Origin of the sequence: Micromonospora tarapacensis, from assembly GCF_019697375.1 — a bacterium.
Classification (GTDB): domain Bacteria; phylum Actinomycetota; class Actinomycetes; order Mycobacteriales; family Micromonosporaceae; genus Micromonospora; species Micromonospora tarapacensis.
Map to the genome: position 1 here is coordinate 3412732 of NZ_JAHCDI010000004.1, position 461373 is coordinate 3874104.

The window sequence follows — 461373 nt, forward strand, 5'->3', positions numbered from 1 at the left end:
CGCCGCCATCACGCTCGCCGTGCTGCCGCTGCTCCCCGCCCGCTGCCGGCCGAGCCGGTGGCACCGCCGCCGACCTTCATCACCTCCGGTGCCTGGCGGCCGTACGTGCCGGCGGGTCGCACGCTGGTGCCGGTGCCCATCCCCAGCAACGTGCACGGACTGTCCACACTGCGGTGGAGCGCGCTGACCCAGCACGAGTTCCCGATCCCGGCCGGCTACTTCATCGGCCCGAACCTCGACGGCGAAGGTGTCTTCGGCGCCCCGAACCGGCCCACCAGCATGCTGGTCTACCAGACGATGGACGCCGGTGAGCTGCCCGAGCTGACCGACGAGAACCGCCGGCAGGCGCTGGACGACCTGCGCTTCTGGCGGGCGTCGGTGGTGGTGCTCGGCGCCCACCCCCGCGAGCCGGTGCTGCGGGAGCTGCTGACGGCGCTGCTCGGTGAACCGCAGCGTGTCGACGACGTCTGGCTCTGGGACGTCCGCGACCGGCTCTGACGAGCGGCCGATGCCCGACGGGTTCAGCCCGGGGCGGGCTCGGAGACGTGGGCGGTGACGATGCGCCAGCCCGCCGGAAGGCGTACCCAGGTCTGGGTCTGCCGGCCGGTGGCGGTGGCGGCGTACCCGAACCGGGTCGTCACGACCGCCAGGTCCGGGCCGAAGGCGGTCACCACCGTGTCGACCAGCCAGCGGCCGGGCGGCAGCGGCGGCTGGGCGGCCCGCCACTTGCGCTGCGCGTCGAGCCCGTACTGGTGGTCGGCGATGCCGAAACGAACGGTCCGGTCGGAGTCCCAGAAGAACCCGCAGATCCGGTCGGCGTCCCCGTCCACCAGCGCCTGCTCGTAGCCGACGAAGGCCGCCGTCACCTCGGCGACCACGTCCGTCCGGTCGATCTCCATACGGTGAGTCCTCTCTATGCGGGCCGGCACGGGAAAGCACCCGGTCGGGCGGCGGCGGGCCGGTGCCTGCCGCACCGCCGCCCGACCGGGTGGTTCGGTCAGCCGCTCACCACCGGCTCGCGCTGCTCACCGCCCGCCGGCTCATTGGGTGCCGCCGGGGTGCCGCCGTGCAGGCGGTCCAGTTCGATCTCCTCCGGCTCGGGAACCCGGTGCGGATGCCTGCCGAGCGCGAAGATCGCGCAGATCACCGCGACGAAGAGGTAGCCGAGCGCCACCTGCCCGTTGGCGTTCCACTGGACCTCCTCACCGTGGATCAGGCCGATGAAGGCGAGCACCGAGCCGGACGCGGCGAAGATCGCCGCGTGGACGAAGCGTTTGTCGATGATGAACGCGACGATCGCGCCGAGCACCAGACCGGCGAGGATGGCGCCCTCGCCGAGGATCCGCAGGCCGTCGTAGACCACTCCGGCGCCGGCCAGGGCCTCGTTGCCGACCTCCGCCGCCGTGGTGCCGGCCGCCGCGAGGGCGTTGTTCATCTGCCCGGTCGCCCAGGCCGCGATGTTGGGTATCAGGGCCGCCACCACCGCCGCGGCGTGTGCCCGCGGCGTCGCCTGGAACGCCTGGGCACCGATCAGGAGGCCGATGTAGAGCAGGATCGGCACGATCGCCGCGGTCGGGAAGATCGCGCCGAGCAGGGAGAACATCCCCAGGAAGCAGAGCAGCGCGATGACGATTCCGGTCGCCATCGAATAGCCGGTGCGCCCACCGGCGGCCTTCCAGCCCGGGTGGCCGACGTAGACCGCCGGCGGGAACGGCGAACCGAGGGCGGAGCCGATGACCGCGCCGGCACCGTCGGCGAGCAGGACGCTGCGCAGGTTGTAGTTGTCCCCGGCGGTGGCCGCGCTCTCCACGTTGGTCATCGCCTCGGTGAAGTTGTAGACGCCGAGCGGGATCGCGGTCGCCAGCAGCGGCGCCATGTCGGAGAGCCCGCGCAGCAGCAGGTCGAGCTGGAAGGTGGGGAACGCGAACGCGATGTCGCGCGCCGCCGCCGTGACGTCCGGCACCGACATCGCCCCGCCGATCCAGCCGATCGCGGTGCCGAGCAGCAGCGCGGCGAGGCCGATCGGGAAGTTGAACGGCAGCTTGACGTCGGTGAGCAGGCCGATCAGCAGCAGCGCCAGCACCGGCAGGGCGATCCAGGCCATCCGCCACATCTGGCCGGCCGGGTTCATCGAGATGAAGGTGATGGAGATGCCGGCGAGGGTGCCCAGCAGCGCCGCCCGCGGCGTGTAGCGGCGGATGTACGGGCCCACGAACGCGCCGATCAGCACGATCACGCCGATGATGAAGGCCCAGGCCATTCCCGCTTCCCAGGCCCGCAGCGCGTCGCCGGTGCTCAGGTAGATCGGCAGCATGATGACGAAGATGACGATGAACATGTGCGGCACGCTCGGCCCGTACGGCAGGGCGGTCACGTCGGTGCGGTTCTCCCGCCGGGCCAGCCGCCGGGCCAGATGGGTGTAGTAGACGTTGCCGGCGACCAGGGCGATGCCCAGTGCCGGCAGGATCGTGCCGAACACCTCCCGTTCGGGGAGGTTCACCACGAAGAGGCAGAGCCCGGTCAGGGTGAGCACGTTGACCAGGACGTTGACGCCGAATCCGAAGAACGCGTTGGTGTCGCCGCGCACCCAGTACGGCAGCGGCACGACGGAGGGTTTGGTGGAGACCATGGCTGCTCCCGGTCAGGAGGAGGGTTGCAACACGGGGTTGGTGGGCAGCACGGCGAGCACCTCCGTGGAGTCGGCGACCCACCCGAAGATGCCGCCCTGGGCGGCGATCATGTCGAGCCCCACCCGCTGGAACTCGGGGAAGTAGGACCCGACGCAGTCGGCGAGCACGAGACACTCGTACCCGCGGTCGTTGGCCTCCCGGACCGTGGTGTGCACGCACACCTCGGTGGTGACCCCGGTGACCAGCAGGCTGCGGATCCTCCGGCCGGCGAGCAGGGCGTCCAGCCCGGTGGCGTAGAAGGCGCCCTTGCCGGGCTTGTCGATGACCGGTTCGCCGGGTAGCGGCGCCAGCTCGTCGACGATGTCGTGGCCGTACTCGCCCCGGACGAGGATCCGGCCCTTGGGTCCGGGGTCGCCGATCCGCTTGCTCGGCGCGCCCCGGCTGAGCTTGGCCGGCGGGCAGTCGGACAGGTCGGGCAGGTGTCCTTCCCGGGTGTGCACGACGGTCAGCCCCGTGGCGCGGGCACCGGCCAGCAGCGCGGTGAGCGGCGCGATGGTGCGCCGCAGCTGGCCGACGTCGTTGCCCAGGCTCTCGCCGAACCCACCGGGCTCCAGGAAGTCGCGCTGCATGTCGATGACGAGCAGCGCCGTGGTCGAGAGGTCGAAGGTGTACGGGGAGGGCCGCGCGGCGGCAACGGTCAACATGCGTTACCTCACTTGGTCGTGGCGGCGATGACGTCGTCGGAGGTGGCGACGCAGCCGAAGACGCCGCCCTGCATGGTGACCATGTGCAGCGCGGCGTCGTGGTTTCCCTTGTCGGTGGCGCCGGTGCAGTCGGCGAGGATCAGGCACTCGTAGCCCCGGTCGTTCGCCTCGCGCATGGTGGTGTGCACGCAGACGTCGGTGGTGATGCCGGTGAGGATCAAATGGGTGACACCCCGGGTGCGCAGCACCAGGTCGAGATTGGTGGCGTAGAAGGCCCCCTTGCCCGGCTTGTCGACGATCACCTCGCCGGGGGCCGGGGCGACCTCGGGCACGATCTCCCAGCCCGGCTCGCCCTTGACCAGGATCCGGCCGCACGGGCCGGCCCCGCCGATCTCGGCGCCGATCTGCGCCGAGCGCCAGCGCTTGTTCGCCGGCAGGTCGGAAAGGTCGGGATCGTGCCCCTCCCGGGTGTGTACGACCAGCATCCCGAGCGATCGGGCGTGCTCCAGCAGCCGGGCGGTGGCCGGCAGGCCGGCCCGGGTGAGACCGATGTCGTAGCCCATCGCGTCGACGTAACCGCCCGGCCCGCAGAAGTCGGTCTGCCAGTCGATGCAGAGCAGTGCGGTACGCGCGGTGTCGGCCGCGCCGTCGTACGGCCACGGGTAGGGATTCGCCGTTACCGGCCCGATCCGGCCCATCCTCTGTCCTCCTCCATGCGTCAACTCCGGTGCGCCGCGGCGCGGCGGTACGCCCGCCACCCACCGGTGGCGCTGATGTCCTCGGCCTGCGGGCCGGCGGCGTACGCCTCGCAGAGGAAACCGAGCACGTCCCGCCCGTCGTGCAGCCGGATCCAGCCGAGCGAGAGCGGCGCCGGCACGCCGGCCAACAGGTCGCCCACGGCGGTGGTGGGCAGCCGCCACAGCTCGACCTCGATCGGGTGACCGTCGGTCGGGGCGACCCGGACCAGACCGGGTATCCCCTCGCCGTCCGGTGTGTCCATCCGGTAGAGCCGGTACAGCGGTGCGGTGCGCGCGACACCGGCGAGGGTGGCCCCCCGGTCGGTCAGCTCCGCGTTGCGGGACTCGCCGGCCAGGTGCCGCCCGACCACGGCGATCAGCACCCGCGCCGGGCCGGGGCGGGCACGACCGGGGTGCCCGGCGACCCGGCGCCGAGCCCGATCTCCGCCGGCGCCGGGCCGCCGGCGCCGAGGACGACCGGAGCCGCACCGGAACTCCGTGCGCCCCTGGCGGCCTCGGAACCGGGCGCGATCCGGCCACCGGCGGCGGTGAAGGCCGCGGCGAGCCGGGCCAGGGTGGTGTCGCTGAACGCCGGGCCGACCAGGGTCAGGCTCGCCGGCCGGCCGGCGGCGGTGAACCCGTTGGGCACGGTCACCGCCGCCAGGTCGAGCAGGTTGGCGAACTGGGTGTAGCGGCCGAGCATCGCGTTGCGCCCGATCGGGTCCTCGGCGATCTCGTCCAGGGTGAACGTCGTGCCGACGGTGGGCACGACCAGCGCGTCGACCTGCTGCCACAGCTGGTCGACGCGGGCCGCAGCTCGCGCAGCCGGTGCTGGCCCCGGAAGGCGTCGACGGCGTCGTAGCGCCGGCCGGTCTCCAGCACGGTCCGGGTGACCGCCAGCACCGCCTCGGGGTGTTCCCGCAGGAAGCCGTCCAGCGCGGCGAGCCGCTCGGCCACCCACGGCCCCTGGTAGAGCAGGTCACCCGCCTCGAAGAAGGTCTGCAACGGCACCGGCCGGGTCCGACCGACCAGACCCCGCAGCCCCTGCACGCCCGCGGCGAACCGGACCGCCTGCCCGGCGTCGCCGAAGAACTCGAGGTCTTCTGTGCAGGGCACGCCGAGGCGTAGCGTCCCCGGCATGCGGGGAACGACCCGCTCCGCCGGCAGCGGACGACCCCACGGGTCGGCCGCCGAGACGCCACGGGCGGCGTGCAGCACCTCGGCCGCGCCCGCCACGTCGGCGGTGAAGATCGAGACGCAGTCCAGCGAGCGGCAGGCCGGCACCACGCCGGCCGTGCTGAGCAGGCCCCGGGTGGGCTTGACGCCGACGATCCCGTTGAGCGCCGCCGGCACCCGGCCGGAACCTGCGGTGTCCGTGCCCAGGGCGAAGCTGACCTGGCCGGCGGCGACCGCGACCGCCGAGCCGGAGCTGGATCCGCCGGAGATGAGCCCGCCGCCGAAGACGCTCTCGCAGCTGCCGTACGGCGACCGGGCGCCGGTGAGGCCGGTGGCGAACTGGTCGAGGTTGGTCTTGCCGACGAGCACGGCACCGGCGTCGAGCAGCCGGCGCACCACGGGTGCGTCCTCCGCGGCGGTGTACCCGAAGTCGGGGCAGCCGGCCGTGGTGACCATGCCGGCGACGTCGATGTTGTCCTTGACCGCGAACGGGATGCCGTACAGCGGCAGCGTCGCGGGGTCACCGAGGCCGGCCAGCCACTCGGCGCGGGCGGACAGCTGCCCGGCCGAGACGGTGCTGATCCAGACCGGCTCGCCGGTCCGTCCGGCGAGCCGGGCGAGGACGCGCTCGACCAGGTCCACGGGGGTCAGGTCACCGTGGAGGTACGCCGACCGCAGCTCCGAGACCGATCCGATCCGCTCTGGCATACAGTCGATTGTCGACCGTTCTGTTTCGGCGAACCGCGCGATATGTAACGACGCGATGACGGCAGCCGGGTCGCAGGCGCCGGTGCTAGCCGAGGTAGGAACGCGCCCCGTGGTCGGAGAGCACCGTGAGGACCGTCTCCGGGTCGCCCGCGGTGACCGCCTCCAGCAGCCGCTCGTGCCGGTGGACGCCGTCCAGCGGCTGCGCCACCTCCGCCTCGCGGCGCAGGTTGATCGCCATGTAGAGCTGCAACTTCACCAGGATCGAGTCGTACACCGCGGAGAGCTGGCGATTGCCGGCGAGCGCCACCAGCGCGACGTGGAACGCCCGGTGCGACCCGGCGACCGCCAGTCGGTCGGCGGCCCGGGTCGCCTCCCGCATCTGGTCCAGCGCCGCCCGCAGCCCGGCCAGGTCGCTCTCCCGCGGCACCGGGATCGCCGATCGCACCGCGAAGCGCTCCAGCACGTCGCGCAGCTCGTACAGCTCCCGCACGTCGCGGTCGGAGAGGGTGGCGACCCGGACCCCGCGCCGCGGCACATGCTCGACCAGCCCCCGCTGGGCCAGCAACCGCAGCGCCTCACGCAACGGTGCGCGGCTGATCCCGAGCCGCCGGGTCAGTTGCTCCTCCACCAGCCGTTCACCCGGATCGCTCCGGCCGCTGAGGATCTCCCGGGTCAACCGGTCCACGGCGAGGTCCACCAGGCTGACACTCTCCAGCTCGCCGTCCACCGGCGATGCGGCCACGTCGTTCACTCCGATGAGTCTGCCACCTGTCACCGCGGCACCGGCGCGGGCGCGCACCCGGCGACTCAGCCGACCAGCGGGCGGACGTCCCAGACGAGCGCACCGTCGATCTCCCGGGCCGGGCCGAGCAGCGCCTCGACGGTGCGCCGCACCGGCCCGCCGTGGTGCAGTCCACCCTGGACGACCACGGCCGCCCGCCAGTGCCGCAGGTCCGTCACCGCCTGACGGCGGTCCGCTTCGCTGATCGTCGGCACCTCGCCCGTGTCGGCCACCCGCCGCAGCAGCACCGACGTGGGCCGGTCCGGAGCGCCCCAGCGCGCCGCCGGGTCGTCGGGGGCCCGGGGCCGATGAAGAAGCCGCCCGGCGCGGTGAAGGCCAGCCCGGTTCGGGCCGACCAGAGCATCGCCGGGCTCCGGCCCGCGTTGGTGACCGGCGGCACCGGCACCAGCGTCCGCCCCGCCGGCACGAACGCCCGCCAGGTTCCGTCGGCGACGAACGCCGGAACCGGCCAGGCCGGCACGGTGCGGATCGGTGTCGGCGCGAGCGGCAGCAGCGTGGCGGTCACCGCGCCGGCCCAGAGCAGCCGCACCGGCACCGCCTCCCGGGTCGCCGGTGTCGTCGGGGCGCCGGGCCGGTCCGGCGGACCCGCCCGACGGACCCGGTCGAGGCTCAGCGCGATCAGGATGCCCAGCACCGGCACGCAGACCAGCGAGAAGCGGGCCGGCACCACGTGGTCGAGCAGCGGCAACTCGGCGATCAGCCGGTACGGCCCCGGCAGGTCGGTCGGCGCGCCACCGAGACGCACCCGCGCCCCGAGGGAGAGCAGGGCGAACACCACCCCGCAGGCGGCGAGCGCCCGCACCAGCGGGCGGCGCCACAGCCAGACCGTGATGACCACGGCCAGCACCAGCAACCCCGGGCCGAAGAAGGAGTTCTCCTCGGTCGGGTTCGGCGCCAGCAGTCCGGGCAGGCGGTGGTCGCCGAAGATGGTCTGCCCGGCCACGGCGGTGAACGACGCGGCGTCCAGCTGGTAGCCGTACGCGTGGAACGGCATCCCCCGGTAGTGCCCGGTGCCGAAGAACTGGAACCACAGCGGGTACGCCAGCAGCACCCCCGCCACCACCGCGCCGACCACGATCCGGCGGGCCGTGGCCGGGGCGAGCCGGCCGGCGGCGGCCCGGTCGGCCAGCGCGTACCCGAGGACGAAGACCCCGGCGGCTAGTGCCACCAGGAGCAGCACCTCCTCGCCGAGGAAGACCTGGTAGGTCACGACCAGTCCGAGCAGGACGCCGTGCCACCACCCCCGCCGGCCGGTTTCCGGGCGGACCGGTTCGGGGCGGAACACCAGCGCCAGGATCACCGGCACCAGGAACTGGGCGGCCATGTGCAGGTGCGACCCGGCCTGGGCGACCATGCCGGGTGCGAAGCCGCAGACCAGCCCGCCGACCGCGGCGGCCACCCGGGAGTCGACCAGGCGGCGGCGCAGCAGCACGTACCAGGCGCTGGCGGTGCCGGCCAGGCAGCACACCACCGCCAGCCCGAAAGCCACCTGCGAGCCGAACAGCAGCGTGACCGGGGTCAGCGGGACACCCAGCCCGAGCACCGAGGTGTTGGCCATCAGGTTCACCCCACCGGGGGCGTTCAGCGCGTCGCTGGACAGCGGGTTCTCCGGACCGACGACCGCACGGGCCGCGTGGGCCAGCATCCACTCGAAGAGGATCTGGTCGCCGGCCTGGTGAAAGAGCCGATCCGGGCGGCCCCACTGCCGGCTGGCCAGCCACGCCGCCAGCGCGAGGTAGCCGGCCAGGACCGCCCCGTCGACGGTACGCGCGGGAAGCCGCCGCCGTCGGCGGATGGCGACCTCGGCGCCACGCTGGGCCGTGCCGACCGACATCAGGTCCGGCGGTCGGTCAGCGACCGTACGTCCCACACCCAGACATCCAGCTCGAGGCGGGCGGGGCCGACCAACTGCTCGACGGTCTGCCGCAGCGGCTCGGAGTGCGGCTGCCGGATCGGCAGCACCAGGATCGCCGCCCGCCAGTACCGCAGCTCGTCCAGGGACCGGCGGCGCTGGCGGTCGTCCAGCTCGGGCGTCCGGCCGGTCGTCGCGACCTCTTCCAGCAGCCGCCCGACGCCGCTCGGCCGGCCACCGAAGCGGCCCGGATCGCCGGTGTTGCCGTTGCGCGGGGCGAGGAAGTAACCACCGGGGATCTTGAATTCGAGGTTGGTGGCGGCGGCCCAGCGCATCCCGTGGGTGTTGCCCATGCTCGGCACCGGGATCGGTACGAGCGTCTGGTCCGGCCCGACGTAGGCGCGCCAGCGGTCGGCGGTGATGAACTCGGGCACCGGCGGACGGGAGGTCATCGGCAACGGCATCGGCATGATCGGCAGCAGCGCGAGCACCAGCCCGGCGCCGGTCAGCGTACGCACGGTCCGCCGGTCCAGCGGCAGGGTGCGGCTCCGCTCGACGGCCAGGGCCAGCAGGATCGCCACCACCACGCTGGTGATCATCCCGAACCGGGTCGGCACCACCGCGTCGAGCAGCGGCAGCCGGACCAGCCACTCCCACGGTCCGGCGATCAACTCCCGGTCCCACCAGGAGATCCGCTCGCCGAGGGAGAGCAGGGCGTAGAGCGCGGCGGTCGCGGCGAGCGCCCGGACCAGCACCTCCCGCCGGAGCCATGCCACGATGCCGACGGCGATCAGCGCCAGGCTCCAGCCGAAGAAGGCGTTCTCCTCCGAGTAGTTCGGGGCGAGGTTGACGTTCGCCCGCTGGTTGCCACCGATCGTCGGCGAACCGGGGGTGAGGTACGCGGCGATGTCGTTGCCGTAGTCGCGGACCGCGTCACTGAGCCCGTGGTACGCCATCGGCCCGGCGAACTGGATGTACAGCGGGTACGCCAGCAACGCGCCGGCAATCACCGTGCAGGTGGCCAGCGCCTTGGCCAACGGCCGCCAGGCCCGCGACCAGAGCGCGGGTCGTTGGACGAGCACCGCGATCAGGAAGATTCCGCAGCCCATCGCGGTGAAGAGCAGGATCTCCTCGTTGATGAACGCCTGCACGGCGACCAGCAGGGCGAGCAGCGCGCCGTCGCGGTACGGCCGGGTCGACCTGGTGATCACCATGACCCGCCAGACGATGAACGGCAGCAGGAACTGGCTGATGATGTTCGGATGCCAGCTGGCGTGCGACAACATGGCCGGCGAGAAGCCGCAGAACCAGCCGCCCACCACGGCGGCCAGCCGGTTGCTCACCAGGTGCCGGGACAGCACGTGGTACCAGGCCGAGGCGGTGCCGGCGAGACCGAGCGTCACCAGCAGCACGAAGGTGACGGCGGGCCCGAAGAGCAGGGTCACCGGCACCATCGGGATGCCCAGCGCGAGGATGGCCGTGTTGGCCATCAGGTTGACCCCGTCCGGATAGTTGAACTGCTCGGTGAAGAACGGGAACTCGCCGTGCAGCACCACCCGTACCGAGTGGGCGAGGAAGAACTGCACCTGGGCCGGGTCGCTGCTGTAGAGCGAGGCGACCCGGCCGGCCGGATCCAGCCAGATCTGGCTGGTCACCCAGATCGCGGTGAGCAGGAACCCGCCGAAGACCGCGAGATCCTGCCGGCGGCGCGTCCACCGGAACCGGCGGCGACCAGCCGCGGCACCGCCGGCCGGCTCGGCCCCACCCGCGTCGGTGCTCCCGGCCGGACCGGCAGCCGCCACCGCGTCCGCGGCCGGGTCGGTCGTGGACGGAGCTGCGGTCGTCGACGGAGCTGCGGTCGCGGGCGGGGCTGCGGTCGCGGGCGGGGCTGCGGTCGTGGGCGGGGCTGCGGCGGTGGCAGCCGCGGCCTCGCTCGCCGGGACCGAGCTGCCCGCACGCTCACCCAGCGTGACGACCTCGGACGGCGAGTCGGCGACGTCAGCGGATTGCGGCGGCGCGGCGGCGCGGGTCTCAGCAGGCGTCACAGTCGGCGGAGTCTACCCGAGTAGGGATACGCCCCAAAGTCGAACGGATGTCCCCTGTGGCCGGTGTGCACCGCGCGCGACGCAGCGTAAGGCGGCGCCGGCCATCGACGAGACGTCTCGTACTATTGCCCTCCGACAGGACGAGGCGATGCGATCGATCGGGGGCGTGAGAGTTGGCTCCAGTCCGCTGGCGCGGCTTGACGGCCGTCGGCCTGTCGGCTCTGCTGGTCGCCGCCACCGCCTGCGGGCCGGTCACCGAGCGGCAGCCGCAGGATCTGCGGGTCGGCTACGACAGCATGGACGGCTCGTTGACCGTGTGGCCGCCGCGCGGCTCGCTGGCCGAGGACGCCGCGGCGACCGCCGCGGTGACCGAGGCGGTTCGGGACTGGCGCACACCGGTGGACGACCGGGTGCACGTGCCCACATCCGGCATCCTCTTCTCCGGCGAGGTCGACGGCGCCCCGCTGGCCCTGGTCGCCGCCTCGGTACCCGGCGAGGCCGCCTCCTGGCTGCTCCAGCTCACCGGCGACGGCGACCGGTACGTGGTCAGCCATGCCACCGAGTACACCGACCCCGGCTACCTCGTCTACTCCGACGTGCTGCCGGTGCAGACCTCCGACGGGCGGCGGTACCTCACCTCGGAGCGGGTCCGGCGCCTGGTCGGACCGAACGGCCGCACGGTCTCCGGCACCGACGGCCTGACCGAACCCGTCGACGTGCCGCGGTGCCGGGCGGTGACGGTGACGGCCGCCCTGCGGTCCACCGAGTCGCTGCCCGGGGCCGTGCCGCCGACCGGCTGCTCGATCTCGGCACCGGCACCGCCGGCCCCCGCTATCCGCTGGTCCGCGACGAGAGCGGCTCCGGCCGGCGGGCGCTGACCGATCTGGACACCTGCCAGCTGGCCGGCGAGGACGCACCGTTCGGCAGCATCTCCCGGCGCATCGGTGACCGGGACGTCCCGCAGTCCGTGCCGGCGTCCTGGCCGAAGGCGAAGCTGGCGGTGCGTACGCTCGGCGAACTGGCCCTCGGCGGCGGCGCGCCCGCCGAGCTGGAGCAGCTCAGCTGGGAGAGCGCCGACGGCACGATGAGTGCCGTCGTCTACCGACCCGCCGACAAGGGCCCGGTGGTGCTCTCCCCGGCCGACCGGACCAACCCGCTTCAGGTCTACGAGCTGCCGGTGCCGGGCCGGCCGCTGGTCGTGCTGAGCTGGCGCTCCACCAAGGACACCACCTTGTCGGTGCCGCCGAACACGACCCGTCTGGTCGATCGTCCCGGCCTGGTGGTGGCGCCCCTCCCCGAGCGCCGCGAGACCTTCAGCCTCGCCGCCGACGAGAAGACCCACTACCGCTCCGCCGGCTCCTCCCGCCGCTGACCCGCTCCCGCGATCATGCAGTTGTGGCACCGGAAATCAGTGGTTTCGCGGCCTTTGTGAGGTGCCACAACTGCATGATCGGCCCACTGTTAGCGGGAGGTGGGGGTGTTGGGGGTCAGGTGGGGGTTCGACGGGGTCGGTGTCCAGGCGGGAGATCCAGCCGGTGACGTCGCGGGCCACGTCCTGCGCGGTCAGGCCGAGGTCGGCCAGGATCTGGCCGCGGGAGCCGTGCGGGTGCCAGTCGGCCGGCACGCCCAGGTCGCGCAGCGGCACCCCGACGCCGGCGTCACGCATGGCCTGGGCGAGAGCGTCGCCGACCCCGCCGACCCGGACGCCGTCCTCGACGGTGACCACGAGGCGGTGCTCGGCGGCCAGCTCCACCAGTTCCGCCGGGACCGGGCGGACCCAGCGCGGGTCGACCACGGTGACCCCGTAGCCCTGCTCGGCCACCCGGGCGCCGACCTCCATGCCCAGCTGGCCGAAGGCACCCACCGCGACCAGCAGCACGTCGGTACGCGCCGACTCCGCCAGTACGTCGACGGTGCCGACCCGGCGCACGGCCGGCAGGTCGGCGGCGACCGTACCGGTGGGGAAGCGCACCACCGTCGGGCCGTCGTCGACGGCGACCGCCTCGCGCAGTTCCTCCCGCAGGGTGGCGGTGTCGCGCGGCGCCGCGATCCGCAGGCCGGGCACCACCCCGAAGACCGACATGTCCCAGATGCCGTAGTGGCTCGGCCCGTCGGGGCCGGTGATGCCGGCCCGGTCCAGCACGAACGTGACCGGCAGCCGGTGCATCGCCACGTCCAGTAGGACCTGGTCGAAGGCCCGGTTGAGGAAGGTGGCGTAGACCGCCACCACCGGATGCAGCCCGCCGAGCGCCAGCCCGGCGGCAGAGGTGGCCGCGTGCTGCTCGGCGATGCCCACGTCGTAGGTGCGCTCCGGATACTTGCGGGCCAGCTTCGCGATGCCGGTCGGCTCGGCCATCGCGGCGGTGATGCCGACCACGTCGGGCCGCTCGTCGGCGATCGCGACCAGCTCGTCGGCGAAGACGTGGGTCCACTTCACCACGGGCGCGGCGGTGGCCTTGCCGGTGGCGATGTCGAAGGCACCCGGGCCGTGGAAGCAGTCCGCCTCGTCCTCCTCGGCGGGGCGGTAGCCGTAGCCCTTGCGGGTGACCGCGTGCACGATGACCGGGCCGCCGAAGTTCTTCGCCGCCCGCAGCGCCGTCTCGACGGCGGCGACGTCGTGCCCGTCGACCGGGCCGACGTACTTGATGCCGAGGTCCTCGAACATCGCCTGCGGGGCGACCGCGTCCTTGATGCCCTTCTTGACCGCGTGCAGCACCTCGTACATCGGCTTGCCGACCAGCGGGGTCGAGCCGAGGGCGTCCTTGACGGCGTCCAGGACCTTCTCGTAGCCGGGGTTGAGCCGCAGGGTGGAGAGGTGGTGGGCGAGACCGCCGATGGTCGGCGCGTATGACCGACCGTTGTCGTTGACCACGATGACCAGGGGGTTGTCGGTGGCGGCGATGTTGTTCAACGCCTCCCAGCACATGCCGCCGGTCAGCGCCCCGTCGCCCACCACGGCGACGACGGTGCGCGACTCGCCGCGCAGCGCGTACGCCTTGGCCAGCCCGTCGGCGTACGACAGGGCGGTCGAGGCGTGCGAGTTCTCGATGAGGTCGTGTTCACTCTCGGCCTGGCTGGGATAGCCGGAGAGCCCGCCACGCTGGCGCAGCTGGTCGAAGCCCTCCTGGCGACCGGTGACGATCTTGTGGACGTACGCCTGGTGACCGGTGTCGAAGAGCAGCCGGTCACGGGGAGAATCGAAGACCCGGTGCAGGGCGAGGGTGAGCTCCACCACGCCCAGGTTCGGGCCGATGTGCCCGCCGGTACGCGACACCTTGGCGATCAGGAAGTCGCGGATCTCGGCGGCGAGGATGTCCAGCTCGGTGGCCGACATGCGCTTGACGTCCTGGGGACCGTGCACCGTGGCCAGCAGTCGGCCGTGGTTGGCCGTGTCCTCTTCAACACTCATGACCGCAGAGTCTATCGGCCCTCGCGCAGCACGCAGCCCGGGTGAACGAGCTTCCGGGCTGAGCGTCGGGTCAGCCCCCCACCCGCGGGCGGCGTGGCGACCGTTCCCGGGAACCCGCCCGGCCCCGGCAGCCGGCCCGACCCGCCGCGCCGAGTCAGCCCGGCAGCAGCAGCCCGACCAGTTCCACGTGCTGCGTCATCGGGAACAGGTCGTAGCCGCGCAGCGTCTCCAGCCGCCAGCCCAGGCCGGCGAAGACCCGCACGTCCCGGGCGAAGGCGGCCGGGTCGCAGGCCACGTACGCCACGGCACGCGGCCCGGCGGCGACCACCTCGCGCACCACCCGCGCGCCGGCCCCCGACCGGGGCGGGTCGAGCACCACCACGTCGACCGGCCCGGTGATCCGGCGACGGGCCAGGGCGGTCTCCACCCGGGCCGCCACCACCTCGACGGTGGGCAGGTCGCGCAGGTTCTCCCGGGCCGCCGCAACGCCGTCACCGGCCGCCTCGACCAGGGTGACCCGGCCGGCCGCGCCGACCCGGCCGGCCAGCGCGGCGGCGAACAGGCCCGCCCCGCCGTAGAGATCCCAGGCCGTCTCCCCCGGCCGCGGGCCGGTCAGCTCCAGCACCGCCCCGACGAGCGCGTCCGGCGCGTTGGGATGGACCTGCCAGAAGGACGAGGCGGGCAGCGACCACTCCCGGCCGGCGGCCCGTTCGCGGACCCGGTCCGGGCCACTCACCACGGCGTCCCGCCCGCCGGCCAGGGCGGTCACCGCCACGTCTCCACCGGAGGAGGCGACGGCCTCCACCGCGTCGGCGTCCGGCCAGTCCGCTCCGGCGGAGGTCAGGATCGGCAGGTCCTGGATGGCCGGGTGGGCGATCAGACACCGGTCGACCGGCACCACCTCGTGCGAGCGGTGCTTGAGCAGCCCGGCGCGGCCCGCCGCGTCCACCGCGTACCGAACCCGGGAGCGCCAGCCGAGTGGTCCGCCCGGCAGCGCCTGCCCGGACGCCCAGCGCGTCGCACTGGGCGTCGGTCAGGCCGCCGAGGCGGGTAAGTTGCTCGCGGACGACGCCGGCCTTCCAGCTCAGCTGCGCATCCGGCGCGACGTGTTGCAGGTCGCAGCCGCCGCAGAGACCCGGCCGGGCGTACGGGCAGGGCGGTGTCACCCGATCCGGGGCGGGCTCCAGCACGCTGACCGCGTCGGCCCGGACGTAGCCCCGGTGCACCTCGGTCACCTCGGCCAGCACCCGCTCGCCGGGCAGGGCGTGCCGGACGAAGACCACCTGGCCGTCCACCCGGGCCACGCAGTGCCCGCCGGGGGCGATCGCCGCCACGGTCAGTTCGACCCGCTCGGCCTCCGTCAACCCACCGCCCGCGGTGCTCCCGGTCACCGCGGTTCCCCGCTCGGTGCCTGGTTCTCGCCGAGCGGTGCGGAGTCCACCGGGGGGACGGCCGGCGGCAGGGTGCTGCGCTGGGCCACCCGGGGACCCCGGACCGGCCCCCGGGTGAGCGTGGCGTCCATCCGGTCGAGGTCCTTGCCGGCGGTCGAGGCGAGCTGCCACGGCACGCTGGTCACCATCACCCCGGGCTCGAACAGCAGCCGGCCCTTCAGCCGTAGCGCGCTCTGGTTGTGCAGCAGGTTCTCCCACCAGCGTCCGACCACGTACTCGGGGATGAAGACGGTCACCACGTCGCGCGGTGAGTCGCGGCGGACACCGGCCACGTAGTTCAGGATCGGGCGGGTGATCTCCCGGTACGGCGAGTCGATCACGGTGAGCGGGATCGGCACGTCCCGGCGTTCCCAGTCGGCCTGCAACTGCCGGGTGTCGTGATCGTCCACGTTGACGGTCACCGCGGTGATGGTGTCCGGCCGGGTGGCCTGGGCGTACGCCACCGCCCGCAGCGTCGGCTGGTGCAGCTTGCTGACCAGCACGATCGCGTGGTTGCGGGCCGGCAGCACCGGCCGACCGTCGTCGTCCGGGGTCAGCTCGACGGCCACCCGGTCGTAGTGCCGGCGGATGGCCAGCATCAGCACGTAGATCAGACCCATCGCGACGATGGCGATCCACGCGCCGAGCAGGAACTTGGTGATCAGCACGATGACCAGGACCGTGCCGGTCATCGCCATGCCGAAGGTGTTGATGGCCCGGCTACGGAGCATCCGGCGACGCACCAGCGGGTCCCGCTCGTTGGGCAGCAGCCGGTTCCAGTGCCGGATCATCCCCGCCTGGGACAGGGTGAACGACACGAAGACGCCCACGATGTAGAGCTGGATGAGCTTCGTCACCTCGGCCTGGAAGCCGATGATCAGCACGATCGCGAAGCTGGCCAGGAAGAGAATGCCGTTGGAGAAGGCCAGCCGATCGCCCCGGGTGTGCAACTGCCGGGGCAGGTAGCGATCCTGGGCGAGGATCGAGCCGAGGACCGGGAAGCCGGTGAAGGCCGTGTTGGCGGCCACGAAGAGGATCGTGGCGGTCACCCCGACGACCACGAACAACAGCACCGAGCCGGCGCCGAAGATCGTCTCACCGAGTTGGGCGGTGACGGTCTTCTGCACGTACCCGTCGGGGCCGGCGACGATCTGCAGGCCCGGGTTCTCGACGAACTGCAACCCGGTGAGCCGGGCCAGCCAGATGATGCCGACCAGCATGGTCACCGCGACGAGGCCGAGCATCAGCAGGGTGGTGGCGGCGTTGCGGCTCTTGGGCGCCCTGAACGCCGGCACCCCGTTGGAGATCGCCTCCACGCCGGTGAGCGCGGCACAGCCGGAGGAGAAGCTGCGCAGCAGCAGGAACGCCATCGCCCAGCCGGTCGTGTCGTGCCACTCGGCGGCGATGACCAGGCCGGCGCTGGGCGCCCGCAGGTCCTCCCCGAGCACGACGATCCGGACCAGCCCGGTGAGGATCATGCCGACGATGACGATGACGAAGCCGTACGTCGGGATCGCGAACGCGGTGCCCGACTCCCTCAGGCCACGCAGGTTCACCGCGGCCAGCAGCACCACGGCGGTGACGGCGACGAGCACCTTGTGGGTCGCCACGAAGGGGAGGACCGAGCCGAGGTTGGCCACCCCGGAGGAGACGGACACGGCGACCGTCAGCACGTAGTCGACAAGCAACGCGCTGGCCACCCCCACCCCGGCGCGCCGGCCGAGGTTCACCGTCGCCACCTCGTAGTCGCCGCCCCCGGAGGGGTAGGCGTGCACGTTCTGCCGATAGCTGGCCACCACGGTGAGCATCACCACGACCACCCCGAGGGCGACCCACGGCGAGAAGACGAAGGTCGAGGCGCCCGCGATGGAGAGCATCAGCAGGATCTCGTCCGGCGCGTACGCCACGCTGGACAGGGCGTCCGAGGCGAAGACGGGCAGGGCGATGCGCTTCGGGAGGAGGGTGTGCTTGAGCCGGTCGGACCGGAACGGTCGACCGACGAGCAACCGCTTCAGCAGGGAGGTGGATCGGGCCACAACGGCCAAGCGTACGACCACCTCCGGTGCTCGCGGGGGGTGGCCGGCTGCGGGCGGATGAGCCGCCGGAGTACCGTCGGTCCCCGTCCGCCGTCCCGACGTGGCAGGCTCGCAGGCGACGAGGCGCAGCGGTAGGCACCGTGGGAGGCAGCGTGCATGTCGTGATCATGGGATGCGGCCGGGTCGGCTCGACCCTGGCCCACAACCTGGAGTCCCGGGGGCACTCGGTGGCGGTCATCGACCAGGACGCCGACTCGTTCCGCCGGCTGAGGCCCGACTTCGCCGGGACCACGGTCACCGGAGCCGGTTTCGACGGCGACGTGCTGCGTCAGGCCGGCATCGAACGGGCGGACGCCTTCGCCGCCGTCTCCAGCGGCGACAACTCCAACATCATCTCGGCTCGGCTGGCCCGCGAGACGTTCGGCGTCTCCCGGGTGGCGGCCCGCATCTACGACCAGCGCCGCGCGCAGGTCTACGAGCGGCTGGGCATCCCCACCGTGGCCACCGTCCGGTGGACGGCCGACCGGATGCTGCGGCACCTGCTGCCCGAGGGCAACGTGGAGATCTTCCGCGACCCGACGAGCACCGTCTCGATCGTCGAGGTGCCCGTGCACAAGGACTGGATCGGCCACCCGGTGCGGGAGCTGGAGGAGGCGACCGGGGCCCGGGTGGCGTACCTGATCCGCTTCGGTATCGGCACGCTGCCGGCCCGCTCCAGCATCCTGCAGGAGGGCGACCAGGTCTTCATGCTGGTCACCGACGACATGGTGAACACGGTCACCTCGGTGGCAGCGGCGCCGGAAGGAGGGCAGTGATCGTGCGAGTCGCCATTGCCGGCGCCGGCAACGTGGGTCGCTCCATCGCCCAGGAGCTGATCGAGAACGGCCACCAGGTGATGCTCATCGAGCGGCAGCCACGGATGCTGCGGCCGGACCGGGTGCCGGACGCGGAGTGGGTGCTGGCCGACGCCTGCGAGCTGGCCAGCCTGGACGAGGCCGACCTGGCCCGCTGCGACGTGGTGGTCGCGGCCACCGGCGACGACAAGGTCAACCTCGTGGTCTCGCTGCTGGCCAAGACCGAGTTCGCGGTGGCGCGGGTGGTCGCCCGGGTCAACCGGGCCGAGAACGAGTGGCTGTTCACCGAGCAGTGGGGCGTGGACGTGGCGGTCAGCAAGCCTCGGGTGATGGCCGCGCTGGTCGAGGAGGCGGTGACGGTCGGTGACCTGGTCCGCCTGATGACCTTCCGGCAGGGCGAGGCCAACCTGGTCGAGATCACGTTGCCGCCGACCGCCCCGTACGTCGGGCACGCACTGCGGGAGATCCCGCTGCCCCGGGACGCCGCGCTGGTGGCGATCCTGCGCGGCAAGCGGGTGCTGGTGCCCAGCCCGGACGACCCGATCGAGGCCGGCGACGAGCTGGTCTTCGTCTGCACCGCCGAGGTCGAGGACGCGGTCCGGGCGGTGGTGCTCGGCCCGGACAGCGTCGAGCGCACCCGGGAGTCGCGCTAGCGTTCCGGGTGGTCGGCGCCGGCATCCGGCCGCGGCCGGGGTGGCTCAGCTCGCCAGCGGGGCCATGCCGGGCTCGCGGGTCACCCGCCGCACCGCCCAGACCGTGATCAGCAGCAGCAGCACGTAGGGCGGGTAGCCCAGGGCCAGCCGGGCGATCCCGAGTGCGGTCTCCATGTCCGCGGCCGCCGCCTCGTCACCGAGCTGGTCGAACCGGCGGGCAGCCAGGTAGATCGCGGCCTGCACGCCCACCTTCGCCAGCCACACCACACCCCACAGCACGGTCAGTCTCGTGAAGGTGCGGACCAGCTTGGGATCGTCGCGCCACACGGCACTGCCCCTGGCCACCAGCACCGACCAGATCCAGCCGACCAGCGGCTGTCGGATCGCCGCCGAGACCAGCAGCGCCACCCCGTAGCCGATGCCGTAAAGGATCCCGGGGAGGTAGAAGTCGCGCGCGTCGCCGGTACGCCAGGCGATGGCGGCGCCGATCGCGATGCCGAACAGGCCGTTGACCGCGTGCCGCACCGGCCGGCGTTGCGCCAGTCGCAACCCGCCGATCAGCACCGCCACCGCCACCGAAGCGATCACCGCGGGCCGCAGCTCGCCGAGGATGTTGGCGATCACGAAGACCACCACCGGGATGCTGGACTCGACCAGCCCTCGCCAGCCGCCGAGCTGGTCGGCCATCTGCTCGGCGACGGTGGGCAGTCGCTCCTCGTCCGCCGGCCCGCTCTCCGGCTGGGCGGCCGGATGCTGTCCCGTGGTCATCGCCCGCCTTCCAGCTCGTAGTACGGGTTGTAGATCACTTTACGGTCGTCGCGCACCGCGATCCTTCCCCGGGCGGTCAGGTGCCGCCCCGGTTCGACGCCGGCGATGTGCCGCCGGCCGAGCCAGACCAGTGTCACGACGTCACTGCCGTCATAGAGATCCGCTTCCAGCGCCGGCTGGTTGGTCCGCGGGGTGTAGACGACGGTACGCAGTCGGCCGCTGACCGAGACCACCTGCCCGCGCGCGCACTGCAACATCGGCACCGCACCGCAGCGGGCGCTCTCCTGCTGCAACTGCTGTGCCTCGATCTCGGCCTCGCTCGCGGTTAGCCGTCGCAGCATCCGTCGCAGCGAACCCCGACCCTCGTCGGCGGTCATGACCTCCGCGCCACCCTCTCCACGCCGGCCGGCTGGCACCGGCACCCGCCGTGCTCCGGCGACGCCGGAACGGTTCCCGCCAGGGTACGCCGGGCGGGGCGGTCCCGGCGCACCCGGAAATCCTCGTCTCAGCGGGCGCCGGGCGCCGAGGCGGCATCCGCCTGCCCGGCCTGTGCGGCCGCCTCGCCTGCCTCACGCGGCAGCCGCAGCGGCAGGGGCTCACGCACCGGCTTGGCCTCCACCCCCCGGTCGACGACCAGCCCGTCCAGGCAGTGGGCCAGCGGGCCGGCCGCCGCCGGCCTGGTGGCCGCCTCACCCTGGTACACCGCGCGGACCATCCAGCGCGGCCCGTCGATCCCGACGAACCGCAGGTCGGTCGGGCCGTCGTCGGTACGCACCCGGGCGTGCAGCTCCGTGCCGTACTCGCCGGCGACCTCCTCCACGGTGGCCCCGTCGGCGAACAGCGACTGGCGGATCTCCTCGCGCACCTCGCCCCAGATCCCCTCGGACCGTGGGGCGGCGAAGACGCCGAGTTGCAGGGCGCTCTGCCCGTGCACCAGCACGACCTGCTGAACCACCCCCTGCGGGTCGGCCTGCACCCGCACCTCGACATCGGGTACCGCCGGGATCTGCAGGCTGCCCAGGTCGAGCCGCTGCACCCCGTCGGGCGCCTCGGTCACGTCGTACGGCCCGCGCGCCGGCGCCGGCTCGACGCCCTCGGGCACCTCGGCGACCTGCTCGTCAGGGGCGTGCCGTCCCGCGGCCCGCTTTCGGGAGAAGATCACTGCGTCCACCCTCCGCTGTTCGCACTCACGGTGCCCTCGCTTCCGTCCGCGCCGTCCGTCGCCGCCGGCGGCACCAGCCCGGCGTGCCCGCCCGTGGAGCCGTGCCCGCCGGTCCCGCGTCCGGACGCGGGCAGCTCGGCCACCGGCTGGAAGACCGCCCGTTCCACCCGCTGCACGACGAGCTGCGCGATCCGGTCCCCCCGGGAGATCTTCACCGGCACGGCCCGATCATGGTTGATCAGGTTGACCAGGATCTCACCCCGGTAGCCGGCGTCGACCGTACCGGGCGCGTTGAGCACCGTCACGCCGAGTCTGGCCGCGAGCCCCGATCGGGGATGGACCAGGCCCACATATCCCTCGGGCAGGGCGATCGCCACGCCGGTCGGCACCAGCGCCCGGCCGCCGGGCGGCAGCTCCACGTCGGTGGCCGCCACCAGGTCGGCACCGGCGTCACCGGGATGGGCGTACGCCGGCACCGGCAGCTCGGGGTCGAGCCGTCGGACCGGCACGGGCACCATATCGGTCACGGTTTCCCTCTTTCGTCCATTCCGCTGGGGATGACCCCTGTCATCCTGCCCGGTACCCGGGCGACGCCGCGCCGTACCCTGGCACGAGTGAGCCAGTCACGGTCTCCTTCGTCCACCGCGGCGCGCCCGGCGTACGCCGAACGGCTGCGTCTGCCCTGGTGGTGGTGGCTCGCCGGGCTCGCCACCGCCGCCCTGCTCGCCGTGGAGATCTGGATGGGTGGCACCGGGGTGCGGGCCTGGTTGCCGTTCGCGGTGCTGCTGCCCGCCGCCGTCGCCGCGCTGGCCTGGCTGGGTCGGATCCGGGTCGTGGTGACCGACGGCGAGTTGCGGGTCGACGACGCCCGACTGCCGGTGCGCTTCGTCGCCGACGTCATCCCGCTGGACGCCGCCGGGCGGCGTGAGGCGCTCGGCGTCGGAGCGGATCCGCTGGCGTTCGTCGTTCAGCGACCATGGATCGCGGGGGCCGTCCAGGTGGTCCTCGACGACCCGGCCGACCCCACCCCGTTCTGGGTGGTCAGCACCCGCCACCCGGTCGAGCTGGCCGACGCCCTGCTGGCCGCCCGGGACGCGGCAAACTGACCGAACCCGCAGTGCCCCCGCGGAGCCGCGGTCAGGAGGCCCCGGGCAGGGCAGGCGGGGCGGGCGGCGGCCCGCCAGGCAGACCGCGCCGGTGCCGGCGCAGGTCGGTGCGGAGTTGGTCGGCCAGCGTCCGGGTGGCCCGGCGGTTCAGGTAGCTCGCCACCGCGGCGCCGGTGAGGAAGGGGCCCAGCGTGGTCAGGTTGCGGCCGAAGCGCTTGAGTAGGGTGTCTCGCAGCTCGTGACGGGCGGCCGTGCCCAGCACCGCGCCCACCCCCACACCGGGCATCATCGGGTTCACCCCACGCTGGTTGGCCCAGGCCTGCACCAGGGCGACCGTTCGCTGGGTGCCGCCGGCCGGCAGCGGTACGCGGTAGACCTCGTGCAGTTCGCCGGTCAGTTTCAGCTCGACCGCCACCACGGCAACCGTCTCGGCGGCGAGCAGGACCGGCGCCGACAGCAGGCTCGGGGTGACCGTCCACTGCACCGCCGAGGCGCCGCCCCCGGCCGCGCCGACCCCGCCGTCGCCCGGGAGGCGTTGCGCACCAGCCGGTCGGCCAGCTCCTCGTCGTCGAGCCCGGGGAAGTGCCGGCGCAGGGTGGCCAGATCCCGGATCGGCACATGCGGGGCGATCTCGGCGACCATGTCGACCATCCAGCGCAGCGCCGCCTTCGGCTTGAACAGGTCGCCGACCCCCCGGCCACGGACCTGACCGACCAGCCGACGCAGCAACTGGCGTCGTCTCGCCGGCTCGATCTCGTCGTCGGTCAGCGCGGCGACCGTCGCGCCCAGCTCACCATCGGCGGCCCGCTCGCTCCGCTCCCGCTCGCTCATGCCTCACGAGTCAACCAGGTTGGGCGGCGCGGCGCTCGCCGAGCCGGGCAGCGGCGGCTCCGCTCGGGAGCCGCCGCTGTGTTGGTTCCGTCTTCCGTCGGTCAGACGCACTCGCGGCAGATCAGCTCGCCGTTCCGCTCGATCGCCAACTGGCTGCGATGGTGCACCAGGAAGCAACGGGCGCAACGGAACTCGTCCTGCTGCATCGGAAGCACCTTGACCGTCAGCTCTTCGTCGGCAAGGTCGGCGCCGGGCAGCTCGAAGCTCTCAGCCACTTCGGCCTCGTCGACGTCCACGGCGCCCGACTGCGAGTCGACGCGCCGTGCCTTGAGCTCTTCCAGGCTGTCCTCGCCGAGGTCGACCTCGTCGCGGCGCGGGGCGTCGTAGTCGGTGGCCATCGGTTTCACTCTCCCATTTCGATGTTGTCGCTTCCGGTTGTAACGCCGGACGACGCTGTTTCGGTTCCGCTGGCCGGCCACCGCTTGTGTCGGCCACCTGACCCGACGACCGCTCGGACCAGACCGCCAGAGGATCTCCCCGGCGAGCGCGGAACCTACCCCCCCTTTGGGCGAGGCATGTATACCGCCCTCGTGGCTGAGATGTACGCCCCTGCACGGGAAGTTGTTCCCAATGTGACTCAGGCGACACGAAGATAGGGGTAGTACTACCCGGTTCCCGGATGGCGCGCCGGCATGTCGGACTGTTTCCACGCGACGGCCGGACACCCGTTAACCTCAGCGGCGTACCCGACGGCCGGCGGGACGGCCCGACCGCCGGCGGCCGCCGCCACCCATCATTGCCCGGGAGCGCCCTGATGAGCTTTGCGCGAGTGCGAGCACTCGTTGTCGTCGGCATGCTGGCGGTGGTCGCCCTGATCTTCGTGGTCGTCGCCCTGGTCAGGGACACCCAGGGTACCGCCGGCATGGCCGATGCCTGCCCGGAGGACTGGCCGCGCGCCGACGTGAACCTGCGCGAGTCCAAGGAAGTCAAGATCAACGTGCTGAACGCCACCGACCGGCCCGGGCTGGCGGCCAGCGTCGGCGACAACTTCCGCAACCGGGACTTCCAGGTGAAGAAGGAAGCCACCGAGAAGAAGCAGATCGACGATGTGGCGGAGCTGCGCTACGGCCCGAAGGGGGTCGGCTCGGCGCACCTGCTGCGGGCGTACTTCCTCGACAACGCCGAGTACGTCTACGACCCCAAGCGTGAGGACGACGTCGTCGACGTCGTGCTGGGCAACAGCTTCCAGCAGCTCGCCACGACCACCGAGGTCAACCAGTCGCTCGGCGACCTGGGCGCCCCGGTCGCCCCGCCGGGTTCCTGCCCGATGCCGGTCGACAGCTGACCGGTCGGGCGCCGTGTCCGATTTCGACGGGTCTCACCGACAGCGCCCGGGCGGCCCAGGCCGGCGGCTGATCGGCGACCTGCTGCCCGGGCCGGCCGGCCAGGGCAGCGGCGGAGCGGCGGTCAGGGTCCGCCGGAGGCGTCCAGCGCGGCCAGGCGGTCGTGCAGCGGGGCGAACAACGCCGGCGGAGCGGCGATGACCATGTCCGGTCCGGGGGCGAGCCCCTTGAGCCCACCGACCTGCAGGCCGGCCTCGGTGGCCACCAGCGCGCCGGCGGCCTGGTCCCAGGCGGCCAGGCCCTTCTCGTAGTAGGCGTCGGCCCGCCCCTCGGCGACGATGCAGAGGTCGACGGCGGCGGCACCGAGCCGGCGGATGTCGCGTACGTGCGGGATGAGGTCGGTCAGCACCCGGGCCTGGTGGGCGCGGCGAGCCGCGTCGTAGCCGAACCCGGTGACCACAAGTGCCTGGCCCAGCTCCGTCTCGGTCGAGCACCGCAGCCGCCTGCCCTCGCGCCAGGCCCCACCACCGGCGGTCGCGGTCCACTCCTCGCCGGTGTGGATGTTGCGCACCACGCCCGCCGTGACCTCGCCGCCCACCTCCGCGGCGATCGACACCCCGCAGTGCGCCAGCCCGTACAGGTAGTTGACGGTGCCGTCGATCGGGTCCACGATCCACCGCACCCGCGCCGGCGCCTCGACGTCCCGGGCCGCCGTGCCGTACTCCTCGCCCAACACGGCGTCGTCCGGCCGCAGCCGGCGCAGTTCGTCGGTGATCTGGCGCTCCACCACCCGATCGGCGGCGGTCACCACATCGGTGACGGTGCTCTTGGTCGCCGCGACCGAGACGCCCTCGGCCCGCATCCGGTACGCGGTCGCCGCCGCGCCCCGCGCCACCTCGATCGCGATCTCCAGTAGCTGCTGTGGCGGTGGCGCCGAGCGTTCCATCATCGGTCCCCTTCCCGCACGGCCGGGTATCCGGGTTCCGCGCGAGTATCATCCTTACAAAGTCCAAAAGCGCACCGAATCGGCGGTCCCGACCGCCGATCAGCCGTGCGGCGCAGGATGATCGCCGCAGACGGCGTTACAATTCACCCCTGCCCACGCGCCACGGACCGCCAGATGACCGGACGGCCCGGGACACGGGGGTTCCTCAACCACATCGTCCGACACGGTGCCCCACGCTGCGTCGGACGATCCCGGCCGTGCTCGCTCTTCGCCTCCGGAAGGTCATTCGTGACAGAACCCCGCCAGACCGGCGCCGACGTTCGCTCGCTCACCGACACCCTGATCGCCCATGCGCAGAGCGCCGGCGGCCAGCTCACGTCGGCCCAGCTCGCGCGTACCGTCGAGTCCGCCGAGGTGACTCCGGCCCAGGCCAAGAAGATCTTGCGGGCGCTTTCCGATGCCGGCGTGACCGTCGTGGTCGACGGCTCGGCCAGCACCCGCCGGCGGGTGGCCGCCGCGCGTTCCGCGACCCCCGCGTCCCGGGCCACCACCGCCAAGACGACCAAGAAGGCGGCGCCGCCGGCCCCGACGCAGGCGCCCACGGCCGAGGAGGCACCGGCACCGGCACCGCGCAAGGCGACCTCGCGCAAGGCCACCGGACCCACCGCGGAGGTGGCCGCCAAGGCCGCCGCCCCGGCCAAGAAGTCCACCCGAGCCACCAAGGCCACGGTGGCCGCCGCGACCGGCACCGCGACGCCCGCCAAGGCCACCGGTGAGGCCGCTGCGGGCGGGGTGAATCCGGAGGAACTCGCCGCCGAGATCGAGGACGTGGTGGTCGAGGAACCCGCCGAGCTGACCCAGGCCGCCGAGGCCGACGCGGCGAGTTCCGCCACCGACAACGACTTCGAATGGGACGACGAGGAGTCCGAGGCGCTCAAGCAGGCGCGTCGGGACGCCGAGCTGACCGCCTCGGCGGACTCGGTCCGCGCGTACCTCAAGCAGATCGGCAAGGTTCCGCTGCTCAACGCCGAGCAGGAGGTGGAGCTGGCCAAGCGGATCGAGGCCGGGCTCTACGCCGCCGAGCGGCTGCGGGCGGCCGACGAGGGCGAGGAGAAGCTCGTCCGGGAGATGCAGCGCGACCTGCTCTGGATCTCCCGGGACGGCGAACGCGCCAAGAACCACCTGCTGGAGGCCAACCTCCGCCTGGTCGTCTCCCTTGCCAAGCGGTACACCGGCCGGGGCATGGCCTTCCTCGACCTCATCCAGGAAGGCAACCTCGGCCTCATCCGCGCCGTCGAGAAATTCGACTACACCAAGGGCTACAAATTCTCCACCTACGCCACCTGGTGGATCCGCCAGGCCATCACCCGAGCCATGGCCGACCAGGCCCGCACCATCCGCATCCCGGTACACATGGTCGAGGTGATCAACAAGCTGGGCCGGATCCAGCGCGAGCTGCTCCAGGACCTGGGCCGCGAGCCCACGCCGGAAGAGCTGGCCAAGGAGATGGACATCACACCGGAGAAGGTGCTGGAGATCCAGCAGTACGCCCGGGAGCCCATCTCGCTCGATCAGACCATCGGTGACGAGGGCGACAGCCAGCTCGGCGACTTCATCGAGGACTCGGAGGCGGTCGTCGCGGTCGACGCGGTCTCCTTCTCCCTGCTCCAGGACCAGTTGCAGCAGGTGCTCCAGACGTTGTCCGAGCGTGAGGCGGGCGTGGTACGCCTGCGGTTCGGGCTCACCGACGGCCAGCCGCGTACGCTGGACGAGATTGGTCAGGTCTACGGTGTGACGCGTGAGCGCATCCGGCAGATCGAGTCCAAGACGATGTCCAAGCTACGGCACCCGTCCCGGTCCCAGGTGCTCCGCGACTACCTCGACTGATCAGGATTCGTCAACTGATCGTGCCGTTTTGGTCACTTGGTGTGCAACACCGGATGGTGATCGGGTGGTTGCACGAATGTGATCGTTGACGTGGCACCCTGGGTGCACGGCACACTAGTCCGTGCCATGTGTGACCTCGGTCCCCCGCGGGCACACAGGGAAGGCGAGGCCCGGCAAGGATGTTGCACGATAGGTGACCAAGACCGAAGAGAGTGTTCATCGGTGACGACCAGAGGAGGAAGGCGATGACCCCGACCCTCACGCCGCCGCCCGAGACGGTGAGCCCCCCGGCCGCCGATGAACGGTGCGACCGCTGCAATGCCGCCGGCAAGCTCCGGATCACCCTGTCGGGTGGCAGTGAGTTGGTGTTCTGTGGACACCACGCCAACAAGTACGCGGAGGATCTTGTCAAGATCACCGTGCGGTACACGACGGAGCCGGAGTTCACCTGGCGCGGCGCTGACCTGATGGCCAACTGAGGGGCTCAGCAACTCGACAGCCGGCCGGAGACCCCTTGGGGGTGTCTCCGGCCGGCTTCTGCGTTCCCTGCGACGTCCGCGGGCCTCAGAGGGTCTGCACGGTGGCGATGCGTTCCTCGAGCTGCTCGATGGTGGCCTGGGCGCTCGGCGGGCCGCCGCAGAGCCGGCGCAGCTCGGCGTGGATCTTGCCGTGCGGTTGACCCGTACGGTGGTGCCGAGCCGCCACCAGAGCATTGAGCTGGCGCCGCAGTGCCACCCGGCGCTGCGCGGCGCTCATCGGTGCCGGCGGCGCGGCGGACGGCACCGCCGGCACGGTCGACCGCTCGGCCGCCCGGCGGCGCTGGGCGGCGAGTTGATCAGCCTGCCGCTTGGACAGCAGCGCCGCCACCTGTTCCGAGGTGAGCAGCCCGGGCAGGCCCAGGAACTCCTCCTCCTCCGGCGTGCCGGCCTGGGCCGCCGTGCCGAAGGAAGCCCCGTCGAAGATCACCTGGTCCAACTCGGCGGTGGCGGACAGCGCGGCGAAGCGCTTGTCCAGCTCACCGCTGGCCTGGTCGCCGCGCTGCGCCCGCTCCAGCAGGTCGTCGTCGAAGCCCTCCCGGTCGGACGGCTTGCCGAGTACGTGATCCCGCTCGGTCTCCATCTCGCTGGCCAGCCCCAGCAGGTGCGGCACGCTGGGCAGGAAGACCGAGGCGGTCTCTCCCGGTCGCCGAGCCCGGACGAACCGCCCGATCGCCTGCGCGAAGTAGAGCGGGGTGCTGGCGCTGGTCGCGTAGACGCCGACGGCAAGCCGGGGGATGTCCACGCCTTCGGACACCATCCGCACCGCGACCAGCCAACGCTGTTGGGACGCCGCGAACGTCGCGATCCGGGCCGAGGCGCCCACGTCGTCGGAGAGCACGACGGCGGCCTTCTCCCCCGTCACCTTCTCGATGAGCTTGGCGTACGAGCGGGCCGCCTGCTGGTCGCTGGCGATGACCAGCCCACCCGCGTCGGGCATGCCCGCCTCGCGCAGCACGGTCAGCCGGGCGTCGGCGGCCCGCAACACCTGCGGCATCCAGTCACCGGCCGGGTCCAGGGCGGTACGCCAGGCCTGGGCGACCAGGTCCTGCGTCATCGGCTCACCCAGCCGGGCGGCCAGTTCCTCCCCGGCGTTGGTGCGCCACCGGGTCTCCCCCGAGTAGGCCAGGAACAACACCGGGCGCACCACGCCCTCGCGCAGCGCCTCGCCGTAGCCGTACACCGAGTCGGCCCGGGAGCGCAGCAGGCCGTCGCCGCCCCGCTCGTAGCTGACGAACGGGATGGGATTGTCGTCGGAACGGAACGGCGTGCCGGTCAGCATCAGCCGCCGTACCGCGGGCTCGAAGGCCGCCTTCACCCCGTCACCCCAGGTGCGCGAGTCGCCGGCGTGGTGGATCTCGTCGAGGATGACCAGGGTGCGTCGGGTCATGGTGCGCCGCCGGTGCACCTGCGGCGCCATCCCGACCTGGGCATAGGTGACCACGGCGCCGTGGAAGTCGGCCGCGGAGTGCAGGTCGGCGTTGCGGAAGGCGGCGTCGAGCTGGATGCCCACCCGCGCCGCCGAATCGGCCCACTGGGTCTTCAGATGCTCGGTCGGTGCGACCACGGTGATCGCCTCCACGCTGCCGTCGGCGAGCAGCTCGGCGGCGATCCGCAGGGCGAAGGTGGTCTTTCCGGCACCGGGCGTGGCGACCGTGGTGAAGTCCTCGCTGCGCTGGCGCAGGTACTCCACCAGGGCCTTGCGCTGCCAGGCGCGCAGGGGCGGAAACGTCTCGAGCGCCGGCGTCCGGGCTGCCACGCGTTCGCTCCTCTCCGACCGCAGGTTGTCCCGGCCGCAGGCCGGCGGACCCGGGCCGAGGGGCACGGGTAGCGGCCCCACGAAAAGGCCTCCGCGCATCGAGCCGCGAAGGCCGACTCAGCATAACCAGGGCTGGCCACCCTGCCCACCGGACGCCACACCGGTCAGCGCGGTGCCCTTCACCACTGCGGTGGCGGACCACCCATGCCGGCACCCGGCGGACGCAGCGTGGCCACCGGTGCCGACCAGCGCCGGCGCAGCGCCACCAGGCGGATGCCGAAGACCAGCAGCACGGCGGCGGTCAGCGGGATCGGTCCGGTTTGCCCGAGAGCGGCGAGGAGGGCCACCACGATCGAGCCGATGAGCGAGGCGACGGCGTAGATCTCCCGGCGCAGCACCACCGGGATCTCCCCGGTGAGCAGGTCGCGGCCCAGCCCGCCACCGATCGCGGTGAGCATGCCGATCAGGCAGGCGCCGACCGGCGGAACCTGGACGTCGAGGGCCTTGAGCGTGCCGGTGACGGTGAACAGGCCGAGCCCGGCCGCGTCCAGCACCAGTACCGCGGTCCGCAACCTGGCCAGCTGGGGATGCAGCCAGAAGACCGACGCGGCGGTGACGGCGGCGGTGGTCGCGTAGCGCCAGTCGGCGAACGCCAGCGGCGGGACCTCGTCGATCACCAGGTCCCGGACGATCCCGCCACCGAGGGCGGCGACGAAGCCGACGAAGACGACGCCGAACAGGTCGAGCCGCTTGGCCACCGCCGCGGACGCACCCGAGGCGGCAAAGACCGCGACGCCGGCCAGGTCGGCCAGGAGCAGGGCGGTGGAGGTGGTCACCGCCGCAGGTTACGCGGGCGCCCGCGGATGGTGGACCGGCTCACTCCCGGTACGAGTCGTAGATCTCCTTGCACTTCGGGCAGACCGGCGAGCCCGGTTTGGGGATCTTCGTCACCGGGAACTTCTCCCCGCACAGCGCCACGACGAAGGTGCCCATGACGGCACTTTCGGCAATCTTTTCCTTGCGGACGTAATGGAACATCTCGGGACCGGTGTCGGCGTCCTTCAGCTCCGGACGCTCGAGGATCTGGGTACTCACGTCTGCACCTCCGACCGACAAGTCTGGCAGGTCACGCCGGCCCGGTCCACCTGAGGTGACCGGTGCGGCGGGCGTACGGTGAGCCATTGTGACCGACTTTCACCTTCGCTACGGCACCGAGGTGGCCCGGGCGCTGCGCGAGCACCGTCCCGTGGTGGCCCTGGAGAGCACCATCGTCTCGCACGGCCTGCCCCGGCCGGACAACCTCCGGGTGGCCCGGCAGATCGAACAGGCCGTCCGGGACGCCGGCGCGGTGCCGGCCACCATCGGCATGGTCGCCGGTGAACTCGTGGTCGGCCTCGACGACGCCGAACTGACCCGGCTGGCCACCGCCGACGGTGTGACCAAACTCTCCGTACGCGATCTCGCGGTGGCCGCCGCGACCGGCGCGGACGGCGCCACCACCGTGGCCGCGACCAGCGCCGTGGCCGCCGCGGCCGGCATCGGCGTGTTCGCCACCGGCGGGTTGGGCGGGGTGCACCGGGAGGCCGCGCAGACCTTCGACGAGTCGGCCGACCTGGTCACCCTGGCCCGGACTCCGATCGCGGTGGTCTGCGCCGGGGTCAAGTCGATCCTCGACGTGGGCGCCACCCTGGAACGGCTGGAGACGCTCGGGGTGGCCGTGATCGGCTATCGCACCCGCCGGTTCCCGGGCTTCTTCATCACCGACGGCGGCTTCGACCTGGACTGGTCGGTCGACTCGCCGGAGCTGGCCGCGGACGTGCTGGCCGCCCGGCAGCAGCACGGCGTGCACCACGGCGGGTTGATCGTCGCCAACCCGCTGCCCGTCGAGGAGCAGCTCGATCCGGAGCTGCACGACCGGACGCTCGCCGAGGGGCTGGCCCGGTTGGCGCGTGACGGGGTGAGCGGCAAGGCCGTCACGCCGTTCCTGCTGGCCCACTTCCACTCCGCCACCGAGGGTGCCAGCCTGGCGGTCAATATCCGGATCATCCTGCGCAACGCCGATCTCGCGGCCCGCATCGCGGTCGCCGCCGCCGACCGTGGTGACGCCCCGGCGTGAACGAACGAGGTGGGCGGACGGTCGAGCCCGACGCCGAACCGCCGCGCGCCGGCACCGGCCGCGTCCTGGTCGTCGGTGACGTGATCACCGACGTGGTGGCCGTTCTGGACGCGCCGCTGGAGCGCGGTTCGGACACCCGGGCGGCGATCTGGTTCACCGGTGGCGGGCAGGCGGCGAACACCGCGTCCTGGCTCGCCGCGCAGGGCGTGCCGGTGACCCTGGTCGGCGCGGTCGGCGACGACGCCGCGGGTCGGGACCGGGTGGCGGAGTTGACCGCCAGCGGGGTCGACTGCGCGGTGGAACGGGTCGCGGCATGCCCCACCGGCACCGTCATCGTGCTGGCCGGCGGCGACGAACGGACCATGATCACCGAGCGCGGGGCGAACGTGCGGTTGCGCCCCGGTCAGGTCGACGCGGCACTGGCCGCTGCCCCGGACGCCACGCACCTGCACCTGTCCGGGTACACGCTGCTGGACGCGGACTCCGCCCCGCCGGCCTGCGCGCGCTGGCCGCCGCCCGCGAGCGCGGCCTCACCACCAGTGTCGACGCGTCGTCGGCGGCACCGCTGCGCTCGGCCGGGCCGGCGGCCTTCCTGGCCTGGGTACGCGAGGTGGACCTGCTGCTGGTGAACACCGACGAGGCCGCGGTGCTGGCCGGCGGCCTCGATCCGGCGGCCCAGGGACGGGCGCTGGTCGCCTCGGCTCGACGGGTCGTGGTCAAGCGCGGCGGCGCCGGCGCAACCTGGGTCGATCGGGACGCCACCGTGGTCGCGTCGCCGGGCCGCCGGGTGGCGGTGCTCGACGTGACCGGGGCGGGTGACGCCTTCGCGGCCGGGCTGTTGGCCGCCTGGTTGGCCGGGGCGACGCCGGGCGACGCCCTGGGCCGGGCCACCGACCTCGGCGCGGCGGCGGTCGCACAGATCGGCGCGCGCCCGGCCGGCTGAACGGCCGCGCCCGACGGGGCGGTTCAGGGCTCGACGTCGATGACCTTGTGTGCCGCCCGCTCCTCGGCGGTGAGGCTCATCGGCGGCGGCTCGGCCCCGGCCTGCGGACGCGACGAGAAGCGGTTCATCAGCCGGTGCTCCTCCTTCGGCGGCCGGTCGTTGGCCAGCAGCACCGCGAGCCAGGGAATGAGCACCATGCCGAGCGCGACCAGCGGCAGCCAGAGCCAGAGCAGGGGCGCCTGCGCGCCGACCAGGACCGCGCCGACGATCACGCAGGCCACCCGGATGCCCATCATCACGACGTACCGCCGTTGCCGGCTGGTCAGTTGGTCGCCCTGGCTGCGCGAGGCATCGGTGATGAGGATCGGCCGGTACGCCTGACGCTTCACCGTGAACCTCCTCGGGGTCACCACCCATCCTGTCACCCCGCCCGCGCCAGCGGCCATGTTCGCCACCCTGGGCCTATCGTGTTACCTGCGTGGTACGCTCGGCCCCGTGGGCAGCAGGTTCAGCTTCACCGACGAGGCGCTGGCCAACCTGACGGTCTACGACGTCACACCGCGGGAAGTCTGGGAGGCGCTGCACAGCAGCCGGCGGGTGATCCGCCACCTGGGCGACGACGTGATGGTGGTCTACGCCACCACCGCTCGGGGACGCCGGGTGGCCGTGCTGCTCGCCGAGGCCGACGGTGCCGACAACGACTGGGACGTCCTCTCCGCCCGCGAGCTGAGCGACGTCGAAGCCAAGCGCTATGACGAGGCCGTACGGAGATCTCCGGAGACGAGGAGGCGGTGACGATGAACCGTCACGACGCGACCAAGCAGTTCCACAGCGGCGGCGACCAGCTCGCCGATCTGATCGACCAGAGTCACCCGGTGGAGCTGGCCAACCCCGACACCGAGACCCCGATGGTCAGCCGCTCGGTCCGGCTGCCACTGGAGACGTACGAGCGGGTCCGGGCCGTCGCCGACGCCCGGGGCATCGGCGTGACCACGCTGATGCGGCAGTGGATCGAGGCCGGGCTGGCCGACCTGGACGACTCGGCCACCGTCTCGCTGGCCGACGTCCGGCGGGCCATCGCCTCCCTCGCCCACCCGAGCGCGGCCTGACCGCTGCTTCGGGCCGACGAGCGTCGCCCGGCCGAAAGGTGGGCACCGCCCCGCTTCGGCGCCATCGACCGTCCCTGGGTCACCGTCGACGGCGGCCCGGGTCAGTTCCCGGCGGTCCTGGCCTTCGCCGCCGCCTTCATCTGCTGCTTGTACTCCCGCACCAGGCGCAGCGACTCGGCATCGGTGACATCGGCGACGGAGCGATGGGCGTCCGGATCCCCGTAGCCGCCGGCCGCCTCCTGCCAGCCCGACGGTCGCACGCCGAACCGCTTGCCGAGCAGGGCGAGGAAGATCTGCCCCTTCTGCTGACCGAACCCGGGCAGCGCGGTGATCCGCGCGAGCAGCTCCCGGCCGTCGACCGGATCGGCCCAGAGCCGGGCGGCGTCGCCGTCATAGCGCTCGACCAGCACCCGGCACATCTCCTGCACCCGGGCCGCCATGGCCTTGGGGAACCGGTGCAGGGCCGGCGGCCGGGCGAAGAGCGCCACCAGGGCCTCCGGGTCGTGGTCGGCGATCTCCCGGGCATCCAGGTCGTGCCCGAGCCGCTGGGCCAGCACGTACGGCGAGGAGAACGCCTTCTCCATCGACACCTGCTGGTCGAGAACCATCCCCACGAGTAGGGCCAGAACATTCCGATTGAGAAGTTCGTTTGCGCCAGGATCGATGGGGAGGGAGAGCGCCATGCTCTAATGATGCCGCACCCAGCCGGCAGCGCCGGGTCGCATGGCCTGCAATCAAGACATGGTTCGATAGAGTCTGCGCCGGGGTGACCACGAGACGCAGGAGTCGAGCTGCCATGACGGCGAACCGGGAGTCAGCTCGGCATGCCTGATGCAGTCAACGTGAGAAGTCGATGGATCTACCACTTCACCCATGTAGACAACATCGAGGCAATCTTCAACTCGGGATACCTCGCCTGTGACTTCGCTGCACGCGAAGGTCTGACTCGCACCGAGGTCGGCGACCCGGCGATCAAGGAGTCCCGTCGTCGACGACCGGTGCTGGCCGGACCCGGCGGACAGGTGGGCGACTACGTACCGTTCTACTATGCCCCCAGATCGCCCATGATGTACCGGATCGCCTGCGATCACCGGGACAGCAAGCCGAACTGCTACCCAGGAGGAGACCGACCGCTCGTCTACCTCCTGACCCAGGTCGGGTCTGCGGTCGGCGCCGCATCGGGATGGGCCGGCACCGATGGCAACGCCGCCACCGCGACCACGGAGTTCACTGCCGACTTGCAGGCGTTGAACGAGATGATTGACTGGCCGCTGATGACTGCCGAGCGATGGAACAACACGGCCGACGACATGGACCGACAGCGCAGGCGTCAGGCAGAATTCTTGGTTCACCAAAGGTTGGACGCGCAGCTGATCCAGTGGGTCGGCGTACATGATGATCATCACTACTCGCGGGTGCAAGCGCTCCTAGCAGGGCATCCGCTGGCGGAGCGGATTATCGTCAGACCAGACTGGTACTACGGGTACGGAAGGAGGTGAGAAGCATGATCGAGGACAGGCGCGGCAACCTACTTACCGCGGAGGTCGATGCCTTGGTCAACACGGTCAACACCGTGGGCGTAATGGGCAAGGGCATCGCGTTGCAGTTCAAACGGGCATTCCCGGCAAACTTCCGCGCTTACCGTGCTGCCTGCGCGAAGGGCGAGGTTCGCCTGGGGCAGGTATGGACGTTCGACAACGCGGTGCTCGGTCCCCGTCGATACATCCTGAACTTCCCAACCAAGCGACACTGGCGTGGCGGTTCCCGTCTGGAGGACATCGCAGCGGGGCTGGACTCGCTAATTGAAGTTGTCAACGAGCGAGCTATCACCTCGATCGCCATACCCGCCCTGGGCTGCGGCAATGGTGGCTTGCGATGGAGCGACGTTCGTCCGTTGATCGAGCGGGCAGCCGAGCGTATGCCCGACGTACGCGTCGTGGTTTTTCCGCCAGAAGGAGCTCCAGCGCCCGCCGCCATGCCCAACGCGACGCCAGCCCCGGCCTTGACTCCCCTACGCGCTGTGCTATTGATCGCGATCGCCCGATACCTCGATCGTGCCCGGCTCCAAGAGGTTCGGGAGGGGATCAGTGAACTGGAGGTTCAAAAGCTTGCTTACTTCCTCCAGGTCCTAGGAACACCACTCAGGTTGGCGTTCAACCGGGGCACCTACGGTCCCTACGCGCCGAGCCTCGGTCACGTGCTGGACATCCTTGAGGGTCACTATCTGTCGGGCATCGGCGATAGGTCTGCACCGGTGAGCCAGTTCGCTCCGATCAACCCACTCCCCCATAGCGCCGAGGCAGCCGGTACGGCCCTACAAGGCGAGGATGAGGTCATCCGGCGGATCGATGAGCTGCTGGAGCTGGTTGACGGCTTCGAAACGCCTTACAGTCTGGAGCTACTCGCCACAGTGCACTTCGCTTCCGTTCAGGCACCCCTTACAGCAGCGCCGGCCGAGTTGGCTGACCGAGTGGCGTCATGGAGCCTCCGCAAGGCTCGCCTCTTCACAGATAAGCACGTACGAGTAGCCGCAGCCCGTCTACAGGAGCACAAGCTTCTGCCAGCCTGATTGGGCCGGTCCGCTTCCTCCTATGGGCGGGGCATGCTGTGGTCGAGAACCATCCCCACGAGTAGGGCCAGCGGGTTGCGCGTCAGCAGCCGGCCGGCCTCCGGGTCGATGGGCAGTGCGAGCGTCATGCCCTCCATCCTGCCCGCTGCCGACCCAGGACGTGACGCGACGCCCGGTCCACCACCGGCCACTCGCGTTCGGCCCCGACCGGCGGCCGGGTGCGGCCGGTGGAAACGGGTGCGGCGGTTGCGTGCGGCGGCCCGGCGGACTCGGGTCGAGCGGTCCGCCGGGCCGGTTCACGACCGGGTCAGTTGACCACGAACAGCAGCCGGTTCGGCGAGCCCGAGCCGGGGCTGGTCACCACGCCGGTGGTGGCATTGCTGGTCAGGTAGCTCTTGACCTGGGCCGGCGACCAGGAGGGGTTGGCCCCGAGCACGACGGCGGCGGCGCCGGCCACGTGCGGCGAGGCCATCGAGGTGCCGTTGAGCGTCCTGGTCGCGGTGTTGCTGGTGTGGTACGCGGACAGCACGCTCGATCCGGGCGCGAAGATGTGCACGCAGGAACCGTAGTTGGAGAACGACGAGCGGGCGTCGGTGCTGGTCGTCGAGCCGACGGTGATCGCGGTCGAGGTACGGGCCGGCGAGTAGTTGCAGGCGTTGGCTCTGGAGTTGCCCGCCGCGACGGCGTAGCTGACGCCCGAGGCGATCGAGTTACGCACGGCGTTGTCGATGGAGCTGCTGGCCCCACCACCGAGGCTCATGTTCGCCACGGCCGGCTTGACCGCGTTGGCGGTCACCCAGTTCACGCCGTTGACCACGCTGGTGACGGTGCCGCCGCCGGAGCAGTTGAGCACCTTCACCGCGACCAGCCGGACCGCCTTGGCCACGCCGTACGTGGAGCCACCGACCGTGCCGGCGACGTGGGTGCCGTGGCCGTTGCAGTCGGTGTTGTTGCTGTCCACCGTGTTGGTGCCCCAGCTGGCCCGGCCGCCGAACTGGCTGTGGCTGGTCCGGATGCCGGTGTCGATGATGTAGGCCCGCACGTTCGAGGCGGTGTTCGGGTAGGTGAAGGTGCCACTCAGTGGCCGGTTCCGCTGGTCGATGCGGTCCAGGCCCCAGGTCGGGTTCGTCTGCGTCGCCTGGATCGTGACCACCTGGTCCTGCTCCACGTAGGCCACGGCCGGGTTGGCGGCGAGGCGCGCCGCCTGGGCCGGGGTCATCTTCGCGGCGAAGCCGGTCAGTGCCGCGCTGTACGTGTCGGAGACACTTCCCCCGTACCGCTTGACCAGGGCACTGGCCCGGTCCGGCACCGCGGTGCGGGCCTTCGACGAGCCGGCGGCACCGACCGTGTCGGTGCGCAGGACGACCAGGTAGCTTCCGCTGATCGCGTTGGACGCGCCAGCACCGCGGATCTCGCCGGTGGGTGCGGCGACCGCCGCGGTGGTGCTGGCCGCGGATACGGCCGCCGCGGTGGCGACGACGGCGAACGCTCGGATGAGCTGCCGTCGCACGGTGGACCCTGAGGACATCGTCTGCCTCCCTTACCTGGACGGCCGACCGGGCTTCTGGCCGGGCGGTCCGCGCCATGGACTGAGTTGGAGGAGATGCTAGCGTTCCATCGATGAACATGACAGAGACGTTCGTCGATTTGCTGATTCTGTCACGGGCGGCCCCACCCGGAACCTCCTCACCAGGCAGGATGTCGGTGTGGACGGACACGACATGCTGCTCTCCCCCGCCGGCGTCGAGGCGCTGCGGACCGCGTTGACCCAGGCCACCTTCACCGCCAACGGCATCGCCGGGCGGCTCGGCCCGCAGGCCACCGGTGGCGTGGCCCGCAACGACTTCCGGGCCGCGCTGCGGACCACCGCCGACCGGGATCCGCTCGCCACCCTGATCCGGGTGTTCATCTGCGAGCAGACCGAGCCGGAGGCCGCCGTCGCCGCCGCGCTGGCACCGCTGTCGATCGCCGAGGCGCTCGACGCTGGTCTGGTCGAACGGCACGACGGTGGGCTGCGGATGGGGCTGGACCTGGAACCGTACGGCGACGAGTGGTGGGTGCTCGCGGACGTGCCCGCCAGCGCCCGCCCCGGCCACGCGCTGCCTGCCGAGCACGTCCTGGGCATCGGCGGGGCGACCCAGACGATGATCGGCGCCGCCATCCGGCGGCCGGTGCAGAGCGCACTCGACCTGGGCACCGGCTCGGGCGTACAGGCACTGCACCTGGGCACCCACGCCCGGCAGGTCACCGCCACCGACGTCTCACGGCGCGCGTTGCGGTTCGCCGCCACCACCGCCGCGCTCAACGGACAGGACTGGGAGCTGCTGCACGGTGACATGGTGGCGCCGGTCGCCGGTCGCCGCTTCGACCTGGTGGTGAGCAATCCGCCGTTCGTGGTCGGGCCGGGGACCACCACGCACGTCTACCGCGACTCCGGCCGCGTCGGCGACGCGATCGGCGCCGAACTCGCCGCCGCCGCCCCCGGCCTGCTCACCGAGGGCGGCACCATGCAGTACCTCGCCAACTGGGTGCACGTGACCGGCGAGGACTGGGGCGAGCGGGTGGCCGGCTGGTTCGCCGGCACCGGCCTGGACGCCTGGGTGATCCAGCGCGAGGTCGCGGACCCGATGGCGTACGTCAACCTGTGGTTGACCGATGTCGGGGAGGCGGCAGACCCGCAGCGGATGGCCGACTGGCTCGACTGGTTCGACGCGCACAAGGTGGAGGCGATCGGCTTCGGCGTCGTCTCGCTGCGCCGGGGCGGCCACGACGACCCGGTGAGGCGCGTGGAGGACCTGCGCCAGCGGGTCCAGGCGCCGATGGGCGACCAGATCGCCGCCTGGTTCGAACGGCAGGGCTGGCTGCGCGAGCGTGCCGCGGACGGGCTGCTGGTCGCGCGCTACCGCGCCGCCGACGGGCTCCAGCTCCGGCAGGAGGCGACGATGGGCACCGACGGCTGGGCAGTGGACCGCCAGGTCCTCGCCATGCCCGGCGGGCTGCGCTGGACCGAGGAGATCGATCCGCTGGTGCTGGCCCTGGTGGGTGGGGCCGACGGGCGGCTGCCACTGCGCGACCAGCTCGCGCTGCTCGCCGCCGCCCATGACGTGACCGTCGACGAGCTGGCCGAGGCGGCCGGCCCGATCGTCGCGCACCTGGTCGAGCGGGGCTTCATCGAGCCGGTGGCCGCCTGATGCGAGCGGTGGTGCAGACGGTCGGCCGGGCCAGCGTCAGCGTCGACGGCGAGGTCGTCGGTGCGATCGGCGACGGGCTGCTGGTGCTGCTCGGGGTGACCCACACCGACACCACCGAGACCGCCCGGGCGATGGCCCGCAAGGTGCATGAGCTGCGCATCCTGGACGACGAACGGTCGGCGGCCGATGCCGGGGCGGCGATCCTGGTGGTCAGCCAGTTCACCCTCTACGGCGATGCCCGCAAGGGCCGCCGCCCGACCTGGACGGCGGCGGCCCCGGCAGCGGTGGCCGAACCGATCGTGGCAGCGGTGGTCGAGGCGTTGCGGCAGCGAGGCGCCACCGTCCAGACCGGCCGGTTCCGGGCACACATGCTGGTGGAGAGCGTCAACGTCGGCCCGCGCACCATTCTCCTCGATCTCTGACCTGCCCGTCCGCCGGCACGGCCCCGGATCAGCCGAACAGGCCGCGGCGTTGCAGGGACTGGCGCAGCCAGGCGTCGAGCTGAGCGGCCAGGTCGGCGCCGACGGCCGAGGCGTGCTCGACGGTGAAACGGCCGAAGGCGTCCCGGCCCTCGGTGAACAGCCCACCGCGCTTGTCCAGTTCGAGCACCACCTGAACCTGCCGAGGGTCGGTGACGAAGGTGACCTCCAGCTGGTTCATCGCGCCCGCGTACTGCGGTGCCGGGTAGAACTCGATCTCCTGGTAGAACGGCAGCGTCTGGTGGGCGCCGTAGAGATGCCCCCGTTCCACGTCGGCCCGGGCGAACCGGAAGCCGAGCCGCAGCAGCGCCTCCAGCAGACGCTCCTGCGCCGGCAGCGGATGCACCGCCACCGCGTCCAGGTCACCCTTGTCGACCGCGCGGGCCACCTCCAGCTCCGTCCTCAGTCCCATGGTCATCCCCGACAGGTGCTGCCCGTACAGTTCGGTGAGCGGGGTTTCCCAGGGCACGTCGAACCGGAACGGGACGTCGTAGCGCTGACCCGCCTCCAGCCGGAACGCGCCGGTGACCTGCTGCCGCTGGAACTCCTGGTTGGTGGCGTACTCGTTGTCGCCGCTCTCCACCTCGACCCGGGTGAGCAGGCCCAGCGCCACGTACGACACGTCCACGCCGTGGTCGCCACCGGTGACCGCGATGGTGCCCTCCAGTTGGCCGCCGGGCCGGCAGCTCGGGTTCGCCAGCACCGTCTCCACCGACGGACCGCCAACGCCCATCGCCTGCATGAGCCGCTTGAAGACCACAATTTCCTCCATCGTTCGATCGCCCGCCCACTCACGGGGCGGTACGTCGACCCGGCGGCCGACCGCTGGCACGGTAACCGGCGCGGACAAGCCCAACCGGCCGAACCGCCGCGCCCGTTACGGAGTGCCGACTCAGGGCGGACGGGCCGCCACGAACAGCTGTCGGTTCCCCGATCGCCTCACTCCCGTTTTACGCCCGACCCGCCAAGCTGTGTGTCACCGGCGGAACTGGGCCGGGCGGACACGGCACGGACGTGGACACGGGGAGAGACAGAGATGGCCCTGCAGATGATGGAGCACCGGACACACACCGGCACCGAGACGGTGCACGGCGTCGACACCCTGACCGACCTGGACGCCACCGACGAGCGGGGCGTCTCCACGGACCTGGTCCGGGCATACCTCAACGGAATCGGGCGGACGAAGCTGCTGACCGCGGCGCAGGAGGTGGACCTGGCGAAGCGGATCGAGGCCGGCCTGTTCGCCGACGAGAAACTGGCCACCTGCACGCCGGTCTCCCCGGAACTGCGCGCCGACCTGGAACTGGTGGCACGGCAGGGCCGGGCCGCCAAGAACCACCTGCTGGAGGCCAACCTCCGCCTGGTCGTCAGCATCGCCAAGCGGTACACCGGCCGGGGCATGGCCTTCCTCGACCTCATCCAGGAAGGCAACCTCGGCCTCATCCGCGCCGTCGAGAAATTCGACTACACCAAGGGCTACAAATTCTCCACCTACGCCACCTGGTGGATCCGCCAGGCCATCACCCGAGCCATGGCCGACCAGGCCCGCACCATCCGCATCCCGGTACACATGGTCGAGCAGGTGAACCGGATGGTCCGCGCCCGCAGGGAACTGGCGGTGTCGCTGGGTCGGGAACCAACGGTCGCCGAGGTCGCCCGCGCGCTCGACGTGCCGGAGTTCCAGGTGATCGAGCTGATCTCGTACGACCGGGAGCCGGTCAGCCTGGACCAGGCCGTCGGCGAGGACGGTGAGAGCGCACTCGGTGACTTCGTCGCCGCCGTCGACCCGTCCGCCGAGCCGGGCGACTCCGCCGCCCGCGGTGAGCTTCGCAACGAGGTGAGCATCGTGCTGGCCACCCTGTCCCAGCGCGAACAGGCGGTGATCCGGCTGCGGTTCGGGCTCGACGACGGCCGGCAGCGCACCCTGGACGAGGTCGGCCGCGAGTTTGGCCTCTCCCGCGAACGGATCCGGCAGATCGAGAAGGTGACGCTGCTCAAGTTGCGGGCCCCGGAGCGGGCTCAGCGGCTGGAGGCGTACGCCTGCTGAACCCGACCCGCACAACTCGGCCCCGGCGGTTCCGCCGGGGCCGAGTTGCGTGAACCACTCACAGCCGGCGGGGGCCGGTGTCGGGGCGGGAGACGGCGGAGCCGACCCGGACGGCGGCGTGCAGCACGGCGAGGCCGTCGGGACGGGCGAGCACCGGGTTCAGCGTCAGCGACCGCATCCGAGGCTGCTCGTCGGCGAGCCGACCGACCCGCAGCAGCAGGTCGGCCAGTGCGGCGCGGTCGACCGGGACGGCGCCCCGGTGCCCGCGCAGCAGCGGTGCCGCCCGCGGCTCGTCGACCAACTCCAGGGCGTCGGTGTCGGTCAGCGGCACCGCCCGCCACGCCCGGTCGCCGAGCAGCTCGGTGGCGACCCCGCCGAGCCCGAAGCCGACCACCGGCCCGAACGCCGGATCCTCCACCAGCTTCACCACACAGGCCACCCCGGGCGGCACCATCGGCTGCACCAGGACGCCCCCGCCGAAGGCCGCCGCCAGCTCCGAATAGGCCCGACGCACGGTGCCGGCGTCGGGCAGGTCCAGTCGGACGGCACCGAGGTCGAGGCGGTGCCGCAACCCACCGGCAGCCGCCTTGAGCGCCACCGGGAACCCGAGTCGCGCCGCCGCGTCGACCGCCGCGTCCGCCGACGCGACCGGCACCGATTCGACTACGTCGATGCCGTACGCGGCCAACAACGCCTCCGGCTCGGTGCCGTCCGCCCGCAGTGCCGCCTGTACGGCGCCCCGGTCCACGTCGGGTAGCTCGGGTGGTGTCCCGGGTGGCCGGCGCAGCCAGTCGGCGTACGCGGTGACCCGGGCCAGCGCCCGGACCGCCTCCTCGACGCTCGGGTACGACGGCATGCCGGCCGGCGCCCGACCGACCAGGAACGTCGCCACCGCCGGCTTGCCGGCCGACAGCGCGGCGGGCAGGGCCGCGGTGAGGTCGGCCTCGGTGCCGGTGAACTGACCGGGCAACGGCGGCGCGAACAGCGCCACCAGGGCGTCGACGGACTCGTCGGCGGCGGCTCCGGCGAGCGCCTCGGCGAACTCGGCGGCGCTGGCCCGGGGCCCGACATCGCGCGGGTAACCGACCGCGACGGCCAGCCCCTGGGCGGCGCAGGCGGTGGCGGCCAGCCCGGTCAACGCCGAGGAGTTGCCCACGATGCCGACCCGGTTGCCGGCGGGCAGCGGCTGGTTGGCCAGCAGCACCCCCACATCGAGCAGTTCGGCGACGGTGTCCACCCGGATCACGCCGGACTGGGCGAACAGTGCGCTGACCGCCGTGGCGTCGGGGCCGGCGGCGTCGCCCACCCCGGGCGGGCGGGCCGGGGACGCCAGCGCCACCACCGGCTTGTCCCGGCCGATGCGTCGGGCCAGCCGGGCGAACTTGCGCGGGTTGCCGAAGGTCTCCAGATACAACATGATCACGTCGGTGCCCGGATCGTCCTGCCAGTACTGCAACAGGTCGTTGCCGGAGACGTCGGCCCGGTTGCCGGCCGAGACGAAACTGGACAGGCCCAGCCCCCGCCGATCGGCCTCGGCCAGCAGCGCCACACCGAACGCACCGGACTGGCTGAAGATGCCGACCCGGCCCGGCACCGGCAGACGCGGGGCGAGGGTCGCGTTGAGGCGTACCGTCGGGTCGGTGTTGGCCACTCCCAGGCAGTTCGGGCCGATCACCCGCATGCCCGCGGCGTGCGCCGCGCGGACCAGCGCCCGCTGCGCGGCGGCGCCCTCCACCCCGGCCTCGGCGAAGCCGGCGGAGATGACGACCAGGCCGTGCACCCCGGCCGCCGCGGCGTCGGCGACCACCGCCGGGGCGGCCTCCGGCGGCACCGCCACCACGGCCACGTCGACCGGGAGCCCGGCGTCGGCCGCCGACGGGTACGCGGGCAGGCCGCCGACCCGGGTGGCGTTCGGGTGCACCGGCACCACCGAACCGGTGAACCCGCCGTCGCGCAGGTGCCCGAGCACCGCCGCGCCGACCCCTGGCCGGTGGCACTGGCCCCGTAGACGGCGACGCCGCGCGGGGCGAGCAGCCGGGCGATGGAGCGTGCCTCGGTGCGGTGTTCCCGCCCACGCTGCACCTCCAGGGTCGCCTCGGTGGGCGCGATCGGGAAGCTCAGGTGCACCACGCCGTCGGCGAACTGACGCTGGATCTGGTACCCGAAGTCGGCGAAGACCCGCAGCATCTGACCGTTGGCCGGGAGCACCTCGGCCACGAAGTTGACGATCCCGGCCCGCCGGGCGGCGTCGGCGAGATGCTCCATCAGCACCGAGCCGATGCCCCGCCCCTGGTGGGCGTCCTCGACCACGAAGGCGACCTCGGCGTCGGGAGCCTGCGGGCCGAGCCGCTCGTAGCGGCCGACGGCCACGATCTGGTCACCGGCCAGCACCACGAACGCCTCCCGGTCGCGATGGTCGACCGTGACGAAGCGCCGCAGGTCCCGCTCCGGGATCCGCGGGTACGGCGAGAAGTAGCGCAGGTAGCGGGTGCGCTCGGAGAACCGGGAGTGCATCGCCACGACCGCCGGCGCGTCCGACGGGCGGATCGGTCGCAGCTGGACGGTGCTGCCGTCACTGAGCAGCACGTCCACGGCGTGTTCGGCTGTGGTCACCTCGGACGGACCTCCCCCGGCGCGGCCCGGTCAGTCGCGCGGATCGTGCGGATCGAGGCCGAGCAGCGGGAAGACCGCCTTGCGGGTCGCGGCGATCGCCCGGTCCACCGGGTTCGGCTCGCCCGTGGGCTGCCACGGCTCGTACGCCGGGTCGACGTCGTCGGTCATCCGCAGCGGCACGTCGAAGCCGGGACGGCGGGCCGTGGCCAGTTCCCGCCAGGCCGGCGGCGTCAGCGTCGCCGGGTCCAACGGCGCGCCGGTGGCCACCGCCAGCAGGTGCGTCCAGGCCCGGGGCACCACCTCGACCAGGGCGTACCCGCCACCGCCGGTGGCCACCCAGCGGCCGTCGCACAGCTCGTCGGCGAGCGCCCGCAACGCCAGGTACGTGGCGCGCTGGCCGTCGACGGAGAGGTGCAGGTCGGCGAGCGGGTCGCGGCGGTGGGCGTCCGCCCCGCACTGGGTGAACAGCAGTTGCGGGCGGAACGCGCGCAGCACCGACGGCACGATCGCGTGGAAGGCCCGCTGCCAGCCGGCGTCCTCGATGCCCGGCGGCAGCGGGATGTTGACCGCGGTGCCCGCGGCGTTCGGGCCACCGGTCTCGTCGGGAAAGCCGGTGCCGGGAAAGAGCGCCAGCGGGGTCTCGTGCAGGCTGATCGTCAGCACCCGCGGGTCGTCCCAGAAGACCTGTTGCACCCCGTCGCCGTGGTGCACGTCGACATCGACGTACGCGATCCGCTCGGCACCCAGGTCGAGCAGCCGGGCGATGGCCACCGCCGGGTCGTTGTAGACGCAGAAACCGGCCGCCCGGGCGGGCATGGCGTGGTGCAGGCCGCCCGCCACGTTCACCGCGCGACGCGCCTCGCCACGCCAGACCGCCTCGGCCGCGGCCACGCTGGCACCGGCGACCAGCGCACTGGATTCGTGCATTCCCTCGAAGACCGGATTGTCCGAGGTGCCGAGACCGAAGCCGGCGAAGAGCGGGTCGCGCGGCGCGATCCGGACCGCGTCCAGGTAGCGCGGGTCGTGCACCCGGGTCAGCAACGCGTCGTCGGCGGGCGCCGGACGGACCAGCCGCACCCCCGGTCGTTGCAGGATGCCCAGCTCCCGGGCGAGCGCGATGGTCAGTTCCACCCGCACCGGGTCGAGCGGGTGATCACCGAGGTCGTAGGCGAGCAACGACTCGTCCCACACCACCACCGTGTCGTCGGACATCTGCCCATGGTCGCACGGGGCCGGCCGGGCGGCCGGATGGCCGGGTCGGACACCGGTCAGGCGTCGGGTGCCGGGCCGGTGGCGACCGGCCGGTCCGGGTCGGCCACCCAGTTGCTCCACGACCCCACGTAGAGCGCGGCGTCGGGGCGACCGGCCAGGTGCAACGCGAGTACCGCCTGCGCGGCGGTCACTCCCGAGCCGCAGTACGCCCCGACGGGCGCGGCGTCGGTCACCCCGGCGCCGGCGAAGCGCTCGCGCAGCGCCGCGACGGCTGGGAAGCGGCCCTGCGCGACGTACTCGGTGGCGGGCAGGTTCACCGCCGCGGGCACGTGGCCGGCGACCGGGTCGATCGGCTCGTGCTCGCCCCGGTAACGCGGGGCGGCCCGCACGTCGAGCAGGATGCCCTCGCCGGCCGCGGCCAGCCGGGCGGCCGCCGTGGCGTCCAGCACCGGCAGGGCACCCGGGCGGACGGTCACGTCGCCGGGTGCGGGGACCGGCTGGTCGGTGCTGGTCGGCAGGCCGGCAGCCGTCCAGGCCGGGAAGCCGCCGGGCAGCAGCCGCACCGGCCGGTGACCCGCCCAGCGCAGCGTCCACCAGGCGCGGGCCGCCGACATCCCGTCGCCGCCGTCGTACACCACCACGGGGTGCCCGGCACGCACGCCGGCGGCTCGCAACGCCGCCTGCAACGCGGCCGGGTCGGGCAGGGGATGCCGGCCGGCCGGACCGGGCGGACCGCACAGCGCCGTGTCCAGGTCGACGAAGACCGCGCCGGGCAGGTGGCCCGCCGCGTAGTCCTCCCGCCCGGGCGGCCCGGCCAGCCGCCAGCGGACGTCGAGCAGGGTCGGCGGGTCGGCGCCGTCGAGTTCGGCGCTGAGCCGCCCGACCTCGACCAGAAGATCCTCGGTACCGGACATGGCGTCCAGTCAACACCATGGGTGACGGTGACGGCGGTTCGCCGGCCGGGATCCGGGGCGCGGCAGGGTAGCATCGACGACTGGAGGGCCGCTGACACCATGAAGTCACACGACCTGGTCGACACGACCGAAATGTACCTGCGCACCATCCTCGAACTCGAGGAGGAGGGCGTGCCGCCGTTGCGCGCCCGGATCGCCGAACGGTTGCGCCAGAGTGGCCCCACCGTCAGCCAGACCGTCGCCCGGATGGAACGCGACGGCCTGCTGACCGTCGAGGGCGACCGGCACCTGACCCTCACCGAACAGGGGCGCAACAGCGCCGTCTCGGTGATGCGCAAGCACCGGCTCGCCGAGCTGCTGCTGGTCAACGTGATCGGGATGCCCTACGAGGAGGCCCACGAAGAGGCCTGCCGCTGGGAGCACGTGATGAGCGACGCGGTGGAGAAGCGGGTCTACGACCTGCTCAACCGGCCGACCCGGTCGCCGTACGGCAACCCGATCCCCGGGCTGGAGCAGCTGGGTTCCCCCGGCCAGGCCGAGCCGGAGTCGGCCGACGGTGAGCGCAACCTGGCATTCCCCGGCCTCACCGGCAAGGTGATCGTCCGGCGGATCTGCGAGAGCGTGCAGACCGACGGGGAGGTGCTCCGGCAGTTGCATGCCGCCGGCGTCGACCCGGGTGCGACGGTGACGGTGGCGCAGGAACGCGACGGCGTGGCGGTCGACCGTTCCGGCGAGAGCGTACGGCTGCCCCGCGAGGTGGCGTCCCGGGTCTTCGTCGCCGCCGTCTGAGGCGGAGTCAGTCCACGTACGGGCAGTGCCGGCAACCCCGGCCGCAGCAGGTGCCCCGGCGGGCCAGGAAACCCGCGGTGAGCACGAACAGCCCGCTGTCGGGGTCGGGATAGCCGGCGTCCCCGGCGGCCAGCGCGACGGCGTGGGCGCTCAGGATCCGCTCCCGCCCGGGGTGCTCGGGCGACAGCCGGGACGGGTGCGGCTCGGTCAGGGGCCGCGCCGCCAGGGGCCGTCGCTCTCCGCTCATCCGGACGCAGTCTAGTGCGGTTCCCGGAAAGCCGGCGAGGTCCGGGGGCCGTCCGGGCGGCACTCCGGCTGGACCCGTGCGGTCCGCTGCCTGTCGAGCTGAGAGCGCAACCGAGTCCACCGGCGGACGTTCTCCGCCCGCTGTCGATTCGGGCTGGCCTCGTCCGCCGGTGGAACAGAGGATGGGACACCGACCGAGGGAGAACACCATGGCCCAGTACGCAGTCCTGATCTACTCGCCGGCGCCGGCCGACCCGATGGACCTGACGCCCGACTACGCGGCGCTGCTGGAACGGTACCCGGCGCAGGTGGCCGAGTTGGGCGGGCAGATCCTGACCGGCTTCGCGCTCCAGCCGAGCACCACGGCCACGGCCGTGCGCGGCGACCTCGTCACCGACGGCCCGTTCGTCGAGGCCAAGGAGGTCGTCGCCGGGTTCTTCATCCTGGAGGCGCCCGACCTGGACGTCGCCCTGAAGATCGCCAGGCTCAACCCGGCCACCATCGACGGCGGGGTGGAGGTCCGGCCACTGTTCGTGCCGCCGGCCGAGTGAGCAGCGCTCCACACCGCGTCGCGGCGGAACGCGCGGTGGCCGACGCGCACCGTCGCGAGTGGGCTTTCGTGCTCGCCGCGACGGCGCGCGTCGCCGGTGACTTCGATCTCGCCGAGGAGTGCGTCCAGGAGGCGTACGTCGCCGCGTTGGGTGCGTGGGGGCGCGACGGCGTACCGCAGAAGCCCGGTGCGTGGCTCACCGCGACCGCCCGGCGCAAGGCCCTCGACGTGCTGCGCCGGCGGCAGGTCTTCCGCACCAAGCTGCCCCTGCTCGTGGAACCGGACGAGGCGGAGATCGACATCCCCGACGAGGTCGCCGTGCCGGACGACCGGTTGCGCCTGGTCTTCACCTGCTGCCATCCGGCGATCGCCCGCGAGGCGCAGGTGGCGCTCACCCTGCGCCTGGTCTGCGGGGTGAGCACGGCCGACATCGCCCGCGCCTTCCTGGTCACCGAGCCGACGATGGCGGCCCGGATCACCCGGGCCAAGAAGAAGATCTCCGCCGCCCGGATCCCCTACCGGGTGCCCGAGGCCGCCGAGCTGCCCGAGCGACTGGACGCGGTGCTCACCGTCGTGCACCTGCTCTACACCACCGGGCACACCGCGCCCACCGGCGACGAGCTGATCCGCGCCGACCTGGTGCAGCGCGCGTTGCACCTGAACCGGATGCTGCTGGCCCTGATGCCCGACGAACCGGAGGTACGCGGGCTGCTCGCGCTGCTGCTGCTCACCGACGCCCGCCGGGACACCCGCGTCGACGCGCACGGCCGGCTGCTGCGGCTGGCGGAGCAGGACCGCGCCGCCTGGGACCGGACCGCCATCGGCGAGGGTCACCACCTGGTGGTCGACGCGTTCCGCACCGGACGGGCCGGCCGGCACGCGCTCCAGGCCGCCATAGCCGCCCTGCACGCCCTGGCGCCCAGCTACGCCGCGACCGACTGGCCACAGATCATCACCCTCTACGACGCGCTGGGCCGGTCCTGGCCCTCGCCGGTCGTCGCGCTGAACCGGGCGGTGGCCGTGTCGATGGTGGACGGACCTGCCACGGCGCTCGCCGAGGTCGACGCGCTCGCCCGGGACACCCGCCTCACCGGCTACCACTACCTCCCGGCGATCCGCGCCGACCTGCTGCGCCGGCTCGACCGGAACGCGGAGGCGGCCCGGGCGTACCGGGCCGCACTGGACCTGGTCGACAACGACGCCGAACGGGAGTTCCTCACCGCCCGCCTCGCCGAGACGACCGAGTCGTGAGCCGGCGGCCGGTCCCGGGTGGCAACCGAGCCGCCCCGGCCGGCCCGCCCGACGGCCGCTATCCGAACCAGCTGATCTCCTGGCCGTGGCCCCTGGTCCACGCGAGCGGCCGGCCGTCGAGCGCGAGCACGTTGAGGTGCGCGTCGATCGGTGGCCGCGGCAGCCCCTCGTACGGCAGCACCGTCGGCGCCTCGTTGGCGACCCAGTGCCCGGGCAGCCCGCGTACCACCTCGACGAAGGCCGCCCGGCGCGGCTGCGGCACCAGGTAGAGCACGGACGTGTGGAACACCACCAGGGTCGCGTCGGCCGGCGCCTGTGCCGCCAGCGCCGGCAGGTCGTCCACCAGGTCGCCGCGGACCAGCAGCGGCGGGTCCGCGGCGACGACGGCCGCCGCGGCCCGCAGCCGGGCACGCCGATGCTCGTGCTCCGGCCAGATCAACGCGTCCAGCCAGGCGACATCCGCCGGATCCGTCACGTCGAGCGGGTTCAGGTCCAGCCCGGCCCGCCACACCACCTCCGGCCGGCGGGCCGGCGGCGCCAGGTTGCTGGCGATGCAGTCGAGGACCGGCTCGCCCGCGCCGAGCAGGTGGCGACCGGACCAGCTCGGCCTGGCCGCCGTCGAGCCGCCGCCGTAGCGGTAGGCGTACCGGTCGGGGAAGAGGCAGAGCCCGGCGGCGGCGCCGACCTCCAGCAGGGCGAGGGGCTGCGGCAACGCGGCGAGCACCGGCAGCAGCACGGCACAGCGACCGGCCTCGTTGGTCTGCGTCACCCGGTGACGGATCTCCGCCTCGATCGCCGGCCAGTTCCCGACGGCGTACGCGCCGAACGCCGCCGGATCCTCGACCGGGCCGTTGTGCAGACGGACCACGGCGAAGAGCAGGTTGGGCTGCTGCGCGGCCGGCGGGAGGGCGCCGAGCAGGGCGAGCAGTTCGTCGTCGCCGGACACCCAGCGCGCCAGCCGCTCGTAGGCGGGCGAAACCCCGCGCACCTCGCGCTCGGCAAACCTGGTGTACCGCTCGGCGATCGTCATCCACCGATGATGGCAGCAACCCCCACACCCCGCCTCGCGGGCGGATCGCCACGTCCGCCGTGACGGGGAACGGTTCGATGCGCTGCCGCCACGTGATTCTTGGGATCTTGGGACGAAAGTGCCCCTGGGAGGGCCGTTTCGTCCCAAGATCCCAAGAATCGAGCGAGCCCCGGGCGGTCACCCGCCCGGGGCTCGTCGCGTATTGCGTACCTCAGCTACAGCCGCTGGTGGAGCCGCAGCCCTCGCAGACGTAGCAGCTGCCGGCCGGGCGCATCTTCGTACCGCAGGTGAAGCAGAGCGGTGCGTCGGCGGCCTTGCCGATCACGGCCTCCAGCAGTTCGGTGCTGGAGCCGACCGGCGGTGCCGGCTTGACGGCGGCGGCTTCGGCCAGTTCCCGGGCCGGCTGGGCGACCGGGCCGGCCTTCGGCTCCTCCGGCTTCGCCTCCACCGGGGCGGAGGCGGCCATCGCGGTGAGGTCCGTGCCGTTCGCCTCGGCCTCGGCCTCGGCCGCGAGCTGGGCGGCCCGCTCCTTGGCGGTGAAGATGCCCAGCTCGGCGCGGCGCTCGTAGGGCAGGAAGTCCAGCGCCAGGCGACGGAAGATGTAGTCCATCACCGACGCGGCCATCCGCACGTCCGGGTCGTCGGTCATGCCGGCCGGCTCGAAGCGCATGTTGGTGAACTTGCTGACGAACGTCTCCAGCGGGACGCCGTACTGAAGCCCGATGGAGATGGCCACCGAGAAGGCGTCCATCACGCCGGCCAGGGTCGAGCCCTGCTTCGACATCTTGAGGAAGACCTCGCCGAGGCCGTCGTCCGGGTAGGACGACGCGGTGAGATAGCCCTCGGCGCCGCCGACCGAGAACGAGATGGTCTCCGACGGGCGCTTCTTCGGCAGCCGCTTGCGCACCGGGCGGTACTCGACGACCTTCTCCACCACCGGTTCGACGGCCGTGATGGTCGCCTCCGGCTCGACGGCCTTCTTCTTCGCCACCGACAGCGGCTGGCCGACCTTGCAGTTGTCCCGGTAGATCGCGAGGGCCTTGAGGCCGAGCTTCCAGCCCTCGAAGTAGATCTTCTCGACGTCCTCGACGGTCGCCTGCTCCGGCATGTTGACCGTCTTGGAGATGGCGCCGGAGATGAACGGCTGGACCGCCGCCATCATCCGCACGTGACCCATCGGCGCGATGGACCGCTCACCCATGGCGCAGTCGAAGACCGGGTAGTGCTCCGGCTTGAGGCCGGGAGCGTCGATCACGTGCCCCTGGTCGGCGATGTGCTCGATGATCGCCTCGACCTGCTCCTCCGGGTAGCCGAGGGAGCGCAGGGCGCGCGGCACCGTCTGGTTGACGATCTGCATCGAGCCGCCGCCGACCAGCTTCTTGAACTTGACAAGCGCCAGGTCCGGCTCGACGCCGGTGGTGTCGCAGTCCATCATCAGGCCGATGGTGTTGTGGCTGACGAAGCCCGACGCGACGTACGTGACGTTCTCCGGCACCGACAGGTCGTAGGTCGGCTGGATGCCGCCGTCCTCGTTCGCCGCGACCATCTCGAACAGGTAGCCGAGCGCGTGCCCGAGCCGGTCGTCGCCGGTCCCCGCGAAGATCCGCATCGCCACCGTCCGGGGAACGCCCCCGGTCCTGCGCAGCGACTGCACGACGACGTCCCGCAGCTCGTGCCCGGCCGGCACCAGCAGCTCCCACACCGCCTCGGGCAGGTGGATCCGGTCCCGGTTGCCGGTCTGCGCCGGCTCGACGACCAGCAGCTGGGCCTTGCGCTCGCCGATGAAGCCGACGACCTCCTCGAAAGCCAGTGCGTGCTCCATGTTGCGCAGCCGGACCTGCCACACATCCGAGCCCAGGCCGCTGGTCGCGCGACGGGTGGTGGTGGCCATGCCGAGCGCGAGCAGCAGCGTACGCAGCTCGGCGGCGAACGATTCGGTCGACGTCGAGACCGACGGCACTCCGGCGGCAACCGTCCCGTCCGCCTCGAAGAGCCCGCGCAGGAACGCCGCGTACACGGCGACGTCGTTGGTCTCCAGGATCGCCGACGGCACCCGGGGCGACCAGCCCTTGCCGGTGTGGTCGACATGCGGCAGGTTCTTGGCGAACCCGGCTGCCTGCCACCAGCGGGCGAGGCGCACGGATTGCAGGGTCACCTCCTGGTAGCCGGTTTGAGCGGTGACCACCGGCTCCAGACCGAAGAGTCCCTTGCCGAGCACCCGGAGCCGCTCGACGACATCCAGGTCCGCGTCGGCGACGCAGAACCGGATGCCCTTGGCGTGCAGGCTGCCGTCGCCCATGAAGTAGCCGACCAGTTCTGCGAGATCCCCGTCGACGTGGTCGGGGACGTGCATCCGGCGGTCACCGGCGTAGTAGGCCTGGTCGAGCACCGGTAGCGGTACCCGCCGCGGCTCGCCGACCAGCGTGCCGAGTTGCATCGGTACGAGATCGCCCGGGGCGACCTCGGCCATCCGCTTCCAGACCCACTCACCGCTCTGCGGGTCGACGACCTTGATCCGGTGGGCGAGGGTGCCCTGGATCGCGTAGCCGCCGTCGGTGACCACCCGCCGGGTCGGCTCCTCGCCGTTGACGAAGAACCTGGTGGCCCGTCGGGCGCCCTCGTCGGTGGAGACCCGCATGTCGAGGTCCTGCCAACGGTCGCCGTACACGTCGCCGATCTCACCCAGCCGCATCAGACCGCGGTCGGTCGTCACCAGCGTGTCCGGGGTCAGGCAGCCGGTCGGTGCGAGTACCGCGGCCTGGGAGTTCCGCCAGCCGTTCTTCTCACCGATCTTGTTGCCCTGGGTCCACTGCCTGGTGGCCTCGCGGACCACCGCGGTGGCCACCGTGCCGGTCGGCTTGATCTCGTCGTTGGCGGCGGCGTGCTTGCGCATGACCCGCTTGTGCGGCTCCGCGTTGCGGGCGTAGCCGTCGTACGCACCGACGATGCCGGCCAGCTCGGCCGAGCGGCGGTACGCCGTGCCGGTCATCAGCGAGGTGATCGCGGCCGAGAGGGAGCGCCCGTGGTCCGAGTCGTACGGCAGGCCGGAGGCCATCAGCAGCGCGCCCAGGTTGGCGTAGCCGATGCCGAGCTGCCGGTACGCCCGGGTGGTGTCGCCGATCTTCTCGGTCGGGAAGTCGGCGAAGCAGATCGAGATGTCCATCGCGGTGATGACCAGCTCGACCGACCTGACGAACTTCTCCACCTCGAAGCCACCGTCGGCGCGCAGGAACTTCATCAGGTTCAGCGAGGCGAGGTTACAGGACGAATTGTCCAAATGAAGGTATTCCGAGCAGGGATTACTTGCAGTGATTCGGCCGGTTTCGGGGCAGGTGTGCCAGTCGTTGATCGTGTCGTCGTACTGGAGGCCGGGGTCGGCGCACTCCCAGGCGGCCTGGGAGATGCTGCGGAACAGCTTCTTGGCGTCGATGGTCTCGATGGTCTGCCCGTCGAGCCGGCCACGCAGGTCGAAACCGCCGCCCTGCTCCACCGCCGACATGAACTCGTCGGAGACCCGCACCGAGTTGTTGGCGTTCTGGTACTGCACGCTGACGATGTCGGAACCGCCCAGGTCCATGTCGAACCCGGCGTCGCGCAGCGCGCGGATCTTGTCCTCCTCGCGCGCCTTGGTGACCACGAACTCCTCGATGTCGGGGTGGTCGACGTCGAGGATGACCATCTTGGCCGCGCGCCGGGTGGCGCCGCCGGACTTTATGGTGCCGGCACTGGCGTCGGCGCCGCGCATGAAGCTGACCGGGCCGGAGGCGGTGCCGCCGGAGGAGAGCAGCTCCCGGGAGGAGCGGATCCGGGACAGGTTGACCCCGGAACCGGAGCCGCCCTTGAAGATCAGCCCTTCCTCTTTGTACCAATCCAGGATGGAATCCATCGAATCATCCACAGACAGGATGAAACAGGCCGATACCTGCTGGGGTGACGGCGTGCCGACGTTGAACCAGACCGGCGAGTTGAAGCTGAACACCTGGTGCAACAGCATCCGGGTCAGCTCGTGGGCGAAGACCTCGGCGTCGGCGGGGGAGGCGAAGTAGCCGTACTCCTCGCCGGCGGTGCGGTAGGTGCCGACCACCCGATCGATCAACTGCTTCAGCGACCACTCGCGCTCCGGGGTGCCCACCGCGCCCCGGAAGTACTTGGTGGTCACGATGTTGGCCGCGTTGACGCTCCAGCTCTCCGGGAACTCCACCCCACGCTGCTCGAAGTTGATCGAGCCGTCCCGCCAGTTGGTCATCACGACGTCGCGGCGCTCCCAGGCGACCTCGTCGTACGGGTGCACGCCCTCGGTGGTCCAGACCCGCTCGACCTTGAGGCCCGCGCCCGCCTTGCTTCGTGACCTGCTTGTTGTCACACCGTCCCCCGGCATCTCATCCGCCCCCTCGTCCGCGCGGCCCCCGCGCGATCCGACTGTCACTACTGCTCAAGAAATCACTGCGCGTGGCCGGTGGCGCCGGCCGACTCGGCTCCGGCGCCCTCCCGGGCCCGCGCGGCGGCCCGCAGCGTCTCGATCTCCCGCTCGAAGTCGGCGAGGGAGTCGAACGACCGGTAGACGCTGGCGAACCGCAGGTAGGCGACCTCGTCCAGGTCCCGCAGGGGGCCCAGGATGGCCAGCCCGACCTCGTGGCTGGGGATCTCGGCGGCCCCCTTGGCCCGGACGGTCTCCTCGACCCGCTGCGCCAGCAGCGCGATCGAGTCCTCGTCGACCGGCCGGCCCTGGCACGCCTTGCGCACCCCGCCGATGATCTTCGTCCGGCTGAACGGCTCGGTCACCCCGCTGCGCTTGACGACGGCGAGCACCGCCTCCTCGACGGTGGTGAACCGCTTTCCGCACTCCGGGCAGGCCCGCCGCCGACGGATCAGCTGTCCGTCGTCGGCCTCCCGCGAGTCGACCACCCGGGAGTCGGCGTGCCGGCAGTACGGACACCGCATCGCCCGACCTCCTCGATCGATCACGGGCCGGACCCCGCCCCGCTCTCCGGGCACGCCTCGCGGCGCCGGAACCATCCCGCAGGAGGGCCCGCCGTCCTGGCTGTGCTGGAGAGCGGTCGGTAGTCAAACCCAACCTATGGGCAACTTACGCCCGTGTGACTACTACATCTAGGGGTCGACCGTATGTCGCCGACGATCCGAGGTCAAGTTGGCGGCGTGTCCGGCGCGTCACCCGACAGGCCGCCCCCTCCCCTCGTTCCCGGCAACCGGAGAGCCCAACGCGGACCGGCGACGGCGGTTACCGGCCAACCGGCCGCGGATCGGCGACACTCCGGGCGGGTCGAACACCCGTTCGACCAGACGTACCATTTACCAGAACGGGCGTACGACTGGCGCGGCTTTCCGCCCCGACACGCGGAGATAGGTCGTACAGATGTTTGAAAATGACCGATCCCACCTATACGGTCATGAACAGCCGGAGGTGACCATGGTCGACCCACCGGCCGGCAGATCGACGCACGCACCACGAGCCGCCGAGGCATCCAGCGCCGACCAGGGAGGACGGACGTGACCGAGGACCGGGCCAACCGGCCGCAGAGCCCGCAGCAGAGCACCGAGGCGGGCCCACCGGCCGCCCGACGGCGCAGCGTCACCCGCGCCCGCGCCGGGCAGCCCGCCGTGCGGCCCGTGACCCCGGTGGTCAGTGCCTTCCCCGACCCGGTGACGGTGGACCTGACCGCCCGGCAGCGGCGCATCCTCGACTTCATCCGTACCTGGGTGGAGCGCCACGGTTATCCACCGAGCGTGCGCGAGATCGGCGAGGCGGTCGGCCTGGTCTCCCCGTCGAGCGTCGCCTACCAGCTCAAGGAGCTGGAGAAGAAGGGCTTCCTGCGGCGCGACCCGAACCGGCCGCGCGCTGTCGACGTCCGCTCCCCCAACGACGTCGACGACGAGCTCAGTCGCTCCCAGCGCCCCACACCGGCGTACGTGCCGATGCTCGGCCGCATCGCCGCCGGTGGGCCGATCCTCGCCGAGCAGTCGATGGAGGAGGTCTTCCCGCTGCCCCGCGAGCTGGTCGGCGAGGGCGAGGTGTTCATGCTCCAGGTCAAGGGTGACTCGATGCTCGACGCGGCGATCTGCGACGGCGACTGGGTGGTGGTCCGGCAGCAGCCGACCGCGGATTCGGGCGAGATCGTCGCCGCCATGCTCGACGGCGAGGCGACCGTGAAGACCTACCGCCGGCGCGACGGTCACGTCTGGTTGATGCCGCAGAACCCGGCCTTCGACCCGATCCCCGGCGACGACGCCACGATCATGGGTCGGGTGGTCGCGGTGCTGCGCCGGATCTGAGCCGGTCCCCACGACCGGTGCCCACCGGCCTGGGTGTCAGTACCGGTCGCCCCGGTAGCCGTAGTTGCCGCCGCGCACCTGGCCGTACGGCTCGTTGCCGTCCTCGCGGTAGCGGCTGGAACGCCGCCCCCGGTAGTCGGGTTCGGCCGGGCCACTGCGCCGGGGCGGTTCGGCCCGGCCACCCGGCTGTCCCTCGCCGCGACCACCGCCGCCGTAGACGCCGCCGCCGGAACGCCCGCCCGCCGCCGGGCCAGCGCCGGGCCGCCCGCCGTAGACGGGAGCGGCGTCGCCGCCGGGCCGGCCACCGCCGCCATACACGCCACCGCCACCCGATGCCGGGCCGGCACCGTTGCCGGCAGCGGGTCGGCCGCCGCCGTAGACGGCCCCCGACCGGCCACCGTTCGGACCCTCGCCGCCGGCAGGCCCGCGGTAGACGCCACCGGACGGCGCGCCGCCGTACACGCCGCCCCGACCCTGGTCCTGCGCCGGGCCGGACCCGTCGCGCCGACGGCCCGGGTCGCCGACGTCGCGGCTCTTGCCGGTCGGCGCCGGCCGCTTACGGGCGCGCAGGATGCCGAAGATGCCGGCGCCGACGAGCAGCGCGCCGAGCACACCGACGGTGGCGATCAGGTACGTGATGTCGTTCAGCGTCAACCCGTCGAACCACGACCGGCCGGCCGCGTCGTCCGCCGCGTCCGGGTCGGCGGCCAGGTTCTTCGGGCCCTCCTTCGAGGGGGTGTAGCCGAGGATCTCGACCGGGTCGTCATCCTCGAAGTGACCGGTGTCGGAGACGGTCAGGAACGTCTTGCCGTCGGTCGAGTAGGCGATGGCCTCACCGAACAGGTCGGCCAGGGCGGTGACCCGGGGAGTGGTCGTGGCCAGCGCGGTGACGATGTCGCCGTTCTGGACGTCGTACTCGAAGGCGTCGGCGTAGGTGCGCAGCACCACCCGCGAACCGTCCGGAGAACGGGCTGCGCCGGTGATCGCGACCCGGCCGAAGGTGCTCAGCGGGTTCTCGGTGTCCGTCTTCGGCAGCTCGACGTCGCCGAGCTTCTTCATCGGCACCGGGTCGGTGTCGCCGCTGGGCATCGGCCCGTCCGGGGTGAAGATCTCGGCCTTTCCGGCGGTGACCTTCGTGATGATCAACGGAACGTTGTCGTCGCCGATCACCAGCGCCTCGGCGTCGCGGGGCTTGCCGTCGGGATACGACAGCCGGTGCAGGGTCGGCGCCTTACCGCCGCCGATCGGCATGCTCCAGACCGCCACCCGCTCGCGGCGCTGCCGACTGGTGACGTTGTCGCCGGTGTCGGCGATCCACAGGGTCTTGCCGTCCGGCGAGACGGCGACATCCTCGGTGTCGAACGGACCAGCGCCGGAGTAGCGCACCTCGCGAACGACCTCGCAGTCCTTGTTGAGGTAGAAGACCCGTTTGCGGTCGTCCCGCTCGGTGCTGTCGTTGACGACGATGTAGCCGGTCTTGGTGACCGCCAGGCCGGACAACTCACGCAGCCGGGAGTCGGTGACCGTGCACTGCTTCTTGCCGGCCGCCGTGACCGGCGGCCCGACCACGGCGGCCGGGGTGCCGCCACCACCGGCGCGGGAGACACGGCCTTCGCCGGCGCCGTGCCGGGCGCGGCGAGCACGACACCGGTGGCCGCCACGGCGGCCCCGACGAGACCGAGGGCAACCCGGACGGAGGAGGCAGTGCGGAGCATGAAAGAAGTGTCGCATGCCGCAGGTTTCCGCCGGGTCACGCTGCTGGGGCGGTCACCAGGCGGAACGGGCCGCCTGCACCGCGTTGCCGAACGGGGCGAGTTCGGCCGCGAGTGCCTCGTTGACCCGTACGTGCAGCATCGTGCCCTCCGGCAGGTGGGCGGTGCTGAGCACCTCACCCTGCCGGTGCAGGCGGGCCACCAGGTCACCCCGGTCGTAGGGCAGCACCACCCGTACCTCGACCGGCGGTCGCGGCAGCCGCCGCTCGATCGCGTCGCGCAGGTCGGCCATGCCGCGCCCGCGGTGCGCGGAGACGAAGATCGCCTCGGGCCAGCGCCGTTTGAGCCGCAGCAGGGTCTCCTCGTCGGCCACGTCGGTCTTGTTGACCACCAGCAGCTCCGGCAACCGGTCGGCACCGACCTCGCCGAGCACCTCGCGGACGGCGCGGACCTGCTCCTCCGGGTCGGGATGCGCGCCGTCGACCACGTGCACGACCAGATCGGCCTCGGCGACCTCCTCCAGCGTCGAGCGGAACGCCTCGACGATCTGGTGCGGCAGGTGCCGGACGAAACCGACCGTGTCGGAGAGGGTGTAGACCCGTCCGTCGGACGTGGTGGACCGGCGGGTGGTCGGGTCGAGCGTGGCGAAGAGGGCGTCCTCCACCAGCACACCGGCCCCGGTGAGCCGGTTGAGCAGGCTCGACTTGCCGGCGTTGGTGTAGCCGGCGATCGCCACCGCGGGCACCGCGTTGCGGGTGCGGCGGGCTCGTTTCGTCTCGCGTACGGTGCGCATGGCCTTGCTCTCCCGGCGTAGCCGGGCGATGCGGTGGCGGATGCGCCGCCGGTCGGTCTCCAGCTTCGTCTCACCCGGGCCACGCACGCCGACGCCACCGCCGGCGCCACCGCCCCGGCCCGACCCGCCGGTCTGCCGGGACAGCGTCTCGCCCCAACCACGCAGCCGGGGCAGGAGGTATTCCAGCTGGGCCAGCTCGACCTGGGCGCGCCCCTCCCGGCTCTTGGCGTGCTGGGCGAAGATGTCGAGGATCAGCGCGGTGCGGTCGACCACCTTGACCTTGGTGCGCTGCTCCAGGTTGCGCAGCTGGGACGGGGAGAGTTCACCGTCGCAGATGACCGTGTCGGCGCCGGCGGAGCGCACCATGGCGCCGAGGTCGTCGACCTTGCCGCGACCGATGTACGTCGCCGGGTCGGGGCGGTTGCGCCGCTGGATCAGCCCTTCGAGCACCTGCGAACCGGCGGTCTCCGCCAGCGCGGCCAGCTCGGTCAGGGAATTCTCCGCGTCGACCTGGGTGCCCTCGGTCCAGACGCCGACGAGGACCACGCGCTCCAGCCGGAGCTGGCGGTACTCGACCTCGGTGATGTCGGTCAGCTCGGTGGAGAGACCGGGGACCCGTCGCAGCGCCTGCCGTTCGGAAAGCTCGAACTCGCCGGTGGTGGCGTCCTCGCCGGTGGTGGACTCGAGCTCGTCGTCGGGGATGGAAACGTGGGTCTCCTGGTCTCGCAAGCGTCTCTCCTGTCCGTTCTGTGCATGTACCGAGCAATCCTGACATGTGTCAACGGCCGTCGCACCTGGTATATGCCCACCGCGTAAACAGGCAAAAGCCGGGGGCGGATGCCGGGCGTCCCGGCTGGGCGAGTAGAAATGCGGACGAGCCGTTCAGCGCCGACGGAGGGACCTGCGTGGCCACCACCCGACTGCCCAGTGCCGGATTCTCGATCACGATCCGGATCGCCGTGCCCGCGGACGCCTCGTCGATCGGCCGGCTCACCACGTCGGTCGGTGAGGCGGGAGCGATCGTCACCGCCCTCGACGTGGTCGACTCCGACCCCAACAACGTGATCGTCGACCTGACCTGCGACACCGCCGACTCCGGCCATGCCGATCAGGTGGTCGACGCGCTCAGCGCACTCGACGGCGTGGACGTGCGCAAGGTCTCCGACCGCACGTTCCTGCTGCACCTGGGCGGCAAGATCGAGGTGAGCCCGAAGGTCGCGCTGCGCAACCGTGACGAACTGTCCCGCGCGTACACCCCGGGGGTGGCCCGGGTCTGCCAGGCGATCGCGGAGAACCCGGCCGACGCCCGCCGGTTGACCATCAAGCGCAACACGGTCGCCGTGGTCAGTGACGGCTCGGCCGTGCTGGGGCTGGGCAACCTCGGCCCGGCCGCGTCGCTGCCGGTGATGGAGGGCAAGGCGGCGTTGTTCAAGCGTTTCGGCGGGGTGGACGCCTGGCCGGTGGTGCTCGACACGCAGGACACCGACGAGATCGTCGCCATCGTGAAGGCGATCGCGCCCGCGTACGGCGGGATCAACCTGGAGGACATCGCGGCGCCGCGGTGCTTCGAGATCGAGGCGCGGCTGCGCGAGGCCCTGGACATCCCGGTGTTCCACGACGACCAGCACGGCACCGCGATCTGCGTGCTGGCCGCGTTGACCAACGCGCTGCGGGTCGTGGGCAAGCAGCTCGCGGACGTGCGGGTGGTGGTCTCCGGTGCCGGCGCGGCGGGCACCGCGATCATGAAACTGCTGCTTCGCCAGGGGGTCGGCGACATCATCGCGTACGACCGTCAGGGTGCCCTGCACCGCGGCCAGACGGACCTCAACCCGGCCTGGCAGTGGCTGGCCGGGAACACCAATCGCGACGGCTACTCCGGTGACCTGCCCGGCGCGCTCAACGGTGCGGACGTCTTCATCGGCGTGAGCGCGCCGAACCTGCTCACCGGGGACGACATCGCCACGATGGCCAAGGACGCCATCGTCTTCGCGCTGGCCAACCCGGACCCGGAGGTCGACCCACGGGAGGCGCGCAAGCACGCCGCCGTCGTCGCCACCGGCCGGTCCGACCAACCGAACCAGATCAACAACGTGCTGGCCTTTCCGGGCGTCTTCCGCGGCATGCTCGACGCGCACGCCGAGGAGTTCACCGAGGAGATGGCGATCGCCGCGGCCCGGGCCATCGCCGACGTGGTCGGCGAGGAGAAGATCAACCCGACGGTCATCGTGCCCAGCGTCTTCGACGCCCGGGTGGCACCGGCGGTCGCCGCGGCCGTGCGCGCCGCCGCGCAGAACCCGGCCGCCACCCCACCCGCCGCCGACCCCGGCCCGGCCGACCTCCCGAGATCGCCGCCACCGCCGCCGCCACCCCTGACGTCAGGTCAGCAGCGCGGGTAGGGCGAGTCGGCCGGTGGCGACGAGCAGGGCCGGGCCGGACAGCCAGCAGGAATCGGCCGTCACGGTCACCGTGAGGTGGCCGCCGGGGACGTCGACGGCGACCGTGCCGACCGCCCGGCCGGCATCCCGCAGGGCCACCGCGGCGACCGCGCACGCGCCGGTGCCGCAGGACAGTGTCTCGGCGGAGCCGCGCTCGTAGACCCGCATCAGCACGTGCGCGTCGGCGTCACCGACCGGCCCGCCGGGGGCGGTGAACTCGACGTTCACCCCGGCCGGAAAGAGGGCCGGATCGAATCCGGGCGCGCGGGTGAGGTCCAAGCCGGCCAGGTCGAGCCCCGCGGGCACCGGGCAGACCAGGTGGGGGTTGCCGACGTCCACCGCCGTGCCGGGCAGCGTCAGCCCGCCCAGGGCTGCGGCGGAGGCGCCGTAGGGCCGGGGCGGCGCATCTCGACGGCGACGGCGTCGCCGTCGACCCGCGCGTGCACGATGCCCGCCCGGGTGGCCACCGGCAGCGCACCGCGCACCGGCGTGGCCAGCCCGGCCTCCAGCAGGTACCGGACGAACACCCGGGCGCCGTTGCCGCACATCTCGGCGAAGGACCCGTCGGAGTTCCAGTAGTCCATGAACCACTCGGCCTCACCGGCCAGGGCGGCGCCGTCGGGGTGCTTCGCGGCGCGGACCACCCGCAGCACACCATCCCCGCCGATCCCGCGCCGCCGGTCGCAGATCGCCGCCACCAACTCGGGAGCCAGGTCGAGCGCGCCGTCCGGGTCGGGCAGGATCACGAAGTCGTTGCCGGTGCCGTGTCCCTTGGTGAACTCCACGTCCCCATCATCGCGCAGCCTCGCCGAGGATCCGCACGGCGGCCTCGACCAGCCCCGGATCTGCCGAGTCCAGCCAGTGCACCCGGGGGTCGCGCCGGAACCAGGAACGCTGGCGGCGGACGAAACGGCGGGTGGCCCGGATCGTCTCGTCGTGCGCCTCGGCCTCGGTCAGCTCGCCGGCCAGCAGGCGCAGCACCTGCTGATAGCCGAGGGCACGGCTGGCCGTACGGCCCTCGGGCAGGCCGCGCCCCACCAGCTCGCGGACCTCGGCGACCAACCCGTCGGCCCACATCCGGTCCACCCGCACGGCGATCCGCTCGTCGAGCAGGGCGGTGTCCAGCTCGACGCCGATCTGCACGGACGGGTAGTACGGCGTGGGTTCCGGCAGCGCCGCGGTGAACGGCGCGCCGGTCAGCTCGATCACCTCCAGTGCCCGGACGATGCGCCGTCCGTTGCCGGGCAGGATTCCGGCGGCGGCTGCCGGGTCCGCCGCGCGCAGTCGGGCGTGCAGCGGCGCCGGACCGAACGCGGCCAGTTCACCTTCCAGTCGCTCCCGTACCGCCGGGTCGGTGCCGGGAAACTCGAACTGCTCCAACACCGCCCGCACGTACAGCCCGGACCCGCCGACCAGCAGTGGCACCCGGCCCCGGGCCAGGATGTCGTCCACCGCGGCCCGGGCCAGCCGCTGGTACCCGGCGACGCTGGCCGGCTCGGTGACCTCCCAGATGTCGAGCAGGTGGTGCGGCACGCCCTCGCGTTCGGCGGCGGTGAGCTTCGCCGTGCCGATGTCCATCCCCCGGTAGAGCTGCATCGAGTCGGCGTTGACCACCTCGCCGTCGAGCGCGTGTGCCAGGGCGATGCTCAGCGCCGACTTGCCCGCCGCCGTCGGCCCGACCACGGCGACCACGGTCCCCCGGTCGATCACCGCCGCTCCCAGCCGGCCACGAAGTAGCCCACCCCGTAGGGGCGGCGTGGTAGCCGAGCTCGCCGCGCCAGTCGCCGCCGGCCGCCCGCACAGCACCGGCGAGCGCCTGCCACGCCGCTCGGCCGGCGACCCTCAGTTGTGCCGACCGGGCCGGGTCCAGGCCGAGCAGGGCCTCGGTGTCCGCCTGGGCCAGCGCCCGGGCGACGCCCTCGTCGTACGCCTCGGCCCGCGGGTCGGCGTAGCCGGGCGCCCGCTCGCCCCGGCAGGCCGACCCGTCCCCATCACCAGCAGGGCCCACGGCTGGTTCCCCGCGAGCCGGGCGCCGAGGGCGGCGCACGTCTCGACCGGTTCGTCGGCGCCGACGGTCGCCATCCGCCACCCGATGCCGCCGGTCCCGGATGGGGGCACCCGACGCAGCAGCCAGGCGCCGACGAGCAGGCTGAGCGGGAGACCGTCGGTGCCGACCCTGCCGTCCGGGAGGCCGCCGAGTCGCACCTGAAGCGGCACTCCCCACGGCGCGAAGCTGCCCCGGTAGGGGAAGGTGAGGTCGGCGCTGCGGTCGGCGGCGCCGATCACCAGGACGCTGCGGGCACCGGAGGCACAGAGCCGGGCCACCGCCGCGTCGCAGGCGGCCCGGAGGTCGTCCAGCTCCGACGCGGCGGCACCGGCCACCTCGGGGACGAGCAGCGGCGGATGGGGGCAGACGGCGGCGGCGACCAGTGGCACCAGGCAACCGTAGCGGTCCGGCGTCGCCGCGTGCCGCCGTGCACCGCGTCGCCCGGTGACCCGGTCGGGGCGCCACCGGGCGACCGAGCCGGGGTGGCGCGTTGCCGGCGTCAGCCGGGCTGACCGCCCCAGCCGCCCTGGATCATCGTCTGGAACCGCCACTGGCCGCCGGTGCGGACCAGCAGGTCGGCGTAGTGGACCCGCTGGGTCGCCCCGTCGATGGTGAACTCGGCGTCGGTGAAGACCACCACCAGGCTCGCGGTGAGGAAATGTGGCGTGCGCCGGGACTCCATCGTCACGTCGCCGCCCGCGCCGAGCACGCCCCCCATCATCTCGACGTACTCCGCTCGGCTGAGTTGCCGCGCCGAGCCGTCGCCCGTGGCGTCGTCGGTGACGGTGTTGAGCGGGAACAGCGCCAGCTCGGCGGTGCCCTCGACGTCGCCGGCCGCGGCGAGGGCGTCGTACCGCCGGAACCACTCGTCGAGCGCGGCCAGGTCGTCGGGGCCTGGGACGAATCCGGGATCGGCCGGTGGGGTGAGGGTGCTGCGGGACTCGGTCATCTGTTCCTCCTCGCCGGCGCCCGGCACGGACACCTCGCCCGTACATTGTACGGTACGCCGTACGGCAAAAAGCGGCACGCCGACCGCATGACGTAGCCGGGGGACTAGGACACCGTATGGTCACGGTCGGCGATAGGCGCTCGACGCGGGCCGGGGCGCACCTGTGACAATGCCCGGAGAAACTTGGCTGCGCCGTGGCGGCGCCCGGGGACTGCTCCCGGGGTGCCGGGAGAACGAGGATGGGCACATGAGCGACTGGACTGCCTTCGGACGGGTGGACGCGGACGGCACCGTTTACGTGAAGACCGCCGAGGGCGAACGGGTGGTCGGATCCTGGCAGGCAGGGGCGCCCGAGGAGGGCCTGGCCCACTTCGCCCGCCGCTTCGCCGACCTGGTGACCGAGGTGGATCTGACCGAGGCGCGGCTCAACTCGGGCGCGGCGGACGCCACCGGCTCGCTCGCCACCATCCGGCGGATCCGCGCCTCGCTGGCCGAGGCCCACGTGGTCGGCGACCTCGACGCGTTGGCCGCCCGGCTCGACAAGCTCGCCACGGTGGCCGAGGAGAAGGCCGGCGAGGCCCGGGCGGCGAAGGAGGCCGCCCGCGTCGAGGCTCTCGCCCGCAAGACCGCGCTCGTGGAGGAGGCCGAGAAGCTGGCCGCCGAGTCGACCGGCTGGAAGACCGCCGGAGACCGGCTGAAGGAGATCCTCGACGAGTGGAAGACCATTCGTGGGGTCGACAAGAAGACCGACGGCGAGTTGTGGAAGCGCTTCGCCGCCGCCCGGGACGGCTTCACCCGCCGCCGGGGCGCCCACTTCGCCTCACTGGACGCGCAGCGCAAGCAGGCGCAGACGGTCAAGGAGGAACTGGTCGCCGAGGCCGAGAAGGTCGCCGAATCCAGCGACTGGGCGACCACCGCCAACCACCTCAAGGACCTGATGGGCCAGTGGAAGGCCGCGCCGCGCGCCTCGAAGGAAGCCGAGCAGCGGCTGTGGGAACGGTTCCGCGCCGCGCAGGATGCCTTCTTCACCCGGCGCAGCGAGGTCTTCTCCGCACGGGACAACGAGCAACGTGCCAACCTGGAGCGCAAGCAGGCGCTGCTCGCCGAGGCCGAGGCACTCGACGTCGACGGCAACCCGAAGGGCGCCCAGGCCAGGCTGCGGGAGATCCAGGCACAGTGGCACGAGGCCGGCCGGGTGCCGCGCGAGTCGGCCGCCGGGCTGGAGCGACGGCTGCGCGCCGTCGACGAGAAGGTCCGCGAGGTGATGGACTCCGCCTGGCGGCGCACCACCCGGGAGGAGAACCCGCTGCTGGCCCAGATGCGGATGCAGGTCGCGGAGGCCGAGGAGCGGCTGGCCCGGGCCCAGACCGCCGGTGACGCCCGGCGGATCAAGGAGGCCGAGCAGGCGCTCGCCTCGAAACGCCAGTTCCTCCAGTTGGCCGAGCAGGCCGGCTGAGCACGGCGGCCGAGCAGGCCGGCTGAGCAGGACGCCGCAGAGCCCCCGGTTCCCACCCGGAGCCGGGGGCTCTGCCGTCCATCCGGCCGCTGGTCCCGGCCGATGTTAACGTATGACATTTACATCGACGGCGATCTGTGGTTATCTGGGAAAGCGCTTGCCCGCAGCTGCTGGGGCGAGACGCGGGAGCCGATCCGACCAGGTCCACCCGACGGCAGGGCGCATCCAGCGACCGCCACCGCATCGCTGCCGCTGGGCACGGTAGCCACCGATGCCGAGGCGTACCCCTGCCGACCACACCGGACGACACCCTCCACGCGCGCGCCCCGGCGTCGTACCACCACCCACTCCGCCGTGGCAGCCCGCGTCGGGCGCGTCCGGGCCGGCGCCCGCCGCCGGTCCACGACGTGCCGAGGTGTCGTCGACCCGTTCCAGGTACCCGAGGGATCCCGTTCCAGGTACCCGAAGGATGAGGAGAATGACCGTGCTTGCAATCGTCAAGCGTCGCCTGACGCGACGGCTGGCGGCGCTCGCCGCGACGGCGCTCGCGCTGCCCGCGGCGGCCGTCGCGGTGACCGTCGCCCCGGCCGCCGCGGCGACCGTCGACACCGGCGCCTACTACGTGTTCGTCAACCGACACAGCGGCAAGGCGATGGACCTGTGGAACTGGTCCACCGCCGACGGCGGCGAGATCCGCCAGTTCACCCGCACCGACGGCACCAACCAGCAGTTCCAGTTCGTCGACGTGGGCAGCGGCTACTACCAACTGCGCAACCGGCACTCCGGCAAGGTCGTCACCGTGCCCAACTCGAACGACGGGGTGCAGGTCACCCAGGTCACGGCGAGCAGCGACACCAGACAGCACTGGCGGCTCGCGGACTCGGCCAACGGCGACGTGCGGTTCGTCAACCGGCACAGCAACAAGGCCCTCGACCTGTGGGCATGGTCCACGGCCGACGGTGCGATGATCTCCCAGTACGCCGACCTGGACGGCGCCAACCAGCGGTGGCAACCGGTGCGGCTGGGCGGCGGCCCCACTCCCACGCCCCCGCCCAACCCGGGCCCGCAGACCGGGCTGGTCGGCTGGGCCACCCAGAACGGCGGCACCACCGGCGGCGGCAACGCCGGCACCACCACCGTCACCAACGCCTCGGCGCTGACCAGCGCCCTGGGTTCCAGCAGCGCGGCGGTCATCCGGGTCTCCGGCACCATCAACTGCTCCGGCATGCTGCGGGTCCGCTCCAACAAGACCATCCTCGGCAACTCCGGAGCCACGATCGCCGGCTGCGGCTTCAACATCAACGGCGACCGCAACGTCATCATCCGGAACCTGACCTTCCGGAACTGGGACGACGACGCGATAAACGTCCAGGAGTCCGCCACCAACATCTGGATCGACCACAACACCTTCACCGCCGGCTACGACGGCGCGGTCGACATCAAGCGCGGCTCCGACTTCATCACCGTGTCGTGGAACCGCGTCTACGGCCACGACAAGTCGATGCTGCTCGGGCACAGCGACGGCAACGCCAGCCAGGACGTCGGCCACCTGCGGGTGTCGTACCACCACAACTGGTTCGACGGCAGCAACCAGCGCCACCCCCGGGTCCGCTTCGGTAACCCGGTGCACGTCTACAACAACTACTACAGCAACGTGCGCGGCTACGGCGTGGCGTCCACCATGAACGCCGGCGTGCTGGTCGAGGGCAACTACTTCGAGAACACCCCCGACCCGTACCACCTGGGTGAGGGCAGCTCCGGCCCGGGCTCCCTGGTGGCCCGCAACAACCACTTCGTCAACTCCGGCAGCGGACAGACCGGTGGCAGCGTCGCCGGCATCCCCTACTCGTACACCCTGGACACCCCGAGCACCGTCAAGTCGATCGTGACGGGCGGCGCGGGCGCCGGCCGAATCTCGGTCTGACCCATACCGGCCGGAACCCGCACTTCTTCTGGGCTCACCCGAGATGCGTTGATCATGAGGTTAGCGGCCTGATAGAGATCGAAAACTGCCGCTAACCTCATGATCAACAAGGGCGAAGATGACCGCCGCACTACGGGTGATCATGGTCGCGACGTCGATCGCTTTCGCGCTGTTTCTGATGTCGGCCGGTGTTGCGGGTCAGGGTTGACGGATCAGGCCGACGATGGTGGCCAGGCGTGCGACGTCGGCCGCTGCGGGTCCGCGCTGGATGACCTGGGCGAGGAGGGTACGGGCGGCAGGGCGGCTGCGAACCTCGGCGGGGGCGATGCGGTCGGCGTGCAGCAGGGCTTGCCCAGCCTGGGCGGGGTCACCGGTGTCGAGGTAGGCGCGGGCGGCGTCGATGAGGTGGGCGGCGCGGTGTTCGGGGGGTAGGCGTCCCCAGCCGTCGCTGCGGACGGTGTGCACGTGGCGGTGGATGGCTTCGGTGGTGTCGCCGAGGTGATGGGCGGCGAGGAAGCGGGCCACCTGGACAGCGGCAGGTCCGAAGCCGGTGTGGTGCGGGTCGGTGTCGCTGATCTGTTGGTCGGCGAGGGCGACGGCGTGGTCGAGCAGGTCGTGGACGTTGCGGCGGTCACCGCTGCCGGCGGCGGCGAGTCCGGCTTGGAGGTGCAGGGTTCCGCGTACGGCAGGGTCGTCTGCGGTGTCCGCTGCGCTGAGGGCGGTGGACAGCGCGAGGTGGTGGTGGCCGAGGGCGCGCAGCGCCTGGGTGACGGCGATCGTGGCGGTGGCGGTGAGGGTGGGACCACCGACGGCGGTGGTGACGGCGCGGTCGGCGGCGAGCCAGGCGAGGTGGGGGTGGTCGAGTTTGATCAGGACGGCGGCGGTGATCCGGTAGGTGGATACCAGCAGGCTCCGGGTGCCGTGGGTGGCGTCGAGCAGGGCGGGTAGGGCGTCGAGGAGTTGCGGGTAGCGGGCGTGCTGGTAGGCCATCCAGGCGTACGCGACCTGCCGGCTGGCCTGCTGCGCCGTGACGGTGCGCCGGGGTCGGTCGTGGTAGCGGGCGAGAGCGGCGCGAACCCCGTCGATGCCGTCGAGGCCGGGTGCGGCTGGTGGGGGTTGGCGTGGGCCGAGGAGCAGATCCGGGTCGAGGCGCAGCACGTCGGCGATCTCCCGGATGACCGAGTAGCGGTCGAGCCGCCGTACGCCGCGTTCGATCTTGTCGACCCAGCTTTTCGACTTGCCGAGCCGGTCGGCGAACGCCTGCTGGCTCATCCCCCGGCGGGCCCGCAGTTCGGCGACCCGCCGCCCGATGGGTACGGAGTTGTGGTCACGCCGGTGGGGACGGCTCATCGGTCCCCCTCCACCGGCGGCATGGCGTGGGTGGCTGCCCCGCAGCGCGGACACCACCGCGACTTCACCCGAAACGCGAACAGCCCGGCCAGGAACCCCAGCAGCACTCCACTGAGCACCATCATCACCACCGCGACACCCACGAGCCCGGAGCTTCCGTCGAACCAGAGAGCCGGGACAATACCCACAGCCATGGACACATCGGATGAAGGTGGCCAGCGGCACGAGCCGCAGCCGCGCCCGTACAACGTAGTGTCAGGGAAGTAGCCTGCATCTCAGATCCCTTCGGGCTTCTGGCAAGCCCTCACGCCGGAGCGTCTTGGTCGACCCGGGGTGGGGGCCTTCTCCTGTCTCCGCTCGACAAAAGTTAGCGCACCAACTCCACGGTTTGAAGAGTTTGGGCGCACGAACTATCCTCTCATCGCGATGGTGGCCTCGTTGCTACAGCCCTGGGAGCATGGTCGACTTGACGCGAACACCTGCACCAAGCCGGAAAGGCTGTCCATGACCAACAAGGAACCGCCGAACTACCAGCGCGTGGTGGACGACCTGCGCTCGCGGATCCTCTCTGGTGAACTGGCTCCGGGCGACAAGCTCCCCACCGAGAAGGAGCTACAACAGCGGTGGGGCTACTCCACCACGATCGTCAAGCACGCCCTCACCCTGCTGCGCAGCGAGGGGCTCATCGAGGGTCGACGCGGCTCCGGCAACTACGTACGCGACCGGAGTCAGCTCGTGCGTCGGTCCCACTCCCGAGACATGCGCAAGCGCCTCGGCAGCACATCGCCATTTGCGCGAGACAGCGAGGCAGCCGGGAGGCAACCGGGCTGGGAGTCGGAAAGCGAGAAGATCCTCGCGATGCCGCAAATCGCGGAACGACTCGGCATCCGACCTGGCGACACGGTGATGCACACCAGGTACCGATACCTCGCGGACGGCAATCCCATCCAGCTTGCCGACTCGTACGAGCCGATCGCCGTCACCGGCGGCACCCAGGTCGAGTACCCCGAGCAGGGGCCGATCATCGGCGTCGTCGCCCGGATGGACTTCATCGGCGTGACCATCGACCGGTTCATCGAAGAAGTGACCACGCGGCCGGCAACGCCTGCGGAGATCACCGCCCTCGACCTCGACCAGCGCGGCGGCCGATGGGTCATCGCGATCGAACGCACCTACTACGCCGGGCCGACCGCAGTCGAGACCGCCGACATCGTCTTCCCCGGTGACCGATACCGCCTCGTCTACGAGATACCCGTCGACCCCTGGTCGCCAGACGAGGAGACCGACCTGCCCTGACACACGAGGTCGCGGGCCCCGTGGTGACGTGGCGGCCGTGGCGGGTTCGACCACCGCAGCTACCGGCGGATCCAGTCGAGGATGACCGCCTGCCTGCGGGCGGGCGGGCGGGCGCTCAAGCCTGGGGAAAGCCCGACCTAGCTCAGGGCGAGACGGCGCAGCCGGTCGTGGGCTCGGGCGCCGGGGCCGGCGCGCCGATCGTGGGCAGCCCCAGCAGCACCCCGGGATACGCGGCGAACGTCCCGCCTCGGCCGCGTCGCCGGCCCGGGTGCGGCGGTGCGACAGCGGCGCACCGTCGGCGTTGAGGTGGTGCGGCGCGGCGTAGGTGATCGTGGTGTGCACGATGTCGCCGGGCCGGATCGCGCCGGCGAGGGAACCGGCGTCGAAGTGCACGAGCCGCCCGTCGCGGGCCCGACCCGACATCCGGCCGGTCCGCTCGTCCTTGCGGCCCTCGCCGACGGCGACAAGCACCTCGACGGTCTCGCCGACCAGCTTCCGGTTCTCCGCCCAGGTGATCTCCTCGACGCAGGCGATCAGCCGCTCGTACCGCTCCTGCACGACCTGCTTGGGCAGCTGGCCGTCCATGGTTGCGGCCGGCGTGCCGGGGCGCTTGGAGTACTGGAAGGTGAAGGCGGAGGAGAACCGGGCCTCGCGGACCACGTCCAGGGTCCGCTCGAAGTCCGCCTCGGTCTCGCCGGGGAAGCCGACGATGATGTCGGTGGTGATCGCCGCGTCGGGCATGGCGGCGCGGACCTTGGAGATGATCCCCAGGTACTTCTCGGACCGGTACGACCGGCGCATCGCGCGCAGCACGTCGTCCGAGCCGGACTGCAACGGCATGTGCAGCGAGGGGCAGACGTTCGGCGTCTCGGCCATCGCCGCGATCACGTCGTCGGTGAAGTCCTTCGGGTGCGGGCTGGTGAACCGCACCCGCTCCAGCCCGTCGATCTCGCCGCAGGCCCGCAGCAGCTTGCCGAAGGCGTACCGATCGCCGAACTCCACCCCGTAGGAGTTGACGTTCTGCCCGAGCAGGGTCACCTCCAGCACACCCTCGTCGACCAGGGCGCGCACCTCGCTCAGGATGTCGCCGGGGCGGCGGTCCTTCTCCTTGCCACGCAGCGCCGGCACGATGCAGAAGGTGCAGGTGTTGTTGCAGCCCACCGAGATCGACACCCAGCCGGCGTAGGTGGACTCCCGGCGGGTCGGCAGCGTCGAGGGGAAGACGTCGAGGGATTCGAGGATCTCCACCTCGGCGGCGGCGTTGTGCCGGGCGCGCTCCAGCAGCACCGGCAGCGACCCGATGTTGTGGGTGCCGAAGACCACGTCGACCCAGGGCGCCCGGCGGACGATGTCGCCGCGGTCCTTCTGGGCCAGGCAGCCACCCACCGCGATCTGCATCCCGGGGTGCCGGTCCTTGACCGGACGCAGCTGACCGAGGTTGCCGTAGAGACGGTTGTCGGCATTTTCCCGGACCGCGCAGGTGTTGAACACCATCACGTCCGGGGTGTCGTCGGCCCCGCCCGCACGGACGTAGCCGGCCTGCTCCAGCAGGCCGGAGATGCGCTCGGAGTCGTGCACGTTCATCTGGCAGCCGTAGGTGCGCACCTGGTAGGTGCGCGGGCCGCCCGCCGCTGCGGTAGTCATGACGTGCACAGCGTAGCCGGGTCCGAGGAATCGGACGCAAACGAGGAGAAGCCATGTGCCGCAGCATCAAGACCCTGCGTGAGCCGTACACCCCCGAGGTCACCGACGCGGACGTGCGGGCCGCGGCGTTGCAGTACGTCCGGAAGATCTCCGGTTTCCGGGCACCGGCGGCCCACAACGCCGAGGCGTTCGACGCGGCGGTGGCCACGATCGCCGCTGCCACCCGCACCCTGCTCGACGAGCTGGTGGTGCGCGGCGGCAGCCGACCCGCCGCCCCGGCCGGCAACTGAGGCTCAGGCCGCGGCCAGGGCCGGGTTCACCGAGTCGGGCGTCCAGCGCGAGCGGTGGCAGCGCGACCAGCCCCGGCAGCGGGAATCCGCCTCGGTGCACAGGCGCCGCTCGCTCAGCACCTCACCGTCGTCGGTCTCCCGCACGTCGAAGTGGACCGGGCGGATGCTGCCGTCGGGGGCGACCAGCAGGTGCCGGGTGTCGTCGAGGGTGTCGTCGCGCAGCAGGCAGCTGCGGTCGAGCAGCCGGGCCAACGCCGCGATGCTGGGCAGCTCGGGCAGACCCTCCGGCACGCCGTAGCAGTCGACGATCGTGGCGAACTCGCCCGGTGCCTGCCAGACGTCGCAAACCACCGCGTACGTCGGCAGCCGGACCGGGTCCGCCACCGCCAGGGGCATCACCACCCGACCGAGCGCGTCGGCCAGCGCCGGATAGACCTCCACCGGTCGCACCTGGTCGATTCTCCAGTTCCACAGCTCGGTCATGCCGCCTCCTCGCTGTGCTCGTCCCACCGGCCTCCGGATCGGGCCTTACTGACGATGGTGGGGGGCATTTGCCCCCAGGAAGGGGCAAGTTACCGGTCTGTGACCATTCTGGGCAAAATTTCCCTGAGCCTCATCGCTCCGAGTAGCGGGAAGATGACAGTTTATCGGGTATGGTGCGCGTGCCGTACCGCGGCTCGCCGCGCGGTTCGGCCCGTTCCGGCGCCGCGAGCGGTTCCCGTCAGCGCAGCACGATCCGGTGCTCACCCCGGGGCAACAGCTCACCGATCACCGGGGCGCCCGGCATCTCGCCGGCCACCAGCAACCCCCCGGAGGTCTGCGCGTCGGCCAGCAGCAGCCGGTCCGCCTCGCCGGCCGCGCCGAAGTCGGTCCACGGGGTCACCCACTCCAGGTTGCGGCGGGAACCACCGCTGACGTACCCGTCACGGACCGCCTCCCGGGCGCCCGCCAGGTACGGCACCCGGGCGACGTCGATCGCCACGGTCAACCCGCTGGCCCGGGCCAGTTTCGAGGCGTGGCCCAGCAGGCCGAAGCCGGTCACGTCGGTGCCGCAACGCACCCCCGCCGCCACCGCCGCCCGCGCGGCGTCCCGGTTCAGCGTGGTCATCGCCGTCACCGCCTGCGGAAAGCTCTCACCGGTGTTCTTGTGCCGGGTGTTGAGCACCCCGACCCCGAGCGGCTTGGTCAGCGACAGCGGCAGCCCGGCCCGCCCGGCGTCGAGCGTGATCAGCTCGTCCGGCCGGACCAGCCCGGTCACGGCCAGGCCGTACTTCGGGCCGTCGTCGTCGACACTGTGCCCGCCGGCCAGGTGGCAACCGGCGGCACGGGCCACGTCCAGGCCGCCGCGCAGCACCTCCCGGGCAAGCTCCAGCGGCAGTGTCTCCCGGGGCCAGCAGAGCAGGTTGAGCGCGACCAGCGGGCTACCGCCCATCGCGTACACATCGGACAGGGCGTTGGTGGCGGCGATCCGCCCCCAGTCGTACGCGTCGTCCACCACCGGGGTGAAGAAGTCCGCAGTGGCCACCACGCCGGTGCGCTCGTCCAGCCGGACCACCGCCGCGTCGTCGCCGTGGTCGAGCCCGACCAGCAGGTCGGCGACGCCGCCGGCGGGCCCGAGCCCGGCCACCATCGCCTCCAGCTCGCCCGGCGGAATCTTGCAGGCACAGCCGCCACCGCGGGCGTACCGGGTCAGCCGCACCGGCTCGGTCATCCCCTCATGATCGCCGTCACCCCGTCCCGGCGCCACCCGCCGCGGGCAATTTCGGACTCCCGGCCCCGATCCGCCACGGTGTTACCGCTCCGTGACCATCTGAGTTGTGTTCCGCCACGTCGCCCCGCCTACAGTGGCCGCTACCGGGGGTCGACCGACCCCCGAGGACGACGAGGGGGACGGTGGACGACGTGACGACGGGCGAACCGCTCATCGTGCTGGACTCGGTCAACAAGTGGTTCGGGCCGCTGCACGTGCTGGACGACGTCTCACTGTCGGTGGGTCGGGGCGAGGTGGTCGTGGTGATCGGCCCGTCCGGTTCCGGCAAGTCGACCCTGTGTCGCGCGATCAACCGGCTCGAGCCGATCAACTCCGGCACCATCACCTTCGACGGGCAGGCGCTGCCGGCCGAGGGTAAGGCCCTGGCCAGGCTGCGCAGCGAGGTCGGCATGGTGTTCCAGTCGTTCAACCTCTTCGCGCACAAGACGATCCTGGAGAACGTCAGCCTCGGCCCGATCAAGGTGCGCCGGGAGAAGTCGGCGGCGGCCCGCGAACGGGGCCTCGCCCTGCTCGACCGGGTCGGCATCGCCAACCAGGCCGACAAGTTCCCGGCCCAGCTCTCCGGCGGTCAGCAGCAGCGTGCCGCGATCGCCCGAGCGCTGGCCATGCAGCCCAAGGCGATGCTCTTCGACGAGCCCACCAGCGCGCTGGACCCGGAGATGGTCGGCGAGGTGCTGGACGTGATGACCTCGCTGGCCCGCGACGGCATGACCATGGTCGTGGTCACCCACGAGATGGGCTTCGCCCGGCACGCCGCCAACCGGGTCATCTTCATGGCCGACGGCAAGCTCGTCGAGGATGCCGCCCCGGCGGAGTTCTTCGCGAACCCGCGCAGCGAGCGCGCCAAGGACTTCCTTTCCAAGATCCTCACGCACTAGGCATCCGTAGCGGAGCGCGCCGTGACCCGGCAGGCTCCAGTCGAAGAAGGAGAACAGGTATGCGAATGAAGCGCATGGCGGCGGTCGCCGCGGTTGCCGGCCTCGCGGTCGCGATGGCCGCTTGTGGCGGGGACAGCGACGAGGGCGGCTCCGGCACGGGCGCCAGCGGCATCGTGGGCAAGGCCGAGAGCCAGAACAAGCTGGTCATCGGCGTCAAGGCCGACCAGCCGGGCCTGGGCCTGCAGACCGGTAGCCAGTACGAGGGCTTCGACATCGAGATCGCGAAGATCATCGCGAAGGGTCTCGGCGTCGAGGAGAGCGGCATCGAGTGGAAGACCACCGTGTCGGCCAACCGGGAGCCCTTCATCGAGCAGGGCACCGTCGACCTCGTGGTGGCCACCTACACCATCAACGACGAGCGCAAGCAGAAGGTCAACTTCGCCGGACCGTACTACGTCGCCGGCCAGGACCTGCTTGTCAAGTCGGACTCCACGCTCACCGGCCCGGACCAGCTGGCGGGTAAGACGGTCTGCTCGGTGACCGGCTCGACGCCGGCCAAGCGGATCACCGAGAACTACCCGGACGCCAAGCTGCAGCAGTTCGACGCGTACTCGAAGTGCCTGCCGCTGCTGGAGAACGGCCAGGTCGACGCGGTGACCACCGACGACATCATCCTCGCCGGCTACGCCGCGCAGGACCAGTACGCCGGCAAGTTCAAGGTGGTCGGCAGCACCTTCTCCGACGAGCCGTACGGCATCGGCCTGAAGAAGGACGACACCACCGGCTGCGAGAAGGTCAACGAGATCCTCACGGCCGCCGCCGAGGACGGCAGCTACAAGGCCGCCTGGGACGCCACCCTGGGCAAGAGCGGCACCGCCGCGCCCGAGCTGGACACCACCAAGCTGACCCACTGCGGCGCTGTCTGACCGGTACCGGAGCCGGCACCCCGTGCGGGTGCCGGCTCCGGCCTGTCACCGGCCGTCATCACGTGCCCCGGGAGCCGAAGCATGGACGTATTCACCGATCCGGAGAACTTCGACGCGTTCGTGTCGGGCTTCGTCTGGATCCTCAAGCTGACCGGCGCGTCCGCGGTCTGCGCGCTGGTGCTCGGCGTGCTGCTGGCCGCGATGCGGGTCTCCCCCGTACCCGTGCTGCGCGGCTTCGGCGCGGCCTGGGTCAACATCTTCCGCAACACCCCGCTGACCCTTGTCGTCTTCTTCTGCTACTTCGGGCTGTACGCCACCCTCGGGCTGAGCCTGTCGCAGGAGCTCGACGTCAACATCTACTGGCTCGGTGTGATCGGCCTGTCGACCTACACCGCCGCCTTCGTCTGCGAGGCGGTGCGCTCCGGCATCAACACCGTGCCGACCGGCCAGGCCGAGGCGGCCCGGGCGATCGGGCTGTCGTTCGCGCAGACGCTGCGGATCGTGGTGCTGCCGCAGGCCGCCCGCTCGGTGATCGCGCCGCTCGGCAGCATCCTGATCGCGCTCTGCAAGAACGCCACAATCGTCGGCACCATCGGGCTCATCGAGGCCTCCAGCGTCATGAAGGACCTGCTCAACAGCTACGGTAACGCCGTCATTGTGATCTTCCTGGTCTTCGCCGGCACGTTCGCCGCGCTCCTGATCCCCACCGGCTACTTCTTCGGCTGGCTGGCCAACCGTCTGGCGGTGAAGCGCTGATGAGCACCAGCGTCCTCTACGACCACCCGGGACCACGGGCCAGGATCCGCAACGCGGTGCTGAGCGTCGTCTTCGGCGTCGTACTGCTCGGGCTGCTCTACTGGATCTACACGAAGTTCGACCAGGCCAACCAGTGGGAACCCCGACTGTGGGAGCCGTTCACCCGGTCGGCCACCTGGACCCAGTTCATCCTGCCCGGCCTCTGGGCCACCCTGAAGGCGGCCGGGGTCGGCATGGCGCTGTCGCTCGCCTTCGGCATCGTCTTCTCCTTCGGCCGGCTCTCCGACCACTGGTGGATCAGCGTCCCGGCCGGCGCGGTGGTGGAGTTCTTCCGGGCCGTACCACTGCTGCTGATGATCTTCTTCATCTTCTACGGCGTGCCGTTCCTCATCAAGGGTCCGGTGACCGCCTTCTGGGCCGTGGTGATCGGCCTGACCCTCTACAACGGGTCGGTACTGGCCGAGGCGTTCCGGGCCGGCATCAAGTCCGTGCCCGGCGGGCAGTCCGAGGCCGCCTACGCGGTCGGCATGCGCAAGAACCAGGTGATGCGCATCATCCTGCTCCCACAGGCCGCCCGGGCCATGCTGCCGATCATCGTCAGCCAGCTGGTGGTGCTGCTCAAGGACACCGCGCTCGGCTACATCGTGGCCTACCCCGAGCTGCTCCAGCGCGGTGTCAACGACCTCTCCGCCAACTACGGCAACATCATCGCCGCGGCGATGGTGATCGCGGTCATCTACATCGTCATCAACTCGCTGCTCACCTGGTTCGCCGGCTGGCTGGACCGGCGCAGCCGCGTCCGGGCCTTCCGGATGCCGAGGCAGACCGGGCCGGTCGCCGCCGCCGACTCCGCCCCGGGCGACGGCACGGTGGTCGAGCCGCAGGGCTGAGCGGGCCGTACCCAGCGCGGCGCCGGCCTGGTCTGGCCGGCGCCGCAGCACGTTCCGGAGGCTCTCCCGGCACCTCAGCGGGCGATCTCGGTGACCCGGGACTCGCGTACCACCGTCACCCGGATCTGACCCGGGTAGGTCAGCTCCTCCTCGATCTGCTTGGCCACGTCCCGCGCCAGCACCGCCGCGCCGATGTCGTCGACGTCGTCGGGCTTGACCATCACCCGGATCTCCCGACCCGCCTGCATGGCGAAGACCTTCTCCACCCCCAGCTTGCCGGCCGCGATCTCCTCGATCCGCTCCAGCCGCTTGACGTACACCTCAAGGCTCTCCCGCCGCGCCCCCGGCCGGCCCCCCGAACAGGCATCGGAGGCCTGGGTGAGGACCGCCTCGACGGTCTGCGGCGGCACCTCGTTGTGGTGCGCCTCGATGGCGTGCACCACGTCCTCACTCTCACCGTACTTGCGGGCCACGTCGGCGCCGATGATCGCGTGACTGCCCTCCACCTCGTGGGTGAGCGCCTTGCCGATGTCGTGCAGGAACGCCGACCGCTTGATCAACGGGATGTTCAGGCGCAGCTCGGCGGCCATCGTCCCGGCGATGTGCGCGGTCTCCACCAGGTGCTTGAGCACGTTCTGCCCGTACGACGTGCGGTAGCGCAGCCGGCCCAGCAGGGTGACCAACTCGGGGTGGATCTCGGTGATGCCGACCGCCACCAGGGCGTCCTCGGCGGCCCGCTGGCACAGCTGGTCCACCTCCTGCCGGGCCAGCTCGTGCACCTCCTCGATCCGGTGCGGATGGATCCGGCCGTCCAGCACCAGCTTCTCCAGCGTCAGCCGGCCGATCTCCCGGCGCACCGGATCGAAGCAGGACAGCAGCACCGCCTCGGGCGTGTCGTCGATGATCAGGTTGACCCCGGTGACCGACTCGAAGGCCCGGATGTTGCGGCCCTCCCGCCCGATGATCCGGCCCTTCATCTCGTCGCCCGGCAGGTGCAGCACGCTGACCACGCTCTCGGCCGTCTGCTCGCTGGCCACCCGCTGGATGGCGTCGACCACGATGTGCCGGGCCCGCTGCTCGGCCGTGGACCGGGCGTCGGACTCGATCTCCCGCACCAACAGCGCGGCCTCCCGCTTGGCCTGGGTCTCGATCACCTCGACCAGCTCGGCCCGCGCGACGTCGGCGGTCAGCCCGGCAACCCGCTCCAACTCGCGTCGCCGCTGGTTCTCCGCCGCGACCAGCTCGTCCTCCCGGGCGAGGAGCCCCGCCTCGCGGGCAGTGAGGGCGGCGTTCGCCGCCGTCAGCTGGCGTTCCCGCTCGGCGAGCCGCTCCACCTCCTCGGTGTGCAGCCGCTCCCGCTCGTCCATCCGGGTCGCCCGGCGCTCCACCTCGACGGCCTGCTCCCGGGTGGTGGCGGCGAGCACCGCCACCTCCCGCTCACCGCTGCGCCGGGCCGCGGAGCGCAGTTGCTCGGCATCCGCCTCGGCCTGCTTGTGCGCCCGTTCGAGCACCGTGTCCGCCTCGGCGCGGGCATCGTCGAGCACCCGGCGGGCCTCCGCCCGCGCCGCCTTCGCCTCCGCCTTGGCCGCCGCCGCCTCCGCACGGGCCGCCGCGGCGGCCGACTTCGCCACGTCGATCGTGCTGTTGGCCTCGTCCGCGGCGGTACGCAGTGCCGCCAGGGACTGCTCCTGACGGTCCTTCTCGGCGACGTACGCCGGATCCTCCGGCGCCGGGCGCGCCTGTAAGCCGCGTAGCACCCGGAGCCCGAGGAAGACCGCGCCGAGCACCACCACCGTCAGCACCAGCACGGCGACCAGGAGTACGGCGTCGAAGGCGCTCATGCCGCCGCTCCAGCCGCTGAAGCCTGCTCACCGTCCGCGGAGGGCCCGGACTCGCCGGCACCCGACCCCCCGCTCACGCCGGCGCTCCGCTTCGCCGCGGGCCGTCATGTGGCAGCACCGCGTCGAGCCTGATGCTCCGCTCGCTCATACCGGCCACCCGGTGGACCTGTATCGCCTCGCCATGGCGCGCCTCCCCTGAACCGTCGCGCCGCAACAGCCTGCCGGTGGGCACGCTCCTGCGGCTCTGGACGCCCGACCGGAGCGCATGGCCGTGGGTTGGCTTTCTCCCGCCGACCGTGTCCCTGGGACCGTCGGCGGGCCGGGTGCAGTGTCACGTGAGCACCGGACCGGCCTGTCCGGAGCTGACGTACGCGGCCGATGGTGCCGGCCAAAGTGATGCTGTTCCGTTACGGGATCTATGTTGTGCGCTTAGCCTGCGCTTGGTCGGGCAATGTGAGCCTTTATGGCGAGGCTAGGTCTCAAGTGGCGTCCGGTCAAGAACTCATGATCAAACCACCCGGACGGAGAGAAGTTGCTCCATCACGCTGCGCTAATGAAGACTCGGACTCCAGCGGGCAAAAAAGACGAACAGTCGGCCCGGCGACCACTCATCCTGGCTGGTCACCCCCCCCACCCCGCCACCCGGCACCCGGACAACCCGGCCGGGCCGACAAGCGCCGAGCGTGAGCGCAGCCGGAATCAGGCTCGATCCTGGATCGAGTGGGCCGTCAGGTACCCGGGACGCCACTCGATCAATGATCGAGCCCGATCCGGCGGGCCGGCGGGCGGCGGGCCGAGGGCGGCCGGGTGGCCGCGGGGTCAGCGGTCGATCTCGCCCTCGGCGTCGGCGAGGGCGTCGGCATCGATCTGCTCGGCGAACTCGGCCGCCTCGGCACTCTGCGCGGCGATCGCGTCCTTCACCGCCCGGATGGCCACACCCGCCGGGTAGCCCTTGCGGGCCAGCATGCCGACCAGCCGCCGGAACACCGCGTCCGGCTCGCCCCGGGCGGTGCGCAGCTTTCGCTCCACCAGGACGCGGGCGGTCTCCGCCTCGGTGGTCTCGTCCAACTCGCCGAGCGCCTCGCCGGCGGTGTCACCGTCGACGCCGCGCTGTCGCAACTCGTTGGCGAGCGCCCGACGGGCCAGCCCGCGACCGGTGTGCCGACTGGTCACCCAGGCCCGGGCGAAGGCGGCGTCGTCGATGATGCCGACCTCGTCGTACCGGTCCAGGACCCCGGCGGCGGTCTCCTCGGAGATGCCGCGTCGGGCCAGCGCGGTGGCCAGTTCCGCGCGGGTGCGGGGGCGGACCGCCAGCTGCCGCAGGCAGATCTCCCGGGCCAGCTCGGCCTCGTCGCGAGGCGCGACCAAGGTGCCTGTGTCGTCTCCGTTGCCGGTGTCGTCTCCGTTGCCGGTGTCGCGACGGCCTCGGCGGGGACGCGGCGTAGCGTCACCCGTACGAGGCGGGCTGGCATCCCAGCCCCGCCCCGTACGAGCACGTCGTCCTGCCACGGCTTAAGGATCAGAAGTCGACCGGCGGCAACTCCGGGCCGCCGGTGGCGTCGCCGGCGCCGATCCCGACGCCGAGCTTCTCCAGGATCTTCTTCTCGATCTCGGCGGCCACGTCCGGGTTCTCCCGGAGGAACTCGCGGGCCTTCTCCTTGCCCTGGCCGAGCTGGTCACCGTCGTAGGTGTACCACGCGCCGGACTTGCGGATGATCGACTGCTCGACACCGACGTCGATCAGCGAGCCCTCGCGGGAGATGCCCTTGCCGTACATGATGTCGAACTCGGCCTGCTTGAACGGGGATGCAACCTTGTTCTTCACGACCTTCACCCGGGTGCGGTTACCGACCACGTCGGTGCCGTCCTTGAGGCTCTCGATGCGCCGCACGTCGAGCCGGACCGAGGCGTAGAACTTCAACGCCCGACCACCCGTGGTCGTCTCCGGGCTGTTGTGCACCATGACGCCGTCGACGAAGTAGTTGTGATTGCCCTCGACCTCGATGTCGAACCGGTTCATCGAGCGGGTCTTCGGCTTGACCCGGACATCGATGATCCGAGCGGGCACCGGAGTGAGCTCCGTCGGGACGAACTGCGGCTCAACGATGCACTGACCACGGAAGCGCGGAAGCAGCTTGGACTCCATCGCAGCCGGCACGTAGGGAGCAGTCAGCTCCTGGAACCTCGCCGACGACTCAGTGGTAAAGATGATCGACGCCGTACCCCGGGTGCCCCGAGAGGCCAGCTTCACGTCCATGCCGTACGCGTCACGCAGATGCTCCACCAGACGGTCGCGGCTGCCCTCCGCCATCGCCTCGACGCAGATCTCGATTCGGCCGGAACCGCCGGCCGTACGCTCCTGCACGCCCTTGGACCGGAGCGTGAAGCATCCGTCGTCCATGTACCAGACGGCGAGGGCCAACGGGGTCAGCGCCTTGAGGTAGTCCCAGCTGAGGTGCTTCTTGCCGTCGCCCAGGTAGACCGCACGGCGCAACTCGTCCAGCTCAGGCAGCGGAGTGAAGTCGACGAACCCGGCCCCCCGAGCGTCGGTACGCCGGGAGTGGTCGACGTTGCCGAGCAGCGAGACCTTCCAGTCGAGGTAGTCGATCTGCTGTGCACCGTGGCCGAGACGGAAGCGGACACCGGAGCGATCCTGACGGTTCGGCGACAGGGCACCGTCGCCCATCAGCGAGCCGAGCACGACCTGCCACTGCTGCTCACTGAGGCGGCGTGACTCGGCGAGCATTACCCGGTCACCGGCGATCAACTCGCCCGCCTCCCGCCAGCCACCCGGAGTGCGCACCAGGTGGTTGGCGGTGGCGGCGAACTGCGCCCGCCCGTTGCCGCTCGACTTGGCGACGGTGAACTGGAGGAACTGCTCCGCCGGACCGTTGTTGAACCAGTTGGTGATCCGCTTCGGCTCCACCCGGTCGGTATCCGGGTTGTAGGAGAGAACCTCCACGTCCATCCGCTGGTTGACGATCTTGCCGATCTTCTCCTGCGTGCCGTCGGCCAGGGTGACCCGGGTCGAGTACGACATGCAGCCGAACATCACGCCGATCTTCTCGCGGAGCTGGTTGATGAAGATCGCGGTGGTGCCGGTGTTGTTGAGCACACCGGTGATCTTCCGCAGCGCCTGGCTCATCAGCCGGGCCTGCAGGCCGACGTGGCTGTCGCCCATCTCGCCCTCGATCTCGGCGCGCGGCACCAGGGCCGCCACCGAGTCGATCACGATGACGTCGATCGCGCCGGAGCGGACCAGCATGTCGACGATCTCCAGCGCCTGCTCGCCGGTGTCCGGCTGGGAGACCAGCAGGGCGTCGGTGTCGACGCCGAGCGCCTTGGCGTAATCCGGGTCGAGCGCGTGCTCGGCGTCGATGAAGGCGGCGATGCCGCCGGCCCGCTGCGCGTTGGCCACGGCGTGCAGCGCGACCGTGGTGTTGTGGGAGAGCATTCCGTTGGCAAGGAAGCTATGCGTTCCCGGAAGCATCACATCGAAGGTGGGTTGGCTGCCCGCGTCAGCGGCCTCGACGACTTCCTCGTAGGTGTAGGAGGAGGTGGCCAGGTGCTTGAGATGCGTCACGATCGCCTGGCCCGACACCGACAGGCGCTCCCAGCGCCGTTCGCCCCACTCAACGATCTTCGCCAGACGACTACGGGAGCAGGCCAACTCGATGTCCGCGCGGAAAAGATCTCCGGCGGCCCGGTCGAATGCCCGATCACCACCACAGTCGTCGCGCAGGTCTCGGATGAGGCCGCTCAGGTGAGGGATGTTTTCGAACTGGGCATCCCGCTCGCTGATGCGGAAACAACGCTCGACCTGCGCACCACGCCGGGCCGAGCGGAACCCGACCTCGCTGACGAACCGGTGCGCCACCGACGGGTTGACCGTCACGGTCCAGTAGTTGCGCTCGTACTTCTCATTCCACTTCGAGGAGACGGTGTTCGGAATGCTGAGCCCGTAGAGCAGCAGCTGGACCTCGCGGGCCAGTTGCTCGGACGCGGTGCCGAGCCCGATGGTCGAACTTTCGTCGATCCATCCGTCACCCTCGAACAGTGCCGACAGAAAGGCGCGCTGGATCTTGTGACCGGCGGTACGCACTCGGTAGGGAACACTCTTGCCATGTGCGGTGACGTACCCGAGTCCGTACTCCTCGGCGAGGCGCTTACGGAACGCGCCACCCGAGACGACGAACTCCTTGTTGTCGTAGTCGCGAACCTCGACGCCGAACACCTGCTCCATGAGGCGGCGGTACTCGCCGCTCACCTCGGGGTCCCAGTTGGTGAATCGGACGCTGTGCTGGTAGCCGAGCGATCCCTCGGCGACGAGGTAGCCCAGGAGCACGGCCTCGTCCTCGGAAAGACCGTCGCCGTGGGCGGCCTCCGGTGCGCCAAAGGTGGCCGACACCACGAAGTCGCCAGGGCGAATGTTTCCGACCTTCCGCCAGGCGATGAACCCACGATCGGTGATCACTCGTAGTGGATGGTTCTTCGTAGCGGTCACAGTCCGCCCGGAGCGCAGCTGGAGCTTGATCACCGGCTTACGGTTGTTGTGGGTCAACGCCGCGACGGGTTCGAGCTCACCCCGCTCGTTGACCATCCGCAAACCCAGCTCGCGGATGTCGGTGACCCGGCCGGTGCAGCTAGCGGGCTGACCGCATCGCGCGAAAAGCTCCTCGACGGTCTCGAGGCCCCGATCCGTCCAGAGATGCGTGTCGGCCGTCAGGCACTTCCCGCTGCTCTCCGGGCCGTACACCTCGACGACCCGGCCACGGGGCAGACCGCCCACCCCGAGCGCCACGTCGAGTGCGATGGAACCGGTGGGAATGACCGAGGTCTGGATGACCGGCCGCTCCCCCAGCCGCATCACCGAACCCTTGCCGAATTGCTTGTCGATCTGAGCGAGAGCAAGGTCGAGCGCCTTCTCCCGGTCAGGACCTGCCGCCATCGTTGCCACCCCTGCCTTCGCCGGCGTCTTTCCTGAGCTTCGCGTCACGCGGGACACGCTAGGCGCTGGGTCCGACAGAAAACCAGCCGACGGGCCGCAGCCTGTGGACGAGCACCCGCTGTGGACAATAGCCGAACACGTGTACGAGTCGGCAAGTGACACGCGGAAGTAACGAATCGGATGCTCACCGTAGCCGGGCGGGCACCCGGTCGGGATAGGCGGCGACCACGGCACGCCACACCACGTGTGTCTGCTCACCGGCGGCGAGGGCCTGCTCGATGGTCCGCCCGTCGAGTTCCGGCAACACCTGGTCGCTGGCGATGCTGGCCGCGTACGCCGGGCCGAACGCCTCCTCCAGCCGCGCCCAGAAGTCGGTCAGCCGCACGTGATCATCCCTCCTCGTCCGCCGCACCCACCGGCACCGGCCGCAACGCTAACGCCAGCAGGGGTGCCACCGCGACCGCGGCGAGCAGGGTCAGCACCGGATAGCCCGCCACCTGCATGACAAACCCGCTGGCCGCGCCGGCCACCGCCCCGGCCAGCCCCATCACCAGGTCGGACAGGCCCTGTGCGCTGGGGCGGACCGCGTCCGGCACCGACTCCGACAGCAGGGTGGAACCGGCCACCATGGTCGCCGACCAGCCCAGCCCGAGCAGGATCAGACCGATGGTGAGCCGGAGGGTGTCGTGCCCGGCGGTGCCGGCGACCGCGCAGGCCGCCAGCAGCGTGCCGATCCCACCGAGGATGACCGGGCGTCGACCGGCCCGGTCGGTGAGCCAGCCGACCACCGGCGCCAGTGCGTACATGCCGGCGATGTGCAGGCTCAGCACGAGCCCGACCACCGGCAGCACCTCCTCGACGGCGTAGTACTCCCGCAGGTGCACCGGAGTCATCGCCATCACCGCCACCATCACCAGGTGGCCCACTGCCACGGCGGCGACGCCGAGCCGGGCCGCCGGTCGGGCGCGTACCACCGACCAGGCGGCACGCATGCCCGGACCGCGCCGGGCCGGCGGTGCCGGCACGGCGACCGGCTCGGCCGCCACCGGGGCGACGCCGGGCGCCGGGGCGGGCGCCTCACCCGGCACCGGGTCGCCGGGGTGGGCCGCCGCGAGCCGGCGGGCGGTGAGCAGCGGGTCCGGCCGCAACCACACCAGCAGTACGCCGGCGGCGACCACGAACGCGACGGCGCTGAACGCGAACGGGCCGGACAGTGCCGGCAGCCCCCAGCCGCGGGTGGTGCGGTCGGCGAGGGCGGCGAAGTTCGGGGCGGCGACCGCGCCGAGGGTGGTGGCCCAGACGATCAGCGACAGTTGCCGGGCCCGGCGATGCGGCTCGGCGAGGTCCACCGCGGCGTAGCGGGCCTGGAGGTTGGCCGCGGCCCCACCGCCGAAGAGCAGCATCCCGAGGAAGAGCAGCGGCACCCACCGGGTCGCCGCGGCCAGCACGACCAGCACGCCGCCCAGCGCGCCGACGCCGTACGCGAAGGCCAGACCCGGGCGGCGGCCGTGCCCGGTGATGATCCGGGTGACCGGGACGGCGAGCAGCGCGCCGCCGACCACGGCGGCGCTCTGCGCCAGGCCGGCCACCGCGGTACCGGCGATCTCGGCGGCCAGCAGCGCGCCGACGGCGATGCCGATGGTCACCCCGATCCCGCCGACGACCTGGGTGGTGAAGAGCAGGCGCAGGGTACGCCGCTGGATCGGCGCGGCAGCCGGGTGCGCCGGCAGCGGTGTGGTCAGGTCGGTGGCCAACGGGCTGCTCCTCGGTAAGGGGTCACCATCCTTTCGCACCAGACCGACGGTCGGCAGCCCGGTTTTCGTCACAGTCCCAGGCCGCGTCCGATGATCTCCTTCATGATCTCGGTGGTGCCGCCGTAGATGGTCTGCACCCGGCTGTCCAGCCAGGCCCGCGCCACCGGGTGCTCCAGCATGAAGCCGTAGCCGCCGTGCAGTTGCAGGCACCGGTCGGCGACCCGGTTCTGTAGCTCGGTGGTCCACCACTTGGCCTTGGCCGCGTCGGTCACCGACAGCCGGCCGGCGTTGAACTCGGTTATGCAGTGGTTGAGGAAGGTCCGCGCGATGGTGACCTCGGTGTCCAGCTCGGCCAGCAGGAACCGGTTGTGCTGGAACTTCCCGATCGGCCGGCCGAACGCCTCCCGGGTACGCGCGTAGTCGAGGGTCAGCGCGAGCAGCCGTTCCGCGGCGGCGACCGCGGCGACCGCGATGCTGATCCGTTCCCGGGGCAGGTTGGCCATCAGGTGGTAGAAGCCGTGGTTCTCGGTGCCGACGAGGTTCTCCGCCGGCACCCGGCAGTCGTCGAAGAAGAGTTCGGCGGTGTCGTTGGCCTTCAGGCCGACCTTGGCCAGCCGGCGGCCCCGGGTGAAGCCGGCGGTCCCGGTCTCCACCGCGATCAGGCTCACCCCGTGCGCGCCCTCGTCGGCGGTGCGGGCGACCACGATCACCAGGTCGGCCAGTTCACCGTTGGTGATGAACGTCTTCTGCCCGTTGAGCACGATGGTGTCGCCGTCGCGCACGGCGGTGGTGCGGACGCCGGCCAGATCGGACCCGGCGCCCGGTTCGCTCATCGCGATGGCGGTGACCAGGTCTCCGGAGCAGAATCCCGGCAGCCAGCGCTTGCGCTGCTCGTCGGTGGTCAGCTCGGTGAGGTACGGCGCCACCACGTCGTTGTGCAGGCCGAAGCCGAGCCCGGAGCAGCCGGCGGCGACGATCTCCTCGACCAGCACCGCGTTGTACCGGAAGTCGCGCTGCCCGCCGCCGCCGTACGCCTCGTCGACGTCCGGGCCGAGCAGCCCGGCGGCGCCCGCGGAGCGCCACACCGCGCGGTCGACGATCCCGTCGGACTCCCACCGTTCGTGGTGCGGCACCGCCTCGCGGGCCAGGAACGTCCGGCACAGCTCGCGGAACTCGTCGTGATCGCGGTCGTAGAGGTGCTGCTGCATGGCGGCAAGTGTGGCACCGCCGGCGGACTCGACGGTCGCGCACGCGAGGTCAGCCGGCGAGGGCGCGGGCGGCGACGGTGAGGTCGGCGACCAGCCCGTCGTACGCGATGTCCTGGTTGTCGGCGCGGAGCACCGCGGACGGGTGGATGGTCGCCAGCACCCGGGCCGGCGGCGCGTCGGCCGTGTGCCCGGCGCTGTCCACCGGCACCCGCTGGAAGTCCTCCGGGTGCTGTGCGGCGGCCGGCCAGGGCAGCAGTTCGCCGCGCTGGCGGGTGACCCGGAACGCCGGGCCGAGCAGCGACTTCGCGGCGGTCGCCCCGAGCGCCACCACGACCTCCGGGTTCAGCTGGGCGAATTCGGCGACCAGCCAGGGCCGGCAGGCGATGATGTGCACCCGGTCCGGCGTCTGGTGGATGCGTCGCTTGCCGCGCAGCTCGAAACGGAAGTGCTTCACGGCGTTGGTGAGGTAGATGTGTCCCGGGTCCAGGCCCGCGTCGTCGACCGCCTTGCGCAGCAGCCGTCCGGCCGGGCCGACGAAGGGCAGTCCCTTCTGGTCTTCGATGTCGCCGGGCTGCTCGCCGACGAAGACCACCCGGGCGGTGGCGTCGCCCCGACCGAAGACGGTCTGCGAGGCGTCCCGGTACAGCTCGCAGCCCCGGCAGCCGGTGGCGGCGGCGCGCAGGGCGTCGAGGGTGTCGGCCCGCGGTGGGATGAAGCGTTGGGCGCCGGGCGCGGTGTCGGTGTCGGCCATGGCGACTGTTCTACCCGGTGTGGCGCGGACCACGCGAGCAGGTCAGGCGCTGAACCCGTCGGATGGGACCGGGCGGGCGGCCCGGGCGAGCGCGTCGGCCAGTGCCGGCAGGTCCGCCTCGTCCAGCGAACTGATGGTGATCCGCAGCGCGGGCGGGCCGGCGATGCGGTACAGGGCGCCGGGCGCGGCCAGCCAGCCGGCGTCCCGCAGCACGGTGCAGGCGACGGTCTCGTCGGTCACCGGCAGCCAGACGTTGATCCCGCTGCGACCGTGCGCCGGCAGGCCCCGGTCGGCCAGGGCGGCGACCAGCCCGGCTCGCCGCCGCTCGTAGCTGGCCGCCGCCCGGTCGACGAGAGCTGTCACCGTCGGGTCGCGCCAGAGGGAGAGGACGAGCCGTTGCAGCACGGTAGAGACCCAGCCGGCACCGACCCGCGCCCGGCCGGCCACCCGGGCCACCGTGGTCTCGTCCCCGGCCAGCACGGCCAGGCGCAGGTCGGGGCCGAAGGGCTTGCTCACCGAGCGGAGGAAGGCCCAGTTGGCGGTGGCGCCGGCGAGCGGATGCAGCGGTACGCGGGCCAGTTCGGCGGCGTGGTCGTCCTCGATCAGCAACAGGTCGGCGCGACCGGCGAGCAGGGTGCGCAGGGCGCCGGCCCGGTCGGCGCGGACGGCGGCGCCGGTGGGGTTCTGCGCCCGGCTGGTCACGATCAGCGCCCGTGCCCCGGCCGCGAGGGCGGCGGCCACTCCCGCGACGACCGGTCCGTCGTCGTCGACCGGCACACCGATCGGCCGCAGCCCGAGCGCGGCGAGCAGATCGAGCAGGGCGGCCCAGCCCGGATCCTCCACGGCGACCGCGTCGCCGGGGCGGAGATGAGCGCCGAGCAGGCGCTCCATGCCGTCCAGCGCACCGCCGGTGAGGGTCACCTCGGCGGCGGGAATCCCGTCGGCGGCCAGGCGCGCCCGGGCGGCCTCGGCCAGCTCGGGCAGCACGGCGAGGTCCGGGTAGCCCACCTGGTCGCCGATGAGGTCGGCGAGGGCGGCGAGGTGCGGGCGCAGCGGCGGCAGCAGCCGTGGATCGGGTTCGCCCCGGGACAGGTCACGTATCCCGGGGCGGGTGGTGGGCGCAGCGCCGCGCGGCGGGCGGCGACCGGTGGCCGGGAGCGTATCCGGGTGCCGTGCCGACCGGCGGTGACCACGAGGCCACGGCGGCGCAGCTCGGCGTAGGCGCGGGAGACGGTGGCCGGGCTGACGGCCAGGTCGGCGGCGAGCGCGCGGACCGGGGCAGCGGGTCACCGGGGGCGAGGTCGGCGCGGCGGATGCCCGACTCGATGCTGGCCGAGATCTCGACGGCCGTCGCACCGGTCACCTGATAGCGTGCTGACACAAACACAGGATTGTACTAGAACAAAGGTGGGAGCATGTACGCGCAGACCGCCCGCACCACCGCCAGCCGCTCCCCGGACCGGATGAGCTACGACCGCGACGCCGCCCACGCCGTGATCGACGAGGCGTACCACTGCGTGTTGGGGTTCACCGTGGACGGCGAACCCCGGCTGCTGCCCACCCTGCACGTCCGCGTCGGCGACACGCTCTACCTGCACGGCTCGACCGGCAGCCGGCCGTTGCTGGCCGCCCGCGGCGGCGGCCTGCCGGTCTGCGTGGCGGTCACCCTGCTCGACGGGCTGGTCCTCGCCCGCTCGCAGTTCCACCACAGCGCCAACTACCGGTCGGTGATCGCGCACGGCACCGCTTACCTGGTCACCGATCCGGGCGAGCGGGCCGCGGTGTTCACCGCCCTGGTGGAAAAGGTCGCCGCCGGTCGCGCGGCGGACAGCCGCCCGCCGGCCCGGCGGGAACTCGCCGCGACCGCCGTGCTGGCGCTGCCGCTGGTGGAGGTCTCGGTGCGCGCCCGCGGCGGCGGGGTGAACGACGAGCCAGCCGACCTCGACCTGCCGTACTGGGCCGGGGTGGTGCCGCTACGGTTGGCCGCCGGGCCGCCCGAGCCCGACGTCGGGGTGGCCACGCCGGTGCCGGCCTACCTGCGGCCGGCTCACTCACCGTGGCACGAGCCGGTGGTGCTGCGCGGTGGGCAGGTGCTGCTGGAGCCGCTCGACCTGTCGCACGCCGACGAACTGTTCGCCGCCACCGCCGACCCGGAGGTCTGGCGGCACCTCGGCGGACGCCAGCCGGCGGACGCCGCCCAACTGGCGGCTGTCATCCGGGCCTACCTGTCCGCGTGGCACCGGGGCGAGCAGGTGCCGTGGGTGCAGCGGTGCGCGGTCACCGGCGCGGTGCTCGGCACCACCTCGTACTACGAGATCGACCCCGAACGGCGGTCGGTGGCGATCGGGCACACCTTCCTCGGCCGGCCGTGGTGGCGCACCGGGGTCAACACCGAGGCGAAGCTGCTGCTGCTCACCCGCGCCTTCGAGGAGTTGGGCGCGGTGCGGGTGGTCTGGCACACCGACATCCGCAACGAGCGCTCCCAGCGCGCCATCGAGCGGCTCGGCGCGCACCGGGAGGGGGTGCTGCGGATGCACCGGTTGCGCCCGGACGGCTCGTGGCGGGACACCGTGCAGTATTCGATGACCGTCGACGAGTGGCCGAACGCACAGGTCCGGCTGTGGGAAAGGCTTCGCGCGCCGGCCCCGGTGGACCGATGATGTCGAGCGTGCTGGGGATCACCGACATCTGGACCTACGTGCTGGGCACCGTGGCCATCGTGCTGCTGCCCGGGCCCAACTCGCTGTTCGTCCTCTCCGCCGCCGCCCGACGGGGGGTGGGCGTCGGTTACCGGGCGGCGAGCGGGGTGTGGGTCGGCGACGCGGTGCTCATGTTCCTCTCCGCCGCCGGAGTGGCGTCGCTGCTCCAGGCGTACCCACCGGTCTTCCTAGTGATCAAGTACGCGGGCGCCGGGTACCTGGGCTACGTGGGGCTGACCATGCTGCGCGGGGCCTGGCGGCGCTGGCGGGACCGCAACGACCCGAGCACCCCGCGACTGATCGACGCGGCGGAGCCGGCGGCGGTGCGCAGCCCGTTCCGCAAGGCGCTGGTGGTCAGCCTGCTCAACCCGAAGGCGATCCTGTTCTTCGTCTCGTTCTTCATCCAGTTCGTCGACCCGACCTACCCCTGGCCGGCGCTGTCGTTCCTGCTGCTCGGGCTGATCGCGCAGGTGGCCAGCGTGCTCTACCTCACTGCGCTGATCTTCGCGGGCACGTTCCTGGCCGCCCAGTTCCGCCGGCGCCGCCGGCTGGCGGCCGGCGCGACCACCGCCGTCGGCGCGCTCTTCCTCGGCTTCGGCCTCAAGCTCGCCCAGGGGTGAGATCGGCGGGCGGCCCGCTCAGGTGCCGTCGCCACCGCCACCGCCGCCACCGCCGACACCGGCGCCGCCCGCCGTGCCGCCCAGCCCGAAACCCGGCGGAACCGGCTCGTCGGGCCGCCGGCTGACGTGGGCCGACTCGCTGATGTTGGCCGACCAGTGCGCGTGGGCCGCGGCGGCGGCGTGCCGGTTGATCGTGTGGCGCAGCCAGCCGTTCACGGTGGCCGCCCAGTCCCGCTGGTCGGCACCCGCGTGCCAGACCCGGAACCGGCTGATGCTGGTGTGGGTGATCCCGGCCAGCGCCAACCGCCGGTCGCACCAGAGGATCACCTCGAGCCCCGCGGGGTTGGCCACGAAGATCACCTCCAGCTCGGTGATCGGCCCGGCGTAGAGCGGCCCCACCCAGAAACCCCACCGCTGGTGCACCGGCAGGGTCTGCTCCACCCCCGGCAGCCGGCCGTCCACCAGCCCCGACTGCCGGACGCGGAAACCGAGCGCGGCCAGCGCGGCCAGCACGTGCTGCTGGGTGGGCAGCGGGTGGACGAAGACCGGCACCATCGCGCCCTGGTCCACCGCGGGCTCGATCGCCACCTCCGTCCGCAGTCCCATCCGCAGGCTGAGCAACGGCACCCCGCCCAGCGTGGTCACCGGCGTCTCCCACGGCAACGGGAACTCGAAGGGAATCGACCGGGCCCGCCCGGCCCGCAGCACCAACGCGCCGGCCACCTGCGCCTGGTGGAACTGCACCAGCCCGCGGGGAGCCTCCGGATCGTCCGGCTCGACCGTGCTGACCAGGCCGAGCCGGACGTGGAAGACCGGCACGTCGACGGAGCCGGCGACGAGGTTGACCCGCCCCGGCAGCCGCAGGCCGGGGCGGGTGCTCGGGTTGGCCAGCACGGTCTGCACCGTCAGGCCCGTTCCGCCCGACTCCGGTGACACCCCCGTCAGCCGCACTCGTGTCCGCCCTACCTGAGCCGGCGCACCGCGCGCGGAATCGGGTCGGTCTCGTCGTCGAACTCCCCGATGACCTCTTCGAGCAGGTCCTCCAGGGCGACGAAGCCGACGGGCCGGGCCGGGCCGCCACCGTTGCGGACCAGGGCGAGTTGGGACTGGCGGCCCCGCATCACGGCCACGGCCTCGGTCACCGTGGCCGTGGCCGGCAGGGTGATCGCCTCGTTCAACATCTCCGCCGCGGTGGCATCGGGGCGGCTGGCGGTGGCCCGCACCGCCTCCCGTACGTGCACCAGGCCGCAGACGTCACCGGCGGCATCCAGCACCGCCAACCGGGAACGGCCGCTGTCCCGGCTGACCTGCTCGATGCGGTCCGCCGAATCGGTGCGGCGCACCGTGACCATCCGCTCGAACGGCTCCATCACCTGGGCGACGGTGGTCTCCTGCAGTTCGAGCATGCTGGTGAGCAGCTCGTGCTGGGCGGCGCCGAGCAGCCCGTGCTCGCGGGACTGCTCCAGCAGCATCCGCAGCTCGTCGGGGCCGTGCACCTGGGCCAGCTGATCCTGCGGGTTGACCTTCACCAGCCGCAGCAGCGCGTTGGCCACCGCGTTGAGGGCCGACAGCACCGGCCGGGACACCCGGGCGAACGCCCGGAACGGCAGGGCCAGCAGCAGCGCGGAGCGCTCCGGGTGCGTGATCGCCCACGACTTGGGCGCCATCTCGCCGACCACCAGGTGCAGGAAGGTGACCAGGCTCAGCGCGAAGATCAGCGCGATTGCGTGGCTGGCGCCGTACGGCAGTCCGACGGCGTGCAGCACCGGGCTGAGCAGATGCTCGATCGCCGGCTCGGCCAGCGCACCGAGGCCCAGCGTGCACAGGGTGATGCCGAGCTGCGCACCGGCCAGCATCAGGGACAGCTCGCGTACGCCGTCGAGCGCGGCGCGGGCGGCCCGCCCCCGCCGGCAGCCGCCTGTTCCAGCCGGTACCGCTTGCTCGCCACCAGGGCGAACTCGGCGGCGACGAAGAAGCCGTTGAGCGCCAGCAGGACCACGGAGGTCAGCAGCGCGAACCCGGCACTCACGCGGTCACCTCCGCGCGCCCGCCGGCCACCTGGAGGCGGACCGAGTCGGCGACGTGCCGGTCGACCGCGAGCACCTCGACCAGGGCACGCCCCGCGGTCTCGCCGTGGTCCCCGTCGGCCGGCAGGCTGATCTCCAGCCGGTCACCGACCTCCGGTACCCGGCCCAGTTCCCGCATGACCAGCCCGGAGAGGGTGTCGTACTCGGGGTGTTCGGGCAGTGCGATGCCGGTGCTGTCGGCGACCTCGTCGATGCGCCAGCGTGCGGGAACCACCCACGACCCGTCGTCCTGCCGTGCCGGGGCCCGCTCCGGCGGATCGTCCTCGTCACGGATCGGGCCGACCAGTTCCTCGGCGATGTCCTCCAGCGTGATGACGCCGGCGAAGCCGCCGTACTCGTCGACCACGCAGGCGAGCTGCCGATGCCCCGAGCGGAGCCGGTCCAGCACCGTGGGCAGTGGCAGCGTCTCGGGCACCAGCAGTGGCGCGCCGGCCACCGCACCGACCTGGGTGGTGGCCCGCTCGGCCGGGGGCACCTGGAGCACGTCGGCGATGCCGACCACGCCGACCAGGTCGTCGACGCCCTCCGCACCCCGGACCGGGAAGCGGGAGCGGCCGGTGTCCAGCAGCTCGACGACCCGGCTGACCGGCTCGTCGGCCCGGACGGTGTGCACGTCGACCCGGGGCACCATCGCCTCGCCCGCGGTCAGCTGGCGGAAGTCGAGCCCGCGGTCCAGCAGTTCCGACATCTCGGCGTCGAGGTGGCCGCCCAGCCGGGACTCGGCGATGATCTGCTCCAGGTCCTCCGGGGTGGCGCCGCTGGGCAGTTCCTCGATCGGCTCGATGCCGATCCGGCGCAGCAGGCGTACCGCGGCCCGGTCGAACAGCTTGATCACCGGCCCGGCGACCGCCAGGTAGACCAGGGTGGACCGGGACAGCGCCCGGGTGACCGCCTCGGGGCGGGCGATGGCCAGGTTCTTCGGGGCCAGCTCACCCACCACCATCTGCACGACGGTGGCGATGAACAGGGCGAGTGCGATCGACAGCGGCATGGTGACCCCGGCGGAGACGCCGGCCACGCCGAGCAGCTCGGCCAGGCCGGCGCCGAGGTAGGGCTCCGCGACGTAGCCGACCAGCAGGGCGGTGACGGTGATGCCGAGCTGGGCGCCGGAGAGCATGAACGACAGCCGGCCGCTGACCTCCAGGGCGCGGGCGGATGCCTGGTCGCCCTCGGCGGCGCGTTGCTTGAGCTTGCCCCGGTCGACCGCGACGTAGCCGAACTCCTGCGCGACGAAGTAGCCCGTCGCGACGGTCAAGAAAACGATCAGAAGAAGACCGACGAGGATCAACACGGGAGGTTCAGGGCTCCCGGGGCCGTCGGTGCGTGGGTATGCCGGGGCTTACCCGGCTGGCTACTGCTGCCCTCCTGGGCAGAAGAGTCGATCATGCCGTTATTCTACCGGCGTCGGTGGCCGGAGCAGGTAGCTGTGCGGACTCCGGCCGGCCGCGCCGGCCGGCTCACCGCCGGGCGGGCGGGCCTCAGCTCTCGGCCAGCTCGTCGACGTCGACCAGGTCCCGCTTCACCCGCCCGCTGCGGTACGCCGCCCGGCCGATCATCTGCGCGGCGACCGGAGCGGTGGCCAGCTGAAACACCCCGACAAGGACGACCATGCCCAGGTCGGCGGGGCTGCGCAGCCGCAGGCCCACCCCCAGCAGCAGGAGCAGCACGCCCAGCACCTGCGGCTTGGTTGCCGCGTGCATCCGGCTCAGCGTGTCCGGAAAGCGCAGCACCCCGATCGCGGCGGCCAGGCTCAGCAGCGCACCGGCGACCAGGCAGACGGCGGCCAGCCAGTCGGCGACGGCACCGGGCGACACGGTCACGCCCGGCCAGTCGCCCACGGCCAGCCGTTCGGCCAGACCCGACCGGCTGCCGGCCGGGGTCACGGCCGGTCCCGCACGGCGAATCGGACCAGGGAGACCGAACCGACGAAGCCGAGCAGGGCGAGCACCACGAGCACCGGCAGCGTGGTGGCGTGCCGGTTGATCGCCGCCTCCGCGCCGACGGCGCCGACCATGGTGGCGAGCAGCATGTCGGCGGCGATCACCCGGTCCAGCAGCGACGGGCCCCGGTAGAGCCGGACGAGGGCGAGCAGTGCGGCCACCGACAGCAGGCCGGTGAGGACGACGGCGACGACAGCGGTCACGAGAACTCCTTGTCAACTCGATCGGAACGGACCCGGCGCAGCTCGGCGTCCGAGCCGACCGCCGCGACGATCCGGCGCTCCACGGCCCGGATCCGGTCGCGGCTCGCGGCGAGGTCGGCCGGGCCGCGTACGTCGAGCACGTGCACGTAGAGGGTGCCGTGGTCCCGGTCCACCTCCACGATCAACGTGCCCGGCACCAGGGAGAGCACCTCGGCGGTGAGGGCCAGGTTGAGATCGGTGGGCACCCGCAGCCGCACCGCGATGATGGCCGAACGCGGGGTGAAGCCGGGCTGCACCGCGATCCGGGCCACGTGTGCGCTGGCCCGGACCAGCTCGACGACGAACCACCCGCCGAACACCAGCACCCCGCGCAGCCTCAGCCGGCCGCAGAAGGTCACCGGCGGGAGCGGGAAGAACACCAGCACCGCGGCGGCCACCAGCAGGCCGCCCAGCAGGTTGCCCCAGCTGAAGTCCCCCCAGAGCAGGTTCCAGACCAGCACCAGCCAGCCGTACGCGATCAGCTGGTCGCGCCGCCGGCCCGCCCGGCCCCCGGGCCCGCGGCCGGGTCCGGACGGTGCTGCCGCGCCGGTGCCGGGCGCGGTCACGACGCCCCGCCGGGCAGGACGGCACGCACGTACGGGGTCCGCTCGATCAGGTCCGTCGCGGCGCCCGCGGTCACCTCGAACAGCGGGCCCGCCACCACGGTCAGGCCGACGCCGAGGACGACCAGGGCCACCGTGGCGCCGACCATCAGCGCCGGAAGCGGTGCGCTCGGTGCGACGGTCTGGCAGGGCGACCGCCAGAAGGCGATGTTCCACACCCGGCTCGCCACGTAGAGGGTGAGCAGGCTGGTCGCGGTGCAGACGGCCACCAGCGTCCAGGGCAACGGGCCACCGGCGGCGACACCGGCCTGGAGCAGGCCGAGCTTGCCGAGGAAACCGGAGAACGGCGGGATGCCCGCGAGGTTCATCGCCGAGACGAAGAAGAGCACGCCGAGCAGTGGCGCCAGCCGGGCCAGCCCGCCGAGCCGGCGTAGGTCGGTGCTGCCGGCGCGCTGCTCGACCAGCCCGGCGATCAGGAACAGGGTGGTCTGGATGGTGATGTGGTGCACCACGTAGAAGATCGCCCCGACCAGTCCGGCGACCGTGCTCAGCCCCACCCCGAAGATCATGTAGCCGATGTGGCTGACCAGCGTGAACGACAGCAGCCGCTTCATGTCCGACTGGGCCACCGCGCCGAGGATGCCGACCACCATGGTCAGTGCGGCGGCCACCATCAGCAGCTCGCCGGCCTGCTGGCCGGGGAAGAGGAGGGTCTGCGTCCGGATGATCGCGTACACGCCGACCTTTGTGAGCAGGCCGGCGAAGACCGCGGTGACCGGTGCCGGCGCCGTCGGGTAGCTGTCGGGCAGCCAGGCCGACAGCGGGAAGACCGCCGCCTTGATGCCGAAGGCCACCAGCAGCATCAGCTGAAGGCTCAGCCGTACGCCGTCCGGCAGCGCGTCCAGCCGCGCGGTGAGCTGGGCCAGGTTGAGCGTGCCGGTGGCCGCGTAGATCAGGCCCACCGAGATCAGGAAGATCATCGAGGCCAGCACGTTGACCACGACGTACGTGGAGCCGGTGCGGATGCGCGGTCCGGTGCTGTTGAGGGTGATCAGGACGAAGCTCGCGGCGAGCAGCATCTCGAAGCCGACGTAGAGGTTGAACAGGTCACCGGCCAGGAAGGCGTTGCACACGCCGGCGGTCAGCACCAGGTAGGTCGGGTGGAAGATGGACACCGGTGCGGTCTCGCCGATCTCCGCCTGGCCCTGCCCGATCGAGTAGAGCAGCACGCAGAGGGTCACCGCCGAGGAGACCACCAGCATCAGCGCGGCCAACTGGTCGGCGACCAGCACGATGCCGACCGGCGCCGGCCAGGCGCCGATCTGGACCACCAGCGGCCCGTGCCGGTACGCCTGCACCAGCAGCAGCACCGCCACCACCAGACTGGTGGTCAGGCAGCCCACGCTGACCGCCCGCTGCGGCCACGGCCGGTTGGCCAGCAGCAGCGTCAGCGCGGCGCCCAGCAGCGGCAGCACCACCGGCAGCGGCACGAGCGCGGTCATCGCCGCCCCCGGCGGGTTCGCGCGTGCCGGCTCATCCCGGTCCCTCTTCCCGGCGGGGTGCCGGCGCGTCGATCTGCTGGGGATCGGCCGCCGGTGGCTCGCCGCCGACGTCGGCGGTCGAGACCTCCTTGCGCGCGGCCCGGCGCACCACCTGCCGGTCCTCGATGTCGTCGGGCACCTCGTCGTCTCCGGTGAGGTACCAGCTGCGATAGCTGATCGCCAGCAGGAAGGCGGTGAACCCGAAGGTGATCACGATGGCGGTGAGCACCATCGCCTGGGGCAGCGCGTCGCTCATCGCCGCCTCGTCGGCGACCCCGACCACCGGCGCCTCCCCGGACCGGCCACCGAAGACGATCAGAAGGTTGACCCCGTTGCCGATCAGGATCACGCCGAGCAGCACCCGGCTCAGGCTGCGTTCCAGCAGCAGCGTCACGCCGCAGCCGACGAGCACGCCGATCGCGATGAAGGACAGCAGGTTCGCCCCGGCACCGCTCACCGTGCCTCCCTCTGGCCCTCGCCGGCCAGCCGACCGCCGGCCCGGCCGGTCGCCTCGATGTGCCGGTCCACCTCGGCGCCGAGACTGCGCAGCACGTCCAGCGTCAGCCCGATCACCACCAGGTAGACGCCGATGTCGAAGAAGAGCGAGGTGACCAGGTAGAAGTGCCCGATCAACGGGAGCCAGAGCTCGATGGTCGTGCTCTGCAGGACGGCGCCGCCGGCGAGCAGGGAGACCACCGCGCTGCCGACCGCGAGGAACAGCCCGGCGCCGAGCACCATGCCGGCGCCGATCGGCGCGGCCTCGACCAACTCGTACCGGCCACCGGCGAGGTAGCGCATGGTCAACGCCAGGCTGGCCACCAGCCCACCGGCGAAGCCGCCGCCGGGGGCGTTGTGTCCGGAGAACAGCAGGTAGAGCGAGAAGAGCACCGCGGTGTGGGAGATCAGCCGGGTGACCACCTCCAGCACGATCGAGCGCTGCCGCTCGTCCAACGTGGCCCCGCCGCGCAGCCAGACCGGCCGGCCGGCGGTGGTCTCCGCACCGTCGTTCTCCCGCCGACGGGGTCGCGGCCCGGTGCGGGACCGCTGGAAGATCAGGCTCGCCACCCCCGTGGCCGCCACCACCAGCACCGCCACCTCGCCCAGGGTGTCCCAGGCGCGGATGTCCACCAGCGTCACGTTGACCACGTTGCGACCGTGCCCCCGCTCGACCGCCAGGTGCGGGAACTCCTCGGAGATGGAGCGCGTTCGCCGGGCCGCCGCGGCGCCGAGGGCCAGTCCGGCCACGGTCGTACCGACGATCACGCCGATCGTCCGCCGGATCCAGCGGCTGCGGCGCAGCGGTCGCACCGAGAAGCGCTCCGGCAGCCGGCGCAGCACCAGCACGAAGATCGCGATGGTCATCGTCTCCACGAGGAACTGGGTCAGGGCCAGATCCGGCGCGCCGTAGAGCACGAACAGCATGGCGGTGCCGTAGCCGGTCATCCCGACCAGCAGCATCGCGGTCAACCGCCGCTTGGCGCCCACGGCGAGCATGGCGGCGACACCGATCACCAGCAGCACCACCGGTTGCACGGGAGTCGCCCAGAGCGCCAGCGGCTGCTCCCAGGGCCGGGTGAGGAACAACGCCCCGCCGGGCACGGCGGCCAGCACGATCAGGATGAGCCCGAGATACTGCGGCAGCGATCCCCGCTGGGTGACGCTTGTGACGTCCACGGCGATCCGGTCGAAGCGGTGGGTGATCCACTCGTATCCCCGCTGGCCGGTGACCGGCGAGCGCAACCGGGCCAGCACCGGGGTCAGCGGGCCACGCAGCGCGAACAGCGCCGCCCCGCCCGCCACGGCCAGGGCGGACAGCCCGAGCGCCGGGGTGAGGCCGTGCCACAGCGCCAGGTGTTCCTCGACGGCGCCGAACAGTTCCGGGTACGGCCGGAGCAGGTGATCCAGCACCCCCGCCGCCGGGCCGGCGACGAGTCCGAGCCCGGCGAGCAGCAACGGTGGCACCAGCAGCGGCATCCCGATCGGCCCCAGCTGCGTCGGGGCCGTCCCGGCGCGGGTGGCGAAGGCACCCCAGATGAACCTGATGCTGTACGCCACGGTGAGCCCGGTGCCGGCGACCAGTGCCGCCAGCACCAGCGGCTGGTCGCTGAAGGCGGCGAAGACGGCCTCCTTCGCGACGAATCCGAGCAGCGGCGGCAGGCCGGCCATCGACGCGGCGGCGAGCACCGCCACGCCGGTCAGGATCGGCGCGCTCCGGCGCAGGCCGGACAGCTGGCGCAGGTCCCGGGTGCCGGCACCGTGGTCGATCACGCCGACGACGAGGAACAGCGCCGACTTGAACAGGGCGTGGGCGAGCAGCATCGCGACGCCGGCCAGCGCGGCGTCCGCGGTGCCCACCCCGATTACCACCACCAGCAGGCCGAGTTGGCTGACCGTCCCGTGCGCCAACAGCAGCTTCAGATCGGTCTGGCGCAGCGCCGCCCAACCGCCCAGCAGCATGGTGGCCAGGCCGGCGACCAGAACCACCGGACGCCACGGTCCGACCACGGCGAGCACCGGGGCGAGCAGGCCGAGCAGGTAGACGCCGGCCTTCACCATCGCCGCCGCGTGCAGGTACGCGCTGACCGGCGTCGGCGCCGCCATCGCCACCGGTAGCCACGAGGTGAAGGGCAGCACCGCCGATTTCGACAGCGCCCCGAGCAGGATCAGCAGCGCGGCGACGACCAGGTACGCCCCGCCGGGCAGCGGGCCCTCGGCCACCTCCGACCAGCGGTAGGTGCCGGCGTGGTGGCCGAGCATGATGAACCCGACCAGCATCGCCAGGCCGCCGAGGGTGGTCACGGTCAACGCCTGGGCCGCCGCCCAGCGGCTGGACCTCCGTTCGGTGCTGTGCCCGATCAGCAGGTAGGAGAAGACCGTGGTGAGCTCCCAGCAGACGTAGAGCAGCAGCAGGTCGTCGGCGAGGACCAGCCCGAGCATCGCCCCGGCGAAGGCGACCATCACCCCGGCGAACCGGCCGTTGCCGACCGCACCGGGCGGGAAGTACCGGGCGCTGTAGACCAGCACCAGCGCGCCCACGCCACCGACCAGCAGCGTCATCAGCCAGGACAGGGTGGTCATCCGCAGGGCGAGGTCCAGCCCCAGTTCCGGCACCCACGGGTATGTCTCGGTCACCGCGCCGCCGTCGGCCACGTCGGACGTGCGTACCAGCGCCCAGCCGAAGGCGGCGCCGGGCGCGAGCGCCAGCGGATAGCAGGCACGCGGACCCCACCAGCGGACCAGCAGCGGTGCCACGAGGGCCGCCACGAGGTGCAGGATCAGCAGTACGAGCACGCGCGCTCCCGGTCGAGGTGGCCGTGGCGCCGCTCGGCGTGGAAGGGCGCCTAGCAGCGATCAGACGACAGTTCCATGCGCGGTGGGTGGTTTTCCCGAAATAGGCCCATTTTCGCCGTCAATGCGGCAGCGACCCCGACGACCGGGTTCAGGAACGCGCGGTGCGGTCCGGCGGGGCGTCCACCGCGCCGCGAGCGGGCCGGCCGTCGACCACCAGGTCCGGCCGGCCGAGCTGCGACGCCGCCTTGTTGACCAGCCGCTGGGCGGCGGCCAGGGAACGCACCGACAGCAGTCGGCCGCGACTCTCCCGGCGCAGGACGAAGTAGTGCACGGCGGCCCGCACCTGCGCGCGGTCGGCCGCGCTCGCCTGCGCGGTGGAGACGACCAGCTCCCGCAGGCAGTCGGCGAGCCGCTCGGCGAGTTCCAGTTCCGGGCCGTGCAGCCCGCCACGGAGGGTGGTGACATGACTGTCGACCTTGCGGATCAGAATGTCGGTGCCGGATCCGGAACTCCGCTCCTCGACGGCCATCCGACCCCCTCCGCCGCTCGCCACATCGCGGGTGAAAGTTACTTTATGTGCCCCCCTGCATGCAAGCAGTTAGAGGAGACTTAACGGATTCAACACCCAAGTCGCCTGTAACGCCTTAACGAGACATAGCCCGTCAGGCCGGCGGCGACGGATGTCGGTCCCCGGGGGCAGGATGGGGTCGTGGCGGATTCCAGCGCGGCGGCGACCGGCGAGCGGGCGCTCTCCCGGTTCGGCCCGGCGACCCGGGAGTGGTTCGGTGCGGCGTTCGCCACGCCGACGACGGCGCAGGTGGGTGCCTGGGACGCGGTCGCCGCCGGGCGCCACGCCCTGGTCGTGGCACCCACCGGTTCCGGCAAGACCCTCGCCGCGTTCCTGTGGTCGCTCGACCGGCTGTCCCGCGAGCCCGCGCCGGCCGACCCCCGCCACCGGTGCCGGGTGCTCTACGTCAGCCCACTCAAGGCGCTCGCCGTCGACGTCGAGCGGAACCTGCGAGCCCCCCTCGTGGGCATCCGCCACGCCGCCACCCGGCTCGCGCTCACCCCGCCGGAGATCACCGTCGGGATGCGTACCGGTGACACCCCCGCCGACGAGCGCCGGGCTTTCGCCCGCACCCCGCCGGACATCCTGATCACCACCCCGGAGTCGCTGTTCCTGCTGCTCACCTCGGCCGCCCGGGATTCGCTGCGCGGCGTCGAGACAGTGATCGTCGACGAGGTGCACGCGGTCGCCGGGACCAAGCGCGGCGCCCACCTCGCGCTCTCGCTGGAGCGCCTCGACGAGTTGCTGCCCACCCCGGCACAACGAATCGGCCTCTCCGCCACGGTCCGGCCGCTGGACGAGTGCGCCCGCTTCCTCGGCGGCGCCCGCCCGGTCGAGGTGGTCGCCCCGGTCACCGCCAAGACGATCGAGGTCAGCGTCCAGGTCCCGGTCGAGGACATGACCCGCCTGGACGAGCGGGAGGCACCGGAGGACGGCCTCGCCGGTGCCCGGTCGGCGTCGATCTGGCCCGCTCTGGAGGAGCGAGTCCTCGCGCTGATCCGGGCGCACCGCTCGACCATCGTCTTCACCAACTCCCGGCGCAGCGCGGAACGGCTCTGCGCCCGGCTCAACGAACTCGCCGCGGCGGAGACGCCCGACCACGCGCCGGGCGCGACCGACCGTCCGGCCCGGACACCGGCGGAGATGATGGCCCAGGCCGGCGCGGTGACCGGCGCCCCACCGGTGATCGCCCGGGCACACCACGGCAGCGTCTCCCGGGAGGAGCGCCGGCACATCGAGGAGTCGCTCAAGGCCGGCCAGCTGCCGGCCGTGGTCGCCACCTCCAGCCTCGAACTCGGCATCGACATGGGCGCGGTCGACCTGGTCGTGCAGATCGAGGCACCACCGAGCGTGGCGGCCGGGCTGCAACGGGTCGGGCGCGCCGGGCACCAGGTCGGCGCGGTGTCGCGGGGAGTGGTCCTGCCCAAGCACCGGGGCGACCTGCTCTCCTGCGCCGTGGTCGCCGAGCGGATGGCCGACGCCGCGATCGAGGAGCTGCACCACCCCCGCAACCCGCTGGACGTCCTCGCCCAGCAGATCGTCGCGATGGTCTCGCTCGACCAGTGGCCGGTCGGCGACCTGGCGGCGGTGGTGCGCCGGGCCGCACCCTTCGCCGAGCTGCCCGACTCCGCGCTGCACGCCGTGCTGGACATGCTCTCCGGCCGCTACCCGTCGACCGCCTTTGCCGAGCTGCGTCCCCGGCTGGTCTGGGACCGCGCCACCGATGTGCTGACCGGCCGGCCGGGCGCCCAGCGGCTCGCGGTGACCAGCGGCGGCACCATCCCCGACCGAGGGCTGTTCGGCGTCTTCCTGGCCGGGGCGCAGCGCGCCGCCCGGGTCGGCGAGCTGGACGAGGAGATGGTCTACGAGTCCCGGGTCGGCGACGTGTTCCTGCTCGGCTCCTCGTCCTGGCGGATCGAGGAGATCACGCCGGACCGGGTGCTGGTCTCCCCCGCCCCCGGGCAGGCGGCCAAGATGCCCTTCTGGAAGGGCGACCAGCCGGGCCGGCCGGTGGAACTGGGCCGGGCGATCGGCGCCCGGGTCCGGGCCCTGCTCCGCCAGGGCGACGACGAGGCGACCGGCGGGCTGCACGCCGCCGGGCTGGACGACTGGGCCGCCGGCAACCTGATGGCGTACCTGCGCGAGCAGCAGGCCGCGACCCGCGCGTTGCCCGACGACCGGACGGTGGTGGTCGAGCGGTTCCGCGACGAGTTGGGCGACTGGCGTCTCGCCGTGCACAGCGTCCTCGGGGCGCGGGTGAACGCACCGTGGGCACTGGCCATCGGTCGCCGACTCGCCGAACGCTACGGCGTGGACGCACAGGTGCTGCCCGCCGACGACGGCATCGTGGTGCGCCTGCCGGACACCGCCGACACCCCACCCGGTGCCGACGTGGTGGCCTTCGACCCCGAGGAGATCACCCAGCTCGTCGAGGAGTCGGTCGGCACCTCGGCGCTGTTCGCGTCCCGGTTCCGGGAGTGCGCCGCACGGTCGCTGCTGCTGCCCCGCCGCGACCCCCGCCGCCGCCAGCCACTGTGGCAGCAGCGGCAACGCGCCGCCCAACTACTCGACGTGGCCCGCGAGTACGCCGACTTCCCGGTCACCCTGGAGGCGGCCCGGGAATGCCTGCAGGACGTCTTCGACCTGCCCGCCCTGACCCAGCTGATGCGCGAGCTGGCCGGCCGCCGGGTGCGGCTGGTCGAGGTGGAGAGCGCCCGGCCGTCGCCGTTCGCCCGCTCGCTGCTCTTCGGTTACGTCGGCGCCTTCCTCTACGAGGGCGACGCGCCGCTGGCGGAACGCCGGGCCGCGGCACTCGCGCTGGATTCCGCCCTGCTCGGCGAGTTGCTCGGCCGGGTCGACCTGCGCGAGCTGCTCGACCCAGCGGTGCTCGGCGAGACCGAACGGCAGCTGCGCTGGCTCACCGCCCAGCGTCGCCCCCGCGACGCCGAGGACGTGGTCGAGCTGCTGCGGCAGCTCGGCGACCTGGGCACCGACGAGCTGGCCGCGCGCGGTGTGCCCGTCGACTGGCTGACCGACCTGGCCGCCGCCCGGCGGGTACTCCCGGTCCGCGTCGCCGGGCAGGACCGCTGGGTGGGCGTCGAGGACGCCGGCCGGTTGCGGGACGCGCTCGGTGTCGCCCTGCCGGTCGGTGTCGCCGAGGCATACCTCGAACCCGTCGCCGACCCGCTCGGCGACCTGGTCGCCCGCTACGCCCGCACCCACGCCCCGTTCGCCGCCGCCACCTGCGCGGCGCGGTTCGGGTTGGGTGTCTTCGTGGTGGAGCAGACGCTGCGCCGCCTGGCCGCGGCCGGTCGGCTGGTCTCCGGTGAGTTCACTGCGGGCACGGTCGGCACCCAGTGGTGCGACGCGGAGGTGCTGCGCCTGCTGCGGCGCCGGTCCCTCGCGGCGCTGCGCCGGGAGATCGAGCCGGTGCCGCCCCGGGCGCTGGCCACCTTCCTGCCCCGCTGGCAGCAGGTCGGCTCGTCGGCGCGCGGGCTGGAGGCGGTGGCCGCTGCCCTGGAGCAGTTGCAGGGCGCCACGGTGCCCGCGTCGGCGCTGGAGCGGCTGGTGTTGCCCGCCCGGGTCGCGGACTACTCCCCCGCGCAGCTGGACGAGCTGTGTGCCAGCGGTGAGGTGCTGTGGGCCGGCGCGGGTGCGATCTCCGGCGGGGACGGCTGGGTCAGCCTGGCCTACGCCGACGCCGCCCCGCTGCTGTTTCCGCCGCCGGACGACACGCTCACCAGCCTCCCCCTGCACGACGCGGTCCTGGACGCCCTCGGCGACGGGCAGGCGCTGTTCTTCCGCCCGCTGGCCGACCGGGTCGGTGCCACCGACGACGCCGAACTGACCGCCGCCATCTGGGATCTGGTCTGGGCCGGTCACGTCACCAACGACACCCTGTCGCCGCTGCGGGCGGTGCTCGGTGCGGGCGGTGCGCACCGCTCCCGCCCGGCCGCGGCGCGCGGCCGTTACCGGCGCCCGGGGCGGGTGTCCCTGCCGAGCCGCGGCGGGCCGCCGACGGTGGCCGGCCGGTGGTCGCTGCTGCCGGAACGCGACACCGACCCGACCCGCCGCGCCGCCGCGCTGGCGGACGTCCTGCTGGAACGGCACGGCGTGCTCACCCGGGGCGCGGTCGTGGCCGAGCAGGTGCCCGGCGGCTTCGCCGCGGTCTATCCGGTGCTGGCCGCGCTGGAGGAGCGCGGTGCGGCCCGGCGGGGATACTTCGTCGACGGACTGGGGGCGGCCCAGTTCGCGGTGCCCGGCGCGGTGGACCGGATCCGCGCCCTGGCCGACCCGCTCGACGGTGGGCGGGCCCGGGTCGGCGCCACCGTGGTGTTGGCGGCCACCGATCCGGCCAACCCGTACGGTGCGGCGCTGCCCTGGCCGGAACGGGCCGTCGACTCCGGCGACGCGGCACCGGCGCCGGCCACCGGCCACCGGGCCGGTCGCAAGGCCGGGGCGCTGGTCGTGCTGGTCGCGGGCGGCCTGGTGCTCTACGTGGAGCGGGGCGGGCGCACCGTCCTCTCCTTCACCGACGACGAGGACGCGCTGGCCACGGCCGGAAAGGCGCTGGCCGACGCCGTGCACAGCGGCGCGTTGGGCCCGATCTCGGTGGAACGCGCCGACGGTGAGTCCGTCCGCTCGTCGCCGCTGCGCGACGCCCTCACCGCCGCCGGATTCCGCACCACCCCGCGCGGTCTCCGCCTGCGCCCATAGGGCCGGCGGCGACGGGTCAGTCGAGGGCGTCGAGGGCCCGTTCGTAGCGGGAGCGGTCGGTGGGTGGGGTCGACGCCTCCAGATAGTTGAGCACCACGGTGCCCCTGCGATAGGCGGCTCCTGCCCACACGTCGGCCAGGTCACCGGCGCTGCTCTGGTCGGGGAAGACGTACACGGCCAGGTGGTCGGTGACGACCAGTTCCGAGCAGCCCAGCCCCAGCCCGTCCGGTCCGCACTCGGCGGACCTGTCCCGCGGGTTGGCCGCCTTCAGCCCGGCGGCCCGAAAGGCCGCGACGACCTCCCGGGCCGTGGGCGCACCGTCCTGGCGCGGTGGCAGCACCACCGGCGGTGGGCTGGGCGGGCGCCGTGGCGCGCTGCCGTCGGCGTTCGGGCCGGCCGACGCCGACCGGGTGGCCGGCGTGGCCGCGGCACCGGCCGGCCCTCGGCGGCGCCCGGCGTGGCGGGGCTCGTCCCACCGCCCGGCGCGATCGGGCCGGTCGGCCGGGATGGTTGCGCCATCGAGGTGGTGTCGGGCGGCGCCGGTCCCACGGCGGGTGGCCCGGCCGGGTCGCCACCACAGGCGGCCAGCACGATCGTGACCGTGAGGACGACGGCTGGCAGGATCCGGTGGCTCACCTCACGCAGTCTGCCCAACCCGGCCCCGGTGCAGGCAGTGGCCGGTCGGCCAGCCGCGTTGTCGGCTATCCGGCAGCCCGGCCGGCCACCGGCCGGGACCGCCCGCCACCGGCGACCCAATGGACACCGCACCGCGCCGGACACGGCGGGCGGACCCGGGCGTCCGGGCGTACGATCCGGTGCCGTGAGCAGCAGCGCCGACAGCGAACTCCGGACATCGGCCGGGGTCGTCTCGCTGACCACCGACTACGGCCTCGCCGACGGGTTCGTGGCGGCCTGCCACGGGGTGATCGCGCGAGTCGCCCCCGCGCTCCGGGTCATCGACGTGACCCACCTGGTGCCGCCGGGCGACATCCGCCGGGGCTCGGCGGTCCTCGCGCAGACCGTTCCGCACCTGCCCGACGGGGTACACGTGGCGGTGGTCGACCCCGGGGTGGGTACCACCCGGCGGGGGGTCGCCCTGGGCACGCCCGGAGGCTTCCTGGTCGGGCCGGACAACGGCCTGCTGGTCGACGCCGCCGACGCCCTCGGCGGGGTGACCGGCGCGGTGGAGCTGACCAACCCGCGATGGCTCGCGCCGCGGATCTCTGCCACCTTCCACGGGCGGGACGTCTTCGCACCGGTCGCGGCCCGGCTGGCGCTCGGCGCACCGCTGGCCGAGGCCGGCCCGGCGGTCGACCCGGCGACGCTGGTCCGGCTGCCCGAACCGCTGGTGGAGCGGCGGCCGGACGGTTTCGTCGCCGAGGTGCTGACGGTGGACCACTTCGGCAACGTCCAGCTCGCCGCCCCGGCCGACCTGCTGGCGCCGCTGCCGGACCGGCTTCGGGTGCACCCGGTGACCGACCGGCCGGAGCCGCCCGCGGCGGGTGGCGGAGACCAGGGGCTGGCGGCCGTGCACGGGCGTACGTTCGGCGACGCTCCCCTCGGCGCGCTGGTGGCGCACGTCGACTCCGCCGGCCGGGTCGCGCTCTCGGTCAACGGTGGGCACGCCGCCAACCTGCTCGCGGTGATCCCGGGTACGCTGCTGCGGGTCCGGGTTCCGGCCTCGGCCGAGGCGCACCCGCGCCACACGGACGAAATGTCTATTGTGGAAAGCTGTCAAGGTGGATGATCGCTGGGTACCCGCTGCCTGCCCCTGCTGCGCGTTCCGGACCGGCGGCGGCACCTGTCCCGTCTGCTTCTGGACCGACGACGGCCAGACCGACGCCGACGCCGACGCCGTGCGCGGCGGACCCAACGGGGATCTGAGCCTGTCCCACGCCCGCCTCAACTTCGCCGTCTACGGCGCCTGCCACCCCCGCTACCAGGAGCTGGTCCGTGCGCCGCGGCCCGAGGAAGTGCCCTGACCCGGTCGCGGCGAGGCCCGGGCGACGGTTCAGCAGGGCGGCACCGACCCGCCCCACACCACCGAGATGTACGCGTGGCTGACGAACTGGCCGGCGGCCAGGCGATTCCAGCGGCTTGTGGTGCGGTACGGCCCGGCGATCGTCTGCCCGGTCACATGGCACTGGATCGGCACGTTGGCGTGCTGGGCGGCCAGTCCGCGCGTCGGGTAGCCGGTGCCGGGGCCGGTGCGCACGTTGAGCGGGCCGTCGCCGACCACGCCCCGCGGGCCGCTACCCGTCCACAGGTAGGCCACGTCGACCCAGGCGTTCGTGGTCAGTCGCAGGCCGTCCCAGAACGTCCCGTCGGCGAGGTCGACGCCGGCCGGGTTCAGCACCACCCGGCCGAACTGGTCCCGCCCGCCGTTGTGGCCGGTCTGGTATGCGGCCTGCGCCTGCGGCCGGCCCCGGGGCAGATCCTTCCAGTTCTCCCGTACCGAGCTGGGATTCCAGTAGTCGTCCCGGGTGTTCCACGGGCCGACGTCCCAGACCGGGGCGTACTCGCAGCGGCTGCCGGTGGTGGTACAGACCCGCAGGGTGTAGTCGCCGGTGTTGCGCGGGGAGAGGCCACGGCGTGACGGCAGCGCCACGAAGTGGTCCCGGTTGCGGACGGTGTGCCCGTTCGCGGTCAACTCGCCGACCAGGCCGATCCGGGTCGCGTACACCCGGTAGGTGAGGCCGGGGGTGGCGGCGGCGATGGCGGCGGCGTCGGCGGTGAGCCGGACGGCCCGGACCTCGGTGGTGGCGCCGGCCGTGCTGCCGGTCAGCACCACCCGGGCCTGAACCCGCCGGACCGGCTGGTCGAAGACGGCCCCCGGAACGGCGTCTCGCCACTCGGTCCAGCCGATCGCCCGCCAGCCGCGAACCTGGACGGTGGCGGTGGCGCCGGGTCCGGCGGCGGCGGTGACCTCGGCCCGGACCCGCGTCGCCGGACGGCTGAGGGTGTGCGGCGCGGTCACCAGCATGCCCTCGGCGACGGCGCTACGCCGGGCCGGTACCCGGGGCGGGCGGGCGTCGGCCAGCCGGAGGCCGGCGCGGGTGTGCCGCACGTTGACGTCGTCGGCGTCGACGGCCGACAGGTCGGCGTTCCACCGGTCGGCGGGGGCGGCCGACGCGGCCGTGGGATGCAGGGAGATGGTCAGAACGGTGATCAGGCCGAGAGCCAGGACCCGAGTACGAGGATGATTCACAGCATTCTCCTAAGAACCCCTCGATAATGCCTATATCCGTAGATCGAAGAGAAGCGCGATACAAATAGCGATACACGTGAATTGGCTTCGAATGGAAGAATGACGCGGTGCCCGAAGGCGACACCGTCTGGAACACCGCCCGCGTCCTGGAACGCGCGCTCGCCGGGACCCGACTGACCGGCAGCGACTTCCGGGTGCCCGCGCTGGCCAGCCCGGACTGACCGCCGGGGCGTGGATCTTCCACGGGACCGTCCGGGCAGGTCGGAGCCCGGTGGACGGCCGGCCATCCGACCGCGTCGGAGTGGCGCGGCCGACACGCCGGCAGATCGGCAGATCGGCACGATTGGGCACTTCCTAACCGGCCGGCACGCGTCGCATGCTGCCGTTGAGGGCTCACGGAACGTCAACACCGCGCGTCCGCGCCGCCACGTCGGGGTGGTGGCCGCCGCGCCCCGATCACCGGGAGAGCCATGGCCGTGTTCCGCAGACTCCGGTCGACCTGGCTGGACCGCACCGCCCGCGCCGACCAGCAGCAGGGCGCGCCGTCCGCCGTGCCCACCGCCCGGACCGGCCCGGACCCGGCGTCACCCCTGGCACCGGCGAGCCTGGATCCGGCGGCCACGCCCCACTGCTTCGGCCCGGTGCCGAACCACGCGTACAGCCCACTACCGGTCGTCGACGCCGACGCAGCGGTGCTGACCGGCACGGGGCTGCGGAAGTTCGTCGACCCGCTGCCCGGCCTGGGCACCCTGGGGCGCACCCCGCTCGGCGCCCACCTGCCGGTCGCCGTGCCCGACACCATCACCCACCCCGGCTGCGACTACTACGAGATCGGCCTGCGGGAGTACGCCCAGCGGCTGCACCGCGACCTGCCGGCGACCCGCCTGCGCGGCTACCGGCAACTGAACCTGGGCACCGACGTCGACGGGCACAACACCGTCGCCCCGCCACCCCAACCGTGGCACCTCGGCCCGGTCGTGCTGGCCCGGCGGGGCCGGCCGGTACGGATCAAGTTCATCAACCAACTGCCCGCCGGCCCGGCCGGCGACCTGTTCCTGCCGGTCGACCCGACCGTGCCCGGCGCCGGCCCGGGTCCCCTCGGCGGGCCGGCACCCTATCCGCAGAACCGGGCGGTGCTGCACCTCAGCGGCGCGCTCACCGGCTGGATCAGCGCCGGCACCCCCTGGCAGTGGATCACCCCGGCGGGCGAGATCACCCCCTACCCGACCGGCACCGCACTGACCCACGTCCCCGACATGGCGCACCCGGGGCAGGGCGCCACCACGCTCTACTTCCCCAACGACCAGAGCGGACGCCTGCTCTGGTTCCACGACAACACGGTCGGGCTGTCCCGGCTGACCGTCTACTCGGGCCAGATCGCGCTCTACCTGCTCACCGACGAGGCGCAGGAGCGGCTGGTCGCCGACGGGACGCTGCCGGCCGAGCAACTGCCGCTGGTCTTCGAGGACAAGACATTCGTGCCGGACGACGCCCAACTCGCCGCCCAGGACCCGACCTGGGACCGGGACCGCTGGGGCGCCCGGGGTGCCCTCTGGCACCCGCACATCTACCAGCCCCGGCAGAACCCGTACCGGCCGGACGGGATCAACCCGACCGGCCGGTGGGACTACGGCCCGTGGTCGCGTACCGCCTCGGCGGCCGGCCCGGACGCGCCCGCCGCCGCGCTGCCCAACCCGCACCACGATCCGGTCGCCGACCCGGGCGAGCCGCCGGAGGTGCCGGGCGTGCCGCAGCCGAGCGCGGTGCCGGCCGGGTACGGCGACACCGTGCTCGTCAACGGCGTCGCCTACCCGTACCTGGAGGTCGAGCCACGGTTGTACCGCTGGCGCATCCTCAACGCCTGCCCGGACCGCTGGCTGAACCTCCAGCTGTACCGGGCGGCCTCGGACGCCCCGATGTGGACGCCGGAAGGCCGGCTGGCCGCCGGTGACGCCGGCGAGGTGCCGATGGTCGACGCCGTCCGCGCGCCGGGCCGGCCGGCGGACTGGCCGACCGACGGCCGGCCCGGTGGCGTGCCGGACCCGTCGGCGGCCGGACCCGAGATGATCCGGATCGGCAACGAGTGCGGCCTGCTGCCGGCGCCCGTGGTGGTCCCGAACCAGCCGATCGGCTTCCGCTTCGACCGGCGCGACCCCACCGTGCTCAACGTCGACGGCCACGCACTGCTGTTGGCCCCCGGCGAGCGGGCCGACGTGCTTGTCGACTTCGCCACCGTCACCCCCGGCAGCACGCTGATCCTCTACAACGACTGTCCCGTCCCGCTGCCCTGCTTCGACCCCCGGTACGACCACCACACGGGCGGGCCGGACCGTACCGCGGAGGGTGGCGCACCGCCGACCGTTCCCGGGTACGGTCCGAACACCCGCACCCTGGTGCAGCTGCGGGTGGCCGGCACCCCGGCCGAACCGTACGACCTCGACCGGCTGCGGGCGCGGCTGCCCGGCGCGTACGCGACCAGCCAGCGCCCCCCGATCGTCCCGCAGCCGGCCTACGACCCCTGCTTCGGCACCGGCACCGCCGGACCGACCCGGGTGCCGGTCCATGCCACCGCCGTGGAGTTCACCCCCGCCGGTGCCACGGAACCGGTGTGCCTGCCGCTGGCGGTCAAGGCCGTGCGGCAGGTCTTCGAGCCCGACCACGGCCGGCTCACCGGCCGCCTCGGCGTGGGTCACCCGCACACCGGGCCGCTCGGCGAGGCCACCCTGCCGCTCGGCCCCGCCGACCCGGCGACCGAGGTGCTGCAGGTCTGCGACCCGGCCGTGACGGTCGGCGCGGCCGGCGACGGCACCCAGCTCTGGCGGGTACGCGGCACCGGCCGACAGAGCCATCCGGTGCGCTTCGACGGGCTCGACGTGCAGGTCATCGGCCGGGTCGGCGGCGACGGCACGATCCGGCCACCGCACCCCGGCGAGCTCGGCTGGAAGCAGGTCGTCCGGGTGGACCCGGGTGAGGACGTGCTGCTCGCGCTGCGACCGGAGGCACCGGTCCTCCCGTTCAAGATCGGTGACAGCGTGCGACTGCTCGACCCGACCCGCCCGGCGGGCGCGCGGATCGGATCGACACAGCTCAGCCCGGTCGACGGTCGACCGGCAACCGTGGTCAACCAGCTGGTCAACCTGGGCTGGGAGTACGCCTGGTCGAGCGCGGCGGCCGGCCACCGCGACCAGGGCATGTACCGCCCGCTGGTGGTCCGCGTCTCGCCCCGGGCGCCGACCGGGCTGACCGCCGCTCCCGCGCCCGGCTCGGCGACCGCCCTACCCGCGATCACCCTCACCTGGACCGGCAACGGCAGCCGCCCACCGGCCACCAGCCACCTGCTGCAACGGGCCACCGACGCGACGTTCACCAACGGGCTGACCACGCTCACCGTGGCCGCCACGGCCACCCGCTACACCGACGCCACGGTCACCCCCGGGGTCACCTACCACTACCGGATCCGGGCGGAGAACGCGGTCAGCTGCTCGACCTGGTCCAACTGCGTCCCCGCGGCGGTGCAGCTCACCGCACCGACCCGGCTGGCCGCGTCGATCCCGCCCGCCGCGCCGCTGCGGGTCGCGCTGCGCTGGGCCAACCACTCCTTCGCCACCGGCATCGACGTGCAGCGGGCCACCAACCCGACCTTCACCAGCGGACCGGGCACCACCGCGATCAGCGTCGGCGACAACCACCTGGACCCGGCGGTCGCGCCGGACACCACGTACTACTACCGGGTACGCACCAGCTATCTCGGCGCCGCCTCACCCTGGTCGACGGTGGCGACGGTGACCACCCCACCCGCCCCGGGCACGCCGACCTCGGTCAGCGTCGCCACCAGCGCACCCGCCCCGGACAGCGCGACCGTGGTGCTGGGCTGGGCGGCCAGCACCCCCACCGGCCAGGGTGCCGGCTTCACCGTGGAACGAGCCCTGGATCCGGCGTTCACCCGGGAACCGGCGACCTTCACGGTCACCGGGCGGGGCTTCACCAACACCGGCCTGGCCCGAGGCGTCACCTACCACTACCGGGTCCGCTCGTTCAACGTGGTCGGCGCCTCGCCGTTCACCGGACCGATCCCGGTCACCACCCCGGAGTGACTCCGGCGAACATGGGAAGTTGCCTTACCAGCCACTTCCGGGCCGGCGTCGCGCCCGGGCCGGTCAGCGGCTCTCGCCGTCACCGGTCGCGCGCGGCGGGGCGCCTTGCGGTGTCCCGCGCAACCACAGCCACACCCCGACCAGCCCGCATGCCGCGCCGCCGACGGCGATCGCCGACTCGGCCAGGCCGGAAAGGTCGTCCAGGAACGGGAAGGTGCGGGAGACGACCAACGCCAGGAACGCGATCAGCAGCAGAAGAACGGCAAGCACCCGCTGTCGAGTCATGGATGCAATTGGATCATAGGGGTCAAGTCCAGTGTGGTGGGTGGGGCGGTTCGGCTACGGCCCGTCATCGGCGCCTTCGGATCGGCCCTGGCTCCCCTTCCGCTCGTCGGCGCCGAGCGTCACCACACCCTGCAACACGAGCGCGCCGGCGACGAGGGCGACGCCCAACGCGGTGGAGAACGTCGCCACGAGCCCCGTGGCGAGAAAGGCGAGGCCGTAGCCTTCGCTGCCGCTCACCAGGAGATCGTTGAGCGAGACCAGCGCGTCGGCCAGCAGCGTCCTGGCTATGACTGCAACGACGAGCAGCGCGACACCCAGGTTGAACATTCCGTGAGGTGTGACTCTTCGCGGCATTCGCGATCCCCTTCCGTCAGGGAGCAGCCGCGGGCCGGCCCACGGCGCGTAGCTCGGCCAGCGCGGAGGCGAAGCCGTGCAGCAGATCAGTCGCCTCCGTCAGGCGGGACGCCGCCGGGTGCTCGGTTTCGGGACGGTACTCCTCGGCCAGGTATCCCGCGGCGGCCACCACCAACCGCTCGTACGCGGCCACCCCCGCCTCCAGCTGCCCGGTGAGCGCCCGATGCGCCTCGACCAGCGGTGCCCGGGCGTCGGCCGGTGCGAGCCGTACCGCCCGCTCGACGCTGACCACCCGGTGGGCCAACTCCCGCAGCGACCGCTCGGCCACGGACGCCTCGGCGACGGCCGGCTCGGCGAGGCCGGTCAGCCGACCCGTCATCGAGGTCATGGTCGACGCGGCCCGGTCCAACCGTTCCCACGGCTGGGCGACGCTGGTGCCGCGCAGGGCGGTGCGGATGCGTACCCGGCGTACCTCGGCCAGCACGCCGGCGCCCACGGGGAGGCGTTCGACGGCGGCCACCAGGCGGGCCCGGTTACGGGCGGCGACCTGGGCCGGGTCGGGTGGAGGCGGGGCGGGTCGCGCGGCCAGCACGCGCAGGTCGGCCCAGCGCCACCCGGCCAGCGCGGTGGCGGCACCCGCGGCGGCGGCCCAGGCCGCGTCGGCGAGCCCGATGCCGGCGTACGGGGTCAGCACGATCGTCGCACCGCCGAGCCCACCGGCCAGGACGCTCCACCGGCGGGCGGAGCCGCGCAGCTTGCCCAGCCGCCTGAAGTACCGGGTGCGCTCGTCTGCCACCGCTGCCTCCTCGACCCTGCGCTCAGCCGGCGGCCGTGGTGTCGCCGGTGCCGCGTTCGCGGCTCATGCTGGCCCTGATCTCGTCGAGCCGGGCCACACCCGGTTCGCCGGTCTGCGCGGCCGGCTGGTCGGCCTCGCGTTCGGCGCCGGAACCCGCGCCGAGTTGCTCGCCGGCCATGCTGGCCCGGATCTGGTCCAGCCGGGCCGACCCGGCCGTGTCCAGGGTCGCCTTCTGGATCTCCAGCATCCGGCCCTCGGTCGAGTTGCCGGCGAGTTCCGCCCGGCCCATCGCGTTGGCGTAGCGGCGTTCGATGCGGTCGCGGACCTCGTCGAGAGTGGGAGTGCCGCCGGGGGCGGTGAGTGCCGACATGGACTCCAGCGAGGCGGCCACGCTCTCCTGCATCTTGGCCTGCTCCAACTGGCTGAGCAGCTTGGCGCGCTCGGCGAGCTTCTGCTGGAGGATCATCGAGTTGTTCTCCACCGCCCGGCGGGCCTGCCCGGCGGCGCCGAGTGCCTGATCGTGCAGGGTCTTCAGATCCTCCGCGGACTGCTCGGCGGAGACCAGCTGGGTCGCCAGGGCCTGCGCGGACTGCTCGTAGCGCCCGGCCTCGGCCTCGTCGCCCTTGGCGCGGGCCTGGTCGGCGAGGACCAGCGCCTGGCGGGCGTTGGCCTGCAATCGCTCGACGTCGGACATCTGCCGGGACAGCTTCATCTCCAGCTGGCGCTGGTTGCCGATCACCGCGGCGGCCTGCTGGACGAGCGCCTGGTGCTGCCGGTGCGCCTCGTCGATGGCCTGCTGGAGCTGCACCTTCGGGTCGGCGTGCTCGTCGATCCGGGCACCGAAGAGCGCCATCAGGTACTTCCACCCCTTGACGAACGGGTTCGCCATCTTCGCGGTATCCCCTCAATCAGGTCGCTGCACCTGCCCCACCCCGGGTGGCCGAACTCAGCCACCGGCGATGGTGGAACCATCGTCCCAGCCGGGCGCCAGTGCGGCATCCGTACCGCCGAGAGGGGGACGTCCGCGATCAACCCTACGCGGTGGCAGCCACCGCGACCATCGACCGCCAGGCTCAGGCGGCGCAGACCACGTCGCGGTCGGTGCGGTCGGTGGCGGACCGGACCCGGGCGCTGCGCAGGGTGGCCTTGAGCGGAGAGTCCTGCCGCACGGAGACGGCGACGGAACCGTCGGAGGTGACCTGACGCACCCCCCGGCCGGTGGTCTTGTGCACTGCGGCGGCGACCGGCGTCGAATCGGCCGGCTCGCCCTGCACCGGCACCAGCACGCCCGGCAGCTGCTCGGCGAGCGCGACGGTGTCGCTGACCTCGCGCAGCAGCTCGGACAGGCGGGCACCCAGCGCGTCACAGATCGCGGCGAGCAACTCGCTGGAGGGCTCCTTCTGGCCGCGTTCGATCTCGGACAGGTAACCGAGGCTGACGTTCGCGGCGGAAGACACCTCACGCAGCGTGCGGTGCTGCCCCTGCCGGCGCGCCCTCAGTGCGTCACCGATCACCCGGCGTAGCAGGACCATCGCACCTCCCCTGCGGGACCCAAGTTCGTCCGGCCGTCCGGTCCGGCGGTGGCACCGGCTCCGGCCGTCGGAGCTTTCCCGCAACCGTACCCGTTGCACGCCGCCACGACATCCCGCCCCGCCACGACATCTCGCCGCACCGCTGGCCGCGCCGCCGGTCAGTGACGCCTCGGCTGCCGCTGTCCCGGCGTTTCGCCCAGCTGGACTGTCAACCATCGGAAGCGACCGGGCTCTCCGGGGCCTGGATGCGGTCGGCGAGCAGGCGCAGCGCCTCGGTCACGGCGGCACCGCGGATACGGTCACGCCCGCCGGTCAGGTCGAGCTGCCGCACCTCCCTGCCGTCCGGGCCGGCGACCGCGACGAAGACCAGCCCGACCGGCTTGCCGTCCTGGGGTTCCGGGCCGGCCACCCCGGTGGTGGCCAGGCCCCAGTCGGCACCGCAGCGGCGCCGGCCACCCTCGGCGAGTGCCGCCGCCACGTCGCAGTCGACCGGGCCACGTTCGGCCAGCAGCTGCGCCGGTACGCCGGCCAACTGCTCCTTCAGCTCGGTGGCGTAGACCACCAGCCCGCCCCGGAAGACCGCGCTGGCTCCGGCGATCTCCACGATCGTGGCGGCCAGCAGCCCGCCGGTCAGCGACTCGACGGTGGCGACCGTCTCCCGCCGCTCGATGAGGCGGTGCACCACCCCGGCCGCCGCGCTGCCCATCGAACCCTCGGCCTCTCGCACGCCCATGAACTGCATCCTTCCCGGCTCGCGAGTGATCCACCCGCCGCAACAGGAATCGGGGTGACCGCGGTCTCAGCGGCGGGCCCGGCGCAGCCGCAGCGCCTGCGCGACGTAGTCGAAGCCGGTGGCGAGGGTGACCACCACCGCCGCAGCCATGATCCAGGGGCCGACCGCGGCGGACTCGGCCGGCATCGGCCACAGGTACCAGGTGATGGCCAGTATCTGGAGCGCCGTCTTGGCCTTCCCGCCCCGGCTCGCGGCGATCACGCCACGCCGGATCACCCAGAACCGCAGGGCCGTGATGCCCAGCTCACGCGCCAGGATCACCACCGTCACCCACCAGGGCAGCCGGTCGTACCAGGAGAGCAGCAGCATGGCGGCGCCGGTGAGCGCCTTGTCGGCGATCGGGTCGGCCACCTTGCCGACCGCGGTGACGAGCCCGAACCGGCGGGCGATCCAGCCGTCGACCAGATCCGTCGCCGAGGCCACCGCGAAGATCACGCAGGCGGCGATCTGCCAACCCGCGTGGGTCATGTCCGAGACGACCACGGCGACGGCGAAGACCGGCACGAGCACCAGCCGCAGCGCGGTCAGGCCGTTGGCGGCGTTGACCACGGGCACCCGGGTCACCATCGGCACCGGGGTCGACTCCGTCGCCCCGGTCATCTGCCCGTTCCCCTCGGGTGGTTCACCCGGCACCGCACCTCGTGGTTCCTCCGCCTCGTCCCGGCCCGCCGTCACCGCGCCGCGCCGGGCGCGGCCGAGATCATCTCATCCGGCACCGCGACCAGGTCCACACCCTCGGTGCCGGTCACCGTGGCCCGGACCAGGTCACCCGGGCGCAGCGCGGCCAGGTCGACCCCACCGGCGTCCGGAGCGACAAGCGTGGTCGACCCGTCCACCTCCGGCGCCTGGTGCGCCGCCCGCCCCTCGACGACACCGCCGTCGACCGAGTCGACCAGCACCTCCACCGTCGAGCCGAGCCGGTCCTCGGCGCGCTGCGAACACAGCTCGTCGGCGAGCGCGCTCAGCTTGTCGTACCGGCGTTTGATCGTGGCCGCGGAAACCTTGCCCGGCAGTCCGGCGGCCTCCGTGCCGTCCTCGTCGCTGTAGTCGAAGACCCCGATCGCGTCGAGCCGGGCATCGGTGAGGAAACGGACCAGTTCGTCGACGTCGCCCCGGGTCTCGCCGGGGAAGCCGACGATGAAGTTGCTCCGCGCCCCGGCTTCCGGCGCCATCGCCCGGGCGGTGGCTAGCAGCTCCAGGAAACGATCGGTGGAGCCGAAACGACGCATCCGGCGCAGCACCGGCTCGCTGGAGTGCTGGAACGACAGGTCGAAGTAGGCCGCCACGCCCGGCGTGCTGGCGATCGCCTCGACCAGGCCCGGCCGGGTCTCGGCCGGCTGGAGGTAGCTGGCCCGGACCCGGACGATGCCGTCGACGGCGGCGAGCTGCGGCAGCAGCTTCTCCAGCGCGCGCGGGTCGCCCAGGTCCTTGCCGTACGAGGTCGAGTTCTCGCTGACCAGGACCAACTCCCGGACGCCGCTCTTGGCCAGCCACTCGGCCTCGGCCAGCAGCTCGTCGGGGGTGCGGGAGACGAAGGCGCCCCGGAAGGCGGGGATGGCGCAGAACGCGCACCGCCGGTCGCACCCGCTGGCCAGCTTCAACGAGGCCACCGGGCCGCTGTCCAGCCGGCGGCGCAGCACCGTACGCAGGTGCGCGGGGGTGTGCTCGTCGACGTCGGTGCCACGGCCGTGCCCGGGCAGCGACACGGTGCTGTCCCGGCGGGCGACCGGGGTCAGCGGCAACAGCTCGCGCCGGTCCCGCGGGGTGTGCGCGGCGACCTCGCGGCCGGCGACGACCGCGTCCAGCCGGGCGGAGATGTCCGGGTAGTCGTCGAAGCTGAGCACCGCCCGGGCCTCGGGAAGGCTGTCGGCCAGCTCCCGGCCGTACCGCTCGGCCATGCAGCCGGCGGCGACCACCTTCGCGCCGGTGTCGGCGGCGGCCAGCAGCGTCTGGATGGAGTCCTGCTTGGCCTTCTCCACGAAGCCGCAGGTATTGACGACCACCACGTCGGCGCCCTCGCCGTCGGTCGTCACCTGCCAGCCGTCGGCGTGCAGGCGGGCGGCCAGCTCCTCCGAGTCGACCTCGTTGCGGGCGCAGCCCAGGGTCAGCAGGGCGACTCGACGCGCCGAGCCGGAGTTCTCGGAAGGGGAGGTGGCAGACACCATCCGAGGGTACCGGGCGGCGGTGCCCGGCCCGGCAACGGCGGTGCGGCGGTCGCACCGGCGCCCGCGCACGACCGGGCCGGCCGGGTCAGACCACCGGGGTGAGGATGCGGACCAGGCGGTCGAGCAGGAACACCTCGGTACCGGCCAGGCCGACCGAGCAGAAGACCGAGATCTGGTCCGCGCCGGTGCGGCCCGGTGCCGCCCCGGCCAGCACCGCGCCCAGGTCGCGCAGCCGGGACGCGTACGGAGGCTGGGCGGCGAGCATCGGCGGCGCGTACGACATCGCCTGCGCCACCGAGTCGCTGGCCAGTACGGCGGCGGCGTCCAGCAGGTCGGTGGCGAACTCCGACCGGTCGCGCTGCTTGAAGCCGACCGCGTTGACGTGGCTGCCGGGGCTCAGGTCGGCGGCGGTCAGCACCGGCGTCGGGCTGGTGGTGGCCAGCACCACCACGTCCCGATCGCGTACGGCCGCGCGGGCGGTGCCCACCGCGCGGGCCGGGATGCCGAGTTCGGCCCGGACCCGGCCGGCGAACGCCTCCCGGCGTGCGGCGGAGCGGCTGTGCACGGTGACCTCGCGCAGCCGTCGCACGGCGGCGGCGGCCCAGACCTGGGTCCAGGCCTGGCCGCCGGAGCCGATCACGCCGAGGGTGGCCGCGTCCGGGCGGGCCAACGCGTCCACCGCGACGCCGCCCAGCGCGCCGGTACGCCGGGAACCCAGTTCCTCCCCCACGGCCACCGCCCGCACCGCGCCGGTGCGTCCGTCGTGCAGCACCACCACCTGCTCGGTCTCGGGGTGCCCGAACGTGTCGTACGCCCGGTACCCGTACCACTGCCCCACCAGGTGCCCGGCGGTGAGGACCATCCGGCCCCCACCCAGCGGCGCGGCGGCGCGGGGTGGTGCCACCAACCGCCCGTCGTGGGCGGCCAGCAGGGCCTGACGCATCGCGTCGACCGAGGTCGGTGCGTCCAGCGCGGCGGCGACCTCCGGGTCGGAGATGAGCACGGTCACGGGTCCATGGTGCAGGCTGAAGCAAGCTTCAAGTCCACCGCGGGTGATCCGTCTCACCCGAACAACCGACTCGTCCCGGCCCCGGTGGCCGGGCCCGCCGAGAGGTGACCCGATGGCCTGGATCGCGCTGGTGCTCTCCGGACTGCTCGAAACGGCGTGGGCGATCGCCCTGGACCGCTCCGCCGGCTTCACCCGGCCCCTCCCCTCGGTGATCTTCGCGATCACGCTAGTGCTGAGCATGGCCGGCCTGGCGTACGCACTGCGGGAGATCCCGGTCGGCACCGGGTACGCCGTGTGGGTCGGCATCGGCGCCACCGGCACCGCGGCGGTGGGAATGCTCGTGCTGGGCGAATCCACCAGCCTGCCCCGGATCGGATGTCTGCTGCTGGTCGTCGCCGGCGTGGTCGGCCTCAAAATCTTCCACTGACCGTTCCCGCCGCCCGCGTGGCGAGCGTCCGTAGTGGGTAGAGACGGACGGCAGACGCAGACTCACCCTCCGGAGGAAGACATGGCCACCAGCACCGTCCGCTCGACCAGCGCCGCCCGCATCTGCACCATCGTGGGCTTCGTGTTCGCGGTCCTCGCGCTGCTGCTCAACCCGATCCTCTTCGGAGTCATCGGTCTGGTCCTCGGCGTCGTCGGCGCGATGCTCGGCGACAAGCCGCTGGGCTGGTACGCCGCCGCGGCCAACGTGGCCGCCATGCTGCTGAACATGTTGCTCCTCAGCGCGCTCTGACCTCTGCTCTCTTGACCACTCGACCGGGCCCGCCACCTGCTGTGGCGGGCCCGCGCAGTTGGGTAGACGTGCCGGCGCAGCGAGGCGAACCACGGACGCTGACTGTCCGCACAAGGAACTCTGGGTGACACCGCCGACCCAGCGCCCCTTCCCCCACTCCAACCTTTGCTCTGCTTCAACCCACGCAAGCGCCTCTGAACTGCGGTGATGCGACGACGCCGAGCCGACCCACAGAGATCAGCCAACACTTGGAGTAACCAGTGCGTGGGTTGAAGCAGAGCAAAGGAGACGGCGGGGGAATGGCGGGCAGGCGGAAGCATCACCCAGTGCGACGGCAGGTAGGGCCGGCGGGGGTCAGCCGTGGTCGGCGGTCAGTCACCGCCGCCCCGCAGGCCCGCCAGGACCTCTTCCAGCTCGTCCGGCTTGATCAGCACGTCGCGGGCCTTGGAGCCCTCGGAGGGGCCGACCACGCCCCGGGTCTCCATCAGGTCCATCAGCCGGCCGGCCTTCGCGAAGCCGACCCGCAGCTTGCGCTGGAGCATCGAGGTCGAGCCGAACTGCGAGGTGACCACCAGCTCCACCGCCTGCATCAGCAGGTCCAGGTCGTCACCGACGTCCTCGTCGATCTTCTTCCGGCTGTCCTGCGCGGGAGCCAGCACGTCCGAGCGGAACTCCGGCTCACGCTGCTCCTTGCAGAACTTCACCACGTCGTTGATCTCGCGCTCGGTGACCCAGGCGCCCTGGATCCGCACCGGCTTCGAGGCGCCCATCGGCAGGAACAGCCCGTCGCCCCGGCCGAGCAGCTTCTCCGCGCCCGGCTGGTCCAGGATGACCCGGGAGTCGGCCAGCGAGGAGGTGGCGAACGCCAGCCGGGACGGCACGTTGGCCTTGATCAGGCCGGTCACCACGTCGACCGAGGGCCGTTGGGTGGCAAGCACCAGGTGGATGCCGGCCGCCCGGGCGAGCTGGGTGATCCGCACGATCGAGTCCTCGACGTCGCGCGGCGCGACCATCATCAGGTCGGCCAACTCGTCCACGATCACCAACAGGTAGGGATAGGGACGCATCTCCCGCTCGCTGCCCGGCGGCGCCTTGATCTCGCCGTTGCGCACCTTGCGGTTGAAGTCGTCGATGTGCCGGACCCCGTTCGCGGCGAGGTCGTCGTAGCGCATGTCCATCTCGCGGACGACCCACTCCAGTGAGTCGGCCGCCTTCTTGGCGTTGGTCACGATCGGGGTGACCAGGTGCGGGATCCCCTCGTAGCCGGTCATCTCGACCCGCTTCGGGTCGATCAGCAGCAGCCGCACCTCGTCCGGGGTGGCCCGCGTGAGAACGGACATGAGGAGAGAGTTCAGGCAGCTGGACTTGCCCGCGCCGGTCGCTCCCGCGATCAGGATGTGCGGCATCTTGGCGAGGTTGGCGACCACGTAGCCGCCCTCGATGTCCTTGCCGAGGGCGACCACCATCGGGTGGTGGTCGCTGGTGGCGGCGCGCGAACGCAGCACGTCGCCGAGCGCCACGTTCTCCGGGTCGGTGTTCGGGATCTCCACGCCCACCGCGCTCTTGCCCGGGATCGGGCTGAGGATCCGGACGTCCGGTGACTTCACCGCGTACGCGATGTTGCGGGACAGCTGGGTGATCCGCTCGACCTTCACCCCGTGCCCCAACTCGACCTCGTAGCGAGTCACCGTCGGCCCCCGGGTGAAGCCGGTCACCGCCGCGTCGACGTCGAACTGGTCGAAGACGCCGGTCAGTGCGGCGATCACCTCGTCGTTGGCCTTGCTGCGGGTCTTCGCGGCGGCCCCGCTGCCGAGCATGTTCGCCGGCGGCAGGGTGTAGTCGCCGGCCAGGCCGGTCAGCGCGAGTTGTTCGGCCCGGGTCGGCGCGGGCGAGTGCTCCGGCGGCTCGACCGGTTTGCGGCTGGCCGGCACCCGGGACGGCGACCTGCGGGGCAGGACGATGGTCTCCTGAAGGTCCACGTCGTCCAGGTCGTCGAACCCGTCCGGGTCGACCGGCGGTGCCGCCCGCTTCGCCGGGCGCCGCCGGGCCGGCGGGGTGGACGCCTCCTCCGTCGCCTCCGGTCCGGTCTGCCCGACCATGCTTCCGGCCAGCAGGCCGAGCCGCTCGGGGATCTTGTTGATCGGCGTCGCGGTGACCACCAGCAGCCCGAACACGAGCAGCAGGATCAGCAGCGGCACCGCCACCCAGGCGGTGACCGCGCGCTCCAGCAGGCTGCCCACGCCCGCACCGACCAGCCCGCCGGCGAAATCCCGCTCGCCCGGGCCGGCCGGCTGCTGGCCGATGTGCAGCAACGCGGCGGTCGCCACCAGCATGGAGCCCCAGCCGACCAGCCCCCGTCCGCGGTGTTCCGGATCGCCGGGCTGGCGCATCAGCCGCCAGGCGCCGATGCCCAGCAACACCGGCACCACGATGGAGATGGCGCCGAGGAAGAGCCGGACCGTGTCGGCGAGCCGGGCACCCACCGGCCCGGCCGCCGAGAACCAGATCGCACCCGCACCCAGCAGGGCGAGACCCATCAGCAACAACCCGCCACCGTCACGGCGGTGCTCCGGGTCGAGGTCGCGGGCCGAGGCGGCCTGCCGGCCGGCGGCGCGCACCGCCCAGCCGACGCCGTGGGCCAGGCCCATCCACAGTGCCCGGACCGCCCGGCCGACGTACGCGGCGGGGCCCGGTCCCTCGCCGAGGTGCGGCGCCGTGCCGGCGCGCGGGTCTTCCTGGCCGGCTGGCGGGCACGACCGTTCGTGCCGCCACGCGGCGACGCGCCGCGCCGCCGACTCGCCTGAGGGGTACGGCCCGCCATAGCATCACCGTAGCGGCGGGCCGGGCGATCGGCCGGTCTTCCAGGTCGCTCCGCGTGTCGCAGCGTGGTCCCCGACCCCTGCCGTGATATTCGCCTGGCGAAGGAGTGTCCAATGGGTTCGCCGGAGTTCGAGGACCGTCCGGACGACCCGCTGGCCGGGCACCCGGCGACGCTGCGGCCCCTGACCCACGATCTCGTCGCCGCGGTGCTGGCCCACCGGGGCCACGCCGTGACCACCGACGCGGCGGGTGGGCTGGTCGGCCGGTGGGCGCAGAGCCACATCTGGTTCCTGCGCACCGGCGACGCCGGGGAGCTGCTCCAGGTCCGCATCGTCGCGGACCGTGTCTTCGCGGTGCCGGAGGTGGCCTCGCTGCACGACTTCTGCAACGCCTGGAACCGCGACCGCTTCTGGCCGAAGGCGTTCGTCCACCTCGACGACGCCGGGCACGCCCAGGTCTGCGGCGAGGTCATCACCGACCTGGAGCGGGGCGTCACGCCACACCAGCTGGACCGGCTGCTCGACCGGGGCATCTCGACCGGCTGCCGGCTGGCCGCCGAGGTGGACGGGCTCGTGGGGACGGCGCAGCGGTGAGCGCCGGCAGCGGTCGCGGTCGCGCCCGCCCCGCCGGCGCGGCGGCTGGCCGGGTGCGGCCCGACCGGCCGCCGGCCGGCGCCCTGGCCGGCGCCCTGGCCGACGCGCGGGACCTGCCGGACGGCGAGGCGCGCGTCACCGAGCTGGAACGGATCGGCACCCTCGCCGCCGCGACCGGGGATCGGCGGACCGCGCTCCAGGCGTGGTCCGAGCTGGTCGAGACCCACCTGCGCGGCGGCCAGCGGTGGCGGCTCGTCGAGCCCGTCCGGCGCTGCCTCGCCACGGCAGGGCCCGACGACGAGACGCTGCGCCGTTACCGCCGGTACGCCGTCGAGGCGCTGCTCGGCACCCCCCGCATCGGCCTCGACCAGGCTCGGACCGTGCTCGAAGGACCCGTCGAACGAGTCGGGACGGGCGACGACGACGCGGCGCTCGTGGCCCAGCTGCGCTGCCGGATCGCCGATCAGACCGGCGACGAACCCACTGCCCGGCGCTGGCTGCGACGATGGCAGGACAGCCCACCCGACCCCGCCGCCGGATGCCCCGACTGCCTGCCCGTACGCCAGGCCGAGCTGCTCGCCGGCTGGGGTGACTGGACCGCGGCGCTCGACACCCTCGGTCCCCTGCTCGACGGTGCGGGCCGCTGCAGCGCCCAGCCCGAGGCCGCGCTGACCGCGGCACTGCTGCCCTGGTTGCGAGCCGGGGAAGCGGACCGGGCGGCCCGGGCACACCTGCGGGCGTACCGCCGGCACCGGGTGGAGCCCGACGGCTTCGCTCGCCTCGCCACGCACCTGCGCTTCTGCGCGCTCGCCGGGCACCTCGAACGCGGGCTGGAGATCGTCGTCGAGCAGTTGCCCCGGCTGGACCAGCCACCCGAGGACCTGTCCGTCATGGAGTTCGCTGCGGCGGGAGCGCTGGTCTGCGCGCTGGTGGCCGGCGCATCCGGCGATCGGGCGGTGCGCCGGCCGGCCTACCGTGGGCGTCCCGCGGCGGAGATCCCGGTGGCACGGCTCGGCAGCGAGTTGCTCGCCGTCGCCACCGGTCTGGCCGGCAGCTTCGACGCCCGCAACGGCACCGGCCACCAGACCGGCCGGATGGCCGCCTGGCTGGCCGAGCGCCCGCTGGCGCCGCCGGTGCCGCTGCCCGGCGACGAGGGGCCCGAGCCGGACGGCGACCCGTGGGACGGCTCGGGGCCGGACGACGGGGCCGACGGACCGCGGGCGGACGAGGTCGGCGTCCTGACCGTGGCAATGATCACAGCCGCCCTCGACCGGCGCGGCGACGGCTACACGCTCGACGCGGCCGGCACGGTGCTGGCGCGCTGGGGCGACGCGGTGATCCAGTTCCGGCGGGCCGGGGAACACCACGACATCCTGCACGCGCGGGTGGTCGCCGGGCGCCGGCTACCGGCCGCCCGGCGCGCCGAGGCGTACGAGTTCTGCAACGGGTGGAACCGCGACCGGCTGCTACCCAAGGCGTACCTGCACGATCCGGGCGACGGTGAGCTGGTGCTGGCCGGCGAGGTGACCACCGACCTGGCGTACGGGGTGGCGCCGGTCCAGGTGACGGTGCTGGTGGACGCGGCGGTACGCACCGGCATCGCGTACGCGGAGGCGGTCGCCGCTCTCCCCTGATGTCAGCGCCGGCTGCTCAGCGCGCGTGCTCCGACCCGGCCCGCGTGGGTACGCCTGCCGGGTCGGAGTACGGGCGGAAAGTCCGAACGGTTCAGACCTCGACGACGGTGGGAACGATCATCGGGCGGCGGCGGTAGGCGTCGTTGACCCATCGTCCGACGGTGCGCCGGACGATCTGCTGGAGCTGGTGCGGATCGGTGATCCCGTCGGCCGCCGCCCGGTTGAGCGCCTCGGTGACCAGGGGAAGCACCGGGTTGAACGCCTCCGGGTCCTCGGAGAAGCCCTTGGCGGACACGGTCGGGCCGGCGACCACCTTCCCGGTGACCGAGTCCACCACGACGGTGGCGGCGATGAACCCACCGTCACCGAGCATACGACGCTCGGTGAGCAGCGACTCGCTGACGTCACCGACGGCCAACCCGTCGACGTAGACGTAGCGGCTCTTGACGTGCCCGACCACGCTGGCCCGCCCCTCCACCAGGTCGACCACGTCGCCGTCCTCGCAGAGCACCACCCGGTCGGGGGCCACGCCCGACTCGATGCCCAGCCGAGCGTGCGCTCGCAGGTGCCGCCACTCGCCGTGCACCGGCATCAGGTTGCTGGGCCGGACCACGTTGAGCAGGTAGAGCAGCTCACCCGAGGGAGCGTGGCCGGAGACGTGCACCTTCGCCACCTCCTTGTGCACCACCACCGCACCGGCCCGGGCCAACCGGTTGATCACCCGGTAGACGGAGGTCTCGTTGCCCGGCACCAGCGAGGAGGCCAGCACCACGGTGTCACCGGGGGCGATGGTGATGTGCCGGTGGTCGCCGCTGGCCATTCGGCCCAGGGCGCTCATCGGCTCGCCCTGCGAACCGGTCGACATCAACACGATCTGCTCCGGCGGCATCGACGTCGCCTCGTCCAGCCCGACCACCAGGCCGGGCGGGATGTTCAGCAGGCCCAGGTCCCGTGCGATGCCCATGTTGCGGACCATGGAGCGGCCGATCAGCGCGACCTTGCGGCCGTGCTCGGCCGCCGAGTCGAAGACCTGCTGCACCCGGTGCACGTGGGAGGCGAACGAGGCGACGATGATCCGGCCGCGCGCCTTCGCGAAGATCGAACCGAGCACCGGGCCGATCTCCCGCTCCGGGGTGACGAAGCCCGGGGTCTCCGCGTTGGTGGAGTCCGAGAGCAGCAGGTCCACGCCCTCGGCGCCGAGCCGGGCGAAGCCGGCCAGATCGGTGATCCGGCCGTCCAGTGGCAGCTGGTCCATCTTGAAGTCGCCGGTGTGCAGCACCAGCCCGGCCGGGGTACGGATGGCCACCGCGAGGGCGTCCGGGATCGAGTGGTTCACCGCGAAGAACTCGCACTCGAACGGGCCGAGCCGCTCCCGACCGCCCTCCCGCACCGTCAGCGTGTACGGCTGGATGCGCCGCTCGGCCAGCTTCGCCTCGACCAGCGCGAGGGTGTACTGCGAACCGACCAGCGGGATGTCGGACTTGTGGGCGAGCAGGTAGGGCACCGCACCGATGTGGTCCTCGTGGCCGTGCGTCAGCACGATCGCCTGGACGTCGTCGAGCCGGTCGAGGATCGGGCCGAAGTCGGGCAGGATCAGGTCGACCCCGGGCTGCTCCACGTCCGGAAAGAGCACACCGCAGTCGACGACCAGGAGCTTCCCGTCGTACTCGAAGACGGTCATGTTCCGGCCGATGGCGCCGAGCCCGCCGAGCGGTATGACCCGAAGCCCGCCCTCCGGCAGCGGTGGGGGAAGTTGGGCCTCCTCGTTGTGCGCCTCGGTCACGCGTTCACCTCATTCTGCGACGCCGTTACCCGGCGTCCGTCGTGTCGTTTGATCATTCGGGAAGGGCCAGGCCCGCCGCCGCGCAGTCGGCGCGGAGTTGGGCGAGCTGGCCGTCGGTGATGTCCACCAGCGGCGGCCGGACCGGTCCGGCCGGCAGGCCCTGTGCGGCAAGGCCCGCCTTGACCAGGATGGTCCCCTGGGTACGGAAGATCCCCGTGAACAGCGGCAGCAGCCGGCGGTGCAACGACAGCGCGGTCGGCCCGTCCCCCGCGTCGTACGCCTCGATCATCCGCTTGGTCTCGGCGCCGACGAAGTGGGTCGAGGTGCCCACCACCCCGACGCAACCGACGGCCAGCGCGGGCAGGGTGAGCGCGTCCTCGCCGCTGTAGTACGCCAGGTCGGTGCGGCTGGTCACCCAACTGGTCGCGGTCAGGTCGCCCTTGGCGTCCTTCACCGCGACGATCCGGCCGTGCTCGGCGAGCTGGACCAGCGTCTCGGTCTCGATCGGCACCCCGGCGCGGTGCGGGATGTCGTAGAGCATCACCGGCAGCCCGGTCGCGTCGGCCACGGCCGTGAAGTGACGCAGCAGACCGGCCTGCGGCGGCTTGTTGTAGTACGGGGTGACCACCAGCAGCCCGTGCGCACCGGCCTTCTCCGCCGAGGCGGCCAGCTCGATGGTCTGCCGGGTGTCGTTGGTGCCCACCCCGGCGACCACCCGGGCCCGGTCGCCGACAGCCTCGGCCACGACCCGGATCAGGCGTTCCTTCTCCGCGTCGGTGGTCGTCGGCGACTCACCGGTGGTGCCGTTGACCACCAGCGCGTCGTTGCCCTGCGCCACGACCAGGTGATCCGCCAGCCGCGCCGCGCCGTCGAGATCGAGCGCGCCGTCGGGGGTGAACGGGGTCACCATGGCCGTGAGCACCCGACCGAACGGACGGGAGGCCGTCCGGGCCGGGGCGTCAACGTGGTCGTGCGTCATGGTGACAACCTAGCGGACGGCCGGCGGCCGGCCGCCGGGGAAGGGCTCAGGACCCCTGGGCGTGCGGCTCGCGCCCGCTCAGGACCCCTGGGCGTACGGGCTGTGGGCCACCTCGGTGCCGTCGGGCAGGGCCGAGACGGCGAAGTCGGCGAAGGCGTTCGGCGCGACCCGCTGCAACTGCCGCAGACACTCGACCGCCAGTTCGCGGATCTCCACGTCGGCGTGCTCGGTGGCGCGCATTCCGATGAAGTGCCGCCAGGCCCGGTAGTTGCCGGTGACCACGATCCGGGTCTCGGTGGCGTTCGGCAGCACCGCGCGGGCGGCCTGGCGGGCCTGCTTACGCCGCAGCGTCGGGTTCGCCACGTCGGCGAAGCGCCGTTCCAACCCCTCCAGCAGGTCGTTGTACGCGCGCACGCTCGCCTCGGCCGCCTCGACGAACCGCTTGTGCAACTCCGGATCCTCGGCGATCACCGTCGGCTCGACCATCGCCGCGTCCCGCTCCGGCACGTACCGCTGGGACAGCTGCGAGTACGAGAAGTGCCGGTGCCGGATCAGTTCGTGGGTGAACGAACGGGACACCCCGGTGAAGTAGAAGCTGACCGAGCCGTGCTCCAGCACGGAGAGGTGGCCGACCTCCAGGATGTGCGCCAGGTAGCCGGCGTTGGTGGCGGTGGCCGGATTCGGCTTCTGCCAACTCTGGTAGCAGGCCCGTCCGGCGAACTCCGCGAGCGCCTGCCCCCCGTCGGCGTCGGTCGACCAGGGCACGTCCTCCGGCGGGTCGAAGTGGGTCCACGCGACGAGCTTGACCTGCGGCTGCACCATCTCCGGCATTCTTGCGACTGTAGTAGGGCGGCGCCGCCGCCACGATGGCGGGTGGTTAGACGTAGAGGGCGGTGAAGGGGAGCCAGGGCAGGTTGCGGACCACCGAGAAGGCCAGCCAGGCAGCCAGGAACCCGCTGATCAGCTTCGGGCCGATCCGCAGCTCGGGCAGTCGCCAGCCGAACGCCTGCCGGCCGGCCCAGGCGACGAAGAGGTACGCCAGGAAGGGCAGCGCGAAGACGAAGAGGAAATGGTGTCGGGCCGCGGCCGGCAGGTCGGCGTGCAACACGTACCAGAGGGCACGGGTGCCGCCGCAACCGGGACAGTCCAGCCCGGTGGTCAGCTTGAGCAGGCAGGTCGGCAGGGCGTCCGGCGCGGAGCGGGTGGGATCGCTGAGCAGCGTGTAGCCGATGCCGGCGGCGACGCAGCCGACCGCGGCCAGCGGCACCACCCAACGCGGCGCGCGATCGTAGAGCCGCGCCACGAACCGGGTGAGCCGATCGGGCTCGGCCACCGGGTAGCCGGCCGGATATCCCACCGGCCAGTCGGCCGGCACCTCGGGCGGCGCACCGCCGACCGGCCCGTGCGGCACCGGCCCGTGCGGCGCGGCCGGATCCCGGGCGGGCGGCTGCGGCTCGGCGCCGGCTCGGTCAACGCTCGTCACGCCGCTCACCGTACACCGGCCACGCCCAGCAGCGCGGCGGCCAGCGGAGCGGCGAGGTCACCGGCGGCGGGTGGCGCCACCGCGTCCAGGCCGAGCCAGCCGGCCAGCCGGTACAGCTCCGCGGCGAGCGCCACGGCGGTCTCCCCGGGTCGACGCCCGGCTCCGCCCAGGCGGCCGGCACCAGCAGCACCCCGGCCTTGCGGTCCGCCTTCAGGTCGACCCGGGCGGTGAACCGCTCGCCCTGCCGGAACGGCAGCACGTAGTAGCCGTGCACGCGTTGCGGCGCCGGGACGTAGATCTCGATGCGGTAGCTGAAGCCGAACAGCCGCTCGGTGCGGGCACGTTCCCAGACCAGCGGGTCGAAGGGACTGACCAGGCTGTTGCCGCGCACCCACCGGGGCAGCCGCGCCTGCGCGTGCAACCAGGCGGGCTGTCGCCAGCCCGGCACGGTGACCGGCCGCAACTCCCCGGCCTCGACCAGGTCGGCGATGGCCTGCCGGGCCCCGGCGACCGGCAACCGGAAGTAGTCGCGCAGCTCCAGCTCGGCGGCGACCCCGAGCGACCGCGCAGCGATGCTCACCAGCGTGCGGTACGCCTCGGCGTCGCTCGGCGTCGGCGCGTCGAGCACCGGGGCCGGCAGCACCCGCTCGGGCAGGTCGTAGCGGCGGGCGAAGGAGGTGGTGCGCTGCGCCGCGCACACCTCACCGGCCCAGAAGAGGTATTCCAGCGCCTGCTTCACCGCCGACCAGTTCCACCCCCAGTTGCCGGTCTGGCGGGGCGCGTCGTGCTCGATCTCAGCCACCGTCAGCGGGCCCCGGGCGGCCACCTCGTCGCGCACCCAGCTGACCAGGGCGGGCTGCTCGGCGGCGATGCGGCGCATCCCGCCCCAGGCCTCGGCGTGCGCCCGCGCCATCCGCCAGCGCAGCGCCGGATGCAGGCCGACCGGGACCAGCGACGCCTCGTGGCCCCAGTATTCGAAGAGCTCGCGGGGGCGGCGGTAGGCGGCCGAGTCGAGCAGCGTGGTCGGGTACGGCCCGAGCCGGCTGTAGAGCGGCAGATAGTGGGCCCGTTGCAGCACGTTTACCGAATCCATCTGGATCAACCCGACCCGGTCGAGCACCCGGCGCAGGTGCCGGCGGGTGGGCGCCCCGGTGGGTGCCGGGTCGGCGAAGCCCTGTGCGGCCAGGGCGATCCGCCGGGCCTGGGCGAGCGAGAGCGATTCCGGTACGACCATCGCAGGCAGGCTACGCCAGACGTACGACACCGGTGCGGACGCTGGACCTGTCGCCCCCGGCGGCCTAGAACTACTTCCATGCCCACCATCCGCCGCGAGGAACCCGACGACGCCGAGGCGATCGCCCGGGTGCACGTACACGGCTGGCAGGCCGGTTACGCCGGGATCATGCCGGAGGAGGTGCTGAGGCGGCTCAACCCGGTCGCCTGGGCCCAGCGCCGGCGGGCCCTCGGCACCGCCGACCCGGACCACCCGTTCACCACCCTGCTCGCCGAGGTCGACGGCACGCTCAGCGGGTTCACCACGTTCGGCCCCTACCGCAACAACCAGGACCGGGGCGACCTCGATCCGGCGTACGGCGAGGTGGTGGCGATGTATGTCCTGCCGGCCCACTGGGGCGACGGCACCGCCCGGGCCCTGTTCGCGGCGGCCCGAGCCGGTCTGCGGGAACACGGTTGGACGGAGTACCGACTCTGGGTGCTGGCGGACAACGACCGGGCCCGCCGGTTCTACCAGCGGGCCGGGCTGTCACCGGACGGTGAGCGGTCGACCTATCCGGTGCCGCTGTCTGGCGGACGTCCACCGGTCGGGCTGGTCGAGTTGCGTTACACCGGCCGCCTGGACGGCTGAGCCCGACCCGACCGGGGCCGGGCGGCGCACCGGCAGGAAGGCCAGCAGCGCCAGGCTGATCCAGACGTAGGTGTTGCTGAACAGGAAACCGTCGACGCCGGTGAAGTCCTTCTCCCACGCCCAGACGATCCGGCTGATCAGGAAGGCGTACCCGACGGTCGCGGCGGCCAGCAGGGCGCGACGTCGGCGGCTGCCGCGCGGCGCGGCCATGCCGTTGTCCACCAGCAGCAGCAGGCCCGGCAGCAGCCAGACCAGGTGGTGCACCCAGGTGACCGGGCTGACCAGGCACATCACCGCGCCGGTGAGCGCCAGGCCGGTGGCCTGGTCACCGGCGGACGCGGCGGCGCGGCAGCGCCACACCCACACCACCAGCGTCGCGGCGACCAGCAGCAGCCAGGCCACCGTGCTCGGGCTCTGCGGGTCGAGCCGGGCCACCACGCCACGCAGCGACTGGTTGGACACGAAGGCCAGCTCGCCGACCCGGCCGGTGTTCCACAGCGCGGAGGTCCAGAACTCCCGGGAGGCGTCCGGGAACAGCGCGGCGGCGAGCACCGTCGCCGTGGCGGCGGCGCCCATCGCGGTGACCGCCGCCCGCCAGCGCCCGGTGACCAGCAGGTAGACGATGAAGATGCCCGGGGTGAGCTTGATCGCGGTGGCCAGGCCGATGCCGATGCCGGCCCACCGGCTGCCGCCCGGCAGCAGCCGGAGCAGGTCCACCGCGACGAGGAACAGCAGCAGCGTGTTGACCTGGCCGAAGTTGATGGTCTCGCGCATCGGCTCGAAGGCGGCGACCAGGCAGAGCGCCACCGCGAAGGCGAACCAACGGGTCCAGCCGGCCCGCCGCGACACCGGATCCAGCAGCCACCAGACGAGCACCGCGCTGGTCACCACGCCGGCGGCCACGCTCAGCACGATCGCCGCGTGCCACGACAGGTACGCCATCGGCAGCATCACCAGGGCGGCGAACGGCGGATAGGTGAAGCCGTACTGGGTGCCGGGCTTGAGGTAGTCGTAGATCTCCCCGCCGTCGTGCACCCACCAGACCAGGGCGCCCCGGTAGACCTGTAGGTCGAAGAAGCCGTGCCGGACCGCCGCCACGGACAGGAAGGCCGTCACCCCGACGGCGAGCACGATCACGGCAGCGATCTGCCCGGCCGTCCGCCTGGCACCCTGCGCCAACGTCGCCTCCCTCGCCCTGCGTAGGCTGTCGTGCCATGAGTCTCGGGTACGTCCGCCCGGCGCGTCCGGAGGACGCCGCCGAGATCGCCCGCATCCAGCTCGCCACCTGGCGGGTCGCCTACCGGCGGCTGCTGCCCCGGCACGTGCTGGACGGCCTCGACGAGGCGTCGCTCGCCGAGCGCTGGGACGCAGCGGTACGCCAGCCGCCCGGCGACACCCACCGGGTGCTGGTCGCCGTCGAACAGGCCGAGCAATCGTATCTGGTGGGATTCGCCGCCTCCGGCCCGGCCGACGCCGAGGCGCTGGCCCCGAACGAGCCGGCCGACGGGCTCGGCGCGGACGTGGTGGCGGTGACGGACCTGCTGGTCGAGCCGCGCTGGGCTCGGCGCGGACACGGCAGCCGGCTGCTCGCCGCCAGCGTCGACCTGTGGCGGGAGTCCGGCTTCGACCGGGCGGTGGCCTGGGTGTTCGAGGGCGACCCGGCGACCCGGAAGTTCCTCACCACCGCCGGCTGGGAGCCGGACGGCGCGGGACGCGCGCTGGACGTGGACGACATGCTGGTGCCCCAACTACGCCTGCACGTGGCGGTGCCCACCGAGCCGACCGGGGCCGGCTGACCGCGGGCGGTCAGTCGAGCAGGGCGTCCAGGCCGAGGGTCAGACCCGGCCGGGCGCGCACCGCCCGGACGGCAAGCAGGACGCCGGGCATGAACGAGACCCGGTCGTACGAGTCGTGCCGGATGGTCAGCGTCTCGCCGGTGGTGCCGAAGAGCACCTCCTGGTGGGCCACCAGGCCGGCGGCCCGCACCGCGTGCACGCGTACCCCGTCGATGTCGGCGCCACGGGCACCGGCGACCTCGTCCGAGGTGGCGTCCGGCACCGGGCCCAGCCCGGCCCCGGCACGGGCCGCCGCGATCAGGCGGGCAGTGTGGGTGGCGGTGCCACTGGGCGCGTCGAGTTTGCGCGGGTGGTGCTGCTCGACGATCTCGACCGACTCGAAGTATCGGGCCGCGCGGGTGGCGAACTGCATCATCAGCACGGCGCCGAGACCGAAGTTCGGCGCGATCACCACACCCACGCCGGGCTTGCCGGCGAGCCAACCGCGCACCCGCTCCAGCCGCTGCTCGGTGAAGCCGGTGGTGCCGACCACCGCGTGGATGCCCTGGTCGATGCACCAGTGCAGGTTGTCCATGACCACGTCCGGGGTGGTGAAGTCGACGACCACCTGCGCACCGGCGTCCGCGGCGTCGGCCAGCCAGTCGCCCTCGTCGACCGATGCCACCAGATCCAGGTCGGTGGCCGCGTCGACGGCCTTGCACACCTCGATACCCATCCGACCGTGGGCGCCCAGCACACCGACCCGGATCGCCTCGGTCGCGCCCTTGTCCTGCTCGTCAGTCACGCGGCACAACCTATCCCAATCGGGACGCCGGCGCCCCGGGGGTGGGCCGCACCCACCGGCCGGCCGGCGGGGATCAGGCGGTGAAGTCGCGGTCGGCGAACGGGCCGACCACCGCGAGGGACATCGGTCGGTTCAGCAACTCGGCGGCGAGGGTGTTGACGTCGTCGAGGGTGACCGCGTCGACCCGGTCGAGCAGCTCGTCGACCGGGATCAGGTCGCCATAGAGCAGCTCGCCCTTGGCCAGCCGGCTCATCCGCGAGCCGGTGTCCTCCAGGCCGAGCACGAACGCACCCTTGCTCATCCCCTTGCCCCGGGCCAACTCCGCCTCGGTGATGCCCTGCGCGGCGGTCCGCGCCAACTCGGCGCGGGTCAGTTCCAGCACCTGGTCGACGCGGCTCGGCGCGCACCCGGCGTAGACGCCGAACAGGCCGCTGTCGGCGTACTGGCTGGCGTAGGAGTAGACGGAGTAGGCCAGCCCACGACGCTCGCGGATCTCCTGGAACAGCCGGCTGGACATGCCGCCACCGAGCACGTTGTTCAGCACTCCGAGGGCGAAGCGGCGGTCGTCGAGTCGGTCGATGCCCGGGCAGCCGAGGACGACGTGCGCCTGTTCGGTCTCCTTCACCTCCACCACGGTGGTGGCGGCCCGGGTGCGTGCCGCCGGGGTGGCCGGCCGGTACGGCGCGGGTGTCGCCGGGTCGGTGTCCAGCGGGTGCCGCGCAGCGCCTGGCGGACCAGCCGCACCACGGCCGCGTGGTCGAGATTGCCGGCGGCGGCGATGACGATCTGCGGCGCCACGTAGCGGCGGCGGTAGAAGCCCTGGATCTGCCGGCGGGTCATCGGGGTGACCGTGTCGGCGGTGCCGGAGATCAGCCGGCCCAGCGGGTGGTCACCGTAGACGGCCTGGCCGAACAGGTCGTGCACCTCGTCGCCGGGCTCGTCGTCGTGCATGGCGATCTCCTCGAGGATCACGCCCCGCTCGGTCTCCACGTCGGCCGGTTCCAGCACCGAGTCGGCGACCAGGTCGCACATCACGTCGATGGCCAGGGACAGGTCCTCGTCCAGCACCCGGGCGTAGTAGCAGGTGTACTCCTTCGTGGTGAAGGCGTTGGTCTCGCCGCCGACCGCCTCGATCGCCGAGGAGATCTCCAGGGCATTCCGCTTGTGGGTGCCCTTGAACAGCAGGTGTTCCAGGAAGTGGGCGGCGCCGGCCTGCGGCCCGGTCTCGTCGCGCGAGCCGACGGCCACCCACACGCCGAACGAGACGCTGCGCATCGCCGGAATCGCCTCGGTCAGCACGCGCAAGCCGTTGGGCAGCACCGTGCGGCGCACCGTACCGCCCAAAGGGTCGTCGCTCAGGGTCCTGGTCACCGCCCGGGTCGACCCGCCGGCCGCACGGATGGTCCCGGTGGCGTGCCGGCCGGTGCCGGGCGGCACCGCCTCCCGTCGATGCGTCGGGAAGGACGAGCGCCGGGTCCGACTCACGAGAACCTGCTTCCAGTGCGACGAGAGTTTGCTTCGGTCACGAACCGGCCGGGCGACGGTGTCGCCCGGCCGGTCAGCGGAACAGTCGGCTGATCAGCGATCAGCTGTGCCGGGTGCGGCGCCGCGGGCGGGAGTCGTCGTCGCCGCCACCGCCACCGTCGCCGCCCTCGCCACGGTCGGGGCCACGGCTGCCGCGCTCGCCCCCGCGGTCGCGGTCACCCCGGTCGCGCGGACCGCGGTCACCGCGGTCGCGGCCGGCGGGCCGCTCGCCACCCTCACCGGCGGCCGGCGCCTCGGCGCCCTCCGGGCGGACCTTGTCCAGGTAGATCTTGCTGCGCTGGTCGATGTCGGCGATCTCCACCTCGACCCGGTCGCCCACGTTGAGGAAGTCCTCGACCTTCTCGACCCGCTTGCCGTCACCCACCTTCGAGATGTGCAGCAGGCCGTCCCGGCCGGGCAGCAGGGAGATGAACGCTCCGAACGGAGCGGTCTTCACCACGGTGCCGAGGAACCGGTCGCCGACCTTGGGCAGGGTCGGGTTGGCGATCGCGTTGATCCGCTCCACGGCGGCCTGCGCCGACGGGCCGTTGGTGGCACCGACGTAGATCGTGCCGTCGTCCTCGATGGAGATCTCGGCGCCGGTCTCGTCCTGGATGGCGTTGATGGTCTGACCCTTCGGCCCGATCACCATGCCGATCTTGTCGACCGGGATCTTCACGGTGGTGACCCGCGGCGCGTAGTCGGACATCTCGGCCGGAGCCTCGATCGCCCGCTGCATCACGTCGAGGATGGTCTGCCGTGCCTCGTGGGCCTGCTGGAGCGCGGCGGCCAGCACGTCGGACGGGATGCCGTCGAGCTTGGTGTCGAGCTGCAACGCGGTGACGAAGTCGCGGGTGCCGGCGACCTTGAAGTCCATGTCGCCGAAGGCGTCCTCGGCTCCGAGGATGTCGGTCAGCGTCACGTACTGCGTCTTGCCGTCGACCTCGTCGGAGATGAGGCCCATGGCGATGCCGGCGACCGGCGCCTTCAACGGCACACCGGCGGAGAGCAGGCCCAGCGTCGAGGCGCAGACCGAGCCCATCGAGGTGGAGCCGTTGGAGCCGAGCGCCTCGGAGACCTGCCGGATCGCGTACGGGAACTCCTCGCGCGAGGGCAGCACCGGAACCAGCGCCCGCTCCGCGAGCAGCCCGTGACCGATCTCGCGCCGCTTCGGCGAGCCCACCCGGCCGGTCTCACCGGTCGAGTACGGCGGGAAGTTGTAGTTGTGCATGTAGCGCTTGCGGTTCTCCGGGGACAGGGTGTCCACCATCTGCTCCATGCGCAGCATGTTCAGCGTGGTGACGCCCAGGATCTGGGTCTCGCCCCGCTCGAACAGCGCCGAGCCGTGCACCCGCGGCAGCACGCCGACCTCCGCGGTCAGCGGCCGGATGTCGCGCGGGCCGCGGCCGTCGATACGGACCTGCTCGCGCAGCACCCGGTTGCGGACCTCGGACTTGGTCAGCGAGCGGAAGGCCGCCGACAGTTCCTTCTCGCGGCCCTCGAAACGGCCGCCGAGTTCCTCCGCGACCTTGGCCTTGATCCGGTCGAGGGCCTCCTCGCGATCCGCCTTGCCGACGATCTGGAGCGCCTCGGCGACCTCGGCACGGGCCAGGTCGGCCACCGCGTCGTAGACGTCGTCCTGGTAGTCCAGGAAGACCGGGAACTCGACGATCGGCTTGGCGGCCACCTCGGCCAGCTCGCTCTGCGCCCGGCACAGCTCGCGGATCGACGGCTTCGCGGCCTCCAGGCCGCTGGCCACGATCTCCTCGGTGGGCGCGGTCGCGCCACCGGCGATCAGGGCCACGGCGTGCGGCGTCGCCTCGGCCTCGACCATCATGATCGCGACGTCGCCGTCGGGCAGTGCCCGACCGGCCACGACCATGTCGAAGGTGGCCCGGGCCAGCTCCTCCAGGGTCGGGAAGGCGACCCACTGCCCGTCGATGTGCGCGACCCGGGTAGCCCCGATCGGGCCGGAGAACGGCAGGCCGGAGAGCTTGGTCGACATGGACGCGGCGTTGATCGCGATCACGTCGTACGGGTGCGCCGGGTCCAGGGCGAGGATGGTCGCCACGATCTGGACCTCGTTGCGCAGGCCCTTGGCGAACGAGGGACGCAGCGGTCGGTCGGTGAGCCGGCAGGTGAGGATGGCGTCCTCGCTGGGCCGCCCCTCCCGGCGGAAGAACGAGCCGGGGATCCGGCCCGCGGCGTACATCCGCTCCTCCACGTCGACGGTCAGCGGGAAGAAGTCGAACTGCTCCTTCGGCTGCTTGCCGGCGGTGGTGGCGGAGAGGACGACCGTCTCGCCGAGCTGGGCGATGACGGAGCCGGCGGCCTGCCGGGCCAGCCGGCCGGTGGAGAAGGTGATCTCACGGGTGCCGAACGACCCGTTGTCGATCACGGCGGTACGGGCTTCGGTGCCGAGTTTGGTCTCGGTCATGCTGTCTCAATGCTCCTTCGCATCGGGGGCCACGACGCGGGAGCTGTGCGGACGGCCGGTCTTCGATCGAAGCGCCCGGGACCGCCGGCGGGATGCCGGGGTGCCCGGAGGCCACTACCGGAGACCGGTACGCCGACGGCTCCCCTGTCTTGGGTGTCACGGCCCGTTTCTCAGGTGGGACGCCGACGGGGGAGCGGCCTGGTCGGCCACTCCCCCGTCACGTCACCGGCGCAGGCCGAGCCGCTCGATGAGCGACCGGTAGCGGTGGATGTCCTTCTTCTGGACGTAGTTGAGCAACCGACGGCGACGGCCGACCAGCAGCAGCAGCCCGCGGCGGCTGTGATGGTCGTGCTTGTGCACCTTCAGGTGCTCGGTGAGGTCTGCGATCCGCTTGGTGAGGACCGCGACCTGCACCTCGGGCGAACCGGTGTCGCCCTCGACGGTCGCGTACTCCTCGCGGATCTTGGCCTTGCTCTGCTGGTCGAGCGCCATGTTCTCCCTGTTCCAGTGGATTGGATCGATGCTGTCCGTCGGGCCGGGCTAGGGCACCGGTGACGGACGGTCCTCGCGCCCGCGGCGTCGAGCAGGCATGCGAGGCCCCGCGTCGGTCAGCCGACGTCCCTGCCAGCCTACCAGCACCTCGTCCGGCTCGTCCGGACGAGCCCCCTCACCCCAGCACCCGGCGAGTCCGTTCGACGTCCTCGGCGATCTGCGCGACCAACGGCTCGATCGCGTCGAACCGCACCTGCCCGCGCAGATGCGCCACGAAGTCCAGCGCGAGCCGCTCGCCGTACAGGTCGCCGTCGAAGTCCAGCACGTACGCCTCGACCCGCCGCTCCCGGCCCGAGAAGGTCGGGTTGGTGCCGACCGACACCGCGGCGGCGTGCGACCGCCGCTGTCCCCGACGGATCATGCGGGCGGCGTAGACGCCGTCGGCGGGGACCGCCGCGTACCGGTGGCAGAGCAGGTTCGCGGTCGGGAAGCCCAGCTCACGCCCACGCTGATCGCCCCGAACCACCACGCCTTCCAGCCGGTGCGGGCGGCCCAGCGCGACGGCCGCCGCGGTCACGTCACCCGCGTCGACGCAGGAGCGGATGTACGTCGAGGAGAAGACCGTGCTGGCCTCGGCCACCAGCGGGGCACCCTCGACGGCGAAGCCGAACGTGCGGCCGAGCCGCTCCAGCAGCGCCACGTCACCGGCCGCCCGGTGCCCGAACCGGAAGTTGTCACCCACCACCACCAGCGCCGCGTGCAGGTGCTCGACCAGCACGTCGTGCACGAACGCCTCGGGGGAGATCCGGGAGAACTCGGGTGTGAACGGCACCACACAGAGCACGTCCACGCCGAGGGCCTCGATCAGCTCCGCCTTGCGGGCCGGCTCGGTGAGCACCGCGGGGTGGGAGCCGGGCCGGACCACCTCGGCCGGGTGCGGATCGAAGGTGAGCACCACCGACCGCACGCCCCGCTCGCGGGCCCGGGCCACGGCGTGCCCGATGGCCGCCTGGTGCCCCTTGTGCACGCCGTCGAAAACGCCGATGGTGACGACGGACCGCCCCCAGCCACCGGGTGCCGCGTCGTACCCACGCCACCGCTGCATGCTGCTCCTCCGCTGTTGTCCCGCCGGCCGTCGGCGGCCCGGCTTCAGGCCGGCGCGAGCACGACCTCCGCGCGGGCCCGGCCGGTCCGCTCGCTGACGATAGCGATCAACCCGCCGGCCGGGTCGAAGACCGCGTACGGCCCGGCGACGCCGACCGCGTCGAGCGGTCCGCCGTGGGAGAGCACCTTCGCCTCGTCGGCGGTGGCGTCCCGGCGCGGGAAGAAGCGCTCGGCCGCGACCGCGAGCGGCAGGCCCACCACCTCGGGCGCGCGCTGCTCCAACTCGTCGAGGGTAGTGGCCTCGGCGAGGGTGAAGCCGCCCACGGCGGTCCGCCGCAACGCCGTCAGGTGCCCGCCGACCCCCAGCGACAGGCCCGCGTCGCGGGCGACGGCCCGGATGTACGTGCCGGTCGAGCAGGACACGTCGACGTCGACATCCACCACGTCGGGCTGGTCGCGCCGGAGCGCCAGCACATCGAGCCGGGACACGGTGACCCGTCGGGCCGGCAGGTCCACGGCCTCTCCGTCGCGGACCCGCTTGTACGCCCGCCGCCCGTTGATCTTGATGGCGCTGACCGCGCTCGGCACCTGGTCGAGCTCGCCGGTCAGCGCGGTCAGCGCGGCCCGGATCGCCTCGTCGGTGAGCGTCCCGGCCGGCGTGGTGGCGATCACGTCGCCCTCGGCGTCGTCGGTGACCGTGGCCTGACCGAGCCGGATGGTGGCGGTGTAGCTCTTGTCCGCACCGATCACGTACGTCAGCAGTCGGGTGGCCCTGCCCACACCGAGCACCAGCACCCCGGTTGCCATCGGGTCGAGCGTGCCCCCGTGACCGACCCGCCGGGTACCCGCGAGCCGGCGGATCCGCGCCACGACGTCGTGCGACGTGATGCCACCGGGCTTGTCCACCACGATCAGACCGTCTCTGCTCACGACGTGCAAGCCTGCCAGACCCGCACCGCCGGCCGAGCACCGGACGTCCGGCTCGAAAACGGGATGTACGCAGTGGTACCACCCTGCCACGATGGCCACATCGGCGGCCGTGAACGCCGGGCCACGGACCACGGGGAGAACGAGATGACCACGGACGGCAACCGCACCGGGGTGCGGCAGCCCGAGGAGCAGGTGCACCCGCGCACACCCGACCGCCCGACCGCCTTGCCCTCCTGGATGCTCGACCCGCCGCCACCGAGGCGGACCCTGGGCGTCCGGCTGGCCGAGGCCGTCGCCGCCCTGCCCGGTGCCGGATGGGTCCGGCGCCGCTGGTGGGCCTGGCAGCGGCGGCAGCGCCTCTCCCAGCGGTATCCGAACACCGTCAAGATCCTCGCCGTGATCGTCTCGTTCGTGGTGATCCTCATCCTGGTGCTGTCCGCGCACGCCCTCTACGGCCTCGCCTGATCACACCGGGACGCCGCCGGAGCGGGGTTCGGACCGGATCGCACCGGTCACCGCCCAGGCGCCGGTGCGCAGCCGCAGCAGCAGGCCGACCAGGCGGATCACGGTGAACAGCAGCAGGCCGGCCCAGATGCCGCCGAGGCCGAGATCGAAGACGTGGGCGAGCCAGATCGCCGGCAGGAAACCTCCCAGCGCACCGGCCACGGTGAGGTTGCGCAGGTACTCGATGTCACCCGCGCCGATCAGCACCCCGTCGAGGGCGAACACCACGCCGGCCAGAGGCAGCATCGCGGCGAACCAGGGCCAGGCCACCAGCGCCTGCTCGTGCACGGCCTCCTCGGGGCTGAACCAGGTGGGCACGACGCCGGCACCGACCGCCGCGAGCACGGCGAACGCCGTACCGCAGACCGCGCCGAGCCCGGCGACCCGCCGGGCCAGCGCGCGGGCCGCCCGTCGTCGTCGGCGCCGAGTGCCGCGCCGACCAGCGCCTGCGCGGCGATGGCCAGCGCGTCGAGCACCAGCGCCGCGAAGAACCAGAGCTGTACGGCGATCTGGTGGGCGCCGACGGCGGCGGCACCGAAGCGGGCGGCGACCGCCGTGGCGGACAGGAAGCTGACCTGGAAGGCCACTCCCCGGATCAGCAGATCGCGGCTGAGCACCAACTGCTGGCCGATGACCCGGGGGCGTGGGCGCAGCGCCACCCGTTCGGAGATCAGCGCGGCGGCGAAGAGCGCGCCGGAGAGGGTCTGCGCGATCACGTTCGCCACCGCCGAGCCCACCAGCCCCATCCCCACCGGGTAGACCAGCACCGGGCAGAGCACCGCGGAGAGCAGGTTGGGGCCGAGGACGAAGGCCAGCGGCCGGCGGGTGTCCTGCACGCCGCGCAGCCAGCCGTTGCCGGCGGCGGCGAGCAGCAGCCCCGGTGCCCCGAACGAGGCGATCCGCAACCACTGCCCGGCGGCGGTTCCGACCTCACCGCCACCGGCCAGAGCGGCGACCAGGGCGCCGCCGCCGACCTGCATCGCGGCGACGACCAGCAGACCCGCGCCGAGGGCGAGCCACGATGCCTGGACGCCCTCGGCCACCGCGGCCGAACGGTCGCCGGCGCCGAAACGACGGGCCGCCCGGCCGGTGGTGCCGTACGCGACCACGGTGCCCAGCCAGGCGGTGAGGGTCATCACCGTCCCGCCGACGGCCACCGCGGCCAGCTGGACCCGGCCCAGATGGCCGACGACCGCGGTGTCGACGAGGACGTAGAGCGGCTCGGCGGCGAGGACCACGAGCGCCGGCAGGGCGAGCGCGGCGATCCGGCGCGGCGAGGCGACCCGGTCGGCGGCGACGGTGGACTGGCTCATCGCCGCCGATGGTGGCACGCCCCGAGTAAGGGGAGCAAGCTACTGCGCTACTTACCGGCCGGGGATCTCCACCGGGCGGCGGGGACTACGGGCCGGACCGGCCACGCGGGCCGGCGCTCCGGGTGCCGGACGAGCGGGCGCGGTGACGCCGTACGCACGGGACGGCTCGGCGTCACCGCCGGTCGCATCCGGTCACTGACGGGTGTCCATGGAGGTCTGCAGGGCGCGGCGGGCCTGCTCGCGGGCCTCGTCGGTGGTCTCGGGCTTGGGCTTGGCGGGCATGGTGGACCCCTTTCCAGGGCGCGCGCCACCAGGCGCGACGGCGCGTCACGGGCGGTGCTGAGACAGGCACCCGCGGACCGGATCCGGGGTCACCGGAACGGTGGGTGGGCGGCGTGGTGGCCCGGGTCGGTCGACCCTGACAGAGGCGACGCCGGGTATGGCTCCGCCCCCTGACCTGCGCCGAAGCGGCGCCGACCGTTTCCCAAGTTATCGTTCAGGTCCACATGGTGCGTGCTGTTCCCGCCATCTGGACGTCAGCTCCCGGTCACCTGGCCAGGAAGTGCCAGCCGATCCACCACCAGAAGCCGAACAACCCGATCCGGCCCACCGGCACCGGGCCCACCTCGTACCGCATGACGTACGCACAGACCTCGCCGAGCGTCGGTATCCGTGACCCCTCCCGCCGGGCCAGCCACTCGACCAGACCGAACAGCGCCAACCCGACCAGGAATCCGCCGATCGCCAGTGCCCGAATCATCGCCGCGCCAGCCCCCAGAACGCCGACAGCCACGCCAGCCACGCCGCGGATCGGACCAGCCGGTCCTCCAGCAGCGGATCGGCGAGCTGGGAGAAGGTGGGGAAGTCGTCACCGGCGGCCGCGAAGAAGGTGGCCCCCTCGAAGATCCCGAAGACCACCACCGGCAGCGTCCACCAGACCGCGCCGGAACTCAGCCGCTGTGGCGCCGGACGACGCGGCACCCGGTTGGACAACCCGAGCCAGATCAGCGCCCCACCGGCACCGAACACGTAGACGTTGGCCTCGGTCGAGAAGGACGCGAAGCGACCACCGACCAGGGACAGGGCCACGAGCACCGGCACGCAGACGACCGGCCGCTCCCAGGTGCGGGGGGCCTCGACGGTGAGGTCGTGGGGCTGCTCCATCATCCGATTCTCCCCGCCCTGTCCCGGTGCCGAAACCCCGACACTCCCCGGAGCTGTCCCTGAAATCACCCCTGCCGGTCGCCGCCGTTCGCCAGGACCGTCGTCAGCTCCGTCCGGATCCGCTCGACCACCTCGTCGACCGTGCCGCGGCCGGTGAAGCCCGCGGCGAGGCGATGCCCACCGCCGCCCAGGGCGACCGCCACCCGGCTGACGTCTGTGGCGCCCTTGCTGCGCAGCGAGACCGCCCACAGATCCGGCGCGGTCTGCTTGACCACGCAACTCACATCGGCCTCGGCGGTGCACCGCACCGGGTCGATCAGGGCCTCCAGCACGTACGGTCGCTGCTCGTGCCGGGCCAGGTCGTCCAGGGTCGCGTAGGTCCAGACCAGGCCGTGCCCGGCCGCCGCCTCGGGCTCGAGCCGGGCCCGGCCGAGCACCTCGCCGAAGAGCCGCACCGCGCCGAACGGCCGGCTGTCGAACACCCTCCGGGAGATGTCACCCGGACGGATCCCGGTGGCCAGCAGGCGAGCCGCCATCTCGTGCACGGCGGGGGTGGTCGCGTCGAACCGGAACGAGCCGGTGTCGGTGCTCAACGCCACATAAAGGCACTCGGCGATGCCCGCGTCCACCGGTACGCCGAGCCGGTCGAGCAACTGCTCGGCGACCACCGAGGTCGCCGCCGCGGCCGGGTCGACCAGGTTCACGTCGCCGAAGCCGGTGTTGGAGGCGTGGTGGTCGAGCACCAGGGTGGTGCCCCGGCCGCCCAGCCGGCCGGCCAGCTCGCCCAGCCGCGAGTCACTCGCCGCGTCGAAGCAGATGATCAGGTCCGGCTCGGCGGCGGCGTCGGACGCCGGCACCAGCAGCTCCAGGCCGGGCAGGCCGCCCAGCGGTTCGGGCACCTCCGGCGGGCCGGGGAAGGTCGCCTGCAACCGGTGTACGCCGAGCCGCCGCAGCCCGAGCCCGAAGCCGAGCATGCTGCCCAGTGCGTCGCCGTCCGGGTTGACGTGGCAGATCAGCAGCACCCGGCCGTCGGCGGGCAACTGCCGCACCGCCGCGACCGCGGCGGCCCAGTCGGCCTCCGTCGGCGCGCCCGGCGCCGGCGCGTCGGCCAGGGCCGGCGCGGCGACCGGTTCGGACTGGCCGGGTGGTGTCACCGCGGCCGGGCCCGCCTTCGTCAGGGCGCCGCCGGAGGAGATCGTCACCGCTGGTCCCCGCCCCGGGCCTGGTCGGCGCCTTCGTTCACATCGGCGTCACCGTCCCCGGCCTCGTCCTCATCCTCGATGCGGTACGGCTGGGGCTCACCGGCGTACTCGGCCCGGGCGGCGAGGCGCTGCACCTCGGCGTCGGCGTTGCGGGCCGCGGCGAGCAGGTCGTCGATGTGCTTGACCTGGTCCTGCACGTCGTCGAGGACGAAGGTGAGGGTCGGCGAGTGGCGCAGCCCGAGAGCCTTGCCGACGGTGCTGCGCAGCAGGCCCTTGGCGCTGTCCAGCGCGGCGGCGGTGCCTGCCTGCGCCGCTGCGTCACCGAGCACGGTGTAGAAGACCGTGGCGTCGCGCAGGTCGGCGGTGATCCGGGCGTCGGTGATGGTGATCATGCCGAGCCGAGGATCCTTGATCTGGCTCCGCACCACCGACGCGACCAGTTCACGCACCCGCTCCGCGTGCCGGCGTACCTTGGCCGGATCCGTCATCTGCGCCACCTCCACGGCGTCCCGCTGCCGGCCGGAGCCGGTGACGCCAGCGTCACCGGTGCCCGGACCGACCCCAACACCTCGAACCCTACCCGCGCCGCCCGCGCCCGCGCGCGGGGCGGCAGGTGACGGCACCCGCCACGCTTCAGTCGTCGTCGCCGTGCAGCCGACGGCGCACCGACAGCAGCTCGACCTCCGGCCGGCCGGCCACCAGGCGCTCGCAGGAGTCGAGCACCTCCCGCGCGTGCGCCGCCTCGGCGGCCACCACCGCCACGCCTATCTCCGCCCGCCCGTGCAGGTCGAGCGCGCCCACCTCGGCCGCCGACACCTCGAAACGCCGTAGCGCGGCGACGATCGGCCGTACGTAGGATCTCTTGGCCTTCAGCGACCGGGAGTCGCCCGGCAGCAGCAGGTCGAACACAGCAGTTGCGATGAACATCGTCTGCGGACACTACCCGCACCCCACCCCACATGATCAAGGGGTTTACGCCGGCCGGCGTAAACCCCTTGATCAGTGCGTCACCGCAGGATCAGGCGCGAACCTTCTCCTGCATCTCGAAGGTCTCGATCACGTCGCCGACCTGGACGTTGTTGTAACCACCCAGGGTCAGACCACACTCGAAGCCCTCGCGAACCTCCGTCGCGTCGTCCTTGAACCGCTTGAGCGAGCTGACGGTGAGGTTGTCCGCCACCACCGCGCCGTCGCGCAGCAGACGCGCCTTGGCGTTGCGCCGGATGATGCCCGACCGGACGATGCAACCGGAGATGTTGCCGATCTTGGACGAGCGGAACACGTCGCGGATCTCCGCGGTGCCGAGCTCGACCTCCTCGTACTCCGGCTTGAGCAGGCCCTTGAGCGCCGCCTCGATCTCCTCGATGGCCTGGTAGATGACGGTGTAATACCGGATCTCCACGCCCTCGCGGTCGGCCATCTCACGGACCTTGTTGGAGGCCCGCACGTTGAAGCCGATGATCGTGACCGGCTCGGACGAGGCACTCGCGAGCATGACGTTGCTCTCGGTGATCGCGCCGACGCCCCGGTCGAGGACCTTGAGCTGGACCTCCTCGGGGATGTCGAGGTTGAACAGCGCGTCCTCCAGGGCCTCCACCGAACCGGAGACGTCACCCTTGAGGATGAGGTTGAGCGACGTCTTCTCGCCCTCCTTGAGCTGCTCCATGAGCGTCTCAAGCGTGGCCCGACCACGGGAGTTGGCGAAGGCCGCCGCCCGCCGTCGCGCCTGGCGCTGCTCGGCGATCTGCCGCACCGTGCGGTCGTCCGCCGCGGCGAGGAAGGTGTCGCCCGCGCCCGGCACCGCGGTCAGACCGAGGACCATGACCGGACGTGCCGGACCGGCCTCGGCGAGCTGGTTGCCGTTTTCGTCGAGCATCGCCCGAACCCGGCCGTGCGCCCCGCCAGCGACGATCGAGTCGCCCGCCCGCAGGGTGCCCTTCTGCACCAGCACCGTCGCCACCGCACCGCGGCCCTTGTCCAGGTGCGCCTCGATGGCCACACCCTGCGCCGGCCCGTCGGTCGGAGCGGTCAGCTCCAACGACGCGTCGGCGGTCAGCAGCACCGCTTCGAGCAGCTCCTCGATGCCGATGCCGGGCTTCGCGGCCACGTTGACGAACATGGTCTCGCCGCCGTACTCCTCGGCGACCAGGCCGTACTCGGTCAGCTGCTGGCGGACCTTGTCCGGGTTCGCCTCGGGCTTGTCGACCTTGTTGACCGCCACCACGATGGGCACCTCAGCCGCCTTGGCGTGGTTCAGCGCCTCGATCGTCTGCGGCATCACCCCGTCGTCGGCCGCGACCACCAGGATCACGATGTCCGTCACCTGCGCACCACGGGCACGCATGGCGGTGAACGCCTCGTGACCCGGGGTGTCGATGAAGGTCACCGCGCGGTCCTCGCCCTCGTGCGGGACGTGGACCTGGTAGGCACCGATGTGCTGGGTGATGCCCCCGGCCTCGCCCGCGACGACGTTCGCCTTGCGGATCGCGTCGAGCAGCTTGGTCTTACCGTGGTCGACGTGACCCATGACGGTCACCACCGGCGCCCGGCTGACCAGGCGGTCCTTCGCCACCGCGGCGTCGAGGTCGATGTTGAACTGCGCGAGCAGCTCGCGATCCTCGTCCTCCGGGCTGACGATCTGCACGTTGAAACCAAGGTGCTCACCCAGCAGCAGCAGAGTGTCGTCGGAGCACGACTGGGTCGCCGTGACCATCTCGCCCAGGTTGAACATCTCCTGGACCAGCGAGCCGGGGTTGGCGTTGATCTTGTCGGCGAAGTCCGACAGCGAGGCGCCACGGGAGAGCCGGACCGTCTGCCCCTGACCCCGGGGAGCACCCGAGCTCATGGTCGGGGCCGACAGGTTGTCGAACTCCTGTCTGCGCTGCTTCTTGGACTTGCGGCCACGGGTCGGCTTGCCACCCGGACGCCCGAAGGCACCCGCCGCGCCGCCGCCACGACCACGGCCACCGCCACCCGGACGACCGCCGCCACCAGCCGGCGCGCCCGGACGGAAGCCGCCGCCACCGGCACCGCCGCCGGGACCGCCGCGGTAACCACCGCCGCCGCCACCACCGCCGGGACCGCCGCGGTAACCACCGCCGCCGCCACCACCGCCGGGACCGCCGCGGTAACCACCGCCGCCGCCACCACCGCCACCGCCACCGGGACGACCGGCACCGCCACCGGGACGACCGGCACCCGGGCCACCCGGGCGACCGGGACGCTGGCTCGGCATCGACGCCGGACTCGGCCGCGGCGGCATCGAGGCGGGGCTGGGCCGCGGCGGCATGGACGCCGGACTCGGCCGCGAACCACCGGCACCGCCGGCCGGCGGACGCTGCTGGCTGCCCTGGATACCGAAGGGATTGTTACCGGCGCCGCGCGCCGGCGGGCGACCCTGCCGGCCACCCGGACCCGGGTTGGGCCCACCGGGACGACCCGCGGCCGGGGAACCCGGGCAGGGCGGCATGGCCGCCGGGCCGGGCCGTGGGCCCGGACCTGGACCTGGACCTGGACCTGGACGGGAGCCACCGTCTGCCGGGGGCTCCCGGCGGACATTGTCCCGCTGCTGCTGGCGGGCGGCCTGAGCGGCCTTGACCGCGGCCTCCTGCTCAGCCTTCAGTGCGGCGGCGCGCGCCTCGGCGGCGGCCACCTCGATGTCGTGAGCACTCGCCGGCTTGGCGACCGGGGCCGCCGGTGACGGCGGACCGGGCACCGGGCCCTTCGGCTTCGGCCCGGGCGCCGCCGGACGCCGTGGCGGCGTCGGTTTGGCGGTGACCCGGGGCTCGCCGGGGGTCGGCGACGGGGTCGGTGACGCCGTCGGAGCCGGTGCGGCCGGCGGCGCAGCCGCCGGAGCACCAGGGCCGCCCGAGGCGACGAACGCGGTGCGCAGCCGCCGGGCGACGGGCGCCTCGACGGTGCTGGACGCGGACTTGACGAACTCGCCCATCTCTTTCAGCTTGGCGAGAACGGTCTTGCTTTCGACCCCGAGCTCCTTTGCAAGCTCGTGTACGCGGGCCTTACCTGCCACTGCACTCCTCACTCCGAGGTCGTGCGGGCAGCACCCGCAGCAACCTCACTCGTGCACTTGAAGCCTGGTCATTTCTGGGACTTCATCGTGTGCTCATGTCGGTCGTCCTACCTTGCTAGCGACCCTCGCCCGGTCGGGTGACCGGACGTGGTGGTTGACGCGTCAGGTACTCCGCGAGGGCCCCGTCATCCGGGACCCCGGCGACCCGCAGCGCACGCCCGAAGGCACGGCGCCGCACCGCCTGCGCGAAGCAAGCCGGATCCGGGTGCATGTTCGCTCCCCGACCCGGCAGACTGCGGGCCGGATCGGGTTGGAGGCTGAAGTCAGCCTCGTCACCGATCGCGACGATCCGCAGCAGTTCACCGGCCGGCGCGCGCCGTCGGCAACCCACACAGGTGCGCTCCGGCCGCGCGCGTCGTGCCACTGGTGGAAGTCTACCCCTAGCTGCCCGACACCGCTCCGCCCGGTTCCCGGACGGGATCGGCTGCGGCCCGCCCGGTCGGACCCGGCTGCTCGGCGTCGGAACGGATGTCGATCCGCCAACCGGTCAACCGGGCAGCAAGTCGGGCATTCTGCCCCTCCCGCCCGATCGCCAGCGAAAGCTGGAAGTCGGGAACGGTCACCCGGGCGGCCCGGTTGGCCAGGTCGACCACCTCCACCCGCAGCGCCTTGGCCGGGGAGAGGGCGTTGCCGACGAAGGTGGCCGGATCATCCGACCAGTCGATGATGTCGATCTTCTCACCGTGCAGTTCGCTCATCACCGCCCGGACCCGCTGACCCATCGGGCCGATGCAGGCACCCTTGGCGTTGACCCCCGGCGTGGTGGACCGCACGGCGATCTTCGTACGGTGACCGGCCTCACGCGCGATCGCACCGATCTCGACCGTGCCGTCCGCGATCTCCGGCACCTCCAGGGCGAAGAGCTTCTTCACCAGATTCGGGTGCGTCCGCGACAACGTGATCTGCGGTCCACGCATTCCCTTGGCCACGTGCACCATCACGCAGCGGATCCGCTCACCGTGGGTGTACCGCTCGCCGGGCACCTGCTCCGACTGCGGCAGCACGCCCTCCAGCTTGCCCAGATCGACGGTGACGATACCCTTTTCGGACCGCGCCTCGTGCGCCTGCACCACCCCGGTGACCAGGTCACCGTCGCGGCCGACGTACTCGCCGAAGTGCACCTCGTCGGTGGCCTCCCGCAGGCGCTGGAGGATCACCTGCTTGGCGGTCATGGCGGCGATCCGGCCGAAGTCGTGCGGAGTGTCGTCCCACTCCCGCACCACGGCGCTCTCCGGACTCAACTCCTGGGCGTAGACCAGGGCCGCGCCGGTCTTACGGTCGATCTCCACCCGGGCGTGCGGCTCGGCACCCTCGGTGTGCCGGTACGCGGTCAGCAGCGCGGTCTCGATCGCCGCGAGGATCGTGTCGAACGGGATCTCCCGCTCGCGCTCCAGTGCGCGCAGCGCCGCGAGGTCGATGTTCACCTCTCCTCGTCCTCCACATCGTCATCGTCGTCGACGTCTTCCGATTCGGCCAGTTCGTCGAGGCGGGTGAACTCGACCTGCACCCGGCCCGGGCCGAGGTCGGCATAGGACCACTCCGCGCGGTCGGCGTCGGTCTCCAGCACCACCCGCTCGTCGTCGGCGCCGGCCACCCGTCCGGTGACCTGGCGGTCACCCTCGGGCTGCCCGGACGCCGTCCCGGCGGCGCGCACGGTCACCCGGACCAACCGGCCGACGTTGCGTCGCCAGTGCCGGGGCAGCGTCAGCGGGCGGTCGACGCCCGGCGAGCTGACCTCGAGCTGGTACTCCCCGGCGACGATGTCACCCCCGCTCTCCTCGGCCGCGTCCAGCGCCGCCGAGACGGCCCGGGACACCTCGGCCACCGCGTCCAGGTTGATCCCGCCGTCGGCGTCGACGATCACGCGAACCACGTGCCGGCGGCCGGCCCGGGACACGGACAGATCCTCCAGGTCGTAGCCGACGGCGGCGACCACCGGTGCGATCACGGCGCGCAGCCGCTCGCGGCGGGCGGTGAGGTCACCCCGGAGGCCTGGCCCGCCCGCGGAGCCGGCCCACCGCGGGGTCGCCCCGTCGTTCTGGTGGCACGGCCACGCTGCGTCATCTCCGGACCTTTCCGCTGGTTGCCGGCGACCATGCCGGCACGCCACCGGTACGGACGCGCCGGTGGCTGCGCAGAGCGTAACGCGCCGCCGCGACGACGGCCCGAGCGGCGCACCGACGCCGCCGTCGTACCCGGGTCGCCGCGATGGTGTTGACTTGTCCGGTGGTGATGGGCAGAACGACTCGGCAGGACGGATCGTCCGAGCCTTCCCGACGCGCGGTGCTGCGGGTCGGTGCGCTGCTGGCGCTCGGTGCGGCCGCCGCGCCGCTGACCGGTTGTGGACTGCTCGACCGCGACGCACCGCCACCGGCACCGGATCCGCTCACCCCGCTGGTCGACGAGTCGTTGCGACTCGCGGCGGGGCTCCGGGCGGCCGCGGTCGCCCATCCCGACCTGTCCGCCCGGCTCCTCCCGCTCGCCGAGGCGCACGAGGCGCACGCCGTGGAACTCGCCCGGGTGGCCGGTGTCGCGACCATCGCGCCGGCCACCGCGTCCGCGACGGGCGCGCCGCCAGCCGACCGGCCGGCCACGCTGAGCGCACTTCGGCAGGCGGAACGCGACGGTCGGGACTCGGCCACCCGGGCCTGCCTGGCGGCGCCCGCCGAGCGCGCCGCGCTGCTCGGCTCGGTCGCCGCCGCGCGCGCCACCCACCTGGAGGCCCTCCGATGAGTGAGCTGAACACGCCGACGGCACCCGCCGAGGCGCTCGCCGGGGCGCTGACCGCCGAGTACGCCGCGATCTGGGCCTACGGTCCCATCGGGGTACGCCTGTCCGGAGCCGAACGCAAGGCCGCGGCCGAGGCGGAGGCCGCTCATCGAAGCCGACGGGACGCCCTGGTGGTGCACCTGAGCGCCGCCGGCGGCGGCGTCCCGCCGGACCGGCCCGGCTATGCCCTGCCCTTCCCGGTCACCGACCGGGCCAGCGCGCTGCGGCTCGCGGTGCAGGTGGAGGAGCGCACCGCCGCGTTCTGGCGGGCGGCGCTGCCGGCGAGCACCGGCGCCGACCGGGACCGGGCGCTGGCCGCCCTGGTGGAGTACGCGGTGCGGGCGACCCGGTGGCGGCGCAGTGCCGGGACGACCCCGATCACCGTGCCGTTCCCGGGTCGCCCCGGCTGACCGCCGAGGGCGTGGGGTAGGCCGGGTCACGCCGGCACCGGTTGCGATCGGCATACCAGGTATGCATACTCCGGTTCCATGTCCATCCGTCACGGCCTGCTCGCCCTGCTCGAACGGGGGCAGATGTACGGCTACCAGCTACGGGCCGCCTTCGAGGAGTCGACCGGCTCTACCTGGCCGCTGAACATCGGGCAGGTCTACACGACGCTGTCCCGGCTCGAACGGGACGGACTGGTGCGGTCGCTGCCGGAGAGTGAGGCCGGGCAGCGACCGTACGAGATCACCGAGGCCGGGCGGACCGACCTGGCCCTGTGGTTCGCGACCCCGATCAGCCGCAACGAGCGCCCCCGCGACGAGCTGGCGATCAAGCTGGCGCTGGCGTTGACCACGCCCGGGGTCGACGTCCGCACGGTGGTGCAGACCCAGCGGACCGCGACCATGCGTGCGTTGCAGGAGTTGACCCGGCTGAAGTACTCCAGTGACCGCCCGGAGGACCTACCGTGGCGGCTGGTGCTGGACGCCATGGTGTTCCAGGCCGAGGCCGAGGTGCGCTGGCTCGACCACTGCGAGACCAGCCTGGTGCGGCACCGCCCCCCGGTCACCGGCCCAGCGCACCTCTCCGAGGCGGTGGGCCGTAACGGTGAGGAGGCACGACGGTGAGCGCCACCGGCGGGCGGGGGCCGGCCGCCCCGGACCACGGCGCCGCCTCCGGCACCGCCGGTACGCCCGGCGGCACATCCGCGGCGACCGCGGGAGCCGTGCTCGACCTGCGTGACGTCCATCGCACCCACGGCAGCGGCCCGGCGGCGGTGCAGGCCCTGCGCGGGGTGAGCCTGGTGGTGCGTCCCGGCGAACTGGTCGCCGTGATGGGGCCCTCCGGTTCCGGCAAGTCGACCCTGCTCACCCTGGCCGGCGGGCTGGACAGCCCGACCGCCGGCGAGGTGCACGTCGAAGGGCAGCCGCTGCACGCCCTGGATCGCCGCGGACTGGCACGCCTGCGCCGCCGGCGGATCGGCTACATCTTCCAGAACCTCAACCTCATCGGCAGTCTCAGCGCGGTGGAGAACGTCGCGCTTCCCCTCGAACTGGACGGTTCGGGGCTCCGCCAGGCCCGCCGGCTGGCATCGGAGGCGCTGGCCGAGGTGGGCCTGACCGAACTGGGCGACCGGTTCCCGGACCAACTCTCCGGCGGCCAGCAGCAGCGCGTCGCCATCGCCCGGGCGCTGGTCGGGCAGCGACGCCTCGTCCTGGCCGACGAGCCGACCGGGGCACTGGACTCGCAGTCCGGCGAGGCCGTGCTGCGGTTGCTCCGCCGCCGCGTCGACGCCGGAGCCGCCGGGGTGCTGGTCACCCACGAGGCCCGGCACGCCGCCTGGGCGGACCGGGTGGTCTTCCTGCGCGACGGCGTGACGGTCGACTCGACCGCCCCGTTCGCCGGCGTCGAGGCCCTGCTCAGCGGCAGTGGCCGGTGAACGGCGAACCGCACCGACGACTCCACGGGGTGCGGCTGGCCGAGACCGTCGGATCGTGGCGGGCCGCGCTGCGCATCGCCCGCCGCGAGGCGAGGCGGGCGCGGGGACGTACCGCGCTGGTGCTGGCCATGATCATCCTGCCGGTGCTGGCGCTCAGCTTCGTGGCGGCCAGCGTGGACATGGCCCGGCTGACCCCGAGCGAGCAGATGGAACGCCGGCTCGGCAGCGCCGACGCGGAGCTGCGGGTGGTGGGCCGTGGCCCGGTGCAGCAGGACGCCACCGGCGCCGGTTGGGCATCCGGTGGGGACGGCGGGATCTTCCCGGGGCTGGTCACCGTGGATCAGGTCACCGCGCTGCTGCCCACCGGCAGCCGGATCCTTCCGGTACGCCGCGGGGTGCCGTTCAGCGTCTGGCACTCCGACCGGATCCGCGACGACATCACCGCCACCGTGGTCGACCTGACCGACCCGCTCGGCCGCGGGTTCGGCCGGGTCCACCGGGGCCGGGCACCGGCCGGCGCCGACGAGATCGCGGTCAACCTGGCCGCCCGGCGCAGCCTCGACGTCGACGTCGGCGACCGGATCAGCTCCGGGGACGGCGGGCGCACCTGGACGGTCGTCGGCGTGGTCGAACTTCCCGAGCAGCTGGCCGCCATGGCCATCCTGCACCCCACCGGGGCACCCCCGCCGGAGGCGAACGCCGAGGGGGTGTTCCTGGCCGACCTGCCCGGCCCGGTGACCGACGAACTGTTCCGGCACCTCAACGACAACGGCGTCGTCGTCGGCGCCCGGGGGCCCGTGCCGGCCACCCTGCACGGCGACTCCGCCGGTTCGGTCGTCGCGGGGATGGGCGTGGAGCAGGTCAGCACCGGCGTGCTGGTCGGCGGGCTCGGCCTGCTCGAAGTGGTGCTGCTGGTCGGGCCGGCGTTCGCCGTCGGGGTGCGGCGGCGACGGCGGGAACTCGCGCTGGTGGCCGTGGCCGGTGGTGACGCCGCCCAACTGCGCCGGGTGGTGCTCGCCGACGGTGTGGTGCTGGGCTGCGTCGGCGCCGCGACCGGTGTCGCGCTGGGCGTGGCCGCGGCGTTCGCCGGCCGGCCGCTGGTCGAGCAGTTCATCTTCCAGCACCGCTTCGGCGGATACCGCGCCTGGCCGCCGGCGCTCGTCGTGATCGCGCTGGTCGCGGTGCTGGCCGGGGTGCTGGCCGCGCTGGCACCCGCCTGGACGGCCGCCCGGCAGGACGTGGTGGCCGGACTCGCCGGTCGGCGCGGCCCGCCCGTGCACCGGCGGCGGTGGCTCACCATCGGCGTGCTGCTGGCCGCCGGCGGCACCGTCGTGGCCGCGATCGGCGCCGCCGTGACCTCCCAGGCGGTCATCCTCGCCGGGCTGGTCCTGGGTGAACTCGGGTTGGTCTTCGCCACCCCGACACTTGTGGGGTTGCTGGCCCGGCTCGGCCGGTTCCTCCCGCTGGCGCCGCGGATCGCGGTGCGCGACGCCAGCCGCAACCGTTCCTCGGCCGCGCCGGCCATCTCCGCCGTGATGGCCGCGGTCGCCGGCAGCGTCGCCCTCGGCCTCTTCCTGGCCAGCGACGAGGCTCGCGCCGACCAGCGGTATCGACCGGTGCTGCCGGACCACACCGTCCTGGTCACCACCAACGGCGATCCCGCGCTGAACGCCCCGCCCAGCCTCGCCGAGATCACCGGGCCGGCCCGGGAACTCCTCGGTGCCGGCACGATCGTCCCGCTGGTGGCGCCGGGCTGCCAGCCGGACTTCGACGCCTGCCTGGTCACCGCCACGCTGCCGGCCAGCCGGGCCTGCCCCTGGCAGCCGTACGAGCGACTCGGTGCGGCGGATCAACTCCGGGCCCGCGCCGACCGGCGCTGCCAGGGCGCCGCCGGCGACCTCTACGGCTCGTACCAGCGGGTGGTGGTGGACGACGGGACGGTGCTGCCGCTCCTCACCGGGGTCGAGCCGGCCGACGTCGCGGCCGCCACCGCCACGCTGCGCTCCGGTGGGGCGGTGGTGACCGACGCCCGCTACCTGACCGGCGGCCGGCTGGATCTGCGGGTCGAGCACGACGACGAGGCCCGGCCGGCGGACACCGCCACGGTGCCCGGGCACGCGCTGGAGACCGCGTTGGGCGGGCACTGGCTGCTACTCTCCCCCGACGCCGCCGACCGGCTCGGCCTCGTCACCCGGCAGACCGGCTGGGCGATGGAGACCGACGAGCCGCCGGAACGGGAGCGTCAGGATGCGTTCGTCGCCGCGCTGCGTCCGCTCGGCTCCGTGGGCGTCGGGGTCGAGCACAGCCGGGACTTCCAGGACAGCCGGCCGCTGCTGCTGTTGCTGGCGGGGGTCTCCGCGGCGGTCACCGTGGGCGCCGCGGGCATCGCCACCGGCCTGGCCGCCGCCGAGGGCGGGCAGACCTGTCCACCCTCGCCGCGGTCGGCGCCGGTCCGGGCGTACGCCGGCTGCTCTCGCTCTGCCAGGCCGGCGTGATCGCGGTGCTCGGCTCGGCGCTGGGCATCGTCGCCGGCCTCGCCGCCGCGGTGCTCGTGCTGATCTTCACCAACCAGCGGTACGCCGACAGGTGGCCGATCGAGCCGCCGTACCCGCTGGTGATGCCCTGGCTCACCCTCGGCGTGCTGGTCGCGGTGCCGCTGGTGGCAATGGCCGGCGCGGCGGTGTTCACCCGCTCGCGGCTACCGGTGGAACGCCGCCTGGACTGACCGTGGGTCGACCGGCACGAGGTGCCGCACTCGGGACCGGTCGGCCCTGGCACGGCGGGGCCGGCGAGGGCAGACTGTCCGGGTGTCCGTTCTGGGAAGCATCACCCGCCGGGTCGGTCGGCACCGCTGGTTCGGCACCGCCGTCCGCCTGCTGGTCCCCGCCGACCGGGCCCTCGGGCGGCTGACCCGCGGCCGGGTCGTGGCGCTCGGGCTCGTCCCGTCCCTGCTGATCACCACGACCGGCCGCAGGTCGGGCCAGCCACGGTGCAATCCGCTGCTCTACGTGCCGGACGGTGACGCGTACGTGGTGGTCGGATCCAACTGGGGTCAGACCCACCAGCCGGCGTGGGCGCTCAACCTGCTCGCCGAGCCGAGCGCCGAGGTGGACGTCAGGGGCCGCCGGATTCCGGTACGCGCCGAGGTGGTGACCGGGGCCGAGCGCGACCGGCTGTGGCGGTTGCTGGTCACCGAGTGGCCGGCCTACGAGGCGTACGTCGAGCGGGCCGGTGGCCGGGAGATCCGGATCTTCCGGCTGGTGCCGGAGGTCGGTGGCGGCCCGGCCAACCCCGGCGGGCCGCACGGGCGCGGCGGGCCGGGCGAGCGGCGCCACCCACTCTAGGGTGGGAGTGACCGGGCGGTCGCTCCCGGCTACGGGTGCGGACGGCGGCGCGATCGCGGGGTGGTCGGCGTGGACGATCTCCAGGAACACCGGGACGATCCCCGGTGGGACGTGGCCGAGCGGGTCGCCACGGCCGCCCGTCGGCGGTTCCCGGCCGACGTGCTCGCCGTCGCGGTGCACGGCCCACTGGCGCACGGCGACGACGACGGTGGTGGCGACGGCGAGGTCGGGCTGCTGGTGGTCACCTACCGGCCCGGCACGGGACCGCCCGCCGCGACTCGCCGGGTGGACGGCATCCTGGTCGACCTGACCGTCGCCGCCGCGGAGGAGCGCCTGCGCCAGGCCCGACAGTTGACCTCGCGGTGGCCGCTGACCGCCGACCGCCACGTGACCACCCGGGCCCTGCACGACCCGACCGGCTGGCTGCGCACCCTGCGCGACGAGCACCTCGGCCGGCTGGCCCGGGCCCGCCCGGCCGAGTTCAGCACGGCCGCCCGCAAGGCGTGGTATCGGGGCAGCGCCGCACACGCCCGCGCCGCCCGGCTGGCCGAATGGTACGAGACGGACCAGGCCCTGCTGATGCTCGGTGAGGCCCGGCTCGCCGCGGCCACGGTCAGCGGCCTGCTCAGCCGCACCTATTTCCGGGATCCGGGCGATGCCGTCCGGCGGACCGGGCTGGCCGGCGCGGACATGACCGAGGTGGGCGCCGTGCTGGCCCGCCAGTCGGCGGAACTGACCGCCCGGGGCCGGCCGGTCGACGGGACCGTCGACGACCTGCTCGACGGCTAGCCGAGCCCGCCCTGCACACCGATCAGCGTGCCGATCAGGTAGGTCGCCACCGCAGCGGCGGCGCCGAGCAGCAGCTGACGCAGCCCACCGGACCACCACCGGCGGTTGGTGAACCGGGAGACGACCGCGCCGGCCACGAAGAGCCCCAGGCCACCCACCGCCAGGGCCAGCGCCAGGCTGGTCGCGCCGAACAGGTACGGCAGCAGCGGCACCAGCGCCCCGACCGAGAAGCAGAGGAACGACGAGAGCGCCGCGGTCCACGGGTCGGGCTGCTCGTCCGGGTTGACGCCCAGTTCCTCCTGCACGTGCACCCGCAACGCCTGCTCCGGGTCCTTCCGCACCGCGTCGGCGACCTGGACGGCGAGCTGCTCCGGCAGGCCCCGAGCCATCCACATCTCGGCCAGCTCCCGGGCTTCGACCTCAGGATGTCTTTCCAGCTCCTGCCGCTCCTTCGCCACCTCGGCGGCGAGCTGCTCGTTGGCCGACCGGACGCTGGTGTACTCCCCGAGCGCCATCGAGATCGCCCCGGCTACCAGGCCGGCGGTGCCGGTGAGCACGATGTTGTGCGGCGAGACCCCGCCGCCGCCGACCCCGGCGATCAGGGCGATGTTGGTGACCAGGCCGTCCATCGCGCCGAAGACGGCCGGCCGCAGCCAGCCGCCGGACACGTCCGCGTGGTGGTGCTCCCGAAGCGCCGCAGGGGTGTCGGTCACGGCAGGGTGAGGATCTCGTGGCCGTCCTCGGTGACCAGCACGGTGTGCTCGAACTGGGCGGTCCACCTGCGGTCCTTGGTGACCACCGTCCAGCCGTCCTCCCAGAGGTCGTACTGGTAGGTGCCGAGAGTGATCATCGGCTCGACGGTGAAGGTCATCCCCGGCTCCATCACGTCGGTGGGGCGCGGGCTGTCGTAGTGCGGCACGTAGAGCCCGCTGTGGAAGGCCTCGCCGATGCCGTGGCCGGTGAAGTCGCGCACCACGCCGTAGCCGAAGCGCTTCGCGTACGACTCGATGACCCGGCCGATCACGTTGATCTGCCGACCCGGAGCGACCGCGCGGATGCCCCGCATCATCGCCTCGTGGGTCCGCTCCACCAGCACCCGGGCCTCCTCGCCGACCTCACCGACGCAGAACGTCGCGTCGGTGTCGCCGTGCACCCCGCCGAGGTACGCGGTGACGTCGACGTTGATGATGTCGCCGTCGGCCAGCACGGTCGAGTCGGGGATGCCGTGGCAGATCACCTCGTTGAGGCTGGTGCAGCAGGACTTCGGGAAGCCCTTGTAGCCCAGCGTCGACGGGTAGGCGCCGTTGTCGATCAGGAACTCGTGCACCACCCGGTCGATCTCGTCGGTGGTCACGCCGGGCTTGCAGTGCTCACCCGCCAGCTGGACCGCCTGGGCGGCGACCCGCCCCGCGACCCGCATCTTCTCGATCGTCTCCGGGGTCTGCACGTGTGACCCACGCCAGGGGCGGGGGGCCTTCTTGCCGACATATTCCGGGCGCGGGATGCTGGCAGGAACCGGCCGCCACGGGGAGAGCGTGCCTGGGGTCAGCGGAGCACGGACGGTCATGGGACAAGCCTATCGCCGCCGCCCGACAACCCCACCACCGTCCGCTCCGGGAGGTTGTTGCCCCACCAGGAGCACTGTGTCAAGGTGTCTGCGTGGATCAAGGGGGAGTACCTCCCGTCTTCTCGGCCGACGCGGAGACCGACGGCGATCACCTGAGCGTGGTGGTCACCGGTGAGGTCGACATGGCGACCGCCGACAGCATGCTCCAGACCGTGCTGCGCCAGCCGGCCGCGCGGGTGACGCTCGACCTGCGTGCGGTGACCTTCTTCGACTCGGCGGCCATCCACGCGGTGGTCCGGCTCGCTGGCCATTACCCGGACGCCCTGACGGTGCTGCCGTCCCGGCAGGTCAGCCGGGTGCTGGGCATCGCGGGGCTGGGCGAGCAACCCTGGCTGCACCCCGCCTGACCGCTCTAGGGGCGCAACTCTCGACGCAGGGTGACCTGCGTCCCGTCCGGCGTACGGTCGACCGACAACTCCCCGAGTGCCCGGATCAGCGACAGCCCGCGACCCCGGAATCCCGACCCGGTCGACTCCCGCCAACGCCCGCTGTCCCGCACGGCCGCCACCACCGTGCGGCCCTCCACCCGCACCTCGACGTCGATCACCGGCTCCGCCGGGTCCACCGGGTGCTCGATGGCGTTCGCCACCGCCTCGGAAACCGCCACGGTGAGGTCGAAGAGGTCCGTCTCGCCCACCCCGTGCGCGACGAGGAAGTTCTCGAGCCGCTTACGCAGCACGCTCAGCCGGGTGGGGTCGGCGGGCAGCCGCAGCGCGAACCGGTTGAGTTCGGTCGCCTCCAGCGCCAGCACCGCCACGTCGTCCCGCCGGGCCCGGTCGACGACCCGCCTGACCACCGCGTCGACCAGATCGGCGACGTGTTCCGCGGGTCGACCGGCGTCGGCGCGCAGCTGGGCCAGGGACGCGTCGATGCCGATCCGCCGGTCCTCGATCAGACCGTCGGTGTAGAGCAGCAGCCGGTCACCCGCCCGCAGTTCACCGGAGACCGTCTCGTACTGCGTACCGGGGATGGCGCCGACCGGCGGCCCGAGCGCGCGGTCGTGCAGGAACGCCACCTCGTCACCGCGGATCAGCAGGGGGGACGGGTGCCCCGCGCCGGCGTACCGCAGCCGTCCCGTGCGCGGGCTGAACCACAGGCAGAAGACCGTCGCGAAGGAACGCGACTCGGTGGAGCCCACCAGCCGGTTGAGCCGGGTCAGCGACTCGCCCGGATCGAAACCCTCCAGCACGTACGCGCGCAACGCGTTGCGCAGCTGGCCCATGGCTGCCGCCGCCGGCACCCCCTTGCCGACCACGTCGCCGATGATCAGGACGAGTTCGTCGTCGTCCCGGGCGACCACGTCGTACCAGTCGCCGCCCACCTCGACGCCCGCGCTGCCGGGCAGGTAACGGCTGGCCACCACGGCGCCGCGCAGCTGGGGCAGGGTGCGGGGCAGCAGGCTGTGCTGCAGGGTGGTCGCGATGCGATGTTCGGTCTCGTAGAGCTGCGCGTTCTCCAGCCGCACGCCGACCAGCCGGGCGAGCTGGGTCAACGCGGCCTCCTCGGTGCCGGCACCCTCGGCGACCGGATGCCACACCCGCAGCTCGCCGAGCCGCTGGTCGGCCACGCCGGTCAGCGGCAGGACGAAGGACGGCTCGACCGAGGTGGCGCCCCGGCGTCGGCCTCGAAGCGCACCCCGCCGGCGGAGACCACCACCCGGACGGCCTCGGCGAGACTGAGTGCGTGCCGGGCCGCCACCTGGAGCACGTCCGCCGTGGAGCGGGCGGTGTTGACCGCCACCGCTGCGTCGGCGAGGGCGCGCAACCGACGGATGATCTGGTTGCGCAACTGGCCGAGTTCCAGGTTGGCGCGGACCCGGGCGATCAACTCCTGCCCGGAGAACGGTTTGGTGAGGTAGTCGTCGGCGCCGACGGACAGCCCGGCCACCTCCTCGGCCGATCCGGCGCGGGCGGAGAGCAGCACGATCGGCACGTACCGGGTGCGCGGGTCCCCACGCAGCGCGGCGACCAGGCCGAAGCCGTCCAACCGGGACATCATCACGTCGGTCAGCACCAGGTCGAAGGCGGTCGCGGTGGCCAGCCGGAGGGCGTCGGCCCCGTCGGTGGCCGTGCTCACCTCCCAGGTCGGCATGAGCAGCCGGGCGACGTGTTCGCGCAGGTCGGCGTTGTCGTCGACGACCAGGATGCGGCCCGCCGGGACGGACCCCGAGGGGCCGGGTGACCGCGCGGCAGAGCCCTCCGGCCCGGCTGCGGCAGGTGCCGGCGCACCCGGGCCGGTCGATGTGCGGACGGTCGGGACGGTCGGTGCGGGGCCGACGGTCCAGCGCGCGGTCTCGGCGACGAAGAGGGCGGCCTGTCCCGGCTCGCGCTCCGTGCCGTCACCGGCGGCGTCGGCCACCCGGTCGGGCGGCAGGTGCCCCGAGCCGAACGGCACGGTCACCACGAAGGTGCTGCCGACGTCGACCTGGCTGGTGACCGAGACCCGTCCGCCGTGCATCTCGACCAGTTCCCGGACCAGGGCCAGCCCGATCCCGGTGCCCTCGTGGCTGCGCGAGCGCACCCCCGGCACCCGGTGGAACCGCTCGAAGACGTGCGGCAACTCCGCCGGGACGATGCCCACGCCGGTGTCGGTCACCTCCAGTCGGGCGGCGCCGTCGACCGCCTGCACCCGGACGCCGATCTCCCCGTCGAGGGTGAACTTCAGGGCGTTCGAGATCAGATTGAGGACGATCTTCTCCCACATGTCCTGGTCGACCAGGACCGGCTCCGGCAACGGCGGGCAGTCCACCGTCAGTCGCAGCCCGGCGCGTTCGGTGGCCGAGCGGAACGTGCTGGCCAACCGGGAGGTGTAGCCGGCCAGTTCGGTCGGCTCGTAGTGGGCGGCCAACCGCCCCGACTCCAGTCGGGAGAAATCGAGCACCGTGTTGACCAGCTTCAGCAGCCGCATCGCGTTGCGGTGCATCATGGTGAGCGGCTGCGTGTAGCCGGCCGGCAGCGCCGGATCGGCGAGCAGGTCCTCCAACGGGCCGAGCACCAGGGTGAGCGGGGTGCGGAACTCGTGACTCACGTTGGCGAAGAAGTTGGTCTTCGCCAGATCCAGGGCGGCCAGCGCCGCCGCCCGGCCGCGTTCCTGTTCGTACGCCCGCTGCTTACCCACCGCGCGGGAGATCTGCGCGGCGACCAACTCGCAGAAGGTGCGGTATTCGTCGGTGAACGGCAGCCGGCGGGCCACCCCCAGCACCAGCACCCCGGCCGGCTCGTTGGTCGCACTGATCGGCAGCACCAGCGCCTCCCCGGCGGCGTCTGCCGGTACGTGCCCGAACAGATCGGCCGTGGCCACGACATCCTCGGTGCCGCTCGCCGCCACCTCGGCCAGCCGCTCGGGCAGCTCGACGGCGGCGATCCCGGCGCCGCTGACCCCGGCCACCCGCAGGTGCCCGTCACCGTCACGCAGGTAGAGCAGGCCGAACGGCACGTCCGCCCGGTGCCGGTCGAGCACTGCCGCGGCGGCCCGGCCGAGCGACCCGACATCCCCCGGGTCAGCCAGTTCCGAACCGAGTTCGGCCAGGGCCCGCAGCCGGCGCTCGCCGAGCACCCGCCCGGTGGTCTCGTTGCAGATGCACAGCACCCCGTTGATGGAACCGTCCGCGTCCCGCACGGGGTCGTACGAGACGTCGAAGTAGACGTCCTCGACGAAGCCGTGCCGGTCCAGCAGGAAGTGGTGATCCCGCGCCTGGTACGCCTCGCCACCGCGCAACACGCCGCGCAGCAGCGGCTCGAGCACGTCCCAGGTCTCCGCCCAGTGCTCCCGGGCAGGCCGTCCCAGCGCCGCGGGATGCTTGTCGCCGATGGTCGGCCGGTAGGCGTCGTTGTAGAAGGCACGCAGCTCGTCGCCCCAGAACACGACGATCTGGGCCTTCGAGGCGAGCATCGTGCTGATGGCGTTGCCCAGGGTGGCCGGCCATCGGTGCGGGGTGCCGAGTGGGCTGGCCGTCCAGTCGTGCTCGCGCAGCAGGGCACCCATCTCACCGCCACCGGCGAAGGCCGCCGCGAGCAGCGGCGGAATCCGCCCGTCCGCCGCGGCTGGATGGCTACGATCCGCGCCCCCCTGGGCCGAGTTCATGCAGCCTCCCCGGCCGTGTCCGCACCGCTTCCGATCATCAGATGCCCTGCTCCGCCTTCTACCCAGACGGATCAGCTACGTAACGCACACGGCCGGCCGGACGCTGGTCAACGTCGCCCGGCCGGCCGTCCCGGACCACCCGACCCAGGCCGGCGCCACCCGGTGTTGCCGAGATCACAACGGCGTGACGTACGCGCCGGTGATCCCGCCGTCGACCACGAACTGCGCGGCCGTCATGAAGGAGGCGTCGTCGCTGGCCAGGAAGGCCACCGCGGCGGCGATCTCGGTCGGCTCGCCGAAGCGTCCCATCGGCACGTGCACCAGCCGGCGGGCGGCCCGCTCCGGATCGGCCGCGAACAACTCCCGCAGCAACGGGGTGGCCACCGGCCCGGGGCACAGGGCGTTGACCCGGATGCCCTCCCGGGCGAACTGGACGCCCAACTCCCGGGTCAACGCCAGCACCCCGCCCTTGCTCGCGGTGTACGCGATCTGCGACGTCGCCGCGCCCATCAGCGCCACGAACGAGGCGGTGTTGATGATCGACCCCCGGCCCTGCCGGCGCATGTGCCCGATGACGTGCTTGCAGCACAGGTAGACGCTTGTCGTGTTGACCCGCAGCACCCGCTCCCAGGCGTCCAGGCCGGTGTCGAGGATGGAGTCGTCGTCCGGCGGCGAGATGCCGGCGTTGTTGAACGCGACGTCCACCCGCCCGTACCGCTCGACCACCCCGTCGAACAGCTCCCGTACCGCCGTCTCGTCGGCCACGTCGGCGGCGACGAAGATCCCGCCCACCTCGGCGGCGGCCCGCTCGCCCCCCTCGGCGTCCAGGTCGACACAGACCACCCGGGCTCCCTCGGCGGCGAACCGCCGCACGGTGGCCAGACCGATGCCACTGGCCGCCCCGGTCACCACCGCGACCCGATCCTGCAACCGTGCCTGCATGCTCACTCCTCCGTGCTGATGAACACGTTCTTGACGTCGGTGAACGCATGCAGGGCGTCCGGCCCCAACTCGCGGCCGAGACCGGAGCGTTTCATGCCGCCGAACGGGGTCCAGTAGCGCACCGAGGAGTGCGAGTTGACGCTCAGGTTGCCGGACTCCACCGCCCGGGCCACCCGCAGCGCCCGGCCCACGTCGCGGGTCCAGATCGAGCCGGACAGGCCGTACTCGGTGTCGTTGGCCAGCCGGACCGCCTCGGCCTCGTCGCCGAACGGGAGCACCGAGACGACCGGGCCGAAGATCTCCTCACGCCAGTGCCGGTCGGCGGGCGAGTCGGCGAGCAGCACGGTGGGGGCGTACCAGTAGCCGGGACCGTCCGGGCGGGTGCCGGTGAACGCGACCCGCGCCCCGTCGGCGTACCCGGCGACCCGGTCCCGGTGCGCGGCCGAGATCAGTGGTCCCATCTCGGTGCTCTCGTCGGCCGGGTCACCCACCCGGAAGGCGCGCACCGCCGGTTCGAGCAGTTCCAGGAAGCGGTCGTACACCCCGCGCTGGACCAGGAGCCGGGACCGGGCGCAGCAGTCCTGGCCGGCGTTGTCGAAGACCGCGTACGGCGCGGTGGCCGCCGCCCGCTCCAGGTCGGCGTCGGCGAAGACCAGGTTCGCCGACTTGCCGCCCAGTTCCAGGGTCAGCCGCTTCACTCCGGCGGCGCAGCCGGCCATGATCCGGGTGCCGACCTCGGTGGAGCCGGTGAAGCAGATCTTGCGTACCGCGGGGTGGCTGACGAACCGCTCGCCCACCACGTCGCCCCGGCCGGGCAGCACCGTGAACACGCCCTCCGGCAGCCCCGCCTCCAGCGCCAGTTCGGCCAGCCGCAGGGCGGTCAGCGGGGTCAGCTCGGCGGGCTTGAGGACCACCGTGTTGCCGGCGGCGAGCGCGGGGGCGAAGCCCCAGGCGGCGATCGGCATCGGGAAGTTCCACGGCACGATCACCCCGACCACGCCGAGCGGCTCGTGGAAGGTGACGTCCAGCCCGCCCGGCACCGGGATCTGCCGCCCGGTGAGCCGTTCCGGCGCCCCCGCGTAGTAGTCGAGCACGTCCCGCACGTTGCCCGCCTCCCAGCGGGCGTTGCCGATGGTGTGTCCGGCGTTGCGCACCTCCAGCCGGGCCAACTCCTCCAGGTGCTCGTCCACCACTGCGGCGAACCGCCGCAACACCCGCGCCCGATCCCCCGCACCGACCTCCCGCCACGTCTCGTACGCCGCCACCGCCCGCGAGATCGCCGAGTCCACCTCCCCCACCGAGCTCTCCGCAACCTCCCGCAACACCACCCCCCAAGCCGGATCCCAAACCTCACCCACCCTCCCCATCTCCCTCTCCCCCTCCCTCCCCATCTCCCTCTCCCCATCTCTCTCTTCGTCGATCATGGAGTTGTGGCGCCGCGCAAATGCCACGTACCCCTGCGTTTCAGGCACCACAACTCCATGATCGGCGAGGTGGGGGTGGGGTGGCGAGGTGGGGGTGGGGGTGGGGTGGGGTGGGGGTGGGGTTAGAGGCGTTCGAAGCCACGGGTTAGTTCCCAGTCGGTGACGGCGGCGTCGAAGGCGGCCAGTTCGACGCGGGCCATGTTGGCGTAGTGGGCGGTCACGTCAGCGCCGAAGGCGTCTCGGGCGACCGTCGAGCCCTCCCAGAGGGTGAGGGCGTCGCGGAGGGTGCCGGGGACCCGTTCGGCCGCCGCGTCGTCGTAGGCGTTGCCGGTGCACTCCCCGGCCAGCTCCAACTCGTTCTCGATGCCGTGCACCGCCCCGGCCACCAGGGCGGCGATCGCCAGGTACGGGTTGACGTCCGCGCCCGGCACCCGGTTCTCCACCCGCATCCCCTGGCCGTGCCCGACCACCCGCAGCGCGCAGGTGCGGTTGTCGGTGCCCCAGCGCAGCGCCGTCGGGGCGAAGGAGCCCGGCTGGTAACGCTTGTACGAGTTGATGTTCGGCGCGAAGAGTAGGCTCAGCTCCCGCATCGTGGCAAGCAGCCCGGCGAGCACCCGCTGCCCGGTCACGCTCAGGTGTGCCGGGCCGTCACCCAGCATCGCCGAGCCACCGGAGGCGTCCCGCAGCGAGAAGTGGATGTGGCAGGAGTTGCCCTCCCGCGCGTTCGGCTTGGCCATGAAGGTGATCGACATGCCCTCCTGGGCGGCGATCTCCTTCGCCCCGTTCTTGTAGATGACGTGGTGGTCGGCGCAGGCCACCGCCTCGTCGTACCGGAAGGCGATCTCGTGTTGGCCGAGGTTGCACTCCCCCTTGGCGCTCTCCGGAGTGAGCCCCGCACCGGCCATCTCGGTGCGGATGCGGCGCAGCAGCGGCTCGACCCGGGCGGTGCCGAGCAGCGAGTAGTCCACGTTGTACTGGTTGGCGGGAGTGAGGTCACGGTAGCCGCGCTGCCACGCCTGCTCGTACGAGTCGCGGAACAGGACGAACTCCAGCTCGGTCCCGGCGTACGCGGTCAACCCGTGCGCGGACAGCCGGTCCAACTGGCGGCGCAGGATCTGCCGGGGCGAGGCGGTCACCGGCCCGGCGCCGTCCAGCCACTCCAGGTCGGCCAGGAGCAGGGCGGTGCCGGGCTGCCACGGCACCCGGCGCAGGGTGCCGAAATCCGGCTTCATGGCGAGGTCGCCGTACCCGCGTTCCCAGCTCGACATGGCGTACCCGCCGACGGTGTTCATGTCGACGTCCACGGCGAGCAGGTAGTCGCACCCCTCGCTGCCGTGCGCGACGACCTGATCGAGGAAGAAGGGGGCGTGGAACCGCTTGCCCTGCAACCGGCCCTGCATGTCGACCAGGGCCAACGCCACCGTGTCGATCTCCCCCTCGGCGACGGCGACCCGCAGCTGTTCCAGCGTGAGCGGTGGTCTTTTCATCCGCGAGCCTCCATCACCAAGGTCTACCGGCCGCAGCCGATCACCGTCAATGGGCCGCACCGCTCGTACCCGGCGACACCGGCCGGGCAAACCGGCCGGAGCGCCTCGCCTGCCGCGGTCGGCGGGGCACGGCCGTCGGGTCGGTCAGGTGAGCACCAGGCCGGCCACCCAGAGCGCGCCGATCACCATTCCGGACAGGAATTCGACAAGCATCGACAGCCCGGCCGCCGCGACCGCCTGCTTCGTCGCCGGCCAGGCCAGGCGGGTGTCCCCCAGTCGCAGCCGCTCCATCGCGAAGATGCCGCCGATGAAGCCGATCACCAGCCCGACCACCGGGATGACGAAGAACCCGACCAGGCCCAGCACGGCCCCGGCCAGCAGCGAGGAGGTGGGCACGCCGGCCCGTTTGAGATTGCGGCCGGGCCAGGCGTACTTGACCACCGTGCCGCCCACGGCGACGCCGGTGGCCGCGGCGAGCACCAGCCACCGGCCGAGGCCGGCGCCGCCGAACAGCGTCCACACCAGCACTCCACCCCAGCACAGGGGCAGCGCCGGCAGCCCCGGCAAGACCACCCCGGCGAGCCCGGCGAGGATGGCCAGCGCGGCGACCACCGACACCACGGTTGTGCTGTCCGACAGGCTCACGTCGACTCCCGATCCGATAGTCCCGCCGAGATCCGGACGGCCCGCGTCGGGACGCCCCGGCTCGGCGCACCCCGCATCATGACACCCTGATCATGAGGTCCCGTCGCCACGCAGCCGGGCGACGACGGCCGCCACCGGCCCCGGCGGGCCGAACAGCCGGCCCTGCGCGGTGTCGCAGCGCAACGCCCGCAGCCGCTCTGCCTGCGCCTCGGTCTCCACCGCCTCGGCGGTCACCCAGAGTTCCAGCGCGTGGGCCAACCGCACCAGGGCGTCGACGATCCGCTCGTCACGATGGTCGGCGTCGTCCGGCTCGTTGCCCCGGATGCCCTCGACGAACGGCCCGGCCAGCTTCAGGCAGGTGATCGGCAGCCGGCGCAGGTACGCCAGGCTGGAATACCCGGTGCCGAAGTCGTCGACGGCCAGCCGTACGCCCAGCGCGGCGAGCCGGTGCAGCGTACGCAGCGGCTCGTCCGCGGAGCCCATCACGGCACTCTCGGTCAGCTCCAGTTGCAGCAGTTCCGCCGGGAGGCCGGTGCTGGCCAGCGCGTCGGCCACCGTGTCGACGATCACCGGTGCGTCGGCCTGGCGGGCGGCCAGGTTGACGCTCACCACCAGCCGGGCGGCGGGGAACTCGGCGTGCCAGCGCTCGGCGTCCCGGCAGGCCTGCCGCAGCACCCACTCGCCAAGGCGGACGATCAGGCCCGTCTCCTCGGCGAGCCCGATGAACCGGTCCGGGCCGATCAGCCCCTGCTCCGGATGCTGCCAGCGGACCAGCGCCTCGACGGCCACCATCCGGCCGTCGAGGAGGGACACGATCGGCTGGTAGTGCAGCACGAACTCGCCCCGGTCCAGGGCCACCGGCAGCCCGGCCACCAGAGCCGAGCGGGCGATGTCCCGGGCGCTGCGCTCCGGGTCGTAGACCGCCCACCGACCCCGGCCCTCCGCCTTGGCCCAGTACAGCGTGGCGTCGGCGGCCTTCATCAGCTCCGACGCGCTGGTGCCGGTCAGCTCCGAGTCGACGATCCCGACACTCGCCGAGACCGCGAGGTGTTGGTCGCCGACGCACACCGGCGCCGAGACGGCGGCCAGGGCCGCCTCGGCCACGGCGATCACGTCGTCCACCGCGGCGACCCCGTCGACCAGGATGACGAACTCGTCACCACCCATCCGGGCGACCAGGTAGCCCTGCTCGGCCACGCAGTCGGCCAGCCGCCGGGCGATCATCACGAGCAGCCGGTCGCCGAGGTCGTGCCCGAGCCGGTCGTTGATCGCCTTGAATCCGTCGAGGTCGAGGAAGCAGACGCCGACCCGGCCCGGCGAGGGCGGTTCGTCCACCAGCCGGGCCAGCGTGTCGAAGAACTGCGTGCGGTTCGGCAGGCCGGTGAGCGGGTCGTGCAGCGCCTGGAAACGCAGCCGCTGCTGGAGTTCGTACCGTTCGGTGATGTCCTCGACCACGGCGACGGTGAACCGGGGGCGGCCATCGTCGTAGCGGATCAGGGAGACCGCGAGGTCCGTCCAGACGGCGCTGCCGTCCTTGCGGTAGTAGCGCTTCTCGACCCGGGCCGCCTCGTGCTTGCCCTCGATCAGCTCCTGGTACAGCTCCCACATCCCGGCCGCGTCGTCCGGATGGAACAGCGCCGCGACGTTGATCCGCCGCAGTTCCTCGACCGAGTAGCCGAGCATGTCGGCGAAGGACTGGTTGACGTCGATGATCGTCCCGTCGACCGCGGCGATGCCGATGCCGATCGCCGCGCCCGCGAAGACCGCGCGGAACCGGGCCTCGCTGTCCCGCAGCGCCCGCTCGACGCCGTCCCGGGCCTGCCATGCCGAGCGGGCGATTCCTCCTGCTGGGCGAAGGTCCGGTCGCGCAGCGCCTGGGCGAAGCCGGCCGCCAGGCCCCTGCATCGCCGCGATCCGCCCGGCGAGCCCGGACGGGACGGCGTCGGTGCCCAACACCTGCTCGGGAAACCGGTCGGCCAGGGCCCGCACCGACCACTCGATCACCCCTGGCTCGGTCAGGTGCGCCTCGACCAGGGCCTGCCCCACCTGCTGAGCCGGCGCCGTCGCCGGCTCGGCCGAGAGCAGCGCCTGTGCCAGCCGGACGGTGTGCCCGAGCAGCAGCCGCTCGGTTTCCGCCCCGCTGAGCGGCACGAAACCGAGCCGGTGTACGGCACGGGCCCAGTCGGCGGCGTACCGCTGGGCACCGGCCGGGTCGACGGCGTAACCACCGGTGGCGCCGACGGCGACCATCGGATCAGCCGGCGGGCCGGTCGTTCCGGGCGACGCCACCGAAGGCGCCGAACCGCGGTGCGCCGGCCGCCGCCTCGGCCGGAGCGTCGGGGCGCCACAGTTCCATGTGCACCACGCCCGGTTCCAGGATGGTCCAGTCGCCGAAGAACCCGGTGATCTCGGCCCGCGAGCGGAGCGTGATCTCGGTGGCGGTACGCGCCGACAGGCGTTGCGCGTCCAACATCTCCTGCGGCTGGTCCTCGAAGGTGGAGTGTGAGACGACCAGGTGGCTGCGGGGCGCGGCAGCGGCCCGCAGGATGGCCAGGATGTCGCCGGGGCCGTCGGCGTCCGGGACGAAGTGCACCACACCGGCGAGCAGGATGCCCAGCGGCCGGTCGAAATCGAGCAGCTTCGCGCCCCGGGCCTCGGCCAGGATCCGCTGCGGGTCACGCAGGTCGCCGTGCACGACGCCGGTCAGGTCGTCGCCGGCGAGCAACTCGCGGCTGTGCGCCACCGCCACCGGGTCGATGTCGACGTACACCACCCGGGCCTTCGGGTTCGCGGCCCGGGCGACCTCGTGCACGTTGCCGACGGTGGGGATGCCGGAGCCGATGTCCAGGAACTGGTCGATGCCGGCGTCGAGCAGCGTCCGCACGGCCCGGCGCAGGAACTCCCGCCCGGCCCGCATGGTCGCCGGCAGGTTCGGCGTCATGGCCGCGATCTGCTCGGCCAGCTGCCGGTCGATCTCGAAGTTGTGGGCCCCGCCCAGGAAATAGTCGTACACCCGGGCCGCGCTGGGCCGGGAAAGATCGATCTCGTCGGGAAGTCCGTCCGGCTTCTGCACTGGTGCACCCCAAGTCGTCGCCGCGGATCATGTGATGCTGCCCACTCTAGGCCGGACCGTCACGCCGAGGCAGATCCACAAGGGCCTTTTCCTGATCTCGTCCGGCGGCGGCCGGTCAGGCCGCCTCCAACAGCAGCGAGATGCCCTGCCCGACGCCGATGCACATGGTGGCCAGGGCCCGCCGCGCGCCCCGGCGGCGCAGCTCCAGCGCGGCGGTGAGCGCGAGGCGGGCACCGCTGGCACCGAGTGGATGGCCCAGGGCGATGGCGCCGCCGTTCGGGTTGACGTGCTCCGCGTCCTCGGGCAGGCCCAGTTCCCTCAGCACCGCCACCGACTGGGCGGCGAACGCCTCGTTCAGCTCGATCACGTCGACGTCGGCCAGCGCCAGCCGCTGCCGGTCCAGCAACCGCCGGGTCGCCGGCACCGGGCCGATCCCCATGATCCGTGGCGGTACGCCGGCCGCCGCCGCGCCGGAGACCCGGGCCAGCGGGGTCAGGCCGTACTCCCCGACGGCCGCCTCGGAGGCGACCAGCAGGGCCACCGCGCCGTCGTTCACGCCGGAGGAGTTGCCGGCGGTCACCGTCCCGCCGTCCCGGAACGGGGTGGGCAGCGCGGCGAGCTTCTCCAGCGAGGTCTGCCGGGGGTGCTCGTCGACCTCGACCAGCCGGGTCTCGCGCCGGCCGACCGGCACCGTCACCGGCACGATCTCCTCGGCGAGCCGGCCGTCGGCCTGGGCCTTGGCGGCCCGCAGCTGCGAGCGGTACGCGAACTCGTCCTGCGCCGACCGGGCCACGTCGTAGTCGGCGGCGACGTTCTCGGCCGTCTCGGGCATCGAGTCGACCCCCCAGCCCCGCTCCATCAACGGGTTCACCAGGCGCCAGCCGATCGTCGTGTCGTACACCTCGGCAGCGCGGGAGAACGCGGTCGTCGCCTTCGGCATCACGAACGGCGCCCGGCTCATGCTCTCCACCCCGCCCGCGACCACCAGGTCGGCGTCACCGGAGATGATCGCGCGGGCGGCGGTGGCCAGGGCGTCCAGGCCGGAACCGCAGAGCCGGTTGACCGTGCTGCCGGGCACCTGCTCGGGCAGCCCGCCGAGCAGCGCCGCCATCCGGGCCACGTTCCGGTTGTCCTCGCCGGCCTGGTTGGCACAGCCCAGCACCACGTCGTCGGTGCGCGCCCAGTCCACCGAGGGATGCCGGGCGACCAGTTCCCGGATGACGTGGGCGGCCAGGTCGTCGGGGCGCACGCCGGCCAGCGCGCCGCCGTAGCGGCCGATCGGGGTGCGGACACCGGCCACCAGGTATGCCACGGTCATCGCGAGTCCTTCGGGGGTCGGAAGGCGGGGCGGGGGCGTCCACCGGAGCCACGGAGACGTCCGACGGCCAGGATATCGCCGGCCGGTGCCGATAGGTTTGTCGGCATGGCCCGAGCCCAGTTCAGTGCGGAGACCAACGGCGGCGAGTTCGTCCGCCAGCCCAACCGGTTCACCGGGCGGGTCACCCCGCACTCCACCTCGCCGCCGGGCGGCGGGCCGGACGAGCAGGACCGCTGGCCGCTGGAGTCGGGGCGGTACCGGCTGATCTGGTGCCGGGCCTGCCCGTGGGCGCACCGGTCGCTGATCGTGCGCAACCTGCTCGGGCTGCGCGACGCGATCTCGCTGGGCACCGTCGACCCGATCCGGGACGAGCGGGGTTGGCGGTTCGCCCTCGACCAGGACGGCTTCGACCCGGTGCTGGGCATCGGCTTCCTGTCCGAGGCGTACCTCGCCACCGACGCCGACTACACCGGCCGGGTCACCGTCCCGGCGCTGGTGGACACGCTCACCGGCCGGGTGGTCACCAACGACTACCCGCAGCTCACCCTGGACCTGTCGACCGAGTGGCGGCGGCTGCACGCACCGGACGCGCCGGACCTCTACCCGGTGCCGCTGCGCCCGGAGCTGGACGCGCTGATGGCGGAGATCCACGCCGACGTCAACAACGGCGTCTACCGGTGCGGTTTCGCCACCTCCCAGCAGGCGTACGACGAGGCGTTCCGGGCGCTGTTCGCCCGACTGGACGCGCTGTCGCAGCGACTGGCGGACCGCCGCTACCTGATGGGTGACTCGATCACCGAGGCGGACGTGCGGCTGTTCACCACGCTTGTCCGCTTCGACGTGGCGTACCACGGGCACTTCAAGTGCAACCGGCACAAGCTCACCGAGATGCCGGTGCTGTGGGCGTACGCGCGGGATCTGTTCCAGACCCCCGGCTTCGGCGAGACCGTCGACTTCGACCACATCAAGCGGCACTACTACGCGACCCATCAGGAGATCAACCCGACCGGGATCGTCCCGCTCGGCCCGGATCTGAACGGCTGGACGACGCCGCACGGGCGTGGCTGAGCCGACCGCCCCGGGCCGCCGGCCCGCACTCCGGCCCGCACGGCGGATGGCCGCCGTGGTCGCCGCGGGATGCGTGCTGGCCGGCACGGCCGCGGTGACCCTCGCCGTGGTGGCGGGTTCCGGTCCGGGCCCGACCGGGTACGTCAGTGAGGCCGGTGTCGCCGACAGCGGGTACGCCTGGACGTACCGGATCGGGATCTTCGCCCTGGCCGGGGCGCTGCTGCTGCTCGCCGCGGCGCTGCCGGTGCGGATCGCCGGGGCGCTGCTCACCGCGGGCGGCCTGGCCACGGTCCTGTCCGGCGCGGTGACGTGCAGCGCCGGCTGCCCGCTGCCGCCGTTCGAACGGGCCACCGTGGCGGACCTGGTGCACGGTGGGGCGAGCATCGCCGCGACCGCGGCCGTGGTCTTCGCCATGATCGCGATCGCCCGCTGCCCCACGACGGTGCCTCGGCTGCGCCGGACGGCCTCGCTCGCCGCGGCGGTGGCCCTGCCGCTCGCGGGCGCGGTCGGCCTGGCCATGCTGTTCGCCGGCCGGGGATCACTGGTCGGGGTGCTGGAGCGGCTGCTGCTCGCGGTGGCCGCCCTCTGGGGTGTCGCCACCGCCCTCATGCTGGCGATCGCACCGCCCGCTGATCGACATCGAGGGAAGCCGTGATGCCCGGCCCGGGAGCACCCGCGCCGGTCAGCCGGCCAGGTGCCCCCAGCGCCGCTCCAGGTCACACCACGGCCCCTGGGCGGCGGCCCGGCCACCGATCAGCACCACGACGCGGTCGGCCCGCACCAACGCGGCCCGCTTCGAGGTGGAGCCGACCACCGTCACCCCGCGCTCGCGCAACGCCTGCCACAGCGCCAGCTCGGTGGTGACGTCCAGCGCGGAGGAGACGTCGTCGGCGACCAGCAGTTCGGTACGCGGTGCCAGCGCCCGGGCCAGCGCGAGGCGCTGCAACTGCCCGCCGGACAGGCGGGTGCCCTTGTGCCCGATGAGCAGACCCAGCCCGCTGCCGGTGCCGGCCAGGTCGTGCTCCAACTGGGCGGTGGTCACCGCGTGCGCGGCGTCCACCTGGTGCCCGAGGGTGATGTTGTCGGCCACCGTGCCGGAGAGCACCCGGGGCAGCTGACCCACGTAGCCGACCTGGTTGGGGCGCAGGAACAGCTCCGGTTCGGTGACCGGCTCGCCGTTCCAGGTCAGCTGCCCGGTGTGCGGGGCGATCCCGGCCAGGGCCCGCAGCAGCGACGACTTGCCGGCACCGACCGGGCCGACGACCAGCACGAGCTGCCCGCGCTCCACGGTCAGGTCCACGTCGCGTACGGCGGTGGTGCCGTCGGTGTGCCGGACACCGAAGCCGACCAGTTCCAGCCGCCGCAGCGGGTGCGCGGCGGCACCGGCGGCGCGGGGCGGCACCGGTGGCCAGGTCGACCCCGGGCACCCGCGCCGAGTACGCCTCGATCCCGGTCATCTCCGCCGTCCGCCGGGTCCACACCCGCGCCGACGGCACCTGGGAGATCAGTGACGCGGTGGTCCAGGCGAACCAGCGCGCCGCGCCCAGCGTGGCGACCGCGACCAGTGTCGCCCCGGCGGAGAGCCCGCCGGCCAGGAACAACGCCCAGACGCCGATCGGGAACAGCCCACTGGCCACCGCGGGGGTGGAGCGGGCCCAGACCTGCACGGCGATCTCCCGGCGCTGCCGGTCGCTGCGCACCGTGTCGAGGTCGGCCAGGTGGGTCAGCACCGGCCGGGTGGCACCGGCCAGCTTCACCGTCCGGGCGGCCGAGAGCGTGGAGACCAGCGCGGTGGCGAACGCCGCCCGCGCGGCGACGGTGTCCCGGGCGGCCCGCTCCAGCCGGGGGCCGAACGCCGTGGCCGCCACCCCGGACAGCACCATCGTGCCGAGGAAGAACAGCCCCGGCACCACGCTGCCGGTGATCAGGGTCATGGCGACCAGCAGGACCGCGCCGACCGTCTGGTCGAGCACGTTGTCGGCGAGCTGCACCACCCGCTCGGTGTCGCCGCCCTGGGCCACCACCTCGGCCGGGGTGTGCCGGCTGACCCGACGCGGGCCGGTCTGGCCGTACACCAGGCGGGCGCTGATCCGCAGCATCTGCCGTACCCACCAGGCCGGGAACCACAGGTGCGTCCAGTAGTGCGCGGGGATGGCGAGGATCAGCCCGGCCGCGATGCCCAGGGCGGGCAGCCAGGGGTCGCCGGTGCCGTCGACCACGTCGGCCCAGAGCCAGGCCAGCACCGGCCCGTCCAGGCCGAGGACGGCCAGCACGGTGAAGATGCCCACCGCCGCCGCGCCGTAGCGGGGGTCGTTGAGGCAGAGCCGGGCGATCTCCCGCAGGGTCCGCCCGCGCGACGCGGGGCGCCGGTCGCCACCGATCTCCGCCTCGACGGTACGGCCGCCCGACTCCCGCCCGCCGACCTGTCGACCCTCCGCCGGGTCGACCGGCTCGGGCCCGACCATCGGTGCGGAATCGCCCGCGTTCGGCGGTCCTGCCCCGGCGGCTGCCGGTGTGGACAGCTCGGAACCAGCCGGCGGGCGGCGGCCCTCGCCGGGCGTCAGAGGGTCGGCGCTGCGCACCGCCGCGGCGTTGGGCACGGCGGACGCACTGGTCCCGGTGACCGGGTTGAGCGTGCCGACCGGGCTGGCGGCGGCCAGGTTCGCGCCGGCGGCCGGATTGGCGCCCACCAGTGCGGGTTCGTCCCAGATCCGGTCCGCCTCCGGCTCCGTCAGCAGGTCGGTCCCGGTGTCGACGCCGTTCGCGCCCGCCTGGCTGGCGGCCATGAGCTCGGCGAAGCGGTGCGACCCGGCCAGCGGGGACGCCTCGACCACCGCGCCGTCGGCCAGCACCACCACCTCGTCGCACCGGCTCACCGACGACAGCCGGTGGGCGATGACGATGCCGATCCGGTCGCGCAGCAGGCGCTCGGTGGCCTGCTGCACCCGCGCCTCGGTGACCGGGTCGAGCCGGGCGGTGGCCTCGTCGAGGATCACCACGTGCGGGTCGCGGACCAGGATCCGGGCGAAGGCGACGAGTTGCTCCTGGCCGGCCGAGAGCACGTGGCCGCCCTCGCCGAGCCGGGTGTCCAGACCGGCGGGCAACTCGGCGATCCAGCCGGCCAGCCCCAACTCGTGCAGGGCCCGCGCGGCGGCGTCGAGCAGCTCGGGGTCGAACAGCGCCACGTTCTCGGCGAGCGTGCCGGCGAGGATCTCGGTACGCTGCGGCACCACCGCGACCCACTGGCGCAGTTGCTCGACGTCCAGGTCGAGCACGTCGCGCCCGCCGAGCAGGACCGTGCCCGGCGGCACGTCGACCGCCCGGGTGAGCAGCTTGGCCAGCGTGGACTTGCCCGACCCGGTCCGGCCGACCAGGGCGTACGAACGGCCCCGGACGAAGGTCAGGTCGACCTCGCGTAGCGCGGGGCCGCGATCGGAGTCCGGCCCGCTGGTCGGGTAGCGGTAGGTCAGGTCACGGATCATCAGATCACCGTCGGTGGGCGCGGCGCCGCCGGTGGGTTCCTGCGGGGCGTTCTGCAGCAGTTGCACCCGGCCCCACGCGCCGAGGGCGTACTGCACCTCCGGCACCATCCGGCTGACGTGTTCGACGGTCATGCCGAGGGCGAGCGAGAGCAGCCAGATCGCGGTCATCCGGGCGGCGTCGACCCGGCCGGTGCTCAGCGCCCACACCCCGCCGAGCACGACCAGCGCGATGCCGGCCCGGGTCACCCCGGCCGCGATGGTGTTGACCTGCGCCGACATCTGCCACACCCGCAGCCCGCGGCGCAGCACCTCGGCCGCCCGCCGAGCATAGAGGCGCAGCACGTAGGGCCGGGCCAGGCTGGTGCGGACGTCGTCCTGGCCGTGGATCGACTCCTCCATCACCGCCGCCAAATCCGACCAGGCCGCCTCCTCGTGCATCCGGGCCGGGGCGATCCGCGCGGCGGGCCCGCGGAGGGTGGCCGCGAGCAGGATCACCAGCAGCAGCATGCCGATCCCCGCGGGCCACCAGACGGTGAACGCGACAAGGGTGGACAGCATGCCGACGGCCAGCGCCTGGGCCAGCCGCACCCCCGGGCCGCGGACGCCCGAGGCCACGTCGTACACGTCGCCGTCGATCCGGTCGAGCATCTCACCGACCGGGGTGGTCTCCAGGGTGGGCACGGGTTGGCCCAGCGCCACCCGGCACAGCCGGCGCCGCAGGTCGGCGGACCAGTCGGCGGTCACCCCGGCCATCACCAGGCTGACCACCAGGTCGCTGATGACGGCCACCACCAGCGCCGCCGACAGCAGCACGAAGAACCCGACCGAGCGGTGCAGCAGCAGCGGCCCGGCGAGCGCGGCGGTGGCCGCCTGACCGACGCCGCCGAGGACGATGAGGACGACCACCAGGGTCATCCGGCGGGAAGAGGTGACCCACAGATCACGGAGCAGGCGCACGGGTCGGTTCCTCCGGTCTGGTGGCGAAGGTTCCAGCCTGCTCGGCCCGCCCCCGCGGCTCAACGCATTTTCGCCGGTGGCAGACCGGCCGGGCGGCGGGCGGCGGGCGGCGGGCGGCGGGCGGCGGTCAGAAGAGCACGGTCGCCAGGGTGCCCACCGGCCGGAAGCCGCAGCGCTCGTAGACCCGCCGGGCGGGCCGGTTGAAGTCGTTGACGTAGAGGCTGACCGTCGGGGCGACCCGGGTCAGCGCGTCACGGACCACCGCCGCCATCGCCGCGGTGGCAATCCCCCGGCCTCGCCAGTCGGGTGCCACCCAGACCCCCTGGACCTGCGCGGTGCGCCGGGTCACGACCGCCAGTTCGGCCTTGAAGACCACCCGGCCGTCGACGAACCGGGCGTACGCCCGACCGGAGCGGATCAGGTCGACGACGCGGCGCCGGTAGCCGCGCCCGCCGTCGTCGACCAGCGGCGAGACCCCGACCTCCTCGGTGTACATCGACACCGCCGCCGGGAAGAGCAGGTCGAGTTCCGCGCTGCGCACCCGGCGTACCTGCGGGTCGGTGGGCACGCCGGGCAGCGCGTCGGTGGCCAGCAGCGGCTGGTTCGGGCGTACGTCGCGAGCCGGCCCCCAGGCGCCGGCGAGGCGGTCCCAGAGTTGCAGCACGGAGTCGGCGCGCCCGACGATCGAGGAGCAGAGCCGTTCCTCGCCGGCCAGCAGGTCGGCGAAGGCGGCGATCGCCTGCGGGCCGGCCAGCACGGGGGTGAGGTGGCCGCCGAGCCAGCAGACCGATTCGAGTTGGCGGCGCGTGCCGTACCCGAGCACCCGCCCCTCGGCCCGCCACCACGCCAGCCCGCGCGCGGCTATCCGCTCCGCGACCTGCGCGCCCGCGTACGGGTCGAGGTCGAGCAACCGTTCGACCGCGCGACGTTCCGACTCCCCGAGTTGCCGCACTGGCGCCGTCAGCACGGCTACCAGCCTGCCAGATCCGTTCACCGGGTGTTGGCAGACGGCGACCGTCATCCCACGGCCCGGCCCCGGAAGAAAAACAAACCGGACAAAGCCCCACGTGAAGTCCACGCCCCCGAGGTGCGGGTTGTCGGCGTTGCATTGCCGATATATCGTTGATGCATCGCCGACAGTCCAGCGAAGGAGACAGCCCGATGAGGTTCCATCAACGAGAGCACGCCCCGCACGAGGGCCGCTGGCGCGGGTTCGGCTTCCCGCCCGGTCCGCCCTTCCCGCCCGGCGGGCACGGGTTCGGCCACGGTCACGGCGGGCACGGTCGCGGCGGTCGCGGACGCGGCCGGGGACGCCGACCCAACGTCCGCAACGCCGTGCTGGCCCTGCTCACCGAGCGGCCGATGCACGGCTACGAGATGATCCAGGAGATCGACTCGCGCACCGGCGGAGGCTGGCGACCCAGCCCCGGTTCCATCTACCCCACCCTCCAACTGCTGGAGGACGAGGGCGTCATCGCCGCCACCGAGGAGTCCGGCGGTGGCCGCAAGCGGTTCACCCTCACCGAGCAGGGCCGCGCCGAGGCGGACGCGGCGGCGCAGACGCCCCCCTGGGCGGAGGTCGCCGAGGACACGATCAACAGCTGGCACGACATCCGGCACGCCGGCGCGCAGGCGATGAACGCCCTGCGGCAGGTGATGACGACCGGCACCGACGACCAGCGGGAGCGGGCGGCCCAGGTGCTCGACGAGACCCGCCGCAAGCTGTACGCGATCCTCGCCGAATCCGAGTGACCCCCGGTACCCGCACGAGGGCGGCACCTGTCCCAGGTGGCCGCCCTCGTGCCGCCGGCCTGCCGCCCGGCCTGCCGCCCTCGTGCCGGCCGGCTGGCCGGGACCGGCTCAGTGCACGGTGACGGTGGCGCCGGGGAGCAGTTCGCGCAGTTCCTCGGGCAGCTCGGCGCCCATCTCGTCGGCGAGCCGCAGCGCCTCCTCGATCAGGGTCTCCACGATCTGCGCCTCGGGCACCGTCTTGATGACCTGGCCCTTGACGAAGATCTGACCCTTGCCGTTGCCGGAGGCCACCCCCAGGTCGGCCTCGCGGGCCTCACCGGGACCGTTGACCACGCAGCCCATCACGGCGACCCGCAGCGGCACCGGCAGCCCTTCCAGGCCGGCGGTGACCTCCTCGGCCAGCTTGTAGACGTCCACCTGGGCCCGCCCACAGGACGGGCAGGAGACGATCTCCAGGCCGCGCTCGCGCAGCCCGAGCGACTCCAGGATCTGGTTGCCGACCTTGATCTCCTCGACCGGCGGCGCGGAGAGCGACACCCGGATGGTGTCGCCGATCCCCTCGGCGAGCAGCGCCCCGAAGGCGACCGCCGACTTGATGGTGCCCTGGAACGCCGGCCCGGCCTCGGTCACGCCCAGGTGCAGCGGGTAGTCGCACTGCTCGGCGAGTTGCCGGTACGCCCGGATCATCACCACCGGGTCGTTGTGCTTGACCGAGATCTTGATGTCCCGGAAGCCGTGCTCCTCGAACAGCGAGCACTCCCAGAGCGCCGACTCGACCAGCGCCTCCGCCGTCGCCCTGCCGTACTTCGACAGCAGCCGCTTGTCCAGCGAGCCGGCGTTGACCCCGATCCGGATCGGCACGCCCGCGTCGCCGGCCGCCCGCGCGATCTCGGCGACCTTGTCGTCGAACTGCCGGATGTTGCCCGGGTTCACCCGCACCGCCGCGCAGCCGGCGTCGATCGCGGCGAAGACGTACTTCGGCTGGAAGTGGATGTCCGCGATCACCGGGATCTGCGACTTGCGGGCGATCGCCGGCAACGCCTCCACGTCGTCCTGACTGGGCACCGCGACCCGGACGATCTGGCAGCCGGACGCGGTCAGTTCGGCGATCTGCTGGAGGGTGGCGTTGACGTCGGAGGTCAGCGTGGTGGTCATCGACTGCACGGACACCGGCGCACCGCCACCGACCGGCACCGAACCGACCATGATCTGACGGCTCGCCCGGCGCGGCGCGAGCGGCGGCGGCGGTACGGGGGGCATACCGAGGCTGACAGCGGTCACTTCAGGCACTCACCTTGGGAAGAGGGTGATCGGGTTGACCACGTCCGCGGTGATCGTGAGCAGCGTGAACACGCCACCGATCAGGATCACCACGTACGTGAAGGGCATCAGCTTGAAGTAGTCGACCCGACCCGGGTCGGGCCGGCGCAGCCGCGCGTACACCCAGGAGCGGGCCCGCTCGAACCAGGCGATGGCGATGTGCCCGCCGTCCAGCGGCAGCAGCGGCAGCAGGTTGAACACCCCGATGAAGAAGTTCAGTGAGATGAACAGCATGACGAAGATTTCCCAGGCGTCGTTGGCGACCGCCTCGCCGCCGAGCACGCTGGCACCGACCACGCTGATCGGGGTGTCGATGTCCCGCTCGCCGCCGGTGATGGCGGTCCAGAGCGCGGGGATCTTCTCCGGCAGCCGCTGCAATGCCTGGGCGGTGGCCACCGCCATGTCGCCGATGAACTCGCTCGTCGCGCCGACCGCCGCCACCGGGCCGTAGCTGACCAGGCCCGGGGTGGAGATGACCAGGCCGACGCCGAGCGCCGGAACGTCGGTGACCGGCCCGTCCGGGTCGTCGATCGGCGGGCGCTTGGTGGTGCCGAGGACGGTCTCGGTGGTGCCGGGCTGACCGTCACGCTCGTACCCGATCTTGGCGGTGCCGCCCGGGGTCATGGTCCGCAGGGTGGTGAGCAGGTCGCCGTAGCTGTTGATCGGGGTGCCGTTGAGCGACGTGATCCGGTCGCCGTCACGCAGCTGGGCCGCGGCGGCCGGGCTGGCGGCGTCGCCCGCCTCGCAGGCCCGGTAGGTGGTGTCCGGCAGTACGCACTGCTGGAGGGCGATCACCGCAGGCTCGGCGCGGATCTGCTCCTCGGTGCTCGGGCGGTCGGGGTTGGGCAGGCCGAACGTCATCGCCGCCAACCAGGCAGCGAAGATCGCCAAGCCGAAGTGGGTGACCGAACCGGCGGACATCACGATGGTGCGCTTCCACACCGGGTAGCGCCACATGGCCCGCTTCTCGTCACCGGGCTCGACGTCGTCGTCCTGTGGCGTCATCCCGACGATCTTGCAGAAGCCGCCGAGCGGGATGCCCTTGATCCCGTACTCGGTCTCGCCACGCTTGAAGGACCAGAGGGTGGGGCCGAAGCCGACGAAGTAGCGGGTGACCTTCATGCCGAAGGCCTTGGCGGTGAGCATGTGGCCGGCCTCGTGCAGGCTCACCGAGACGAGGATGCCGAGGGCGAAGAGCACCACCCCGAACGCGAACGACATCAAGCTCCTTCCACCGCAGCAGCGATGATCTCCTGCGCGTGTGCGCGCGCCCACGACTCGGCGTCGAGTACGTCCTCGACGGTACCCGGTTCGCCGAAGTCGGGAGCCTCCTCCAACACCCGCTGTAGGGTGTCGACAATGCCGAGGAAGGGCAGCCGCCCGGCGACGAACGCCGCCACGCACTCCTCGTTGGCCGCGTTGTAGATCGCCGGCCGGCAGCGCCCCGCCTCGCCGGCCGCCTTGGCCAGCGCCACCGCCGGGAACGCCGCGTCGTCCAGCGGCGCGAACTCCCAGCTGTGCGCCGTGGTCCAGTCGACGGCGGCGGCGGCCTCGGGCACCCGCTCCGGCCAGCCCAGCCCCAGGGCGATCGGCAGCCGCATGTCCGGCGGGCTGGCCTGGGCGAGCGTCGATCCGTCGACGAACTCGACCATCGAGTGGATCACCGACTGGGGGTGCACCATCACGGTGATGTCGGCGTACGGCACGTCGAACAGCTCGTGCGCCTCGATCACCTCCAGCGCCTTGTTGACCATCGTCGCCGAGTTGATCGTGACGACCGGACCCATGTTCCACGTCGGGTGCGCGAGGGCCTGCTCGGGCGTGACGGTCGTCAACTCGTCGCGCCGCCTGCCCCGGAACGGCCCGCCGCTGGCCGTGACGATCAGCCGGCGCACCTCACCCCGGGTGCCGCCGCGCAGACACTGGGCGAGCGCCGAGTGCTCCGAATCCACCGGGACGATCTGCTCCGGCCGCGTCACCGCTGCCCTGACCAGCGAGCCGCCGGCAACGAGGGACTCCTTGTTGGCCAGCGCGAGGGTACGCCCGGCGCGCAGCGCCGCCAGGGTCGGCGCCAGCCCGAGCGACCCCACCACCCCGTTGAGTACGACGTCGCACGGCCACTGTGCCAGCTCGCTCATCGCGTCCGGCCCGGCCACGATCTTGGGCAGCTTGAACTCGCCGCTGGCCCAGCCCCGCCGGCTCGCCTCCGCGTAGAACGCCAACTGGAGATCCTGCGCCGCGGACGCCTTCGCCACCCCGACCGCCTCGACGCCGAGTTCGAGGGCCTGGGCGGCGAGCAGACCGATGTTGCCCCCACCGGCACCGAGCGCCACCACCCGGAACCGGCCCGGGTTGCGCCGCACGATGTCGATGGCCTGGGTACCGACCGACCCGGTACAACCCAGCAGCACAAGATCACGGGGGGACGTCACGCTCCCATTGTTCCCCACCGCCCTCCGGTGCGCGGAAGGGCACCTTGTTGCGCCTGAGGTCGCGGAAGGGCGCGTCTCTGAAGGAGGGGACGCTACTTCCCTCCCCGGTCCGCCTCCGGCGGGATCCGGCCTTCCGTCGAGTCAGCATCCTGCGGTGCCTCGTCGTCGAGCAGGTCGGCCGGGTCAACCGAGAAGTCGAAGGGCCGATTCATCACGAATGTGGTGCCGGCGGCGGGGCGATCGTGGGCACCCGCCCGGTCGGCCGCCGCCAGGCGAGCGCAGCACCGCGAGATCCGGGATGAAGAGATCATCGCCGGAGACCAGGTTGACCGAGTGGTACGCCCACAGCCCAGCGGCTCGTGCTGCCCGTCTCAGCCGGTAGCCAAGCTCACGCCGCACCGTCCGCCGATCGACACCGCCACCAGCGGTGACCACGACACAACCATGCGAGACCTCGATCCTCGGTCCGTTGTTTCCCGGCAGCACGTCCACCGCAGCGCTCGCTGTCCACGACGCTCGCTGTCCACGACCCAGGACTCGCCAGCTAATCTTGGACAGTTTCCGTTAGCACCTAACGGAAACTGTCCAAGATCTCACATCCCATGTCTCGCCCCGGCGCCGCGCATAGCCGATTCGGGTTGTGACCGACACCGTTGCGGCCATCCGGCAGCCTTCCCGCCTCGTAGGGACCACAATTCCACCGAACCAGTTTCCTGATCATGCTCCGACCAGCCCGGCGATGCGAAGACCGGCCCGGTGCCGACCGGGTTCGGTCGGCACCGGCCGGGTCGCGCCAGGTTCAGGTGCGGGGGCGAAGCGGCCCGCGCGGGTGGCGGCGACGAACCGGGTCCAGCTCGGCGCGGCGAAGCTCAGCTCCGCACCCTGCCGGTCCTTGCTGTCGCGTACGCCGACCGCGTCGACGAATCCCGCCACCTCGACGCACTCACCACTACCACCTGACCGGGACGACGTGCGCCACACCCCGTCACGTTTCATTGGGTCATCTCCTTCGCGATCGCCGTGATCAGCTCACGGGAGTCATCGACATCGAGCGCCCGCTCGCCGAGCGAGCGCCAGACTTCCTCGTAGGTCCGGATCTCGTGCGGCTTGTCGAGATAGACCGCGCCGCAGGGACCGTCCATGTAGATCGTGGTCGGCTCCGGCTCCCGCACGTCAGTGGGGAAGTCGAGCAAGGTGAAGGTGCCTGTGAAAGCCGACCGGAACAGGCCGGCGGTCAGGGGCAGCACCCGGACCTTGAGGTTGTGCTGCCGGCTGGCCACCACCAACGCATCCAGTTGCCGAGCCATCGCCGACCGGTCACGAAGCGGCCGGCGCAGCACCGCCTCGCTGAGGATCACGTCGTAGTAGGGCGCCCGGGGTACCGCGCGTGCAAGTAGCCGTTGCCTGCGCAGCCGGACATCCACCTTGGCCTGCTGCTCCGCCGCGCTCAGCTGCGGGTGGTCGGTTGCGATGACCTCGGTCATGTACTCGACCGTCTGCAACAGGCCGGGTACCAGGTCGGCTTCGTACTTTCGGATCTTGGTGGCGGCGGTTTCCAGGCCGACGTACAGCTTGAACCAGTCCTCGATCGCCTCCCCGTAGCTGTGCCACCAGCCGTGCGCCTTGGTCTCGCGGGCCAGCGACCGCATCGTCTTGATCGTCTCGCGGCCCACGCCGTACACCCGGCACATGGCCTCCACGTCGTTCGGGTGCATGGGGACCTGGCCGGTTTCGTACCGCCAGATCCGGGGCGTCGACCATTCCAGTTCCTTCGCCGCCGCCGCCACCGTCACATGCGCGTTTTCCCGAAGTTCTCTCAAATACCTGCCGAGCTGCCTACGCGGGACGGTGCTTCCCGGGTCGTCCACGTCATCTCCTTCGCTGCTGTCGCGTAAGGCACCTCATCCCTTGATTCGCATTCTTCCGCAGAACATTGCGCAAGGCCAGTAGTGAAATGACCATCGTGGATGACCGGCCGATCCCCCTGGCCGGTCACGACCGGGGCGGGCGCCCTCCCCGAAACCTCATCCCGGCGCTCGCCCCGGCACCGTCACCATTCGACAGTGGGAGCACCATGGAATCGATCGACGACGCGCTCGGCGAGATCCCGCCACCGCCCTACGTGACCGCCGAAGACGTCACCTTCGCGCTGCGGGCGATCATCGTGCACGCCGCCGAACAATGGCCCGACGGCCCGCGCTGCCGCAACGACCGGGCGCGCCACCCCTGCCGCCTGCACCGCTGGGGCCGCCGCGTCCTCGCCCAACGTGGCCTCACCGACCAGGAGATCCAGACGATGCTCGCCGAGCAGGAAGCCTCCCGCCCATGATCTACGTGAGCGGAGAGCGCCCGCTCCCCCAGCACGTCCGCGCCGCCACCTTCGACACCCGCTGGCGCGGCCTCGACCCCGCCCAGGTGCACGACTATCTCAACCGGCTCGCCGACGAGTTGGAGCGGCTGCACCGCGAACTCACCACCGCCAACACCGAGGCCGAACGCATCCGCCAGGCACTGCGACAGTGGCAGTCCCGCCAGACCGCCCACCGCCACCATTCGAGGTCGCGATGAGCCCGCCCCGCTGGATCATCCACCTGCCCACCAGGCTGACCAGCCTGGACGAGGCCACCGCACTCGCCGTCGCGCTCCGCGACTCGCTCGGCCACCTCACGGCCATCGACTTCGGCGAAACCACCCTCAGCGAAGAAGACCGCCAATTCCTGCGCCACCGGGTCTGGTGCGACACCGCACTCGACGGCCCGCACCGCTGCCACCGCCCCAACGACCACGCCGGCCCCTGCACAGTCACGTGATCGACTCCGCTTCGGCGATGCCGCGGGCCGGGACGCGACGGATGGCGTGGCGGATTGCCGCCGGGACACCGACCAGCAGCACGACTGCCGCGATCACCAGGACGGCGCTGGTCGCCGTGCTCTGGAGCGGCCAGCCCGTTGACGCTCTCAGCTCGACAGTGTCCAGACACCGGAAGCCGGTGCGGCGCAGGTGGGCGTGGGGCCAGCCGGAGTGGGTCAGCGACCGCGGACGTCGGCCGGTTCGGACGGGCCGGTCAGGACGAAGGTTTCCACCTCGGTGCCGCCGTACCAGTCGGTGCGCCGGCCCACGTGGGTCATGCCGAGCCGGCGGCAGACCGCCATCGAGCGCTCGTTGCCCGGCGTCACCACGGCATACACCTGCCGGGTGCCGGCGGCGAACTCGCGCGCCAGTACGGCCCGGGCCGCCTCGGTGGCGTAGCCGTGGCCCCAGGAGTCGGGGTGCAGGTGCCAGCCCACCTCGATGTCCTCGGTCGGCGTGCTGCCGTCGGCGCCCGGCAGCGGTTTCAGCAGTACGCTGCCCGCCACCGCGCCGGTGTCACGCACCTCGATCGCCCAGATGCCGTACCGGCCGGCGTACGGCGCGTACCGTTCGCCCCAGGTGGCCAGGCGCTCGGCGGCCTGGCCGGGCTCGGTGAGCCGGCCCGCTCCCCCGCCCAGCCAGCGCATCACCTCGTCCCGGGAGTAGATGTCGTAGATCCGGGCCAGGTCGACCGGTGCGGCGGTCCAGTCGCGCAACGTCAGCCGGTCGGTCGTGTCGACGGTCATGGTCGGCGATCCTAGCCACGACGATCAGGGCACCCGGGGATGCTCGGCGGGGACGGCGACCCGGCGGGGACGGCGACCCGGCGCCGACGCGACGGTTGCCGGCGGAGACGAAGGGGAAATGGAGCGCGATGGGCGGTGCGTGGGAACGGACGAGGCGGATCACCCGGGCCGCGTTCCGCCCGGTGCGTGGCCGCGACCTGCCGCTGCACGCCGCCGCGATCACGTTCTACGGGGCGATCGCCGTGGTGCCGGTGGCCCTGCTGGCGATCTGGCTGACCACGCTGCTGGCGGGGGCGGAACGGGTCCGCCGGCTCACCGCGTACGCCGTGGAGACCCTGCCGGACGCGATCGGTGTGCCGCACGCGGTGGCCGCGCTGGTCGAGGCCGGGGTGGGTCTGACCCCGTGGCCGGCGCTGGCCGCGCTGCTGCCCGCGTCGCTGTACGGCGAGGGGCTGCGCCGGGCTTTCGTTTCGGTCGCCGCCCCCCGCTCCGACGAGCACCTGATCGGCTGGCGGGGCCGGCTGTTGCTGCTGCCGCTGCTGGCGCCGGCCCCGGCGCTGCTGCTGGCGATCCTGCTCGCCCTGCCGACCACCACCGAGCTGGTCCGGCGGGGTGGCTGGGCCGGTGCGCTCGGGGTGGTGCTCTCCTTCCTGGCGGTCTGGCTGGTGCTCAGCCCGGTGCTGATGTGGGTGTTCCGGGTGGTCGGCCCGGCGTCACCGGACTGGCTCTCCACGCTGGCGATGGGCTCGTTCACCGCGGCGAACCTTTCCGGCTTCCTGCACGGTTTCGTGCTTTTCGCGTCGCTCCCGCTCGACCTGGGCGTGCCCTTCGGTGGTCTGGACGAGGTCGGCGCCGCGGTGGCGATCCTGCTCTGGCTCTACGTGTTCCACGTGATCGTGCTCGCCGGCTACTCCGCCACCCTGGCCCTGGCCGGCTGGCGGCTGCGAGGTCAGCGGGACCGCCGCTAACCTCATGGTCGACGAGGTCACCGCGGGGTGGGAGGGGTTAGGGTGCGGGGATGATGGGCGGTGAGGTGCCATCCCGGGCGGACGTGGTGGTTGTCGGGTCCGGGCACAACGGGTTGGTCTCCGCGATCCTGCTGTCCCGGGCCGGGCTGGACGTGCTGGTGCTGGAGGCCGCCGACGTGATCGGCGGGGCCACCCGCACCGAGAACCCGTTCCCCCGGGTGCCCGAGCTGCGCCACTCCACCGGGTCGTACCTGCTCGGGCTGATGCCGCCGGAGCTGCTGGCCGCGCTCGACGTCCGCATCCCGGTGCTGCGCCGCGACCCGCACTACTTCCTGCCCACCCCGGGCGGAGCCGGCTCGCCGTACCTGCTGTTCGGCACCGACACCGCGGCCACCCGCCGGCAGCTCACCGAGTTCTTCTCCGCCGCCGACGTGGCCGCCGACGACGCGTTGCAGGCCGAGCTGGCCGCGCTGCGCGAGGATCTCGCCCCGGCGTGGCTGGCCGAGCCGCTGACCGTGGAGGAGACCGCGCAGCGCTACGTCCGGCCCGAGCTGCGGGACGTCTTCGTGGACCTCGTCCGCGGCTCGGTCGCCGACTACCTGGCCCGCTTCGACTTCCGCTCCGAACTGCTGGTCAGCATGTACGCGGTCACCGACGGCCTGTCCGGGCTCAACGCCGGCCCGGACGACCCCGGCACCGGGCACAACTTCCTGGTGCACAACATGTGCCGGCTGCCCGGCTCGGGTGGCACCTGGATGATCGCCGAGGGCGGCATGGGCACCGTGTCGCGCACCTTCGCCGACGCGGCCCGCGCCTCCGGCGCGCGGATCGTCACCGGCACGCCGGTCACCGCGATCACCCTGGACGGCGGCGCCGCGCGCGGCGTGGTGCTCGCCGACGGCCGGGAGATCGGCGCCGAGGTGGTGCTCGGCGCCTGCGACCCGTACCGGCTGATGGAGCTGCTGCCCGACGACGCGCTCCCCACGGTCCTCACCGAACGGATGGCGGCGGTCCGGCGCACCGGCACCACGCTCAAGCTCAACCTCGCGCTGCGCGGCCTGCCCCGCTTCTCCTGCCTGCCCGAGGACGCGCCGAGCCCGTTCGGCTCGACCATCCACCTGCTGCCCGGCTCGGCGTCACTGACCGGCGGCACCGGTGAGCCGCCGATGGCGGCGCTGCGCGCCATGTGGGCCGACGTGCAGGCCGGGCGACTGCCCGAGGAGCCGACCATCGAGTGGTACCTGCACACCACCGTCGACCCGTCGCTGGCCGACCCGGCCGGTCACCACTCGTCGGCGCTGTTCGTCCAGTCGGTGCCGTACGACCTGGCCGGCACCACCTGGGCGGCGGCGCTGCCCGGCTACGTGGAGCGGCTGGTGGCGATCTGCGAACGCTACGCCCCCGGCACCGGCGACCTGATCGCCGACGCGGTGCCGCTGCCGCCGCCCGGCATCGAGGCACACTTCGGCATCACCGGCGGGCACATCCACCACGTCGACAACACCGTCTCGTTCGCCGACCGGATGCCGTACGCGACAGGCGTCGACGGCCTCTACGCGGGCAGCGCCGGTTGCCATCCGGCCGGCAGCGTGATCGGCGCCGCCGGCCACAACGCCGCCCAACGCATCCTCGCCGACCTCGGTCGTTGAGGGCTCAGTTCGCCGGCTGGGCGGTCTCCGGGGTCGTGGTCTCCTCGCCGACGCGGTGCGCGCGGACCTTGTGGCCGACGCTGGTCAGGCAGCGCCCGCTGGGCAGGTCGAACCGCCAGCCGTGCAGCTGGCAGGTGAGCTGGTCGCCGTCGATGATGCCGAACCGGCTCAGGTCGGCCTTCAGGTGCGGGCAGCGCCGCTGCACCACCCAGTCACCGAGGGTGATGTCCTCGGCGTCGACGGCCCGCTCGTGCTCGTCGTACCAGCCCTCGGCGTACTGGAGGCGCTCGGTGGACAGGCACTTGAAGAAGGCGTACACGAACTCGTTGTACTGGCCGATCCGGGCGGCCGAGAACCGGCAGGACAGGAAGAGCGAGTTGACCCAGTCCACCTCGCCGATGTGCAGCAGGTGCTCGACCAGCGCCCGCTCGGTGCGGAACCGGTAACGGACCTTCTCGTCGGCGTACGGCCGCACCTGCTTGCCGGGGAAGTCGACCACGATGGACTCGACGCTTTCGGCGTCGTAGCCGACCAGGTCGAAGCGGACCGGGCCGCCGACCCCCTCGGCCAGGTAGATCGACTCGTCGAGCAGCGGCTCGATCCGCCGCTTCAGCTCCTTGAGCACGTCGACCTCGGGATGTCGCCAGGACGCCTTCTCCGCCTCGATGATCGGCCGCTTGCGCTCGCGCATCTCCTCCAGGTGGGCGACCTTGTTGGCGAAGAACTCCTCCACCGGCACCGGGTGCGTGGTGCTCGCGCCGTCCACGGTGATCTCGCTGACGCTGCCGGGCAGCAGCACGATGCCGTTGGTGCCACCGACCTTGGCGTACTCGGACAGGAAGACCGACTGGTCGGGGAAGATGTTCCCCTCGTCGCCGAAGATGTCGTTGAACTGCCACAGCTCGTCGTCGAGGAAGCACGGCGGGCCGGCGATCGGGAAGACGTGGTCGGCCTTCAGGTCGTCGATGTAGCGCCAGGTCCGGTCGAACTGCCGGTCCCGCTTCTGCTTGCCGAACGCCGTCTTCGCCGCGTTCGGCAGCTCGTAGACCATCGGGTACCAGATCGCCCCGGAGAACTGCAGCAGGTGCGCGTGCACGTGGCCCAGCTCGGCGAAGAGGCTCAGGTCCGTCGGGCGGGCGTCGTTCTGGTTGAGCAGCCGGACGCCGTCGTGCTCCACCCAGAGCGAGGAGTCACCGATCGGGCCGTCGGTCGGGCTGGTCAGCGCCTGGATCATGATCTTGAGGCCACCGTCCAGCTCGACGACCTCCTCGTTGCGGGTCTTCAGGAACTTCGTGAAGCCCAGCTCGCGGAACTCGTCCTCCATCTCCGAGGTGGGGAACTCCGGCAGCAGCACGGTCGCGGCCTTCGACACGTACCGCTTCAGGTGGGCCGCGTCGAAGTGGTCCCGGTGCAGGTGGGAGACGTACAGGTAGTCGACGTTGCCGAGGGTCTCCCAGTCGAGCCGGGAATTGTCCGGGAACGGAAACCAGGAGGCGAAGTAGGCCGGGTTGACCCACGGGTCGCACAGGATGCTGCCCGCGGCCGTGTCGATCCGCATGCTCGCGTGCCCGGTACCGGTCACTCGCACCGCAGTTCCCCCTAAAAAGACAATCGAGGTGTACGCCAAAACGCTACCGGAGGCAGTCTGGTCTCCGCCCCGCGACGCCGGTAGTGCCCTTCCACCCACCTGAGCGGGGTCCACCGGCCCTGGACCGGAACCCCGGCACGGGACGTGCCAGACTAGCCGGAGATCCGTTCGCGAGGAAGGACCGACAGTGGCAGGAAGCGAGCCGGTAACGGCGCCAGACCAGCACAAGCCCGGGCACCGTAAGGCCGGACGGATCGGTGCGGTGCTCACCGCCCTCGTGCTGCTGGCAATGCTCTGCGGCAACCACGAGGGCAGGATCGAGGACATCTGGTTGATCGGCCTGGCCGCACTCCTGCTGCTCATCGTGATCGGCGACGTGGTGCTGCGGCGCAACGGCCTGCGCTCCTGACCCGCACCCCGGCCACTGCCGGCGAGCGACCGACCGCGAGCCCGTGACCTGTGACGAGGCCCGCCCCATGGAGCACCGGGGCGGGCCTCGTCGGGTGCTCAGCGGCCGAAGAGGATGTCCTGGGCGTTCTTCAGCGCGGCGTCGACCTCGGCCTCGAAGTAGCCGCCCTGCACCAACCCGAAGCGCAGCGTGTCCAGGTCCTTCGGGTTGACCGGCATCGGGTTGCGCCCGGCCATCCCGCCGAGGAGGGTCTCGAAGAACCGGTCCACCTGGTCGGGGTCGTACCCGCTGCCGAAGCGGCGGACCTGGAAGCTGCGCCGGATCTGGTCGACCCGGTAGAGGTCGCTGCCGGGCGGGCCGGCCATCGGCGGCCCACCCATCGGCGGCCCGCCCATGGCCGGCGGGCCCGCCATCGGCGGGGGCCCGCCCATCGGCGGACCGCCGAGCGCCTGCTGCGGCATGCCGGGCGGCGGCCCTGCCGGGCCGCGCCGCGGGTCACGGTCCGGGAGCCGGATCTCGGCGGTCATGTCGCTACGGCCGTGCCGGCCCGCCTCGAACCCGTCGAAGCGCTGCTCGTCCGGCGGACCGTAACCGGCAGGGCCGTCGGGCGGACCGTAACCGCCCGGGCCGTCCGGCCGACCGTAGCCGGCAGGGCCGTCCGGCCGACCGTAGCCGCCGGGGCCGTCCGGCGGACCATAACCGCCGGGGCCGTCCGGCGGACCATAGCCGGCAGGGCCGTCCGGCGGACCGTAACCGCCGGGGCCGTCCGGCGGACCGTAACCGCCCGGGCCGGCGGGCAGGCCGCGCGGCGGAGGCCCGCCGTGGCCCATCGGGCCACCCGGCGGCCCCATCGGCGCACCCGGACCCATCGGACCGGCGGCACCGCGCGCGTCGTAGCCGCCGCGGGGAGCGTCGTAGCCACCGGCGAAGGCGCCGGTCGGCTCGTCGTAACGACCGTAGGGCGGGCCGGCCTGCGCCGGCATCGACCGGGGTGGCATCGGCGGCTGCGGAACCGGGGACATGCTGCGGTCGTCGCGCATGCCCGGGCCCATCCGGTCCGGCGGACCCATCCGGGCATCGCCGCCGCGACCGGCCATCGCCCCGCGCTCCTCCAGCTCGGCCAACTGCCGTTCGACCCGGTCGAGATGCAGGTCCACCTGCCACTCGTCGTAGCCGTTGAAGCGAACGCGGAAGACGACGTCGTGGACCTCCTGCGAGGCCACCGGGGCTCCGACCGGCTGGCCAGCGAGTGTCGCCTCGACCCGGTCCAGGAAGGCGTCCACCTCGTCAACCTTGTATCCCCGGCGGAGCGCCTTACGCCGGAAACGCTGACCCTGACTCGCCACTATGTCTCCTGGTCTCGTTCGCCACGCCCGGTCACGCCGACATCTCCCCGGCCGGGTCGGTGCCCCTGTCCTCAGCCGCGGCCAGTTGCCCACACGCTCCGTCGATCTCGCGACCTCGGGTGTCACGCACCGTGGTGGACACCCCGGCGTCGCGCAACCGCCGGACGAACTCCCGCTCGACCGGCTTCGGGCTGGCGTCCCAACGGCTGCCCGGAGTCGGGTTGAGCGGGATCAAGTTCACGTGGGCCAGCTTGCCGGCCAGCAGCCGCCCGAGCAGGTCAGCTCGCCACGGCTGGTCGTTCACGTCCTTGATCATCGCGTATTCGATCGACACACGGCGCCCCGTGCGGGCCACGTAGGCCCACGCTGCGTCCAGCACCTCGCACACCTTCCAGCGCTGGTTGACCGGCACGAGTTCGTCGCGCAGCTCATCATCGGGGGCATGTAGCGACAACGCAAGAGTCACCGAGAGGTCTTCGCTGGCCAGTCGGTGGATGGCCGGCACCAGCCCGACCGTGGAAACGGTGATGTGTCGCTGTGACAGGCCCAGACCCTCAGGTGCCGGCGCGACCAGCCGGCGGATCGCGGCGACCACCCGGTTGTAGTTCGCCAAAGGCTCGCCCATGCCCATGAACACCACGTGCGAGAGCCTCGGCGGCGACCCCGCGACCGCGCCGGAGGCGGCCACACCGGCCAGGTACACCGCCTGGTCGACGATCTCGGCGGTGGAGAGGTTACGGGTCAGACCGGCCTGGCCGGTGGCGCAGAACGGGCAGGCCATGCCGCACCCGGCCTGGCTGGAGATGCAGACGGTGACCCGGTCCGGGTAGCCCATCAACACGCTCTCCACCAGCGCCCCGTCGTGCAGCCGCCACAGCGCCTTGCGAGTCGCCCCGTCGTCGCAGGCCAGTTCCCTCACGGGAGTGAGCAGCCGGGGCAGCAGCTGGTCGGACAGGCGCTCGCGGGACGCCGCCGGCAGGTCGGTCATCTGCGCCGGGTCGCGTACCAGCCGGCCGAAGTAGTGGGTGGAGATCTGCCGGGCCCGGAAGGCCGACTCCCCAAGCTTCGTGACCAGGTCTCGGCGGCCGGCAAGGTCAAGGTCGGCGAGGTGCTGCGGGGGCATCGTCGCCCGGCGTGCACCGGGCGCGTCCGGGTCGACCGGAATCAGGGGAAGACTCGTCATGGCCCGTCCAGTCTGGCACGTTCGGCCCGGAACGATCCCGCCCGGAGTTGCCGGACCCACTGCGGCCACGTCTTCGACCTCGGTACGCCGGCGCCGGCCATGCCTCAGTTCACCGCCGGAACAAAGACGACGAGCAGCAGGTACGCCGTCGGCACGGCGAACAGGACGGAGTCGAGCCGGTCCATCAGGCCGCCGTGGCCGGGCAGCAGGTTGCTCATGTCCTTCACGCCGAGATCCCGCTTGATCATGGATTCGGCGAGATCGCCGAGGACGGCCGCGCCCGCGATGGCCATCCCGAACACGGCACCCCACCAGGGAGCCACGTCGAACAGCAGCCAGAGCAGCAGGGCGCTGCCCAGCGCCGCGGCGCCGACCGAGCCGGCAAAGCCCTCCCAGGACTTCTTCGGGCTGATCGCCGGTGCCATCGGGCGCTTGCCGAAGTTGGCGCCCGCCGCGTAGCCGCCGGTGTCCGAGAGGACCACGGCGACAAGCGTCACCAGCACCCGCAACGGCCCGTCGCCGGGGGACGCCGCAAGCAGGGCGGCGAAGCCGCCGAGGAAGGGCACGTACACCGCGATCAGCGTCGCCGCGGTCATGTCTCGCCGGAGGTTGGCCGTACCGTCACCGAACCGCCAGACCAGCGTGCCGCCCACGGTGACGAGCAGGCCCAGCAGGAGCGCGTCCAGACCGGCGAACCAGGCCAGGGTGACGGTGAGCACCCCGCCGGCGATCAACGGCACCAGCGGCACCTCGGCGCCGCCGCGGCGTACCGCCCGGGACATCTCCCAGATGCCGATGCCGAAGGCCGCGACGAGCACCAGCAGGAACGCCGGGGTGTACAGGAACAGGGGCAGCAGGACCGCCACGCCCAGGCTCGTCCCGACCGCGATGGCCGCCGGCAGATTCCGCCCGGCCCGGCTCGCCGTCTGCTGACTCGCGGGCCTACCGGCACCGGCCCGACGGCGACCACGGTGCCGCCGCCCCGGCAGGTCTGCCGCGTCGGCCTCCGGGGCGACGTCGGCCGGCACCGCGGCAAGTTGGGTGGTCGGGGCATCGTCGTGGCCGCCGCCGGGGCGTACCGGCGCGATCTGTGCCGTGGGGGCGTCCTCGTGATCCAGGTCGCGGCGCCCGTTGCGCCCGTTCAGGGAGCGGCCGTCGGCCCGGATACCGCGCCCACCCCGGTCGTCGTACGAGCCACGGCGATCCCCGTCCCCGTCGTACGGGTCGCGCCGGTCGCCGAACCCGGCGGCAGGATCGCCGCGGCCCTCCGGCGGCCGGGCGTAGGGGCGATCGGCCTGCGGCACGCGCCGGGCTCTCGGCCCGGCGTACAGCTCAGCGCCGGGCTGCGGACCGCGCGCCCGCTGGCCGGGTTCGAGAGCCGGATCCGGCCAGGGCAGCGAGGTGGGCCGGTCCGGGCGGTCCCAGCCATGAGCCTCGGCGCCTCCGTGGGGGTCGAGGTGGGACATCACGCACCAGACGGGAGCGGTACGAGATCCACCACATGACGCACAGCCACTACCATCCCCTACCCGCGCGAGGCGCTCCGTCTTATTTGCCGCTCTGTCGGCTGGTCGATCCCCGCCGTTCATCGCCGGGTCGCCGGGAATCGTGCCGAGCCTACTGCACCCGGCCGCCCGGTAGGACGCACCAGTGCCCGCCGCCAACCGGTTGATCATGAGGTTGTCACCACGACACGCCGCTGGCGACGGCGACAACTTCATGACCAACCGGCCCGGCCGGGACCGCGGATCAGACTTCCAGGAGCTCGGCTTCCTTGTGCTTGACCAGCTCGTCGACATGCGCCACGTAACGCTGGGTCAGGTCGTCCAGCTCCTTCTCCGCGCGACGGCCCTCGTCCTCGCCGACCTCACCGTCCTTGACGAGCCGGTCCAGCTCTTCCTTGCCCTTGCGGCGGATGTTGCGGATGGCGACCTTCGCCTCCTCACCCTTGTGCCGGGCAATCTTGATCATGTCGCGGCGGCGCTCCTCGGTCATCTGCGGGAGCACGATGCGCAGTTGGTTGCCCTCGTTGTTCGGATTCACCCCGAGGTCCGAGTCGCGAATCGCCTTTTCCATGGCGTTGATCTGCGAGTTGTCGTAGGGCTTGATGATGGCCATCCGCGGCTCCGGAATGGCCACCGAAGCCATCTGGGTCAGCGGGGTCGGGCTGCCGTAGTAGTCGATGATGATCTTGGAGAACATGGCCGGAGTGGCGCGACCGGTGCGGATGGCGCCGAACTCCTCCTTGGCGTGCTCGACCGCACGCTCCATCTTCTCCTCGGCCTCGAGGAGGGTGTCGTCGATCACCGGTCTCCTCGCCTCCTTCTTGTGTTCGTCGTGGGCTTGTCGGGTCGCCAGGACCGCCGAGATCGCCGTCGGCGGTCGACTCAGGTGGTGATCAGCGTGCCGATCTTCTCGCCGCCCACGGCCCGGACGATGGTGTCGTCGCCCTGTGCGCCGAAGACCAGCATCGGCAGGCCGTTCTCCATGCAGAGGCTGAAGGCCGCCGCGTCGGCGACCCGGAGGTTGCGGCGCAGCACCTCGGAGAAGGTGATCGAGTCGAACTTGCTGGCGGTCGGGTCGATCCGAGGGTCGGCCGTGTAGACGCCGTCCACGCCGTTCTTGCTCATCAGCACCACGTCCGCGTGGATCTCCAGCGCCCGTTGCGCGGCCACCGTGTCGGTGGAGAAGTACGGCATGCCCGCGCCGGCGCCGAAGATCACCACGCGGCCCTTCTCCAGGTGCCGGATCGCGCGCAACGGGATGTACGGCTCGGCGACCTGGGCCATCGTGATGGCGCTCTGCACGCGGGTCTCGATGCCCTCCTTCTCCAGGAAGTCCTGGAGGGCGAGGCAGTTCATCACGGTGCCGAGCATGCCCATGTAGTCCGCCCGTGCCCGGTCCATGCCCCGCTTCTGCAACTCCGCACCGCGGAAGAAGTTGCCGCCACCGACCACCACGGAGACCTGCACCCCGCGGCGCACCACGGTGGCGATCTGCCGGGCGATTCCCTGCACGACGTCCGGGTCGACGCCGATCGCGCCGCCACCGAACACCTCGCCGGAGAGCTTCAGCACCACCCGCCGGGCCCGGCCGGGCGGTGGTGCCGTCGGATCGTCCGCCGCCAACGTCCGATCACTCACAACCTGCGTCATCCGCCCGTCCTTCCCCCACTGGCGCGCCCGGGTGCGCGTACCTGCCGTTGCCGACCCTATGGGACGGGGAGACCGCGGTGACTGTCGCGTACACCGGCGGCCTCCCCGTCTTGTCGTTGCTCAGCCCACGGGCGCGGCGCGCCCGGCCGGCTCAGGCCTGGCCGACCTCGAACCGCACGAAGGCAGTGACCTCGATACCGGCCTCGGCCAGCACCTTCTTCACCGTCTTCTTGTTGTCGGTGACCGACGACTGCTCCAGCAGGACGAAGTCCTTGAAGAAGGAGTTGACCCGACCCTCCACGATCTTCGGCAGGGCGGCCTCGGGCTTGTTCTCCTCGCGGGCGGTCTGCTCGGCGATGCGCCGCTCGGACTCGACGACCTCGGCCGGCACCTCGTCACGGGTGAGGTACTGCGGGCGCATCGCGGCGATCTGCATGGCGGCGCCGCGCGCGTCGGCGTCACCCGCCTCGTCGGTCTTGCCGGCGTACTGCACCAGCACACCGACCGCCGGAGGCAGGTCCTGCGCCTTGCGGTGCAGGTAGACCGCGACGTTGCCGTCGAGCTTGGCGAACCGGTTGAGCACCAGCTTCTCGCCGATCTTGGCGGACTGCTCCTGGATCAGGTCGGCGACGGTGCGGCCGTCGATCTCGGTGGCCAGCAGTTCCTCGGCGCTGCTCACGCCGGCCCGCTCGCCGTGCTCGACCAGCTGCTGGGCCAGCGCGATGAAGCTGTCGTTCTTGGCGACGAAGTCGGTCTCGCAGTTGAGCTCCAGCAGCGCCTTGCCGGAGTGCGCGACCAGACCGTTCGCGGCGGTCCGGCCGGCCCGCTTGCCGACGTCCTTGGCGCCCTTGACGCGCAGGATCTCGACGGCCTTGTCGAAGTCGCCCTCGGCCTCGGTCAGGGCCTTCTTGCTGTCCATCATGCCGGCGCCGGTCAGGTCGCGGAGCTTCTTGACGTCCGCGGCGGTGATCTGGGACATGGCTCTCTCTTCGGTCTTGAGACTGCGGTGGAATGGTCTGAGGTGACGGTTACCCGGTTCCGAGAGGTTCGTGCCCGGTCTACCCGCCGCCGGCCACCGTCAAGAGAACGGACGGTGGCCGGACGGCGACGCGGTCACTGGCCGGAGACGGCCGCCGGCTGCTCGGCGGCCGGCTGCTCGGCGGCCGGCTGCTGCTCCGTGGCGGCGGCCGGCTGCTCGGCGGCGGGCTGCTGCTCCGTCGCGGCGGGCTGCTGCTCGGCGGCGGCGGGCTGCTGCTGCTCCGTGGCGGCGGCCGGCTGCTCGGCGGCCTTCTTCGGCTCCTCGAGAAGCTCGCGCTCCCACTCGGCCAGCGGCTCGTCGGTGGCGACGCCCGCCTCCGGCTTCTCGTCGCCGCCCCGGCGACGGCCGGAGCGGGCGATCAGGCCGTCGGCGACGGCGGCGGCGACGACCCTGGTCAGCAGCTCGGCCGAACGGATCGCGTCGTCGTTACCCGGAATCGGGAAGTCGACCTCGTCCGGGTCGCAGTTGGTGTCGAGCACGGCGATCACCGGGATGCCCAGCTTGCGGGCCTCGTCGACGGCGATGTGCTCCTTCTTGGTGTCGACCACCCAGATCGCGGCCGGGAGCTTCTGCATGTCCCGCAGGCCACCCAGGGTACGGGTCAGCTTGATCTTCTCGCGGGAGAGTTGCAGGGTCTCCTTCTTGGTGTAGCCGGCGGCGGTGCCGCTCAGGTCACCGAGGGCCTCCAGCTCCTTCATCCGCTGGAGCCGCTTGTACACCGTCTGGAAGTTGGTCAGCATGCCGCCGAGCCAACGGTGGTTGACGTACGGCTGGCCGACCCGCGTCGCCTGCTCGGCGATCGCCTCCTGGGCCTGCTTCTTGGTGCCGACGAAGAGGATGCTGCCGCCCTCGGCCACCGTGTTGCGCACGAAGTCGAACGCCTTTTCGATGTAGTCGAGGGTCTGACGCAGGTCGATGATGTAGATGCCGTTACGCTCGGTGAAGATGAAACGCTTCATCTTCGGATTCCAGCGCCGGGTCTGGTGTCCGAAGTGGACACCGCTCTCCAACAGCTGACGCATGGTCACGACGGCCATGGTTCGTACTCCCTGATCCCTGGTTGTCCCGCCCGGCCGGCGGCCGGGCGTCCTGGTGCCCGGTCGTCGGCCAGGATGGGCCCGACCGGGTCGGGACCAGGGAGGCCGCCGCCCCACGACGACTCGTGAGGAGGGCACGCGAGGTCGACCGCACGAGGCGGTCGCCAGTCGACAAGTGTACGCGCCCCTCCCGTCAAGCCACGTCCGGGTCGTGGGACGGTGGGACGCCGCTCAGCCGGCGGCCAGCGCGGCGACGAGGAAGAGCGCCAACCCGACGGTCAGGTAGGCCGTCGGCGGCCGAAGCCAGCCCCGCGCGCCGTCGGTCAGCGAGAACCCGGTGGTCCGCAGTCCGTACAGGCCGGCCGCGAAGATCGGCAGCCCGCAGACCAGGAACGTGCCCGCCAGCACGTCGGCGGCGGAGACCGGGTCCGCGGTGACTCCGTGCAGCAGCACCCGCAGAGCGGGTAGTTCGAAGATCAGAACCAGCACGGCGAACAGCACGGCGAGCACGGGCCGCCGGGTGCGGTAGACACCGTCACCGGCCGGGAGACCTGGCTGCGCGCCGGCCAACTGATATCCGGCCTGGCCGTCCGGGTACGCGGCCCCGCTCGCCGGCAGATCCCCCGGGGCGTCACCGACGGCATCGGCCCGGTCGGCTGCTCCAGCGGGCCGGCCCCCTCCGGTCCCCGTTTCGTCTCGACGATCGGATACCCGGCCAGCGCGGCAGCGCGGGTCAGGTCCGGCGGCGGCGCTCCGCGGGCCGGGTCGAGCGGCGGCGGCGCCCCGCCGCTGGTCGGACTCGTCTCGGGGCGGCCCGCCAGCCCGGGCGATCGGTCGGCAGCTCACCGGAGATGTCCGGATCGCCCTGTTCCGCACGTCGGGAGCGAGAAGCCCGGTAGCGCTCGCTATCCGCCGACCCGTCCCCGTGCGGGTCGGCCGGACCGAAGCGGCGCGGTGAGCCGTACCGGTCGTCCTCGTCGCCCCGCTGCTCGGGTGCCACCCGCGGCTCGTCCTCGCGGTACCGCGCCTCCCCCGCGCCACGCCACTGCGGGTCGGCGTAGCCACGGTCGCGTTCGTCCGGGTACCAGCGCGACTCCTGGTCATCGGCAAAGCTGCGTCGTCCGTCCACGTCCGGCACCGTATTCGACCAGCCGGTCATCCGCCATCCGACTAGCACAGCCGGAGCATGATCGTCCGTCCGTCCACAGCACCCCCGGCCGTCCACAGGTTGTCCGGACGGGGTCGCCGCGGTGCCCCGTACGGAGCAGGGTGCCGGTCATGACCAAGCGGAACCAGGCGGTCGGCGGGTACGGGGAACGCTGCGCCGTGCGGCACCTGATGGAGGCGGGGTTGCGCCCGGTGGCCCGGAACTGGCGCTGCCCGTCAGGAGAGATCGACATCATCGCCTGGGACGGGCCGGTGCTCGCCTTCTGCGAGGTGAAGACGCGACGCACGACGACCTTCGGCACCCCCGCCGAGGCCGTGGTGCCGCGCAAGGCACGCCGGCTGCGGGGCCTCGCCGCCGCATGGTTGGCGGCCACCGGCACCACCGCCGACGAGGTCCGCTTCGACGTCCTCTCGGTGCTGCTGCCCCGCACCGGCCGGGCCCATGTCGAGCACCTCAAGGGCGCCTTCTGATGAGCTACGCCCGGGTGCTCTGCGTGGGCCTGGTCGGAGTGGCCGGTCATCTCGTGGAGGTGGAGGCGGACCTCGCCCCCGGCCTGCCGGGGGTGGCCATCTCCGGGCTGCCCGACACCACCCTGCACGAGGCCCGGGACCGGGTCCGCGCCGCGGTGGTCAACTCCGGCCAGCGCTGGCCCAACCGGAGGATCACCCTCAACCTGCTGCCGGCCACCCTGCCCAAGTTCGGCTCGGCGTTCGACCTGGCCATCGCGATCGCGCTGCTCGGCGGTTCCGGCGAGTTGCCGCTGCTGCCGCTGGACGGCGTCGCCATCCTGGGCGAATTGGGCCTGGACGGTGCGGTGCGACCGGTCCGCGGCATCCTCCCGATGGTCGCCGCCGCGGCGCGCGACGGCGTGCGACGGGTGATCGTCCCGGCCGGGAACACCGCGGAGGCCGCGGTCGTGCCCGGAGTGCGGGTTCGGGGCGTGGACACCCTGCACCGCCTGGTCGCCTTCGTCCGCGACGGTGCCCCGCTGATCGAGCCGCCGGTCCACGACCCACCCCCGACCACACCCGGCCCCGACCTGGCCGAGGTCGCCGGGCAGGGCTCGGTAGGCGGGCCCTGGAGGTCGCCGCCGCCGGTGGGCACCACCTCGCGCTGATCGGGCCGCCGGGCGCCGGCAAGACCATGCTCGCCGAACGTCTTCCGTCGATCCTGCCGGAGTTGGAGGACGACGCCGCGCTGGAGGTCACGGCCCTGCACTCGATCGCCGGACTGTTGCCGGCGGGTGGCGGGTTGATCCGCCGCCCGCCGTTCCAGGCCCCGCACCACACCGCGACCGTGCCCTCCATCGTCGGGGGCGGCTCGGGGCTGGCGCGCCCCGGCGCGATCTCGCTCGCCCACCGCGGGGTGCTCCTCATGGACGAGGCACCCGAATTCAGCAAGGCGGCCCTGGAGGCGCTGCGGCAGCCGTTGGAGCACGGTCGCGTGCTGTTGACCCGCAGTCGGGGCGGTGCCGAATATCCCGCCCGCGCCCAGTTGGTCCTCGCCGCCAATCCCTGCCCGTGCGCGAACCCGGCCGGCGACGACCGCTGCGAGTGCGCACCGCTGGCCCGCCGTCGCTATCTCGGTCGCCTCTCCGGTCCGCTGCTCGACCGGATCGACCTACAGGTGCGGCTGCAACCCCTGCGGGCCGCCGAACTGATGGCGACGGCGACCCACGAGTCGTCGGCGGTGGTGGCCGGGCGGGTGGTCGCGGCCCGCGAGGCGGCGGCCCGACGCTGGGCAGTGCTCGGCCGGCGGCTCAACGCCGAGATACCCGGCTCGTACCTGCGCAACCCACCGTGGCGGCTGCCCGGCCGGGACACCGCCGAGCTGCGGTCGCGGCTCGACTCCGGGTCGCTCTCCGCCCGCGGTTTCGACCGGGTCATCCGGCTCGCCTGGACGATCGCCGACCTGGACGGCCGGGCCCGCCCGGCCAAGGACGACGTCAGCGAGGCCATCGCACTCAGAACGGGAGAGGGCACGTGAGCACTCAGGAGGAGTTGACGCTGGCCCGGGTGGCGTTGACCTGGCTGGCCGAACCGGGCACCCGGTCGGTGCACCGGCTGGTCGACGAACTCGGCCCGGTCACGGCACTGGACCTGCTCCTCGACGGCGGGGCACCGGAGCAGGGGCTACGCGACGCTGTGGCGGCACGTGGTCGGGCCGGTGACGCCCGGGCGGTCGCCGCCGAAGCGCTACAGCGTGCCGACCGGCTCGGTGTCCGGGTCGTCATCCCGGATGACGACGAGTGGCCGGCGACGGTCGAGCACCTGCGCAAGCTTCGCCTGCACGGGACGCACCGCCGGGTCGACGTGGAGACCGCACCGCCACTCTGCTTCTGGGTACGCGGGCCGTGGCCACTGGCCGAGGCACTGGACCGGTCAGTTGCGGTGATCGGGGCGCGCGCCGCCACGCCGTACGGCACCCACATCGCCACCGACCTGGGCTACGGCCTGGCCGACCGGGACTGGACGGTCGTCTCCGGCGGGGCGTTCGGCATCGACGCCGCCGCGCATCGGGGTGCGCTGAACGCCGGTGGGCTCACTGTCGCGGTGCTCGCCTGCGGCGTGGACCGTCCGTATCCGATGGGCAACGCGGCGCTGTTCGACCGGATCGCCGACACCGGGTTGCTGGTGAGCGAGTGGTTGCCGGGCGCCGAGCCGCTGCGCCCGCGTTTCCTCATCCGCAACCGGGTGATCGCGGCGGGCACCCGAGGCACCGTGCTGGTGGAGGCCGCGGCCCGCAGCGGCGCGACGCAGACCACCCGCCGGGCCATCGCCCTGCACCGGCCGGCGATGGTGGTGCCCGGCCCGGTCACCTCGGCGATGTCGGTCGGTGCCCACGAGATGCTGCGGGAGCAGCCGGAGGCGCGGCTGGTCACCGGCCTGGCCCAGGTGCTGGAGGAGGTGGGCCGGATCGGCGAACTGGCTCCGACGCCTCGCGGGCCCGATCGGCCCACCGACCTGCTCGACGACGAGGCGAGGTCGATCGTGGAGGCGATGCCGCGACGCGGCCGGGTCGGCGTGGATGCCCTCGCCTCGCGGGCGGGTCTGGCCGTCCGCACGGTACTGCGCAAACTGTCCCTGCTGGAGGAACTGGCTCTGGTGGTCCGCAACGAAGACGGCTATTCCCTGGTCACGCCGAAGAACAGGCCGGCCGCGGCGGGCTGAGGCGGGCGTCGCCGGGCTGCTCGCGGTCGACCCGGCCCGGACGTAGGGTGGATCCGTGCGGAGGACCAGCACCGAGGGACGGGACTCGCGCGGCACCCGGGCCATGCACGCGGCGCTGCCGGAGCCGCTGCGGGACACGGTGGACGAGTTCGCCCGGCACCTCGCCTCGGTCCGCAACCGCTCCGCGCACACCGTGCGGGCGTACGTCGGCGACGTGGTGTCCCTGTTGGACCATGCGAGACGGATGGGCTGCACCGAGGTCGCCGAGCTGAGCCTCGACACGGTACGCAGCTGGTTGGCCCGGCAACGCACGACGGGCGCGGCCCGCACCTCGCTGGCCCGCCGGGCCGCGGCGGCCCGGACCTTCAGTGCCTGGGCCCACCGTGGCGGGTTGCTGCCCAGTGATGTCGCCGCGACGCTGGCCAGTCCCCGGCCGCAGCGGACGCTGCCCACCGTGCTCCGGGCCGACCAGGCGACACTGCTCGTCGAGGCACCGGGCCGCGACGACGCGTCCAGACCAGCACCGGATCCGAGCGGGGCGCCAACCCGCGAGACCGCCACGACACCGGTCCACGACACGACCACGGCCACGACGCCGGCCACGGGCGGCGCCGCCGTCATCGGCGCGCAGGACGGCGCCGCTGCCACGATCGACCGCACCGGTGAGGCGGTGCTGCTGCGCGACCGGGTGCTGCTCGAACTGCTCTACGGCACCGGGGTACGCGTCAGCGAGGCGTGCGGGCTCGATCTGGCCGACGTCGACCAGGGCCGGCGCGTTGTCCGCGTACGGGGCAAGGGTGGTCGGGAGCGGGCCGTGCCGTACGGGCTGCCGGCCCAGCGTGCCCTCGACGAGTGGCTACGGCGCGGGCGACCGTGGCTGGCGGTTCGCGGCTCCCGCGATGCGCTGCTGCTCGGCGCCCGGGGCGGCCGACTGCACCCGACGACCGTGCGACGGATCGTCGGCCGGTACGCCGAGGCGGCCGGCCTGCCCAGGACCAACCCGCACGCGTTGCGCCACTCGGCCGCCACCCATCTCCTGGAAGGCGGCGCGGACCTGCGCGTGGTGCAGGAGTTGCTTGGGCATTCGTCGCTGGCAAGCACGCAGGTCTACACGCACGTCTCGGTGGAACGGCTCCGGGCGGCGTACCGGCAGGCCCATCCGCGTGCCTGACGGCCCGGTGAGGCTCCACGAGCCGGGCCTGCCTGACCGACCCGCCCGCTGACCGGGTGACCGGGTGACCGGGTGCCGAGAGCCGCCGGACGAGCGTGACCGACGGCTACGATCATCGGGTGAGCGTCCCGCCGCCGCCCGAGCCGATCACGGCCGCCCGCCTGCTCTTCTCCCTCGACCCGGCGGTCAGCCACCTCAACCACGGCTCCTTCGGCGCGGTGCCGATCGTGGCGCAACGTGCCCAGCAGCGGCTGCGTGACGAGATGGAGGCCGACCCGCTGCGGTTCTTCACCCAGGGGCTGATCGACCGGATCGGGCACACCCGCCGACATCTGGCCAACTTCCTCGGTGCCGACCCCGACGGCACCGCCCTGACCACGAACGCCACCACCGGCGTGGCGGTGGTCCTCCAGTCGCTCGGGTTGCGCCCCGGCGACGAGGTGCTCACCACCGACCACGGCTACGGCGCAGTCGACCTCTCGGTACGCCGCGAATGCCGCCGCACCGGGGCGACGCACCGGGTGCTGCGGGTGCCGCTGACCGCCACCGACGAGGAGGTGGTGCAGATCGTGCGGGCCGGGCTGCGGCCGGGCCGGACCCGGCTGCTGGTGGTCGACGAACTCAGCTCCGCCACCGCACGGCTGTTCCCGGTCGCCGCGATCATCGGGGTCTGCGGGGAGCACGGCATTGCGGCGCTGGTCGACGCCGCCCACGCACCCGGCATGCTGCCGGCGTCCGTGCAGAGCATCGGGGCCGACTTCTGGGTGGGCAACCTGCACAAGTGGGGGTACGCCCCACGGGGCACCGCCGCGCTGGTGGTGGCGCCGTCGTGGCGGGAGCGAATCGAGCCGCTGGTGGTCTCCTGGCAACAGGACTCGGGATTCCCCGGTCGCCTGGAATGGCAGGCCACGTCGGACTACACCGCCTGGCTGAGCGCTCCGGCGGGGCTCTACACGCTGCGCAGCCTGGACGTCGACCGGGTGCGTGCGCACAACGCCGCGCTGGCCGCGTACGGGCAGCGGGTGGTGGGGGACTCGCTCGGCGTGCCGCCGACCGACCTGCCCGACCCCGGCGGGCCGACGGTCGCCATGCGGATCGTCCCGCTGCCGGCGGGCCTCGCCACGACCCTGGACGGCGCCCGGGCGTTACAGGCCACGATCGCCGAGCGGCTCGCCACCCAGGTCGCCGTCATGGCCTGGAACGGACGCGGCTGGCTGCGACTCTGCGGCCAGGTCTACAACTCGCCCGACGAATACCAGCGGCTCGCCGTCCGGCTGCCGACCCTGCTCGCCCAGCGCTGAGCGGACGCAGTCGGTCCGCGGTGATCTCGCCGAGGGGCAGCAGCCGGGCCCGGCCGAGACCGAGCAGGGCCAGCGGGTCAAGGTAGTCGGGCCCCCGGCGTAGTCCCCGGCGTAGTCCCCAGTGCAGGCACGCCGGTGCGGGGCAGCCGGCGTGCCCGGACAGCAGGACGCCGAGGGCCGCTCCGGCGGGCACCGCTGTGCCCACGGCCACGGTCGGGGCCACCGGTTCGTAGGTGGTCCGCAGCCCGTCGGCGTGGCCCACCGTGACCACCGGCCGGCCGGCGACCATGCCGGCGAACAGGATCGTGCCGGCGCCGGCCGCCCGGACCGTCGTGCCGGCCGGGGCGAGCAGGTCGACGCCCCGGTGGCCGGACAGCCACGGCCGAGGCGGCGGGTCGAACCGGCGTACCGGCTGCGGCACGCCGTCCACCGGCCACCGGAACCGCCCGCCGGTGCCGACGCCGGATGCGGCGCCGGCCAGCGCCGCCCCGACCGGTGACCCGCCGTCCGCCGGGGCCGCACCATCCGCCGGGGCCGCGCCGTCCGCCGGCAGCGGTCGGCCCCGAGCCAGGACCACCGGCCGATCCGCCGGCAACGTCACCGCGGGCGCTGCCAGCGCCGACGCTGGCAGCGCGGCCACCGCCACCGCGAGCACCGCCAGCAGTGGTGACGCCAGCCCTGCCGAGGGGATCTCCCCCGGCGCTGCCCGCAACCGTGTTCGCATGTGCCCGAGCCTGCCCGGCCGGACGGGCGTTGGCCGCCCCCGCCGCCCCGGTTGTGGACGACCGGGCCCCCTGTGGACAGTCCGCGCCGAACGAGGTGATCTGCTATGGGTCTGAGCCGATCGCCTAGGCTCGGGGCGTGACGCGCGACTGGTACGCCTGGCACCACCACTACGAGGATCCGGAGTCGGCGTTGTCGCGGCGGCTGGTGGAGGTGCGCCGGCGGATCGGCGCCACACTTGACCAGGCTCCACCGGGGCCGCTGCGGGCGGTCAGCCTCTGCGCCGGGCAGGGCCGGGACCTGATTCCGGTGCTGGCCGGCCACCCGCGCGGCGGCGACGTGACCGCCCGGCTGGTCGAACTCGACCCGCGCAACGTCGAGTTGGCCCGCGCGGCCGTCAGCGAGGCCGGCCTGACCGGGGTCGAGGTGGTGCTCGGCGACGCGGCCCGCACCGACGCCTACGCCGGGCTGGTGCCGGCCGACCTGGTGCTGGCCTGTGGAATCTTCGGCAACATCTCCGACGCCCACATCCAGGCCACCGTGCGTCGCTGCGCGTCGCTCTGCGCCAACGGCGGGACCGTCTTCTGGACCCGGCATCGGCAGGCGCCGGACCTGGTGCCGACGATCTGCGGGTGGCTCGCGGAGGAGGGGTTCGAGCCGGTCGCGGTGAGCAGTCCCGCCGAGGGCGTCGGGGTGGGCGTGCACCGGTTCCTCGGCACGCCCCGGCCGTTGCCGGCCGGAGTGACGATGTTCGAGTTCACCGCGCGCCCGCGGCCCGCCTGACCGACCTGCCGTCGTGGATCGGGCCACTCTGGACGGCGGGGCAGGCCGGCGGCGTGACGCGACGGCAGCGGCGCGGGGCAGGTGGGGTGTCCGCCCGCGCAGCCCGGCCCGGCGGTACGCGGATCAGCCGCCGAAGCCGGAATCGGCGGGAAGGGAGATGTCGGGCTTTTCCAACTCCTCGACGTTGACGTCCTTGAACGTCATAACCCGAACATTTTTGACGAAACGGGCGGGACGGTACATGTCCCACACCCAGGCGTCGTGCATCTCGACCTCGAAGTAGACCTCGCCGTCGGAGTTACGCACGTGAAGGTCGACCTGATTGGCCAGGTAGAACCGGCGCTCGGTCTCCACCACGTAGGAGAACTGACGGACGATGTCGCGGTACTCCCGGTAGAGCTGGAGCTCCATCTCGGTCTCGTACTTTTCGAGATCTTCCGCGCTCATCGCACTCCGCCTTCCATGACCACATCTTCCCCCACCGGCGCCGGGGGTCGAGGCTGCTCGCCCAACGCCACGCCGACGGTACCCCGTGCCGCGCCCGAGTGCTCCATCGGCTCGTCCCGGCTTGCGCCCGGTGGACGCCGGGAGCGGGGTGGACGGCCGTCGAGACCGGAGACGGTGGCCACGTTGACGTAGGAGAACCGGTGCTCCCGGCACGGCCCACGCTCGCGCAGCGCCGCGGAGTGCTCCGCGGTGACATAACCCTTGTGCTCGGCGAAGCCGTAGCCGGGGTGCTCGGTATCCAGATCGACCATGATCCGGTCCCGGGTGACCTTGGCCAGCACGCTCGCCGCCGCCACGCAGGCGGCCACCCGGTCGCCCTTCCACACCGCGAGCCCGGGCACACCCAGGCCGTCGACACCGAACCCGTCGGTCAGCACGTACTCCGGGCGCACGGTCAGCGAGGCCAGCGCCCGCCGCATGGCAGCCAGGTTGCACACGTGCAGCCCCCGGGCGTCGACCTCGTCGGCCGGGATGACCACCACGGCGTACGCCAGGGCCCGCGCGACGATCTCGTCGTAGACCCGTTCCCGGCTGGCCGGGGTGAGCAGCTTGGAGTCGGCCAGACCGTCGATCTCGCCCCGCCGCCCCTCGGGCAGCACCGCGGCGGCGGCCACCAGCGGCCCCGCGCAGGCGCCCCGGCCGGCCTCGTCGGCGCCGGCGACGTGCCGGAAGCCGCGCCGCTGCAGGGCGCGCTCCAACGCGTACAGGCCGGCCTCGCGGCGGACCACCGTGCGCGGCGGGGTCAGCATGCCGGAATCCGGTTCGCAGCCGTGGCACCGGCCACCGCGCGGGCCAGCACCGCCGCCAGGTCCGGCGGATAGCAGCGCTCCTCGGTCCCCCTCAGCTCCTGCGCCGACCACCACCGGTGGCCGTCGACGCTGCCCCGCTCCACCTCGCTGAAGCCGGTCGTGTCGACCTCGTGCGCCGCCACCCGCACCAGGAAGAACTGCTGCTCCTGCCGGTACCACACGCCGTCGAACGGAAACTCGATCACGTCGCTGTGCACGGGCTCGCCGATCTGGGCCGGGGTCAGTCGCAGGCCGGTCTCCTCGGCCAGTTCACGCGCCGCGCCCTGCGCGTACGTCTCACCCGGGTCGAGCCCACCCCCGGGGGTGAACCACCAGCGTCCGTGCTCGGGACGGGCCGGGTCGAAGCCGCGGAACAGCAACAGCCGGCCGGCCGCGTCAACCAGGAGCACACGGGCGGCGCGCCGCGGGGTGTAGACCGTCACCGCACCAGACTGCCAGACGCCGGCGACAACGCCCACGCCCCCGCGCCGCCCGGCGACGGCCACGGCCGCGTCACCCGCCCGGGGCACCACGACGACCCGGCCGTCGAACGGCCGGTCAGGACTCCGGGATCGCCTCGAACTGCTCCGGCACGGTCAGCACGGTGGCCCGGTCGAACGGCCAGAAGATCGTGAAGGCTCGGCCCACGACGGCCTGCTCGGGAATGGTGGCCGAGTCGACGTTCTGCCCGGACTGCTGGTAGTGCTCCAGCGAGTCGCCGGAGGCGGACCGGTGGTCGCCCATGACCCAGAGCCGCCCCTGCGGCACCTGCACGTCGAACTCCTGGTCCGCCGGCTTGTCCCGCTCGCCGTCGATGGAGAAGATGTACGGCTCGTCGAGCGACGTCCCGTTGATCATCAGGCGGTCCTGGTCGTCGCAGCAGACCACCCGGTCGCCGCCGACGCCGATCACCCGCTTGATGAAGTCCTCTCCCTCGGGGTTGCCACTCCACTCCACCGGCGCCTTGAAGACGATCACCTCACCACGGTGCGGCGACCGGAAGTCGTAGACGAGCTTGTTGACCAGCACCCGATCGTCGATCTTGAGAGTGTTCTCCATGGACGGCGACGGGATGAAGAAGGTCTGCAGCACAAAGGCGCGTACCAGTACCGCGACCACGATCGCCACCCCGAGGAGGATGGGCAGTTCCTTCCAGAAGGAATGGCGCGACTTGTCGGTCTGCTCGTCAATCACGGAAGGAGCCTACGTTGCCCGACTGCACGCCACCGTCCGGAACGCGCGAGAACGGATAGCGTGGTCGCAATCGGCAGAAGCAGCACCACACCGCCGTCGGGCGTGGGCCGCACCGGGGCGGCACCACCGGTCGCCGCGGGGGGCGGAGCGACCGTGGAGAAGGTCTCGGGCACCGGCAGTGCGTGCCACCGACTGGACGGCCAGACCACCGCGAACGCCCGCCCCACCACGTTGTCGATCGGCACCGTCCCCTGGCATCGGGCATCCTGCGAGACCAGCCGGTGGTCGCCGAGCACGAACATCTGGCCGGGCGGGACGACGATCTCCTCGAAGCGCCGGGACCGGCATTCCTGCGGATTCGGCGGCAGGTCCAGCGGCGAGTCACGCAGGACGTACGCCGACTCGTCCAGCGGGGTGCCGTTGACCAGCACCCGCCCCTGGTCGTCACAGCAGCTGACCCGGTCTCCGGGCAGCGCGATGACCCGCTTGATGAAGTCCTTCTCCCCCGGCCGGCTGACGCCGACCAGGTCGCCGATCGTGCGGCCGAGCTTGTCGGCGAAACCGGTCGGCGGTTGCACCTCGACCTGCGGCACCCACTGGTCGGTGCCCTGGAAGACCACCACCTCGCCGCGCTCCGGGTCCCGGACCTCGTACACGACCTTGTTCACCAGGACCCGGTCGCCGACGAGCAGGGTGTCCTCCATCGAGCCGGACGGGATGAAGAACGCCTGGAGGAGGAAGGTCCGGATCAGCACCGCGAGGCAGAAGGCGACGATGAGCAGCAGCGGGAGCTCCTGCCAGAGCGGCATCTGCCGCCTGGTCCGCCGGCTGCGGCGGCGCCACGGATCGGCCGCGCCGCTGTCGTCAAGCGCCTGTACCACGCCCACTCCCCGGGTCCACAGAAACGACTACCGCCCGGGAATCTCGTCGAGACTCCCCGGGCGGTAGTGGAGGCCACCCGCCACGCCGGGCGGGTCGCCGCCGCGCTGCGCCCGTACGACCAGGGTAGTGCGGACTGGCCAGTACGACATACGCGCAGCTCGGGCGGCGTGGCGGAGCGCGAGGTCAGCTCGGCTGCTTCTCGCGCAGCTCCTTGATCTTGGCCTTCTTGCCCCGCAGCTCACGCAGGTAGTAGAGCTTGGCGCGGCGGACGTCGCCGCGGACCACCACCTCGATCCGGTCGATCGCCGGGCTGTTGATCGGGTAGGTCCGCTCGACCCCGACGCCGAAGCTGAGCTTGCGGACCGTGAAGGTCTCGCGCAGCCCGTCGCCCTGGCGGCGGATGACGACGCCCTGGAAGATCTGGACCCGGGACCGGTTGCCCTCGACGACCCGCGCGTGCACCTTGACGGTGTCACCGCCGCGGAAGTCGGGCAGGTCGGTGCGCTTCGACTGGGCGTCAAGGGCGTCCAGGATGTTCATCGCTGTGTCCTCGTGAAGCTCACGGCGCACCGTCACTCGGCGCGCGGGTGGGTGATACTGATCCCCGGGGTGGCGGCCGGCGTCGACCGACCCCGGCCGGAGATCCTCGCAGCCGTCCACGGCGCAGACGGATGCGGCAACCCCCCTACTTTGCCACATCCGGTCCGGACAGCTGAAATCCGGCCCGGTCCAGTGCCGCGACGTCCCGTTTGTCCAGGCTCCGCGGATCGAGCGCGGCGAGCATGTCCGGCCGGCGCAGACCCGTCCGGGTCAGTGCCTCGTCCCGGCGCCAGCGCGCGATCCGGCCGTGGTCGCCCGAGCGGAGCACCTCCGGAACCTCCAGCCCGCGCCACGCCGCCGGCTTGGTGTACATCGGCGCCTCGAGCAGCCCGTGCGCGTGCGACTCCTCGGCCAGCGAACCGGCGTTGCCGAGCACCCCGGGCAGCAGGCGGGTCACCGCCTCCAGGATCACCAGGACGGCCACCTCACCGCCGAAGATCACGTAGTCACCCAGGCTGACCTCGGTGACCGGCATCCGGGCCGCCGCGTGATCGAGCACCCGCTGGTCGATGCCCTCGTACCGCCCGCAGGCGAAGACCAGGTGCGGCTCGGCGGCGAGTTCGTACGCCAACGCCTGGGTGAACGGCGCCCCGACCGGTGAGGGGACCAGCAGTCGCGGCGGAGTCAACTCGACCGGTGCCAGCGCGTCCAGCGCCTCACCCCACGGCTCGGGCCGCATCACCATGCCGGGTCCACCGCCGTAGGGCGTGTCGTCGACGGTGCGGTGCGGGTCGTGGGTCCAACCACGCAGATCGTGCACGGCCAACCGCAACATGCCGTTGGCCCGCGCTCTGCCGACCAACGACAGGTCCAGCGGCGCGAAGTACTCCGGGAAGATCGACACAATGTCGACGCGCATCAGGGGTGCTCCGCTGGCTAGAGATCGAGCAGGCCGCCGGGCGGGTCCACCACCACACGGCCACCGGCGAGATCGACCTCGGGGACGATCGCCTTGACGAACGGGATCAGCGCGGTACGCCCCTCGGGGCGGCGCAGCACCAACAGGTCCGAGGCGGGGGCGTGGTCGATCCGGGCCACCTCACCCAACCGCTCGCCGGCCCGGGTGACCACCGCCAGGCCCACCAACTGGTGGTCGTGGTACTCCTCCGGATCCTCCGGCGGGGCGACATCGGCGCTGTCCACCGTGAGCAGGGTGCCGCGCAGCGCCTCGGCGACGTCGCGGTCCAGCACCCCCTCGAAGGCGACCAGCAGGCGCCCCTGGTGCCAGCGGGCCGACTCCACGGTCAACTCGTCGGGCACCTGGAACGGCTCGCCCGGATCCGGGCCGGCTTCCGGGCTCCGCGGACCGCGATCGACGGCGTTCGCCCCCGGCATGGTGCGCAGCACCGCGCCGGGGGCGAACCGCGTGTCGGGTTCGTCGGTACGCGCCTCCACGGTGACCTCACCGCGGATGCCGTGCGGCTTGCCGATCCTGCCGACGATGAGCAGCATCAGTACGAGTCGACGATGTCGACGCGTACTCCGCGCCCACCGATGGAGCCGATCACCTGGCGCAGCGCCTTGGCGGTCCGGCCGGACCGCCCGATCACGGTACCCAGGTCGTCGGGGTGCACCCGGACCTCCAGCCGCTTACCCCGACGGGAGTCGACCATCCGGACGCGTACGTCGTCGGGATGGTCGACGATGCCCTTGACCAGGTGCTCCAAGGCCGGCCGCAGCGCCATGTCAGGCCTGCTCGCCGGGGTTTGCGGCGGGCTCCTCGGCCTTCGGCGCCTCGGCCTTCGGCGCCTCGGCCTCGGTGGCCTTGGCCTCGGTCGCCTTCGCCTCGGCGGCCTTGGTGGCCTTCTTCGCCGGCTTGGCGGGAGGCTCGGCCAGCCCGGCGGCGGCCTTCGCCTCGGCCTCGTAGACGGCCTTGCGGTCGGCCCGCTCGGGAGCGACCTTCAGCGGCGGCGGGGCCGGCAGGCCCTTGTACTTCTGCCAGTCACCGGTCAGCTCAAGCAGCCGCTGCACCGCCTCGCTCGGCTGGGCGCCGACGGAGAGCCAGTACTGCACCCGCTCCGACTTGACCTCGATCACCGAAGGATCCTCCTTCGGCTGGTAGATCCCGACGAACTCGATCGCCCGGCCGTCGCGCTTGGTGCGCGAGTCGGCGACGACGATGCGGTACTGCGGGTTGCGGATCTTGCCCATCCGCAGGAGCCGGATCTTTACGGCCACGGTTGTTTCGCTCCTGTTGCGATCTCACCGGCCCGGTACGGGCGGTGCACGGGTGAGCGCCAGCCGGCACAGTGGGGTTGGGCCGGAGACTGCTCGGGTGGACTGGCGACGTGCCCGGGTTAGAGGGCGCCGGACACACGCCGGGTGCCAGACGACCATTCTGCCAGATCCCTTTCGGGTCGCTCGCACGGGACCGACCGGGACCACTCGTCGTGGCCGTGAAGTGACGAAGAACACATCGAATGGGTCAGCGGACCGGCGGCCGGTCCCAGCCTTCGGGCAGACGGTCGGGGACCGTCCAGTGCGGCGGCGGGGTGAAGTCGCACCAGGTGCCGTCGAACGGGAAGGCACCCGCCTCGGCCAGGGCGATCATCCGCTTGCCCTCGGCTCGTACGGCCGCCTCGTCGGTCACCCAGTAGTGCTCCGGAAAGGCCAGTCGCTCGGCGAACTCGTCCTCGTCCTTCCATTCCCAGCTGCGGTCCGGGCGGACCCACACGTCGAGGTCCTGATCCACCATGTCGACGCCGGCCAGCCCGCCATCCGACCAGCGGACGCCGGGCTCCTCCAGATTGACGTACCAGCCGATGAAGCGCCCCCGCACGTCGCGGAACCACCAGACGGAGTGGGCCTCGCCGGTGGGCAGGAACTTCAGCAGCGGTGGACCGTTCCAACGCCCCTGCGCCAGGCGGTACCCCGGGGTGACCCACTCACGGAACGGCACCGCCCGCATGCCCAGCCCGGCATCGTTCACCTCGCCGGCCACCGGCGACCCCTCGGCCAGCCACAGCAGCAGGCCCCGGTCGTCGTCGCTGACCACCCGGGCGGGCCGGACCCAGCCGATCCGTCCCCGCCGCACGTTGCGGTGCACGATCAACCGACCCGGCTCGAATCTCACTCCCCGACCCTACCGACCAGCCGCCGCGCGACGTGCGCGCCGGGTGCCGAGCCGGAGATTCCCGTCCGGGTCAGTAGGCGCGGGCGAGAACGGCGAGCAGGTCCGGCTCGTCCTCGGCGTCCGGCACCGAGCCGTCGGCGCGCAGCAGGCAGCGGACGGTGACGCCCTGCCCGTTGGCCCTCGCCTCGCCCTCGACGCCGACAGCGGACCACGGCACCCGGGCCCAGCCGGTGGCCGCCACCTCCAACGCCTCGTCCAGCGTCGCCACGTCGACGGTGCGTGATCTCCGGAAGGCGAGTGCCTGGTCGTGCAACGCCCGCTGGTCGGTGTCGAGCGCGGCGAGCACCGCACCCACCACGTCCGCCACCGCGGTGGGCGCCTTCGAGCCGTCGGTTCGCCGGACCACGACCGCGTTGCCGACGGCCAGATCCCGGGGGCCGACCTCGATGCGTACCGGGTAGCCGCGCAGCTCGGCGTCGACGGCGCGACGGCCGAACGCGGTGTCGGTCCGGTCGTCGAGCGCGACCCGGACGCCGGCGTCGCGCAGCGCGTCGCGCAGCTTGACCGCCGCCTCGGTGACGCCGTCGCCGTCCTTGACCACCATGACGTACGCCTGGACCGGTGCCAGGCGCGGCGGCACCCGCAGCCCGTTGTCGTCGCCGTGGCACATGATCAGGCCGCCGAGCATCCGGGTCGAGGTGCCCCAGGAGGTGGTCCAGGCATGCTCCCGGCCCCCCTCGGCCGAGGAGTAGCTGATGTCGAAGGCCTTGGCGAAGTTCTGCCCGAGCTCGTGGCTGGTGCCCAGTTGCAGCGCCTTGCCGTCACCCATCATGCCTTCGCAGGTGTACGTGGCGGTCGCCCCGGCGAAGCGTTCCCGGGAGGTCTTGAGCCCGACCATCACCGGGATGCCCAGCACGTTGACCATCAGGTCCTCGTACGCCTCGTGCAGGATCTTGCGGGCGTAGGCGCGGGCGTCGGAGCGGGTGGCGTGCGCGGTGTGCCCCTCCTGCCAGAGGAACTCGCTGGTGCGCAGGAAGATCCGTGGCCGTAGCTCCCAGCGGACCACGTTCGCCCACTGGTTGAGCAGCAGCGGCAGGTCCCGGTACGAGTCGATCCACTTGGCCATGAACTCGCCGATGACCGTCTCACTGGTGGGCCGCACCACCACCGGCTCGGCCAACTGCTTGCCGCCACCGTGGGTGACCACCGCCAGCTCGGGCGAGAAACCCTCGACGTGCTGGGCCTCGCGCTTGAGGTAGCTCTCCGGGATGAAGAGCGGGAAGTACGCGTTCTCCGCGCCCGCCGCCTTGATCCGGTCGTCCATCTCGGCCTGCATCCGCTCCCAGATGGCATAGCCGGCCGGCCGGATCACCATGGTCCCCCGCACCGGCCCGTTGTCGGCCAGCTTCGCCTTGGCGATGAGGTCCTGGTACCAGCGGGGAAAGTCCTCCGCCCGGGGAGTGAGCACGCGCGCCATGACCGCACATCCTATGCGCCCCGTACCCACCTCCCTCGGCCAACCCACCACCACCCCCCACCGCCGTGGACGCCGCTCCGGTGGGGATGGTCAGGACAGGGGGTGGCCGCGGAGGATGAGGCGGGTCGGGGTGCGGAGGGCGTTGAGGTCTCCGCGGGGGTCTGCCGGGTAGACGGCCAGGTCGGCCAGGCCGCCTTCGACCAGGCCGGGGAAACCCAGCCACGCGCGGGCACCCCAGGAGGCGGCGGCGAGCACGTCCATCGTGGACATGCCGGCCTGCTCGTGCAGCAGCAGCATCTCCTCGACCGCGAGCCCGTGGCCGATGCCGCCCCCCGCGTCGGTGCCCACGTAGATCGGCACCCCCGCCTCGTACGCGGCCCGCACCACCTCGGGGAAGCGGTCGCGCAGGGCGAGCATGTGGTCGGCGTACCCCGGGAACCGGGCCCGGGCCTGGTCGGCGATCCCGCCGAAGGTCCGGATGTTGATCATCGTGGGGACCAGGGCGGTGCCCTGGCGGGCCATCAGGTCGATCAGATCCAGGCTGAGCCCGGTGCCGTGCTCGACCGAGTCCACCCCGGCCCGCACCATGATCTCCACCGCCGACTCGCTGAAGGTGTGCACGGCGGCGCGCACCCCGGCGGCGTGCGCGGCGGCGACCGCCGCGGTCAGGGTGTCCGCGTCCCAGGCCGGCGCGAGGTCGCCCATCCCCCGGTCGATCCAGTCGCCGACCAGCTTGACCCAGCCGTTGCCGGCCGCCGCCTGCTCGGCCACCGTGGCGGCGACCTCCGCCGCGCCGACCTCCACCCCGATGTCACGCAGATAGCGCTTCGGTGGCGCGACGTGCCGGCCGGCGCGGGCCAGCCGGGGCAGGTCCGACTCGTCGTCCAGCTCCGGATAGGGGTACGGGGAGCCGGCGTCGCGGATGGCGAGGACACCGGCGTCCCGGTCGACGCGGGCCAGGGCGCGGGCCTGGTCCAGCGAGGTGATCGGCGCGCCGCCGCGGGCGATGCCGATGTGGCAGTGGGCGTCGACCAGACCGGGCAGGATGAAGCCGCCCTGGGCGACCGTCTCGGCGCCGGGCACCGGATCGAAGGTCACCCGATCGCCGACCAGCCAGATGTCCCGGACCTCGTCGTCGGGCAGGAGCACACCGCGCACATGCAGAGCCATGGGCACAGTCCTACCCGATCACTCCTCGTCGCGCGCGAGGAGGCCCGCCCGCCGCGCGGTCAGCGCGGGCAGGTCGACCGAGACCTTCCAGGGCCGCTCGCTGACGAAGAGATCCTCGGTGTGGGTGGCGACCACGTCGGGCCGGGACTCGTTGCGCCGGTCGATCCGCATCGACAGGTCGATGCTGACCAGGTAGTCGGGTGGGCAGTTGACCCGCAGTGCGAGCAGTAGCTCGACACAGAGGTCCTGATGCAGGGCGGTCGGCGACGGCACGATCAACCTTCCGCTGACCAGTTCGTACGGAAGGTCCTCCGGCAGGTCGCCGAGGTCGTCGACCGTCCACTCCGACCGCTCGGGCGGGATGGGCAGCACGGGGGCCACGGTCATGACTCCTCCTTCCGGGGGCGACATCACCCTAAGCGCCGACAATGCCACCCGCCGTCACCGACACGCTCAGCGGGGCCCCTGGTCCCCCTTGCCGAGCTTGTTGAAGTCGATCTTCGGCAGCTTGAAGCCGGGTGGTAGGCCCTGGCCGGCCGCCAGGTCGTCCGGGTTCATCCCCGGCGGCAGCTGCGGCATGCCGCCCGGGAAGCCACCCGGCAGCCCGCCCTGGGCCCCCGGGTGCCGGCGCCGCTCCGCGGCCGGCCGCCACCCTTGGTGCCCTTGCGCTTGTTCTTCGGGCTCTTGGTGGCCTTGCGCCGGCCGCCGCCGGGCAGGCCCATCATGCCGCCCATCTGCTTCATCATCTTCTGCGCGTCGGTGAAGCGGTTGAGCAGCTGGTTGACGTCCATCACGGTGACGCCCGAGCCGTTGGCGATCCGCGCCCGCCGGGAGCCGTTGATGATCTTCGGGGTGGTGCGCTCGGCCGGGGTCATCGACCGGATGATCGCGGTGATCCGGTCGAAGTGCTTGTCGTCCAGCTCGGCGAGCTGGTCCTTCACCTGCCCCATGCCCGGCATCATGGCCAGCACGTTGGCGATCGGCCCCATCCGACGCACCGCGATGAGCTGGTCGAGGAAGTCCTCCAGGGTGAACTGCTCGCCGCCCATCAGCTTGGCGGTCATCTTCTCCTTCTGATCGGTGTCGAAGGCCGCCTCGGCCTGCTCGATCAGAGTGAGGACGTCGCCCATGCCGAGGATCCGGCTGGCCATCCGGTCGGGGTGGAAGACGTCGAAGTCCTCCAGCTTCTCGCCGGTGGAGGCGAACAGGATCGGCTGCCCGGTCACCTCGCGGACCGACAGCGCGGCGCCGCCCCGGGCGTCGCCGTCGAGCTTGGAGAGCACCACGCCGGTGATGCCCACGCCGTCGCGGAACGCCTCGGCGGTGCGCACCGCGTCCTGGCCGACCATCGCGTCGATGACGAAGACGATCTCGTCCGGATCCACCGCGTCCCGGATGTCGGCGGCCTGCTGCATCATCTCCGCGTCGATGCCGAGCCGGCCGGCGGTGTCGACGATGACCACGTCCCGGGCGGCCCGCCGGGCGTGCTCGATGGAGGACTTCGCCACCTGCACCGGGTCACCGACGCCGCTGCCGGGCTCGGGGGCGTACACCTCGACGCCGGCGCGGCCACCGAGCACCTGGAGCTGCCCGACGGCGTTGGGCCGCTGGAGGTCGGCGGCCACCAGCAGCGGCTGGTGGCCCTGGGCCTTGAGCCAGCGGGCCAGCTTGCCGGCGAGCGTGGTCTTGCCGGAGCCCTGGAGACCGGCGAGCATGATCACCGTTGGCGGCTGCTTGGCGAACTGGAGCCGGCGGCCCTCACCGCCGAGGACGGCGACCAGCTCCTCGTTGACGATCTTGATGATCTGCTGGGCCGGGTTGAGCGCCTGGGAGACCTCCGCACCGCGCGACCGCTCCTTGACGTTCGCGATGAAGCCCTTGACGACCGGGAGCGCGACATCGGCCTCCAGCAGCGCGAGACGGATCTCGCGCGCCGTCGCGTCGATGTCGGCGTCGGTGAGACGTCCCTTGCCGCGGAGCTTGGTGAAGATCCCGGAAAGGCGGTCACTCAAGGTGTCAAACACGCGAACATCCCGTTTGTCGTCTTCGGCGGGCACTGTGCGGACGGGTAGGTGTCGGCCGACCCACCGCTAGCCTAGCCCGCCGTCCCCAGGACCGCTCCGGCCCGGCGGGCTCAGACGGCGGCGAGGACGGCCGCCTCCAACCGGTCGCGCTCGGCATCGGAGGGCCACGGGCCGACGAGGTAGAAGGCATCCACCACGTCGCCACCGAGCGTGGCGATCCGGGCCGCCCGGACCTGCGCGCCGACCGCGTCCAGCGCGCTGGTCACCCGGTAGAGCAGACCGGCGGCGTCGGCGGCCCGCAGCTCCAGCAGCACCGCGTCCGTGGCGGCGTCGCGGTGCCAGACCACCCGCGGCTCGGCCCCGGCCCCCGTGCGGCCAGGGCCCTCCGCGCAGCCGCTGGGTCACCGACACGTCGCCGCCGACCGCGCGGCGCAGGTCCGCGCTGAGCGCCACCGGATCCGGTGCCAGCCCGTAACGCGGCTGCACCCGGCACTCGACCAGCGCCCGGCCGTCCACCGTCGAGGCGTCGGCGGCGAGCACCTCCAGCCGGTGCAGCGCCAGGCAGCCGGCCACCGTCGCGAGCAGGCCCCGCCGGTCGGCCGCGGCCACGGCCACCCGGTCCCCGGTCAGGTGTACGACCGGCAGCGGCCCGGCCACCAGCGCCGGGTCCGGTGCCGGTGGTGCGGGTACGTCACCGGTGTCGAGCGTGGTGCGGACCCGGGCGACCAGCTCGGCGACCAGCCGCCCCTTCCAGTCCGACCAGGCGGCCGGACCGGTGGCCGCGGCGTCGGCGCGGACCAGCGCGTACAGCAGGTCGAGGGTGGTCACGTCGCCGACCGCCTCGGCCACCCGGGCGATGGTGACCGGATCGGAAAGATCGCGGCGGGTGGCCACCTCGGGCAGCAGCAGGTGCAGCCGGACCAGCGTGCCGATCAACGCGGCCTCGGGCGCGGGCAGGCCGATCCGGGCCGCCACCGCCTCGGCGATCGGCGCACCGACGCGCGAGTGGTCCCCGGCGAGCCCCTTGCCGATGTCGTGCAGAAAGGCGCCGAGCAGCAGCAGGTCGGGCCGGTCGACCTCGCGGGTGTGCCGGCCGGCCTCGAAGGCGGTCTGCACCAGGTGCCGGTCGAGGGTGAACCGGTGCACCGGATTGTGCTGGGGCAGGCTGCGCAGCCGGGTCCACTCGGGCAGCCAGCCGTCGATCAGCCCGTACCGGTCGCACGTCTCCCAGGCCGGGAGCAGGCCCGCGCCGGCGCCCAGCAACGTGGTCAGGGCGGACCGGGCCTCGGCCGGCCAGGGGTCGGCAGCGGCGGGCAGTACGCGGCCAGCCACTCACAGGTGGCCCGGGCGATCGGCAACCCGGTGGCCGCCGCGGCGGCCGCCACCCGCAGCGACAGGCTGGCGTCGGGGCGGGCGCCGATGGCGGTGCGGGCCAGCACCAACTCGCCGTCGTGCTCCACCACGTCCCGGGCGACCGGCCGCCGCACCGGCCGCCCGTCGGCGCCCCGGCGGCGGCCGGAACGCAGCCGGTCGGCAGCCCGGAAGGCGTCGTCGAGCGCATGACTGACGGTGCGGGCGTCGCCGGCCACCCGCCGTAGCAGGGCGTCGCCGTCGCCGTCGCCGGGCCGGAGCGCGGCATCGGCCGCGCCGGGCCGGGCCGGGTCGTCGGGCGAGCCGGGTCGGGGTTCGGGCGGCCCGACGTCGGGCGGGGTGAGCCGCAGCCCGAGCAGGGCGGCCACCCCGTCGCGTTCCTGGGCGAGCAGCCGGTCGATCCGCCGGCCGACCTGCTGGTGCAGCGCGTCGCGGGTGTCCAGCAGCCGCCGGTGCGCCGCGTGCACCGCGGGACGCAGCGCATCGGTGATCCCGGCGGTGGCGATGGCACGCAGGATGCCGACGTCGCGCAGCCCGCCGGCCGCCTCCTTGAGGTCACCCTCCAGCAGGAAGGCCAGCTCACCATGGGCCTGCCAGCGGGCGGCGGTGCTCTCCCGCAGCGGGGCGAGCTGGCGTACGGCCGTGCGCCGCCAGTGGTCGGTGGCACTGCGCACCAGCGTGTCGGCGAGTTCGGGGTCACCGGCGACGAGCCGGGCGTCGAGCAGCCCGAGGGCCACCTTGACGTCGTCCTGGGCGACCGACAGCGCCTCGGCGACGGTCCGCACGGAATGGTCCAACCGCAGGCCGGCATCCCAGATCGGGTACCACAGCGCGGCGGCCAGCTCGTCGATCGCGGGCACCCCGGCGTGCACCAGCACCAGGTCGAGGTCGCCGTGGGGGCGCACTGCCGCCGGCCCAGCCCGCCCACCGCGACCAGCGCGACGCCCGTCCGGGCGGGCAGCAGCCCGGCCAGCCAGGCGTCGTACACGTCGGCCCGGGATCGACGCGCCGTCGCGCCGATCCCGGCCGGTACGCCGACGACCTCGTTGACCAGGAGGTCGGCGCTGTCGGAGGGTTCCGAGGCCGCCCTACTGGTCAACGAGGTCATCGATGATGTTCCTACAGGGCGTCCAGGCCGCGTTCGCCCGTACGTACCCGGACGACCTCCTCGACACCGGTCACCCAGACCTTGCCGTCACCGATCTTGCCCGTCCGGGCCGCCCCGACGACGGCGTCGACGATCTTCTCGACGTCGATCTCGTCGGTGAGCACCTCGACCCGGATCTTGGGCAGGAACTCGACGGTGTACTCGGCGCCCCGGTAGACCTCGGTGTGGCCCTTCTGCCGTCCGTAGCCCTGGACCTCGCTCACGGTCAGCCCGGCCACGCCCAGCGTGTGCAGGGCCTCCTTGACGGCGTCCAACTGGTGCGGCTTGATGACCGCGGTCACCAGCTTCATGTCCAACCCCTCCATTCCGCAGAACGTTAGCCGGCGACCTTTTCGCTTACCGGTTCGGTGGTCTCCTTCGGCGTGGCCGACGCAGCGATGCCCGCGGCGGCGAACGCACCGCCGCCACCACCACCCGTGGTGCTGAACTCGTACGCGCTCTCCGCGTGCTCGGCGTTGTCGATGCCGTCGACCTCCGCGTCCGCGCTGGCGCGGAAGCCGATGGTCTTCTCGATCGCGAAGCCGATGAGGTACGCGACCACGAACGAGTAGGCCAGCACGGCGACCGAACCGAGCGCCTGCTTGCCCAGCAACGCGATGCCGCCGCCGTAGAGCAGACCGTTGTTGCCCTCACCGGCCAGCACCTCGATGGCCAGGAAGCCGATGAGCAGCGAGCCGATGATGCCGCCGACCATGTGCACGGCCACCACGTCGAGCGAGTCGTCGTACTTGAGGCGGTACTTGAGGCCTACCGCCAGGGCACAGACGACACCGGCGATGACGCCGAGCGCGATGGCACCGAGCGGCTCCAGGAAGGCGCAGGCCGGGGTGATGGCGACCAGACCGGCGATGGCGCCGGACGCCGCACCGAGGGTGGTCGGCTTGCCGTCACGGATCTTCTCCACCAGCAGCCAGCCGAGCACCGCCGCGGCGGTGGCCACCTGAGTGTTGATGAACGAGACCGCGGCGGTGCCGTTGGCCGCGAGGGCCGAGCCGGCGTTGAACCCGAACCAGCCGAACCACAGCAGGCCCGCGCCGAGCAGCACCATCGGTAGGTTGTGCGGCTTGAACTTGTCCTTCGGCCAGCCGACCCGCCGACCGAGCACCAGCGCCAGCGCCAGCGCCGCGGCACCGGCGTTGATGTGCACGGCGGTGCCGCCGGCGAAGTCGAGCACGCCCAGCTCGAAGATCCAGCCGCCGCCCCACACCCAGTGCGCCACCGGGAAGTAGACCAGGGTGGCCCACAGGCCGGCGAAGAGCAGCCACGGGCCGAACTTGGCCCGGTCGGCGATCGCGCCACTGATCAGTGCAACGGTGATCACGGCGAACATCAGCTGGAAGCCGGCGAACAGCAGGTCGGGGATGCCCCCTTCGGTGCCGCTCTCCAGCATCCCGCGTAGCCCCGCGGCGGAGAGATCACCGGTGATCCCGCCGACGTCCTCACCGAACGCGATGCTGTAGCCGTAGAACACCCACAACAAACTGACCAGGCCGATTGCACCGAAGCTCATCATCATCATGTTGAGCACGGACTTGGATCGCGTCATGCCGCCGTAGAAGAGCGCCAGGCCGGGCGTCATGAGCAACACCAGCGCGGCAGAAGTCAAAATCCAGGCGGTGGCACCAGAATCTAGCTCCGGCACGCTGCCTCCTCTCGGGTTGTTTTCCTCCCTCCCGGCACCGCGCAGCATCGCCCGTACGCCGGTTGCGCGGAAGCCTGGTAGTCCGCTGTTTCGCCCAGGGTCCCCAGCTGGTTTCCGAACTGTGACGGCTTGTTTCGGACGTGTGAAGAACGCCCCTCGCATCAGCGACTTGGTGGGGGGCGGATCGGCCATTTGGTGTGGATCGATGCCCCGTCGGATCAACGCAGGGCGTACTCGAGGGCATGCCGCTCGTAGTCGAGCAGCCGCAGATCCCGCATCGGCCGGCGCAGGTGCCCCTTGTGCACGATCCGGACGAAGGCCGGCTCCCCCGCCGCGGCCATCCGGCGGATGCCCTCCACGTGGTCGACGATCCGCTTGCGGATGGTCCGGATCAACCGGTGCCGGTCGCGCGGAATCAGCCCGTACGCGTCGGCGAAGAGCCGCAGCCGGCGGGGCCGGTCCGGATGCTTCCAGCCGAGGGTGATCGAATCCCGGTCCGAGAAGATCGGCACCCAGGTCCACGCCGCGTACGCCACGTCGTAGATCCGCGCCCCCGGTGAGGCGAGGTCGAAGTCGATCAGGCCGAGGGTGCCGTCCGGCCGCCAGATCACGTTGTGCGGCGCCGCGTCGTGATGGCAGATGACCTCGGTGTCCGGCGGCGGCGGGCCGAAGGAGCGCCACACCGCCTGTGCCGGCGGGACGAAGCCGTACTGGGCGTCGTGGAACATCCGCAGCATGGTGGCGACGGTGACCAGTGCCTCGTCGGTGACCCAGTGCCGGGCCAGCGGGTACTCCCCGCACTCCCCCTCCAGGTACGACAGCACCTCCCGGTTGCGCTCGTCCATGCCGAGGGCGCGGGGAGCACCGGTGAACCCGACGTACTCCAGGTGACGCAGCAGGGCGTGCACCGACGGCGTCCACGGCCCGGCGTTGCGCCGCACCGTGTCGCCCACCCGCACCACGGTGCTCACGTTCCCGCCGTGCAGGGGGATCTCCTGCGAAGTCACGTACGGTCTCCCGAGGCGCTGCGACGGTTGGCTCGGGTCGCGCCAGCCCGCGTACGCGCGATCGTCTCTGGTCACTCGAGGTTACGCGGTCGGACCGGAGGTTTCGGTGCCCAGCAGCGCGTCGACGAACTGCGCCGGGTCGAACGGTGCCAGGTCGTCGGGGCCCTCGCCGAGGCCCACCAACTTCACCGGGATGCCGAGTTTGCGCTGCACCGCGATCACGATGCCCCCCTTGGCCGTGCCGTCGAGCTTGGTCAGCACCACCCCGGTGACGTCGACCACCTCGGTGAAGACGCGGGCCTGCTCCAGGCCGTTCTGGCCGGTGGTGGCGTCGAGCACCAGCAGTGTCTCGTCGATCGGTCCGTGTCGGGACACCACCCGCTTGACCTTGCCCAGCTCGTCCATCAGGCCGATCTTGTTCTGGAGCCGGCCGGCGGTGTCGACCAGGACCGTGTCGACGCCGGTCTCGATGCCCCGCTTGACCGCGTCGAAGGCGACGCTGGCCGGGTCGGCGCCCTCCGGGCCGCGGACCGTCTCGGCGCCGACCCGACCGGCCCAGGTCTCCAGCTGGTCGGCGGCGGCGGCCCGGAAGGTGTCGGCGGCACCGAGCAGCACGCTGCGGCCGTCGGCGATGAGCACCCGGGCGATCTTGCCGCAGGTGGTGGTCTTGCCTGCGCCGTTGACACCGACGACGAGCAGCACCGCCGGCACGCCCTCCTTCGGCGCGGTGTGCAGGGAGCGGTCCAGCCCCGGGTCGAGGGCGTCGACCAGCTCGGCGGCGAGCAGGGTGCGCAGCTCGGCGACGGACCGGGTGCCCAGCACCCGGGTCCGCTCCCGCAGCCGGTCGACGATCTCCCGGGTGGCGTCGACCCCCACGTCGGCGGTGATCAGGCTGTCCTCGATCTCCTCCCAGACGTCCTCGTCGAGCCGGTCCCGGCTGAGCAGCCCGAGCAGCCCCTTGCCGAAGACGTTCTGCGAGCGGGACAGCCGCGACCGCAGCCGCACCAGCCGTCCGGCGGTCGGCTCGGGCACCTCGACGGTCGGTGCCGGCGCCTCGACGGTCGGTGCCGGCTCGACCAGGACACCGGTGGACAGGTCGGCCTCCGGTGCCTGCACCGGCGGCCCGGCCAGGTCCTCCTCGGCCCGGGTGTCGACCTCCGCACGCGGCAGCGGCGGCTCCGGCCGGCGACGCAGCCGCGGCACGACCAGCCCGATGCCGCCGAGGATCAGCACGCCGAGCAGGGCGAGAGCGATGAGGAGGTATTCCGTCATGCCGGAATCCTGTCAGATGCGGGCGACCGCGTCTCAGCCACCGCTGCCGGCATCCGCCCGGGACGCGGCAGTAGTCTCGGCCACAGTCGGCGGTGCCGGCGCCGCCGGCCGGGTACGGCAGGATGAAGCTCTCTCACCTGGAGGTTCCGCATGCCCGCCGAGCTGCTCATCGGCCCCCTGCTACGCCGGGTCGTCGGCACTCGCGCCACCGTCTGGGTCGAGACCACGGCACCGGCGGTGGTCACCGTCCGCACGGCCGACGGCGCCGCCGGAAGCGCGCCCACCTTCACCGCGTACGAGCACCACTACGCCCTCGTGGTGGTCGACGGACTCGTCCCGGACAGCACCTCCCCGTACCAGGTGCTGGTCGACGACCAGGTGGCCTGGCCGCCGCCGGACAGCCGGTTTCCGCCCAGCGTGATCCGCACCCGTGCCGCCGACGACCGGGACCAGCCGGTCCGCCTGCTCTTCGGTTCCTGCCGGGAGACCACCCAGCACGCCACCACCCGCAAGCTGCCGCCGGACGCGCTCGACGCGTACGCCCGGCGGGTGCTGGCCGACCCCGACCCGGCGGCCCTGCCAGACCTGCTGCTGCTGCTCGGCGACCAGGTCTACGCCGACGAGACCTCGCCCACCGTGAAGCGGCTGCTGCGCCGCCGCCGGCGCCGCCCCAAGGGCGCGCCCGGCGACCAGGTGGTGAGCTTCGACGAGTACACCAAGCTCTATCTGGAGTCGTGGGGCGACCCGGAGATCCGCTGGCTCTTCTCCACCGTACCGAGCGTGATGATCTTCGATGATCACGAGATCATCGACGACTGGAACACCTCGGCCGCCTGGCGGGCCGAGATGCGGGAGCAGACCTGGTGGGGCGAGCGGATCGCCAGCGGCCTGGCCTCCTACTGGGTGTACCAGCACCTGGGCAACCTGTCCCCGGACGAGATCGCGGCTGATCCGGTCTTCGCCAAGGTGAGGACGGCCGAGGACGCCACCGAGGTGCTGCGCGAGTTCGGTGCCCGGGTCGACCTGGAGGCGGACCTGGCCCACGACACCGAACGCTGGCGCGCGGTGCAGTACCAGTGGAGCTACGCGCTCGACCTGGGCCGGACCCGGCTGGTGATGCTGGACAGCCGGTGCAGCCGGGTGCTGGTGCCGGGCCGGCGGGCGATGCTGCCGCCCGGCGAGTGGTCGTGGTTCGTCGACCGCGCCCACGGCAGCTACGACCATCTGGTGGTCGGTTCCTCGCTGCCCTGGCTGCTGCCGCCCGGCATCCACCACGTCGAGGCGTGGAACGAGAAGCTGGCCGACTCGGCCCGGCCCTGGGTCGCCGGGCTGGGGGAACGGCTGCGCCGCGCGCTCGACCTGGAGCACTGGGGCGCGTTCCGCCGCTCGTTCGACGCCCTCGGCGCGCTGTTCGCCCGGCTCGGCAGCGGCGACCCCGGCACGCCCGACGACCGCAAGGGCGCCGGTCCGGCGTATCCGCCGCCGGCATCGATCAGCGTGCTCTCCGGTGACGTGCACCACTCGTACGTGGCCCGGGCCCGGTTCGCCGACTCGACCGTCCACACACCGGTGCACCAGCTCACCTGCTCGCCGATCCACAACCAGGTGCCGGCCGGGATGCGCCCGCTGATGCGGCTCGGCTGGGCGCGCGGAGCGGCCGGGGCGGCCCGCGCGCTGGCCCGCACGGCCGGGGTGCGCCGTCCGTTGGTGAGGTGGCGACGGCTGGCCGGGCCGTACTTCGGCAACGCGGTGGCGACGCTCACCCACGCCGGCCGTGGCGCCGAGGTGAGCATCGAGGGCACCACCAGCGACGGCCACCTGCGCGAGGTGGCCCGGCACCGGCTCGCCGGGCCCGGCTGAGCACCGCTGATACGCGGCCCCCGCGCGGACACCGTCCGGCGGAGCGCCACCGCGTGATCCGCACCGGCCTCCGGGACCCGGGGGACGGAACAAACGAGTCGCCGATTGTCGGACCTCCGGCCAGGATGGCCGGATGAACTGGCGAGCACCGGAGATCACCCGAACCCCCGAACCGTACGTCGGCGACGAGCGCACCATGCTCGACGGCTGGCTCGACTATCAACGGCAGACCCTGCTGCTCAAGTGCGCGGGCCTGACCGCCGACCAGTTGCGCGCCGCAAGCGTCGAACCCTCCGGGCTCACCCTGCTCGGGCTGGTGCGACACCTGGCCGAGGTGGAGGCCTGGTGGTTCCGGGAGAGCTTCGCCGGTGCGGCCGTCGACTATCCCTACGGCTCGGAGGAGGACCCGGACGCCGACTTCGACGTCGGCGCCGCCGACGCCGAGGCCGACCTCGCCACCTACCACCGGGAGGTCGAGCTGGCCCGCGCCGCCGTCGCCGGCCGGTCGCTCGACGAGACCTTCACCGAGATCGGCCCGAAGCGACGGACGTTCAACCTGCGCTGGGTCTACGTCCACCTGATCGAGGAGTACGCGCGCCACAACGGGCACGCCGACCTGATCCGGGAACGCATCGACGGCGTCACCGGCGCGTGACCGGTCGCAGCTGATCGGCTCCGGCCACGACCGCCGCGTCCCGATCGGCCGTCAGCCGGCCGGCGCCAGTACGGCCCGCAGGTAGCGCAGGTCGGCCGGCCCGGTCCAGCGGTACGCGGACAGACCCGCCACCCGGGCGCCGCGGACGGCCCGGTCCTCGTCGTCGACGAAGAGCACCCGGGCCGGCGGCGTCTCCAGCGCCGCGCAGGCGGCCTGGAAGTACTCCGGAGCCGGCTTGTGCACCCCGATGACCGAGGAGTTGACCACCACGTCCAGCTCGCCGGTCAGGTCGAGCGCGGCCAGGTCGGCGTCGAGCAGGTCGGTGGCGTTGGTGCCGAGTCCGACCCGGATGCCGGCCGCCCGCGCCTGGCGGACGAACGCCAGCACGTCCGGGTCGACCTCACCGCGGTACCGCTGCCACTGCGCCACCGCCGCACGGGCCCGCCCGGCGTCGCCCACCGACTGGGTGAGCGCGTCCGCCACGCTGGTCATCCAGTCGGCATGGCTGATCCGGCCGGTGAGCGCCGGTTGCAGCCACCCCCACTGCGCGGCGATCTCACCGAGCACTCCCGCGGTGAGGCCGTACTCCCGCTCGACGCCGGCCGCGACCGCCGGATCCCAGCGCCGCAGCACCCCGTCGAAATCCACCAGGAGCGCCGTCGCGCGTTCCCGAGCCACTACCCGTTCTCCTCGCCGCGGCGCTGCCGCTCGTCGTCCCCGTCGGCCCGGTTGAGCCGTTGGCTGATCACCTGGGTCACCCCGCCGCGCATGGTCACGCCGTACAGCGCGTCGGCGACCTCCATGGTCCGCTTCTGGTGGGTGATGACGATCAACTGACTCTTCTCCCGCAGCTGGGCCAGCAGCATGATGAGCCGGCCCAGGTTCACGTCGTCGAGGGCCGCCTCCACCTCGTCCATGATGTAGAACGGGCTGGGCCGGGCGCGGAAGATCGCCACCAGCATCGCCACCGCCGTCAGCGACCGCTCACCGCCGGAGAGCAGCGACAGCCGCTTGATCTTCTTTCCGGGCGGGCGGGCCTCGACCTCGACGCCGGTGGTCAGCAGGTCGTCCGGGTCGGTGAGCACCAGCCGGCCCTCGCCGCCGGGGAACAGCACGGTGAAGACCTGCTCGAACTCCCGGGCGGTGTCGGCGAAGGCGGTGGCGAAGACCTCCAGGATCCGCTCGTCGACGTCCTTGACCACGGTGAGCAGATCCCGGCGGGTCGCCTTGAGGTCTTCCAGCTGCTCGGCGAGGAACTTGTACCGTTCCTCCAACGCGGCGAACTCCTCCAGCGCCAGCGGGTTGACCTTGCCCAGCAGGGCCAGTTCCCGTTCGGACTTCGCGGCCCGCTTCTCCTGCACCGGCCGCTCGTAGCGGACCGGCTCCGGCACCGGCAGGCCGTCCCGTTCCGCGGCGGCCACCTCGGCGTCGGTCGGGGGCACCGGCTGGCCCGGGCCGTACTCGGCGATCAGCGTCTCCACGGTCAGGCCGAAGTCCTCGGCGGCCTTGGCCTCCAACTGCTCGATCCGCAGCCGCTGCTCGGCGCGGGCGACCTCGTCCCGGTGCACCTGGCCGGTGAGCCGCTCCAACTCCCCGCCGAGCCGCTTCGCGGCGGCCCGCACCTCCTGCAGTTCCGCCTCGCGGGTGGCCCGCTCACGGGCCACCGCGTCCCGGTGCTGCCCGGCCTGGTCGATGCTGGTGGTCAGCCTGGCCAACGCCTCCCGCGCGCCGCCGGCGACGGCTCGGGCGACGGTCGCGCCCCGGGTCCGGGCCGCCCGCCGTGCCACGGCCCGCTCCCGCGCCGCCCGCTCGGCGATGGCCTGACGGCGCAGCGAGTCGGCCCGCCCGGCGATCGACGCGACCCGCTCCTCGGCGGTACGCACCGCGAGCCGGACCTCCATCTCGTTCTGCCGGGCCTGCGGCACCATCGCGGCGAGCTGGTCCCGTTCGTCGGTGGAGGGCTCGGCGTCCACCGGGGTCACCTCCGCCAGCCGCAGCCGCTCCTCCAACTCGGCCAGCGCCGTCAGGTCCCGCTCCCGGGCCGTCTCGGCGCGGGAACGGGACTCGCCCAGCCGGTCGGTCTCCGCCTTCGCCGACCGGGCCGCGGCACCCAGCTCGGCCAGCCGCCGGGCGGCGGCGTTGCGGTGGCTCTCCGCCTCCCGCTTGGCGGCGGCGGCGTGCTGCACCGCCTCCTTGGCGACCGCGACCGCCGCCCGTGCCTCGACCAGTTGCTCCCGCAGCTCGGCGCTGGACCGCTCGGCCGCCAGCCGGTTGGCCCGGGCCTCCTCGACGGCCGCCTGCACCTCGATGTAGCTGGGCGCCTTGGCCGACCCACCGGCTGCCGCGTAGGCGCCGACCACGTCACCCTCCCGGGTGACCGCCCGCAACTCGGGATTGCCGGCGACCACCTCGGCGGCGGCGGACAGGTCGTCGACAAGCACCACGTCGCGCAGCGCCCGATGCACCGCGGGACGGATCCGCGCGTCGCAGTCGACCAGGTCGGGTGCCCAGTGGGCACCGTCGGGCAGCTTCGGTCGCAACGCGTCGACCGAACCGGACATCCCCGGCCCGGCGGGACTGCCCACCAGCAGCCCGGCGCGCCCGGCGTCGGAGATCTTCAGCAGGCGCATCGCCTCGACGGCCTCGTCCACGCCGGTGACCGCCACCGCGTCGGCCAGCCCGTCGAGCGCGGCGGCGAGCGCCGCCTCATGGCCCGCGGCGACCGTGAGCAGGCCGGCGAGGCCGCCCAGCAGACCGGGCACCTGGTCGGCGCGGGCCAGCAACGCCCCGGCACCGTCCTTGCGGCGCAGGCCGAGGGCGAGCGCCTCCTCACGGGCCTTCCAGGTGGCGGCGTCCTTCTCCGCCGCCCGTTCGGCGTCGGACAGGGACCGGACCGTCGCCTGCGCCCGTTCCTGGACGGCCACCGCCTCGTCGTGCCGGGCGTCCAGGTCGGCGTTGTCGCGGTCCGCCTCGGTGGACTGCTCGGCGACCGCGTCCAGGTCGGACTGGGCCCGCTCGGCCCGGGCCGACGCGTCGGCGTGCGCGGCGGCGAGCCGTTCGATCTCCTCACCGGCGCTGGTGGTCCGCGCCCGCGCGGAGTTCACCTGCCCGGTCAGCCGGGCCAGCCCCTCCCGCCGGTCGGCGATCGCCTTCGCGGCGGCGACCAGCTCCGCTCCGCGGCGGCGAGCTGCCGTTCCAGCTCCTGGCGGTGCTCGACCGCCTCGGCCAGGCGGACCTGATCGTCGGTGAGCGCCGCGCGCAGCTCCTCCTCCTGCTCGCGGACCCGTTCGGCCTCGGCCTCCAACTGGTCCGGATCCCGACCCGGGCGCTCGTCGTCGGGAGTCGCGCTCAGATGCCGCAGCCGCTCCACCGCGAGTTGCTCGGTCGAGCGGAAACGCTCCTGCAACGCGGAGAGCTTGTACCAGGTGTCCTGGGCGGCGGCCAGCAGCGGAGCGTCGGTCGCCAGCGCCTCCTCCAGCTCGCCGAGGCGGGACTGCACCTGCTCGTGCTCGGCCTCCACCTGTTCGCGCCGCTGCCGCAGCGCGGTCTCGTCGGCGATCTCCCGGTCCAGCGTCGTCCGCAGGGTGGCGAGGTCGTCGGCGAGCAGCCGCAGCCGGGCGTCGCGCAGGCCGGCCTGGATCACCGCGGCCCGGCGGGCCACCTCGGCCTGCCGGCCGAGCGGCTTGAGCTGGCGGCGCAACTCGGCGGTGAGGTCGGTCAGCCGGTTGAGGTTCGTCTGCATCGCGTCGAGCTTGCGCAGCGCCTTTTCCTTGCGCTTGCGGTGCTTGAGGACGCCGGCCGCCTCCTCGATGAACGCGCGCCGGTCCTCCGGTTTGGCGTGCAGCATCCCATCGAGCCGGCCCTGCCCGACGATGATGTGCATCTCCCGGCCGATGCCGGAGTCCGACAGCAGCTCCTGGATGTCGAGCAGGCGGCAGGAATCGCCGTTGATCTCGTACTCGCTCTCGCCGGAGCGGAACATCCGGCGGGTGATGGAGACCTCGGTGTACTCGATCGGCAGGGCACCGTCGGTGTTGTCGATGGTGAGGGTCACCTCGGCCCGGCCCAGCGGGGCCCGGCCGGCGGTGCCGGCGAAGATGACATCCTCCATCTTGCCGCCGCGCAACGCCTTCGCACCCTGCTCGCCGAGCACCCAGGCGATGGCGTCGACGACGTTGGACTTGCCGGAGCCGTTCGGGCCCACCACGCAGGTGATCCCCGGCTCCAGCTTGAGCGTCGTCGCGGAGGCGAAGGACTTGAAGCCCTTCACCGTCAGGCTCTTGAGATGCACCTTCTCGATCCTCGTCCGGTGGCCGCCGTACCGTTGCCCGGCTGCGCGGACCCTGGTAAACCCGCAGACTAACCCGATACCGGGTGGGGCACGCGACACGACCCACCTGCCGGCGGTCCCGCACCGCCCGGTCTTCGCCTGCGCACCGAACGGCCATGTCGAACCGGTCCGCACAGAGCTGCGCGCCGGCACATCGTGTCGGCGCGCTTTGTGCGGTGCTGCTATTCGGTTGTGGCGAGCCGGTTGGGATCAGTCGCTCGGTGGCGACCAGTCAGGTCAGGTCAGCGCGGGCTCGGCCAGACGGAGCAGATCGTCCGCCTCCGCCGCAGCCGCCGCGAGCCGATCGTTCTCAGCACGCAGCCGGGTGACCTCGAACTCCAGTGACTGAACCCTGGCACGCAGTCGGGTGACCTCGTCGAGCAGCCGCCGGTCGGGCGCTGCACCTACGTGGCCGAAGAGGGCCTTCGCCATTTTGACTCCTTGATATGCGCTGCCGGAGAGGCCGGCCAACGCGCGCCCCTGTGAACGCGACTATCATTCCCACGAATTCTGGGCATGGCCGGGCGCGACTGGCGACATCTCCATATTGAGCCGACAGCCCCTGCTTCGTCAAGTTCCCGCAGGCCGTAGATCATCTCGGCGTCGGCCGTACCCCTCACCGGGAGGCTGCCACGAGGCGCGGACACGCTCTGTCCGGACGCCCCGACTCTACGCTGGCGAAACGCCGAACACCTCACCCGGACGGACAGCCTCGCCTTAACTCTTCCTTAGCCACGTTGCTGCTGCTCGACCCCGATGCGTAGCGTCACCCCGGCCACTAACCGACCCGTGGAGGCGACAGGCGTGCACGGCTGGAACGATCCGATCGACCCGGAGGGCCGCTCCCGGCGACCGGAACCGCCGACCGATGACCCGGCCTGGCTGACCGACCGACCGGTGCCACGGTCGTCGTACCTGTTCGGCGACGAGGCGGCGAGCCCGTCCGACCGGTGGTACCGCGACCAGCCGACCGAGCAGTGGCAGCCCGACGCCTCCTTCCGGGAGCAGCCCGACGCCGCCTTCCGGGAGCACGGGGGCCGGCGCTACCGCGACGACCAGTACCACCACGACGGCCGGCACCACCGGGCCGTCGAGCCGGCAGGCGGGCACTACGGGCCGGCCGCCGACGACTGGTCGGTCGAGGAGCCCACCGCTGCGGCCGGCACCGCCGACGACCGGACGGCCGTCCACCCGATGGACTGGGCCGGACGCCACGCGACGCCGCCGGCCGCTCCATACGACGCCGGCCCGTACGACGCCGGCCCGTACGACGCCGCTCCGTACGACGCCGGCCGGCAGTACGACGATCAGCCCGGCGGCTACGGCCTACCGGGTGTCCGGTCCCCCTACCGCGTGCCGGACACCGAACGCCATGACGTGGCCGGGATCGACAAGCGGGACGGCGGGACGGCCCCGGCCGGTCGGCGGTCCCGCCGGCTGCCGCGCCCCTGCTCATGGGCGGCGCCGCCGCGGCCGCCACCCTCGTGGTGAGCCTCGGCGTCGCGGCACTCGCCCTGCCCGGTGACGACACCCCGACGAACACCACCGCCGGCGAGGCCCCCGTCGCCACCGCACCGGCCCAGCCCGAGCCGGACGAGGCGATCCTCCTCGACGCGCTCGACAGCCCGAGCCCGAGCCCGAGCATCTCCCCCAGCAGCACGTCGCCGTCGCCGTCGCCGAGCCGGACGGCCAAGCCCAAGCCCGCCCCCGCACGCAGCACGGCGGCCTCCCGGCAGGGCACCGAGCGCCAGGGCAGCCCGAGCCGTGGCACCTCGGCCAGCCCATCCCCCTCCAGCACGGCCACCTCCGAGGCAGCCCAGGTCGTCGAGTTGGTCAACGCGGAGCGGGCGAAGGCCGGCTGCGGCGCGCTGAGCATCGACGAGAAGCTGACCACCGCGGCACAGCGGCACAGCCAGGACCAGGCCGACCACCAGGACATGTCGCACACCGGCAGCGACGGCAGCGATCCCGGCGACCGGATCGACCGCGTCGGGTACGCCTGGCGCACCTACGGCGAGAACGTGGCCTGGAACCAGCAGACGCCGGCCGCCGTGATGGACGCCTGGATGAACAGCGAAGGGCACCGGGACAACATCCTGAACTGCGCCTTCACCGAGATCGGCGTCGGCGTGGCGAGCAGCAACGGGCCGTACTGGACGCAGGTCTTCGCCGCCCCGCGCTGACCCCCGCCCCGCGCTGACCCCGCGCTGGACTGACCTCGTACCGGACTGCCCGGCGCCGTTGCGACCGGGCCGCCGGCGCGCCCGGTCGCCGCTTCGCCAGGGCCGACCGCGAATCCTGGTCGGGTCCGCGCTCGTTTGACCGGGTGAGGTGCGCCGGGGCGTGGCGTACCGGCTCGGGCGGCCCGGTGCCGACCCGCGACCTGCGGAGCTGGCGATGCGGATCGGCCTGGGCGGGCAACCGGCACGGGGCAGCTGCCGGACACTGCCGGCCGGTCTCGCGCTCGCGCTGCTCGCCGCGCTGGCCGGCTGCCGGCCGGACCTCGCCCCGCCCGGCGCGCCGACCGGTTGGCCGGCCGCCTCGGCCCGGCACTGGCAGTGGCAGTGGCAGCTGGACGGGGTGCTGGACCCGGAGGTCGAGGCCGAGGTGTTCGTCCTCGACCCGGTCGACACCACCGCGGCGCAGACCGCCGAGCTGCGCTCCCGGGACCGCCGGCTGGTCTGCCAGGTGCACGTCGGGTCGGTCCACCGCAGCGACCCGGACGAGAGCCGGTACCCCGCACAGGTACGCGGTGCCGCGGCGGCCGGCACCGGGCGCAGCTGGCTGGACGTACGCCGGTGGGACATCGTGCGGCCGGTGCTGGCCGACCGGTTCCGGCTCTGCCGCGGCAAGGGGTTCGGCGCCGTGGTGTTCGCCGACGCCGACGGCTACGACCGGCGCTCCGGCTTTCCGCTGGAGTTCGACGACCAGTTGACGTTCAACCGCCGGGCCGCCACCCTGGCCCGGTCGCTCGATCTCTCCCCCGGCCTGCTCGGCAACCTGCGGCAGGTCGCCGCGCTGGCACCGGACTTCGACTTCGCGGTCAACGAGGAGTGCGTACGGCTGACGCAGTGCGACAAGCTGCTGCCCTTCGCCGACGCCGGCAAGCCGGTCTTCCACGTCGAGTACACCGGCGCCACCACCGACTTCTGTGTGACCAGCGTCGGCTACGGCTTCGCCTCCATCCGCAAGAACCGCATCCTCGACGCCTGGCGGCTGCCCTGCCCGGCGCCCTGAGGCGCCGGCTCGCCGCGATCAGCCGCGCAGCACGGCCCGGGGCCGCGGCTGACAGCGCGGGCAGCTGTACGACGACCGGTTCATGAACGCCTCGCGGCGGATCGACGCGCCGCAGCGGTGGCAGGGCTGCCCCTCGCGGCCGTACGCGTTCAGCGACCGGTCGAAGTAGCCGCTCTCACCGTTGACGTTGACGTAGAGGGCGTCGAAGCTGGTGCCGCCCGCGGTGATCGCCTCGCCGAGCACGTCCCGCACGTGCGCGAGCAGCCGCCGGGCGGCCGGGCCGGTCAGCGCGTCGGTGGGCCGGATGCCGTGCAGTCCCGCCCGCCACAGCGCCTCGTCGGCGTAGATGTTGCCCACTCCGGAGATCAGGCTCTGGTCGAGCAACGCCCGCTTGACCTCGGTTCGCCGCCGGCGCAGCGCGGCGACGAACTCCGCGTCGGAGAACTCCGGATCCAGCGGATCCCGGGCGATGTGCGCGATCTCCGCCGGCAACGCGCCACCGCCCTCGCTGACCGACAGCCCGCCGAACGTCCGCTGATCGACGAAGCGCAGCTCGGGGCCGCCGTCGTCGAAGCGGAACCGCACCCGCAGGTGCGTCTCGTCGGCCGCGGCGGCGGGTTGCAGCAGCAACTGCCCGGACATCCCGAGATGGCCGACCACCGCGTCACCGCTGTCCAGCGGCAGCCAGAGGTACTTGCCACGCCGCCGCACGTCGAGCACGGTCCGGCCGGCCAGGACATCGGCGAAGTGGGTGCCGCCGGGCGCGTGCCGGCGCACCGCCCGGGGATGACGCACCTCGACGGAGGAGATCCGGCGACCGCTGACCCAGCGGGCCAGCCCCTGCCGGACGGTCTCCACCTCGGGCAGCTCAGGCACGGTGCGCCTGGGCCTCGACCTCGGCGGTCACGTCCGGCGGCACGTCACCGGTCGCCGCGTCCACCCGGCCGTCGACCGCCTCCGCCGGGCCCTCGGCGGCCGGCTCGGTGAGGGTCCGCCAGGCAGCCTCCGCCGCACGCTGCTCGGCCTCCTTCTTGCTGCGTCCCTCGGCACCGCCGTACCGGTTGCCGGCGACCACCACCCACGCCGTGAACGTCTTCAGATGATCCGGCCCGGTTCCCTCGATCCGGTACTCCGGGACGCCGAGACCGAGCGCCGCGGTCAACTCCTGGAGGCTGGTCTTCCAGTCCAGCGCGGCGCCCCGACCGGCCGAATCGGCCATCAGCGGGTCGAACAGCCGGTGGATCACGATGGCGGCGGTGTCCAGCCCGTACTGGAGGTAGATCGCACCGAGCAGCGCCTCCAGGGTGTCGGCCAGGATGCTCGCCTTGTCCCGGCCGCCGGTGGTCTCCTCGCCCTTGCCGAGCAGCAGGTACTGGCCGAGACCGTCCGGGCCCAGCCCGCGCGCCACGTCGGCGAGCGCGCGCATGTTGACCACGCTCGCCCGCAGCTTGGCCAGCTGCCCTTCCGGCAGATCGGGGTGGTTCTCGAAGAGCGCCGTAGTGATCACCACGCCCAGCACCGAGTCGCCGAGGAACTCCAGCCGCTCGTTGGTGGGCAGGCCGCCGTTCTCGTACGCGTACGAGCGGTGGGTGAGCGCCCGCTCCAGCAGTTCCGGGTCCAGTGACACGCCGAAGGCGGCCTCCAGGTGCCCGATCGAGGGCCGCCGGCGCTTGTCAATGCTCATGGTGTGGGTACCTCGGTGTCGGTGGTGCGATCGGTGCGGTCCCCGGCGAGCAGCGCGGCGACCCGGTGGGTGGCGTCCCGCCGCCACAGCTGGGCGGCCAGGGCGATGCCGGAGGCGATGTCGTCGGCGCGGGCGGCCCCGTGGCAGACCACCACCGTCCCGGCCACTCCGAGCAGGGCTGCCGCCCGGGGCGCGCCACCGCCGGGAGGCGACCCGCCGGCCATGGCGTACGCGCCCTCGACCGCCTTGAGCAGCACGTTACCGGTGAAGCCGTCGGTGACCACCACATCGGCGCGGGTGCCGAGGCAGACGTCGTACCCTTCGACCAGGCCGATGTAGCGGGCGTCGCCGGGCAGGGCGGCCGTGTTGAGCATGGGGTCGGCCAGCCGGCGGGCCCGGTCGCCCTTGCCCGGCTCGGTGCCCACGGAGAGCAGCCCGACCCGGGGCGCGGCCACCCCGTAGGCGAGCGCGGCGTAGGCGGCACCGAGCATGGCGTGCCGGGTCAGTGCGGCCGGGCTCGGCTCCAGCGAGCCGCCCACGTCGAGCAGCACGACTGGTCCGGCGACGGCGGGCAGGGTGGCGGCGAGTGCCGGGCGGCGGACCTCCGGCCAGCGACCGAGGCCGAGGGCGGCGGCGGTGACGGTAGCGCCGGTGGACCCGGCGGAGACCAGCGCGTCGGCCTGGCCGGCGCGGAGAGCGGCGACGGCAGTCCGGACGGTGGTCTCGGCCCGGGCGGCGCTGGGATCGTCGACGGCGTGGGCAGGTCGAACCGCGATCCGGGCGCGTTGCGCCGGATCGAGGGCGTCGATCAGCGCGCCGGCCACCTCCGGGGGGCCGACGAGCAGCAGATGCAGGTCCGAGTCGGCGCGCACCGCCCGCAGAGCGCCGTCCACCACGACGGCGGGAGCTTCGTCCCCGCCGAGGAGGTCAACGGCGATCCGTGCGGTGCCCGGCTCCGCCCCGACGCCGGCCGGGGAGAGCCGGCCGGCGTCGGCGGGAGCAGCGGGCGATCGCCGGGAGGTGCGCGTCACCCGACCCGTGGTCGGAGACGTCACTCGGTACCCGGGTCAGACCTCGAGGACCTGGCGACCGTTGTAGGTGCCGCAGACGGAGCACGCGGTGTGCGGCAGCTTCGCCGACTTGCACTGCGGGCAGGCCACGGTCGCGACCGCCGCGGCCTTCCAGTTCGCCCGGCGGGACCGGGTGTTGCTGCGCGACATCTTGCGCTTGGGGACGGCCACGGTTCTTACTCCTCTGTACGGGTCAGTTGCGACAGGCCCGCCCAACGCGGGTCGATCTGCTGGTGACTGTGCTCGGCCGGCAGATCGTCCCGGTGCACCCCACATTCGGGGCACAGGCCCGGGCAGTCCTGGCGGCAGAGCGGGTTGGTCGGCAGCGCGAGCACCACCGCGTCCCGCAACGCCGGTTCCAGGTCGATCAGGTCTCCCTGCATTCGGCCGACCTCGTCCGACTCGGTGGTGGCGTCCGTGGTGCTGTTCACGTATGCGTACAGCTCCTGGATCGTCACCGTCACCGAGTCGTTGATCTCGCGCAGGCAGCGCCCGCACTCGCCCCGGATCGGACCGCTGACGGCCCCCGACACGAGCACGCCCTCGGAGACCGACTCCATCCGCAGATCGAGGTCGAGGCCCGCGCCCTCCGGCACGAAGATCAATTCCACGCCGAGGTCCGACGGCGCCGGGACCACCCGCTTGAGGGTACGCAAGGCACCAGGCCGGCGCGGGAGGTCCCTCGTGTCGAGGACCAGCGGCGACCTGGGGTCGAGTGAACTGGGTGAGTGCTTGGGCATAGTCAGACTCCGGCCGGTGAGAGGCCGACAAACGAGGTTACCTGGACGGACGCCCCAGCGTCGAACCGGGGGCGACCAGCGGCCCCGGTCGGCGCTGGTGGTGACGGCGGCAACACCGCTCAGAAGGGCAACGGCCGCTCAGCCTCGTCACCGGCGAAGGTACCGATCTCCCGCAGCGCGTGCATCTTGTCCCGGCCGCGCTCGATCGAGGCCAGCGCCCGGGTGAGGAACTGCTCGAAGTTGGCCAGCGCGGTGTCGACGTAGTCGTCGACCTCCTCACGCAGTCGCTGTGCCTCGGCCCGCGCCTCGGCGACGATCCGGGCGCCCTCGTGCTCGGCGGACACGGTGATCTCGTTCACCGAGACCAGGCGGGCGTGTTCCGCCTCACCCTCGCTGATGATCCGGTCGGCCTCCCGCTTGCCGGCCTCCATGATCTTGTCACGTTCCTCCAGCAGGGCGGCGGCCCGACGCAGGTCGGCCGGGAGCTCGGCGCGCAGTTCGTCGAGCGCCGCGATCATCTCGCCCCGGTCGACCATGCAGTTGTTGCGCGACATCGGGACGGAGCGCGCCTGCTCCACGATGGCGATCAGTTCGTCGATGCGGTCGAGCGGGTCCACCGGTACCTCACTCCTGTCGTTCGTCGGGCCGACCTACATCATGCGGGCTGCGGCCGGTTTCCCGCCTCACCCAATGATGTCGTCCCGCGCCCCGCCCACCCCACGCCCGGCTCCGGCGCGTCGCCGACACCCCGGCATCCGTCGTCGATGCTGCCCGCCCGGCGCCACCGGAAACTCGGGACCACGAGCTGCGGATGGGGCCGGGACGGGTGGTCAGGCCGGTGGGACCAGGCGGTTCTTGAGCGCCTCGCGAACCATGTCGGGAACGTGGGGAGTGACGTCGCCGCCCCACTTGGCCACGTCCTTGACGAGACTGGAGGAGAGGAAAGAATAGAGCGGGTTCGTCGGCATGAACAACGTCTCGACCCCGGCGAGCCCGATGTTCATCTGGGCCATCTGCAACTCGTAGTCGAAGTCGCTGACCGCGCGCAGTCCCTTGATCAGCACGCTCGCCCGCTGCGCCCGGCAGAAGTCCACCAGCAGCCCCCGGAAGGACTCCACCCGGACGTTGCCGTAGGAGGCGGTCACCTCGCGGAGCATCTCGATGCGCTCCTCGACGGTGAACAGGCCGCTCTTCGACTGGTTGACCAGCACGCCCACGATCACCTCGTCGAACAACCGGCTGGCCCGGCCGACGATGTCGAGGTGACCGTTGGTGACCGGGTCGAACGAGCCGGGACACACCGCACGTCTCATGATCGGCGACCGTACCAAAGGGTGGTCTCGCCGTACCGGCGACTGCGCTGGCCAGTGACCCCTTCCACCCACTCGACCGGTCCGCTGCGGGTGGACCGCTCCACCACCACCAACGCGTCCGGCGCCAGCCAGCCTCCGTCGACCAGAGCGGCGAGCATCTCGGTGATCCCCTCGTCCGGCAGCGCGTACGGCGGGTCGGCGAAGACGGCGTCGTACCCGCCGCCGTCCGGGCCGGCGGCCAGGACGCCGGCGACCCTGCCGGTGACCACCCGGGCGGCGGGCCCCACCCGCAGGGCCGCCAGGTTCTCCCGGATCACCCGGGCGGCACGCGGGTCGGACTCGACAAGCAACGCGTGCCCGGCCCCCCGGGACAGCGCCTCCATACCCACCGCGCCCGAGCCCGCGTAGAGGTCGGCGAAACGCGCCCCGTCGAGGTCGATCTCCGCCTGCACGGCACTGAACAGCGCCTCGCGTACCCGATCGGAGGTCGGTCGGGTGCCGGCGCCCGGCGGGGCGGTGATCCGCCGGCCGCCGAGGCTACCCGCGACGATCCGGGTCACCGTTCGCTCCTGCTCATACCGCCGACGCTACGCGACGGCCAGTTGACCGGCGTGACGAGTCAGGTGCCGGCCTGGCGACCTCGCGGGTCCAAGCCGGATGCCTACGGTAATCGTTCGATCACGACAGGCCATCAATGATCTCGCATTCATAACATCATTCTTAAGGCCCACTGAAGGCTGTCCCGTTCCTCACGATCTCGCTAGGGTCTGCCGGTGCCGGCTTCGACGCCGCCGGCCCTCGGCACGGACGGCACCCTCTCCGGCGCGCGGCAACCGCCGCCGGCGCCACCCGTCCCCCGTGCCGGCATTGACGCTTTCTTCACCCCGGGAGTACGCGTGATCCGACCAAAGCTGTCGCTGCGGCGACCGCTGGCTGTCCTGGCAGCCGCCCTCATCGGCCTGGCCGGAGCAGCGGTGGTAGCCACCCCGGCCGCCGCCCACGAGACCACCATCACCGCCACCGCCGTCTGTGACCAGCTCAGTGGTGAGCGGCTGATCACGTGGAAGGTGGTCAACAGCCAGCCCCGCAAGGCCGCCACCATCAAGAAGGTGATCGCCGAGCCCTCGACCCCGGTTCAGGTGCTCGTGCCGGGGGCCGACACCGTCGATCTGGAGGACGTCGCCATCCCCGGCGGCAGCTTCGTCGAGGCGGTCCAGCGGGTGCCGGGCGACACCGCGAACGCCAAGCTGACCGTCAAGGCTCGCTGGGGCATTCTCCGGAAGCAGACCAACGAAGGCGCAATCGACCTCGACGGCGACGAGGCGTGCAAGCCGGCGCCGAAGTGCGTCGACGCCAGCGAGGCGAAGTACAGCCACACCTTCGACGGCCCGAACGGCAAGGCGACCGTCAAGCTGGAGGGCGACCTGCCGCTGTGCGGCGAGGAGGAGCAGTACTTCACCCTGGTGTCGTACTTCGCGCCGCGCCCGAAGTTCTCCACCCCGCAGTACGTCTACGGCACGCCGGACAGCAACTTCCTCGGCGGCACCCAGACCGAGATCGAGCTCAACGTCGAGGTCCCGGACTGCCACACCCAGGTCGACCTGATCTGGGGCGGCGTCGACGAGGTCATCGACCCGCTGGTCGAGGACGGCCCGCGTTACGGCGGCAAGAAGCTGGGCGACCGGGGCGCACCGGGCAACCGCTCGTCGGGCCCGGACGGCTGGTACAACGGCGGCAGCAAGAACTGCACCACCCCGGCCGCCACCTTCGCCTCGGCCTGCGACGGCACCGTCACGGTCTCGCTGAGCAACGACGGCTCGATCTCCAAGTACCCGGTCGAGTTCGAGGTCCGGGGCGAGAACGGCTGGTCCAAGACGGTCACGGTCGACCCCGGTAAGGCCGACAACGAGACCGTGGTGCCCGCCGAGAATGCCGGCAAGATCGAGGTGCTGGTCGACGGCGAGGTGATCGACAACGGTACGTACTCCTGGGAGCGCCCCGAGGACTGCCCGCTGCCGACGGTGACCACCGACGCCGACTGCGAGACCTTCGCGCTGACCGCGTCGAACCCGGAGGGTGGCGTGCCGGTCAATGTGGAGTTCAGCTACGGCGACCAGACCGAGACCCGTACCGTCGAGCCGGGCTCGGCGGAGAAGGTCGCCTTCCCGGCCGGCGAGGACGAGGCGGCGCTGGTCGTCCTGCCGGAGCTGGGCCTGGAGCTTGAGGTCGTCTACGCACCCGAGGGTTGCGGCGGCGGTGGCGGCGGCGAGGAGCCGGGCCTGCCGGTGACCGGTGCCGCTGCCGGCGGCATCGCCGCGGGCGCCATCGCCCTGCTGGCGCTGGGCGCGGTCGTGTTCGTGATGGCGCGGCGGCGGCGGATCCACTTCACCGCCTGAGCTGAGCTGAGCTGAGCGATTCCGCCCCGGTTGCCCGGTCCACGGGTAACCGGGGCGGTTCGCACATGCGCCGAGGCTCCGGTGCCACGCCGGGTCGCGTCAGCAGCTGGTCAGCCCTTTTCGAGGTACTCGGCGCGGTCGGCGTCGACCAGCGCGGCTACCGAGGCGGCCAGCGCGGGGTGCCGGCCCAGCTCCGGATCGTCCTCGACCAGCTCGATCGCCTCCGCCCGCGCGTCCCGGATCAGATCGGCGTCGCGCAGCAACGACAGCAACCGCAGGTGCGAACGGCGGCCCGACTGGCTGGCACCGAGCACGTCGCCCTCCCGGCGCTGTTCCAGATCGAGCTCGGCGAGCTTGAAACCGTCCGTGGTGGAGGCCACCGCGTCCAGCCGTTCCCGGGCGCTGGTGCCCTCGGCCGCCTCGGTCACCAGCAGACAGAGCCCGGGCGCGCGGCCCCGGCCCACCCGACCCCGCAGCTGGTGCAGCTGGGAGACGCCGAATCGGTCGGCGTCGAGGACCACCATCACCGTGGCGTTGGGCACGTCCACACCGACCTCGACCACGGTCGTGGCAACCAGGACGTCCAGCTCGCCGCCGGCGAAGGAGCGCATCACGGCGTCCTTCTCGTCGGCCGGCAGCCGGCCGTGCAGAACGCCGATCCGCAGACCGTGCAACGGCCCGTCGGCCAGCAGCGGAGCGACCTCGGTCACCGCCAGCGGGGTCGTCGGCCGGTGTCGCCGTCGGCCCCGGTCGGCCCGAGGTCCGCCGGCTCCGCGTCGGCCGCCGCGTTCCCCGCCGGCGGGTCGCCGATGCGCGGGCAGACCACGTACGCCTGGTGGCCGGCGGTGACCTCCTCGCGCAGGCGCCGCCAGGCACGATCGAGGAAGGCCGGCTTCTCGGCGGCCGGTACGACGTGCGACGCGATCGGTGATCGGCCGCGCGGCAGCTGGGACAGGGTGGAGATCTCCAGGTCGCCGTAGACGGTCATGGCCACCGTGCGGGGGATCGGGGTGGCGGTCATCACCAGCACGTGCGGCGGCTGCTCCGCCTTGGCCCGCAGCGCGTCCCGCTGCTCGACCCCGAACCGGTGCTGCTCGTCGACCACCACCAGGCCGAGGTCGGCGAAGTCGACCGCCTCGTAGAGCAGGGCGTGGGTGCCGAGGACGATGCCGGCGGCGCCGCTGGCGACCTCTGTCAGGGCCCGGCGCCGGGCCGCCGCGCCCAGCGAGCCGGTGACCAGCTCCACCCGGGTGGCGTGGTCGGCGGCGCCCAGCTCACCGGCCTGGGCGAGCGGGCCGAGCAGGTCGAGCATGCCACGGTGGTGCTGGGCGGCGAGCACCTCGGTCGGGGCGAGCAATGCGGCCTGCCCGCCCGCGTCGACGACCTGGAGCATGGCTCGCAGCGCCACCACCGTCTTGCCGGAGCCGACCTCGCCCTGCAACAGGCGGTGCATCGGGTGGCCGGTGGCCAGGTCGGCCGCGATCTCGACGCCGACGTCGCGCTGGCCGGCGGTCAACTCGTACGGCAGCCGGGCGTCGAACGCGTCGAGCAGGCCACCCCGCCGCGCCGGGCGGGGCGCGCGGGCGAGGCGGCGGCTGCCCGCTTGCGCCGTACCAGGGTCACCTGCACGGCGAACGCCTCGTCCCACTTCAGCCGGCGGCGGGCCCGATACAGTTCCTCCCGGCTGGACGGACGGTGGATCTCGCGCAGGGCGGAGCCGAGACCGACCAGGTTCCGGCTGGCCCGCACGGTGGCGGGCAACGGATCATCGGGCGGCGCGACGGTGTCCAGCACCACCCGCACGCAACGCGCGATCACCCAGGTCGGTACGGCCGCGGCGGCCGGGTAGACCGGGATCAGCGCCCCGGCGAACTCCTCGATCTGCTCGCTGGCCGCCGCCTCGGTGTCGGTCTGCTCGCCGAGCAGGACGTACTCCGGGCCGTTGAGCTGCCGCTTGCCCCGGAACTCGGTGACCTTGCCGGCGAACAGCCCCCACCGGCCGGGCCGCAGTTCGCGTTCCCGCCACGCCTGGTTGCCGAAGAAGGTGAGGGTGAGGGTGCCACCGGAGCCGTCGCCGACGGTCACCTCCAGCAGGTTGCCCCGGCGCTGGCGCATCGGGCGGACGGCGGTGCGCTGCACCTGGGCCAGCACGGTGACCTGCTCGCCGACGTCGAGCGCGCGGATGTCGGTGTGCTCGCCGCGCTCGTCGTAGCGGCGCGGGAAGTGGTAGAGCAGGTCACCGGCGGTGTGCAGGTCGAGGTGGCTGGCCAGCGCCTTGGCGGTCTTCTCGCCGACCAGCTTCTTCAGCGGGGTGTCCAGGTCGGCCTGCTCGGCGGTCATTCGACACCCACCAACAGGGGATAGTGCGGTTGCCCGCCCGGGTATGCCTGCACCTCGACGAAGGGCCAGCGCCGCGCGATGTGCGCGCGTACCGCGTCGGCCAGCCCGTCGGGTGCGTCGGCCCCGACGAGCAGGGTGACCAGTTCGCCGCCGCCGCCGAGCATCCGGTCGACAAGCGCGACGCAGGTGTCGACCAGGTCGCTGCCGATCAGGTGCACCTCCCCCTCCACCAGGGCCAGTACGTCGCCCGCGCGGCACGGGCCGGCGACGGTGAGCGCCTCCCGGCCGGCCTGGCAGACCTCGGCGTACCGGCAGGCGCCGGCGGCCTCGGCCATCGCTATCACGTCGTCGGCGAAGCGGCGCCGCGGATCCCGCACGGCGAGCGCGGCCAGCGCCTGCACCGGCGAGCGGGTCGGCACCACACTGACCGTCACCCCCAGCCGGTCCGCCTCCTCGGCGACCTGGTTCGCCACGGCCTGCGCGTCCGGATCGTTGGGCAGCACCACCACGCAGGCCGCGCCGGTGGCCCGGACGGCGTCCAGCAACTCCCCGGTCGAGGGGTTGCCGGGCACCACCACCGCGCCCTCACCGGCGAGCAGCTCGACGATCCCGGTGCCGGCGGCCACCACCACGGCCGCCCGGCCCTCGGGCGCCGGGACCACGGCCGCCCGGCCCTCGGGCGCCGAGCCGGGCCGCGGCGCCGGCTGGTCGGCGAAGCGGGTCACCAAGATCTGGTGCGGGCGTCCGGCCGTCACCCCTGCCTCGATCGCCGCGCCGACGTCGTCGACGTGCACATGCACTTGCCAGGTGCCGCCCGACGGCTCGCCGTCGCCGACGACCACGACGGAGTCGCCGAACGCGGCGAGCGTGTCACGCATCCGGCGCACCGCCTCGGGCTCGGCGTCGAGCAGGAACTGCACCTCGTAGGCGTACTCCGGGGAGCCGGTCGGCGGGGCGGCGCCGGCCGGTGGTGGCCCGCGCCGCGGTGCGGGCGCGCCACCTGCCGGGCTCTCCCCCGTGATCACCTCGACCAGGGCGTCCAGCAGCAGGCACAGCCCCCGCCCACCGGCGTCGACCACGCCGGCGCGAGCCAGTGCCGGCAGCTGTTCGGGGTGCGGGCCAAGGCCGTGGCGGCAGCGCCGGCCGCCGCCCGGGCCACCGCCGGCAGCTCGTCGCTGCCGACCCGCTCGGCCTCGCCGGCCGCGGCCGAGACCACCGTGAGCAGGGTGCCCTCCACCGGCCGGGCGACCGCCGCGTACGCCGCGTCGGTCGCCGCGCCCAGGGCGGCGGCCAGCGCCCGGCCCCGCACCTGGGGAACGGTGGCCAGTGCGTCGGCGAGCCCGCGCAGTATCTGCGACAGGATCACCCCGGAGTTGCCGCGGGCACCGAGCAGGGCACCCCGGGCCATCAGGCGCAGCGCGTGCCCGTGCGCGGTGGCGGCGCCGTCGGCGTGGGTGTCGAGATCCATGGCCAGGGCCTGCTGCGCCGAGGTGAGGGTGAGCACCAGGTTCGTGCCGGTGTCACCGTCGGGCACCGGGTAGACGTTGAGATCGTCGATCTCCCCCTGGTGCCGCTTGAGCGCGGCCAGCCCGCTGGCGCACCAGCGGCCGACGGCCGCGGCGTCGAGGGTGTCCAGCACGGTGGAAGCCTACTGGCGTACGCTGACAGGCGCCGGACCCCGGGCGTGTCCCGCGCCCCCCGGGTTGCCCCCGGGTTGGGCAGCTGGATCCGCCATCGGGTAGCCTGGCCAGGTTGCCCGGGCAGCGCCTGGCGGCGACCTCATGAACGTTTCAAATCCCAGGAGTATCCCGTGGCTAGCGTGTGTGACGTCTGTGGCAAGGGGCCGGGCTTCGGCCACAACGTGTCCCACTCGCACCGGCGGACCAACCGCCGCTGGAACCCGAACATCCAGTCGGTGCGCACCCCGGCCGGTGGCGGCACGACCAAGAAGTTGAAGGTCTGCACCTCCTGCATCAAGGCGGGCAAGGTCACCCGCGCCTGACGCGGCATCCGCCACCCCACACCGTCACTGCCGGCGGACCCAGCGGTCCGCCGGCATCGTCGTGTCCGCGCTCCCTTCGCCGGGCGGTGGCGCGACGAGGGCCCCTTGACGCGGCGGGATCAGAGAATACGGCCGAACGACAGGCAGCCGGGCTCCTCGGCGTAGTAGCCGAAGTTCGGGATCCGGTCGTAGCCGGCCGCGGTGTACATCGCGATCGCCTCGGGCTGCCGGTCGCCACACTCCAGGATGATCCGCTTGCGGCCGTGCTCACGGGCCGAGCGCTCGATGGCGGCGAGCACCGTGCGGGCCACGCCGCGCCCCCGGGCCTGCGGCGACGTGTACATCCGCTTCAGCTCGGCGGTGTCACCGTCGGCGCCGTGGCTGCGCCAGCCGCCGCAGCCGACCGGCTGCCCGTCGAGGTAGGCGACCAGGAACGTCCCCGCCGGCGGGGTGAACTCGCCGGCGTCGATCGGTGTCTCGTCGCCGCTGCCGCCGTACCGGGCACCGAGGTCGGCCAGCGTCGCCGTGATCAACTGCTGCGCCACCGGCGAGTCGAACGGCACCGGCTGGATCTCGATCTGCTGCACCCGTAAAGGGTACGACCACTGGCGCCCCTTACCCCCGGGAGGTGGGCGGGCCATCAGCGGAAGTGGTCCCAACCGGCCGGACCGTCGAACGGACGGCCGTCCACCGTCACGCCGGAGCCCTCGGTGACCCGACCGATCGCCCGCCACCCCGGTGGCAGGACCGTCGCCGGGGGAAAGGTCGCGGCGAGCGCGTGGTCGTCGCCACCGGCCAGCAGCCAGGCGTACGGATCGACACCGAGCGCCTGCGCGGCGTCGCGCATCTGCGGCGGCACCTCGAAGGCGTCCCGGGTGAGGTCGACGGCCACCCCGCTGGCCTTCGCCACGTGCCCGAGATCGGCGAGCAGCCCGTCGGAGACGTCGATCATGGCGGTGGCCCCCAGCCGGGCGGCCAGCGGCCCGGCCGGGTACGGCACCTCGGGCCGGCGGTACGCCTCGACCAGCAGCCGGGGCGTCCGGAATCCACGGGAGAGCACGGTGAACCCGGCCGCCGCGTAGCCGGTACGGCCGGCCAGGGCGACCAGGTCATCCGGGCGGGCGCCGGAACGGGTCACCGGCGGCCGGCCGGCCAGGTCACCGAGGGCGGTCACGGCGATGGTCAGGGTGGGACTGGCCGACATGTCCCCGCCGACCACACTGGCGCCGACGCCGGCCGCCTCGGCGCCCAGCCCGTCGGCCAGTTCCTCCACCCAGCCGGCGGCGACGTCGGCCGGCACGCAGAGCGCCACCAGCAGGGCGGTCGGTTCGGCCCCCATCGCCGCCACGTCGGCGAGGTTCGCCGCGGCCGCCCGGCGACCGATGTCGTGCGCCCCGGACCAGTCACGGCGGAAGTGCCGCCCCTCCACCAGCACGTCGGTCGTGGCAACCACCCGCGCGTCCGGCGCCGCGACCACCGCGGCGTCGTCGCCGGGGCCGAGCAGCACCGTGGCTCCGTACGACAGCCGGGCGGTCACCCGGTCGATCAGACCGAACTCGCCGACACCCGCGACACTCACGCCGACACTCCGGCCCGCACGCTCACGCCGGCACTCCGCTTCGCTCGCGCAATGCTTCTCCTTGACCACCGATAGGGATCAGCCCTGGTCCGTAAGGTACTTTCTCCCTTCGGGCCGCCTGGCAGGCGGCGACGGAGGGAGGTCGAGTCGTGGTACAGGCGTACATCCTCATCCAGACAGAGGTCGGCCGGGCACGTGACGTGGCCGGTCTCATCGCGGATCTCGCCGGCGTGGTCCGCGTCGACGCGGTCACCGGGCCGTACGACGTGGTCGTGCTCACCGAGGCGAACACCGTCGACGAGCTCGGCAAGCTCATCGTCAGCAAGGTGCAGATGGTGCCCGGCATCACCCGCACCCTCACGTGTTCGGTGGTGCGCCTGTAAGTGGACACGATCTCCGATTCCCCGGTCGCCGAGGCGGATCGCCCGGACACGGCGAAGGCACCCGACCGTACCAGCCGCCACGCGGCGCTGATCGCCACCGCGGTGGCGGTGCCGGTGGCGCTGCTGGTGGGCGCGCTGGCGCTGGCCAACCTCTCCCGGACGCGCCGGCCGCCGCGCCGCAGGCGTCGCCGACCACGTCGCTTCCCGGCTCCACCGAGCCGGTCGAGATGGCCGCCCCGGTGCTGGCCGAACGGCCGGCGATCGTCTGCCGGGCGCTGCTGTCGCAGTTACCCACGTCGATCGATGACCTGCCGCAGCGGCCCGTCACGGCAGGGTCCGAGCAGAACGCCGCGTACGGCGACCCGGCGCTGACGGTGGCCTGCGGCGGCGCCGAACCCGAGGTACGGCCCACCGACCACCTCTGGCTGGTCAACTCGGTCTGCTGGCACGGCGTGGAGCAGGGCGACGTGACGGTGCTCACCACGGTGGACCGGGAGACCGCGGTGACCGTCCGGGTGCCGCGCTCGCACGGCCCGGCGCTGCAGCTGGCCTCGCCGATCTCCGACACCATCGTCGCCTCGGTTCCCTCGGCCGGGCCGGTGCCCTCCGGCTGCGCTCCCTGACCGCAGCCGCACGACCGGCTGACGCGGCGGCCGGGTCGACGTGGCCGCGGCGGGCGGGTCGGGTCAGTACCGGCCGGTGCCCTGCGTCAGGGCGGTGCGGATGAGCCGGTCGACCAGCTTCGGGTACTCCAGGCCGGCCGCGGCCCACATCCGGGGGAACATCGACGTCGGGGTGAAGCCGGGCATCGTGTTGATCTCGTTGAGGTAGACGTCGAGTTCCGGGGTGACGAAGAAGTCGGCCCGGGCCAGCCCGGCGCAGTCCAGCGCGGTGAAGGCGCGCACGGCGTAGTCGCGCACCTGCCGGGTGACCCGCTCCGGCAGGTCGGCCGGGATGTCGTACTCGCAGGCGGACTCCGCGTCGATGTACTTGGCCTCGAAGTCGTAGAAGTCGTAGTCGCCGACCACCCGGACCTCGGCCAGCACCGACGCCTCCGGCATGCCGCCGGCCTCACCCTCCAGCACGCCGCACTCGATCTCCCGGCCCACGATCGCGCCCTCGACCAGCACCTTGCTGTCGATCTCCCGAGCGGTGGCCAGCGCCGCGTCCAGGTCGGCCCAGTCGTTGACCTTGGTGATGCCGAAGGACGAGCCGGCCCGGGAGGGCTTGACGAAGACCGGCAGGCCGAGCCGCTGCTTGTCCGCCTCGCTCAGCGTCGTCCCGCTGCGCAGCACCGCGTACGGGCCGACCGGAATGCCCTCGACGGCGCAGAGCTTCTTGGTGAACTCCTTGTCCATCGCGGCGGCCGAGGCGAACACCTTCGCCCCGACGTACGGGATGCCGGCCATCTCCAGCATGCCCTGGATGGTGCCGTCCTCGCCGTAGGCGCCGTGCAGCACCGGAAAGACGACGTCCACATCGGCCAGTGCCCGCGGTCCCTCGGCCGGGTCGAGCACGAGCAGGCCGTTGCCGGTCGGGTCGGCCCGCAGCACGATGTCCGTGCCGGATGCGGCGGTGATCTCCGGCAGCCGGCGGGAGTCGATCGCCAACTGGGCGGGGTCACCGCTGGTCAGCACCCACTGGCCGGCGCGGGTGATGCCCACCGGCACCACCTCGAACTCGTCCGGGTCCAGCGCGCCGAGCACGCTGCCGGCGCTGACGCAGGAGATGCCGTGCTCCGGGCTGCGTCCGCCGAAGACGATCGCCACGCGGGTCTTGCCTGGGGTGGTCACTGCGGTCACCTTTCCGGGACGCACTGCTGGCGCTCTCCCGGATGACCTTACTGTGCGTGGCGGGATCGGGCAGCCGATACCCTGCGGCAACGCACCCCTGCCGCATTCGGTCAGCGGGGCATACACGGTGCGTAACCGGACGAGCGGAGCTAGCCGGCCAGTTCCCGCTCGCCGTACGCATGCCGGCGGCCGATGGCGATCACCTTGACCCGCTGCCTACCGGCTCGCACCATCCCCAGGGCCATGAACGCCCCGGCGATCCGGTCGGCCGCCTCCCGGCTGCTCGCGCCGACCACCTGACGGCGACGCTCGGGCGCGGCCCGCTCGTTGCGACCGTCCACCTCGTACGGGCGGACGTCGGTCAGCACCACCAGGAAGCGTGTCATCCCATGTCCTTCCGATGGTTGGCCGTCAGCGCGGCACGCGGCGGTCGGGTACGGGGGAATAACCCGACCGCCGCGCGCCCCATCCCCTCCGGTCACTCACCACCACCGTCGCCACGACAACCGGCGGTGAGGACGTGCTAACAGATTGACAGCACCATGGGCATGAATGCAACTCTCACCGGCGTTCTCTCATGTACAGAGTCCCAAATACGTGCGACCATCGATACATGGCTCCGAAGACCGCACGCGCCCGCCGGCTGGGCATCGCGCTGCGCCACCACCGGGAGGCCGCCGGCCTCACCCTGGAGGCCGCGGCCGACGAGATCAACAGCACCCGCAGCACGCTGTCCCGCTACGAGAACGCGCAGACCCTGGTCAGCCCGGCCACCGTGCGCGCCCTGCTCACCCTCTACGGGGTCGGCACGGACGAGGTCGCGGCGGCGGTCGAGCTGGCCAAGGACGCCCGCAAGCCGGGCTGGTGGGTCTCCTACTCCTACCTGCTCGACCGGCGCACCATCGACTTCATCGCGCTGGAGGCCGAGGCCACCGGCATCGCGAACTTCGAGCCGTCCGTGGTGCCGGGGCTGCTACAGACCGCCGACTACATCCGCGGCGTGATGCGGGGCGGGCCGCACACCCTCAGCGACAACGACGTCGAGGATCGGGTGCACCTGCGACTGGACCGGCAGCAGCGGCTCACCGGCGAACATCCGCCGATCTTCGACGCGATCCTCGACGAGGCGGCACTGCTGCGCCCGGTCGGCGACCACTCGGCGACCCAGGGACAGCTGAGCCATCTGCTCAAGATGAGCGAGCTGCCGAACATCACCGTCCAGATGATCCCGTTGGCCGCCGGCTACCACCGGGGCACCCGAGGTTCCCTGCACATCCTCGAATTCGCCGACCCGGAGGACCCGATCATCGCCTCCGTCGAGACGGTCGCCGGGCAGATGGTCCTCGACCGCCCCGGCGACCTGCGTACCTGCACCAAGATCATGGAACACCTGCGCACCGTCGCGCTCAGCCCCGCGGCCAGCCGCGACGCAATCTTCACACTCCTGAAGGGACGGTAAGCGATGACACCGACGACCAACGCTGCGGTGACCGTGGCCGGGTGGCGCAAGAGCAGCCACAGCGGCGACGAGGGAGCCTGCGTGGAGGTGGCGGTCGTCCCCGGGACGGTCGCCGTGCGCGACTCCAAGGACCCGCACGGCCCGCTCCTGCTCTTCCCGCCGGAGGCCTGGACCACCTTCACCCAGGCACCGCCGACGGACTGACCCACGGAGGAATCGCACCCCAGTGCCGCTGACCGGGCCGGTAAGGGCACCGCCGGCCCGGTCAGCCCTTCGTCGCGTCGCCGAACAGCGGCGGCGGCGCGGGTACGGCGCGTACCGTCTCCAGGGCCGCGAGGGCGACACCCCGCGCGCCGGCCATGTCCCGCTCGGGGACCAGCGCGAACGTGGCCATGGCGGCCTGCTCCGCGCGGAGCAGGGTGTGCTCGCGCACGGTCGCCAGGAACCAGTCGCGGAACTCCGGTGCCGTCTCCACCACCCCGCCACCGACGAAGTACGCATCGGGGTCGGTGAAATTCGCGGCGATGGTGAACAGCGCCCCGAGCGCCCTCGCCTGCTGGGCGAAGATCTCCCGGGCCAGGTCGTCGCCCCGCTCGCCGTAGCCGCGGACCAGCTTCGCCGCCCGCGCCGGCGGCTCGGCGGCGAGTGGATGCCCGCGGAAGCGGGTCAGCCAGTACGGCAGCAGGTTCCGCTCGATCGCGGTCAGTGAGGCGAGGCTCTCCACGTCGCCGGCGAAGCCACAGGCGCAGGTCGGCACCGGCTGTCCCGGCGCCAGCACGGTGGCCAGCGGGATCTGCACGTGTCCCAGCTCGCCCGCCATGCCGGCCGCGCCCGAGATCACCCGGCCGTTCTCGACCAGGCCACCGCCCAGCCCGGTGCCGACGATCGCCGACACCGACGATCGCCGCATCGCGTCGGCGCCGAATTGCGCGTGGTGGGCGTAGAGCGCGGCCGCGTTGCCGTCGTTGTGGTAGACCACCGGCAGCCCGAGGCGGCGGGTGAGCGCACCCCGCACGTCGAAGCCGCGCCAGGCCGGCTGCGAGAAGTTCGTGGACCCCTTCGACGAGATGACCCCGGTCGCACTGGCCGGACCGGGCGTGTCCAGACCGACCGCGCGGACCAGTGCGCGAGGCACCCCGGTGAGGGCCAGGACGCCGTCGAGGGCGTCCGCCATCGCCGCCACCGCCGCCACCGGCCCCGCCTGCACCTGACTCGGCGTCTCCACCAGCCGGTCGACCAGAAACCGCCCGTCCAGCGTCAGCACCGTGGCGTTGTTGCTCGTGCCACCGTTGTCGATCCCGACCACCACCGGCACCGTTGCGCCATCCACCCGAGTTCCGCCTCCCGCCGTCACGACCTGACGTGAGGCTAGTTCTCGTCCGGCCCACCCGCCACGGCAGCCGGCCGACGGGCCGTGATCGCGACCGCGCCGAGGTCGCCGTCCCGGACCACCGTCGGCGCCAGTCCGGCCTCGGTCAACACCGTACGAAGCTCGTCGACCTGCGCCTCACCGACCTCCACCACCAGGTGTCCGCCCGGCGCGAGCCAGCTCGCTCCGGCGACGGCGAGCCGGCGCAGCACCGTCAGGCCGTCCGGCCCGCCGTCCACCGCAGTCAGGGCCTCGTGGTCGCGTGACTCCGGCGGCATCAGGGCGATCGCCGCCGTCGGCACGTACGGCGCGTTCGCCACCACCAGGTCCAGGCCGCCCCGCCAGGCCGCCGGCAGCGGATCGAACAGGTCACCGGCGAACACCGGGACGGCCAGGGCGGCCAGGTTCCGCCGGGCGCAGGCCGCCGCCGCGGGATCCAGGTCGACCGCGGCCAGCAACCGGGGCGCGGCGAGGCGACGCGCCAGTGCCCGGGTCACCGCGCCGGAACCGCAGCACAGCTCCACCACGGTCGCCGCCGGCCCGGTCACCGCGGCGGCAGCCGAGACCAGCAGAGCCGTACGCGTCCGGGGCACGAAGACCCCCGGCTCGACACCGATCCGCTCCCCGCAGAACTCCGCCCAGCCGAGCAGGTACTCCAGCGGCTCCCCGGTGGCCCGCCGCTCGACCAGCCCCGCCAGCGCCTCCGGGCTGCCCGCCGCCTCGACGAGCAGGCGGATCTCGTCCTCCGCCCAGACACAGCCGGCCCGCCGCAGCCGGGCGACCAGGGCGTCGCGCGCGGCCGGGGCGACGGGCACCGTCATGCGACGGTGTTCAGCGCGGCCGTGACGTCGGCGACCAGGTCGACGGTGTCCTCCACCCCGCAGGACAGCCGGACGAAGCCGGGCGGGGTGTCGTCGCCCCACTGCGCCCGCCGGTCGGCCGTGGTGTGCAGACCACCGAACGAGGTCGCCGCCGCCACCAGTCGGGCGGCGTCGAGGAAGCGGGCGACCCGTTCGGCGCTGCCGAGGTCGAAGGAGAGCACCCCCGGCATCCGCCGCAACTGCCGCGACGCCACCTCGTACGCCGGGTCGTCCGGCAGCCCCGGCCAGCGCAGCCCGGACACGTCGGAGCGAGCCGCCAGCAGCCCGGCGAGCGCCTCGGCGTTCGCCGTCTGCCGCCCCAGCCGCAGGTCGAGCGTGGCCAGCGACCGGTGGGCCAGCCAGGCGTCGAACGCCCCGGGCACCGAGCCGGTCGCGGTCCGCCAGGCGGTGACCGTCGCCAGCAGCTCCGCCGAACGGGTGGCGACGTAGCCGAGCAGCAGATCGGAGTGCCCGGTCAACGCCTTGGTGCCGGAGGCGACGACCAGGTCCGCGCCGAGGTCCAACGGGCGCTGCCCGAGCGGTGTGGCGGTGGTGTTGTCCACGGCCAGCAGGGCACCGGCGGCGTGCACCCGCTCGGCCAGCGCCGGCAGGTCGACGACGTCCAGGCCCGGGTTGGCCGGCGTCTCCACCAGCACCAGCCGCACCCCGTCGAACGACGGGTACGGCCCGACCGTCGGCGCGAAGCGCACCCGTACGCCGTTGCCGGCCAGGGTGTCGGTGGCGAACGCGCGTACCGGGAAGTAGCCGTCGGCGGGAAGGACCACGGTGTCGCCGGCCCGCAGCACCGCCAGCAGCAGGCCGGTGATCGCCGCCTGGCCGCTGGCGAAGACCCGGCAGTCGCCGCCCTCCAGCTCGCCGATTGCCGCCTCCAGCAGCCGGCGGGTGGGGTTGTCGGGGCGCCCGTACCCGTTCGGCGCCGCCGTCGGCCCCTGCCACGGGTCCAGGTGGTACGGCGCGGCGAAGACCGGCCCGGGCAGGAACGGCGCGCCCGGGGCGGGCTCGGGCAGGCCGGCATGGACACATCGGGTGCCGTCGTGGTGCCCGCTCGGGCCGGCGCTCGGCTCGCTCATGGTGCTCACTCCGGCTTCGTGGTGCGGCTCATCAGGGCCCGGACCGCGCGGCGCGGGTCGACCCCTTCGTGGCAGACCAGCTCGACCTGCTCGGTGATCGGCATCTCCACACCGTGCGCGCGGGCCAGGTCCCGGATGGCCAGCGCGCTCTTCACCCCCTCGGCGGTCTGCCGGGTGGCGACCCGCGCCTCCTCCAGGGTGGCGCCCCGACCCAGGTGCTCGCCGAAGGTGCGGTTGCGGGCCGACGGCGACGAGCAGGAGGCGACCAGGTCGCCCATCCCGGCCAGGCCGGCGAAGGTCAACGGGTCCGCGCCGAGGGCCACCCCGAGCCGGGCGGTCTCGGCCAGCCCGCGGGTGACCAGCATCGCCCGGGTGTTGTGGCCGAAGCCCATCGCGGTGGCGATGCCGTACGCCAGGGCGATGACGTTCTTCACCGCCCCGCCCAGCTCGCAGCCGATCACGTCGTCGTTGGTGTACGGGCGGAAGTACGGCGTGGTGATCGACCGCTGCACCAGCGTCGCCCGGTCGGAGTCGGTGCAGGCGACCACGGTGGCGGCCGGTTGCTCGGCGGCGATCTCCGGTGCCAGGTTCGGTCCGGAGACCACCACGACCCGGTCCGCCGCCACCTTGGCGGTCTCGACGATCACCTCGCTCATCCGCCTGGTGGTGCCGAGTTCGATCCCCTTCATCAGTGAGACCAGGGTGGCCTCGGGGTGCAGGTGCTCGACCCACGCGGCGAGGTTGCCGCGCAGCGTCTGGGACGGCATCGCCAGCACCACCATCTCGGCACCCTTGATCGCCTCGACGGCGTCACCGGTGGCGCTGACCCGTTCCGGCAGCACCACCCCGGGCAGGTACTCCGGGTTGCACCGCTCCGTACGGATCACGTCGGCGATCGGCTGCCGCCGCGCCCAGATCGTCACGTCCCGCCCGGCGTCGGCCAGGATCTTCGCGAACGCCGTCCCCCACGACCCCGCACCCAGCACCGCCACCTGCCCACGCTCGCTCACGCCGCCGCCTCCGGGTGCTGCGGGTCGGTCCGGGCACGGGTGGCGCGCTGCCACAGCGGCGGCGGTGTGCCGCCACGGATCTCGGCGAGCATGTCCCGCAGCCGCAGCATGATCACGTTGGTCATCTCCTCCAGCACCTGCCGGGTCGGGGCGGCGCCGGCCCAGCGGGTCAGGTCGATCGGCGGCCCGGCCACCACGGTCACCGGGATCCGGGGCCGCGGGTTGATCCGGGCGCGCCGCGGATCGAAGATCCGCTCCGGACCCCACATGGCCAGCGGCACCACCGGTGCACCGGTGGCGAGCGCCAGCCGGGCGGCGCCGGTCTTGCCCTTCATCGGCCACAGCTGCGGCTCGCGGCTGGTGGTGCCCTCCGGGTAGATGATCACCGCGCCACCCTCGTCGAGCGCCTTCACCAGGGCGTCCAGCGACTTCACCGCGTCGATCGAGCCCCGTTCCACCGGGATCTGCCGGCATCGGTGCAGGATCCAGCCGATCACCGGGACCTTGAACACGCTCGCCTTGCCGAGAAACTGCGGCCACCGCCCCGCGTCGTAGACGAAATGAGCCGAGACCAGCGGGTCCGCGTGCGAGATGTGGTTCGGCACGATGATCACGGGACCGTCCTGGCGCAGGTGCTCCATGCCCCGCCAGGTGCGCCGCGTCCAGACGGTCATCACCGGCTTGACCAGCACCACGGCGAACCATTGCCAGAATCCCAGCCTCCGCCGACCCACCGTGCCTCCTCGTGCCCGCCCCACCGGCCCACCGGAGAGTCCGGTGCGGTCCGCAGCCGAAATCATGCCTGCTCGCCCCGGGTACGGCCAGTGAGGGTACCGCCGCCGGGCTGGCAGGATGGCAGGCGTGAGTCAGCCATGGACCGTGGTGGTGCCGGTCAAGCACCTGGCCGCCGCGAAGTCCCGGCTGCGTGGCGGGGTGCCGGGCATCCCGCACGAGGACCTGGCGTTGGCGCTGGCCGCCGACACGCTGGACGCGGTACTGGCCTGTCCCGAGGTGGCCGAGGTGCTGGTGGTCACCGACGACGCCCGGGTGGGCGAGGCGGCCCGACGATCGGGCGCCCGGGTGTTGCCGGACGTCGCGGGCGCCGGCCTCAACGCCGCGTTCCGGCGCGGCGCGGTCGGCGTCCCCGGATGGCTCGCCGGGCTCACCGCAGACCTGCCCGCCCTGCGTCCCGCCGAGTTGGCCGCGGCGCTGCGCGCGGCACGGACCGGCACCGCGGGTGCCCGCCGGTTCGTCGCCGACGCGCCCGGGACCGGCACCGTGCTGCTGGCCGCCCCGCCGGGCGTACCGCTGGATCCGCGGTTCGGGCCCGGCTCGGCCGTGGCACACGCGTCGAGTGGGGCACACCCGCTCACCGGCGACTGGCCCAGCCTCCGGCGGGACGTGGACACCGCCGACGACCTGGCCGCGGCGGCCCGGCTGGGCCTCGGGCCGCGGACCGCGGCGCTGGCCGCCGGCTGCCTCACCGGCTGAGCCGACCGGTGTACGGTGCTGGCATGCAGGGCACGGTGGCGACCTTCGACGCGGCGAACCGGAGCGGGCTGCTGTTGCTCGACGACGGCACGGAGCTGCCCTTCCCGGCGCGCGCCTTCGATGCCTCCGGCCTGCGACTGCTCCGGCTCGGCCAACGGGTCCGGGTGGAAACCGACGCCGCCGGGGACGTCGTACGCGTGACACTTCCGACGATGTCCTGACATCCCGACCCAAGTTCATTTTGCGTTCACCGTGATCGGGTGATTATGAGCGGGTGAGCACCCCTCGCGAACGCGCCGCCAGCCCTGCCGCCACCGACGACCCCACCAGCCGCAACGGAGACCGCCCCCGGGGCCCGACGGGCGGTTCCGCCCCGGCCGACCGACGCCCGACGACGTGGTGGGCACCGACCCGGCAGCAGCCTCCGCCGGCCTGGAGGAGGTATTGGACGCCGTGTCCCAACCGGGCCTGCCGCCACCCGCCGACGAGCCGCCGCCGGGTCGTGCCCTGCCAGAGGACAGGTTCCTCAACCGGGAGCTTTCCTGGCTCGACTTCAACGCCCGGGTGCTGGCACTGGCCGAGGACCAGCGCACCCCGCTGCTGGAGCGGGCCAAGTTCCTGGCCATCTTCGCCAGCAACCTCGACGAGTTCTACATGGTGCGGGTGGCCGGGCTGAAGCGCCGGCTCTCCGCCGGCCTGCCGGTCCGCGGCGGCGACGGGTTGCCACTGCGCACCCAGTTGGCGCTGATCGCCGAGAAGTCCGCCACCCTGGTGACGCGGCACGCCGCCTGCTTCGTGGACGACGTGCTGCCGAAGCTCGCCGCCGAGGACATCCGGGTGCTGCGCTGGTCCGACCTCGGCGACCCGGAGCGGGAGCGGCTGCGGACCTATTTCCGCGAGCAGATATTCCCGGTGCTCACCCCGCTCGCGGTCGACCCGGCCCACCCCTTCCCGTACATTTCCGGCCGGTCACTCAACCTGGCGGTGTCGGTGCGCGACCCGGACGGCGGACCGGAGTTGTTCGCCCGGGTCAAGGTGCCCAACAACGTGCCCCGCTTCGTCCGGGTCGACCGGGACCAACCCGGGGTCCGCATGCTGCCGGTGGAGGACCTCATCTCGGTGCACCTCGGTCAGCTGTTCTCCGGCATGCAGGTGGTGGAGTGCCACCTGTTCCGGGTGACCCGCAATGCCGAGGTGGAGGTCGACGAGGACCGCGACGAGGATCTGCTCCAGGCGCTGGAGCGGGAGCTGGCCCGGCGCCGGTTCGGCCCGCCGGTACGGCTGGAGGTGGCCGCCTCGATCTCCGACCACATGCTGGAGCTGCTCGTCCGGGAACTGGACATGGACACCCAGGACGTGCTGCGGGTCCGCGGCCTGCTCGACCTCTCCGCGCTGTGGCAGTTGTACGGTGAGGCCGACCGGCCCGACCTGAAGGATCCGCCGTTCGTGCCGGCCACCCACCCCCGGCTCACCGAGGGCGAGGTGCCGCGCAGCGTCTTCGCCACCCTGCGCGACGGCGACGTGCTGGTGCACCACCCGTACCACTCCTTCGCCACCAGCGTGCAACGCTTCATCGAGCAGGCCGCGGCCGACCCGAACGTGCTGGCCATCAAGCAGACGCTCTACCGCACCAGCGGCGACTCGCCGATCGTGGACGCGCTGGTCGAGGCCGCCGCCGCCGGCAAGCAGGTGGTGGTGCTGGTCGAGCTGAAGGCACGCTTCGACGAGGTGGCCAACATCGGCTGGGCCCGCACCCTGGAACGGGCCGGCTGCCACGTGGTCTACGGCCTGGTCGGTCTCAAGACCCACTGCAAGACCGCCCTGGTGGTACGCCAGGAGGGCAACCAGATCCGGCGCTACTGCCACATCGGCACCGGCAACTACCACCCGAAGACGGCACGGCTCTACGAGGACTTCGGCATGCTCACCGCCGACCCGGAGATCGGAGCCGACCTGACCGACCTGTTCAACGTGCTCACCGGCTACAGCCGGCAGACCGCGTTCCGGCGGCTGCTGGTGGCGCCGCAGGGCATCCGCAGCGGCCTCATCGAACGGATCGAACGGGAGGTCGCGCACGTCCGGCTCGGCATGCCGGGGCTCGTACAGTTCAAGGTGAACTCGCTGGTCGACGAGGAGGTCACCGACGCGCTGTACCGGGCCTCCCAGGCCGGTGTGCACGTCGACCTGGTCATCCGGGGGATGTGCATGCTCCGGCCCGGAGTGCCCGGCCTGTCGGAGAACATCCGGGTCCGCTCGATCCTCGGCCGCTTCCTGGAACACTCTCGGGTCTTCCGCTTCGGCAACAACGGCGACGCCGAGTTCTGGATCGGCTCGGCCGACCTGATGCACCGGAACCTGGACCGGCGGGTGGAGGCGCTGGTCCAGGTGAGCGACCCGGTGGCCCGGGCCGAACTCGACTACGTGTTCGGCGCGGCGATGAACCCGGAGGTCGACGCGTTCGAGCTGGCGGCCGACGGCACCTGGGCGCGGTGCGCCGGCACACCGGAGGCGCCGCTGACCCACCTACAGGATCTGCTGCTGCGTCGCGTCGGCAGCGCGGCCGGTTGAGCGGGCCCGGGAATAGGCTGAGCAGATGGTCGAGGAGGAACGGAAGTTCACGGTGGAGCCCGAGTGGCTCATGCCCGATCTCTCCCCCGCCGCCCCCGTCGGCGGATCCGTCCGCGCGCTACCGCCGGTGACCCTTGTCGCCACCTATCACGACACGGTGGACCTGCGGCTGGCCAGAGCGGGTGTCTCGCTGCGCCACCGCGAGGGCGACGAGCTGCCCTGGACGGTGAAACTGCCCACCGACAGCCCCGGTGTCCGGCACGAGATCTCCCGGGCCGGTGCTCCCGGCGAGCTGCCGGCGGAACTGGCCGAGTTGGTCACCGTCTTCCACCGGGGCGCGCCGCTGGCCCCGGCAGCGGTGGTGCGTACCGACCGGCACGGTCACGAGATCCTCGACCGGGCCGGCACGGTACTGGCCGAGGTGGTCGACGACCGGGTCACCGTGCTCGACGCCGAGGGCACCGGCACGGGCGGGTTCCGCGAGGTGGAGGTGGAACGCAAGGCCGGCGACGTGGAACTGCTCGACCGACTCGGCGGGTTGCTGGGCGACGCCGGCGCCGAGGGGGGCGACTTCACCCCGAAGCACGTACGCGCGCTGGGCCGGGCGGCCACCGCGGAGCCGGACCTGGTCGCCCCGGCCGAGCTGCCGGCCGACCCCACGGCGGCGGCGGTGGTCACCGAGGCGGTACGCCGCGAGGCGGGCCGGCTGCTGGCACACGACCCGCTGGTCCGGCTACGCGCACCGGTCGGCGACGACGACACCGCCGTGCACCAGATGCGGGTGGCCTGCCGGCGACTGCGCAGCGACCTGAAGACATTCCGCCCGCTGGTCCGCCCCGCCTGGGCCCGGCCGCTGCGCACCGAGCTGAAATGGCTGGCGGACGCCCTGGGCGCGGCCCGGGACACGGAGGTGCTCCGGGAGCGGCTGCGCCGCACCGCCGCGGCCGACCCGGTCAGCCCGGTCGATCCGGCAGCTGTCGACCGGCTGGACGAGGTGCTGGCCGGCTGGCAGGAGGCGGCCCTCGCCGGCGTGGACGAGGCGCTGCGGTCAGCGCGTTACCTGGCCCTGGTCGACGCGCTGGTGCTGGCCGCCCGGGCGCCCCGACTCACCCCACGGGCGAAGGCGCCGGCCCGGCAGGTGCTGGCCCGACTGGTGGGCCGCCCCTGGCGACAGCTGGCCGGCACGGCGAAGAAGCCGGGCGGCGTCGCGGCCCTCGACCCGGCCGGACCCGACGAGCAGTGGCACACCGTACGCAAACAGGGCAAGCAGGCCCGCTCGGCGGTGACGGCGGTCGCACCCGTGCTCGGCCGGGACGCGGCGAAGCTGGCCCGCGCGCTGGCGAAGGTGCAGAACCTGCTCGGCGAGCACCAGGACGCCGCCGTGGCCGCGCAGACCTGGCGGGCGGTGGCCGAGGAACGACCCGCCGACCATCAGTTGGCGGTGACCGCCGGCCGGCTGCTGGAACGTGAGCGGGCCGCCGTACGGCGGGCGCGGGCGGACTTCCCGTACGCCTGGCGACGGGCCAGCCGGCGACGCCGGACCCGGTGGCTGGCGTGACCGAGATCCGGGCGGCCGGTGGCGTGGTGTGGCGGCCGGCTCCGGACGGAGGCGCCGAGGTGTGCCTGGTGCACCGGCCCCGGTACGGGGACTGGTCGCTGCCGAAGGGCAAACTGGAGCCGGGTGAGCACCCGCTGATCGCCGCCACCCGGGAGGTAGCCGAGGAGGCCGATGCCCAGGCGGCGCCCGAGCTGCGGCTGCCGACCGCGCGGTATCGCAGCGAGGGTCGGCTCAAGGTGGTCGACTACTGGTCGATGCGGGTGGTCGGCACCGGCGGCTTCCAGCCGGACACCGAGGTCGACGAGATCCGCTGGCTGGCCGTGGACGACGCGGTCACCCTGGTCAGCTACCCGCACGACGCGGAGGTGCTCGCCGCGTTCGCGGCGCTGCCGCCGGTCACCGCGACGCTGGTGCTGGTCCGCCACGGGCACGCCGGTAAGCGGCTGACCTGGCCCGGCCCGGATACTGGGCGCCCGCTGGACGCCCGTGGCTGGTCCGAGGCGTACGCCTTGGCGCCGCTGATCGGGCTGATCCGCCCGACCCGGCTGCTCTCCGCCGCGCCGCGCCGGTGTGTGCAGACCCTCGACCCGGCTGCCGCGTTGCTGGACCTGCCGATCGAGGTGTCCGGCGACCTGAACGAGCCGATCGCCGGCCAGCAGCCCGACGAGTGCATGCTGGCCGCCGCGGCGCTGCTGACCGCGCTGGCGACCGCGGGCGAGCCGGCGGCGGTGTGCAGCCAGGGCAAGGTGATCCCGGGCGCCCTGGAGCGCCTCGCCGGGCGGGGCGGCGACTACACCACCGGCAAGGGCGGCGGCTGGCTGCTCGCCTTCACCGGAGACCGGCTCATCGGCGCCGACCGCATCTGACCGACCCCGGCACCCGCCCGAAGTCCTGGCGACACCCGGCGCCCGCCTGGCATGACGCCGATCCCGCCCGCCGTCGCGGATCGCGACGTCGCCGGCCCGCCAGCTCGCCCGGGCCCGCCTCTCGCCCTGCCCGCCAGATCCCACTGCCGGCCTCTCGTCCAGCACCGGCATTTCGCTCAGCATGCTGGTGGCTGACCCCAAGCCCTGTCGAGCTGAGAGCGCAGACGGATCAGCGGGCTCCTGACAGTTCGAACGCTCCCTCCCAGCACGCCAGACGGCAACGCCGGCCACCACGACACCCGGCCACCACAACAGCGGTCACCACAGGCGACGCCCCCGCCCAGGCGCGGCGCAAGCGAGGCGCGACGCAAGCGGGGCGGGGCGGCGGAGGGCGCAAGCGGGGCCGGGCGAGGCGAGGCAAGGCAAGGCGGGGCGGGGCGGGGCGGGGCGCAAGCGAGGCGGACCGATAGCACAGACGGTTCAGCTCGACAGGACGCGACAGATTGCACTCCGAAGCACCGAACCGCCCCTCCGGCGCACCGCACCGCCCCACCGCACCGCCGCCCCACCGCACCGCAGCGCAACAACGCGCCGCACTGCGCCGCACCGCCGCCGCCCCAACGCGCCTCAGCGGGTCGGCAGGGTGAGGGTGACGGCGACCGGCAGGTGGTCGCTGGCGGTGCTCGGCACTGCGGTGGGGTCGGTGGCGACCAGGTCGGGCGAGACGAAGATGTGGTCGATCTGCTCATCCGGGTCGTCGGCTGGGCTGGTCGGCAACGGGCGGGCCGGCGCGAGCGCGTCGACCAGGGCGGCGCTGGTGAACACGGCGAACGCCGGGTCGTCCGGCTCGGTGTTGAAGTCGCCGGCGACCACGAGCGGTGCGCCGTCGGCGTACGCCGTGGCGAATTCGGCGACGGCGCGTGCCTGGACCACCGGATCCTCACCGGGCGGTGGCTGTAGGTGGGTGCTCACCACGGCCAGGCGCACACCGTCACTGAAGTCGACCGTGACGCCCAGCGCCTGCGCACCGGTGGGGGCACCGACCGCGGGCAGCGAGCGGGTCCGCGCCCGCTGCACCGGCCAACGGCTGAGCACCGCGTCGCCCCAGAGTGGGCCGGCGGCCGGCGCGAAGACGTAGGGCATCTCCAGCCGGGCGGCGAGCAGATCCAGGGTGTCGTGGCCGCCGTTGAGCAGCCAGCCCCGGTCGACCTCGCTGAGCACCACCACGTCGGCCTGGCCCACCGCCCGGTGGAGGGCGGCCAGGTCGAAGCGGCCGTCGAGGCCGAAGCCCATCCGGATGTTGTACGCCACCAGCCGCACCTGCTCCGGCGGCCCGTCCCGGTTGGTCGACACCAGCCACGGCCCGTGCACCCAGGCGGCGGCGAAGGCGACGAGGGCGGCCAGCGCCGCCAGCCGGCCGGCGGGCAGCTCCACCGCCCCGGACGGGGACGGCGCCGGCCCCACCGGCGTCTGCGGCCCGTTCGACCCGCGTCCGCCAGCCGACGCGACGACCCCGGCCAGGACGGCTACTCCGGCTGGCAGCCAACCGTTGGGGTAGCCGATGTCATAGGCGGCGTAGTACAGCACCGCGGCGACGGCGAAGACGAGCATCCCGCCGACTGCGGCGTACGACCGCCGGGGCCCACTCCGCCCGGTGGCCTGGTCCGACGGAGCCGCGGTACCGGCCAGCGCGAGGCAACCGCCCAGGCCCGCCGCGGCGAGCAGCATGGCGAGGACGAGCAGCCCGGGCGGGCCGTACCCGAACAGCAGGGTCCCGGCCAGCAGCAGCAGCGGCGGCAGCGGACGCCACCGGCGGCGGGGCACCGTCAGCGCGCCGAACAGGAACAACGACGCCGCGACGCCCAGCGGGGCCAGCGCGAACGGCGGCGGTGCGGCGGTGCCGGCCGCGCCGTACCAGAACGACATCGCGGTGCCCGCGACGGCCGGTGACAGTGCGACCATGCCGCCGAGCAGCAGCGCCGGCCCGGCGAGCAGCCAGGCTCGACCGCCCGCTGCCGGGCTGCCGGGTCGGGCGTCCGAGCCGGAGCGCAGGGCGAGGAACGCCTCGCCGGCGAGCAGCGACGCCACCACCGCGACGGTCGCCACCCACGCCTCCCATCGCCCCCACCAGACCAGGTCGTACGTGCCGAGCAGGGCATGGCCGAGCGCGCTGGCGCCCAGCCCCAGCGCCAGAGCGGGCACCGGGCGCTCGACCCGGGCGGCGGTGGCGGCCAACCAGACCAGACCGGCGAGCAGACCGGCGGTGGCGAGCCAGAGCTGGGCTCGGCCACCGGGTGTGGCGGTCAGGGTGAGCCGGGCGGCGGCCAGCACCACCACCGCCACGACGCCGACGACGCGGTGGCCGGCCCGTACGACGAGGGCTGGCGCGGCGAGCGCGAGCACGAACCAGCCCAGCGCGAACGCCCCGAGCAGCTCGGCCGGGGTCGACGCGGCCTGGCCGAAGATGGTGATGACCGAGGGCAGGAAGACCCGGAGCACGTCGGTCAGGACGACGAGGCCCAGGGCCAGGACGGCGGTGCCCAGGCGGCTCTGGCGTAGCACGGCTCTCTTTTCGCCAAGGGTTGGATGGTGCGGCGATTCTGAGCGCTGTGCCCTGTGCCGGTCAACGATTCTCCGCCCCGACGGCGGGACCGCGATGCGGCGGACATGGTGAGGGCGCCCACCGTGATGGCGGGCGCCCTCGTCGTACGACCGGCTCAGCGCCGGGTCGCGGCCTTCCTGGCCGGCGCCTTCTTCGCCGGCGCCTTCTTGGCTGTCGCGGTCTTCTTCGCCGCCGTCGCCTTGCTCGCCGCAGCGGTCTTCTTTGCCGGGGCGGCCTTCTTCGTGGTGGTCTTCTTCGCCGGGGCGGCCTTCGTGGCCGCCTTGGTCGCGGTCGTCTTCTTGGCCGCCGTCGCCTTGCTCGCCGCAGCGGTCTTCTTGGCCGCCGCGGCCTTGCTCGCGGTGGTCTTCTTGGCCGCCGCAGTCGTCGCCGCGGTGGTCTTCTTGGCCGCGGTGCTCTTCGCCGCGGTCGTCTTCTTCGCGGTGGTCGCCTTGGCACCGGTCGCCTTCGCGCCGGTGGTCCTTGCGGTGGCTCCGGCGGTCTTCTTCGCCGCAGCCGTGGCCTTCGGCACCTTGCCGCTGGCCACCATCTCCTTGAACCCGGCGCCCGGGCGGAAGGTCGGCACCGAGGTCTTCTTGACCTTCACCGCCTCCCCCGTGCGCGGGTTCCGGGCTGTTCGCGCACCCCGTGCACGCTTCTCGAACGCTCCGAAACCGGTGATCGCCACTTTCTCGCCCTTGGTGACCGCCGCCTGGACCTCAGCGAGGACCGCGTCGAGCGCGGCCGTCGCCGTTTTCCGGTCCCCCAGGCGAACGGCGAGCGCCTCGATGAGCTCGGCCTTGTTCACGACTTCCTCCTGATTGTGCAACTGACTCGACGCGAGCCATTCTGCGCGCACGGTATGCCCTGTGCTGCCGGGACACAAACATTCGGTGGAAAAAAGCCCTTGTGTCGTAACGGATTCGCCCCCACCGGTGGCACCGGTGGGGGCGGAATCGGCTGCGGATCCGGCGTACGGCTACCCGACCCGGGGCAGGAAAGCCGGCCGGCCGGCCTCGAAGGCGCTGATCCGCGCCTCGTGCCGAAGGGTGAGTCCAATGTCGTCCAAGCCCTCGATGAGCCGCCACCGGCTGAAGTCGTCGAGCGGGAACTGCCAGGTGGCGGTGCCGGCCCGGACCTCGCGGGCGGTCAGGTCGACGGTCACCGGGCTGGTCGGATCCGTCTCGACCATGCTCCAGATTTCTTCGACGGCTCTCAATTCCAGCTCGACCGGCAGCAGCCCTTCCTTGAGGGCGTTGCCACGGAAGATGTCGCCGAAGCGCGGCGAGATCACCACCCGGAAGCCGAAGTCGCGCAACGCCCACACGGCGTGCTCCCGCGATGACCCGGTGCCGAACTCGGGACCGGCCACCAGAATCGACGCACCCGAATAGGCTTGATCGTTGAGTACGAATCCCGGGTCCTCGCGCCAGGCGCTGAACAGCCCGTCGGCAAACCCGGTGCGAGTCACCCGCTTGAGATACACGGCGGGGATGATCTGGTCGGTGTCCACGTCGGACCGACGCAGCGGCAGCACGGTGCCGGTGTGCACGGTGAACTTGTCCATCTGTCGCAGCCCTTCTACAGGTCGGCGGGGGCGGCCAGCCGGCCGACGACGGCGGTGGCGGCGGCCACCGGCGGGCTGACCAGGTGGGTCCGCCCACCCCGGCCCTGACGGCCCTCGAAGTTGCGGTTCGAGGTGGAGGCGGCGCGCTGCCCGGGAGAGAGCGTGTCCGGGTTCATGCCCAGACACATGGAGCAGCCGGCGAAGCGCCACTCGGCGCCGGCGTCGACGAAGACCTTGTCCAGCCCTTCCGCCTGGGCGGCCTCGCGCACGGCGGCGGAGCCGGGCACCACCAACATGCGTACCCCGTCGGCGACGGTGTGGCCACGCAGCACCTCGGCGGCGGCGCGCAGGTCCTCCAGACGCCCGTTGGTGCACGAGCCGACGAAGACCACGTCGACGGCGAGGTCGCGCAGCACGGTGCCGGGGCGCAGGTCCATGTACTCCAGGGCCCGGCGGGCGGCGGCCCGCTCCGGCTCGGTGACGAACTCGTCCGGGTCCGGCACGGTCGCGCCCAGCGGTGCACCCTGACCGGGGTTGGTGCCCCAGGTGACGAACGGACTGATCTCGGCGGCGTCCAGCGTCACCTCGGCGTCGAAGGTCGCACCCTCGTCGGTGGGCAGCGTCCGCCAGTAGGCCACCGCCGCGTCCCAGTCGGCTCCGGCGGGGGCGTTCGGCCGTCCCTTGAGGTACGCGAAGGTGGTGTCGTCCGGTGCGATCATGCCGGCCTTGGCGCCCCACTCGATGGACATGTTGGCGATGGTCATCCGCGCTTCCATGGACAGCGCCCGGATCGCCTCACCCCGGTACTCCACGATGTGCCCGCGCCCGCCGCCGGTGCCGACCTTGGCGATCAGGGCGAGCACCAGATCCTTCGCGGTGACGCCGGGGCCGAGCCGGCCGTCGACGGTGACCGCCATGGTCTTCGGCCGGGCCTGCGGCAGTGTCTGGGTGGCGAGCACGTGCTCGACCTCGCTGGTGCCGATGCCGAAGGCCAGAGCGCCGAAGGCGCCGTGGGTGGCGGTGTGCGAGTCGCCGCAGACGATCGTCATGCCGGGCTGGGTGAGGCCCAGCTGCGGGCCGATCACGTGCACGATGCCCTGGTTCGCGTCGCCGAGCGGGTGCAGCCTGACGCCGTACTCGGCGCAGTTGCGCCGCAGCGTCTCGATCTGGATGCGGGAGGTCGGGTCGGCGATGGTGAGCAGGTCGCCGCGGCGCTGCTGGAACGAGGGATCGGCGTACCCGGTCGGGGTGTTGTGATCCTCGGTCGCGAGCGTGAGGTCGGTGCGGCGCACCCGCCGGCCGGCCAGCCGCAGCCCATCGAAGGCCTGCGGGCTGGTCACCTCGTGCAGCAGGTGCAGGTCGATGAAGAGCAGATCGGGCTCACCAGCGGCGGACCGGACGACGTGTGCGTCCCAGACCTTCTCGGCCAGGGTCCTCGACCCAGGAGTGACTCCCACCATCTGGACATCCTAAATTCTGGGAGGTAAGTTTCGGCTTGTGGGACACAGTATGAGCGGTGTCGGCGTTCTCGACAAGGCGGTGGTCATCCTGGCCGCCTGCGTGGACGGCGCCAGCCTGGCCGAACTCGTTGAACGCACCAAGCTGCCCCGGGCCACCGCGCACCGGCTGGCACAGGCGCTGGAAATCCACCGGATGCTGGTCCGGGACACCCAGGGCCGCTGGCGTCCCGGCCCGCGCCTGGGCGAGCTGGCGAACGCGGCACCGGACGTGCTGCTGACCGCGGCCGAGCCACTGCTCGCCGCCCTGCGGGACGCCACCGGAGAGAGCGCCCAGCTCTACCTGCGGCGGGCGGACGAGCGGATCTGCGTGGCCGCCGCCGAGCGGGCCAGCGGGCTGCGGGACACCGTCCCGGTGGGTTCCGTGTTGCCGATGATCGCCGGCTCGGCGGCGCAGATCCTGCTCGCCTGGGAACCGCCCGAGGCGGTGATGCCGCTGCTGCCCCGGTCGAAGTTCACCGGCCGCACCCTCGCCGAGGTGCGCCGCCGCGGCTGGGCGCAGAGCGTCGCCGAGCGGGAGGCCGGTGTGGCGAGCGTCTCGGCTCCGATCCGCGACCGCACCGGCCGCGTGATCGCCGCGATCAGCATCTCCGGCCCGATCGAGCGCCTCGGCCGCCGCCCCGGCGAACGCCACGCCATGGCCGTAGTCCGCGCCGGCCAACGCCTCTCCGGCCTCTAACCCAACCCCACCCCACCCACCCCCGGCCCACCCGACGCTCTCGCGTTGATCATGAAGTTAGCGGGGTCTTTGATCTCCAAAAGGCCCGCTAACTTCATGATCAACACGACGGGGGTGGGGGTGGAGTGGGGTGGGAGTGGATGAAACGGCTCGTCCTGCCGAAGCGGGACGAGCCGGATCTTGAGTTGTAGCCCCGACCGGATTCGAACCGGCGCTACCGCCTTGAGAGGGCGGCGTCCTGGGCCACTAGACGACGGGGCCAGAACATTTTGCGGCACCGCCGGTGAGGCGGTGCCGCCGAACTCTACCAGATCTCGCGACCGAGGCCCTCGCGGTGCATCGGTGCCGAACTCCACCAGAATCCAGCGACCTCGATTCTTGACGAATCGCGGCTGCGCTGGGGTACCAGGACTCGAACCTAGACTAACTGAACCAGAATCAGTCGGGCTGCCAATTACCCCATACCCCAATGGCCCCTTGCGGCGCCGGGAACAAACTCTACCCTCCCCGGCACCAGCAGGCCAAATCGACTTCCCCAAAGCGCCCTTGAGCTGCGAAAACGGCGATCAGGTCGCAGACAGGACCGGGTTGACCAACTCGCCGATCCCGTCGATCCTGACGCTCACCGTATCCCCCTCGGCGAGCGGGCTAACCCCTGCCGGCGTGCCGGTCAGCACGACGTCACCGGGCAGCAACGTCATCACGTGTGAGACGTACGACACCAGTGCCGGCACGTCGAAGACCATGTCCCGGGTGCGGCCCAACTGGCGGACCTCCATCTCCTCCGGATCGCGTCCCACCTCGCAGCGGATCTCCAGATCGGTGACGTCGAGACCGGTGGTGATCCACGGCCCGATCGGGCAGAACGAGTCGAACCCCTTCGCCCGGGTCCACTGGCTGTCGGAGCGTTGCAGGTCGCGGGCGGTGACGTCGTTGGCGCAGGTGTAGCCGAAGATGGCGCGCTCCGCCGCGGCCCGGTCCGCACGGCGGGCACCGGGCGCACCGATCACCACCGCCAACTCTGCCTCGTGCTCGACCTGCCTGCTGAACTCCGGGAGCCGGATCGCGTCCCGAGGGCCGATGACCGAGGTGGAGGGCTTGAGGAACAGCAATGGCTCCTTCGGGACCTCGTGACCATGTTCGGCGGCGTGCTCCGCGTAGTTGCGACCGACGCAGACCACCTTGCTGGGCAGGATCGGGGAGAGCAGCCGGACGTCGGACAACGCCCAGCGGACCCCGCTGAACGTGATCTGGCCGAACGGATGGCCGGAGATCTCCGCGATGGTGAGCCCCTGCGGGCCCGCCTCCGGCTCCCCCTCGACGACGCCGAACGACATTCCCTTGGCATGAGCGAAACGAGCGATACGCACCAGGCCAATCTAGTCCGACCGGCCGGCGGGCCGGGCGAAGCTTACCGGTGACGATCACCTCCCGGGCCAAATTCACCGCTTCGTACCCGCACGACGTGTGCCCGCACCTAGCGTCGGCTGCGGAGGTTCGTTCGTATGCCTGCATCGAGACGACACCACAGGGCCCTCGCGGCGATCGTGCACTGCGTCGGCCTGCTCACCGCCCTGCCGGTCCTGCCGGCGGCCGGCGTCCCGGAAGCCCCGGCGGCCGGGCGGCAACACGCGGCGGCCACGCCCGATCCCAGCATGCCGGCGGCACCGCCAGCGGTACCCACCCCCACCCGGGTCGCCTCGCCGGCCGCCAGGCCGAAGGTCAGCGTGGCGGTGGCGCCGGAACACACCGCCGAGCCCGGGTACCGCATCGAGGTCCGCAACACCGGCAACGCCCCGGTGGACACCACCGTGCGCCAGGAACTGCCCGAGGGAGTCTCGGCGACCACGATCAGCGACGGGGGTCGGCAGCTACGCCCCGGTGGGTCGGCGGCGACCGAGGTGACCTGGCGTCTGAGGCTGCCGCCGCGCAGCACCACCACGCTGGGCACCACCCTCGCCGGCGCCGCCGCCCAGCAGCCGGTGACCGCGCCGGCGTGCGCCTTCGCCAGTGACGGCCGGCGGCCGTACGACTGCGCGACCGCCACCTGGACGGCGCCGGGGGCCACGGCAGCCGGTCCGCAGGAGCCGACGGGTTGGCGTCGCCAGGCTCCCGCGCTGCTGGTCGGCGCGGTGGCGGTGCTGGTGCTCGGCGTCGTGGGCTTCGTCACCTGGCGGCGCCGGCGGCGGCCGGTCGCCGCCGCACTGGCCTCGGACGGACCGGGCACGGTCTATCCCCGTCCGGCCGCTCCTCGCCCGCCGGCCCGGCGGCGCAAGCCGCCGGTCTGGGTGGTGGTGCCGGTGGCGGCGACGGTGCTGGCCGGCACGGTCGGCGCGGCGGCCTGGTCCGCAACCCAGCGGGTGACCGCGATCGACACCGACAGCCAGCCGACCAGCGGCGCCTGGAAGGGTGCCGGGGCGAGCGGTGCGCTGGGGACGCCGCTGCGCGAGGAGGCGTTCGAGTTCACCGTCTACCGGATGAGCTGCGAACCGGGCCGGGACGCCCGGCAGTGCCAGGCGACCGTCGGGGTCCGCAACCTCACCCCGGAGCACCAGAGCTGGCACGGCAAGCTGCAACGGGCCTACCTGGCGGACGGCAACTGGGTCACCACCGACGAGCAGGCCACCCGGCGGGCGAACCAGGGGCGGGACATGTTCGCCGAGCCGATGGCGGCCGGCAGCCGGATGGTGCTGCCGCTGGTGTTCACGATCAACGGGCGGGAGGCGCCGCAGCGGCTGGAACTGCGCAGCGGGGTGTTCTCCGCCGGGGTACGGGTGGAGGTGCCCTGACCGGCGGAGACGACCCGGTCGTACCCTTGGTCGGTGACCGGCCTGCCCGCGGCGACCTGGCTGCCCCTACAGGCAGCTCACGAGCAGCGCGCCGATCGCCTCACCGCCGGCCGTCGCGCCCGCAGGGTCACCGGGGAGCGGCACGCCATCGATGACTTCCTCTACGACTACTACGGCACGAGACCCTCGGTGCTGCGGCGGTGGCACCCCGGCGTCGGCGTCCGCCTGGAACCCGGATCCGCCGGCCCGGCCCCGCACCACCGCTGGCGCTGGTACGCGACGGACGCGGACGCGTCGGTGCGTCTCGACCTCGCCGCGTTCCTCGCCGACCGGGGCGATTCGGTGCGCTTCATCCATCGACTGCTGTCCGCCATCGCGTCACGACCGGCCTTCACCGGCTGCTTCGGCCTGCACGAGTGGGCGATGGTGTACCGCCAGCGGGAGCACCGGCATCCGCTCCCCCTCCGTCTCGGGCAGCAGGACACCGACGCGGTGGTCGAGTCACACCAGATCCGCTGCACGCACTTCGACGCGTACCGGTTCTTCACCCCCGACGCGGTCGGCCTCAACCGGCTCCGGCCGACGCGGGCCAGTCAGGTGGAGCTCGACCAGCCGGGCTGCCTGCACGCCTCGATGGACTGCCACAAGTGGGCCACGAAGCTGGGTCCCGCCGTGGCCGGTGACCTGGCGCTCGACTGCTTCGAGCTGGCGAGGGACATCCGGCTGCTCGACATGCAGGCGTCACCGTACGACTTCTCCTCGTACGGTGAACCGGCGGTGGCCGTCGAGACGCCGGAGGGCAAGGCCGAGTACGTGGCTCGGCAGCGCGAGTTCTCCCAGCGTGCGGGCCGGCTGCGGGCCCGGCTGATCGACGTCTGCGTGGCCCTGCTGGCGGCGGAGCCGGCGGCGCTGTCGAGGGTCTGAGGCCGGGCACCGGGATCGCACCTCCGGCGGGCCGGCCCGGTCGTCGCCGGTGCTACTCGCCGTCCACCCGGCGGTCGCGCTTGCGTTGGGCGCGGCGCTTCTTCTCGGCCAACCGCCGTTCCTTCGCTCCCCGTGACGGCCGGGTGGGGCGGCGCGGCGGGGGCGGCGGGGCGACGGCCTCGCGCAGCAGCGACGTCAGTCGTTCCCGGGCCGCCTCGCGGTTGGCCAGCTGGGCCCGATGCTCACTGGCGGCGATGGTCAGCACGCCGTCGACCAGCCGCCCGGCGAGCCGGTCCAGTGCCCGGGCGCGCAGCGGCTCCGGGATGCTCGGCGAGCCGGCCAGGTCGAAGCTCAGCTCGACCCGGGAGTCGGCGGTGTTGACTCCCTGCCCACCGGGCCCGGACGACCGGGAGAACCGCTCCCGCAGCTCGGCGGCGGGAACGACCCACCGGTCGGTCACCCGCAGTCCGTCGTCCACGCCCTGAGGCTAGCGTGCGGGCCGCTCGTCCGGGGCGCTGCTCGGGCCCGGCGTCGGCGGAGCCGGCTCGTCGGTCCCGCCGGCGGCGGCGTACGCGACCGCACCGACCAGAAGCAGGGCGATCACGCCGACCTTCGTGGTGACCATCTTGATCAGCAACCACGCAGCGCGACGCGCGCCGGGCACGGTCTTCTTCGCCGCCTGATAGTCGTTCCAGCCCCGCCTGGCCCGCGCGTACGACGACCCGACGCCACTTCCGATGATGAGGCCCACCAGCAGGAGGACCGCGATGAGAGGACGCTCCACCCACGCCAGTATCCATACCCAGCGTCATATTTCCATTCTCCGATCATCCGGCGCGGGAATCCGACAGTTGCCCCGATCTCCTCGTAATCGGACAGTGACTGTGTGTATATCACCCGCCCTTACCAATGATCGTGTCGGCCGTCTGCTGCACCTGTTCGATCGGGATGGCGAAGCCGATCCCGATCGATCCGTTGCCGTCGATCGTGGCGATCGCGGTGTTCACCCCGACCACCTCGCCCCGCGCGTTGACCAACGGTCCACCGGAGTTGCCCGGGTTGATCGAGGCATCGGTCTGCACCGCCCGGTGCCGGTTGTCGCCGAGGCGCACCTGGCGGTCCAGCGCACTGACGATGCCGGCGGTGACGGTGCCGGGCAGCCCCAGCGGCGAACCGACGGCCAGCACCGGCTCGCCCACCCGGGTCGAACCCGGCTTGGCCAGCGGCAACGGCGTCAGCCCCGCGGACGGTGGCACCCTGAGCACCGCGAGATCGCTGCCCGGCTCCCGGCCCACCACCTCCGCCGCGAACCGCCGGCCATCCGGCAGTTCCACCGTCACCGGCCCACCACGCCCCTTCGTCAGGATGTGGTCGTTGGTGATGATGTGCTGCTCGGCGTCCACGGCGAAGCCGGAACCGCTCGCCGAGCCGTTACCGGCGCCACCCACCAGCACCGACACCACCCCCGGCACGGTCTTCTCGGCGGCGGTCACCAGTTCGGCCGGCACCGGGGCGGCCGTGGCGGCCGCCGGGCCCGGGCCGCCGTCGCGACCGGCCACCCAGCCGCCGGCCAACCCTCCCGCGCCGGTGGAGAGCGCGATCACCGCCAGGCCCACCAGCAGCCGGCGATGCCAGCCCCACGCCATCCGGTCCCGCGCCCTGGACGCACCGTCCGGCCCGGCCCGGCCGTCCGGGTCGAGATCCGGCGAGACGAACCAGGGACCCCGTGGTTCGCCCAGCCCGGTCTGCACTGCCATACGTACGCTCCTCACGTGCGCGGCCGGCACCGGCCGCTCCGGTGGCTCGGCCAGGCCGGGCCGACGAGGTCAGGGCAGGCGGGAGAACCACCGCATCGAGCCGACCGCCGCGCCCATCGCGAACACCAGCCCGAGCCCGATGAACCGGGCCGAGACGTCCTGCCGTACCTTCCGCCAGCCCACCGAGCTGCCGATGTCGTCGTAGACGGCACGCAGTTCGTCACTCGTGTCGGCCTCGTGGAAACCACCCCCGGTCTCCTCGGCGACGGCCTGCAAGGTCGCGCCGTCCACCGGCACCTGGATCGGCCGCCCTCCACGGTCGACGAAACCGCCGGGCGTACCGAACGAGATCGTGTGCACCGGCACCTCGAAGGCGACGGCCTCGATGGCCGCCTCCATCGGGTCCATTCCCGAGGTGTTCGCCCCGTCGGAGAGCACGATGATCCGCGCCGGCGGCGGCTGGGTGGCCGCCTTGTCGTCCAGCGCCTTCACCGCGCCCAGCGAGGTGCTGATGGCCTCGCCGATCGCGGTGCCCTGGACACCGGTCACGCCCTCGGCGAGCCGGTCGATCCCGTCGTGCAGCGCCTCCCGGTCGGTGCTCGGTGGCACCAGCACCGCCGCGCTGCCGGCGAACGCGACCAGCCCGACGTTGAACTCACCAGGTAGCCCGTCGACGAACCGCCCGGCGGCACGCTTGGCCGCGCCGAGCCGGTCCGGCTCGACGTCGGTCGCGAGCATCGAGGTGGAGACGTCCACCGCCACCATCACGGTGGCGCGTTCCCGGGGCACCCGGACCTCGGCGGTGGGCCGGGCGAAGCCGACGACGAGCAGGGCCAGCATGGCGAGGAAGAGGCCGGCCGGCAGGTGCCGGCGCCAGGTCGGGCGCCGGGGCGCCACCCGGTCGAGCAACCGCAGGTTGGTGAACCGGACGGCATACCGGCTGCGGCGGCGCTGCGCCACCAGGTACACCACGGTCAGGGCCGCCACACCGAGCAGCAGCCAGAGCCGGACGGGCGACTCCCAGATCACGCGGCACCTCCCCGGCGGGTCGCGGCCGGGACGGTGGCCAGGCGGCGCTGTGCGTGCACGTGCCGCACGATGTCGGCCGCCCAGTCCCGATCGGTGCGCAGCGCCAGGTGGGTCGCGCCGGCCCGGCGCAGCGCGGACCGCACCTGGTCGCGCTGGGCAGCCGCGGCCTCGGCGTACCGCTCGCGCAGCCGGCGGTCGCCGGTCCACACCTCGCGACGCTCGCCCGTCTCCGGATCGGCGAGGGTGATCAGGCCGACGTCCGGCAGCTCCAGCTCACGCGGGTCGGTGACCTCCACCGCGAGCACCTGGTGCCGCACGGTCAGCCGGCGCAGCGGACGTTCCCAGGAGGCCGGCAGCCGTGGGTCGTCGGGCAGGCCGTCGAGGAAGTCGGAGACCACCACCACCAGGCCACGCCGGTTGGCGACCCGACCCACCGCCGCCAGCGCGTCGGCCAGATCGGCCGCGTCCGGTGCGGCGCGCGGCCCGACATCCGCGTCGTACCCGCCCACCCGGGGCGCGGCCAGCAGGGTGCGCAGCAGACCGAACAGGTGGCTGCGCCCGCCGCGCGCCGGCACCCGGTGCAGCCCGTCCGGCGTGAGCACCTGGGCACCGAGTCGGTTGCCCGGCCCGGCGGTGAGGAAGCCGACGGTGGCGACCGCGGCCACCGCCAACTCCCGCTTGTCCAGTTCGGCGGTGCCGTACTCCATGCTGGGGCTGGCATCGACCAGCAGCCAGGTGGTCAACTCCCGGTCGGCGTCCACCACCCGCACGTGCGGGACGGTGGTGCGGGCGGTGACCGACCAGTCCATCCGGCGGACCTCGTCCTCACCGGGTCGGTACTCGCGGCTGCCCGCGGATTCGCTGCCCGGCCCGGGCAGCAGGCCGCGAAGCTCTCCGTGCAACAGGCCGTCGAGGCGCCGGGTCACGGTGATTTCCAGCTGTCGCAGGCGCTGGTCGGGGGTGAGGTCGGTCAGCACCGGCTCCGCCGCCACCGGCGCCGACCTGTCCCGGCGTCCCATCAGGCGGCTGCCAGGTCGGTCGCGTACGCCGGCTGGCCGGTCGTCGCCACCTGTGGCGGCGGGACCGCCTCGACCAGCCGGCGCACCACCCACTCGGCGCTCACCCCGTCGGCGACCGCGTCGAAGGAGAGCACCATCCGGTGCGCCAGCACGTCCACCGACAGCTCCCGGACGTCGTCGGGCAGGACGTACTCCCGGCCCCGGATCAGGGCCTGGGCGCGGGCGGCGGCGACCAGGCCGAGGGTGGCGCGAGGGCTGGCACCGTAGGCGAGCAGCGGAGCGAGCCCCGGCAGCCCGAACCTGCCCGGGTCGCGGGTGGCGAGGATGAGCCGGACCACGTACTCGGCGATGGCGTGGTGGACGAACACCTGCCGGGCCTGATGCTGGAAGCCGCGCAGCCGGTCCGGGTCGAGCAGGCGGTGCGCCCGGGGGCGGTCGGCGCCCATCCGGTAGAGAATGGCCAACTCGTCGGCGGCGTCGGGATAGTCGACGACGATCTTCATGAGGAAGCGGTCCCGCTGCGCCTCGGGAAGCTGGTAGACCCCTTCGGACTCGATGGGGTTCTGGGTGGCCAGCACGAGGAACGGCGCCGGCACCGGGTAACTGCGCCCGCCGATCGACACCTGGCGCTCGGCCATCGCCTCCAGCAGCGCCGACTGCACCTTCGCCGGTGCCCGGTTGATCTCGTCGGCCAGCACCAGGTTGGCCATGATCGGGCCCAGCTCGACGTCGAAGCTCTCCTTCGAGGCGCGGTAGATCCGGGTGCCGACGATGTCGGACGGAACCAGGTCGGGGGTGAACTGGATGCGGGAGAAGGTGCCGCCGACGACCGTCGCGAGGGTGTCGGCGGCCAGGGTCTTGGCCACCCCGGGCACGCCCTCCAGCAGGCAGTGCCCTTCGGCGATCAGGGCGGTGAGGAGGCGCTCGACGAGCCGATCCTGCCCGACGATCACGCGTTTGACCTCGAAGAGCGTCTGATCCAGCTCGGCCGCGGTCGCGTCGGGATCGGCCGGGCTGGGCAGGCTGGCCATGGTGTCCGAGATGTCCGTCACGGTGCTTGCTTCCCGGGGCGGGCCTCGGACAAACGTCGGAATTTCCGGCCCTCGGCGGGCCAGACCGGATGACGGTACCGCGGCGCACCGAACTGCTCCCTACCGCGCGAAACGAGGCCAGACAGCGCTCCAGGGCGGAGCCGGGGCACGACGGCGGCCGACCCCGCCGATGGCGGGGGTCGGCGACGGTGCCGGATCAGCGCTGTACGAGAAGGTGGAAGGGCAGGTCGGCGGGGACGCCGGCCGAGTTGCGGGTCTGGATGAAGACCCCGTTCGGGGTGAGCAGGCGCGGCGCGACCGAGACCTCGCCGGCCGGTGGGACACAGCACGAGTCGGCCCGGCCGATCGTCGCCACGTAGACGCCGGTGGCGACGCTGCTGCCGAACTGCACCTCGTACTGCCCGACGCCGTACTTGATGACGACCCCGTCGCCGCGGGCCTTGGTGCCGTTGGCGTTGACCACCGTGGCGTAGAAGCCCACGGCCTGGGTGCCGATCGAGTCACCCTTGGCGAGGGCGGCCTTCGCGCTGTTCAACGAGGCCGTGGTGACCGCCGGCTGCTGCGCGGTGCGGGCGGCGGGCTGGGCGGACTCGGCCGTCGGCTTCGCGGCTGCGATCCCGCCGCCGGCCAGGGCCAGTGCCAGGGCCGCGATCGTCACCGCGGCCGCCTTACGTCGGAAAAATCTGGTCATGACAGGTCTCCCTTTGGTGACCGTGGGGATACGACCGACCCGCGGCGCGCGGGACGGACATTTCATTTACAGAGCCGGGAAAATGCACGCGAACCGCCGGTGCAGCTATTGTGGATCGCCTCCGAAGTCGACTGACCCAACCGGCCGCATGCATCCTGAGCTGCTGGTTCTTCCTCGGTAGCGACCACCCGACCAGCTGGAACGTAGCATCGAAAAACGCCGGGCGTCAATAGTGGATCGGCCCTTTACCGGCCTGTCGGATCAACGCCAACGGAATTGTGAGAAGTGAATTCGAAGGCCGTTCACGAAAAGCGCTCGACAATTTCCGCGCCGCCGGCGAGGCCGGCGATCACAGCCGGATCACGGGTGGCCGGCAGCCACGCACGGCGGGCGCACTAGCCTGCGTCCGTGGTGACGCTGCTCGCGCTGGCGGCTCCCCGCGCGCTGACCGCACCGCAACCGTCGACCACCGGGCCGGCGGTGCGGGTGCTGACCGCCAACCTCCTGGCCGGCGCCGCCGATCCGCAGGCGGTGGCCGAGCTGGTCCGCAACGAACGGATCGGCCTGCTCGTTGTCCAGGAGTTCACCCCGTCCGCCGCGACCGAACTGGATCGGCTCGGGCTCGACCGGCTAATGCCGTACCGGCAGCTCAACCCGGTCGTCGGCACCGCCGGCTCCGGACTCTACGCCCGTCACCGGATCAGCGACGGCGGCATCCGCCAGCTACGCGGCGGGTGGGGTTTCACGCAGGCGTACGCGACCGTGGCGCTGCCCGACGCACCCCCGGTACGCGTCGAGTCGGCACACCCGGCGGCCCCGTACGCGGTGGACCAGGTCGACTCGTGGCGGGCCGACCTGGCGGCGCAGCCGGCCGCCACCCCCGACGGGCCACTGAGCATCCTCGCCGGGGACTTCAACGCCACCCTCGACCACGGTCCGCTGCGCGCCCTGCTCGGCACCGGCTACGTCGACGCCGCCGCTTCGGTCGGCGCCGGGCTCACCGGCACCTGGGGACCGTACGACGGCGACGCGATCCCGCCCGTGGTGATCGACCACGTGCTGGTCGACCGCCGCATCGCGGTACGCGCCGTCGCCGTGCACCCGCTACCCGGCAGCGACCACCGCATGGTCGTCGCCGAGTTGCGGCTGCCGGGCACCAGCGGGTGAGCGGGTTGCGTCCGCTACCGGATCCTCACACCCGGGCCCGGTCGAGGCCGTAGGTGAGCGCGTCGACAAGCGCGTGCCAGCTCGCCTCGACCACGTTGGGGTGCACGCCGACGGTCGTCCAGCCACCACCCCGGCCGTCGGCCGTCTCGACCAGCACGCGCGTCACCGCGCCGGTGCCGTGGCTGCCCTCCAGGATGCGCACCTTGTAGTCGGCCAGCTCGAAGTCGCGCAGTTCCGGGTAGTGCCGGCCGAGGCCGACCCGCAGCGCCTCGTCCAACGCGTTGACCGGCCCGTTGCCCTCCGCCGTGGCGATCAGCCGCTCGCCGCGTACCCGGATCTTCACGGTGGCCTCCGAAACGACCGCGCCGTCCTCGCGGTGCTCGACCAGCACCCGGTACGACTCCAGGGCGAACGGCCGCACCGGCGCGGCGTCCGGCAGTTCGCCGCGGACCAACAGCTCGAACGAGGCGTCCGCGGCCTCGAACGACCAGCCGCCGGCCTCCAACTCCTTGACCCGGTTGGTGACCCGGGACACCGTCTCCGGATGGCCGGCCAGATCCAGCCCGAGCTCACGACTCTTGAGCTCGATGCTGGCCCGGCCGGCCATCTCGGTGACCAGGATCCGCATGTCGTTGCCCACCACCTCCGGTTCGACGTGGTTGTAGAGCAGCGGATCCACCTTGATCGCACTCGCGTGCAGCCCCGCCTTGTGGGCGAAGGCGGCGGCCCCGGCGTACGCCTGGTGGGTGTCGGGGGCGATGTTGGCGATCTCGGCGATGGCGTGGGAGACCCGCACCATCTGCTCCAGGCAGCCCTCCGGTAGGACCGGCAGCCCGAGCTTGAGCTGGAGGTTCGCCACCACGGCGAAGATGTCGGCGTTGCCGGGCCGCTCGCCGTACCCGTTGGCGGTGCCCTGCACGTGCCGGACGCCAACCTCGACGGCGGCGATGGTGTTGGCCACCGCGCAGGCGGTGTCGTTCTGGGCGTGCATCCCGAGCAGCTCGGGCGCGACGCCGATCCGGTCGGTGAGGTCGACGATCGCCCTGGTCACCTGGGACGGCAGCATGCCACCGTTGGTGTCGCAGAGCACGAACCGCTCGGCACCGGCCGCCAGCGCGGTCTCCACCACCGACGCGGTGTACGCCGGGTCGTGGCGGTAGCCGTCGAAGGTGTGCTCACCGTCGACGAAGACCCGGCGACCCTCGGACACCAGGTGGGTCACCGTGTCGTGGATCATCGCCAGGTTCTCCTTGGCGGTGGTGCGCAGCGCCCGCTCCACGTGGCGCAGGTCGGCCTTGGCCACCAGGGCGATCGCCGGGGTCTGCGCGTCGAGCAGGCCGCGCACCTGCGGGTCGTCGGCGGCGACCGCGCCGGCCCGGCGGGTGGCGCCGAAGGCGACCAGCACCGCGTGACTGAGATCGAGTTCGGTGCGCGCCTGGCGGAAGAACTCGGTGTCCTTGGGCACCGCGCCCGGCCACCCGCCCTCGATGAACCCGACGCCGAACTCGTCGAGCAGCCGCGCCACGGCGAGCTTGTCGACCACCGAGTAGCTGAGCCCCTCGCGCTGGGCGCCGTCGCGCAGGGTCGTGTCGTAGACCTGGAACGTCATGGGGATCCCTTCGTCAGGCACCGGCCAGCGCAACAAAAAGACCCCCCGCGGATGCGGGAGGTCTGCGCGCTCGGCGGAGGGGAAGCCGGCGCGCTAGTTGCCAATAATGCGGGCGGTGCTGGTCACGCTCGGTACTCTGCCACCCCACGCCGACTTTTGGGAGGCATAACCCACATGACGGGACGGCAATCCGGGCTGTGCGGTCCGGGTGTGATTGATGGTCTTCCGGCGGGGTAGGAGTTTTCGGGACAACGAAACACGTTCCTCCGAGACGACTCAGCACAGTCGGGGCAGGAGAGATCCCATGGACAGGCTGAACCCGAACACCACGCCCGCCACGCCGGACCCGGCGCTGCGCGCCGTCGACCAGAGCGATGTCGCCGGCGGCACCCCCGCCGGCGCCTTCGACCCCTGGAGCTACCGGGACGAGGCCGGAGTCGCCGGGACCAACCTGATCGGCTACAAGGTCGAGGCCACCGACGGCTCGATCGGCAAGATCGGCAGTGACAGCGCCGAGGTCCACGCCAGCTACCTGGTGGTGGACACCGGGCCGTGGATCTTCGGCAAGAAGGTGATGCTCCCGGCCGGAACGGTGAGCCACGTCGACCACGAGGAGCAGAAGGTCCACGTCGACCGCGACAAGGACCAGATCAAGGCGGCACCGGAGTACGACGAGACGGCCACCGACCCGGGCTACCGGGACAAGCTCGGCGGCTACTACAACGACACCTACACCGCAACACCGCCCGGCTGGCTCCGGTAACGGCTCCCAGCGCGGCACGGACCGGGTAACCGGCCGGTGGGCAGCGTCCCACCGGCCGTTTACCGTGTCAGGGTGGACTCCATCGAGGTCAACCGCAGGCTCCCGTTCACCGCCGCCTTCAACTTCCGGGACGTGGGCGGCTACCGCGGCCGGGACGGCCGCACCGTACGCACCGGTCGGCTCTACCGTTCCGACTCGCTGCACCGCATCGGCGACGCCGACCGGGACGCCTTCGCGGCACTCGGTGTGCGCACCGTCATCGACCTGCGCCGGCCGCACGAGGTCGAGCGCGACGGCCGGGTGCCCGACTTCGACGGGCTCACCTACCGGCACATCCACCCGGAGCACGCGGAGTGGGAGGAGCAGCCGTACCAGCCCGGCGGCGACCTGGCCCGCTATCTCGCCGACCGGTACGCCGACCTGGCCCGCACCGGCACCGCCGGGCTCGCCGAGGCGGTCGGCCTGATCGCCGAGGGCGCGAACGCGCCGGTGGTGGTGCACTGCGTGGCGGGCAAGGACCGCACCGGCATCGTCTGCGGCCTGACCCTCGCCGTGCTCGGCGTGGACGACGCCGAGATCGCGGCGGACTACGCGCTGAGCACCGAGGCGTCCCGGCGGTTCAGCGCCTGGGTCGCCGACAACCTTCCCGACACCGGCGAACTACCGGCGCCGTTCCTGTCCTCACCGGCCGAGACGATGCTGCTGTTCCTTGCCGAGATCCGCGAGGGCCACGGCTCCGTGGACGGTTACCTGCGCACCGCAGGGGTCACCGACGACCAGCTCACCGCCCTGCGCACCCACCTGCTCGACTAAGTGAGACCGGCAACAGGGCGGTGGCGGCGAGGCGGATCCTGGCCGAGGATGGCAAGGTGGAGGAGGAGGCCATGCCGGTGTTGCATGGCCGACGACGACAACGCCGCCAGCCGAAGCGCCAGGGCGCGCCGCAGCCCCGCCAGTCCTATTGCCGGTCTCTCTGAGCTCCGTATCAGGACCTGGAGATCTCAGAGCACGCGGTGGACCCAACCGTGGGGGTCGGCGGCCTTGCCCCGCTGGAGGTCGACCAGTTGCTGACGCAGCGCCATGGTGACCGTGCCGGGCTCGCCACCGGCCACGGCGAACTCACCGTCGGGAAAGCGCACCCGCCCGATCGGCGTGACCACCGCCGCCGTGCCGCAGGCGAAAACCTCCCGCAGCCGGCCGCTGGCGGCGTCCGCCCGCCATTCCTCGAAGGTCACCGGCCGCTCCTCGACCCGGTGCCCGGCCGCCGACGCCAGAGTCAGCACCGACTCGCGGGTGATGCCGGGCAGGATCGTGCCGGTCAGCGGCGGGGTGGCCACCGAACCGTCGTCGTAGACGAAGAAGACGTTCATGCCGCCCAGTTCGTCGACGAACCGGCGCTCGACGGCGTCCAGGAAGACCACCTGGTCACAGCCGTGTTCCAGGGCCTCGGCCTGGGCGGCCAGCGACGCGGCGTAGTTGCCGCCGCACTTGGCCGCACCGGTGCCACCGGGAGCGGCCCGGGTGTAGTCGGGCGAGACCCAGACCGTCACGGGCTTCACCCCGCCGGAGAAGTACGCGCCCACCGGCGACGCGATCACCGAGTAGAGGTACTCGTTGGCCGGGCGGACGCCGAGGAAGACCTCGCTGGCGAACATGAACGGTCGCAGGTAGAGGCTGCCGTCCTCACCGTCGGGAATCCACTCCCGGTCGATTTCGATCAGCCGGTGCAGCGAGTCGACGAAGGTCTCCGCCGGCAGCGAGGGCATCGCCATCCGGGCGGCGGAGGTGTTGAACCGGGCCGCGTTGGCGTACGGGCGGAACATCGTCACCCCGCCGTCGGCCGCGCGGTACGCCTTCATCCCCTCGAAGATCTCCTGCGCGTAGTGCAGGACGGCGCTGGCGGGATCCATCGGGATCGGCGCCCGCGCCTCGACCCGCGCGTCGTACCAGCCCTTGCCGTCGGCGTAACGGACGGTGACCATGTGGTCGGTGAAGACCCGGCCGAATCCGGGGTTGGCCAGCAGCGCGGCCCGGTCGGTGGCGGGTACCGGCGCGGAGTTCGGACGGATCTCGAAGTCGATCATGTCACCACCGCTCATCGCGCTGACCTCCCTGGGGACAACGGCATGCGCCGACCGCACGCCGGAAACATGTTTGTGCCAGAAACCTACCCCGAACGGTCGTTCAGCGGATAGGTCCACCGATGGACCGGTGGCTCGGTGCCGGTGGGACGCCGCGCGCCGGGCGGATTCACGTGCGTTCGCGGCGAGCCGTCGGGCCGGCGGCTCAGGCCGCCGCTTGTGCCGCGATCCGGTCGCCGACCTCGTTCGTCCGCAGCACCACGTCCGGGGCGCGGCCGGCCAGCTCGGCACTGACCGCCGCGGTGATCCGAGCCGCGGCGTCGGCGTGCCCGAGCTGGTCGAGCAGCAGCGCCGCCGAGAGCACGGCGGCGACCGGGTCGGCCAGGCCACGACCGGCGATGTCCGGCGCGGAGCCGTGTACCGGCTCGAACATCGACGGGTATGTCCCGTCGGGGTTGATGCTGCCGCTGGCGGCCAGCCCGATCCCACCGGTCACCGCGGCGGCGATGTCGGTGAGGATGTCACCGAACAGGTTGTCGGTGACCACCACGTCGTACCGCTGCGGCTGGGTGACCAGGAACATCGCGGCGGCGTCGACGTGCTGGTACTCGGTGGCCACGTCGGGATGCTCGGCGGCCACCGACTCGAAGGTGCGGGCCCACAACGAGCCGGCGTGGGTGAGCACATTGGTCTTGTGCACCAGGGTCACCTTGCGCCGCTCGCGTCGGGAGGCGCGGGTGAAGGCGTCGCGCACCACCCGCTCCACCCCGTGCCGGGTGTTCAGGCTCTCCTCGGTGGCGACCTCGGCCGGGGTGCCCCGGTGCAGGTTGCCGCCGGCACCCGCGTAGAGCCCCTCGGTGCCCTCGCGGACCACCACCAGGTCGACCTCGCCCGGCTTGACCGCGGCCAGCGGGCTGGCGACGCCCGGCCAGAGCCGGGACGGGCGCAGGTTGACGTACTGGTCGAAGGCGAAGCGGAGCTTCAGCAGCAGGCCCCGCTCCAGCACGCCGGGCGGGACGGTCGGGTCACCGACCGCGCCGAGCAGGATCGCGTCGTGCCCGGCCAGCTCGTTCAGCACCGAGTCGGGCAGCACCTCGCCGGTGCGGTGGTAGCGTGCCGCGCCGAGGTCGTACTCGGTTGCCTCGACACCGGGCAGCACCGCGTCGATGACCTTGCGGGCCTCCGCGACCACCTCGGGTCCGATCCCGTCCCCGGCCACCACCGCGATCCGTGCCACGTCGGTCAGCTCCTTCGCTCGTGTGGCTCGACGGTACGCCGCCGTCCCGCCCCCCGGTACGGGTGTTCCACTTCTCGGGAAATCGGGACACACAGCAGTTTACCAGCAGGCATTCATGGTGCGGTCACCTCCGCTGCCTAGCGTGGGCGTGACGGGCCGTGGGGGTCCGGGCGACCGCCGCGACGGCGCGGCGGGCGTCGAGGAGGGACGGACGCCATGTGGACCGACGAGCAGCCACGCACCCGCTGGGTGAACCCGGCGGCCTTCCGCTTCGGCCGGCCCGACCTGCGACTGGGCGCCCGCGAGCAGCGACCCGACCGGGCCGGCCTGGTGGCCGGCGACCGGATCGCCGTCCGGCACACCGTACGCACCTCGACGGCGGGCTACACCCTGCTGCTGAACGCGCCCGAGTGGTTGGGCCGGCGTGGGGTCGGCGAGGCACTGCGGGACGCGGTGGCCGAGCTGCGGGCGATCGACCTCACCTACGGCCCGAACCGCCCGGAGAGCCTGGTGTCCCGGCTGCGTCGGGGCGAGATCAGCGCCGAGTCGTACCCGCCGCTGGCCGACCTGGTGAACCGCTGTGCCGCGATGCGCGCGGCGACGGACGGCTGGTTCGACGCCTGGGCGGTGCCCGGTGGCTTCGACCCGGGCGGTCTGCTCGGCGGGTGGGCGGTCGAGCGGGCCGCGGGCCGGTTGCGCACCGCCGGCATCCACGACTACGCCGTGCTCAGCGGCGCCGACCTGGTGGTACGCGGTCAAGCCGCCCACGGCGGCCCGTGGCGGGTGGCCGTGCACCACCCGACCGACCGGCGCCGGGCACCGCTGGTGCTGGAGATGACGACGGGCGCGGTCGGCACCTCCGGAGTGAGCGGACGCCAGGGGCACGTGGTGGACCCGCACACCGGCGAGCCGGCCGGGCAGCTGGTCGCCGCGACGGTGGTGGGCCCCGACCTCGCGGTCGCCGACGCCTACGCCACCGCGCTGTACGCGGCGGGACCGGCCGGACTGGCCTGGTTCCGCGGCGGGGCGGACTACCGCGTGCTCTTCGCCGCCCGCCACTGACAACAAGCAACGATCGGCCTCCACGGCCGCGGCAACGACCGTGGAGGCCGGTCGACGACGAGTGCGCGTGGCTCGCGCAATCGAGGGGTGCGGGCCGGGCGGCCGGACGTCGACCTCGTCACCCGAAGACGGGTCGACGCCACGAACTCGACAGGTGACCGCACCCGTACGTTATCGAATTGACGTGTTTCGCGGCAAGGGTTCCACAGGGGAGCATCCGAGCGATCCTTCCGACTCCCGGGCCGCCCTGCGGCAGGGTCGTTTTCGACAAGGTGAACCGCAGATGGCACGCTGTCCGCCGTGAGTTTCGATCTGAGCGTGTGGGCCCTGGCGGACGGGGCGACGCCCGAGGATGTGCGAGCGGCGGTGCAGCAGTGCCGCAGTGGCCGGCACATCGAGCGGCGACCGGACCCACGATTGGTGGCCTTCTACCGGGCGATCACCGCCAGCTACCCCGACCGGCGGGCCGGCCCCGGCACACCCTGGGCGGTCGCACCGCTGCACACGGCGGCCGATCACGTGGAGCTGAACCTGGATCCGGCCTGCCCCGACCAGGTGCTCCTCGACATCGAACGGCTGGCCGGCGAGCACCGGCTGATGCTTTTCGACGCCCAGGACGGCTCGGTCTACCCGCCACCGGCGGCCCGGCTGCCCAACTGAGGCGGCCACCCGGCGTCCCGGCCGGCGCCGTCCCCGGCCCGGCGCGTGGCGACCTGTCGACCCGACCTGGCCAGCCACGGCGATCGGGACGACGAAGGGGCCCGGCCATCGGCCAGGCCCCCCATCGCTCGTGCGTGGACCACCGGATGCGGTTCCTCGTCGGGCGGACGCCGCACGGTCCAGGTGGCGGGACGTTACTCGTCGCGCAGGTCGGCCGCGCTGGCCGCGGTCGCGCCGATCGAGTCGGCGGCCGAGGTGAGCAGGTCGGCGCCGAGCGCCTGGTCGACGGTGAGGGTCATCAGCGTCTCGCCGCCGGCCTCCCGCCGGGCCACCTGCATCGCCGCGATGTTGATGCCGGCCTGGCCGAGCAGGGTGCCGACGGTGCCGACCACGCCCGGACGGTCGACGTAGCGGAGAAAGAGCAGGATGCCCTCGGCACCGATCTCCACGTCGAAGCCGTCCACCTCGGTCAGCTTGATGACGTCCCGGGGGCCGGCCGGGGTCACCGTGCCGGAGACGCTGACCGTCCGGCCGTCGGGCAGCGCACCGCGCACGGTGACCAGGACCGGGTGGTCGACGGTCTCGGTCTGGCTGGTCAGCGACACCTCCACGCCGCGCTGGGCGGCCAGGTGCGGCGCGTTGACGTACGTCACCTGCTCCTCGACCACCGAGCTGAACAACCCCTTGGTGGCGGCGAGCTTGAGCACCGAGACGTCGTGACCGACGATCTCGCCACGCACCTCGACGGAGACGCTGGAGGCAACCCCGCCGGCGACGGCGGTGAAGGCGCGACCCAGCTTCTCGGCGAGTGGCAGCAGCGGCCGGACGTCCTCGGCGACCACGCCGCCGGCCTGCACGTTGACCGCGTCCGGCACGAACTCGCCCTGTAGGGCCAGCTTCACGCTCTTGGCCACCGCCAGGCCGGCCTTGTCCTGCGCCTCGGCGGTGGAGGCACCCAGGTGCGGGGTGGCCACCACGTTGTCGAAGGCGAACAGCGGCGAGGAGGTGCACGGCTCCTTGGCGTACACGTCCACCCCGGCGCCGCCGACCCGTCCCTCGGCCAACGCGTCGGCGAGAGCCTGCTCGTCGACCAGCCCGCCCCGGGCGGCGTTGACGATCCGCACGCCCGGCTTGACGATGGACAGCTCCTTCTCGCCGATCAGACCCACGGTCTCCGGGGTCTTCGGCAGGTGGATCGAGATGAAGTCGCTCTCCCGCAGCAGTTCCTCCAGGCCGACCAGGCGCACGCCGAGTTGCGCGGCCCGGGCCGGCTGGATGTACGGGTCGTACGCGATGAGCCGGGTGCCGAAGGCCGCGATCCGGGAGGCGAAGAGGACACCGATGCGGCCGAGGCCGACCACGCCGACGGTCTTGCCCTGGATCTCGACGCCGGTGTACTTCGACCGCTTCCACTCTCCCGCCTTGAGCGCGGCGCTGGCGCTGGCGGTGTTGCGGGCGACCGCGAGCAGCAGCGCGACGGCCTGCTCGGCGGCGGAGACGATGTTCGAGGTGGGAGCGTTGACGACCATGACGCCCCGGGCGGTGGCGGCCGGCACCTCGACGTTGTCCAGCCCGACTCCGGCGCGGGCCACGACCTTGAGCCGGCCGGCGGCGGCGATCGCCTCGGCGTCGATCCGGGTCGCGCTGCGGACGATGACGGCGTCGGCCTCGGAGAGCGCCGCCAGCAGTGCCGGGCGGTCGGTGCCGTCGACGTGCCGGACGTCGAAGTCGTGGGCGAGCACCTCGATGGCGGCGGGAGCGAGTTCTTCGGCGATCAGTACGACAGGAGTCATTGGTCCTCGTAGATGTCGTCAGGGCGGTCGACCGGGGGCTGGGGCGCTGCGCTGCGCCCGGGGCGGTCCGAGCCATGGCCGTCAGGTGCCGCCTGGAGCACCTACCCGCGATCGTAGGGTGCGGGCCGCCCGGCGCGCCTCGGAGCGCGGGGTGAGTGCCCTCACAAACCGGGCGTGACGTGCGTGTTAAGGATCGTTGGCCGGCCGGAGACAGCACGGCACCCGGGCCCGGCGTCGGGGAGAACGCCGGGTCCGGGTGCCGCTGGTGAGCGAAGCCTCAGGCGGTCGTCGGCGGGACCTCAGGCGGTCTCGGTGATCGGACGGTCCACCCAGCTCATCATGCCGCGCAGCTTGCGGCCGGTCTCCTCGATCGGGTGCGCCGCGCCCTCGGCCCGCCACTTGGTGAAGTTCGGCCGACCGGCCTCGTCCTCGGCCACCCACTCGCGGGCGAACTCGCCGGACTGGATCTCACCGAGGATCCTGCGCATCTCCTCCTTGACCCGGCTGTCGATGACCCGCGGGCCCCGGGAGAGGTCGCCGTACTCGGCGGTGTCGGAGACGCTGTAGCGCATCCGGGCGATGCCGCCCTCGTACATCAGATCCACGATCAGCTTCAGCTCGTGCAGGCACTCGAAGTAGGCCACCTCCGGTGCGTAGCCGGCCTCGGTGAGCACCTCGAAACCGGTCTGCACCAACGCCGCCGCGCCGCCGCAGAGCACCGCCTGCTCGCCGAAGAGATCGGTCTCGGTCTCCTCGGTGAAGGTGGTCCGGATGGCACCGGCCCGGGTCCCGCCGATCCCCTTCGCGTAGGACAGGGCGAGTGCGAACGCCGCGCCGCTGGCATCCTGCTCGACGGCGACCAGGCAGGGCACGCCCTTACCGTCGGCGTACTGCCGGCGGACCAGGTGACCGGGCCCCTTCGGGGCGACCATCGCCACGTCCACCTCGGCCGGCGGCTTGATCAGCCCGTAGCGGATGTTGAAGCCGTGCCCGAAGAACAGCGCCTTGCCCGCGCTGAGGTTCGGCGCGATCGACTCCGCGTAGATCTTGCGCTGGGCGGTGTCCGGCGCCAGCACCATGATCACGTCAGCCTCGACGGACGCCTCGGCCGGGGTGAGCACCCGCAGGCCCTGCTCCTCGGCCTTGGCCCGGCTCTTCGAGCCCTCCGGCAGGCCGATCACGACGTCGACACCGGAGTCGCGCAGCGACAGCGCGTGGGCGTGGCCCTGGCTGCCGTAGCCGATCACGGCGACCTTCTTCGCCTGGATGAGGCCCAGGTCGGCGTCGTCGTCGTAGTACACCTCAACGCTCATGACTTCCCTTTCGTACGGCCGCCGCGGCGGCCCGTGGTGGCTCTGTGATCGGGTGGCCCGCCCGGGCCGACCCGCGATTGGATCAGGCGGCCCGCAGGGCCGGGCCGGCGGTGATGGCGCGCGACCCGCGACCGATCGCCACCAGGCCCGACTGGACCATCTCCTTGATGCCGAAGGGCTCAAGGTCACGCAGGAGCGCGTCGAGCTTGTCCGGGGTGCCGGTCGCCTCGATGGTCAGGGTGTCGGCGGCCACGTCGACCACCCGTGCCCGGAACAGGTTGACCGTCTCCAGGACCTGGGCGCGGGCGTTGCGGTCCGCCCGCACCTTCACCAGGAGCAACTCGCGAGCCACCGAGATCGACGGGTCCAACTCGACGATCTTGAGTACGTTCACCAGCTTGTTGAGCTGCTTGGTGACCTGCTCCAGCGGGGAGGACTCCGCGTTGACCACGATGGTGATCCGCGAGACGTCCGGATTCTCGGTCTCACCGACGGCAAGGCTGTCGATGTTGAACCCCCGCCGGGAGAACAGCCCGGAGACCCGGGCCAGCACGCCCGGCTTGTTCTCCACCAACACGGACAGGGTGTGCATCGTCATCAGATATCGTCCTCGTCGAAGGCCGGGCGGACGCCACGGGCGAACATGATCTCGTCGTTGCTGGTGCCGGCGGCGACCATCGGCCAGACCATGGCGTCCTTGCCGACCACGAAGTCGATGACCACCGGCGCGTCGTTGATGGACATCGCCGCCTCGATGGTCCGGTCCACGTCCTCGGCGGTCTCGCAGCGCAGCCCGACGCAGCCGAGTGCCTCGGCGAGCTTGACGAAGTCGGGGATGCGGTGCTTGTGGGTGCCGAGTTCCGTGTTGGAGTAGCGCTCGTTGTAGAACAGCGTCTGCCACTGGCGGACCATGCCGAGGTTGCCGTTGTTGATCACAGCGATCTTGACCGGGATGCCCTCCAGCGCACAGGTGGCCAACTCCTGGTTGGTCATCTGGAAACAACCGTCGCCGTCGACGGCCCAGACCACCGTGTCGGGCCGGCCCACCTTGGCGCCCATCGCCGCCGGCACCGCGTAGCCCATGGTGCCGAGACCGCCCGAGTTGAGCCAGGTCTGCGGCTTCTCGAAGGAGATGAACTGAGAGGCCCACATCTGGTGCTGACCCACCCCGGCGACGTAGATCGCGTCCGGTCCGGCGATCTCTCCCAGCCGCTTGATCACGTACTGCGGGGAGAGCGTGCCGTCGTCAGGCTCGTCGTAGCCCAGCGGGTAGCGCTCGCGCAGGTCGTCCAGCTGTGCCCACCAGCCGGCGAGGTCGGTGGTGCGCCCCGCCGCCCGCTCGACGGTGACCGCCGCGAGCAGCTCGTCGATCACGTGCCGGGCATCGCCGACGATCGGCACGTCCGCGTGCCGATTCTTGCCGATCTCGGCCGGGTCGATGTCGGCGTGCACCACTGTGGCGTCCAGGGCGAAGGAGTCCAGCTTCCCGGTGACCCGGTCGTCGAACCGGGCGCCGAGCGCCACGATCAGGTCGGCCTTCTGCAGCCCGTAGACCGCCGCGACGGTGCCGTGCATGCCGGGCATGCCCAGGTGCTGGCGGTGCGAGTCGGGGAACGCCCCCAACGCCATCAGCGTGGTGACCACCGGGATGCCGGTCAGTTCGGCCAACCGGCGCAGCCCCTCGGTGGCCCCCGCCTTGAGCACGCCGCCGCCGACGTAGAGCACCGGCCGGCGGGCGTTGCTCATCAGCCGCGCCGCCTCCCGGATCTGCTTGCCGTGCGGATGCAGCGTGGGGCGGTAGCCGGGCAGGTCCAGGGTGGGCGGCCAGGCGAAGGTGGTCGGCGCCTGGAGGACGTCCTTGGGGATGTCCACCAGGACCGGGCCGGGCCGTCCGGTGGACGCCAGGTGGAACGCCTCGGCCAGCACCCGGGGAATCTCACTGGCCTCCTGCACCAGGAAGTTGTGCTTGGTGATCGGCAGCGTGATGCCCTGGATGTCCGCCTCCTGGAAGGCGTCCGTACCGATCGACGGACGGGCCACCTGGCCGGTGATCGCCACCAGCGGCACCGAGTCCATGTAGGCGTCGGCGATCGGGGTGACCAGGTTCGTCGCGCCCGGCCCGGAGGTGGCGATGCACACCCCGACCCGGCCGGTGGCCTGGGCGTAGCCGGTGGCGGCGTGGCCCGCGCCCTGCTCGTGCCGGACCAGGATGTGTCGGACGGTCGAGTCGTAGAGCGGGTCGTACGCCGGCAGGATCGCGCCACCCGGGATACCGAAGACGACCTCGACGCCGAGCGCCTCCAGGGAACGCACCAGGGAGCCCGCGCCGGAGACCTGGGCCACCGGAGCGGGGCGTACCGCCGGGGCGGCCGGCGTGGCGGCGGCGCGGGTGTGGTCGGCGTCGCCCTGCGCCTCGGCGGCGGTACGGGCCCGCCGGGCGGAGTGGGCGAGGGTCTCGGGCGTGGGTCTCGTCATGGCGGTTTGCCTTCGGCTGGAGTGGGTGGGGCTGCTCACACTGTGGAACGCGGGCGGGGCCGGGTCCGATGGGTTCGACGGCAAGAAAAAGGCCCACGTGCCAGATGCACGGGGCCAGCGCACTCTCAGTCAGGAGAGTGCGCTCAGGTAAGTACTCGCAGCGACCGGTACGACGACATGGGCTCAAGCCTGACGCATCTCACGCGATGAGTCAACTGATCCCATATATTGGTTCACGGAGTGGGCGCGTCCTGCCCTGGCACGCCGGTCACACCCGGCCTGACGTGCTCGGAGACGCCCCCACCGAGCCTTGGGACGGGTGGCCGGAGAGGATGCGGAGGCGAGTCGTCCGGCGGCGCGGTGCGGGCCGGTCGGGCCCCCGGGGAGGTGGCCGCGTCCAGCATCGCCTCCAGGTGCTCGGCCGGTACGCCCCACCCGAACAACGCGCCCTGGCCGAACCGGCAGCCGGCAGCCACCACCGCGGCCAGCTCCGCGGGCGTGGTGACCCCCTCGGCGATCACCTCCAGGCCGAACTGGTGGCCCAGTCGCATGACGATGTCGACCATCGGGGCGAAGGCCGGGCCGTCCCGCCCGACCGGCCGGACCGGCTCGTGCTCCGCCACCAGCCCGTGGTCGATCTTGAGAATGTCGATCGGGAGCCGACGGAGCTGGCCCAGCGAGGAGTAGCCGGCGCCGAAGTCGTCCAGGGCGATCCGCACACCCGTGAGCCGCAGCGCGGTCAGCCGCCGGATCAGCTCGTCGAGGTCGGTGGCGACCGCGTGCTCGGTGACCTCCAGCACCAGCCGCTGCGGCGGGACGTGGTGGGCGCGCAGCGCCTCGGCGACCTGCACCACGTACTCGGGGGCGTGCAGCTCGCGCGGGGAGACGTTGACCGACACCCAGACGTCGTGGCCCTCGGCCAGCCAGCGGGACAGCTGGAAGCAGGCCTGGTGCAGCACCCAGGCACCGAGCTTGGCGATCATCCCGCACTCCTCCGCGAGGGGGATGAACTCGTCCGGGCGGACGTTGCCCAGCTCGGGATGGCGCCAACGCAGCAGTGCCTCCGCGCCGACCGGCCGCACCGACGGCAATGACGCCACCGGCTGGAAGACCAGCCGGAACTCGTCACGCTCGATCGCACCACGCAGCTCGTGCTCCAGCGTGGTCCGCCGGCGCAGCAGCCGGTCGTACGCGCCGTCGTACCGCTCGATCCGGTTCTTGCCGCGCTGCTTGGCGTAGCGCAGCGCGAGATCCGCGTGTCGCAGCAGCAACTCGACGTCCGGCTCGTCGGCCCAGCCCGCCAGGCCGATGCTGACCGAGAGGAAGATCGGCCCCTCGGGCTCCTCGTAGGCACCGCCGAGCACCCTCAGCAGCCGCTCGGCGACGATCCCCGCCTCGGCCGGGCCGCCGCGCATGAGCACCGCGAACTCGTCACCGCCGAGCCGGGCGGCCAGGTCGCCGGGGCGCAGGTTGCTCCGCAACCGCCGACCCACCTCGGCCAGCACCGCGTCGCCTACGTCGTGACCACGCATGTCGTTGACGTTCTTGAAGCCGTCCAGGTCCAGCCCGAGCAGGACACAGGGCACCCGGGCCTGGGCGCAGCGGTGCAACGCCTGCAACAGCCCGCGCCGGTTGTCCAGGCCGGTGAGCGCGTCGGTGTGCGCGAGCTGGCGGAAGTGCGCCTCGCGCTCGGCCAGCCGCCGGGCGTACGCCCGCACGTCGTGCAGGGTGAGGTGCTGCCGGGCCACCAGGGCGAACCCCTCGACGCTGCCGGCGACGATGCCCAGCGCGTCGAACCGGCCGTCCTGTAGGAGGTGGTACATCGCAGAGGCGGCCATGGCGACCATCGGCGCGAAGGCGTACGCGCCGTCGCGGCGGATCACATCAACGGCGATCTGGCCCGGTGGCTCGATCCGGTAGGCCGCCACCGCGGCCACCAGCAGCCCCAGGGCGAGCACCACCGCGCCGGTCAGGGCCAGGCCCGGCCCGGCCTGGCAGATCCCGGCCGCGACACCCAGCCCGCCGACGGACGAGGCGGTGATCCCGGTGCCCAGCACGGCGAGGCAGCGTCGGGGCGTGGGCGCGCGGAGGACCATGATGGTGGCCAGACCGGCGCTCAGCGCCGCACCGACCGAGGCGAGCAGGATCGACAGGCAGGCCGCCGGGGTCGCGTCCCCGAGCAGCCGGGTCGGCTCGGAGAGCAGCACCCAGCCGACGAACCACAGCGCGGCGCCCAGGATCACGCCGTCGAGGGCGAACCGGGCGGCCGAGGGCACCGAGTTGGTCACTCCGGGAAAGCGGAGCAGGCCGAAGCAGAAGAGCAGCCCGCTGGTCGCCGTGCCGAGTGCGATCAGGGTCGCCCACCCGGTGCGCTGTTGCTGCTCGTGTGCCCAGTGCGCGTGTGCGCTCAGCGCGACGGTCACCCCCGCCAGCAAGGTCACCAGCGCGACCGCACCGGCGACGGCGAGCAACGCGTACGCCGGGCGGTGGCGGGTGGCCCGGCGCCGGACGGCGACGGCCAGCAGCACACCGGCCGCGAGGGCGACCAGCGCGCTCAGCACCGCGGCGCCCATCATGGCCGGGGGGGTGTGCACCCTTCAACTCTGCCGGATCGATGCCAGGCGTGGGGATCGGGTGTGCATCTGTTGGGACACGGTGCGTGCGCCTGTCCGGCACCGGGCCCGCGGTGCCAGACTGGTACACATGCCTGAGCTGCGGTCGAAGACCTCCACGCACGGTCGGACGATGGCCGGCGCCCGGGCCCTCTGGCGGGCCACCGGGATGACCGACGACGATTTCGGCAAGCCGATCGTCGCCATCGCGAACAGTTTCACCCAGTTCGTGCCGGGCCACGTACATCTCAAGGACATGGGCGGCCTGGTCGCCGACGCGGTGGCCGACGCCGGCGGGGTGGGCCGCGAGTTCAACACGATCGCGGTCGACGACGGCATCGCCATGGGTCACGGCGGCATGCTCTACTCCCTGCCCAGCCGGGAGTTGATCGCCGACGCGGTGGAATACATGGTCAACGCGCACTGCGCGGACGCGCTGGTCTGCATCTCCAACTGCGACAAGATCACGCCGGGGATGTTGCTGGCCGCCCTCCGGCTGAACATCCCGACCGTGTTCGTCTCCGGCGGGCCGATGGAGGCCGGCAAGACGGTGGCGATCGAGGGGATCGTCCACTCCAAGATCGACCTGATCGACGCGATGATCGCCTCCTCGAACGAGGCGGTCACCGACGACCAGCTCGGCGAGATCGAGCGCTCGGCCTGCCCCACCTGCGGCTCCTGCTCGGGCATGTTCACCGCCAACTCGATGAACTGCCTCACCGAGGCGATCGGGCTGGCGCTGCCGGGCAACGGCTCGACGCTGGCCACCCACGCCGCGCGGCGCTCACTCTTCGTCGAGGCCGGCCGCGTCGCCGTGGAGATCTCCAAGCGGTGGTACGACGGCGACGACGCCTCGGTGCTGCCGCGGGTGGTGGCCTCCCGCGCCGCGTTCGAGAACGCCGTCGCCCTCGACGTGGCGATGGGCGGGTCGACGAACACGATCCTGCACCTGCTGGCCGCCGCCCGCGAGGCCGAGCTGGACTTCACCGTCGCCGACATCGACGCGATCTCCCGCCGGGTGCCGTGCCTGGCCAAGGTCGCCCCGAACTCGCCGCAGTACCACATGGAGGACGTGCACCGGGCCGGCGGCATCCCGGCCATCCTCGGCGAGCTGGACCGCGCCGGCCTGCTGCACCGGGACGTGCACGCCGTGCACGCCGCCTCGCTCGACCGGTGGCTCGCCGACTGGGACGTGCGCGGCGGCTCGGCCACCGCCGAGGCGATCGAGCTGTTCCACGCCGCCCCGGGCGGGGTGCGTACCGTCGAGCCCTTCTCCACCACCAACCGCTGGTCGTCGCTGGACACCGACGCGGCGGGCGGCTGCATCCGGGACGGCGAGCACGCGTACACCGCCGACGGCGGGCTGGCCATCCTGCACGGCAACCTCGCGCCGGAAGGCTGCGTGGTGAAGACCGCCGGGGTGCCCGCGGAGTGCCTGACCTTCCGCGGCCCGGCCAAGGTCTACGAGTCGCAGGACGACGCGGTGACCGCCATCCTGGCCAAGGAGATCGTTGCCGGGGACGTGGTGGTGATCCGCTACGAGGGGCCGAAGGGCGGCCCGGGCATGCAGGAGATGCTCTATCCCACCTCGTTCCTCAAGGGCCGTGGGCTGGGCCGGGCCTGTGCCTTGCTCACCGACGGCCGGTTCTCCGGCGGCACCTCCGGGCTCTCCATCGGGCACGTCTCTCCCGAGGCCGCCTCCGGTGGGCTGATCGCGCTGGTCGAGCCCGGCGACGAGGTCGTCATCGACATTCCGGCGCGCTCGATCGAGCTGAACGTGCCGGCCGACGTGCTGGACGCCCGCCGGGTCGCCCAGGAGAAGCGGGACCGCCCCTACACCCCCCTCGACCGGCAACGCCCGGTGTCGGCGGCGCTGCGTGCGTACGCCTCGATGGCCACCTCGGCCAGCGACGGCGCCTACCGCCGCGTCCCCGAGTAGACCGGCAGCGGATTCGGGTGGGCGGCCTCGGCTGCCCGGTTCAGGCGGCGCGGCTGTCGTACGTCGTGCGGTTGGCGAGCACGTCGTCCATGTGCGTCTCGGCCCAGGTCTTGAGGCCGCGCATCATCTGGTGCAGCGAGACACCGAGATCGGTCAGCTCGTAGGCGACCGTGACGGGCACGGTGGGCGTCACGGTGCGGGTGATCAGACCGTCACGCTCCAGGGCGCGCAGCGTCTGGGTGAGCATCTTCTGGCTGACCCCGGCCAGCAGGCGGGACAGCTCCGAGTAGCGCATCGACCGGGGCTCACCGGCGCAGTCGGCGCCGAACTGATGCGAGCCGTCGCTGCCCAGCGCGGCCAGGACCAGCGTGACCCACTTGTCGGCGATCCGGTCGAGCAGCTTACGGCTGGGGCACTGCGCCAGGAAGGCGTCGTATTCCGCCTTGCTCTGCGCCCGCCGCTGGGCCGCCGTCATCGTCGCCATCGACCGCTCCTTCCACCGTGGGTGGCTACGCACCCGGAAGTGCCTACTTCTCGCCAGGAAGTTACCCCTCCATAGTGAAGCAGGCAAACATTCGGCACCGGCCAGCTCGAACACGAAAGCCAGAGGTATGAGCATGCTTTCCACTGCCCTTCCCGGCGGCACCTGGACGCTGGGCGACCTGACCATCACCCGGTTCGGCTACGGCGCCATGCAGCTCGCCGGCCCCTGGGTCATGGGGCCACCCGCCGACCACGACGGCGCGCTCGCCGTCCTGCGGGAGGTCGTCGACCTCGGCATCACCCACATCGACACCAGCGACGCCTACGGGCCGCAGGTCACCAACCAGCTGATCCGTGAAGCGCTGCACCCGTACCCCGAATCGCTGCACATCGTGACCAAGGTCGGCGCCACCCGCGACCAGCAGGGCGGCTGGCCCCCGGCCCGAGACCCGGAAAGCCTGCGCCGGGCCGTCCACGAAAATCTGGAGAACCTCGGCCTCGATGTGCTCGACCTGGTCAACCTCCGGCTCGGCAACGCCGAGGGGCCCCAGCCCGGCCCGCTCGCCGAGCCGTTCGAGACGCTCGTCGAACTCCAGCAGCAGGGCCTGATCCGGCACCTCGGAGTGAGCACCGCGACGCCGGAACAGGTCGCCGAGGCGCAGGCGATCGCGCCGATCGTGTGCGTGCAGAACATGTACAACCTGGCGTACCGCCAGGACGACGAGCTGATCGACGTGCTCGCCGAACAGGGCGTCGCCTACGTTCCCTATTTCCCGCTCGGCGGCTTCAGCCCACTACAGTCCTCGGCGTTGGAGACCGTGGCCGCCCGGTTGGCCGCGACGCCGATGTCCGTCGCCCTGGCCTGGCTGCTGCGGCGGTCGCCGAACATCCTGCTGATCCCCGGCACCTCGTCCACTGCACACCTGCGCGAGAACATCGCCGGCGCGGGACTCTCGCTCTCCGACGAGGACCTCACCGAGCTGGACAAGATCGGCGGTTGAGTGACCGGGTTGACCGCCCGTCCTCGGGTGGCTGGCCACTCGCGGTGTGGGCGCTGTCGAGCTGATGGCGCAGACGGATCAGGCGACCACCCGTGGCACCGTCCGCAGCCCGTTGGGTGTGTCGGTGACGGTCAGGCCGGTGACCGAGACCGCCGAGCAGGACCGGCTCGACCGGAAAGCTGCCGCAGGTCGGTGACCTCGGCAAGTTCGCGGCCACCCGCGAGGACCACCGGTCGCAGCCGCCACAGACGGCGAGATCTTGGACATTTCCCGTCAACGACTAACGGGAAATGTCCAAGATCGACGTCGATGCCCCGCCACGCCGGCTTGGGCTGGTACCGGGCGGCGTTGGACGTCGCCCGATTCCGCAACGGCGTCGACGACACCTGCCGGCGGGCGGCACAACTCGATCCACCGCCCGAGAGAAGTCCGTCGATCCCGGTCGGTGGCCTGGTCACCGCGATGCGGAAGTAGCAAGGCAGCGAAGCCGTCGACCACGGTTCACCCTGGCGTCATGGCGGTGCCGGTAGCGTGACGATCGTTGATCGCGAATCGGGAGGGTGTCGATGGGTGCGAAGCGAACGGCGTACGCCGGGATCATGGCGGCGCTGCTCGCCGCGACGGCGACGGTCGCGGTGGCCACGCCGGCCGCCGCGGGCGGGTGGCAACCCGGTGGGCAGCGCACCGGCACGCTGCGGGTGGCGACCTTCAACGCCTCGCTGAACCGGGACACCGACGGCGGGCTGGTCACCGACCTGTCCCGGCGGGACAGCGCCCAGGCCGGCAACGTCGCCGAGGTGATCCAGCGGGTCCGCCCGGACGTGCTGCTGATCAACGAGTTCGACTACGACCCGCAGGGTCGGGCGCTGGCGCTGTTCCAGGACAACTACCTGTCCGTGCCGCGCAACGGCACCCGGGCGATCCGCTACCCGTACCGCTACGCCGCCCCGTCGAACACCGGTGTCCCGTCCGGCCACGACCTCAACAACGACGGGACCGTCGGCGGCCCCGACGACGCGTACGGCTTCGGCCTCTTCCCCGGCCAGTACGGGATGGCGGTCTACTCGGCGTACCCGATCGACCTGGCCCGGGTCCGCACCTTCCAGTTGTTCCGCTGGCAGGACATGCCGGGGGCGTTGCTGCCCGACGACCCGGAGACCCCCGAGCCGGCCGACTGGTACTCGCGGCAGGAGCTGGCCGACCTGCGGCTGTCCTCCAAGAGCCACTGGGACCTGCCGATCCGGCTGCCCGGCCGTACCGTGCACCTGCTGGCCAGCCACCCCACGCCCCCGGTCTTCGACGGACCGGAGGACCGCAACGGCCGACGCAACCACGACGAGATCCGCTTCTGGGCCGACTACGTCTCCCCCGGACGGGCCGGCTACATCTACGACGACGCCGGGCGGCGCGGCGGGCTGCGGCCCGGCGCGGCCTTCGTGGTCGCCGGGGATCTCAACGCCGACCCGTACGACGGTGACAGCGTGCCCGGGGCCGCGCAGCAGCTGTTGGACCACCCGCGGGTCAACGACCGGGTCGCGCCGGCCAGCGCGGGCGGTCCCGCCGCGGCGCGGCGGCAGGGCGGCGCCAACCTCGACCACCGCGGCAACCCCCGTTTCGACACCGCCGACTTCGCCGACACCAGCCCGGGCAACCTGCGGGTCGACTACCTGCTGCCGAGCCGCGGCCTGCCGGTCCGCGGCACCGGGATCTTCTGGCAAGCGCCGGGCGACCCGCTGTTCCGGCTGGTCGGTGACTACGACCCGGCGCTGCCGGGCGGCTTCCCCACCTCCGACCACCGCCTGGTCTGGCTCGACCTGCGGCGGTAGCCACGCCGCACCCGCCGACACCCACCGGGCGGCTCCTCGTCGCAGCTGAGGAGGAGCCGCCCCGGCCGTCGTCCGTCGTCGCGCCCGTCAGCCGCGCTCGAACATCTGCCCGATCCGGATTGCGTTGCCGAACGGGTCGCGGATGCCGAAGTCGACGCCGTACGGCCGTTCCATCGGCTCGTCGGTGATGTCCACGCCCTTGGCGACCAGTTCCTCGTACGTCTTGTGGGCGTCGTCGGTGGTCATGAAGAGGGAGCCGCCCGCGGCGCCCTTGGTGAGCAGCTCGCGGACCTGCTCGGCGGTGGCCGGGTCGAGGTTGGGCGGGCACGGCTTCTCCAGGAGGATCTCGCGCTCCGGGTCGCCGGGCACGTTGACCGTGAGCCAGCGCATGAAGCCGAGGTCCTGGTCGGTATGCAGCTCCAGGCCGAGCTTGCCGATGTAGAAGTCGAGCGCCTCGTCCTGGTCGAGGACGTATAGCTGGGAGCGACTGATCGCGTTCAACGTCATGCCCAGGACGCTAGTGGAACGCCCTGACCTGCTGCTTATCCAAAACTGCTCGGCCGGGTCCACGCCTTGGTGAAGCAACTCGGCACCGGCGCGGCAGGCGCCGTCCGCCGCTTGCGGTAGTCGGTGGGCGACTCGCCGACGATCTTCCGGAAGGTACGGCTGAACGTGCCGAGACTGCCGAACCCGACCGCGTAGCAGACCTCCGTCACGTCCTGTTCTGTGTGCAGGAGGAGGTACATGGCCCGCTCCACCCGACGTCGTTGCAGATAGCGGTGCGGGGTCTCGCCGAAGGTGGCCCGGAAGGTCCGGATGAAGTGCGCCCCGGAGACGTGCGCGATCTTCGCCAGCGTCGGGATGTCGAGGGGTTGCGCGTACACCCGGTCCATGGCGTCCCGAGCCCGCAGCATCGCCCGGTTCGTCTCCTCGGCGACCCTGCTCACCCGGCTCCTCCCGTGACACGCCATGTCTACCACGCGCCCGGGTGCGGCGATCCCTGGCCGGGACCGCCGCATCCGTCGCGCCGGGGTCACCCGGCGAACAACACTCCGAGATCCTTGTACGCCTGGTCGAAGCGGGACATCGCCGCCTCGATGTTGGGCTGCGGATTCGGGTCGCCGAGTGCCTGCTGCATCAGCCCGAGCCCGACGGCCAGGTTCTCCCCACTCGCTACCAGCATCGGCTGCGGATCCGGGTCACCGTGGAACTTCTCGTTCTTCAGATCCGCCCACCCGACCTGGCCGAGTTTCACCTCCGAGCCGTCGAGCAGCTTCGCCGACGACCAGAAGTTCTCGGTCGCCAACTCCCGCAGTTGCTTCGCCTTGACCGGGTCCACCGCCTGGGCCGCCTCGCCCAGGAACGACAGCCCGCGACCCAGCCGGTCCAGATACTCGAAGCGCTTCTCCGGGTCGATCCGATCCCACAGGTCGAAGACCGGCGGGCAGCTCAGGCAGTCGATCGGGCCGATCGGCACCGGCTTGAACTCCGGCAGCAGGATGGTGTGACAGTCGAAGATCGGCCGGCCGCCGAAGGTGCCGACCTGGAAACAGATCGTCACCGGCCGGCCGCCCGCGTTGGCCGGGGCGGCCGGCACCAGCAGCGTCGCGGTGACGACGAGCGCCATCGCGAGCAGTATTCGTCGGACAAGACTCATGTTTACCTCCTACGACAGGAATCGATGCGGGCTCATCCTTTCGGGAAACGCGAGGAGGATTCTGGATCGGTCCGGAACCCGACTTCCTCAGCGCTCGTCGGGCACGCCGGCCAGTGCGTGGGTGCGGGCGTGTGCGATGGCGGACGGGGTGTCGGGGAAGACCAGGCCCTCGCGGCGCAGTTGGTCGGCCACGCCGAGGGTGTCGAGCACCTGGTCGTGGCCGGGCACCAGGCCGGAGAGCAGCACGGTGATGCCGCGTCCCCGCAGCCGCCGGATGGCGTCGCCGAGGACCTGTGCGCCGGTGGCGTCGATGGTGGAGACCCGGGACATCCGCAGGATGACCACCCGTACGTCGGCGACGTCGGAGAGCCGGAGCAGGAAGTTGTGCGCGGCGGCGAAGAAGAGTGGCCCGTCGAGCCGGTAGGCCACGATGTGCTCGGCGAGCAGGGCCCGTTCCTCTGCGGTGTGCTCGCCGGGGTCGAGCGGGACCTGTTCCAGCTTCGCGGTGCGGGCCACCGCACGCAGGGCCACGACGATGGCCACCCCGACGCCGACGGCCACGGCGGTGACCAGGTCCCAGATCACGGTGACGGCGAAGGTGAGGACGAGGACCAGCGCGTCGCCCCGGGTGGCGCGGGCCAGCGCCCAGAGCGACGCGGCCTCGACCATGCGTACGGTGGTGGCGAGCAGCACACCGGCCAGGGCGGCGAGCGGGATCCGGCCGACCAGCGGCGCGGCGACCAACACGATCCCGGCCAGCGCCACCGCGTGGGTCAGCGCCGCCAGCTTCGACGCCGCGCCGGCCCGGACGTTGACGGCGGTACGCGCGATGGCCGCGGTGGCCGGGATACCGCCGAAGAGCGGGGACGCCAGGTTGGCCAGCCCTTGGCCGAACAGTTCCCGATCCGGGTCGTGCCGCTGACCGACGGTCATCCCGTCGGCGACGGTGGCCGAGAGCAGGCTCTCCAGCGCGGCCAGCGCCGCCACGGCGAGCGCGGCGGGCAGCACCATACCCACCGCGCCGAGGTCGAGGTCGAGGAAGTCCAGCGATGGTGCGGGCAGCCCCTGCGGCAGCGCGCCGATCCGGACCAGGTTGACCGGCACGAGTTGCGCGAGCAGCGTGGCGGCGACGACCGCGAGCAGCGAGAACGGTAGCCCCGGACGCCAGCGGGCACCGAGCAGCATCACCGCCGCCACGCCCAGGGCCACCGCGAGGGCGGCCGGTTGGGGATGTCGGACGAAGCGGTTGATCGCGTCGGCGGCCACCGCCCAGACGCGGTCGCCGTGCGCGTCGGTGACGCCGAGCGCGGCGGGCACCTGTTGCAGGGCGATGACCACGGCGATGCCGGCGGTGAAGCCCTCGATCACCGGCACCGGCAGGTACCGGACGTATCGGCCGAGGCGGGCGAGGGCCAGGGCGATCAGGATCAGCCCGGCCAGCGCGCCGACCATGAGCACCCCGGTCGGGCCGAACTGTGCCACGACCGGCACCAGCACCACGGTCATCGCCCCGGTCGGGCCGGAGACCTGGAGGTTCGAGCCGCCGAAGACGGCCGCCACCGCGCCGGCGACCACGGCGGTGATCAGCCCGGCCTCCGCGCCGAGCCCGGAGGTGACCCCGAAGGCGAGGGCCAGTGGCAGCGCGACGATGGCCACGGTGAGCCCGGCGACGAGATCCCGGCGGGGTGAGCGGCGTACCGCCTGCCAGTCAGCGCGGCTCGGCAACAGATCACCGAAGCGGCGCCACGCCGTGGACGCGGCCGGTCCGGGGCCGCCGGTGAGACTGGCCTGGGTGGCGCTCACCGCTCCGGTCCGCCGGCACGCAGCTCGTCGAGCAGGGCGTCCCGGTCGGTGAGCACCGCGCCGAGGATCCGCCGGCCGGCGGCCAGCAGGTCGGCGACGTCGGGGGTACTGAGGGTGTACGTCACCAGGGAACCATCGCGGTACGAGGTGACCATGCCGGCCCGGCGCAGCACGGCCAGCTGCTGGGAGAGGTTCGACGCCTCCACGTCGATGGCGGCGAGCAGGTCACGTACCGGTTTGGGACCGTCCTGGAGCAGCTCCAGCACCCGGATGCGGACGGGGTGGCCGAGCGTGCGGAACAGTTCGGCCTTCGCCTGGTACAGCGGCACGGACACGCCCGCTCCTCCGTCCTGCGCCGCCAGCCCGGCGGCATGCGCTGAAGACTTTAGCACTTGCACAATTCTTCAATTGGCAGGCGGTGAACAGCTCCGCACCGGTCAGTCGTTCTGCATCCACACCAGCGAGAAACGCTGGGCGTGGATCACCCTGCGGCGGTACGCCCCGAACGTTCGACGTCACCGTCTGGTGATCCGCCCGCCCGGGATCAGCGGTCGTTGACGCAGCGGAGCACGGGGCGGGTGGTGAGGGCGGTCGGGTCGAGCGGCGTGCCGGCGTGGACGGTGAAGGTCGTCGACTCGCCGGGCAGCAGGGTCACCAGCGCCTCGTCGACCTCGGCGGACGGGTCCAGCCGGTCCGGATAGAGGGTCAGGTCGCGCAGGATGGTGCGGGCGGTCACCCGGACCCGCTGGCCGCCGCGGGCCGGCTCCACCGTCGCGTCGAAGGCCGCGACCGGCCACCGGAGGTCGCGGTCCTCGGCGAAGAACCACAGCGCCCGCCCGGTGGGGTCGCCGGCCTCGGCGACCAGCAGCTCTCCCCGGGCGTCGTCGGGCCGCGCCAGCTCCGTGGGCAACGGCAACGGCACCGACGAGTACGCGGGCACGTCCAGCTCCAGCGTCGCCTTCGCCCGGGGTTCCCCGGTCACCGTGAGCCGGGTGACCGTGGCCGACGCCCGCCACGGCCGACCGCCGTCGTTGACCGCGACCAGGGCCAGCCCGCCGTCGCGGGGCGCGACGGTGAGCAGCCGGTCGGCGTAGGCCCGGCGCAGCGCGTACCACAGGGGTTTGCGGCGGCCGTCGCCGTCGATCGCCGCCCAGGAGGTGACCGGCCAGCAGTCGTTGAGCTGCCAGACGATGGTGCCCATGCACCGGCCCCGATGGGAGCGGAAGTGTTCCACCCCGAGCTGGATGGCCCGCGCCTGGTTGAGTTGGGTGAGGTAGTGCCAGTCGTCGAAGTCGCGCGGCTCGGGCAGGTGCGCGTCCAGCCCCCGGCGCAGTTTCCGGTCGCCGTCGGCGGCCTTCTGGTGGTGTGCCATGCCGGGTGAGTCGTGGGCGAGCGGCTCGTCGGACAACGCCCGGCGCAGCGTCGCGTACGCCGGCGGCGCCTGGTAGCCGAACTCGGCGACGAACCGGGGCAGGTATTCCCGATATTTCGAGTAGTCGTCGGTGTTCCACACGTCCCAGATGTGCGTGGTGCCGTACGCCGGGTCGTTGGGGTGGACCTGCTCGCTGCCCGAGTACGGGCTGCCGGGCCAGTACGGACGGGTCGGGTCCAGCTCGGCGACGACGCGGGGCAGCAGTTCCAGGTAGTAGCCGCGTCCCCAGCTGCGGCCGGCCAGGAGTCGCTGCCAGTTCCAGTCGTGCCAGCCCCAGATGTTCTCGTTGTTGCCGGTCCACAGCACCAGCGACGGGTGGCTGGCCAGCCGGGTCACCTGCTCGGTGGCCTCGGCGGCCACCTCGGCGACGAACGGCTCCTCCTCCGGATAGGCGGCGCAGGCGAAGAGGAAGTCCTGCTGCACCAGCAGGCCCCGCTCGTCGGCCAGGTCGTAGAAGTCCGCCGACTCGTACCGGCCGCCGCCCCAGACCCGCAGCAGGTTCACGTTCGCGGCCACGGCCTGGTCGAAGCGACGGGCCAGCCGGTCGGCGGTGACCCGGTTGGGAAAGACGTCGTCGGGGATCCAGTTGACTCCCCGGACGAAGATTGGCATCTCGTTGACGTGCAGGGCGAACGGGGCGCCGTACGAGTCGGGCGTGGTGTCCACGCGCACCGAACGGAACCCGATCCGCCGGTCCCAGGAGTCGAGGGTGTGGCCGCGGGAGTCGTGCAGGGTCACCGCCAGCTCGTAGCGGGGCTGCGCGCCGTAGCCCCGGGGCCACCACAGCTCCGGCCGGTCGACGGCGAGGGTCAGCACCGCCGACAGCTCGCCCGTCGGGATGGTCGCCGCGGCGGCCTGCCCCGCCACCGTCGCCCGCACGGTGAGCGGCACGTCCGCGACGCGCTCCAGTCGGGCGTGCAGCTCCACCCGGCCGTGGTCGCCGTCGACGGTGACCAGCGGGCGGACGGTCGCCAGCCGGGCGACCGACCAGCCGTGCAGGCCGATCTCCTGCCAGATGCCGGCGGTGACCAGGGTGGGGCCCCAGTCCCAGCCGAAGTTGCAGGCCATCTTCCGGATGAACTGGAAAGGCTCCGGGTAGGGGCTGGGCCGGTCGCCGAGCCGGTCGCGGTGCGCCTCGGCGTAGCGGTAGGCGGAGTCGAAGCGTACGGCCAGGGTGTTGGCCTCGGCCCGCAGCAGCGACGTGACGTCGAAGCGGTGGCCGCGGTGCATGTTCTCGGTGCGGCCGACCTCGACGCCGTTGACCGTGACGGTGGCCACCGTGTCCAGCCCGGCGCAGACCAGGTCGAGGCGCTGGTGGGCGCCGGCCGGTCGGTCGAAGCTGGTCTCGTAGACCCAGTCGGTGCGGCCGATCCAGGCCAGGGCGGTCTCGTTGTCGTCGAGGTACGGGTCGGGGATGAGCCCGGCCGCGAGCAGGTCCGTGTGCACGCAGCCGGGCACGGTGGCCGGTGTCGCCCGGCCACCGATCCCGGCCGGCACCTGCGGCCCGGGTACCGCCCGCAGGGTCCAGCCGTCGTGCAGCGCCTGCCGGTGCGGACCGGCTCCCCGCGCGTCGCTCAAGACTTCACCGCGCCTTCCACGATTCCTCGGACGATCCGGCGACCGCCGATGACGAGCACGACCAACAGCGGCGCTGTCGCCACGAAGGCACCGGCCGGCACCCGGCGGTGGATGACGTAGTTGCCGCTGGCCAGGTCGGAGATGGCCACCATCGAGGTGGGGTAGTCGGTGCAGGCCGAGCACCACCAGCGCGGGGCGCACCGCCGGCAGGGTACAGATCGTCTCATGACCTATCCTCCCAAGCCCACTGGGAACGCTCCTGATATCGAGGAACGTTGACTGAACCGAGCTAGTACCGGCACCCGTCGGCCCGAACACCCGCGGGCGGACCCAGGCCGGACCACGAGCCGGCGCCGGGTAGCGTGTCCAGCGCCGCCCGCGCCACCGACGCGGCGCCGGCAGGACGGACTCCAGGAGGAAGTACGCCGGTGAAGCGGCCCACGATCGCGGACGTCGCCCGGCGGGCGGGGGTTTCCAAGGGCGCGGTGTCGTACGCGCTGAACGGGCAACCGGGCGTCTCGGAGGCGACCCGGCGGCGCATCCTCGCCATCGCCGCCGAGATCGGGTTCAGCCCGAGCAGCGCCGCCCGGGCGCTGTCCGGTGCGACCGCCCGGGCGATCGGGCTGATCCTCGCCCGGCCGGCCCGGACCCTCGGCATCGAGCCCTTCTTCATGGAGTTGATCAGCGGCGTCGAGGCGGAACTGTCCGCCCGGTCGTACGCGCTGACGCTCCAGGTGGTGGCCGACCAGAGCGCCGAGATCGCGGTCTACCGCCGGTGGTGGGGCGAGCGACGGGTCGACGGCGTGCTCGTCTGCGACCTGCGGAGCGACGACGGGCGGGTACCGGTGCTGGAGGAGTTGGGCCTGCCGGCCGTCGTGATCGGCGGGCCGGCCGGCACGGGCGGACTGCCCAGTGTCTGGTCGAACGACGCGGCGGCACTGGTGGAGACCGTGGAGTACCTGTACGCCCTGGGCCACCGGCGGATCGCCCGGGTGGGCGGCCTACCCGAGTTGCTGCACACCGCCATCCGCACCCGGGCGTTCACCGAGGCATGCCAGCGCCTCGGCCTCGCCGAGACCGTCACCGTCTCCGCCGACTACACCGGCGAGGAGGGCGCGCGGGCGACGCGACGGCTGCTCAGCTCCCGGGTTCGCCCCACCGCGGTGATCTACGACAACGACGTGATGGCGATCGCCGGGCTGTCGGTCGCCCAGGAGATGGGGCTCCCGGTCCCCGCCGACCTGTCCATCGTGGCCTGGGACGACTCGCCGCTGTGCCGCCTGGTGCACCCGCCGCTGACCGCGCTCGGCCGGGACATCCCGGCCTACGGCGCGCACGCCGCGCGGCAGTTGTTGCAGGTCATCGAGGGAACGCCGGTGGTCGGGACGGAGGACGAAACCGCCCAGCTGACCCCGCGTGGCAGCACGGGCCCGGCGCCCGGCGGGAAGTGAACCGGTTAGGCAGATCCTGCCTTCACCGCGCGATCGACGGGAACTCCTCGAAGTACGCCTCGACCCGTTCCGCGGTCGCGGGTCGGGCCAGCTCGAACCCCTGGCCGTAGCGGCATCCGGCCCGGCGCGCCCCCTCGACCTGGTGGGCGGACTCCAGCTCCTCGGCCACCACCTCCAGACCCAGCCGGTCCGCCACCGTGACCACCACGTCCAGCAGCGGACGGTGCGGGTCGGCGCTCGCCGCGACCGCCTCCGGCCCGACCTTCAACAGGTCGATCGGCAGCCGCCGGAGCTGGGCCAGCGAGGCGTGCTCGGCCCGGAAGTCGTCCAGTGCGGTCCGGATGCCCATCGAGCGCAGCCCGGCCAGCCGCGCCACCACGGTCGGCAGCTCCGCGGCCAGCCGCGGCTCGGCGACCTCCACCACCAGTTGGTCCGGCCCCACCCCGTACGCCTCCAGCACGGCCGCTGTCCGGGGCACGAAGTCCGGTGAGGTGAGTTCGCGGGTGGTGACGTTGACCGCCATCCACAGCCGCCGGCCGCCGACGGACCAGTCGGCGAGCTGTCGGCAGGCCCGGTCCAGCACCCAGGCGCCCAGCTCGCCCACGATGTCGAGATCCTCGGCCACCGGCAGCAACTCCGTCGGGAACACCGTGCCGAGCACCGGATTGCGCCAACGCAGCAGCGCCTCCGTGCCGACCGGCGACCGGTCGGCCAGGCCGAGCACCGGCTGGTAGACCAGGTCCAGTTCGCCCCGGGCCACCGCGCCGGGCAGTTCCCGCTCCAGATCCAGCCGGCGGACCAGTTGCTCCTCCAGGTAGGCGTCGTACCACTCGACCCGCTCCCGGCCGAGTTGCGCCGCGCGTCGCCGGGCCAGGTCCGCCTGGCGCAGCAGATCCTCCGGCCGGGCCCGAGCCAGCTCGGCGAGCCCCACGCTGGGTCGCGACCGCAGCACCGCCCCCGACACCTCGTACGGCCGGCCCAGTGCGGTGAGCAGCCGGGCGCCCAGCGCGTACGCCAGCACCGGCCCGGCATCGGTGACCACCGCGAGACCGCTGGCGGCCAGGTCGAACACCTCGTCCTCGACGGCTGCCACCGCGCGGGCCCGGCGGACGGCCTCGGCGGTCAGGTCGTCGCGCACGACCGGCCCGGACAGCTCGGTGAGGTGCAGGTCCACCACGAGCAGCGCGCCGGTGACCGGTTCGGGTCGTGCCGCCAGGGCGCGCAGCAGGGCGGCCCGGCCGACCGGGCCACCCGGCGCCCTCGCGGCCCGTGCGCTCGTCCCGGCCGGTGCGGCCGGTGCGGTCGACGCGGTCGACGCGGTCGGTGCGGTCGGTGCGGTCATCGGCACCGGTGGGTTGTCCGGTGCCGCGCCACCGAGCAGTTCGCGCGCCACCAGCGAGGGCACCGCGGCGAGCGCGAGCAGCACAGCGGTGCGGTCCGGGAGGAGACCGGCCTGCAACTCGTGGACGATGGCCAGCACCACCGCGACGGCCGGAATCACCGACCGCGGCCAGTCCCACGGGGCCTGCGGGGCCGGCTGGCCCGCGCCGGGCCGAATCACCCGCCGCACTCCGGCGGCGACCAGCAGCACCCCGACCACCAGCGGGGGTACGGCCAGCAGCGCCGCCCGCCCGGCGGCGGGGCCGGCCGGCAGCGCGGCCAGCAGCACCAGGGCCAGCAGGGTCAACGCCGCCCCGGCCCGGCAGCGGGCGGCGCCGGAGTTCCGGTGTGCTCCGGTCAGCACGGCCAACGCGTCGACGGCGAGCAGGCCCAGGGTCACCGCGACGACCAGGCGGACCGGTGCCGGCACACCGGCGTACGGCAGCAGCAACCAGGCCACCAGCACCAGGCAGACGCCGGGGGCGGCGCCGCCGAGCAGCCGGCCCAGCCGCATCCGGGCCGGCGGACGCGGTGGTCGGGGCAGGCTGAGCAGGCCGCCGCCGAGCAGCACGGTGGTGCCGGCGAGCCCGGCGACGGCCGCCGCCGGCCGGTATCCGGCAGAGGCCAGCGGTAGCACCGCCGCGGTCAGGCCGGCGGTCACCACCGCGGCGTGCAGCATGGCGGCGGCCCGGCGCGGTCTCGCCGCCTGCCTGCGGGCCAGCCGGCCGGCGTCGGCGGGTGGCGAGTCGGGGCCGATGGTCAGCCGGGACAGGCGTACGCCGGCCAGCGTGGAGCCGGCCGCGCCGGCCAGCGCCACCACGGCGAGAGCCGGCACCGGACCGGTCGCGCCGAGGACCACCAGCACGGCGGCGACCGCGAGGACACAGGTTTCCGGCAGGACGGGACGGGACACGGCGGCACGGAACACGGACGCGACGGGCACGACATTCGCCTTCGTGAGGGGGCACGGGGGCGGTGCGGCGGTGCGCGGACGACGGACAGACAGTCCGCCATCCACCCTCGTGGAACGAGCCGGCGCGTCAGAGGTGACGGCCAACCGGGGGTGAGTCAGATCACGGCGCGTCGCCCGTCCGAGCAGACGCAGCGGCGGTCGCTCGACCCTTGCGCAACCCGCGTCGCACCCGGTGCGGGGGGTTCCGGCCCAGGTGGGATCATCTGGGCATGTCCCGCACCGACACCGCGCGATTCCGGCACCACCAGGCCATCCTGGCCGCGGCGATCGTCGCCGCCATCGGCACCCTGCCGCTGGCGAGCGCTCGCGCGTACCTGCTGCCGCTGCTGCTGGTGCCGCTGACCGTGGCCCTCTGGGCCTGGCGCGCCGGCACCGACGCCGACACCCGCGGGCTGCGACTGCGGGCACTGGTCGGGCAACGCCGGATCCCCTGGGACCAGGTGGTCGAGCTGGGATCCGACCCGCGCGGCCGGGCGGTCGCCAAGCTCGGCGACGGCCAGCGCCTCGTGCTGCCGGCCGTCCGCCGCGACGACCTGCCGCGCCTGGTCGCCGCCGCCGGGCATCGCGGCCCGGAGCCGGCTCAGTAGCCGTCCACCACCACGTTCCGCGGCGGCTCGCCGGCCACGAACCGCCGGATCTGCTGCCCGACCAGGCGGTACGCCCGCGGCAGCAGGCCCCGCACCGAGCCGGCCACGTGCGGAGTGATCAGCACGTTCGGCATCGTCCAGAGCGGATGGTCGGCGGGCAGCGGCTCCGGATCCGTCACATCCAGAGCGGCGCTGAGCCGACCGGTGGCCAGCTCGGCGACCAGCGCGTCGGTGCGGGCCACCGGGCCTCGGGCGGCGTTCACCAGCAGAGCACCGTCGGGCATCGCGGCCAGGAACTTCTCGTCGACCAGGCCCCGGGTCTGCTCGGTCAGCGGCAGCAACAGCACCACGACGTCGGCCTGCGGCAGCAGCTGCGGCAACTCGCCGACTCCGTGCACGCCCTGCTCCGCGCGGGCCGTGCGGGCCACCAGGGTGAACTCCACCTCGAACGGCGCGAGGCGGTCCCGCAGCGCGGCGCCGATCGAACCCGCGCCGACGATCAACACCCGTTTGCCGGCCAGCTCGTCGGTCGGGGCGATCTCGTCGTACGCCCACCGTCGCCGCGCCTGCGCGCGAGCCATCGCCGGAAAGCCGCGCAACTGGGACAGGATCGCGGTGACCACCCACTCGGCGGTCGGCGGATCGTGCACCCCCCGGGCGTCACAGAGCGTGACCCCCGGTGGGACCCGGCCAACCCAGGCGTCCGCCCCGGCCGAGAGCAACTGCACCACGGCCAGGTCGGGCAGTTCGGGCAGCAGGACCGTCGCGTCCACGCCGGCCAGGAAGGGCGGCACCCAGAACCGGACGCCGGCCACCGGCGAGGGCAGCCGCGCCGGGTCGTCAATCGTCTCGACGGTGACCTCCGGCGGCAGCTCGCCGAGCAGGGCGTGACCGGCCTCGTGCGGGATCCATACCTTCACGTCCGCAGACGATAGGCGCCCGGCCCCGTACCAGCCGGCCGGGGTCAGCCGGCGCCGCCCGCCACGGTGCCGCCGGCAGCGGGCTACCCTGGTGCGGGTGAGCGCTCCCCCGTACCTCCGCGCCCGTCAGGTCCGCAGCGCCCTCGCGGCGTCCTGCGCGACGCTCCTGCTCGCCGCCACCGGTTGCAGCCTCGGCGAGCCGGACCCGGATCCGGCCGGCGAGCCGCCGAACCTACCCACCCCGTCGGCCACGGCCGGCACCGGCGACCGGGAGGCCGTCGCCACCGTGCTCGCCCAGGGGCTGCGGGTGCCGTGGGGCATCGCGTTCCTGCCCGACGGCGGCGCCCTGGTCACCGAACGCGACAGCGGCCGGATCGTCCAGGTCGGGCCGGAATCGGGCCCCGACGGTCTGCAGATCACCGAGGTGCAGACCATCGACGACGTGGTCGCCTCGGGCGAGGGCGGCCTGCTCGGGATCGCCGTGTCACCGGGCTTCGCGCAGGATCGGACGATCTTCGTCTACCACACGGCCGAACGGGACAACCGCATCGTCCGGATGCGGCTCGGTGAGGAACCGACCCCGATCCTCACCGGGATCCCCAAGGCCGGCATCCACAACGGCGGCGGCCTGGCATTCGGCCCCGACGGGCAGCTCTACGCCAGCACCGGCGACGCGGGCGACACCGACCAGTCGCAGGACGTCGCGCGGCTCGGCGGCAAGATCCTGCGGATCACCGCGGAGGGGAAGCCGGCACCCGGCAACCCCTTCCCGGGCTCCCCGGTCTGGTCGCTGGGCCACCGCAACGTGCAGGGCATGGCCTGGGACGGTGACCGGATGTACGCCGTCGAGTTCGGCCAGAACACCTGGGACGAGATCAACCAGATCAGCAAGGGTGAGAACTACGGTTGGCCCGAGGTCGAGGGGCGCGGCGACGACGAGAAGTACGTCGACCCGATCGTGCAGTGGACGACCGACGAGGCGTCCTGCTCCGGTCTGGCGGCGGTGGAACGGATGCTCGCCACCGCGTGCCTTCGCGGGCAGCGCCTCTGGCTGGTCGAGCTGACCGACACCGGCACGGTGCTCGGGCAGCCCCAGGCGATGCTGACCGAGCGGTACGGTCGGTTGCGGGCGATCGCCGCCGCACCGGACGGCTCGCTCTGGGTCAGCACCTCCAACCACGACGGGCGCGGCCGTCCGGCGCCCGAGGACGACCGGCTGCTCCGGCTCGTCTTCGCCGGGGGCGGCGCGGGACGCAGCTGAGGCACGAACGCCGCATCACGCAGGTTTGCCAAGATCCTTCGTCGGGCAGGTCAGAATCTCAGCATGGATGGTCAGCAGAACGACGAGCCGCGCCGCGACCGGAACGGGGACGCCCCCGCCGGCCGCCCGCGCCGCTTCCCTCCGCTGCGGCGCGCCGCCGCCGGCTCCCGTACCCCCGGCGGCACAGCGGCCTACGCCGGGCCGCCGTCGCCCTGGCCGTCTTGGTGGTCAGCCTCGTCGGGGTGCTGCTCGGGGTGCTCGCCGGCGGGCAGCTGGGCACCGACATCGGCCCCTTCCACGCCACGCTGTCGATCTCGCCGACGGTCGACGGCAGCACCACCGTCGACATCCCGCCGCTGGGTTCACTGCTGCTGGACAGTCACGACGGGCCGACCCACCTGACGGTGGAACTGGGCGCCCTGGACCAGGGCCGCACCGAGGCACTGCTGGGTGACCCGGCGGGCCTCAACCGGGCCACCCAGTCGGCGGTCGACGAGGTCCAGATGGGTGTGCTGCGGCTCGGGCTGCGTACCCTCGGCTCCGCCGTGCTGGCCACCCTGGTGCTGGCCCTGCTGGTCTTCCGGAACGCCCGGCGGGCGGCCTGGGCCGGTGCGCTGGCCCTGCTGATCACCGCGGGCAGCCTGGGTACCGCCGCGGCGACCATACGACCGCAGGCCATCGAGGAGCCCCGGTACGAAGGGCTGCTGGTCAACGCCCCGGCGATCGTGGGTGACGTACGCAAGATCGCCGACGACTACACCCGGTACGCCGAGCAGCTCCAACGACTCATCGGCAACGTCACCCAGCTCTACACCACCGTGTCCGCGCTGCCCGTCTACGAGCCGGATCCGGACACCACCCGGGTGCTGCACATCTCCGACCTGCACCTCAACCCCTCCGCCTGGCAGCTCATCCGGACCGTGACGGAGCAGTTCGCCATCGACGTGGTGATCGACACCGGCGACATCACCGACTGGGGCAGCGAGCCGGAGGCGTCCTACGTCGGCTCGATCAGCCTGCTCGAAAAGCCCTACGTGTACATCCGCGGCAACCACGACTCCGGGCGTACGGCGGCGGCGGTGGCCCGCCAGCCGAACGCGATCGTGCTGGACAACACGACGACGACCGTCGCCGGACTCACCATCGCCGGCATCGGTGATCCCCGCTTCACCCCGGACAAGAGCACCTCGCCGGCCAGCGGAGGGCTCAGCCAGCCCACCGCCGACGACCTGATCACCACCGGCGAGAAGCTCGCCGCCACGATCCGCAGCTCGCCGCGGCCGGTGGACATCGCTCTGGTGCACGACCCGGCCGCCGCCGGTCCGCTCTCCGGGACCTGCCCGCTCGTGCTCGCCGGGCACACCCACAACCGGCAGGTCAACACGCTGCCCGAGGTGCCGGACCAGCAACCCACCACGCTGATGGTGCAGGGCTCCACCGGCGGTGCCGGGCTGCGCGGGCTGGAGGGCGAGGAACCGACCCCGCTGGCGATGACCGTGCTCTACTTCGACCAGGAGAAGCAGCTCCAGGCGTACGACGACATCACGGTGGGCGGCACCGGCCAGACCCAGGTGAACCTCGAACGCACCGTGATCACCCCGCCCGCCACCGTCACTCCCCTGGGCACCACCCCCACGCCGACCATCACCCCCACCCCCACGCCGACCCGCTGACGGACTGCCGATCCAGACGAGAAGGCGCTTCAATCCCGGCGGGTGGCGCACAGGTAGAGCCCTCAGCGTCGCGCTGAGGGCTCTGCCAGGTCGAGGTCAGCCCACGGGACCGAGCTGCTTCGCCAGATTCACGAAGCCCTGCCAGGCCGCCGGGTTGAACTGAAGGGTGCCGCCATCGCGATCCTTGGTGTCCCGGACACCCACGACGCCGGGCACGTTGTCGGCAACCTCGACGCAGTTGCCGCCGTTGCCGCTACTGCGGCTGCTCTTACGCCAGCTGGCGCCGCTCAGGTCCATGTCTCCGCCACTTCCCTCAGGAAATCGATCGACTGCCGGTGGGACACCGCCTCAACCCGGACGTTCTCCGACGCTGCCAGTATGGCCGCTACGTCGTCTGGGTCGCTAACCACTTGCCCCTGTAGCTGAGTGTCCAGGTAGGCGGCGGTGCGGTGGTCCTTGCTGGTGGCGAGAACGAAAGGTCCGTCAAGCCCGGCATAGGCACCAACCGACGAGGGAACGACCTGGACCCGAATGTGCGGCAGCTCGCACCATGCGATCAACGTCTGCAACTGCTCCCGCATCACCTCGGGGCCGCCCACCGGACGCCGCAGCGCGCACTCGTCCACGACGGCTGTCAACCACGGGGGGTTCTCACCTCTGAGGATTCCTTGCCGGGCGAGCCGAGCCGCCACAAGTTGGTCGACCTCGTCTGAGGTACGCCGTCCACTCGCCCTGAGGACCGCTCGCGCATACGCCTCGGTCTGTAGCAGTCCGGGCAGAACGACGGACTCGTATGAACGCAGCTCGACAGCTTCGCGCTCCATCTCCTGCCATGGGCGGAACCACACAAGGTCGCGGACTCGGCGTCTCGAAGTGTCCGGCCATATGTCCGACTCGTCTTTGCCGAGAACGGCGGCTGCGGTGGCGCGGTGCCCCGGGTGCGGGAGGCGGCCCTGGCGAAGCCACCGGTCGGTCGTCTTCGGGTCCACGCCAATCTGTGCCGCGAGCGAATCCGTTGTGTGGCCTGCCTCGTGGAGCGCGACCCGGAGTGCGTCGTTCATCGAACCTCCATCGGACACCGCAGATTTCCGTCCACCATATACACACGCGGTGTTGCCGTCCCGTCACAGGTTGGCAGTGTGTCTGGCATGGCGGCACTGCCTGGTGGAGGTGAGGGAGCCCGGCAGGAGTGTTCGCCCCGGGGCCGCCCGTGGACATCCCCCGTGCAGGGGCGGCCCCACTCGATCGCTCGCCCAAGGAGGCCGACGTGCGTACCCGAACCTCGTACACCTGCCCGACAGTTCTCCTGCCGGTCCTGCCGCAGCGCCGGCGCGGCGCGCACCTGCCCGAGTGGATGCGCCAGCCGACCCGGCCGCTCCCCGCCAGGGCCCCGGCCGCCCCGGTTGGCTGACGCCGGGCCAGCAGTGGCGGGCGGGCGGAGGTCGGCCGTGCTGACCACCCGACTCGCGAAGCCGGGCCGCGGCCCGCACCCCGACCGACCGGCAGGCGGGAACACCCCACACACCCCGGCACGCCCCGGCTGGCACTGCCGCGTCGACGGGCAGCCCTGGCCCTGCGGGGAGGCCCGACTCCTGCTGCCCGTGGAGTTCAGGGACAACGTCCCCGGCCTGACGATCTACCTCGCCGGCCTGATGTACGAGGCCATGCGCGACCTCTACCAGCTCAACCCGCACGACGGACCGGAGCCCGAGGATCTGTTCACCAGATTCGTTGCCTGGGCGGCCCGCCGCACGGAGCGAGCGCAGTGAAGCCCCGCGCACCGAAGGCGGCCGGTGCCACGTCCACCCAGGTGAATGGGAACGGGGGCACGAGATCTTGGACAGTTTCCGTTAGTTGCTAACCGAAAATGTCCAAGATCTGGACCCGATGTCGTCGCCGGCTCACCCGTGCCACCTCGTTGCGGCCCGGATGCGCATACCGGCACGCCCGGCCGGCGCCGCCCGGCCGTCGGCAGCGTCCGCCACGGAGGAACCCCGGCCGTCCGCCACGGAGGACCCCCGGCCGTCGATCAGCGGAGGCTCAGCAGAGGCTCGGCAGAGGCTCGGCAGAGGGCCCAGCGGAGGCCCAGCGGAGGCCCAGCGGAGGGCCCAGCAGAGGCTCGGCAGAGGGCCCAGCAGAGGGCCCAGCGAAGGCCCAGCAGAGGGCTCAGCGGAGGCTCAGGGCGGCCAGGGCGGCGTTGACGATGCTGCCGGGGAGCAGGTCGTGCAGCTCGTAGAGGTCGTGGACGGTGCCGGACTGGCCGAACTCGTCGACCCCGAGCGGTACCGCCGGGGCGGCCACCGCCGAGCCGAGCCAGGCCATGGCGTGCGAGGCGGCGTCGTGCACGGTCACCACCGGCACCCGGTCGGCGAAGGCGGCCCGCAGCGCGCCGGGCACGCTGGGCACGGTGGCCGTGCGTACGCCCTGCCGCAGGGTGCGCTGCCAGGCGCGGTAGAGGCGGTCCAGGCTGGTCACGTCGACGACGTGGGCGGCCACCCCCTCGTCGGCCAACTCCGCCGCCGCGGCCAGCACCTCCGGCAGCACCGCGCCCGAGGCGGCCAACTGCACCGTCGGCGCGTCGGCCAGCTGCGGGTGCGCCTGGTGGGCGTCCACCAGCCGGTACGCCCCGGCGAGCACCTGCCGGCGCAGCACCGCGTCGCCGAGCCGGGCGCGGGCCGCGTCGAACGGCGCCTGGTCGATCGGGCGGGTGCTGAGCCGGAAGTAGTACGCCCCGTCCTCGGCCGGCGCGGCGGTCGGCGTCGGCTGCGGCGCTCCGGCGATGTGACCGAGCGCGTCGCAGAGCAGCCAGTCCAGGCTGCCCGCGTAGGCGGGCTCGACGAAGGTGACCCCGGGCAGTTCCAGGCCGACGCTCGCGGTGATCGTCGACTGGTGGGCGCCGCCCTCGGGCGCGAGCGTGATCCCGGACGGGGTGCCGGCGACCACGAACCGGGAGCCGGAGTAGGTGCCGTAGAGGAAGGCGTCCAGCCCGCGCAGCACGAACGGGTCGTAGACGGTGCCGACCGGCAGCAGCGGCTGCCCCGACAGGTCCCAGGCCAGGCCGAGCTGGCCGAGCAGCAGGAACAGGTTCATCTCGGAGATGCCCAGCTCGATGTGCTGCCCGTCGGGGCTCTCCGTCCAGCGCAGCATCCGGTCCTCCGACCAGGAGCGCTGCGCGGTCGGGGCGAACACGCCGGTCTTGTTGATGAACCCGGCCAGGTTGGTCGAGGTCGCCACGTCCGGCGCGGTGGTGACGAGGAACTTGCCCACCTGCGGGTCGCGGGCCAGGTCGACCAGCACCCGACCGAAGACCTCCTGGCTGGAGATCGGCTTGTTCGCGCGTACCTTGGTGGCCTGGGGGACGGTGACCCGCAGCGCCCGCTCGCGGGGCGCGCGGGACAGCGCCTCCCGGCGTTGGCCGGCCCGGATGCCGGCCGGCGACGCCGGGTCGAGGCGGTCCCACTCGGTGTCGCGGGTCAACCCGTGCGCGGCGCGCAGCGCGTCGACCTGCTCGCCGGAGAGCAGCGCCGAATGGTTACGCGGATTGCCGGCGAGGGGCAACCCCCAACCCTTGACGGTGTACGCGAACACCACGCTCGGCCGGTCGGTCACCGCGTCGCACTGGGCGTACGCGTCCAGCAGCGACGCCAGGTCGTGCCCGCCCAGGTCGGTGACGAGCGGGCCCAGCTCCTCGTCGGCGACGTCGGCGATGAACGCCGCGATGCCGTCGGGGGCGCCGTCCAGGAACTGCTTGCGCAGCGCCGGCCCGGCCAGCCCGAACAGGGACTGGTACTGCTCGTTCGGCATCGCGTCGATCCAGTCGCGCAGCGCCTCCCCGCCCGGCCGGGCGTACGCCCGCGCCAGCCGGCGGCCGTACTTCACCTCGACCACGTGCCAGCCGGCGGCCTCGAACTGGCCGCGCCACTGGTCGATCCGCACGCCGGGGACGACCCGGTCCAGCGACTGCCGGTTGAAGTCGACCACCCACATCACGTTGCCGAGACCGGTGGTGGCCGGGTCGGCGACCGCCTCCCAGATGTTGCCCTCGTCCAGCTCGGCATCACCGACCAGCGCGACGAACCGGGAGTGCGGGCGCTCGCCGAAGTGCGCGTCGACATAGCGCCGGGTCACCGCGGCGAACAGCGGCGCGGCGGCGCCGAGGCCCACCGATCCGGTGGAGAAGTCCACCTCGTCGGGGTCCTTGGTCCGCGACGGGTACGACTGCAACCCGCCCCGGGCCCGCAGCCGGGTCAGGTACGACCGGTCCAGATTGCCCAGCAGGTACTGGACGGCGTGGAACACCGGGGAGGCGTGCGGCTTCACCGCCACCCGGTCCTCGGCGGCCAGGTGGGCGAACCACAGCGCGGTCATCGCGGTCACCAGCGAGGCGCTGGACGCCTGATGCCCGCCGACCTTCACCCCGTCGCCGGTGCCGCGCTCATGGTTGGCCGCGTCCACGATCCGGCTGGCCAGCCACAGCACCCGCCGCTGAATCTCGTCAAGCACCTCAAGATCGTGCTGGTTCACGCTGCACTCCATCCAGACGTCACCGTTGACGCCCTCGTGCGGGAACGGCGCGCCTGTTGATCATGAGGTCAGCGGCAGTTTGAAGATCGACGAGTGCCGCCATCCTCATGATCAACGAGGGCATGCCGGGGTGGGGGTGGGGGTTAGGAGGTGAGGCGGGTCAGGATCAGGTCCCGGACGGTCTTGGCGTCGGCCTGGCCGCGGGTGGTCTTCATGACCGCGCCGACCAGGGCGCCGGCCGCGGCGACCTTGCCGCTGCGGATCTTGTCGGCGATGGCCGGGTTGGCCGCGATCGCCTCGTCCACCGCGACGGTCAGCGCGCCGGTGTCGGAGACGACCTCCAACCCCCGGTTGCTCATGATCTCGGTCGGCGAGCCCTCGCCCGCGACCACGCCCTCCAGCACCGTGCGGGCCATCTTGTCGTTGAGCTTGCCGGCGTCGACCAGCTCCTGCAACTCGGCGACCTGCGCCGGAGTGGCTCCGATGTCGGCCAGCTCCACACCCGTCTCGTTGGCCCGCCGGGACAGCTCGCCCAGCCACCACTTGCGGGCCGCCGCCGGGGTCGCACCCGCCGCCACCGTCGCCTCGATCAGCTCGACCGCACCGGCGTTGAGCACCGACTGCATGTCCAGATCGGACAGACCCCACGCCTGCTGGAGCCGGCGCCGGTGCAGCCGGGGCAGCTCCGGCAGGGCGGCCTTCAGCTCGGCCACCCAGGCCGGGTCCGGCGCGAGCGGCACCAGGTCCGGCTCGGGGAAGTAGCGGTAGTCGGTGGCGGTCTCCTTGGACCGGCCCGGCGTGGTGTCCCCGGTGTCCTCGTGGAAGTGCCGGGTCTCCTGGGTGATCCGCCCGCCCGCGTCCAGCACCGACGCCTGGCGCAGCATCTCGGAGCGCACCGCCCGCTCGACCGAACGCAGCGAGTTGACGTTCTTGGTCTCCGTGCGGGTGCCCCACTCCTCGCCCGGCAGGTTCAGCGAGGTGTTGACGTCGCAGCGCAGCGAGCCCTCCTCCATGCGTACGTCGGAGACGCCGAGCGAGCGGAGCACGTCGCGCAACTCGGTGACGTACGCGCGGGCAACCTCGGGGGCCAGCGCCGCGGTGCCGGGAATCGGCCGGGTGACGATCTCCACCAGCGGGATGCCGGCCCGGTTGTAGTCGACAAGCGACTCGGTGGCGCCGTGGATGCGGCCGGTGGCGCCGCCGACGTGCAGCGTCTTGCCGGTGTCCTCCTCCAGGTGCACCCGCTCGATGCCGATCCGCACCATCTCGCCGTCCACCTCGACGTCCAGGTAGCCGTCGACGCAGAGCGGCTCGTCGTACTGGCTGATCTGGAAGTTCTTCGGCATGTCCGGATAGAAGTAGTTCTTCCGGGCGAACCGGCACCACTGCGCGATGGAGCAGTTCAGCGCGAGGCCGATCCGGATGGTCGCCTCGATGGCCGCCTTGTTGGCCACCGGCAGCGAGCCGGGCAGGCCCAGGCAGACCGGGCAGACCCGGGTGTTCGGCTCGCCGCCGAAGTCGGTCGGGCAGCCGCAGAACATCTTCGTGTTCGTGCCCAGCTCGACGTGGGTCTCCAGGCCGATCACCGGCTCGTAGCGCGCGACGACCTCGTCGTACGCGGGCAGCGTCGTGGTCATGAGAACTCCAGCTTTCGGGCGGTAGCCGGCCCGGGGCGGCATCCGGACACAACGCTGCCCAGCCTAGCCGCTCGGCCTGTCCCGGCTCGGCCCGGCGTCACCGGGGCGCGGTGAACCGCCGGCGACGCTCATGGGCCAGGACGAAGAGGATCCCGGCGACGCAGAACGCCACCACGGCCAGCAGCGCCAGGATGATGGTCGAGTTCGATCCGGTGACCGGCAGCCACGACCCGCTGTTCGTCGAGGGCGCCGGCGACGCCACCGGGCTCGGCGCCGTCGAGGTCTCGGTCGGCGTCGGGGCGGTCGGGGCCGGCCCGGTCGGGGCCGTGCTCGGGGTGGACGCGGGAGCGGTCGACGCCGCCGCGGTCGGTGACGGCGCGGTCGGTGACGGCGCGGTCGGCGACGGTGCGGTCGGCGACGGTGCCGGCGCGGCGGCGACGACGAGCGACACCGCCGCCGTGGCGCTGGTCGCCGTGCCGGTCACGCCCAGCGTGAAGGCGAAGCGGCCCGCGGTCGCGGGGTGCCGGTGAGCCGGCCCTGCGGGCCCAGGACGAGGCCCGGCGGCAGGCTCCCGGCGGCCACGCCGAACTGGATGTCGGAGTCACCCTCGGCGGTGAACCGGAACGAGTACGCCCGGCCGACCCGACCTCGCGGTGGCTCGCCGGAGGTGATGGCGACGGCCGGCGCGGCGATGACGACGGTGACGTCCGCCTCGGCGTGGAAGCCGTGCGCGTCGGTCACCCGGATGCCGAGGCCGTAGCTGCCCGGGGTGGTCGGCGTCCCCGCCAGGATCCCCGACGACGACAGCGCCATCCCCGCCGGCAGGGAGCCCGACCGGAGCGAGAGGCGGTACGGGGCGGTGCCGCCCGAACCGGTGAAGGTGTGCGCCGGGTACGGCTGCCCGGCGTACCACGGCGAGGGGGGCGCCGCCGAGGTGATGCTGATCGTCGGTGCGAGCACCACGACGGTCGCGGTCTGGTCGGCGAAGTCCCCGCTCGCTGTGGCGGTGGCCCGGACGGTGAAGGTGTAGCTGCCGGGAACGGCCGGCGTACCGCCCAGTCGGCCCGTCGCCGGCGCCAGCGACATGCCCGCCGGCAGCGCGCCGCCGACCAGCGCGAACCGGATCGTCGGGTCGCCGGTCACGGTGAAGGTGTGGGCCGGGTACTCCTCGTGGGCGGTGGCCTCCTCGGGCGGCGGACCGGAGGTGAAGGTGACCGCGGCGGCGGACGCCGGGGCAACGGTGCCGAGCAGCAGCACCAGGAGCACCAAGAGGATCGTGATCGGCCGCAGCGCCCTCATCGCACTTCCAGGGTTCGATCGAAAAAGCCGTCGCTCGCCCTAACAGCGGCTCGAACTCTATCCAACCAGGGCAAGTGACCAGGCGTAATGGTCCGAACGGTGACCCTGTGTCGCCGGTCGGAATCAGCGCGTCACGGCTGCTCGTACCCGCGCCACCACCGGAAGGCCCACGGCGGGGCGGCCTGCGCGCCGCCCCGCCGATTCGTCACAGCGTCGGTGGAGTGAACGTGCCGACGGCGCTCTCCAGCGCGGCGGCGACCCGGTACATCCGGTCGTCGGCCATCGTCGGGGCCATCACCTGGAGACCGACCGGCAGCCCGGCGGAGAGCCCGCAGGGCACCGAGATGCCCGGCCCGCCGTACAGGTTGGTCGGGATGGTGAACAGGTCGGCCAGGTACATCTGGTACGGGTCGGCGGTGCGCGCACCCAGCGGGAAGGCCACGAACGGCGTGGTCGGCGAGATCAGCGCGTCGACCTGCTCGAACGCCGCGGTGAAGTCGCGGGTGATCAGCGTACGCACCTTCTGCGCCTGGCCGTAGTAGGCGTCGTAGTAGCCCGAGGAGAGCGCGTACGTGCCGAGCATGATGCGCCGCTTGACCTCGGGGCCGAAACCGGCCTCCCGGGTCAACGACATGACCTCCTCCAACGACCGGTTGCCGTCGTCGCCGACCCGCAGCCCGAACCGGACGCCGTCGAAGCGGGCCAGGTTCGAGGAGCACTCGCTGGGCGCGATCAGGTAGTACGCCGGCAGCGCGTACCGGAAGTGCGGGCAGGAGACCTCGACGATCTCCGCGCCCAGCTTGGTCAACGCGCCGACGGCCTCGTTGAAGGCGGCCATCACCCCCGGCTCGGCGCCCTCGCCGCCGAACTCGGTGACGACGCCCAGCCGCACCCCGCTCAGGTCACCGGTGGCGCCGAGCTTCGCCGCGGCCACCACGTCCGGCACCGGCGCCGGGATGGAGGTGGAGTCACGCGGGTCGTGGCCCCCGATCGCGGCGTGCAGCAGCGCGGCGTCGAGCACCGTACGCGCGCACGGTCCGGGCGTGTCCAGCGAGGAGGAGAAGGCCACCAGGCCGTACCGGGAGGTGCCGCCGTAGGTCGGCTTCGCACCGACGGTGCCGGTGACCGCGCCGGGCTGGCGGATCGAGCCGCCGGTGTCCGAGCCGATCGCCAGCGGCGCCTCGTACGCGGCCAGCGCCGCCGCGCTCCCGCCGCCGGAGCCGCCCGGGATGCGATCGGTGTCCCACGGGTTGCGGGTCGGCCCGTACGCGGAGTATTCCGTGGACGAGCCCATCGCGAACTCGTCCATGTTGGTCTTGCCGAGCATCACCGTGCCGGCGGCGCGCAGCCGCTGCACGATCGTCGAGTCGTACGGCGGTCGCCAACCCTCAAGGATCTTCGACCCGACCGTGGTCGGCACGCCCCTGGTGGCCAGCACGTCCTTGACCGCCACCGGCACACCGGCCAGCGGCCCCAGCTCCTCGCCGGCGGCCCGCCGGGCGTCGACCTCCCGGGCCGCGGCCAGCGCACCCTCGGTGTCGACGTGCAGGAAGGCGTTGACCCGGTCGTCGACGGCCGCGATCCGGTCCAGATGCGCCCGGGTCACCTCCACGGCGGAGGTCTCGCCGGTGGCGACGAGGCCCGCGATCTGCGTCGCGGTCAGTGCGGTCACGTCGGTCATGAGGCCGCCTCCTCGTCCAGGATCCGCGGTACGCGGAACCGCTGCTCCTCAGCGTCGGGCGCACCCGACAGCGCCTCCTCGGGCGTCAGGCACGGCGTCACGACGTCCTCCCGGAGCACGTTGGTCAGCGGCACCGAGTGCGAGGTCGGCGGGATGTCCGCGGCGGCGACCTCACCCACCTGGGCGACCGCCTGGAGGATCACGTCGAGCTGGCCGGCGAACGTGTCCAGCTCCTCCTCCGTCACGGCTAGCCGCGACAGTCGCGCCAGGTGCGCGACCTCCTCGCGGGAGATGGCGGCCATCGGTGCCCCCTTCGTGGCTGTCCTGCTTCGGCTTCAGCCCGCGCGGTCGACGGGTACGCGCCGCGCGGTGACGGCAGCGAGTCTATTGTTTCGCGCCCGGCCCGCCGCTCCCGGCTCCCCGGGTGCGCCGCCGGGGCACCTCGGCCTCGTCGGGGCTGCCGAGCGGACGCAGCGGGCGGTACCGGGCCAGCCAGGCGACCAGTTCCTCGGCCGGCATCGGCCGGGCGTAGAACCATCCCTGTGCGGCGTCGCAGCCGGCCGCGTGCAGCATCCGCCAGGTCCGCTCGTCCTCCACCCCCTCGGCCACCACCCGCAGCCCCAGCGCCCTGCCCAGCCCGATCGTCGAGCGGACGATCGCCGCGTCGTCGGTGTCCTCGCTCATGCCCAGGACGAACGAGCGGTCGACCTTCACCTCCGACAGCGGCAGCCGGCGCAGGTGCTGAAGGGAGGAATAGCCGGTGCCGAAGTCGTCCAGCGCGATGCCCACCCCGATCCGGTGCAGTCGGGTGATGGTGGTCAGCACCCGGCGCGGGTCGGCCATCAGAGCACCTTCGGTGATCTCCAGTTGCAGGCGTTCCGGGGCCACGCCGTAGCGGGTCAGCCGGTCGCCGATCTGGTCGGCGATCTCGCCGGTGTGCAGGTCCCGCACGCTGACGTTGACCGCCGCCCGCAGCCCGAGGCCCGCCGCCGACCACTTGGCGAGCTGCTCCACCACGTCGTCGACGACCCGGCGGGTGAGCAGCCGCATCACGGCGCTCTGCTCGGCGACCCGGATCAGCTCCTCCGGGTCGACCATCCCCCGACGCGGATGCCGCCAGCGCAGCAGCGCCTCCACCCCGACCACCTCGCCGGTGGCGATGGCGATCTGCGGCTGGTAGTACATCATGATCTCGCCCGCGTCACCGGCCGGCTCGGCACCGGGCGGTGTGGTCTCGGCCGGCGGCAGCGGATCCGGTCGGGCCGGCTGGGCGGACCGGGCCGCCCGGCGCAGGGTCGGGTCCGCGCCGGTGATGATCCGGGCGATCAGCTCGTCGTCGTGGGTCACCGGCCGGGGTCGGCGTCGCCGCCGGCTCCACCACCGAGCACCGGAAGCCTCGTCCACCGGAGGGGATGCGGGCAGAGCCGCGCCGTCACCGCCGCGCACCGTGGGCACGTCGGCATCGCCGTCACCGGCCGGGCGGCCCGCCGACCCCGTTTCCAGCACCCGACGCAGGTCGGCGAGCAGGCCCAGCCGCTCGGCGGAGTTGTGGTCGGACTCGGCGGTGTAGACGGCGACCGTGTCGTTGCGGTGCTTCGCGTCGTACATCGCCACGTCGGCGTGCCGCATCAGGGTGGCGAAGTCCTCACCGTGGTCCGGATACAGGGCGATGCCGATGGACCCACCGACGTCCAGCGGCAGCCCGTCCAGCGGCACCGGCTCCGCGAGGGCCCGGACCACCTGGTCGGCCAGGAGCCGGGCCTCACCGACGTCGGTGAGGCCGGTCATCACGATCGCGAACTCGTCCCCACCGAGCCGGGCGACCATCTGCGGCGGCTCGACCACGTCGGTCAGCCGGGCGCTCACCTCGACCAGCAGCCGATCGCCGACCGCGTGCCCGAGCGCGTCGTTGACGTTCTTGAAGCGGTCCAGGTCGATCAGCAGCAGGGCCAGGCGACCGTCCGGCTCGCCCCGGGCCACCCGCTCGGCGTGCCGGTGCACCTGCTCGTTGACCTCGGCCAGCAGCGCCTTGCGGTTGGGCAGCCCGGTGAGCGGGTCGAGGGCGGCCAGTTGATGCTGCTCGACGGTGAGCCGGGCCATCCGGTACACCGCGAACAGCGGCACCAGCACCAGCGGGACCAGTGCCGCGCTGGCCCGCGCGGCGGTGACCAGCACCGGCGCGAGCAGCAGCAGCGACCCGGTGGAGAGCAACTCGAAGGGCAGCCCGTGCCACGCGTCGGGCCACCACCGCTCGCGGAAACGCAGCCGCACGGCCGCGGTGACCAGCCCGTAGTTGACGACGAACCAGGCGATCCCGGCGCCACCGATCGCCGCGATGTCGGTCCACCCCAGCGGTCCGCCGTCGAAAATGCCGCCGGGCCCCAACCGGGTGACCCCGTAGGCGGCGGCCAACGAGCAGGTGTACTGGCCGGCGTTGAAGGCCGTCCGCCAGGGGGCGTGCCGCATCCGTACGCCGGACACCACCACGGCCACCGCCTGCACCGCGACCGCCGGGCCGAGGCCCCAGCCGAGCAGGATCGCGAAGGTGAAGCAGGTCGACGGGAAGACCGCCGACGACGACTGCCGACGGCCGGGCGGCAGGAAGGGACGCGCGTCGCAGGCCACGGCGAGCACCGCCATCGTCCAGAACGCCGCCGGCAGCTCGGACAGCGTGGTGGAGAGCGCGACAAGCGGCCCGGCTGCCAGCAGCACGGCCACGGCCAGCACGGCCACCACGAACGTCGAGAACTGTGCCGTCCGTCCGGGCGGGACGAGGTTGCGCGGATCCTGCGACTCCATCACACCTCCCGGCACGAGACCCGGCCCGTGGGTTCACGCGCCGTGCCCCAATGAAACGCCCCCACCGCCCGATTCCCCGTCGCGACAGTCACGAATCGGTCGTAGTCGTAATTAAGTTGGTATCCGGGCGAGTGACTACAAGATCGACAAGTTGGGGCTCACTCCTCGACGCGGGCCACCTCACGGGCCGCGTCCGGGCCGGAGTCGAGCAGCACCCGGAAGCCCTCCTCGTCGAGCACCGGCACCTTCAGGCTGGCCGCCTTGTCCGCCTTGGAGCCGGGGTTGTCACCCACCACCACGAAGCCGGTCTTCTTCGACACCGAGCCGCTGACCTTTCCACCCCGGGCCTGGACCGCCTCGGCGGCCTGGTCGCGGGAGAACCCGGTCAGAGTGCCGGTCACCACCACCGTCACCCCTTCGAGTGGACGTGGCCCCTCCGCCACCGCCTCCTCGGCCATCCGTACGCCCGCCTCCGCCCACTTGCGCACCACCTCCCGGTGCCAGTCGACGGCGAACCACTCGCGGATGCTGGCGGCGATGGTCGGCCCGACACCGTCGACCGAGGACAGTTCCTCCTCGGTGGCCTGGTCGATCGCCTCGACCGAGCGGAAGTGCCGGGCCAGCGCCTGCGCGGCAGTCGGCCCGACATGCCGGATGGACAGCGCCACCAGCACCCGCCACAGCTCGCGTTCCTTGGCCACGGCGAGGTTGTCGAGCAGCTTGACGGCGTTGCTGCCGAGGCTGCCGTCCTTGTTGACGAAGAACGGCGAGCGGGCCAACTGCTCGGCGTCGAGCGCGAACAGGTCACCCTCGTCGGTGATGATCTGCGCGTCGAGCAACGCGGCACCGCTTTTGTAGCCGAGCACCTCGATGTCGAACCCGCCGCGCCCGGCCAGGTGGAACACCCGCTCGCGCAACTGCGCGGGGCAGCTGCGCGAGTTGGGACAGCGGATGTCCACGTCGCCCTCCTTGGCCGGCGCCAGCGGGGTGCCGCAGGCGGGGCAGGTGGTCGGCATGACGAATGGCCGGGCATCGGGCGGACGCAGGTCGATCACCGGGCCGAGCACCTCGGGAATCACGTCCCCGGCCTTGCGGATCACCACCGTGTCGCCGATCAGCACCCCCTTGCGCTCGACCTCACGGGCGTTGTGCAGAGTCGCGTAGGCGACAGTGGAGCCGGCCACCTTGACCGGATCGAGCAGGGCCCGCGGCGTGACCCGCCCGGTGCGCCCGACCTCGACCTCGATGTCGAGCAGCCTGGTGTTGACCTCCTCCGGCGGGTACTTGAAGGCGATCGCCCAGCGTGGCGCCCGGCTGGTCGAGCCCAGCCGACCCTGGATCGGCACCGGGTCGACCTTCACCACCACGCCGTCGATCTCGTGCTCGACGTCGTGCCGGTGTGCGGCGTAGTGCTCGATGTAGTCCCGGACCCCGCCCAGGTCGGGCACGACCCGCCAGCGATCGCTGGTGGGCAGACCCCACGCCTTCAGCGCGGTGTACGACTCGGACTGGGCGGCCGGCTGGAAACCCCGACGGGCCCCGATGCCGTGCACCACCAGGCGCAGTGGCCGGGACGCGGTGATCCGCGGATCCTTCTGCCGGAGGCTGCCGGCGGCGGCGTTGCGTGGGTTGGCGAAGGGCGCCTTGCCCTGCTCGACCAGCCCGGCGTTGAGATCGGCGAAGGCCGCGACCGGGAAGTAGATCTCACCACGCACCTCGATGAGACCGGGGGCCGGGCCGTACTCCGGCGAGTCGGTGAGCCGGTTGGGCACGTCGCGGATGCTGCGCACGTTGGCGGTGACGTCCTCACCGGTGCGGCCGTCGCCACGGGTCGCCGCCCGGACCAGCCGGCCCGCCTCGTAGGTGAGGTTGATGGCCAGCCCGTCGACCTTCAGCTCACACAGGTAGGGCACCGGCCCACCGGCGTCCCGCTCGACCCGCTCCGCCCAGGCGGCCAACTCCTCGTCGGCGAAGGCATTGTCCAGCGACATCATGCGTTCCGCGTGGGCGACCGGGGTGAAGTCGGTGGAGAAGGTGCCACCGACCCGCTGGGTCGGCGAGTCAGGGGTGCGCAGCGCCGGGAACTCCGCCTCCAGCGCCGCCAACTCGTGCAGCTGGCGGTCGAAGTCCGCGTCGGAGACGGTCGGCGCGTCGAGCACGTAGTAGCGGTACTGGTGCTCGGTCAGCTCCTGACTCAGCGTGGCGTGCCGCTCCCGCGCCCGTGGCGGGGGCTCGGCACCGGCTGCCGCCTCCTGAGCCGCGCTGACCTGCTGGACACTCGCTTCCTCGGACCCGCCGCCGCCGTCGGACACCGCTGTGGACCTCCCGTTATCGCGCTACCCCCGCACGGTATCCCCCCGGTGGGACAACCGTGCCGTCAGCCGCCCGACCAGGCCGGCCGCCGAGCCGCCGTGTCGCACCCCGGCGAGCGACACCCCAGTGCGGTCAGCGTGTCGCCGGCCGCAAGGCCGCGGTGGTCAGTCCCAGCAGAGGCAGAACGGGTGGCCGGCCGGGTCGGCGTAGACCCGGAAACCCTCGCCCTCGCCGGGCAGTCGGCGGGCGCCCAGGGCCAGCACCGCCTTCTCCGCCGTCTCGATGTCGCCCACCGTCACGTCGAGGTGAAACTGCTGGGGCCGCTCCGGGTCGGGCCAGGCCGGCGGGCGCAGATCGGGCGCTTGCTGGAAGGCGAGCCGTGGTTGGTGACCGGGCCGGCCGCCGAGCACCACCCAGTCGTCACCGTCGGAGTCCCCCTCGACCAGCGGCAGGCCGAGCAGCTCGGCGTAGAAGCCGGCCAGCGCGCGTGGGTCGGGACAGTCGATCACCGTGGAACGCAGTTCGCCAATCATGTCGAGCATCCTGCCCAGGAGGTACGACAGAAAACCTCAGTCCTCGGACAACCGGCGGCCGGCGTCCCGGCAGGCGGCGAGGATCGCCCTGGCATGCTCGGCAGTGGCCCCGGCCAGACCGCAGGCGGGGGTGACCACGACCTGCTCGGCGAGGCGGCGGCGCGGGAAGCCGAGGCGGTCCCACAGGGTGCGTACCCGGTCGGCGACCTCGGCGGAGGTCGGCGCGCGACCGCCCGGCACGGTGGTCGGCGCGGCACCGGCCAGCAGCCCGAACCCGGCGTCGAGCGCCTCACCCAGCGGGTCGAGTTCGGTGAGCAGGCTCAGGTCGAGGGCGACACCGACCGCGCCGGTGGACCGCAGCAGTTCCAGTGGCGCCTCCGGCGCGCAGCAGTGCACCACGGTCGGCACCCCGGCCGCCTCGACGACCGTCCGCAGCAGCGAGCGGGCCTCGCCCGAGTCGACCGGCCGGTGGGTGCCGAGGCCATCTCGGTGGGCACCCGCCCGGCGAGCACCGTCGGCAGGGACGGCTCGTCGAGCTGGAGCAGCACGGACGCACGCGGCACCCGCCGGGCCACCGCCTCGACGTGACCGCGCAGCCCCTCGGCGAGCGAGCCGGCGAGATCGCGCACGGCACCGGGATCGCGCAGCATCCGGCCGCCGATCGGCAGCTCCACCGAGGCGGCCAGGGTCAGCGGTCCGGCAGCCTGGATCTTCAGCGGGCCGGAGTACCCCTCGGCCTGCTCGGCGAGCTGGTCGAGATCCCGCTCCATCAGGTCACGCGCCCGGCGCAGGTCTCTGCCCGGCCGCAGCGCCACCCGCCAACGCGCGGCGTACACCTCCACCGGCAGCTCGACGAGCAGACCGGCGGTGCGCCCGAGCACATCGGCACCCGGGCCGCGGGCCGGAAGCTCCGGCAGGTGGGGCAGGGCGGGCAGCTCCCCGAGGACCACCCGCTGCGCCTCGGCTATGTCGGTGCCGGGCAACGACCCGATGCCGGTCGCCGCACCCGCGGGCCAGGGCCAAACCTGATCTGTCACGGCCGAAGGGTACCCGCCACCGGCCGTACCGACCGGCGGGTACCGCATCGCCGTCCATGCCGCCCGCGCCCGGCCGGCGGCAGCCCTGCTCCCGGCGGCCCGGCGGGCGGCGGCCGGCGGGGCCGGTCAGTCGGTGATGGTGGCGGAGCCGAGGACGATGTCGCCGGCCGGATCGGGGCGGTATGCCACGATCGCCTGACCGGCGGCGACACCACGCACCGGGCGGCGCAGGTCGGCGTGCAGGGTGTCATTGTCGACCGTGACGGCGGCGGGCACCACCACACCGTGCGCGCGCAGCTGCACCTCGCACTCGATCGGGCCGTCGGGGCGCCGGTCGCCGGTCCAGACCGGGCGGGCGGCACGCACCTCGGCGACCTCCAGCGCTTCGGCCGGGCCGACCGTCACCGTGTTCGTCGTGGGGGTGATGGAGAGCACGTAGCGGGGCCGGCCGTCCGGGGCGGGGCGGTCCAGGTGCAGGCCGCGCCGCTGGCCGACGGTGTACGCGTACGCCCCGGCGTGCTGGCCCACCACATCGCCGGTGGCCGCGTCGACCACGTCGCCGGCCGTCTCGCCGAGGCGCTGGGCGAGGAACCCCCGGGTGTCGCCGTCGGCGATGAAGCAGATGTCGTGCGAGTCCGGCTTGTCGGCGACGGCCAGGCCCCGGTCGGCGGCCTCCTGCCGGACCTGTGCCTTGGTCGAGTCGCCGAGCGGGAAGACCGAACGGTCCAGCTGCTCGCGGGTGAGCACGGCGAGCACGTACGACTGGTCCTTGGCCTCGTCCACACTGCGCCGCAGCAGGCCGTCCGGGCCGAGCCGGGCGTGGTGGCCGGTGACCACGGCGTCGAAGCCCAGGGCCACCGCCCGGTCCAGCACCGCGGCAAACTTGATCTTCTCGTTGCAGCGGAGGCACGGGTTGGGGGTACGCCCCGCCGCGTACTCGGCGACGAAGTCGTCGACCACGTCGGCGTGGAAGCGGTCGGCCATGTCCCAGACGTAGAACGGGATGCCGAGCACGTCGGCCGCACGCCGGGCGTCGCGGGAATCCTCCAGGGTGCAGCAGCCCCGCGCACCGGTGCGGTAGGTCTGCGGGTTACGGGCCAGGGCCAGGTGCACGCCGGTGACGTCATGCCCGGCCTGCACCGCCCGCGCCGCCGCCACGGCGGAATCCACGCCGCCGGACATCGCCGCCAACACCCTCACCCGGACCACTCTCCCTTCCTGTCGAGCCTATCTCCGTGCCGACCGCCGGCTCCGCGAGGTGCCGACCGCAGGCTCAGCGGGAAGTACGCAGGGCAGCCGCCCGCCGGGCCCGGTCGACGGCCGTCGGAAGGGCGGCGATGAGCGCATCGATGTCGGCGGCGGTGCTGGTGTGACCGAGGGAGAAGCGCAGTGAGGAGCGCGCCCGGTCGTCGTCCGCGCCCATCGCCAGCAGTACGTGCGAGGGCTGGGCCACCCCGGCCGAGCAGGCCGAGCCGGTCGAGCAGGCGATGCCCTGCGCGTCCAGCAGGAGCAGCAGGGCGTCCCCCTCGCAGCCGGGAAACGAGAAGTGCGCGTTGCCCGGCAGCCGCTCGGCCGGGTCGCCGTTGAGGAACACCTCGGGTACCGCCTGCCGGACCCGCTGCACCAGGTCGTCGCGGAGCGCGGCGACCCGGGCCGCGTACTCCTGCCGGCTCTTGACCGCGGCCTCGACGGCGACCGCGAAGGCGACGATGCCGGCGGTGTCGAGAGTGCCGGAGCGCACGTCGCGTTCCTGGCCGCCGCCGTGCATCAGCGGTACGGCCGGGACGTCCCGGGCCAGCAGCAGGGCACCCACCCCGACCGGGCCGCCGAGCTTGTGACCGGTCACGGTGAGTGCGGCGACGCCGCTGGCGGCGAAGTCGACCGGCACCTGGCCGACCGCCTGGATGGCGTCGGTGTGGAACGGCACGCCGTACTCCGCGGCGACGGCGGCCAGCTCACCGATCCGCTGGACGGTGCCGACCTCGTTGTTCGCCCACATGGCGGTGACCAGCGCCGCCCGGCCTCCGTGCTCGGCCAACTCGGCGCGCAGCGCGTCGGGTGCAGCCGTGCGGTGCCGTCGGCCGGCAGCCAGCCCACCTCGGCTCCCTCGTGCCCGCCCAGCCAGTCGACCGCATCCAGGACGGCATGGTGTTCGACGGCGCTGCAGATCACCCGGTTCCGCGCGGCGTCGGCATCCCGGCGGGCCCAGAAGATGCCCTTGACCGCGAGGTTGTCGCTCTCCGTACCGCCGCCAGTGAAGATCACCTCGGAAGGGCGGGCGCCCAGTGCGGCGGCCACCTGCTCCCGCGACTCCTCCACCCGCCGGCGGGCGCGCCGGCCGGACGCGTGCAGGGAGGAGGCGTTGCCGACCTCGCGGGCGGTGGCGACGTACGCCTCCACCGCCTCGTCGAGCATCGGAGTGGTCGCGGCATGATCCAGGTAAGCCATCACGGTTCAGCCTAGCGACCACTGCCGCCTCGACCGCAGGCCGGATTACCCCGGCCGGACGCTCAGGTCGGCGGTGCCCGCGTGCCCGGCGGCGACGAGCTGCATCTGCATGTGGCGAATCTCCCGGCGGTGCCGGGGTACTACGAGGTGATCGGTGGGCCGGTTCAGCTCCCCGGCCCACCGATCACCTCGCTCACCCACACATATCTCACTTGCGCTTGCGGATCTCCTCGGCGGCCTGCGGGACGATCTTGAACAGGTCGCCGACCACGCCGAAGTCGGCCAGCTCGAAGATCGGGGCCTCGCCGTCCTTGTTGACCGCGACGATGGTCTTCGAGGTCTGCATGCCGGCCCGGTGCTGGATCGCACCGGAGATGCCCAACGCGACATACAGCTGCGGGGAGACGGTCTTGCCCGTCTGACCAACCTGGAACTGGTGCGGGTAGAAGCCGGAGTCGACCGCGGCCCGGGAGGCGCCGACGGCGCCGCCGAGCAGGTCGGCCAGCTCCTCGACCAGCTTGAAGTTGTCCGCGTTGCCGACGCCGCGGCCACCGGAGACGACCACACCGGCCTCGGTCAGCTCGGGACGGGAGCCCTTCTGCTCGGCGACCCGCTCGACGACCTTGGCCAGCTTGTCGGTGTCCGCGACGGTGACGGTGAGCTGCTCGACCGCCGGGGTCGCCGCGGCCGGCGTCGGGTTGACCGAGTTCGGCCGGACGGTGACCAGCGGCAGGCCGCGGGTGACCTTGGACTTCACGATGGCCGATCCGGCGAAGGCCACCTGGGTGGCGGTGCCGTCGGCGGCCAGGGCGACCACGTCGGTCAGGATGCCGTTGTCCAGCTTGACCGCCAGCCGGGCGGCGATCTCCTTGCCCTCCTGGGAGGAGGCGAGCAGCACGGCGGCCGGCTGCACCCGCTTGACCAGGTCGGCGACGGCGCTGGCTTTCGGTGCCACCAGGTAGTCGTCGATCTGGTCGCCCTCGGCCGCGTAGATCTTCTCCGCGCCGTACTCACCCAGTTTGCCCGCGAGGGCTTCGGCGGCACCGGTGCCGCCGAGCACCACCGCCGACGGGGTGCCCAGCTCACGGGCGAGGGTGAGCATCTCCAGGGTGACCTTCTTGACGCCGAATTCCCGGGTGGCTTCGACGACGACGAGAACCTCAGACATGTCCCACACCCCTCACACGAACTTCTCGGTGGCGAGGAACTCGACGAGCTGCGCGCCGCCGGAACCCTCGTCGGTGACCTTCACGCCACCCGAGCGCGGCGGTCGCTTACTGTGCTCCACCACGGCGCTGGTGGCGCCGTCGAGACCCACCTCACCGGGGGTCACGCCCAGGTCGGCCAGGGCGAGGCTCTGCACCGGCTTCTTCTTCGCGGCCATGATGCCCTTGAACGACGGGTACCGCGGCTCGTTGATCGTGTCCCACACCGAGACGATGGCCGGGGTCGAGGCGGTGATTACCTCGTAGCCCTCCTCGGTCTGCCGCTCCACGGTCAGCGTGGCCCCGTCGACCGTGAGCTTGCGGGCGCCGGTCAGCGCCGCGATGCCCAGCCGCTCGGCGAGCATGTGCGGCATGACCTGCACCCGGCCGTCGGTCGATTCCGAACCGCAGAGCACCAGGTCGGCGTCGAGCTGCCCGAGTGCGGCGGCGAGCACCTTCGAGGTCGCCACGGCGCACGACCCGTGCAGGGCGTCGTCCACCACGTGCACCGCCTTGTCCGGGCCCATCGACAGCGCCTTACGGATCGACTCGGTGGCCCGATCCGGCCCCATGGTCAGGATCGTCACCTCGCCGCCGTGCGCCTCCTTGATCTTCAACGCCTCCTCGATGGCGTACTCGTCCATCTCGTTTATGACGTTGTTCGCCGAACCGCGGTCGACAGTGTTGTCGTCAGGACGCAGGTTGCGGTCCGCGCCCGAATCGGGCACCTGCTTGACGAGTACGACGATGTTCATCGCGCTTCGACGACCCTCCTGCTGTGTGCTTACTTCGCCCGGTGCTCGGGCGCAGCCTCGCGCGTGCGTAGCCGTGCGGTCAACCGTGGGCGGTTGTGCGGTTGCCCACGGCGCAATGTTACCTGCCAGTAGCATCCTCGCCCAACACGCCCCTGATCCGCTCGATCACCTCGGCCTCGGCCGGGCTGACCCCGTTGTGGGCCCGCGCCGTGCGATCGGCCGCGGCCAGCACCACGGCACGGTAGACCGGCACGTCGTGCGGGGCCTTCTCGGCGAGGATCTCGACCGCCCGGCGCAACGCCGGCAGCACCACCGACTCGATCTCCAGCGCCGAGTCACGCGGCAGCTTCGGCAACGGCCCGCTGGTCAGCGCCTCCTTCACCACGCCGCTCGCGTGAGCCATCGCCCCGGAGGCGGCGAAGCTCTCCCGGAACACGGCGAGCATCCCCGGATCGGCGTTCGAGACCATGAACACCGCGCCGAAGGCACCCGTCTTGACGGTCAGCTTCTCTTCGTCCGTCAGCCGCTCGGTCATGATCACGGAGTGTAGACGTAGGGGGTGGTGGTGACGGGGACGAGCCCGAGTCGCTCCAGCACCGGACGGCTCTCGTCTCCGGCGTCGACCTGCACCAACGTCCGGCCACGCGGCCCGGCCAACCGGGTCCGGTAGCTGACCAACGCACGGTAGATGCCCTTACGCCGCCACTGCGGCAGGGTCGAGCCGCCCCAGAGCGTGGCGAACGTGCTGTCGACCGGGTACCGCACCCAGCCGGCGCTCACCATCGTCTCGCCCGCCTCGGCCACCACGACCGTGATCGCCTGCGGATCGGCGGCGATCTCCCGTTCCAGCGCGTCGGCCAGTCCGGACAGGTCACGCCCCCACACCTGCGTCTTCAGCTCCGCGATCCGGTCCAGGTCCGCGCGGGTGGTCACCTCCCTCAGGCGTACGCCCTCGGGCACCACCGGCAGCGCGGAGGCCAGCGGGGCGATCGGGCCGACCACGACGGTCTCCTGGTCCTCCGGCACGAAGCCGGCGGCGCGCAGACGCTGCGGCAGGTCCGCCGGTTCGTCGTGGCCGTGCAGCTTCCACTCCACCGGCTCGCCCCGCTCGCGGGACACCGCCACCTGCCGGGCGATCAACTCGTCGAGTTCGGCACCGGCCAGCCCACCGAGGTCGCGGTAGGTCACCAGACCCCGCTGGTCCAGGCCCAGCACCCGGAACAACGGACCGTCGGCCTGCACGTGCACGCCGTCGGGCACCGGGTCGGGCAGGTCCGGCCGCAGCTGGGCGTCGTACGCCGCGCGCAGGGTGGTCACGTCAAGATCCGTCATGTTTCCAGGCTATTCCCGCTGAGGCCCGGATAATCACCACCGTGTGGCAGACGATCAGGAACTGGTTCGACCCTCAGGAGCTGCGTTCGGTGGGCACCACCCCCGACTACCGCTTCTCGCTGGCCAACGAGCGCACCTTCCTGGCCTGGCTACGCACCGGCCTGGCGCTGATCGCCGGTGGGCTCGCCGCCGCCCAGTTCCTGCCCACCCTGTCGCTGGCCCACCTGCGCGAGGCGATCGCCGTGGCGCTGCTGCTGCTCGGCGGCACCGTCGCGATCCGGGCGGTGGACCACTGGGCACGCACCGAACGCGCCATCCGGCTCGGCGAGGAACTGCCCGCGTCCCGCTTCCCGGCCGTGCTCGCCCTGATCGTCGGTGTCGGCGCGCTGCTGCTGGTGGCAGCGGTGCTGGCCGGCGCGGTCGACTGATGACCGCGTCCCGCGATCCCGGGCTCCAGCCCGAACGCACCCGGCTGGCCTGGCGGCGCACCGCGCTGGCGATGACGGTGGTGGCGATGCTGACCGTCCGGCTCGCCCTCCACGCCGGCCCGGTGGGGGCGGCGCTGGCGGCACTGGCCGTCGTCGGCTGGGGAGTCGTCGTCCAGGTCTGCTGGCGGCGGGCCACCGGCACCGGGGTGTCCCGCACCGGTGGCCGGGTCCTCGCCGTGCCGGGCCTGGCCACCGCCGGATTCGCACTGCTCGGCGCCGTACTGATACTGCGCGGGCTGTGACCGCTGCGCCCGGTAGGTCATGATGGTGACATGGCCCGGCTGTACATCCTCGTCTTCCTGGTGCAGGTCGTCCTCGCCGTCTGCGCCCTGATCAGCTGCCTATCCGCGGAGGAGGACGGCATCCGTCACCTGCCCCGGATCGCCTGGGTGCTGATCATCCTGTTCTTCCCGCTGGTCGGCTCGATCGCCTGGTTCGTCGCCGGTCGGGAACGCAAGACCGCCGGCACCCCGGCCTCCTGGGGAGGCGCCGGCCGGCCGGCCGAGCGCGCCCGCCCGGCCGCACCGGACGACGATCCCGAGTTCCTCCGCTCGATCGAGGAACGCTCCCGCGAGGAGGACCAGGAACTCTTCCGCCGCTGGGAGGAAGACCTGCGCAAACGCGAGGACGACCTGCGCAGACGCGAAGGCGAGCCGCCCCGCGAGGAACCCCGCCCCGAGGCGTAGCGACCGCCGGGGCGAGGCGCCCCGACTCAGGCCAGGTTCGAGGAACGGGGGTACGCGTCGGCCGGGTCGGTGATCACGTTGACGAGGTAGGGCACCCCGGCGTCGAACGCCCGCTGGAGGGCCGCCGGGAGGTCGGCGGCCTTGGCGACCGTCTCGCCCGCCCCGCCGAGCCCACTGACCACCTGGTCGTAGCGCAGCTCTGGCTGGAGGTCCGCGGCCACGTCGTAGCCGTACATGGCCCGCATCGGGTGCTTCTCCAGACCCCAGATGCCGTTGTTGCCGACCACGATGACCACCGGCAACTGCTGCCGGACCAGGGACTCCACGTCCATGAGCGAGAAGCCGGCGGCGCCGTCGCCCATCAGTACGCAGACCTGGCGGTCCGGATGGGTGACCCGGGCCCCCATCGCGTAGCCCATGCCGGTGCCGAGGCAGCCGTACGGGCCGGGGTCGAGCCAGGTGCCGGGCTGGGCCGGCTCCAGGTAGCGCCCGGCGTACGAGACGAAGTCCCCGCCGTCGCCGACGGTGACCGCGTCGCGGGCGAGAACCTTGCGCAACTCGCCGTAGACCCGGGCGGGACGGATCGGGTCGGTCTCGGCGGCCATCTCCTCGGCGTCGCGGGCCTTCGCGGCGTCCTCGGCGGTACGCAGCCGCGCGACCCAGTCACCGTGGTCGACCCGGTCGCCCGGGTGGTTGGCGAGGGCGGTGAGGATGCCCCGCAGGTCACCCGCGGGCGCGGCGGCGGGCTGCACGTGCCCGGCGCGCTGGCCGGGGGCGTCGACGATGTGCACGACCCTGGCGTCACCGAAGTCGCCGAAGGAGAGCCGGAAGTCCAGCGGGGTGCCCACGACCACGACCACGTCGGCGCCGGACAGGGCGGCCCGGCGGGCCTTGGCGAAGGCCAGCGGGTGCTCCGGGGGCAGCGCACCCCGGCCCATGCCGTTGGTGAAGACCGGCACGGTGAGCGCCTCCGCCGCGGCCCGCAGGGCGTCCACGGCGTCACCGGTGTAGACGTCGGAGCCGGCGATGATCACCGGACGGGCCGCGCCCGCGATCAGGCCCGCGGCGGTGGCCACCTCGTCGGGGTCGGCGTCGAGCGGGGCGATGTCCGGACCCGCCGGCAGCTCCGCGTCACCCACCGAGAAGATCGCTTCGAGGGGGAAGTCGAGGAAGACCGGGCCGCGGTGCGGGGTGAGCGCGGTGCGCAGCGCGGCGGCGACCGCCCGGGGGATGTCGTCGGCGCTGAACACCGTCTCGGCGTGCTTGGTGACCGGGGCGACCAGCGGGAGGTGATCCATCTCCTGGAGGCTGCCCGAGCCCCAGCGGAACTGCGGGGCCCGCCCGCCCAGCACCAGCACCGGCGAGGCGTTGAAGTAGGCACTGGTCAGGCCGGAGATGCCGTTGGTCACGCCGGGGCCGGCGGTGAGCACGGCCAGGCCGGGGCGGCGCTGGAGCTTCGCCACCGCCTCGGCGGCGAAGACGGCGGACTGCTCGTGCCGCACGTCGTAGATCGGGAAGCCGGTCTTGTGCGCGGCGTCGTAGAGCGGGAACACGTGCCCGCCGGAGAGGGTGAACATCTCCCGCACCCCGTACGCCCGCAGTGCCGCGAGCGCGAGTTCTCCGCCGTGGCCTTCGATCCGCTCCGTCATTCCCGCTCCCTCTCGTCGCCTGACCGGAGTCACACGCTACTGGCCGGTAGGAGGAATGTGAACCGTCCTCGCTCTCAGCGGCCGGTGAAGTCCGGCTTGCGCTTGGCCACGAACGCCGCCATTCCCTCCCGCCGGTCGTCGGTGGCGAACAGCGCCGCGAAGAGCTGACTCTCCCAGGCCAGGCCCGAGTTCAGGTCCATGTCGAGGCCGCCGTCGACGGCGAGCTTCGCCGCGCGCAGCGCCTGCACCGGCCCGTTGAGGTACGGCCGCACCAGCGCCACCGCCGCGTCGTGGACCTCGGCGGCCGGGGCGACCCGGTCGGCCAGGCCGATCCGCAACGCCTCCTGCGCGTCGACCATCCGGCCGGACATGATCAGATCCTTGGCGCGGGCGGGGCCGACCAGCCGGGCCAGCCGCTGGGTGCCCCCGGCGCCGGGGATGATGCCGAGCTTGATCTCGGGCTGCCCGAGCTTGGCGTCGTCGGCCACCACCCGCCAGTCACAGGCCAGCGCCAGCTCACAGCCACCGCCGAGGGCGTAGCCGGTGATCGCGGCGACGACGGGCTTGGGGATCCGGGCGATCGCGCCGAGCGCGCTGGACAGGTCGGCGGCCCGGTCGGCCATGTCCACGTAGGACATGTCGGCCATCTCCTTGATGTCCGCTCCGGCGGCGAAGACCTTCTCACCGCCGTACACGATGACCGCGCGGACCCCCGGGTCGGCGGTGGCGGCCGTGGCGGCGGCGCGCAACTCCTCCTGCACCTGGGTGTTGAGGGCGTTCATCGGCGGTCGCTCCAGCCGGATGGTGCCGATGCCGTCCCTGGTCTCCAGCCGCACGAACTCGCCCACGCTGAGCCTCACTTCCTCGTCGAAGTCGCGTGCCAACCTTACGACCCGACTCGTTCGACCCGTAGTGTGGTGCCAGTCCCGCGACCCGGAGTTCCCATGATGGTCACGTACTACGACGACAGGTCCGTCCAGGTCACCTCCACCGCCGTGACGGTCGACGACCACACCTACCCGCTGGCCGAGATCAGCCAGGTCTGGCACCATCGGGGCCGCCGGTCCTGGCGGGTGCTGGCCGGCCGGGGCGCGCTCGGCGCGGCGATGATCGTCCCGCTGGTGGCCGCCGTGCTCGGCATCGCGCTCGCCCTCTGGCTCGACGGATCAGCGACCGTCACCGTCGCCGTCATCGGTGTCTCCATCCTGGTCGGGCTCGCCGCCGCCCCGATCGCCGACCAACTCTTCGAGCACGTCGACCGCTCCTACGCGCGGGGCAGCCGCCAACGGGAGGTCTGGATCCGCTGGCGTGGCCAGCCGGTGCGCCTGCTGCGCACCCCGGACGCTCTCCGCTTCGGGCAGATCTACCGGGCTGTGGAACGGGCCATGGAGGCCCGCCACCCCACCCCGCCCCGCCGCCCCTGACCACCCCCGCGCCCGCACCCACTCACGGCCGGCGCACTCCCGGCCCGGCGCACACGGCCCGGCACCGGGCAACCGCCCGCCCCCGCCCTCGCCGGCAGCGGGATGACCGCGCGGGTTGCCCGGACGTGCTTAGGCTTAGTGATGACGCTCTATTACCGGGACGACGCGGTGCAGGTGACCTCCGAGTCGATCCGGGCCGGGGGGCACGTCATTCCGATCACCGAGGTCACCTACGTCTGGCACGCGAAGGGGCGCACCACACTCGCGGTACGCGGCCGGGTACTCGGGCGCGGTGTGCTGGTCCTGCTGCTGTCCCTGCCCCCGCTGATCGGGCTGGTCTGCGTACTGTCGCTGGCCTGGTCCGCCCAGGACCGGGGCGAGTGGCTGCCGGCGCTCATCGTGCTCGCCACCTGCGTGGTCGTCACCCTGGCGCTGGCGCCGTTCCTGGAGATCCCCCTCGGCTGGCTGGACCGCTCGTACGAGCGCGGCAACCGGGTGCAGGAGCTGTGGGTGCAGTACCGCAGGCAGGAGGTCATGGTGCTGCAAACGCCCGACGGGTTGCGCTTCGGGCAGATCTACCGGGCGGTGCAGCGCGCCGTGGAGCAGCAGGGCGATCGGTGAGCCTTCGCCCGGCGCCCGTTGCCGGTCCGACGCACACTTGATCCCATGGCAATCCCCCTTCCCCGGCCCACGGCGGTCGTCGGCCTCACCCGTTCCGCCCTCGACTCCGCCGCGTCCTTCGCCGCGATCCCGGCCCGCGCCTTCGCCGTGCTCGACGGCGTGGAGGCGCTGCTGACCCGGATCAACGGGGTGGTGGACCGGGTCGAGGAGACCCTGGATCGCACCGACCGGATGCTCGGCGACGCCGATGTGGCGGTCCGGGAGGTGGCGGTGATCAGCGCCGCCGCCACCGCCGCCGTGGACACGGCGCAGTCGGTGGCCGGGCGGGCCGCCGAGACGGTGGGCACGGCGGCCGAGGCGGCGACCACCGCCGCCGAGCTGCTGGCGGCCTACGAACCGGCGCTACGGCGGGCCGCGCCGATGGCCAACCACTTCGTGGAGCAGCTCAGCCACGAGGAGCTCATCGCGGCGGTACGCCTCGTCGACGAGTTGCCGAAGCTGCGGGAGCACCTCACCTCGGACGTCCTGCCGATCCTGGCCACCCTGGACCGGGTCGGCCCGGACCTGCACGACCTGCTCGACGTCACCCGGGACCTCAGGCTCGCCGTGGCGGGCCTCCCCGGCCTGGGCATGCTGCGCCGGCGCGGCGAGAAGCTCAACGACGACGCCGGCTGAACGGTCAGGGCGCCGGCACGTAGAGCTGGTCGATGTCGACCCGGTGCGGCAGCGACACGCTGGCGCCGAGCCGGCGGACGCAGGCCGCACCGGCCGCCGCCGCCCAGCGCACCGAGTCGACCAGGTCCCGGCCCTCGCCCCAGGCCACCGCGAGGGCGGCGGTGAAGGCGTCCCCGGCGGCGGTCGAGTCCACCGTGTCCACCGCGACGGCGGGCACGTGCGCGGCGGTGCCGTCCCGATCGCCGTACCAGGCGCCCTGCGCGCCGAGGGTCAACACCGCCCGAGGCACCAGGTCGAGCAGCGCGTGCGGGTCGTCCCGGCCGTGGCCGGTGTACGCCTGCGCCTCGTTCTCGTTGACCACCAGCAGGTCCACGGCGGCGAGCAGGTCCGGCGGCAGCGGCACGGCCGGCGCCGCGTTGAGCACCACCCGGGTACCGGCGGCGCGGGCGGCCACCGCCGCCTCGGTCACCGTCTCCACCGGGATCTCCAACTGCGCGACCAGCACGTCGGCGTCGCGTACCGCGGCGAGCTCGGTCTCGGTGAGCGCGGTGAGCGAGGCGTTCGCGCCCGGTGTCACCAGGATCGCGTTCTCGCCCTCGGCGTTGACCATGATCAGTGCCACTCCGGAGGCGCCGTAGGTGGTGCGCAGCTGGCCGGTGTCGACCCCGGCCGCGGTGATCCGGGCGCGCAGGGTCACCCCGAACGAGTCCGAGCCGATCGCGCCGAGGAAGACACTGGCACCACCCGCGCGGGCGGCGGCGATGGCCTGGTTGGCTCCCTTGCCGCCGGGCACGGTGACGAAGTCGGTGCCCAGCGTGGTCTCCCCCGGCCGGGGCAGCGTCGGCGCGGTGGCCACCAGGTCCATGTTCGCGCTGCCCACCACGGCGATGCGGGTCTGTCGCACGGCGGCCTCCCGGCTCAGGTGGCGCGGGCGGTGTAGCGGTCGCCGTTGCGTTCGACGAGCAGCGGTAGGCCGAAGGTCTTGGTGAGGTTGTCGGCGGTGAGGGTGTCGTCCAGCAGCCCCTGCGCCATCACGGTGCCCTCGCGCAGCAGCAGCGCGTGGGTGAAGCCGGGCGGGATCTCCTCCACGTGGTGGGTGACCAGCACCAGCGCCGGGGCGTCCGGGTCCTGGGCCAGCTCGGCGAGGCGGGCCACCAGTTCCTCCCGGCCGCCCAGGTCCAGCCCCGCCGCCGGCTCGTCGAGCAGCAGCAGCTCCGGGTCGGTCATCAGCGCCCGGGCGATCTGCACCCGCTTGCGCTCACCCTCCGACAGGGTGCCGTACGTCCGATCGGCCAGCGCGCCGACACCGAGCTGGTCCAGCAGCGCGCGGGCCCGGGCCTCGTCGGCGGGGTCGTAGTCCTCCCGCCACCGGCCGACCACCGACCAGGCCGCGGTCAGCACCACGTCGGCGACCCGCTCCTGCGCGGGCAACCGGTCGGCGAGGGCGGCGGTGGAGAGGCCGATGCGGGTCCGCAGCTCGGTGACGTCGGTGCGGCCGATCCGCTCGCCCAGCACGTGCGCGGTGCCGGTGGTGGGGTGCAACCGCCCGGCGGAAAGGTTGAGCAGGGTGGTCTTGCCCGCGCCGTTCGGCCCCAGCACCACCCAGCGCTCGTCCAGTTCGACGCGCCAGTCCACGTCGTGCAGCAGGGCGGTGCCGGACCGGCGTACGCCGACGCCGTCGAGGCTGACCACCAGATCCGCGTCCACGGGCGAGGGGGCGGGTGCGGCACCGGCGGCACCGGGGATCAGGTCACCAGTCACCAGCCCATCCAACCACGCAGCGCCGGGGTGCCCCCACGGGCCGGCACCGTGGCCGTAGGGTGAGGCGCCGTGTCGTTGCTCACCCCGCCCGGAGGGCCGTCCATGACCAGTGAGGTCATCGAGATCGAGGGTCTCCGCAAGACCTTCCACAGCCTGCGCCGGGGGCGGCGGGTCGCCGTGGACGGGTTCGACCTGCTGGTCGAGGCCGGCCAGGTGCATGGCTTCCTCGGGCCCAACGGGTCGGGCAAGACCACCACGCTGCGGGCGCTGCTCGGGCTGGTACGCGCCGACCACGGGCGGATGCGGGTGCTCGGCGCCAGCGCGCCGGAGCAGCTGTCCCGGGTCGCCGGCCGGGTCGGTGCGATCGTGGAGAGCCCACAGTTCTACGGCAACTTCACCGCCTACCGGACGCTGCGGCTGCTCGCCCTGGCCGGGGGCGTACCGGTCGGTCGGGTCGACGAGGTGCTGGCGCAGGTGGGTCTGGCCGACCGGGGCCACGAACGGGTCAAGGGATACTCACTGGGCATGAAGCAGCGGCTGGCGGTGGCCTCGGCCCTGCTCAAACGGCCGGAGCTGCTGATCCTGGACGAGCCGGCGAACGGGCTCGACCCGGCGGGCATCCGCGAGATGCGGGACCTGGTGCGAGGGCTGGCGGCCAACGGGGTGACGGTGCTGGTCTCCAGCCACATCCTGGCCGAGATCCAGCTGATCTGCGACCACGTCACGATCATCTCGCGGGGCCGGCGGGTGGCGGCCGGGCCGGTCGCGGAGGTGCTGGCCGGCTTCGACCGCAACGAGCACCTGGTCCGCGCCGACGACCTGGTCCGCGCCGAGGAGTTGCTGCTGGCCGCCGGGATGACGGTCACCGGGCACACCGACCACCTGGTGGTCGGGGACGTGCCGGATCCGACCGCGGTCAGCCGGACGCTGGGCGAGCAGGATGTCTGGGTACGCGAGCTGACCCCGTTGCGGCCGGATCTGGAGAGCGTCTTCCTGGAACTGACCGGCACGCCGGCGAGCCCGGCGGTGCCCCGGCAGGTGGACGGCTCGACGCCGCACCATGAACCGGCCGCCGGCCGGGAGATCGACCTCGACAGCCGGGGAGTGGACGCGTGAACCTGATCCGGGCCGAGGTGGAGCGGCTGGGCGCCCGCCGCTTCGTGCAGCTCATGGTGGTGCTCCTGGTGTTCGCGTTCGGGGTGACGGCGGCGACGACGCTGGCCGGTTCGCACCAGCCCAGCGCCGCCGAGCTGACCGAGGCGCAGCGGCAGGCCGCCGCCGTCCGGCGCGGCATGGAGTTGGAGCACGAGCGGTGCCTCGCCCGCGAACGGGGCGAACTGCCGGTCGACGACGACTACAGCTTCGGATACGTGCCGCGCGACTGCAGCGAGGTGGATCCGGCGCTGCGGGACCGGCTACCGGTGACCGCCGACTACCTGGGCGGGGTGTTCACCTTCACCAAGCAGGCCACGCCGCTGCTGTACTTCCTCATCGCGTACCTGGTGCTGTTCGGTTTCCTGGTCGGCGCGTCGTACATCGGCGCCGACCTGAACTCCGGCGGGGTGGTCAACCTGCTGCTGTGGCGACCGCGCCGACTCACGGTGCTCGGCGCCAAGCTCGGCACCCTGCTCGGGGCGGTCCTGCTGCTGTCGGTGCTCGCCTCGCTGGCCTACCTGGTCACCTTCTGGGTCATCGCCCAGGTCGGCGGCTATCCCGGGCCGACGGACGCGGCGTTCTGGGCGGAGCTGGGCGCGATCTGGGGTCGCGGCCTGACGCTGGTGCTGCTCGCCGCGGCGACCGGCTTCTCCATCGCCACGATGGGCCGGCACACCTCGGCGGCGCTCGGCGCGGTGGCCGCGTACCTGGTGGTGTGGGAGCTGGGCGGGCGGATCGTGCTGCAGATCCTGGAGGTGGCCCGACCGGACCAGCTCATGCTGGCCAGCTACGTCGGCGCCTGGTTGGCCGGAGAGATCGACCTGTGGGACAGCAACGCCTGCGCGGGTCCGGTCACCGGCTACTGCGACGGTGGTTACACCCTGACCTGGCAGCCGGCGCTGGCCGTCCTGCTGCTGCTCACCGCCGGGGTTACCGCGGCGGCCTTCGCCACGTTCCGGCGCCGGGACCTGATCTGACGCGGCGCCGCTCAGCCGACCGTGGAGCCGAAGACCTCGTCCCGGACGGCGTCCAGGGCGGTACGCAGCGCGCCGTGCAGGATCGGTTCCTCGGTCAGCCCCGTGGGCACCACCCGGGGATGCACCAGGGTGATCGCGGCGACCTCGTGCTGCACCCGCTCGGCCAGCGCGGCGCCGCCGGCCTGGCCGACCTCACCGGCGAGGACCACCAGCGGCGGGTCCAGCACCACGCAGGTGCTGGCCACCCCGAGGGCGAGGCGGCGGGCCACCTCGTCGAGCATCGGCCCGCCCGCGGCGCCGTCGCCGATCGCGGCCCGTACCGCATCCGCGGCGCCGTCCGGATAGCCGTGCTCGCGGGCCAGGGCGCGGATCGCGTCCGCGCCGGCCACCTGCTGGAAGGCCGGCTTGGCCCGGCGGGAGACGTCGCGCGGGATGGGTGCGCCGGGCACCGGCAGGTAACCGATCTCGCCCGCGGCGCCGCTGCTGCCATGGTGCAGCCGCCCGCCCAGCATGATCGCCAGACCGACACCGGCACCGACCCAGACCAGCACGAAGTCCGACAACCCCTGGGCGGCGCCGGACTGCGCCTCGGCCACCGCGGCGAGGTTGACGTCGTTCTCGAAGACGACGGGGGTGTCCAGGTCGTCGCGGAGCGCGGCGAGCAGGCCGCGGTGCCAGCGCGGCAGGTTGAACGCGAAGGTGATGTCGCCGGTGGCCGGGTCGACCAGGCCGGGGGTGCCGAGCACGATCCGGCGTACGCTCGACAGCTGCGCCCCGGCGCTGCCGGCCACCCGGACCACGGCGTTGTGCACCACGCCGACCGGGTCGTCGGTGTCCTGGGTGGACTGCTCCACCCGGCCGATCACCGCTCCGGTGATGTCGGCGCAGGCGGCCACCACCCGCTCCGGGCCGACGTCGACGCCGACCACGTGCGCGCTGCCCGGCCGCACCGCGTACAGCTGGGCGTTGGGCCCTCGCCCGCCGGCCTGCTCGCCGACGCGGGTGACCAGGCCACGCTCCTCCAGCCGCTCCACCAGCTGCGACGCGGTGACCTTGGACAGGCCGGTCAGCTCGCCGAGCCGGGCCCGGGTCAGTGGCCCCTGCTCCAGCAGCAGCTCCAGCGCCGCGCGGTCGTTGAGGGCCCGCAACAGACGTGGGGTACCGGGCAACCGGGTCGCACTCATGCCATGTCCTCAAGTATTAGTTAACTTTGCTAACCTTTTAGCTTTCAAGTAACTGTAGACCGACCAGCGAACGGGTAGCCGTAGCGTATCGGCCGGGTGGGAGCGCGGCTGCCCGCCAACCCGGTACGACATCCGCGCCGGCCAGCACCCGAGAGGAGAGATCACGTGGGGCTGGATCCAGGACTGCGCCGGCTGGCGCTCGGCACCCTGCTGGCCGCGTACCCCGGACCGGTCCCGCCCGACTGGGCGGTCGACCTGGTCGCCGACGGGCTCGCCGGGCACACCCTGTTCGGCACGAACATCCACCAGCCGGCGCAGGTCTCGGCCAGCACGGCCGCACTGCGTACCGGCCGGGCCGACGTGCTGATCGCCATCGACGAGGAGGGCGGCGACGTCACCCGGCTGGCACACGCCACCGGCAGCCCGTACCCGGGCAACGCCGCGCTCGGCGCGATCGGCGACGTGGCGCTCACCCGACGGGTCTACCAGGCCATCGGCGCGGAGCTGGCCGGTCTGGGCATCACGGTCGACCTGGCGCCCACCGTCGACGTCAACAGCGCCGACGACAACCCGGTGATCGGCACCCGGTCGTTCGGCGCCGACCCGGTCGGGGTGGCCGCGCACGCCGCCGCGGCCACCGCCGGCCTCCAGGCCGCCGGGGTGGCCGCCTGCGCCAAGCATTTTCCCGGCCACGGCGCGACGGTGGTCGACTCCCACCACGAACTGCCCACCGTGGACGTCACACCGGCCGTGCTGCGCCGGCGCGACCTGCCGCCGTTCGCCGCGGTCGTCGCCGCCGGGGCGAAGGCCGTGATGACCGCGCACATCCGGGTGCCCGCCCTGACCGGGGACGGTCCGGCCACGTTCAGCCGGGCCGTGCTGGTGGACCTGCTGCGCGACGAGTACGGCTTCGACGGCGTGGTGATCACCGACGCGCTGGAGATGAAGGGCGCCGCCCTCGCCGCCGGCGGCGTCGCGCCCGGTGCCGTGCTGGCCCTGGCCGCCGGTGCCGACCTGCTCTGCATCGGCGCCAGGGTCGACGCCGGCCTGGTCGAGCGGGTCGTCGCCGAGGTCGTGACGGCGATCGGTGACGGCCGGCTGGAGCGGACCCGGGTCGAGCAGGCCGCCGGCCGCGCCGCGGAACTCGCCGACTGGACCCGGGCGCCGGCGGCACCCCGGTCACCCCACCGATCTGGGGTACGCGGCAGCCCGCCGCGCCATCCGGGTGGAGGGCGTCCTGGCCGGCCTGGCGCGTCCGCTGGTGGTGCAGGTGCACGCGGCGTCCACCCTCGCCGAGGGGCGGGTGCCGTGGGGCCTCGGCCCGCACCTCGACGGCACCGAGCAGATCCGGGTGGTGGCCGCCGAGGCCGACCCGGACGATCTGCGCCGGCGCGCCGGCACCCGGCCGATCGTGCTGGTCGGTCGCCATCTGCACCGGCTGCCGGGCGGGCCGGAACTGACCACCGCGTTGGCCGCCACGCATCCGGTGACGGTGGTGGAGATGGGCTGGCCGGCCAGCTGGCGGCCGGCCGGCGTCCGGGCCTTCGTCACCACCTACGGCGCGAGCCACGCGAACGGCCGGGCCGCCGCCGAGGCACTGGGCCTGACCGACTGACCATCATCGATGAAAGCGACCGCATCACGCCAGGTCAAGTCCACTATTGGACACCAAAGAGACCGCGTCGGAAGCTTGCCGGCAGCGGTCTGGATACGTAGCGTGATCGGCAGCCGGCCGCGCGGGACCTGGGGGGAGGCTGCGGACCGTGGATCCGGCCCGGGATCCACGGTCCGCGCCCTGCCGCCAGCTCAGCTGGGATACACGCCGTAGGAGCGCCAGCCCCGGTCCGGGAAGCCGGCCGCCTGGGCCACCCGGGCCGAGGCGACGTTGCGGCGGTCATGCAGGTAGGTCGGCACGGCGCCGTCGTCGAGCACCCGGCGGGCGGCCTGGGCCACCAGTCGCCGGGCCAGTCCCCGCCCTCGGGCTGCGGGCACCGTGCCCACCGCCAGCTCGTGTCCGTGCCGGTCGTGTCGCTTGACGCCGACGCCGGCCAGGTAGCGGCCCCGATCGTCGCGGACCACGAGCACGGCCCGGTCGAACAGGCGCAGCCAGGAGGGCAGCCCGGCGGTGGTGGGCGGAATCCACTCGCCGACGTCCGGCAGGGGTGTGGGTGCGGTGCTCCACCGGAACACGTCGTCGTGCACGGCCCAGTCGCCGTGGCCGACCGCCGCCGGCAGCGCGGGCAGCAGTCGGTCCGGCTGCCGGGCGAGTTCGCGTACCGCGGCGACGCGGTCCGGCGCCACGGAGAGCACGGTGCTCGCCCCGGCGGTGACGGCCATGGCCGGGCGCAGGCGGCCGTCCCAGGACGGCTGGAGCCGCCGCCCCGATCGCACCACGTGCAGGCCCGGGCCGGCCGGCCACTGCCCCAGCCAGGTCGCCAGGTGCAGGTGGAGCTGCCGGTCGAACATCGCCACCTCCCGAACCGTCGCCGCCGACGCGCTCACGGTACGACGTGCGGGTCGGGCGCGTGATCCATCTCGCACCCACCGGAACCTGATCTATCGACCGACCGTCATATCCATTTCCATACATGGACAACTTTCTTTGGGACGGTAGGGTCATGCCGATTCAGCCGAACGACCGTCACCAGCAGGACATCCAGCGGATCCGGCGGGGCGGTACGGCCGGTGGAGGCTTTCCGACCCGACTGCCGTACCGCGGCCACCGCGCCGGCTCCGGCGCGCTCTCCTGGCACGAACTGAACGAGCTGCCCGTGGGCGGGGCCAGCCGCCACCACAACACCCACTGACGTACCGGCATCGTCGGCGGCGAGCCAGCGCGGCCTTTCGCACACCTGTCGGGTAACGTCTGCTGGTCCTCCGACCGGTTCTGACAGGAGTTGCTGCGCACATGGGCAAGAAGACGATCCACGTCTCCGACTTCAGCGGCACCGTGCTGGGCTCCGACGACCAGGCCGTCCGCGTCGTCGTTGTCGAGCACCCCGACCTGGTGGCCGGCCCCGTGCAACTGGACGTGACCCCGGTCGAGGTGGAGAGCATCGACGACGCCGCGCTGGACGTGGCGGTCGTCGAGATCCACGATCGGCACGGCCACGGCGAGCCCCGTCGGGTGGTGCTGACCGCCAGTGAGTTCGACGCCATGGCCACCGACGTGCCGATGGCGCAACTGCTGAAGACCGCCGAGCGGGTACGCCCGCCGAGGGCTCGCCGCGGGGCCGAGAAGGTCGACTACGGCACCATCGAACACGCGGGCAGACCGCACCGGGGGCGGGTCACCGAGGAGGAGGCCCGCCTGGTGCGGGAGCGGCTCGACGAGGTGAACAAGCGCCTCGCCGACGCCGGTCTGCGCCAGATCGACCCGGCCGACCCGGAGCACGCCGCCCGGTACGGCCTGCCCGCCGCGTCCTGATCGTTACTCTTCGGCCGCCGTGAACTGGGCGAGGGCCGCCGCGATGTTCTCCTCCGTGGCGGCCTTGTCCACCCCGAGACCCGTGAGCACCCCCTCGCCGTCCTCGTGCTCCAGCAGCGCCAGCAGGATGTGCTCGGTGCCGATGTAGTTGTGCCCGAGGCGCAGCGCCTCGCGGAAGGTCAGCTCCAGGGCCTTCTTGCCGGCCGCGTCGTACGGGATCAGCTCGGGGACCTCGCCCGAAGCCGGCGGCAGCGCGGCGGTGGCCGCCTCGCGTACGGCCTCGGCCGGCACGCCCCCGGCGGCGAGCGCCTTCGCGGCCAGCCCGTCCGGCTCGGCCAGCAGGCCGAGCACCAGGTGCACCGGGCCGATCTCGGCGTTCCCCGCGGCCCGGGCCTCGTTCTGCGAGGCCATCACGACGTTGCGGGCACGCGGGGTGAAACGGCTGAAGCCCTGCTGCGGGTCCAGCGGCGCGGCGTCGGCCCGGGGCACGAAACGCTTCTGCGCGGCCTGCTTGCTCACCCCCATGCTCCGGCCGATCTCCGTCCACGAGGCCCCGGATCGCCGGGCCTGGTCGACGAAGTGGCCGATCAGGTGGTCGGCGATCTCACCGATGTGGTCGCCGACCATGACGGCGTCGGTGAGCTGGTCGAGCGCGTCGGTGTGGGCCTGCTTGATGGCCTGGATCAGATCGTCGAGACGGACCGGGTTGTTCATCTGGACAGGATTGGTCATGCGTCAACCATAGGTTGACGAATCCGATGCGTCAACCAAGAGTTGACGACGATTCGCGAGGGTCGCCGGCCGTCCCGCGACGAGGCGTTTCGATGATCATTGTTAACAACCTTGACTAAATCTCGGTAAATAGACAGACTGCGATTGAGAGAGCGCTCTCGATCGCACTCGTCAAGGCACGCGCCCCCGTCCCCTTAGGAGATCCATCGTGTACGCCATCTCCCACAGGCTCCGGCGGACAGCCGCCGTCCTCGCCGCAGCCCTCGTCGCCAGCGCACTCGTCCTACCCCTGAAGGCCGCACCGGCCGCCGCCGCCATCGGTGGGCTCACCTGGCAGGACGAATTCAACGCACCGGCCGGCACGCCGGTCGACCAGTCCAGGTGGCGCTTCGACACCGGCGGCCACGGTTGGGGCAACAACGAACGGCAGTACTACACCAACAGCACCAACAACGCCGTGCACGACGGGCAGGGCAACCTGGTGATCACTGCCCGCCGGGAGAACCCGGCCAACTACCAGTGCCACTACGGCCGGTGCGAGTACACCTCGGCGCGGCTGCTGACGGCCGCCACCTTCAACCAGGCGTACGGTCGGTTCGAGGCCCGCATCAAGATCCCCCGCGGTCAGGGCATCTGGCCGGCCTTCTGGATGCTCGGCAACAACTTCGGCGACGTCGGCTGGCCGGACTCCGGCGAGATCGACATCTTGGAGAACATCGGGCGGGAGCCCAACACGGTGCACGGCACCATCCACGGGCCGGGCTACTTCGGCGGCGGCGGGATCGGCGGCAGCCGCACCATCGGGCAGCCGCTGGCCGACGCCTTCCACACCTACCGGGTCGACTGGGAACCGAACATCATCCGCTGGTACCTCGACGGTGCGGAGTTCTTCCGGGTCGACCCGGGCCGGCTCGGTGGCAACCGCTGGGTGTTCGACCACCCCTTCTTCATGATCCTGAACGTGGCGGTCGGCGGTAACTGGCCCGGTTACCCGGACGGCAGCACCCAGTTCCCCCAACAGATGCTCGTCGACTACGTCCGCGTCTCCGGCTACGTCCCGGACGGCAACACCGGGACCACCCGGATCCGGGGCCAGCAGAGCGGCCGGTGCATCGACATCCCCGGCGCCAACCCGGTCGACGGCGCGCCGCTGCAGATCTGGGACTGCAACAGCACCGCCGCGCAGGCGTGGACCTTCGCCGCCGACGGCACCATCCGCGCGATGGGCAAGTGCATGGACCCGGCCTGGGCCGGCACGGCCAACGGCACGGAGGTCAACCTCGTCACCTGCAACGGCAACCCGGCACAGCGCTTCACCCTCAACGCCGCCGGCGACCTGGTCAACCTCAGTTCGAGCCGCTGCGTCGACGTCCGGGACAACAACCCGAACAACGGCGGTCGGCTCCAGCTGTGGGACTGCGCCGGGACCCCCAACCAGAAGTGGTCCCGGGCCTGAACCCAGCTGTCCACGAAGAACCCGTGGGCTCTCCGCCGCACCGGTGGTGAGCCCACGGGTTCTTCCGCGCGTAAGAGTCGGTGACGGGTGCGCTGGGTAGTAGCCCTACGGTCACCGAGGCAGAGCGGGAGGCAGACGTGGAGAACGCGCGGGCGGCCGGAGGTCGGCGGTCGTGGTGGTGGCTGGGCGCGGCGGTGCTGGTCGCCGTCGTGGTGGTGGTCGCCACCTGGACGTGGGTGACGGTCCGCGGTGACGGCCGCGACGGGCACGTCGTCACCGGATCCACCGGCGACCTGCGGGAGGCCACCTTCGTGTTGCTCGACGGCGCCGACGTGGTCCGGCTGCGCACCGCCGACCTCGGTGAGGACGACTACCGGGTGTCGACACCGCCCGACGCCGGTGTCCGCCCCGCGGTCTCGCTGACCGACGGGAGCCTGCTGACCAGCCTGCGCGGCACCGATCGGGACGGCCCGGCGGTGGTGGAGGTGGTGCTGGGCGAGTCGGTGCGCTGGCACGTCCGGTTCAGCGCAGGTGCCAAGGAACAGCACCTCGACCTGCGCGACGCCCGGCTCGGCGACCTCGAACTCACCGCCGGCGCAAACCGGATCGAACTGAGCCTGCCGCCACCGGACGGGACGCAGCGCACCCTGCTCAGCGGTGGGGCGAGCCAGGTCATCGTCCACCTGACCAGCGAGGCACCGGTGCAGGTGCGCGCCGGCGGCGGAGCCGGCTCGGTCACCGTCGACGGCACCACCCACTCCGGCGTGGCCGGCGGCACGACGTTCACCCCACCGGAGTGGAACTCGGCGACCGACCGCTACGACATCGACGCGACAGCCGGCGTCTCCACCCTCACCGTCGAGCGCACCGCCGCAGGCTGACCGGCGTCCGGATACGGTACCTCCGGCACGGCCGGCCCCGATCCCGCCGCCGCGCCGCGTGGCTCCGCAGTGGAAGGGGGTGCCGGGATGCGGTTGCACGTCGGGTGCGCCATGTGGACGCACCGGTCGTGGCAGGGGCGGCTGCTGGCCCATCCGCTACCGGCGCAGGAGCGGCTGCGGCACTACGCCGGCTGGTGCGACGCGGTGGAGGGCAACACCACGTTCTACGCCACCCCGGCGCGGGAGACCGTCGCCTCGTGGGCGCAGCAGACCGATCCCGGCTTCCGGTTCGTGGTCAAGCTGCCGAAGGTGGTCACCCATGAGCGCCGCCTCACCGACGTCGAGGCGCCGATGCGCGCCTTCCTCGACGCGATCGAGCCGCTCGGCCCGCGGGCGCACGCCCTCTGGGTCCAGCTGCCCGGCTCGTTCGCCCCGGACGACGTACCCACGCTCGCCCGTTTCCTGCGGCGCCTGCCCGACTCCCACCGGCCCGCCGTGGAGGTCCGCCATCCCGCCTTCTTCACCGGGGCCCGCGCGGCCCGGCTGCTGGCGACGGCGCTCGCCGAGGCGGACGCCGAGTGGATTCCGTTCGACACCACCGCGTTCTTCGCCAGCCCGCCGACCAGCGACGCCGAGCGGGACGCCTGGGCCAGGAAGCCGAGGATGCCGCTGCGTACGGTGGCGCTGACCGACCGGCCGATCGTCCGGTACCTCGGCCGCGACGACCCGGCGCGCACCGTCGAGGGCTGGCGACGCTGGGTCGATGTGACCGCCGAGTGGCTGCGCGAGGGCCGGTCGCCGACCGTCTTCGTCCACACGCCGGACAACGCCGACGCGCCGGCACTCGCCCGCCGCTTCCACGACGAGGTACGCGCCCGGGTGCCCGGACTGGCGCCGCTACCCGAGCCGGTGCCGGTCGAGCCCACCACCCTCTTCTGAGCGCCGGGCCCGACCGGGGGGCCGCCGCGCGGTGGCGTTCACCGACGGCCCGGATCAGGAGCTTCCGGCGATGAAGGTGGCGATGTCGTCGGCGATCTGTTCGGGCTGCTCGCCGTTGACGGCGTGGGATGCGCCCGGGTAGACCCGGACGGTGCCGCGGGGCAGGACCCGTTCGGCCGTCTCGGCCGCCGCCTGCGAGTCGTGCATGACCGACTCCCCGGCGATGATCGCCAGGACCGGCATGTCCAGCCCGCCGAGTCGTTCCTCGCTGATCCTGGCGGGCTGCGGCAGTCGAAGCCGGTAGTGCTGCATGCCGGCCTCGATCATGTCCGCGACCGGCTCGTCCTCGACCGGTGCGCCGCCGGCGGTGTAGGAGTTGAAGCTGTCCCGCCAGGATCTGGGCAGCCAGGGCAGCGCGGCGGGAATCGACCGCACGATGGTGCCGAGCGGCATGTCGGCGAAGACGTGGACCGGGTCGATCACGGTCATCGACGCGATCTGGTCGGGCCGGTGCAGGCCGAGGTTGACGGCGGTCCAGCCGCCGATGGACAGGCCGACGAGGTGGAACTTCTCCGCCGGGAGCGCCTGGAGGGTCTGGTGCAGCCACTCGGCCTGGTCCGCATCGCTCTCGATCGGGCGTTCCTGCACGCTCGCGCCCGGTTCGCCGAGCAGGTCGATCGTGTAGACGTCGCCGATCCTCGTCAACAGGGGCAGGTTGTCGGCCCAGACCGGCGAGGCCGAGGCGCGCCCCGGCAGCAGCATCAGCGGCGCCACCGGGTCACCGGTGCCGGTGCCGGTGCCGGTACGGGCGAAACGGTAGACGCGCACGATGCCGAAGTCGGTGCGTACATCGAGGCTCTCGGCCGGCGCGGGCATCTCGGCGAAGGCGGCGGTGTAGGCCCGCCGGAACCGGTCCAGGCCGTTGGCGCTGTCCCAGTGACCGACCGGAGACGGGGTACGCAGCGCGAAGGCGATCACCAGCGCACCGAGCCCGCACCCGACGAGGACGATCCGCAGCCATCGGGAGCTGGGGCGCAGTCGATCCAGCGCCTTCGCCAGCCAGTCATGCATCACGCCTCCTAACCGATCGGTAGATTTTTCGACCGTACGGTAGAATTTGGCGGGTGGCAACAAGACGACGAGCCGGAAACCGCAACGGCCGAGCCGAACCGACCCTGATCGAACGCGCCCGTCGCGCCCAACTGATCGAGGTCACGATCGAACTGGTCGCCGACCGGGGCTACGCGGGCGCCTCGCTGGCCGCCATCGCCGAGCGCGCCGGCATCACGAAGGCCGCGGTGCTCTACCACTTCCCCACCAAGGCCGCGGTCGTGCGCGCGGCCCACGAGCACGCCCTGTCGGCCCTCGTCGGCGAGGTCGCCGGCGCGGTCGAGGCCGCCGGCACCGCGAACGGACCCGCCGCCTACATCCGATCGATGATCGGTCACCTGCGGCGGCACCCCCGGCACACCCGCATGATCACCGAGGCGATGATCCACGACGGGGACGGCCGCGATCCGGCCGACCGCTGGCGACCCCTGGCCGGTCTCGTCACCGCGGCCCGACTTGCCCGGGGTGGCGGCGGCGACCGCGACGCGCGGACGACCGCGATCATCATCGGTGGAGCCATCGACGCGATCGTCTCCGAACAGCTCCACGACCCCGACTACGACACCGCGGCGGCGGCCGAGCAGCTCATCGAGATGTGCGCCGAGACGAGGTCACGATGACGGCCCGACGGCGGAGCCGGTGACAGACGGGCCCGGCCGATCAGTGATCGGCCGGGCTCGTCGGTTGGAGCCGGATCAGGCGAGATCGAACCGGTCGAGCTCCATGACCTTGGTCCAGGCCGCGACGAAGTCGGTCACGAACTTGTCGCGGGCGTCCTCGCTGGCGTAGACCTCCGCGAGGGCGCGGAGCTGGGAGTTGGAGCCGAAGACGAGGTCGACCGCGGTGGCGGTCCACTTCACCTGATCGGTGGCCACGTCGCGGATCTCGTACACGTGCTCGTCGGACTCCGACGCCTTCCACCGGGTGCCCGGGGACAGCAGGTTGGCGAAGAAGTCGTTGGTGAGCACGCCCGGCCGGTCGGTGAGCACGCCGTGCCGGGTGCCGCCGACGTTGGCTCCGAGGGAGCGCAGGCCGCCGATGAGGACGGTCATCTCGGGCGCGGTCAGGTCGAGCATGAAGGCACGGTCGATCAGCAGTACCTCCGGCTGGGTCTTCTCGCCGGCACGCAGGTAGTTGCGGAACCCGTCGGCGCGCGGCTCGAGGACCCGGAAGGACTCGACGTCGGTCTGCTCGGCGGTGGCGTCGGCGCGGCCCGGGTGGAACGGCACGGTCACCTCGACGCCGGCGTCGCGCGCCGCCTTCTCCACGGCGGCCGAGCCGGCCAGCACGATCAGGTCGGCGAGCGAGATCTTCGCACCACCCGCGTCGTTGAACTCGCGCTGGATGCCCTCAAGGGTCGCCAGGACCGTCGCGAGCTGCCCGGGCTGGTTGACCTCCCAGCTGCGCTGGGGTTCGAGGCGGATCCGGGCGCCGTTGGCGCCGCCGCGCTTGTCGGTGGACCGGAAGCTCGCGGCGGAGGCCCAGGCGGTGGAGACCAGCTGGGCGGTCGTGAGGCCGGACGCCAGGACCTTCGCCTTGAGGGCGGTGACGTCGGCGTCACCCACGAGTTCGTGGTCGACGACCGGCACCGGGTCCTGCCACAGCTGTGGCTCGGCGACCCACGGCCCCAGGAAGCGGCTGACCGGACCCATGTCGCGGTGCAGCAGCTTGTACCACGCCTTGGCGAAGGCCAGGGCGAACTCGCCCGGGTTCTCCAGGAAGCGGCGGGAGATCTTTTCGTATGCCGGGTCGACGCGCAACGACAGGTCGGTCGTGAGCATCGTCGGCTTGTGCTTCTTCGCCGGGTCGTGGGCGTCCGGGATGATGGCCTCGGCGTCCTTGGCGACCCACTGCTTGGCGCCGCCGGGGCTCGTGGTCAGCTCCCACTCGTAGCCGAAGAGGATCTCGAAGAAGCGGTTGCTCCACCGCGTCGGCACGTCGGTCCACGTCACCTCGAGGCCGCTGGTGATCGTGTCACCGCCCTTGCCGCTGCCGTACGTGCTCAGCCAGCCCAGGCCCTGCGCCTCCAGCGGGGCGCCCTCCGGCTCCGGGCCCACGTGGTCGTCGGCGACGCCGGCGCCGTGGGTCTTGCCGAAGGTGTGGCCGCCGGCGATCAGAGCGACGGTCTCCTCGTCGTTCATCGCCATCCGGCCGAAGGTCTCCCGGATGAAGTGGGCCGCCGCCCGCGGGTCCGCGTTGCCGCGAGGCCCCTCCGGGTTGACGTAGATGAGACCCATCTCGGTCGCGCCGACCTCGGGCGACATCTGCGCCTCGCTGACGTAGCGCTCGTCACCCAGCCAGGTGTCCTCCGGACCCCAGAAGATCTCCTCGGGCTCCCAGACGTCCTCCCGGCCGAAGCCGAAGCCGAACGTCTTGAAGCCCATCGACTCCAGGGCGACGTTGCCGGCGAGCACGAGCAGGTCGGCCCAGGAGATCTTCTGGCCGTACTTCTGCTTGACCGGCCAGAGCAGGCGGCGGGCCTTGTCGAGGTTGGCGTTGTCGGGCCAGCTGTTGAGCGGGGCGAACCGCTGACCGCCGTCGCCGGCACCGCCGCGACCGTCGTGGATGCGGTACGTGCCCGCCGCGTGCCAGCTCATCCGGATCATGAGCCCGCCGTAGTGGCCGAAGTCGGCCGGCCACCAGTCCTGCGAGGTGGTCAGGACCTGGGTGATGTCCCGCTTGAGGGCCTCGACGTCGAGCTTGCCGAACTCCTTGGCGTAGCTGAAGCCCTCGCCCAGCGGGTTGCCCTTCGGCGAGTTGGCGTGCAGCACCGAGAGGTCCAGCTGGTTGGGCCACCAGTCCCGGTTCGTGCGCGGACGACCGCCGGTCCTCGGCGTCGGCGAGTCGATCGCCGGGTTCTCGCTCTCGCTGCCGTGCGCGGTCACCGAGTCGTGCGCGACCGGGCAGCCGGCCGCCGCCTTCTGGTCGACGCCCTGTGCGCTGGAGGGAGTGTTGTCCTGGGTGTCGCTCATGTGTTTCCTTCCGAACTGGCGGATCACTGGGGCATGCTTTCGGTCGCGCAGTCGGGGCAGGTGCCCCAATAGACGACCTCCGCCTCGTCGACCACGAAACCGTGGTCGTCGGAGGCGGTGAGACAGGGGGCATGGCCGACGGCGCAGTCGACGTCGGCGATCGCACCGCACGAGCGGCACACGACGTGGTGGTGGTTGTCCCCCACCCGGGACTCGTAGCGGGCGGTCGCACCGGCGGGCTCGATGCGCCGCACCAGACCGGCGGCGGTGAGTGCACGTAGTACGTCGTACACCGCCTGGTGGGAGACCGTGGGGAGATCCGCCCGAACCAGCCCGATGACCGTTTCGGTGTCGACGTGCGGGTGGTCGCGCAGCGCTGCGAGCACCGCCAACCGGGGCCGGGTGACACGCAACGAGGCCGTCCGCAGCTGCGCCTCGAAGTCGGCCGTCATATGATCAACGTAGTACATTTTCTGGAACGAATCAAGTTTGCCCGGACGCCGCGCCGTCTTCGGATCGTGCGGCCTGGGGCAGCCCGGCGGGGCGTACCGCCGCAGGGACTCAGTGCCGCTGCCAGACGAGCCAGCGTCGATCGTCCTGGAAGCCGGCCCGCTCGTAGAAGCGCACGGCGCCCGCACGGCCACCCGCATGCCATCTCCTCGACGCCCCGCGACAGGCCGAAAGAGTTCAGGGCCGATCACGACGACCGGCGCCGAAAATGTTACTGCCGGTGGCCACGGCCGGCCCTCCCACCGTGAGCCCGCACTCTGGAGCTTCGGCCGACCGGGTGACTGACGGCCACGAACACGAACGGCCACTTCCATGTGCGGTGAACAACTCGGCCTGCGTACGAAGAAGGCTGCTGCCTCGCCCTGTCGGTGCGGAACTCGGGTGCTGGCCCACTGTCGTGCCGGCGCGCGGCCTAATTTCTTGCCGCGCCCCGTGTGCTGCGCAGGGTTCCGTGGCCGCTCACGGCTCGGTGCGGCCACCAGGATCGACGCAGAAGGTCAGAGAGTCAGGATGATCTTTCCTTTGGTACGGCCGGTCTGGCCGATCTGGTGGGCCTTGGCGACCTGTTCGAGGGGCAGTACAGCGTCCACCTCGACCCGGAGCTGCCGCGTGCCGACCAGGCCGGCGAGGGATGAGAGCCCGGCGGCGTCCGGCTCGACGATCATGAATCGGGCCCGCTTGCCCTGCCGGGCTGCCGCCTCCTCCAGGTACGTCTCGGCCGGCGAGGCGAGGGCGACCAGGATGCCGCCCGGGCGCAGGGTCCGCAGCGAACGCGGCCCGTACTCGCCGCCGATCGAGTCCACGATCACGTCGAGGTCGTGCAGCCGCTCGGCGAAGTCCGTCGTGGTGTAGTCGATGACCTCGTCGGCACCCAGCCCACGGACGAACGCGTGCTTGGCCGCGCTCGCGGTGCCGATCACGTGTGCACCACGCGCCTTGGCGATCTGCACGGCGAGGTGGCCGACGCCGCCCGCAGCCGCGTGCACCAGGACACGCTGGCCCGGCTGGACGTCGGCGACGTCGACGAGTGCCTGCCACGCGGTGAGCCCGGCGAGCCCCAGACCGGCCGCCTGAACGTGGGACAGCCCGGCAGGCTTGCGGGCGAGGTGCCGCGACGGTGCCGCCACGTACTCCGCGTAGGTGCCGGCCGGCTGCGGTAGCCGTGGCATGCCGAAAACCTCGTCACCGGGCCGGAACAGCGCGGCCCCGACGCCGGCCGCCTCGACCACGCCGGACAGGTCCCAGCCCAGCCGCACCGGCCGGCCGAGCAGGCCGCCGGTCTCGCGGTGCCAGAAGTCGGTCGGGTTGACCCCGACCGCGTGGACCCGGACGAGCACCTCCGCCGGGCCGGGCTCGGGGCGGTCGACCTCCACCAGATTGAGGACTTCGGGCCCGCCGAGCCGGTCCTGTTCGATCGCACGCATCGCATGCCCTTCCGTTCGTCGTCGGTCTGCGCGATCCACCCTGCCGGAGCCGCGTTCGAAGGTTCGAGTGGCCAGATCGCCAATATGTGGAAGGATCTGGCCATGCGTCGTGTGGTCGTCCTGGCGCTCGACGGCGTGTACCCGTTCGAGCTGAGCATTCCGGTCCGCATCTTCGGCACCGCTGTCGGTCCCGACGATGAGCCGCTCTACGAGGTGGTCACCTGCAGCGTCGACGGCGAGTCGGTCGCCACCAGCGCGGACTTCACCGTGGCCGTCCAGCACGGCCCCGAGGTGATCGACACGGCCGACACACTTGTGCTTCCGCCCTTCGTCTGCGATCCGATCGGCGACCAGGACTGGCTGCCTGAACCGGTCGCGGCGGCGCTGCGCCGGTTGCGGCCCGATGCGCGGATCGTGTCCATCTGCACAGCCTCGTACGTGCTGGCCACCGCCGGGCTGCTCGACGGCCGGCCGGCCACCACGCACTGGAACAACGCGGAGCACTTCCAGCGCGCGTTTCCGAACGTGAAGGTCGACGCGGACGTGCTGTTCATCGACGACGGACAGGTGCTCACCGCGGCCGGCGTGGCGTCCGGCATGGACCTGTGTCTGCACCTGGTGCGCCGCGACCACGGCAGCGCCGTCGCCAACCGGGTGGCGCGGCTGTGCGTCGTACCGCCGTGGCGTGAGGGCGGCCAGGCGCAGTTCATCGACCGTCCGGTGCCCGAGCCGGCGACCGCGACCACGTCCGAGACCCGGCAGTGGGCACTCGGACAGCTACACCGGCCGATCACCCTCGCCGAGCTGGCCCGGCACGCCCGCACGAGCGTACGCACGTTCTCGCGCCGCTTCCGCGCCGAGGTCGGCATGACACCGGTGCAGTGGCTCGCGCGGCAGCGGGTCGAACACGCCCGCCGTCTGCTGGAGACCACCGACCTGCCGGTCGACCGGGTCGCCGCCGAGGCCGGCTTCGGCACCGCCGCGTCGCTGCGTCAGCACCTGACCGGCGCGATCGGGGTCTCGCCGACGGTGTACCGGCAGACGTTCCGCACCACGGTGTCGACGGCCCCCGCGTCGTGACATCCGCTGCTGGCACCCCACCGTGTGAGGAGGCGGCGGCGAGGGTCGTCCTAGTGACGGGTCAGCACGATGAGGTCGGCGTCGTGAGTCGCGCTCCACTGCACGGGCAGGCCGACCGCGCCGAGATGGCTACCGGAGTAGTGCCGGTCGCCGTGCCGGTAGCGGGCCGCCGGGTCAAGGCCGTGCAGCGGCAACCGGACCGGGCGGGACGGCAGCAGGCCGACGCCGTCCAGCCGGCCGGTGTGCCAGGCCAGTACGACCACCCGGCTCTGGTCAGGCGCGGTGTACTGCACGGCGCAACGGGCCTGGTCGGGCCCGCCGATCAGGTGCACCTCACCGTGCGTGACGACGTCCCGGATCTCCTTGTAGCGGGCGATCCAGATGGCCGCCTCGGCCCGCTCGGCGGGGGTCCAGGCCCGGATGTCCGCGCCGATGCCGAGCACACCGGCCATCGCCAGCACGAACCGGAACGCCAGTGTTCGCGGCCGTGGGTCGAACAGGCCGGGCGCGTCGGTGACCCAGGAGCTGAGCAGGTGCGGGGCGTTGGCGTGCAGAAACCCGTACTGGATGGCCAGCCGGTCCAGCGGCCCGGTGTTGTCGCTCGGCCAGAACACGTCGGCGCGGGCGGCCATCGCCAGGTCGGTCCGCGCGCCACCGCCGGCACAGGCCTCGATCAGCACACCGGGGTGGTCCCGGCGCAGCCGCTCGTAGATCTGGTGCAGGTTGGCGACGTGTGCGCCGTCCAGGTCGAGCGGACCGGCCCCGCCCGGACGCCCCGGCTCGGTACGCGGCCGGTTGAAGTCCCACTTCAGGTAGTCGATGTCGTATCGGCGCAGCAGATCATCCACGGTGGAGTGCACGAACTCGGCGACCTCCGGCCGGCCCAGGTCGAGCAGGTACTGGTTGCGTACCGGGGTGAGCGGCCGACCGTCGACGGAGTAGACCCACTCCGGGTGCTCGGCGTAGAGCGTCGATTTCGGGTTGACGCACTCCGGCTCGACCCAGAGCCCGAAGTTCAGCCCGAGTGCGCGGACGTCGGCGATGAACGCGTCGAACCCGGCCGGGAACTTCGCCGGGTCGGGCCGCCAGTCTCCCAACCCGGCGGTGTCGTCGTCGCGGCCGACGAACCAGCCGTCGTCCACGACGAACGTCTCCACACCGAGTTCGGCGGCGATCCCGGCGAGGGCGAGCTGGCTCTCCGCCTCGACTGCGAAGTAGGTGGCCTCCCAGGAGTTGTAGAGCACCGGGCGCGGGGTGAGCCGTTCCCCGGCGAGCAACCGCTGGTGGGTGTGCCAGACCCGGGCCAGCCCGTCCAGGCCGTCCGGGCTGTACGCCCCGGTGACCACCGGCAGGGTCAGCCGCCCGCCCGCGGCCAGCTCAAGCGGGCCGTCGACCAGCTGGCGGCCGGCCCGGACCCGGGTCAGGCCGCCGGTGTCCCGCTCGGCGCAGATCTCCCACGAGCCGGTCCAGGCCAACGCCACCCCAGGCCGGGCCGGCCGGCTCGGCGGCGTCCCGGACGGTCAGCCAGGGCACGTGCAGGTGCCCGGGTACGCCCTGGGAGCTGCCGATGCTGAACGTGCCGTGGCCCAACTCGACGTGGGAGAGCTGGAACTCCTGTGCCCACTGCCCCCACTGGTGGCTGAGCAGCGCGCCGTGCGGCGTCGGCACGCAGAACCCACCCGAGGAGGCCCGGACCACCCGCAGCGAGCCGGTGCCGTCGTTTGTCAACTCGACCCACCGCTGCACCACGTCGGTGCCGACGGGCACCTGGTAGCGCACGGTGGCGCGTAGCCCGGTCACCGGGTCGGCGAAGTCGACCGCCAGCTCCCGCTGGTCGGCATCGACCCGCGCGTCGGTGTGGACGAGGCCGACCCGGCGCTCCCCGCTGGGGGTCTCGATCACCAGGTCGGCGCCGGTGAAGGGGCGGTCGGCGTCGGTGGCGTACTCGATGGGGGCGGCGTCCCCGGCGGTGAGGAACGGCACCGGGCCGTCGTAGGCGACCGGCGAGGGCCCGTCGGAGACGCCGTGCGGCCCCCACGCGACCAGCTCCAGCCAGCGACCGTGCGTCGGGACGGTCACGGTGTACTCGGTGTGCGCGCCGCGCAGCGTCCAGCGCCGCCCGATCGCGGCGGTCACTTGACCGCTCCGAGCGCCAGGCCGGAGACGAAGTGCCGCTGGAAGCGCAGGAAGACCGCGACGGTGGGGACGGCCGCGATGACCGTGCCGGCGGCGATGACGTTCCAGGACGAGACGAACTGCCCCTGCAGGGCGAGCAGCGCCGGGGTGACCGGCATGTTGTCGTCGGTGCGCAGCACGGTGATCGCCCAGAGCAGATCGTTGAAGATCCAGGTGAAGGAGAGCGCCCCGAGGGCGGCCAGCGCCGGCCGGGTCAGCGGCAGGATCACCCGGGTGAAGATCTGCGCCGTGCCGGCGCCGTCGATCGTGGCCGCCTCCTGGATCTCGCCCGGCAGGTCCCGCATGAAGCCGTGCAGGACGAAGGTGTAGAAGCCGAGCCCGAAACCGACCTGCACCGCGATCAACGCCCAGAGCGTGTCGTACAGGCCGGTCAACTCGCTGAACTTGGCCACCGGGATGAGCAGGATCTGCGGCGGCAGCAGGTTGCCGGCGAGCATCAGCAGCAGGATGGTCCGCCGCCCGGGGATCCGGAAGCGGCTCAGCGCGAACGCGGCCATCGCGGACAGCCCCAGGCTCAACACCACCGACGGGACGGTGACCAGGGTGCTGTTGATCAACGCGCGCAGCTCGCCGCCGTCGGTCCAGGCCTGCCGGTAGGTGTCCAGGGTGAACGACCGGGGCAGGCTGCCCACGCCGTGCGCGGCGATGTCGTCGAACGATCGGGTGGACATCAGCACGACCCAGAGCACCGGGCCCAGCCAGAGCAGCGAGAGCAGGATCATGCCGGTGTGGAAGGCCCCGGTGCGGAGCTTGTTCATCACGCTTCCTCCCGGAACGCGCGGACCAGGTAGCCGAGGATGACGGCCAGCGCGAGCACGAAGATCACGACGGCGATCGCGGAGGCGTAGCCCAGCCGCAGGCTCTGGAACGCGGTCGAGTACATGTAGGTGCTGAGCAGCTCCGACGAGTGGTACGGCCCGCCCCTGGTCAGCGACCAGACGATGTCGAACGAGCGGAGCGAGTCGATCACGATGATCGACAGCACCACGGCGTTGATCCCCCGGAGCTGGGGGATGGTGACGTGCCGCAGCCGCTGCCAGGAGTTGGCGCCGTCCATCCGGGCCGCCTCGTGCAGCGCCGGGTCGATCGCCTTCAGCCCGGCCAGGAACAGCACCATCACGTACCCGATCTGCCGCCACAGCGCGGGCAGGATCACCGCGTACAGCGCGGTCTGCGGGTCGGCCAGCCAGGGCCGGATCAGCTGCTCCAGGCCGACGGCCCGCAGCAGCGTGTCGGCGACGCCGTCGGGCTGGTAGAAGACCCGCCAGACGAGCGCGGTCACGACCAGCGAGAAGACCACCGGGGTGAACAGCGCGGCCCGGTAGAAGCCGACGCCGCGCCGCTCCTTCTGCAGGATCAGCGCCATGCCGAAGCCGCCCAGCACGGAGAGGCCGCCGAACAGCACCAGCCAGATCACCGTGTTGACCAGCGCGCCCCGGAATGTGGCGTCACCGGCCAGCTCGACGTAGTTGTCCGCGCCGACGTAGGCCGGCGGCGACATGCCGTCCCAGCTGGTGAGGGAGAACCAGAAGCCCTGGAGCGCCGGCCAGAAGACCCAGACGCTCTCGACCGCGAACGGCACCAGGACGAACGCCACCAGCAGCGGCGACAGTCGAGCCGACCGTCGCCGCCGACGGGTGGGGGTGACCGAAGTCGTGGAGATCGTTGCGGTCACGTCAGCCCTTGAAGACCTTCTCGGCGCTGCTCTGCCACTCCCGCAGGATCGCGTCGATCTGGTCCGGCTTGTCGATGAACTTGATCAGCGCGGTGTCCGCGGTCGGCTGGAGCGCGTCGTTCGAGTCGCGGTTGAAGAACTGGGTCAGCTCCTTGGCCTCGTCCAGCATCGCCTTGCCCTTGACCACCAGCGGCGAGTCGACCGCCTTCGCCTTGGGGTTGGCCGGCAGCACGATGCCGGAGCTGGCCTTGACGTACGCCTCCTGCGCCTCGACTCCGGCGAGGTAGGCGAGCAGGGCCCTGGTGCCGGTCGGGTTGGCGGTCTTCGCGCTGGCGAAAAAGCCGTCCGTCGGGGCCTCCTCGGCCAGTGGCACCGCCGGATCGATGACCGGGAACCGGAAGAAGTCCAGGTCGCCGAGGGCGTCCTTGGGTGCCGCGTCGGCGAAGAACGTGCCGATCAGGAACATGCCGGTCTTGCCGGCCAGCAGCGCGGTGGTCGCCTCCTGGAACGGGTACGCCTTGCCCTTCGGGTCGAAGTAGGGCAGGGCCTCGCGCCAGCGGGTGAAGACCGCCTTGACCCGGGGGTCGTCGAAGCGCTGCTTGCCGGCGAGCAACTCGCGGTGGAAGGGTGCGCCGTTGATCCGGATGTTGAGGTAGTCGAACCAGGCCGAGGCCACCCAGGGGGTGTCGCCCAGGCCGATGCCGATCGGCGGCACGCCCTTGCTCTTCAGCGTCTCGCAGAGGGCCAGGAAGTCGGTCCAGGTCTTCGGCTCCCGCACGCCCCACTTGGCGAAGTTGGACTTGCGGTAGAAGAAGCCCCACCAGTAGTTGTTCATCGGAACGAAGATCTGCTTGCCGCTGGCGTCGGTGGAGAGGGTGCGCAGCGACTGGGGGTAGTCGCCCAGCGACTTCCAGACGTCGGAGACGTCCAGCAGCAGGTCCTTGCTGGCGTAGTCGTTGGCGACCGAGCCCGCGTACCAGGTGTAGAGGTCCGGCGGGTTGGCCGAGGTCAGGTAGGTCGGCAGCTGGACCCGGAAGGTCTCCGAGGCGATCGTGTTGAGCCTCGCCGTGCCCTTGCCCTGCGCGTTGAAACTCTCGATCAGCTTCTCCATCGCCGCCTTGGCCTGCGGCGAGGAGAGGTTGGACTGGATGGTGATCGCGCCCGAGCCGTCGCTCGTCGTCGGCCCACCCGCGGAGCTGGCGCACGCGCTGAGGAGCGAGCCGGCGCCGAGTGCGCCCAGGCCGGCAAGCCCGAGGTGGCCGAGGAACTGCCGGCGACCGGGGTCGAAGTCGCTCACGGAGGTATCCCTTCCTCTACGACACGTAGCGTCACCGCGCTTTGTGTCGTCCATGTGAATGCTGTGCCGAGAAGGTTGCATCGCCCCTCCCCGGCTGTCAAGATATCTTCGTAATTAATGGTTAGACGAGACCAAGGCGAGAGTCAGGTGGATCAGCATATGCGCCGACTTGAGGGCAAGAATGCGCTGGTCACCGGCGCGATGGGCGGGATCGGCGCCGCCACCGCCCGGCGACTCGCCGCCGACGGAGCAGCCGTCGCGCTGCTCGACGTGCACGACACGACACCGCTGGCCGACGAACTGACCGCCGGCGGCGACCGAGCACTTTCCGTAATGGGCGATGTCAGCGACGAGGCCGACTGGACGGCCGCCGTCGCGGCCACGCGGGCCGGCCTCGGCCCGGTCGACATCCTGGTCAGCGCCGCCTACGCCGTGCAGGTCGCGCCAGCACACGAAACCAGCCGGCAATCCTGGGACCACCAGCTCGGCGTCAGCCTCACCGGCTCCTTCCTCGGCGTCCGCGCCTGCCTGGACGACCTGCGGGCAGGCTCGGGCGCGGTGGTGCTGATCTCCTCGGTGCACGCGCTGGTGGGGTTGCCCGGCCGGCCCGCGTACGCCGCGGCCAAGGGCGGCCTGGTCGCGCTCGGCCGCCAGCTCGCCGTGGAGTACGGCCCGCGGGTGCGGGTCAACACCGTGCTGCCGGGGCCCATCCTCACCGGCGCCTGGGCCGACGTGTCCGAAGAGGACCGGGAGCGCAGCGTCGCGCAGACCGTGGCGCAGCGCTTCGGCACACCGGACGAGGTGGCCGCCACGGTCGCCTTCCTCGCCTCACCGGACGCCGCCTACATCACCGGCGCGAGCCTCGTGGTGGACGGTGGATGGACAGCGGTGAAAGCCTCGGCCTGAGAGAGATCGATACCGACCAGCGAAAAGGCCAGGAGAGCATTGGCACAGTACGCACGCCGCGGCGTCCACGGGCAAACCGTCGAAGCGATCGCCCGTCGCATCCTCACCGGGGAGATCGCCGCCGGCGCGACCCTGAACATCGTCGCGTTGCAGGAGGAGTTCGACGTCAGCCTGACGGCGTTACGCGAGGCACTGAAGGTCCTGTCGGCAAAAGGCATCGTCGACGCCCGGCAGAAGCGCGGCACCTTCGTCCGGCCCCGTGCGGACTGGAACCTGCTCGACGGCGACGTGATCCGCTGGCAGTTCGCCGGGGACACCGACCAGCGGCTGCTCGACCAACTGCACGAGGTGCGCGCCATCATCGAGCCGGCCGCCGCGCGTCTGGCGGCCACCCGCGCCAGCGAGGACGACCTGGCCGCGCTCGACCGGGCACTGGCCGAGATGGCAGCGGCCAACGGTGACTCCGGCGCCGCCGTCGCCGCCGACCTCGCCTTCCACCGCGCGCTGCTCGCCGCCACCCACAACGAGCTACTGGAACGGATGGAGGTGGTGATGGAGACCGGGCTCGCCGAACGGGACCGTCTGGTGCACGGCGGCGCCGCGCACGACGACCCGGTGCCCAGCCACCGTGCGGTGGTCGACGCGCTGCGCGAGCGGGACGCCGCGGCGGCCGAGTCCGCCATGCGTGAGTTGCTGGACAAGGCCGTCCGCGACGTGGAGAAGGCACGGGGACAGAGGAGCAGTCAGTGAAGATCGAACGGATCGAGACCTTCCTCGTCGCGCCACGGTGGTTGTTCTGCCGGGTGGAGACCGACGACGGGCTGGTCGGATGGGGTGAACCGGTGGTCGAGGGGCGCGCCGAAGTGGTGCGAACCGCGGTCGAGGTGCTCTCCGAATACCTGATCGGCGCGGATCCACTCCGCATCGAGCAGCACTGGCAGGTGCTCACCAAGGGCGGCTTCTACCGGGGCGGCCCGATCCTCTCCAGCGCGGTCGCCGGCCTCGACCAGGCACTCTGGGACATCGCCGGGCAGGCGTACGCCGCGCCGGTACACGCGCTGCTCGGTGGGCCGGTGCGTGACCGGGTCCGGATCTACTCGTGGATCGGCGGGGACGAGCCCGACGAGGTGGCCGACGCCGCCGCCGCACAGCTCGCCGCCGGCCTCACCGGGGTCAAGATGAACGCCTGCGGGCGGCTGGCTCCCATCCCCACCTCCGCCGAGGTGGACGCCGTGGTCGGCCGGGTCGCCGCCGCCCGGGAGGTGCTCGGCCCCGACCGGGACATCGCGCTCGACTTCCACGGCCGGTCCGGGCTGGCGGCCGTCCGCCGGATCCTGCCGGAGCTGGCCCCGCTGCGCCCGTTCTTCGTGGAGGAACCGGTCCTGCCCGACCAGGCCCACCACCTGCGCGACATCGTCGCCGGCACGCCGATCCCGGTGGCCACCGGCGAGCGGCTCTACGGCCGCGCCGAGTTCCTCGGCCCGTTGCAGGCCGGGGTCGCCGTGGTCCAGCCGGACCTGTCGCACGCCGGCGGGATCTCCGAGGTCCGCCGGATCGCCGCGCTGGCCGAGACGTACGGCGCGCTACTCGCCCCGCACTGCCCACTCGGCCCGATCTCCCTGGCGGCCAGCCTCCAGGTGGCCTTCGCGACACCGAACTTCCTGATCCAGGAGCAGAGCATCGGCATCCACTACAACGCCGGCTCGGAACTGCTGGACTACCTGGTCGACCCGGAGCCGTTCCGGTTCGTGGACGGGCACATCGCCCGCTTCGACCGGCCCGGGCTGGGCATCACGGTGGACGAGGCGGCGGTACGCGCGGCCGCCCGTACCCCGCACGCCTGGCGCAACCCCGTCTGGCAACACGCCGACGGGTCGTTCGCGGAATGGTGACCGGCGCGGAGCCGGTGCCGCTGCGCGCGTCGTGCGACGCGGCGCACGGCGGCCGGTGGACCAGCCTGCGCGGCGGCGGCCGGGAGTGGCTCTGGCGCGGCCCCGAGCCCGGCCGGCACGAGGTACGCCCCGACGACGGGTTCATCGACGCCGGCGGGTTGGAGGAGTGCCTGCCCACCGTGCGCGGCCGACCCGACCACGGCGAGGTGTGGTCGCGGCCGTGGACAGCCGCCGGCACCGACACCGCCGACACCCTGGTCATCGAGCGGCCGACGTTCACCCTGAGCCGCCGGATCACCGACCGGGATGGTGTGGTGGTGGCCGACTACCGGCTGGCCGCCGACCCCGGTCACCGGTTCGTCTGGGCCGCGCACGCCCTTCTCGACCTCTCCCCCTCGGCCCGCCTCGACGCGCCCGTCGGCACCCCGACCCGGCTGCACCCCGAGGCCGCCGCACTACTGCCGCCCGGCACCTGGCCCACCGGCGCCCCTGGCTGACCGGGCCGTGGCCGGCCCCCGCCGGGCTGGCGCTGGACACCCTCGGCCCGGTCGACGGGACCGCGCTCGGCGCGGTGCTGCTCGACTGCCCCCGGGTCCAGGTGATCGACGGCGTCGACCGGCTGACCCTGGAACTGCGGTGCCCGGGCCAGCCACGCAGCACCGCGCTCTGGCGCAACCTGGGTGGCTGGCCGGCCGACGCCGCCTACCGCAGCATCGGCGTCGAACCGATGCTCGGCGCTGCCTTCGACCTGGCCGACGCCGGCCCGGCCGACGCGGCAGTCGTGCCGCCCGCCGGTGAGGTCACCTGGCGACTCACCATCTCCGCCCATCGCATCCACCGAGGACACCCGCGATGAACCTGCTCGACGAACTGCGTACCCACCGGCTGCTGGCCATCGTGCGCGGCCCGGACCCGGCCGCGGCGCTGACCGCCGTGCTCACCCTGGCCGAGAGCGGCGTCGCGCTGGTCGAGGTCTCGCTGACAAGCGCCGACGCGCTGGGCACCATCCGGCGCGCCCGAGCCGCCCTCGGGCCCGACTTCGCCCTGGGCGCGGGCACCGTGCTCGGCGCCGACGACGCCCGCGCGGCGGCCGACGCGGGCGCCGGTTTCCTGGTCACCCCGGCGCTGGCACCGAGCCTCGCCGAGGGCGCCCGGCTCGGGCTGCCGGTGCTCGCCGGGGCACTCACCCCCACCGAGGTGGTGCAGGCCAGCAGCGGCGGGGCCACCGCGATCAAGCTCTTTCCGGCCTCCCTCGGGGGGCCCGACTACCTCGGCGCGCTGCGTGACCCGTTCCCCGGCACCGCGTTCGTGCCGGTCGGTGGGGTCGACGCGGACGGTGCGCGGCGCTACCTCGACCGCGGTGCGGTCGCGGTCGGCGTCGGCTCCCGCTGCTCGGCGGTGCCGTCCACGGCGGCGACCCGGCGGCACTGCGCGAACGCGCCGCGGCGTTCCTCACGGCGGTCCGGCAATGACCGACCTGCTCACCCTCGGTGAGACGATGACGGCCTTCCGCAGCACCGGGCCGCTGCGGCTGGGCGGCACCGCCGGGATCTCGGTCGCCGGGTCGGAGTCGACGGTGGCGATCGGGCTGGCCCGGCTCGGTCACCGGGCCGCCTGGGTCGGGGTCACCGGCGCCGACGAGCCCGGCGAGCTGATTCGCCGTACGCTGCGCGCCGAAGGCGTCGACCTGACCTGGTCCCGGGTCGACCCGACCGCGCCCACCGGGCTGATCCTCGTCGAGAACCGGGTCGCCGACATCAACCGGGTCACCTACCACCGCGCCGGATCGGCCGGCTCCCGGCTGGGCCCGGCCGACGTGACCCGTGCCTTCGACACGCCCGGGCCGTCGCCCCGGCTGCTGCACGTCACCGGCATCACCTGCGCGCTGGGCGTCGAGCCGTACCAGGCGGTGGTAGCGGCCGTGCGGCGCGCCCACGCGGCGGGCAGCACGGTCTGCCTGGACGTCAACCACCGGCAGCGGCTCTGGTCGGTCACCGAGGCCGCCGCCGCCCTACGACCGCTGCTGCCCTCGATCGACCTGGTGGTCGCCTCCGACGACGAACTGGCCGTACTGACCGGTGCGCCCGATCCGGTCGAAGCCCTGCTCTCGGAGGGCGTGACCGAGGTCGTGGTCAAACACGGCGCCGGCGGAGCGACCAGCCACCGCGCGACCGGCACGGCGCACCGCCCGGCCCGGACGGTGCCGGTGGTGGACACCGTCGGCGCCGGTGACGCCTTCGTGGCCGGGCTGCTCTCCGGCTGGCTGGACGGTGCCGACGCACCGGCCCGGCTGGACCGGGCAGTCACCACCGGCGCGTTCGCGGTCGCCACCCGCGGCGACTGGGAGGGCCTGCCCGGCCGGGCGGAGCTGACCCTGCTCGACCACGGCCCCGGCGGTACTGTCCGCTGACCGCTACGGTGGCCGACCGCCGCCTTGGCACACCCCCTAGTTGGAGGAACAGCATGGAGCTGACCGAGCCGACCGTGTGGAGCACCGACCGGTTGGAGCTGGGCGAAGGGCTGCGCTGGGTCGACGACCGACTGGTCCTGGTCGACCTGCTGGCCGGACGGCTGCTGGAGGCCAACGGCGCCGGGCCGGCCCCGCTACGGGAACTACGCCGCCTCGACGTTCCGCTCGGCGCGGTAGCCCCGGTGGCCGACCGGCCCGGCGACCTGCTGGCCGCCGCCGGGACCGGCGTCAGCCTGCTGCCCGTCACCGGTGACCCCCGACCGGTCGTCGACCTGGTGGGCGACGCCCCTGAGCCGACCCGGATGAACGACGCGGTCGCCGACCCGCACGGCCGGTTCTGGGCCGGCAGCATGACGTACGCCGGGATACCCGGCGGGGGCACGCTGTACCGGCTGAACCCCGGCGCGGTGCCGGTGCCGGCGGTGACCGGGCTGACCATCCCGAACGGGCCGGCGTTCGACGCCACCGGCACCACCATGTACCTCGCCGACTCGCCACCCGGCGAGGTCGACCGTTTCACCGTCGACCCGGGCACCGGCGACCTGCACGGACGGGAGCCGTTCCTGCGCCTGGCCCCCGCCGACGGCAGCCCGGACGGCATGGCGGTCGACGCGGCGGGTCACCTCTGGGTCGCGCTCTGGGGCGGTTCGGCCGTGCGCCGCTACCGGCCGGACGGCAGCCTCGACCGGGAGATCCGGCTGCCGGCCGCCCAGCCGGCCGGTATCTGCCTGGGCGGCCCCGGGCTGCGCCGACTCTTCATCGGCACCGCCCGCCTGGGGCTCACCTCGCCCGGCCCGACGGACGGCGCGGTGCTCGCCGTCGACGTCCCGGTCCCCGGCCTACCCACCGCGCACGCCACCGCACCCGGCGCGGACTGACCGGGACCAAGCTGGTCGACCCCGTGGGTCAGGTGGCGGGGAGGCGTACCTCGAATCGGCAACCGCGGTCGATGTTGCGTACGTCCACCCGGCCGCCGTGCGCCTCGACGAGGCCGCGCACGATGGCCAGGCCGAGTCCTCCCCCGCCGCCTGAGTCGGCCGCCCCGGGGTGCGGGCGCGCTCGCCTCGGAACGCGACGTCGAAGACCCGGTCCAGGTCGTCGCCGGGGATCCCGCCGCAGGTGTCGGAGACGGCCAGCCACACGTTGTCGGATTCGTGGCCGGCGGCGATGTGTACGCTCCCGTCCTCCGGTGTGTAGCGGACGGAGTTGATCAGCAGGTTGCTGACGATCCGGGCGAGTTCGCGTTCGCCGGCCCGGACGTGGGGCCAGCCGCTGTCCGCGGCGACCAGGTGGATCCGGCGGCGGGCGGCGAGCGGCGCGACGCCGGCGATCGCGTCGGACACCACGTCGCGTAACGGCACGATGGTGGGTACGAGCCGCAGCGCGCCGGCGTTGATCCGGGACAGCTCGAACAGGTCGTCGACGAGTTGGGCCATCCGGTCGGTCTCCACCCGGATGCGCCGGTGGTATTCGTCGACGATGGCCGGGTCGTGGATGATCCGGTCCTCGAGGGCCTCGGCCATGGCCCGCAGCCCGGCCAGGGGGGTGCGCAGGTCGTGTGACACCCATGCCACGAGTTCCCGGCGACCGGCCTCAAGCCGCCGTTCGCGTTCTCGGGCTGTCTGGGCCCAGACCGCGGAGGCGGCCAGCCGGCTGCCGAAAACGGCGCCGACGGCGAGGCTGATCACCGCGGAGGCGCTGACCGTCACGAGGACGACCCACAGGTCGTGCGGCGACAGGAACATCGCCTGGGCGACCGTGGCGACTCCGGCGACCACGGCGAGTACGGTGACGGCGAGGAGGACCAGGACGTGGACGAGAATCGAGCGCCCGCGCAGCAACCGCAGCGCTGCGGCGCCGGCCAGGCCGACGACGCCTCCGGCGGCGAGGGCGTAGAGCCCGATGAGCAGCGTGTCGTTCACTGGCCGGCGTCCTCGTCGAGTGGGTCGTAGCGGTATCCGACACCCCAGACGGTGCGGATGCGGCGCGGTTCGGCCGGGTCGTCCTCGATCTTCTCGCGCAGGCGGCGGACGTGCACGGTGACTGTCGACTGGTCGCCGAACTGCCATCCCCAGACCTTGTCCAGCAGGTCGCCGCGGGACCACGCGCGCCCGGGATGGTGCATGAGGAAGATCAGGAGATCGATTTCCCGGGCGGTCAGCGACAGCGGCGTGCCGTTCATCCTGGCGACGCGGCGGGCGGTGTCCACGGTCAGTGCCGCGTCGGTCAGCTTCGCGGGGACGGTGGGATGGGCGGTGTGCGTGGCGGTGCGGCGTAGCACGGAGCGGACACGCAGCACGAGTTCGCGGGGCGAGAAGGGTTTGGTCACGTAGTCGTCGGCGCCGACCTCCAGCCCGAGGACGCGGTCGGCCTCCTCACCGAGGGCGGTGAGCATGATCACCGGCAGGTCGGGCAGTTGCCGCCGGATTCGGCGGCAGACCTCGAGGCCGTCGATGCCGGGCATCATGAGGTCGAGCACCACGAGGTCGGGGCGCTGCGCGGCGATCGCGGCGAGGCCGTCGGCGCCGTCGGCGGCCAGCTGGACCTGGCAGCCGGCCTGCTCCAGGTAACGCCGGACGACGTCACTGACCGTCGGGTTGTCGTCAACCACCAGCACCCGGTGTCCCATCCCAGCCACGCTATCGACCGGGGGTCACGGACCGCCCCCGCCGGGCCTTTCGGATTTCTTACGATCTGTCGCCGTCCGGCGCAGCCGGACAGGTAGCACGCCGGCCAGCAGCGTCGCGCCGGCGATGACGAGCAGGACGGCGACGAGATTGCGGCCGTACGGCAACGGCAGCACCGACGGGTTGTCGGCCGAGCGTCCGAATCCCAGGGCCAGCGGCAGCCCTACCACGGTCACCGCCGCGGCGGTGACCGCGGCGATCCGGGCCGTCGACCGGTACCGCGGCGGGACGCGGGTCAGCGCGGCGCCGACGGTCAGGACTGCCGCCATCCAGACGACATCGTGGCCCACCAGCACGGCGGCCAGGAAGAGCAGCACACCGGCCGGAGCCAGGTCGCTGTCGGTGAGAGCACCGACGACGGCGTACGCCATGAGCAGGCAACCACCGGTGATCAACACGGTCCGGGTTCCCATCACGACTCCCGTACGGTGATCCGGCTGATCCACTTGGTCTGCAGCACGCCGGGCCGGTTCGGCGCTATCAGCCGCGCCGGATAGCCGTGGTCGATGTGCAGGGGCTCGCCACCCAACCGCAGCGCGACCAGGGTCAGCGGATCTCCAACGTGTTCGGGCGGCACGGTGCAGCTGCGGTATCGGCCGCCCACCTGCAACGACTCGACCACGGCGTGGGCGTGTCGCGGATCGGCACCCACCAGCGCGACCAGATCGCGTAACCGCACGCCGGTCCACGTCGCGGTGGCACTCCAGCCCTCCACGCAGGCGATGGGCAGGTCCGCGGTGTGCTGCGGAAGTCCGGTGAGGGCGGCGAGATCCAGGCTGACGCTCCGGCCCGGTCCGGTGACCCGCAGCCGGTACGCCGGATCGAGCGCCGCGGCGCGCACGCCGGCGCCGTCCGCGGTCCTGTTCACCGGCAGGCCCTGCGGTCCGGCACCGGGATGGCGTGGGGCGAGCACCGCGAGACCGGCCAGCGGTCGGATCGTCTGCCCGACCGTGGTCAGGGTGATCAGCCCGGATGCGGCGGCGACGCCGCCGAGCAGCCCGCGCCGGCTCAGCCCGTCCTGCCGCGGCTCGCCGGTGGGGCGGGCGAGCGCGGCGCGGACCGCCGGCAGTTGTACGCCGATGTGCACCAGGAGCCCGCCGACCGCCAGCCAGGCCACCCAGTAGTGCCCGGCGGTGAAGAAGAACGGCATCGGCGCATACCAGCGGGAGATGTTGAGGACGCCACTGACCAGCAGAAACAGCGCTGCGGCGACAAGCACCCCGGCGCCGACACGTTCGGCCGCGTGGGCGACCGAGCGAGCCGGCGGCCAGCTGAACAGGCGCGGGTAGACCGACCACAGTTTGGCGCCGAGCAGCGGCACCGAGGCGAGACCGGTCGCCACGTGCACCCCCTGGGTGAACCGGTAGAGCCCCACCGGGCGGGCCGGCCACCAGAACCAGCCCGGCGGGTGCTGGATCAGGTGGCTGAGCAGACCGGTGACGAAGCAGACGCCGAACGCCACGCCGAGGGCGGCGCCGAGCTGACTGGTCAGCCGGGCCGACCGCAACCCGGACCGGAACACCCCGGGGCGCAGCGGTCCGCGCCGCAGTGCCACCGGCGGTGCCGGCAGTGGTGCCAGACACCACTGGGCGAACCGCCGCAGAACCGCCGGGCGACCGGTCACCGCGGTGTCAGGGTGGCGAACCATCGGCCGGCCTCCGTCCAGGTGTCGACAACGCGCATCGCCGTGGCGCCGGCCAGCCCGGGAAGACCGTCGAGGGGGACGCAGGCCCAGCGCAGCGCGCGGTCGGCACCTTCCGGGGTCTGCACGACGGCCGTGCCGGACCAGGCGGGCGTGCCGGCCGCCGCCAACTCCAGATGGAGTTGCCCGTCGGCGGCCAGCAGTTGGCGGCAGCGGCGAAGCAGCCGGTGCGGGTCACCGCCGATGCCGATGTTGCCGTCGGCCAGCAGCAGATGGCGCCAGCGGCCGGCACCGGGCACCGGACCGAAGACGTCGCGTTGCAACGCGGGCGCACCGCGTCGGCGGGCCAGGCGGACCGCGCTGGCGCTGAGGTCGATGCCGAGGGCCGGTCGACCGGCGTCGACGAGTGCGCCGGTGAGCCGGCCGGGGCCGCAGCCGACGTCGAGGGTGTGCCCGGTGCAGCACCCGATCAGCGCATCGTCTCCGGCGATCGCGTCCCGGCACCAGGCGGCCGGGTCGAATCGGTACACACCGCCGCTGGCGTGCCGGGCCGTGAACGCGGCCGGGATGCCCGCCGCGGCCCGGTCGATCGCGGTGTCGAAGACCGCGACGGCGTTCACCGGGCGACCGGGGCGGGCAACGGCAACTCGGCGGCGACGGCACGGGCGAACCGGCTGTCCGGCGGGCACAGCGTCGCCACCGCCCGGGCGTCGGCCGCGGTGTCCACGTCGCACAGCCGAGGCATCAGGTGCACCCGCAGGCCGCGACGGCGCAACGCGGCCAGGGTTCGCCTGCCGGTGGTCGCCGTGGAGGTCGGGATGGTACGCAGCACGGTGGCGTGGCCGGGGTCGCGCAGGCCCAACGTCCACCAACCGCCGTCGGTGGCCGGGCCGAGCACCGCGTCCGGGCCGCCCGCCGTGCCGAGCAGCCTCCGGGCCGCGTCGAGGTGATCGACGGCGAGTTGCGGAGTGTCCATGCCGATCAGGACGGCGGGCGTGCCGGTTGTCCTCGTGTCCGCGAACGCGTTGGCGAGGCGGTCGCCGAGGGAGTCGCCTCGCTGGGTGAGCGTCGCCCAGCCCGGCGGGGCCGGGTAGTCGCCGTCCACGACGAGGACCCGGGAGCCGGCCGCGGCCGTGGTGACCGTGTCGAGGGTGTCGGCCAGGGCGGCGGCGGCGATCCGGGCCGCCTGCTCGGGGGTGCAGGGTGGGCAGAGCCGCGTCTTGACCCGTCCTGGTGCCGGCGCCTTGGCCAGCACCAGGACCCGAGGAGCGCTCACCGGGCCAGCACCGCGCTCATGTCGCGGACGGCACGGGCGGTGCCGAGCAGGCTGCCGGTCACCTTCGAGCGGGTGCCGGCCGCCCTCGGGTGGTAGTCGACGTCGATCTCGACCACCCGCCAGCCGGCCCGATCAGCCGCGATCAGCAGCTCCAACGGGTAGCCGAAGCGGCGGTCGCGCAGCCCCAGGGCCAGCAGGTCGTCGCGGCGCACGGCCCGCATCGGCCCGATGTCGTGGATGTCCAGGCCGGTCGTGCGGCGCAACCGGTGCGCGAGGACGGCGTTGGCGGCCCTGGCGTGCAGCGGCCACACCCCGACCGACCGGGCGGCGCCGGCCGGTGGCCAACTGCGCCTGCCCGGTGCGCACGCACCCGGCCAGCCTGGGCAGTTGCGCCGGGTCGAAGGAGCCGTCGGCGTCCATCACGCACACCACCCCGTCGGCGGGGTCCGCCGCCACGACACCGGCGTGCACGGCGGCACCGTAGCCGGGTTCGGCCACGCTGATGACCTCCGCACCGTGTGCGCGAGCCACCTTGGCCGAGTCGTCGGTCGAGCCGTTGTCCACCACGATCGGCCGGTAGCCGGCCGGTATCCGGGCCAGCAGGCCGGGCAGTGCCGGTGCCTCGTTCCGGCAGGGAAGAACCACATCGGTCATGTCGCGGACGCTAATCAGGATCGAGCGGGTCAGGTATTACCAGCCGATGATGAAGTCTTACGAGACGCTGACGGCTGCCCGTCACGGCCACCTCCGGCGCCCTGCTGGTTCTAGCGTCGGCGCGTGACCCACGTACTCGTCACCGGCGGAGCCGGTTTCATCGGGACCCATGTCGTCACCGCGCTGCACCGTGCCGGTCATCAGGTGTCCGTCGTGGACGCCGGCCACCCGGGCGCGCACCGCGCGCCGTTGCCGGACACCGTGGCCGGCGCCCGGCTGCGCCGGGTCGACCTGCGCGACCGGGCCGCCGTCGCCGACGCCCTGGCCGGCGTCGACGTGGTCGTGCACCAGGCGGCCATGGTCGGGCTCGGCGTGGACCTCGACGACCTTCCCGAGTACGTCGGCTGCAACGATCTCGGCACCGCCGTACTCCTCGCCGAGATGGCCCGCGCGGGCATCCACCGGCTCGTGCTGGCCAGCTCGATGGTCGTCTACGGCGAGGGTGCCTACACCTGCGCCCGGCACGGTGCGGTGCGTCCCGCCCCACGCGCCGCCACGGACCTGGCCGCCCGCCGGTTCGAGCCGGCCTGCTCCGCCTGTGGCGCCGTCCTGGAGCCGGGGCTCGTCGATGAGGCGGCGCCGGTGGACCCGCGCAGCGTGTACGCCGCCACCAAGGTCGCCCAGGAGCACCTCACGGCGGCCTGGTGCCGGCAGACCGGTGGCACCGTGGTGGCGTTGCGATACCACAACGTGTACGGCCCCGGCATGCCGCGCGACACGCCGTACAGCGGGGTCGCGGCGATCTTCCGGTCCGCGCTGGCGGCCGGGCAGGCGCCGCGGGTGTTCGAGGACGGCCGCCAGCGACGGGACTTCGTCCACGTCGGCGACGTGGCGGCGGCCAACCTCGCCGCGGTGACGGCCACCGGCACCCGCACCGGCTGGCGCGCCTACAACATCGCCTCCGGCCGCCCGGCCACCATCGGCCAGCTGGCCGCCGAACTCGCCCGCGCCGCCAACGGGCCCGCGCCGGTGGTCACCGGCGAGTTCCGGCTCGGCGACGTACGCCACGTGATCGCCTCACCGGCCCGTGCCGAGGCCGAACTCGGGTTCCGCGCAGCGGTCCACCTCGCCGACGGGGTCCGGCAGTTCGCCGACGCACCACTACGCGGATGAGGATGCCGGTCCGGGTCCGACCGCGGCGCAACACCGACCGGGCTGACCTGGTCGCCGTCCTGGTCGCCGTCGGGCTGTTCGCCGCGGCTGCCGCTGTCGGCGGGGTGCTCCACCTGCTGGGACGTCCGGTACACGCCAGTGCGGCCCCGCTGTACGCGCACTGGTGGCCGCACGTCGGCCCGGGCACCCCGCTGGCGTTGGGAGTGGCCGTACTGGTCTGCTGGCGCGGACCCGCGCTGGCAGCACGCCTGCCCTGGCGGCGGCTGCTCGCCCTGTCCTACGCCACCGCGGTGGCCTGGACGCTGTCACTGGCCCTCATCGACGGCTGGCAGCGCGGCATCGCCGACCGGTTGACCACCCGCCACGAATACCTGCACGAGGTCGCCGGCGTCACCGACATCCCCGCCATGCTGGGCGGTTTCACCACCCGGATCCTCGACTTCCAACCGGACTCCTGGACCACCCACGTGGCCGGCCACCCGCCCGGAGCGCTCCTGGTGTTCGTCTGGCTCGACCGGGTCGGGCTGGGCGGCGGCGGCTGGGCCGCTGCGCTGTGCATCCTGATGGCAGCGCTCACCGCCGTCGCCGTGCCGCACACCGTGCGGCTGCTCGGCACCGACGAAGCGGCGCGTGCCGTGCTGCCGTTCGCGGCGTTGTTCCCGGGGGCGGTCTGGGCCGGAGTGTCCGCCGACGGGCTGTTCGCCGGCGTGACCGCCACCGGTGTCGCGCTGCTGGCGCACGGCCTCACCCGGGGTAGCGCGGTCGGCGCGTCGGTCGGCGGCGTGCTGCTGGGTTTCGGCTGCTACCTCTCCTACGGACTGGTGCTGATGGTCCCGATCGCGGTGGCAGTCGTGATCCTGGGTCATCGGCACCGGCCCGCCGCCTGGTGGGCGCTCGGCGGTGCGGCACTGGTCGCCGGCGCGTTCACGGCTGCCGGTTTCGACTGGTCAACCGGCTATCACCTGGTCGTCGAGCGCTACTACCAGGGCATCGCCAGCCGGCGCGCGTACGGCTTCTGGGTCTGGGCCAACCTGGCGACCCTGACCGTCGCCGCCGGCCCGGCGGCCGCCGTCATCCTCCGCCGAGCAGCAGCCGCCGGATGGCGGCCGATCTCGTCGCTGCGGACGCGGGCCGGCATCATCCGGTCGCACCGCGGCAACCCCGGGCACGCCGCATGGCTGCTGCCCCTTGCCGCTGCGGCGGCGATCGCCGCCGCGGACCTGTCCGGCTACAGCAAGGCCGAGGTCGAACGCATCTGGCTGCCCTTCACCGGATGGCTCATGGCGGGCGCCGCCCTCATTCCATCAGCCGGCCGCCGCAGGTGGCTCACCGTGCAGGCGGCGGTGGCTCTCGCGGTCAACCACCTGCTCCTGACGACGTGGTAGGCGTGGCACGGCCGGTTGAGGAGCACCCAGGAGAAACGGTTTCCGACACATTGGAAGGTGAGCGGTGTCCCCATCCGCGGAACTCGCCGTCATCGGCGGCTCGGGTCTCTACGCGCTGCTCGACGGCGCCACGGAACACGTAGTCCAGACACCGTACGGTGCTCCCTCCGACGCGGTGACGATCGCCGACGTGGGTGGCCGTGCGGTGGCGTTCCTCCCCCGGCACGGCCGGGACCACCGGCACCCCGCACACCGGATCCCCTACCGGGCCAACCTGTGGGCGTTGCGGTCGCTCGGGGTACGCCAGGTGCTCGCGCCGTGCGCCGTGGGCGGCCTGCGGCCGGAACTCGGGCCCGGCACGTTCGTGGTGCCCGACCAGCTCATCGACCGGACCAGTGGCCGGGTGCAGACCTACTACGAGCGGGATGCGGTGCACCTCTCCTTCGCCGACCCGTACTGCCCGGTCGGGCGGCACACCCTGCTGGCGGCGGCCACCGGCCGGGGTGTGGACGCGCACGACGGCGGGACGATGGTGGTGGTGGAGGGCCCACGGTTCTCCACCCGTGCCGAATCCCGGTGGTACACGGCGATCGGCGGCGCGGTCGTCAACATGACCGGTCACCCGGAGGCGGTGCTCGCGCGGGAACTGGCCCTCTGCTACAGCTCGATCGCCCTGGTGACCGACCTGGATGCCGGGGTCCAGAGCGGTCACGGGGTGACCCAGGAGGAGGTGTTCCGGGTCTTCGGCGAGAACACCGAGCGGCTGCGTGGGCTGCTGCTCGACGCGATCGCCGCGCTCCCGGTCGAGCGGGACTGCCCCTGTCCACACAGCCTGGACGGCATCAAGCTCCCGATCGAACTGCCCTGAATCCCTGCCCGAGCACGCTGACGCGCCTCCGATCCGGCGCGCGGGCCCGTCCCGGCTGTGCCGTGGAGCGTCCGGTCCGGGGTCGGGCCGGTCCGGCCCGACCCCGGGTCGGTCAGCTGGGCAGGCTCCACTGCTGGTTGGCGCCGCCATGGCACGACCAGAGGATGATCTTTGTGCCGTTGGCGCTGGCGGCGCCGTTGGCATCGACGCAGAGCCCCGACTGGACGTTCGTGATGGTGCCGTTGGGGTTGACGTTCCACTGCTGGTTGAGGCCACCGTGGCAGTCCCAGATGATGACCGCGGTTCCGTTGGCCGTGCCCGCTCCGGAGGCGTCCAGGCACTTGTTGCCGTACACGGTCAGCTGCTTGCTGGCCGTGTTGGTCCACCGCTGGTTGGTGCCGCTTGAGCAGTCCCACAGCTGCACCTCGGTGCCGCTGGTGGTCGTGGAGTTGGGCACGTCGACACAGCGGCCCGACTGGCCACCGACGAGTTGCCCGCTCCATTGACCACCTCCGGCGCTCTGCTGCCGGACGATCGAGGTCGACTCGGCCGACCGGTTGCCCTGGGCGTCGACGACGTAGAGCCGGTACTCACCCTGGGTCGTCGGCACGGCGATGGAGGTGGCCGTCCCGCCCGCGCTGGTCATCGTCGGGCCGGCGGCGAAGGTGGTCGTACCGGAGGGGGCCAGCCAGACCGTCCTGGACGCGTCGCCGGTGCTCCGGATCGGGATCGACGACGTCCCGCTGCTGACGAACGTGCTGGCCGGGAGGACGTAGTTCGGCGTGGAGAGATTGCTCGCCGGGATGATGTCCCGGAACGAGTCCGCGAGGCCGGAATTCACGGCGATGCCATAGGCCACCGCGGGCCAGACATAGTCGGAGGAGACGAGGATGTCATGGATCGTGCTGTTCGGCAGGTTCTTCTGGGAGACCTTGTTGATCGGGCCGTAGATCTGCGTGATGCTCAGATCGTGTTTCCGCCCGAAGTCGTCCGAGTTGATGAGCCAGGTGACATTCTTGTCCACGCTCAGGACGTTGTCGCGGAACGTGATGTACGCCGAGCCCTCGTCCGGGTGAAGTCCGTACTTGTGGCCGGCGGGAACGCCCTGGAGATAGTTGTCGGTGATCGTCGTCCCCGGCTGGCTGCCCAGCGTGTAGATGGGAGCCGTGTCGCTGAGGCGCTGCACGGTGTCGATGATGTGGTTGTGGCTGATGGTGTTGTCTCGCGCCGTCGTGGTGGGTCGATCGGGCACGATCGAACCCGGTGAACCGTCGAAGTTCCACCAGCCCCAGCCCAGCGTGATGCCCGACCACGGCGTTTTCTCGATCCGGTTGTGCTGGATGGTGAGGGTGTCGGCGAAGTACGCCGAGATCGGGCTGTGCCCGTTGAACAGGACCGCACTGTCGTAGAGGTAGTTGTTCCTGATGTCGATGTTCGTCGGCAGCCCCTCGACCTGCGCGGAGTACTTCTCCCGATTGGTCGACGTGCCGTCTCCGATATAGACGTGCTGGGGATGGCCGACGGTGATGGCGGACCCGGCGATGTCGTTGGTGTAGTTGCCGATCAACTGCGTGCCCTGCACGTCGTTGATCATGTTGATCCCGTCGGCGCCGGTGTGTTGGATCCGGTTGCGTTGCAGGAGGATCCCGTCGGCGTTCTGCATGTGGATGATGCCCGGAGTGACGTCGACGTTGCGGTAGTGGTAGACGTGGAAGTTGCCCTTCGCGTACACGTTGGCGCTCAGATTGCCCTGCTGCGCCTGCTTGAAGGCCGAGCCGGCGACGTTGACCAGGTTCCAGTCGGAGTGCTGCACCGTGAGGCCGGAGAACGTGATGTTGCGAGCGTGACTGCTCGTCGAGGCGCCGGCGACCCGCAGCACGGTGGACACGTTGTTCGGCGCGTAGACCGTCGCGGTCGACATGTTCTCGGCGCTGCCCTTGTAGTAGTACAAGGTCCGGCTGCTCCTGTCGAAGTAGAACTCGCCGGGCGTGTCCAGGAACTCGTAGGCGTTCATGACCTTGTGGGCGCCGCCCACCTGGGCGTTGCCGTTGAAGGCACCCTGGGCGATGGCCGCACCCGGCTGCTGGAACAGGGCGACCCGATTCGCCCCGTCGGAACTCGTGGTCACCTGGCGGACTCCCACGATGGCCGTGGTCCAGGTCGTCCCCGTCTCGATCTCGACATCGTCCTGGTTACGGGCGATGGCGGGGAAATCACTCAGGCTGTATTTGGCGCCGTCGCACTGCGATCCGGACTCCCAGGCCCACGAGGCCTGCCCGGCGGTGATGTTGTACGTGCCGTAACACCCCGCCGAGCTGATCGTCTTGGCGGCCATGTACGCGCGCTTGTCATTGACGTAGAGGGCCCGCAACTTGTTGGCGCGATCGAGCGGCGCCTTCCAGATGTTGCCGCTGTGCTGGGACCATCCGGTCACCCGGACACCGCCGTCGAGAACCGGCGTCTCGTTGGGGTAGGCCGCGTACACGACACGAAAACCGTTGGTGCCGGAGTCGCTCGCCCCGAATTCGACCGTGCTGCTGACCGGATAGGTTCCACCCCGGAGATACACGTTGATGTCGCCGGTCATGCTCGCGTTCACCGTACGAACGGCGTCCCGCGCTCGTTGCAGTGTCTTGAACGGGGACTGGATCGTTCCCGGGTTGGCGTCGTTACCGTCCGGGGCGACGTAGTAGGTCTCCTGGGCGGCGGCCGAGGCCGGCATCTGGTTGGTCATCACGGCCGGCAGCGTGGCGGCGACGAGCACCGCCACTGCCAGCAGTGACGTTCGAGCCGTGGACGTGGCTGATTTCACGTGCTGTTCCTCTCACTTGTCGTCGACGTGGTGCCCAATGCGTGCATCGAGCGACGAGTACGGAACAGCGACGCCACCAAGGACCGGCCGGGGGCTTCTGTCGCCCGACCGCACTCTTTTGCCAGATCGCTACGAAAGTCTTGCCCGAAGAGTAGGTCAGACGTGTGATGAATGCAACCATGAATTGGAGGGCGTCTATGCACAAATGGGCGCGGATCGGGCAGAGCGCTCACGCTGCCACCGAGCCCCCGGCTACGTCGTCCGACGAATCCGCCTGACGCCGACTGTCAGCTCGGGGCCAACCCGTTCTGGTACGCCCACACCACGGTCTGCACCCGGTCCCGTACGCCGATCTTGGTCATCGCCCGCCCGAGGTGCGACTTGACCGTGCTGGTCTCGATGAAGAGTTCGTCGGCGATCTCGTTGTTGGACAACCCCTTGGCGAGCAACCGCACGATCTCGGCTTCGCGGGGGGTGAGCTGGTGCGCCGCCGCTGACTCGGGCGGTGCCGCCGGTCGCCGCCGGGCGAACTCCGAGATCACCCGGCGGGTCACGACCTGGTCGACGAGACCGTAGCCGTTCGCCAGCCGACGGATCGCGTCGATCAGGTCCTCGGGCTCGCAGTCTTTGAGGATGAAGCCACTGGCCCCGGATTCGAGTGCGCCGAAGACGTACTCGTCGAGGTCGAACGTGGTCACCACCAGGATGGCTGGCGGCGACTCGGTCGCGGCGGCGAGGATCTCGCGGGTCGCGGTGAGCCCGTCACCGCCGGGCATCCGGACATCCATGCAGATGACGTCGGGGCGCAGCCGGGCAGCCACCGCCACCGCAGACGACCCGCTGGACGCCTCCGCCACCACCTCGATGTCGTCCGCCTGCGCCAGGAGCACCCGGAAACCGGCCCGCACCACCGCCTGGTCGTCAACCAGCATCACCCGGATCGTCCCAGCGCCAGCCTCAGCCTTGATCCCAGAACCGGTCACGACGGGTCACTTCCCTTCGATGTCAGCGTCACTGTGACAGACCAGCCGCCTTCGGTCGTCGGCCCGGCCGCGAACCGTGCGCCGATCAACTGCGCCCGTTCCCGCATGCCGATCAGCCCGACCCCGCTGCTGGTGCGCGCCGCCGGCTCGGGACGCCGCGCCGGCGGACCGTTCACCACCGCCAGCGACACCTCCCGCGGCAGGTAGCGCAGCGTGATCAGCACCGGCGCGCCCGGCGCGTGCTGCCGCGCGTTGGACAGCGACTCCTGCACCATCCGATAGAGAGCGACATCGGCGATCGGCGGAACCGGACGTGGCGGCCCCTCACCCACGAACTCGACCGGCGTGCCCAGGTCCCGAGCGGTCCGGACCAGGTCGTCGAGCACGGCCAGCCCTGGCACCGGAGCGCTGCCTTCGCCATCGTGGCCGGGTGTGTCGCCGCCACCGCTGCCGTCGGCCGGGGTGCCGCGCAGCACCCCGACGACCAGCCGCAGGTTGTTGAGGGTCTCCTTGCCCTGGGACCGGATCCAGGCCACGCCGGACTTCGCCGCCTCCGGGTCCCGGTCGATCAGCCGGTGGACCGCCGCCGCCTGCACCACCATCCCGGACAGGTGGTGGGCGGCGACGTCGTGCAGTTCCCGAGCCATCTGGGTGCGTTCCGCCTCGATCGCGGCCCGCACCTTCGCCTGCTGGACCCGGACCGCATCGGCGGCCTGCAGGCGCAACAGCTGCGTGTAACGTCGACGGGTCGCCACGTAGTTACCGACGACGACCGCGCCGAGGTTGGACAGTGCGCTCGACCCGGCCGGGCCGACAGCCGACAGCAGAAGGTCCGGCGTCGTCACGGCGGCGGCGCCGAACGCCGCTGTCGCCTCGACCGCCACCGCCGCGCCGACAAGAACGAACGCCGTCCTGGCCGGCAGCAGAACCCCGATGGTGTACGCGACGACGAACGGCGCGAAACCCCGGATCGTCACCTCTGGTGGGGACAGGGCGATCATGGCGACCTGAAGGCCGACGATGCCGGCGAGGCAGTGCAGCGGGCGGACCCGACGCAGGCAGAGCAGCAGCGCCTGCCCGACCCCGAGGGCGACGAGCAGCCAGGCCCGCACCGGGCCGAGCACGATTTCGCCCGGCGGCGTCACGACCCAGAACAGGGCAGCCATCAACGTGAACGTCATCCCGGCGACGCAGGCCGCGAGCAGACAGTCCCGGGCGAACGGCCCGGCCACCCCGAGGTTGGTGAGCAGTACGTCCAACCGCTTCGTCAGCCGGGACTGGTCCGCCGGGTCGGTCGGCTCGGCGGTGACCGGGCCGCCCTCGATGTGATCGTTCACCGGGTCAGCATCCTCTGCTCGTAGATCGAGACGGATCGGGAGGGGTCGGGTCGGTCAGTAGGAGATGTTCGGCGAGAGCAGCATGAACTCGACGGCGAACCAACCCGTACCGGCGAGGGCCAGCAGGACCAGGGCGCTGCCGGCGGTCCGCGACCAGCCGACCCGCCGGCGGACGTCGTCCACCAGCCGGACCGTTGCCGGGATCACCCCGAGCAGGCCGATCAGCTGGGCCACCTGCACGTTCCGCAACGAGACGGTGGAGAGATCCTCCAGGCCCATGATGAGCACCAGACTTCCCACCCAGCCGCCGACCGCGAGCAGGGCGCAGCCGACGGCGACGCGGCTGAGAATGCGCGCGGTGCGTCCAGCCCGATCACGCGGTGCCCGGCGCCGCAGCCGGCGACCGATCGCCCCGATCGGCCAGGCCAGGACGGTGCACAGGAGGATGACCACCGAGCCGACGATCACCGGGACGGCCAGCCAGGTGCTGCGTGCGGTCTCGACGGGCACCAGGGCGAACGCGGAGTCGAAACCGATCACTTCGACCTGGCCGTCGACCGCCCGCATCGCGATCGTTTCCTGCCCGCCCACCTCACGCCAGACCCAGGGCTCGATCTCTTCGTAGACGGCGGCCACATCGGACATCGGACGCGGTTCGAGCAGCAGCCGGCCGTCATCGCGGACGCTCACCGTGGTGCGCCCGGACAGGCCGATCAGGGTCAGGAAGTTGCTCTCGATCGCGCGGGAGCTTTCGTAGGTGCCGGCGGCCATCGCGGCCCGCTCGGCCGTGCCCGAGGCTTCGGTGGTCGGGGCGGTCAGCTCGGTCGCCGGCACGTTGTTCGCCGCCGCGCCGGGCACCGCCGGGAAGTAACGGTCGGCGAAGGCTTTCGTCAGCTTCTGTCGAAGCTGGTGGTTGGCCAGGGACGACGTACCGGTGCTGTTGAGCGAGACGAACAGGCCGGCACCCTCGTCGGGGTAGATCTGCAGGTGGGTGTGGAAATAGAGGGTGTCGCCGCCGTGGCCGATGATCCGCCGGCCGTTGCGGCTCTCGTCGAAGAACCCGAGGGTCATCCGGGGTGCACCGGCGAGGGTGCCGAGCGTGCTGGCGTCGAGCGCCGGCTGGTGCATCAGGTCGAGCGTCGGCTCGTCCAGAATCGGGGTGTCGCCGACCGGTTCGCCCAGGTGGGCGAGCATGAAGCGGGCCATGTCCGGGGCCGAGGCGCTCATCGACCCGGCGGGCGGGGTGCCGACGATCTCGAAGTACCCGGCCGGGGACGACGCGTTGTCGTACCCGTTCGAGACGCGGCCGGCCAGGTCGGCGGGGAGCGGCTGGTCGAAGGAGGACGACGTCATGCCGAGGCGGTCGAAGACGTTGCGGTCGACGTACTCCTCGAAGGGGATGCCGCTGACCCGTTCGACGATGTACCCCGCGAGCGAGTTGCCGTAGTTGGAGTAGGCCGGCACGGTGCCCGGCCGGTAGATCTGCTCCGGCGGATCGGTGACCAGGGCGTCGCGTAGGACGGCCTCGGTGCCTTCCCTGCCGATGAGGCCGGCGATCCGCTCCTCGAACCCGGCGGTGTGGGTCAGCAGGTGCCGAACCGTGATCGGCTCGTCGAAGCGGCGGGGAATGGCGAAGTCGAGGTAGTCGGCGATGTCGGCGTCGAGGTCGACCCTGCCGTCCTGGACGAGTTGCATCACGGCGGTGGCGGTGGCGAGCTTCGACACCGAACCGATCCGGAACAGGTGCTGCTCGGGGTCGACCGGCACCGGCTCGGTGCCCTCGCCACCGGTGTCGACGTGGCCGTACCCCCGGGTGGTGACGGTCTCGCCGTCCTTGACGACGGCGACCGTCGCCCCGGCGATGTCATTGGCTTCCAGCGCGGCCGGGAGCATCTCGTCGAGCCAGGCGTTCACGTCGCCGGCGTCCAGCACTGCCGGTGCGACGGCTGCTGCCGGGGCGTCGCTCGTCGGGGCCGGCTGCTGCGCGGCACCGGCACCGCAGCCCGCGACGCCCGCTGCGACGACGATCACGGTTGCCAGGGCGGCACCGAGACGCCGCAGGTGGAGCATCGGACGGGACGGGTACGACCGGAAAGCGGTCTGCTCTGGTGCATCGTTCTGGTTCATGCCGAAAGCCTGCTGCAGCGGCACGGCCGCGCCATCTGGCGCAGGACCACATTCGACTTACGACCAAAGTTGGAGGCTCAACCGGCCAGCCGACGTAGCCGGTCGTAGAGCCAGCCCGGCAACACCCGATCACGGGCGGTCAACTCGTGTCGCTCCCGGATGGCAGCGGCCAGATCCACGGTCGCCTGCTCGCCTCCTTCCTGATGCTCTCCGACACCTCGTCGAGGATGGTGCGCGGATGTTGTGCGCCGGCGCGAGGATCAAGGTCCTGACCTGCGGATCTGTCGGTTCTGAGCAGGTGACTTCGCTCCGCATGAGTGGTACGACTGGGTGTGGGATCGGTGGCCCAGGGACGGACTTCCGGCCAGGTCGCCACCGCCGCGTCGCCGACAGCCAGGGCAGAGGATCCGCCCGGTGGGGTGGTGGTCAGTAGGAGGTACCGCCGTGCATCTCACCCGCACCACCGCCCCACACCGACCAGCGGGGTCACAGTCGGGGAGACGACCGTGACGGGCTCGGACAGCAGCGAGAACGCCGCGGCCTACAACCGCGGTGTCGACGCGGGTCGAATCGAGCAGCGTCTGCAGGGCCACGACGAACACCTGCGGCGAATCAACGGCTCGATTGATGCGGTGACCCGGGCGTTGCAGGCTCTGACCGAGGAGTTGCGCACCAACGCCACCCGTTTGGATGCGCGTGTGACCTCCGGTCGCCGGGACGCCGACGAGCGGGACCGGATCGCGGCGGCTCGGTTGGATGAGGTGGGCATCGCCGAGTCCGAGAGGACGGTCCGGTGGACGGCGTGGCAGCGCTGGTTCGCTGTCGTGGGCGCGGTCGTCCTGGTCGTGAACTTCGGCCTGGGCCTCTACCTGGCGTTCGTCCGCTGACCCGCCCCGTGGTGACGGGCGCCGCCCAGGCCGAGCTGACAACGGCCCGGGCGGCGCGACGCGACCTGCGGCTTTTCCTTGGCCCGCAAGGCGAGGCGGCGAGCACGGTCTTCTCCGTCAGCGGGTCGGGCCGATGGTCGCGGGGCGCCAGGCCAGCCAGCCACGGCACAGCACGTAGGCCGTCGCGACGACGGCGACCAGCGCGAAGTCGATGACGGCCGACAGCTGTGCCTCGGGAACGTTCCCGATCATCACGCCGAACACGACGAGAGCGGTCTTTCCGGCGAGCACCAGCTCCCAGACGCCCGCCGACTGGCGCGGCCTGATCGCGAGCAGGGCGAAGATCCCGGCGAAGATGGCGAAGCTGGAAACTCGCCAGCCTTCGATGAACAGGCGGTCGTCGGGGGCGTTGATCGTCAGCAGCACGCCGTTGACAAGCGCCACGACCGTCGCGAGGGACGCGACGGCCGCGAGCGCGCGACCGGCGAGGTCTGCGTGGCGGGTGGGGGCGGCGGTGCCGATGCGGGAAGCAGTCGCGGTGGTCATGGGTGGGCCTCATCTCTAGGAAACACGTGTGAACTTACAGCCGTAAGCTTACTGGCATACCTAACACCTGTAAAGTCCGGGGGTGACCACACCGAGAACGCGAGCCCGCAACAGACGCGGCGAAGGTGCCCAACTGCGCGACGAGATCGTCGACGCCGCCATGAAACTCCTGGAGGACGGCACGCCAGAGAGCGTGACCCTGCGAGCGGTGGCCCGGCAGGCCGGCATCGCCGCGCCGTCGATCTATCCGCACTTTCCGGACCTGGACTCGATCCTGCTCGCGGTCGCGCAGCGCGCGTTCGCCATCCTGGAACAGGAACTCGGCGAACCGGATGACGCGGATCCGGCCGGGCGCCTGCGAGCGATCTGCGCGGCCTACCTGACCTTCGCCGAGCGCCGGCCCCACCAGTACCGGGTGATGTTCGGGGCGGTCTGGGACGCCGGTGCCGCCCTGGAACGGGCCCCGGCGCTTGCGGATCAGCTTGCCACGCTCGGCATGGGCGCCTTCGACGTCATCCAGCACTCCCTCGCGGACTGTGTCGCGGCGGGGCAGTCCACAAGCGCGGACACCTTCAGTGACGCGACGGCGCTCTGGGTCGGGCTGCACGGCATCGCCCAGCTCCAGGTGGCAGCGCCACTGTTCCCCTGGCCACCGGACCTGCGGAACTCCATCATCGACCGACTGGCGTTGCTTCGCTGATCGAGCCGGTCAGCTGCTGCATGTCAGGGGACGGGCGATAGAGGTACACGCTCACCGGACTTGTCCCGGGGCGAGACGTACACCGTCATGCGGGCCACGCTGCCCGGCGCGGCGCGACGGCGGACCGGGGCCGCCCCCGGAGCATCACGCGTCGCTCCGGCCCACCGTTCGCTCAGCTCCGCAGGTCGAGCAGGGCCTTCCGTTCGACATCGGTCAGCGGGCCGCGGGCCCCCGCGGCGAGGCACTCGGCCAACTCGGTGCGGTTCTTCACGCCGAGCACCACGGTCGCCACGCCGGGGACGCTCAGGGCGTACCGGTGGGCCAACGAGGCGGGCGACTCGCCGAACTCGGCGGCGAGCGCGCGGAACCGCTCCGCCCGGGCGAAGTCGACCGCGACCGGGGCGTCGTCCTCCACGGTCCGGTCGATCTCCCCGGTGAGCGCTCCCGCCGCCACGGCACGAATAGCGATCACCGAGACGCCGTCGTCGACCGCGGCTCGGCGGATCTCGTCGTTCCGAGGCTCGGCCGACGAGCCGAGCAGCCACATGTCGCCACTGAGGTCAAGGGCGTTCACCACCGCCTGGACCGCATCCGGGCGCGGTTGCTGGTGCATGGCGTCGATCACGGTCTGCGGGTGGCCGACACCGGTCAACCCCCAGGCCCGGATCTTGCCCTCGTCCCGCAGCCGTTCGAAGGTCGGCACCACCTGGTCGCGGTACAGGTCCCAGCCGAGGGTCCGGGGAGTGGGACCGGTCCAGCCGTGCGGGTGCAGTTGGGAGTGGAGCAGGAAGAGATCGAGCTGCTCGCGGCCGAGACGCTCCAGGGTGGCGTGCAGGCTGCGGACCATCTTCTCCGGGAGATCCCCACCGTCCTGCTCGGGCAGTTCGATCTTGCTGGTGACGAGGACGTCCGCAGCCGCAGAGCCGCGCAGGGCGGCACCGGCGACGTTCTCGGCCGCGTAGCCGTCACCGTAGGTCGGGGCCAGGTCGAGCATCGTGACGCCACCGTCGACGGCCGCCCGCACGGTCGCCACCGCCTCGGCGTGGTCGGTCGCCCCCCAGACACCGCCGATCCCGCCACCGCCCAGGGTGAACGCGCTGACAGTGCCGAGACGACCGAAATCCCTGCTTTGCATCTGCACCTCCGTGACGGAACGTGGCCGCCATTCTACTGACTGGACCACCACTCACATCAATGCGCTGGCCCGCGCCCCGTGGACCCGGAACAGCGCCGCGTACCGATCCAGACACCCGTCCACGCTGAACTCCTCCAGGGCCCGCTTGGCACCCTCACGTCGGGTGTCGGCGTCCCAGCCGAGCACGTCCAACAGCGCCACGCGCAGTCCGGCCGGGTCCCGCGGCTGGACGACCCTCCCCATCCCGGTGGCCAGGACCGGATACCGGCCACCGGGCAGGTCGGTGGTGACCGACGGGATACCGCACATCATCGCCTCGGCCTGCGCGATGCCGAAGGATTCGGCGACGGAGGGCAGGGCGAACGCGTCGATGGACGCGTAGAAATCGTTGATCTGGCGGCCGCGGAGCAGCCCGAGGATCCGGATCCGGGGATCCCGTTCGGCGGCCGTCCGGATCCGGTCGATCACGCTGCCGCCCGCGACGGTCAGATAGTCGCCGCCGACCAGCAGCCGCGCCTCGGGATCGGGGATCTCGGCGAACGCGGCGACCAGGTAGTCCAGGCCCTTGTCCGGCACGATCCGGCCGAGGAAGCCGATGTGTGGGCCGCTGGTCTCCCGGTATGCCGCCTCCCCGCCGCGCCGGTCCAGGCAGGGCGCCGGGATCGCGGACCGCTGGCTGGACCGCAGGATCGACCAGAGCTCCGAGTACTGCGCCTGGTCGTCGCTGTTGACGACGACGGCGTCCGAACGGCGCAGCGTGACCCGCGACGACACCCGCACCGCGGCCATCGCCGCCCGGGTCACCAGGGTGGGCGGCAGCCAGAGGTCGATGTGGTAGGTGGTCACCACCGGCACCCGCAGCGGCAGGGCGGTGATCAACGCTCCCTCCAGCATCGGCAGGTGCAGGTTGACCACCCGCGAGCGCCGGGCGACCCGGCGCACCAGGAACGGGAAGCCGGGACTGACCGGGCCACGGCCGACCGACGCGACCACCGGGCTGCGGTAGACGTCGACGCCGTTGCGGCTCTCTCGCAGCGGAAGCGCCGGGTCGTGCCGGACGGCGACCACCGCCACCCGCCAGCCCCGCCCGGCGAGGCCCTCGGCGAGCACCCGGGCCACCTCGGTCAGCCCGCTGACGTAGGGCGAGTAGTAGTTGACCGCGACGCAGAGGTCGTATTCGTGGGAGTCTTTGCTGCTCACGGGCTTCTCCAGGGGTGTCGATCGGTCACCGGACGGGCCAGGCGCTGGCCAACATCGCCTGCGCCAGCACCGCCGCCCAGAGGCCGAGATTGACCAGCAGCGCGCGGTCCCGGACGAGTTCCTCGACCGGATCACCACCGAAGCCGCCTATGGCGATCATCTGCAGGTAGCGGTGTACCGCGAACGCGGCGAACGGGAAGGTCAGCCCCGCGGTGACCGGCCCGTACGGCGGTGTCTGGGTCCAGACGAAGGCGACGTAGCCGATCAGCGCCGCCACCACGTTCACCACCACGACCTGGTCCAGGAAGTGGACCGAGTACGCGCGCAGCGCCGGCCGGTGCTCGCCGGCCTCGCCGCCCGCGGCCGACAGGGCGGCGAGTTCGTGGCGTCGCTTGCCGAGGGAGAGCGCGAGGCACGCGCAGTAGACCCCGATCAGCAGCGCCGGATGGACGGCCGCGCCGACCGCGATGGTGCCGGCCAGCACCCGCAGGACGAATCCGATGGAGACGACCGACACGTCGACCAGGGGCTGGTGCTTGAGCGCCAGGCAGTACCAGAGGTTGAGGGCGAGATAGCCGGCGACGACGACGCCGGTCAGGCCGGGTAGCAGGGTGGTCAGCGCGGTGGTGCCGGCGAGCAGGCCGACGAGGAGTATGACCGCTGCGGTCGTGCTCACCCGCCCGCTCGCCAGTGGGCGGTGTCGTTTGACCGGGTGCAGCCGGTCGCGCTCCCGGTCCCTCAGGTCGTTGAAGACGTACACGGCCGAGGCGGCGGCCAGGAAGCTCAGCAGCGTGCCGAGCAGCGGCACGATATGGGTCACCGCGGCGCCGGGGGCCGCCACGAGCGGTGCCGCCAGCACCAGGCCGCCCTTGACCCACTGGCGGGGCCGCAGCAGGACGAACAGTCCGGTGACGCGGGCCAGCGGTTTCAGCGCCTGCACGGCGACCGCCGGGTCGACGGAGACCACGGGCAGGTCCGACGAGGTGGGGCTCGGGACTTCCAGGGCGTGATTCATGGCGGACCTCTCCTTGCTCCGTGGAGTGTCAGAACAGCGCCTTCGCCAGGCTCAGGGCGCCCTGCTTCCAGGGGTCGCGGTGAGTACGTCCGGCGCTGCGCCGCGCCCCGGCGGCGTTCGCCCGCCACCACTCGTACGTCTTCAGCAACGCCTGTTCGTTGCTGAACCGCGGATTGAATCCGAGCCGCTGGGTCGCCCGGTCGATCGAGACGTACGAGTCTCGGGTGAGCTTGTGCACGAGTCGCTTGTAGACCGGGGAGAGGCGCGTCGCGGCGAGCACGCGCAGCGCGGCGACGGCGGGCCCCACCGGCATGGCCAGGACCCGCCTGCCGTGGCCGGCGGCGTCCAGGACCGCCTGGAAGTCCTCCCGTAGGGTGCGGAACTCGCGCGCGCCGATGTTGAACGTGTCGTTGGCCTTGTCGTCGGGCGCCTCGCAGATCAGCTGAATCGCCGCGCAGAGGTCCTCGACGTCGAGCATCTGGGTGGCGACGTCGCCGCCGCCGATCAGCGGGAAGTGCCGGCCCTCGTCGGCCCACTCGAAAAGCATGGCGAAGAGACCGAGACGCTCCTCGCCGAGGAAGGTCTTGGGCCGCACGATCGGGGCGCAGAGGCCCCGTTCGCGTTGCCGGAGCACGGCGGTCTCGGCGCCGAGCTTCGCGGCCGAGTAGGGGTCCACCGGTTCGCACGGGTAGTCCTCCGGCGTGGGGCAGTCCCGGGGCAGTCCGTAGACGGCGGTGGACGAGATGTGCACGAACCGTTCCACACCGGCCCGCCGCGCCGCGGCCAGCGCCGACCCGGTGCCCTCCACGTCCACCGACCGGATCTCCGCCGCCCGGTGGCTGGGCAACGCGGCGGCGGAGTGGATGACCACGTCGGCGGAGCGGAAGGCGCGGGTCATCGCCTCGACGTCCCGGACGTCGGCCCGGACGAAGGCCGCCCGCCCTCGCACCCGGGGCGCGAGTGGACGGATGTCCACTCCGGTCCACGTCACTCCCGGCCAGGGGCGCGCCAACAGCGCGGTGCCCAACATGCCGGCGGCTCCGGTCACCACAACGTGCACTTCCACCTCCCGTTTCGGAGAAATGCCGCGCTCTCGACGGCAGTGTCACGACCGCACGGCGGCCGCGTTTCCGGCATTCGCCGCTATCCGATATTCACCGACCGACCATCCGTCGGTCACCGTTACCGACCAATCGGGCGGCCGGCCAAATGCCGGGCAAGTCGCATATCGGACCGACCAGCCCCGCCCCGCCGACGCCAGCTCCGTGCGAACGTCGATAGGCTGCACGTGCTCCATCCGGCGACTCCTTCATCGGTGGCGAATCCGGCATTAGCGCTCGTGACGCTAGTGAGTGACGATTGCCCCCTCCTTGGTGTCCGGGACAAGCTTCGAGCAAGGTGCCGATCGATACCTTTTTTCCGGCCGGTACCGACCACGGCGGGAACCGGAGCCACGTAAAGGAGTTGCCATGACGGAAGCGGCGGCAAGAACGACCGCAATAATGGACGAAAAGGATCCGGAGTTGTCGCCGGAGCAGCCTTCCGCCCGGTCCCGGCGTGCCCGCTGGGGAGTGCGCCTCGCGGCCGTGGCCTGCGTGGGCTGGCTGGTCGTCGTCGTGCTGCACCATCTACTCAGCGCCCGGACGTACGTGTGGGGACCGGTGGACCTGCTCCCGCCGATCGCCTGGGCGGCGGTCCCGGTGCTGCTGCTGCCCGTCGCCTGGCTGGCGCGGCCGATGCGCGGGCGGCTGGTCGGGGCGGCACTGCTCGCCCTCGTGCTCGGCCTTGGCTACAGCGGGATCAACTTCGCGACGGTGTTCCACACCCCGCCACCGGCGCCCGCCGACGCCGTCAAGGTGGTGACCTGGAACACCGAGTACTGGGATCAGGACCGGCGCAACGGCGGGGAGCAGCGCACCACCACGGGGCAGTTCTACGACTTCCTGCGGGAGATGGACGCCGACGTCTACATGCTGCACGAGTACGCCAACGTCGACGACTCGCTGGTCGACATCTTCGCGCAGGCGTACGAGATCGACCAGACGGCGCAGTTGAAGGCCGCGTTCCCCGGCTACACGATCGTCCGCGAGGGGCGCAACGTCACGCTCACCCGGCTGCCGGTGGTCGGGCACGCGTGGCTCGACTCGCAGCCGTACCTGCCGGACGATCTGAAGCCGGTGCCGCCGGCCCTGGTCGACCGACCACTGTTCTACACGTCACAGGCGCTGCGTACCGACATCCGGGTCAACGGCCAGGTCGTGTCGTTCTACAACTCGCACGTCTTCCAGCCGCCGGTTCGGATGCTGCTGCTGCGCAGCGACGACGACCGGAACATGTTCGAGATCGACCGGTTCAACTTCGAGATCCGGCAGGCCAGCTACCAGGCCATCGCCGCCGATCTGGATAAGAACCCGAACCGGGCGGTGATGGCCGGCGACCTGAACACCTCACCGTCGATGAATCTCCTCGACATGGTCTCCGACCGGCTGGTCGACCAGAGCAGGGCGCTTTCCTCGCTCTACCCGGTTACCTGGCCGGTGGGCGACAAGCCACGAATGTGGCGTATCGATTGGCTCTTCACCACTCCGGACATCAAGGTGCACAGTTACGACCTGACCCTCCCCAAGGGCCTGTCCGACCACAAGGCCCAGCAGTTCGTCATCTCGGCACCCTGACTGAGATGAGCGTCACATTGGCGCCAAACACGCGGTGGCGGGCCATCCCGGAGCATTTAACGAGCATGAAACTGATCGACAGCTGTCTACCGATGCCGGTCAGGCACTAAGGTGGTCGGCGGGTCTTCTCGACGGCGAGAAACCGACGAGTAGGTGCGTCGTCCACCTCCCAGTGCAGCCGAATTCCTGCCCGAGGAGCATCAATGAAGCCCGCCAAGACGCCACTGGTGTCAGTGGTAATCCCCTGTCACAACAGCCGGAAGACGATCGCCCTGAGCGTGCTCTCGGCATTGCACCAGACCCACCCGTCGATCGAGGTCATCGTCGTCGACGACGCCAGCACCGACGAGACGCCGGAGATCGTCGGCAAACTCGGTTGCACGCTCATCGAGCTGACCGACAATGTCGGCGCCGGCCCGGCGCGCAACCGCGGCATAGCCGCAAGTAGCGGCGACATCCTCTTCTTCCTCGACTCCGATGTCGCCCTCGCCCCCGACGCGGTCGCCAACGCCGTGAAGATCTTCGAGGAGAACCCGTCCTACGGTGCCGTCTGGGGCGTCTACGGCGACCGCCCCCTGGTCGACGACGGCGTGGTGGAGTGGGTGCAGGTGCTCTACGGCCACTACCGCGCCACCCGCAAGCTCGGGCCGGCACGGACCGGCCACTTCGCCAGCGGCGCGGTGCCCCGCTGGGTCATCGACGATATCGGGGCGTTCGACGAGCGGCTACTTGGCCAGTACGCCAACGAGGACCACGAGTTCAGCCTCCGGATCGCGGAGCACTACCCGGTCACCCGCACCCTGTCCGTGATCGGTTACCACGACGACGACGACCAGCTGTCCTCGATCCTGCGGAAGCTCTACCGGCGGGCCGGCTCACTGGTTCCCCTCGTCCTCAAGCAACGCGGGCTGAAGCCCGAGCGGGAGGCCACCCACCGGCCGGCCGAGGTCGCGGCCGCCTTCCTGGCCACCACCAGCCTCCCCCTGGTGCTGGTCTCCCCCTACCTGGCGGCCGTTCCGGTCGCCTTCCTGACGTGGTTCATCGGCGTCGACCTCCCCCTGTTGAACTACGTCCGACGCACCGCGGGCTGGCGGATGGTCCCGCCGAGCGCGCTACTCAGTTTTCTGTACAGTCTCGCGATTTCCGCGGGCGCGTTGAGTGGTGGCCTGCGCTACGTGCTCGACGCGCGCTTCCGACAGAGGTACGGGACACCGGCCGGCGTCCACTAGAACGCCTGCCGTCGTCAGACGTGATGACCGGGGGGAGCTTGTGAGGATCCGACTACTGGGCCCCATCGAGGTGGAGTCGGCGGGTGCGCCGCTGGATGTGGGGCCACGTCAGCGTCGTGCGGTCCTGGCCGCCCTGGCCGTGGATGCCGGCACGCCGGTGTCGATCGACACCCTGACCGAACGGGTGTGGGGGCCGGCGGCTCCGGAGGCGCCCCGCAGCGCCCTCTACGCCCACGTCGCCCGGCTGCGCCGGGCCCTGGCGCAGGTCGACGACGGCTCCGGCAGACCCGTCGGCCTGAGGCGCCACGGGGACGGCTACGTGTTGGACGTCGAGCGCCTGCAGGTGGACCTGCACCGGTTGAACCGTCTCATCGACACCGGCCGCGCGACGACGCGGATCAGCGACGAGCAGCGGATCGCCGCGCTGCGCGAGGCGATGGACCTGTGGCGGGGGGATCCACTCGCCACCCTGGCCAGTGACTGGGCCAACCGGGTCAGGCGCAGCGTGGCATCGCAGTTGATCAGCTTGGCCGGCGCCTGGGGCGCCGAGGAGCTACGACTCGGCAACCCGGAGGCGGTCGCCGAGCGGCTGGCCCGGATCCTCGGCTCGTACCCGCTCGCCGAACCGCTCGTGTCGCTGCAGATGCGGGCGCTCTGCGCGATGGGACGTACCCCCGAGGCGTTGCAGTACTACGTCGACACCCGCGCGCAGGTCGTCGAGCAGTTCGGCGCCGAGCCCGGCCCCGAGCTGCGTAACCTGCACGTCGCCATACTCCGCGGCGAACTCGACGAGCCGTACCCGGGCAACGTCGGCCCGGTCTCCACCCCGATCCGGCACGTACCGCGGCAGCTGCCCGCCGACATCGCCCGATTCTCCGGCCGGCACGACGACCTCGCGCCGATCCTGAACTGGCTGAACCCCGCCGGCACGGGGGACTCGGCCCCGGTCGTGTCGATCTACGGGACCGCCGGGGTGGGGAAGTCCACCCTGGCCATCCACGCCGCGCACAAGCTCGCCAGCCGGTACCCGGACGGCCAGTTGTACATCGCCCTGCGTGGCACCAGCGTGGACGCGGAGCCGCTGACGCCGGTCGACGCACTCGCCCGGCTGCTGCGCACCCTCGGCGTCAGCATGAGCTGCGACCAGGAGCAGGTCGACGAGGCCGCGGCCCTGTTCCGCTCGGTCGTCACCGGGCGGCGCCTGCTGCTGGTCCTCGACAACGCCGTCGACGCCGCCCAGGTGCGCCCGCTGCTGCCCAGTGGCGCCGGCTGCGGAACGCTGGTGACCAGCCGTCAGCCGCTGGCGGGGCTCAGCGACGTGCGCCAGCTGCGCGTCGGACCGCTCACCGTCCCGGACGCCATCGCGCTGCTGAGCCACTGGGTCGGGGCGGAACGGGTGGCGGCGGAGCCGGAGGCCGCGACCGCGATCGCCGAGTGGTGCGAGTGCCTACCGCTGGCGCTGCGCATCGTCGGTGCCCGCCTCGTGGCCCGCCCCGGTTGGCCGCTCGCCGAGCTGCGCGACCGGCTCGCCGACGAGCGCCGCCGGCTGGACAATCTGGAGTTCGACAGTGTCGGCCTGCGGGCCAGCATGGCCGGCTCCTACGACCGTCTCTCCGGCAGCCCGGACCGCTCCGAGCGCGCCATCGCCGAGGCGTTCAAGTTGCTGGGCACGTCGCCGATGACGGAACTCAGCCGGTCGACCGCCGCCCAGGTGCTCGCCCGCTCGGAGGCACACACCGAACGCATCCTGGAGCGTCTGGTCGACGCGCAGCTGTTGGAGACCTCGACGCCGGGCAGCTACCGAATGGGTGGACTACTGCGACTGTACGCCCGGGAGCGCTTCGCCGGGTCCGAGGGAGAAGTGACCGGCGAACCGTCGGACAAGGAAGAAGCAAGCGGTTCGCGGTTAGCGTGAGCCACTAGCTCGATTCCTTTTCACGACCGGAGAAGGTGCCGCGTGTCAACAAAAGAACTGGACGCACCGCAGGCCTTCCCGGGAATCGCCGTGACAGTGACCGCCATGCCGCGGAAGCGTTGGCGCTCGGTGGCCCGCCGGATACTCATGGGCCTGTTGCTGACGGTGACCGTGGTCTTCATCGTGCTCGCGCTGCGCGGTCAGGACTGGTCCACGGTGGCCGGCACGCTACGCGGGCAGCGGCCCGGCTTCGTCGTGGCGATGGCGGCGCTGGCCTTCCTGGCCAATGCCGCCGGTCTGGTCGCCACGATGGTCTCCTGGCGGGCCATGCTCGCCGGCGTCGGCGAGCGGGTCTCCGCCGTGCACGCGGCCCGAATTTTCTACTTCGGACAGTTCGTCAAGTACGTGCCCGGCAAGGTGATGGGTTTCCTGGTCAGCGTCGAGATGGGCAGGGCCATCGGCGTACGGCCGGGTCGGATGAGCGCGGCCTGGCTGCTGGCCCTGGTGGTGAGCCTGCTGACCGGCGCCACCGTGGGGCTGGCCGCCGGGCCGGAGGTCTTCGGCGCGTCGTCCGGCTGGCTCCTGCTGGCCGTCCTGCCGGTGGCCGCGGTTCTGGTCCGCCCCGGTCTGGTGGGCGGGGCCGCGACCCTGCTCGGCCGGCTGCGCCGCCGCCCGGAGCCGTCCACGGCGATCTGCGGCACCGGCATCCGGCAGGCGGTCGTCGCCCAACTGCTGGCGTGGGTGCTCGGGGGCGCCCACCTGTGGGTCCTCGCCGTGGCGATGGGGGCGCCGCCGCTGCGTGCGCTGCCGCTCTGCCTCGGCGCGTTCGGCCTCGGCGCGGTCGCCGGGGTCATCGCCGTCTTCGCCCCCGACGGCATCGGCGTCCGGGAGGTGGTGGTGACGGCCGCGCTCAGTGTCATCCTGCCGATTCCGGTTGCCGGGGTGGTGGCGCTGGTCAGCCGGGTCGTGGTGACGCTGAGCGAACTCGCCACCGCGGGGGTCGGCCTGCTGGTTACCGCGGCGGTCGTCCGGCGGCGCCAAGAGGCGGCAGTTCCTGCCGTGCCCACGGTGGCGGTGGCGACGGTGCCGGAGCACGCGAATGCCGACTCACCGGCTCCCAAGAAATCGCCAAGGAAATGGCCACAGGCGAGCCACTAATGTGCTCAGGGATTAGGTAGTCGGCCGTAGCGACACCTCAGAGAATGCGGTACCCATGCCGGACAGGAAATACGATCTGACGCTAGCGGCCACCTGCTACGAGCCGTATGTCAGTGGATTCACGCAGACCGCACGCAGCATCGCCGAGGGAATGGCCAATCGGGGTTGGCGGGTCGCCGTCGTCACCGCCCAGCACGATCCCGAACTGCCGCTGCGGGACACCGTCGGCGGGGTGGACATCTACCGCTCCCCGGTGCTGATGCGGGCGAGCCGGGCGTTCGTCGCCCCTCGCTACCCGATCCTGGCCGGCAAGCTGGCGCGCCGCTCGTCGCTGCTGCACCTCAACCTGCCGATGCCGGAGGCGGCCCTGCTGATGCCGCTGACCCGCCGCGTACCGGTGGTGAGCATGCTGCACAGCGACCCGCACCTGCCGGCGGGCTGGTCGGGCCGGGCCTTCGCGCGCGCCTCGGACGTCGCCTCCCGAGCGGCCATCCGCCGCTCCGCCGCCGTGGTGGCGAGCAGCCACGACCAGGCACACGCCTCGCGGTTCTGGCCGGTCATCCGCAACCGCAACTTCACCCCGATCGCGCCGCCGTGCCTGGACCGGCGCGGCGGTGAGCCCCGATACCGGGAGACCGGCGGCCTGCACGTCGGTTTCCTGGGTCGGATCGTGGCGGACAAGGGCATCGGCTACCTGGTCCGGGCGTTCCAGCGGATCGTCGACCCCGACGCCCGGCTGTTGATCGCGGGCAATTACCACGAGGTGGCCGGTGGCGATCTCATGGCGGTGCAGTCCGAGATCGACCGGGACAGTCGGGTACGGATCCTCGGCGAGCTGCGCGGCCGAGAGGTCAACGACTTCTACGCCTCGGTCGACGTGTTCGCGCTGCCGGCGGTCGCCAGTTCGTTCGGCACCGTACTGGCCGAGGCGATGATGAGCGGCATCCCGTCGGTGACGACCGATCTTCCCGGCAACCGTTACCCGGTGGCCGCGACCGGATTCGGCCGGGTGGTTCCGCCCCGGGATCCACAAGCGCTGGAACGGGCCATCTCCGAACTGGCGGCGGTGCCGCGGCACTGGAAGGAGCAGAAGGCCCGGGCGGCCCGGGCGCGCTTCTCCGTGGCGGCGTCGCTGGACGCGTACGAGGTTCTCTTCACCACCCTTCGCGGACGCACCGCGGCACGGCACGGCACCGATGAGACAGAAGAAAGGTTGGAGCCCGATGAATGAGCAGCCACTCGTCTCCGTGATCATTCCGAACTACAACTACGCCAGCACCATCGGCGAATGCATCAGAGCGGCGAAGAACCAGACGTACCCGGCCGTCGAGGTGATCGTAGCCGACGACGCGAGCACGGACGACTCGGTGGCGATCGCCAGGGCGCTCGACGTCACGGTGCTGCAGGTGCCGGTCAACAGCGGCGTCTCCACGGCGCGGAACCTGGGCGCCCGGCACGCCAACGGTGAGGTCCTCTTCTTTGTGGACTCGGACGTCGCGCTCGATCCCGACGCGGTCGAGCGGGCGGTCGACCACCTGCGGGAAGAGCCGCAACTCGGCGCGATCTGCGGCATGTACCGGGCCGAGCCGATGTTTCCCGACAGCCTGGTCAAGCGCTACCGCGCCATCCAGCAGTACGTCTGGTTCTGCGAGGTCGAGGGCGCCATACCGGGTCTGCACTCGGCTCTCTTCGCGATAAAGAAGGAGACGTTCCTGGAGATCGGCGAGTTCAACGACCGACTCCGCTGGACCGAGGAGCAGGACTACGGCTTCCGGCTCAACGCCCGGTACGAGGTCAAAGCCGTACCCACCATCCGGGGACGGCACGACCACGACGGCACGCTGCGGGTGATGCTGACCAAGGTGTTCAACCGTACCCGGCTCGGCGCGCCGAACTGGCTGCGGCTGAACAAGCTCCCGGGTGGTGCCGGCACCGGATATCGGGCACTGGGCAGTGCCCTCCTTCTCGCGGCGGTGTTCGCGCTGGTCTCGTCGGTGGTCCTCGGACCCTCGGCTCTCCTCGCCGCCGCGGTGCTGACCGGGATCGGCATCGGGCTCGACAAGCGCACCTACGGCTACGCCTACCGCCACCACGGGATCCTTTTTGGACTACAATTCACGGTGCTTCACCTATTGGTGACGCTCACCTCGGCGGTGGCCGCCAGCATCGGCATTATGCAGGGGTTGCTGTTCCCACGCATGACGCAGCGGCTCTACCGCGTCGAGAATCCCGCCTGACCCCACGCGCCAGCATCAGTGGTGCCCGACCGGAAAGTTGAACATGACTCCTTCTGATCAGCCTGACGACCTGGGTTTCGGGATCGACAGCACAGCGACCGAGGTACTCGCCGGCATCGACCTCTCCGGCAGGTTCGCCATCGTCACCGGCGGATACTCCGGCCTGGGCCTGGCGACCACCCGCGCCCTCGCCGCCGCCGGCGCCCGGGTCCTCGTTCCGGCCCGCCGTACGGACGTCGCGCGGGAGGCGCTCGCGGGGATCGCCGGCGTGGAGGTCGACGAACTCGACCTCGCCGACCTCGGCAGTGTCCGGAACTTCGCCGACCGCGTCCTCGACACCGGTCGCCCCATCGACATCCTGATCAACAACGCGGGCATCATGGCCGCCCCGCTGACCCGGGTGGGCGAGGGCTGGGAGTCCCAGTTCGCGACAAACCACCTGGGGCACTACGCCCTGGTCAACCGGCTCTGGCCGGCGCTCACCGCGGACGGCGGCGCGCGCGTCGTCGTCGTCGCCTCGGGCGCCGGGGAGACCCCGCGCATCAACTGGGACGACGTGCACTTCGAGAACGGCTACGACAAGTGGGCGGCGTACAGCCAGTCGAAGTCGGCCAACATCCTCTTCGCCGCCGAACTCGACCGGCTGGGCCAGGCGGCCGGGGTGCGGGCCTTTTCGGTGAACCCCGGCTACATCCTCACCCCGTTGCAGCGGCACCTCTCCAAGGAGGAGATGGTCGGCGCCGGCTGGATCGACGAGAACGGCACCGCGCTGCTGCCCGAGTTCCGGGCACCCGAGCAGGGCGCCGCGACCCAGGTCTGGGCCGCGACGTCACCGCGACTGACGGATACGGGCGGCGGCTACTGCCAGGCGTGCAAGGTGGTCAAGACCTTCGATGGCCCCGCCGACCGCGAGGCGGCCGAGCAGCTCTGGGCGCTTTCGGCCGAGTTGACCGGCGCCGACGCGTTCGGCAAGTCCGAGTAATGGGAGCGGCGGGCCGGTTGCCAGCCCGCCGGGACGTGACAACGCGGGGGTGGGCTCGGCCGGCCGGGCCCACCCCCCGCGCGACACCAGCGACAGGCACGTCAGAACTTGGTACGCCGCCAGGGACTCGAACGCCGAACCCGCGGATCAAGAGTCTCGCTCGTTGTTCCTGATCAGCGATATGCGGCCGCCTGCAGACTGAAGAACTCGGCGTACATCCCGTTGAGCGCCAGCAGCTCGTCGTGGCTGCCGGACTCTGCGATCCGCCCGTCCGACACGACCAGGATCAAGTCAGCCATCCGGACGGTCGAGAACCGGTGTGACACGAAGACGGTGACTCCGCCGGTACGGATCCCCACGTCACGCGCCGCGTCGGAGTACCGGTCGAACAAGGCGTGCTCGGTCAACGGGTCCAAGGCGGCGGCAGGCTCGTCGAGCAACAGCAGCAGCGGGTCGTCGCGCATCATCGACCGGCTCAACGCGATGCGCTGCCACTGCCCGCCCGACAGTTCAGCGCCGTTGTCGTAGGACTTGCCAAGGTAGGTCTCCAGGCCGATCGGCAGCCGGTCGATCACCTCCTCCGCGTCTGCTCGCCGGACTGCCCGCTCCACCGCGCCCGGTTCGTCGAGTCGAGGCAGGTCACCGAGGCCGATGCTGCTTCGGGCCCGCAGTTCCAGCCGGATGTAGTCCTGGAAGCTGGCGGAGATCCGCTGGCGCCATCCCAGCGGGTCGAGCCGCCGCAGGTCGGCGCCATCTATGGTGATCTCGCCTGCGGTCGGCCGGTAGAACTGGCAGAGCAGCTTGACCAGGGTGGACTTGCCGGAACCGTTGTCGCCGACGATGGCGACGATCGTGCCGGAAGGGATGCGCAGGCTGAGGCCTTGCAGCACGTCGGTATCGGTGCCCGGGTAGCGGAACGAGACGTCACGCAGCTCGATGCCGTCGGTGAGGACGGCGGGCGATGTCCGGTCAGCCGGCGGGCCGGGTTCCGGCGGCGTGGCATCGCGGATCCAGCTCAACCAGCCGAAGGCGCGGGCGTTGCGTTGCAGCGCCTGGGCGAGCGCGACGGCGCCGGCAGCCTGCGCGTTGGTTTGCACGGCCAGCGTGATGGCGAGGACGACGTCGCCGACGGTGCGCTCGCCGCTGATAGCGGCGCGGACGACCAGGACGATGGAGCCGATGTACCCGAGCGCGAAGATCAGCTGCCCGGTGAACCGCAGGGCCGCGCCGGCACATTCAGCCCGGCGCAGTCGGCTGTCCACCTCGCGGCGGACCATCCCGTGGCGGCGGCGGAGCTCTCCGCCGAGTCCGAAGAGCCGGATCTCCTTGGCGGCGATCGAGCTGAGGGCCAGATCGAACAGGTGCCAGCTCATGCGGGTCGACTCGGCGGTCGCGAGTTCGGCACGTTCCAGCCGCTTCTCGGCCAGCCGTCCGGCGATCAGCGGGGGGACACCGAAGATCGGCAGCAGGAGCAGCCACGGCTCGATGCGGGCGAGGAGCACGGCGGTCAGGGTGATCTGGGTGAGTAGCACCCCGATCGTCAGGACGGTCTGCACGCTCTGACTCAGCGTCCACGACTGCTGTCGGAGCAGCTCGAAGCGATCTGCGGCGTCCCGCCGTTCGTGCAGCGCCAGCCCGACCGGCCCGTGCGCCAGGTCGCCGAGCTGGCGTTCGGTGTCCTGCTTGTGCAGATCACCGAGCTCGAAGAAGAAGATGTGGGCGAAGTGCTCCATCGTCAAGCTGAGCAGGACACTCACGGCGGCGGCCGCCGCCGTCCAGACCGCGACATCGGTCCGCCGGTCCAGGGCCGCGTCGACCGCCACACCCAGAAAGAGCGCCAGCAGGGGTCCACTCACGGCGCCAAGCATCATCAACAGGGCGGCGGTGATCAGCCTTCCCGGGCTGAGCCGCCACGCCGAGGCCAGCGTCGCGCCGACACTGCGCAGCATTCTATTCACGGCCTTCCGCCTCTTTCTCGGTGAACCGCGCAGCCTGCAGCCGAAACAGCTCCGCATAGCGACCGTCGAGGGCGAGCAGTTCCTCGTGGGTGCCCTCCTCGACGACGCGACCGTGTTCCAGCACGACGATCCGGTCGGCACGGCGCACCGTGGAGAACCGGTGCGAGATGACCACGCTGGTGATTCCCCGGGTCAGGTCGAGGAACCGCTCGAAGAACGCCACCTCCGACCGCACGTCCAGGTTGGCGGTCGGCTCGTCGAGGACGAGAATGCCGGCGCCACCCTCGACGGCGACGAGAGCACGGGCGATCGCGATGCGCTGCCACTGCCCGCCGGACAGTTCGGCGCCGCCGGCGTACCGCCGCGACAGTGGAGTCTCCAGGCCGCGGGGGAGATGGTCGACGAAATCCGCCGCGCCGGCCTTTTCCAGGGCAGCCCGGACCACCTTGCCGGCCCGCTCCGGCTCTGCGAGCATCTCGATCGCGCCGAAGGCGACGTTGTCGCGCACCGGCAACTCGAAGTGGGTGAAGTCCTGGAAGATCGCGGCAACCCGACGCTGCCACGCCGTGGCCGGAAAGGTTCGGATGTCGACGCCGTCAGCGGTGATCGCCCCGGCCGTCGGTTCGTAGAGCCGGGCCAACAGTTTCACGAGGGTGGTCTTGCCTGCGCCGTTGAGGCCGACGATCGCCAGCGACCGGCCCGCCTCGATGGTGAGGTCGAGGTCGCCCAGCACCGGCGGCCCGCCCGGGTAGGCGAAGGACACCTTGTCGAATCGCAGCACCGACCTGGGCAGTCCAGCCGGATCGTCCCTGCCGCTCTCGGTGGTGCGGGCGTCGGCTTCGCTCATCCTCTCGATCCGCTCCACCGACCGGTAGGCATTGAGGCCCTGCTCGGTCGCCACGTCGGACTCGGCGATGAACCCGCCGATCCTCATGGCGGCCAGGGACGCCTGGAACACGAGTATCAACCCGCCCAAGCCGAGCAGTCCGGCCGCCGTTGCCTGAGCCGCTTCCGTCAGCAGCGCGCCCAGCAGCACGAAGGCGACAAGAACATAGAGAATGTAGGGGCCGTAGAACAGCCGGCGCCGGGCCCGCCAGACCGGGAGCGCGGCGTCCATGGCGGCCGTCGTGTACTCCTGCTTCAACCAAGGTAGGAGGCCGAAGACCCGTAACTCCTTCGCCGCCGCGGGCTGGAGCAGCATGGTGCGGAGATATTCGCTGCGGCGCCGCAGCCGGGCGGTGCTCCGAAAGACCTCGGTGAACACCGACAGGCCGAGCCGGTAGCCGAAGCGGATCGTCAGGGCCGCGACGAGCAGCGCCGGCCCGGCCCACCAGACGAAGGCGACCGACGTGACCCCGGCGGCGAGCACGGTCTGCAGGTACCGCGAGATCAGCGCGATCTGACCGGCACCCGCGGCACCCGGCGACCACATTTCGGTCCGCAGCCGGTCCTTGGCGTCGGCGACGTGATCGAGCAGTTCCGGATCCTCCATGACGGCCACGCCGCCGCCCGCTTGGGAGGCCGCCATCAACCGGTCACGGACGAGATCGTCGAGGCGACGGCGGATCAGGTTGCCGAGCAGTTCCTGTACCGGCAGCAGGAGCTGCACTCCGAAGAACGCGGCCGCCGCGAGGATCAAGTTGGTCCGAAGATCGCTCCAGGCCGCCGAGCCGAGCCCGCCGCCTACCGCGTCCGGCACTCGGGCGACCACGGCTGAGGTGGCGAGGATGAACACGACCGGCAGGATCCCCGCGGCGATCTGGATCAGCACGGCGGACGAAACCAGCGACCAGCCGGCATCGGGCACCAGGTGCAGGATTCTCATTCGCCCGTCGAGGCGCGATCTGTGGCCGTGAACAAGTTCGGCCCACACAGACCTTTCGTGCATCGTCACCACCAGCGCCTCCCCGTGCGGCTGTGAACCCTGATCTACCTATGCGACAGGAACAGGGAATTCGCCTTCCTCAACCTCGACACGTGACCCAGGCCATGCCGCGGGGGTCGACCTTGCGCAGATTTCGAACTGCTCGTAGAGATCGATCCAGTTGGCGCCTACCGCAGGGTTGAAGATTGGCGCAAGCATGGCCTGCAGGATCACCTCAGGAGATTCCTTGTGCAGCGCGATGAAGAGGCTCAAGTTCTTCAGCCAGCCCTCGTAGACAGGCTTGTTGGGGCTCAGAGGTGGCCCTTGATGGTAGGCGAAGCTTTCTTCGTCGAAGACGAGCTGCGTGCCGGATCGCTCCAGCCTGTACCCCAACTCGGAATCCTCCAGACCCCATCCCCGAAATTCCTCGTTGAACCCGCCGACGCGCTTGTAGTCGACGCTTGGAACAGAGACGTTGCAGGTGAAGAACAGATGCCACGATGTCTTCAGATCGCCGCCGAATTCGCTCAGGCGACTCAGCAGGTCCAGCCTGATGTCGCTCTTGATCACGCCGCCAAGGAATCCCTCGGCACCGTCCTCGATAAAGCGCTCGTCGAACGCTTCCGGAGCCCGCAGATATTTCCTGAAGCCGATCACGGCCTTCCTCGCGGACCCGACCCGGTAGTGGCGAAGATGCCGATCGACAAAGGTGGGCGGAACCAGTTGGTCGCCGTCGACGAAAATCAGGATGTCGCCGGTGGCCTCCTCTGCGCCGCGATTTCTTGCGGCACTTCTGGACGACGTTGCGGAGCGAGGCAGATGCAGGTGGCGGAATCGGGAGTCCGCCATCGCGTGACGCTGCACCGTCTCTGCTGTCGGGTCGGTCGATCCATCATCGACGACGAGCACTTCGAGCGAATCGTAGACCGCCAGATTCTGTGCACGGAACGTGCGAAGGCATCTGTCCAGCAAGACGGACGAGTTGAATGTCGGCACAATCACTGATGCCTTCATCGACGGTCTCCATTCCAGAGTAGAAACCGGAATTCCCAACGTGGGAAGCCGAGCACCAAGTTCTTCTAGGCTGAGGTCAAACCGCCGGCCGACGACCGACGGCGGTGCTGGCGGTTCACGCTACGTTCCGCCGCGGCCAGGTGAGCCGGCCGCGCCGTCGCCTGAAGCGTGCCGGGATTCCGCGCGCCAGGTGCACCCGTCGCCTGCCTGTTCGCACGACACCGTGACGTCCGATTCGACGTAGCGGGCGGCGATGGCGGTGTTGAGTTCCTGACAGTACTGGCATGGTGATGCGAAAGTCAGTTTGACGCCGGCACCGGCGGCCTGTTTGCGGTACCGCAGGATCCCACATTCGGTGTTGCGCAGGACGGTGCCAGAAGGCCGGGGCTCGCTGGTCACTGCCGAGTCGTAGAGCAGCAACTGGCGCTGCAGCCGGGTCATGAAGTGGACGGCGGCAGACTCTCCGGCGGGCCGCTGCGATCGCAGTAGGTCCGCGGTGATGCGCGAGTTCGCCTGGATCCACGCGGACACGCCGTCATCGCCGTGCACGGCGAGAATGAACTCTTCGGCAGCCGCCTGGGCCTCGAAGAACCGCTGGCGCCAGAGATCGACCTTGACGGCGGGGTCGAGGGGAGCAGGGTCACTGGTCATGGTCGGTGTCCTTGTTGGTGTCGATCTCGGCGAATACCTCCTGGGCGATGCGCAGCCCGTTGTTGGCGACCGGCCAGCCCCCGTAGTAGGCGAGCTGGATGATGATCTCGACGATCTTCTCCCGTGGCATCCCCAGGTGCAGGGCGGCACCGATGTGGCCGCGCAGCTCCCAGTCGGTCCGGGCCAGGGTAACCGCGGTCAGCGCGATCAATTCGCGTTCCTCGACGCTCAGGTGCGGGCGGGTCCAGATCTCACCGAACAGGTGGTCGATGGTGAGCTGCAGGAAATCGGGATAGGAGCCTGGGCGGGGTTCGCGGCCGAAGACGTGCTTGAACATCGCCTCACCCCGCTCATGCCGGGCAAGCGGCTGGTTCATCGATCACTCCTTCGTGTTGCCGGGTGGCCTGTCGGACAGTGGGGAATTCCTACGACGCCACGACGGCGACGAGCAGCGACGCGGCGCAGATGTGGGTACACATGGCGACGCCACCGTCGGCCCCGCCGCCGACGTCACCGAGTCACCGATCAGCCGCGGCGCAGCCTGAACTGGGCCCGCCCCTGCGCCCAAAGCTGTGAGGAGGGCCCTGTCTCTGTCAGGTCTCAGAGGATGATGCTGAGCTTTCCGTGTTCGTAAAGACTCTCGTGGTCGAGCACCACGACACGTCTCCGGACCCGGAACGACTCGCCATCGACGGCGAGTTCGAGCCGATACTTTCCGACGTAACAGTCAGAGCGTCCGTGCCCGAACCGGTACACGACGACATTCGCCGCCACATCGAGGTGCGTGCCCCGATCAGCGACGATCTCCACGTTGCTGATCATCCGATTCGTCCGCGACCGGGGATTCTCGCACCACACCTCGCCGTTGAGGATTTGTTCGATCCGCTGGCGCAGCCGGGCGGCGTTGTCGTCGATGAGCCCGAGCGCGTCGGCCGACTCGCCGCGGACGTCGGTGGCCGGCACCACGTAGTGGATGTCGTCGGTCAGCATCTCGTCGTACCACTCGCGCAGGCGCCACTCGTCGAGCAGCCGCGCCTCACGGAAGAGGAACTGGCTCACCCGGTGCCACAGCCGCATCCGGGCCGTCTCGTCTACCGCCGGCCCGGTGTTGATCGTGTCGGTGGTCATCGCCGTTGCGCCCCCTGCCTCTCGACCCGCTGAGTGACGTGGTGAGCTGCCTCGTGGTCGTCGTCGCCCTCGTGCATCAGCCGGTCCCACTGCCGCCAGAACTCGCGGGCCGGGAGCTCATCGGTGGTCTCGGGGACCTCCTTGGCCATACCGCGTGACAGGTCCGAGTAGCGGAGCGTGCGATTGAGGTAGCCCCGTTGACAGGACTCGATGATCTCGATGTCGTCGGGGGTGGCGAAGCCGGCGGGACCGAGGAAGGTCAGGTAGTGACTCTTACGCAGTTCCCGGATGTCCGGATCCTCGTCCTTGGGGGCCAGCGCGACGGAGGTGATGGCCATCTGGTCCGCGCCGACCGGGTCGATCTTGCGGATGGTGATCCCGATCGCGTCGATGATCATCAGATTGGGGAAGATCATCAACGCTCGATTGGCACCGGTGATCCGTTGGGCGCGTTCGGCGCCGAACCGTTCGACGAACCGTGCGGCCGTCGCTTCCATCCGTGACCTGACCTCGGGGGGGAACATCGGCGTCCAGTAGGCGAGCGGTCGGGCTGCCGCCGGTACCAACTCATTGGCGCCATGCCCCCGTCCGAGAGCGCGGGCGAAGCCGCCTCGTCGTCGCGGTGCCACTGTCCCGAGCGACTCGATGTAGCTCACGTAACGCTTGTGCAGGGCGCGGAAGTGGTAGATGTCGACGCTGTTCTCCATCATGAGCTTCCAGTTGGCCCGAGCCCCGTGCAATTGCGCGCCTTGGATCACCTCCATTCCGACTTCGGACTGGTCGGCGATCAGATCGAGGTACTCCGTCGCGCCCGCCAGATACTCGGTCAAGGCGCGTGGCTGCTCGGGATCGAAGGTCGCGAACACGAAACCCCGGTAACTGTCGCTACGGTGCCGCGCCAGGCTGAAGTCGGACTTGCGGAAGCCTGGGCCGTACCCGTCCGGGAGCGGAACTCCGACCAGGTCACCCTGGTTGGAGAATGTCCAGTCGTGGTACGGGCACCGGAACGATCTGGCCTGCCCGGCCGACTCTGAGCAAATCAGAGCCCCGCGGTGCGGGCAGCTGTTGGCAAGCACTCGAATCACTCCGTCGGAGCCGCGCGCCATGACCACCGGGCGCCCTCCGACGTCACGTGACACGTAGGAGCCCAGCGCGGGCACCTCCGATTCGTGCCCGACGTACAACCAGCAGCGATCGAAGATCTTGGTCATCTCCTGTGCGGCCACGTCGTCGTCGGTGTAGGCCCGGCGGTCCACCCGGAACGAGAAACTCTCAAGATCATCGAATACGATCTGGTCGTCCACCGGCCGCTGCAGTTCTATCGTCACTGCTCCCCCTTTCGCTGTAGCTTCTCGCCCATGCTGCCGACTATTTCTGCCGTGCGCGCTGCGGAATCGCCGCACTCGGGCTGCGCCGCGCGCAGCCGCGCCCGGTAGTCCCGGCCGGGATCCAGCAGATCGGCGACAGCGTCAGCGACCGCCTGTTCTGAGACGTCGACCGGCTCCAATGCCGTCCCGAAGCCCGCGGTTTCCACGAAGTACGCCTGGATGGGCTGATCCACAGCTAGCGGGATCACCAGCATCGGTGTCGCCGCCCGGATCGACTCCGCCACCGAGTTGTAGCCGCCGTGGGTGACGAACACGTCGGCGCGCTCAAGCACGTCGCGTTGTGGCACATACGGGGCGGTTAGCACGTCAGCGGGCAGCGCGAGTTCCTCGGCGAGATCTCCCACCGCGGCGATCACCTGCGCACCGGTCTTCACCGCCCCCATGATCACCGTACGTAGGAGGTCGGGCCGCCTGAAAAAGATCGTGCCGAAGGAGACGAACACCAGCGGACGGCCGGGGTCGATCTCCGCCAGGCCGGGAAAGGCGACCTCGTCGCCGCGCTTGCCCGCCGCACCCGGCAACCCGACCAGCTGCACACCGTCGTCGGTGACCGCTTCGTCCCCGACGAGCGAGGGAATCGTCGGCATCACATTGAGAATCGGCGAACGCGCCGAATGGGTGCGGGTCGACCACAACACCCCGTGCCTGGTCAGATAGTCGCCAACCTGTTCGTCGTACAGCCAGCGCCCTTGCCGACGCTCCTTCGGGCATACCCCGCCTAGGTTTGCCCAGATCATCCCGTAAGGCACACCGGATGCCTGCGCCCCGGCCATCGCTGCCGCCAACACCGGCAGCGAATCGAGCAGCGCGAAGTCCGGCGCCGTCGCCCGCAGCGCATCAGCCACCTCGTCCGCTACCGGTGACGATTCGAGCATCGGACCGATCTTTGCCGGGTCGTCGCTCCACGGCGCCATCTGGACCTGCCCGACCATGTGGACCTCCGCCGCGCCCAGGGCCTGGCGACGCTGCTCGCTGAGCGCGCCACCGTCCGCGGACACCAAAAGCAGCACAACCTCATTGCCGGCGGCTTGGAGCGCATTGACCACCGGAATGTACGGGTTGAGGTGACCATGCTGAGTCGTGGTGAGGAAGGCGATGCGCACTAGATCTCCGATCCATGGGAAAACGAACAGGCCGACTCAAGATCTGGGCCTGGATCAGCTGCAGCGGCCACGAATACGCACCCGGCCTTCAGCGACGAGTCGGGACCGCGACGCACGAGCGGCAGAACTCCGCCCGCAGGCACGCGAGCAAACCGGCAGGCGAAGGAAGCATTGACGTCCAGATACTGGTACGAGGTTCTGCGCATTCCCCAACGCCATTGGGGGGGGACACGGACCCGTCTACGTTAACTGCCCGAAACAAACTTGCGACAAAGGGCTCACCGCCTATACCGAGGCGGCTCCGGAAAGTGTGCCGCAAGGCATGATCGATGTCAATGCTCTGAAGTTGCCGGCACACCCACAACGCCGCCGGCTTTCCCAGGCTCCGCCTCGACCCTCAGCACGCAGGTCCGGTTCCTCGACAGCGAAGGCGTGGGGGCCGCGGGCTCACAACCCTTCGGTCGAGTCGCCGAATTTCATGCAATGGTGTCGATGAAGTTGAAATGTCACCTTGGCCGAGCTGTGAGCCGCGGTCACCGGCTAACCGGCCCCGGGGCGCAGACGAGGCCCCTACCTGAGATCCCCCGCTCTTCGGTAGGAGATTTTCCGGTCTTATTCCCAATACGGCGACGCGATCGGCCCGTAACGCACACGCTTTGCGGGCCGATTTTCGTGCTCGTCGAACACAGAAGGCTGACTATGAACACCGCTGTCACGCGCGCAGCGCGCGATGCCGGACCCCGGACCGCGGATGGCTGATCCGGCAAGCCTGAGTCCCCCTGCTTTTATGCAGTGGCTACCTGCTGCCGGCCGACGTAGACCAGCAACTGGCCGGAGGGATCCGGCAGTGATCCGGCAGGTTCGGCCTGCACGGCGTCGAGCACGACACGGGCCAGCGATGGGGCCTCGAAAACGTGGGCTGGAGGCGGCCCATCCGAGCCCACACATGAGCAAGGCCGCACAGCCAAATGGCAGTGCGGCCTTGCTCACAGGTGACTGGTCAGGTGGTCGCTGCGTCGGTGGGTAGCCAGGGACGGCCGGCGGCGAGTTCGGTGAGGGCGTTCATGATGTTGCGGCCGTGTGCGGTGGCGGTGGCGAGGTAGGAGCGGATCAGCTTCCGTACCTCATCCACGACTGCCTGACCGCCACCGAGGCCTACGACGGAGACGACGGCCAGCGCGCACACGCGATGACCGCCTACGCCCACCAGCTCGCCGCGCTGTTCCTCACCAAGCTCGGCGAAGGCGACCTCGCCTGGACCGCGGCCAGTCGAGGACTGGCCGCCGCCAACGCCAGCGACGACCACGTCGTCATCGGCTCGCTCAGCCGCTCCGCCGCGCACTCTCTGATCGCGATCGGCGAATACGCGCAGGCCCGAGGCCTCGCTGCCACCGCAGCACAGTTCCTCGAACCACGGCTGACCAAGCCCACACCGCAGTTGCTGTCGGTCTACGGCAGCCTGCACCTCGTATGCGCTCTCGCCGCCGCCCGCGACGACGACCGCGCCTCCGCGGACACCCGCATCGCCGAAGCCGACGCCGCTGCGACCCAGCTCGGCACCGACGCCAACCACGTCTGGACGGCCTTCGAACCCACCAACGTGTCGATCCACAAGACGACCGCGGCGATGGAACTCGGCAACGTGCAACGCACCATCGCCATAGGTACCCCACTCGATACCGGTGCCCTGCCCATCGAGCGGCAGGCCCGCCACGCCATCGAGACCGCGCGAGCGCTGGCGCGCTGGAACCGCATCGACGACGCCCTCGGCGCACTGTTGGACGCGGAGGTCATCGGCCCAGACCAGGTGCGCTACCACCGGCTCTCCCGCGACCTCGTCCGGGACATCCTCATCCGCCCCCGGCCGCCCCGACTGGCCGTCGAACTCAGCGAACGGATGGGCGTCCGGTCGGGTGGACCGCGCTGGTAGCCGTCGTCAGACCAGCCGTCTCGTATAACCGGCCGCCACCAGCCGCTCGAAGGCGGCCCGCACCTCGTCCGGCATCTCCTGTGGGATCGCGAACCCCCGCTCGGCGTACACCTCGATCCGCTGGGTGTCACCGACCAGCATCTCCACCACCCGCCGCGGGTCACCGATGCTGCGCACGTAGTCATCGAGTGCCAACGGGTTCGACGCGCACACCACGTCGACCTCCGGCCACATCAGCCTGCAAGTGGCGTACGCCCGACGCTGCTGGTACGGCCGCGACATGATCAGCACTGACCGCACCGGGATACGCCGTTCAGCCAGGAGCTGCCGGCTGTACTCCAGGTTCTGGGCGGTGTTCGTCGCCCGTGGCTCCACAAGAATCGAGCCTGCCGGCACGCCCTGCTCCATCGCGTACTCGCGGTAGTGCACGGCCTCGCCGCGAGGGAATCGCTCCACAGTCGTCGGCGCGTTCGCCCCGGTGAACACGATCCAGGGAAACAATCCCTCGTGGAACAAGCGCGTCGCGATCACCGCGACACCAAGGTCATGGCTGCCCAGCCCGATCCCCACGTCACACGGCCGCACCTCGTGGCCCATGTCGTGGTAGCGCCACAGCGTCTCCACCTCGACACGGATCTCGTCAGGGATCGACTCAGCCGGCGCCGCCGCGTGCTGGTTCATCAACAGGTACCAGGCAGGACCGTCACCGCAGCCCCTCGTCGGTTCTTCCCAGTGCCGCCAGGCCCGCCCTCGCTACCTCCAGCGGCACGACAGCGGCGACCGCTTCATCCTGCTCGCTGAGGTAGACGACCTGCCCCTCACGAACACTCCGCAGCAGCTCAGGCAGCAAAGCCGAGACCGGGAGGTCATCCGGCGTGGCGTAGGTCCGGTCCGTCACCGGTCATGGTCGCGGTCTTCGTCCGGACCACGTCCCAGGCGCGCTGTAGCGTCCTGAACGGTGCGGCGAGCGTGCCCGGGTTGGCGTCGTTTCCGCCGGGTGCGACGTACAGCGTCTCCTGGACTGCAGCCAGAGCCGGAGCCTGGTCTGCGAACACGGCTGGCAGCGCGGCGGAGACGAACACCGCCAGCGCAAGTCTTCCGGCACGGACAACAGATCTCGTCTCTTCTCCTCTCCCTCCGCTCCCGTCGACGGACCGTGCCTCGCCGAGGCGGTACGCCCCGTGTACGCCACAGTCGGGCCGTCACCCGGAGGCCATTGAGATACCGCGCCGCGCAATGGGCACGGGCCCGCCCTCGGCGTACGCGCGGTCGGGTGTGCCAGGTCAGGCGTTCTGCACCTGCCACTTCTGGTTGTCGCCGCCCCAGCATGCCCAGAGCTGGACCTTCAAGGTGGTGGTGTTCACGTCCAGGCAGAGGCCGGACTGCGCGCCGCGGATCGTGCCGTCGCCGCCGATCGTCCACCGCTGGTTGTCGCCGCCGTTGCATGCGTACGTGCCGACGACGGTGCCGTTCGCCGTCCCCCGGTTGTACGCGTCGAGACACCGCTGGCCGGCAAGAGCGGTGATCTGGCCACCGGTCGTCACGGTCCACCGCTGGGCGGCGGTGTCGTTGCAGGCGTACACCTGGACCTGGATGTTTGCGGTCGTCGCGCCGGGGATGTCCAGACACTGCCCGGTGCCCACGTTCCGCAGCCGGCTCACCCGGTCCGGTGTGCCGCCGTCGGTCAGGCCCCAGGCGTACCGGAGGCGATCGAGACCGCTGGCGTTGGGGGTGCTGAGGGTGAGGTTGGTGCCGGTGCCGTGCAGCTTCTGCATGGCGTACCAGTCGTCGCCCTGGCCGGCGGTGACCTTGCCGCCCAGGGCCGGCCAGTAGATCGAGCCGATCCGCAGTTCCCGCAGCACATCGGTGGTGGCGCGAAAGTAGCGTACGAAGTTGTCGGCGCTGGCGGCGTCGTGGTAGTTGAGCCCGGTGTCCATCGGCGCGCCGAACTCGTCCATCACGGTACGGGCGGCGCAGGAGCCGATCGCGTCCCTCAGGAACGCCACCCACTGGTCGTAGGTCTTCGCGCCGCTGAAGAAGGTGTAGTGGTGCAGCGACACGATCGTCCCGTCGAGCCGGCGGTCGGCGCACATCGACTTGATGTCGGTGTTCAGGCCGGCACCGCTGACGAAGACCCGGTGGCGGGGTATCGACGGACGGGCGGTGAGCCAGTTGTTGACCACGTTCGCCCATTCCGCGGCGCTGTGCCCGCCCGGCTCGTTCATCGGCTCGAAGTACACCAGGTCGTTGCTGCCGTACCTGGCGACCACGGTGTCCCACATGGTGTTGAAGGCGGTGGTGTTGACGATCCGACCGCCGCTGGCGGCCACGCCGTCCTCCCAGTAGGAGAGGACGACCTTGAGGCCCTTCGCGGTGGCCGCGTCGATCGCACCGGTGTACGCGTTCCACCAGCTCGTACCGACGGTGTAGGTGTTGATCGGCAGCCGGACCGTGTTGGCGCCCAGGTTGGTCTGGAAGCCGGTGTAGATCGCGTTGGCCTTGGCCACCACCGTCGCGTAGCTGTCGGAGCTGCTCAGCCCGTGCAGGACCAGCGGTCCGCCGTGGAAGTTGTCACCCAACCTGGCCCAGTTGACACCACGGAACTGGCTGGTGTCGGCGGCGGCGGGTGAGGCACCGCCGAGCACGGCAGTCGGCACCGCCACGAGAGCGGCCAGGGCGCAGGTGAGCATCCGGCCCAGGTAGCGAGGTGAGCGAGAGCGGAACATTGTCGTTCCCTTCTGTGCGGTGCCGACTGTCGTGCTCATCAGCTCAGGCCCGGGCCCAGCGCTGGTTGGCGCCGCCGTGGCACCCCCACACGATCACCGCGGAGCCGTTGGCGGTGCTGGCGCCGTTGACGTCCAGGCAGAGCCCCGTCTGTGCGTTGCTGATCGTGGAGTTGCTGTTGATCACCCATTGCTGGTTCGCCCCACCGTGGCAGTCGTAGATCTGCACCCGGGTGCCGGCGGCGGCGTTGTTCGGTACGTCCAGGCACTTGCCCATCACCTGCAACGCGCGCCCGTTCTGGGTGAACTGCTGGTTGGCGTTGCTGTGGCAGTCCCAGATGATCATCTGTGCGCCGTTGGCCGAACTCGCACCGTTGACGTCCAGGCACCGGCCGGACCCCTCGTTGCGGAACCTGTTGCCGGTCGGATTCGGAGTGCTGCCGCCGTTCAGGGCGTCGAGGACCGCCGTGTACGCGGGCTTCTTGTTGCCGGCGCAGTCGAAGAGCAGGGCGTTGTCGCCGCCGCGCCAGGAGTCACAGTCCCGTACGCCCCACACGGTGATGCCGGTGCAGCGCGAGATCGCCAGGCAGGCGCGGGTGACGGTGGCGTAGATGTTGGCCTGGTTACCGCCCTGGGTGACGTCCAGCTCGGTGATCTCCACGTCCACGCCGAGGTCGGCGAAGCGTTGCAGGTTGGCCTGGTAGTCGCCGGCGATGGTGGTGCCCAGGTGGGACTGGAAGCCGACGCAGTCGATGGGGACGCCGCGTTGCTTGAAGTCGCGCACCATGTTGTAGATGCCTGTCGACTTGGCGTTGATCCCGTCGGTGTTGTAGTCGTTGTAGCAGAGCTTGGCGCCAGGGTCGGCCGCGCGGGCGGCGCGGAAGGCCGCCTCGATCCAGTCGTTGCCGGTGCGTTGCAGGTTCGAGTCGCGCCGGGCGCCGCTGCCGCCGTCGGCGAAGGCCTCGTTGACCACGTCCCAGGAGTAGATCTGCCCCCGGAAGTGGCTGGCCACCTGGGTGACGTGGTTGATGGCGGCGTTGCGCAGGTCACCGCCGGACAAACCCTGCGCCCAGCCGGGCTGCTGGGCGTGCCACAACAGGGCGTGCCCCCGCACCTTCATCCCCCGCGATCGGGCGTGGTTGACGATGCGGTCACCGGCGCCGAAGTTGAACACGCCCCGCTGCGGCTCGGTCGCGTCCCACTTCATCTCGTTCTCGGCGACCACGCTGTTGAACTCGCGGTTCAGCACCGTCATGTACGTGTTGTCGTTGAACTTGTACGTGCCGACGGCGGCACCGAAGTAGCGGCCCTTCTCCGCCGCCGAGGTGCCCAACGTGGTGCCCGCGTTGGCGGCACCGCTGGGCACCAGCACCGTGCCGGCCACCAGCAACCCGACCGCCAGCGCGCGCATCGTCGCCATGGTCGACCACCGTCGTCGCGGAGAACCGCTCGGATGTACGAGATTCTTCATGTGTCTCAGCACCCTTCCAGAGTCGCGTCACTTCGACGGGTTAGCGCTAACATCGCCCGGCGACTCGCGTGCTCAGGGGCAGACCACAGGAGACGACACAACGCTACGCATCGATGGCAGTGAGATTGCCACAAAGTTACGGGACGCTCAAGAAGTTCAGCCCAAAGACCGGAAAAAAGCAGGTAAGACGAGTGCGCCGCCCCGACCGGACAGCTCGACCACAGCGCCCTCCGATCGATGGGAGTCACAGCTTGGAGATCCACAGCGGTGAGCCACGTCGGTTGCGCCACCACCATGGCGTGCAATGTGCACGTGAACACGAGCCGCTCTGACCCACGTCACGGACGAACCGGCGGCGGCCGGGCGATCGGCCGTTGATGCGCGGCGGCGCGCCGATCCGACCTACCTGGCCCACCCGGGCCGGTCGGCGCGGTGGTCGTCAGACGGAGCCCGCAGCTCTGACGCCGCGTTCACTGGCTGGATCAGCGGCCGTCGCCTTCCCAGCCGTGTTACCCGCCCCGGTCGCCAGACCCAGGTCGGCGGGGTAGCCGTCGAACCGGCGTAGGCCCAGCTTGCGCACTGCCACCGACCACGGCGTCTCGGTGGCGAGCACGGCCAAATGCTCGAAGTTCGCCAGATACGACTCACCGCGGGCCACCCGCTCGGCGAGGATGTACGGCTCCAACACGCTCCACGCCTCTCGGGCGCGGAAGCCACCTGTGCCGATCAACAGCGCCGGGTCGACGACGTTGAAGGCCAGCATCTGACCCAGGCCGTTGTAGTACAACGCGATCCGGTTCACATGCTTACGGGCGCCCGGCGGAAGATCGCTGACCCGCAACTCCGGCGAGCACCTCACCCTCAGCTCGGTGAGCACGAACTGCTGGCTGTCCAGGAAGGCGTCGCTCATCCGGTCCCGTGTGAGCAGCTCGATCGCGACCAGGGTGTGGTTCGCGCTCTGCGACAGCCGCAGTTGCCGGAGCGCGAAGAACACCGAGACCCCGACGGTAATCACCGAGACCGCGGCCACGACCGCGTTCGTCACGATCGCAACATCCATGGCGGTCATCGTACGAAGGCCACTCCACCGGCAGCCGATTCCGCACCTCCGGTCAGTGCATTGATAAAAGTGGATGTAGTGGACGCGCTCCCAGACTGCGTACTCCATTCCACCTGCTCAAGGAGCTGAGAACATGTCGCGACAGCGATGGCACCCGGTCCCCGCGCTGGCCGGGTTGCTCGTTCTGGTCCCGTCCGCGCTCGTGTCGGCGTCGGTCATCGGCACCGCCACGGCCGGCGCACCCCGCCCCGGCAGGGTGCCCCGCACCGAGCTGACCGTGGTATCCGAACAGGTGGCCTTCGGACTGCAGCGTCCGATCGCGCTCACCGGGCTGCCGGACGGGAGGATGCTGATCGCGGAGAAGCGAGCCAGCGAACCGCTGAAACCCGGGCGAGGGCCGGCGGCCATCCGCAGATCGTCGTCTGCGCCGCCGGCCCCAGCGCCGACGTTCAACCTATTCGATCAGTCCAGGCGGCATCGAGGATCACCTTGTACGCGCTGATCCGCCCGGGCGACAGCGTCAGTCGCTCGTGGGCGAGCAGCTCACCTGTCGTCGGGTCGAAGATCAGAAGGGACTGCGCGTCGTGTTCGCGGTCATCGAAGGTGACGGCGACCCCGTCCCGACCGGCGCGATCCGTCACCTGCCCCCGCCAGCGGAAGCCAGGCACGTCGGCGAGGACCCGCAGGATCTCCGCTCGCGTCGCACGCGGTATGACGAACCGCGCATACAGAGTGCTGACCTCCTTACTCGCGGCGCCCGGCCCGTACCCGACCTTGAGCAGTTCGCGCAGCCGCGACGGGTCGGCCGACGGCGGCGTCAGCTCCATGGGCGGCAGCGGGATCATGATCGGAGCCGCCGCAGCGTCAACTGCGGGACGCGAGTCCAGGTTGCGTTGCCAGTAGTCGCGGGACTCCTGGTCCGGGTACTGCGGCTCCAACTGTTTGTTGATCTGGCTGCCGGTCCCGTCGGCGGCCCGCCAGACCTTCGTCTCACCGGCGAAGGCGACGTGGTGACGGCCGTCGGCGGAGGTCATCACCGGATCGCCCCACACCTTCGTATGGTGGTACATGTAGCGGCCGCCGAGGTGCTCGTACTCCGCGTCCTTGATCTTGCCGGCCAGCGCGCGCAGTTGCGGCCCAGCCTCCGGCGGGTCCGTATCAAACTGGTACGAGACCGGCACGAGCACCGATCCCGCTACGCTCCCGGGCCCGCCCGCAACATCCGGTGCGGGCCTGTCGAACGGCTGAAGAACGGCCACGACACCGACCACGACCGCCAGCGTCCCAGCCGCCAAAACCAGCCGGCGGGTCGAGCGTACGCGACGACGCCCGGCGACCATCTCGGTGCTGCCGGCGCGGTTGATCAGTTCCTGTGCCGAAACCGGCGGCGTCGCGACGGCGGCGGTCCGGGCCGGGTCGACCGGGCCGAGGAGACTACGGGTGCGCTCTGCTCCGAACATCACACTTCCTCTCGCATGGTCGCCAACACGGGGCGGCGCCGGGACTGAGCGGGACGGTCCGACATCGCCTCGGCGAGGCGGCGGCGGGCGCGATGCAGGCGCACCGCCGCAGTCGCCCGAGTGCAGCCAAGAACCTGGGCCGCCTCGGACACCGTCAACTCCTCCCAGCCAATCAGCCGGAGAATCTCCTGATCGGGTTCGCTGAGAATGGCCAGCGCAGCCCGGACGTCGGCGACCCCGACAGTGGTGTCGGCACCCGACGAGCTGGCGACCCGTGCCAGGTCGGCACCGGTGATGGGCAGGACATCGGGGGCACCGCGCCGCGACCGCCAGTGGTTCGCAAGGAGCCGCCGGGCCACCCCGTACAGCCAGGGCAGGCTGCGGTCCGGCACCTCGTTACGACGACGCCAGGCGACGACGAAGACCTCCTGGGCGAGCTCCGCCGACGCGTCGGAGTCCGCGAGTCGGCGCAGGCCATACCGCACTACGTTCGCGTACTCGGCAACGTAGAGGCCGGTGAACCAGCCCTCGTCCCTTTTCTTCGGTGGACCCACCCGAACCCCCATCGCCTCGGTGCCTCTCACCCTGGCTTGTGTCGCGACGGGCCCAACGATTACCGGCGAGCCGATCCGAAAATGTAGCGGTGGCGGCGCATCGACGACCTGCGGAATGCGGGGCTAGCTACCCGGCTACGGGACCAGGTGTTTCTCGGCTCCGGTCAGCCCCCCGGCGCGGACGACGATGTTCAGCGCCTCAACGGCCAAGCGGGTGAGGTATCGATCAGCCGCGTGCCGGTGAACCGGGATCCTGTTCCCAGCTGACCTCACCGAGGTCCGCGCCGGTGATCCGGCAACCTCGGATGCTCTGGCCCGCAAGCTGCTCACCACGCCAGGAAACCCCGTCGACAAGACCGTCGCGGACGTCATCGTCGGAAAGTTCAGAGACGTGGTCGAGGTCCTCCGGATCGAGGTCCGGCACAAGAATTGTCACGTCGCCCACGGTGGTCGTCCGCATGTCTCCTCAACCTGTCTGGGCGCGGGGTGGGCACGCCACCCCGCATCGAATGATGTCGCCGGTCGACGGGCTACGACTTCTTCTTGTTCCAGTTGTCCCAGGCGGGGCGGCTGTCGAAGTTCCCCTTGTTGTCCCAGGTGGGACGGTTGAAGAACTTCGCCGCGCCGATCGACGCTACCGCGCGAGTCGGGTCGACACCGAGGAGAGCGAGACGGTCCGGCGCGGCATTGAGAAGCGCGGCGAGGGCGTGGGTCATGACGGTCCTCCTTGAGGGGTGAGGTGATCCGCAGCAGCCCGGATCAGGGCTTGCCGGGTCGTGCGGCAGTAGGCGGTCTCCCGCGTGGTGAAGGTGCCGTGCTCGAAGTAGCGATTGCCGGCCTGCGCACCCCGGCAGAAGTCGTAGAAGCCGCAGCGGTCGGCGCAGCCGTTTATCGCCGTCACGAACTCGGTGACGTACCGCAGCTCGCCGGCACGGGCCAGCATGTCGCCGATCGGCTCAAGCCGTCGCAACCGGCACGGACATCAGCCGGCGGGACCGCCGGTCGGGCAGGTAGCAGTAGGTGCAGTCCAGGTTGCAGAAGCTGGTGGGCTGTAGGACCAGGGTGTGAAACCTGCCGGCGATCGCAGGACTTCCCAGTGCGGTGATGACCCCGATGTCGCGCACGCTCATGCTTCCTCCGGTGTCTGCGGGTCGGCCATAGGCGGGCGGCGGCTGCGGTGCTGGGTGGGCCAGCCGAGGAATCGGTCGAAGACATCGGCGGTGCTGCCGGTGTTGTCGGGGTGGAGTTGGTGTAGATCGTCGATCGCGTCGTGCAGGCAGCTGGCCAGGTAGAGAAAGAGACTGACCGGGCTGTCCCGGTACTCCGCCAGAAGGGCGAGCTTCGCCGCGCCGCACGGCCATGGCTGGCCGCACCGCCGGCACAGCCACAGCGGCCGCATGGGCAAATGCGGCCGGGACGCCTCGGCGCGGACTGCCTCGACCGGCCGCCCTGGCAGAGCCGGCGGCCGTAACGGCAGATGCGCCGATGGCGCGGGCGCGGGTCGGTGTCCGTCGCTGTTCATCGGGGATCGCGCTCCCGTGCCTGCCGCTCGAACACGATCTGCCAGGCGTACGTCAGCAGCGGCGGATCGGCCGGTCCCGGCTGTTTCGGTGAAGCCGATGTCGACCGGCCTCGCGGCAGGTCGCCCGTTTTTGCGTTGCGGGAGATGTACACGGTCACGGCCGGCCCCTACCTGGACTCGGGGTGTGAGTGCGGTGGGCTTGCCGACATGCCGGCAAGCCCACCGCCGTCGGCCAGCGGCGGGGAGCAGACCGTCGGCCACCCGTCCACGCAGCCCTGATGGCGGTACGCGAGCGAGGAATCACCCGTGCGGTCGACGGAGTGCCCGGCGCGAGCACTTGCCGATGCGTCGGGTCGCATTCCGGCCTGCCGCCGTGAGGCACGTCCATCTGGATCTCCCTGACGTGAGATTGCCGCTGACCTGCCGGAGCGCTTGGGGAAGCGGCATACCGGCACGTCCAGCCTGGTCCGGGGAGGCGGGTAGACGGAATGTCCGAGCGGTGCACTGGCGGTGCACCCGCCGTCACCCCACGTGCCGGTACGATCATCAGGCCGAGGACTGTCCGTTTCGGAAGGACGTGCGATGGCTCCGGTGACGACCTGGACCGGCCGGGAGGCGAATGCGCTGCGCAACGCGCTCCGGATGAGCGTGACCGCCTTCGCCGAACACCTGGGCGCGGCCCGACGGACGGTGGCCAAGTGGAGCAGCCAGGGCGGCAAGGTTCTTCCGCGCGCCGACATGCAGGCTGCGCTGGACACCGTGCTGGCCCGAGCCACACCCGACGCGCGGGAACGCTTCGAGGCCCTGCTGGGGCCGGGCACCGGCGGTGCAACCGTGGGCACCAGGCTGCCGGATGCCGGCGTGGATACGGATACTGGCGGTGACGGACAAGGCGACTCGGGCTCGGATGGTGACGTGCGACGAAGAGATCTGCTACGCGGGGCGACGATCGGCGTCGCCGCTCTGCCGAATGTCGCGCCCCTCCTCGACGCGCTCGTCTCGCCACGCCATTCGAACGCGGTGGCGCTGTCCGCTCAGCAGTTTTCCCGCGCCGTGGCCGCTGCGAAGATCGACTACCAGGCATGCCGGTACGAACTCGTTCTCGACCAGCTCGTAACGCTGCTGCCGGCACTCGAGCCCGCCAGGACCGGTGCGCAGGGCGAGCAGAGAACGCGAATCGAAGTCCTGGCTGCGGACCTGTACCACGTCGTCGGCAGCGTCCTGCTCAAGGTGGGCGACCGAGGGTTGGCCCTGGTCGCGGCCGAGCGCAGCACCCGAGCCGCTGCGGCGAGTGAGGATCCGGTGGCGCTCGCCACGAGTGCTCGGATCATGACCCACGCTCTGCTGAGCAACGGCCACAACGAGCAGGCAGTGACCCTCGCCGGCAACGCAGCCGACGTACTCGATCGGGACACGCGCCTCGCGTCGGCTGACGCCGTGGCCGTCTACGGCGCCCTCGTCCTTCGAGGGGCCGTCGCCGCCGCGCGCAGCGACGACCGTGACACGGCGCAATCGATGCTCGATGAGGCAGGCCGCGCCGCAGCCCGGCTCGGCTACGACGGCAACGACCGGTGGACCGGCTTCGGCGCCGCCAACGTCCTGCTCCACCGGGTCAACGTCGCCCTTACCCTCGGCGATGCCGGCACGGCCATCGGCATCGCGCGCACGGTACCGCTGGACAAGGTGACGCTCGCCGAGCGCAAAGCGTCCCTCTACGTGGATGTCGCCCGCGCCTACACCCAGTGGGGACGCTACGACCACGGCCTGACCGCGCTGCGCACCGCGTACGAGGTGGCACCCGAGGAGGTCCGCTGTCGCCCAGCCGTCCAACGCATCGCCACCGACCTCGCGACCCTTGCCAAGGGTTCCGCCCGCACCGCCGTCGTCGACTTCGCACGAGGGGCCGGGATCCGGCTGTGAGCGGCGGCCACCTGCAGATCGTCGTCTGCGCCGCTGGCCCCGCCGCCGACGTGACCCAGCTGATCAACACCGCGCAGAAGCACTCCTGGACAACAGCCGTCACCGCCACGCCCAACGGCATCGACTTCATCGACGTGCCGGCGATCGAGGAGTTGACCGGTGCTCCGGCGCGATCCAGCTACCGGCAAGCCCCCGGCGACCGCCGCTCGCTACCCGCCGCCGACGCCCTGGTCATTGCACCCGCGACATACAACTCGATCAACAAGATAGCCCTCGGCCTCGCCGACAACTACGCGATGACCTCAGTCGCCGAACTGATCGGACGGCAGGTACCGACCGTCATCGTCCCGTTCGTCAACGCCGCCCTCGCCGCCCGTTCGCCCTTCCGCCACGCCGTGGCAAGCCTTCGCGACGAAGGGATACACGTCCTGCTCGGCCCCGAAGACGGCTGGGAACCGCACCCGCCCGGCAGCGGCAAGGACCGGCAGTGCGCCTTCCCCTGGACGACTGCGTTCGAGGCAGCGACCCAACTTGCCAATGCGGATCGATCGGCCACCTCTGGCCACGGCTAGTCGCAATCACGCCAGGCCCGGACCTGACCCAGGCGTCCATGGGCATCGCACCGGTCCCACCGACGCCAATCCGGGTCCAACGGCTCCCGAGCACCCACCGAGCCACCACCCGCCACCGCCGTACGCGAAAAAGGCCCCGACCGGCAGAGTTCTACCAGGTCAGGGCCTTGCTCGGTGGTGCGCCGCCAGGGACTCGAACCCCGAACCCGCGGATTAAGAGTCCGCTGCTCTGCCAGTTGAGCTAGCGGCGCTCGTCGGCAACGGAGAGAACACTAGCATGCACTCTGAACCGGGTTCCAATCCGTTCCCCGGCTCCTCCCTTCGGTCGAGCTCTCCGGACATTTGGCGAGAAGCCCTCGCAAAGGGTGGGACGGGGTGATGCCCGGATGCAGCGGTGCGGCACGATGTCGGCCAGGTGCGCTAGGACAGGGGTGGGGATGGTTAGGTTCGCGCGGGCCGGGGCGTTGGTTGGTGCCCTGGGCCTGATGGCGTCGCTGGCGTTGTCGGGCTGTGGTGAGGAGCGGCCGGTGCCCGAGTTCGTGCCGGGGGCGACATCCGGGGCGACCGGCACGGCGACGCCGGTGGCACCGGCGACAGCGAGCGGGCCGCCGCTGGCGCTGAGTCCGGCCGACGGGGCCAAGAACCGGCCGGTCAGCGTCGAGATCGCCGCCGAGTTGCCGGGCGGCGGCGAGGTGTCGCGGGTCACGCTGAAGACCAAGGACGGCAAGAAGGTCGAGGGGAAGCTGCGTACGGACGGTTCCTCGTGGGTTCCGTCGGCGCCGCTGAAATGGTCCACCCGCTACATTGCCACGGTGACCGCGAGCCGGCCGGACGGCTCGGTCAGCGAGGGCACCAGCACGTTCACCACGATGGCGAAGCCGGGGTCGATGATCACCTCGGGGTTGTACCTGTTCGACGACCGGACGTACGGGGTGGCGATGCCGGTGGTGGCGGAGTTCCACCCGGGCATTCCGGAGAAGGACCGGGCCGCGGTGCAGAAGCGGATGTTCGTGCAGACCGATCCGCCGCAGCCGGGCGCCTGGCACTGGGTGGGCAACGGCACCCAGGCGTACTACCGGGCGCCGGAGTACTGGAAGCCGGGCACCAGGCTTTCCGTACGCATCGCGCTGGCCGGGGTTCCGCTGAGCAACGGGCGGTACGGCAACGTCGACCGCAACGCCACCGCGAAGATCGGCTCCGCCTTCGAGATGAAGGTGACCAACTCCGACAAGCAGATGCGGGTGTACGAGAACGGGCAGTTGGTCCGCACCGTGCCGGTGAGCCTGGGCAAGAAGAAGACGCCCTCGTCCAGCGGCACGCTGGTGGTGATGGAGAAGAAGGAGTCGACGGTCTTCGACACGATGGACGATCCCGACCCGGAGAACCGGTACGTCACCGACATCGACTTCGCGCAGCGGCTGACCTGGGGCGGCGAGTACATCCACGCCGCACCCTGGTCAGAGAACGTCCAGGGGCGGCAGAATGTCTCCCACGGCTGCGTGAACGTCTCCATGGCGAACGCCCGCTGGCTCTTCCAGCGTACGAAGATCGGTGATCCGATCACCGTCACCGGCACCGAGCGCAAGTTGGCGCCCGGTAACGGCTGGACGGCGTGGAACCTGAGCTGGTCGGATTTCGTCAAGGGCAGCGCGCTGCCGGTTCCGGAAGGTGGTGCCGGTCCGTCCGTGTGACCGGCAAGATATGTCACTATCCGGACATCCCGCTCCACGTGTTTCGGTTCACCTTCCGCAACGGGTACGTGTTCCTGTGCGTCTGTGAAGTGGACGGGCAGCGGACCACGACTGTGAGGACACCATGCGAGTTCGGGACCAGCGCAACCGGCGGCGGGAGGTGCTCGCCGCGGGAATGCTCGCCGTGGCCCTGGCGCTGACCTCCGCCTGCACGGGCGGCAAGGGCAGCGACGACGGGCCGGGCTGGCAGGACGGCGCCGAGCAGCCGGCCGCGAAGGCGTCGGTCAGCATCAGCGAGCCGGCCGCCGACGCGAAGGACGTTCCGGCCGCCACGGCGATCACCTTCGCCGCCGAGGAGGCCGAGGACACCACCGTGGAGCTGACCGACGCCGACGGTGCGGCGGTCGAGGGCAGTCTCGCCGCCGATGGCACGAGTTGGCTGCCGGCGCAGGCGTTGACGTACGGCGGTTCCTACACCGCCACGGTCACCGCGACCGGCGACGACGGGCTCCCGGTGACCGCGACCAGCGCTTTCACCGTGATGGCGAAGCCGGACAAGCAGGTGCGGATCAGCAGCTTCCTCGGCGACGACCAGACCGTCGGGGTGGCCATGCCACTGATCGTGAAGTTCGGCCGGGCCATTCCCGAGCAGTACCGGGCCGACCTGCAGCGCCGGATGACGGTGACCTCGACGCCGGCCCAGGAGGGCAGCTGGCACTGGGTCAGCCCCACCGAGGTCCGTTACCGGCCGAAGGAGTACTGGCAGGCGGGCAGCGAGGTGTCGTACCGGGTGCAGGCGGGCGGGCTGCCGCTGGGCGACGGCTGGTACGGCCGGGCCGACCTGACCGTCGACATCGCCATCGGGCCGAAGCTGGTCATGACGGTGGACAACAAGACCAAGCGGATGACCGTCACCCGGGACGGCAAGAAGATCAAGACGATCCTGGTGAGCCTGGGCAAGAAGAGCACCCCGTCCTCCAGCGGCACCATGGTGGTGATGGAGAAGCTGCGCAAGACGGTCTTCGACACGTACGACGAGTTGGGCCCCGAGGACGGGTACCGGACGAAGATCGACTATGCCCAGCGGTTGACCTGGGGTGGCGAGTTCATCCACGCCGCGCCCTGGTCGGAGGGGCAGCAGGGCACCACCAACGTCTCGCACGGCTGTGTGAACGTCTCGATGGCCAACGGCGCCTGGTTGTTCGACAACACGAAGGTCGGCGACCCGATCGTCGTCAAGGGCACCGAGCGCAAGCTGCAACTCGGCAACGGCTGGACCGACTGGAACGTCAGCTGGGACGAGTACGTCAAGGGCAGCGCCCTGCCGTACGAGCCGGCGGCGGCCGACCCGGACGTCTCGCCGAGCGAGACACCCACCGCCTGAACCGTCACGCGGTGGCCGCTGCGCCCGCAGGGGCCACCGCCGCGCTCCGGTAACGGATCAGGCCCCGTCCTGGGACGGGGCCTGATCGTTGGGGTGACTGATGGGAATTGAACCCACGACAACCGGGACCACAACCCGGTGCTCTGCCAACTGAGCTACAGCCACCATGCCGCCTCGCCCGGTCGAATGCCCGGGGCGGGTGCGGAGAAATCATACCCCCACCACGGCCGACCACGTCCATCGGGTTCCGGTGAACGCCGACCGGCGGTCGAACGCCGCTCAGAGCTCGGCGGCGATCGCCTTGGCGCTCTCCACGTCCGGGCCGGGCAGCGGCACGAAGATGGCGCGTCGGTAGTACTCCAACTCGCGGATGCTCTCCCGGATGTCCGCCAGGGCCCGGTGTGCCAGACCCTTCTGCGGCTGGCCGAAGTACACGCGGGGATACCAGCGCCGGCACAGCTCCTTGATCGAGGACACGTCGATCATGCGGTAGTGCAGGTGGGCGTCGAGGCGCGGCATGTCCCGGGCGATGAACCCGCGGTCGGTCGCGATCGAGTTGCCGCAGAGTGGGGCGGTGCGTGGATCCTTGACGTGCCGGGTGACGTAGTCGAGCACCCGTTCCTCGGCCTCGGCCAGGGTGATCGTGGAGCGGCGCACCTCGTCGGTCAGCCCCGACTTGCGGTGCATCGTCCGGACGATCTCCGGCATCGCGTCCAGCGCCGCGTCGTCGGCGTGGATCACCACGTCGACGCCGTCACCGAGCACGTTGAGATCGGGGTCGGTGACCAGTGCCGCGACCTCGATGAGCCGGTCGCCGCCGAGGTCGAGCCCGGTCATCTCACAGTCGATCCAGACGAGAAGATCAGCCACCGGGTCAGCCTACGCGCAGCCCATGCCCCGTGGCTGCGCGCCGTCGGCCGCACCGACCGCTAGGGTCTTTCCCGTGCCCGCGGAACCTGCCACACCGTCCAGCGTCGACCTCGACGACCCTGCTGGCCGCACGGCTCGCCGGATCATGGGTCTGCTGGCGCTGGCGGCGGTGCTTCCGGCGCTCTACCTTCCGGGGACCATCCACAACTTCTTCGACCTGAAGATCTACATGTCGGCGATGGACTGGTGGGCCGCCGGCAATCCGCTCTACGACTACGTGCAGCCCGACCGGGTGCAGGGTGAGCTGTACTTCACCTATCCCCCGTTCGCCGCCCTGTTGTTGTTGCCGTTCGCCGAGCTGAAGCTGGGCGCCACCGTGGCGATCTTCACCGGCCTGACCCTGCTCGGCGTGGTGATCACCACGAAATGGCTGCTCGACCCGGTGATCCGCCGGCACCACCTGCCGCACCTGTTCACCCTCGCGGTGGGGGTGCTGCTCGTGCTCGCGGTGGAGAGCACCCGGGAGACGATCACCTTCGGGCAGATCAACATGCTGCTGGTGGTGCTGATCCTGGCCGATCTGCTGTTCGCCGTACCCCGGGACAGCCGCTGGGCCGGGGTGGGCGTCGGGTTGGCGGCGGCGCTCAAGTTGTTCCCCGCCATCTTCGTGATCTACCTGCTGGCCACCCGGCGGTGGCGGGCGGTGGTGGTGGCCGGCGCGACCGCCGCCGGGGCGACCCTGCTCGCCGCGGCGGTCGCGCCCGCGGACTCGTGGCGGTTCTGGACGCACGAGTTGTGGGCCACCGACCGGGTCGGCCGCACCGACTACACCGGCAACCAGTCGCTGTTCGGCCTGCTGAGCCGGCTCACCGCGCCGGAGGAGCCGAGCCGGCTGGTCTGGCTGCCGCTGGTCGCGGCGGTCGTCGGGTACGGGCTGTGGCGGGCGGTGCGGGCGTCGCAGGCCGGGGACGCGCTCACCGGCCTGACGTTGACCGGGCTGGTCGCGGCACTGATCAGCCCGATCACCTGGACACACCACATCTACTGGTTCATCCCGGCGGTGGTGATCCTGGCGGACGCGGCGCTGAGCACCGATCCGCGCACCCTCGCGGGGGCACGGCGGCGCCGCCGGCTGGGGGCGTCCGCCGTCGGCCTTTCGGCGATCATCGTGTACGGCGTGGTGTCCTTCTACGACTTCGGTGTCGCCCCGGAACCGACAAGCACCCCCTGGGAGTTCCTGCTCCGCAACGTGTACGTGCTGCTCTGCCTGGTGCTGCTGGCCTTCCTGCCGGTGCGTGACCAGGCCGACGCACCTCGGAATCGTCGGGTAAAGACGGACACTCTTCCCGAGACGCCCATCAGCCGGTAATCTGCCCCTAAGGGGCACTACTTCCCCCACGGTCACCGATTTCCCCCGGTGAAGGGCGGCCCTCCGTGTCGGCAGCACGGAGGGCCGCCCCACCCGCCGGTCGGACTGCCCCCACCGGCTGATCTCAGCCGGGCGGTGCGGGTGGGCGTAGCGGGTGGTGCGGGGCGGGGAGATCGGCGAGGGTCTGCGGGCGCGGCACCGGGCCGATCGCCGCCCTGGCGGCGGGCATCGCACCGGCCACGGAGACGAGCTGGCGTTCGGCCAGCGGCCGGGGACCGGGCGGTGGCGGAGCGCCCAGGCCGGTGAGCGAGCTGACCCCGAGCCGCCCGGCCAGCAGCGGCACCTGGTCCGGCTCGACCACGAAGACCACCTCCCGGGGCCGGACCGGGCGCAGCAACACCAACGCGGCGAGGATCATCAGCAGCGTGCCGCCGGCCAGCGAGCCCCAGGTGGCCGGGGTGATCCAGCCCGCCCGTAGTTCGGCGCGCAGGTCCAGGGTCAGCTCGGCCCCGCCGTCGGGCCGCATCAGCACCAGGCTCAGCCGCTGACCGGCCAGGTCCGCGGGGCTCCACTCGAGGGCACCGGTGCCGGCGCGCACCCAGAAGGTCTGTGCGGCGGGCCCCGCCGGAACGGTCGGCGGCGTGCCGTCGGCCGGGTCGACCTGCGCCACCCGGACCGGCAGCGGCCCCCGGGCCAGGGCCACCCGCTCGACCACCGCGTGTGGCGCCCCGGTCAGCCACCGGCGTGCCTCCTCGGCCGGGGCCAGCCCCACGAAGGCCGGCCCGTCGGGAGTGCGGGCCTCCAGCCGCAGCCGGGCCTGCCCGCCCCGGGCGAAGGGGACCTCCTGCCGCACCAGCGCGTCGAGGTCGGTCACCACCACCGCGTGCCCCGGCGTCTGCACCGTCTCGAACCGGGCGGTGAACGCCCCGTCCGGGTCGGCGTGGTCGGTCAGCAGGCCGAGCGCGGCGGCGCCGAGCAGCGCCGTGGTGCCGATGGTCAGCAGCAGCATTCCGGTCAGCGCCCACACCAAACGCATCCGCCCTGTCCCCCTCCGTAGCCAGACACCCGGCCGACCTTACCCATGCCGACCGGCCGATCAGGGGATATCCACGGCACGGGCGTCGAAAGCGGACGGACCCGCCGGGATCAGCCGGCGGGTCCGCGACGAGGTGGCGACTCAGGACGTGGTGGCCGTCGCGTCACCCCGGGCCGGCTGGTCGCCGTCTCGCCGGGTACGGACGAAGGCCAGCCCGCCCAGCACCAATCCGCCGAGTCCGGCGACCAGACCGGCGACGCCGAGCCCGATGGCGAGTCCGCTGCCGCCCTCCTCGGCGGCGGCAGCGGGCGCGTCGGCCGGCGCGGGCGAGTCGGCCGGGGACGGCGACGGCGCGTCGGCGGCCGCCGCGACGAGGTTGAGCACCGGCGCCGGCGCGGCGAGGTCCTCGCCGCCGGACTGCGGCTCGTCGATCCAACGCACCACGGCACCGTCGGAGTACGTCTGGAGCGCCTTGAAGACCATCTGGTCCACCGCGGGCAGCGGCCCCATGGAGACCGGGAACTCCTGGAAGGTGCCCGGTGCGATCGCGGAATCGGCGCCGGCCGTCCAAGTGATCTTGGAAACCACCTCGGTGATCTCACTGCCGTGCACCTGCACCGGCGGGTCGACCTGACGCTTCTCCACGGCCACCGTCCAGCCCGGCACCGGCATCGTGGAGACCGAACCCAGCGGGGCGTTCTCCGGCAGGAAGACCTCCAGTTTGGTGGTCGACGCCGTGTCGCTCTCGTTCGGCACCCGGAACGCGAGCCGGCCGTAGCCGCCCTGGGTGGCCTCCCTCGGGTTGACGGTGACGTGGGCCGACGCGGGCGCCGCGAAGCCGAACACGGCCGTGACGACGGCGCCCAGCGCCAGGGCGGCAGCGGCTCCTGCGGTACGCCGGTGACGGATCATCGATGGAACCTCTCTAACGGACGGGCACGGTGGCGGTCACCGTGGCCTGGTCGATCTCGGTGGTACGGGCGGTTACCCGAAGCTCCCAGTCCCCCGCCGCGGGCAGGCTGATCTCGCCGGTGGCATGGTTGTCGGTGAGCGGCAGCAGCGGGACGTCGATCGGCTCGATCCCGGCCGCCGGCAGCGCCACGGTGGCCCGCCACTCCACGACCGGTTGCGGCCGGTTGTCCGGGGTGTACGCGTAGAAGTGCAGCGAGTTGTTGCCCCGCTCGGCCGGGGTCACCTCGACCTGCAGCGAGTAGAGCGAGCTGTTCAGCGTGGCGGCGAAGTAGTCGCTGTCGGCGCCGGCCACGTCCGCCGAGACGCTCCGGGCCGGAGTCGTCTGCACCAGGGTCGCCGAGACGCCGAGCACGATCGCGGTGATCACCAGCTCCGCCCAGATGGCCCGGCGCACGGGCGCCGGCCGGCTGGCCGCGACCCGCCTGCGCACCAACTGCCGGGAGTACGCGGCCACCGCGATGACCACCGCGAAGAGCCCGATCTTGGCCAGCACCAGCCGCCCGTAGGTGGTGTTCACCAGCGCCGCCGGGGTGGCCACCTCGATCAGCGCCTGGACGATGCCGGCGAGCAGCAGCGCGGAGACCGCCAGCGCGGCCCAGCGCGACCAGATCGGCAGGATCGCCCCCAGTTCGCGTTCGTCCGCCCGGGGCAGCAGGAACACGGCGAGCATCACCAGGCCACCCAGCCAGACGGCCATGCCGCCCAGGTGCACCACGTCGACGACCACCGACACCGCCGGCGCGGGGGACGCCGCCGGGTGCCCGGCCAGCGGCCAGGTGAGCAGCGCTCCCGCGGCGAGCACGCCGAGGATCACCAGGTCGGTCCGGCCCACCGGCCCGGCCAGCAGCGGCCGGAGCAGGAACGCCGTCGCGGCCAGCAGACCCAGCCGGACCAGGTGGGCGGCACCGAAGGCGCTGCCGAGCACCAGGCTCAGCCCGTCACCGGTGATGTCGAACGGCCCGCCCCCGTCGGTGTACGGCACCTGGAGCAGGATCGCCGCGACCGTGGCCAGCGCCACCAGGCCGAGACCGGTCCAGGCCAGCCGGGCCGGCCCACGCCGGGACAGCCGGCGCGGCCAGAGCAGGGCGAGCACCAGCGACGGCCCGACGGCCAGCAGCAGGCCCGTGTAGCCGACGAACTTGGCGACCTTGACCGCGTTGGCGACCACCGGGTCGGTCCGGCCGTTGCCGCCGGTGTCCACCGGCGGCTCGGAGGGTGCGCCCACGGAGTAGGTGAACGCACCGGAGACCGGGTGGCTGTCGGCGGAGATCACCCGGTACGTGACCAGGTAGGTGCCGTTGCCGCCGGCCGGGTCGACGGGGATGCTGACCACGCCGCCGGTGAACTTCGGCTCGCCCCGGTCGGCGCGGGAGCCGTCCGGCGCGATGACCCGAATCCGGTCCGGCACCTTGCGGACCGTCTCGCTGAAGGTCAGCACCACCTCGGCCGGCGCGGTGGGCACCACGGCCGAGGCGGCCGGACTGCTGCTGGACAGCACGGCGTGGGCGCTGGCCGGGGCGGCGGGGGCGAGCAGCAGGGCGACGACGGTGACCAACAGGCCGGCGGCGGCGGCCAGCCGGGCGAATCGGCGGCGATGGGCGGCAGTCATGCCCGTCATGCTCGCCGACGACGCCCTTCCCGGCGAGCCACCCTGGTCGCCGGGCCGTCGCCGTGGCCGTGGCCGTCGATGGGCCCGGCGCGGGCCATGGCGGCAACGGTGGCACCGTGCGGCATCTCGCGCGCGGATCCGGGGCCGACGGTCATGAGCGGATAGTCGGCCAGAACGCGGGAAAAGTTCCCGAAGTGGTGCAGCCCATGGAAGGGCCGAAGGGCCCTGCTGCTCGCCGCGGCGCCGCGTAACCTGGGTTGTCGTGATCCCCGCCCCGCGCCACACCTCCGCCGCCGACTCCACCGTCGGCCCCGGCGATCCTGCGCCGGGACCGGCCGGCACCGAGTCGACCACCGGATGGGCGCTGGCCGCCCGGGACGGTGACCCGGTCGCCCAGGCCGCCTTCGTCCGGGCCACCCAGGCCGAGGTGTGGCGGTTCGCGGCGGCACTTGTCGATCCGGACAGCGCCGACGATCTCACCCAGGAGACGTACCTTCGCGCGTTCCGCGCGCTGCCGGCCTTCGAAGGCCGCTCCAGCGCCCGCACCTGGTTGCTCGGCATCGCCCGGCGGGCCTGCGCCGACCACCTGCGCACCGTGGTCCGGCGGCGGCGGCTGGACCGGAGGCTCACCGCCAACGCGCACACCGACGTGCCGCACCCCGACCCGGCCGGCCAGCTCGGTGCGGCCGACCTGGTCCGGAGGCTGGCCGCCGAGCGGCGCGGCGCGTTCGTGCTGACCCAGCTGCTCGGCCTGTCGTACGCCGAGGCCGCCGCGGTGGAGGGGGTTCCGGTGGGCACCATCCGGTCGCGGGTGGCGCGGGCCCGTGCCGATCTGGTCGACGCGGTCGGCGAGGCGTTGGCCGGGTGAACGGAAAACCACGCAGCTGGCGCCCCTGGCTCGGGCTCGCCGTCCGGCTCGGGCTGGCGGCCGTCTGGCTGTACGCGGGCTGGTCGAAGGTCGGTGACCTGGCCGCCTCCGGCCGCGCGGTGCACGCCTACCAGGTGCTGCCGTACGACGTGGCGATGGTGGTCGGTGCCGCGCTGCCCCTCGTCGAGTTGGCGCTGGGCCTGCTGCTGCTGGCCGGGCTGGCCACCCGACTGGGCGCCGGGGTCTCCGCGGCGCTGCTGCTGGTCTTCATCGCGGGCATCGCCTCGGCCTGGTCGCGGGGGCTGGCGATCGACTGCGGCTGCTTCGGCACCGGCGGCGAGTTGCCGGCCGGGCAGCGCCCCAGCTACCTGCCGGAGATCCTCCGGGACACCGGCTTCCTGGCCCTGGCCGGGTTCCTGCTGATCTGGCCCCGCACCGCCGTCTCGGCCGACGGCGCGCTGACGGGCGAACCGGTGGAGGACGATGATGAGTAGTCGCAAGGGGCGCAAGGACGCGGCCCGGGTGGTCCGGGAGCAGCTGGCCCGGGAGCGACGCCGCAAGCAGACCCTGTGGATCTCACTCGGCGCGGTGCTGCTGCTGGTGATCGCCGGCCTGATCGGGTGGAGCGTCTGGTCGGGCCAGGAATCCGACGAGTTCACCGCGCCGCCGGGCGCCAACGAGGCGGGCACCGGCATCGTGGTCGGTTCCGGGCCGGTGACGGTGGACATCTACGAGGACTTCCTCTGCCCGGCCTGCAAGCAGTTCGAGGAGACCAGCGGCGCCACCGTGGAGCAGTTGGTCAGCGAGGGCAAGGTGCGGGTCGTCTACCACCCCGTGGCGTACCTGGACCGCTACTCCAGCACCGAGTACTCCACCCGCGCGTCGGCGGCGTCCGGTTGCGCCGCCGAGGGCGGCCGGTTCACCGAGTTCGCCGAGGCGCTGTTCGAGCGGCAGCCGCCGGAGGGCGGTGCCGGCCTGAGCGACGACGAACTGATCGACATCGGCGCCGAGGTCGGGCTGGCCCGGGACGCCTTCGGCAGTTGCGTCCGGGACGGGAAGTACCGGTCGTGGACGGCGCATGTCAGCGCCGAGGCGAGCCGCGCCGACGTCACCGGCACGCCGACCATCCTGGTCGCCGGGGAGCCGGTGCGGGAGTGGACGCCGGAGAACATCACCGCCGCGGTGGAGGCGGCCGGCCGGTGACCCTGCTGACCCGGGCCGGTCTGCTGCTCGCCGCCACGGTCACCGCGCTCGTCGCGACCGCCGCGCCCGCCCTCGCGCACGGCGCGGACGCGCCCAACGGCACCGACTACCGGGTCGAGGTCACCCAGCTGACCCCGGCCCGGCCGCAGCTGCGGGTACGGGTGATCGAGGCGGGCGCCCGGCTGGAGCTGACCAACACCGGCGGCGAGCCGGTCGAGGTGATCGGCTACTCGGGTGAGCCGTACCTGCGGATCGGCCCGGACGGGGTCTTCGAGAACACCCGGTCACCGGCGACGTACCTCAACCGCACCATTCTCGGCGACACGGTCCTGCCCGCCGAGGCGGATCCGGCCGCCGCGCCGGTGTGGCGCCGGATCGACGGCGGGACGACCGCCCGCTGGCACGACCAGCGTGCCCGGTGGCGCGAGGCGGGCCCGCCCGCACCCGTGCGCGCCGCCCCCGACCGCGAGCACCGGGTACGCGACTGGGTGGTGCCGCTGCGCGACGCGGGCGGCCCGGTGCAGGTCCGGGGCACCCTGGACTGGGTGCCGCCGCCCGGCGCATACGCCTGGTGGGTGGCGGTCACGCTCGGCGCGCTGGCGGTGGGCGCGGTCGGGTTGCTGCCGGCGGCCTCGGTCCCCGGCCGCCGGGCCCTGGTCGCGCTGGGCGGGCTGCTGGTCGTGGGCGGGACGGCGGCCGTGCTGCTCACCGTCGGGCGGGTGCTGGACGCCGGGTCCGAGGGGATCGCCGGGGTGCTGGCCGGCCTGCTGACCGGCCCGGTGTGGGCCGGGCTGACCGGCCTCGGCGCGATCGCCGCCGGCGGCTGGGCGACGACCCGCGCCCGGCCCCACGCCGACTTCGTGGTGGCCCTGGCCGGAGTCGGTCTGGCCCTGTTCGCCGGGGTGGCCAACGCCGTCATGTTCGCCCGGGCCGTCCTGCCGGTGCCGTGGCCGGCCACGGCCGCCCGGGTGCTGGTCGTCCTCGTCCTCGTCACCGGCGCCGGCGCACTGGCCGCCGCCGTCCTGCGCCTGCACGCCGCCGGCCAGCGGGTGGCGGCCCGGTCGGCCGCTACTCGCTGACCGGGCGCGGCCCCCGGGCGGGGCGGAACGGGTAGGGCAGTTCGAGGCGGTGCCGGGCCAGGAGTTCCTCGTCGTCGAGCAGCTCGGGCGTCGGCCCGTCGGCGACGATCCGCCCGCCGTCGAGGATGACCGACCGATCGCAGAGTTCGAAGGCGTACGGCAGGTCGTGGGTGACCATCAGCAGGGTCACCGGCAGGCCACGCAGGATGCCGGCCAGTTCCCGCCGGGCCGCCGGGTCGAGGTTGGACGAGGGCTCGTCGAGCACCAGGATCTCCGGGCGCATGGCCAGCACGGTGGCCACCGCCACCCGGCGGCGCTGCCCGAAGGAGAGGTGGTGCGGGGTCCGGTCGCGGTGCTCGGACATGCCCACCGCGGCCAGCGCCTCGTCGACCCGGGCGGCCAGTTCCGCCCCGCGCAGCCCGAGGTTGGCCGGGCCGAACGCCACGTCCTCGGCGACGGTGGGCAGGAAGAGCTGGTCGTCGGGATCCTGGAAGACGATGCCCACCCGCCGACGGATCTCCGCCAGCGTCGCCCGGTCCGAACCGACCGCCAGGCCACCGACGACGATGTCGCCGCCGGTCGGGGTCAGGATGCCGTTGAGGTGCAGCACCAGCGTGGTCTTGCCGGCGCCGTTCGGGCCGAGCAGGGCGACCCGCTCACCCCGCCCGACCGTCAGGTCGACGCCGTGCAGGGCGACGTGGCCGTCCGGGTACGCGTACCGGACGCCACGGACCTCCAGGCTGGGAGCGGTGGGCTGCACGCTTCGATCATGTCAGCACGGCCGCGGTGGCGGCGACGGTGCCCGCCAGCAGCGGCACGGTGGCCGCGATCAGCCACTGCCCCGCCGTCGCCGCACCCGCGCCCTGCCAGACCGCCGGCATCCGGCCGGTGTAGCCGCGCGCGAGCATCGCCAGGTAGACCCGCTCGCCCCGCTCGAAGGCGCGCAGGAACAGCGCACCGACCCCGGCAGCGAAGCCGCGCAGTTGCCACACGAAGCGCGGATCGTCGCCGCGGGAGATCCGGGCCACCCGCATCCGGCGGGCCTCGCCGACCAGCACGTCCAGGTAGCGCAGCATGAAGGTGGCGATCTGGGTGAGGATCTGCGGGCAGCGCAGCCGGTCCAGCCCGACGATCAGGTCACGGGTGGTGGTGGTGGCCGCCAGCAGCAGCGACGCCCACACGCCCAGGGTGCCCTTGGCGACGATGTTCCACGCGCCGTAGAGGCCGTCGACGGAGAGGGCCAGCCCGGCCACCTCCACCCGCTCACCCGCGCCGAGGAACGGCAGGGCGACGGCGAAGAGCACGAACGGCAGCTCGATCGTCGACCGGACGAGCAGCCAGCGGGCGTCCACCCGAGCCAGCGCCGCGACGGCCACGACCAACAGGGCGTACGCGCCGAAGGCCCAGACCGCCTCGCGGGGGGTGGCGACCACCGCGAGGGTGAACGCCACCATCGCCGCGATCTTGACCTCGGGCGGCAGCCGGTGCACCGGCGAGCTGGCCTCGCGGTACAGCACATGGGCGTGACCGGCCCCCACCCGCGCTACCCCCGGCTCGTGGCGGTCGGGTCGGTGACGGCCGGGTCGGGCCGGCCGGCCTCCGGCGATCCCGCGGCGGGCGGGGTCTGCTCCGGGCCGCGCCGGCGCACCAGCCAGAAGGCGCCGCCGGCCACGGCGAAGGTCAGCAGGACGCCCAGCACGCCGGAGAGCCCGGTGGAGAGGAAGTCGTTGTCGAGGCCGGCGATGCCGTAGTCGGCCAACGGCCCGCCGATCTCGTGTTCCTGCTCCTGCTGCGCCGGGCAACTGCCGCCGGTGATCTCGTCGTCGGCGTCGAAGGTGCAGCCCCCCCGCAGCGAGGAGTCCAGCCCGTCCGGGTGCGACGAGGCGAAGCTGCTCACCACGCCGGCCAGCAACAGGGCGACGAGCAGGCCACCGACGATGAACCCCCAGGACCGCTTGTTCACCGGACACCTCCGACAGCCGGAACGGATGCCGGCACAGCCGGCTTCAGGGCGCGCAACGCGTACACCAGGTCGGGGCGGACCTTCGCGACGGTGACCACCGTGGTGGCCGTGATCAGTCCCTCGCCGATGCCGATGAGCAGGTGGGAGACGGCCATCGTCCCGGCCAGTCCGGCCAGGTTGCCGCCGAGGTCGGTGGTGCCGCCGAGCTGGTACTGCAACACGAAGCCCATCGCCGCCACGACCACGCTGACCAGCGCGGAGAGGAAGGCGGTGACCGCCAGCCCGGCCGGGGTGCGCGGCAGCACCCGCAGCAGCAGTGCGATCAGCAGGTACGCCACCGCGATGCCGATGACGGCCATGTTGGTGATGTTGAGCCCGAGCATGGCCACCCCGCCGTCGCCGAAGACGAGGGCCTGCACCACGAGCACCACCGCGACGCAGAGCGCGCCGACCCAGGGGCCGACCAGCATGGCGGCGAGCGCGCCACCGAGCAGGTGGCCGCTGACCCCCGCGGTGAAGATCGGGAAGTTGAGCATCTGCACCGCGAAGATGAACGCCGCGACGAGACCGGCCATCGGTGCCAGCCGGTCGTCCAGGTCCCGCCGGCCACGCATGACGCAGAACGCCATCGCCGCCAGTGCGATCACCGCGAAGACCGCGGCGACGGGACCGTTGATGATCCCGTTCGAGATGTGCATGGCCAGGGTTTCCACGCGACCTCCCACGTGACGGCGAGCCCGTGCTCGCCGGCAGGGACGAGCCTATTTCCCGTGGCATGCTGTTGCCAATACCTGGCAACAACGATGACCTTGATCACGTTGGCCGTCCCGCGCGGCGGTCCCGGTAGGCCCGGCCCGCACGGCGGTAGGGTCGTGCCATGACCGCACCCGCCCGCCTCTCCCCCGGTGACCCGGCGCCCGAGTTCACCCTCCCCACCGACACCGGCGGCCAGCTCACCCTGGCCGACCTGCGCGGCCGGAAGGTCGTCCTGTACGCCTACCCGGCCGCGATGACCCCCGGCTGCACCAAGCAGGCCTGCGACTTCCGCGACTCGTTGGGCGCACTGCGGGCCGCCGGCTACGAGGTGGTCGGCATCTCGCCGGACAAGCCGGAGAAACTGGCGAAGTTCCGCGACCGCGACGCGATCACCTTTCCGCTGGTCGCCGACACCGACAAGGCGGTGCTGACCGCCTACGGCGCGTACGGCGAGAAGCAGATGTACGGCCGCACCGTGACCGGCGTGATCCGTTCCACGTTCGTCATCGACGCGGACGGCAAGATCGAGCGGGCGCTCTACAACGTCAAGGCCACCGGTCACGTCGCCAAGCTCCGCCGCGACCTCGGCCTGGACTGAGCGGGCGTGGCGGGCGTGGTCCAGCATCCGGCGGCCACCCGCGACAGCAGGCACGCCGCGCGCCGGGGGCCGGTTTCCCACCGTCCGCGGCGGTCGTGAAGAATGGTGGTACGCGGTGAAGGGGCCGTAGCCCAACTGGCAGGAGGCATGCGGTTTAGGTCCGCACCAGTGCGGGTTCGAGTCCCGCCGGCCCTACTTCTCCGTCACGTCCGGGCACGCCGGGACGACGACCTGGTCACCGACCGCGAGCCGTCCCGATTCCAGGGCCACGAGGTGCAGTCCGAAGAGGAACTGCTGGCCCGTGGCAGTCCGGGGATCTCACGCTGGGTGACGCCGATGCCGGCTTCGTCGACCACCATCCAGCGCCGGTCGCCGGCCAGGCCCCAGGGCCGCACCTGCGCCTCGCGCCGGTCGAGCCGGTGACAAGCCTTGACCGGGTACGTGTGGATCGCGCTCAGCCGCACCGGCCCACCATGCCATGCCGGTACCGGTTACCAGCGGCAGGGCCGAGCCGTCAAGATTGAAAGTTCTCATTCATTTAGCACATCCGATCCGGTGGTGTCGGCGACCACAACAGGCAGATGTCGTGGACCGAGTGGGCGAGGACACATGACGGTGATTCGCGACCAGTAACATGCCGCCATGTCTTCAGGTGTGCAGCAGTACGTCGAGCCCGGCCTCTACGGTTCCGGGCCTGACGGGGGGACCGGGGCTGCCGAGAGCACGAAGCGCCGCCGCCGGTGGCGCAAGGTCCTCCTGATCAGTCTCCTGGTGATGACGTTCGTCGGCGGTGGCGGCCTGATCGCCGGCGGGCTCTACCTCCGCTCGGTCGAGTCCGGCATCGAACGGCTGGACGCCTTCAGTGAGGTGCCGGAGGAGGGCCGCCCCCAGGCGGCGGTGCAGGACGCACTGAACATCCTGATCCTCGGCAGCGACTCCCGGGATCCGGACAGCACCGGCGGCTCGCGCACGGACACCATCATCGTGGCCCACATCCCGGAGGACCGGTCCACCGCTCAGCTCATCTCGATCCCGCGGGACACCTGGGTGAGCGTTCCCCGATCCAAGGACGGCCGGCAGGGCGGCCAAGACGCCAAGATCAACGCCGCGTACGCCTGGGGTGGTGTTCCGCTCATGGTGCAGACCGTGGAGTCGTTCACCAAGGTCCGGATCAACCACGTCATGATCATCGACTTCGCCGGCTTCAAGGAGATCATCGACGCCCTCGGCGGCATCGAGATCAAGTCGGAGAAGACGTTCACCTCCATCCATCCGCCGTTCCGCACCTTCCAGCAGGGCGTGCAGCGGATGGACGGCGAGACCACGCTGGACTACTCCCGGCAGCGCAAGCAGTTCGCCGACGGCGACTTCGCCCGGATCCGGCACCAGCAGCAGGTCATCAAGGCGATCCTCGACGGCGCGGTCTCGGGCGGCATCGTCACGAACCCGGGCCGGCTCAACTCCTTCGTCAGGGCCACCTCCAGCGCCGTGTCGGTGGACGAGAAGATGTCCCTGCTGGGCATGGCCACGGACCTGCGCGGCCTGCGGGGCGGCAACCTGACCTTCATGACCAGCCCGACGAGGGGCACCGGACGGGTCGGCAGCCAGAGCGTCGTGTTCGCCGACGACGAGAAGGTGTCGTCGTTCTACGACGCGGTGCGGCGCGACGACGTCGACGAGATCCTCGCCCAATCAAAGTGAACCGGCGTACGCCCGCCCTACCGGCGGGCGCACTCCGTTGCGTATCCTGCCGTTCCGCTCCGGCGATCTCCGCCGGGATTCCACGGGGAGTACCGACATGTCGAGCCAGCCGGCCATGAGAGACCGCGGGGCAGCGGCGACGCCGAACTGGGACCAGCCGACCGGGGCGCCGGTGCCGGATCAGTCCAGTTCGACGCCGGAGGCCGCCGTCTCCGCGCGTCAGGGTCTGGACACCACCGCCGTGCTCCCCTACGCCAGCTCCCGGGCCTCCAAGCGCACCCGCTGGCTGCGCGCCTGGATGATGACCGCACCGGTCGACCTCCTGGCGCTGCTGGCGCCCCTCCTGGTCACCCGCCAGTACTGGCGGGGCACCCTGGCCATGGCCGTGCTCACCCTGGCCATCTTCGCCGCCGGCGGGCTCTACCGCGCGCGGCGGCACGTGAGCTTCCTCGACGAGTTGCCGAGCCTGTGCGGGCGGCTGCTCGCCGCGGCGTCGGTGGTCGCCATCATCGCGGCGTTGCGCCACGAATCCGCCGACTACGTGCTCGGCTACACCAGCGACGTGGCCGTCTCGGCCGGCCTGGTCATCGTCGGCAGGGCGTTCACCCGGGAATTCGCCATCCTCGCCCGCAAGCGCCGGTGGGTCGAGCACAACGCCGTCATCGTCGGCAGCGGCCCGACCTCCGTCGAGCTGGCCCGCCTGCTACGCCGCTATCCGCAGTACGGGCTGCGGTTCGTGGGTTGCGTCGACTCGGCCGCCCGCCAGGGCACCGCCGCGCTTCCGTTGGCCGGCACCCTCGACCAGTTGGACAGCGTCGTGCGGCTCACCGAGTGCGACGTGGTAATCGTCGGCGATCCGGACTGCTCCGAGACGAAGCTGATGGAGATCCTGTCCCGTCCGCGGACGGCCGGGTGCGACGTCTGGGCCGCCACCGGGCTCTGGGGCTCCCGATCCAGTGACGACCACATCGGTGCGGTCCCGGTGGCCAAGGTCGGCGGCACCTCGCTCTCCGGGCCACAGTGGGCGCTCAAGCGGGCATCGGACATCACCTTCGCCACGGTGGCGCTGCTCGCGCTGAGCCCGCTGCTGCTGCTCTGCGCCGTCGCCACCCTGATCGACGGCGGTCGGGGCATCTTCTTCTACCAGGACCGGATCGGCCGGTACGGCAAGCCCTTCAACATCATCAAGTTCCGCTCCATGCGACCCGTGAACGAGCAGGAGTCGCAGACCAACTGGTCGATCGCGCACGACCGGCGGGTGGGGCCGATCGGGCGGTTCATGCGGCGGACGTCGCTCGACGAGCTTCCCCAACTGTGGAACATCCTGCGCGGCGACATGAGCCTGGTCGGTCCCCGGCCGGAACGTCCCTACTTCGTGGAGAAGTTCTCGGCGGAGTATCCGGACTACGCGATGCGGCACCGCGTCCCGGTGGGTCTCACCGGTCTGGCCCAGGTGAGTGGGCTGCGCGGCGACACCCCCATCTCCGACCGCGCCCGCTTCGACAACTACTACATCGAGAACTGGTCCCTCTGGCTCGACGTCAAGGTGGTGCTGCGCACCGTGACCGAGGTGTTCCGCGGCGGCGGCCGCTGAGCCGTCCCCCTCACGACGGGCCGATCGGCCAGCCGGTGGTCGCACGCCGGGGCAGCCATGATCGTGCCCTTCGCCGTCTGAACGTCGCCCGCGCAGCGGCCTGCCTCCGGGCACGGGCGCGCCCCATCGCATGGAGAGTCGAATGCCGAACGTATCCGTCGTGATCCCCACCACGGGCCGGCCAAGCATCGCCGAGGCGGTCCTGTCCGCCCGGCACCAGAGCGGTGCGTCCACGTACGTCGTGGTCGTCTGCGACACCCCGGACGTGCCGCCGACGGTACGCGAGCTGGGGCCGCAGATCGACCGGGTGGTCTGCACCGGTGGTGGTCGCCGCGGGTCGTACGCCCGCAACCTCGGCGTCGCGCACGCCGACCCGGGCAGCCACATCGCGTTCCTGGACGACGACGACGCCTGGCTGCCGACGAAGCTGGCGAGCCAGCTGCCCGCCCTGGAGCGCCTGGTCGCCGCCGGGTTCCGCCCGGTCGTGTCGTCGCGGATCCTGCAACGGAAGGCCGGCGGCGACCCGCTGCCGACGGCCGCCCCCGTCGAGGTGATCCCCGACGGCATCCTGCCGGAGGACTACCTGTTCCGTCGTCGTCACCTCGGCGTCGGCCGGCAGTCGCTGCCGACCTCGACCCTCCTGACGACGTACGAGTTGGCGACCGAGTGCCGGTGGGACGAGACGTTGCCGCGCCACCAGGACTGGGACTGGCTGGTCCGGGTCGCGCGGCTGCCCAGGGTGAAGATCGTCCAGGTCGAGGAGGCGACCGCCGTGTACACGGTGGGCAGTCCGGGCTCGATCTCCGCGAACGCCGACTGGCGTACCTCCTGGAACTGGGCACAGCGCTGGGAGGGGGTGTGGTCGCCGTCGACCTTCTCCGACTTCATCGCCGCCCAGACCCTCCGCTACGCCTTGCAGGCACGCGACCGGGAGGGTGTCCGGGAGATGGTACGGGCGATCCGCCGCAACTCTGCCCCGTCGGCCCGCAACGCGGTGCTGGCGGCACTCGGACTCGTGCCGCGGTCGACGCTCGAACGGGTCGCCATGCGCAGGTCCAAGGGCGCCGACAGCCCCGCCCGAGCGGTCCAGAACGACGGGCGACCCTGATGCGACTGCATTTCGTCCTGCCCCAGCTCGAACCGCTCTACGGCATGGAGCTGGCGGCGGCGCTGCTGATGCGTGGGCTCCAGGCCCACGGCGTGGAGGTGTCGGCCACCGTCGTGTCCCGGGGCGTCCCCGCCGAGCTGGCCGACCTCACCATCGACACCCTTGGCCTCGGCTCCCGGATCACCCGGTTGATGGAGGCCGTCCCGCCGCTGCGCCGGCGCCTGCAACAGCTGGCACCGGACGTCCAGATCGTGGCCAGCGGGCTGTGGGGCAGCGTGCCCGTCGGTGCCGCCCTCACCGGCTCCGGGCGCAGCTACGTCGCGTGGGAGCACTCGCTGCTGCCCGAACGGCTGCGCATCGACCGCCGGGTCCGCACGCTCGCCCGGTTCGCCCGACTCAAGGGGCTCCGCCCCCGGCTCGTGGTCGCCGTGTCCAACGGGGTCGCGCGCACCGTCCGGCAACTCGCACCCGGCCAGGAGGTGGTCACGGTCACCAATCCGATGCCGCCCCGGCCGTTCGTCGCCCCCCGGGAGATCGTGGACCAGGGGCGGATCGGGTTGCTCACCACGGCGGCCTTCCGTCCGTACAAGAACCACTCCTGCGCGCTCGCCGCGCTGGCCCTGCTCCCGACCAACTACCACCTGACGCTCGCCGGCGACGGCGAGGAGCGCGAGTTGCTCCACGCCAGGACGCGGGAGCTGGGGATGCAGGACCGGGTGACGTTCCTGGGCAGGGTGCCCGGGGTCGGCGAACTGCTCGCCCAGGCGGATCTCCTGGTGCACCCGTCCCGCGCCGAGACCTTCGGGTTCAGCCTGGTGGAGGCGGCCGAGGCCGGTCTGCCGGTCGCCGCCCTGCCGGTGCCGGCACTGGACGAGATGATCCCGACGTTCGTGCCCGGGGCGCTGGCGGCGGACACCTCCGCGTCGGCCCTCGCCGCCGTGATCGTCCGGCTGACCGGCGCCGATCGGCCGACCCACGGCGACTTCGAGAAGTCCTGGCACGCCCGGTGCACGGCGTTGGCTCCCGCCGAGGTCAGCCGCCAGTGGGTGGAGGCGTTGCACCGGTGAATCCTGCCCCTGGTGCCGCCGGGACCGGGACGACCGACGGCCCAAGCCGACCCAGGTCGCACCGGCGCCGCTCGCTGCTCGCGGGTCGACGGGACGGATTTCTCCGGAAGTCCGGGAAGTTCCTCACCGGCACGCTGCTGCGGACCCTCGCCCAGGGGGCGCTCTTCGTCCTCCTGGCGCGCGAGATGTCCATCGACACCTACGGTCTGTTCGTCGGTATCACCGCCCTGGTCGCCGTGGTCTCCCCCTTCGCGTCGGCCGGCGCACCGAGCCTGATCTTCCAGAGCTACGCCGAGGCGCCCACCGACTGGGCCCGCCACCTCGCCCGCGGCCTGCTTCTCTCCACCATCTTCGGTGCCGGCGCGACCGTGCTGGTCAGCGCGGCGGGGGTGGCGATCTGGGGCGACTCGGTGAGCATGCTGGATCTGCTCTGCCTCGCCTTCGCCGACCTGGTCGCGTGGCGCCTGATCGAGGCGGTGGCCGCGTCGGTGCAGGCGCGGGGGCGGATCTTCCTCGCCTCGGTCATTCCCGCCGTGCTGCACGTGGCACGGTTGGCCGGCGCGCTGTTGCTCGCCCTGGCGGACACCCCGATCGACCTGCGCGGGTGGGCGTTCACCCAGTTGCTGATCTCCGCCGTGGTCAGCCTCGTCATCACCGCGTTCAGCCTGCGGGGGGCCGGTCGGGTGCCCTGGGACGTCCGGGCCGCCCTCGGCCAGTCGCGATCCGGGCTGCTGTTCGCCGTCGGCCTCTCCGCCCAGACGGTCTACAACGACATCGACAAGGTCATGCTGTCGCGGTTGGGTACGACGGAGAGCGCCGCCATCTACGCCGCGGCCTACCGGGTCGTCGATTTCGCGTACACGCCGGCCCGGTCCATGTCCGCCGTGGCGTACCCGAAGTTCTTCGAGGCCGGGCGGAAGGGGCTACGGTCGGCCCTGCGCCTCGCGCTCTCCCTGCTGCCGCGCTACCTGATGTTCAGCGTGCCGGCCAGCCTGCTGCTGGTGGCGTTCGCCTGGACCATGCCCCTGATCTTCGGCGCCGAGTACGAGGCGGCCACCCTGGCGTTGCAGGGCCTGAGCGCACTCCTGGTGCTGAAGGCGATACACTATCTCGCCGCCGATGCCCTGTCGGGTAGCCGGATGCAGGGCCGTCGCACGGTCTGCCAGATCGTGGTGGGCGTCGTCAACGCTGGCCTCAACGTCTGGCTCATCCCGATCTACGGCTGGCAGGGCGCCGTCGCCTCCAGCCTGATCGGCAACGCCCTCCTCGGCGTGCTGATGTGGGCGTGCCTGGTGGTGTCCCTTCGGCGCGACCAGGCCAGCGCACCGGGGCCGGAGCGGGAGCTGGAGAGGGTCTGAGGTGACGACGCTGTTCGGGGTGCTGCTGACCGCGGCCGCCGTCGCGGTCGCCGGATGGCTCGTCCGCGAACGGCTTGCCGTAGCCGCCGCCTTCGGCGGCGGGCCGACCGCCGTCGTGCTCGTCGGCTTCGCGGTGCTGACCAGTGTCGCGTCCGGGATCGCCGACGACTACTCGCCGGCGATCATCGGTGTGCTGGTGCTCGGCCTGCTCGCGTGGCTGTTCGCCACGCGACGGTGGCGGCTGAGCGGCCCGGCCGAGATCTGGCCGCGGATATCGCTGGCGATGGCCGGGGCGCTGCTGCTCTGGTGCCTCGCGGTCGACGTGATCGCCGGCTCCGGCGTCTACGGGTCGAGGTTGCCGGCGTACGCCGCGGCGGGCCTGCTGCTGGCTACGGTGTGGCTGATGTCGGCCGGTACCTCCCTGAGCCTGCGCGCCATGGCCTACACCGGGCTCGCCGTGCTGTCGTCGCTCACGATTCCGGCCGCCATCTACGAAGCGTCCTGGCGGGCCTGCACGGTCGGGAGGCTGGAGAAGTGCTCGCTGGCCGGGGCACTGTTCCGGGGTCTGCACAACTCCGAGAACTACATCGCCATGATCGCCACGTTCACGCTGGTCGCCGCCGCCTGCGCGCTGCGCCGCACCGAGCTGCTGGCGGCGTCGTCGTTCTGTCTGCTGATCATCGTCGCCACCGGGTCCCGGACCAGCTACCTGGCCCTCGCCGTGCTGGGCGTCTGGTTGCTCGGCGCTCACCTCCTCGAACGCCGGCGCTCCTACCCGAAAATCAACTTTGCCCTGGGCGTGACGCTGGTCGTCGGGGCGGTGGCCACGGCCACCTACGTGACCTGGACCGCCACCAAGACCACCCTGAGTAACCGCGGCAACATCTGGAGCATCGCCCGCGAGTACATCGCCGGTGCGGAGATCACCGGCGTCGGTGTGTCGAAGTGGAGCTACCTGCGGGACATCGGCGAGGCGCCACGTCACTTCTTCCACTCGGGCTACGTCCTGGCCATCTTCGCCGGCGGCCTGGTCGCGTTGACCCTGTGGGGCCTCTGGCTGGCCACTCTGCTGCGCCGGACGGCGGTCGACGGCCGGGCCTTCTCCGCCAAGGCGCCGCTCGTCCTCCTCGTCGTCTGCTCGTTCACCGAGGTCGTCTGGAATCCGTTGTCGGTCGACGGGCTGACCTGGATCGTCGTCCTGCTGATGTTGACTACCTCGGCCGTCCCTCCCCCGGCTGAGCCCGTAACCGCCGTCGGGCGCGTGCCGGTGGTGCACCGGCCCGCACCGCCGGCCGGGCCACCCGATGTGACCGGTCGCCAGGTCGGCGGCCCGTCGCCGCCGACCGAGGCGTTCCGGTCGGTGCCGCTACGGTCGGTGGACTCCCCGGAATGAGCGTAGGACGGGCGGCGTCCGGCCCCTTCCCGACACCGGCGGACCACGCCGCGCCGCCGCGACCGCGGGAGGCCGGCTCGGGTTTCCGCCCGGACATCCAGGGGCTGCGGGCCGTCGCGGTCGTGGTGGTGATCCTCGAACATGTTCTCCACTGGCCGGGTGGTGGCTTCGTCGGCGTCGACGTCTTCTTCGTCATCTCCGGCTACCTGATCACCGGGTTGCTGCTCCGGGAACACCGGCGGACCCGCCGCATCTCGTTCACGGACTTCTATCGCCGGCGGCTGCGGCGGATCGCACCGGTGGCCGTACTGGTGCTGGTCAGCACGTACCTCGCCGCGTCGCTGGTGTTCCTCGGCGAGCGGGTCCGGTCAACCGCCTGGGACGCCCTCTGGGCCGGGCTCTTCGCGGCGAACTGGCGCTTCGCGTCCATCGGCACCGATTACTGGCAGACCAACGGGCCGGTCTCGCCGCTGCGGCACTACTGGTCGCTGTCGGTCGAGGAACAGTTCTACCTCGTCTGGCCGGTGCTGCTCGTGCTGGTGCTGGCGCTCTCCACGCCGGGCCGCTACGGCAGCCCATCGCGGTGGGTGGTGGGCACGGTCCTGGGGACGGTGGTCGTCGGCTCGATCGCATTCGGCTTCTGGGAGGTCGCCCGCCACCCGTCCGCCGCCTACTTCTCGACCTTCTCCCGCACCTGGGAGCTGGGATCCGGCGCGCTGCTCGCCGTGGCGGCGCCGTGGCTGGCCCGGATCCCGGCGGCGGCACGGCCGGCGCTCCAATGGCTGGGCCTGACCGGTCTGGTGGTGTCCGTCCTCACCATCGACCCGCAGACTCCGATGCCGGTCCCGGGCGCCTTCCTGCCGGTGCTCTCGGCCACACTGGTGATCGGGGGCGGCGTGGGCGGTCAGCGGCTGATGTTCCCGCTGACCAACCGCGTCGCCCGCTACACCGGGGACATCTCCTACTCCCTCTACCTGTGGCACTTTCCCCTGCTCATCCTGATCGGCGCTGCGCTGCCGGGCACCGGGGTCGTCGTGCCGCTGCTCACGCTCGGCGGCACGGTGCTGCTCTCGGTGCTCTCCTATCACCTGGTCGAGGATCCGGTGCGCCGGTCGAGCTGGTTGGAGCGCCGGCGGACAGGGGCGCCGCGCCCGCGCACGGGGGCGGCCCTGGCCCGACCCGCCGCCGGCCTGGTGGCGCTGGTCGCGACGGCGGCTGCCGTCGTGACGGTAACGGTCCGGGTGCCGTCGCCGACCGCCCCCGTGGAGCCGGTGGCGGTCACCTCGCAGGACGAGCTGACCGTTGCGCTCCGCACGGCGCTGGCCGCCACCGAATGGCCGGTGCTGACCCCCCCGGCGGGCGAGTTGGGCAGGCTGGGCCTGGCGGAGAAGAACGGCTGCCGGCCGGAGCCGGAGGGCGACGACTGCGGCCTCAGACCGCGCCCCCGCAAGCTGGCGTTCGTGGTCGGTGACTCGATCGGGACCGCCTGGCTACCGATGGTCCGGCAGGTGCTGGAGCCGGCCGGCTGGTCGGTTTCGAACCTCACCTACCCGGGCTGCCCGTTCCTCGCCGCGGAGACGGTCTCCCCCGTCGACAGCATCACCCGGGCCTGTCCGGGCCACCGGTCGGCGATCCGCCGGCTCGTCAAGGATTTCCGGCCTGAACTGGTGATTGTCGGCAACGCCTACCACCAACGGTTCGTCGCGGCCGGGGGAGAGCCGTCGCTGACCGAGTGGGAGAGCGGTGTCCGCCTGGTCCGGGAGGAGTGGCTCGCCTCGGCCGGAAAGGTGGTGGCGCTGCAACCGCCGCCCGTGGGCCTGGACCCGAAGACCTGCATCACCCGGCTGGCCGCGCCCGGTGACTGCGTCTCCACGCTCGCCGACCGTCACCTGGCGTACGCCGAGGTCGACCGTCGGGTGTGGAGTGCACCGGGCTCGTGGCACGTCGGCACCACGGACTGGTTCTGCGTCTCGGGACAGTGCCCGATCTTCGCCGGCGGGGTGATCGTGCGACTCGACGGGAACCACGTCACCGCCGAGTACGCCCGCAAGCTGGCGCCGCTGTTCAGGGACGCCCTGGTACCGGTCATCGGCAGGATCGCGCGGTGAGTGCCGACGCGGCAACCGGCTACCGGTTCCCGCGTCGGCGCAGCACGGCCACCAGGGTGAGCCCGCCGGCGAGCGCGACCCCGGCGGCGATCAGCACCGGCACCAACCAACCGGTTCGGTCAGACTCGGCTCCGCCGGTGGTGCGGGCCGCCTCCCGGTACGCCTGTGCCAGCGCGTTACGGGGGGAACGCTCCACGACCACGTCGAACAGAGCGGCGGCACCCCGCTCGTCGCCGCCGAAGTAGGCGTCGAGCCCTTCGCGGTAGAGCTCGTCCGGCTCGCCGAGACTGTTGTCGATGCCGGCGGTGTCGAGCAGGCCGGTCATCCTGGCCGCCGGCACCGTCAACCGGTTCGCCCGGTCGGGGCGCAGCAGGTCGTTGTCGAGCATCCCGACCACCCGGCCCTGCTGGTCGACCACGACCCCGCCACGTGAGGAGGCACCGACGTCGTCGCTGACCCGGTAGGCCGACGAGGCGAGGTCCACCTCGGTCACCTGCACCGGCTTGGCCAGCACGCGGTAGGTGGCGAAGCGGTACTCGGTGTCGGTGGTGCCGTAGCCGAGCACCAGCAGTGCGGTCTCCGGCGCGATCTCGGTGGAGGTGTTCACCGCGACGGCGGGAAGGTCCGTCTCGTCGAGTTCGACCAGAGCCAGGTTGCCCTCCGCTACCGGGAGGGTCTGGACGACGGTCCCGGGGATCGCCGGGCTGTCGGTCCTGTCACCGGTGGCGACGTTCAGCTGCCCGTAGAGCCGCGACTCGGGTTGCGCACCGGGCTCGCGGCCGGTGAAGACGGTCGTGGCGGTGTGGGCACGGGTGTGGGCGTCGACCTCTTCGGGCTTCAGCCGGCCGGCGGCGACGAGCGTCCTGGCCAACTCGGCCAGGCCGTGACCGAGCATGAGGTCCGCGCTGGGCCGCACGCACTGGGCGTTGGTGAGGACCTGCCCGTCGTGGCGGACCACCACGCCGGTGCAGCGCCGGCTGAAGGTGAACGGCTCGGGATGCAGCAGGACGGCGTCCTGCTTGTTCCGGACGTACCCGGTGATGGTGGTCTCCAGGAAGACCACCGCGGGGGCGGCGGTGGCCAGGGCACGCTCCTGCGGGCTTCGCGGCACCGCCTCCGCCCAGGGTTCGATGCCGGGTGCGAGGGTGGTCGTGGTCGGTGCGGCCGTCGGCTCGTCCGGCCCGTCCGCCATGGCGATCCAGAGAGCCGCTGTCCCACCGACGGTGGCCACCAGGAGCAGCGCTGCGACGGAGGCCAGCAGGCCGGTTCGCCGCTTCGGCGGCGGCGAGGGCCTGATCCGGCGGCCGGGAGCCGCGAACGGGTCGTACGGCGGGGGGTCGGCGGGTAGCGCAACCGGTGCGGCCGGCATCTGCACGGTGTCCGCGGTCGCCGGTGCGGCCCCGGGCGTGGCGGGAGCGCCGGAAGCGGGCACACCGGACGTCGGCACCCCGAGGTCGGCACACCCGAGGTCGGCACGCCGGGCGGCGGGGCGGGAACGGGCGGCGGAGCGACGGGCACCGGCTGGTAGTCCACGCCGAGCGCCCGGAGGAGCCGCTCCGCGCCCGGCCCCGCCTCGGCGGGGTACGCCACCCAGGGGGCGGCAGCCGAGAAGTCCGCGTACGTGAACGCCGGACCGGCGGGCGACTGGGCGAGCGAGTTCGCGATCCCGGCGAAGGCCTCTCGCCAACCCGCAGTGGCGGCGACGGTGGCGTCCAGCACGGCCACGGTCACGAATCGGCCCTGCCCGTCGATGGCCGCCCACGCCTTACCCACCGGGGAGCCGCCCAACAAGTGGGTGAACCTGTAGGGGCTCTCCGGCTGCATGCCAACTCCTCCACTCAACCGCCGTCCGGATACTACCGAGACGGGCTCGGTGGCCGCCGCACCGGCTGGCGCCGGGAGGTGTGACGAGGACCTCGTCCTCCACCCTGGATCGACCGCCCGGGTGGCGGCTTGCCGATCGGCCCGCCCGCGGCCCGCGGTCGGCCCCTTGCCCGGTCGAACGTGAACCCGTAACTTACGCTCGTTCCGCCGGGCCGGTCACGGCCGGGGCAGCCACAGCAGGGTCGGGCCGGTCTCCGGCGGACGCACGAGGGGGACCGCGGTGAGTTCCAAGCCCGGACGCGACGGCGCGTTGGACGCGCTACGCGGCATCTGCATCGTCAGCATGATCATCGGACACCTCGCCCTCCACTCCCGGCTCTGGGCGGTCAGCCGCCACCCCTGGGTGGATGCGGCGTCCGGGTTCATCCTGATGTCCGGGCTGGTGATCGGGTTGGTGCAGCGCCGAGTCTCCCAGCGGTCCGGCAGCCGCCAGGCGACCATCAAGATCATGCGCCGGGTGGGGCTGCTCTACCTGGCCCACGTCTCGATCGTGGCGTTGGCGATCGTCATGGCCCTGTGGCGGCCCGGAACCCACCGCTCGCTGCCGGACCTGGACGTCTACGGCGGCCCGCTGGAGGTGCTCTGGCATCTGGTCACCCTGCAGCTCTCCCCGACGTTCCTCGACATCCTGCCGCTCTACATCATCCTGCTCTCGCTCGCCGCCCTCGCCGTCGCCGCCCTGCGGGCCGGTCGCTGGAAGCTGGTGGTCGTCGGCTCCGTCGCCCTCTACACCGTCGGCATGCTGGTGGGGCAGTGGACGACGCTGCCCCAGCAGAAGGGCGATCCGGGCTACTTCAACTGGGCGACCTGGCAACTGCTCTTCATGTCCGCGCTGATCGTCGGCTGGTACTGGCACCAGGTCCGGCAGCCGGTGGCGAGCCGGGCCGGCGTCGTCACCGCCGGAGTCGTCCTGCTCGGTGGCACCGCAGCCGCGGCAGCGGCGAGGGTGCTGCTGGCGGACGGGACCACCGGGGCGCGGTTCACGACCTGGCTCCTGGACAAGAGCGCGCTCGGCCCCGGCCGGCTCATCCTGGGCTGGGCGGCGTTCGTGATCGCCTACCGGATCCTGGACTCGGCTCCCGTGCGGCGCGTCGCCAGGCTGCTGCTGACCGAACTGGAACGGCTGGGACGACGCAGCCTGGACTCGTTCGTCATCCTCTCCGTCGCCGTGGCCGTCCTGCCCACGGTGACCAGGGTGTCGACGGTGTCGCTGGCCGCGCAGGTCTCCGTCTTCCAGGTGCTGGTCCTGTGCTGGCTGTGGGCCGTGCTCAGGGACAACTGGTCCGCACCGGCCGCGACCCGCGGCGGCCCGCGGCCGGCCGAGCAGGAGCCCGCCCGGGCCGGGTGAGACGCGGCTGGCGCCCCTGCCCCGCCGACCCGCTCAGGTGCTGCTGATCAGCAGCACCGGCTCCGGTCCGTCGGTGACCTGTGTCACCCGGTACGCGCGGAGCGCCTCCCGCCACTGCGGCTCGTTCGGATGGGTGTAGGAGCGGATCAGATAGACCCGGGTGTCCGCGGGCCCGGCCGCGGCCCGCGCCAGGATCCCGTCCAGGGCGTTCCGGATGCTCTGCATGTCCCGGCAGGTGAGGCAGGGAACGATCACGTCCGGCCGGGTGGGCATGGCGACCGTCCAACCGACGGTGCCGGGAACCGGCGCGACAAGCGTGAGGGGATCCTGCTCCGAGTAGAGGGTGAACCCGAACCAGGCGGTCGCGCTGACCACCACGATGTCGTGCGGTCCGGCGTGGGCCGCCACGTGCCTGGTGGCCGTACCGATGCCCGTCATCGCCATGTGGGAACGCCAGACTCCGGGTTCGTGACCGTCGAAGCGGTACCAACGGTGGTTGGCGACGGCGTAGCCGCCGATCAGAATCGCGCAGGTCACGGTGGCCACGGCAAGGGGGCGCAGCGCCCTTGCGCGGGCGGCCAGGGCGACCAGGTCGGCCAGGCCCGCGGCGCCGACACCGGCCAGCAGGATCGTGACCACGAGCAGGAAGTGTGACGTGCGCGAATCGAGCAGCGGATAGATCCGCGCGATGCCCAACGCGGACACGGCCACCGGCAGCAACAGGACCGCGACGGCGGTGCCCGGGCGCCCCCGCCGGGCGAGGGTCGACACGCCCACCAGGAGGAGCACGGCGAGGATCCAGCCGGGAACGCCGAGCAGCGGCAGCAGGGCGCCGATCCGGGCGGCGAGGTGTCCCGGCAGTTCGGTCGGTGCCGGGAAGTACGCCGTCCAGTAGTCGACCATCGCGTCGTTGTTCCCGCTGGCCGAGACACCGAGGTAGACCGCGGCGACAGCCACGCCGGCAACCAGCCCGGCGGTGGCCGCCTCGACCGCCCGTGCCCACTGGCGGCGCACGACGGGTGCGAGCAACAGCCCGCCGAAGACGCAGGGTGCGACGATGGCGGTCGTGTGGCTGAGCAGCATGCCCACCGCCACCGCGGCCACCGTGACGGCGAGCCGGCCACGTGACCAGGACCGCTCCGTCCAGCACGCCAGGGCGAGCAGCGTGACCGCCACGGCCGCGTCGGCGGTGTACTGCTTCAGATCGTGGCGGGTCTGCTGGACCGGCACGAGCAGGACGGCCGCCGCGGTGACGGTGCCGACGAGAACGCCGTGGCCACGCTCGCTGACCAGGAGTCGACCGAGCAGGTAGGCGGTCACGACGGTGAGCAGTTGGAATCCGAGCGGGACGATCCGCAGGTAGTCGATGTCCGGGACCAGCCGGAGCAGCAGGCTCCAGCCGAGCGGACTGGACGAGGTGGTCACCGGGAGGTCAGCGAGCGGGAGCCGGGTGGACAGTGCTACCCAGGCCTCGTCACCCCAGTACTGCGCGGTCAGCCACGACCCGATGTCGTTGACCACGAAGAAGAGGCCGACCAGCACGACGACTGGTCCGGCCTCCTTCAGGACGGGGAGCAGGCTCAGGCTCCGGGTGGGGATCGTTCGCTCGGCGGGGGCAGACACGCCGTCCTTGAGTGCAACCACGCTGTTCCTTGTTCGTAGAGAGGGCGTCCGGATGGTACTCGGAATGCGCCGCACGCTTGCTTCCTGAAATTTTTCTTGCATATAGTCGCGCCATGAATAACACGGCGGTCGCGGCGCCGGGTGATCGCCTGCTCGGCCTCTTTCAGGGCGTCCGGCTGACCCCCACCCAGCGCCGCATCGCGCACTGCCTGGTGCAGCACGCTCCCGCCATCGGCTATCTCTCCGCCGCCGAGGTCGCCGAGCTGGCCGGGGTCAGCCAGCCGTCGGTGACCCGGTTCGCGGTGGCACTGGGCCACGACGGCTATCCCGCCCTGCGGCGCCGGCTGCGGGAGCTGACCGCTGCCGCGCCCGGCCCGGCGACCGCCGGCAACGAACTCCAGCAGGCGGTACGCGCCGAGATCGGCAACCTGGACCGGCTGGCCGGGCAGCTCGCCGACCGGGACCGGATCGCCGCCACCGGTCGGCTGCTGGCCGCCAGCCGGCCGCTGCCGGTGCTCGGCCTGCGTTCCGCCGCACCGCTGGCCTCGTACTTCGCCTACTTCGCCGCGAAGGTGCACCCGGACGTGCGGGTGCTCGACGCCGGCGGCAGCCTGCTCGCCGACCGACTCGAACAGGCCGCCGAGGCCGGGGCGCGGGCGCTGCTGGCCTTCGTGCTGCCCCGCTACCCCGGGAGACCCTGGACGCGCTGCGCGAGGCCCGCGACGCGGGGCTGGCCGTGGTCGCCATCACCGACTCGCCGGTGAGCCCGGCGGCCGAGCACGCCGACGTGGTGCTGCCCGCCGCGGTCGGCGCGCAGCTCGTCTTCGACCTGCACACCGCCCCGATGACCCTGGCCATGGTGCTGCTCCAGGCGATCTGCGACGCCGCCCCGGCCGAGACCCAGCGGAGGTTGGAGGCGTTCGAAGCCTCAGCCACCCGTCGACAGTTGTTCCTCGGTTAGGAGGAGTTCCCGATGACGCATTCCACCGGGGCCGCACGCGGCAGTGGACACATCCGTGCCGCGCGCGGCACCGAACGCAGCGCCCGCAACTGGCCGCAGGAGGCCGCGCTGCGGATGCTGATGAACAATCTCGACCCCGAGGTGGCCGAGCGCCCGGACGACCTGGTGGTCTACGGCGGCACCGGTAGGGCGGCCCGGGACTGGCCGTCGTACCACGCGCTGGTGCGGACGCTGACCGAGCTGCGCGACGACGAGACGATGCTGGTGCAGTCGGGCCGGCCGGTCGGCGTCATGCGCACCCACGAGTGGGCGCCCCGGGTGTTGCTGGCCAACTCGAACCTGGTCGGCGACTGGGCGACCTGGCCGGAGTTCCGCCGCCTGGAGCAGCTCGGCCTGACCATGTACGGCCAGATGACCGCCGGGTCGTGGATCTACATCGGCACCCAGGGCATCCTCCAGGGCACCTACGAGACGTTCGCGGCGGTCGCGGCCAAGCTCGCCGGCGCCCGCGGCGACGGGCAGCAGGCCGGCGGTGGAACCCTGGCGGGCACGCTGACGCTGACCGGCGGCTGCGGCGGGATGGGCGGGGCGCAGCCCCTGGCGGTCACCATGAACGGCGGCACCTGCCTGATCGTGGACGTGGACCGCGGCCGGCTGGCGCGGCGGATGCACGACCGCTACCTGGACGAGATCGCCGACGATCTGGACGACGCGGTCGAGCGGGTCCTCGCGGCGAAGCGGGACCGGCGGGCGCGCAGCGTCGGCGTGGTCGGCAACGCCGCCGCCGTCTTCC

The 461373-nt window shown here is 72.3% G+C and carries 401 protein-coding genes, 5 tRNA genes and 46 pseudogenes (2 of these 452 cut by a window edge); 161 read left to right on the plus strand and 291 right to left on the minus strand.

Annotated elements, in window-relative coordinates:
• Positions 1 to 498 (plus strand): annotated as a pseudogene (locus KIF24_RS21300) (hypothetical protein); it begins 1339 nt to the left of the window's first position.
• 23 nt (positions 499 to 521) lie between these two features.
• Here the strand turns inward: KIF24_RS21300 and KIF24_RS21305 are convergent.
• The 11 genes from KIF24_RS21305 to KIF24_RS21345 form a co-directional block, all read right to left on the minus strand.
• Positions 522 to 899: an AtzH-like domain-containing protein gene (locus tag KIF24_RS21305; protein WP_221085540.1), complete on the minus strand. Its 378-nt coding sequence runs from the start codon at positions 897 to 899 to the stop codon at positions 522 to 524.
• A 98-nt stretch (positions 900 to 997) separates the two neighbouring features.
• Positions 998 to 2629 carry a solute carrier family 23 protein gene (locus KIF24_RS21310; RefSeq protein ID WP_230415811.1) on the minus strand — a complete coding sequence of 544 codons (1632 nt, stop codon included), beginning with the start codon at positions 2627 to 2629 and terminating at the stop codon, positions 998 to 1000.
• 12 nt (positions 2630 to 2641) lie between these two features.
• The gene (locus KIF24_RS21315; protein ID WP_230415813.1) at positions 2642 to 3334 is read right to left on the minus strand and encodes a cysteine hydrolase family protein; all 693 of its coding nucleotides are present in this window, start codon (positions 3332 to 3334) and stop codon (positions 2642 to 2644) included.
• 8 nt (positions 3335 to 3342) lie between these two features.
• The gene (gene biuH / locus KIF24_RS21320; protein WP_221085541.1) at positions 3343 to 4032 is read right to left on the minus strand and encodes a biuret amidohydrolase; all 690 of its coding nucleotides are present in this window, start codon (positions 4030 to 4032) and stop codon (positions 3343 to 3345) included.
• Between the two features lie 20 nt (positions 4033 to 4052).
• Positions 4053 to 4454, minus strand: a complete 402-nt coding sequence (locus tag KIF24_RS21325; RefSeq protein WP_221085542.1) for an allophanate hydrolase-related protein — start codon at positions 4452 to 4454, stop codon at positions 4053 to 4055.
• Positions 4448 to 4840 carry a hypothetical protein gene (locus KIF24_RS33305; RefSeq protein ID WP_331461234.1) on the minus strand — a complete coding sequence of 131 codons (393 nt, stop codon included), beginning with the start codon at positions 4838 to 4840 and terminating at the stop codon, positions 4448 to 4450. Before KIF24_RS33305 ends, KIF24_RS21325 begins: the two co-directional genes overlap by 7 nt.
• Positions 4723 to 5955, minus strand: a complete 1233-nt coding sequence (locus tag KIF24_RS34660; RefSeq protein WP_331461235.1) for an amidase family protein — start codon at positions 5953 to 5955, stop codon at positions 4723 to 4725. The genes KIF24_RS33305 and KIF24_RS34660 overlap by 118 nt, the downstream gene beginning before the upstream one ends.
• Before the next feature lie 85 nt (positions 5956 to 6040).
• A complete protein-coding gene (locus KIF24_RS21335; RefSeq protein ID WP_221085543.1) occupies positions 6041 to 6706 on the minus strand; it encodes a GntR family transcriptional regulator in 666 nt (221 codons plus the stop codon).
• Positions 6707 to 6762: 56 nt separating this feature from the next.
• Complete coding sequence (locus tag KIF24_RS33315) at positions 6763 to 6915, minus strand: hypothetical protein (protein WP_230415815.1); 153 nt, start codon at positions 6913 to 6915, stop codon at positions 6763 to 6765.
• A complete protein-coding gene (locus KIF24_RS21340) occupies positions 6912 to 8591 on the minus strand; it encodes a hypothetical protein (protein WP_230415816.1) in 1680 nt (559 codons plus the stop codon). The genes KIF24_RS33315 and KIF24_RS21340 overlap by 4 nt, the downstream gene beginning before the upstream one ends.
• Positions 8591 to 10411 carry a hypothetical protein gene (locus KIF24_RS21345; protein ID WP_331461386.1) on the minus strand — a complete coding sequence of 607 codons (1821 nt, stop codon included), beginning with the start codon at positions 10409 to 10411 and terminating at the stop codon, positions 8591 to 8593. The genes KIF24_RS21340 and KIF24_RS21345 overlap by 1 nt, the downstream gene beginning before the upstream one ends.
• A gap of 416 nt (positions 10412 to 10827) precedes the next feature.
• On the opposite strand from KIF24_RS21345, the pseudogene KIF24_RS21350 reads away from it, so the two are divergent.
• Positions 10828 to 12026 (plus strand): annotated as a pseudogene (locus KIF24_RS21350) (hypothetical protein).
• Positions 12027 to 12062: 36 nt separating this feature from the next.
• Here KIF24_RS21350 and dxs read toward each other — a convergent pair.
• From dxs to KIF24_RS21365, 3 genes and pseudogenes are all read right to left on the minus strand, one after another.
• Entirely contained in the window at positions 12063 to 14063 is a 2001-nt protein-coding gene (gene dxs / locus KIF24_RS21355; protein ID WP_230415818.1) for a 1-deoxy-D-xylulose-5-phosphate synthase, read from the minus strand.
• Between the two features lie 154 nt (positions 14064 to 14217).
• A pseudogene (locus KIF24_RS21360) lies at positions 14218 to 15454 on the minus strand (class I SAM-dependent RNA methyltransferase).
• Positions 15451 to 17529 carry an APC family permease gene (locus tag KIF24_RS21365; protein WP_221085544.1) on the minus strand — a complete coding sequence of 693 codons (2079 nt, stop codon included), beginning with the start codon at positions 17527 to 17529 and terminating at the stop codon, positions 15451 to 15453. The pseudogene KIF24_RS21360 and the gene KIF24_RS21365 overlap by 4 nt, the downstream one beginning before the upstream one ends.
• A gap of 152 nt (positions 17530 to 17681) precedes the next feature.
• Here KIF24_RS21365 and KIF24_RS21370 point away from each other — a divergent pair, with 152 nt between their 5' ends.
• Positions 17682 to 18344 (plus strand): potassium channel family protein, encoded by a 663-nt coding sequence (locus KIF24_RS21370; protein ID WP_221085545.1) that lies wholly within the window; start codon positions 17682 to 17684, stop codon positions 18342 to 18344.
• Positions 18341 to 19036: a potassium channel family protein gene (locus tag KIF24_RS21375; RefSeq protein ID WP_221085546.1), complete on the plus strand. Its 696-nt coding sequence runs from the start codon at positions 18341 to 18343 to the stop codon at positions 19034 to 19036. Before KIF24_RS21370 ends, KIF24_RS21375 begins: the two co-directional genes overlap by 4 nt.
• Positions 19037 to 19081: 45 nt before the next feature.
• Here the strand turns inward: KIF24_RS21375 and KIF24_RS21380 are convergent, their stop codons facing one another.
• The 4 genes from KIF24_RS21380 to dut all read right to left on the minus strand — a co-directional run bounded on the left by KIF24_RS21380 (position 19082) and on the right by dut (position 21493).
• Positions 19082 to 19804 carry a DUF3159 domain-containing protein gene (locus KIF24_RS21380; RefSeq protein WP_221085547.1) on the minus strand — a complete coding sequence of 241 codons (723 nt, stop codon included), beginning with the start codon at positions 19802 to 19804 and terminating at the stop codon, positions 19082 to 19084.
• Positions 19801 to 20181 carry an OB-fold nucleic acid binding domain-containing protein gene (locus KIF24_RS21385; protein WP_221085548.1) on the minus strand — a complete coding sequence of 127 codons (381 nt, stop codon included), beginning with the start codon at positions 20179 to 20181 and terminating at the stop codon, positions 19801 to 19803. The genes KIF24_RS21380 and KIF24_RS21385 overlap by 4 nt, the downstream gene beginning before the upstream one ends.
• A gap of 128 nt (positions 20182 to 20309) precedes the next feature.
• Positions 20310 to 20966 (minus strand): DUF3710 domain-containing protein, encoded by a 657-nt coding sequence (locus KIF24_RS21390; protein ID WP_221085549.1) that lies wholly within the window; start codon positions 20964 to 20966, stop codon positions 20310 to 20312.
• Positions 20963 to 21493 (minus strand): dUTP diphosphatase, encoded by a 531-nt coding sequence (dut, locus tag KIF24_RS21395; RefSeq protein ID WP_221085550.1) that lies wholly within the window; start codon positions 21491 to 21493, stop codon positions 20963 to 20965. The genes KIF24_RS21390 and dut overlap by 4 nt, the downstream gene beginning before the upstream one ends.
• 87 nt (positions 21494 to 21580) lie before the next feature.
• Here dut and KIF24_RS21400 point away from each other — a divergent pair, with 87 nt between their 5' ends.
• Entirely contained in the window at positions 21581 to 22072 is a 492-nt protein-coding gene (locus KIF24_RS21400) for a DUF3093 domain-containing protein (protein WP_331461236.1), read from the plus strand.
• 31 nt (positions 22073 to 22103) lie between these two features.
• On the opposite strand, the pseudogene KIF24_RS21405 reads toward KIF24_RS21400, so the two are convergent.
• Together KIF24_RS21405 and KIF24_RS21410 are read right to left on the minus strand one after the other, a co-directional pair.
• A pseudogene (locus tag KIF24_RS21405) lies at positions 22104 to 22903 on the minus strand (hypothetical protein).
• A 101-nt stretch (positions 22904 to 23004) separates the two neighbouring features.
• The gene (locus KIF24_RS21410) at positions 23005 to 23301 is read right to left on the minus strand and encodes a DUF4193 domain-containing protein (protein ID WP_137778117.1); all 297 of its coding nucleotides are present in this window, start codon (positions 23299 to 23301) and stop codon (positions 23005 to 23007) included.
• 431 nt (positions 23302 to 23732) lie between these two features.
• On the opposite strand from KIF24_RS21410, the gene KIF24_RS21415 reads away from it, so the two are divergent.
• Positions 23733 to 24248 (plus strand): LytR C-terminal domain-containing protein, encoded by a 516-nt coding sequence (locus tag KIF24_RS21415; RefSeq protein ID WP_221087480.1) that lies wholly within the window; start codon positions 23733 to 23735, stop codon positions 24246 to 24248.
• A gap of 122 nt (positions 24249 to 24370) precedes the next feature.
• On the opposite strand, the gene KIF24_RS21420 is transcribed toward KIF24_RS21415, so the two are convergent.
• Positions 24371 to 25192 carry an inositol monophosphatase family protein gene (locus tag KIF24_RS21420; protein ID WP_221085552.1) on the minus strand — a complete coding sequence of 274 codons (822 nt, stop codon included), beginning with the start codon at positions 25190 to 25192 and terminating at the stop codon, positions 24371 to 24373.
• Between the two features lie 288 nt (positions 25193 to 25480).
• Here KIF24_RS21420 and KIF24_RS21425 point away from each other — a divergent pair, with 288 nt between their 5' ends.
• The gene (locus tag KIF24_RS21425) at positions 25481 to 27079 is read left to right on the plus strand and encodes an RNA polymerase sigma factor (protein ID WP_221085553.1); all 1599 of its coding nucleotides are present in this window, start codon (positions 25481 to 25483) and stop codon (positions 27077 to 27079) included.
• Positions 27080 to 27324: 245 nt separating this feature from the next.
• A complete protein-coding gene (locus KIF24_RS21430; protein WP_221085554.1) occupies positions 27325 to 27558 on the plus strand; it encodes a DUF7455 domain-containing protein in 234 nt (77 codons plus the stop codon).
• A gap of 85 nt (positions 27559 to 27643) precedes the next feature.
• Here KIF24_RS21430 and KIF24_RS21435 read toward each other — a convergent pair whose 3' ends face one another.
• The 3 genes from KIF24_RS21435 to KIF24_RS21445 all read right to left on the minus strand — a co-directional run bounded on the left by KIF24_RS21435 (position 27644) and on the right by KIF24_RS21445 (position 30469).
• Positions 27644 to 29374 carry a DEAD/DEAH box helicase gene (locus KIF24_RS21435; protein WP_221085555.1) on the minus strand — a complete coding sequence of 577 codons (1731 nt, stop codon included), beginning with the start codon at positions 29372 to 29374 and terminating at the stop codon, positions 27644 to 27646.
• Positions 29375 to 29553: 179 nt separating this feature from the next.
• Positions 29554 to 30210: a trimeric intracellular cation channel family protein gene (locus KIF24_RS21440; RefSeq protein WP_221085556.1), complete on the minus strand. Its 657-nt coding sequence runs from the start codon at positions 30208 to 30210 to the stop codon at positions 29554 to 29556.
• 40 nt (positions 30211 to 30250) lie between these two features.
• A complete protein-coding gene (locus tag KIF24_RS21445) occupies positions 30251 to 30469 on the minus strand; it encodes a DUF3039 domain-containing protein (RefSeq protein WP_221085557.1) in 219 nt (72 codons plus the stop codon).
• 88 nt (positions 30470 to 30557) lie between these two features.
• On the opposite strand from KIF24_RS21445, the gene KIF24_RS21450 reads away from it, so the two are divergent.
• Positions 30558 to 31490 carry a pseudouridine-5'-phosphate glycosidase gene (locus KIF24_RS21450; RefSeq protein ID WP_221085558.1) on the plus strand — a complete coding sequence of 311 codons (933 nt, stop codon included), beginning with the start codon at positions 30558 to 30560 and terminating at the stop codon, positions 31488 to 31490.
• 65 nt (positions 31491 to 31555) lie between these two features.
• Positions 31556 to 32433: pseudogene (locus KIF24_RS21455) on the plus strand (carbohydrate kinase family protein).
• A gap of 23 nt (positions 32434 to 32456) precedes the next feature.
• Here KIF24_RS21455 and KIF24_RS21460 read toward each other — a convergent pair.
• Positions 32457 to 32822 (minus strand): DUF3099 domain-containing protein, encoded by a 366-nt coding sequence (locus tag KIF24_RS21460; protein ID WP_221085559.1) that lies wholly within the window; start codon positions 32820 to 32822, stop codon positions 32457 to 32459.
• Between the two features lie 106 nt (positions 32823 to 32928).
• Here KIF24_RS21460 and KIF24_RS21465 point away from each other — a divergent pair, with 106 nt between their 5' ends.
• Positions 32929 to 33228, plus strand: coding sequence for a hypothetical protein (locus KIF24_RS21465; protein WP_331461237.1), 300 nt, complete (start codon positions 32929 to 32931; stop codon positions 33226 to 33228).
• A 2-nt stretch (positions 33229 to 33230) separates the two neighbouring features.
• Complete coding sequence (locus tag KIF24_RS21470) at positions 33231 to 33542, plus strand: BrnA antitoxin family protein (RefSeq protein ID WP_221085560.1); 312 nt, start codon at positions 33231 to 33233, stop codon at positions 33540 to 33542.
• Between the two features lie 101 nt (positions 33543 to 33643).
• Here KIF24_RS21470 and KIF24_RS21475 read toward each other — a convergent pair whose 3' ends face one another.
• Positions 33644 to 34225 carry an HhH-GPD-type base excision DNA repair protein gene (locus KIF24_RS21475; RefSeq protein WP_221085561.1) on the minus strand — a complete coding sequence of 194 codons (582 nt, stop codon included), beginning with the start codon at positions 34223 to 34225 and terminating at the stop codon, positions 33644 to 33646.
• A gap of 141 nt (positions 34226 to 34366) precedes the next feature.
• Between KIF24_RS21475 and darT the strand changes: the two genes are divergently transcribed.
• On the plus strand, positions 34367 to 35041 hold the full coding sequence (darT, locus tag KIF24_RS21480) for a type II toxin-antitoxin system toxin DNA ADP-ribosyl transferase DarT (RefSeq protein WP_221085562.1): 675 nt from the start codon (positions 34367 to 34369) through the stop codon (positions 35039 to 35041).
• Between the two features lie 5 nt (positions 35042 to 35046).
• Positions 35047 to 36111 (plus strand): type II toxin-antitoxin system antitoxin DNA ADP-ribosyl glycohydrolase DarG, encoded by a 1065-nt coding sequence (gene darG, locus KIF24_RS21485; protein WP_221085563.1) that lies wholly within the window; start codon positions 35047 to 35049, stop codon positions 36109 to 36111.
• Between the two features lie 307 nt (positions 36112 to 36418).
• Here darG and KIF24_RS21495 read toward each other — a convergent pair whose 3' ends face one another.
• Entirely contained in the window at positions 36419 to 37639 is a 1221-nt protein-coding gene (locus KIF24_RS21495; RefSeq protein ID WP_221085564.1) for a S8 family peptidase, read from the minus strand.
• A gap of 178 nt (positions 37640 to 37817) precedes the next feature.
• On the opposite strand from KIF24_RS21495, the gene KIF24_RS21500 reads away from it, so the two are divergent.
• Positions 37818 to 39302, plus strand: a complete 1485-nt coding sequence (locus KIF24_RS21500) for a DUF7782 domain-containing protein (RefSeq protein WP_221085565.1) — start codon at positions 37818 to 37820, stop codon at positions 39300 to 39302.
• A complete protein-coding gene (gene dtd, locus KIF24_RS21505; RefSeq protein ID WP_221085566.1) occupies positions 39302 to 39724 on the plus strand; it encodes a D-aminoacyl-tRNA deacylase in 423 nt (140 codons plus the stop codon). The genes KIF24_RS21500 and dtd overlap by 1 nt, the downstream gene beginning before the upstream one ends.
• A 28-nt stretch (positions 39725 to 39752) precedes the next feature.
• Here dtd and KIF24_RS21510 read toward each other — a convergent pair whose 3' ends face one another.
• Positions 39753 to 40541 (minus strand): sporulation protein, encoded by a 789-nt coding sequence (locus KIF24_RS21510; RefSeq protein ID WP_221087482.1) that lies wholly within the window; start codon positions 40539 to 40541, stop codon positions 39753 to 39755.
• A gap of 276 nt (positions 40542 to 40817) precedes the next feature.
• Between KIF24_RS21510 and sigB the strand changes: the two genes are divergently transcribed.
• Positions 40818 to 41828 carry an RNA polymerase sigma factor SigB gene (gene sigB / locus KIF24_RS21515; protein WP_221085567.1) on the plus strand — a complete coding sequence of 337 codons (1011 nt, stop codon included), beginning with the start codon at positions 40818 to 40820 and terminating at the stop codon, positions 41826 to 41828.
• A 58-nt stretch (positions 41829 to 41886) separates the two neighbouring features.
• On the opposite strand, the pseudogene KIF24_RS21520 reads toward sigB, so the two are convergent.
• From KIF24_RS21520 to KIF24_RS21530, 3 genes and pseudogenes are all read right to left on the minus strand, one after another.
• Positions 41887 to 44441: pseudogene (locus KIF24_RS21520) on the minus strand (bifunctional acetate--CoA ligase family protein/GNAT family N-acetyltransferase).
• 30 nt (positions 44442 to 44471) lie between these two features.
• Positions 44472 to 45653, minus strand: a complete 1182-nt coding sequence (locus KIF24_RS21525; RefSeq protein ID WP_221085568.1) for an acetoin utilization protein AcuC — start codon at positions 45651 to 45653, stop codon at positions 44472 to 44474.
• 56 nt (positions 45654 to 45709) lie between these two features.
• Positions 45710 to 46567, minus strand: a complete 858-nt coding sequence (locus KIF24_RS21530; protein ID WP_221085569.1) for a sulfurtransferase — start codon at positions 46565 to 46567, stop codon at positions 45710 to 45712.
• Between the two features lie 99 nt (positions 46568 to 46666).
• On the opposite strand from KIF24_RS21530, the gene KIF24_RS21535 reads away from it, so the two are divergent.
• Positions 46667 to 47356: a metal-dependent transcriptional regulator gene (locus KIF24_RS21535; RefSeq protein WP_221085570.1), complete on the plus strand. Its 690-nt coding sequence runs from the start codon at positions 46667 to 46669 to the stop codon at positions 47354 to 47356.
• A gap of 7 nt (positions 47357 to 47363) precedes the next feature.
• On the opposite strand, the gene KIF24_RS21540 is transcribed toward KIF24_RS21535, so the two are convergent.
• Positions 47364 to 47603, minus strand: a complete 240-nt coding sequence (locus tag KIF24_RS21540; protein ID WP_221085571.1) for a DUF5522 domain-containing protein — start codon at positions 47601 to 47603, stop codon at positions 47364 to 47366.
• Positions 47604 to 47811: 208 nt separating this feature from the next.
• Between KIF24_RS21540 and KIF24_RS21545 the strand changes: the two genes are divergently transcribed.
• Together KIF24_RS21545 and KIF24_RS21550 are read left to right on the plus strand one after the other, a co-directional pair.
• Entirely contained in the window at positions 47812 to 48153 is a 342-nt protein-coding gene (locus KIF24_RS21545; protein WP_221085572.1) for a YciI family protein, read from the plus strand.
• Complete coding sequence (locus KIF24_RS21550; protein WP_407939946.1) at positions 48150 to 49403, plus strand: RNA polymerase sigma factor; 1254 nt, start codon at positions 48150 to 48152, stop codon at positions 49401 to 49403. The genes KIF24_RS21545 and KIF24_RS21550 overlap by 4 nt, the downstream gene beginning before the upstream one ends.
• Before the next feature lie 58 nt (positions 49404 to 49461).
• Here the strand turns inward: KIF24_RS21550 and KIF24_RS21555 are convergent, their stop codons facing one another.
• From KIF24_RS21555 to nrdR, 5 genes and pseudogenes are all read right to left on the minus strand, one after another.
• Positions 49462 to 50433 carry a DUF2332 domain-containing protein gene (locus tag KIF24_RS21555; RefSeq protein WP_221085573.1) on the minus strand — a complete coding sequence of 324 codons (972 nt, stop codon included), beginning with the start codon at positions 50431 to 50433 and terminating at the stop codon, positions 49462 to 49464.
• A gap of 211 nt (positions 50434 to 50644) precedes the next feature.
• Positions 50645 to 51883, minus strand: a pseudogene (locus KIF24_RS34665) (TSCPD domain-containing protein); the annotation flags it as partial.
• A 24-nt stretch (positions 51884 to 51907) separates the two neighbouring features.
• A pseudogene (locus KIF24_RS34670) lies at positions 51908 to 53125 on the minus strand (LAGLIDADG family homing endonuclease); the annotation flags it as partial.
• Positions 53126 to 53161: 36 nt separating this feature from the next.
• Positions 53162 to 54811: pseudogene (locus KIF24_RS34675) on the minus strand (vitamin B12-dependent ribonucleotide reductase); the annotation flags it as partial.
• Positions 54812 to 54873: 62 nt separating this feature from the next.
• Complete coding sequence (nrdR, locus tag KIF24_RS21580) at positions 54874 to 55374, minus strand: transcriptional regulator NrdR (protein WP_221085574.1); 501 nt, start codon at positions 55372 to 55374, stop codon at positions 54874 to 54876.
• Positions 55375 to 55941: 567 nt separating this feature from the next.
• Here nrdR and lexA point away from each other — a divergent pair.
• A complete protein-coding gene (gene lexA / locus KIF24_RS21585; RefSeq protein WP_221085575.1) occupies positions 55942 to 56724 on the plus strand; it encodes a transcriptional repressor LexA in 783 nt (260 codons plus the stop codon).
• A gap of 36 nt (positions 56725 to 56760) precedes the next feature.
• Here the strand turns inward: lexA and KIF24_RS21590 are convergent, their stop codons facing one another.
• Entirely contained in the window at positions 56761 to 58293 is a 1533-nt protein-coding gene (locus KIF24_RS21590) for a hypothetical protein (protein WP_407939947.1), read from the minus strand.
• 198 nt (positions 58294 to 58491) lie between these two features.
• Positions 58492 to 59958: a GTPase HflX gene (hflX, locus tag KIF24_RS21595; protein WP_230415826.1), complete on the minus strand. Its 1467-nt coding sequence runs from the start codon at positions 59956 to 59958 to the stop codon at positions 58492 to 58494.
• Between the two features lie 176 nt (positions 59959 to 60134).
• Between hflX and KIF24_RS21600 the strand changes: the two are divergent.
• Positions 60135 to 61600, plus strand: a pseudogene (locus KIF24_RS21600) (malic enzyme-like NAD(P)-binding protein); the annotation flags it as partial.
• Positions 61601 to 61604: 4 nt separating this feature from the next.
• Here KIF24_RS21600 and dapF read toward each other — a convergent pair.
• The 4 genes and pseudogenes from dapF to KIF24_RS21620 all read right to left on the minus strand — a co-directional run bounded on the left by dapF (position 61605) and on the right by KIF24_RS21620 (position 64660).
• Positions 61605 to 62449, minus strand: a pseudogene (gene dapF / locus KIF24_RS21605) (diaminopimelate epimerase).
• A gap of 7 nt (positions 62450 to 62456) precedes the next feature.
• The gene (gene miaA, locus KIF24_RS21610) at positions 62457 to 63371 is read right to left on the minus strand and encodes a tRNA (adenosine(37)-N6)-dimethylallyltransferase MiaA (RefSeq protein WP_331461387.1); all 915 of its coding nucleotides are present in this window, start codon (positions 63369 to 63371) and stop codon (positions 62457 to 62459) included.
• 135 nt (positions 63372 to 63506) lie between these two features.
• Positions 63507 to 64100 carry a class III extradiol ring-cleavage dioxygenase family protein gene (locus tag KIF24_RS21615; protein WP_230415827.1) on the minus strand — a complete coding sequence of 198 codons (594 nt, stop codon included), beginning with the start codon at positions 64098 to 64100 and terminating at the stop codon, positions 63507 to 63509.
• 110 nt (positions 64101 to 64210) lie between these two features.
• On the minus strand, positions 64211 to 64660 hold the full coding sequence (locus KIF24_RS21620) for a nuclear transport factor 2 family protein (protein WP_221085578.1): 450 nt from the start codon (positions 64658 to 64660) through the stop codon (positions 64211 to 64213).
• A gap of 247 nt (positions 64661 to 64907) precedes the next feature.
• Between KIF24_RS21620 and KIF24_RS21625 the strand changes: the two genes are divergently transcribed.
• On the plus strand, positions 64908 to 66116 hold the full coding sequence (locus KIF24_RS21625) for a DUF349 domain-containing protein (RefSeq protein WP_221085579.1): 1209 nt from the start codon (positions 64908 to 64910) through the stop codon (positions 66114 to 66116).
• A 484-nt stretch (positions 66117 to 66600) separates the two neighbouring features.
• On the plus strand, positions 66601 to 68040 hold the full coding sequence (locus KIF24_RS21630) for a pectate lyase family protein (RefSeq protein WP_221087485.1): 1440 nt from the start codon (positions 66601 to 66603) through the stop codon (positions 68038 to 68040).
• Positions 68041 to 68238: 198 nt separating this feature from the next.
• Here KIF24_RS21630 and KIF24_RS21635 read toward each other — a convergent pair whose 3' ends face one another.
• On the minus strand, positions 68239 to 69390 hold the full coding sequence (locus KIF24_RS21635; protein WP_221085580.1) for a helix-turn-helix domain-containing protein: 1152 nt from the start codon (positions 69388 to 69390) through the stop codon (positions 68239 to 68241).
• A complete protein-coding gene (locus KIF24_RS21640) occupies positions 69387 to 69584 on the minus strand; it encodes a hypothetical protein (protein ID WP_230415829.1) in 198 nt (65 codons plus the stop codon). The genes KIF24_RS21635 and KIF24_RS21640 overlap by 4 nt, the downstream gene beginning before the upstream one ends.
• A 310-nt stretch (positions 69585 to 69894) precedes the next feature.
• On the opposite strand from KIF24_RS21640, the gene KIF24_RS21645 reads away from it, so the two are divergent.
• Positions 69895 to 70686: a GntR family transcriptional regulator gene (locus tag KIF24_RS21645; protein WP_407940008.1), complete on the plus strand. Its 792-nt coding sequence runs from the start codon at positions 69895 to 69897 to the stop codon at positions 70684 to 70686.
• 142 nt (positions 70687 to 70828) lie between these two features.
• Here KIF24_RS21645 and miaB read toward each other — a convergent pair.
• Positions 70829 to 72330 (minus strand): annotated as a pseudogene (miaB, locus tag KIF24_RS21650) (tRNA (N6-isopentenyl adenosine(37)-C2)-methylthiotransferase MiaB).
• Between the two features lie 53 nt (positions 72331 to 72383).
• Between miaB and KIF24_RS21655 the strand changes: the two are divergent.
• Entirely contained in the window at positions 72384 to 72620 is a 237-nt protein-coding gene (locus KIF24_RS21655; protein ID WP_221085582.1) for a DUF2277 domain-containing protein, read from the plus strand.
• Between the two features lie 3 nt (positions 72621 to 72623).
• Here KIF24_RS21655 and KIF24_RS21660 read toward each other — a convergent pair whose 3' ends face one another.
• Both KIF24_RS21660 and selD read right to left on the minus strand, forming a co-directional pair.
• Positions 72624 to 73103, minus strand: coding sequence for a hypothetical protein (locus tag KIF24_RS21660; RefSeq protein ID WP_221085583.1), 480 nt, complete (start codon positions 73101 to 73103; stop codon positions 72624 to 72626).
• Positions 73104 to 73341: 238 nt separating this feature from the next.
• Entirely contained in the window at positions 73342 to 74331 is a 990-nt protein-coding gene (selD, locus tag KIF24_RS21665) for a selenide, water dikinase SelD (protein WP_221085584.1), read from the minus strand.
• A 182-nt stretch (positions 74332 to 74513) separates the two neighbouring features.
• On the opposite strand from selD, the gene KIF24_RS21670 reads away from it, so the two are divergent.
• The 4 genes from KIF24_RS21670 (at position 74514) to KIF24_RS21685 (ending at position 77841) form a co-directional block, all read left to right on the plus strand.
• Positions 74514 to 75269 carry an amino acid ABC transporter ATP-binding protein gene (locus KIF24_RS21670; RefSeq protein WP_221085585.1) on the plus strand — a complete coding sequence of 252 codons (756 nt, stop codon included), beginning with the start codon at positions 74514 to 74516 and terminating at the stop codon, positions 75267 to 75269.
• 59 nt (positions 75270 to 75328) lie between these two features.
• Positions 75329 to 76195 carry a glutamate ABC transporter substrate-binding protein gene (locus KIF24_RS21675; RefSeq protein ID WP_221085586.1) on the plus strand — a complete coding sequence of 289 codons (867 nt, stop codon included), beginning with the start codon at positions 75329 to 75331 and terminating at the stop codon, positions 76193 to 76195.
• Positions 76196 to 76276: 81 nt separating this feature from the next.
• Positions 76277 to 76951, plus strand: coding sequence for an amino acid ABC transporter permease (locus KIF24_RS21680; RefSeq protein WP_221085587.1), 675 nt, complete (start codon positions 76277 to 76279; stop codon positions 76949 to 76951).
• Positions 76948 to 77841 (plus strand): amino acid ABC transporter permease, encoded by an 894-nt coding sequence (locus tag KIF24_RS21685; RefSeq protein WP_221087487.1) that lies wholly within the window; start codon positions 76948 to 76950, stop codon positions 77839 to 77841. The genes KIF24_RS21680 and KIF24_RS21685 overlap by 4 nt, the downstream gene beginning before the upstream one ends.
• A gap of 74 nt (positions 77842 to 77915) precedes the next feature.
• Here KIF24_RS21685 and rny read toward each other — a convergent pair whose 3' ends face one another.
• The 11 genes and pseudogenes from rny to KIF24_RS21725 all read right to left on the minus strand — a co-directional run bounded on the left by rny (position 77916) and on the right by KIF24_RS21725 (position 89724).
• The gene (gene rny / locus KIF24_RS21690) at positions 77916 to 79682 is read right to left on the minus strand and encodes a ribonuclease Y (protein ID WP_221085588.1); all 1767 of its coding nucleotides are present in this window, start codon (positions 79680 to 79682) and stop codon (positions 77916 to 77918) included.
• A gap of 819 nt (positions 79683 to 80501) precedes the next feature.
• Positions 80502 to 81191, minus strand: a complete 690-nt coding sequence (locus tag KIF24_RS21695; RefSeq protein WP_221085589.1) for a regulatory protein RecX — start codon at positions 81189 to 81191, stop codon at positions 80502 to 80504.
• A gap of 10 nt (positions 81192 to 81201) precedes the next feature.
• On the minus strand, positions 81202 to 81702 hold the full coding sequence (locus tag KIF24_RS34120) for a hypothetical protein (protein ID WP_269440770.1): 501 nt from the start codon (positions 81700 to 81702) through the stop codon (positions 81202 to 81204).
• A gap of 171 nt (positions 81703 to 81873) precedes the next feature.
• Positions 81874 to 82428: pseudogene (locus KIF24_RS35170) on the minus strand (LAGLIDADG endonuclease); the annotation flags it as partial.
• Positions 82429 to 82488: 60 nt separating this feature from the next.
• A pseudogene (locus KIF24_RS34135) lies at positions 82489 to 84438 on the minus strand (LAGLIDADG family homing endonuclease); the annotation flags it as partial.
• Positions 84418 to 84630 (minus strand): annotated as a pseudogene (locus KIF24_RS34140) (recombinase RecA); the annotation flags it as partial. The pseudogenes KIF24_RS34135 and KIF24_RS34140, both read right to left, overlap by 21 nt.
• A gap of 184 nt (positions 84631 to 84814) precedes the next feature.
• The gene (locus KIF24_RS21705) at positions 84815 to 85015 is read right to left on the minus strand and encodes a DUF3046 domain-containing protein (protein WP_221085591.1); all 201 of its coding nucleotides are present in this window, start codon (positions 85013 to 85015) and stop codon (positions 84815 to 84817) included.
• A gap of 4 nt (positions 85016 to 85019) precedes the next feature.
• The gene (locus KIF24_RS21710) at positions 85020 to 86384 is read right to left on the minus strand and encodes an MFS transporter (protein ID WP_221085592.1); all 1365 of its coding nucleotides are present in this window, start codon (positions 86382 to 86384) and stop codon (positions 85020 to 85022) included.
• Positions 86385 to 86452: 68 nt separating this feature from the next.
• Entirely contained in the window at positions 86453 to 87592 is a 1140-nt protein-coding gene (locus KIF24_RS21715) for an acyl-CoA dehydrogenase family protein (protein ID WP_221085593.1), read from the minus strand.
• Positions 87593 to 87641: 49 nt separating this feature from the next.
• The gene (locus tag KIF24_RS21720; protein ID WP_221085594.1) at positions 87642 to 88343 is read right to left on the minus strand and encodes a UdgX family uracil-DNA binding protein; all 702 of its coding nucleotides are present in this window, start codon (positions 88341 to 88343) and stop codon (positions 87642 to 87644) included.
• A 42-nt stretch (positions 88344 to 88385) separates the two neighbouring features.
• A pseudogene (locus KIF24_RS21725) lies at positions 88386 to 89724 on the minus strand (aminotransferase class I/II-fold pyridoxal phosphate-dependent enzyme).
• Between the two features lie 34 nt (positions 89725 to 89758).
• Here KIF24_RS21725 and KIF24_RS21730 point away from each other — a divergent pair.
• Together KIF24_RS21730 and leuE are read left to right on the plus strand one after the other, a co-directional pair.
• A complete protein-coding gene (locus tag KIF24_RS21730) occupies positions 89759 to 91003 on the plus strand; it encodes a bifunctional pyridoxamine 5'-phosphate oxidase family protein/GNAT family N-acetyltransferase (protein ID WP_221085595.1) in 1245 nt (414 codons plus the stop codon).
• Positions 91000 to 91662, plus strand: a complete 663-nt coding sequence (gene leuE / locus KIF24_RS21735; RefSeq protein WP_221085596.1) for a leucine efflux protein LeuE — start codon at positions 91000 to 91002, stop codon at positions 91660 to 91662. The genes KIF24_RS21730 and leuE overlap by 4 nt, the downstream gene beginning before the upstream one ends.
• A gap of 18 nt (positions 91663 to 91680) precedes the next feature.
• Here the strand turns inward: leuE and KIF24_RS21740 are convergent, their stop codons facing one another.
• From KIF24_RS21740 to KIF24_RS21785, 10 genes and pseudogenes are all read right to left on the minus strand, one after another.
• The gene (locus KIF24_RS21740; protein WP_221085597.1) at positions 91681 to 92613 is read right to left on the minus strand and encodes a sporulation protein; all 933 of its coding nucleotides are present in this window, start codon (positions 92611 to 92613) and stop codon (positions 91681 to 91683) included.
• Between the two features lie 11 nt (positions 92614 to 92624).
• A pseudogene (locus KIF24_RS21745) lies at positions 92625 to 93691 on the minus strand (hemolysin family protein).
• Positions 93688 to 95040, minus strand: a complete 1353-nt coding sequence (locus KIF24_RS21750; protein WP_221085598.1) for a hemolysin family protein — start codon at positions 95038 to 95040, stop codon at positions 93688 to 93690. Before KIF24_RS21750 ends, KIF24_RS21745 begins: the two are co-directional and overlap by 4 nt.
• A gap of 187 nt (positions 95041 to 95227) precedes the next feature.
• Entirely contained in the window at positions 95228 to 95563 is a 336-nt protein-coding gene (gene mnhG / locus KIF24_RS21755; RefSeq protein ID WP_221087488.1) for a monovalent cation/H(+) antiporter subunit G, read from the minus strand.
• A 65-nt stretch (positions 95564 to 95628) separates the two neighbouring features.
• Positions 95629 to 95892, minus strand: coding sequence for a monovalent cation/H+ antiporter complex subunit F (locus KIF24_RS21760; RefSeq protein ID WP_221085599.1), 264 nt, complete (start codon positions 95890 to 95892; stop codon positions 95629 to 95631).
• On the minus strand, positions 95889 to 96497 hold the full coding sequence (locus KIF24_RS21765; protein WP_221085600.1) for a Na+/H+ antiporter subunit E: 609 nt from the start codon (positions 96495 to 96497) through the stop codon (positions 95889 to 95891). The genes KIF24_RS21760 and KIF24_RS21765 overlap by 4 nt, the downstream gene beginning before the upstream one ends.
• Positions 96494 to 97996, minus strand: a complete 1503-nt coding sequence (locus KIF24_RS21770; protein WP_221085601.1) for a Na+/H+ antiporter subunit D — start codon at positions 97994 to 97996, stop codon at positions 96494 to 96496. Before KIF24_RS21770 ends, KIF24_RS21765 begins: the two co-directional genes overlap by 4 nt.
• A gap of 31 nt (positions 97997 to 98027) precedes the next feature.
• Positions 98028 to 98492 carry a Na(+)/H(+) antiporter subunit C gene (locus KIF24_RS21775; RefSeq protein ID WP_221085602.1) on the minus strand — a complete coding sequence of 155 codons (465 nt, stop codon included), beginning with the start codon at positions 98490 to 98492 and terminating at the stop codon, positions 98028 to 98030.
• Positions 98489 to 101326 (minus strand): Na+/H+ antiporter subunit A, encoded by a 2838-nt coding sequence (locus KIF24_RS21780; protein ID WP_221085603.1) that lies wholly within the window; start codon positions 101324 to 101326, stop codon positions 98489 to 98491. The genes KIF24_RS21775 and KIF24_RS21780 overlap by 4 nt, the downstream gene beginning before the upstream one ends.
• Before the next feature lie 148 nt (positions 101327 to 101474).
• Positions 101475 to 101855, minus strand: a complete 381-nt coding sequence (locus KIF24_RS21785; RefSeq protein ID WP_221085604.1) for a hypothetical protein — start codon at positions 101853 to 101855, stop codon at positions 101475 to 101477.
• Positions 101856 to 102035: 180 nt separating this feature from the next.
• Here KIF24_RS21785 and KIF24_RS21790 point away from each other — a divergent pair, with 180 nt between their 5' ends.
• Positions 102036 to 106610, plus strand: a complete 4575-nt coding sequence (locus KIF24_RS21790) for an ATP-dependent helicase (protein ID WP_221085605.1) — start codon at positions 102036 to 102038, stop codon at positions 106608 to 106610.
• A 16-nt stretch (positions 106611 to 106626) separates the two neighbouring features.
• Here KIF24_RS21790 and KIF24_RS21795 read toward each other — a convergent pair whose 3' ends face one another.
• The gene (locus KIF24_RS21795; protein ID WP_221085606.1) at positions 106627 to 106953 is read right to left on the minus strand and encodes a hypothetical protein; all 327 of its coding nucleotides are present in this window, start codon (positions 106951 to 106953) and stop codon (positions 106627 to 106629) included.
• 477 nt (positions 106954 to 107430) lie between these two features.
• Between KIF24_RS21795 and KIF24_RS21800 the strand changes: the two genes are divergently transcribed.
• Together KIF24_RS21800 and KIF24_RS21805 are read left to right on the plus strand one after the other, a co-directional pair.
• Entirely contained in the window at positions 107431 to 108357 is a 927-nt protein-coding gene (locus KIF24_RS21800; RefSeq protein WP_221085607.1) for an SAM hydrolase/SAM-dependent halogenase family protein, read from the plus strand.
• Complete coding sequence (locus tag KIF24_RS21805; protein ID WP_221085608.1) at positions 108350 to 108592, plus strand: CPCC family cysteine-rich protein; 243 nt, start codon at positions 108350 to 108352, stop codon at positions 108590 to 108592. The genes KIF24_RS21800 and KIF24_RS21805 overlap by 8 nt, the downstream gene beginning before the upstream one ends.
• A 29-nt stretch (positions 108593 to 108621) precedes the next feature.
• Here KIF24_RS21805 and KIF24_RS21810 read toward each other — a convergent pair whose 3' ends face one another.
• The gene (locus tag KIF24_RS21810; protein ID WP_221085609.1) at positions 108622 to 109818 is read right to left on the minus strand and encodes a hypothetical protein; all 1197 of its coding nucleotides are present in this window, start codon (positions 109816 to 109818) and stop codon (positions 108622 to 108624) included.
• Positions 109819 to 109925: 107 nt separating this feature from the next.
• On the opposite strand from KIF24_RS21810, the pseudogene KIF24_RS21815 reads away from it, so the two are divergent.
• Positions 109926 to 110030, plus strand: a pseudogene (locus KIF24_RS21815) (Fpg/Nei family DNA glycosylase); the annotation flags it as partial.
• A 258-nt stretch (positions 110031 to 110288) separates the two neighbouring features.
• A complete protein-coding gene (locus KIF24_RS21820; protein ID WP_221085610.1) occupies positions 110289 to 113912 on the plus strand; it encodes a hypothetical protein in 3624 nt (1207 codons plus the stop codon).
• Between the two features lie 63 nt (positions 113913 to 113975).
• On the opposite strand, the gene KIF24_RS21825 is transcribed toward KIF24_RS21820, so the two are convergent.
• From KIF24_RS21825 to KIF24_RS21865, 9 genes are all read right to left on the minus strand, one after another.
• Positions 113976 to 114197 carry a hypothetical protein gene (locus KIF24_RS21825; RefSeq protein ID WP_221085611.1) on the minus strand — a complete coding sequence of 74 codons (222 nt, stop codon included), beginning with the start codon at positions 114195 to 114197 and terminating at the stop codon, positions 113976 to 113978.
• 54 nt (positions 114198 to 114251) lie between these two features.
• On the minus strand, positions 114252 to 114524 hold the full coding sequence (locus tag KIF24_RS21830; RefSeq protein ID WP_221085612.1) for a hypothetical protein: 273 nt from the start codon (positions 114522 to 114524) through the stop codon (positions 114252 to 114254).
• Positions 114525 to 114567: 43 nt separating this feature from the next.
• A complete protein-coding gene (gene pspM / locus KIF24_RS21835) occupies positions 114568 to 115347 on the minus strand; it encodes a phage shock envelope stress response protein PspM (RefSeq protein WP_221085613.1) in 780 nt (259 codons plus the stop codon).
• Positions 115348 to 115369: 22 nt separating this feature from the next.
• The gene (locus KIF24_RS21840; RefSeq protein WP_221085614.1) at positions 115370 to 116236 is read right to left on the minus strand and encodes a PspA/IM30 family protein; all 867 of its coding nucleotides are present in this window, start codon (positions 116234 to 116236) and stop codon (positions 115370 to 115372) included.
• Between the two features lie 184 nt (positions 116237 to 116420).
• Complete coding sequence (locus KIF24_RS21845; RefSeq protein WP_221085615.1) at positions 116421 to 116879, minus strand: helix-turn-helix domain-containing protein; 459 nt, start codon at positions 116877 to 116879, stop codon at positions 116421 to 116423.
• Between the two features lie 208 nt (positions 116880 to 117087).
• Positions 117088 to 117612 carry a CinA family protein gene (locus KIF24_RS21850; RefSeq protein ID WP_230415833.1) on the minus strand — a complete coding sequence of 175 codons (525 nt, stop codon included), beginning with the start codon at positions 117610 to 117612 and terminating at the stop codon, positions 117088 to 117090.
• A 66-nt stretch (positions 117613 to 117678) separates the two neighbouring features.
• Entirely contained in the window at positions 117679 to 118272 is a 594-nt protein-coding gene (gene pgsA, locus KIF24_RS21855; RefSeq protein WP_221085616.1) for a CDP-diacylglycerol--glycerol-3-phosphate 3-phosphatidyltransferase, read from the minus strand.
• A 71-nt stretch (positions 118273 to 118343) separates the two neighbouring features.
• A complete protein-coding gene (rimO, locus tag KIF24_RS21860; protein ID WP_221085617.1) occupies positions 118344 to 119837 on the minus strand; it encodes a 30S ribosomal protein S12 methylthiotransferase RimO in 1494 nt (497 codons plus the stop codon).
• An 85-nt stretch (positions 119838 to 119922) separates the two neighbouring features.
• On the minus strand, positions 119923 to 120846 hold the full coding sequence (locus KIF24_RS21865; protein ID WP_221085618.1) for an ornithine cyclodeaminase family protein: 924 nt from the start codon (positions 120844 to 120846) through the stop codon (positions 119923 to 119925).
• Positions 120847 to 120958: 112 nt separating this feature from the next.
• On the opposite strand from KIF24_RS21865, the gene KIF24_RS21870 reads away from it, so the two are divergent.
• A complete protein-coding gene (locus KIF24_RS21870; protein ID WP_221085619.1) occupies positions 120959 to 121273 on the plus strand; it encodes a DMT family transporter in 315 nt (104 codons plus the stop codon).
• An 81-nt stretch (positions 121274 to 121354) separates the two neighbouring features.
• Entirely contained in the window at positions 121355 to 121582 is a 228-nt protein-coding gene (locus KIF24_RS21875) for a hypothetical protein (protein ID WP_221085620.1), read from the plus strand.
• 371 nt (positions 121583 to 121953) lie between these two features.
• Here KIF24_RS21875 and KIF24_RS21880 read toward each other — a convergent pair.
• A pseudogene (locus tag KIF24_RS21880) lies at positions 121954 to 124403 on the minus strand (DNA translocase FtsK).
• Positions 124404 to 124515: 112 nt separating this feature from the next.
• Between KIF24_RS21880 and KIF24_RS21890 the strand changes: the two are divergent.
• Positions 124516 to 124995 carry a type III secretion system chaperone family protein gene (locus KIF24_RS21890; protein WP_221085623.1) on the plus strand — a complete coding sequence of 160 codons (480 nt, stop codon included), beginning with the start codon at positions 124516 to 124518 and terminating at the stop codon, positions 124993 to 124995.
• On the plus strand, positions 124992 to 126629 hold the full coding sequence (locus KIF24_RS21895) for a YbjN domain-containing protein (RefSeq protein WP_221085624.1): 1638 nt from the start codon (positions 124992 to 124994) through the stop codon (positions 126627 to 126629). Before KIF24_RS21890 ends, KIF24_RS21895 begins: the two co-directional genes overlap by 4 nt.
• Before the next feature lie 91 nt (positions 126630 to 126720).
• Here the strand turns inward: KIF24_RS21895 and KIF24_RS21900 are convergent, their stop codons facing one another.
• The 5 genes and pseudogenes from KIF24_RS21900 to KIF24_RS21920 all read right to left on the minus strand — a co-directional run bounded on the left by KIF24_RS21900 (position 126721) and on the right by KIF24_RS21920 (position 132108).
• On the minus strand, positions 126721 to 128412 hold the full coding sequence (locus KIF24_RS21900; RefSeq protein ID WP_221085625.1) for a ribonuclease J: 1692 nt from the start codon (positions 128410 to 128412) through the stop codon (positions 126721 to 126723).
• Between the two features lie 52 nt (positions 128413 to 128464).
• A complete protein-coding gene (gene dapA, locus KIF24_RS21905; RefSeq protein ID WP_221085626.1) occupies positions 128465 to 129391 on the minus strand; it encodes a 4-hydroxy-tetrahydrodipicolinate synthase in 927 nt (308 codons plus the stop codon).
• A gap of 78 nt (positions 129392 to 129469) precedes the next feature.
• On the minus strand, positions 129470 to 130213 hold the full coding sequence (thyX, locus tag KIF24_RS21910; protein WP_221087490.1) for an FAD-dependent thymidylate synthase: 744 nt from the start codon (positions 130211 to 130213) through the stop codon (positions 129470 to 129472).
• A 55-nt stretch (positions 130214 to 130268) separates the two neighbouring features.
• Positions 130269 to 130883 (minus strand): DUF2752 domain-containing protein, encoded by a 615-nt coding sequence (locus KIF24_RS21915; RefSeq protein ID WP_407939948.1) that lies wholly within the window; start codon positions 130881 to 130883, stop codon positions 130269 to 130271.
• A pseudogene (locus KIF24_RS21920) lies at positions 130880 to 132108 on the minus strand (winged helix-turn-helix domain-containing protein). The gene KIF24_RS21915 and the pseudogene KIF24_RS21920 overlap by 4 nt, the downstream one beginning before the upstream one ends.
• Positions 132109 to 132186: 78 nt before the next feature.
• Between KIF24_RS21920 and KIF24_RS21925 the strand changes: the two are divergent.
• Positions 132187 to 132738 (plus strand): GNAT family N-acetyltransferase, encoded by a 552-nt coding sequence (locus KIF24_RS21925; RefSeq protein ID WP_221085627.1) that lies wholly within the window; start codon positions 132187 to 132189, stop codon positions 132736 to 132738.
• Here the strand turns inward: KIF24_RS21925 and KIF24_RS21930 are convergent.
• Positions 132637 to 133917 (minus strand): glycosyltransferase family 87 protein, encoded by a 1281-nt coding sequence (locus tag KIF24_RS21930; RefSeq protein ID WP_221085628.1) that lies wholly within the window; start codon positions 133915 to 133917, stop codon positions 132637 to 132639. The two genes, KIF24_RS21925 and KIF24_RS21930, sit on opposite strands and share 102 nt — an antisense overlap.
• A gap of 35 nt (positions 133918 to 133952) precedes the next feature.
• Between KIF24_RS21930 and KIF24_RS21935 the strand changes: the two genes are divergently transcribed.
• Positions 133953 to 134534 (plus strand): GNAT family N-acetyltransferase, encoded by a 582-nt coding sequence (locus KIF24_RS21935; protein WP_221085629.1) that lies wholly within the window; start codon positions 133953 to 133955, stop codon positions 134532 to 134534.
• A 10-nt stretch (positions 134535 to 134544) separates the two neighbouring features.
• On the opposite strand, the gene dapB is transcribed toward KIF24_RS21935, so the two are convergent.
• The 6 genes and pseudogenes from dapB to truB all read right to left on the minus strand — a co-directional run bounded on the left by dapB (position 134545) and on the right by truB (position 141805).
• Positions 134545 to 135318 (minus strand): 4-hydroxy-tetrahydrodipicolinate reductase, encoded by a 774-nt coding sequence (dapB, locus tag KIF24_RS21940; RefSeq protein ID WP_221085630.1) that lies wholly within the window; start codon positions 135316 to 135318, stop codon positions 134545 to 134547.
• A gap of 73 nt (positions 135319 to 135391) precedes the next feature.
• Positions 135392 to 136755: pseudogene (locus KIF24_RS21945) on the minus strand (M16 family metallopeptidase).
• A gap of 148 nt (positions 136756 to 136903) precedes the next feature.
• Positions 136904 to 139279 (minus strand): polyribonucleotide nucleotidyltransferase, encoded by a 2376-nt coding sequence (locus KIF24_RS21950; RefSeq protein ID WP_221085631.1) that lies wholly within the window; start codon positions 139277 to 139279, stop codon positions 136904 to 136906.
• Between the two features lie 222 nt (positions 139280 to 139501).
• The gene (gene rpsO, locus KIF24_RS21955) at positions 139502 to 139771 is read right to left on the minus strand and encodes a 30S ribosomal protein S15 (RefSeq protein ID WP_221085632.1); all 270 of its coding nucleotides are present in this window, start codon (positions 139769 to 139771) and stop codon (positions 139502 to 139504) included.
• Between the two features lie 175 nt (positions 139772 to 139946).
• A complete protein-coding gene (locus KIF24_RS21960) occupies positions 139947 to 140876 on the minus strand; it encodes a bifunctional riboflavin kinase/FAD synthetase (RefSeq protein ID WP_221085633.1) in 930 nt (309 codons plus the stop codon).
• Between the two features lie 44 nt (positions 140877 to 140920).
• Positions 140921 to 141805: a tRNA pseudouridine(55) synthase TruB gene (truB, locus tag KIF24_RS21965; protein WP_221085634.1), complete on the minus strand. Its 885-nt coding sequence runs from the start codon at positions 141803 to 141805 to the stop codon at positions 140921 to 140923.
• A 144-nt stretch (positions 141806 to 141949) separates the two neighbouring features.
• On the opposite strand from truB, the gene KIF24_RS21970 reads away from it, so the two are divergent.
• On the plus strand, positions 141950 to 142270 hold the full coding sequence (locus KIF24_RS21970) for a hypothetical protein (RefSeq protein ID WP_230415835.1): 321 nt from the start codon (positions 141950 to 141952) through the stop codon (positions 142268 to 142270).
• On the opposite strand, the pseudogene KIF24_RS21975 reads toward KIF24_RS21970, so the two are convergent.
• From KIF24_RS21975 to rimP, 10 genes and pseudogenes are all read right to left on the minus strand, one after another.
• A pseudogene (locus KIF24_RS21975) lies at positions 142271 to 143622 on the minus strand (MATE family efflux transporter). It abuts the gene before it with no gap.
• A gap of 547 nt (positions 143623 to 144169) precedes the next feature.
• Positions 144170 to 144382 (minus strand): DUF6186 family protein, encoded by a 213-nt coding sequence (locus KIF24_RS21985; RefSeq protein ID WP_221085635.1) that lies wholly within the window; start codon positions 144380 to 144382, stop codon positions 144170 to 144172.
• On the minus strand, positions 144379 to 144786 hold the full coding sequence (locus KIF24_RS21990) for a hypothetical protein (RefSeq protein ID WP_221087493.1): 408 nt from the start codon (positions 144784 to 144786) through the stop codon (positions 144379 to 144381). The genes KIF24_RS21985 and KIF24_RS21990 overlap by 4 nt, the downstream gene beginning before the upstream one ends.
• A gap of 65 nt (positions 144787 to 144851) precedes the next feature.
• On the minus strand, positions 144852 to 145898 hold the full coding sequence (locus KIF24_RS21995; protein WP_221087494.1) for a DHH family phosphoesterase: 1047 nt from the start codon (positions 145896 to 145898) through the stop codon (positions 144852 to 144854).
• 86 nt (positions 145899 to 145984) lie between these two features.
• A complete protein-coding gene (gene rbfA, locus KIF24_RS22000; protein ID WP_221085636.1) occupies positions 145985 to 146476 on the minus strand; it encodes a 30S ribosome-binding factor RbfA in 492 nt (163 codons plus the stop codon).
• A 145-nt stretch (positions 146477 to 146621) separates the two neighbouring features.
• Positions 146622 to 146915, minus strand: coding sequence for a DUF503 domain-containing protein (locus KIF24_RS22005; RefSeq protein ID WP_221085637.1), 294 nt, complete (start codon positions 146913 to 146915; stop codon positions 146622 to 146624).
• Positions 146916 to 147006: 91 nt separating this feature from the next.
• Complete coding sequence (gene infB, locus KIF24_RS22010; protein WP_221085638.1) at positions 147007 to 150018, minus strand: translation initiation factor IF-2; 3012 nt, start codon at positions 150016 to 150018, stop codon at positions 147007 to 147009.
• Between the two features lie 115 nt (positions 150019 to 150133).
• Positions 150134 to 150442 carry a YlxR family protein gene (locus tag KIF24_RS22015; protein ID WP_221085639.1) on the minus strand — a complete coding sequence of 103 codons (309 nt, stop codon included), beginning with the start codon at positions 150440 to 150442 and terminating at the stop codon, positions 150134 to 150136.
• Between the two features lie 16 nt (positions 150443 to 150458).
• Complete coding sequence (gene nusA / locus KIF24_RS22020; RefSeq protein ID WP_221085640.1) at positions 150459 to 151502, minus strand: transcription termination factor NusA; 1044 nt, start codon at positions 151500 to 151502, stop codon at positions 150459 to 150461.
• Positions 151499 to 152142, minus strand: a pseudogene (gene rimP, locus KIF24_RS22025) (ribosome maturation factor RimP). Before rimP ends, nusA begins: the two are co-directional and overlap by 4 nt.
• A gap of 219 nt (positions 152143 to 152361) precedes the next feature.
• Here rimP and KIF24_RS22030 point away from each other — a divergent pair.
• From KIF24_RS22030 to KIF24_RS22060, 8 genes are all read left to right on the plus strand, one after another.
• Positions 152362 to 152811, plus strand: a complete 450-nt coding sequence (locus tag KIF24_RS22030) for a hypothetical protein (RefSeq protein ID WP_221087495.1) — start codon at positions 152362 to 152364, stop codon at positions 152809 to 152811.
• Entirely contained in the window at positions 152808 to 153257 is a 450-nt protein-coding gene (locus KIF24_RS22035; protein ID WP_221085641.1) for a ferritin-like domain-containing protein, read from the plus strand. The genes KIF24_RS22030 and KIF24_RS22035 overlap by 4 nt, the downstream gene beginning before the upstream one ends.
• 78 nt (positions 153258 to 153335) lie before the next feature.
• Positions 153336 to 153917 (plus strand): PadR family transcriptional regulator, encoded by a 582-nt coding sequence (locus KIF24_RS22040; RefSeq protein WP_221085642.1) that lies wholly within the window; start codon positions 153336 to 153338, stop codon positions 153915 to 153917.
• A 98-nt stretch (positions 153918 to 154015) separates the two neighbouring features.
• Positions 154016 to 154729: an ABC transporter ATP-binding protein gene (locus KIF24_RS22045; RefSeq protein ID WP_221087496.1), complete on the plus strand. Its 714-nt coding sequence runs from the start codon at positions 154016 to 154018 to the stop codon at positions 154727 to 154729.
• On the plus strand, positions 154726 to 157224 hold the full coding sequence (locus KIF24_RS22050; protein ID WP_230415837.1) for an FtsX-like permease family protein: 2499 nt from the start codon (positions 154726 to 154728) through the stop codon (positions 157222 to 157224). The genes KIF24_RS22045 and KIF24_RS22050 overlap by 4 nt, the downstream gene beginning before the upstream one ends.
• Complete coding sequence (locus KIF24_RS33325; protein WP_331461391.1) at positions 157197 to 157454, plus strand: hypothetical protein; 258 nt, start codon at positions 157197 to 157199, stop codon at positions 157452 to 157454. The genes KIF24_RS22050 and KIF24_RS33325 overlap by 28 nt, the downstream gene beginning before the upstream one ends.
• Before the next feature lie 82 nt (positions 157455 to 157536).
• Positions 157537 to 158073 (plus strand): nitroreductase family deazaflavin-dependent oxidoreductase, encoded by a 537-nt coding sequence (locus tag KIF24_RS22055; protein WP_221085643.1) that lies wholly within the window; start codon positions 157537 to 157539, stop codon positions 158071 to 158073.
• A gap of 69 nt (positions 158074 to 158142) precedes the next feature.
• Positions 158143 to 158862, plus strand: a complete 720-nt coding sequence (locus KIF24_RS22060) for a nucleotidyltransferase domain-containing protein (protein ID WP_221085644.1) — start codon at positions 158143 to 158145, stop codon at positions 158860 to 158862.
• Here the strand turns inward: KIF24_RS22060 and KIF24_RS22065 are convergent.
• Positions 158859 to 159575 carry a VIT1/CCC1 transporter family protein gene (locus KIF24_RS22065; protein WP_221085645.1) on the minus strand — a complete coding sequence of 239 codons (717 nt, stop codon included), beginning with the start codon at positions 159573 to 159575 and terminating at the stop codon, positions 158859 to 158861. The genes KIF24_RS22060 and KIF24_RS22065 overlap by 4 nt on opposite strands.
• The gene (gene map / locus KIF24_RS22070) at positions 159572 to 160429 is read right to left on the minus strand and encodes a type I methionyl aminopeptidase (RefSeq protein WP_221085646.1); all 858 of its coding nucleotides are present in this window, start codon (positions 160427 to 160429) and stop codon (positions 159572 to 159574) included. Before map ends, KIF24_RS22065 begins: the two co-directional genes overlap by 4 nt.
• 92 nt (positions 160430 to 160521) lie before the next feature.
• On the opposite strand from map, the gene KIF24_RS22075 reads away from it, so the two are divergent.
• A complete protein-coding gene (locus KIF24_RS22075) occupies positions 160522 to 160836 on the plus strand; it encodes an STAS domain-containing protein (protein WP_221085647.1) in 315 nt (104 codons plus the stop codon).
• Between the two features lie 5 nt (positions 160837 to 160841).
• Here KIF24_RS22075 and KIF24_RS22080 read toward each other — a convergent pair.
• The 8 genes and pseudogenes from KIF24_RS22080 to pcaF form a co-directional block, all read right to left on the minus strand.
• A pseudogene (locus KIF24_RS22080) lies at positions 160842 to 164572 on the minus strand (SpoIIE family protein phosphatase).
• Between the two features lie 174 nt (positions 164573 to 164746).
• The gene (locus KIF24_RS22085) at positions 164747 to 165514 is read right to left on the minus strand and encodes a 3-oxoacyl-ACP reductase (RefSeq protein ID WP_221085648.1); all 768 of its coding nucleotides are present in this window, start codon (positions 165512 to 165514) and stop codon (positions 164747 to 164749) included.
• Positions 165515 to 165516: 2 nt separating this feature from the next.
• Positions 165517 to 166881, minus strand: a complete 1365-nt coding sequence (locus tag KIF24_RS22090; RefSeq protein ID WP_221085649.1) for an aldehyde dehydrogenase family protein — start codon at positions 166879 to 166881, stop codon at positions 165517 to 165519.
• A gap of 179 nt (positions 166882 to 167060) precedes the next feature.
• Entirely contained in the window at positions 167061 to 168425 is a 1365-nt protein-coding gene (locus tag KIF24_RS22095; protein WP_221085650.1) for a glutamine synthetase family protein, read from the minus strand.
• A 144-nt stretch (positions 168426 to 168569) separates the two neighbouring features.
• Complete coding sequence (locus tag KIF24_RS22100) at positions 168570 to 169070, minus strand: DUF456 domain-containing protein (RefSeq protein ID WP_221085651.1); 501 nt, start codon at positions 169068 to 169070, stop codon at positions 168570 to 168572.
• A gap of 90 nt (positions 169071 to 169160) precedes the next feature.
• A pseudogene (locus KIF24_RS22105) lies at positions 169161 to 171320 on the minus strand (putative bifunctional diguanylate cyclase/phosphodiesterase).
• A 4-nt stretch (positions 171321 to 171324) separates the two neighbouring features.
• Positions 171325 to 172143 carry an SAM-dependent methyltransferase gene (locus tag KIF24_RS22110; protein WP_221085652.1) on the minus strand — a complete coding sequence of 273 codons (819 nt, stop codon included), beginning with the start codon at positions 172141 to 172143 and terminating at the stop codon, positions 171325 to 171327.
• 115 nt (positions 172144 to 172258) lie between these two features.
• Positions 172259 to 173461: a 3-oxoadipyl-CoA thiolase gene (pcaF, locus tag KIF24_RS22115; RefSeq protein ID WP_221085653.1), complete on the minus strand. Its 1203-nt coding sequence runs from the start codon at positions 173459 to 173461 to the stop codon at positions 172259 to 172261.
• Positions 173462 to 173566: 105 nt separating this feature from the next.
• On the opposite strand from pcaF, the gene KIF24_RS22120 reads away from it, so the two are divergent.
• Both KIF24_RS22120 and KIF24_RS22125 read left to right on the plus strand, forming a co-directional pair.
• Positions 173567 to 174529 carry a glutathione S-transferase family protein gene (locus tag KIF24_RS22120; protein WP_221085654.1) on the plus strand — a complete coding sequence of 321 codons (963 nt, stop codon included), beginning with the start codon at positions 173567 to 173569 and terminating at the stop codon, positions 174527 to 174529.
• A complete protein-coding gene (locus KIF24_RS22125) occupies positions 174522 to 175184 on the plus strand; it encodes a DUF998 domain-containing protein (RefSeq protein WP_331461241.1) in 663 nt (220 codons plus the stop codon). Before KIF24_RS22120 ends, KIF24_RS22125 begins: the two co-directional genes overlap by 8 nt.
• A gap of 27 nt (positions 175185 to 175211) precedes the next feature.
• On the opposite strand, the pseudogene KIF24_RS22130 reads toward KIF24_RS22125, so the two are convergent.
• Positions 175212 to 178968, minus strand: a pseudogene (locus tag KIF24_RS22130) (ATP-binding cassette domain-containing protein).
• 127 nt (positions 178969 to 179095) lie between these two features.
• Positions 179096 to 179935, minus strand: a complete 840-nt coding sequence (locus KIF24_RS22135) for a GNAT family N-acetyltransferase (protein ID WP_221085655.1) — start codon at positions 179933 to 179935, stop codon at positions 179096 to 179098.
• Positions 179936 to 180129: 194 nt separating this feature from the next.
• Here KIF24_RS22135 and KIF24_RS22140 point away from each other — a divergent pair, with 194 nt between their 5' ends.
• Complete coding sequence (locus KIF24_RS22140; protein WP_221085656.1) at positions 180130 to 180720, plus strand: PadR family transcriptional regulator; 591 nt, start codon at positions 180130 to 180132, stop codon at positions 180718 to 180720.
• Between the two features lie 108 nt (positions 180721 to 180828).
• Here the strand turns inward: KIF24_RS22140 and ispG are convergent, their stop codons facing one another.
• The 6 genes and pseudogenes from ispG to KIF24_RS22170 form a co-directional block, all read right to left on the minus strand.
• The gene (gene ispG / locus KIF24_RS22145) at positions 180829 to 182001 is read right to left on the minus strand and encodes a flavodoxin-dependent (E)-4-hydroxy-3-methylbut-2-enyl-diphosphate synthase (protein WP_221085657.1); all 1173 of its coding nucleotides are present in this window, start codon (positions 181999 to 182001) and stop codon (positions 180829 to 180831) included.
• A gap of 9 nt (positions 182002 to 182010) precedes the next feature.
• Complete coding sequence (locus tag KIF24_RS22150) at positions 182011 to 183261, minus strand: M50 family metallopeptidase (protein WP_221085658.1); 1251 nt, start codon at positions 183259 to 183261, stop codon at positions 182011 to 182013.
• The gene (dxr, locus tag KIF24_RS22155; protein ID WP_221085659.1) at positions 183261 to 184472 is read right to left on the minus strand and encodes a 1-deoxy-D-xylulose-5-phosphate reductoisomerase; all 1212 of its coding nucleotides are present in this window, start codon (positions 184470 to 184472) and stop codon (positions 183261 to 183263) included. Before dxr ends, KIF24_RS22150 begins: the two co-directional genes overlap by 1 nt.
• 92 nt (positions 184473 to 184564) lie before the next feature.
• The gene (locus tag KIF24_RS22160; RefSeq protein ID WP_221085660.1) at positions 184565 to 184783 is read right to left on the minus strand and encodes a hypothetical protein; all 219 of its coding nucleotides are present in this window, start codon (positions 184781 to 184783) and stop codon (positions 184565 to 184567) included.
• A 505-nt stretch (positions 184784 to 185288) separates the two neighbouring features.
• A pseudogene (locus KIF24_RS33330) lies at positions 185289 to 185453 on the minus strand (DUF397 domain-containing protein); the annotation flags it as partial.
• Between the two features lie 11 nt (positions 185454 to 185464).
• A complete protein-coding gene (locus tag KIF24_RS22170) occupies positions 185465 to 186340 on the minus strand; it encodes a helix-turn-helix domain-containing protein (RefSeq protein WP_221085661.1) in 876 nt (291 codons plus the stop codon).
• Between the two features lie 206 nt (positions 186341 to 186546).
• Between KIF24_RS22170 and KIF24_RS22175 the strand changes: the two genes are divergently transcribed.
• The 3 genes from KIF24_RS22175 to KIF24_RS22185 are packed head-to-tail and all read left to right on the plus strand — an operon-like array spanning position 186547 to position 187282.
• Positions 186547 to 186801, plus strand: a complete 255-nt coding sequence (locus KIF24_RS22175; protein ID WP_221085662.1) for a hypothetical protein — start codon at positions 186547 to 186549, stop codon at positions 186799 to 186801.
• On the plus strand, positions 186798 to 187040 hold the full coding sequence (locus tag KIF24_RS22180; RefSeq protein ID WP_221085663.1) for a DivIVA domain-containing protein: 243 nt from the start codon (positions 186798 to 186800) through the stop codon (positions 187038 to 187040). Before KIF24_RS22175 ends, KIF24_RS22180 begins: the two co-directional genes overlap by 4 nt.
• On the plus strand, positions 187037 to 187282 hold the full coding sequence (locus tag KIF24_RS22185) for a hypothetical protein (protein WP_221085664.1): 246 nt from the start codon (positions 187037 to 187039) through the stop codon (positions 187280 to 187282). The genes KIF24_RS22180 and KIF24_RS22185 overlap by 4 nt, the downstream gene beginning before the upstream one ends.
• 216 nt (positions 187283 to 187498) lie before the next feature.
• On the opposite strand, the gene KIF24_RS22190 is transcribed toward KIF24_RS22185, so the two are convergent.
• A complete protein-coding gene (locus KIF24_RS22190; protein WP_221085665.1) occupies positions 187499 to 188068 on the minus strand; it encodes a GNAT family N-acetyltransferase in 570 nt (189 codons plus the stop codon).
• Between the two features lie 128 nt (positions 188069 to 188196).
• On the opposite strand from KIF24_RS22190, the gene KIF24_RS22195 reads away from it, so the two are divergent.
• Together KIF24_RS22195 and KIF24_RS22200 are read left to right on the plus strand one after the other, a co-directional pair.
• Positions 188197 to 189036, plus strand: a complete 840-nt coding sequence (locus tag KIF24_RS22195; RefSeq protein ID WP_221085666.1) for a YhjD/YihY/BrkB family envelope integrity protein — start codon at positions 188197 to 188199, stop codon at positions 189034 to 189036.
• Positions 189037 to 189089: 53 nt separating this feature from the next.
• The gene (locus KIF24_RS22200; protein ID WP_221087499.1) at positions 189090 to 190685 is read left to right on the plus strand and encodes a phytoene desaturase family protein; all 1596 of its coding nucleotides are present in this window, start codon (positions 189090 to 189092) and stop codon (positions 190683 to 190685) included.
• Positions 190686 to 190689: 4 nt separating this feature from the next.
• Here KIF24_RS22200 and KIF24_RS22205 read toward each other — a convergent pair whose 3' ends face one another.
• On the minus strand, positions 190690 to 192273 hold the full coding sequence (locus KIF24_RS22205) for a Rieske 2Fe-2S domain-containing protein (RefSeq protein ID WP_221085667.1): 1584 nt from the start codon (positions 192271 to 192273) through the stop codon (positions 190690 to 190692).
• Positions 192274 to 192460: 187 nt separating this feature from the next.
• On the opposite strand from KIF24_RS22205, the gene KIF24_RS22210 reads away from it, so the two are divergent.
• A complete protein-coding gene (locus KIF24_RS22210; RefSeq protein WP_221085668.1) occupies positions 192461 to 192682 on the plus strand; it encodes a DUF2631 domain-containing protein in 222 nt (73 codons plus the stop codon).
• Positions 192683 to 192780: 98 nt separating this feature from the next.
• On the opposite strand, the gene KIF24_RS22215 is transcribed toward KIF24_RS22210, so the two are convergent.
• From KIF24_RS22215 to KIF24_RS33340, 9 genes are all read right to left on the minus strand, one after another.
• On the minus strand, positions 192781 to 194028 hold the full coding sequence (locus KIF24_RS22215) for a DivIVA domain-containing protein (protein ID WP_221085669.1): 1248 nt from the start codon (positions 194026 to 194028) through the stop codon (positions 192781 to 192783).
• Positions 194029 to 194059: 31 nt separating this feature from the next.
• A complete protein-coding gene (rlmN, locus tag KIF24_RS22220) occupies positions 194060 to 195211 on the minus strand; it encodes a 23S rRNA (adenine(2503)-C(2))-methyltransferase RlmN (RefSeq protein ID WP_221085670.1) in 1152 nt (383 codons plus the stop codon).
• 104 nt (positions 195212 to 195315) lie between these two features.
• A complete protein-coding gene (locus KIF24_RS22225; RefSeq protein ID WP_221085671.1) occupies positions 195316 to 196677 on the minus strand; it encodes a phosphatidate cytidylyltransferase in 1362 nt (453 codons plus the stop codon).
• Between the two features lie 283 nt (positions 196678 to 196960).
• The gene (frr, locus tag KIF24_RS22230; RefSeq protein ID WP_221085672.1) at positions 196961 to 197518 is read right to left on the minus strand and encodes a ribosome recycling factor; all 558 of its coding nucleotides are present in this window, start codon (positions 197516 to 197518) and stop codon (positions 196961 to 196963) included.
• An 80-nt stretch (positions 197519 to 197598) separates the two neighbouring features.
• Positions 197599 to 198366 carry a UMP kinase gene (gene pyrH / locus KIF24_RS22235; protein WP_221085673.1) on the minus strand — a complete coding sequence of 256 codons (768 nt, stop codon included), beginning with the start codon at positions 198364 to 198366 and terminating at the stop codon, positions 197599 to 197601.
• A 151-nt stretch (positions 198367 to 198517) separates the two neighbouring features.
• The gene (gene tsf / locus KIF24_RS22240; RefSeq protein ID WP_221085674.1) at positions 198518 to 199345 is read right to left on the minus strand and encodes a translation elongation factor Ts; all 828 of its coding nucleotides are present in this window, start codon (positions 199343 to 199345) and stop codon (positions 198518 to 198520) included.
• Positions 199346 to 199479: 134 nt separating this feature from the next.
• Entirely contained in the window at positions 199480 to 200442 is a 963-nt protein-coding gene (gene rpsB, locus KIF24_RS22245; RefSeq protein WP_221085675.1) for a 30S ribosomal protein S2, read from the minus strand.
• 231 nt (positions 200443 to 200673) lie between these two features.
• Positions 200674 to 201012 carry a hypothetical protein gene (locus KIF24_RS33335; RefSeq protein ID WP_230415841.1) on the minus strand — a complete coding sequence of 113 codons (339 nt, stop codon included), beginning with the start codon at positions 201010 to 201012 and terminating at the stop codon, positions 200674 to 200676.
• Positions 201013 to 201175: 163 nt separating this feature from the next.
• Positions 201176 to 201571, minus strand: a complete 396-nt coding sequence (locus KIF24_RS33340) for a hypothetical protein (RefSeq protein ID WP_230415842.1) — start codon at positions 201569 to 201571, stop codon at positions 201176 to 201178.
• Between the two features lie 149 nt (positions 201572 to 201720).
• Between KIF24_RS33340 and KIF24_RS22255 the strand changes: the two genes are divergently transcribed.
• The 5 genes and pseudogenes from KIF24_RS22255 to KIF24_RS22275 all read left to right on the plus strand — a co-directional run bounded on the left by KIF24_RS22255 (position 201721) and on the right by KIF24_RS22275 (position 207252).
• Complete coding sequence (locus KIF24_RS22255) at positions 201721 to 202080, plus strand: YraN family protein (RefSeq protein WP_221085676.1); 360 nt, start codon at positions 201721 to 201723, stop codon at positions 202078 to 202080.
• Positions 202080 to 203596 (plus strand): annotated as a pseudogene (locus tag KIF24_RS22260) (YifB family Mg chelatase-like AAA ATPase). The gene KIF24_RS22255 and the pseudogene KIF24_RS22260 overlap by 1 nt, the downstream one beginning before the upstream one ends.
• The gene (locus KIF24_RS22265) at positions 203593 to 204780 is read left to right on the plus strand and encodes a DNA-processing protein DprA (RefSeq protein WP_221085677.1); all 1188 of its coding nucleotides are present in this window, start codon (positions 203593 to 203595) and stop codon (positions 204778 to 204780) included. Before KIF24_RS22260 ends, KIF24_RS22265 begins: the two are co-directional and overlap by 4 nt.
• A gap of 103 nt (positions 204781 to 204883) precedes the next feature.
• Positions 204884 to 205951, plus strand: a complete 1068-nt coding sequence (locus tag KIF24_RS22270; RefSeq protein ID WP_221087500.1) for a tyrosine recombinase XerC — start codon at positions 204884 to 204886, stop codon at positions 205949 to 205951.
• Between the two features lie 119 nt (positions 205952 to 206070).
• Positions 206071 to 207252: an aminotransferase class V-fold PLP-dependent enzyme gene (locus KIF24_RS22275; protein ID WP_221085678.1), complete on the plus strand. Its 1182-nt coding sequence runs from the start codon at positions 206071 to 206073 to the stop codon at positions 207250 to 207252.
• Here KIF24_RS22275 and KIF24_RS22280 read toward each other — a convergent pair.
• A complete protein-coding gene (locus KIF24_RS22280; protein WP_221085679.1) occupies positions 207140 to 207976 on the minus strand; it encodes a murein hydrolase activator EnvC family protein in 837 nt (278 codons plus the stop codon). The genes KIF24_RS22275 and KIF24_RS22280 overlap by 113 nt on opposite strands.
• Before the next feature lie 137 nt (positions 207977 to 208113).
• On the opposite strand from KIF24_RS22280, the gene KIF24_RS22285 reads away from it, so the two are divergent.
• Positions 208114 to 208758 (plus strand): class I SAM-dependent methyltransferase, encoded by a 645-nt coding sequence (locus KIF24_RS22285; RefSeq protein WP_221085680.1) that lies wholly within the window; start codon positions 208114 to 208116, stop codon positions 208756 to 208758.
• Between the two features lie 123 nt (positions 208759 to 208881).
• Here the strand turns inward: KIF24_RS22285 and KIF24_RS22290 are convergent, their stop codons facing one another.
• From KIF24_RS22290 to ftsY, 20 genes and pseudogenes are all read right to left on the minus strand, one after another.
• A complete protein-coding gene (locus KIF24_RS22290) occupies positions 208882 to 209205 on the minus strand; it encodes a DUF2469 domain-containing protein (protein ID WP_007075222.1) in 324 nt (107 codons plus the stop codon).
• Positions 209202 to 210014: a ribonuclease HII gene (locus KIF24_RS22295; protein ID WP_221085681.1), complete on the minus strand. Its 813-nt coding sequence runs from the start codon at positions 210012 to 210014 to the stop codon at positions 209202 to 209204. The genes KIF24_RS22290 and KIF24_RS22295 overlap by 4 nt, the downstream gene beginning before the upstream one ends.
• Positions 210008 to 210496, minus strand: a complete 489-nt coding sequence (locus KIF24_RS22300; protein WP_221085682.1) for an NUDIX hydrolase — start codon at positions 210494 to 210496, stop codon at positions 210008 to 210010. The genes KIF24_RS22295 and KIF24_RS22300 overlap by 7 nt, the downstream gene beginning before the upstream one ends.
• A gap of 115 nt (positions 210497 to 210611) precedes the next feature.
• Positions 210612 to 211247: a signal peptidase I gene (gene lepB / locus KIF24_RS22305; protein WP_221085683.1), complete on the minus strand. Its 636-nt coding sequence runs from the start codon at positions 211245 to 211247 to the stop codon at positions 210612 to 210614.
• On the minus strand, positions 211244 to 212128 hold the full coding sequence (gene lepB / locus KIF24_RS22310) for a signal peptidase I (protein ID WP_221085684.1): 885 nt from the start codon (positions 212126 to 212128) through the stop codon (positions 211244 to 211246). The genes lepB (KIF24_RS22305) and lepB (KIF24_RS22310) overlap by 4 nt, the downstream gene beginning before the upstream one ends.
• Positions 212129 to 212312: 184 nt before the next feature.
• Positions 212313 to 212669, minus strand: coding sequence for a 50S ribosomal protein L19 (rplS, locus tag KIF24_RS22315; protein WP_221085685.1), 357 nt, complete (start codon positions 212667 to 212669; stop codon positions 212313 to 212315).
• A gap of 145 nt (positions 212670 to 212814) precedes the next feature.
• On the minus strand, positions 212815 to 213588 hold the full coding sequence (trmD, locus tag KIF24_RS22320; RefSeq protein ID WP_221085686.1) for a tRNA (guanosine(37)-N1)-methyltransferase TrmD: 774 nt from the start codon (positions 213586 to 213588) through the stop codon (positions 212815 to 212817).
• Positions 213589 to 213605: 17 nt separating this feature from the next.
• Complete coding sequence (rimM, locus tag KIF24_RS22325; protein WP_221087501.1) at positions 213606 to 214178, minus strand: ribosome maturation factor RimM; 573 nt, start codon at positions 214176 to 214178, stop codon at positions 213606 to 213608.
• 2 nt (positions 214179 to 214180) lie between these two features.
• Positions 214181 to 214414, minus strand: a complete 234-nt coding sequence (locus KIF24_RS22330; RefSeq protein ID WP_221085687.1) for an RNA-binding protein — start codon at positions 214412 to 214414, stop codon at positions 214181 to 214183.
• Position 214415: 1 nt separating this feature from the next.
• Positions 214416 to 214907 (minus strand): 30S ribosomal protein S16, encoded by a 492-nt coding sequence (rpsP, locus tag KIF24_RS22335; protein ID WP_221085688.1) that lies wholly within the window; start codon positions 214905 to 214907, stop codon positions 214416 to 214418.
• A 247-nt stretch (positions 214908 to 215154) separates the two neighbouring features.
• Positions 215155 to 215802, minus strand: a complete 648-nt coding sequence (locus KIF24_RS22340) for a DUF402 domain-containing protein (protein WP_221085689.1) — start codon at positions 215800 to 215802, stop codon at positions 215155 to 215157.
• 70 nt (positions 215803 to 215872) lie between these two features.
• The gene (proS, locus tag KIF24_RS22345) at positions 215873 to 217279 is read right to left on the minus strand and encodes a proline--tRNA ligase (RefSeq protein ID WP_221085690.1); all 1407 of its coding nucleotides are present in this window, start codon (positions 217277 to 217279) and stop codon (positions 215873 to 215875) included.
• 90 nt (positions 217280 to 217369) lie between these two features.
• Complete coding sequence (locus KIF24_RS22350) at positions 217370 to 218449, minus strand: amidohydrolase family protein (protein WP_221085691.1); 1080 nt, start codon at positions 218447 to 218449, stop codon at positions 217370 to 217372.
• An 18-nt stretch (positions 218450 to 218467) separates the two neighbouring features.
• Positions 218468 to 218836: a Uma2 family endonuclease gene (locus tag KIF24_RS22355; RefSeq protein WP_221085692.1), complete on the minus strand. Its 369-nt coding sequence runs from the start codon at positions 218834 to 218836 to the stop codon at positions 218468 to 218470.
• 66 nt (positions 218837 to 218902) lie between these two features.
• Positions 218903 to 220473, minus strand: a pseudogene (gene ffh, locus KIF24_RS22360) (signal recognition particle protein).
• A 110-nt stretch (positions 220474 to 220583) separates the two neighbouring features.
• Positions 220584 to 222952 (minus strand): annotated as a pseudogene (locus KIF24_RS22365) ([protein-PII] uridylyltransferase).
• A gap of 11 nt (positions 222953 to 222963) precedes the next feature.
• On the minus strand, positions 222964 to 223302 hold the full coding sequence (locus KIF24_RS22370) for a P-II family nitrogen regulator (protein WP_170147604.1): 339 nt from the start codon (positions 223300 to 223302) through the stop codon (positions 222964 to 222966).
• A 26-nt stretch (positions 223303 to 223328) separates the two neighbouring features.
• The gene (locus tag KIF24_RS22375) at positions 223329 to 224702 is read right to left on the minus strand and encodes an ammonium transporter (protein ID WP_221085693.1); all 1374 of its coding nucleotides are present in this window, start codon (positions 224700 to 224702) and stop codon (positions 223329 to 223331) included.
• A gap of 170 nt (positions 224703 to 224872) precedes the next feature.
• Positions 224873 to 225736 (minus strand): phosphotransferase, encoded by an 864-nt coding sequence (locus tag KIF24_RS22380; RefSeq protein WP_221085694.1) that lies wholly within the window; start codon positions 225734 to 225736, stop codon positions 224873 to 224875.
• Positions 225737 to 225742: 6 nt separating this feature from the next.
• Positions 225743 to 226933, minus strand: coding sequence for a signal recognition particle-docking protein FtsY (gene ftsY / locus KIF24_RS22385; protein ID WP_221085695.1), 1191 nt, complete (start codon positions 226931 to 226933; stop codon positions 225743 to 225745).
• A 150-nt stretch (positions 226934 to 227083) separates the two neighbouring features.
• On the opposite strand from ftsY, the gene KIF24_RS22390 reads away from it, so the two are divergent.
• A complete protein-coding gene (locus KIF24_RS22390; protein WP_221085696.1) occupies positions 227084 to 228793 on the plus strand; it encodes an alkaline phosphatase D family protein in 1710 nt (569 codons plus the stop codon).
• A gap of 133 nt (positions 228794 to 228926) precedes the next feature.
• The gene (locus KIF24_RS22395) at positions 228927 to 229448 is read left to right on the plus strand and encodes a DinB family protein (RefSeq protein ID WP_221085697.1); all 522 of its coding nucleotides are present in this window, start codon (positions 228927 to 228929) and stop codon (positions 229446 to 229448) included.
• A gap of 51 nt (positions 229449 to 229499) precedes the next feature.
• Here KIF24_RS22395 and KIF24_RS22400 read toward each other — a convergent pair whose 3' ends face one another.
• From KIF24_RS22400 to KIF24_RS22410, 3 genes and pseudogenes are all read right to left on the minus strand, one after another.
• Complete coding sequence (locus tag KIF24_RS22400; protein WP_221085698.1) at positions 229500 to 230126, minus strand: HAD-IA family hydrolase; 627 nt, start codon at positions 230124 to 230126, stop codon at positions 229500 to 229502.
• Positions 230126 to 233739: pseudogene (smc, locus tag KIF24_RS22405) on the minus strand (chromosome segregation protein SMC). Before smc ends, KIF24_RS22400 begins: the two are co-directional and overlap by 1 nt.
• Before the next feature lie 276 nt (positions 233740 to 234015).
• Positions 234016 to 234210, minus strand: a complete 195-nt coding sequence (locus KIF24_RS22410) for a hypothetical protein (protein ID WP_111213647.1) — start codon at positions 234208 to 234210, stop codon at positions 234016 to 234018.
• A 372-nt stretch (positions 234211 to 234582) separates the two neighbouring features.
• On the opposite strand from KIF24_RS22410, the pseudogene KIF24_RS35175 reads away from it, so the two are divergent.
• Positions 234583 to 235961 (plus strand): annotated as a pseudogene (locus KIF24_RS35175) (CAP domain-containing protein).
• 160 nt (positions 235962 to 236121) lie between these two features.
• Complete coding sequence (locus KIF24_RS22425) at positions 236122 to 237015, plus strand: endo alpha-1,4 polygalactosaminidase (protein ID WP_331461242.1); 894 nt, start codon at positions 236122 to 236124, stop codon at positions 237013 to 237015.
• Between the two features lie 18 nt (positions 237016 to 237033).
• On the opposite strand, the gene mutM is transcribed toward KIF24_RS22425, so the two are convergent.
• The 8 genes from mutM to rsmD form a co-directional block, all read right to left on the minus strand.
• Positions 237034 to 237891: a bifunctional DNA-formamidopyrimidine glycosylase/DNA-(apurinic or apyrimidinic site) lyase gene (gene mutM / locus KIF24_RS22430; RefSeq protein ID WP_221085701.1), complete on the minus strand. Its 858-nt coding sequence runs from the start codon at positions 237889 to 237891 to the stop codon at positions 237034 to 237036.
• Complete coding sequence (gene rnc, locus KIF24_RS22435) at positions 237884 to 238699, minus strand: ribonuclease III (RefSeq protein ID WP_230415844.1); 816 nt, start codon at positions 238697 to 238699, stop codon at positions 237884 to 237886. Before rnc ends, mutM begins: the two co-directional genes overlap by 8 nt.
• The gene (locus KIF24_RS22440) at positions 238696 to 239637 is read right to left on the minus strand and encodes a phosphate acyltransferase PlsX (RefSeq protein WP_331461392.1); all 942 of its coding nucleotides are present in this window, start codon (positions 239635 to 239637) and stop codon (positions 238696 to 238698) included. Before KIF24_RS22440 ends, rnc begins: the two co-directional genes overlap by 4 nt.
• 129 nt (positions 239638 to 239766) lie before the next feature.
• Entirely contained in the window at positions 239767 to 239940 is a 174-nt protein-coding gene (gene rpmF, locus KIF24_RS22445) for a 50S ribosomal protein L32 (RefSeq protein ID WP_119573075.1), read from the minus strand.
• 5 nt (positions 239941 to 239945) lie between these two features.
• On the minus strand, positions 239946 to 240509 hold the full coding sequence (locus KIF24_RS22450) for a YceD family protein (RefSeq protein WP_221085703.1): 564 nt from the start codon (positions 240507 to 240509) through the stop codon (positions 239946 to 239948).
• Positions 240510 to 240628: 119 nt separating this feature from the next.
• On the minus strand, positions 240629 to 241126 hold the full coding sequence (locus tag KIF24_RS22455) for a hypothetical protein (RefSeq protein ID WP_221085704.1): 498 nt from the start codon (positions 241124 to 241126) through the stop codon (positions 240629 to 240631).
• A 213-nt stretch (positions 241127 to 241339) separates the two neighbouring features.
• The gene (coaD, locus tag KIF24_RS22460; RefSeq protein ID WP_221085705.1) at positions 241340 to 241822 is read right to left on the minus strand and encodes a pantetheine-phosphate adenylyltransferase; all 483 of its coding nucleotides are present in this window, start codon (positions 241820 to 241822) and stop codon (positions 241340 to 241342) included.
• Complete coding sequence (gene rsmD, locus KIF24_RS22465) at positions 241819 to 242382, minus strand: 16S rRNA (guanine(966)-N(2))-methyltransferase RsmD (RefSeq protein ID WP_221085706.1); 564 nt, start codon at positions 242380 to 242382, stop codon at positions 241819 to 241821. Before rsmD ends, coaD begins: the two co-directional genes overlap by 4 nt.
• Before the next feature lie 336 nt (positions 242383 to 242718).
• Here rsmD and KIF24_RS22470 point away from each other — a divergent pair, with 336 nt between their 5' ends.
• The gene (locus KIF24_RS22470) at positions 242719 to 244218 is read left to right on the plus strand and encodes a cell wall anchor protein (RefSeq protein WP_221085707.1); all 1500 of its coding nucleotides are present in this window, start codon (positions 242719 to 242721) and stop codon (positions 244216 to 244218) included.
• A gap of 110 nt (positions 244219 to 244328) precedes the next feature.
• On the opposite strand, the pseudogene recG reads toward KIF24_RS22470, so the two are convergent.
• Together recG and KIF24_RS22480 are read right to left on the minus strand one after the other, a co-directional pair.
• Positions 244329 to 246558 (minus strand): annotated as a pseudogene (recG, locus tag KIF24_RS22475) (ATP-dependent DNA helicase RecG).
• Positions 246555 to 248197, minus strand: a pseudogene (locus tag KIF24_RS22480) (DAK2 domain-containing protein). Before KIF24_RS22480 ends, recG begins: the two co-directional pseudogenes overlap by 4 nt.
• Positions 248198 to 248368: 171 nt before the next feature.
• Here KIF24_RS22480 and rpmB point away from each other — a divergent pair.
• A complete protein-coding gene (gene rpmB, locus KIF24_RS22485) occupies positions 248369 to 248560 on the plus strand; it encodes a 50S ribosomal protein L28 (protein WP_007075181.1) in 192 nt (63 codons plus the stop codon).
• Positions 248561 to 248679: 119 nt separating this feature from the next.
• Here the strand turns inward: rpmB and KIF24_RS22490 are convergent, their stop codons facing one another.
• On the minus strand, positions 248680 to 249147 hold the full coding sequence (locus tag KIF24_RS22490; RefSeq protein WP_221085708.1) for a GNAT family N-acetyltransferase: 468 nt from the start codon (positions 249145 to 249147) through the stop codon (positions 248680 to 248682).
• A 53-nt stretch (positions 249148 to 249200) separates the two neighbouring features.
• A complete protein-coding gene (locus KIF24_RS22495; RefSeq protein ID WP_221085709.1) occupies positions 249201 to 250139 on the minus strand; it encodes a thiamine-phosphate kinase in 939 nt (312 codons plus the stop codon).
• Positions 250140 to 250288: 149 nt separating this feature from the next.
• Between KIF24_RS22495 and KIF24_RS22500 the strand changes: the two genes are divergently transcribed.
• Both KIF24_RS22500 and KIF24_RS22505 read left to right on the plus strand, forming a co-directional pair.
• Entirely contained in the window at positions 250289 to 250522 is a 234-nt protein-coding gene (locus KIF24_RS22500) for an Lrp/AsnC ligand binding domain-containing protein (protein ID WP_013284547.1), read from the plus strand.
• Positions 250523 to 251145: pseudogene (locus KIF24_RS22505) on the plus strand (DUF3515 family protein).
• A 63-nt stretch (positions 251146 to 251208) separates the two neighbouring features.
• On the opposite strand, the gene KIF24_RS22510 reads toward KIF24_RS22505, so the two are convergent.
• A complete protein-coding gene (locus tag KIF24_RS22510; protein WP_221085710.1) occupies positions 251209 to 252315 on the minus strand; it encodes a D-alanine--D-alanine ligase family protein in 1107 nt (368 codons plus the stop codon).
• Positions 252316 to 252464: 149 nt separating this feature from the next.
• Positions 252465 to 252701 (minus strand): hypothetical protein, encoded by a 237-nt coding sequence (locus KIF24_RS22515; protein WP_221085711.1) that lies wholly within the window; start codon positions 252699 to 252701, stop codon positions 252465 to 252467.
• 227 nt (positions 252702 to 252928) lie between these two features.
• Here KIF24_RS22515 and KIF24_RS22520 point away from each other — a divergent pair, with 227 nt between their 5' ends.
• Entirely contained in the window at positions 252929 to 253774 is an 846-nt protein-coding gene (locus tag KIF24_RS22520; protein WP_221085712.1) for a helix-turn-helix domain-containing protein, read from the plus strand.
• 3 nt (positions 253775 to 253777) lie between these two features.
• Entirely contained in the window at positions 253778 to 253978 is a 201-nt protein-coding gene (locus tag KIF24_RS22525) for a DUF397 domain-containing protein (protein ID WP_221085713.1), read from the plus strand.
• A gap of 61 nt (positions 253979 to 254039) precedes the next feature.
• On the opposite strand, the gene KIF24_RS22530 is transcribed toward KIF24_RS22525, so the two are convergent.
• From KIF24_RS22530 to KIF24_RS22550, 5 genes are read right to left on the minus strand one after another with little or no spacing between them, the layout of a single operon-like run.
• The gene (locus KIF24_RS22530; RefSeq protein WP_221085714.1) at positions 254040 to 255104 is read right to left on the minus strand and encodes an ROK family protein; all 1065 of its coding nucleotides are present in this window, start codon (positions 255102 to 255104) and stop codon (positions 254040 to 254042) included.
• Positions 255105 to 255142: 38 nt separating this feature from the next.
• A complete protein-coding gene (locus KIF24_RS22535; protein ID WP_221085715.1) occupies positions 255143 to 255964 on the minus strand; it encodes a putative protein N(5)-glutamine methyltransferase in 822 nt (273 codons plus the stop codon).
• Positions 255961 to 257094, minus strand: a complete 1134-nt coding sequence (locus KIF24_RS22540) for a cystathionine gamma-lyase (RefSeq protein WP_221085716.1) — start codon at positions 257092 to 257094, stop codon at positions 255961 to 255963. The genes KIF24_RS22535 and KIF24_RS22540 overlap by 4 nt, the downstream gene beginning before the upstream one ends.
• A gap of 5 nt (positions 257095 to 257099) precedes the next feature.
• Positions 257100 to 258104 carry an NAD(P)H-dependent glycerol-3-phosphate dehydrogenase gene (locus KIF24_RS22545; protein ID WP_331461244.1) on the minus strand — a complete coding sequence of 335 codons (1005 nt, stop codon included), beginning with the start codon at positions 258102 to 258104 and terminating at the stop codon, positions 257100 to 257102.
• On the minus strand, positions 258101 to 258838 hold the full coding sequence (locus KIF24_RS22550; RefSeq protein WP_221085717.1) for a lysophospholipid acyltransferase family protein: 738 nt from the start codon (positions 258836 to 258838) through the stop codon (positions 258101 to 258103). The genes KIF24_RS22545 and KIF24_RS22550 overlap by 4 nt, the downstream gene beginning before the upstream one ends.
• Positions 258839 to 258965: 127 nt before the next feature.
• Here KIF24_RS22550 and cofC point away from each other — a divergent pair, with 127 nt between their 5' ends.
• The 5 genes and pseudogenes from cofC to KIF24_RS22575 all read left to right on the plus strand — a co-directional run bounded on the left by cofC (position 258966) and on the right by KIF24_RS22575 (position 264587).
• Positions 258966 to 259595, plus strand: a complete 630-nt coding sequence (gene cofC, locus KIF24_RS22555) for a 2-phospho-L-lactate guanylyltransferase (RefSeq protein WP_221085718.1) — start codon at positions 258966 to 258968, stop codon at positions 259593 to 259595.
• Between the two features lie 23 nt (positions 259596 to 259618).
• Positions 259619 to 259816, plus strand: a complete 198-nt coding sequence (locus tag KIF24_RS22560; protein ID WP_221085719.1) for a cold-shock protein — start codon at positions 259619 to 259621, stop codon at positions 259814 to 259816.
• 53 nt (positions 259817 to 259869) lie between these two features.
• Positions 259870 to 262163 (plus strand): annotated as a pseudogene (locus KIF24_RS22565) (RNA degradosome polyphosphate kinase).
• Positions 262164 to 262188: 25 nt separating this feature from the next.
• Positions 262189 to 263721, plus strand: coding sequence for a CYTH and CHAD domain-containing protein (locus tag KIF24_RS22570; protein ID WP_221085721.1), 1533 nt, complete (start codon positions 262189 to 262191; stop codon positions 263719 to 263721).
• Positions 263709 to 264587, plus strand: coding sequence for an NUDIX hydrolase (locus tag KIF24_RS22575; protein WP_221085722.1), 879 nt, complete (start codon positions 263709 to 263711; stop codon positions 264585 to 264587). The genes KIF24_RS22570 and KIF24_RS22575 overlap by 13 nt, the downstream gene beginning before the upstream one ends.
• A gap of 627 nt (positions 264588 to 265214) precedes the next feature.
• Here the strand turns inward: KIF24_RS22575 and KIF24_RS22580 are convergent.
• From KIF24_RS22580 to leuC, 4 genes are all read right to left on the minus strand, one after another.
• Positions 265215 to 267149, minus strand: coding sequence for an endonuclease/exonuclease/phosphatase family protein (locus tag KIF24_RS22580; RefSeq protein ID WP_221085723.1), 1935 nt, complete (start codon positions 267147 to 267149; stop codon positions 265215 to 265217).
• A gap of 155 nt (positions 267150 to 267304) precedes the next feature.
• Positions 267305 to 267994 carry an HU family DNA-binding protein gene (locus KIF24_RS22585; RefSeq protein ID WP_221087504.1) on the minus strand — a complete coding sequence of 230 codons (690 nt, stop codon included), beginning with the start codon at positions 267992 to 267994 and terminating at the stop codon, positions 267305 to 267307.
• Between the two features lie 171 nt (positions 267995 to 268165).
• Positions 268166 to 268753, minus strand: coding sequence for a 3-isopropylmalate dehydratase small subunit (leuD, locus tag KIF24_RS22590; RefSeq protein ID WP_221085724.1), 588 nt, complete (start codon positions 268751 to 268753; stop codon positions 268166 to 268168).
• 14 nt (positions 268754 to 268767) lie between these two features.
• A complete protein-coding gene (leuC, locus tag KIF24_RS22595; RefSeq protein WP_221085725.1) occupies positions 268768 to 270213 on the minus strand; it encodes a 3-isopropylmalate dehydratase large subunit in 1446 nt (481 codons plus the stop codon).
• Between the two features lie 49 nt (positions 270214 to 270262).
• Between leuC and KIF24_RS22600 the strand changes: the two genes are divergently transcribed.
• Complete coding sequence (locus KIF24_RS22600) at positions 270263 to 270949, plus strand: IclR family transcriptional regulator (RefSeq protein WP_092373513.1); 687 nt, start codon at positions 270263 to 270265, stop codon at positions 270947 to 270949.
• A 188-nt stretch (positions 270950 to 271137) separates the two neighbouring features.
• Here KIF24_RS22600 and KIF24_RS22605 read toward each other — a convergent pair.
• The 3 genes from KIF24_RS22605 to KIF24_RS22615 all read right to left on the minus strand — a co-directional run bounded on the left by KIF24_RS22605 (position 271138) and on the right by KIF24_RS22615 (position 272319).
• Positions 271138 to 271210: transfer RNA gene (locus tag KIF24_RS22605), tRNA-Glu, on the minus strand.
• 136 nt (positions 271211 to 271346) lie between these two features.
• Positions 271347 to 271418: transfer RNA gene (locus KIF24_RS22610), tRNA-Gln, on the minus strand.
• Between the two features lie 97 nt (positions 271419 to 271515).
• Positions 271516 to 272319, minus strand: coding sequence for a fumarylacetoacetate hydrolase family protein (locus KIF24_RS22615; RefSeq protein WP_221085726.1), 804 nt, complete (start codon positions 272317 to 272319; stop codon positions 271516 to 271518).
• Between the two features lie 135 nt (positions 272320 to 272454).
• Between KIF24_RS22615 and KIF24_RS22620 the strand changes: the two genes are divergently transcribed.
• Positions 272455 to 273738, plus strand: coding sequence for a hypothetical protein (locus KIF24_RS22620; RefSeq protein WP_221085727.1), 1284 nt, complete (start codon positions 272455 to 272457; stop codon positions 273736 to 273738).
• A 33-nt stretch (positions 273739 to 273771) separates the two neighbouring features.
• Positions 273772 to 274662, plus strand: coding sequence for an urease accessory protein UreD (locus KIF24_RS22625; RefSeq protein WP_221085728.1), 891 nt, complete (start codon positions 273772 to 273774; stop codon positions 274660 to 274662).
• A gap of 52 nt (positions 274663 to 274714) precedes the next feature.
• On the opposite strand, the gene arfB is transcribed toward KIF24_RS22625, so the two are convergent.
• From arfB to KIF24_RS22660, 7 genes are all read right to left on the minus strand, one after another.
• A complete protein-coding gene (gene arfB, locus KIF24_RS22630) occupies positions 274715 to 275140 on the minus strand; it encodes an alternative ribosome rescue aminoacyl-tRNA hydrolase ArfB (RefSeq protein WP_221085729.1) in 426 nt (141 codons plus the stop codon).
• A 9-nt stretch (positions 275141 to 275149) separates the two neighbouring features.
• Positions 275150 to 275446 carry a hypothetical protein gene (locus KIF24_RS22635; RefSeq protein ID WP_221085730.1) on the minus strand — a complete coding sequence of 99 codons (297 nt, stop codon included), beginning with the start codon at positions 275444 to 275446 and terminating at the stop codon, positions 275150 to 275152.
• Positions 275447 to 275555: 109 nt separating this feature from the next.
• Positions 275556 to 276419, minus strand: a complete 864-nt coding sequence (locus KIF24_RS22640; protein WP_221085731.1) for a S1C family serine protease — start codon at positions 276417 to 276419, stop codon at positions 275556 to 275558.
• A gap of 69 nt (positions 276420 to 276488) precedes the next feature.
• Positions 276489 to 277448: a VWA domain-containing protein gene (locus tag KIF24_RS22645; RefSeq protein ID WP_221085732.1), complete on the minus strand. Its 960-nt coding sequence runs from the start codon at positions 277446 to 277448 to the stop codon at positions 276489 to 276491.
• Positions 277445 to 278467 (minus strand): DUF58 domain-containing protein, encoded by a 1023-nt coding sequence (locus KIF24_RS22650; RefSeq protein WP_230415845.1) that lies wholly within the window; start codon positions 278465 to 278467, stop codon positions 277445 to 277447. Before KIF24_RS22650 ends, KIF24_RS22645 begins: the two co-directional genes overlap by 4 nt.
• Complete coding sequence (locus tag KIF24_RS22655; RefSeq protein ID WP_221085734.1) at positions 278467 to 279519, minus strand: AAA family ATPase; 1053 nt, start codon at positions 279517 to 279519, stop codon at positions 278467 to 278469. Before KIF24_RS22655 ends, KIF24_RS22650 begins: the two co-directional genes overlap by 1 nt.
• A gap of 196 nt (positions 279520 to 279715) precedes the next feature.
• Entirely contained in the window at positions 279716 to 280210 is a 495-nt protein-coding gene (locus KIF24_RS22660) for a hypothetical protein (protein WP_221085735.1), read from the minus strand.
• A gap of 405 nt (positions 280211 to 280615) precedes the next feature.
• Here KIF24_RS22660 and KIF24_RS22665 point away from each other — a divergent pair.
• Positions 280616 to 281377: pseudogene (locus KIF24_RS22665) on the plus strand (endonuclease/exonuclease/phosphatase family protein); the annotation flags it as partial.
• A 25-nt stretch (positions 281378 to 281402) separates the two neighbouring features.
• Here the strand turns inward: KIF24_RS22665 and cimA are convergent.
• Positions 281403 to 282986, minus strand: a complete 1584-nt coding sequence (gene cimA / locus KIF24_RS22670) for a citramalate synthase (RefSeq protein ID WP_221085737.1) — start codon at positions 282984 to 282986, stop codon at positions 281403 to 281405.
• 304 nt (positions 282987 to 283290) lie between these two features.
• On the opposite strand from cimA, the gene KIF24_RS22675 reads away from it, so the two are divergent.
• Together KIF24_RS22675 and KIF24_RS22680 are read left to right on the plus strand one after the other, a co-directional pair.
• Positions 283291 to 283749 (plus strand): PRC-barrel domain-containing protein, encoded by a 459-nt coding sequence (locus KIF24_RS22675; RefSeq protein ID WP_221085738.1) that lies wholly within the window; start codon positions 283291 to 283293, stop codon positions 283747 to 283749.
• Positions 283750 to 283821: 72 nt separating this feature from the next.
• Positions 283822 to 284562: a tyrosine-protein phosphatase gene (locus KIF24_RS22680; protein ID WP_221085739.1), complete on the plus strand. Its 741-nt coding sequence runs from the start codon at positions 283822 to 283824 to the stop codon at positions 284560 to 284562.
• 188 nt (positions 284563 to 284750) lie between these two features.
• Here KIF24_RS22680 and KIF24_RS22685 read toward each other — a convergent pair whose 3' ends face one another.
• Both KIF24_RS22685 and KIF24_RS22690 read right to left on the minus strand, forming a co-directional pair.
• Positions 284751 to 285848: a branched-chain amino acid aminotransferase gene (locus KIF24_RS22685; RefSeq protein ID WP_221085740.1), complete on the minus strand. Its 1098-nt coding sequence runs from the start codon at positions 285846 to 285848 to the stop codon at positions 284751 to 284753.
• 187 nt (positions 285849 to 286035) lie between these two features.
• Positions 286036 to 287067, minus strand: coding sequence for a 3-isopropylmalate dehydrogenase (locus tag KIF24_RS22690; protein ID WP_221085741.1), 1032 nt, complete (start codon positions 287065 to 287067; stop codon positions 286036 to 286038).
• A gap of 216 nt (positions 287068 to 287283) precedes the next feature.
• Between KIF24_RS22690 and KIF24_RS22695 the strand changes: the two genes are divergently transcribed.
• Positions 287284 to 288129, plus strand: coding sequence for an FAD:protein FMN transferase (locus KIF24_RS22695; RefSeq protein WP_221085742.1), 846 nt, complete (start codon positions 287284 to 287286; stop codon positions 288127 to 288129).
• 300 nt (positions 288130 to 288429) lie between these two features.
• Entirely contained in the window at positions 288430 to 288789 is a 360-nt protein-coding gene (locus KIF24_RS22700; RefSeq protein WP_221085743.1) for a hypothetical protein, read from the plus strand.
• A gap of 194 nt (positions 288790 to 288983) precedes the next feature.
• On the opposite strand, the gene serA is transcribed toward KIF24_RS22700, so the two are convergent.
• From serA to KIF24_RS22725, 5 genes are all read right to left on the minus strand, one after another.
• Positions 288984 to 290582 (minus strand): phosphoglycerate dehydrogenase, encoded by a 1599-nt coding sequence (gene serA / locus KIF24_RS22705; protein WP_221085744.1) that lies wholly within the window; start codon positions 290580 to 290582, stop codon positions 288984 to 288986.
• 299 nt (positions 290583 to 290881) lie between these two features.
• A complete protein-coding gene (gene ilvC, locus KIF24_RS22710; protein ID WP_221085745.1) occupies positions 290882 to 291895 on the minus strand; it encodes a ketol-acid reductoisomerase in 1014 nt (337 codons plus the stop codon).
• A gap of 82 nt (positions 291896 to 291977) precedes the next feature.
• Positions 291978 to 292493, minus strand: a complete 516-nt coding sequence (gene ilvN / locus KIF24_RS22715) for an acetolactate synthase small subunit (RefSeq protein WP_221085746.1) — start codon at positions 292491 to 292493, stop codon at positions 291978 to 291980.
• On the minus strand, positions 292493 to 294370 hold the full coding sequence (locus tag KIF24_RS22720) for an acetolactate synthase large subunit (RefSeq protein WP_221085747.1): 1878 nt from the start codon (positions 294368 to 294370) through the stop codon (positions 292493 to 292495). Before KIF24_RS22720 ends, ilvN begins: the two co-directional genes overlap by 1 nt.
• 233 nt (positions 294371 to 294603) lie before the next feature.
• On the minus strand, positions 294604 to 296946 hold the full coding sequence (locus KIF24_RS22725; protein WP_230416825.1) for a putative bifunctional diguanylate cyclase/phosphodiesterase: 2343 nt from the start codon (positions 296944 to 296946) through the stop codon (positions 294604 to 294606).
• Positions 296947 to 297073: 127 nt separating this feature from the next.
• Here KIF24_RS22725 and ilvD point away from each other — a divergent pair, with 127 nt between their 5' ends.
• Entirely contained in the window at positions 297074 to 298921 is a 1848-nt protein-coding gene (gene ilvD, locus KIF24_RS22730; protein ID WP_221085749.1) for a dihydroxy-acid dehydratase, read from the plus strand.
• 40 nt (positions 298922 to 298961) lie between these two features.
• Here ilvD and KIF24_RS22735 read toward each other — a convergent pair whose 3' ends face one another.
• A complete protein-coding gene (locus tag KIF24_RS22735) occupies positions 298962 to 299405 on the minus strand; it encodes a winged helix-turn-helix transcriptional regulator (RefSeq protein WP_221085750.1) in 444 nt (147 codons plus the stop codon).
• A gap of 133 nt (positions 299406 to 299538) precedes the next feature.
• On the opposite strand from KIF24_RS22735, the gene KIF24_RS22740 reads away from it, so the two are divergent.
• The 4 genes from KIF24_RS22740 to KIF24_RS22755 all read left to right on the plus strand — a co-directional run bounded on the left by KIF24_RS22740 (position 299539) and on the right by KIF24_RS22755 (position 302231).
• Positions 299539 to 300405: an aldo/keto reductase family oxidoreductase gene (locus tag KIF24_RS22740; protein WP_221085751.1), complete on the plus strand. Its 867-nt coding sequence runs from the start codon at positions 299539 to 299541 to the stop codon at positions 300403 to 300405.
• Between the two features lie 46 nt (positions 300406 to 300451).
• On the plus strand, positions 300452 to 300601 hold the full coding sequence (locus KIF24_RS22745; RefSeq protein WP_221085752.1) for a hypothetical protein: 150 nt from the start codon (positions 300452 to 300454) through the stop codon (positions 300599 to 300601).
• 113 nt (positions 300602 to 300714) lie between these two features.
• Positions 300715 to 300879: a hypothetical protein gene (locus KIF24_RS22750; RefSeq protein WP_221085753.1), complete on the plus strand. Its 165-nt coding sequence runs from the start codon at positions 300715 to 300717 to the stop codon at positions 300877 to 300879.
• A gap of 92 nt (positions 300880 to 300971) precedes the next feature.
• Positions 300972 to 302231 carry an endonuclease/exonuclease/phosphatase family protein gene (locus KIF24_RS22755; protein ID WP_221085754.1) on the plus strand — a complete coding sequence of 420 codons (1260 nt, stop codon included), beginning with the start codon at positions 300972 to 300974 and terminating at the stop codon, positions 302229 to 302231.
• Between the two features lie 87 nt (positions 302232 to 302318).
• On the opposite strand, the gene KIF24_RS22760 is transcribed toward KIF24_RS22755, so the two are convergent.
• The 7 genes from KIF24_RS22760 to KIF24_RS22790 form a co-directional block, all read right to left on the minus strand.
• Positions 302319 to 302738, minus strand: a complete 420-nt coding sequence (locus tag KIF24_RS22760) for a VOC family protein (protein WP_221085755.1) — start codon at positions 302736 to 302738, stop codon at positions 302319 to 302321.
• A gap of 35 nt (positions 302739 to 302773) precedes the next feature.
• The gene (locus KIF24_RS22765; RefSeq protein ID WP_221085756.1) at positions 302774 to 303178 is read right to left on the minus strand and encodes a helix-turn-helix domain-containing protein; all 405 of its coding nucleotides are present in this window, start codon (positions 303176 to 303178) and stop codon (positions 302774 to 302776) included.
• Positions 303179 to 303264: 86 nt separating this feature from the next.
• The gene (locus tag KIF24_RS22770; protein WP_221085757.1) at positions 303265 to 303888 is read right to left on the minus strand and encodes a hypothetical protein; all 624 of its coding nucleotides are present in this window, start codon (positions 303886 to 303888) and stop codon (positions 303265 to 303267) included.
• A gap of 87 nt (positions 303889 to 303975) precedes the next feature.
• Entirely contained in the window at positions 303976 to 305691 is a 1716-nt protein-coding gene (locus KIF24_RS22775; RefSeq protein ID WP_221085758.1) for a SulP family inorganic anion transporter, read from the minus strand.
• Entirely contained in the window at positions 305688 to 306026 is a 339-nt protein-coding gene (locus KIF24_RS22780; protein WP_221085759.1) for an ArsR/SmtB family transcription factor, read from the minus strand. The genes KIF24_RS22775 and KIF24_RS22780 overlap by 4 nt, the downstream gene beginning before the upstream one ends.
• 209 nt (positions 306027 to 306235) lie before the next feature.
• On the minus strand, positions 306236 to 308701 hold the full coding sequence (locus KIF24_RS22785) for a glycoside hydrolase family 2 protein (protein ID WP_221085760.1): 2466 nt from the start codon (positions 308699 to 308701) through the stop codon (positions 306236 to 306238).
• Positions 308698 to 308928 carry a hypothetical protein gene (locus KIF24_RS22790; RefSeq protein ID WP_230415847.1) on the minus strand — a complete coding sequence of 77 codons (231 nt, stop codon included), beginning with the start codon at positions 308926 to 308928 and terminating at the stop codon, positions 308698 to 308700. The genes KIF24_RS22785 and KIF24_RS22790 overlap by 4 nt, the downstream gene beginning before the upstream one ends.
• A 201-nt stretch (positions 308929 to 309129) precedes the next feature.
• Here KIF24_RS22790 and KIF24_RS22795 point away from each other — a divergent pair, with 201 nt between their 5' ends.
• Positions 309130 to 310152 carry a LacI family DNA-binding transcriptional regulator gene (locus tag KIF24_RS22795; protein WP_221085761.1) on the plus strand — a complete coding sequence of 341 codons (1023 nt, stop codon included), beginning with the start codon at positions 309130 to 309132 and terminating at the stop codon, positions 310150 to 310152.
• A gap of 22 nt (positions 310153 to 310174) precedes the next feature.
• On the opposite strand, the gene KIF24_RS22800 is transcribed toward KIF24_RS22795, so the two are convergent.
• Positions 310175 to 312475, minus strand: coding sequence for an EAL domain-containing protein (locus KIF24_RS22800; protein WP_221085762.1), 2301 nt, complete (start codon positions 312473 to 312475; stop codon positions 310175 to 310177).
• Positions 312476 to 312714: 239 nt separating this feature from the next.
• Between KIF24_RS22800 and KIF24_RS22805 the strand changes: the two genes are divergently transcribed.
• On the plus strand, positions 312715 to 313092 hold the full coding sequence (locus KIF24_RS22805) for a PH domain-containing protein (protein ID WP_221085763.1): 378 nt from the start codon (positions 312715 to 312717) through the stop codon (positions 313090 to 313092).
• Here the strand turns inward: KIF24_RS22805 and KIF24_RS22810 are convergent.
• Positions 313086 to 314012, minus strand: a complete 927-nt coding sequence (locus tag KIF24_RS22810) for a 2-hydroxyacid dehydrogenase (protein WP_221085764.1) — start codon at positions 314010 to 314012, stop codon at positions 313086 to 313088. The two genes, KIF24_RS22805 and KIF24_RS22810, sit on opposite strands and share 7 nt — an antisense overlap.
• 97 nt (positions 314013 to 314109) lie before the next feature.
• Here KIF24_RS22810 and KIF24_RS22815 point away from each other — a divergent pair, with 97 nt between their 5' ends.
• Positions 314110 to 315273 carry a PQQ-dependent sugar dehydrogenase gene (locus KIF24_RS22815; RefSeq protein ID WP_221085765.1) on the plus strand — a complete coding sequence of 388 codons (1164 nt, stop codon included), beginning with the start codon at positions 314110 to 314112 and terminating at the stop codon, positions 315271 to 315273.
• Positions 315274 to 315336: 63 nt separating this feature from the next.
• Positions 315337 to 316946, plus strand: a pseudogene (locus KIF24_RS22820) (metallophosphoesterase).
• Between the two features lie 96 nt (positions 316947 to 317042).
• On the opposite strand, the gene KIF24_RS22825 reads toward KIF24_RS22820, so the two are convergent.
• Both KIF24_RS22825 and KIF24_RS22830 read right to left on the minus strand, forming a co-directional pair.
• Positions 317043 to 317243 (minus strand): DUF397 domain-containing protein, encoded by a 201-nt coding sequence (locus tag KIF24_RS22825; protein ID WP_221085766.1) that lies wholly within the window; start codon positions 317241 to 317243, stop codon positions 317043 to 317045.
• Positions 317234 to 318007 (minus strand): DUF5753 domain-containing protein, encoded by a 774-nt coding sequence (locus KIF24_RS22830; RefSeq protein ID WP_221085767.1) that lies wholly within the window; start codon positions 318005 to 318007, stop codon positions 317234 to 317236. The genes KIF24_RS22825 and KIF24_RS22830 overlap by 10 nt, the downstream gene beginning before the upstream one ends.
• Positions 318008 to 318213: 206 nt before the next feature.
• On the opposite strand from KIF24_RS22830, the gene KIF24_RS22835 reads away from it, so the two are divergent.
• Both KIF24_RS22835 and KIF24_RS22840 read left to right on the plus strand, forming a co-directional pair.
• A complete protein-coding gene (locus tag KIF24_RS22835) occupies positions 318214 to 318357 on the plus strand; it encodes a hypothetical protein (RefSeq protein ID WP_221087679.1) in 144 nt (47 codons plus the stop codon).
• 37 nt (positions 318358 to 318394) lie between these two features.
• Positions 318395 to 318715, plus strand: coding sequence for a hypothetical protein (locus KIF24_RS22840; protein WP_221085768.1), 321 nt, complete (start codon positions 318395 to 318397; stop codon positions 318713 to 318715).
• A gap of 397 nt (positions 318716 to 319112) precedes the next feature.
• On the opposite strand, the gene KIF24_RS22845 is transcribed toward KIF24_RS22840, so the two are convergent.
• A complete protein-coding gene (locus KIF24_RS22845; protein ID WP_221085769.1) occupies positions 319113 to 321470 on the minus strand; it encodes a transketolase-like TK C-terminal-containing protein in 2358 nt (785 codons plus the stop codon).
• Positions 321471 to 321613: 143 nt separating this feature from the next.
• Positions 321614 to 323107, minus strand: a complete 1494-nt coding sequence (gatB, locus tag KIF24_RS22850; RefSeq protein ID WP_221085770.1) for an Asp-tRNA(Asn)/Glu-tRNA(Gln) amidotransferase subunit GatB — start codon at positions 323105 to 323107, stop codon at positions 321614 to 321616.
• A 191-nt stretch (positions 323108 to 323298) separates the two neighbouring features.
• Between gatB and KIF24_RS33350 the strand changes: the two genes are divergently transcribed.
• Complete coding sequence (locus KIF24_RS33350; protein WP_230415849.1) at positions 323299 to 323637, plus strand: hypothetical protein; 339 nt, start codon at positions 323299 to 323301, stop codon at positions 323635 to 323637.
• Here the strand turns inward: KIF24_RS33350 and KIF24_RS22855 are convergent.
• The 13 genes and pseudogenes from KIF24_RS22855 to KIF24_RS22915 all read right to left on the minus strand — a co-directional run bounded on the left by KIF24_RS22855 (position 323588) and on the right by KIF24_RS22915 (position 338509).
• On the minus strand, positions 323588 to 324406 hold the full coding sequence (locus KIF24_RS22855) for an Ig domain-containing protein (protein ID WP_230415850.1): 819 nt from the start codon (positions 324404 to 324406) through the stop codon (positions 323588 to 323590). The genes KIF24_RS33350 and KIF24_RS22855 overlap by 50 nt on opposite strands.
• A gap of 205 nt (positions 324407 to 324611) precedes the next feature.
• Positions 324612 to 326087: an Asp-tRNA(Asn)/Glu-tRNA(Gln) amidotransferase subunit GatA gene (gatA, locus tag KIF24_RS22860; protein WP_221085771.1), complete on the minus strand. Its 1476-nt coding sequence runs from the start codon at positions 326085 to 326087 to the stop codon at positions 324612 to 324614.
• Complete coding sequence (gene gatC, locus KIF24_RS22865; protein ID WP_221085772.1) at positions 326084 to 326389, minus strand: Asp-tRNA(Asn)/Glu-tRNA(Gln) amidotransferase subunit GatC; 306 nt, start codon at positions 326387 to 326389, stop codon at positions 326084 to 326086. The genes gatA and gatC overlap by 4 nt, the downstream gene beginning before the upstream one ends.
• Positions 326390 to 326471: 82 nt before the next feature.
• Positions 326472 to 328886, minus strand: coding sequence for a putative bifunctional diguanylate cyclase/phosphodiesterase (locus KIF24_RS22870; RefSeq protein ID WP_221085773.1), 2415 nt, complete (start codon positions 328884 to 328886; stop codon positions 326472 to 326474).
• Between the two features lie 158 nt (positions 328887 to 329044).
• Positions 329045 to 331198, minus strand: a complete 2154-nt coding sequence (ligA, locus tag KIF24_RS22875; protein WP_221085774.1) for an NAD-dependent DNA ligase LigA — start codon at positions 331196 to 331198, stop codon at positions 329045 to 329047.
• Between the two features lie 165 nt (positions 331199 to 331363).
• Positions 331364 to 331732 carry a VOC family protein gene (locus tag KIF24_RS22880; protein WP_221085775.1) on the minus strand — a complete coding sequence of 123 codons (369 nt, stop codon included), beginning with the start codon at positions 331730 to 331732 and terminating at the stop codon, positions 331364 to 331366.
• 36 nt (positions 331733 to 331768) lie between these two features.
• A pseudogene (locus tag KIF24_RS22885) lies at positions 331769 to 332769 on the minus strand (methionine synthase).
• A 126-nt stretch (positions 332770 to 332895) separates the two neighbouring features.
• A complete protein-coding gene (gene mnmA / locus KIF24_RS22890) occupies positions 332896 to 333969 on the minus strand; it encodes a tRNA 2-thiouridine(34) synthase MnmA (RefSeq protein WP_221085776.1) in 1074 nt (357 codons plus the stop codon).
• Between the two features lie 73 nt (positions 333970 to 334042).
• Positions 334043 to 335217 (minus strand): annotated as a pseudogene (locus KIF24_RS22895) (cysteine desulfurase family protein).
• A gap of 208 nt (positions 335218 to 335425) precedes the next feature.
• The gene (locus KIF24_RS22900; RefSeq protein WP_221085777.1) at positions 335426 to 336385 is read right to left on the minus strand and encodes an electron transfer flavoprotein subunit alpha/FixB family protein; all 960 of its coding nucleotides are present in this window, start codon (positions 336383 to 336385) and stop codon (positions 335426 to 335428) included.
• Positions 336386 to 336397: 12 nt separating this feature from the next.
• A complete protein-coding gene (locus tag KIF24_RS22905; RefSeq protein ID WP_221085778.1) occupies positions 336398 to 337177 on the minus strand; it encodes an electron transfer flavoprotein subunit beta/FixA family protein in 780 nt (259 codons plus the stop codon).
• 118 nt (positions 337178 to 337295) lie between these two features.
• Positions 337296 to 337712: a hypothetical protein gene (locus tag KIF24_RS22910; protein WP_230415851.1), complete on the minus strand. Its 417-nt coding sequence runs from the start codon at positions 337710 to 337712 to the stop codon at positions 337296 to 337298.
• Between the two features lie 2 nt (positions 337713 to 337714).
• Positions 337715 to 338509, minus strand: coding sequence for a GNAT family N-acetyltransferase (locus KIF24_RS22915; RefSeq protein ID WP_221085780.1), 795 nt, complete (start codon positions 338507 to 338509; stop codon positions 337715 to 337717).
• A gap of 41 nt (positions 338510 to 338550) precedes the next feature.
• On the opposite strand from KIF24_RS22915, the gene KIF24_RS22920 reads away from it, so the two are divergent.
• From KIF24_RS22920 to KIF24_RS22930, 3 genes are read left to right on the plus strand one after another with little or no spacing between them, the layout of a single operon-like run.
• Positions 338551 to 338937 carry a YidH family protein gene (locus tag KIF24_RS22920; protein ID WP_221085781.1) on the plus strand — a complete coding sequence of 129 codons (387 nt, stop codon included), beginning with the start codon at positions 338551 to 338553 and terminating at the stop codon, positions 338935 to 338937.
• Complete coding sequence (locus KIF24_RS22925) at positions 338937 to 339239, plus strand: DUF202 domain-containing protein (protein WP_221085782.1); 303 nt, start codon at positions 338937 to 338939, stop codon at positions 339237 to 339239. The genes KIF24_RS22920 and KIF24_RS22925 overlap by 1 nt, the downstream gene beginning before the upstream one ends.
• A 30-nt stretch (positions 339240 to 339269) precedes the next feature.
• Positions 339270 to 339683 carry a PLD nuclease N-terminal domain-containing protein gene (locus KIF24_RS22930; RefSeq protein ID WP_221085783.1) on the plus strand — a complete coding sequence of 138 codons (414 nt, stop codon included), beginning with the start codon at positions 339270 to 339272 and terminating at the stop codon, positions 339681 to 339683.
• Between the two features lie 26 nt (positions 339684 to 339709).
• Here KIF24_RS22930 and KIF24_RS22935 read toward each other — a convergent pair whose 3' ends face one another.
• Together KIF24_RS22935 and KIF24_RS22940 are read right to left on the minus strand one after the other, a co-directional pair.
• Positions 339710 to 341332, minus strand: coding sequence for an acetolactate synthase (locus KIF24_RS22935; RefSeq protein ID WP_221085784.1), 1623 nt, complete (start codon positions 341330 to 341332; stop codon positions 339710 to 339712).
• 74 nt (positions 341333 to 341406) lie between these two features.
• On the minus strand, positions 341407 to 342180 hold the full coding sequence (locus KIF24_RS22940) for an enoyl-CoA hydratase-related protein (RefSeq protein WP_221085785.1): 774 nt from the start codon (positions 342178 to 342180) through the stop codon (positions 341407 to 341409).
• Between the two features lie 99 nt (positions 342181 to 342279).
• Between KIF24_RS22940 and KIF24_RS22945 the strand changes: the two genes are divergently transcribed.
• The 3 genes from KIF24_RS22945 (at position 342280) to KIF24_RS22955 (ending at position 344052) form a co-directional block, all read left to right on the plus strand.
• Complete coding sequence (locus tag KIF24_RS22945) at positions 342280 to 342756, plus strand: DUF6232 family protein (protein WP_221087506.1); 477 nt, start codon at positions 342280 to 342282, stop codon at positions 342754 to 342756.
• A gap of 141 nt (positions 342757 to 342897) precedes the next feature.
• Complete coding sequence (locus KIF24_RS22950) at positions 342898 to 343377, plus strand: DUF6232 family protein (RefSeq protein ID WP_221085786.1); 480 nt, start codon at positions 342898 to 342900, stop codon at positions 343375 to 343377.
• A gap of 45 nt (positions 343378 to 343422) precedes the next feature.
• A complete protein-coding gene (locus KIF24_RS22955; protein WP_221085787.1) occupies positions 343423 to 344052 on the plus strand; it encodes a hypothetical protein in 630 nt (209 codons plus the stop codon).
• Positions 344053 to 344056: 4 nt separating this feature from the next.
• On the opposite strand, the gene KIF24_RS22960 is transcribed toward KIF24_RS22955, so the two are convergent.
• On the minus strand, positions 344057 to 344956 hold the full coding sequence (locus KIF24_RS22960) for a ribokinase (protein WP_221085788.1): 900 nt from the start codon (positions 344954 to 344956) through the stop codon (positions 344057 to 344059).
• A 14-nt stretch (positions 344957 to 344970) separates the two neighbouring features.
• Positions 344971 to 345813, minus strand: a complete 843-nt coding sequence (locus tag KIF24_RS22965; RefSeq protein ID WP_331461246.1) for an ABC transporter ATP-binding protein — start codon at positions 345811 to 345813, stop codon at positions 344971 to 344973.
• Between the two features lie 102 nt (positions 345814 to 345915).
• Between KIF24_RS22965 and KIF24_RS22970 the strand changes: the two genes are divergently transcribed.
• Both KIF24_RS22970 and KIF24_RS22975 read left to right on the plus strand, forming a co-directional pair.
• Entirely contained in the window at positions 345916 to 346929 is a 1014-nt protein-coding gene (locus KIF24_RS22970) for an ABC transporter ATP-binding protein (RefSeq protein ID WP_221085790.1), read from the plus strand.
• On the plus strand, positions 346926 to 347945 hold the full coding sequence (locus KIF24_RS22975; protein ID WP_221085791.1) for an ABC transporter permease subunit: 1020 nt from the start codon (positions 346926 to 346928) through the stop codon (positions 347943 to 347945). Before KIF24_RS22970 ends, KIF24_RS22975 begins: the two co-directional genes overlap by 4 nt.
• Before the next feature lie 11 nt (positions 347946 to 347956).
• On the opposite strand, the gene KIF24_RS22980 is transcribed toward KIF24_RS22975, so the two are convergent.
• Positions 347957 to 349129, minus strand: coding sequence for an ROK family transcriptional regulator (locus KIF24_RS22980; RefSeq protein ID WP_221085792.1), 1173 nt, complete (start codon positions 349127 to 349129; stop codon positions 347957 to 347959).
• 165 nt (positions 349130 to 349294) lie between these two features.
• Here KIF24_RS22980 and KIF24_RS22985 point away from each other — a divergent pair.
• A pseudogene (locus tag KIF24_RS22985) lies at positions 349295 to 350744 on the plus strand (glycoside hydrolase family 3 N-terminal domain-containing protein).
• Positions 350745 to 350935: 191 nt separating this feature from the next.
• Here KIF24_RS22985 and KIF24_RS22990 read toward each other — a convergent pair.
• Positions 350936 to 351595, minus strand: coding sequence for a GNAT family N-acetyltransferase (locus KIF24_RS22990; RefSeq protein ID WP_221087507.1), 660 nt, complete (start codon positions 351593 to 351595; stop codon positions 350936 to 350938).
• Positions 351596 to 351747: 152 nt separating this feature from the next.
• Between KIF24_RS22990 and KIF24_RS22995 the strand changes: the two genes are divergently transcribed.
• Both KIF24_RS22995 and KIF24_RS23000 read left to right on the plus strand, forming a co-directional pair.
• Positions 351748 to 351936, plus strand: a complete 189-nt coding sequence (locus tag KIF24_RS22995) for a hypothetical protein (RefSeq protein ID WP_221085793.1) — start codon at positions 351748 to 351750, stop codon at positions 351934 to 351936.
• Positions 351937 to 352037: 101 nt separating this feature from the next.
• Positions 352038 to 352556, plus strand: coding sequence for a hypothetical protein (locus KIF24_RS23000; protein WP_221085794.1), 519 nt, complete (start codon positions 352038 to 352040; stop codon positions 352554 to 352556).
• A 3-nt stretch (positions 352557 to 352559) separates the two neighbouring features.
• Here the strand turns inward: KIF24_RS23000 and KIF24_RS23005 are convergent, their stop codons facing one another.
• Positions 352560 to 353288, minus strand: coding sequence for a Clp protease N-terminal domain-containing protein (locus KIF24_RS23005; RefSeq protein WP_221085795.1), 729 nt, complete (start codon positions 353286 to 353288; stop codon positions 352560 to 352562).
• A gap of 208 nt (positions 353289 to 353496) precedes the next feature.
• On the opposite strand from KIF24_RS23005, the gene KIF24_RS23010 reads away from it, so the two are divergent.
• The 3 genes from KIF24_RS23010 to KIF24_RS23020 all read left to right on the plus strand — a co-directional run bounded on the left by KIF24_RS23010 (position 353497) and on the right by KIF24_RS23020 (position 356564).
• Complete coding sequence (locus tag KIF24_RS23010) at positions 353497 to 354744, plus strand: ricin-type beta-trefoil lectin domain protein (protein WP_221085796.1); 1248 nt, start codon at positions 353497 to 353499, stop codon at positions 354742 to 354744.
• A gap of 137 nt (positions 354745 to 354881) precedes the next feature.
• Positions 354882 to 355625: a hypothetical protein gene (locus KIF24_RS23015; protein WP_221085797.1), complete on the plus strand. Its 744-nt coding sequence runs from the start codon at positions 354882 to 354884 to the stop codon at positions 355623 to 355625.
• 111 nt (positions 355626 to 355736) lie between these two features.
• The gene (locus KIF24_RS23020; protein ID WP_221087508.1) at positions 355737 to 356564 is read left to right on the plus strand and encodes a DUF72 domain-containing protein; all 828 of its coding nucleotides are present in this window, start codon (positions 355737 to 355739) and stop codon (positions 356562 to 356564) included.
• Between the two features lie 54 nt (positions 356565 to 356618).
• Here the strand turns inward: KIF24_RS23020 and KIF24_RS23025 are convergent, their stop codons facing one another.
• Positions 356619 to 357635 (minus strand): alpha/beta fold hydrolase, encoded by a 1017-nt coding sequence (locus KIF24_RS23025; RefSeq protein WP_221085798.1) that lies wholly within the window; start codon positions 357633 to 357635, stop codon positions 356619 to 356621.
• 53 nt (positions 357636 to 357688) lie between these two features.
• Between KIF24_RS23025 and KIF24_RS23030 the strand changes: the two genes are divergently transcribed.
• Positions 357689 to 358294, plus strand: coding sequence for a TetR/AcrR family transcriptional regulator (locus KIF24_RS23030; protein ID WP_221085799.1), 606 nt, complete (start codon positions 357689 to 357691; stop codon positions 358292 to 358294).
• Positions 358295 to 358369: 75 nt separating this feature from the next.
• On the opposite strand, the gene katG is transcribed toward KIF24_RS23030, so the two are convergent.
• The 3 genes from katG to KIF24_RS23045 all read right to left on the minus strand — a co-directional run bounded on the left by katG (position 358370) and on the right by KIF24_RS23045 (position 362580).
• Complete coding sequence (katG, locus tag KIF24_RS23035) at positions 358370 to 360646, minus strand: catalase/peroxidase HPI (protein WP_221085800.1); 2277 nt, start codon at positions 360644 to 360646, stop codon at positions 358370 to 358372.
• Positions 360647 to 360669: 23 nt separating this feature from the next.
• Positions 360670 to 361098 carry a Fur family transcriptional regulator gene (locus KIF24_RS23040; RefSeq protein ID WP_221085801.1) on the minus strand — a complete coding sequence of 143 codons (429 nt, stop codon included), beginning with the start codon at positions 361096 to 361098 and terminating at the stop codon, positions 360670 to 360672.
• 555 nt (positions 361099 to 361653) lie between these two features.
• Positions 361654 to 362580: an NADP-dependent oxidoreductase gene (locus KIF24_RS23045; RefSeq protein WP_221085802.1), complete on the minus strand. Its 927-nt coding sequence runs from the start codon at positions 362578 to 362580 to the stop codon at positions 361654 to 361656.
• Between the two features lie 102 nt (positions 362581 to 362682).
• On the opposite strand from KIF24_RS23045, the gene KIF24_RS23050 reads away from it, so the two are divergent.
• The gene (locus KIF24_RS23050; RefSeq protein WP_331461247.1) at positions 362683 to 363660 is read left to right on the plus strand and encodes a GlxA family transcriptional regulator; all 978 of its coding nucleotides are present in this window, start codon (positions 362683 to 362685) and stop codon (positions 363658 to 363660) included.
• Positions 363661 to 363710: 50 nt separating this feature from the next.
• Here the strand turns inward: KIF24_RS23050 and KIF24_RS23055 are convergent, their stop codons facing one another.
• Genes KIF24_RS23055 through KIF24_RS23070 form a run of 5 tightly spaced genes read right to left on the minus strand, consistent with a single transcriptional unit; the run spans position 363711 to position 368828 of the window.
• The gene (locus KIF24_RS23055; protein ID WP_230415852.1) at positions 363711 to 365135 is read right to left on the minus strand and encodes an alpha-galactosidase; all 1425 of its coding nucleotides are present in this window, start codon (positions 365133 to 365135) and stop codon (positions 363711 to 363713) included.
• Complete coding sequence (locus KIF24_RS33355) at positions 365038 to 365796, minus strand: glycoside hydrolase family 36 N-terminal domain-containing protein (protein ID WP_331461248.1); 759 nt, start codon at positions 365794 to 365796, stop codon at positions 365038 to 365040. Before KIF24_RS33355 ends, KIF24_RS23055 begins: the two co-directional genes overlap by 98 nt.
• Positions 365793 to 366614 carry a carbohydrate ABC transporter permease gene (locus tag KIF24_RS23060; RefSeq protein WP_221085803.1) on the minus strand — a complete coding sequence of 274 codons (822 nt, stop codon included), beginning with the start codon at positions 366612 to 366614 and terminating at the stop codon, positions 365793 to 365795. Before KIF24_RS23060 ends, KIF24_RS33355 begins: the two co-directional genes overlap by 4 nt.
• Positions 366614 to 367531: a carbohydrate ABC transporter permease gene (locus tag KIF24_RS23065; protein ID WP_221085804.1), complete on the minus strand. Its 918-nt coding sequence runs from the start codon at positions 367529 to 367531 to the stop codon at positions 366614 to 366616. Before KIF24_RS23065 ends, KIF24_RS23060 begins: the two co-directional genes overlap by 1 nt.
• Before the next feature lies 1 nt (position 367532).
• Positions 367533 to 368828 (minus strand): ABC transporter substrate-binding protein, encoded by a 1296-nt coding sequence (locus tag KIF24_RS23070; protein WP_221085805.1) that lies wholly within the window; start codon positions 368826 to 368828, stop codon positions 367533 to 367535.
• A gap of 159 nt (positions 368829 to 368987) precedes the next feature.
• On the opposite strand from KIF24_RS23070, the gene KIF24_RS23075 reads away from it, so the two are divergent.
• From KIF24_RS23075 to KIF24_RS23110, 8 genes are all read left to right on the plus strand, one after another.
• A complete protein-coding gene (locus KIF24_RS23075; RefSeq protein ID WP_221085806.1) occupies positions 368988 to 369734 on the plus strand; it encodes an SDR family NAD(P)-dependent oxidoreductase in 747 nt (248 codons plus the stop codon).
• Between the two features lie 39 nt (positions 369735 to 369773).
• Positions 369774 to 370484 carry a FadR/GntR family transcriptional regulator gene (locus KIF24_RS23080; RefSeq protein WP_221085807.1) on the plus strand — a complete coding sequence of 237 codons (711 nt, stop codon included), beginning with the start codon at positions 369774 to 369776 and terminating at the stop codon, positions 370482 to 370484.
• Positions 370481 to 371626, plus strand: a complete 1146-nt coding sequence (gene dgoD, locus KIF24_RS23085; RefSeq protein WP_221085808.1) for a galactonate dehydratase — start codon at positions 370481 to 370483, stop codon at positions 371624 to 371626. The genes KIF24_RS23080 and dgoD overlap by 4 nt, the downstream gene beginning before the upstream one ends.
• Positions 371620 to 372123, plus strand: coding sequence for a PDC sensor domain-containing protein (locus tag KIF24_RS23090; protein ID WP_221085809.1), 504 nt, complete (start codon positions 371620 to 371622; stop codon positions 372121 to 372123). Before dgoD ends, KIF24_RS23090 begins: the two co-directional genes overlap by 7 nt.
• Positions 372124 to 372197: 74 nt before the next feature.
• Positions 372198 to 372482: a hypothetical protein gene (locus tag KIF24_RS23095; protein WP_221085810.1), complete on the plus strand. Its 285-nt coding sequence runs from the start codon at positions 372198 to 372200 to the stop codon at positions 372480 to 372482.
• Complete coding sequence (locus tag KIF24_RS23100; RefSeq protein ID WP_230415853.1) at positions 372479 to 373120, plus strand: bifunctional 4-hydroxy-2-oxoglutarate aldolase/2-dehydro-3-deoxy-phosphogluconate aldolase; 642 nt, start codon at positions 372479 to 372481, stop codon at positions 373118 to 373120. Before KIF24_RS23095 ends, KIF24_RS23100 begins: the two co-directional genes overlap by 4 nt.
• Positions 373095 to 374036 carry a sugar kinase gene (locus tag KIF24_RS23105; RefSeq protein WP_221085811.1) on the plus strand — a complete coding sequence of 314 codons (942 nt, stop codon included), beginning with the start codon at positions 373095 to 373097 and terminating at the stop codon, positions 374034 to 374036. The genes KIF24_RS23100 and KIF24_RS23105 overlap by 26 nt, the downstream gene beginning before the upstream one ends.
• Positions 374037 to 374089: 53 nt before the next feature.
• Positions 374090 to 374974 (plus strand): SMP-30/gluconolactonase/LRE family protein, encoded by an 885-nt coding sequence (locus tag KIF24_RS23110; protein WP_221085812.1) that lies wholly within the window; start codon positions 374090 to 374092, stop codon positions 374972 to 374974.
• 28 nt (positions 374975 to 375002) lie between these two features.
• On the opposite strand, the pseudogene KIF24_RS23115 reads toward KIF24_RS23110, so the two are convergent.
• The 7 genes and pseudogenes from KIF24_RS23115 to KIF24_RS34695 all read right to left on the minus strand — a co-directional run bounded on the left by KIF24_RS23115 (position 375003) and on the right by KIF24_RS34695 (position 380355).
• Positions 375003 to 376018: pseudogene (locus KIF24_RS23115) on the minus strand (sensor histidine kinase).
• Entirely contained in the window at positions 376015 to 376725 is a 711-nt protein-coding gene (locus KIF24_RS23120) for a response regulator transcription factor (RefSeq protein WP_221085813.1), read from the minus strand. Before KIF24_RS23120 ends, KIF24_RS23115 begins: the two are co-directional and overlap by 4 nt.
• A gap of 24 nt (positions 376726 to 376749) precedes the next feature.
• The gene (locus KIF24_RS23125; protein WP_221085814.1) at positions 376750 to 377196 is read right to left on the minus strand and encodes a hypothetical protein; all 447 of its coding nucleotides are present in this window, start codon (positions 377194 to 377196) and stop codon (positions 376750 to 376752) included.
• Positions 377196 to 378431: a molybdopterin-dependent oxidoreductase gene (locus KIF24_RS23130; RefSeq protein ID WP_221085815.1), complete on the minus strand. Its 1236-nt coding sequence runs from the start codon at positions 378429 to 378431 to the stop codon at positions 377196 to 377198. The genes KIF24_RS23125 and KIF24_RS23130 overlap by 1 nt, the downstream gene beginning before the upstream one ends.
• Positions 378404 to 379045, minus strand: a complete 642-nt coding sequence (locus KIF24_RS23135) for a class I SAM-dependent methyltransferase (RefSeq protein ID WP_331461249.1) — start codon at positions 379043 to 379045, stop codon at positions 378404 to 378406. The genes KIF24_RS23130 and KIF24_RS23135 overlap by 28 nt, the downstream gene beginning before the upstream one ends.
• Positions 379042 to 379701, minus strand: a complete 660-nt coding sequence (locus KIF24_RS23140; protein ID WP_221085817.1) for a TIGR04282 family arsenosugar biosynthesis glycosyltransferase — start codon at positions 379699 to 379701, stop codon at positions 379042 to 379044. Before KIF24_RS23140 ends, KIF24_RS23135 begins: the two co-directional genes overlap by 4 nt.
• Positions 379698 to 380355 (minus strand): annotated as a pseudogene (locus KIF24_RS34695) (glycosyltransferase family 2 protein). The gene KIF24_RS23140 and the pseudogene KIF24_RS34695 overlap by 4 nt, the downstream one beginning before the upstream one ends.
• Before the next feature lie 123 nt (positions 380356 to 380478).
• Between KIF24_RS34695 and KIF24_RS23150 the strand changes: the two are divergent.
• The 3 genes from KIF24_RS23150 to KIF24_RS23160 all read left to right on the plus strand — a co-directional run bounded on the left by KIF24_RS23150 (position 380479) and on the right by KIF24_RS23160 (position 383781).
• Positions 380479 to 381528, plus strand: coding sequence for an NAD-dependent epimerase/dehydratase family protein (locus KIF24_RS23150; protein WP_221085818.1), 1050 nt, complete (start codon positions 380479 to 380481; stop codon positions 381526 to 381528).
• A complete protein-coding gene (locus tag KIF24_RS23155) occupies positions 381525 to 382913 on the plus strand; it encodes a hypothetical protein (RefSeq protein ID WP_221085819.1) in 1389 nt (462 codons plus the stop codon). The genes KIF24_RS23150 and KIF24_RS23155 overlap by 4 nt, the downstream gene beginning before the upstream one ends.
• Before the next feature lie 64 nt (positions 382914 to 382977).
• Positions 382978 to 383781, plus strand: a complete 804-nt coding sequence (locus KIF24_RS23160; protein ID WP_221085820.1) for an S-methyl-5'-thioadenosine phosphorylase — start codon at positions 382978 to 382980, stop codon at positions 383779 to 383781.
• A 112-nt stretch (positions 383782 to 383893) separates the two neighbouring features.
• Here KIF24_RS23160 and KIF24_RS23165 read toward each other — a convergent pair whose 3' ends face one another.
• From KIF24_RS23165 to KIF24_RS23180, 4 genes are all read right to left on the minus strand, one after another.
• Positions 383894 to 386593 carry an RICIN domain-containing protein gene (locus tag KIF24_RS23165; RefSeq protein WP_221085821.1) on the minus strand — a complete coding sequence of 900 codons (2700 nt, stop codon included), beginning with the start codon at positions 386591 to 386593 and terminating at the stop codon, positions 383894 to 383896.
• Positions 386594 to 386880: 287 nt separating this feature from the next.
• On the minus strand, positions 386881 to 387525 hold the full coding sequence (locus KIF24_RS23170; protein ID WP_221085822.1) for a response regulator: 645 nt from the start codon (positions 387523 to 387525) through the stop codon (positions 386881 to 386883).
• Positions 387526 to 387572: 47 nt separating this feature from the next.
• Complete coding sequence (locus KIF24_RS34700) at positions 387573 to 388913, minus strand: sensor histidine kinase (RefSeq protein WP_221085823.1); 1341 nt, start codon at positions 388911 to 388913, stop codon at positions 387573 to 387575.
• A gap of 54 nt (positions 388914 to 388967) precedes the next feature.
• The gene (locus tag KIF24_RS23180; protein ID WP_221085824.1) at positions 388968 to 391040 is read right to left on the minus strand and encodes a serine hydrolase domain-containing protein; all 2073 of its coding nucleotides are present in this window, start codon (positions 391038 to 391040) and stop codon (positions 388968 to 388970) included.
• A 506-nt stretch (positions 391041 to 391546) separates the two neighbouring features.
• On the opposite strand from KIF24_RS23180, the gene KIF24_RS23185 reads away from it, so the two are divergent.
• Positions 391547 to 391927, plus strand: a complete 381-nt coding sequence (locus tag KIF24_RS23185; RefSeq protein WP_221085825.1) for a hypothetical protein — start codon at positions 391547 to 391549, stop codon at positions 391925 to 391927.
• Between the two features lie 117 nt (positions 391928 to 392044).
• On the opposite strand, the gene KIF24_RS23190 is transcribed toward KIF24_RS23185, so the two are convergent.
• Positions 392045 to 392473: a hypothetical protein gene (locus tag KIF24_RS23190; RefSeq protein WP_221085826.1), complete on the minus strand. Its 429-nt coding sequence runs from the start codon at positions 392471 to 392473 to the stop codon at positions 392045 to 392047.
• A gap of 82 nt (positions 392474 to 392555) precedes the next feature.
• Here KIF24_RS23190 and KIF24_RS23195 point away from each other — a divergent pair, with 82 nt between their 5' ends.
• Positions 392556 to 393173, plus strand: a complete 618-nt coding sequence (locus KIF24_RS23195) for a TetR/AcrR family transcriptional regulator (protein ID WP_331461250.1) — start codon at positions 392556 to 392558, stop codon at positions 393171 to 393173.
• Between the two features lie 172 nt (positions 393174 to 393345).
• Here the strand turns inward: KIF24_RS23195 and KIF24_RS23200 are convergent, their stop codons facing one another.
• The 4 genes from KIF24_RS23200 to KIF24_RS23215 are packed head-to-tail and all read right to left on the minus strand — an operon-like array spanning position 393346 to position 397583.
• Complete coding sequence (locus tag KIF24_RS23200) at positions 393346 to 394308, minus strand: aldo/keto reductase (protein ID WP_221085827.1); 963 nt, start codon at positions 394306 to 394308, stop codon at positions 393346 to 393348.
• 51 nt (positions 394309 to 394359) lie between these two features.
• Positions 394360 to 395508 (minus strand): glycosyltransferase family 4 protein, encoded by a 1149-nt coding sequence (locus KIF24_RS23205; protein WP_221085828.1) that lies wholly within the window; start codon positions 395506 to 395508, stop codon positions 394360 to 394362.
• Positions 395509 to 395533: 25 nt separating this feature from the next.
• On the minus strand, positions 395534 to 396523 hold the full coding sequence (locus KIF24_RS23210) for a UbiA prenyltransferase family protein (protein WP_221085829.1): 990 nt from the start codon (positions 396521 to 396523) through the stop codon (positions 395534 to 395536).
• Positions 396524 to 396551: 28 nt separating this feature from the next.
• Positions 396552 to 397583, minus strand: coding sequence for an NAD-dependent epimerase/dehydratase family protein (locus tag KIF24_RS23215; RefSeq protein WP_221085830.1), 1032 nt, complete (start codon positions 397581 to 397583; stop codon positions 396552 to 396554).
• A 409-nt stretch (positions 397584 to 397992) separates the two neighbouring features.
• Between KIF24_RS23215 and KIF24_RS23220 the strand changes: the two genes are divergently transcribed.
• From KIF24_RS23220 to KIF24_RS23250, 7 genes are all read left to right on the plus strand, one after another.
• The gene (locus tag KIF24_RS23220; protein ID WP_221085831.1) at positions 397993 to 399198 is read left to right on the plus strand and encodes an endonuclease/exonuclease/phosphatase family protein; all 1206 of its coding nucleotides are present in this window, start codon (positions 397993 to 397995) and stop codon (positions 399196 to 399198) included.
• A gap of 203 nt (positions 399199 to 399401) precedes the next feature.
• The gene (locus KIF24_RS23225) at positions 399402 to 400427 is read left to right on the plus strand and encodes a glycosyltransferase family 2 protein (protein ID WP_221085832.1); all 1026 of its coding nucleotides are present in this window, start codon (positions 399402 to 399404) and stop codon (positions 400425 to 400427) included.
• 40 nt (positions 400428 to 400467) lie between these two features.
• Entirely contained in the window at positions 400468 to 402342 is a 1875-nt protein-coding gene (locus KIF24_RS23230; RefSeq protein WP_221085833.1) for an AfsR/SARP family transcriptional regulator, read from the plus strand.
• 105 nt (positions 402343 to 402447) lie between these two features.
• Positions 402448 to 403500 (plus strand): lysylphosphatidylglycerol synthase domain-containing protein, encoded by a 1053-nt coding sequence (locus KIF24_RS23235; protein WP_221085834.1) that lies wholly within the window; start codon positions 402448 to 402450, stop codon positions 403498 to 403500.
• A gap of 55 nt (positions 403501 to 403555) precedes the next feature.
• The gene (locus KIF24_RS23240; protein WP_221085835.1) at positions 403556 to 404731 is read left to right on the plus strand and encodes a glycosyltransferase family 4 protein; all 1176 of its coding nucleotides are present in this window, start codon (positions 403556 to 403558) and stop codon (positions 404729 to 404731) included.
• Entirely contained in the window at positions 404724 to 405737 is a 1014-nt protein-coding gene (locus KIF24_RS23245) for a glycosyltransferase family 2 protein (protein WP_221085836.1), read from the plus strand. The genes KIF24_RS23240 and KIF24_RS23245 overlap by 8 nt, the downstream gene beginning before the upstream one ends.
• A 43-nt stretch (positions 405738 to 405780) precedes the next feature.
• The gene (locus KIF24_RS23250) at positions 405781 to 406719 is read left to right on the plus strand and encodes an oxidoreductase (protein ID WP_221085837.1); all 939 of its coding nucleotides are present in this window, start codon (positions 405781 to 405783) and stop codon (positions 406717 to 406719) included.
• Between the two features lie 173 nt (positions 406720 to 406892).
• Here KIF24_RS23250 and KIF24_RS23255 read toward each other — a convergent pair whose 3' ends face one another.
• From KIF24_RS23255 to KIF24_RS34145, 9 genes are all read right to left on the minus strand, one after another.
• The gene (locus tag KIF24_RS23255; RefSeq protein ID WP_221085838.1) at positions 406893 to 408668 is read right to left on the minus strand and encodes an ABC transporter ATP-binding protein; all 1776 of its coding nucleotides are present in this window, start codon (positions 408666 to 408668) and stop codon (positions 406893 to 406895) included.
• Position 408669: 1 nt separating this feature from the next.
• On the minus strand, positions 408670 to 410502 hold the full coding sequence (locus KIF24_RS23260) for an ABC transporter ATP-binding protein (protein WP_221085839.1): 1833 nt from the start codon (positions 410500 to 410502) through the stop codon (positions 408670 to 408672).
• A gap of 108 nt (positions 410503 to 410610) precedes the next feature.
• Entirely contained in the window at positions 410611 to 411555 is a 945-nt protein-coding gene (locus KIF24_RS23265) for a glycosyltransferase (RefSeq protein WP_221085840.1), read from the minus strand.
• A 120-nt stretch (positions 411556 to 411675) separates the two neighbouring features.
• Positions 411676 to 412206, minus strand: coding sequence for a hypothetical protein (locus KIF24_RS23270; RefSeq protein ID WP_221085841.1), 531 nt, complete (start codon positions 412204 to 412206; stop codon positions 411676 to 411678).
• Complete coding sequence (locus tag KIF24_RS23275) at positions 412196 to 412582, minus strand: carboxymuconolactone decarboxylase family protein (protein ID WP_221085842.1); 387 nt, start codon at positions 412580 to 412582, stop codon at positions 412196 to 412198. The genes KIF24_RS23270 and KIF24_RS23275 overlap by 11 nt, the downstream gene beginning before the upstream one ends.
• Before the next feature lie 224 nt (positions 412583 to 412806).
• Entirely contained in the window at positions 412807 to 413334 is a 528-nt protein-coding gene (locus KIF24_RS23280; RefSeq protein WP_221085843.1) for an aromatic-ring-hydroxylating dioxygenase subunit beta, read from the minus strand.
• On the minus strand, positions 413331 to 414737 hold the full coding sequence (locus KIF24_RS23285; RefSeq protein ID WP_331461251.1) for an aromatic ring-hydroxylating oxygenase subunit alpha: 1407 nt from the start codon (positions 414735 to 414737) through the stop codon (positions 413331 to 413333). The genes KIF24_RS23280 and KIF24_RS23285 overlap by 4 nt, the downstream gene beginning before the upstream one ends.
• Entirely contained in the window at positions 414659 to 415825 is a 1167-nt protein-coding gene (locus KIF24_RS34705; RefSeq protein WP_221085844.1) for a nucleotide disphospho-sugar-binding domain-containing protein, read from the minus strand. The genes KIF24_RS23285 and KIF24_RS34705 overlap by 79 nt, the downstream gene beginning before the upstream one ends.
• 1000 nt (positions 415826 to 416825) lie before the next feature.
• Positions 416826 to 416957 carry a hypothetical protein gene (locus tag KIF24_RS34145; protein ID WP_269440636.1) on the minus strand — a complete coding sequence of 44 codons (132 nt, stop codon included), beginning with the start codon at positions 416955 to 416957 and terminating at the stop codon, positions 416826 to 416828.
• A gap of 57 nt (positions 416958 to 417014) precedes the next feature.
• On the opposite strand from KIF24_RS34145, the gene KIF24_RS23300 reads away from it, so the two are divergent.
• Entirely contained in the window at positions 417015 to 417755 is a 741-nt protein-coding gene (locus KIF24_RS23300; RefSeq protein WP_221085845.1) for an XRE family transcriptional regulator, read from the plus strand.
• Between the two features lie 6 nt (positions 417756 to 417761).
• Here the strand turns inward: KIF24_RS23300 and KIF24_RS23305 are convergent, their stop codons facing one another.
• The 13 genes and pseudogenes from KIF24_RS23305 to amcA (KIF24_RS34710) form a co-directional block, all read right to left on the minus strand.
• Complete coding sequence (locus KIF24_RS23305) at positions 417762 to 418442, minus strand: YdcF family protein (RefSeq protein WP_221087512.1); 681 nt, start codon at positions 418440 to 418442, stop codon at positions 417762 to 417764.
• Between the two features lie 179 nt (positions 418443 to 418621).
• Positions 418622 to 418810: a DUF1565 domain-containing protein gene (locus KIF24_RS23310; RefSeq protein ID WP_221085846.1), complete on the minus strand. Its 189-nt coding sequence runs from the start codon at positions 418808 to 418810 to the stop codon at positions 418622 to 418624.
• A gap of 228 nt (positions 418811 to 419038) precedes the next feature.
• On the minus strand, positions 419039 to 420481 hold the full coding sequence (locus tag KIF24_RS23315; protein ID WP_221085847.1) for an RICIN domain-containing protein: 1443 nt from the start codon (positions 420479 to 420481) through the stop codon (positions 419039 to 419041).
• A gap of 43 nt (positions 420482 to 420524) precedes the next feature.
• Positions 420525 to 421889: an endo-1,4-beta-xylanase gene (locus KIF24_RS23320; protein ID WP_221087513.1), complete on the minus strand. Its 1365-nt coding sequence runs from the start codon at positions 421887 to 421889 to the stop codon at positions 420525 to 420527.
• 499 nt (positions 421890 to 422388) lie between these two features.
• Entirely contained in the window at positions 422389 to 423009 is a 621-nt protein-coding gene (locus KIF24_RS23325; protein WP_221085848.1) for a DUF4760 domain-containing protein, read from the minus strand.
• A 449-nt stretch (positions 423010 to 423458) separates the two neighbouring features.
• Entirely contained in the window at positions 423459 to 424469 is a 1011-nt protein-coding gene (locus KIF24_RS23330) for a CU044_5270 family protein (protein ID WP_221085849.1), read from the minus strand.
• Positions 424469 to 425053, minus strand: a complete 585-nt coding sequence (locus tag KIF24_RS23335; protein ID WP_331461252.1) for an RNA polymerase sigma factor — start codon at positions 425051 to 425053, stop codon at positions 424469 to 424471. The genes KIF24_RS23330 and KIF24_RS23335 overlap by 1 nt, the downstream gene beginning before the upstream one ends.
• A gap of 196 nt (positions 425054 to 425249) precedes the next feature.
• The gene (locus KIF24_RS23340; protein ID WP_221085850.1) at positions 425250 to 425459 is read right to left on the minus strand and encodes a hypothetical protein; all 210 of its coding nucleotides are present in this window, start codon (positions 425457 to 425459) and stop codon (positions 425250 to 425252) included.
• 94 nt (positions 425460 to 425553) lie between these two features.
• The gene (gene amcA / locus KIF24_RS23345; RefSeq protein WP_221085851.1) at positions 425554 to 425739 is read right to left on the minus strand and encodes a multiple cyclophane-containing RiPP AmcA; all 186 of its coding nucleotides are present in this window, start codon (positions 425737 to 425739) and stop codon (positions 425554 to 425556) included.
• Positions 425736 to 425960, minus strand: a pseudogene (locus KIF24_RS23350) (cyclophane-forming radical SAM peptide maturase AmcB); the annotation flags it as partial. The pseudogene KIF24_RS23350 and the gene amcA (KIF24_RS23345), both read right to left, overlap by 4 nt.
• A gap of 19 nt (positions 425961 to 425979) precedes the next feature.
• Entirely contained in the window at positions 425980 to 426153 is a 174-nt protein-coding gene (locus KIF24_RS23355; protein WP_221087680.1) for a hypothetical protein, read from the minus strand.
• Entirely contained in the window at positions 426150 to 426422 is a 273-nt protein-coding gene (locus KIF24_RS23360) for a hypothetical protein (protein WP_230415854.1), read from the minus strand. Before KIF24_RS23360 ends, KIF24_RS23355 begins: the two co-directional genes overlap by 4 nt.
• Positions 426423 to 426541: 119 nt before the next feature.
• The gene (gene amcA, locus KIF24_RS34710) at positions 426542 to 426703 is read right to left on the minus strand and encodes a multiple cyclophane-containing RiPP AmcA (RefSeq protein ID WP_331461253.1); all 162 of its coding nucleotides are present in this window, start codon (positions 426701 to 426703) and stop codon (positions 426542 to 426544) included.
• A gap of 424 nt (positions 426704 to 427127) precedes the next feature.
• On the opposite strand from amcA (KIF24_RS34710), the gene KIF24_RS23365 reads away from it, so the two are divergent.
• Together KIF24_RS23365 and KIF24_RS23370 are read left to right on the plus strand one after the other, a co-directional pair.
• Complete coding sequence (locus KIF24_RS23365; RefSeq protein WP_221085852.1) at positions 427128 to 428465, plus strand: hypothetical protein; 1338 nt, start codon at positions 427128 to 427130, stop codon at positions 428463 to 428465.
• Positions 428462 to 429037: a flavoprotein gene (locus tag KIF24_RS23370; protein WP_221085853.1), complete on the plus strand. Its 576-nt coding sequence runs from the start codon at positions 428462 to 428464 to the stop codon at positions 429035 to 429037. The genes KIF24_RS23365 and KIF24_RS23370 overlap by 4 nt, the downstream gene beginning before the upstream one ends.
• Positions 429038 to 429212: 175 nt before the next feature.
• Here KIF24_RS23370 and KIF24_RS23375 read toward each other — a convergent pair.
• A tRNA-Lys gene (locus tag KIF24_RS23375) sits at positions 429213 to 429288 on the minus strand.
• A 186-nt stretch (positions 429289 to 429474) separates the two neighbouring features.
• Between KIF24_RS23375 and KIF24_RS23380 the strand changes: the two genes are divergently transcribed.
• Together KIF24_RS23380 and KIF24_RS23385 are read left to right on the plus strand one after the other, a co-directional pair.
• Positions 429475 to 430728: a L,D-transpeptidase gene (locus tag KIF24_RS23380; protein WP_221085854.1), complete on the plus strand. Its 1254-nt coding sequence runs from the start codon at positions 429475 to 429477 to the stop codon at positions 430726 to 430728.
• Positions 430729 to 430852: 124 nt separating this feature from the next.
• Positions 430853 to 432112, plus strand: coding sequence for a L,D-transpeptidase (locus KIF24_RS23385; protein WP_221085855.1), 1260 nt, complete (start codon positions 430853 to 430855; stop codon positions 432110 to 432112).
• An 89-nt stretch (positions 432113 to 432201) separates the two neighbouring features.
• On the opposite strand, the gene KIF24_RS23390 is transcribed toward KIF24_RS23385, so the two are convergent.
• A tRNA-His gene (locus KIF24_RS23390) sits at positions 432202 to 432277 on the minus strand.
• A gap of 114 nt (positions 432278 to 432391) precedes the next feature.
• Entirely contained in the window at positions 432392 to 432982 is a 591-nt protein-coding gene (gene orn, locus KIF24_RS23395) for an oligoribonuclease (protein ID WP_221085856.1), read from the minus strand.
• Between the two features lie 73 nt (positions 432983 to 433055).
• On the opposite strand from orn, the gene KIF24_RS23400 reads away from it, so the two are divergent.
• A complete protein-coding gene (locus KIF24_RS23400; protein WP_221085857.1) occupies positions 433056 to 434351 on the plus strand; it encodes a glycosyltransferase family 87 protein in 1296 nt (431 codons plus the stop codon).
• Positions 434352 to 434475: 124 nt separating this feature from the next.
• Here the strand turns inward: KIF24_RS23400 and KIF24_RS35180 are convergent, their stop codons facing one another.
• From KIF24_RS35180 to KIF24_RS23415, 3 genes are all read right to left on the minus strand, one after another.
• Positions 434476 to 435387 (minus strand): hypothetical protein, encoded by a 912-nt coding sequence (locus KIF24_RS35180; protein WP_221085858.1) that lies wholly within the window; start codon positions 435385 to 435387, stop codon positions 434476 to 434478.
• Between the two features lie 141 nt (positions 435388 to 435528).
• A complete protein-coding gene (locus KIF24_RS23410) occupies positions 435529 to 436299 on the minus strand; it encodes a YcnI family copper-binding membrane protein (RefSeq protein ID WP_221085859.1) in 771 nt (256 codons plus the stop codon).
• 13 nt (positions 436300 to 436312) lie between these two features.
• On the minus strand, positions 436313 to 437977 hold the full coding sequence (locus KIF24_RS23415; protein ID WP_221085860.1) for a copper resistance CopC/CopD family protein: 1665 nt from the start codon (positions 437975 to 437977) through the stop codon (positions 436313 to 436315).
• Positions 437978 to 438230: 253 nt separating this feature from the next.
• Here KIF24_RS23415 and KIF24_RS23420 point away from each other — a divergent pair, with 253 nt between their 5' ends.
• The 4 genes from KIF24_RS23420 to KIF24_RS23435 are packed head-to-tail and all read left to right on the plus strand — an operon-like array spanning position 438231 to position 441118.
• The gene (locus KIF24_RS23420; RefSeq protein WP_407939953.1) at positions 438231 to 438836 is read left to right on the plus strand and encodes a sigma-70 family RNA polymerase sigma factor; all 606 of its coding nucleotides are present in this window, start codon (positions 438231 to 438233) and stop codon (positions 438834 to 438836) included.
• Entirely contained in the window at positions 438833 to 439330 is a 498-nt protein-coding gene (locus tag KIF24_RS23425; protein ID WP_221085861.1) for a MauE/DoxX family redox-associated membrane protein, read from the plus strand. Before KIF24_RS23420 ends, KIF24_RS23425 begins: the two co-directional genes overlap by 4 nt.
• A complete protein-coding gene (locus tag KIF24_RS23430; protein WP_221085862.1) occupies positions 439323 to 440039 on the plus strand; it encodes a DsbA family protein in 717 nt (238 codons plus the stop codon). Before KIF24_RS23425 ends, KIF24_RS23430 begins: the two co-directional genes overlap by 8 nt.
• Positions 440036 to 441118: a hypothetical protein gene (locus KIF24_RS23435; protein ID WP_331461254.1), complete on the plus strand. Its 1083-nt coding sequence runs from the start codon at positions 440036 to 440038 to the stop codon at positions 441116 to 441118. The genes KIF24_RS23430 and KIF24_RS23435 overlap by 4 nt, the downstream gene beginning before the upstream one ends.
• Here the strand turns inward: KIF24_RS23435 and KIF24_RS23440 are convergent.
• Genes KIF24_RS23440 through KIF24_RS23455 form a run of 4 tightly spaced genes read right to left on the minus strand, consistent with a single transcriptional unit; the run spans position 441108 to position 443794 of the window.
• Positions 441108 to 441878: an energy-coupling factor ABC transporter ATP-binding protein gene (locus tag KIF24_RS23440; protein WP_221085864.1), complete on the minus strand. Its 771-nt coding sequence runs from the start codon at positions 441876 to 441878 to the stop codon at positions 441108 to 441110. The genes KIF24_RS23435 and KIF24_RS23440 overlap by 11 nt on opposite strands.
• 7 nt (positions 441879 to 441885) lie before the next feature.
• A complete protein-coding gene (gene cbiQ / locus KIF24_RS23445; RefSeq protein WP_221085865.1) occupies positions 441886 to 442656 on the minus strand; it encodes a cobalt ECF transporter T component CbiQ in 771 nt (256 codons plus the stop codon).
• A 5-nt stretch (positions 442657 to 442661) separates the two neighbouring features.
• On the minus strand, positions 442662 to 443081 hold the full coding sequence (locus tag KIF24_RS23450; protein ID WP_221085866.1) for a PDGLE domain-containing protein: 420 nt from the start codon (positions 443079 to 443081) through the stop codon (positions 442662 to 442664).
• Complete coding sequence (locus KIF24_RS23455) at positions 443078 to 443794, minus strand: energy-coupling factor ABC transporter permease (RefSeq protein WP_221085867.1); 717 nt, start codon at positions 443792 to 443794, stop codon at positions 443078 to 443080. Before KIF24_RS23455 ends, KIF24_RS23450 begins: the two co-directional genes overlap by 4 nt.
• A 164-nt stretch (positions 443795 to 443958) precedes the next feature.
• Between KIF24_RS23455 and bcp the strand changes: the two genes are divergently transcribed.
• Complete coding sequence (gene bcp, locus KIF24_RS23460) at positions 443959 to 444435, plus strand: thioredoxin-dependent thiol peroxidase (RefSeq protein WP_221085868.1); 477 nt, start codon at positions 443959 to 443961, stop codon at positions 444433 to 444435.
• 120 nt (positions 444436 to 444555) lie between these two features.
• Positions 444556 to 444630: transfer RNA gene (locus KIF24_RS23465), tRNA-Leu, on the plus strand.
• A gap of 95 nt (positions 444631 to 444725) precedes the next feature.
• Here KIF24_RS23465 and KIF24_RS23470 read toward each other — a convergent pair.
• A pseudogene (locus tag KIF24_RS23470) lies at positions 444726 to 444899 on the minus strand (MOSC N-terminal beta barrel domain-containing protein); the annotation flags it as partial.
• 178 nt (positions 444900 to 445077) lie between these two features.
• Between KIF24_RS23470 and KIF24_RS23475 the strand changes: the two are divergent.
• The 7 genes from KIF24_RS23475 to KIF24_RS23505 all read left to right on the plus strand — a co-directional run bounded on the left by KIF24_RS23475 (position 445078) and on the right by KIF24_RS23505 (position 454764).
• Positions 445078 to 446136 (plus strand): LCP family protein, encoded by a 1059-nt coding sequence (locus tag KIF24_RS23475; RefSeq protein ID WP_221085869.1) that lies wholly within the window; start codon positions 445078 to 445080, stop codon positions 446134 to 446136.
• A 115-nt stretch (positions 446137 to 446251) separates the two neighbouring features.
• Positions 446252 to 447730 carry a sugar transferase gene (locus KIF24_RS23480; RefSeq protein WP_230415856.1) on the plus strand — a complete coding sequence of 493 codons (1479 nt, stop codon included), beginning with the start codon at positions 446252 to 446254 and terminating at the stop codon, positions 447728 to 447730.
• A gap of 142 nt (positions 447731 to 447872) precedes the next feature.
• Positions 447873 to 448838, plus strand: a complete 966-nt coding sequence (locus tag KIF24_RS23485) for a glycosyltransferase family 2 protein (RefSeq protein ID WP_221085870.1) — start codon at positions 447873 to 447875, stop codon at positions 448836 to 448838.
• Positions 448838 to 449905 (plus strand): glycosyltransferase, encoded by a 1068-nt coding sequence (locus KIF24_RS23490; RefSeq protein WP_221085871.1) that lies wholly within the window; start codon positions 448838 to 448840, stop codon positions 449903 to 449905. Before KIF24_RS23485 ends, KIF24_RS23490 begins: the two co-directional genes overlap by 1 nt.
• Positions 449902 to 451263 (plus strand): lipopolysaccharide biosynthesis protein, encoded by a 1362-nt coding sequence (locus tag KIF24_RS34720; protein WP_221085872.1) that lies wholly within the window; start codon positions 449902 to 449904, stop codon positions 451261 to 451263. Before KIF24_RS23490 ends, KIF24_RS34720 begins: the two co-directional genes overlap by 4 nt.
• A 1-nt stretch (position 451264) precedes the next feature.
• Positions 451265 to 452656: an O-antigen ligase family protein gene (locus tag KIF24_RS23500; RefSeq protein WP_221085873.1), complete on the plus strand. Its 1392-nt coding sequence runs from the start codon at positions 451265 to 451267 to the stop codon at positions 452654 to 452656.
• Positions 452653 to 454764, plus strand: a complete 2112-nt coding sequence (locus KIF24_RS23505) for an acyltransferase family protein (RefSeq protein ID WP_221085874.1) — start codon at positions 452653 to 452655, stop codon at positions 454762 to 454764. The genes KIF24_RS23500 and KIF24_RS23505 overlap by 4 nt, the downstream gene beginning before the upstream one ends.
• A 19-nt stretch (positions 454765 to 454783) precedes the next feature.
• Here the strand turns inward: KIF24_RS23505 and KIF24_RS23510 are convergent, their stop codons facing one another.
• Entirely contained in the window at positions 454784 to 456133 is a 1350-nt protein-coding gene (locus KIF24_RS23510; protein ID WP_221085875.1) for a trypsin-like peptidase domain-containing protein, read from the minus strand.
• Positions 456134 to 456868: 735 nt separating this feature from the next.
• Between KIF24_RS23510 and opgC the strand changes: the two genes are divergently transcribed.
• On the plus strand, positions 456869 to 457996 hold the full coding sequence (gene opgC, locus KIF24_RS23515) for an OpgC domain-containing protein (protein WP_221085876.1): 1128 nt from the start codon (positions 456869 to 456871) through the stop codon (positions 457994 to 457996).
• A gap of 33 nt (positions 457997 to 458029) precedes the next feature.
• On the opposite strand, the gene KIF24_RS23520 is transcribed toward opgC, so the two are convergent.
• Positions 458030 to 459640, minus strand: coding sequence for a hypothetical protein (locus KIF24_RS23520; protein ID WP_221085877.1), 1611 nt, complete (start codon positions 459638 to 459640; stop codon positions 458030 to 458032).
• 92 nt (positions 459641 to 459732) lie between these two features.
• Between KIF24_RS23520 and KIF24_RS23525 the strand changes: the two are divergent.
• Positions 459733 to 460580: pseudogene (locus tag KIF24_RS23525) on the plus strand (MurR/RpiR family transcriptional regulator).
• Between the two features lie 12 nt (positions 460581 to 460592).
• Positions 460593 to 461373 carry the beginning of a urocanate hydratase gene (gene hutU / locus KIF24_RS23530; protein WP_221085878.1) on the plus strand. 932 nt of this gene lie beyond the right edge of the window, so only the first 781 of its 1713 coding nucleotides appear in the window; it begins with the start codon at positions 460593 to 460595; its stop codon lies beyond the right edge, outside the window.

Excerpts from the sequence above, each read along its gene's own strand:
- KIF24_RS21305 (WP_221085540.1), bottom strand. The coding sequence starts at position 899 with ATGGAGATCGACCGGACGGACGTGGTCGCCGAGGTGACGGCGGCCTTC.
- KIF24_RS21310 (WP_230415811.1), bottom strand. The coding sequence starts at position 2,629 with ATGGTCTCCACCAAACCCTCCGTCGTGCCGCTGCCGTACTGGGTGCGC.
- KIF24_RS21315 (WP_230415813.1), bottom strand. The coding sequence starts at position 3,334 with ATGTTGACCGTTGCCGCCGCGCGGCCCTCCCCGTACACCTTCGACCTC.
- biuH (WP_221085541.1), bottom strand. The coding sequence starts at position 4,032 with ATGGGCCGGATCGGGCCGGTAACGGCGAATCCCTACCCGTGGCCGTAC.
- KIF24_RS34660 (WP_331461235.1), bottom strand. The coding sequence starts at position 5,955 with ATGCCAGAGCGGATCGGATCGGTCTCGGAGCTGCGGTCGGCGTACCTC.
- KIF24_RS21340 (WP_230415816.1), bottom strand. The coding sequence starts at position 8,591 with ATGTCGGTCGGCACGGCCCAGCGTGGCGCCGAGGTCGCCATCCGCCGA.
- dxs (WP_230415818.1), bottom strand. The coding sequence starts at position 14,063 with ATGAGTGTTGAAGAGGACACGGCCAACCACGGCCGACTGCTGGCCACG.
- KIF24_RS21380 (WP_221085547.1), bottom strand. The coding sequence starts at position 19,804 with ATGACCACGGGACAGCATCCGGCCGCCCAGCCGGAGAGCGGGCCGGCG.
- KIF24_RS21385 (WP_221085548.1), bottom strand. The coding sequence starts at position 20,181 with ATGACCGCCGACGAGGGTCGGGGTTCGCTGCGACGGATGCTGCGACGG.
- KIF24_RS21410 (WP_137778117.1), bottom strand. The coding sequence starts at position 23,301 with ATGGCCACCGACTACGACGCCCCGCGCCGCGACGAGGTCGACCTCGGC.
- KIF24_RS21420 (WP_221085552.1), bottom strand. The coding sequence starts at position 25,192 with ATGGAACGCTCGGCGCCACCGCCACAGCAGCTACTGGAGATCGCGATC.
- KIF24_RS21430 (WP_221085554.1), top strand. The coding sequence starts at position 27,325 with ATGACCCCGACCCTCACGCCGCCGCCCGAGACGGTGAGCCCCCCGGCC.
- KIF24_RS21470 (WP_221085560.1), top strand. The coding sequence starts at position 33,231 with ATGAACCGTCACGACGCGACCAAGCAGTTCCACAGCGGCGGCGACCAG.
- KIF24_RS21475 (WP_221085561.1), bottom strand. The coding sequence starts at position 34,225 with ATGGCGCTCTCCCTCCCCATCGATCCTGGCGCAAACGAACTTCTCAAT.
- darT (WP_221085562.1), top strand. The coding sequence starts at position 34,367 with ATGCCTGATGCAGTCAACGTGAGAAGTCGATGGATCTACCACTTCACC.
- darG (WP_221085563.1), top strand. The coding sequence starts at position 35,047 with ATGATCGAGGACAGGCGCGGCAACCTACTTACCGCGGAGGTCGATGCC.
- KIF24_RS21495 (WP_221085564.1), bottom strand. The coding sequence starts at position 37,639 with ATGTCCTCAGGGTCCACCGTGCGACGGCAGCTCATCCGAGCGTTCGCC.
- dtd (WP_221085566.1), top strand. The coding sequence starts at position 39,302 with ATGCGAGCGGTGGTGCAGACGGTCGGCCGGGCCAGCGTCAGCGTCGAC.
- sigB (WP_221085567.1), top strand. The coding sequence starts at position 40,818 with ATGGCCCTGCAGATGATGGAGCACCGGACACACACCGGCACCGAGACG.
- KIF24_RS21525 (WP_221085568.1), bottom strand. The coding sequence starts at position 45,653 with ATGTCCGACGACACGGTGGTGGTGTGGGACGAGTCGTTGCTCGCCTAC.
- KIF24_RS21530 (WP_221085569.1), bottom strand. The coding sequence starts at position 46,567 with ATGTCCGGTACCGAGGATCTTCTGGTCGAGGTCGGGCGGCTCAGCGCC.
- KIF24_RS21535 (WP_221085570.1), top strand. The coding sequence starts at position 46,667 with ATGAAGTCACACGACCTGGTCGACACGACCGAAATGTACCTGCGCACC.
- KIF24_RS21540 (WP_221085571.1), bottom strand. The coding sequence starts at position 47,603 with ATGAGCGGAGAGCGACGGCCCCTGGCGGCGCGGCCCCTGACCGAGCCG.
- KIF24_RS21545 (WP_221085572.1), top strand. The coding sequence starts at position 47,812 with ATGGCCCAGTACGCAGTCCTGATCTACTCGCCGGCGCCGGCCGACCCG.
- KIF24_RS21555 (WP_221085573.1), bottom strand. The coding sequence starts at position 50,433 with ATGACGATCGCCGAGCGGTACACCAGGTTTGCCGAGCGCGAGGTGCGC.
- nrdR (WP_221085574.1), bottom strand. The coding sequence starts at position 55,374 with ATGCGGTGTCCGTACTGCCGGCACGCCGACTCCCGGGTGGTCGACTCG.
- KIF24_RS21620 (WP_221085578.1), bottom strand. The coding sequence starts at position 64,660 with ATGACCGAGTCCCGCAGCACCCTCACCCCACCGGCCGATCCCGGATTC.
- KIF24_RS21625 (WP_221085579.1), top strand. The coding sequence starts at position 64,908 with ATGAGCGACTGGACTGCCTTCGGACGGGTGGACGCGGACGGCACCGTT.
- KIF24_RS21635 (WP_221085580.1), bottom strand. The coding sequence starts at position 69,390 with ATGAGCCGTCCCCACCGGCGTGACCACAACTCCGTACCCATCGGGCGG.
- KIF24_RS21640 (WP_230415829.1), bottom strand. The coding sequence starts at position 69,584 with ATGGCTGTGGGTATTGTCCCGGCTCTCTGGTTCGACGGAAGCTCCGGG.
- KIF24_RS21645 (WP_407940008.1), top strand. The coding sequence starts at position 69,895 with ATGACCAACAAGGAACCGCCGAACTACCAGCGCGTGGTGGACGACCTG.
- KIF24_RS21655 (WP_221085582.1), top strand. The coding sequence starts at position 72,384 with ATGTGCCGCAGCATCAAGACCCTGCGTGAGCCGTACACCCCCGAGGTC.
- KIF24_RS21660 (WP_221085583.1), bottom strand. The coding sequence starts at position 73,103 with ATGACCGAGCTGTGGAACTGGAGAATCGACCAGGTGCGACCGGTGGAG.
- selD (WP_221085584.1), bottom strand. The coding sequence starts at position 74,331 with ATGACCGAGCCGGTGCGGCTGACCCGGTACGCCCGCGGTGGCGGCTGT.
- KIF24_RS21675 (WP_221085586.1), top strand. The coding sequence starts at position 75,329 with ATGCGAATGAAGCGCATGGCGGCGGTCGCCGCGGTTGCCGGCCTCGCG.
- KIF24_RS21680 (WP_221085587.1), top strand. The coding sequence starts at position 76,277 with ATGGACGTATTCACCGATCCGGAGAACTTCGACGCGTTCGTGTCGGGC.
- rny (WP_221085588.1), bottom strand. The coding sequence starts at position 79,682 with ATGAGCGCCTTCGACGCCGTACTCCTGGTCGCCGTGCTGGTGCTGACG.
- KIF24_RS34120 (WP_269440770.1), bottom strand. The coding sequence starts at position 81,702 with ATGAACCGGTTCGACATCGAGGTCGAGGGCAATCACAACTACTTCGTC.
- KIF24_RS21715 (WP_221085593.1), bottom strand. The coding sequence starts at position 87,592 with ATGCAGCAGCACCTCTACGACCGCGATCACGACGAGTTCCGCGAGCTG.
- KIF24_RS21720 (WP_221085594.1), bottom strand. The coding sequence starts at position 88,343 with ATGGCCGACACCGACACCGCGCCCGGCGCCCAACGCTTCATCCCACCG.
- KIF24_RS21730 (WP_221085595.1), top strand. The coding sequence starts at position 89,759 with ATGTACGCGCAGACCGCCCGCACCACCGCCAGCCGCTCCCCGGACCGG.
- leuE (WP_221085596.1), top strand. The coding sequence starts at position 91,000 with ATGATGTCGAGCGTGCTGGGGATCACCGACATCTGGACCTACGTGCTG.
- KIF24_RS21770 (WP_221085601.1), bottom strand. The coding sequence starts at position 97,996 with ATGACCGCGCTCGTGCCGCTGCCGGTGGTGCTGCCGCTGCTGGGCGCC.
- KIF24_RS21785 (WP_221085604.1), bottom strand. The coding sequence starts at position 101,855 with ATGGCCGTCGAGGAGCGGAGTTCCGGATCCGGCACCGACATTCTGATC.
- KIF24_RS21820 (WP_221085610.1), top strand. The coding sequence starts at position 110,289 with ATGGCCGTGTTCCGCAGACTCCGGTCGACCTGGCTGGACCGCACCGCC.
- KIF24_RS21825 (WP_221085611.1), bottom strand. The coding sequence starts at position 114,197 with ATGACTCGACAGCGGGTGCTTGCCGTTCTTCTGCTGCTGATCGCGTTC.
- KIF24_RS21830 (WP_221085612.1), bottom strand. The coding sequence starts at position 114,524 with ATGTTCAACCTGGGTGTCGCGCTGCTCGTCGTTGCAGTCATAGCCAGG.
- KIF24_RS21840 (WP_221085614.1), bottom strand. The coding sequence starts at position 116,236 with ATGGCGAACCCGTTCGTCAAGGGGTGGAAGTACCTGATGGCGCTCTTC.
- KIF24_RS21845 (WP_221085615.1), bottom strand. The coding sequence starts at position 116,879 with ATGGTCCTGCTACGCCGGGTGATCGGTGACGCACTGAGGGCGCGCCGG.
- KIF24_RS21850 (WP_230415833.1), bottom strand. The coding sequence starts at position 117,612 with ATGGGCGTGCGAGAGGCCGAGGGTTCGATGGGCAGCGCGGCGGCCGGG.
- pgsA (WP_221085616.1), bottom strand. The coding sequence starts at position 118,272 with ATGACCGGGGCGACGGAGTCGACCCCGGTGCCGATGGTGACCCGGGTG.
- rimO (WP_221085617.1), bottom strand. The coding sequence starts at position 119,837 with ATGGTGTCTGCCACCTCCCCTTCCGAGAACTCCGGCTCGGCGCGTCGA.
- KIF24_RS21870 (WP_221085619.1), top strand. The coding sequence starts at position 120,959 with ATGGCCTGGATCGCGCTGGTGCTCTCCGGACTGCTCGAAACGGCGTGG.
- KIF24_RS21875 (WP_221085620.1), top strand. The coding sequence starts at position 121,355 with ATGGCCACCAGCACCGTCCGCTCGACCAGCGCCGCCCGCATCTGCACC.
- KIF24_RS21890 (WP_221085623.1), top strand. The coding sequence starts at position 124,516 with ATGGGTTCGCCGGAGTTCGAGGACCGTCCGGACGACCCGCTGGCCGGG.
- dapA (WP_221085626.1), bottom strand. The coding sequence starts at position 129,391 with ATGACGCACGACCACGTTGACGCCCCGGCCCGGACGGCCTCCCGTCCG.
- thyX (WP_221087490.1), bottom strand. The coding sequence starts at position 130,213 with ATGGTGCAGCCGCAGGTCAAGCTCGTCGCGTGGACCCACTTCGACCCG.
- KIF24_RS21925 (WP_221085627.1), top strand. The coding sequence starts at position 132,187 with ATGCCCACCATCCGCCGCGAGGAACCCGACGACGCCGAGGCGATCGCC.
- KIF24_RS21935 (WP_221085629.1), top strand. The coding sequence starts at position 133,953 with ATGAGTCTCGGGTACGTCCGCCCGGCGCGTCCGGAGGACGCCGCCGAG.
- KIF24_RS21950 (WP_221085631.1), bottom strand. The coding sequence starts at position 139,279 with ATGACCGAGACCAAACTCGGCACCGAAGCCCGTACCGCCGTGATCGAC.
- rpsO (WP_221085632.1), bottom strand. The coding sequence starts at position 139,771 with ATGGCGCTCGACCAGCAGAGCAAGGCCAAGATCCGCGAGGAGTACGCG.
- KIF24_RS21960 (WP_221085633.1), bottom strand. The coding sequence starts at position 140,876 with ATGCAGCGGTGGCGTGGGTACGACGCGGCACCCGGTGGCTGGGGGCGG.
- KIF24_RS21970 (WP_230415835.1), top strand. The coding sequence starts at position 141,950 with ATGACCACGGACGGCAACCGCACCGGGGTGCGGCAGCCCGAGGAGCAG.
- KIF24_RS21985 (WP_221085635.1), bottom strand. The coding sequence starts at position 144,382 with ATGATTCGGGCACTGGCGATCGGCGGATTCCTGGTCGGGTTGGCGCTG.
- KIF24_RS21990 (WP_221087493.1), bottom strand. The coding sequence starts at position 144,786 with ATGGAGCAGCCCCACGACCTCACCGTCGAGGCCCCCCGCACCTGGGAG.
- rbfA (WP_221085636.1), bottom strand. The coding sequence starts at position 146,476 with ATGACGGATCCGGCCAAGGTACGCCGGCACGCGGAGCGGGTGCGTGAA.
- KIF24_RS22005 (WP_221085637.1), bottom strand. The coding sequence starts at position 146,915 with ATGTTCATCGCAACTGCTGTGTTCGACCTGCTGCTGCCGGGCGACTCC.
- KIF24_RS22035 (WP_221085641.1), top strand. The coding sequence starts at position 152,808 with ATGAGTGAGCTGAACACGCCGACGGCACCCGCCGAGGCGCTCGCCGGG.
- KIF24_RS22040 (WP_221085642.1), top strand. The coding sequence starts at position 153,336 with ATGTCCATCCGTCACGGCCTGCTCGCCCTGCTCGAACGGGGGCAGATG.
- map (WP_221085646.1), bottom strand. The coding sequence starts at position 160,429 with ATGACCGTCCGTGCTCCGCTGACCCCAGGCACGCTCTCCCCGTGGCGG.
- KIF24_RS22085 (WP_221085648.1), bottom strand. The coding sequence starts at position 165,514 with ATGCAGGCACGGTTGCAGGATCGGGTCGCGGTGGTGACCGGGGCGGCC.
- KIF24_RS22090 (WP_221085649.1), bottom strand. The coding sequence starts at position 166,881 with ATGGGGAGGGTGGGTGAGGTTTGGGATCCGGCTTGGGGGGTGGTGTTG.
- KIF24_RS22095 (WP_221085650.1), bottom strand. The coding sequence starts at position 168,425 with ATGAAAAGACCACCGCTCACGCTGGAACAGCTGCGGGTCGCCGTCGCC.
- pcaF (WP_221085653.1), bottom strand. The coding sequence starts at position 173,461 with ATGACCGTGGCATACCTGGTGGCCGGTGTCCGCACCCCGATCGGCCGC.
- KIF24_RS22120 (WP_221085654.1), top strand. The coding sequence starts at position 173,567 with ATGGCCCGAGCCCAGTTCAGTGCGGAGACCAACGGCGGCGAGTTCGTC.
- KIF24_RS22140 (WP_221085656.1), top strand. The coding sequence starts at position 180,130 with ATGAGGTTCCATCAACGAGAGCACGCCCCGCACGAGGGCCGCTGGCGC.
- KIF24_RS22150 (WP_221085658.1), bottom strand. The coding sequence starts at position 183,261 with ATGTCGTTCGCGTTCGGGGTGGTGCTCTTCGCCCTCGGCATCCTCGTC.
- KIF24_RS22160 (WP_221085660.1), bottom strand. The coding sequence starts at position 184,783 with ATGATCTCTTCATCCCGGATCTCGCGGTGCTGCGCTCGCCTGGCGGCG.
- KIF24_RS22175 (WP_221085662.1), top strand. The coding sequence starts at position 186,547 with ATGGAATCGATCGACGACGCGCTCGGCGAGATCCCGCCACCGCCCTAC.
- KIF24_RS22180 (WP_221085663.1), top strand. The coding sequence starts at position 186,798 with ATGATCTACGTGAGCGGAGAGCGCCCGCTCCCCCAGCACGTCCGCGCC.
- KIF24_RS22185 (WP_221085664.1), top strand. The coding sequence starts at position 187,037 with ATGAGCCCGCCCCGCTGGATCATCCACCTGCCCACCAGGCTGACCAGC.
- KIF24_RS22190 (WP_221085665.1), bottom strand. The coding sequence starts at position 188,068 with ATGACCGTCGACACGACCGACCGGCTGACGTTGCGCGACTGGACCGCC.
- KIF24_RS22195 (WP_221085666.1), top strand. The coding sequence starts at position 188,197 with ATGGGCGGTGCGTGGGAACGGACGAGGCGGATCACCCGGGCCGCGTTC.
- KIF24_RS22200 (WP_221087499.1), top strand. The coding sequence starts at position 189,090 with ATGGGCGGTGAGGTGCCATCCCGGGCGGACGTGGTGGTTGTCGGGTCC.
- rlmN (WP_221085670.1), bottom strand. The coding sequence starts at position 195,211 with ATGACGAGTCTTCCCCTGATTCCGGTCGACCCGGACGCGCCCGGTGCA.
- KIF24_RS22225 (WP_221085671.1), bottom strand. The coding sequence starts at position 196,677 with ATGTCCCACCTCGACCCCCACGGAGGCGCCGAGGCTCATGGCTGGGAC.
- pyrH (WP_221085673.1), bottom strand. The coding sequence starts at position 198,366 with ATGACGCAGGTTGTGAGTGATCGGACGTTGGCGGCGGACGATCCGACG.
- tsf (WP_221085674.1), bottom strand. The coding sequence starts at position 199,345 with ATGTCCCAGATCACCGCCGCGGACGTCAAGAAGCTCCGCGACCTGACC.
- rpsB (WP_221085675.1), bottom strand. The coding sequence starts at position 200,442 with ATGGCCGTCGTGACCATGCGTCAGCTGTTGGAGAGCGGTGTCCACTTC.
- KIF24_RS22255 (WP_221085676.1), top strand. The coding sequence starts at position 201,721 with ATGACCAAGCGGAACCAGGCGGTCGGCGGGTACGGGGAACGCTGCGCC.
- KIF24_RS22270 (WP_221087500.1), top strand. The coding sequence starts at position 204,884 with ATGCACGCGGCGCTGCCGGAGCCGCTGCGGGACACGGTGGACGAGTTC.
- KIF24_RS22280 (WP_221085679.1), bottom strand. The coding sequence starts at position 207,976 with ATGCGAACACGGTTGCGGGCAGCGCCGGGGGAGATCCCCTCGGCAGGG.
- KIF24_RS22290 (WP_007075222.1), bottom strand. The coding sequence starts at position 209,205 with ATGAGCGCGGAAGATCTCGAAAAGTACGAGACCGAGATGGAGCTCCAG.
- KIF24_RS22295 (WP_221085681.1), bottom strand. The coding sequence starts at position 210,014 with ATGCTGACCCCGCCGCGCACGGTGGTCCGCCGCGAGGCCGGCCTGTAC.
- rplS (WP_221085685.1), bottom strand. The coding sequence starts at position 212,669 with ATGAACATCCTGGACGCCCTTGACGCCCAGTCGAAGCGCACCGACCTG.
- trmD (WP_221085686.1), bottom strand. The coding sequence starts at position 213,588 with ATGCGCGTCGACATTGTGTCGATCTTCCCGGAGTACTTCGCGCCGCTG.
- KIF24_RS22330 (WP_221085687.1), bottom strand. The coding sequence starts at position 214,414 with ATGGCGCTGCGGCCGGCCTTGGAGCACCTGGTCAAGGGCATCGTCGAC.
- proS (WP_221085690.1), bottom strand. The coding sequence starts at position 217,279 with ATGGCGCGCGTGCTCACTCCCCGGGCGGAGGACTTTCCCCGCTGGTAC.
- KIF24_RS22350 (WP_221085691.1), bottom strand. The coding sequence starts at position 218,449 with ATGGCTCTGCATGTGCGCGGTGTGCTCCTGCCCGACGACGAGGTCCGG.
- KIF24_RS22355 (WP_221085692.1), bottom strand. The coding sequence starts at position 218,836 with ATGACCGTGGCCCCCGTGCTGCCCATCCCGCCCGAGCGGTCGGAGTGG.
- KIF24_RS22370 (WP_170147604.1), bottom strand. The coding sequence starts at position 223,302 with ATGAAGCTGGTGACCGCGGTCATCAAGCCGCACCAGTTGGACGCCGTC.
- KIF24_RS22375 (WP_221085693.1), bottom strand. The coding sequence starts at position 224,702 with ATGCTGCGCGGTGCCGGGAGGGAGGAAAACAACCCGAGAGGAGGCAGC.
- ftsY (WP_221085695.1), bottom strand. The coding sequence starts at position 226,933 with ATGACGGAATACCTCCTCATCGCTCTCGCCCTGCTCGGCGTGCTGATC.
- KIF24_RS22390 (WP_221085696.1), top strand. The coding sequence starts at position 227,084 with ATGCCCGCCGAGCTGCTCATCGGCCCCCTGCTACGCCGGGTCGTCGGC.
- KIF24_RS22395 (WP_221085697.1), top strand. The coding sequence starts at position 228,927 with ATGAACTGGCGAGCACCGGAGATCACCCGAACCCCCGAACCGTACGTC.
- KIF24_RS22410 (WP_111213647.1), bottom strand. The coding sequence starts at position 234,210 with ATGGCGAAGGCCCTCTTCGGCCACGTAGGTGCAGCGCCCGACCGGCGG.
- rnc (WP_230415844.1), bottom strand. The coding sequence starts at position 238,699 with ATGAGCATTGACAAGCGCCGGCGGCCCTCGATCGGGCACCTGGAGGCC.
- KIF24_RS22450 (WP_221085703.1), bottom strand. The coding sequence starts at position 240,509 with ATGCCCAAGCACTCACCCAGTTCACTCGACCCCAGGTCGCCGCTGGTC.
- coaD (WP_221085705.1), bottom strand. The coding sequence starts at position 241,822 with ATGAGACGTGCGGTGTGTCCCGGCTCGTTCGACCCGGTCACCAACGGT.
- KIF24_RS22515 (WP_221085711.1), bottom strand. The coding sequence starts at position 252,701 with ATGACACGCTTCCTGGTGGTGCTGACCGACGTCCGCCCGTACGAGGTG.
- KIF24_RS22520 (WP_221085712.1), top strand. The coding sequence starts at position 252,929 with ATGGCTCCGAAGACCGCACGCGCCCGCCGGCTGGGCATCGCGCTGCGC.
- KIF24_RS22525 (WP_221085713.1), top strand. The coding sequence starts at position 253,778 with ATGACACCGACGACCAACGCTGCGGTGACCGTGGCCGGGTGGCGCAAG.
- KIF24_RS22535 (WP_221085715.1), bottom strand. The coding sequence starts at position 255,964 with ATGACGGTGCCCGTCGCCCCGGCCGCGCGCGACGCCCTGGTCGCCCGG.
- KIF24_RS22540 (WP_221085716.1), bottom strand. The coding sequence starts at position 257,094 with ATGAGCGAGCCGAGCGCCGGCCCGAGCGGGCACCACGACGGCACCCGA.
- KIF24_RS22560 (WP_221085719.1), top strand. The coding sequence starts at position 259,619 with ATGCAGGGCACGGTGGCGACCTTCGACGCGGCGAACCGGAGCGGGCTG.
- KIF24_RS22570 (WP_221085721.1), top strand. The coding sequence starts at position 262,189 with ATGGTCGAGGAGGAACGGAAGTTCACGGTGGAGCCCGAGTGGCTCATG.
- leuD (WP_221085724.1), bottom strand. The coding sequence starts at position 268,753 with ATGGACAAGTTCACCGTGCACACCGGCACCGTGCTGCCGCTGCGTCGG.
- leuC (WP_221085725.1), bottom strand. The coding sequence starts at position 270,213 with ATGGTGGGAGTCACTCCTGGGTCGAGGACCCTGGCCGAGAAGGTCTGG.
- KIF24_RS22600 (WP_092373513.1), top strand. The coding sequence starts at position 270,263 with ATGAGCGGTGTCGGCGTTCTCGACAAGGCGGTGGTCATCCTGGCCGCC.
- KIF24_RS22620 (WP_221085727.1), top strand. The coding sequence starts at position 272,455 with ATGCCTGCATCGAGACGACACCACAGGGCCCTCGCGGCGATCGTGCAC.
- KIF24_RS22640 (WP_221085731.1), bottom strand. The coding sequence starts at position 276,419 with ATGGCAGTGCAGACCGGGCTGGGCGAACCACGGGGTCCCTGGTTCGTC.
- KIF24_RS22650 (WP_230415845.1), bottom strand. The coding sequence starts at position 278,467 with ATGGGACGCCGGGACAGGTCGGCGCCGGTGGCGGCGGAGCCGGTGCTG.
- KIF24_RS22660 (WP_221085735.1), bottom strand. The coding sequence starts at position 280,210 with ATGACCAGATTTTTCCGACGTAAGGCGGCCGCGGTGACGATCGCGGCC.
- cimA (WP_221085737.1), bottom strand. The coding sequence starts at position 282,986 with ATGACGTTCCAGGTCTACGACACGACCCTGCGCGACGGCGCCCAGCGC.
- KIF24_RS22675 (WP_221085738.1), top strand. The coding sequence starts at position 283,291 with ATGGACAGGCTGAACCCGAACACCACGCCCGCCACGCCGGACCCGGCG.
- KIF24_RS22685 (WP_221085740.1), bottom strand. The coding sequence starts at position 285,848 with ATGAGCGGTGGTGACATGATCGACTTCGAGATCCGTCCGAACTCCGCG.
- KIF24_RS22695 (WP_221085742.1), top strand. The coding sequence starts at position 287,284 with ATGTGGACCGACGAGCAGCCACGCACCCGCTGGGTGAACCCGGCGGCC.
- serA (WP_221085744.1), bottom strand. The coding sequence starts at position 290,582 with ATGACTCCTGTCGTACTGATCGCCGAAGAACTCGCTCCCGCCGCCATC.
- ilvC (WP_221085745.1), bottom strand. The coding sequence starts at position 291,895 with ATGAGCGTTGAGGTGTACTACGACGACGACGCCGACCTGGGCCTCATC.
- ilvN (WP_221085746.1), bottom strand. The coding sequence starts at position 292,493 with ATGACGATGCACACCCTGTCCGTGTTGGTGGAGAACAAGCCGGGCGTG.
- KIF24_RS22720 (WP_221085747.1), bottom strand. The coding sequence starts at position 294,370 with ATGACGAGACCCACGCCCGAGACCCTCGCCCACTCCGCCCGGCGGGCC.
- KIF24_RS22725 (WP_230416825.1), bottom strand. The coding sequence starts at position 296,946 with ATGATGGGCGCCGCGGTGCTGAGCGCGCTGGTCGCCCTCGCGGCCGGT.
- ilvD (WP_221085749.1), top strand. The coding sequence starts at position 297,074 with ATGCCTGAGCTGCGGTCGAAGACCTCCACGCACGGTCGGACGATGGCC.
- KIF24_RS22735 (WP_221085750.1), bottom strand. The coding sequence starts at position 299,405 with ATGGCGACGATGACGGCGGCCCAGCGGCGGGCGCAGAGCAAGGCGGAA.
- KIF24_RS22740 (WP_221085751.1), top strand. The coding sequence starts at position 299,539 with ATGCTTTCCACTGCCCTTCCCGGCGGCACCTGGACGCTGGGCGACCTG.
- KIF24_RS22750 (WP_221085753.1), top strand. The coding sequence starts at position 300,715 with ATGCCCCGCCACGCCGGCTTGGGCTGGTACCGGGCGGCGTTGGACGTC.
- KIF24_RS22755 (WP_221085754.1), top strand. The coding sequence starts at position 300,972 with ATGGGTGCGAAGCGAACGGCGTACGCCGGGATCATGGCGGCGCTGCTC.
- KIF24_RS22760 (WP_221085755.1), bottom strand. The coding sequence starts at position 302,738 with ATGACGTTGAACGCGATCAGTCGCTCCCAGCTATACGTCCTCGACCAG.
- KIF24_RS22770 (WP_221085757.1), bottom strand. The coding sequence starts at position 303,888 with ATGAGTCTTGTCCGACGAATACTGCTCGCGATGGCGCTCGTCGTCACC.
- KIF24_RS22790 (WP_230415847.1), bottom strand. The coding sequence starts at position 308,928 with ATGAGACGATCTGTACCCTGCCGGCGGTGCGCCCCGCGCTGGTGGTGC.
- KIF24_RS22805 (WP_221085763.1), top strand. The coding sequence starts at position 312,715 with ATGTCCCGCACCGACACCGCGCGATTCCGGCACCACCAGGCCATCCTG.
- KIF24_RS22825 (WP_221085766.1), bottom strand. The coding sequence starts at position 317,243 with ATGGACCTGAGCGGCGCCAGCTGGCGTAAGAGCAGCCGCAGTAGCGGC.
- KIF24_RS22830 (WP_221085767.1), bottom strand. The coding sequence starts at position 318,007 with ATGAACGACGCACTCCGGGTCGCGCTCCACGAGGCAGGCCACACAACG.
- gatB (WP_221085770.1), bottom strand. The coding sequence starts at position 323,107 with ATGACCACGACGCTGCCCGCGTACGACGAGGTCGTCGCGCGCTACGAG.
- KIF24_RS33350 (WP_230415849.1), top strand. The coding sequence starts at position 323,299 with ATGATGGTCGAGTTCGATCCGGTGACCGGCAGCCACGACCCGCTGTTC.
- KIF24_RS22855 (WP_230415850.1), bottom strand. The coding sequence starts at position 324,406 with ATGAGGGCGCTGCGGCCGATCACGATCCTCTTGGTGCTCCTGGTGCTG.
- gatA (WP_221085771.1), bottom strand. The coding sequence starts at position 326,087 with ATGACCGACGTGACCGCACTGACCGCGACGCAGATCGCGGGCCTCGTC.
- gatC (WP_221085772.1), bottom strand. The coding sequence starts at position 326,389 with ATGGCCGCCATCTCCCGCGAGGAGGTCGCGCACCTGGCGCGACTGTCG.
- KIF24_RS22870 (WP_221085773.1), bottom strand. The coding sequence starts at position 328,886 with ATGGAGTCGCAGGATCCGCGCAACCTCGTCCCGCCCGGACGGACGGCA.
- KIF24_RS22880 (WP_221085775.1), bottom strand. The coding sequence starts at position 331,732 with ATGATTGGCGAACTGCGTTCCACGGTGATCGACTGTCCCGACCCACGC.
- KIF24_RS22900 (WP_221085777.1), bottom strand. The coding sequence starts at position 336,385 with ATGTCTGAGGTTCTCGTCGTCGTCGAAGCCACCCGGGAATTCGGCGTC.
- KIF24_RS22905 (WP_221085778.1), bottom strand. The coding sequence starts at position 337,177 with ATGAACATCGTCGTACTCGTCAAGCAGGTGCCCGATTCGGGCGCGGAC.
- KIF24_RS22910 (WP_230415851.1), bottom strand. The coding sequence starts at position 337,712 with ATGACCGAGCGGCTGACGGACGAAGAGAAGCTGACCGTCAAGACGGGT.
- KIF24_RS22915 (WP_221085780.1), bottom strand. The coding sequence starts at position 338,509 with ATGACGGATCTTGACGTGACCACCCTGCGCGCGGCGTACGACGCCCAG.
- KIF24_RS22925 (WP_221085782.1), top strand. The coding sequence starts at position 338,937 with ATGACCGCGTCCCGCGATCCCGGGCTCCAGCCCGAACGCACCCGGCTG.
- KIF24_RS22930 (WP_221085783.1), top strand. The coding sequence starts at position 339,270 with ATGGCCCGGCTGTACATCCTCGTCTTCCTGGTGCAGGTCGTCCTCGCC.
- KIF24_RS22935 (WP_221085784.1), bottom strand. The coding sequence starts at position 341,332 with ATGACGGAGCGGATCGAAGGCCACGGCGGAGAACTCGCGCTCGCGGCA.
- KIF24_RS22945 (WP_221087506.1), top strand. The coding sequence starts at position 342,280 with ATGGTCACGTACTACGACGACAGGTCCGTCCAGGTCACCTCCACCGCC.
- KIF24_RS22950 (WP_221085786.1), top strand. The coding sequence starts at position 342,898 with ATGACGCTCTATTACCGGGACGACGCGGTGCAGGTGACCTCCGAGTCG.
- KIF24_RS22955 (WP_221085787.1), top strand. The coding sequence starts at position 343,423 with ATGGCAATCCCCCTTCCCCGGCCCACGGCGGTCGTCGGCCTCACCCGT.
- KIF24_RS22970 (WP_221085790.1), top strand. The coding sequence starts at position 345,916 with ATGACCAGTGAGGTCATCGAGATCGAGGGTCTCCGCAAGACCTTCCAC.
- KIF24_RS22980 (WP_221085792.1), bottom strand. The coding sequence starts at position 349,129 with ATGAGTGCGACCCGGTTGCCCGGTACCCCACGTCTGTTGCGGGCCCTC.
- KIF24_RS22990 (WP_221087507.1), bottom strand. The coding sequence starts at position 351,595 with ATGTTCGACCGGCAGCTCCACCTGCACCTGGCGACCTGGCTGGGGCAG.
- KIF24_RS22995 (WP_221085793.1), top strand. The coding sequence starts at position 351,748 with ATGCCGATTCAGCCGAACGACCGTCACCAGCAGGACATCCAGCGGATC.
- KIF24_RS23000 (WP_221085794.1), top strand. The coding sequence starts at position 352,038 with ATGGGCAAGAAGACGATCCACGTCTCCGACTTCAGCGGCACCGTGCTG.
- KIF24_RS23005 (WP_221085795.1), bottom strand. The coding sequence starts at position 353,288 with ATGACCAATCCTGTCCAGATGAACAACCCGGTCCGTCTCGACGATCTG.
- KIF24_RS23020 (WP_221087508.1), top strand. The coding sequence starts at position 355,737 with ATGTGGACGCACCGGTCGTGGCAGGGGCGGCTGCTGGCCCATCCGCTA.
- KIF24_RS23025 (WP_221085798.1), bottom strand. The coding sequence starts at position 357,635 with ATGCATGACTGGCTGGCGAAGGCGCTGGATCGACTGCGCCCCAGCTCC.
- katG (WP_221085800.1), bottom strand. The coding sequence starts at position 360,646 with ATGAGCGACACCCAGGACAACACTCCCTCCAGCGCACAGGGCGTCGAC.
- KIF24_RS23040 (WP_221085801.1), bottom strand. The coding sequence starts at position 361,098 with ATGACGGCCGACTTCGAGGCGCAGCTGCGGACGGCCTCGTTGCGTGTC.
- KIF24_RS23045 (WP_221085802.1), bottom strand. The coding sequence starts at position 362,580 with ATGCGTGCGATCGAACAGGACCGGCTCGGCGGGCCCGAAGTCCTCAAT.
- KIF24_RS23050 (WP_331461247.1), top strand. The coding sequence starts at position 362,683 with ATGCGTCGTGTGGTCGTCCTGGCGCTCGACGGCGTGTACCCGTTCGAG.
- KIF24_RS23060 (WP_221085803.1), bottom strand. The coding sequence starts at position 366,614 with ATGAACAAGCTCCGCACCGGGGCCTTCCACACCGGCATGATCCTGCTC.
- KIF24_RS23075 (WP_221085806.1), top strand. The coding sequence starts at position 368,988 with ATGCGCCGACTTGAGGGCAAGAATGCGCTGGTCACCGGCGCGATGGGC.
- KIF24_RS23090 (WP_221085809.1), top strand. The coding sequence starts at position 371,620 with ATGGTGACCGGCGCGGAGCCGGTGCCGCTGCGCGCGTCGTGCGACGCG.
- KIF24_RS23100 (WP_230415853.1), top strand. The coding sequence starts at position 372,479 with ATGAACCTGCTCGACGAACTGCGTACCCACCGGCTGCTGGCCATCGTG.
- KIF24_RS23105 (WP_221085811.1), top strand. The coding sequence starts at position 373,095 with ATGACCGACCTGCTCACCCTCGGTGAGACGATGACGGCCTTCCGCAGC.
- KIF24_RS23110 (WP_221085812.1), top strand. The coding sequence starts at position 374,090 with ATGGAGCTGACCGAGCCGACCGTGTGGAGCACCGACCGGTTGGAGCTG.
- KIF24_RS23120 (WP_221085813.1), bottom strand. The coding sequence starts at position 376,725 with ATGGGACACCGGGTGCTGGTGGTTGACGACAACCCGACGGTCAGTGAC.
- KIF24_RS23125 (WP_221085814.1), bottom strand. The coding sequence starts at position 377,196 with ATGGGAACCCGGACCGTGTTGATCACCGGTGGTTGCCTGCTCATGGCG.
- KIF24_RS23130 (WP_221085815.1), bottom strand. The coding sequence starts at position 378,431 with ATGGTTCGCCACCCTGACACCGCGGTGACCGGTCGCCCGGCGGTTCTG.
- KIF24_RS23155 (WP_221085819.1), top strand. The coding sequence starts at position 381,525 with ATGAGGATGCCGGTCCGGGTCCGACCGCGGCGCAACACCGACCGGGCT.
- KIF24_RS23170 (WP_221085822.1), bottom strand. The coding sequence starts at position 387,525 with ATGCTGGTTGACGACCAGGCGGTGGTGCGGGCCGGTTTCCGGGTGCTC.
- KIF24_RS23180 (WP_221085824.1), bottom strand. The coding sequence starts at position 391,040 with ATGAACCAGAACGATGCACCAGAGCAGACCGCTTTCCGGTCGTACCCG.
- KIF24_RS23190 (WP_221085826.1), bottom strand. The coding sequence starts at position 392,473 with ATGACCACCGCGACTGCTTCCCGCATCGGCACCGCCGCCCCCACCCGC.
- KIF24_RS23200 (WP_221085827.1), bottom strand. The coding sequence starts at position 394,308 with ATGCAAAGCAGGGATTTCGGTCGTCTCGGCACTGTCAGCGCGTTCACC.
- KIF24_RS23210 (WP_221085829.1), bottom strand. The coding sequence starts at position 396,523 with ATGAATCACGCCCTGGAAGTCCCGAGCCCCACCTCGTCGGACCTGCCC.
- KIF24_RS23220 (WP_221085831.1), top strand. The coding sequence starts at position 397,993 with ATGACGGAAGCGGCGGCAAGAACGACCGCAATAATGGACGAAAAGGAT.
- KIF24_RS23225 (WP_221085832.1), top strand. The coding sequence starts at position 399,402 with ATGAAGCCCGCCAAGACGCCACTGGTGTCAGTGGTAATCCCCTGTCAC.
- KIF24_RS23235 (WP_221085834.1), top strand. The coding sequence starts at position 402,448 with ATGCCGCGGAAGCGTTGGCGCTCGGTGGCCCGCCGGATACTCATGGGC.
- KIF24_RS23240 (WP_221085835.1), top strand. The coding sequence starts at position 403,556 with ATGCCGGACAGGAAATACGATCTGACGCTAGCGGCCACCTGCTACGAG.
- KIF24_RS23245 (WP_221085836.1), top strand. The coding sequence starts at position 404,724 with ATGAATGAGCAGCCACTCGTCTCCGTGATCATTCCGAACTACAACTAC.
- KIF24_RS23250 (WP_221085837.1), top strand. The coding sequence starts at position 405,781 with ATGACTCCTTCTGATCAGCCTGACGACCTGGGTTTCGGGATCGACAGC.
- KIF24_RS23255 (WP_221085838.1), bottom strand. The coding sequence starts at position 408,668 with ATGCTGCGCAGTGTCGGCGCGACGCTGGCCTCGGCGTGGCGGCTCAGC.
- KIF24_RS23260 (WP_221085839.1), bottom strand. The coding sequence starts at position 410,502 with ATGAGAATCCTGCACCTGGTGCCCGATGCCGGCTGGTCGCTGGTTTCG.
- KIF24_RS23265 (WP_221085840.1), bottom strand. The coding sequence starts at position 411,555 with ATGAAGGCATCAGTGATTGTGCCGACATTCAACTCGTCCGTCTTGCTG.
- KIF24_RS23270 (WP_221085841.1), bottom strand. The coding sequence starts at position 412,206 with ATGACCAGTGACCCTGCTCCCCTCGACCCCGCCGTCAAGGTCGATCTC.
- KIF24_RS23275 (WP_221085842.1), bottom strand. The coding sequence starts at position 412,582 with ATGAACCAGCCGCTTGCCCGGCATGAGCGGGGTGAGGCGATGTTCAAG.
- KIF24_RS23280 (WP_221085843.1), bottom strand. The coding sequence starts at position 413,334 with ATGACCACCGACACGATCAACACCGGGCCGGCGGTAGACGAGACGGCC.
- KIF24_RS23300 (WP_221085845.1), top strand. The coding sequence starts at position 417,015 with ATGACCGCCTACGCCCACCAGCTCGCCGCGCTGTTCCTCACCAAGCTC.
- KIF24_RS23315 (WP_221085847.1), bottom strand. The coding sequence starts at position 420,481 with ATGTTCCGCTCTCGCTCACCTCGCTACCTGGGCCGGATGCTCACCTGC.
- KIF24_RS23320 (WP_221087513.1), bottom strand. The coding sequence starts at position 421,889 with ATGCGCGCGCTGGCGGTCGGGTTGCTGGTGGCCGGCACGGTGCTGGTG.
- KIF24_RS23325 (WP_221085848.1), bottom strand. The coding sequence starts at position 423,009 with ATGGATGTTGCGATCGTGACGAACGCGGTCGTGGCCGCGGTCTCGGTG.
- KIF24_RS23330 (WP_221085849.1), bottom strand. The coding sequence starts at position 424,469 with ATGTTCGGAGCAGAGCGCACCCGTAGTCTCCTCGGCCCGGTCGACCCG.
- amcA (WP_221085851.1), bottom strand. The coding sequence starts at position 425,739 with ATGACCCACGCCCTCGCCGCGCTTCTCAATGCCGCGCCGGACCGTCTC.
- KIF24_RS23355 (WP_221087680.1), bottom strand. The coding sequence starts at position 426,153 with ATGAGCGTGCGCGACATCGGGGTCATCACCGCACTGGGAAGTCCTGCG.
- KIF24_RS23360 (WP_230415854.1), bottom strand. The coding sequence starts at position 426,422 with ATGCGGCCGCTGTGGCTGTGCCGGCGGTGCGGCCAGCCATGGCCGTGC.
- KIF24_RS23365 (WP_221085852.1), top strand. The coding sequence starts at position 427,128 with ATGGCTCCGGTGACGACCTGGACCGGCCGGGAGGCGAATGCGCTGCGC.
- KIF24_RS23380 (WP_221085854.1), top strand. The coding sequence starts at position 429,475 with ATGGTTAGGTTCGCGCGGGCCGGGGCGTTGGTTGGTGCCCTGGGCCTG.
- KIF24_RS23385 (WP_221085855.1), top strand. The coding sequence starts at position 430,853 with ATGCGAGTTCGGGACCAGCGCAACCGGCGGCGGGAGGTGCTCGCCGCG.
- KIF24_RS35180 (WP_221085858.1), bottom strand. The coding sequence starts at position 435,387 with ATGCGTTTGGTGTGGGCGCTGACCGGAATGCTGCTGCTGACCATCGGC.
- KIF24_RS23410 (WP_221085859.1), bottom strand. The coding sequence starts at position 436,299 with ATGATCCGTCACCGGCGTACCGCAGGAGCCGCTGCCGCCCTGGCGCTG.
- KIF24_RS23415 (WP_221085860.1), bottom strand. The coding sequence starts at position 437,977 with ATGACGGGCATGACTGCCGCCCATCGCCGCCGATTCGCCCGGCTGGCC.
- KIF24_RS23430 (WP_221085862.1), top strand. The coding sequence starts at position 439,323 with ATGAGTAGTCGCAAGGGGCGCAAGGACGCGGCCCGGGTGGTCCGGGAG.
- bcp (WP_221085868.1), top strand. The coding sequence starts at position 443,959 with ATGACCGCACCCGCCCGCCTCTCCCCCGGTGACCCGGCGCCCGAGTTC.
- KIF24_RS23475 (WP_221085869.1), top strand. The coding sequence starts at position 445,078 with ATGTCTTCAGGTGTGCAGCAGTACGTCGAGCCCGGCCTCTACGGTTCC.
- KIF24_RS23480 (WP_230415856.1), top strand. The coding sequence starts at position 446,252 with ATGAGAGACCGCGGGGCAGCGGCGACGCCGAACTGGGACCAGCCGACC.
- KIF24_RS23485 (WP_221085870.1), top strand. The coding sequence starts at position 447,873 with ATGCCGAACGTATCCGTCGTGATCCCCACCACGGGCCGGCCAAGCATC.
- KIF24_RS23490 (WP_221085871.1), top strand. The coding sequence starts at position 448,838 with ATGCGACTGCATTTCGTCCTGCCCCAGCTCGAACCGCTCTACGGCATG.
- KIF24_RS23505 (WP_221085874.1), top strand. The coding sequence starts at position 452,653 with ATGAGCGTAGGACGGGCGGCGTCCGGCCCCTTCCCGACACCGGCGGAC.
- KIF24_RS23510 (WP_221085875.1), bottom strand. The coding sequence starts at position 456,133 with ATGCCGGCCGCACCGGTTGCGCTACCCGCCGACCCCCCGCCGTACGAC.